This is a genomic window from Agrobacterium sp. 6Ca8 (assembly GCF_055382765.1).
Genome location: NZ_AP026434.1, coordinates 741,417 through 1,127,500 on the forward strand (window position 1 = coordinate 741,417; position 386,084 = coordinate 1,127,500).

Below are 386,084 nucleotides of genomic sequence, written 5' to 3' on the forward strand. Positions count from 1 at the left end.
CCCACAGCAGCATTTCCAGAATGGTGATGTAAACATGGATGGCCGCAACCACGGCAATCAGAATGCTGGCGATCATCGGCGGTTTCCTCCAAACCCTGATGTCCGGCGCGTCAATTATCCGCAAAAAGAGAGAGGCCGACCGGATAATCCGTTTTAACGGTGGTACACATGGCCGCAAGGCCATAATCCCTCTCTTCCCGCGCAAACCTGTTGAAGAGCCGCACAGCATTGCTTGACTCTTTGCTGAAATAAGAACAAAACAGGAACAATAGAACTGAAAAACCGGAATTGAAACCTGTCATGCCATGCAAAAGCGCGCGGAACAGTTGCTCGTTGTCGAAGAGCTGCGTGAAAGGCTGGAAAGGATCGGTGGCGGTCCTCACCGCCTGCACGAGGCCTTGCCTTTCGGCGTGGATGCCATCGATCACCATTTGCCTGGAGGCGGGCTGAAGCTCGGTTGCCTGCATGAGGTGAGCGGCGGCGGCAATGGTGCCGCCGATGGTGCGGCAGCGGCGCTTTTTGCGGCCGGTGTGGCAGCAAGGCTATCCGGCAAGGTCTTATGGTGTGTCACCCGCAGGGATCTGTTCATGCCGGGATTGACGCAGGCGGGCCTGTCGCAGAACCGGGTCATCATCGTCGAATGCCGCGATGAGAAAGGCGTGCTCGACTGTTTCGAGGAAGGCTTGCGCTGCAACGGTTTTGGCGCCGTGATGGGCGAGCTTGCGAAGTTGCCGATGAATGCCTCGCGACGGTTGCAACTGGCGGCGGAAACCTCTGGTGTCACGGGCATCGCCATCCGCCGCTTCCGGCGCCCGGCCGATGCGGCGTTGTTTGGCGAGCCGACGGCCGCTGTAACCCGCTGGCGTGTCTCTGTCCGGCCATCTTCGCCCCTGCCTGTGCCGGGGGTGGGCAGGCCACGCTGGTTTCTGGAACTTTTGCGATGTCGCGGCGGCGAAAGCGCTGCATTTGAAGTGGAAGCCTGTGATGCAAAGGGTCGTCTCGCTTTACCTGCCGACATGGTCGACGGATCGCTACCAGCGTCTTTCGGGGCAGAACGCGCCGCCGGTTGAAAAGCCGCTGGTCATGATCGGCCGTCAGGGCAGCCGCCGCCTGGTGCTGGCGCTGAACAAGGCAGCAAAGGCGGCGGGCATCCGGCCCGGCACACCCGTCAGCAAGGCGCAGGCTTTGGTGCCGGGTCTCGTTGTCGAGGATCTGGATGCGGCGGCGGATGCCCGCGCCCTGCAACAACTCGCTTTTCATTTCCTGCGTATCTATGCCCCGATCGTCGCCGCAGATCCGCCTGATGGGCTGGTGCTGGATACGGCAGGTGCGGACCATCTGCACGGCAATGAGACGCTGATGTTGAGCGGCATGGTGAACCGCCTGCATGCCGCAGGCTTCGCCGCCCGCGCTGCCATTGCCGATAGCTGGGGGGCGGCCCATGCGCTTGCCCGGTTTGGCCGTGAGGAGATCAGCATCGTATCGCCGGGCGGGCAGCGCGCGGCGATCAGCGGGCTGCCGCTGGCGGCGCTCAGGCTGGAGGAGCGTATCGTTTCCGGATTGAAGGTGCTCGGTTTTCGCACCATAGGCGAACTTGCCGAGGCTCCACGGGCGCCGTTGACCCTGCGTTTCGGCCCGGAAGTGGTCAGGCGGCTCACTCAGGCTTTTGGCGAGACTGGCGAACCTATCGAGCCGGTGCGCATTGCCGAACTGGTGGAGGTGCGCCGCGCCTTTCCCGAGCCGATCGCGGCGGCGGAGACAATTGCCCGCTATGTGCAAAAGCTGGTTGCTGAGCTTTGCGTCTCGCTGGAAAAGCGCGGCCTTGGCGCACGTCGCGTCGATCTGCTGCTGCACCGGGTGGATAGCGGCTTGCAGGCCGTGCGGGCCGGCACCTCCAGACCGGTGCGTGATGTCAAACAGCTTGTCCGGCTTCTGACCGACCGGATCGACACCATCGATCCCGGCTTCGGCATCGAGTTGATGGTGCTGACCGCCACCCATGCCGAGCCGCTTGTCGCCGCGCAGGCCCGGTCCTCGCTTCTGGAGGAAGGGCGTGCGGAAATCGCCGATACGGTCGATGTCATCCTCAATCGTGGCCACAGGGTCTATCGTTATGCGGCGGTGGCAAGCGACGTGCCGGAACGTTCTCTTGCCAGCGTTTCGGCGCTGGCACCTGAGGATACCCTCGGCTGGCCTTGCCACTGGCCGCGCCCGGTCAGGCTTTTTGCAAGGCCGGAACCCATCGAAACTCTGGCGCTGCTTCCGGATCATCCGCCGCGTTATTTTATCTGGAAAGGCGTGCGCCATAATGTGCGGCGCGCTGATGGGCCGGAACGGGTGTTTGGCGAATGGTGGAAACGCGACCGCGAAAAGGCCGCCGTGCGCGATTATTTCACTGTCGAAAACGAAAGCGGCGAGCGCTTCTGGATTTTCCGCTCAGGTGATGGCGAACATACCGAGACGGGCTCACAGGGCTGGTTCATCCATGGGGTCTTCGCATGAGCACGCCGCGCTATGCCGAGCTTCAGGTGACCACGCATTTCTCCTTCCTGCGCGGTGCAAGTTCCTGTGATGAACTGTTCGAACAGGCAAAAAATCTCGGTATCGAGGCACTCGGCATCGTCGATCGCAATAGCCTTGCGGCCATTCCCCGCGCTTATGAAGCGGCCGATAATCATGGCATCCGGCTCGTCATCGGCTGCCGGCTCGATCTGGATGACGATCTTTCCGTGCTTGTCTATCCCATGGATCGCCCGGCTTACGGGCGGCTTTGTCGGCTGCTTTCCGTCGGCAAGAAGAGGGGTGGCAAGGGTAAGTGTCGGCTCACATGGGACGATCTCGTAGCTTATGGCGAAGGCCTTATCGTGGTGCTGCTCGCCGATCTGGCTGACGATCTCTGCGCGCTTCGCCTCCGCCGGTTGAAAGCTGCTTTTGCTGACCGGGCCTATATGGCGCTGAGCCTGCGAAGACGACCCAACGACCAGATGCGGCTTTTCGAATTGTCGAATATGGCTGCAGCCGCTGATGTGCCGACTGTTGTTACCAATGACGTGCTGTTTCATGTGCCCGAGCGTCGCATGCTGCAGGATGTCGTTACCTGCATCCGGCACAATTGCACCATTGACGAGGCGGGTTTCCGGCGCGAGCGGCATGCAGACCGCTATATGAAGCCGCCTCAGGAAATGCACCGGCTGTTTGCCCGCTACCCGGAAGCACTGGTCCGCAGCCTCGAAATCGCGAAGCGTTGCACCTTTTCGCTGAAGGAGCTGGTCTATCAATATCCTGAAGAGCGCAGCCTGCCGGGGCTGACGGCGCAACAGGCGTTGGAAAAGCTCGTCTGGGAAGCGGTGCCGGGGCGTTATCCGGATGGTCTGCCGGAGAAGGTCGAAAAGGCACTGCATCATGAGTTGGATGTTGTCGGCAGATTGCAATATGCGCCCTATTTCCTGACCGTGAGTGCTATCGTCCGACAGGCTCGCAAAATGGATATCTTGTGCCAAGGACGCGGTTCTGCGGCAAACTCGGTTATCTGTTTTGTACTTGGTATCACTGCCATTGATCCTGCTCGTTTCAGCAATCTCGTCTTTGAACGTTTCGTTTCCGAAAACCGGGGTGAACCGCCTGATATCGATGTGGATTTCGAGCATCAGCGGCGTGAGGAAATTATTCAATGGGTCTACAAAACCTATGGCCACGATAAAGCCGCGCTTTGTTCAGTCGTTACCCGCTATCGTGGTCGAGGGGCATTGCGAGATGTTGGTAAAGTACTAGGTCTGCCAGAAGATCTGACCAAACTTCTATCCTCGCAGGTCTGGCGCTGGAGCGAGGGCGTTGGCGAAAAACAGGTCAAGGAATTGAACCTCAATACAGAGGATCGTCGCCTGCAACTCGCTTTTGAATTAGCCAACCAGCTTGTTGGCACGCCACGCCATCACAGTCAGCATCCCGGCGGCTTCGTGCTTTCCCATGATCGGTTAGATGAGCTCGTCCCGATTGAACCAGCTGCCATGAACGATCGACAGATCATCGAATGGGATAAGGATGATATCGATATCGTGCGGTTCATGAAAATGGATTGCTTAGCGCTTGGAATGCTCTCCTGCATGAAGCGTGGCTTCGATCTGTTGGAAGCGCGTACTGGAGAGAAATACGATCTCGCTGCGATGCCGCCGAATGATCCTGCAACATTTGCAATGATTCAAAAGGCAGACACGCTAGGCACTTTCCAGATCGAAAGTCGGGCGCAGATGTCAATGTTGCCCCGTTTGAAGCCCGTCGAATTTTACGATCTTGTAATTCAGGTCGCTATCGTTCGTCCCGGTCCCATTCAGGGAGATATGGTCCATCCATATTTGCGGCGCCGTCAGGGAAAAGAGCCCGTTCGATATGAAAAACCAGAGCTTAAAAATATTCTCGAAAAGACGCTGGGTGTCCCGCTATTCCAAGAGCAGGCCATGAAGATTGCCATCGACTGCGCCGGTTTTTCTCCCGGCAAGGCGGACCAGTTGCGCCGCGCGATGGCGACTTTCAAGAATGTCGGCACGATCTCCAAGTTCCAGCAGGATTTGATCGATGGCATGGTGGAACGCGGCTATGACGAGGACTTCGCCAAACGCATCTTCAAACAGCTAGAAGGGTTCGGCAGTTATGGTTTCCCGGAAAGCCACGCGGCGTCCTTCGCGCTGATTGCCTATGCTTCCGCATGGCTGAAGTGCCATCATCCGGATATTTTCTGTGCCTCGCTTCTGAATTCGCAGCCCATGGGCTTTTACGCCCCGGCGCAGATCGTGCGCGATGCGCGCGATCATGGGGTGGAGGTTCGCCCGGTTTGCGTCAACAACAGCCGTTTTGATTGCACGCTGGAGCCCACGGGCAAGAAGAATGCGAATGGTAAAGAGCGCTACGCCGTGCGGCTTGGCCTGCGCATGGTAAAGGGGCTTTCCAACGATCATGCAGCAAAAATCGTCGCCTGCCGTCAGGATCGCGATTTCGTTTCCGTGGACGATCTCTGGCGGAGGGCAGGTGTTCCCGCCGCTGCCCTAGTCTGTCTCGCCGAGGCCGATGCCTTTCTGCCGTCGCTGTCGCTTTCCAGACGCGAGGCGCTGTGGGCCATCAAGGCTTTGAGGGATGAGCCGCTGCCGCTTTTTGCTGCCGCTGCCAGCCGGGAAAACGCTGTGGTGGATGAGCTTTGCGAACCCTCCGTCGCGCTGCGGCCCATGACTGATGGCGGCGAGGTGGTGCAGGATTATGGCCATGTGGGGCTGACCCTGCGCGAACACCCCATGTCCTTCCTGCGGCGCGATCTTTCCCGCCGGCGCATTGTCAGCTGTGCGGAGGCGGTGCGCGTCCGTGATGGAACGTGGCTGGAAACGGCGGGGCTGGTTCTGGTGCGCCAGCGCCCAGGCTCGGCAAAGGGAGTGATCTTCATGACTCTGGAGGATGAGACAGGTATTGCTAATGCGGTTCTGTGGGTCAAGACCTTCGAAAAATACCGGCGCGTGGTGCTTTCCGCCGGTATGGTCGGCATTTACGGCAAGATCCAACGGGAAGGTGAGGTGGTGCATCTGGTCGCCCACCGGCTGACCGATCTGTCAGAGGCGCTGGCAAGCGTGGGTGAGCGCAATCACCCCTTTCCTCTGCCGCATGGGCGCGGCGACGAGTTCCACCACGGTATTCCGCCGGACGATCATCGCAACATCAGGAAACGTCCACCGCCTGCGACCCAGGATGGAGATGAGGTGGAGAGGATAAAGGTCATTTCCCGCAATTTCCATTAGAGCATTTCCAGTAAAAGTGCGTAGCGGTTTTACGCCCAGAAAATGCGTAAAAACAAAGAGATAGAGCACGTCAAAAGTTCCTGTTTAAACCGGACGTGCTCTAAGATGCGCTCTATGCCGCATCTTCCAGACCAGAGGTATCCTTCCTGCGGAACTGGCTGGGCGGCGCGCCGATCACGCGTTTGAAGGCGCGGCTGAAGGATGCCTCGGAATCGTAGCCGAGCTTTTCCGCCGCCAACGTGACACGCATACCCTCGCGCAGCCACAGTCGCGCCTGATGCATGCGTATGCGAACGACATAACGGGCTGGGCTTTCACCCACCACACGGGTGAAGCGTTCTGCAAAACTCGAGCGGGATGCACCCATCAGGGAGGCAAGCTCTTCCACGCTCCAGTCTTTCTCGGGGGTAAGGTGGATCGCTGCAAGCACCCGTCCGAGTTCGGGATTGCGCACGGCGGCAAGCCAGCCGCTGGAATCGCCGCAACCATATTCTACCCATGTGCGGATCAGTGTTGCCGTCAAGACATCGGCAAGCCGCGCCAGAATGCCACCGGCACCAACACGGTTCAGTTCCACTTCGCGCGCCATGGCTTCCAGGAGATGCGGAATGGCCGGATCGCTTTTGGCGAGATCGCTGGTCAGCATCACATCCGGCATCAGTTGCAAAAGCGGATGCAGATTATCCATGTTGAAACGCATCGAGGCGGTAAACGCTACCGTGTCGCCGCCGGCACCGGCACATTCCATGTCGAAAATGCCCTGACACACTTCCTTCTTACCGAACCGGTCGAAGAGGGCAGGCCTTACATCCTCGCCGCTGCCCAGCACATGAGCGTGGCCACGGGGAAGAAGCACTGCATCGCCGCACGTAAGCGTCAGCCATTCTCCGGAAGGTTTGCGTAATTTTGCCTGGCCCACGCCAATAAAATGAAACCGCGCCGCCTCCTGCTCGGGAAAGGCCGTCGCCCAGGGCGTTGCCATGCGGCAGCGGCCATATTCCACGCCGTCAAGCCGCAGACCACGCAGCATTTCCGTCAATGCATCATTCATGGCAACTCACAAATTCGGACGTTTGGTTAAGGAATGCGGATTTTTTAGCATGGAAACGCCGAGCTGTCACGCGTAGCTTACGACCATCGATTTGTGAGGCGACGCACCGGGCTCCCACCGGCTTCATCGTTTTGCCATTCCGTTTCAGGGCTCGTTCCCAGAATGCGCATCAGGAGATTTTCATGAATAACCGAACAATCAACGAACTTGAATATGCGCCACACAGACAAGAGCCGGATGCGAAGTGGGCGGCGGTGGTTTCGCTTTCGCTCGGTGTCTTCGGGCTGGTAACGGCGGAATTCCTGCCGGTCAGCCTTCTGACGCCACTGTCGACCGATCTCTCCATCAGCTCCGGCATTGCCGGCCAATCCATCACCGTCACGGCACTGGTCGCAGCGGTTGCCGGTCCCGGCGTCGTCATCGGCACGCGCAGCATTGATCGCCGGTGTACCCTGCTTGGCCTCACGACGTTGCTGATCATTTCCAGCACATTGGCCGCTTTTGCCAACGGTCTTTTCATGCTGTTTACATCGCGCGTTTTGCTCGGCATCGGCCTTGGCGGCTTTTGGGCCATGTCGGCGGCGCTGGCGCTAAGGCTTGTTCCGCTGGATAAGATGCCGCGCGCCATGGCCATCATCCTAACCGGCGTTTCGGTTGCCACCGTTTGCGCAGCCCCTGTCGGGGCGTGGATCGGCGCGACGCTTGGCTGGCGTGCGGCCTTTGTCGTCGCCGGCGTGCTGGGTGTCATCGCACTTGTCGTGCAGTTGCTCACCGTTCCCTCGCTGCCGCCGGCCGGTGCGCCCGGCCTGTCCACCATGTTCCGGCTATTGCAGCGCCCGCAGGTCAGGATCGGCCTTCTGACGACGCTATTCATCGTCGCGGGTCACTTCGCCGGCTTCACCTATGTTCGCCCCTTCCTCGAAGACGTGCCGCAGCTTGGCGTCGAAGCAATCTCGCTCGTTCTTCTGGCTTACGGCGTGGGCGGTTTTTTTGGTAATCTCTTCGGCGGCTTCCTCGCCGAGAAGAACACGGCATGGGCCGTGACGTTTGCCGCCACCCTGATTGCCGCATCCGCTTCCGTGCTGGTGATTGCCGGTGCATCTCCCGTTGTCGCTGGCTTTGCCATTGCCTCCTGGGGTTTCGCCTTCGGTGCGCTTCCTGTCAGCGTACAGAGCTTCATCACCCGCGTCGCCTCAGATGAGGCCGAAAGTGCGGGCGCGTTGCTGCTCACCACCTTCCAGATAGCCATTTCCAGCGGCGCTGTTCTGGGCGGACTGCTGATCGACCTTCAGGGTGCGACCATGGTCTTCGTTTTCGTCAGCATTGCAGCACTCCTCGGCGCATCGCTCATGGCATCGCGCCGTGGCGTGGTGCCGCATATTGAAGCGTCGCAGGGGTAAGATACTTGCCGGAAGAAAAAGGGCCCGCATCCGTGCGGGTCCGAATTTTATGATGAAAAGCCACCCCCTCCGTCATGCCGGCATCAGGCCCGGGGTGACAGAAGTGATGTCGATAGGCTTTTCGCCTTCAAGGCGTCTTGATTGCCTTTCGCGTCCGGTCCTTGCCGACCTCGATTACATGGCGCATGGCTTTCACGGCGGCGTCCGCATCACGGGCGGCGATGGCGTGCACGATCCGCAGATGGTTTGCGGCGATCTCGGCGATGGTTCCGGGCGACGAGGCCGGGGATGAAAGCTGGAATGAGATCGCAAGGGCGGCTTCGATCAGCCCGCTTGCCGAACGCATGAAGGGATTGCCGGACATATGCGCCACGGCGAGGTGGAATTCGAGATCGACCTTGGCGATGGTTTCCGGCGTATGCTGCGGATTGTCGAACTTGGCGGCAATCACATAAAGGGAAACTATATCGTCATTCGATGCCTGAAGCGCGGCAGCTGCCGCTGCCGCCGGTTCGAGCGCGAGGCGGATTTCCGCCAGATGTGTCACGAATTCCTGGTCTATTCCGGCTTCGCAGCGCCAGCCCAGCACATCCGGGTCAAAGAAGTTCCAGCTCGAACGGTCGAGAACGCGGGTGCCGACCTTTGCCTTGGGTTCGACCAGCCGCTTGGCCGCCAGCGTCTTCATCGTCTCGCGCAATACGGTGCGCGAGACCCCGAAACGGAGAGACAGTTCGGCATCGTTAGGCAGCAGGGATCCTTCCGCAATCCTGCCCGAGACGATGGCGCTGCCGAGTTCGGAGACCACATGCGCGTGGCTGTTCCGGCGTTTTCGCCCGCTTATCGTCGTTTCGAGCAGCCCCAATAAAGCCTCCGTGTTGGTTATGCCGGATGTGGTCCGGCCAGTCTCCTGTTTGAATACCAGATGATTGCGCGCTGCAACACGATGAAGACAAAAAGCAGCACGCCAATAACGATTTTGGTCCACCAGGATGACAGGGTTCCGTCAAAAACGATGTAGGTCTGGATCAACCCCTGGATCAGCAGTCCGACGAAGGTTCCCGCCACCAGCCCCATTCCACCCGTCAGAAGTGTTCCGCCAATGACAACAGCTGCAATAGCGTCCAGCTCCACGCCCACGGTCGCCAAGGAATAACCCGACGAGGTGTAGAGCGTGTAGACGATGCCGGCGAGGCCGGACAGGAACCCGGAAAGTGCGTAGATGCCGATTGTCGTTGTACCGATCGGCACACCCATCAGTTCGGCCGATTGCGGGTTACCGCCAAGTGCGTAGACATTGGCGCCGAAGCGGGTGCGGCTGGCAATCAGCATGCCGGCGGCAAAGACGAGAAGCATGACAATAGCAAGTGCTGTCAGCCTGCCGCCGCCGTGAAAGCGGAAATAAAATCCCTGTATCGCATCGATGAAGGGATGCGAGATCGGCACGGATTGCGTCGAGATCAGATAGGCCGCGCCACGCGCCAGGAACATACCCGCCAACGTCACCACGAATGGCGGGATCGACAGGAAGCGTATCATCGCCCCCATCAAGCAGCCGAACAGCGTTGAGATCACGAGCACGATGGCGAAGGCCAGCAGCGGGTGAATATTATAGGTGCCGACCATGACAGCCACGAAAACGCTGGTGAAGGCGATGACGGAGCCGATGGACAGATCGATGCCACCCGACAGGATCACGAAAGTCATGCCAACGGCAGCGATGCCGAGAAAGGCATTGTCGGTCAATAGATTGCCGATCACCCGTGTCGACAGGATCGCCGGATATTGCAGCACGCACAGAAGATAGGCGATGAGGAAGATCGTCAGTGTGGTGAGAAACGGAAGATTGCGGCTGTGGATCATCGCGCGGTACCTTCCTTGGTCATTCCGTTGGCCGTGGCCGGTTTTGCGTGTGGCTTTGGCGTTTTGACAAAGCCCAGAACCGCCATGATTGCCGGCGACTGCAGCGTCAGTACCACCATGATGATGCCAGCCTTGATGATGAGGTTGAATTCCGGCGGGAAACCGGAGACCAGAATGCCGGTATTGATGGTCTGGATGATGAGCGCGCCGATCAGCGATGCGGTGATGGAGAAGCGGCCGCCATTCAGCGATGTACCACCGATCACCACCGCCAATATGGCGTCCAGTTCCAGCCACAGCCCGGCATTGTTGGCATCCGCGCCGCGAATGTCGGCGGTCACGATCATGCCGGCAATGGCCGCGCAGAGACCGGAAACGGCGTAGACGAAAAACAGCAGGAAGCGTGCCCGCACACCGGCAAGTGCCGCCGCGCGGCGATTGATGCCGGTTGCCTCAATCAGAAAGCCGAGCGCGCTCTTGCGCACCAGAAGGCCGATTACCAGCGCCGCCGCCAACCAGATGATGACGGGCAGGGGAATGCCTGCGAAGGAGCCGGAGCCGATGGCCGAAAAGCTGTCGTCGTTGAAGGTGAGAATGACACCTTCGGTGATGAGCTGGGCGATGCCGCGCCCCGCCACCATCAGGATCAGCGTGGCGATGATCGGCTGGATGTCGAGGAGGGCGACCAGCACCCCGTTCCACAGGCCGCAGGCAATGCCGACAGCAAGCGAGATGGCGATGACGGTTGGGATGGAATGGCCGTTGCTGATGAGTGTTGCCGCCACCGCGCCACAAATGGCGATAACAGCTCCGATCGACAGATCGATGCCCTTGGTAGCGATCACCAGCGTCATGCCAATGGTCAGGAGCGCCACGGGTGCGGCACGCACGAGAATATCCATCAGACTGCCGTAAAGCCTGCCGTTCTGGAACGAAACATGCAGGAAGCCCGGCGAAACGATTGTAATCGCTGCCAGAATGACGAAGAGAGCGATCAATTGGGGAGCAAGCCTTTTCAGGCGCCTTGTCACAGCCACCATCATGCCGCCTCCGTTCTGGCCGCATCCGCAATTGCCCGCATGATGTTGTCGGCCGTCACCTCGCCGCCCTTCAATTCGCTGACATGCCGGCGGTCGGACAGCACGACGACCCGGTGGGCAACGGCGGTCAGTTCTTCCAGTTCGGACGAGATGACGACGAGCGACATGCCCTCGGTGCAGAGTTTTTCGATCATTTTGAGGATTTCCGCATGGGCGCCGATATCGATACCACGGGTCGGCTCATCGAGGATCAGAAGCCGGGGATGGGTTGCAAGCCAGCGCGCCAGAATGGCTTTCTGCTGGTTGCCGCCGGACAGGAATTTTATCGGCCGGTCAGGATCGGCCGGGCGGATGTCCAGCGATTTGATGAAGCTTTCGGCCAGTTCCACCTTCTGCCGGCGCGAAAGCGGTCGCGCCCACCCCTGGCGGGCCTGGAGAGCCAGAGCAATATTGTCGGTCACGGAAAAGTCGCCGATGATACCGTCAGTCTTGCGCTCCTCCGGGCAGAAACCGAACCCGGCCGTGATTGCGGCTTCAGGCGAAGAAAGAGCGATGGTCTTTCCGTCTATCGTGGCCTTGCCGGTATCGGGCTTGTCGATGCCGAACAGCAGGAAAGCCGTTTCCGTTCGTCCCGACCCCAAAAGACCGGCGATGCCGACGATCTCTCCCGGACGAATGCCGAGGTCGAAGGGGGCGATGCTGCCGCGTTTGCCGTATCCCTCGAAACGGATCGGCGGTTCGCCCTCGGCAACCGTGTCGTCAGTGGCCTGATGCTCGTGGGTGATGTGCTGAAGCTCGCGACCAAGCATCATCGCAATGAGTTCGGACCTCGGCAGGTTGCCGATGTCGCGCGTGCCAACGAGGCGGCCGTTGCGCAAAACCGTGACACGGTCTGCGATATCGTAGACCTGGTTTAGGAAGTGGGTGATGATGACGATGCCGATACCCCGCGCGCGCAAGTTCCGCAGCACACCGAACAGCATCTCGACCTCATGGGCATCGAGGCTGGCGGTCGGCTCGTCCAGCACCAGCACCTTGCCGGAAAGATCGACGGCGCGGGCAATGGCGATGATCTGGCGGATAGCCACGGAATAGCTGGAAAGCAGGGCGTTGACGTCGATCGAAAGGCCGTATTGGGACAGCAGCGCTTGCGATTGTCTCTGCATCGAGGCTCTGTCAATGAGCCCGAAGCGATGCGGTTGGCGGCCGAGAAAGAGGTTTTCGGCAACAGTCAGATTTTCGAGAAGGTTTACTTCCTGATAGACGGTGCCGATACCGAGGGCCTGCGCTTCGCCGACATTGGTGGGCGATATCTCGCTACCTTCCAGAAAGATGGAGCCGCTGTCGCGGTGGTAAACGCCGGTCAGTATCTTGATGAGTGTTGATTTCCCCGCGCCGTTTTCGCCGAGAAGCGCGTGAATTTCACCGCGCCCGAGCGAAAAATCGACGCCGTCCAGCGCCGTTATCCCGAGAAAGGATTTACCGATGGCGCGTGCTTCCAGAAGTGGTGCCGTTTCGGACATTGCGCAGGCCCTGCATGAAAGAAGCTGTGACGGAGCGGCACGCATGACATGCCGCTCCTTCCGAAGATGAGGGTCTATTAGTAACCCAGACCCTTCTTCGCCTCGTAGACCTTCATTGGGTCGTCGGACGCCGTGTAGAGCTTGGATTCGGTCTGAATCCACTTCGCCGGTGCCTTTTTGTCTTTCAGATAGGCTTCGAGAGCGTCGAAGGCAGGACCGGCCATGTCAGGTGTCAGTTCCACCGTCGCATTCGCTTCACCGGCGGCCATGGCCTTGAAGATGTCAGGTACGGCATCGATGGACACGACCTTTATGTCGGATCCCGGCTTCAGGCCGGCTTCCTTGATCGCCTGGATCGCGCCGACGGCCATGTCGTCATTGTGAGCGTACACGGCACAGATATCCTTGCCGCCGCCTTCGGCCTTGATGAAGCTTTCCATCACTTCCTTGCCCTTGGTACGGGTGAAGTCACCCGTCTGCGAGCGCACGATCTTGATGTTCTTGTGCGAAGCGATGGCTTCTTCGAAGCCCTTCTTACGGTTGATGGCGGGCGAAGAGCCGGTCGTGCCCTGCAATTCGACAACCTTGCAGTCCTTCGCGCCGACATCCTTGACGAGCCAGTCGCCGGCAACCTTGCCTTCGTGAACCTGATCCGAGGTGACCGCGGTCAGGTAGAGATCATCCGGCGCTTCGATCTGGCGATCGAGCAAGATGACAGGGATTTTTTCTTCCTTTGCTTCCTTCAGCACGGCGTCCCAGCCGGTTGCGACGACAGGTGCGATCAGGATCGCATCGACGCCCTGCGCGATGAAGCCGCGAACGGCCTTGATCTGGTTTTCCTGCTTCTGCTGTGCGTCGGCGAATTTCAGCGTAACGCCGCGCTTTTCGGCCTGCTGCTTGGTAACAGTGGTTTCAGCGGCGCGCCATCCGGATTCGGAGCCGATCTGCGAGAAGCCTACGGTCAGCGATTGTGCGGAAACACTGGATGCAAGGCATGCGGAAACGGCGACAGTGATTGCCGCAAGAGCTTTTCTCATCTTATCCTCCCAGAAATGATGTCAGCGTGACAACGTCACTATGAGCATATAGTAATACTCTTGAAAAGGGGTTTTTTAGCGGATTTCCAATTCACGTCATGCCGATTTCGTGGAGGTGCAGCGTTAAACAATTATAAATCAATGACTTATTGTGTGTATTCTAATTTCTGCGCCGCGCAAAACTCGCCCGCAATATAGTCTGATCCGGCTTGACAGGCCGCGCCGCTATCTAATAGTAATACAAATAAGCAAGTCAGGTCGTGACGGAATGTGGGGCCTCGGGTCAGTTACAATCCGGCAAGGCAGGGAGGGAAGAGGCCATTGCGCAACGTCGGTATGGTCGTAAACACCGAAAAATATTCGGCTAAAGCTGAAGAACGGCTCCAGGTCACTCGTCTGGCGCTCGTCTGTCGGTTATGCGTGCTTCCGAGAAGCTGATTCCATTTTCCTTGCGCACAACATAAGCTTGTCGCATTTCGTAATATTTTACCGTTGGCCACTTCCGGCTGGAGACCGCATCATGACCAAATCCGACAATCTGCCCGCAACCCAAGGCAAGCTTCGTTCGCGCGCGTGGTTCGATAACCCCGCAAACGCTGATATGACCGCGCTTTATCTCGAGCGTTACATGAACTTCGGTCTCAGCCAGGCCGAGCTTCAGTCCGATCGCCCTATCATCGGCATCGCGCAGACCGGCTCGGACCTTTCGCCCTGCAATCGCCACCATCTGGAGCTGGCGCATCGCCTGCGCGAAGGCATTCGTGAAGCGGGCGGCATTGCCATTGAATTTCCGGTGCATCCGATCCAGGAAACCGGCAAGCGCCCGACGGCGGGTCTCGATCGCAACCTCGCCTATCTCGGCCTCGTGGAAGTGCTTTACGGCTATCCGCTCGACGGCGTTGTTCTGACCATCGGCTGCGACAAGACCACGCCTGCCTGTCTTATGGCGGCGGCCACCGTCAACATTCCGGCCATCGCCCTTTCCGTCGGCCCCATGCTGAACGGCTGGTTCCGTGGCGAGCGCACCGGTTCCGGCACCATCGTCTGGAAAGCGCGTGAACTGCTGGCCAAGGGCGAGATCGATTATCAGGGCTTCGTCAAGCTCGTCGCTTCTTCCGCACCTTCCACCGGCTATTGCAACACCATGGGCACGGCGACGACGATGAACTCGCTTGCCGAAGCACTCGGCATGCAGCTGCCCGGCTCGGCCGCTATTCCGGCGCCTTACCGCGACCGTCAGGAAATCTCCTATCTCACCGGCCTTCGCATCGTCGAAATGGTCAAGGAAGACCTTAAGCCTTCCGACATCATGACCAAGGATGCCTTCATCAACGCCATCCGCGTCAACTCGGCCATCGGTGGCTCCACCAACGCGCCGATCCATCTGAACGGCCTTGCACGCCATGTCGGCGTTGAACTGACGGTCGATGACTGGCAGACCTACGGTGAAGACGTGCCGCTGCTCGTCAACCTGCAGCCGGCCGGTGAATATCTCGGCGAGGATTATTACCATGCCGGCGGCGTTCCGGCTGTCGTCAACCAGCTGATGACCCAGGGGCTCATCATGGAAGACGCCATGACCGTGAATGGCAAAACCATCGGCGACAATTGCCGTGGTGCCATCATCGAAGACGAAAAGGTCATCCGTCCCTATGACCAGCCGCTCAAGGAGCGCGCCGGTTTCCGTGTTCTGCGCGGCAACCTGTTCTCCTCTGCCATCATGAAGACGAGCGTGATCTCGGAAGAATTCCGCAAGCGTTATCTCTCGAACCCGAACGACCCGGAAGCCTTCGAAGGCCGTGCCGTGGTGTTCGACGGTCCGGAAGATTACCATCACCGCATCGACGATCCGTCGCTGAAGATCGACGCCAACACCGTTCTCTTCATGCGCGGTGCCGGTCCGATCGGTTATCCGGGTGCGGCGGAAGTGGTGAACATGCGTGCGCCGGACTATCTCTTGAAGGAAGGCGTCAATTCGCTGCCCTGCATCGGTGACGGCCGCCAGTCCGGCACGTCTGGCAGCCCGTCCATCCTCAACGCTTCTCCGGAAGCAGCGGCAGGCGGTGGTCTGGCGATCTTGCAGACGGGTGACCGCGTTCGTATCGATGTGGGTCGTGGCAAGGCCGACATCCTTATTTCCGGCGAGGAACTGGCCAAGCGTTACGAAACGCTCTCCGCCGAGGGCGGCTTCAAGTACCCCGATCACCAGACGCCATGGCAGGAAATCCAGCGCGGCATCGTCAGCCAGATGGAAACCGGCGCGGTTCTTGAACCGGCCGTGAAGTATCAGCGCATTGCCCAGACCAAGGGTCTGCCGCGCGACAACCACTAAGGCAGGGCCGTTTACGGCTCTTTGATGGAAAGGGCTTTGCCCTTTCCATCGTCATGCCCGGACTTTGTCCAGAGCATCTGCAAATATTTGATTTTTCGAGATTTTGTAAATCCTTGGGTCAAGCCCGAGGATGACGTCGCATATGTTTAAAGTGTACTGCACGGATCGACTGTTTCACCGTGTTTGAGGCTACGCTGAACACATTTCGGCTCAAGGCCGCAGGACGGGAAAACGACGTTTCGACCGCCCCGTCAGCCTGCGCTTAAAAAATTAAATCACAGGATAAAGCGACCAGAAGAACAGTTCGTATTCCTGATCACGGTCGTCATCGTTGGACTGGTCGTCCGGTCTGCGTGGCGTCCTGTCCTGCAAATCCTTCTCGACCCGCTCGTTTATGGCGGGCGTTCTTCGGCCGATGCCAAAGAGGTCAAAGGAGAGCATGTTGAACCCTGCTACCATGGCCATTTCCCTTCTTCACGCGAGTTAACAGTGCGTTAAGTTTCGCGCGTTGCCATGATTTCGTCAAGATTGGCCAAGGAATTTGTCTACCATTTTTAACAACAATGGCGTGACTGACGTTCCGCCAGCACCCGATTTCGCGCAACGAACGTTTATCGGCGCTGTCAGAGACCCTTCGAGGAGGTGCCGGAATAGCTTTTTTCGGCCGCTTCCAGCGCGGAATCGGTATCTGCGGCATGGCCGAGGCTTCTCAGGGCGCTTGAAACAGCGGTTATATTGGCTTGCACCGAATCCGGATTGGCGCGCCGGCCGGTGTGATTGAGCCTTATCAGCCGTTCCGCACCGGGACCGACACCGCCCGAGACATCCGCACCTTGCTCCCTGGACGCAGCCGCCAGAAATGCGCCGGCATCCACCGTGTCCGGCAAGATCGCTGTCGAAACCAGAGCAGACGCGGCAGTCTCCTCCACCCACGTCGACATGCCAAGGGCCTTGATGCCGTTACGAGTGGCTGTCGCCGCTCGTTCGTGGCGTTCATTGGCGGATGCCAGACCCTCTGCCTCTATCCGGTCGAGTGCCGCCTCCAGCGCATAGAATTCCAGCGGCGCAGGTGTTCCCGGGAGCGCGCCGCGGCCGGTATCGAGCCAGAGTTTCTTCTGGTCGAGAAGTGAAAGCATGGAGTTCTCAGGTGCATTGCCATGTGAAAGAAGTTTCCAGGCACTTTCGCTGACGGAGATGGCGGATAAGCCCGCCGGGCCTGCCAGCGCCTTTTGCGGGCCGATGACCGCAATATCTATGCCGAGCTGGTCAACCTCGAAGGCATGGCCGCCGATGGAAGCGACGGCATCGACGACCGTGACGATGCCTCTGTCTTTGGCGAGCGCGGCAATGGCGGGCAGGGGGTTGAGAATGCCGCTTGCGGATTCCGCGTGCACGATAGCGAGAAGATCAAAACCTGGCCCTTCGTCCAGCGCTCTCTCGACCTCGTGAAGTGATATAGGCTTTGCCGGAGCGGTGGTCAGGTTGCGAACCGTTGCGCCGCCACGCTCCAGCCAGCCCCCAAACCACGCGCCATAGGGACTAGTGACGATATTGAGCGCTCTCAGACCAGGCCGCGCGAGGCTGGTGGCCGCAGCTTCAAGCGCAAGCACTGCTTCCGCCTGTACCAGAAGCACATCGTTCTTCGTGCCCATCAGCGTCGCCAGCCGGTCTGCGAGAGCGGCGTAACGGTCTGCTGGAAAGGCGGGCGGGTCGAGCAGCAATGCGTAATCCGGGGCGGGCATGTGTTATCCTTGCGTGGTGGTGGTCAGGCGTGGCGCAGCCTCGATCAGGGTTCTGGCAGTCGAGGATTGCGGCGTGGAAACGATGTTTGCTGTCCTGCCGATCTCGACGATCCGACCCGCCTCCATGATGGCAACGCGGTGGCAGACGGCGCGGATGACCGCGAGGTCGTGGGAAACGAAAATACAGGCGACGGCCGTCTCTCGCTGTATTTCGACCAGCAGTTCGAGAATTTGCCTGCGTACGGAGACATCGAGCGCTGAAACGGCCTCGTCCAGAATGAGAAGGGATGGTCTGAGTGCGATGGCTCTGGCAATTGCCACGCGCTGCCGCTGGCCGCCGGAAAGCTCGAACACCGAGCGGTCAGTATAGCTGGCGGGCAGCCCGACTCGCTCGAGAAGGCGGCGGATTTCTGCCGGGCGTTCGCGTCGTTCGACGATGCGATGAATACGCAGCGGTTCGCCTATGGCATCCTCGACGCTGGCGCGCGGGTTGAACGCGCCATGCGTATCCTGAAACACCATCTGCATATGCCGCCGCGCCGCGCGCAGTTCGCCGCCATCAAGCGCCAGCCAGTCGCGATTTTCAAAACGGACCGTGCCTTCGTCGGCCGGGATCAGTCTCATCAGGATGCGTGCCAGTGTCGATTTTCCGCAGCCGGAGGGGCCGGCAAGCCCAAGCGTCTCGCCGGGCTGAAGCGAAAAGGATATATCGGACAATGCTTCCACCGTGCGTGCGCCGGTCCGGTAGGTTTTTGAGAGGTTCTCTACGCTCAGAAGGGCTTCGTTCATGATGCGGCCTCATTGATCAGAGGCGGTGTCGAAAGGTCGAGATAGTCGGAGAGCAGTGCGCGCGTATAGTCGTGCGCAGGCGCGGATAACACCCGCCTGGTGGTGCCGTGCTCCACCAGCCGTCCGGCATGCAGAACGGCGATCTCGTCGGCAAGGCCGGACGCAAGACCAATATCATGGGTGATGAAGACCAGCGTTCTTTCTTCTTCACGCACCAGCCCATCCAGCAGTGCGGCGATGGCGGCCTGGCTTACCGTGTCGAGCGCGCTCGTCGCCTCGTCGGCGATCAGGATTGCGGGGTGCGCGGCAATGGCGGCTGCAATCGCCACACGCTGTCTTTGCCCGCCGGAAAGCTGGTGCGGATAGGCGCCGAGGAGATGGGTGGGATGCGGCAACCGCACCCGTTCCAGAAGATCGCGGGCAAGATCTCGTGCCTGCTTCCATGAAAGGCCCAGATGCCGCATAGCGCCTTCCGCCACCTGTTCACCGATGGTGAGAACCGGGTTCAGCGTCGCACCGGTATCCTGAAAAATATAGCCGATATCGCGACCCGGCTGCGGCCTGTCTGTGAAAAGACCGCTGTCGCGGCTCCAGGAAATATCGCCGGAAACCCGTGCGCTCACAGGCAGGAGCCCGGCAATTGCCTTGGCGAGCGTCGATTTGCCCGAACCGCTTTCGCCGATGATCGCCAACCTTTGTCCCTGCCGGATCGTCAGCGAAATATCCTGCAGCGCCGGTCCGTCGCCGGCCGCATAGCGGACGCTGAGATCGTCGATCCTGCAGAGTGCATTGCCGCTCATGGCGTTTCTTTCCTCGTCGCCATCGCTTTGTTGATTCCCTCCGCGAGAAGATAGACGCCGAGAACCGTGACCAGAAGACCGATGCCGGGGATGACGGAGAGAAACGCCGCCGAGCGCAGGACGTTGCGTCCTTCCGCGATCATCGAACCCCAGGTGACGATATTCGGATCGCCGAGGCCGAGGAAGGACAATGCCGCCTCGGTTAAGATAGCGGCGGCGACGATGATGGCGGCGAGCGCCAGAACCGGCGGCAGCGCATTGGGAAGTATTTGCCGAAACGCGATCTCCAGCGGATACATGCCGATGGCGCGGGCGGACTGCACGTAATCCCGCTCGCGGATACTCAACACCTGCGCCCGCATCAACCGCGCTGGATCTGCCCAGGCGCCAAGCGCAATCGCAAGGATGACGATGGGCATGGATGGGCCGATGGTGCTGACGAAGGCGAGCGCCAGAAGAAAATTCGGCACGATCTGGAAGGCGTCGGTAACACGCATCAGCGCCTCATCTACGAGGCCACCGGCAAATCCGGCAATTGTGCCGACGACGGTGCCGATCATGAGGGCGGCAGCGGCAGCGCCGATGCCGACGAGCAGGGATGCCTGCGCACCGTGGGCAAGTCCCGCCAGTACATCGCGGCCCAACCGGTCGGTGCCGAGGGGGAAGGCGGCGTGGGAGAAGGGCGCGATGAGCGGCTCACCGACGATCGACAGCGGGTCACCGGGAAACAGAAGGGGAGCGGCGAGCGCCGTCACTGCTAGCAGTGTCAGGATGATGGCGCCTGCTGCACCTTCGAAACTGCGCAGGAGCCGGAGAGTGAAACTCATGTCTGTTGCTCCCCGCTGCCGATGCGCGGATCGAACACGGCATAGAGAATATCAACGACGAGATTGATCAGGATAACGAAAACGGCGCTTGTCAGAATAATGCCCATCAAGAGCGGTGTGTCGCGGCCGCTGACGGCTTCCTGCGCAAGCCGGCCAAAACCGGGAATCGCAAAAACGCTCTCGATTACCACGCTGCCGCCGAGCATGGTTGCCGCTTGCAGGCCAAGCACGGTGACGAGGGGCAGTGCGGCGTTGCGTGCGACATGGCGCAGCACGATCCGCCGTCTCGAAAGCCCCTTGGCCTTGGCGAAGAGCACGAAATCCAGCGGCCAGACCGCCGCCATGGAAGTACGCATGACACGCAGGAAAAGCGCCAGATAGATCAGCCCGAGACTGGCGACCGGCAGGACAAGATGGCGGGCAATATCGAGCGCCCTTGCAAATCCCTGTTTTCCGGATGCGATGGTTTCGATGCCGGATGTTGGCAGCCACCTCAGTTGCACGGCAAAGACGATGGCAAGCACAAGGCCGAGCCAGAAGCCCGGTGTCGCGTAAAGCGCCAGCGACAGGGCCGATAGTACCCGGTCTGTCAACCCGCCTGGACGGGCGCCCGCCAGGATGCCGAGCGCGGTGCCGGTGATGAAAGCAAGCGCGGTTGCACTGCCCATCAGGAGCAGCGTGTTCGGCAGCCGTTCGAGGATTAGCCCCAGCACCGGTCGGTCAAACGCAAGCGACCAGCCGAAATCAAGTCGCAGCACCGAGCTGGCGTAAAGCCAGAAGCGGGCCAACACCGAACCGTTCAGACCATATTGCTCGCGCAGGGCATCCCGCAGTCCGGCGTCGCCGCCGCCGATGGAGACGAGATAGGCGTCAACCGCGTCACCGGATGCGTTTTCAAGCAGCACGAAGGTAAAGACCAGAACGATCAGCAGCACTGGAATGGCGCTGATCACCCTTCGCCGTAGCAATGTCGCCGCGCGCCTCACGGCGCTTCCTCAGGTGCCGACCACCGTATCCGCCCAGTTGGAAACGGCCCAGCGTGGATTGCTGGCGACGTGTTTGACAGTATCGCGCGCAACCGTGATGAAACCCCATTCTGCGACATTGATCAGCGGCAGATCGGCGGCGACCTGCTTCTGGAAATCCTTGTAGAGTACCGTGCGGGCTGCCGTATCCACGGTTTCCGCCGCCTTGTCGATCAGTGCATCGAGCGCCTTGTTCTCATAGCCGCCCTGATTGGAGAAGCCGACGCCGGCTGGAATGCCGGAGCGAACGAGAATGGTGGTGGAGATCGCCGGATCGCCACGGAAGACCGGGGGCGCGATGGCGAGATCGAAGGCATGGTCGGTATAGACGGCCTTCTGGTGCGCGGCGGCATCATTGTTGACCAGCTCGGCATCGATGCCGATTTCCTGTAGCGCCTGGCGAAGATAGGAACCGAATTGCTTGGTTTCATTGAAGTAGGGCGCAGGCAGAAGCTTCAGTGAAAACCGCGTTCCGTTCGCTCCGCGTGCATACCCCGCCTCGTCCAGCAGGGCGTTCGCCTTGGCGACGTCGAAATCGTATGTCTCGACGTCTCCCGTGTAAAACTGGGGTGCATTTTTCGGTACGGGGCCGGTCGATGCAGTGGCGTAACCGAGGAAGACCTTGTCGATGACGAATTTCTTGTCGATGGCGTGGGCGATCGCCTTCCTGACCTTGAGGTCGGCCAGCTCCTTGCGGCGGTGGTTGATTTCCACGACGAGCTGATAGGTGAGGGCTTCGTAACCCTCCGGGATGACCTTGATGCCCGGCTCCTTCGCGATGCGGGCAAGATCGGCAAGCGGCACGGCGGAAAAGGCCGCGAGGTGGATTTCTTCGGCTTCAAGCGCAGAAGCGGCGCCCGCCCGGTCGGGCAGAACGCGATAGATGATCTCATCGAGTTGCGGCTGGTTCTTGCCCCAGTAATTGGGATTGCGGGTCAGGCGGTAATATTCGCCGGGCTTATTTTCCGCAAAAACGAAAGGTCCGGTGCCGACTGGTTTCGTATTGGCCGGATTGGTGGCGATATCGCTGCCTTCATAAAGGTGTTTCGGCACGACGCTGGTGACAACCGGCAAAGCGTTGCGGATGAGCTGGAAGGGTGTCGGCTTGGAGAAGCGGAAAATGGCCGTGTGGTCATCAGGCGTATCCACTTTTTCAAGATTGGCAAAGACCAGCCGCCCAAGGTTTTGCAGCGGCTTCCAAACCGAAAGTGCGGAAAAGGCCACATCTGCGGAGGTGAAGGGTTTGCCGTCATGCCAGGTCACGCCTTCGCGCAGCTTGAACGTGGCACTCAAACCGTCCTCCGATCCATGCCATTCCGTCGCAAGCCTTGGTTCCAGCCCGTCCCTGCCATTGAAGGAGGCTTCCGCCAGCGGCTCAACGATCTTGCTCGAGATATAGAACACGCCGTTGGAGGCAACGATGGCCGGGTTGAGGTTCTTCGGCTCCGAATCGGCCGCAACGATCAACCGCCCACCGGGCTTTGACTGCTGCGCGGCGGCAATGCCCGCAAGTCCGGTGGTTGCGGCAAGAAGGAGCGAGGTCTTGAGAAGCGAGCGGCGGGACAGGTGGACAGGCGACATGAGGTTCACTCCGGAATGAGGGCGGGCGGGCCTTTCCGCTGGTCCGCGGCCTGCCCGATCTTAAGACTGCAACCGCAGCAGTGTCCACGTTAATTCACGGGCTTTACAGCAATGATTTTACGTTGCGCGACCGCTTGCGGAAACAATATGCTTCAAGGCGCCACTCCCCTTTTCTTAAGCCGTGCCCGTTGCCGTAAAACGGCGATGAAAAACTGATTTAACGCAATAAATATATAGGCTTGGAGTGCCGATTCCTTGCTGGTTCATGTCACGTCTCACCTGTGGCTAAAGCGAAATTCTGCTTGCGTGACCCGGTTTGGAAAGGGGTAATTAACCTTTATTTTCTATTTCAGGGAGACCGAAATATGTACGTTTATGATGAGTGTGCACGCTGCCATGAGCTTCTCCCGATCCAGATTCCAGAATTCGTCCAATAGCGTAGGAGAGGGGAGCGATAAGGCTCGTCATCCCGGCGGCAAGGCCGTTGCCGGTCAGGAGCAGGCCGCGGCAATGAAGGCGGGTGTTGTGCCCCGGCCGAATGCCGATGTCAGTGCTGCCGACGCCATCGAAGGCCGCGCTGAAATGCCGGGCTGGCAGAATGCTTTCGTGCTTGGCCCGAATGTGCGTTTCACCCGCACGCCGGAAAGCGCCTTTAGCCGGCGCATGCCGGTCGAGACGCCGCATCTTGCGGAAGAGGAGGCACCCGCCGACATCCTGTCTGAAACTGCCGAGCCTGAGATGGTCGTGCAGCCGGAGGCTACTGTACAGGAGCCTGCAATTGCGACGGTCGTAAAGTCGCCTGAGCCGCGCATTCAACCGCCACGCATGCCGTTTCTGCCGCAGCCGCCGGATGCGCGGGGCGCAAGGGCGCTGACCTACAAATTGCGACTGGAGCTTGCGCGCAAACAGGCGGAAGAAGCCGCTGCAGCAGCGCTGATGCCGCCTCAGCCGGTTGACGCAGCCGCCGTCTTCGAAGCGCCGGTACCGGGAACCGATTCACCTGTTCAGCCGCTGCCCGCCGCGTCGGTTGCATCTGTTGAACAGCTTGCATTGCCGCAGGCATCCATTCCCGCCTTTGCCGCCCATCTGCCGGATGAGCTTTTCTGGGAAGTGATGACGCTCGATCTGCCGGATGACGCCGGCGAAGGCCTTCCCGCATCTGCGCGCACCGTTCTCGCAAACCCGTTGCTGACGGCGCATGCGATTGCCCCGACGCTGGCATCCGCATCTCCGGTCGCACCGGCAATCCGGCTTTCGGCCGTACCGCCCGTCATCAGGATTCCGGGTGGTTCAGCGATCAGGCTTTACCGCGAAATCGGCGTGCATCATCCTGCAATTCCAGCCCCAACTCAGGTCGTTGAACCAGAGGTCGCTCCGCAGCCGGTCGTGGAGACGGTCGCAGTTGCTGAGCCGCAGAGGCCTGTTGAGCAGGTTCAGCTGGCGGAAAGAGTCGTTGCCGAGCCGCGTTTCACGCCCCGCGCGCCCATCCAGGCCTCGCAGCCTATGTTCCGGGAAGCGCCGGTCTTTGCAGACGGCGAATATGAATACCCCTCCATCGATCTTCTGCAGCAGGCCCGGGTCCAGCAGACCACGACCATGACGCCAGAGGCGCTCGAGCAAAGCGCCGGCCTGCTGGAAAGCGTGCTGGAGGATTTCGGCATCAAGGGTGAGATCATCGATGTGCGCCCCGGCCCTGTTGTGACGCTTTACGAATTCGAGCCCGCCCCCGGCGTGAAGTCCTCGCGCGTTATCGGCCTGTCGGACGATATCGCCCGCTCGATGTCGGCACTCTCGGCGCGTGTCGCCGTCGTGCCCGGCCGCAATGTCATCGGTATCGAGCTTCCCAATCCGGTGCGCGAGACGGTCTATCTGCGCGAGCTTATCGAAGCGACCGATTACAGCGAGACCCGCCAGAAGCTAGCCCTTTGCCTTGGCAAGACCATTGGCGGCGAACCTGTCATCGCCGAACTTGCGAAGATGCCGCATCTGCTCGTTGCCGGTACCACCGGTTCGGGCAAGTCGGTCGCCATCAACACCATGATCCTGTCGCTGCTCTACCGGTTGAAGCCGGAGGAATGCCGGCTGATCATGGTCGATCCCAAGATGCTCGAGCTTTCGGTCTATGACGGCATTCCGCATCTTCTGACCCCGGTCGTCACCGATCCGAAGAAGGCGGTCATGGCACTGAAATGGGCCGTACGCGAAATGGAAGACCGCTATCGCAAGATGTCGCGTCTCGGTGTGCGCAATATCGACGGTTACAACGCAAGAGCCGCTGCCGCCCGCGCCAAAGGGGAGACGGTGTTCTGCAACGTGCAGACCGGCTTCGACCGCGCAACCGGCGAAGCTGTCTACGAGCAGGACGAAATGGACCTCACCGCCATGCCCTATATCGTCGTCATCGTCGACGAGATGGCCGACCTGATGATGGTCGCAGGCAAGGAGATCGAAGGCGCGATCCAGCGTCTTGCGCAGATGGCGCGCGCTGCCGGTATCCATCTCATCATGGCCACCCAACGCCCCTCGGTCGATGTCATCACCGGCACGATCAAGGCCAACTTCCCCACCCGCATTTCCTTCCAGGTGACCTCAAAGATCGACAGCCGCACCATCCTTGGCGAACAGGGTGCCGAACATCTGCTCGGCCAGGGCGACATGCTGCACATGATGGGTGGCGGCCGCATCTCCCGTGTCCACGGTCCGTTCGTGTCGGACGAGGAAGTGGAAAAGGTCGTGGCGCATCTGAAGACCCAAGGTCGGCCTGAATATCTCGGCACCGTTACGGAAGACGCCGACGAGGCTGACGACGAGGCGGAAGAGGAAACGGCGGTCTTCGACAAGACATCGATGAGCGACGACGATAGCGACGATCTCTATGAAATTGCCGTTAAGGTGGTGATGCGCGACAAGAAATGCTCCACCTCCTATATCCAGCGCCGCCTGTCGATCGGATACAATCGTGCCGCCTCCCTGGTCGAGCGTATGGAGCAGGAAGGCATTGTCGGTCCCGCCAACCATGTCGGCAAGCGCGCCATCATCGCCGGTGAGCGCGACACCTACGAGGCGATTGGCGGCGACGACTGATTGATCCATTCGGGGCGCGATATTCGATTGCAAAAACGCGCCCCGTGACTAGCTTGTGCGGCATGGATTCTGGAATCGGGAGGTTCCCCTGATGTCGCACAGCAATGAAAATGTCACCGTCCTCGCAAGGCTGGATGAACTGGAGCGGTTTTGCCGTTCCGTTTTCCTGGCTGTCGGCACCGATGATGAAACCGCCGATGCGGCGACCCGCGCCATGATGCATGGCACACGGCTGGGCGTAGACAGCCACGGCGTTCGGCTTCTTGCTCACTACATCGCAGGACTTGAAGGCGGGCGTCTCAATCCGCGGCCGCAGATCAGCCGCGTGTCCGGTTTCGGCGCGGTGGAGACGATCGATGCCGACCATGCCCATGGCGCCCGCGCTACCTATGCGGCCATGGACAGCGCCATGGCGCTTGCTGGGAAATTCGGCATCGGCGCCGTTGCGATCAGGAATTCCTCGCATTTCGGCCCGGCCGGCGCTTACGTGCTGGAGGCGGCGCGGCAGGGGTATATCGGCATTGCCTTTTGCAACTCCGACAGTTTCGTGCGCCTGCATGACGGCGCGATGCGTTTCCACGGCACCAACCCCATTGCAGTCGGCGTGCCGGCAGCCGATGACATGCCCTGGCTTCTGGACATGGCCACCAGCGCCGTGCCCTATAACCGGGTTCTGCTTTACCGCAGCTTGGAACAGCAATTGCCGGAAGGAGTTGCGTCTGATGGCGACGGTATCGACACGCAGAACCCCAATGCCGTTGAAATGCTGGCTCCGCTGGGCGGTGCCTTCGGTTTCAAGGGAGCGGCGCTTGCGGGAATGGTGGAAATCTTTAGCGCCGTTCTCAGCGGCATGAAGCTCAGTTTCGATATCGCCCCAATGTCGGGGCCAGATTTTTCCAAGCCGCGCGGGCTTGGGGCCTTCGTCCTGGCGTTGAAGCCGGAAGCCTTTCTTGAACGCGAAGTGTTCGACGAGGGCATGAAACGCTATCTCGAGGTACTGCGGGGATCGCCAGCGCGGGAGGACTGCAAGGTCATGGCGCCGGGCGATCGTGAATGGGCGGTAGCGGCAAAGCGGGAGAGGGAGGGCGCACCTGTCGATCCCGTCACGCGTGCTGCGTTTTCGGAACTTGCAGCAAAATTCTCGATCATTCCGCCCGCATATCACTAAGACGGGGCCTGTCGGCGACGGTGGCTTGCCGCCGCCATCGCATCGTCAGGCGGGGCGCTGTAGCATTTTGGGCTGCGGGTAGGGGGTAGTCGCCACGTTCAGCCTTTCGGCGACGACCGGGCGTCCGATATAATAACCCTGCGCATAATCGATCTCGAGCTGGCGCACGAGCCTCAGCTGCTCTTCCGTCTCCACGCCTTCGATCAGGATCTTGTGGCCGCGATTGCGGATGAGACGGATCATGTCCTGCAACATCGCCCGGCCGCGGGGTGTCTTGCTGTCATGCAGGAAGGAGCGGTCAATCTTTACGGTATCGAAATCCGTCATCCGCAGCCAGGAAAGGCCCGCAAACCCGGTTCCGAAATCATCCAGCCATATATTGATGCCGAGCGTCTTCAGATCGTTCAGACAGCGTAATACATCCGAATGCATCTCCATATCCAGACCCTCGGTGATCTCGAAGGCCAGCCTGCCGCCGGCAATCCCCGCCTCAACGAGGATCGCTGCGACCGAAGTGGCAAAACCAGGGTTCTTCAGCTGCATCGGCGATACGTTGACGCTGACCACCGATACCTTGTCATCGGCCAGTATCTGCCGGCAGGCGGTCTTTATGGTCCAGAGACCGAGCTCCATTATCGTGCCGGTGCGTTCGGCAATCGGGATAAAGGTGCCGGGCGAAACGGAGCCACCGTCGAGCAGGCGAAGCCGCATCAACGCTTCGGCTCCCGCCGTCTCGTTGGTCGATATGTTGAGGATCGGCTGATAAACGAGAGAAACGAGGTTTTCCGCGACAGCGATTTTCAGAAGTGCGGCGATATTTTCGGTTTCGTCGCTGGTCTGCGGATCGTCCGGATCGAACAGCTTCATGCAATTGCGGCCATTGGCCTTGGCAATATAAAGCGCCCGGTCGGCCTCGTTGATGATCTTTTCGAGCTTGCCATCCGGATTGTGACGGGTGAAAGACGCGCCAATGCTGACGGTGACGATGAAGGTTCCGTCCCGGCGCTGATCGTGCGAAAGCGACAGGTCTTCGACGGTGTGGCGGATGGTTTCGGCAAGCTCACCCACCTGCTGTCTGGACTTGAACGGAGCGAGTACGATGAACTCCTCACCGCCATAACGGCCGATGGAGGCGCCATGGTCGATGATCGCGTCCTGCAGGGCGTTGCCCACTGTCACGAGGCACTTGTCGCCTTCCTGGTGGCCGTAGCGATCATTGTATTTCTTGAAGAAATCCACGTCGATCAGAAAGACGGCGAAACCTTCCCCCTTCTTGCTCCAATTGTCCCACAACAGGCGCAGATGCTGGTCGATGGCGCGGCGGTTCTGCAGGCCTGTCAGGGAATCGGTATTTGAAAGCCGCAACAGCGCCTGCCCGCGCTCGTCCGCCGCTTTCTGCTGGGCCTTGGCTTCCAGTGCGTTGAGAAAGACGTGGTAGCGTTCCCGGTTCAGGTTCCAGTTCACGTAAGAGGTGAAGACGAAGCAGGAGATATAGAAGGTGCCGAAAGCGAGCTTGTAGAACGCATCTTCGGGAAACTGCGTCGCCGCCAGAAAGTAGGTGACGAGAATGATGCCCGATGACACGAGCGAAAGATGGAAGCGGAAGGTGAAAAACAGATTGGCGCCCATCATGAAGATCGCCCCGAAAACCATGTAATAGGACATGTTTTCGAGATTGTCGGTCAAGAGCGAGGGCACAAGCCAGCCAATATAGCCCATGACGAGCGCAGTGGCGCAGGTGAGGTCAAGTGCGGCGGTGCTCGCGCCCATGCGCAACTGAATTTCGAGCGTCAGCAGGGACGTCAGGACGACGATAACTCTTGCGATTATGGTGTAAAAGGCGACGTCGGGCACCAGAATGATGTCGGTAATGGCAAATAGCAGATAGATGAAAACAGCCGTCCACAGGCCCCGCCTGATCGAACCCCGGCGGCTACGCTCACCTTCCTGCTGGTAAAGGGCAAGAAGTTCATCAGAAAACCGGGCGTCCGGCCGCCGATATTCTTGCTGTCCACTCACCTCGCCTAACGTGTGCTTCATGCACTTTCCCATAGTGTTGCGTATACTTTATCAAGTAACTGCTTATTCGACCTTTGCGTGTACTTTCACGCTAAGCGCGATTTCCTGCCGATTTCTCTCCATGCGGGCGGAAACATGAAAAGCAAGAGCGCATCATACGCTCGCAACATTAAGTTTCACTAAATCGCGTATCCGCTTTCTCCTCCGGTCCACGAGTGTGACCAAAAAAATACGCTAATAAACTAATGTATCCCTACACTGCTCAAAAATCGAAAGCGAGTGGCCTTCCGTCTCCCAGAAACGTATAGTTAACAATGTGTTAATACTGGAGGCTGAAGTGAGGCAGGTAAAGAAAAGAAATCTGGACGGGGCAAGTCTGATCACTCCTGATACTGTCGCAAAAGAGATTTTTGCACGGAAAACGGAAGCGTTCGACGAGCATTTCGCAGTTGCGAAAGCAGAGATCGCGATCATTCTCGAATTGGCACAACAGCAGTTCGAAAATGGTGTTTCAGCACATGAGATAATACATCGAACGGCTGGCGCACTGCATGGCCTGCGCGAAAAGCTCCACTCAAGCGTGTGGGCTGAACTGATTCCTCTGGTGCAGAATCACTCCGTGTCGGACTATTTTCTGGAAGATCCCTTCACGCGCTGGTCGTTCGAAAAGCCGCGGGGCTATTCGGGCGATGCGCAGCTTCTCGACTTCATCTACGGTCACGACAGCGTTGCCGATAAGGTGAAGAACGCAACGCCGCTTGGCGCGGCTCTCTACGATTATACGAAGGACGCCAGTTCCTCGGTCGCTGTCCGCGAGCGGCGGGATTTGCTGACCCGGTTTGTTGACGAGGCTGCGGCCCGGCATGGAAGCGAAACGGAAATCCTCACCATTGCATCGGGACATCTGCGCGAGGCGGATTCATCCGTGGCCTTGAAAGAGGGCAAGATCCGGCGCTGGGTGGCGCTTGATCAAGATCCCCTGAGTGTCGGTTCCGTTGCCCGCGATTTCAACGGCAGCTGCATCGAGGCGATTGACGGTTCGGTGCGTGACATCGTCCTGCGTTCGCACGAGCTCGGCAAATTCGATCTGGTATATGCCGCCGGTCTTTACGATTACCTGAATGACAAGGTGGCGATCAAGCTTACGCGGCGCTGCATAAAGATGCTGAAGCCCGGCGGAATGTTCCTCTTCGCCAACTTCTCCGAAGACATTGTGGTCGATGGCTACATGGAGACCTTCATGAACTGGGCGCTGCTGTTGCGTTCGAAGGCGGATATGTGGCGGATCGTCAACGCCAGCGCCGATCCCGCAAGTATCGAGGCGGAGGTATTTTTCGGCGAAAACCACAATATCGTCTATGCCACGATGCGCAAAAAGGCCTGAGTCCAACCTCGTTTCGCATGTCCGCGCGAAATAGGCCGCCCGCATTTTACCATGCGGGCGGCAAGCCCTGTGCACGCCAATAATTATTTGATTAAACGTCGCTACAGGCCTAAGAATTCGCGCGAAATGCGTTGCAGAATGGAATGGCTGAAATGAAGAAATATTATTCGGATATGGGCGGTCTGCCGGGGCAGACGGAACTGCTGTCGAGCAAGGCTGTTTTCAAGACTGCCTATGCGGTCATCCCCAAAACCGTCATGTCCGATATCGTGACGAGCGTGCTCCCGCACTGGACAGGGACCCGGGCCTGGATCATCGCCCGGCCGATGACCGGTTTTGCCGAGACTTTTGCGCAATATATCGTTGAAGTGCAGCCCGGCGGCGGCAGCGAGCGGCCGGAGCCAGACGCAAGGGCGCAGGCGGCGATCTTTGTCGTTGATGGTGAAATGACCGTGGAGTTTGAGGGCGTGCAGCATGCATTGCGGACCGGCTCCTTCGCCTTCCTGCCCGCCGGCTCGCGCTGGCAGCTGCGCAATTCCGGCACGGCACCGGTCAAGTTCCACTGGGTCCGCAAGGCGTTTCAGGCGGTGGACGGGCTGGAGCCGCCGCCGGCGATCTTCACGCATGAAGATGAACACGCTCTGTCGGCGATGCCCGATACGGACGGCAAATGGGCGACCACCCGGTTTATCGATCCCGACGACGTGCGTTACGACATGCACCTCAACATCGTCAGCCTGGAGCCGGGCGCTACCATTCCTTTCATGGAAACCCATGTCATGGAGCACGGTCTTTACGTGCTGGAAGGAAAGGCGGTTTACCGGCTTAACGAGGATTGGGTGGAAGTGCAGGCGGGTGATTTCATGTGGCTGCGCGCTTTTTGCCCGCAGGCTTGTTATGCAGGCGGGCCGGGCCGTTTCCGCTACCTGCTCTACAAGGATGTGAACCGCCACGTGAAGCTCTGGTAACGGGCGGAATCTTGGCGAAACCGAGATTTATCGCGCAATCCGTTGGCTTGCGCGATAAAGGCTTGCGTTGGATCGAATATCCCTAATAAATCCAGATATGCGGTCAGTCATCGCTGTCTCGCACGATTTCGGCATTCGGCATCCGCCCTTATTATCCTGAAGAAGACTGCCCGTATGATTGAAACGATCGATACCAATATCTTCAATCTTGCCCCTGTGGCGATGTGGATCGAGGATTTCAGCGAGGTGAAAAGCCAGTTCGATATCTGGCGGGCGCAGGGCGTCGAGGATATCCGGGCGTTTTTGCTGGAAGATCTGTCGCGGGTGGCGGCGTGCTCGCAAAAAATCCGCGTCGTTCAGGTTAATGCCAAGACACTTGAACTGTTCGAAGCGCGGGACAAGGAGCATCTGATCGACAATCTGCACCGGATTTTCCGTGATGACATGCTTGAAAGCCATGTGAACGAGCTTTCCGAGCTTTGGGCTGGAAAAACCGAATTCATCAGCAACGCCGTCAATTACTCGATTGGCGGAAAGCGGCTGGATATCCAGCTGCGCGGTGCGGTCATACCCGGCTACGAACAGACACTCGGGCGGTTGCTGCTGACCACAGAGGATGTGACGGAACGTGAGGAGGCTCGCCGCAAGGAGCTTTTCAACCGCCGTTATGCTGAAGGCATGTTCCAACATTCGCCCGTTTCCCTGTGGGTGGAGGATTTCAGCCGGGTTCGGCGTCTGATCGAGGAGGTCAGGGAACGCGGCATCATCGACTTCCGGGTGTTCATGGATGTGCATCCCGAATTCGTGCGCCAATGCATGAGCGAAATCCGCGTGATCGACGTCAACCGGGCAACACTTGACCTGTTTTGTGCGCCGGACCGCCAGGTTCTGTTGCAGCGGCTTGGCGATATTTTCCGGGGTGAAATGGAAAAGCCCTTCCGCGAACAGCTGATGGAGCTGTGGAACGGCAATCTTAACCATCATCGCGAAGTGGTGAACTACGCGCTGGATGGTTCAGAGCGGCACGTGCTGCTGCATTTCTCCGTTTTTCCGGGCCACGAACGCGACTGGTCACTGGTGCAGGTGGCGCTGACTGATATTACGGCGCGGAAAAAGGCGGAAGCCTATCTCGAATATCTCGGCAAGCACGATGTGCTGACCAAGCTGCACAATCGCGCCTTCTATTCGGACGAAATGAACAGGCTGGAACGCAGCACGATCCGGCCCGTTTCGGCCATCGTCATCGATCTCAATGGCCTCAAGGACGCCAATGACAAGCTAGGGCACGACGCAGGCGACGCGCTGTTGCGGCGCCTTGGCGAAGTCCTGAACGGTGTCGTTACTGCGCCAAACCATGCGGCGCGCATTGGCGGTGATGAATTCGCCATCCTTTTGCCCGGCGCAGACAAGCAGATCGCCGCGGCGATGGTGGATACCATTTACGAACTGCTGAAGATCAACAACCAGTTCTACTCCAATGCGCCGCTTAGTCTTTCGCTGGGCGTGGCAACCAGCGAGGCCGGCGAGACGATGGAATCGCTGGTGCGCCGTGCAGACATGCATATGTACGAGCAGAAAAACGCCTATTACGCCGCGATGCGCAACAGGTCTGCCGACAACAGCGATACAACGAAGGCCTCCCCGCAACCGGAAGCCAGCTCCCTGAAGCGCCTTCTCTAGCCACAGGCATCCCGTGGGTGCCTTGCCTCACTGAGAATTTCCAACGCTCTGCGGGACCATGGCGGCCTGTTTTTTGGCCTTTAGGCGCCGTCGTCCTGGTCAAATTTGAGTGTATTCTAAAAGACCAGCGAAATTTGCTTTACGTACCTCAAAACGGACGTTAGCTTCTTCCCAAGAGCTTTGGGAGGAGTTCGTGCATGATGATTTCAAGTAAAATCGAGGGGCAAGATCCGTTCATTCGCACCGTGTACCGGTGACGACACATGGCTTTTGCTGAGGAATCTCCAGATCAGGTCCTTATACGGACTGTCGGGTTGTCCAAGTCTTTCGGTCCCGTCCAGGTTCTGAAGGATATAGAGATTGCCGTGCGCGCCGGTGAAGTTCACGCCATCATTGGCGAGAACGGCGCTGGTAAATCGACGTTGATGAAACTGCTTGCGGGCAATGAGAAGCCTTCGAGTGGGGAAATCAGGATCGATGGCGAGGCAGTTACGTTGAGCGGACCTGTCGACGCCGAACATCGCGGCATCGTTCTCGTGCATCAGGAAATATTGCTGGCCCCGGATCTGACGGTGGCTCAGAACATCTATCTGGGCCGCGAATTGTGCAAAGGCCCGATGATGGACGACCGCGCCATGCGTGCCGGCGCCCTGAGGGCTATCGCCGATCTCGGCGGTACGATCGATCCCGATGCCGTCGTCGGCAGCCTGTCGATTGCCCAGCGCCAGCTGGTGCAGATAGCCCGCGTTCTGCTCGTGCCGCATCGCGTCGTCATTTTCGACGAGCCGACCGCAAGCCTCACGCCCATTGAAACCGATGCGCTGTTGAACGTTATCAGGGACATAAGGGCAAAGGGCGTGGCCGTGCTCTATATTTCGCACCGCCTGCCGGAGGTGAAGGAGATTGCCGACCGTGTGACCGTTCTGCGCGATGGCAGGTTGGTCGGCTCCCACCCGATATCGGCGCTTGAGCCCGCCGATATGGCGCGGTTGATGGTGGGACGCGATGTCGCCAAGCTCTATCCGGACAGGAACGCCGGCGGCGAGCACGAGCCTGTCTTGCAGGTGGAGCATTTCACCGTTCCCGGCTATGCGCAGGATGCCGGTTTCAGCCTGCGAAAGGGCGAAATCCTCGGTTTTGCTGGTCTCGTCGGCGCGGGCAGAACGGAGCTTATGGAGGGCGTGCTTGGCCTGCGTCCAGGGCGGGGGACGATCCGCCATCTCGGAAAGCCTGTGCATTTTGCAAAGGCGGAAGACAGTCTGAAGGCCGGTATCGTTTATCTGAGCGAGGATCGGAAGGGCAAGGGATTGCTGCTGACGAAGGATTTGCGGGTCAATCTCACACTCGCCTCGCTGAGGAAATTCAGCCGCCTGTTCCAGATCGATATCCGTCGAGAGAAGGCAGCGCTCGATGATGCGGTGCGTGATTTCGATATTCGCACGGGAAGTAAGGACTTGCTCGCGGGCCAGCTGTCCGGCGGTAACCAGCAAAAGCTGCTGCTCGCCAAGATGATGCTGCTCGATCCATCGATCGTCATCATCGACGAGCCAACACGCGGCATCGATATCGGCACCAAGGAACAGATCTACCGTTTCATAGCAAAGCTCGCAGACGAGGGCAGGTCGATCATCGTCGTGTCCTCGGAGATGCCGGAACTGATCGGCATCTGCGACCGCGTCCTTGTAATGCGCTCCGGCAGGATCGTCGGCGAGGTGACGGGGGAACGCATGACCGAAAACGATATCGTGGCACTCGCGACTGGCGTGCACACGCAGGAATTTGCCTGAGGGCTGATGTCCCGGCAGATTGGCCTGAAGAAAAGACAATTGAGGGGAACTATGACTGAGGCCGCACTTGATAACGGCAAAACGCCGAAGACCTCGAAAGACTGGGACCTGCGCGCCGTTGCGCCCTTTGTGGCGCTGGCTTTGCTGCTGGTTCTCGGCGCCGTCGCCAATCCGAATTTCATCGGTATCGACAATCTGCTGAACGTGGTTACCCGCAGCGCCTTCATCGCCATCATTGCGCTCGGCGCCACCTATGTCATCACATCCGGCGGACTTGATCTCTCCGTCGGCGCGATGGTGGCTTTCGTTGCCAGCCTGATGATCCTGTTCATGAACAGTGGCGTTATTGCCAATCCGCTGGTGATGCTACTGGCCGCCATGGCGCTGGCCATCGCCATCGGCGCCGCTTGCGGGCTTGCAAACGGCCTCATCACCACCATCGGCCGCATCGAGCCCTTCATCGCCACGCTTGGCACCATGGGCATTTATCGTGGGCTGACCACCTGGCTGTCGCAGGGTGGCGCGATCACGCTGCGCAACCCGGAAATCCAGACGCTTTATCGCCCGGTCTATTTCGGGAATGTGATCGGTGTGCCGGTGCCGGTCATCGTCATCTTCGTCACTGCCGCCATCGCCGCTTTCGTGCTTTACCGTACTCGTTACGGCAGGCATCTGACGGCGGTAGGTTCCAGCGAGGATGTGGCGCGTTACTCCGGTATCTCGGTCGTTCGCGTCCGCACGATTGCCTATGTGGTTCAGGGGCTTTGCGTCGCCGTTGCCGTCCTGCTTTACGTGCCGCGTCTTGCCTCCACCTCGGCCACTACAGGCATGTTGTGGGAGTTGCAGGCCATCACTGCTGTCGTCGTCGGTGGCACGGCGCTACGGGGTGGTGTGGGCCGCATCTGGGGTACGATTTGCGGCGCCTTCATTCTGGAAATCGTGGGCAACATCATGATCCTGTCGAACTTCGTCAGCGAATATCTGATCGGTGCCATTCAGGGCGCGATCATCATCATCGCCATGCTGGTGCAGCGTTCGCTCAGCCGCAGATAGCCGGACGATCGATGAGACATCTGGCCGCGCAATCTGGGGCATGCGCGGTTTAAACAGGAGGAACGCCCCGGTCTTGGGAGGAAGAGACTATGCGTAGAAAATTCATCGGCGTGGCATTTGTCGCGCTGGCTGCCGTTCTTGCGGGTTCTGCCCATGCGCAGGAGAAGAAGGTAACGATCGGGGTATCCATTCCGGCGGCCGACCACGGCTGGACGGCGGGCGTCGTTTACCATGCCGAACGGGTGGCAAAGCTTCTGATGAAGGAGCACCCAGGTCTGAACGTCATCGTCAAGACCTCGCCGGATGCCGCCAACCAGGCAAACGCGCTTCAGGATCTTGCCGTGCAGGGGCTGGACGCACTGGTCGTGCTGCCGTCTGATCCCGATCCGCTCGTCAACGCCATCAAGGAGATCAAGGACAAGGGCACCTTTGTCGCGCTCGTCGACCGCGCGCCGAGCGTCAACGACAATTCGATCCGCGATCTCTACGTTGCGGGTAACAATCCGGCACTCGGACAAGTGGCAGGCGAATACATCAAGAAAACCACGCCTGATGCGGAAGTGGTGGTCATTCGCGGTCTGCCGATCCCGATCGACCAGCAGCGCCAGGATGGTTTCGACAAGGGTATTGCCGGCTCCAGCGTCAAGGTTCTCGACCGCCAGTACGGCAACTGGAACCGCGACGACGCCTTCCGCGTGATGCAGGACTACCTGACCAAATACAAGAAGATCGACGTGGTCTGGTGTCAGGACGACGACATGGCGGTTGGCGTGCTGGAGGCAATCCAGCAGGCGAAACGCACCGATATCAAGTATATCGTTGCTGGCGCCGGTTCCAAGGACATGATCAAGCGCGTAATGGACGGCGACAAGCTAATTCCGGTCGACGTGCTCTACCCGCCGGCGATGGTGGCGACCGCCATGCAGCTGACGGCAGGTCATTTTTACGATCAGGTGCCTGTTGCTGGCGAGTATATTCTCGACGCTACGCTCATCACCAAGGACAATGCCAAGCAGTTCTACTTCCCGGATTCGCCGTTCTGATAAGCGGTTTCTGGCTAAGCAACGCCCGCTGAAAGGCAGGCGTTGCATCCGCACTCCTGCACCCCGGACCAGATTCGGGGTGCAGCGCGATCAGGTCGTTGATCGCGATAGAGTCATTCATGGCGCGGGCGCGCCGCGGCTCGATGCCGGATTAAATACGGCATGACGAGGGGAAGGTCGGCGGAAACTATACCGCTCCCCCGCTCTTCATCCATTTTTCCTGAACCACGCCGAGAGATAATCCACGAAGCTGCGCACTTTGGCGGGAAGGTAACGGCGGTGGGGGTAGACGGCATATATGCCGCGGTCTTTGGAAATATAGTCGTCGAACAGGGTCACAAGCTCGCCGGACTGGATAAAGGGTCTTGCAATAAAGTCCGGCACCATGGCGATGCCAAGCCCTGCGCGGGCGGCGCGCAGTGTCGCCTGCGGGCTGTTCACCTCGATCGGTCCACTGATGGTAACGGAGTTCGAGCCGCCATCCGCTTCAAGATAACGCACGGTGTTGTGGAAGCGGGTGTTGGTGTCGATGATGAAGGGCACGCGGGAAAAGTCCTGCGGACCATTGAGCGGGCCGTGTCTGGCGACAAAATCCGCCGTCGCCACTGCATAGACCCGGAAATCGGAGATCTTGCGGGCGATGAGGCCTGAATCTTCCAGCCGTGTAATGCGAATCGCAAGGTCGAATCCTTCCTCGATCAGATCGACGAACCGGTCATCGGCGACGATTTCCAGAGACAGTTCCGGATTTTCCTTGGCGAAATCGATGAGGCTCTGGCCAACATCGGCGTCGATGAAAGTGCGCGGAACGGATATTCTGAGCTTGCCCTTCAGATCGGCATTCTTCTCGCGCACCAGATCGGCGAGGTTGTCGATCTCCTTCAAAATGTCAGAGGCGGTGCGGTAATACGTATGGCCGGCCTCCGTCAGCGAGAATTGCCGGGTGGTGCGGTTGAGAAGCAGTGCACCGAGATCATCTTCCAGTTCCCGGACATATTTGGACAAAAGCGCCTTGGAACGCCCGGTCTTGCGGGCAGCGGCGGAAAAACCCTCCGCTTCGACAACGTCGATAAAGGCGCGGATGCGGGTGAGCGTGTCCATGAAAATCCTCCGGTTCGTTCCATATAATTGAACGCTGAGGCGTGACTGTTCAACCCGTAAAATGGTTGCCGAAAAAATCCGCTATATGGTGAAAAAATCCTCTTGATTATGACGGCGAATATTCTTATCTCCCGTGCTGCCCAAAGTCGCACGTGCCCATGTGTGTCCGCCGAGTCCTCGATGTGGTGAGGAGTTCGGTAAGGTACCTGGAACTAACCCCTCCAGTCGCTATTCCGGCCAACCGGGAAATGCGAGGACATATGAAGCAACGACGGTGCGGGCCTTTCTGGTTCTCTGCCGGCTTTCCATCAGCCGGGGTACTGAAGAGGCACACCATCATTGCCTGAAGTGCGGTCGGGTCATTCCCTCCAATCGATGGCAGACAAAGCCGAATGATGCTCTGGCAGGGCGTCATTCATATTTGCGCCTTGAGCGTATGCTATCGATTCTGCGCCTCCACCGGCTGATTCGTATGCATATCTCGAGCGTCCTTTGTCCTCCGGATTTTCCGGAGCCGGTTTTATAGGGAATATATCGATGACGACTGCACGCATTCTCGATTTCATCAAGACCCGACGTCCCGAAGGCCCTTGCCTCGTCGTCGACCTCGACGTCGTGCGCGACAATTTCAACGCGTTCCGGCATTCCCTGCCGAACAGCGCGATCTACTATGCGGTCAAGGCAAACCCGGCTCCCGAAATCCTGAAGCTGCTTGCTTCGCTCGGCTCGAACTTCGATTGCGCCTCCGTGGCTGAAATCCAGATGGCGCTTGATGCAGGTGCGACGTCCGACCGGATTTCGTTCGGCAACACCATCAAGAAGGAACGCGATGTCGCCCGCGCTTACGCGCTCGGCATCGATCTCTTCGCCGTCGACAGCCATGAGGAAGTCGAGAAGGTTGCCCGTGCCGCTCCTGGCGCGCGCGTCTTCTGCCGCGTGCTGACGGACGGTGAAGGTGCCGAATGGCCGCTGTCGCGCAAGTTCGGCTGCGTACCGCAGATGGCTGTTGATGTTCTGGTCTACGCACATCAGCTGGGCCTCGAATCCTACGGCGTTTCCTTCCATGTCGGTTCGCAGATGATGAATCTCGACGCATGGGATGCAGCGCTGGGCGATGCCAAGCGCGTTTTCGCTTCGCTGTCCAAGCAGGGTATTCACCTGCAGATGGTCAATATGGGCGGTGGTTTCCCGACCAAGTACCTGCGCGACGTTCCTGCTGCCGAAGAATACGGCCAGGCTATCGACACGGCGCTGCGCAAGCACTTCGGCAACCAGATCCCGAAGACGATCATTGAGCCGGGCCGTGGCATGGTGGGTAACGCTGGCGTCATCAAGGCGGAAGTTGTTCTCGTGTCGCGCAAGTCCGACAACGACAACCATCGCTGGGTGTTCCTCGACATCGGCAAGTTCGGCGGTCTCGCCGAGACGATGGATGAGGCTATCCGCTACCCGATCCGCACCGAGCGCGATCAGGACGAGATGGAGCCTTGCGTTCTGGCCGGTCCGACCTGCGACAGCGCCGACGTGCTGTACGAAAAGAACATGTACCCGTTGCCGGTCTCTCTGACCATCGGCGACGAGGTTCTGATCGAAGGCGCAGGTGCCTATACGACGACCTATTCGGCGGTTGCCTTCAACGGTTTCGAGCCGCTGAAAGCCTACGTCATCTGATCCGAACGCCGCCCGCTGAGTAAGGCGGCGTCTCGAACAAGCTTCCGTTCCGGCTTTGCCGATTGTGCTGTTGCGCAAATCCCTGCTTGCTGCTCCTCTTCCAGCCGAGGAAAGCGTGTCGGCGGGCCGGAACGGCTCCACCATTTTTGATCAAGGGCCGCGTGTGGGCGGTTGTGTGATGGAGGGCCGAGAGATGGCCGCTCTTCTTAATTCGGTACGTGCATTTTTCACCCCGCAGACATTTCATGTCGATCAGGAAAATCCGGGCGATGTCGTTGCCCGTGAAAACCTGCTCGACCGCGCCATGGGCGCTGGCCGCCGCCGCAAGTCTTCCGAAAAGCTGCGCGCCGGCCGCGTGCCAGCGGAAGGTCTGGCGCTCGTTGCCCGTGACGAGGACGGCCATGTCATCGGCACGGTGCGCCTGTGGAATGTCGAAGCTGGCATTTCGCGCGAAGGCCGCGCTGTCGAAGCGCTGCTGCTTGGCCCGCTTGCGGTTGATGCTGCCCATGAGGGCAAGGGCATCGGTTCGGCGCTGATGCGTGCAGCAATCTCCGAGGCAACCAAACGTGGCCATGGCGGCATTCTTCTGGTCGGCGACGCTGCCTATTATGAGCGCTTCGGCTTTTTTGCCGATAAGGCCCAGCACCTGATTATGCCCGGCCCGTTCGAGCGCAGCCGTTTTCTGGCGCTTGAACTCAAAGCCGGCTGGCTGGAAGGTGCGGCTGGTATGCTGGTCGCAAGCGGCCGCAGGCTCTCTGCCTGAGACGATATCCGTATCTAATGCCCCGGCTGAACGGCCGGGGTTGATCCGGCTGAAATTGGATTGCTGCAAAATGTTCTTTTATGCAAAGCTGCGGGTTCGGACGTGATACCGGTTCGGGCGGCGACAAAGTTGCATTTGGCTTTTTTGGACATTGCATCGGATATGTCTGCACCCGCGTGATTTCAAAAGCGGAGATCAGCTATGCAGGCAGCTCTACTCAGAACGAACCGTGACTACCGTCTTCTGTTTTCCGCGAGCGCCGTATCCAATCTTGCCGATGGCATTTCGATGGTGGCGATACCTTGGCTTGCAACCCTGCTGACCAGCGATCCGCTCTTGATCTCTATGATTGCGGTGGCGCAACGGCTGCCGTGGCTGCTGTTCGCGCTTCCCGTCGGTGTCTGGACGGATCGAAGTGACCGGCGCCTGCTTATGGTGCGGGCCGATGTGGTTCGGCTGGCGCTGATGATCTGCGCGGTCGGCATGATCTCCACCACTGCAAACCTGCCGTCACCGGCAGAATCGGGATCGGCGGCTATTTTTTCACTGGCGGTAATCGCTTTCCTTCTCGGTTGCGCTGAGGTCGTGCGGGACAATGCAGCCCAGACGATATTGCCTTCACTTGTCGCACCGAGCGATCTCGAACATGCCAATGGTCAGATGTGGAGCGCCGAACAGGTCACTGGCCAATTCATCGGCCCGCCACTGGCAGGCTTGCTGATTGCCGCGGGCATTGCCATTCCCTTTGGTCTGGATGCCAGTTTTTACGCGGTTTCGGCGGCATTGGTTTGGCTTATCGTGCTGCCTCCACGCAAACCGTCCAGCATAGCCTCTTTCTGGCCCGCATTGCGAGAGGGGCTTGGCTGGATGCGGCGCAATACGATGATCCTGCGGCTTGCCATCATGCTGGGGGCAGTCAACGCCGTATTCGTTGGAGGAATGACGGTCCTCGTTCTCTATGCGCAGGAGGTGCTCGATCTTTCCGCGACAGCCTATGGCGTGCTGTTGACGTGCGGCGCGGTTGGCGGTGTTCTTGGCGGGCTGGCTTCGCCGTGGTTCGCCCGTAGACTGGGCGCGAGGACAAGCCTCGTTCTGGCGCTATGCACATTTGCGCTGTTCAATCTGGTGCTCGGCCTTTCGAGTTCCGCGCCACTGGTAGCAGTCGGCCTATTTCTCGAGGCTGCGGCGGGTATGTTGTGGAATGTGGTGACCGTGAGCTACAGGCAACGGCTCATTCCGGACGAGTTGCTTGGACGCGTCAATTCCGTCTATCGGTTTTTCGGTTGGGGTGCGATGTCGTTCGGCGCATTTGCCGCTGGCGTTCTGGTCACCATTGCCGAACCGGCCTTCGGCCGCATCGAGGCGCTGCATATGCCCTATCTGATTGGAGCCGCTGTTTGTGCGGTTCTGGCGGTCTACGGTCTTCTCCGGCTGCGTTTCTGAAGTGCCGCGGCGCTGTAGTCGGTCATTGTCCCTGCGTGATCTTATAGTGCCTCTTGCATTCAGCATTTTGCGGGTATATACCCGAGACAAATGCCAAACGATAATTGTCACTGCATCCTGCTGCGCAAAGCATCCCGTAAGGTCTCGTCCTATTACGACGAGGCGCTGGCGCCGCTTGGCGTCAATATCGGCCAGTTCAGCCTGTTGCGGAACATCAACCGCATGGCGCCGGTGTCGCTCACCGATCTCGCCGCGCGGGTGGAACTGGACCGCTCTACCGTTGGCCGTAATACCAAGGTGCTGGCCCGGATGGGGCTGGTGGCCATCGGCCATGGCGAGGATCAGCGCGAAGCGATGCTGACTGTGACGGAGCAGGGGCAGGAGATCTTGAAAACAGGCGCGCCCCTCTGGGACGGAGTACAGGACGAAATCGAGGCCAGGCTTGGCCCGGAAAAGACTGCTCAATTGCAGGAACTACTCGCAGCCCTGTAATTTTTTTGATGATAAAACGGGTATCTGCCCGCAATATAGGGTATATACCCGTAAAATTTCGGCCGCTGGCCGCTGGAAAGGGATTTTGAACATGCTCTCCACACGCCTTGCCAGCTGGATGGCCGACAGAAACATACATTACGGCTGGCTTGTTGCTGCAACCACCTTTTTGACGATGCTGGCAACCGCCGGCGCGATGGGATCGGCCGGGGTGATGATCCAGCCGCTGCATCAGGAGTTCGGCTGGGATATTGCCGATATTTCATCTGCCATGGCGGTCAGGCTGGTGCTCTTCGGCCTGCTCGGGCCCTTTGCCGCTGCCTTCATGAACCATTTCGGTATTCGCCAGGTCGTGTCGACGGCCCTTGCGCTGATCATGGGCGGCATCGTCGCCTCGTTCTTCATGACTGAGGTGTGGCAGCTGTTGCTGTTATGGGGCGTGGTGATCGGTGTTGGCACCGGCATGACGGCACTGGTGCTGGGCGCGACCGTGGCGTCGCGCTGGTTTTCGAAGCGCCGGGGACTGGTGATCGGCCTGATGACGGCCAGTAACGCCACCGGCCAGCTGGTATTTCTGCCTTTGCTCGCGGCACTGACGGAGGCCTATGGCTGGCGCACCGCGCTGACGCTATCCGTTGCGGTGATTGCGATCGCCATGGTTCTCGTGCTGCTCTTGATACGTGACCATCCCGCCGATGTCGGCCTGCCAGCCTATGGCGAGACGGTGGTGGTAAAACCGCCGAAGCAGGACCACAAGTTTCTTGCAACACTGGCATCCCCGATACTGACGTTGAAGAGCGTGTCCGGAAACCCGGTTTTCTGGGTGCTTTTCGGCACGTTCTTCGTCTGTGGACTTTCCACCAACGGCCTTATCCAGACACACTGGATTTCCATTTGCGGTGATTTCGGTATGGCGGCGGTCACGGCGGCCGGCACGCTGGCGGTGATCGGCATTTTCGATTTCTTCGGCACCATTTTTGCCGGCTGGCTCTCTGACCGTTTCGACAATCGCTTCCTTCTCTTCTGGTTTTACGGTCTGCGCGGGCTATCCCTGATCTATCTCTCCTTCTCGGGCTTCAGCTTCGTGGAGCTTTCGGTCTTCGCCGTGTTTTACGGGCTGGACTGGGTGGCAACCGTGCCGCCAACGGTGAAGCTTGCCGCTGAGAGTTTCGGCCGCGAAAAAGCGGGCCTGGTTTTCGGCTGGGTGTTTGCGGGGCATCAGTTGGGGGCCGCCACCGCTGCCTTTGGCGCAGGGTTCTTCAAGAGCGACTTCGACACATACATGCCCGCACTGCAGATTGCCGGCGTGATGTGCATGATCGCTGCTGTCTCGGTACTGCTTCTCAAAAAGCCGGGTTCCGCGACTTTGGCACCGCAGGCCGCCTGAGATTGCAAAGGAGAAGGCTTGTGAAACAGGCCAACTTCCGACTGCCGGGCCCGCTATTTTGACCGTTGTCATGGCTATCCGTTGCGTATTTGTCACACCAAGCACCGGCTAGCTGCCCTGGCTTATCGTTCGCCTTTCAGTTTGATCCATCTCAATCCGCTCACCTCTCCCTTGGCGATAGTGGCCGTAGCGGCTGCGGCAAGCGAGGATTCGCGAAGGCCCGCCGCCATCAGCCGGTTTCCCGGGCTTGCCCGGCTGCGGCGCGCGATAGGAGAGATGGAATGACGAACAGGAAGAAAAGAACCGCCTTGCTTGCCAGTGTGACGGTGAGCGTCGCGGCGATGCTGATGTCGGCCAACGCGATGGCGGCAGATCTGGCCCCGCCGGCACCAGCCCCCACCGCTGAAGAGGCGATTGCGGCGGCGAGCCCATGGATGCTGCGCGTGCGTGGTCTCGGGGTCATCACCCATGACAGCGGCAGCGTTGACGGTGTGCCGGGTGCGGGTCTCTCCTATTCGGATACGGTCATTCCTGAACTCGACATCAGCTATTTCTTCACCCCGAATATCGCTGCCGAACTCATCCTCGGCACCACATACGCCAAGATCAACGGCGAGGGTGTGCTGGCCGGCACGCCGGTGGGCAAGACATGGTTGCTGCCGCCGACGCTGACCCTGCAATATCACTTTACTGATTTCGGCGCCTTCAAGCCCTATATCGGCGCGGGCGTGAACTATTCGATGTTCTACAACCAGTCCGAAAAACCCGGCTTCAGCAATCTTGATGTCAAGAACAAGTTCGGCGCGGCCGTGCAGGTGGGTTTCGACTATATGCTGGACGAACATTGGGGCGTGAACTTCGACGTGAAGAAGATTTTCCTGAAGACCGACTGGACCGCAGAACTTGGCGGTGCGCCAATCAGCGGCAAAGCGAAACTCGATCCCTGGTTGATCGGTGCGGGTATCACCTATCGCTTCTGACCCCTTGGCCTCGCGCCGTCGCTGCCTTTGACGGGCGGCGCTTTCTAAGCTATATGGACGGCCACGGGCAGAAGAGCCCCGGCCGTCCGCAGGCGTTTACGCCCTTGGTGAAGCTCTTTTTGGAATAACGGTCATCCCCATGTTTTGCATGTCGTCGATGGCAACGCGGACCCCTTCGGAAAAATACGGCATGCGCATGTTGGAGAACCGTTATGAACGTGTCCAAACCGCTTCCCGCGCTTGAGGGACTGAAAGAGCAGGCAAAACGGCTGCGCGCCGCCCTTGAAGGGCAGGGGCAGGCAATCACCCATTCAAAGGCGCTTGAACTCATCGCCGCGCAATATGGCTTCCGCGACTGGAACACCCTCCATGCCACGGCGGGAAACCGTCCCGCATTCAATCCCTATCTTCTTGGTTCCCGGGTGGAAGGCGTCTATCTAGGCCAGCCTTTCGTAGCCTCCGTTCTGGGCGTGCAAACGCTAGGCGGCGACCCGGAACGCTACCGGCTGACCCTGCATCTCGACGATCCCGTGGATGTGGTTACCTTCGAAAGCTTCTCGGCTTTCCGGCAGCGTATCCACTGCAATATCGATACGTCCGGACGCACGGTGGAGAAAACCTCCAACGGTAGGCCACAGGTCGAGCTGGTCTGGTAGGGAAACGGGCATAGGCTGTTGTGATGCCTCACAGGCTGGGCCAAGATGGATAGCGCTGCATTCCGGTCCGTGGGGCCGGGATGCATTTAACAGGTACTACACTCGCGTCGCTGATGTCATTGTGCCCGTGGAGAGTGGACTTTGATAGTGCCTGCACGTCGTCATTCGCTGAAGTAGATGAAAGAAACGACTGCCCGCTATTTGCGTTTCGAGCGCATTGTAGTATGTTGTAAATATACATTTATTATATTTTATATATTTTCTAAATGAGGTATTTATGAGTGAAGATCGTGTTCCTGGTCGTTGGCTATATGTCGATTCTATTCGCGGTATAGCGGCTTTGGCAGTGGTGTATTTTCACATTGCAGAAGTAGCTTACAAAAATAACTACACGAATAATGCGGTTGAGTATTTTTTGTTTAATATTTTTAGTGAATACTTTGATATCGGAAAAATTGCCGTTGTCATGTTCTTCGCTGTTTCCGGTTTTGTTATCCCATTTTCTCTTCTGAAGGCGAGCAAAGCGCCCTTGCGCGGCTTTGCATTTTCCCGATTTTTCAGGCTTTATCCCGCATATTGGGTGTCGATAGCCCTTGCCGTGGCAATCATTCCACTCGTGCGAGGAGATCTTTTTACGATCACCCAAATCCTCGCCAATGTAACGATGCTGCAGCAATTTCTGGGACAGCAAAATATTCTCGGTGTTTACTGGACGCTACAGATAGAAATCGTTTTTTATGTCGTCAGCGCAATGCTGTTTTATGTTAGACTCCTCCATAAGCCAGAGGGTGCGGTCGGCGCGGTGGTGTTCTTCCTGCTGTGCGCGGTTGCCATGGGTGCTGCGCGTTATGCTTTGGGCATCAAGTTACCGGTCGCTATTCCGCTTGGGCTTACTGTGATGTTTTGGGGTTTGTTGTGGCGTCACGGAGCCGTTGATCAGGCTAATGTGTATATGCGGCGGCTTATCATATTCACTTCCCTTCTTGTGGTCTTTACGGTGCCACTCGTCAGTTTTCTGAGCTATAATGTTGATATGGGCTTTGGTGAGACTTGGTACCGCTATACCATCGCCTATTATTCAGGAATGGCACTTTTTGCTCTGTTCACGACAAAACTTCGTATCACGCATCCGATATTTGTCTGGCTTGGCGCGATAAGCTATTCTGTCTATCTACTTGGGCCCGTAGCCCAGCCTGTCGTGGAATACATTCTTCCGTACAGACAACTGGCTCCCTATCCGGTTCATGTCATGATCGTATTGGCTTGGGTTCTAACGGTGGTCATGGCTTATTTGAGCTATAACTTCATTGAATTGCCGTCCCAGAAGTTCGGAAAGAAGTTGGCGTCCCGCCAGTCTGCTCATGAGGTGGTCTCATCGGCGTGAAATAGGCCGGGCATTGCCGCAGGTAACGGCAATGCCGACACACAGACCCTAAATCCGCTTCCCCGCCGCATCGAACAGATGGAAGTCCTTCGTCTGGGCGGTAATCCGCAGGTTCTCGCCGATGCCAAGCTGAGAACGGCCGGGAACGCGGAAGACGATGGTGGTGCCGTCGGTGAAGGAGCCGTGCACGTAGCTTTCCGCGCCCACCAGTTCCACGGCGTCCACCCGCACGGTGCCAGTGAAAGCGGCATCGGGAACTTCTGTTTCCGCGAGCGTGATGTCTTCCGGACGAATGCCCAGTGTTGCGGTGATTTGCGGCAGCGCGCCTGATCCATTCACCGACCACCCGGATGCGCCGTTAGCCGATGGGGTGCCGTAGGGCAGGAGGTTCATGGAGGGCGAACCGATGAAGGTGGCGACGAAGGTGGTGGCCGGTTTTTCGTAAAGCTCGATCGGAGTGCCGATCTGCTCGATGCGGCCGGCATTCAGCACCACGAGGCGGTCGGCCAGCGTCATGGCTTCCATCTGATCATGGGTTACGTAGACGCTGGTGGTGGCGAGAGAACGTTGCAGGCGGCGGATTTCGACGCGCATCTGCACGCGCAGCTTGGCATCGAGGTTGGACAGCGGCTCATCGAACAGGAATGCGGCGGGCTTGCGCACGATGGCACGGCCCATCGCCACGCGCTGGCGCTGGCCACCCGAGAGCTGGCGCGGCCTGCGCTCCAGATATTGTTCGATTTCCAGCGCCTTGGCTGCCTCGGTGATACGCCGGTCGATCTCGTCCTTCGGCGTGTTGCGGTTCTTGAGGCCATAGGCGAGGTTCTGCCGCACCGTCATATGCGGGTAAAGCGCGTAGTTCTGGAACACCATGGCAATATCACGGTCTGACGGTTCGAGATCGTTGACGACACGGTCACCGATGACGATCTCACCGCCCGATATGCTTTCCAGCCCGGCGATCATGCGCAGCAATGTCGATTTTCCGCAGCCGGAGGGGCCGACCAATACGATCATCTCGCCATCGGCTATATCCATCGATACGCCCTTGATGGCGTCGACATTGCCGCCGTAAACCTTGCGGACGTCTTTCAGCGCAATTTTTGCCATTACTTCTCGGTCTCCACCAAACCTTTGACGAACCAGCGCTGCATCAGCACCACAACGATAATCGGGGGGATGATGGCGAGGATCGCCGTCACCATCACATAATTCCAGGGCGTCGAAGCGTCGGTGAAATCCACCATGCGCTTGAGGCCGATGATGATCGTGTTCATCTTGGCGTCGTTGGTCACGAGCAGCGGCCAGAGATACTGGGTCCAGCCATAGATGAACAGGATCACGAAGAGAGCGGCGATATTGGTTTTCGACAGCGGCAGCAGAATATCGCGCATGAAGCGGAACGGCCCAGCATTGTCGATACGAGCCGCCTCGACCATTTCGCCGGGAATGGTCAGGAAAAACTGCCGGAACAGGAACGTCGCCGTCGCGGACGCCATCAGCGGAAGCGTCAGTCCCGCATAGGTATCGATAAGCCCGAGGTCGACGATGACCTTGTATGTGGGAAGGATACGCACCTCGACCGGCAGCATGAGCGTGATGAAGATCATCCAGAAGAAGCCCATGCGGAAGGGAAAACGGAAAAACACGATTGCGAAAGCCGACAGGAAAGAAATGACGATCTTGCCGATGGCAATGGCGAGCGCCACCACGAAGCTGTTGAACAGCAGCCGTTCAAGGCTGACGCCGACCACTCTTTCGACGCCGCCGACCATGGCGTCTGTATAGTTTTCACCAAGATGGTCGCCGGGCAGCAGCGACATCGGTGGGCGAATGATGTCATTCGACGTCATGGATGACGCGATGAAGGTGTAGTAGATCGGGAAGGCCACGATGATGATGCCGAGAACCAGCATCAGATGGGCGATCACGCGGGCGACCGGGCGATTTTCAATCATCAGGAAATCCTCAGCCGTAGTGCACGCGCTTCTCGACGAAGCGGAACTGGAAGGCGGTCAACGCAATGACGATCACCATCAGGATGACGGATTGCGCGGCGGAAGAGCCGAGGTTCAGGTTAACGAAGCCATCATTGTAGACCTTGTAGACCAGTGTTTCCGTCGCCTTGGCAGGGCCGCCGCCAGTAACAGCGTGGATGATGCCGAACGTATCGAAGAAGGCATAGACGGTGTTGACGACCAGCAGGAAAAAGGTTGTCGGCGCCAGCAGCGGGAAAACGATGGTCCAGAAGCGCCGCGAACCGCGTGCGCCGTCAATGGAGGCCGCCTCCAGCAATGATTTCGGAATTGCCTGCAAGCCTGCGACAAAAAACAGGAAATTGTAGCTGATCTGCTTCCATGCTGCGGCTGCGACCACGAGCAGCATGGCCTGATTGCCGTTGAGCAGCGGGTCCCACATGATGCCGTTGCGGCGCAGGATATAGGAGAAGGTTCCCATGGCCGGATTGAACATGAACAGCCACAGCATGCCAGCCACGGCGGGTGCCACAGCATAGGGCATGATCATCATGGTGCGGTAAAAACCCTTGCCGCGCACCACGCGGTCTGCCGCCGTTGCCAGAAGCAATGCCAGCCCCATCGAGACGAGTGCGGTCAGGACGCTGAAAATAACCGTGACGTGCAACGCGTTCAGATAGCTTTCATCCGAAAGTACGGCGGAAAAATTGGCCAGCCCGACGAAATTGCTGTTCAGCCCGAAGGCATCCTCGCGCATGGTCGACTGGTAGAGCGCCTGACTTGCGGGCCAGAAGAAAAAGATCACCGTCAGGATGATCTGTGGCGCGACCAGCAGATAGGGCAGGATCTTGTTGGGGAATACGACGCTTTGCACGGCGATCTCCTGATGAAATGGGAATACCGCCCGCACCGGGTAAGGATGCGGGCGGGGGCAGGGATCGTTTAGTTGCCGGTTGCCTGCTTGATGGCCGCATCACCGCGCGTGACAATCTTGTCGAGTGCGGATTTCGCGTCCTGCTTGCCGGCCAGCATCGCCTCGAACTCTTCGTTCATGATGTCGCGGACCTGCGGCAGGTTCACGAGGCGCACGCCCTTGGAGTTTTCTGTCGGTGGCTTGCCCATCATCTGCAGAAGTGGCGTTTCGCGGCCGGGATTCTTGTCATAGAAGCCGGATTTCTTGGTTTCCTCATAGGCCGCGATCGTTACCGGCATGTATCCGGAGACCTGATGCAGACGAGACTGGATCTTGGTCTGGGAAAGGAAATGGAAGAACTCGGCCACACCTTTATATTCGGCATCGCTCTTGCCGCCGAAGACCCAGAGGCTCGCTCCGCCGGGAATGGTGTTCTGCGGACCATGACCCTCGTAATAGGGAAGCTGGCCGATACCGTAATTCATGCCGGTCTTGATGATATCGCCAAGGCCGCCGGAGGATTCGGTAAGGATGCCGCATTCGCCGGACATGAACAGCTGCTTGGCTTCCGAAGTGCGCCCGCCGTAACGGAAGGTGCCGTCTTTCGCAAGGTCGGCAATGGCCTGGAAGTGTTCGACGAAGAGCGGCGCGTTGACGGCAAGCTTCACATCGGTGCCGCCCAGCCCGTTTTCATTGCTGCCATAGGAGACGTTGTTCCATGCGGCAAAGTTTTCGGTCTGGATCCAGGTCAACCATGTTGAGGTGAAGCCGCATTGGGCAGCGCCGCTTGTCTTGATCTTCTTGGCAGCTTCGAAAACCTCCGGCCAGGTCTTCGGCGGATTTGCCGGGTCAAGGCCTGCCTTCTGGAAGGTGTCCTTGTTGTAATACAGGATCGGTGAGGACGAATTATAGGGGAAGGACAGCATGGTGCCGTCAGGCTTGGAATAATAGGCGACGATGCCGGCCAGATATTCGTCCTTGTTGAAGGTGTAGCCGCCCTCCTTCAGTACTTCCGCCACCGGTTTGATTGCGCCGGCAGCACCCATCATCACGCCGGAACCGGCGTCGAAGACCTGAATGATCGCCGGCGGCTGCTTGGCGCGGAAGGCCGCAATGCCGGCATTCAGGGTTTCCGGATAGGTGCCCTTGAAGACGGGCATGATCTTGTAGTTTGTCTGGCTATCGTTGAACTCTTTCGCGAGCGCGTCCACGACCTCGTTATTGGCGCCGGTCATGGCATGCCACCACTGAATTTCCGTCGCGGCGAATGCGTTCGATGTGACAAAAAACGAAAGCGCAGATGCCGCAGCAAGACGGTAGCTGAGTTTTTTCAAGGCGATTCCTCCCATTTTAAAAACAGTAAAAGATACAGCCCCTTATTGCAGCCTATCCTCCTCGATATAGCTGCGGGCGAGCTTTTCTGTATTAGCGGCCCGATTTAAAGCGAACTCTAATGAAAATGCAATAGACGGTGGAACGAAAAAAACGAAAGTGAACGAAACGGTTTTATTATTTCATTTTGGGTCCGCTTTGGTTTTTTCGTGTGCTTGCGGGCAAGGCTCGGGACGGGATACCGGAAGCGGTCTGCGGAGGCCATGTTCAAGAGGAACTTCTAACAAGGGGTATTGATATGTTATTACATTACGTATTAAATCTCTCCAAGATTTGCTGCTTGAAGGTGCGGATGTGTTCGGAATGAAGCGGAAGAAGGCGGTTGCACCAGAAGACGTCTCGTCCGTCACCCCATCCACCGGAACGGTGCCTGTCACACTGCTTACCGGCTTCCTGGGGGCGGGCAAGACCACGCTTCTGAACGAGCTTTTGAGCGAACCGGAAATGCGTGGTGCCGCCGTCATCGTCAACGAATTCGGTTCGGTGCCCATCGATCACGGCCTGGTCCGCACCGGTTCGGAGCGTTATTTCAGGACCACGACCGGCTGCATCTGCTGCACCGCCACCAGCGATATCCGCACCTCGCTTTACGAGTTGCATCAGGCCTTTCTGGAAGGGGTGGTGCCGGAAATATCTCGTGTCGTCATTGAAACCACCGGCCTTGCCGATCCTGCGCCGATCATCAACAGCCTGATTCCCGGCGGTACGCCTGCCGCCGGCCTGCGCGACCATATCGTCGCCCGCCACTTTCATTTCTCCGGTGTCGTTACTGTTTTCGACATTACCTCCGGCCAGGCGATGCTCGACAGTTTCATCGAGGGCTGGAAACAGCTTGCCTTTGCCGATCACATTGTTTTGACCAAAACCGATCTCACTGACGGGGCGAAGATGGGCTGTGAGAGCCTCTCCGATCTCAATCCTGCCGCGCGTCTGCATGACCGCAACGCGCGCGACTTCAATCTGATGTCGCTGTTTGCGCCGGCGGATTATTCGTTGCGTAACAAGCCGGAAGACGTGACGGGCTGGCTTGCCGCCGACAGGCTGAGCCTGCATGCGGCGCACGGGCACGATATCAATCGTCATGGTGCGGGGGTCGAGGCGTTCGATTTGACGTTCGATGGCGCTTTCGATCCGCAGGCGATCGTTACCTTTCTCGAACTCGTAACCAGCAACGTGCATTCCGGTCTGCTGCGGCTCAAGGGAATTTTCGGTGCGACGGATGATCTGGACCGTCCAGTGGTCGCCCATGCCGTACAGCACCGGCTTTATCCGCTGAGCCGTCTGGAAAGCTGGCCGGATGGCAACCGTGCAACCCGTGTTGTCCTCATCGGCATGGATATGCCGCAGCAGCCGATCCGCGATCTTTTCGAGGCATTGGCCTCGCAGGCAGCAAGGAAGGTTTCCCGATGACGGCAAGAGCAAATCCGCTTGCGCGCAGCGGCTCTGCGATAGTCTCTAAGGCCCGTCTTGTGAAACACTGGACGCGGGAACTGCTTGCCCTCCGCGAAGACGAGATCGTTTCCGTCAACGAGACTGCCTGCGTACAGCCGGATTGCCCGCCGAAGGAAACGGTAATCCTCGTTTTGTCCGCATCCGGCAAAACCCGGCAATTCTCAATTCACCAGGCGCTGCTGGATATAGAGCGTGATGATATCGTCAGAGCCGTCGCCGCCAATCCGCCGTAAGGCCATCTGTATCGAACGCCATGGCGCTTGACGACAGGTGTCGTCATCCGGCACTTCAGGAGCAGCGGGATTCGCTAAAGGTGAAGGGTACGGAATGGCCGATCTGGCGGTATATGCGGGTTTGTTTCTGACGGCTTTTGTCGCGGCAACCATCCTGCCCATGCAGTCGGAGGCCGCACTTGCCGGCCTGATCCTTTTGAAGTCCCAGCCGGTCTGGCTGCTGGTTACTGTTGCCAGCGCCGGCAATGTCGCCGGATCTCTCGCCAACTGGCTGCTCGGCCGTGGCATCGAACGCTTCCGGCATCGGCGGTGGTTTCCTGTGGGGGAAGCCGCGCTGCAACGTGCCCAGAACTGGTACAGGCGTTACGGCAAGTGGTCGCTGCTGCTCAGCTGGGCGCCGCTGATCGGCGATCCGCTGACGGTTGCGGCCGGCATCATGAAGGAGCCGCTGCCGGTTTTCCTTCTGCTTGTTACCATTGCCAAGGTTGGGCGTTATCTTGTGCTGACGCTGGTGACACTGAATTTTCTTTGAATTGCATTGCCGATACCTTCTCCCCGGCGGGGAGAAGGCGAAAGAGGCATGCGCTGGTCAAAAAGGTCGGAGTTGAGAACCAATCAAGCCGCCTGCCTGTCCCAGCTGGCGAAGGGGTCGGGCAGGTGTCGCCATGCGTCCGGGGTGAAGGCATCTGTGTCGATCAGGCACGCATCGAGCTGCGCGCGGATGCGCGCTTCGCTCATGGGATCGGAACCGATGAAGACGATTTCCTGACGGCGGTCGCCAAAGACCGGGTCGAGATAGGGCTTCATCATGTCGAGGAACTGCTGCTCGCGCGGCCATTGCTCGCTCGGCACGGCGGACCACCAAAGGCCCATCTTGCCGGTGCGCACCAGTGCGCCGGCCTGGCTTATCTCGCCGACATAAGCTGGCCGCGTGGCCAGCCAGAAGAAGCCTTTGGCGCGCACCACACCCGGCCAGGCGCGGTCGATAAAACGCTGGAACAGCACGGGATCGAAAGGCTTCTTGGCGCGGTAAACGAAGGAGCGGATGCCATATTCCTCGGTCTCGGGAATGTGGTCCTTGAAACCGTGCAACTCCTTGAACCACAGCGGGTGTTCTTCGGCCTTGGCGAAATCGAAGCGGCCGGTGCCCAGCACCTCCTTCAGTTCCACCTTGCCGAAATCGGCCTCGATGAGTTTCGCATCCGGGTTCAGCCCGACGATGATCTTGCGGGCTGCGTCCCGCTCATCCGGCGTGGCAGTGCCGATCTTGTTGAGGACGACGACATCGGCAAATTCGATCTGCTCGACCAGGAGGTCTACGATGGTTCGGTTGTCGCCTTCGCCTGCCGTATCACCACGGTCGGCAAGAAAGTCAGAGGAACCGTAGTCGTTGAGAAGATTGGCGGCATCCACCACCGTCACCATCGTGTCCAGATGCGCGACATCGGAAAGGCTGCGACCGTTTTCATCGCGAAAATCGAAAGTGGCGGCCACCGGCAGCGGCTCGGCGATGCCGGTGGATTCGATCAGCAGATAATCAAACCGGCCCTGCTCGGCGAGCGCGCGTACCTCATTCAGAAGGTCGTCGCGCAGCGTGCAACAGATGCAGCCATTGGTCATTTCCACAAGCTGTTCCTCGGTGCGCGAAAGATTGGCGCCGCCATCTCGCACAAGTGCCGCATCGATATTGATCTCGCTCATGTCGTTAACGATCAACGCGACCCGCAGACCGTCGCGGTTGGCGAGAATATGGTTGAGAAGCGTTGTTTTTCCGGCACCAAGAAAGCCGGAGAGGACAGTGACAGGAAGTTTTTTCGACATGCGGGCCTCGTTTTATTAGCGGTGGTAGCGTGGGAGTCATCGTCGTCACGACTTGCGGTAGAGAACGACGGGGCTAGTGGTCACCTCGCTTGTTGTTTGTAACGTAATAACATTACATAAGTGCAGCGTGTCAACTGGCTTTAGAAAAATTGCTTGCCGGATGCTTCCTTCGGCTTGTCCCGGGAATCCAGAACCTGGCACGACCATACCCCCGAGGTGATCCTGGAGGTTTCGTCCAATGTGAGATGGAACCTACCTTTCCGATAGTTAATGTTATTTCATTACATATTCGTTTGACGAATGTAATAACATTACATATGAGGGGTCATCAAATGACATCATGCCCCGGAGGGATCGATGAACGATCCGTGCCTTGCCTTTCAAAATCTGACACTCGGATATGCCGGCCGCGCGGCGGTGCATCATCTGGATGGCGATATTGCCAAAGGGTCGCTCACGGCGGTGGTCGGCGCCAATGGGTCGGGAAAGTCGACGCTGATGAAGGGCATCGCCGGCATTTTGAAGCCACTTGGCGGTGAATGCCGGGTTACTCCAGGCGTTTCCGTCGCCTATCTACCGCAGCAGTCTGAACTCGACCGTTCCTTTCCGGCACAGTTGCGCGATCTGGTCGCGCTTGGTCTCTGGCCCAAACGCGGCCTGCTCGCTCGCCATCGCCAGTCGGACCGGGCGGCCATGGCTCATGTGCTGGAAGCGGTCGGACTTTCTGGCTTTGAAAAACGCAATATCGATTCACTCTCCGGCGGCCAGATGCAGCGCGCCCTTTTTGCCCGCGCCATGTTGCAGGATGCGCAGCTGATTTTGCTGGATGAGCCCTTCAACGCTGTCGATGAGCGCACCGTCGCCGATCTCATGGTGCTGATCAAAGCATGGGTTGCCGAGGGGCGCACGGTTCTGGCCGTTCTTCATGACTACGAGCTGGTGCGTCAGCATTTTCCGCAAACGCTTCTGCTTGCCAGACGGTTGGTGGGCTTTGGCCCGACACGGGAGGTTTTAAGGCCCGAAATGATGCAGCAGGCACGGCGGTTTCACGAGGCATGGGACGGCGACGCCCCATGGTGCGAACCCGCAGCAGCGACGGTGAACGCCGACCTGGCGGAAAAGCCGCAGGATTTCCCCAAACACTCGCAGGCGCATTCGCATATCCATGTCTGATTTCTTCATCGAGCCATTCATCCAGTATGTCTTCATGCAGCGTGCGCTTGCCGGTGCCTTGATCCTTGCTGTCAGTTGCGGGCCGGTCGGGGTGTTTCTGATGCTGCGCCGCATGAGCCTGACGGGTGATGCCATGTCGCACGCCATTTTGCCGGGGGCGGCGGTGGGCTTTCTGTTTTACGGGTTGGAGATTTTGCCGATGACCATCGGCGGGCTGGTCGTCGGTCTTCTGGTGGCATTGGGTGCCGGTGCGGTTTCGCGCTTCACCATCCAGAAGGAGGATGCCTCGCTTGCAGCCTTTTACCTCATTTCTCTGGCGCTCGGCGTGCTGCTCGTCTCCTGGCGCGGCTCCAGTGTCGATCTCATGCATGTGCTTTTCGGCACGGTGCTGGCACTGAACAATGAAGCGCTCGGCCTGATCGGCGGTATCTGTGTCGTCACACTGACGGTGATGATGGTTTTCTGGCGCGCGCTGCTGGCGGAATGCCTCGATCCCCTGTTTCTGCGCTCGGTCAGCAACTGGGGGAGCCCCGTGCACTTCCTCTTCCTCGCCATCGTCGTCCTCAATCTGGTCGGCGGGTTTCAGGCGCTCGGAACCCTGCTTTCGGTTGGCCTGATGATGCTGCCCGCTGCCGCCAGCCGCTTCTGGTCCAATCGCGTCGCGCCAATGTGCTTCATCTCGATCGGCATCGGCATGGTCTCGTGTTTTGCAGGCCTGCTTCTGTCCTATCACGCGTCGCTGCCATCAGGTCCGGCGATCATCCTGTCCGCAGGCGTCATCTATGTCCTGTCCATCGTCGTCGGCACACGCGGTGTGCTTCGCGATCTTCTCGGTTCCGGTCGTCACAGAACGGCCTGAAAACAGCGTTTGAAAAAAGGAGAACCCTTCATGTTCCAAACCCTACGTCTTGCTACCTGCGTAAGCCTTCTCTCCCTTTCCCCAGTCCTGATGGCGCAGGCTTCTGCGGCTGAACTCAAGGTCGTGGCCAGCTTCTCGATCATTGCCGACTTCGCGAAGAATGTCGGCGGCAACCGCGTCGAAATCACCACGATCGTCGGACCTGACGGCGACGCGCATGTCTACGAGCCGCGCCCGGCCGATGCCGTTGCCGTCAGCAAGGCGGATGTTGTGCTGGTGAACGGCCTTGCATTCGAAGGCTTCCTGAAGCGGCTGATCGATACCAGCGGCACAAAGGCGCCGGTGGTGGAGCTGACCAAGGGCGTGAAACCCCTCAGGATTTCCGACGAGCCAGCCGGTCACGCACATCCGGAAGCCGAGGAAGAGGCGGGTCACGACCACAAGGCAGAGGAAGCGCATGACCATGAGGGACACAATCACGGTGAATTCGATCCGCATGCCTGGCAGTCAATCAAGAATGCGGAAATATACGTGAAGAACATCGCCGGCGCATTTTGCGAGGTCGACAAGGCCGGTTGCGCAACTTACACCGCCAATTCACAGGCCTATATCGCCAAGCTCGCGGCTTTGAACGAGAAGGTGAAGACCGAGATCGCCGCCATTCCGCCGGAAAAACGCAACATCATCACCTCACATGATGCCTTCGGTTATTTCGAGCATGCCTATGGTCTCGAATTCCTGGCGCCGGAAGGTATCTCGACGGATTCCGAAGCGTCTGCCGCCGACGTCGCCAAGCTGGTGGATCAGATCAAGCACGACAAGGCTTCGGCGATCTTCGTCGAAAACATCACCGACAAGCGGTTGATGGACCAGATTGCCAAGGAAACCGGCCTGAAAGTTGGCGGAACGCTTTATTCCGACGCGCTCTCGACAGCCGACGGCCCGGCCGCAACCTATATCGATATGGTCAACCACAACATCGATACCATCAAGGCGGCCGTGCTTAGCCAGTAAGAAGACAAAACGGGCGAGGGTGGCACCAGCCACCCTCAGACACCTGACTAACGTATCCCAACACTCGATGTCATCCTCGGGCCCGTTCCGAGGATCCAGTCACGTATCGTAAAATCAATAGCTGGCAGATGCTCGCGATAGGCCCGAGCGCGACGGAGGAGAAGTTTTTTCCTTCTGTCCTAGGCCCCACGGTCGATTGTGCCGTCTCGCAAATTTTGCCCAGCCGGTAAGCCTTCTCCAGCGTTACCAACGCCCAAATCTCTAATTTCCTTCTATTTTTTCCCGAATACGCGGTTCAACAGGGATGTGATCTCCCTGTTTAGGCTGCTTGCGTTCCCCGTTGACAATCGACCGACCGTTTGAAATGGTAAGATGTCAGACCAATTCAAAGGGTAAGTCTTGGATAGATCCAGCCGCGAACTGATGCAGCCTATTCCACCCAGCGACCGTGTGCGCCAGGTCGAGGCGGCACTCTCCGATTACGTCGAGAGGGCGGGACTGAAGGCTGGAGATCGGTTGCCGGCCGAGCGAGAGCTGATGGTGGCGCTGGGTGTCGGCCGTTCCACCATTCGCGAGGTCATCCGTAAGTTTCAGGCGCTGGGCGTTATCGACAGCCGCAAGGGCAGCGGCAATTATCTGCTTAAGCCGATTTCCGCCGCAACCGTGCATATGCCTATCTCCATCGATGCCGAAAGCCTGCGCGATGCGTTGTTAATGACGTTGGAAGTCCGGCGTGGCATCGAGGTTGAGGCCTCGATGGCTGCGGCGCGCCGGCGCACGGTGGAGGATATCGCCACGATGGAAGCGCGGCTCGATGAGATGGAGCGGGTGCATCTGGCTGAAGGCACGTCCGGCAAGGCCGACCTTGCCTTCCACCTCTCCATCTATGACGCCACGCATAATTCGCTGTTCAAGCAGCTGCTCGAGCAGATGCGCGAAGGTTTCGAACGTTTCTGGCTGAAGCCTTTCGACCGGCCGGACTTTGCAAGCCGCTCCTTCCCCTTTCACCGCACGCTGTTCAACGCCATCGCCGCCGGCGATGCGGAGACCGCCCGTGAAGAAACACTGAAAATCCTCGCTGTCGTCGAGGAGGATATCAAGGACATGTCGAAATGAACCAAGGCAACGATCTCTTCGATCCCGCCTCTCTGATCGTCGCCCATGACGAGACCCACGCTTTCGAAGCTGTGGTCCCGCCGCTTGTGCAGACTTCGCTTTTCACCTTTTCCAGCTACGACGAAATGGTTTCCACCTATCGCGGCGAAAAGGTGCGGCCGGTCTATACGCGAGGGCTCAACCCGACCGTCAGGATGTTTGAGGAAATGCTGGCAAAGCTTGAGGGCGCGGAAGATGCGCTTGGCTTCGCCAGCGGCATGTCGGCCATTTCCTCCACCGTTCTCTCCTTCGTTTCGCCGGGTGACCGCATCGTCGCGGTGCGCCATGTCTATCCCGATGCGTTTCGCCTGTTTGGCACCTTCATGAAGCGCATGAATGTCGAGGTGGTCTATGTCGACGGCCGCGACGAGGCGGCGGTTGAAAAGGCTATGCCCGGCGCGAAACTCTTCTACATGGAAAGCCCGACTAGCTGGGTGATGGAGGCCCATGATGTCGGTGCGCTCGCCGCGATCGGCAAGCGCCATGGCGCCGTCACCGTCATCGATAATTCCTGGGCAAGCCCTGTCTTCCAGCAGCCGATCTCGCTCGGTGTCGATCTCGTCGTGCATTCGGCGTCGAAATATCTCGGCGGGCACAGCGATGTGGTCTCCGGCGTGGTTGCCGGTTCAAAGGCAATGATCGACCGCATTCGTGCAGAGACCTATCCTTATCTCGGTGGCAAGATGTCGCCCTTCGATGCGTGGTTGCTCATCCGCGGCTTGCGCACCCTGCCGCTGCGCATGAAGGCGCATCAGGCATCGGCGCTGGATATTGCCAGCCGCCTGCAGGCGCTCGATGTGGTGGAAAAGGTTTGTCATCCGGGATTGGCGAACCGCCTGCCGCCCGGCCTCAACGGTACGTCTGGCCTGTTTTCCTTCATTTTCAAGGAAGGGGTGGATGTGCGCGCTTTTGCCGACCGCCTCAAGCTTTTCAAACTGGGTGTTTCCTGGGGTGGGCATGAAAGCCTGATCGTCCCGGGTGAAGTGGTGCTTGAACAGAAGGCGCAGCCAAACTCCGCCCACACGTTCGGCATCAGCGCGCGTTCCGTGCGCCTGCATGTCGGACTGGAGGGCACAGAAGCGCTCTGGAACGATCTCGAACCCGCGATCAAGGCGGCCTCGGCCGTCTGACGCGTCTTAAAACTGACGACAAAAAGGGGAGAACGACATGAAAAAACTGGTAGCAGCAGCAATCTTTACCGCCCTGATGACCGGAACGGCGCTGGCGGATACGACCTTGAAACTGGTCGAGGTCATTACAAGTCCCGAACGGACGGAAACGCTGAAGGGCATCGTCTCGAAGTTCGAAACTGCCAATCCCGGCACCAAGGTGGAGATCATCTCGCTGCCCTGGAGCGAGGCCTTCCAGAAATTCGCCACGATGGTCTCCGCCGGCGATGTGCCTGATGTCATGGAAATGCCCGACACCTGGCTTTCGCTTTATGCCAATAACGGCATGCTCGAAAGTCTCGAACCCTACCTCGCCAAATGGGAATACACCAAGGGTCTGAGTGAACGCACGCTGGAACTCGGCCGTGATGTGAAGAACACGGCCTATATGCTTCCCTACGGCTTTTATCTCCGGGCCATGTTCTACAACAAGAAACTGCTGGAACAGGCTGGCGTGAAGGAGCCGCCGAAGACGCTCGACGAATTCGCCGATGCCTCCAAGAAGGTCGCAGCACTTCCCGGCAAATACGGTTATTGCCTGCGTGGCGGGCCGGGCGGACTTAACGGCTGGGTCATGTTCGGCGCGTCCATGGCGGGATCGAACGAGTTCTTCACCAAGGACGGCACCTCCACCTTTGACAGCCCTGGCTGGGTGAAAGGCCTGACCTATGTGATCGATCTCTACAAGAACGGGTTGGCGCCGAAAGACAGCGTCAACTGGGGCTTCAACGAGATCGTCGCGGGATTTTATTCCGGCACCTGCGCTTTCCTCGATCAGGATCCGGACGCCCTTATCGCCATTGCCCAGCGCATGAAGCCGGAAGATTTCGGCGTCATGACCATGCCGAAGGGACCTGACGGCAAGACCTTCCCGACCATCGGTTTCGCCGGCTGGTCGATCATGTCGGCATCCGCCAACAAGGACCTCTCATGGAAACTGGTCGAGACGCTGGAAGGGCCGGAAGGCAATATCGAGTGGAACAAGAAGACGGGTGCGCTGCCGGTGCACAAGTCGGCGGAGAAGGACCCCTTCTACGCCAGCGAGCAGTTCAAGGGCTGGTTCGACGAACTGGCGGACAAGAACGCCGTGCCGACGAAGATGCCGACCTATCTTGAGGAATTCGCATTCTTCAAGGATTCACTGGTTATCAAGACATCGCAGGAAGCGCTTCTTGGCGATATCTCACCGGAAGACCTCGCCAAGCAATGGGCTGACTATATGACGAAGGCGCAGCAGAAGTTCCTCGCCTCCAAATAAACCACACGGTTGGCCGCGCGAGGTTTGAACCCGCGCGGCCGTTCTTGCGGGCTGTCCCAAACGGCAGGCCCCATTTCAAAACGTGCGGACCGGCTGGCCAGAAGCGTTAGAAAAACCTGTCCGCCCCGCCGTCCGATCAGGAGCGATCAATCATGTCCTATGCCCATGGCGCCGGACCCGTGGCCGCGCGCAACCGCGCCGGCAAGCCGGCAATGCAGCGTTTTGCCGACTGGGCCGAACCCTGGCTCTATAGTGCGCCGGTTCTCGTGCTCATTGTTGCCGTCATGCTGGTGCCGCTGGTGCTCGGCCTGTCCTATGCTTTTCGCGACGTGCAGCTGCTCAATCCTTTTTCCGGCGGTTTCGTTGGCTTGAAACATCTGGAGGCACTGTCGCAGGATGCGGCCTTTTACCGGGCGCTGAAAAATACGCTGTGGTGGACGGGGGCTTCGGTATTCCTGCAGTTTTTCTTTGGTCTCATTCTGGCGCTGCTGCTGGACAAGCCGTTCGCGGGCAGGGGGCTGGCCCAGGCGCTAGTGTTTCTTCCATGGGCCGTGCCAACCTTTCTTGCCGGTCTCAACTGGGCTTGGCTGTTCAATCCGGTCATAGGACCGCTGCCGCACTGGATGGTCTCGCTCGGGCTTCTCTCCGCGCCCAACAATATTCTTGCCGATCCGCAGCTTGCCATGTGGGGGCCGATCATCGCCAATGTCTGGTGGGGCATTCCTTTCTTCGCCATCACATTGCTTGCCGCACTTCAGGCGATCCCGCGTGATCTTTACGAGGCCGCTTCCATTGACGGGGCAAACCCGTTGCAGCGCTTCACCTCCATCACCCTCCCATTTCTCGCACCCACCATCGCCATCACCGTTTTGCTGCGCACCGTCTGGATCGCCAATTTTGCCGATCTCATCATCGTCATGACCAATGGCGGACCGGCAGACCGCACCCAGATCGTTGCGAGCTACATCTTCACGCAGGCCTTCCGGCGGCTCGATTTCGGTTATGCCTCGGCCATCGCGCTGGTACTTCTGGTGCTGCTTCTGGCCTATTCCATGCTCATCGTGCTCCTGCGCCAACGCCTTATCGAGAAGGACTGACCGATGACATCAAGGATATTCCTCACCCTTGCCCATCGCCTGGCGATCCTCGCCTACATCGTCTTTGCGCTGTTTCCGCTGTTCTGGCTGCTCAAGGTCTCGGTCACGCCGAATGACCTGCTTTATAGCGAAGGCGTGCGAATGTGGCCGTCGCACGCGACGCTCGATCATTATCGATATGTCATAGAAAACAGTGCCTTCCCGACATTTTTTAAGAACAGCGTCATCGTTGCCGGCTCCACGGCACTTGCCGTTACGGTACTCTCGTCACTGTCCGGTTATGCGCTGTCGCGGTTCCGCTTCAAGGGCAAATACTGGATCGTGGCGCTGATGCTGATTACCCAGATGTTTCCGCTGGTCATGCTGGTCGCGCCGATCTTCAAGATGCTGTCGCCGCTCGGCCTCACCAACAGCCTGACGGGTCTCGTCATCGTCTACACCGCCTTCAACGTGCCGTTTGCCACTTTCCTCATGCAGTCATTCTTCGACGGTATTCCGAAGGATCTGGAAGAGGCGGCGATGATCGACGGGGCAAGCCGCTTCACGGCATTCCGCCAGATCATCCTGCCGCTGACATTGCCGGGCATCGCTGCGACGCTGGGCTTCGTCTTCACCGCTGCGTGGAGCGAGTTGCTGTTCGCGCTGATGCTGATTTCGGGCAACCAGAGCGCCACATTCCCGGTCGGGCTGTTGACCTTCGTTTCAAAATTTTCCGTCGATTTCGGGCAGATGATGGCGGCGGGTGTGCTGGCGCTCATTCCGGCCTGTCTCTTCTTCCTGCTCATTCAACGTTATCTCGTGCAGGGCCTGACGGCCGGCGCGGTGAAAGGATAATCCCATGGCTTCCATCGAGCTGAAGAATGTCGGCAAGACCTATGGCGACCTTGCGGTCCTGCACGGGGTCGATCTGAAGATCGAGGACGGCGAATTCATCGTCCTCGTCGGCCCTTCCGGCTGCGGAAAATCGACACTGCTGCGAATGATCGCCGGTCTGGAGGAGATTTCAGCGGGCGAATTGACCATCGACGGTGAGCGCGTCAACGACCGCAAGCCGAAGGACCGGGATATCGCCATGGTGTTCCAGTCCTATGCGCTTTATCCGCATATGAGCGTCGCCGACAATATGAGCTACAGCCTGCGCCTGCGCCGCAGCACCAAGGAGACAATCGCGGCGGCCGTGGCCGGTGCTTCGGCGAAACTCGGTCTCGATCCCTATCTGGCACGCCGTCCGAAGGCGCTTTCCGGCGGCCAGCGCCAACGCGTCGCCATGGGCCGGGCCATCGTGCGCCAGCCTAAGGCCTTTCTGTTCGATGAGCCACTCTCCAACCTCGATGCACGGCTTCGCGAGCAGATGCGGGCCGAAATCAAGCGCATGCATGCTGATCTCGGCGCTACCTCGGTTTATGTCACCCATGACCAGATCGAGGCGATGACGCTTGCATCCCGTATCGTCGCGATGAATGCCGGCCATGTGCAGCAGATCGGCGCACCGCTCGATCTCTACGATCGCCCAGCCAATCTGTTCGTCGCTGGTTTTATCGGTTCGCCGGGCATGAATTTTCTGGAAGGACGGCTCGGACGGGAGAATGGCGGTAGTTTCGTCGTGCTCGGCGATGGCACACGCCTCGAACTCGGCCGCGACGTGAAGCTTGCCGATGGTGAGCCGGTCACACTCGGTATCCGGCCGGAACATGTCACCGTCTCGCCTGCGGATGGTGCTGTCGAGGCGACCGTCGATCTCGTCGAGCCGACGGGTCTCGGCATCATCCTGCACCTGACCGTGCATGGATTGCCCTTCAAGCTGTTTTCGTCTGATCGGGCGCTGTTACAGCCGGGCAAGTCCATGCGGGTCGGTTTCCCGCAGGAACGGCTTCATGTTTTTGACCGAAACGGTGTCAGGATCGACGAGGCCTGAACTTAAGGCGTCATATCGCGATGCCCTTGTCATCGAACCTGTGGATTTTGGCATCATCTGGTGTGATGAAGACGGTATCGCCGTGTTTGCATTCGAATTCACCGTCGGTTCTGGCGGTGATGGGGCCGATGCCGGGGACGTCGAGGTGGAGGAAGGTGTCGGAGCCGAGATGCTCGGCGACCGTGACCTTGCCCTGCCACAGGCCGGTTTCTTTCGACAGCGTCAGGTGCTCGGGCCGCACGCCGGCGGTGGTCGCACCCTTTTGCCGGGCGTAGTCGCCGGTCACCAGGTTCATGCGCGGCGAGCCGATGAAGCCGGCGACGAAGAGGTTGGCGGGCGAGCGGTAAAGCTCCATGGGCGAGCCGACCTGCTCGATATTGCCGCGGTTGAGGACCACGATCTTGTCGGCCATGGTCATGGCTTCCACCTGGTCGTGGGTGACGTAGATCATCGTCGTCTTCAGCGTATTGTGCAGCTCGGAGATTTCCAGCCGCATGGTGCCGCGCAGCGCCGCATCGAGGTTGGAGAGCGGCTCGTCAAACAGGAACGCCTTCGGTTCGCGCACGATGGCGCGGCCGATGGCGACGCGCTGGCGCTGGCCGCCGGACAGTTGCGAGGGCCGGCGTTCGAGATAATCGGTGAGGTTAAGGATGCGGGCGGCATCGTCGACCTTCTTGTCGATGACAGCCTTGTCGAGCTTGGCCATCTTCAGCGGGAAGGCGATGTTGTTGCGCACGCTCATATGCGGATAAAGCGCATAGGATTGGAACACCATGGCAAGGCCGCGCTCGGCCGGGGCCTTTTCGGTGGCGTCGTTGCCGTCGATGACTATTCTGCCGCCGGAGACGTCTTCCAGCCCGGCAATCAGGCGCAGCAGCGTTGACTTGCCGCAGCCGGAGGGGCCGACGAAGACGACGAACTCGCCGTCATGGATATCGAGATCGATCGACGGGATGACTTTTGCCTCGCCGAAGAGCTTGGACACGTTCTGAAGGGAAATGCTGCCCATTATTGTCGTTCCTTATTTCACGGCGCCAAAGGTGAGGCCACGCACGAGTTGTTTCTGCGAGAACCAGCCGATGACGAGAATGGGGGCGATCGCCATCATCGAGGCGGCCGAGAGCTTGGCCCAGAACAGCCCCTGCGGTGAGGAGAAGGAGGCGATGAAGGCCGTCAGCGGTGCCGCATTGGTGGTCGTCAGCCGGATGGTCCAGAAGGATTCGTTCCAGGCGAGAATGACGTTCAGGAGCAGCGTCGAGGCAATGCCCGGAACCGCCATTGGGGTCAGTACATGCACGATCTCGTTCCAGAGCGAGGCACCATCCATGCGGGCTGCTTCCAGGATCTCGCCGGGGATTTCGCGGAAGTAGGTATAAAGCATCCACACCACGATCGGCAGGTTGATGAAGGTGAGCATGACGGTCAGCCCAATGCGGGTATCGAGCAGGCCGGCATTGCGGAAGATCAGGTAGATCGGCACCAGCACCGCCACCCCCGGCATCATCTTGGTGGAGAGCATCCACATCAAAATGTCCTTGGTGCGTTTGGTCGGCGAGAATGCCATGGCCCAGGCGGCGGGAATGGCGATCATGAGCGCGATGATCGTCGAGCCGAGCGACAGCACGACCGAGTTCATGAACGGCTTGAAGTAATCGCGCTGGGTCTGCACGGTGATGTAGTTTTCGAGCGTGCCCGAGGGAATGAGGCTGAAGCCTGCAATCGCCTCCGGCTCGGTCTTGATCGAGGTGAGGAAGGCGTAAAGGATCGGGAAGAACAGCAGCAACGCCACGGCCCATGCCGCGATGGTGAAGCCGATCTTTGCGCGTGTCGTTGTCTTGCGGGCCATGATCGCTTCTCCTTAACGGTCGAGGTTCTTGCCGACGGCGCGCATCAGGAAGATGGCGACGATATTGGCGAGCACGACGGCGATGATGCCCCCGGCCGATGCGCCGCCGACGTCGTAGCCCAGAAGCGCCGTGCGATAGATGAGGAAGGCAAGGTTGGTCGAGGCATAACCCGGGCCGCCATTGGTGGTGACGAGGATTTCCGCGTAAACGCCGAGCAGGAAGATCGTCTGGATGAGGATGACGACGGTGATGGCGCGGGCAAGATGCGGCAGCGTCAGGTAGATGAAGCGGTTGATGAAGTTGGCGCCATCCATCTCGGCCGCTTCCTTCTGCTCGCCATCGAGCGACTGGAGGGCGGTGAGCAGGATCAGCGTGGCAAAGGGCAGCCATTGCCAGGCGACGATGATGATGATGGAGAGCAGCGGAAACTGCGCGAACCAGTCGACCGGCTGCAGGCCGAAGAAGCGCGACAGATCGGCAAGCACGCCGTAACCGGGATGCATGATCATGTTCTTCCACACCAGCGCCGCAACAGGCGGCATGACGAAGAAGGGCGAGATGATCATAATGCGCACGATGCCCTGACCGAAGATGTCCTGGTCAAGCAGAAGCGCAATCGCAATACCGCCGATGACGGTGATCAGAAGCACGCCGCCGACGATGGCAAGCGTGTTGAAGATCGACTGGAAGAAGGCCGGATCGGTATAGAAATACTGGTAATTGAACAGGCCCGCAAAGCTGACATTGGCAGGGTTGAGCAGATTGTAGTTCTGGAACGAAAACCACAGCGTCATCGCCAGGGGCACGATCATCCACACCAGCAAAAGCAGCACCGAAGGCGCAAGCATAACCCGCGCCAGACCGCTCGTGTTTCGTGTTGCCATTGGTAGTCCCCTCCATGACCGATACCCGCAACGTCTCCGCCGGGGCATCCGAATTTAACTTGACGATTGTCTTAGCAGCGACCTTCGCCCGTCGCCGCATGGTAGGTTGCCAGCACCTGATCCACCGCGGCGATCAGAACCTCCTCCATATCCTTGCCTGCAACCGTGGCGAGCGGCAGCTCGCCGAGGTATTGGCGCAGCAGGGTTTCGGGAATTGTCTTCCCGTCAAGCGCCTTATGCAAGGCGGAAACGGCTGCGAGCGCCTCGGGCCTTGTCCAGTAATAGCGAATGCGGTCGCTGTAGCTGTAGTGACGCTGCAATCTGAGCATGATGTCATCACCATGGTAATGACCCTGCCAGTCGCCGGGCGCGCCGAGCATCAGCTGTTCCATGGTCCGCGCCAGCGGCCGGTCGCCATAGCCGCCGACCATCTCGGATGCGATCATATCGAGAGCGTAGAGTGCTTCGCGGTAAGCGAAGGTCAGCCCCGGACCGACTTTCAGGATCGGATATCCATCGCGCACAAGGGCGCCAAGCGCTGCTCTCGTTTGATAATCCGTCGAGTGTGCCTCAAAGACCAGTTGCGGTTCGCCGTCCAGTACGGCGCTGAGCGCCGTGGCCGCATCCGGATTGTAAGCGACGACATTGTCGCTGCCGAATTCCACGCCGGGCTGCACGACAAAGGCGATGACCCGTTCGAACGCATCGGAAAGACCGTGCTGCGCGAATATCTCACGGTGCAGGTCAATGGTCATGCGCGCCGCCTGCGGCTCGGTGGGCGCCACCGTGTCGAGCACGTGATCGGCGCCGCCCGGCACCGGCACTTCGGTGCCGAGAATGTAAAGCGGTTTTGGCAGCCCCGCCTCGGCGGCTGCCTTTTCGGCGACAGCCGCGAGTTTTGCCGCACGATTGGCAATGGTCACGTCATCCAGTGCGGCCGGCTCACCGGCGCAGCCCATCGACGCATCCAGATGAATCTTGCGAAAACCGGCTGTGACGTAGGCTTCGACCATGGTGGCTGCTTTTGTCAGCGCGTCCTCGGCTTTCTCCTTGCGCCAGGGATTGGGGCCGAGATGATCACCGCCGAAAATCAGGAGCTCGCCGGGCAGTCCCTCTTCCTGCGCAATGCTATTGACGAAGGTAACGAAGTCGCGCGGCGTCATGCCGGTATAACCGCCGAGATGATTGACCTGGTTGCAGGTGGCCTCGATCAGCACGGCTGTTTGACCGGCAGCGGCGCGGCGGATTGCGGCGCGCAGGACAACGGGGTGGGCAGAGCAGACCGAAGTGATGCCTGCCGGCTTGCCGGCACGGCGCGCGGCGGCGAGGTTTTCCAGAATGGCGGTCATAGGACTTCCTCCGACAATAGCGCGGTCATGAAGGCGTCAAGTTCGGCAAGGCTGGCAGCGCCCTCCATGGGGCCGCGCTTTATGACGTTGTGCGCACCGGATGCATTGGCATAGGCGAGCGCTCTTTCGGGATGCATGCCGAGGCGGCGGCAGGTGAGGTAAGTTGCGCCGAAACAGTCGCCGGCGCCGGTCGGATCGATTTCGGAGACCGTCAGTCCGGGGGCGTCGATGCGTCCATAGGCGCGGCTGAAGTGGCTGGCGCCTTGCGCGCCGCGCTTCAGCACGATCTCGCCGATACCGGAGGCGAGGAGCTTTTCTATCGCTGCGTCCTCGTCATCCAGACCGGAGGCAGCTTGAAGTTCTTCGCCGGAAGGCAGCAGAAGGTCGGTGACATCAAGGAGATCGTCGATCAGCTTGCGGCCCTGGTTACCCTGCACCAGTTCCTTGCGGATGTTCGGATCGAAAGACACAGAGCCGCCGCGCGCCTTGACGCTTTTGATCGCCTCCAGAATGATCTCGCCGATACCGGCAATCGCAAACGCCGATCCCATGACGTGCATATGGCCCGCCTGTTCGATGAGAGCCTGCGCCTTATCAGTCATGTGCGTTTCGCGCGCTGCCGAATGGGCGATGTTGAAAACGAAATCCCGTGCGCCGTTTTCCCTGTAGCGGACAAAAGCGCTGCCGGTCGGCCGGTCCGCAATGGTGGCGATGGCCGATATGTCCACGCCGTCACGGCGCAGCCGCTCGATGTTGAGGTGGCCGAAATCGTCATCGCCAACAGCCGCGATAATGCCGGCGCTGCCGCCGCAACGCGCGACCTGGTCGATGAAGATGGCGGGCGCGCCGCTTGGAAAGGGGCCGATCAGCGTTTGCGGCTCGAGAAAGCCGTCGCCCACTGTCGTTGCCATGATTTCCACGAGGATTTCACCCGCCGTAATGGTTGGGCCTTTCGCGTGCGGCGCCAGTGCGGATACCTGCCTCATCGTCTCCTCCATATGCATTCGGCTCCCACCTTTCCGGTGGGTGCAAACCCCCGACGTTCCGGCTCTGTTATTTTCCGGATATCAGTTAAAATTTACGCGCGTCAAGATATTTTTTGATGACATTTTTGTTGCGTTGCAGCAAGTAAAGCGGATCATGTAATTATTTTTGATGACATTATCGACTTTAAAACAGCGAGTTATAGCAATATATCCAGGAGTGCTCACGTCACGGTCTATTTTTGGATGTTGACAAATGGCGCGATTTTGCGAGATAAAAATTTACGCATGTATTGTTATGCGTGGACATCCGTAAAGGAGGAGCGGGTCTCATGAGCAAATTCATTGGAATTCTGTCGTCGTCTGTGGTTGGAGCGGGCCTTTTGGCCGGACTTGCGCAGGCGGAAGAAATCAACATCGCCACCGTCAACAATGGCGACATGATCATCATGCAGAAGCTTTCCAGCGCCTGGGAGAAGGAAACAGGAAACAAGATCAACTGGATCGTGCTGGAAGAGAATGTTCTGCGCGAACGCGTCACCACCGATATCGCCACCAATGGCGGCCAGTTCGACATCATGACCATCGGCGGTTACGAAGCGCCGATCTGGGGCAAGCAGGGTTGGCTGGCTCCGGTCGATGATCTCGGCGACGATTACGATTACGCCGATCTGCTCGATCCGATCAAAAAGGGCCTGACGGTGGACGGCAAGCTCTATGCCGTGCCGTTTTATACCGAAAGCTCGTTCACCCTTTACCGCAAGGACCTGTTCGACGCGGCCGGCCTGAAAATGCCTGATAATCCGAGCTACGACCAGATCAAGGACTTCGCGGCCAAGCTGACGGACAAGTCGAAACAGCAATATGGCATTTGCCTGCGCGGCAAGCCGGGCTGGGGCGAGAACATGGCTTTCCTCGGTACCATGATCAATACCTATGGTGGACGCTGGTTCGACATGGACTGGAAGCCGCAGCTGACGAGCGAGCCGTGGAAAAAGGCGATCTCGGATTATGTTGCGCTGATGACCTCCTACGGCCCGCCCGGTGCGGCGACCAACGGCTTTAACGAGAACCAGACGCTGTTCGCATCCGGCCATTGCGCCATGTGGATCGACGCCACCTCGGCTGCGGGACGTATCTACGATCCCAAACAGAGCCAGGTTGCCGACAAGACCGCTTTCACGCGTGCTCCGGTAGAGGCAACGCCGAACGGATCGAGCTGGTCGTGGTCATGGAACCTTGCAATTCCGAACACCACGAAGAAGCTCGAAACCGCCAAGTCATTCGTTAAATGGGCGACCTCGAAGAACTATGTGAAGACGGTCGGCGAAAGCGAAGGCTGGGTCGCCGTGCCGCCCGGTACGCGCAAATCCACCTATGAGCTGCCGGAATACAAGAAAGCCGCACCCTTTGCGGATACGGTGCTGAAAGCCATCATGTCCGCCGATCCGTCGAAGCCGACAAAGGATCCGGTTCCCTATACCGGCGTGCAGTTCGTCGCCATACCGGAATTCCAGTCGATCGGCACGGTTGTCGGCCAGCAGATTGCGGCAGCACTCTCCGGCCAGCAGACCGTCGATACGGCGCTCGAAGGCGCCCAGAAACAGGTCGAGCGTGATATGACCCGCGCGGGCTACATCAAGTAGCCGCGTCCTCCCGGCGTGCCGCCCGTTCGTCACTTTGGCGGCGGGCGGCATGGGTGGGGCTGGCGCACCCGCCGCCCTCATTCCTGTGCTTGTCACAGAAATCCAGTCAGCCCAAGTCCTTGGGCTGAAAAGGACTCTCTCGCCACGCAGACGCGCGTCGGCTGGATTCCTGTGACAGGCACAGGAATGAGGGGAGTGAGAAAATCGCATCTAACACAAACGCGCATGGCCGAGTTCATCCATTACCCGCCATGCATCACGGAGATCGACATGAGATTGAAGAACAAGGTCGCGCTGATTACCGGCGCCGCCCGCGGCATCGGCCTTGGTTTTGCACAGGCTTTCGCCGATGAGGGTGCAAAGGTCATCATCGCCGATATCGATATTGCCAGGGCGACCGCTTCTGCAGCCGCTATAGGCCCATCCGCCAAGGCCATCCGTCTGGACGTGACTGACCTTGGTCAGATCGATGCGGTTGTAAAGGCGGTCGATGAGGAATTCGGCGGCATCGATATTCTCGTCAACAATGCCGCGATCTTCGATATGGCGCCGATCAACGGCATTACCGAAGAGAGCTATGAGCGGGTTTTCGACATCAATCTCAAGGGGCCGCTTTTCATGATGAAGGCCGTCTCCAATGTCATGATCGCGCGTGCGCGCGGCGGCAAGATCATCAATATGGCGAGCCAGGCCGGTCGGCGCGGTGAGGCGCTCGTCACGCTTTATTGCGCTTCCAAAGCGGCGATCATTTCCGCCACGCAGTCGGCGGCGCTGGCGCTCGTCAAACACGGCATCAACGTCAATGCGATTGCGCCGGGTGTCGTGGATGGCGAGCATTGGGAAGTGGTCGATGCGCATTTCGCCAAATGGGAAGGCTTGAAGCCGGGTGAGAAGAAGGCGGCGGTGGCCAAATCCGTGCCGATCGGCCGTTTCGCCACGCCTGATGACATCAAGGGCCTTGCAGTTTTCCTCGCCTCTTCCGACAGCGACTATATTCTCGCCCAGACATATAATGTCGACGGCGGCAACTGGATGAGCTGAAAAGCCGGAGATGACCATGCGTGCGATTCAATTCGTCGAGAAGGGACGTGCCGTGCTTACGGACGTGCCCGTCGCCGATCTGCCGCCGGGGCATGCCCTTGTCCGGGTCAAGGCTTCGGGGCTGTGCCATACCGATATCGACGTGCTGCATGCGCGTTACGGTGACGGTGCCTTTCCCGTCATTCCCGGCCATGAATATGCCGGTGAAGTCGCGGCGGTGGCGGCAGACGTCACAGGCATCAAGGTCAGCGACAGGGTTGTCGTCGATCCCAATCTGCCGTGCGGCACCTGCCCCAGTTGCAGGAAAGGGCTTACCAACCTTTGCAGCACCCTGAAGGCCTATGGCGTTTCCCACAATGGTGGGTTTGCGGAATTCAGCGTGGTGCGCGCCGACCAACTGCATGGCATAGGTTCCATGCCCTATCACGTGGCAGCACTTGCCGAACCGCTCGCCTGCGTCGTCAACGGCATGCAGAGCGCGGGTATTGGCGAGAGTGGGTCGGTGCCGGGCAATGCGCTTGTTTTTGGCGCCGGCCCCATCGGCCTGCTGCTCGCCCTGTCGCTGAAATCACGAGGCATTGCGACGGTGATGATTGCGGACATCAACGAAAGCAGGCTGGACTTCGCTGAAAGTCTTGGACTTCAGACGGCGGTTTCCGGGTCTGAGGCGCTGCTGCGCCAACAGAAGGCGTTCGATTTCGTGGCGGATGCGACCGGCATCGCAGCTGTTGCGGAAGCAATGATCCCGCTGGTCGCGGATGGCGGCACGGCGCTGTTTTTCGGTGTCTGCGCGCCGGATGCCCGTATCTCGGTTGCGCCTTTCGAAATCTTCCGGCGGCAGCTGAAGCTTGTCGGCTCACATTCGCTGAACCGCAATATACCGCAGGCGCTTGCCATTCTGGAAACGGATGGTGATGTCATGGCGCGGCTGGTGTCGCACCGGCTGCCGCTTTCGGATATGCTGCCGTTCTTTATGAAAAAGCCGTCCGATCCGGCCACGATGAAAGTGCAATTTGCAGCCGAATGATCGTTTGGCCGTTGATAACCGTATTCGACCGGCTTTTCGTGCGAAGGCCGGTCGATATAGAGTACCACATGTAATATTTCATGGGGGCAAGCACTTTGGCCAAATCTATCAGGACGATGGAAGAGTTCTCGGAATTCGTCGGCCTTTCCCGCCCGACTGTTTCGAAATACTTCAATGATCCGGCCTCGGTCCGCAAGAAGACGCGGGATGCCATCGAGGATGCGCTGAAGAAATCGGGCTTCCGACCGAATATCTTCGCCGTCAACCTCAACCGCCGCCGCTCCAATATCATCGGCATCATTATTCCCAACTCAACCGACCCGTTCTACATGGCGCTGACGAGCCGTATCGAACTCATCGCCAACGAGGCGGGGTTCCTTGCCTTCGTGCTGTCGTCCGACGGCAAGGCGGAAATCGAGGATCGGGCCATCCGCACCTTCAAGTCGATGAATGTCGCGGGCGCCATCATCGCTCCGCTCGGCGTCAAGTCCCATCGCGCCACGCTAGAGCAGCTGGCGGCCAGCATACCGATCGTCTATGTCGATTCTCCACTCGACGAGACCTCGGCCTTTGTCGGCACCGACAACCGCCAGAGCGTCGGGCTGATGGTGGATTATCTCTGCCGTTCGGGCGAGCCGCCCTGTTTCTTCGACATGCCGCAGGTCAATACCAACGCCGCAACGCGCCGCACGGCCTATGAGGAGGCGATGCAGCGTCTTGGTTTCGAGCCGCATGTCATCGGTGTTCCCGGCACCGTAACCTGGGATTTCGAGCGTTTCGCCTTTGATGAAGCGACCCGGTTGCTGGATGGGGCAGGGCATTTGCCCTCGCGCACTATTTTATGCGCCAATGACCGTATCGCCTTCGGGGTCATCGCCGCCGCTTTCCAGAAGGGCATCAGGGTCGGCCATGGCACGGATTACGATCTCAGGGTCGCCGGCCATGACGATCATCCGCTTTCGCGTTATGCCTGCCCGCCAATTACCACGGTGGCGCAGAATTACAACGAGATCGGCAGGCTATCGATCGAACTTCTGCTGCAGAAGTTGAACGAGGAGGCGGATGATACGACACGGATGCGCGAGCGCATTCTCCTCAGTGCCGATCTGATGCTGCGCAAATCAGCTTGATAGTCTGTTAGAAAAATTAAAAGAAAAATCTGTTTTTCTAAATAGAACTAATATTTGAACGCTCCTACTCTGTTCCCAGGGTTGCTTTGGGAGGCGACCGCGGGAGCCGGCGCAAGTGTGTGCCGGGATCCGGGAGGAACGCAGAAACGTCATGTCTTCGGTGCCGCGAGGGTTAACCCTTCGTAGCCTCGGTATCGCATGGCCTTCGCCGGGCTGACTGGGCACTCTCGCCAGCAATTTCCCCAGCGAAGGATGTCAAAACATGAATCTCTATTCTCTTCTGTCGCAGCGCGCAGCCGGTGGCAAGCCCGTCAGGGTGGGTCTCATCGGTGCCGGCAAGTTCGGTTCCATGGTTCTGGCGCAGGCGCAGCGCATCGCCGGTTTCCACATGGTCGCCGTCGCTGATCTCAATGTCGGCAAGGCGCGGGAATCGTTTGACCGCGTCGGCTGGCCGAAGGAGCGTTATGACGCGACGAGCTGCGCCGATGCGCTGAAGAGCGGCAAGACCTATGTGACTGACGATGTGAACGAACTGTTCGCCTGCGGCGAGATTGAATGCGTGATCGAGGCGACCGGCCATCCGCTGGCTGGCGCGCGCCATGCGCTCGGAGCCATCGACCACAACAAACATGTCGTCATGGTCAATGTGGAAGCCGATGTGATGGTCGGGCCGATCCTGGCCGAAAAGGCGAGGGCCAAGGGCCTTATCTACTCCATGGCTTACGGTGACCAGCCGGCCCTGATCTGCGAATTGGTCGATTGGGCACGCGCCACCGGCTTCGAGGTCGTTTCCGCCGGCAAGGGGATGAATTTCGAGCCGCGTTACCGGTATTCGACGCCTGATACGGTCTGGAGCTACTTCGGCTGGACTGACGAGGAAGTGGCCAAGGGCGACTTCAATCCGAAAATGTACAATTCATTTACCGACGGCACCAAGGCGGCCATCGAAATGGCGGCGGTCGCAAACGGCACGGGGCTGGATTGCCCGGATGACGGTCTGGCCTTCCCGCCCGCCGGCCTGCACGATCTCGCCCGCGTCTTTCGCCCTGCTGCCGATGGCGGCCGCATGTCGCGCTCCGGTCTCGTGGATATTGCGGCAAGCCAGGAGCCGGATGGTCGCGAGGTGTTTAATAACATCCGTTACGGCGTTTTCGTCACCTTCAAGGCGCATAATGAATATGCCCGCGCCTGCTTCAAGCAATATGGACTGCTGACCGATCCCTCCGGCTGGTACGCTTCCATGTGGCGTCCGTTCCACATCATCGGTCTCGAAACCTCGATCAGTGTGCTGTCCGCGGTGCTGCGCAACGAGGCCACCGGTTGCTCGAAGGAGTTCCGCGGCGATGCGGTCGCGACCGCCAAGAAGGATATGCAACCGGGCGAGATGCTTGACGGCGAGGGCGGTTACGCGGTCTGGGCCAATGCGATTCCCGCCACCCGCAGCCTCGACATCAAGGCGCTGCCGATCGGTCTTGCCCATAATGTCAAGCTGAAGCGCGCCATCAAGAAGGACCAGATCGTCAGCTTCGACGATGTGGAACTGGTGAGCGACCTGGATGTGGTGAAGCTTCGCCAGGACATGGAAAACCAGTTCCGTCCACAAAAAGATGCTGCGGCGTGATGGACGGAGAACGGGACATGCCGAATGGAGCTTTCGTGGTAATCGCGGAATTCCGGGTCAAGCCTGACGCGATGGATGCCTTTCTTAACGCAGCGCAAGATGATGCCACCCATTCGGTTCAGGATGAACCGGGTTGCCGGCAATTCGATGTGGTGCGGCCGGAGACGGGAAACAATGTGGTGTTCTACGAGGTCTATGACGACAGACAGGCTTTCGACGATCATCTGAAAACACCCCATCTCGACCGGTTTCGCGAGGCGTTTCCCGCCCTCATCGAAGAAGAGTTGCCGGTTCGTTTCCTCAACCGGCAATGGCTTTGAAGGGTGGAAAAAATGCAGGACATCCGCGAAATCGCTGTCATCGGAACGGGCATCATGGGTGCACCCATGGCGGCGCGTCTGGCGGAGGCCGATTTTTCCGTCAAGGCCTGGAACCGCAGTGCTGAAAAAGCTGCGGTTCTGGCGGCGAAGGGCGTGCAGCCGACGGCCACGGCTGCCGAAGCTGTAGCCGAAGCCGATGTCGTGCTCTGTATGCTGAGTTCCGGGCCAGTCTGCGACGAGGTTCTACTCGGTGCCTCGGGTGTCGTTTCCACCATGAAGCCTGGTGCATTTCTGCTGGTGATGAGTTCCATTCCAGTCGACAGCGCACGGGAACAGGCGGAGGCGGCAAAGGCTCATGGCGTCGCTTATGTCGACGCACCGGTTTCCGGGGGCGAAAAAGGGGCGACTGAGGGAACGATCGCCATCATGGCCGGCGGTGAGCAGCGGGATGTGGACGCATTGCGGCCACTCCTCAATTGCCTCGGCCGCGTCACCCATGTCGGTCCGGTGGGCTGCGGTTCATTGGCCAAGCTGGCCAACCAGCTGATCGTGGCTTCAACGATCTGCGCCGTAGCGGAAGCTTTGACGCTGGTTGAAGCGGGGGGAGCCGACCCGGCGCAGGTGCGCCAGGCTTTGCTTGGCGGTTTTGCCGAGTCCACCGTCTTCCGCCAGCACGGCAAACGCATGGTGGAAGGCGATTTCCGCCCCGGCGGGCCGGCGAAATATCAGCTGAAGGATACGTCCACGGCGCTTGCTTTCGCCAAGAGCCGTGGCCTGAAATTACCGGTCGGCGAGGAGGTTGACCGGCTGTTCCGCTCCATGGTCGAGCATGGCGCGGGCGAGCTTGATCACAGCGGTGTGATCCTTGAAGTTAAACGCATGAACGCGTTCGGAGGAACGCTCGAAACTGTTTAGAGACAACAACGGGAGGAACACATGAAAATTTCAAAACTTTACGGGCTGGCTCTCGCCGCCACCATGCTGGTTGCATCGATCGCGCAGGCGGAAACGCTCACGCTTTCGACGCCGGACTCCGATACGTCGGAAATCACGCTCGCGGCCAACAAGTTCGCCGAGATTGTTTCGAAGAAGACTGACGGCAAGCTCAAGATCAAGGTGTTTCCGAACGGCACGCTTTATGGCGGCGATCCTTCGGCGGGCGTCAAGCAGCTGGCCGGCGGTTCGCTCGACATGCTCTTGAACTCGACATCGCTTTACGCAACGTTCAATCCGAAATTCACGGCCATCGCCATTCCCTATCAGTTCCGCGATATCGACCAGTTGCGCGTCTATCTCGACAGCGATCTTGGCAAGGAGCTTTCCGGCGATCTGAGCAAGATCGGCATTCTCGGGCTCGATCTCTGGTCGCGGCCACTACGCCAGATCACCAACTCCAAGGCGCCGATCAAATCGCCTGCCGATCTCAAGGGCATGAAGCTGCGTGTGCCGAACAATCCGCTCTGGGTCGAATTCTTCGGCGCCATGGGTGCTGCCCCGACGCCGATGGCCTTTGCGGAAGTCTATAACGCGCTCCAGCTGAAAGTCGTCGACGGGCAGGAAAATCCGGTCAACGTGCCTGTCAGCGCCAAGCTTTATGAAGTGCAGAAATATTTGACGATCAGCAATCACATCGCTGACGCCTGGGTGCTGGGCATGAACCCGGCCCGTTTCGAAGGTCTGGATGAAGGCTTCAAGACAGCACTGAAGGAAGCCGCCACGGAAACCGAGCTGTGGAAAGCCGAGAACGATGCTGCCGATATCGACAAGTCGCTCGCAACGCTGAAGAAGAACGGCATGGAGGTCAACACGCTGACCGATGACGAGCGCAAGGCTTTCGTGGCTGTCGCGACTGGTCTTTCGGCAAAATTCTCCGCCCTCGTGAAAGATCAGGCGTTTTTCGACAAGACGCAGGCTTTCCTCAAGACGAACTGACGCCGCCAGTGAAAGGAGGGTCGGGCTTGCACCGATTAGCAACCCGGCCGCTCCCATCGTCAGCAAGGGTTGCCTTGCCGTCGCGGCAGGGTGGCATTCGTTTTACCGGATATCCGGTTTCAGCAGTGGAAGGGTATTGTCATGCGCGATACGAAACCGTCGGTGCTCGGCACCATCGTTAAGGTCATCGCTGATGTCGCCGCCGGGGCGGCCTGTTTCGGTATTCTTGTCGTCGTTCTTCTCCAGGTAATTGGCCGTCTCATCGGCAGCCCGCTCCCCTGGACCGAGGAGGCGACACGCTTTCTCTTCATCTGGATGGTGTTCCTTGGCCTTGCCGCCGGTTTCCGCACTGTTGAAAGCGCGCGGGTCGTGGTGTTTCTGGTGCTGTTCCACCGCCTGTTCAGGCGGTTGGCGGTGCCGATCTATGTCGGTTCTTCGGTGTTCTTCTTCGGCATGATGGGCTGGACGGGCTTCACCCTGGTGCGCCAGCAGATCATGATGAACGAGACCGCCGCGACCTTGCCCATCCCCATGTGGACCATCGGCATGGTTCTGCCTGTCTCGGCCGTCATCGCCGTGCTGGCCATCATCGAATCGCTGCGCAGCAGGCGGGACCTGATCGCGCTCCCCGAGATCGGTATCCCCGCGGACGAGATCGCCCACGCCGATATCTCTATTTCAGCAGGACATTGAGCCATGTCGGTCTTTCTTCTCATCGCCTTTTTCGGTCTCAGCATGCTGGGTGTGCCGCTCGCCATCGCTTTGGCGCTCGCCAGTGTCGGCACGCTGTGGCTCTTCACCTCCATGCCCATGGACCTTCTGTCGCAGACGATGTTCTCGTCGATGAACTCTTTCCTTCTCGTCGCCGTGCCACTCTTTATTCTGGTCGGTACGGTGATGGAGCGCGGGCGTGTGGCGGAGCGCATCTTCGATTTCGCCGAGGCGATGGTCGGCTGGCTTCCCGGTGGACTTGGCCACGTAAATGTCATTTCGTCGGTCATCTTTTCCGGCGTCTCCGGCTCCTCAGTCGCCGATATCGCCTCTGTGGGCGCAATCGAAATCAAGGCCATGGAGCGACACGGATTTCCAAAGGGTTATGCCGTCGGCATGACGCTCTGCACCTCCACGCTCTCTTCCATCATCCCGCCGTCGATCCTGATCGTGATTGCCGGTTCCATCGCCAATGTGTCGATCGGCACGCTGCTCATTGCGGGTCTGGTGCCCGGCCTATTCATCGCCTTCGCTTTTCTTGTCTTTAACCACTTCTATTCGGTGCATTACGGCTACAATCCGCCGACGCCCTTCAATTTCCGTCTGGTTATCGTCACCGGCCTTCGCGCCATCCTGCCGATGCTCACGCCGCTGATCCTCATCATCGGTATCGCCAGCGGCCTGTTCACGCCGACGGAAGCCGCGGCCATCGCGGTTGTTTATGTGGCCGTATTGGGTGTGCTGGTCTATCGCACGCTGCCGGTTCGCGAATTGCCGGAAATACTGATCTCCACGGCCCGCATTTCCGGCACCATCCTGTTCATCGCCGCCACCTCGCAGCTTGCCGCCTGGGTCTTCACCTTCGACGGCCTGCCGGAACAGGTGGCCGAGCTTTTGAAGGCGATGAACCTTGGGCCGATGTCGGGCATGCTGGTGATCTTCGTTTTTCTGCTGATCATCGGCATCTTCATGGAGGCTATCCCTGCCATGTTCATCCTCATTCCGGTGCTGATGCCGCCGGTGGAGGCGCTGGGCATCGATCCGATCCACTTCCTGATCGTGACTGTCATGACGCTGACACTTGGCCTTGTGACGCCGCCGGTCGGGGTCTGCCTGTTCGCGGCAGCACAGGTGGCGAACATGAAGATCGAGGACGTCATTCGTGGTTCGCTGGCGCCGATGACGGTGCTGACGCTCGCCATATTCGCACTCGTGCTTTTCCCGGTGCTGACGCTCGGGCCGATACGGTTGATGGGTCTTTATTGAGACTGAAACAGGAAGCCTGAAGCATCAGACAACGCGACGGGCACGCCACTCGTCGCGTTGTTTTCGCATCCACTCCAGAAACAGCGTCACTTTTCTCTGACGCAGGTGGGAATGCGGGCAAACGATCCATTGCGTGACGAGCTTGATGCGGGGCGCATCGGCCACGGCCGGGATCAGCATTCCGCGTTGCAGTTCCCGCTCCATCATCAAGGTGCTTTCCAGCGCCACGCCGATGCCCAGAACGGCGGCGTCGATGGCCATGTGGCTGCGATCGAACAGAACGCGACGCCAGCGCTTTTCAGCCGTCACGCCGGAAAGCGGGAACCAGTGGTTCCATTGCGCCTGCGCCTTGACCGAGTGGATAAGCCGCTGGTTCTGCAAATCTTCAGGCAGGAATGTACCGGCACCGGGCATGTCCGGTGAACAGACCGGCAGGAACTCCTCCTCCACGAGCCCTTCCACAAACAGGCCCGGCCAGCGGCCATCGCCATGGCGCAGCTCTATGTCGACAAGCTCCTGCGAAAAATCGGTCGGCTCGTTGGTGCCGTCGAGGCGCACTTCCAATTCGGGATGCTCCTCCAGAAAGGAGCCGAGACGCGGCAGCAGCCATTTGTTGGAAATGGTCGGTGTTGCCCTGATTGTCAGCGTGGTCACCGAGCGGAAGCCGCGAATACTGTCGGTGGCATCGCTGATCTGCTCGATCTGTGCAGTGATCATCGAGAAGTACCGCTCGCCCGCCTCCGTCAGCGTCACCTTGCGGCCGGTCCGCGCCATCAGCGTCGTGCCAAGCTGGCCTTCCAGCAACTGGATCTGCTGGGAAACGGCTGAAGGCGTAACGCTCAGCTCTTCCGCCGCCCGCGAAATGCTGCCCGCCCTTGCCGCAGCATGAAAGACGAGGATCGATTTTATCGGTATCTGCATGTGGCTGGTCTTCGCTCAACGAATTACGGCAGTCACCGTGATTATCACAGGTGACTGCCGTCACGAAACGCTTGAGAGCGTAGGGTCTTTACCGGTGGCTCGGCAACTTTGGCAAAAGCACCGTCAACAGGCCGAGCAGCGGCAGGTAGGAGCAGATGCGATAGACGAACTCGATGCCTTCCTTATCCGCATAGATCCCGAGAACCGCGGCTCCGATGCCACCGAAGCCAAAGGCGAAACCGAAGAACATGCCGGCGATGAGACCAACGCGCCCGGGTACCAGTTCCTGCGCGAACACGACGATTGCCGAGAAGGCGGAGGAGAAGACGAAGCCGATGACGACGACGAGAACGGTCGTCCAGAACAGGTTCGCATAGGGCAGCATCAGCGCGAAGGGAATGACGCCGAGGATCGAGAACCAGATGACGACGCGCGAGCCGAAGCGGTCGCCGATCGGGCCACCGAAGAAAACGCCCGCCGCAGAAGCGCCAAGGAAGAGGAACAGCAGAACCTGCGCATCCTGCACGCCCAGCCCGAACTTCTCGATGGTGTAGAAGGTGAAATAGCTGGAAAGGCTGGCGAGATAGGCGTTCTTGGTGGCGGTCAAAACCACCAGCACGGCAAGCGTCATCATCACGGTGCCGCGTGCCAGCGGAAGTGCGCGGCTGGCCGGAGCTTTGCCGACATTCGCGCGGCGGTGGCGGGTATACCAGACGCCGACCCAGGACAAGACGGCAAAGCCCATCAGCGCGATCAGTGAGAACCAGCTGAGGCTGGCTTGACCGAACGGGATGACGATGAAGGCGGCCAGCAGCGGGCCGATGGCCGTGCCTGTATTGCCACCAACCTGGAAGAAGGACTGTGCCAGACCGTGGCGACCACCGGATGCCAGACGGGCAACGCGGGACGCTTCCGGATGGAAGATCGCCGAGCCGACACCGATCAGGCAGGCGCCGATCACGAGCACCTCGAAGCTGTGAGCGAATGCGAGCGTGATGAGGCCGGCACAGGTCGAGAGCATGGCGACTGGCAGGGAGAAAGGCATGGGCCAGCGATCGGTCACCATGCCGACGACCGGCTGCAACAGCGATGCCGTGACCTGAAAGGCGAAGGTGAGCAGTCCGATCTGCATGAAGTCGAGCGCATAATTGGCCTTCAGCAGCGGATAAAGCGACGTCAGTAGCGATTGCATGATGTCGTTGAGCATGTGGCAGAAGCTGGCGGCTGCAATGATTGAAAACGCCGTGCGTTGCGGGCTGAACCCGGTGCTGGTGACGGTGGCCATGATGTATCCTCTCCAGATTCCCCGCGAGAGACGGGAAACGTGTCTTTATTTCTTCCCGCTTTTATTCATATTGTTTCTGGCCTGCTTTCGTGTTCTGGACGAGTTTCTTTGTGAATGGGCCAAATGGCAAAAATCAAATCGCTAAAACCCGCCCGTCTGGCGGATGACGACCATGAGCGCAGCCTGAAATTGATCGACGGCACCAACGAGCCGGTGCTGGCGCTTCACCGTGCCTATCCGACAGGACACCGTACCCCGGTCCACAGCCATGGCCGGGTGCAGATATGGTGCGCACGCCAGGGCGTCGTGCTGGTCAGCACCGCCGCCGGGCGCTGGATGATACCGCCCGGTCACGGGCTTATCATTCCAGCCGGGCTGAAACACGAGGCTGAGATCATCTCAACGGTGGAGATGCATTCGATCTACGTTCACCCCGATCTGTTTCAAGCCGGGGCCCCAAGGGTGGTGGAAATTACCGCCCTTGCCTCCAGCCTGATTTCGGAATTGCTGGGCGAGGAGTTGCAACCTGCCGCTTTTCACCGGCAGGGACTGGTGCGGGCGCTTCTGCTTGATGAGGTCAACCGTCTGCCGGAACGCCCGCTGGGATTACCCTTTCCCGATAATCAGCGTCTTGCCGGTCTTTGCCGCGAGTTCCTGAAAAAGCCTGTGGCCAGAGTGGAAATCGATGACTGGGCCGCCGCCATGGGCATGAGCCGGCGCTCCTTTACGCGGTTATTTCGTAAAGAGTTGGGGGTGAGTTTTGTCACCTGGCGTCAGCAGGCCTGCATTTTTGCGTCTTTGCCGAGGCTTGCCGCGGGCGAGGCGGTGACCAATGTGGCGCTGGATGCCGGTTATGAAAATATTCCGGCTTTCACCACCATGTTCCGGCGAATGCTCGGCAATTCGCCCCGCGCCTATCGCAAGGCGGCAGGTCAGCGCAGTGCCGGCTACTCCGATTTTGAAGAGGCGGAAAATTAAGCCGCCGTCGCGCGCATATCGCGGCGGAAATCGGAAGGCGACATGCCGGCGATCTGACGAAACGCCTTGTTGAAGGCGCTGACGGAGCCGAAGCCGCTTTCCATGGCAATCTGCAAAATATTGTCCTTGCCGTTCATCAGCATCGCCTGGGCGCGGGAAAGCCTGAGCAAGGTCAGGTATTTGATCAGCGTCATGCCGGTGGATTTGCGAAACAGGTTCATCGCATATTTCGGATGAAGCGAGGCGGCGCGGGCAATTTCGGTCGCGTCGATGTCGTCTAGAAAATTGGCGGCAATGAAATCGCACATGCGCACCACGCCGATTGAGGGCGCCATGCTCTCGTCGTTCTCTTCCCGTTTGCCGCTGACGGCGGAGGATATGACGGTATAGGGCTCGAGGAACATGCGCTCCACCCGCAGCAGCAATTCCTCCACCGCGTGCTGCGCCTTGGCCGGATCACCCGAAGTGACGTAACGGAACCAGCGGCCGAAATTTTCCTCGTCGGCCCGGTCCGTCTGCGCACTCACCATCGTTGCGCCGCCCATCAGCAGGCTGGAAACCGCAGCCGGCAGCCGCATGCGGAAAAAATGGACGAGCGGCAGATGCGCGCCCGCATAAATCGAATCATCGGAGGAACGGTCCATCTGGTGCGGCTGGCCGCCCCAGAAAATGCACATCTGGCCGGCATCGAGCGAAAGGTCGTGGTCGCCCATCCGGTAATGTACGGATCCCGACATCACATAGTTCACCTCCACCTGCGCATGCCAGTGCGGCCTGAGCATGATGGGCGGGTGGTTGTAAAAAAGCTGGAGCGTGGTCGGCATGCCTTCGATGCTGCTTGCACCCGGCTGGTAGAAGGCTCTTTCCGCAATCTTACTTTCCGCCAAATCGATGTTCCCTTTGTACGAGACAGATTTCCTGCCGCCGGTAATGTGCCCATGTTCGCTAAAGAACGGCAATTGAAAAAAGGGAGGTTTTCAATGTGCTTTAAATTTCTTGGCGCGTCGACGGCTCTGGTGCTCCTTGCGGCACCGGTAATGGCGCAATCCGAGACCTTAACCATCTGGAGCTGGAATGTCGCCGCATCGGCGCTTAAATCCACTGTCGAAGGGTTCAACAAGCAAAATCCTGACATCAAGATTGTTGTTGAAGACCTTGGAAACGATCAGGTTTTCGACAAGACGCTGGCGGCTTGCGCAGCGGGTGGCGACGGCCTCCCGGATATTGTAACGGTCGAAAATTTCGAGGCGGAACTGTTCTGGAGCCGGTTCCCGGATTGTTTCACGGATTTGACTGCACTTGGCTATACGCCTGAAAAACAGGCGCTTTTTCCTGACTTTAAGCGCACAGAACTGGAGGTCGATGGCGTAGCTTATGCGGTGCCTTGGGATTCGGGTCCGGTGGCCGTTTTTTACCGGCGCGATTTCTACGAAAAGGCTGCTGTCGATCCGGCCACCATCAAAAGCTGGGATGATTTCATCGCGGCTGGCAAGAAGGTCATGGCCGCCAATCCCGGTACCGTGATGGCGCAGGCCGATTTCAACGGCGACAGCGAGTGGTTCCGCATGATCGCCAACGAGCAGGGATGCGGTTACTTTTCGACCGACGGCCAGAACATCACCATCAACAAACCTGCCTGTGTCGCGACGCTTGAAAAGATCAAGCAGATGAAGGATGCCGGCATCATCACGGCTGCGATCTGGGATGAGAAGATTCAGGCCAATACTGCCGGCAAGGCCGCGAGCCAGATGTATGGCGCCTGGTATGAAGGCACGGTTCGCTCCGGCTCTCCCGGTCTTTCGGGCAAGTGGGGTGTCTATATGATGCCGAGCCTTACGCCTGACGGTCCGCATGCAGCCAATCTCGGTGGCTCTTCGCTGGCGATAAGTTCGGCGTCCAAGCACAAGGAAGCCGCCTGGAAGTACATCGACTACGCGCTGACCACCAATGAGGGGCAGGTGACGATGCTGAAGTCCTTCGGCCTCGTTCCCTCGCTTCTCTCCGCCATCGATGATCCTTTCGTCAAGGAAAAGCAGCCCTATTGGGGTGGGCAGGCGGTCTGGACCGATATTCTGGCGACTTTGCCGAAAATCGTGCCCAGCCGTGGCACCGCGTTCCAGTCGGATGCAGATGCGATCTACAAGGCGACGCAGACCAAATATTTCGCGGGTGGTTATCCCGATGCGAAAGCAGCTCTCGACGATGCCGCAAAGCAGATCGAAACGGCCACGGGGCTGCCGGTCGCGGAATGAAGCTCTCGGATGGCCGGCCTTGCAGTTTAGCAGGACCGGCCTCTCCAAGCTTTCCAACCATCGCATCTGGAGGTCGTCATGCCGTCAAGGAACAGGATCGCTTATGCGTTCCTTGCGCCCTATCTTCTGATTTTCGCGACGTTCTGGGTCTGGCCGATCGTTAGCTCGTTCATGCTGTCGTTTCAGAACACCCGCATCAATCCCTGGCGGTTTGCGCCCTCCATGAACTGGGGGAGGCTGGTCTCCGATCCGGCGTTCTATAACGCGCTCTACAATACGCTGATCATTCTGGTCATTCAGGTGCCTGTCATGATCGCGCTTGCGACCGTCATGGCGGTACTTCTGAACTCGCCACTGTTGAAGGTGCGCCCGCTTTACCGTTTTGCCTTCTTCGCACCCGTCGTCGTCGGAGAAGTCGCTTATGCGGCAGTCTTCCGGCTGATGTTCAGTGCCGATTTCGGCATCATCAACAAGCTCATCACTTCCGTTGGCCTTTCGCCCATCTCGTGGTTCGACAATGCCAATGCGGCCATGGCGCTGGTCATCATCGCCGTCACATGGCGCTGGGCGGGGTATAACGCCATCATCATTCTGGCCGGCCTGCAATCCATTCCCGGCGATGTCTATGAGGCGGCGACACTGGACAAGGTGAACAAGCGGCAGCAGTTCTTCCACATCACACTGCCGCTGTTGAAACCCATCATCCTTTTCTGCGTGGTCCTGTCCGTCATCGGCACCATGCAGCTTTTTGCCGAACCTTTCCTCATCACCAACAGGGGTGGGCCGGGCGGCGGTACGGAAACGCTGGGCCTGTTCCTTTACCGGCAGGGCTTCACTTCGCTCAATTTCGGCTACGCCTCGGCCATCGCGTACACCATGGCGGCGCTCGCCATCGCCATTTCGCTTCTTAATCTCTGGGTCGGGAGGGAGCCGAAATGAGATCGAAATCCAGATCGCTTCTCTGGCAGAAGATCGCGCTGCATGCGACGCTGACGCCGCTTGCCCTCATCTGGCTATTTCCGCTGTGGATGATGTTCGTGTTATCGACAATGCTTGATTTTGGCATTTTCAGCCCCGACATCGTGCTCGTCCCGTCCACCAATTTCATCGAGAACTTCAAAAACCTTCAGGCGGATACCAACTTTCTGCGGGCGATTTTCATATCGATCACCGTTGCGGTCATCTATACGGTTCTCTCGGTGTTTCTGACCTCCATGGCTGGCTGGGCGCTGGCGCGCTATCGTTTTGCCGGACGCTCGGTGGTGATTGCCATCATTCTCGGCACCATCACCTTGCCTTTTGCAGTTGTCGTCATTCCCCAATTCATCATGGTGGCGCGCGAATTCAAGCTCGCCAACACCTGGGTGGCACTCATCGTGCCGCCACTGTTTAACTCGCTCGGCGTGCTGTTCATGCGGCAATCCTTTTCCATGATGCCAACGGAGCTTTTCGATGCGGCAAGGGTCGAGGGCGTCAAGGAATGGCAGATATTCCTGCGCATTGCCCTGCCATTGGCGCGCCCCACCATGGCGGCGCTGTCGATCATCCTCTTCCTCGCTTCCTGGAATAATTATCTCTGGCCGCTGCTGATCAACTCCCGCCCGGAAATGATGACCGCACCCGTGGCACTTGGCACCCTCATCGGGCTCACCAAAGTGTCATGGGGCGGCATCATGGCCGGTGCAGTTCTGCTCACCGCACCCATTCTCATCGTTTTCGTGGCTTTGCAGCGCCACTTCATCGCCGGCATTTCCGCCGGGGCAGTCAAGTAAGGGGAGAGACCGCATGGCGGAACTTTCGCTCAAGAATGTCGTCAAGCGCTACGGTGCGCTGAAAGTCATCCATGGTGCAGATCTCGATATTGCCGATGGCGAGTTCGTGGTCTTCGTCGGCCCGTCCGGCTGTGGCAAATCAACGCTTCTGCGTATGATCGCGGGGCTGGAGGATATATCGGACGGCGATATCAATATCGGCGGCAGAACGGTCAACGATGCCGATCCGGCCGATCGCGGCATCGCCATGGTGTTTCAATCCTATGCGCTTTATCCGCACATGACGGTTGCCGAAAACCTGTCCTTCGGCCTGAGGATGAACGGTAATCCCAGGGCTGATACGGAAAAGCGTGTCAGCCGCGCCGCCGAAATCCTGCAGATCAACGAGTTGATGGAACGCCGGCCAAAGCAGCTTTCCGGCGGGCAGCGGCAGCGTGTCGCCATCGGCCGCGCCATCGTGCGCGAACCGCAGGTCTTTCTGTTCGACGAGCCCTTGTCGAACCTCGATGCGGAACTTCGGGTGCAGATGCGGGTGGAAATCTCGCGGCTGCACAAGCAGCTTGGCACCACGATGATCTATGTCACCCACGACCAGACCGAGGCGATGACGCTGGCCGACAAGATCGTGGTTTTGAGGGCGGGAAATATCGAACAGGTCGGTGCCCCGCTCGATCTTTATGACGACCCCGCCAACCGTTTCGTTGCCGGTTTCGTCGGTTCGCCGAAGATGAATTTTCTGGAGGCTACCGTCATCGGTACAGGTGGACAAAGCGTTACGCTGTCGCTCGACAGCGATCCTGCCGTGCGGCTGACCCTGCCGATCAAGGACCGGCTCGATGAGGGAAGCAAGGTCTCGCTCGGTATCCGGCCTGAACATTTTGCCGATGTTGGGCAGGGCGATGCCGATCTCACCGTTCACGTCGATGTCGCCGAGCACCTCGGCAATACCAGCTATGTCTATGCCCGTACGGAAGGCGGTGAGCAACTCGTCATCGAGCGGCCGGAATCGCGAGACGTCGCCAATCGTGACCGGCTGACGGTCGGTCTTTCCGCCCGCAAGGCATTTCTTTTCGACAGTCAGGGCAATCGCCTGCGCTGAACCCTTTCCCAAGCACGCAAGTCAAGACGAGGATTTCATGACGACCGACCAACCGATCCGCTGGGGCATTATCGGCCCGGGCACCATCGCCAAGACCTTTGCGGACGGCATTGCCCATTCCCGCACGGGTAAGCTCGAGGCTATCGCCACCCGCAATCCGGACAAGCCCGGCCTTGCTGACGCCTTTCCAGGCGCGCGCATCATCCACGGTTACGATGCGCTGCTTTCCGATCCCCATATCGACGCCGTCTATATCGCCACGCCCCATACCGGCCATGCGGAATGGGCGATCAAGGCGATCCGTGCGGGCAAAAACGTGCTGGTGGAAAAGCCCATCGCGCTTTCCGCCTATGACGCCGACGCCATTTTCCACGAAGCGAAAAAAGCTGATGTCTTTGCGGGCGAGGCCTATATGTACCGCCTGCATCCGCAGACGGCAAAACTGGTGGAGTTGATCAGGAACCGCGCCGTTGGCGATATCCGCATCATCCGCTCCAGTTTCGGTTTCAACATGGGGTCTTTCCGTGCCGATCATCGTCTGTTTTCCAATGAGACGGCAGGCGGCGGCATTCTCGATGTCGGCGGTTATCCCGTATCCATGGTGCGGCTGATTGCCGGTGCAGTCGATGAAAAACCCTTTGCTGAACCCGAAAAGATTGTAGGTGCGGCCCATCTCGGCCAGTCGGGCGTCGATGAATGGGCTTCGGCCGTTCTGAAATTTTCGAACGGTATCGTTGCCGAAGTCTCCTGCTCGATCATGGCAGGCCAGGACAATGTGCTGCGCATCATCGGCTCGGAAGGCCGTATCGAAGTCAAGGATTTCTGGTTCGCCGCCGGCCACAAGGGTGGCACCGGCCGGATCGATATTTTCAGGGGCGACAAGGTCGAAACCATCGAATTGCCGGAAGACCGCTGGCTCTATTCCTTCGAAGTCGATGCGGCAGGTGAGGCGATAAGGCAGGGCAAGCAGGAATTCGGCGCGCCCGGCATGGGCTGGGCCGACAGTCTCGGCAATCTACGTGTCATGGACCAGTGGCGTGCCGCCGTTGGCTTGGAATACAGCGTCGAAAAAGCAACCTCTCGCATCACGAATATTGCCGGTGGCAAGGTCGTGGCAGGCAATGCGGTTCCGAAGCGGCAGATACCCGGCCTCACCAAACCCGCTTCGGTGGTTGCGCTCGGTTTCGAGTTCTTCCCCAATTTCGCCTCCGCGTCCCTGACGCTCGATGCCTTTTATGAGGCGGGCGGCAATCTGTTCGATACAGCTTATGTCTATGGCGGCGGCAAGACGGAAGCCATATTCGGTGACTGGCACACCAGCCGCAACGTGCCGCGCGAAGAAATCGTGCTGATCGGCAAAGGCGCGCATTCGCCGCTCTGCTATCCGGACATGATCGCCAAGCAGCTCAACCAGTCGCTGGAGCGTCTGAAGACGGATTATGTCGATGTCTATTTCATGCATCGTGACAATCCCGACGTGCCGGTCGGCGAATTTGTCGATGCTATGGATGCCGAAGTCCGGCGTGGTCGCATTCGGGGCATTTTTGGCGGATCGAACTGGACGCGCGAGCGTATGGACGAGGCCACCGCCTATGCGCAAGAGAACGGCAAGCAGGCGCCGGGCGCACTTTCCAACAATTTCTCACTTGCCGAGATGCTCGATCCCATCTGGGCGGGGTGTGTGGCGGCATCGGACGATGAGTGGAAGGCATGGCTCCAATCCCGCCAGATCCCGAATTTCGCCTGGTCGAGCCAGGGGCGCGGCTTCTTCACCGACCGGGCGGGGCGGGACAAGCGGGATGACGAGGAAATCGTCCGCGTCTGGTATTCCGACCGCAACTTCGACCGCCGCGACCGGGCGATCGAGCTTGCCCGGAAACTTGGCCGCCATCCGATCCACATCGCGCTCGCTTATGTCATCGCCCAGCCTTTCCCGGTCATTCCGCTGATCGGGCCGCGCACCATTGCCGAACTGGAGGACAGCCTTTCTGCGCTGGATATCAAGCTGACGGCTGAGCAGGTTAAGTGGCTGGAGGCGTGACGCGACACGAGGCGGCGGGTTTTCCGCGGTCTCCGGATGGATGATAAAGTCGGCTACCTCTCCTGCGTCATGCCGGGCTTGACCCGGCATCCAGCCACGGTGTGTCAGCGCCGTGGCCGGAGCCTTTTGCAATGAAGGAATTGACCGTGCTGGACCCCCGACCTCGTCAGGGTGACGGAATGCGGATGCTGTGGTGGTGCTAAAGCACTGTTTTATAGGAGGACTATCCCCAACCTCCTACCTTATCTTGTTTTCCTGCTTCTTTCTCTCAGCAGCCGCTGATAAATCGGGATCTTGATATTATTGCGCCCGCCTGAAAACACGGCGGGTGAAACAATCTACCGGGGTTCTTATGGGCGATATCGATCGAGGCCGTGCGCAGCAGTTGATGGGTGAGGCGGGCATGGATGCGCTGGTGCTTTTCCAGCCCGAAGCCTTCCGTTATGCGGTTGGAGCAAATGCCGGTGTTGCGACGATGTGGGGCAGGGCGGGGTCGGCGATTGCGCTTGTCCCAGCCGATGCTGCGTCCGGGCTTGCCGCCGTCGTCAGCGATCACGCCGCACCTCTTGTCGAGAAGGCCGCGCCTGATGTCGATCTGCGCCGGCATCGCATCTGGATCGATATGGTCGATATGTCGGGTGTCGAAAACGTCTCGCAGGTAGACGGTGTCTATCGCCGAAACAATTCCGGCGGACAGAGGCCGGAGACATTCGATCGCGCCGCCTGCTTTGTTTTGCTGGCCGACCTTCTGCAGGAACGCGGGCTGTCTGCGGCGCGCATCGGTGCCGATCTCGAATTCATGCCCGCCGCCGATTTTTCGGCTCTTCGTGAGGCGACGCCCGCTGTGACCTGGGTTGATGGTTCGACAGTGCTGAAACGTCTGCGTGCGGTGAAATCCGTTCGCGAGATTGAACTTCTCAGGCGGGCCGCAGCGGCCGCTGAGGCCGGGCTGGTCGAGATGGCGGCGGCCGTGCGGCCGGGCGTGGCGCTCAGCCAGCTTTCCAACGCGTGGAAAGCCGGCGCTCAGTCGCATGCCTTGAAGTCGGGTTTTTCGCTGAGCGGCCATTGGGACTATATATCGGTCGGTCCGGTCCTGTCGGATATGACGGCGGTCGTCGCGCCCGGTGCCCTGATCAAGGCCGATGTTGGCACGCTGGTCGATGGTTATTCGTCGGATGGCGCGCGGACGTTTTCATGGGGTGCGGTCTCTCCGCTCGCGGCCAATATTTTCAAAGCGCTGGAGGCAGCTTTTGCCAGCGGGCTGGAAGCGATTCGTCCCGGCAATACATTCGGTGCGGTGCACGCCGCCATGCTGGCTTCGATGCGCAAAGACGGATTCAGCGAATATTATCGCGGTCACTTCGGCCATTCCGTCGGCGGCGGCGTAGGCATCGAGGAATGGCCGTTCTTTTCCCATGACAATGAGGAGGTCATTCTTCCCGGCATGGTCGTGGCACTTGAAGCGCCGTTTTACGGCGAAGGTCTGGGCGCGCTGATGATCGAGGACCAGTTTCTCGTTACCACAGCAGGGGCAGAGTGCATGAACAGCCTGCCACGCACCCTGCGGGATTTGTCCCTGGCCTGAGGCCGGCCAGGTTCAGAGAAAGTCGTCGCGGCGAGGGGTGAAGCAGTCGATCAGTTCGCCCTCTTCCAGGCAGAGGCAGCCGTGCTCGACATGGCCGGGAATGATGAGGCTGTCGCCTTTCTGCAGGTCGTAGGCTTCGCCATCGCGGTAAAAGCGGAAGCTGCCGCTGGCGACATAGGTGGATTGCACATGCGGATGGTTGTGCAGCTTGCCTTCGGCGCCGGTCTTGAAGCGGAACGAAACCACCATCAGCTCCGGCGCTTCGGAAAGCACGGTGCGTTCAACACCATCGTCGGGTGAAACGGTGGGGAATGTCGGAAGCTGCTGCATGTCGTTCTCCTCGGTCATGCGATGTCGTTCAAGCTTGAAATTCAGCGCGGCGCGCGCAGCATGGCGCGGTAACGCGTCTGGCTGCTTTTCAGGTGGTGGCGCATGGCGCTTCTTGCCGCCTCTTCGTCGCCGTCCTGTATAGCAATCAGGATCGCTTCGTGCTCACCGACAAGCCGGTTGAGGTCAGCGGGCGAAAGCACGGTTTCCTTGCCGTTTTCGGCAACGGCGCGGCGCGGAATGAGCGTTGGGCCAAGCACCTGTAGAAACTCGCTGAAGCGCGGATTGTTGGTTGCGTCGGCAACGGCCAGGTGAAAAGCGAAGTCGGCCTCTGCTGTCGGAATTCCCTTGGCGGCGCTGGCGCGGAAGGCATCGAAGGCTTCGATGATTTTCTCCTCCTGCGCCGGGGAGCGGCGAACGGCCGCAAGACCGGCGGCATCACCTTCCACGGCGGTGCGCAGTTCGAGCATTTCGATCAGGGACGAGACGCGGGCAAGATCGACATTATGGAACGGCCGTCGCTCGACAGGCGCTGGCTCCAGCACGAAGACGCCCGCACCCTGACGCGGCTCGACCAGCCCGTCGGACCTCAGTGAGGCGATGGCCTCGCGCACCACGGTGCGGCTTACGCCGAATTCCTGCGTCATCTGCGCTTCGGAAGGCAGGCGCTCGCCTGTCTTATAACGGCCCTTGGCGATCTGGCTGCGGAGCTCCTCGGAAACCTTCACCACAAGCGTCTTGGCTTGCGGAGCTGCCGGTTCGGAGGTTATCGCTTTTGTCATTGTCATCGCCGTTCTAAAAAAGGGTGCAGGTTAGCGTCCGGTATTCCTCGATACGTCATTCGCGGTCCGGCTTGCAATCCCGCTGCACGCGCAGGAAAGACCGGTTATCATGCCTGTCGGTCCCGAATGGCATTTCACGTCGCCTTGAAGATCGGATTGTCGATGAAAACGCCGCCCTGAAAACGCGCCACCGCATCTTTAGGGTCTGGTTGCGGTGTTGTCTCGGCAATGTGCTGCCGGAAAGTCTCGGCGTTGTCCTTCGGTTTCCAGCCAAGCCAGCCGAGGTGGGAATTGTCCCACCAGCCCGCGTCATTGGCCGATGCGCCCCAGATGACCGGGCAGCCGAGCACCGGCGCGCGGAAAACCGCCTCGATCAGCGATACGAAATCATCCTGCGAAAACCAGGTCGACAACATGCGGTGATTTTGCGGTTCCGGCGTGCAGGAGCCGATGCGGACCAGCGCCGTTTCCTGGCCGAATTTTTCGAAATACATGCGGGCGAGGCTTTCGCCGAAACATTTGGACACGCCGTAAAGACCGTCCGGCCGGAAGGGAACGTTGGGGCCAAGCCGCTCTGTCTGGGAATAATAACCGATCGTGTGATTGGAGCTGGCGAAGACGATTCGCGGCTGCCCATGGGCGCGGGCCGCCTCATAGAGGTTATAAAGCCCGATGATATTACCGTGAAGGATCTGCTCGAAAGGCCGCTCCACCGATATGCCGCCAAGATGGACGATGCCGTCACAATCGGCGACCATCGCATCGACGGCGCTGGCGTCGGCCAGATCGCATTGCACGCATTCCTCGTTCGGCCCGGCAGGATCGAGCGGCGAAAGATCGGCAAGACGCAATATCTCGGCCATAGGTGCGAGGCGCTTGCGCATGACGCGGCCGAGCTGGCCAGCCGCACCGGTAACAAGAAGCCGTTTCATTGCAATTCTCCCTAAACGAATGGACTGCGGATCATCGAGGCTGGGGGAAACCCCATTCAACGTCTCCGGCGTGGTCGAGATATCCAGGTTCCTCTTGACCTTGTCATACAGATCGTACAAAAAGCGGATAACATATATTATGTCCTATACGCAACAATCATGAAGGATGAGTTTGATGCTGACCGTCGAAACAAGGCAGGCCGTCAACCCGGAATATGCAAAAACGCTCGATACCGATGGGCTTCGCAAGCATTTCCTCGCCAACGACATGTTCCGTTCCGGCGAAATCAGGCTGATCTATACCCATTACGACCGTTTCGTCATGGGCGGCGCGGTGCCTGATGGTGCCCCGCTGATGCTGGACAAGGTCGAGGAAACCAAGACGCCGTCGTTCCTTGACAGGCGCGAGATGGGAATCGTCAATATCGGCGACACCGGCACCGTCAACGCTGGTGGCGAGACGTATACGCTCAATCGTGGCGACGTTCTGTATCTCGGTGCGGGAAGCGGTGCGGTAACTTTCGATGGCGCGGGCCGGTTCTACATCACTTCATGCCCGGCGCATCGCAGCCTGCCGGCAAAGCTCGTCAGCCTTGCCGACAGCAAGGAGGTCAAGCTTGGTGCGACCGAGACCTCCAACAAGCGCACAATCAACCAGTTCATCCACCCGCTGGTCATGGAAAGCTGCCAGTTGGTGCTCGGCTATACGACGCTAGAGGACGGCTCCGTCTGGAACACCATTCCGTCGCATATTCATGATCGCCGCATGGAGGCCTATCTCTATTTCGGCATGGATGAAAAGTCGCGCGTTCTGCACCTGATGGGTGAGCCGCAGGAAACGCGGCATCTCTTCATTTCCAACGAAGAGGGTGCCATTTCTCCGCCCTGGTCGATCCATTCCGGCGCTGGCATCGGCTCTTACACGTTCATCTGGGCCATGGCTGGGGACAATGTCGATTATACCGACATGGACTTCATCCAGCCGGGGGATCTGAAATGAAAAATCCCTTTTCGCTTCAAGGGCGTAAGGCGCTGGTGACGGGTGCCAATACGGGGCTTGGTCAAGCAATCGCCGTCGGCCTCGCCGCGGCCGGCGCGGAAGTTGTCTGCGCCGCCCGCCGCGCGCCGGACGAGACGCTGGACATGATCGCGAAGAACGGCGGCAAGGCCGCCGCATTGTCGATTGATTTTGCCGATCCACTCGCCGCCAAGGACAGCTTTGCCGACGCCGGTTTCGATATTCTCGTCAACAATGCCGGCATCATTCGCCGCGCCGATTCCGTGGAGTTTTCAGAGCTCGACTGGGATGAGGTGATGGACGTCAATCTCAAGGCGCTGTTTTTCACCACGCAGGCCTTCGCCAAGGAATTGCTGGCGAAAGGTCGTCCGGGCAAGGTAGTCAATATCGCCTCGCTACTGTCGTTTCAGGGCGGCATCCGCGTACCGTCCTATACTGCGGCGAAGCATGGCGTTGCGGGTCTGACCAAGCTTCTGGCAAATGAGTGGGCCGCGAAGGGCATCAACGTCAATGCCATAGCGCCCGGTTACATCGAAACCAACAATACCGAGGCGTTGCGGGCGGATGCTGCCCGCAACAAGGCCATTCTGGAGCGCATCCCGGCAGGCCGCTGGGGGCATTCTGAAGACATCGCCGGGGCGGCGGTTTTCCTCGCCTCGCCGGCGGCCGACTACGTGCATGGCGCCATCCTCAATGTCGATGGTGGCTGGCTGGCGCGCTAATGCGCGCCGGTTTTCAAAATTCATCATATAACTTGTATGATGACTTGTTGACAAATATGCGGCAAGCGGTTTAGGTGGCTTCCAGTCAGTGAACTTGCAGAGGAATACGGATTATGAACCCTGAACAAATCAAGGCGGCGCTTGGCTCCGGCCTGCTCTCCTTCCCGGTAACGCATTTTGATTCCGAGGGTCGTTTTGCGGCTGATAGCTACAGGGCGCATGTCGAATGGCTTGCCGGTTACAAGGCGCCGGTGCTGTTTGCCGCCGGCGGTACGGGCGAGTTCTTCTCGCTGAAGCCGGATGAAATCCCTGCTATCGTTTCGGCTGCCAAGGAAGTGGCCGGTGAAACGGCAATCGTTTCCGGCTGCGGCTACGGCACCGAAGTTGCGGTTGATATCGCACGCTCGGTGGAAAAAGTCGGTGCTGATGGCATCCTGCTTCTGCCGCATTACCTCATTGATGCGCCGCAGGAAGGCCTTTACGCGCACATCAAGAAAATATGCCAGTCGGTCGGCATCGGCGTCATGGTTTATAACCGCGACAATTCGGTGCTTCAGGCGGATACGCTGGCGCGTCTCTGCGATGAGTGCCCGAACCTCGTCGGCTTCAAGGATGGCACCGGTGATATCGGTCTCGTTCGCCAGATCACCGCCAAGATGGGTGGCCGCCTGATGTATCTCGGCGGCATGCCGACGGCGGAACTCTTTGCCGAAGCCTATCTCGGCGCCGGTTTCACCACCTATTCCTCGGCCGTCTTCAACTTCGTGCCGGGCCTTGCCAACGAGTTCTATGCGGCGCTGCGGGCCGGCGAGCGCGCCACCTGCGAACGCATCCTGACGGAATTCTTCTATCCGTTCATGGCGATCCGCAATCGCGCCAAGGGTTACGCTGTCTCCGCCATCAAGGCTGGCGTTCGCCTGCAGGGCTTTGATGCGGGTCCGGTGCGCTCGCCGCTGAAGGATCTGACGAATGAGGAAATCGGCATGCTCGATGCCCTGATCGGCACGCACAAGCGCAAGGTGTGATCAAGGTATAGCGGGAGGGGAACGATGAAGATCACAGCGGTGCGCACGCATCTGCTCGAACATCGGCTGGCCACGCCGTTTGAAAGCGCATCCATGCGCTTTGACCGGCGTGCCCACGTTCTGGTCGAAATCGAATGCGATGACGGGACAGTCGGCTGGGGCGAATGCCTCGGGCCGGCGCGACCGAACGCCGCCGTGGTTCAGGCCTATTCCGGTTGGCTTATTGGCCAGGATCCCCGCCAGACCGAAAAGATCTGGGCTGTGCTTTACAATGCCCTGCGCGACCAGGGCCAGCGCGGCCTCAGCATTACCGCCCTGTCCGGCATCGATATCGCGCTGTGGGATATCAAGGGAAAGCATTACGGCACCTCCATCTCCATGCTGCTCGGCGGGCGCTGGCGCGAAAGCGTGGGCGCCTATGCCACCGGCAGCTTCAAGCGTGATGGGGTCGACCGTATCTCCGACAATGCCAATGAGATGGCGGAGCGCCGTGCAGAGGGTTTTCACGCCTGCAAGATCAAGATCGGTTTCGGCATCGAGGAGGATCTTGCGGTCATTGCCGCCGTGCGCGAAGCGATCGGGCCGGATATGCGGCTGATGATCGACGCCAATCACGGCTATACCGTTACCGAAGCCATCGCGCTCGGCAATCGTGCGGCTGAATACGGCATCGACTGGTTCGAGGAGCCGGTGGTTCCGGAGCAGCTCGATGCCTATGCTCGCGTGCGGGCGGGCCAACCAATCCCGGTTGCGGGAGGCGAGACCTGGCACGGGCGTTACGGCATGTGGCAGGCGCTTTCCGCCGGTGCCGTGGATATTCTCCAACCAGACCTCTGCGGTTGCGGCGGCTTTTCCGAAACGCAGAAGATTGCCACGCTTGCCACGCTGCACGGCGTGCGCATTGTACCGCATGTGTGGGGCACGGGCGTGCAGATCGCCGCTGCCCTGCAGTTCATGGCCGCGATGGTGCCCGATCCGGTGCGGGTAAACCCCATCGAGCCGATCATGGAATTCGATCGGACGCATAATCCGTTCCGTCAGGCCGTGCTGCAACAGCCGATAGAGGCGGTGAACGGTGTCGTCGCCATTCCCGATGGTCCCGGTCTCGGCATCGAGATCAACCGCGACGCACTCGTTGAATTCAGGATGCCACAGCCATGAGCGAACTTGTCAGAAAACTAAGCGGGACACCGCCGCAGCCAGCGTTCCCAAAAGGGGCGGTCGATACTCAGATGCATATGTATCTGCCCGGTTATCCAGCCTTGCCGGGTGGGCCGGGCCTGCCGCCGGGTGCGCTGCCGGGGCCTGAGGATTATCGCCAGCTCATGCAATGGCTCGGCATCGACCGCGTCATCATCACCCAGGGCAACGCCCAACAGCGAGATAACGGCAACACGCTGGCCTGCGTGGCAGAAATGGGCGAGGCAGCCCGCGCGGTGGTGATTATCGATGAAAAGACGACTGAAAAGGACATGGAAAGACTTGCCGCTGCCGGTGCCGTGGGCGCCCGTATCATGGATTTGCCGGGCGGTGCGGTGAACCTATCGGAACTGGAAGCGGTGGATCAGCGTGCCCATGCGGCCGACTGGATGGTGGCGGTTCAATTCGACGGCAATGGGCTTCTCGATCATTTGCCGCGCCTTGAAAAAATCCGTTCGCGCTGGGTCTTCGACCACCATGGAAAATTCTTCAGGGGTATCGACACGGATGGCCCGGAAATGGCGGCACTTTTGAAGCTCATCGATCGCGGCAATCTCTGGTTCAAGTTTGCCGGTGTTTATGAAAGTTCGCGCGACGCCTGGCCCTATGAAGATGTTGCGGCCTTTTCGCGCCGTATCGCTGCCCATGCGCCGGAGCGGATCGTCTGGGGGACGAACTGGCCGCACAATTCGGTCCGTGAGACGGCTGCCTATCCGGATGATGCCCGCCTTGCGGAGCTCACACTCGGCTGGCTGCCGGACGATGCGGCCCGTCACCGAGCGCTGGTGGAAAATCCAGAAGCCCTGTTCAAGCTGCCGCCACTCAAGGCGGTGTAGTTTCAATTCGGGATGGTTGGGGAAACGGAGGTCCCCATCATCCTTTGCAGATGAAAGGTCTTTGCATGCCGGCCCGGATGGGCGTGAAAAATTCGGTCCGTTAGCCTTGGAGGGGTGGGGCCGCTGTTACAACGGAGGAGGAAGAAATGAAAAAGATTGCAAGCATGATGTGCATCGCGATGGGGATCGCGCTGTCAGGCGTTTCCGCCAAGGCGCAGGAAATCACCCTGCGCTCGGCCGATATTCATCCCGACGGTTATCCGACGGTTGAAGCCGTGAAATATATGGGCGAACTTCTGTCGGAACGCTCCAATGGCCGCATCAAGGTGCAGGTCATGAACAATTCGGTTCTCGGCGGTGAGAAGGATACCATCGAGCAGACCCGCTTCGGCGTCATCGACATGAACCGCGTCAACGCTGCGCCTTTCAACAATCTCGTCAAGGAAACCACCGTTCTCGGCCTGCCTTTCCTGTTCCGTTCGACGGAACACATGCACAATACCGTAGACGGCCCGATCGGCGATGAGGTTCTGGCAGCTTTCGAACCGCACGGCCTGATCGGTCTTGCCTTTTACGATTCCGGTGCGCGTTCCTTCTACACAACCAAGAAGCCCATCGAAAAACTGGCGGACCTGAAGGGCCTCAAAATCCGCGTGCAGCAATCGGATCTGTGGATCTCGATGATGCAGGCGTTTGGCGCCAACCCTACGCCGATGCCGATGGGCGAGGTTTACTCCTCGCTTGAAACAGGCGTTGTCGATGGTGCGGAAAACAACTGGCCGTCCTACGAATCCGCCCGTCACTATGAAGTGGCGAAGAACTATTCGCTGACGGAACATTCCCTCAATCCGGAAATCCTCGTCATCTCCAAGATTTCCTATGACAAGCTGTCGCCGGAAGATCAGAAGCTGCTGCGTCAGGCAGCCAAGGATTCCGTTGGCAAGATGCGTGAATTGTGGAGTGCGCGCGAAAAGGCCTCGGAAGAAAAAGTACGCGCCGGTGGCGCCAACGTCATCAAGGTCAATAAGGAAGAGTTCGCCGCCGCGATGGGGCCGGTCTACGACAAGTTCGTCACCGATCCGAAAATGAAAGACCTTCTTGAGCGGGTAAAAGCCGTCAAGTGACATAGGGAAAACCGGCTCTGGCAACAGGGCCGGTTTTCTTTTGTCGTCATTGGTCTGAGGTTGGAGGAGGAAGGCAAATGCGAAACTTCATGCGGGCGATCCGCCCATTTCTCGGCGCGCTCAGCCGTGCGTCACTTTACATCGCCGGCGTCGGCATGGTCGCCATGACCCTTATCGTCGGCTGGCAGGTGTTTGCCCGTTATATCCTGAATGATTCACCAAGTTGGTCCGAGCCGCTGTCGCTTCACCTCATGTCATGGTTCATCATGCTGGGGGCGGCGGTGGGCGTGCGTGAAAGCGTGCATCTGGGGCTGGATATTCTGCGCTATATGATGCCGCCGCGCATACAGGCGGCGATGGACCTGACCAGTCTGGCACTGATCTTCTTTTTCGGGGTTGGCATGTGCTGGTACGGAACCGTCCTCTCTGCCGGAACATGGACGGCGACGATCCCTGTTCTTGGATGGCCGGGCGGCATGGATTTCTTCCCGCTGATCGGTGGCGGTTTTCTGATCGCGCTGTTTGCAGCCGAACGCTTTATCGATCTCGTCATCGGCGAGGAAATCGCGGCGGATGTGTTTGTGCAGGAGGCCGCGTAAATGGCTTACACAATCCTCTTCGGTGTCTTCACCCTTCTGATGCTGATCGGTACGCCGATTGCGTTCTGCCTCGGCATTGCCTCCTTCGCCACCGTTCTTTATCTCGGCCTGCCGCCTATCGTGGTCTTCCAGCAGATGAACTCCGGCATGAACGTGTTTGCGATGATGGCGATCCCGTTCTTCATCTTCGCGGGTGACCTCATGGTCCGCGGCGGTATAGCTCATCGTCTGATCCGTTTTGCGGCCGGTCTTGTCGGTCATCTGCGCGGCGGTCTGGGGCAGGTCAACATCGTCGCTTCGACATTGTTCGGCGGCATTTCCGGCTCGGCTGTCGCCGACGCCTCGGCCGTTGGTGGCCTGATGATCCCGCAAATGGCCAAGCGCGGTTATGACCGGGATTACGCCGTCAACGTCACTGTCAACGCCGCCATCATCGCGCTGATGATCCCGCCTTCGCACAATATGATACTTTATTCGATCGCGGCGGGTGGCAATGTTTCGGTGGCCGATCTCTTCACCGCCGGCATCATTCCAGGCCTGCTGCTTGCTGCGGCCCTGATGGTCACCGCCTATATCGTCGCGCGGCGCAAGGGTTACCCGTCCGAGCCGTTTCCCGGCTTTTCGAAGCTGATGTATTATCTTCTGGCGTCCTTTCCCGGCATTCTGTTGATCGGCATCATCTTCGGCGGCGTTCGTTCGGGTATCTTCACCGCGACGGAGAGCTCCTGCATTGCCGTTCTCTACGCTTTCCTTGTTGCCATGCTTGTCTATCGTGAGCTGGACTGGAGCGGTTTCGTGGAAGCGGTGATGGGGGCGGTTCGTACGACAGCGATGGTTCTGCTCGTCATCGGCACGGCTGCGTCGTTCGGCTGGTTGATGGCGTTTCTGCAGGTACAGACACTGATGATCGCGACAATCAGCGCGATTTCGGACAATCCGATTATCGTGCTTCTGGTCATCAACGTCATTCTGCTCTTACTCGGCACTTTCATGGATATGGCGCCCATGGTCATCATTTCCACGCCGGTGCTTCTGCCTGTCGTGAAGGCCTTCGGCATCGATCCCGTGCATTTCGGTGTCGTGATGATCCTGAACGCCGGTATCGGTCTCAATACGCCGCCGGTCGGAACGGTGCTCTTCGTGGGATGTGCGGTTGGCGGCATAACGATACGGGAAGCGATGCGAACGATCTGGCCGTTCTTCGGCGCCAGCATAGCCGTGCTGCTCGCCGTCACCTATATTCCGTCGCTTTCACTCTGGTTGCCGTCACTTTTCCGGTAGTTCCAAAGCTTTATCGCAAGAAGGCCCCGCTATGCCGGGGCCTTTTGCATTTCGGTGGCAAGCAGCCTCTGCTGTTCGTGCTCGTCAAACGCCATCAGATTGCCGTGCCTGCTGCGGCGTATCCTGTTCATGTGGTCGCGGGGGCTCAACCCCAATGTGCGCTTGAACATCCGCGAAAAATAATAGGGATCTCCATAACCCACTTCTGCCGCCGCAGCCGCAACTGAAAGCCCGGCTTCAAGAAAATGCATGGCACGTTCCATGCGTTTGAATTCCTGATACTTCCTCGGCGTGCGCCCCACCCGTTTCTGGAACTCACGCAGGAAATAGTCGCGATTATAGGGGGCTGCGTCGGTCGCCCTTGCGGCGATTTCAGGGTCGAGCGGATTGGCGGAAATCATCGTGATCGCTTTCATGACAGCCAGATCCAGGGCTTCGGCACCTTCCGGCTGGAAACTCGGACGGTCGACCCATCCGAGAAATGCATCATCGATAAATGCGATCAGCAACACCATGAACAGGTGATGCTGGCCAAGCGTGACAGAGGAGGGCGGAGCGCTCTGCCGATAGTGGCGCACCAGCGGCTCCAGCAGCGGCCAGCGGCTCAGCGAAAGTTTCGGCTTGAGGTCCATCTGCGCGACAAGGTTGTGACGACCGTAAATATCCAACGTGAAATGCTGTGCCACTCCCCGATAGGTGACGGCCTGTTCATTCCAGCCGATAAAATGCTGCCCCCTGAAAATCAGCATGGCGTCGCCAGGCTCCAGCACCCGTGCTTCACCGTCCACGAGATAATGCCCGCGACCCTCCAGGCAGATAATGAGATCGTCCACCTGATTGGATTTGTCGATCTGCCAGGTGCGGGAGTGCTCCATCTTGATCGTGGCGCGCGTGAGATTAAGCGTGAGCGCCGCAGGCGGAACGGACGAGAGAATACCACCTTCGATTTCGTCCATCTTTTTCCTCGTCTTTGTTAATTCACCTTGGCTCGGAAATTTGGTTTTGTCACCTCACAAACTGCTAATGCGCGCCGTATCAATGAGGGAGGAGATCGGCTGCGGCGAGAAATCGCGCCATCATGCGCCCGCCGTCAGCCGTTCCGGGAGAATCACTTGCACGAAATTGTATTCTGTTATCCGCGCCTTTCCGGGGTGGGGGAGGAGCGTCATGAAATCTAATCGCTTCCTCGGGCTGGGATATCTGACGCCCTACATCATCGGACTTCTGGTTTTCACGGCGATCCCGTTTCTGGGTTCCCTGTATCTCAGCTTCACCCGCTACGACCTGATGAGTGACCCCACATGGGCGGGACTGGCCAATTACGAGCGGCTTTTCACCCGTGATCGCACGTTCATGAAATCCCTGAACGTCACCCTGTTTTATGTGTTTCTGACGGTGCCGTTGAAGCTTGCCTTCGCGCTGTTCATCGCAGCGATACTCAATTACAAGCTGCAATTCATCAATTTTTTCCGCACCGCCTTTTACGTTCCGTCCATCCTCGGCGGTTCGATCGCGATTGCGGTGCTGTGGCGCTACATCTTCGCCAGCGAAGGGCTGGCCAACATGGCGCTGGCGGCAATCGGCTTGTCGCCGGTCGACTGGTTTGGCGATCCCGCCAATGCGCTTTTTACAATTACGCTGCTGCGCTGCTGGCAGTTCGGTTCGGCCATGGTGATCTTTCTCGCCGCGCTGCAATCCATCGACAAGTCGCTTTATGAGGCAGCGGCAATCGACGGCGCAGGCAAGGTAAAGACGTTCTTCTTCATCACCCTGCCGCTTCTGACGCCGGTCATCTTTTTCAACCTGATCATGCAGATGGTGCAGGCATTCCAGGAGTTTAACGGGCCTTACATCATCACCCAGGGCGGGCCGTTGAAGTCTACCTATCTGCTGCCTCTCTATATTTACGATGAGGCTTTCAAGAAGTTCAACATGGGCTATGCCTCCGCCATCGCCTGGGTTCTTTTCACCATCATCACCGTGCTGACCCTCGTGGCCTTCTGGTCCTCGAAAAAGTGGGTCTATTACGCCGGCGACAAGCGGAATTGATGCCATGACCGATATCGCAACCTTAAACGACATGCAGGCCGCCCGCCGGGCAAGGCTCCGGCTGTTATCGACCTCTGTCCGGTACACGCTGCTGTTCGCGGTCGGCTTCATAATGCTCTATCCGCTGATCTGGCTGGTCGGCGCAAGCTTCAAGACCAATTCCGAGATCTTTTCCGGTGCAGGTTTCATTCCTGAGACGCCAACGCTGGACGGTTACATCCGCGGCTGGGAGACCTCCACGCCGTACACCTTCGGCCGGTTTTTCTGGAATTCGTTCCTGATCATCCTGCCGAAGGTCATCGGAACGGCGATTTCCTGCACCATGGCGGCCTATGCCTTTGCGCGCTTCGATTTTCCGCTGAAGAAAATCCTGTTTGGCTCTGTCATCGCCATCCTGCTTTTGCCCAATGTCGTAACCCGCATTCCACAATATATCCTGTTTCGTGACCTCGGCTGGCTGGATAGTTTCCTGCCGCTATGGGTTCCCTCGGCACTAGCCGGTGATGCCTTCTTCGTCTTCATGCTTGTGCAGTTCCTGCGCTCGCTGCCCTCGGATATGGAGGAAGCCGCCCGTGTGGATGGCGCCAACAGTCTGCAGACGCTGGTTTACATCGTCGTGCCGATGCTGGCGCCGGCGCTGATCTCGGTCTGCCTTTTCCAGTTCATGTGGACGATGAACGACTTTCTGGGACCGCTGATCTACCTGTCCTCGGTCGATAAATATCCGGTGAGCCTGGCGCTCAAACTCTCCATCGACACCACCGAAGCCTTCGAATGGAACCGCATCCTGGCGATGTCGGTGCTGACGATCGCGCCTGCGCTCGTCGTGTTTTTCGCGGCGCAACGGTATTTCATTGAAGGGATCTCGTCTGGCGGGGTCAAGGGCTGAAAATGGCAAGCGTTCAACTTAAAAATCTCGAAAAAGTCTATGGCGGCAGCTTCAAGGCCGTGCACGGCATCAATCTCGAAATCGAGGACGGCGAGTTCATGGTTTTCGTCGGCCCGTCCGGCTGCGCCAAATCCACCACGCTGCGCATGGTGGCGGGGCTGGAGGAAATCACCGGCGGTGAAATCCTCATCGGAGATCAGCGCGTCAACGACCTGCCGCCCGGCAAGCGCTCCATTGCCATGGTGTTCCAGAACTATGCGCTCTATCCGCATATGAAGGTGCGCGGCAATCTTGCTTTCGGCCTCAAGATTGCCGGTGTTGCCAAGCCCGAGATCGAGAAGGCAATCGACAATGTCGCGCGCATTCTCGAAATCGAGCCCTTGCTGGATCGCCTGCCGAAACAGCTTTCCGGCGGGCAGGCGCAACGTGTTGCTTTGGGCCGTGCCCTCATCAAGAAACCGGGCGTGTTCCTGTTCGATGAGCCCCTTTCGAATCTCGATGCGAAGCTGCGCGCTTCCATGCGTGTGCGCATTACCGATCTGCATCGCCAGCTGAAGGCGGAGGGCCTGTCTTCGACCGTCGTCTACGTGACGCACGATCAGACGGAAGCCATGACCATGGGCGACCGTATCTGCGTCATGCAGGCCGGGCGCATCATGCAGGTCGCCACGCCGAAGGAACTCTACAACCGGCCCGCCAATCTGTTCGTCGCCGGTTTCATTGGCATGCCGGAAATGAACCTTGTGGATGTGGCGATCGACGGGGCGGAGTTCGTCATCGGCGGGCAACGTCTTCCGATAGGCGACCATCTGGAAAAGCGGCTTTCAGCCAGACCGGCGGACGCCGTCATCGGCATCCGTCCGCAGCATCTTTCGCTTGCCGGTGAGGCCGATGGGCCGGCGCTGCAGGCGAAACTGACCAACGCCGAATTCATGGGGCACGAGGTCTATCTGCATGCCGATCTGGGCGGACAGAAGCTCGTGAGCGTGGTGGGAGCAGCCGAATTCGAGGCGCTTGCGCGCGACGGCATTCTGCGACTGAAGCCGGACCCCGAGAAGCTGCATATTTTCGACAAGGCCGATGGCCGCAATGTCTCGCTGTGAGGAGGGGACGAGCGTGCCTGATTTTTCGAGGAGGAGAAGAACAATGAAAATGACGACGATGACGAGAACAATGGCGATGCTGGCCGGTGCTGCCTATCTGGCCACGGTGGCTGCGCCTGCGGCGGGTGCCGCGGAACTGCGTATGTCGTGGTGGGGCGGCGAAAGCCGTCATGTCGCCACTCAGAAGGCGATTGCCGCCTGCGGTGAAAAATACAGCCACACGGTCAAAGGTGAGTTTACCGGCTTCGATGGATATCTGGAAAAACTGACCACGCAAATGGCAGGCAAGACGGAGGCTGATATCGTCCAGGTGAACTGGCCATGGCTGCCGCTGTTTTCCAAGAATGGTGAAGGTTTTGCTGATCTGCGTCAGCTGAAACCTCTCGATCTTTCGCAATGGGCCGAGACAGATCTGGAAGCGGGTTCTATGAACGGGGTGCTTCAGGGCCTTTCAGTCTCCACCACCGGCCGCGTGTTTTTTTTCAACGCCACCACCTTCGAGAAGGCTGGTGTTGAAATCCCCAAGACATGGGATGAATTCTTCGCGGCAACAAAAACCATCAAGGAAAAGCTCGGCAAGGATCACTACACCTTCAATGCCGTAAAGGAGACTGCCCAGCTTCTCGTGACACTCGCCGTGGTGCAGAAAACCGGCAAGGATCTGGTCGACCCCAAGACCAACCGTGTCGCCTGGACGCCGGAGGAATTGGCGGAAGGTATCTCGTTCGTCGGCAAGCTGGTGGAAACCGGCTCCATTCGCTCCCAGAAAGAGGAAGCGGCCGATGGCAACGTCAATCTTTATGAAAAGCCGTCCTGGTCCGAAGGCCGTATCGCTGGTTCCTATGAATGGGATTCCACCTATTCGAAATATGCCGATCCCCTGAAGGATGGGCAGGTGCTGAAACCCGTGCCGATGCTGAAGCTCGCCGATGCCGTAACGGAAGGCGTTTATCGCAAGCCTTCCATGGTCTTTTCTATCTCGAAAAACTCGAAGAACCCAGAAGCGGCAGCGCAAATCCTGAACTGCCTGCTGAACGAGCCTGAGGGCATCGATGCGCTTGGCACGTCTCGCGGCCTGCCTGCTTCCAAGGCTGCGGCGCAGCGTCTGGGCGACAAGGGTGAGCCGGAAGTGCGCGCCGCCAACGCCATCGTCATGGCGGCATCTGGACCGGTAGTTTCGCCCTTCAACGAACATCCGGAAATCCGCTCCGGCTTCATCGATACGCTCGAGGAATATGCCTATGGCCAGCTGACGGCGGAAGAGGCGGCTGAGCAGATCATCGATACCACCAATGACGTTCTGGCCAAATTCGATTGACGACAATGGCCCGCCGCCCCTGCGGCGGCGGGCTCTTTATCCGGTTGCCGGGTGACATGGGCATTCCCGCCGATTGTTTTGGCGGGGCATGCACGAACAACGAGAAACGAGCATGAACGAACCTTCTATTGTCGCGCTTTCGGCGCGAACGGCGGCGCTTTGCCTCGCTGTACCCGGTGCGCGATATCACCTGCCGCAGACGGCATGGCGGCTGACTTCGCAAGATGGTGATTTACGAACCGGAAAATCCGCCACCGTGGTGACGCTGCTGCATGATCTGCGTCCGGATACGCGGTATGTGTTCGAAGCGGATGGGTTCGCAAGCCTGGAGTTCAGGACAGCGCCCTGCGCGGGGCTTGTCGAGGCGACGGCATTTTCGCTGACGCCGGATATTGCGCTTGACGACGAAGCCGGCGCACGCGCCAACGCCCGCGCTCTGGAAGAGGCAGTTGCCGCCGTGCCTGCGGGCGGCACGTTGCGATTTGCTGCCGGCCTCTGGACAGCGTTTCCCGTACGGTTGAAAAGCGACATGACGTTTCATCTTGCGGAAGGGGCCGTGCTGCGCGCACCCTCCACCCGCAATGGCTGGCCGATCCTGCCTGCCCGCGATGAGACGGGCCGCATGATCGGCAGTTGGGAAGGGCTACCGGATGCCTGTTTCGCTGCGCCGGTCCATGCCATCGGCGCAGACAATCTCGTGATCGAAGGCACAGGCGTTCTCGATGGTTCCGGCGACAGAGGCGACTGGTGGAGCTGGCCGAAAGAAACCCGTGACGGCGCGCGCCGACCGCGCGGCCTGCATCTCGTCTCCTGCCGCAATGTCGGGCTTTTCGGTTTCACCATTCGCAATGCACCGTCTTGGACGGTCCATCCACAGGGGTGCGAGACCCTGAAAGCGGCGGGTCTCACAATCAGCGCTCCGCATAACAGCCCCAATACCGATGGTTTCAACCCGGAAAGCTGCCGCAACGTGACGATATCAGGCGTGCGCTTTTCAGTGGGCGACGATTGCATTGCTGTGAAGGCAGGCAAACGCGGGCCGAACGGCGAGGACGACCATCTGGCGGAAACACGCGGCGTCAGCGTACGCCATTGCCTGATGGAGCGCGGCCATGGCGGGCTGGTGATCGGCTCGGAAATGTCGGGTGGCGTGCATGACGTAACGGTAGAGGACTGCGACATGGTTGGCACGGATCGCGGCCTGCGTCTCAAGACGCGGCGGGGCCGTGGCGGTTCAGTCAGCAATGTCACCATGCGCCGCGTGTTGCTGGATGGCGTGCATACCGCGCTTTCCGCCAATGCCCATTACCATTGCGATGCCGATGGGCATGACGGCTGGGTGCAGTCGCGAGACCCTGCACCTGTCGACGACGGGACCCCGTTTATCGACGGAATTACTGTCGAAGATGTGGAAATCCGCCATCTGGCACATGCCGCCGGCGTCTTTCTCGGTTTAGCGGAGGCCCCAATCCGCAATATCGCCATTCGCAATCTCACAATCGTGTCGCATGATCCTGTAGCCGTGGCCACACCGCCGATCATGGCCGATGGGGTGCGCCCCATGCTGCATGAGGGGATCGTTTTCGAACAGGCTGAAATCATTTGCGACGATCCTGCGCTGCTGAGCGCCTCTGGCATTTCCCATTCACAGATTTCAATCGAGAAAACCCATGAAAGCCACTGATTATTTTGATCAATTCGCCAGCCGCTATAGGCACTACAAGGGCGGAAGCTGGTGTTATGAGGATGGCTGTGTCTATCGGGGTTTGCAGCACCTGTTCGAAGCGACCGGCGACCGGCGCTGGAACGAACATCTGCATCGTCTGGCTGACACCCAGATAGCGGCAGACGGAGTGCTCGCCGGTTACGATCCGCAGGAATACAATATCGATCACATCCTTGCCGGTCGCATTCTGTTTCCTCTGGCAGCGGAAACGGGCGATCCGCGTTATCTCGCTGCGGCGGAACATCTTGCGGGCCAACTCCGCAGCCATCCGCGTACGGGCTCCGGTAATTACTGGCACAAGAAGCGTTATCCGCATCAGGTCTGGCTGGATGGCCTTTATATGGGACTTCCTTTCCAGATCGAATATGCGCAGGCGACTGGAGACGCCGAACTTATCGACGATGCGCTACAGCAATTCTCAACCGCACTCACGCTGACGGCGGATGCCGGTGGGCTCTATGTCCATGGTTATGACGAAAGCCGCAACCAGCGCTGGGCCGATCCCGTGAGCGGCCAATCCCCGGCCGTATGGGCCCGCGCCGTCGGCTGGCTCGCCATGGCGCTGGTCGATGCGTTGGTGATGTTGCCGGCTGATGGCGCAACGATCGGACTTCGGGAACGCGCGGTCCTGCTTCTGGCCGGTATTGTTGCCCGGCAGACTAAAACCGGTCTCTGGATGCAGGTGCTGGACAAACCGGATCTTGCCGGAAACTACGAGGAAACCTCCGCTTCGGCGATGTTCGCCTATGCCTTACTGCGGGCTGCGCGGTTGGGGCTTTTGCAGGGAGAGGAAGCAAATGCGGCTCTTTCGGCGGGCCGGTCCGCGCTTGAGGCCCTGCTTGAGAGACAGCTCAAGGTGGACGAAAAGGGTATCGTCCGTCTCACCGGCATCGTGCATGTCGCGGGCCTCGGCGGTTTCGAGGGCAATTATCGCGATGGGTCTCCGGATTATTACCTGACCGAGCCGGTTGTATCCGATGACGCCAAAGGCGTCGGGCCGCTGATGATGGCCTATGCCGAAAGCCTGCTTTTGGCATGACGGCGCGGTCATCTTAACGGGCACAGGGTGTTTTGTGGCATGAGATCATGCCACTTTTGCCAAGATCACCGTCTGGATCAGGCCCTGTTTTTTGTGGTTCGCGATTGTGATCGTGCCACCGAAGCGCTCGATGATTTCTCTGGCGATGGCTAGACCCAACCCCACACCAGGGATCGACTTTCGCCGCCCCAGATCGACCCGAAAGAAGGGCTCGAAAACCCGGCCGATCAGTTCCTGAGGAATGCCAGGGCCTTCATCGCGGATTGTAACGACGACCTCGCTCTCGTCCTCGGTTAGATCGATCCGTGCCGTTTTGCCATGGGTGACGGCATTGAGGATGAGGTTGCGCAAGGCTCTTTTAAGCGCAAGTGGAGCGGCCTTGATGATCATGGCGGCTTCCGGTTTCATAAAGTCGAGGGCATCAGCGTAACCGAGATCAGAAAGTTCGCTGACGATTTCGCCTAGAAGCCTGCCGATATCGATCATCTTGACGGTATCCTGGCTCACTTCTTCGCGCACAAGCAGAATGGCGCTATCCGCGATGGCGTTCAGTTCCTCGAGGTCCGCCAGCCATTTGCCCCGCTCTTCGTCGTTTTCGATGAATTCTGCCCGCAGGCGCATGCGGGTCATTGGGGTTCTCAAGTCATGGCCAGCGGCTGCGACGAGGCGCATTCGGCTTTCCATTGCCGCCTTCAGGCGGCGGGCGAGTTCGTTCAAGGCCCGCGCCGTGGCGCGGATTTCACCCGGACCTGTTTCCGACAAATGGGGTAGAGAACCATCGGGTCCGATGCTTGCAGCGGCGTTTTCCAGCATGTCGAGGGGGCGGGTGATCTTTCTGGCGGCAAAGATGGAAACAGCAGCACTGCCAAGAATGATCAGCCCGATCCACATGCCGAAAATCTTCCAGCCGCCCGGGGGAGGACCCATATGCGGAATTTCCGCGACCAGCCATCCGCTTTTTTCCAGCGCTATAGCCGCCACCGGGGCATTACTTCCCGGCGCGCGGATCACAATTGCGGTGCGCGGCTCGCCAACCTGTGCAAGGGCCTTTTCTAGGAACTCCGAAAGCATTCCATCGAGATCACCTTCAGGCGGCTTCTGTTCGATGCGGAAATAGCCGGGTTGTTGCAGCGAGGGGTCGCGTTCGGCCATGGTCACGGCAAAGGCAAGGCTGCGGGCAACGGGCTCGATGGTGGCATCTGGCGGCGGCGGCTGCAATGTCTGATCGGCCACCACAGTTGCAAGCGCGATGACTGCGATGATGGAGACGATCAACAGTGCGGCGATACGGTTTCTGAGCGAGCTCATCGATGCACCGGCAGGGTTCTGACCTGAACCGTCATCTGGTAACCGCCATTGCGAACGGTCTTGAAGATCGGAGCCCGGGCATCGGTTTCGAGCTTCTTGCGCAACCGGCTCATCAACACGTCGACGGAGCGGTCGAACGGTCCCCGGTCCTTGCCCTGCGTAAGATCGAGCAGCTGATCGCGGGAAAGAAGCCGGCCGGGCCTGTCGAGGAAGACTTTCAGCAGATCGAACTCTGCCCCCGTCAGCTCGATCCTCTCACCGCCGGCGTGGATGACGGAGCGCTGTTCCGGATCGGCGGTGAAGTCCGCAAAACCATAAGCGGTGGATGAGCCGCGAGGTACTTCCTGAGGTACTGCGCGGCGCAGCACGGCCTTGATCCGCGCCGTCAGTTCTCGCGGATTGAAGGGTTTGCCAAGATAGTCGTCGGCGCCAATTTCCAGCCCGACGATCCGGTCGACATCCTCCTTGAGCGCTGTCAGGAGAATGACGGGCGTGCGCGGCCGGCGGCCTTGGAGATCGCGGCAGATATCGAGGCCGGAACCATCCGGTAGCATCACGTCGAGCACGATGAGATCCGGATCGGAGCAGGCGAACTGTTCTTCGAACTCACGCCTGTCGGCTGCCATCGAAACGCGAAACCCCTGCGAGCCGAGATATTTTGCGAGCAATGTGCGTATCTCCGGATCATCATCCACGATCAAAATATGTGTCACCGAAACTGTCGCCATATCATCCAACCTTTTGATGCCACTATACATAAGCGGTGCAAAGAAACGGCGGATTTTTGCAACGAAAGCTTGCTGCGGCCGCTCTGGCAACATTCGGTTACAAATAGGCCGCGCGTGGAACAAGACCCGCAACATTGGGACCAAAGCCGGAAACGCTTAGCTCCTATCGTCTTCTCAGGTTGGAAAACGAAAAGGAAGGTAAGATGAGAAACGCTCTAATCGCCACCGCCGTCGTCGTGACAACTGTTCTTGGCGCTTCGGCCACCTCCCGGGCTGCGGAGCAGGGTGAACCAGTGCCGCAGGCATCGGAACAGGCCATGCCGCCGCTGGCCAGTCCTGACTTCGGTTCGAATAGTGGTCCGGAGCAAAGGCTGCCGCATGGCCGCAAGATGGCCGGGCCTGAGATGCTACGCCCGGATATGATGGGGCCGGATATATTGGGCCCGGATATATTGGGGTTGGCGACGAAACTTTCGGCAGCGGAAATCTATCTCGGCGTCACACCTGAACAGCTTGGTCCGTGGCGCGCCTATACCACTGCGCTGATCGATCTTGTTTTGCCCACTTCGGAACTCAAGCCATTGCCGCCGAAGGGACCGGGTGCGACGGGGCTAGAGCCTCGTCTTGCCGGTGAGGAACTGGCCGGCATCACAATGAAAAAGGCAGAACAGGCTAAAGCACTTCAGGACGCAGCGGCTACGCTGAAACCGAAACTTTCGCCGCAGCAGGTGCAGAAGCTTGCTGAACTCGAACGCGCATTGATGCCGCCTCCGCCTCCCGTCCCGCATGATGGCCGTGCACGAGACCGTCGCATCGAGCCTCCGCATGGCGACAGGATGCCGCCGCTGCCTCAGGCAGAGCGGGGCTGACGCCACTCTTCAAAGTTTCCTCCTTTAATAGCCCCCCAGCAAAGGAGGAAATCAGCCGGACACGGCTGAAGCCGGGGGATCGCTCGCCTGCGATCCCCCGCGTGATTTTCAAGCGAGAAGATGATGATGAGATATTTCTACCTGATGCTGGCGACGGTTTTTGGTTTGAGCTTCGTCTGGTCGGTCGCTGCGGCCGGTGACAGGCCGATGCGAGATCCGGCGGCGAAATCCAGGCAGGAAGAACAGTGGCACCAACCCGTCTGTGCCAAGGAACGGCGCGAAAATGCACACGGCAAGCGTCGTCACTACACCTGCCGCAAGGCATCCGCCAGAAAGTCTGTTGCCGCCTATGAATGGATCGAAGCAGACAACGGCTTCATCCTAGTGAAACACGACATGAGGTCGGTTTCTTCTTTTGAGTAGACCGGCCGGACAGGACAGGACGATGAAAATGGTTCGCAAAGCAGGTGTGGCGCTGACGGTTGTCGCGCTCGTCCTGGGTGGCTACTGGTTTTCGTCACAATATACGCGGGCCGCAACGCCCGGTTATATCACCTCGTCTGTGAAGCGCGGTGATATCGAGCAGACTGTTCTGGCGACTGGAACGCTCAAACCCGTTCGTCTGGTGGCCGTCGGCGCGCAGGCCTCCGGTCGCATCACCGCCGTCAAGGTCGCACTTGGAGATACGGTCAAGGCGGGCGATCTCATTGCCGAGATCGATTCCGTTACCCAGAATAACAGCCTGCGCACGGCGCTGGCAGCGCTTGCAAACGTGAAGGCGCAGCGGGTGGAAAAGCAGGCGACACTTGTTCTCAACCGCCAGAGCCTTGTCCGCCAACAGGAAATGGTGTCGAAAAATGCCGCCTCCCGTGCGGATTTAGAAAGCGCCACTGCAGCGCTCGCAGTCACCCAGGCGCAGATCGAAGCGATTGACGCCCAGATCGAGGAGGCACAGGTCGCTGTCGAAACGGCAAAGGCCAATCTCGGCTATACGAGGATCACCGCGCCCATCGAAGGGACTGTTCTGTCTATCGTCAGTCAGGAAGGGCAGACCGTCAACGCCACGCAGTCCGCGCCGACGATCGTGATCCTAGGCCAGCTCGACCGGATGACGGTGCGCACGGAAATTTCCGAAGCAGATGTGACGCGCGTAAAAGACAGTTTGCCAGTTTACTTCACTGTGCTGGGTGAGCCGCAGCAGCGTTACGACGCGACGCTTACGTCCATTGAACCGGCGCCTGAATCAGTGCGCAGCGACTCCAGCTTCAGCTCCTCGACGTCTTCCTCGACCACATCGTCCTCTTCCAGCACCTCGTCGTCGGAGGCGATCTATTATAATGGCGTGTTCGAAGTGCCGAACCCGGACGGCAAGTTGCGCACCTATATGACGGCGGAGGTCCATATCGTCCTGGGTGAAGCGAAGGGCGTGCTAACCGTTCCGGCGGCGGCCCTTGGTAGCAAAGGCGCCAACGATGACTATGCCGTGCGTGTGGTAGACACCGATGGCAGAATTTCCGAACGCAGGGTCCAGATCGGTCTGAACGACAAGGTAACGGCGGAAGTGCGTTCCGGCCTTGCCGAGAACGAGCGCGTGGTGACCGGCGAACTTTCCATCGACACCGCCAAAAACACCGTGCTGGGGCCTGGTGGCCCGCCGATGGGTTTTTGAACAATGGCTGATCCTCTGATTTGCCTTAAATCCGTGCGGCGGGATTATCCGTCCGGTGAAGGTACGATTACCGTACTCAAGAATATCGACCTCATCATCGAGGCCGGCGAGATGGTGGCGATCGTCGGCGCTTCCGGATCGGGCAAGTCGACGCTGATGAATATTCTCGGTTGCCTCGACCGGCCGACCTCAGGGAGCTACAGCATCAGGGGCCGGGAGACGGGCAATCTCGATGCAGACCAGCTTTCGGAATTACGGCGAGAAAACCTCGGTTTTATTTTCCAGCGTTACCATCTGCTTGTCGAACTGACAGCGCTCGGCAATGTCGAAATTCCGGCGATCTACGCCGGAAAGTCACAAAGCGATCGCAGGAGCGATGCCGCCAGGTTGCTCGGTCGCCTTGGCATGGCGGACCGCCTCGATCATCGTCCGGGCCAGCTTTCCGGCGGCCAGCAGCAACGCGTTTCCATCGCGCGCGCCCTTATGAACGATGCCGAAATCATTCTTGCCGACGAGCCGACCGGTGCGCTCGACAGCGCGAGCGGCGACGAGGTGTTGCGCATCCTCGACGAGCTGCATGCCGAAGGGCGCACTGTCATTATCGTCACGCACGATATGTCAATTGCACGACGTGCCGAACGGATCATCGAAATCAGCGACGGCGCCATCATTTCCGACCGCAGGGCGGATGCCGCGCCGGTTCGGAAGGGTGACGCCAAACCCTCTATGGTTTCCGGCGGGGCCTCCAGCCTCGCTGGTCTCGCGTCCTCGCTGCGGGAGGCATTGCGCATGGCGCTCCTGTCGATGCAGGCGCACAAGCTGCGCAGCTTTCTCACCATGCTCGGTATCATCATCGGCATCGCCTCGGTCATCAGCGTCGTGGCGCTGGGGCAGGGGTCACAGCAGCGCGTGCTGCAGAATATCTCAAGCCTCGGCACCAACACGCTGGAAATCTTCGCGGGCAAGGATTTTGGCGACATAAGATCTGGCAAGATCACCACGCTGGTCGTCTCGGACGCCGAGGCACTTGCCAAACAATCCTATGTCGCGGCTGTGACGCCCACGGTCTCCACCTCCAGTACGGTGCGTTTCGGCGCGAAGGAGGCTAATGCGCTTGTGAATGGTGTCAGCGAGCGGTATTTCGTCGCCAAGGGCACGAAGCTGTCACAAGGACGCTTTTTCGATGCCGCAAGCGTCGCGCAGAAAGCCCAGGAGGTGGTGATTGATGAGAACACCCGCAAATCGTTGTTTGCGGATTTCGACGGCAGCCCCATCGGTCAGGTCATCCTCATCGGCAAGGTGCCGGCCCGCATCGTCGGCATCACGCAGGCGCAGCAGGGCGGTTTCGGTTCAAGCCAGAACCTTTCACTTTATCTGCCCTATACTGCCGTCCAGTCACGCTTTCTCGGCAGCCTGTCGCTGCGCAGCATCACGGTGCAGGTGAGTGACGATATTGACGCCGCAATTGCCGAACAGGCGGTGACGGTTCTTCTCACCCAGCGGCATGGAACGCGGGATTTCTACATTCTCAACACTGACGATATTCGCCAGACCATCACCAGTACAACACAGACCATGACGCTGCTGGTTGCGGCGATCGCGGTGATTTCGCTTCTGGTCGGCGGCATCGGGGTGATGAACATCATGCTCGTTTCCGTTTCCGAACGTGTATCGGAAATCGGCGTGCGCATGGCAGTCGGCGCACGGCGCAGTGATATACTGCGCCAGTTCCTGATCGAGGCAGTGCTCGTCTGCATCATCGGCGGAACGCTGGGAATTTTGGGCAGCTTCGGCTTCGGGGCGCTTTTCTCCGCCTTTAGCAGCAATTTCGCCATGGTCTATTCCACGGTGTCGATCATTGCTGCCTTCGTCTGCTCGACACTGATAGGCGTCGTTTTCGGCTATCTGCCGGCCCGCAACGCATCGAACCTCGATCCTGTTGCGGCCCTGTCGGCGGGTTGATATCCGCCGCTGCCGTTCAAGCCTTGTTTTTTTCGATGAAGCGGATGGCGTCGCCAACGGTCAGGATTGTGCTTGCGGCCGAATCGGGGATTTCCACTCCGAATTCTTCCTCGATTTCCATGACAACCTGAACCACTTCGAGGGAATCGGCACCGAGATCGTCGACAAAATTGGCGTCATCGACAACCGTGCCGGGATCTGCGCCAAGCTGGTCAACGATGATTTTTTTAATACGGTCGGCGATGGTGGACATGGTGGGACTCCGCGAAAGTTGTTTGCCGCCGAACAACCCGTTTGAATTTGCGCCCAGGACACTTGCTAAAATCGAAACCGGTTTTTGCGAGGCGTGGTACACAGAGTCAGAAGGTCAAAGCATCGATGACATTCGGACGTAGCATGCCTTTGACGGCTGCGAAAGAGCGTGGCTCATGGGGAATTGCCCATAAGAATTCGGGGTATGTTTGACGTTGAACAGTTTTTGACTGGATGCGATGAACCGCTGCGCTGTAAACCTCGTTTTCGTGAAGTAATTATAATCCAGTCCTGTCGAGCATCAACGCCCATGGCCCAGTCTTCCCCGGAACGCTTCATATTGCTCGATGGCATAAGGGGCGTAGCTGCGCTCTTCATCGTGCATCGCCATGCCGAACAGTTTTTCGGGAGAGACGACGCTTCGAGCTATCTCGCCGTCGATTTGTTCTTCGCCTTGAGCGGTTTTGTGCTGGCGCATGCCTACAGCATGAAACTGCGCGAAGGGGCGATTACGCCGGGCTTCTTCATGAAGGCGCGCCTTGCGCGACTTTATCCACTGTATGGACTGGGGCTGGCGTTGATGGCGTCCTATTTCATCTGCCTCTACCTGTTGGGCCTGCCGACGCCGATCGATGATCTTCATCGCCACATCAATCCCGGTGAGCTGGCGATCGCGTTGTTGACCGGGCTTCTTTTCGTTCCGGCACCCTTCACGCTTACATTGAACGGCGCATTGTTTCTGGTGAGCCCGGCATGGTCGCTTTTCAACGAGCTGGTGGTGAATGCGGTTTATGGCCGGTGGGGTGTGCGGGCGACTACGAAACAGACAATCGTGGTGCTGGCTGTCAGCGCCTGCGTCCTTGTCGTGGCGGCTGCTGAGTTTGGGAAGTTGCATGCGGGGTTTCGATGGCACGAAATGTATGCCGGCATGGGAAGGGTGTTTTTCTCGTTTTTCGCAGGCGTGCTGGTTTACCGCTTCCGCAATCGCATAACCGAGCTGAAGCCCATCCAGGCGGCCCTCTGTCTTATGCTGGTCTGCGTCATCCTCGCCGTGCCAATTTCGCGTGAGCTTCGGCCCTTCTTTGATCTCGCGGTGGTTCTGCTCGTCTGGCCGACGGTATTGTTCGTAGCCAGCAGGATAGTGCCGGGTCGCAGGGTGGGAATCTTGTCGACGTTTCTCGGCACAGCTTCCTACGCCGTCTATGTGCTGCATATTCCGCTGCTGGCCTGGACGGATTTTCTGGTGCCTGCCGTTGATAGTGAAAACATCGCTTTGCCGGTCGGTGTCGCTTTCCTGATAGGGACGACGTGTCTGTCATGGTACCTGACAGTCCATTTTGATCAGCCAGTGCAGACATGGCTCAAAGGTCGCCTGAGAAAGCGGGCAGGGGTCGGGCAACCGGTGTGATCGCGTCTTGTCGCTGCAGGCTTCAGTAATGCGCGAAGATTGGAGCCGTGATAACAAAGGCCGCGACGAGACTGATGATCGTCAGTTTCGCGGCACGCATGCGGCGCATTCTGCGGCCGCTCCAGTCATACGTCATACTCACCCTCCACGCAGACGCAAACTCTCGGACTGATGTCCGACTAAATCAGTTTCTCCTGATATATCTCATTTGCCAAGTCATTATTGTTACCAGTGATTTTGGCGAACACCGTCCGCTTCGGGAGGCGCTTCAGGGGAAAAGCCGGATAAGTTGATTGTCTTTGAGTTTCAGGCGGCTTGCCTCATCGGAAGAAATGCAATGCTCTATGTTCTTTCGCAAGTCGTCGGGAACTATCGGCCCGCCTGCCTTCAAAAGCTTTTCGGTCATCGAAAAAAGAATGCCGAACTGGGTCTCGCATTCGGCCGATGTCAGCAGCAGCGGTAGTGACGGAACGGTGTTCGCCGTAAAGACGCTATCCGCCGTATCGTACATGGTGACGAGGTACCAGGTCAGAAATAGCCCCAGCCACAGGCCGGTGCTGACCATGATATATTCGCGCATCTGCTCTCTCCCCTCAATGGCGGTGGTAAAGCAGTGGCAGGCCCTGGATTGCATATCGGGGGAGCGGCTTCCACGGCTTGATGCGGTCGTGTTTCTGCACGCCGAACAGGAAACGCATTTCGTCGGTGAGGTCTGCCGGATCGGTCAAACCATCCTGATATAATTCAATAACCTTGCGGGCGGCTCTGTTATGGAGCTTTTTGTCATCATCGTCGGAAAGGTGATTAAAACCGATGCTCTCGAGGACCAATTGGAGCATTTCGAGATCTTGAGAGGAGATCAGGCAGTTACGGGGCGCAGAAGACATGATGGCCTCTTTTCTTACTGGTTCAGAAAGCCGAAGCCTCGAGCGCGCCCTTAAAAGGCTGCACGGGACGCTCCAACGCTTTGAAACGATACGCCGGTGCGGTCGATGACCGTTGCCGGTTTTCGGGGGGCATGTGCCTCAACGCGCCCTGGGAAATTCCGCACGGGGCGCTTTAGACGGGAGGCATGTGCAAATGGGCTTGAGACGGCAAGGATGCCTGACGGCGGTAACGCCCTTTAAGTACCGATGGGGAAGGGTGCGCTCTTTGCGCGCAATAGGCAAGTTAATTCCATAGCCCCTGACGAGTATGTGACCGGTGCGGCGACATTCTTTATCTCACCAGAGCAGACAACAAAAAAGGCCGGGGCAATATTGCACCGACCTTCCTCATATCGCCATTAACACCAGTGCCAGTACATCCGTGGTCAAAAGTCTAAAGCGACGGAAACAACTGCGAACGACATATTTTGCGCTCACCAGCAGTTGCTGTATGAACTTTCTATAAGAGCAATGTGGCCAAAACAAGTCCGCATTTCCATTACATGTTTTATTTATCGCGACCCTTAGCGTATCGGGTCGCGGTTTGGCAATTCGTGCCGGTGCGTCGCGCTGTTATGGGCGGGCTGTCCGGAACAATCCTACTTCTTCTTGCCATCCGCAGTTGTGGAGTTTGCGAACTTGACCTGCGTGCCGGCAGCTGGTGCCGCAGCCGGAGCTTTCGTCTTGTCCTTCTTCGGTTTGCGGACTTCTTTGTTGCTGCGTACTTGACCCTTGGCCATGGTGTCCTCCTGGTATTGAACAGATATTGGATATTGTGTGGTCCGGGGCATGATCGCGCGCCGCAGGCAGGCTGCGGGGCGGTTTCATCGTCAGGGGAAAGGCAGTCCGTTAAGCGGAAGTTTCCCGAAGGGAAGGGTCGGTTTGGAGAGGCGGATACGCCCTGCGTAGAAGGTTCTCCGCACCATGTCGGGCTGGAGGCCAAAATCAGGAAACGCCGCAAAGCCGGAGGATGCGCCGCGATCCTGATCCAGGCGCATGGCTGTTTCTTCGGCGGCACTGAGAAGCAGGCGAAGCGATGCGTTTTCCCGGTAACCCAAACCGCCGGTGCGGACGAGGTTCCGTGAAAGGCTTGATGAATAAAACTCGGAAGACATCTCGTCCTCCTTTCGTTTGGGGGCGAGGACACTCTGCCCTCAAACACCAGCACTCTTCAGCGGATTGCTGACAGGCGAAGCGTGCGCCTGTTGCGTATCAGGTTCAAGAAGTTTTTCGGAAAGACGACGTCAAAAAGTGCAACCGGGTTATTTCTTGCCGGATGACTTTTTGGTGCGGGTGGGTGGAGGGGCGGCGATTGCCGCCTCCTGAGCTTCGCGAAGTTGGCGAAGCCTTTCCGTCTTCTTGGCGCGCTGGTCGGATTCGGCGGTTATGATCTGTTTCGCCGCCTTGTCCGTTATGGATGCCTTGTCCTGCGAGGACAGCTTTCCGGGTTTGAAAACAGCCTCTTTAGTCGCGGTCATGGCATTCTCCTTTGCGGAGCGAATTTACAGTTATCGAGCGCGGGCAACCTTTTTGGGAGCAGGAAGCAATCCCTCGCGCTGCAATTTTTTCTTCGCCATCTTGCGGTGGCGGCGCACAGCTTCGGCTTCTTCGCGGATACGCTTTTCCGACGGCTTTTCGTAAGATTCCCGTGCGCGCATCTCACGGAAGATACCCTCGCGCTGCATCCTCTTTTTCAAGACGCGGAGGGCTTGCTCTACATTGTTATCCCTGACGAGTACCTGCAACTTATCTCCTTAACGCAGCCATCGCTGCTATTTTTTGATTCTGATCGTATTCGAATTGATCCAGCTCGATCCCGCAACGCGCGAAGACGAGCCTTCGATTTCCACGGGCCGCGATGAAGACGCAGCCACATCGATTTCATCGAGCGCTATATTACGTTCGAAGTTCTCGTGCTGGAAACGCACCCTGTAGCGAACCGCACCTTGTTGTGTCTCTGGCAGAGCCGTTACGACCCGGCCTGGACCTTTGGGCTGGTTGGCCCCAAGTACGCCCGCCTTCAGAAAGATAGCATCGCCGGAACGATAAGGATTTTTGCGCATGAGAGCCTCCCCATGGCCAAAAAAACAAAAGGCCGGGATTTAACCCGACCTCTCACAATCACTCAGCGCCACTGCTGGTACATGCGTAGCCAGCGGGGCCGATGACAAATCAAGCTGCGCGAAGGTTGTCAGCGGAGCTCTTGCCGGACTTGCGGTCCTGCACGATGTCGTAGGTGATCTTCTGGCCGTCGTTCAGCGAACGCAGACCTGCGCGCTCAACAGCCGAAATGTGAACGAAAACGTCCGTGCCGCCGTTGTCAGGCTGAATGAAGCCGAAGCCCTTGGTGGCGTTGAACCACTTTACAGTACCAGTGTTCATAACGATTTCCTTTCGTAGTAATCGTTGTTGGTTTCCGCGATACCTTGCGGAATTAGATCGATTATTTGAGAGGAAATCCGACGGGAACGTAGAGTCCCAGGAGCGACGTCACAAGCAATTGTCGATTTGCCGAATATAGCCCCAATTTTTGATTTTGCAATGGGCCGATGCGGAAAAATGCGCCATCTGGCGATTGCACTTGTCGGTTCCGATGTCTCTTCCTGCGTCAGCGGCGCGATTTCGGTTTTTTCTCTTCCCTGTTCATATCGCGCCCCACCCATTTGAAAAAAAGGATCAGGCTGGTGCCGATGATGATGAGCGGAATGAAGGATTCGAAACTGGACATGATTAACTCTTTCTTCCCCCGATCATCGTTTTACCGGTATGGAGGAAGCGCGTAATCTGCAGAATGTTATCCGTTCTTTTTTGGCAATTGCGGCCTGCGGACCGACGTTGAAAGCACCGCAGGCCGAAAATATCTAGATGGGCAGGGATTTCACCGCCGCTGCACCACCCTCGCGGGCGCTTTTCAATGCGGCTACGCCGCAGAGCACGGACATGGCGCCGGCGCGCGAACCCGCCCGCTGCCGCAGCCGGTCGTTCGAACCGGGCTTGAAGATCATGTCGCGCATGCGATTGTCGCCGCCATAATGGCCGCCCGGCTCATGCGGCACCCAGATACGCTCGACACCGCCACCGAAACTTTTTACCAGCAGGATTTCGTCGGCTGGGGGCTCAGTCCACGGCTGCTTTTCATATTGGCGCATCTCGATGCGTCCTTTATGGCCGTTAAACGCGATGTGGTGTCCCTCGATCGGCATATAGGTATTGAGCGAATAGGAGACCTGCACGCCGTTCGCATAGCGAATCGAGGCGCTCATCGTGTCGGGGATGTCGATCTCCTCGCGAAAGACGCAGGCGTCACGCATATAGCCATCCACAGTCGACGGGTCCTCGTAAAGCGCGTCCAGGAACGGGTCGGCCCCGAGATCCATGAAATAGTCGCACTCGCCCTTGTGCGGACAGGTACGACAGCGCGTTCCCCGGAACGGTCCGTTCTTGCCATAATGCAGCAATTGCCCAAAGCCCTTCACTTCCACCGGGTCGGAATCGAGATACCAATTCAGAAGATCGAAGTGGTGTGTGGCCTTGTGGACGAACAGGCTGCCTGAATGTTCGGTGAAAGCGTGCCAGCGGCGGAAATAATCCGCACCGTGCTGGTTATCGAGATACCAGTGGAAATCTACCGAGGTAACGGTGCCGATCGCGCCGTCGTCGATCAGCTCCTTGATGCGCGCCGCCGTCGGTGAAAAGCGATAATTGAAGGAAACGTCGACACGGCGGCCGCTTTTGGCCTCCGCCGCGCGGATGCGGTCAATCTTTTCCGGGGTGGTGGTCATGGGTTTTTCGCTGATGACATCGGCACCGCCCTCGAGCGCGCGGATAATGATGTCGTCATGAGTATCATCGGGCGTGCAGACGATTACCAGTTCCGGGCGTTGCTCGGCCATCATCCGGTCGAAGTCGTCGTAAAGCGGAGCGGCCGACCCCATCATGGCGCGGGCCCGTTCTGCGCGCATCAGGTTCAGGTCGCAAATGCCGACCAGTTCGACATAGTCGCTCCACCCGGCCAGAAGTTCGCGCCCCCACATGGTGGTGCCACGATTGCCGGTGCCGACCAGTGCATAACGTTTGCGTTTCACCCTTTCAGGCATTTCCTTACTCCCGAACCCAATCAACAAACGGTTTTAAAACGCTCGACGACGGTAGACAGAACCTCGTCCACCGGGCGTGCCTGCCAACGATGCGAAAAAATCTCGACTTCCTGCGGACCGGAAAAGCCGGCGGCCTCGATCATGGCGCGAAATGCCTTCAGGTCAATCACGCCATCGCCCATCATGCCGCGATCGTTGAGCGGATCGGTGGTCGGCACCAGCCAGTCGCAGATATGGTGTGCCAGTATCTGCCCGTTTCGCCCGGCGCGTGCCACCTGTTCCTCCAGCTCCGGATCCCACCAGACGTGATAGACGTCGATGGCCACACCGGTTCCGGCACCCAGCCGGTCGCAGAGGTCGAGCGACTGTTTCAAAGTGTTGAAGCAGGCGCGGTCGGCGGCATAAAAGGGGTGCAACGGTTCAATGGCGAGCGGCACGCCGGCTGCCCTTGCATAGGGAAGAAGTTCGGCCATGCCGTCCTCCACCATCTGTCGTGCACCCTTCAAGTCTCGAGAACCGGCGGGCAGGCCGCCCACGACAAGCACTAGGCAATCTGCCTTCATGGCGGCGGCTTCGTCCACGGCGCGTTTATTGTCCTCAATGGCGCGGCTGCGGCCTTCTGCATCGGGGGCGGGGAAAAAGCCGCCCCGGCAATGGCCGCTGAGACGAAGGCCGTTCTGCTCGACAATGCGTGCTGCTTCAGCAAGGCCTGCAGCGTGAACCTGCTCGCGCCAAGGAGAGATGGTGGTGATGCCATGCGCAAGGCATGCATCCACGATTGCCCCGAAGGAACGTCCCTGCCGCACGGTGGCAAAATTTATTGAAAGGCCTTCTACGCCCATAACGGTACTCCTCCCTTTTGCGAAGGCCTCCAGCCACCTTCGCTCTCGCGCTTAACCAATGCCTCTGATAGCCAGAAACTGCTTCATGCGATGCGTCGCCACATCCGGTTCGGCAAGCACATTGGCCTTGTCCGCCAGCCGGAAAAGCTCGGCGAAATGCCGCGTGGAGCGGGCGCTTTCCTGCCCGCCAACCATGGTGAAATGGTCCTGCAAGCCGTTGAGATAGGCGAGAAACACTACGCCGGTTTTGTAAAAGCGGGTCGGCGCCTTGAAGATATGGCGCGAAAGCGCCACCGTTGGCTCCAGAATGTCGAAGAATTCATTATCCGCACCGCGCTTCAGGCTGGCGAGCGCCTTGGATGCCGCCGGAGCAATGGCATCGAAAATGCCGAGCAACGCGTCCGAATGACCTTTTTCGTCACCGGCGATCAGTTCGGCATAATTGAAGTCGTCGCCGGTATACATGCGAACACCAGCGGGCAGGCGGCGGCGCATGACGATTTCCTTTTCCTTGGATAGAAGCGAAATCTTGATGCCGTCGATCTTGTCTGCATTCTCCTCGATCATGGCAAGGCAGGTGTCCATCGCCGCCATATGGTCGCGGGCACCCCAGTAGCCCTCAAGCGCAGGATCGAACATTTCTCCCAGCCAGTGGATAACTACCTTGTTCTCGGCACGAGAAAGAACCCTGGCATAGGCCTCGAGATAATCGTCCGGGGAGCGGGCGGCAGCGGTGAGCGCCCGGCTTGCCATCAGGATCACGCGCCCGCCTTCTCCCTGAACAAAATCAAGCTGTTCCAGGTAGGAGTCGATAATCTGGTTCAGGTCATATCCGCCGCCCTCAAGATGATCCGTGCCGACGCCGCAGGCGATCAGCGCATCCTTGCGGGTGGCCGCTTCCTTCAGCGAACGGGAGATCAGTTCCTGCGCCTGCGGCCACGCCAGTCCCATGCCGCGCTGGGCCGTATCCATGGCCTCCGCAACACCCAGGCCGAGGTCCCAAAGGCGGTGACGGAAGCGCAGGGTAGCGTCCCAGTCGATGGCGGGCGTCAACCATGGATCGTTGTCGGCGAGGGGATCGGCCACCACATGGGCGGCGGCGAAGGCGACACGATTGAAATCCGCCGCACTTCGTTTCTCGATGGCGACCGGCGCGCCTGATAGCCTGTAGACCTCGATGCTGCGGTCGTCCTTTGGAAGCTTGAGTTCGCTCACTGTCGCCTCCTCAGGAAAGTGCGGGAACGTCGAGCCAGCGGCGTTCCTTCCATGATCTCAGCCCCAGTTCGGCCAATTGCACGCCCTTCACGCCCTCCATCAGCCCATAGGGCCATGGGTCGTTGTCGACGAGGTGACGCACGAACATTTCCCACTGCGCCTTGAAACCGTTGTCATAAGTGACGTTGTCAGGCACTTCCTGCCAGGTCTTGTAGAAATCGATGGTCTGGGGCTGGTCAGGGTTCCACACTGGTTTCGGCGTATTGGTGCGGTGCTGGGTCCAGCATTTGGTGAGACCCGCCACGGCCGAACCATGCGTGCCATCAACCTGAAACGTGACGAGATCGTCGCGGCGCACACGCACCGCCCAGGAAGAGTTGATATGGGCGATGGCGCCGCCTTCCAACTCGAAAGTGGCGTAGGCGGCATCGTCGGCATCCGCCGCATAGGCGTGGCCCTGTTCATCGAAACGCTCGGGGATATGGGTGGCGCCGAGGCAACTTACGGATTTCACCGGTCCGAATAGATTATCGAGCACATAACGCCAGTGGCACAGCATATCGAGGATGATACCGCCGCCATCCTTCAGGCGGTAATTCCACGAAGGACGCTGCGCCGGCTGCCAATCGCCTTCGAAAACCCAATAGCCGAACTCGCCGCGCACCGAGAGGATCTTGCCGAAAAAGCCGCTGTCACGCAGCATCGCCAGCTTGCGAAGGCCGGGCAGGAACAGCTTGTCCTGCACCACGCCGTGTTTGATACCGGCGCTTTCGGCCAGTCTGGCAATTGCCAGCGCCTCTGCCACGCTGTCGGAAATCGGCTTTTCGCAATAGACGTTCTTGCCCGCCTTGATGGCTTTTTCGAGCAGGCTGCCACGCATCTGCGTCGTGCCGGCGTCGAAGAAAAGCGTGTCATCCGGGTTCGCAAGGGCGGCGTCGATGTCGGTCGTCCAGCGCGCGACATTGTGCTTTTTAGCGATTTCCTCGATTTTCGCACCGTTTCGGCCGACCAGAATGGGGTCGAGCATGACCTTTTCGCCGCTCTTCAAAACCACGCCGCCCTGATCGCGAATGGCGAGAACGGAGCGCACGAGGTGCTGGTTGTAACCCATGCGGCCGGTGATGCCGTGCATGATGACGCCGATACGTTTCATGAATTTCCTCCCAAGGCGGCCTTTTCCCGAAAGCCGCTTCCGTCAAACATGGCAATTTGTAACCATTTGGTTATTTGTGGTCGTGAAGGATGCGATCTGTCAAGGTGTTTTTGGCAGGAAATTCACATGCACTTGCGGCGGCAGAAATCACGGGTTTGTGCCGCGCCGCAAAAGGAAAAGACGCGCTTCGCGGATGCGAATGGCGCGTCGTCGCTGTTGTTAAAGGGAAATTCGGTATTTACGGCTCAGACCGGCCGCACCGCAGCAAGCAGGGTATCGACGATATGCTGGCCCCAGCGTTCAAGTTCGGCGGGGTCGGTCAGGTCGCGCTGGAAGATCGTCGACAGCGTGAATCGGTTCGAAAGATAAAAGGCGCCGAGCGAGGCGATCGTCAGATAGACGTCGATCGGATCGAGACCGTCACGGAATTCGCCAGTATCGCGGCCGCGCCGCAGCACGTCCTCAAGCTCCGAAATGAAGTTCGAATGCATTGCCGCAATCGTAGCGGATTGCCTGAGATATCGGGCTTTATTGAGGTTTTCTGTTGCGAGAATGCTCAGAAATTCCGGGTGATCCAGAAAATAATGCCAGGTGAAAAGCGCAAGTTCCCGCAAGCCTTCCGAAGGCGCCTTGCGGGTCAGGTCCAGCCGCCGTTCGGTGTGGCGGATGTGGCGATAGGCGTCCTCCAGAACGGCGAGATAAAGCGCGTCCTTGTCGCCAAAATAATGGTAGATCATCCGCTTGTTGGTGCCGGCACGCCGCGCCACGACATCGATTCTCGCGCCCGCCAGGCCCTTCGCGGCCACCTCGCGGCGGGCGGCTTCAAGAATGGCGGCGCGTGTTCTCTCCGGGTTTCGCACCTGTGCCGCCCCGCGTTTGCGCTTGGGGGCAGGCGTCTCCTCGACGGCCGGATCGGGCAGCTGGTTTTTCGTCGTTTCGTCCATCTTAGCACCCGCTTGACAATGTTGGCGATCGGTGTTCCCATGTAACCAATTAGTTATAAAACGGCAATAGTCGTTTACCCCCATCATCAATTTGGCAGTCAATTAGGGAGGAGTTGCCAATGCCCGTGATGCTTCACAGGAGAAGTGTGCTTTCAGCAGGGCTTGCGGCCCTTTCACTCGCAACATTGGGAGGTGGCTCGGCGCAGGCTCAGGCCGCGCGGCTGCGTATGTTGTGGTGGGGATCGCAGGAGCGTGCGGATCGCACCAACAAGGCGATCGCCGCATATAAGCAAATCAAGCCGGATCTCGATATTGCCGGGGAATTTGCCGGCTGGAGCGACTACTGGCCGCGCCTTGCCACGCAGGTGGCAGGCCGCAACGCGCCTGATCTGATCCAGATGGATTATCGCTACATCTTCGAATATGGCCGGCGCGGCGCCCTTGCTCCCCTTGATGACTATATTGGCAAGGGCCTGAAGATAGAAGATTTCGGCAAGATGAACATCGACTCCGGTCGGGTCGACGGCAAGCTTTACGGGGTTAATCTTGGCGTGAATTCCAGCGCTGTGTTCTTCGACAAGGCGGCCTGGGAAAAATCCGGCGCGACCCCGCCAGCGATCGGGCAGACCTGGGAAGAGTTTGCCGAAAACGCCGCCAAGCTCAGCAAGAACAAGCCCAAACCCGGCTACTACGCCACGGCCGATGCCAGCGGCGTCGAGCCGAGCTTCGAAAACTGGCTGCGTCAGAACGGCAAATCACTCTACACACAGGATGGCGGTATCGGTTTTGATCCGACCGACGCGACCAAATGGTTCACCATGTGGGCGGATTTGCGCAAGAGCGGTGCATGCGTGCCGGCCGATATTCAGGCGCTCGACCAGTTGAATATTGAAACCAACGCGCTGACGACGGGCAAGGCGGCAACGGCATTTGCCCATTCCAACCAGTTTGTCGGTTATCAGGCACTCAACAAAGCCAAGCTGGCGATGACCTCCTATCCGAAAAGCAAGAAGGATGGCCCTTCCGGTCACTACCTGAAACCATCCATGCTCATCAGCGTCGCCAATGGCAGTGCCGGCATCGAGCAGGCGGTCGGTTTCATCAACTTTCTCGTTGCCGAACCACAGGGCGTCGATGTTCTGGGTGTGGAGCGCGGCGTTCCGGCATCGGAATCGATGCGTAACGCGCTGACCGCCAAGCTCGATGCCGTCAGCAAGAGCATGGTGGAATATATTGCCGAGATTACCCCCGGCGTTGGCGATCTGCCGCCGGCACCCCCTCCGGGTGCAGGCGAATTCGCCTTCGTCCTGAAACGTACAGCGGAAGAGATCGGCTTTGGCAAGATTTCGGCGGCTGAGGGTGGTGACCGGCTCGTCAAGGAATCCGAAACCGTCATTAAACGGAAGTGATGGCAGATGGCCTTTCGATCTGAAACTCTCGTGGAGGAGAGCCGTGGCGCGGCTCTCCCGAAGCGGGCAGGCGTGAAGCGGCTTTTGGACCGCAACGTTCACGCATACCTGTTTCTCCTGCCGTGGCTGATCGGTTTCTTCGGTCTCACCCTCGGGCCTGCGCTGGTGTCGCTTTATCTGTCCTTCACCAATTATGACCTGCTTCAATCCCCGGACTGGGTGGGGGCGGCCAATTATGTGCGCATCGCCACTGCCGACCCTAAATTCGCCGCCGCCATGCAGGTCACCTTTACCTATGTGCTGCTTTCGGTGCCGTTGAAGCTGATCTTTGCACTGCTGGTGGCGCTCGCCTTCAATCGCGGCATAAAGGGGCTCACGCTTTACCGGGCGATCTTCTATCTGCCGTCGCTGCTCGGTTCCAGCGTGGCGATCGCTGTTCTCTGGCGGCAGCTTTTCGCGTCCGATGGCCTCGTCAACATGGTCCTGTGGCAGGTTTTCGGTTATGAGGGGCCGAGTTGGATTTCCAATCCGGACTACTCGCTCTACACGCTGGTGATCCTGTCCGTCTGGCAGTTCGGCTCGCCCATGATCATCTTTCTCGCAGGGCTCCGGCAAATCCCGCAGGATATGTACGAGGCCGCCGATATCGACGGCGCGAGCAAGATGCGGCAGTTCTTCCGCATTACGCTGCCGCTGTTGACGCCGGTTATCTTCTTCAACGCCGTGATCCAGACGATCGATGCCTTCAAGGCCTTCACGCCCGCCTTCATCATTTCCGAAGGCACGGGCGGGCCGATCAACTCGACGCTGTTCTATACGCTCTATCTCTATCAGGAAGCCTTCGGTTTCTTCCGCATGGGATATGCCTCGGCGCTTGCCTGGATTCTTGTGATCATCATTGCGCTGTTCACGGCCTTCTCGTTCCTCAGCGCGAAATACTGGGTGCATTACGATGACTGACGCTGTTACCGCTCCCCGGCCGGGACAAGGCCCGCAACGCTCACCGCTAATGTCGGTTTTGCTGCATGCGGTGCTGATCCTTGCCTCCTTTGCGATGCTTTATCCGATCCTGTGGATGATTTCGGGCTCGTTCCGCCCGCAGGATGAGCTCTTCGGTTCCTCCTCGCTCATTCCTTCGTCGGTCGATTTCGGCGGCTATATTCGCGGCTGGACCGGGCTTCAGGTCAGTTTCGGGCAATTCTTCTGGAACTCGTTCTTCATCTCGGTGCTTGCCACCATCGGCAACGTCGTTGGCTGCTCACTTGCCGCCTTCGCTTTCGCCCGCCTGCGGTTCGGTGGGCGCAATTTCTGGTTTGCGCTGATGCTTGGCACCTTGATGCTGCCCTATCACGTTGTGCTCATCCCGCAATATATCCTGTTTCTGGAAATGGGCTGGGTGAATACGTCGCTGCCGCTGATTGTGCCGAAATATCTGGCAACCGACGCCTTCTTCATCTTCCTGATGGTGCAGTTCTTCCGGGGTATTCCGCGTGAGCTGGATGAGGCAGCGGTGATGGACGGTTGCTCGCCCTTCCGCATCTACTGGAAGATCATGCTGCCCCTCTCTCTGCCGGTTCTGGCAACGGCCGCGATCTTTTCCTTTATCTGGACCTGGGACGATTTCTTCGGTCCGTTGATCTATCTGAACGACATCAACACCTACACCGTGCAGCTCGGCCTCAGATCCTTCGTGGATTCCACCGGCAGCTCGGATTGGACGTCGCTTTTCGCCATGTCCAACCTGTCGCTGATACCGGTCTTCCTGTTCTTCCTGTTCTTCCAGCGGCTGCTGATTGAAGGCATCGCTACCACCGGAATGAAACGCTGAACGGACGAAACGGGACCGAAAACGAATTGCAGAACATCAACACCGTCGCGGCTGCCTTGTCTGCAGCGCGACGGTCGGGAGAAACAGCATGGCAAGCAGCATTACTCTGGAAAAAATCGTCAAGCGGTTCGGCGCTTTTCCGGTCGTCCACGGCATCGATCTCAAGATCGAGCCGGGCGAGTTCACCGTTTTCGTTGGCCCCTCGGGCTGTGGCAAATCCACGCTTCTGCGCATGATCGCCGGTCTGGAGGAAATCTCCGAGGGTGATCTTCGCATCGATGGCGAAAGGGTCAACGAAACAGCCGCTTCCAAGCGCGGTATCGCCATGGTGTTCCAGTCCTATGCGCTTTATCCGCATATGAGCGTTTACAAGAACCTCGCTTTTGGGCTGGAGACGGCGGGTTACAAGAAACCGGAAGTCGAGGCGCGCGTGCAGAAAGCTGCCGATATCCTGCAGATCGGCCCGTTGTTACAGCGCAAGCCGAAGGCGCTTTCTGGCGGCCAGCGCCAGCGTGTCGCCATCGGTCGGGCTATCGTCCGCGAGCCGAAAATCTTTTTGTTCGATGAACCCCTGTCCAACCTCGATGCGGAACTGCGCGTGCAGATGCGTGTCGAAATTGCCAAGCTGCACCAGACGCTCGGCAGCACCATGATCTATGTGACGCATGACCAGGTGGAGGCCATGACGATGGCCGACAAGATCGTGGTCCTGCGTGACGGCCGCATCATGCAGGTCGGCCGCCCGCTTGATCTCTACAACAATCCGGCCAACCAGTTTGTGGCGGGTTTCATCGGTTCGCCAAAGATGAACTTCCTTTCCGCGAAAGTGGCTTCAGGCGACAGCTCCAACCGTACCATCGAGGTCGCCGGCCAGCGCATTCTGCTCGAAAAGCCGGTCGCGGCTGAGGAAGGCGAGCCACTCACTTTCGGCATTCGTCCCGAACACGTAAACCCACAGGCGCAATCGGCCTCGCTTGGCGATGCGTCCATCCAGCTCGTTGAACATCTCGGCGGCTCGACGGTGGTTTATACCAGCACCCCAGATGGCCAGCCCGCTACCCTGCTGCTGGACGGCCAGCGCCATATCCGCATCGGCGAGACCATTCCCTTTGCGTTTGATCTGGCGAAGACGCATCTGTTCGGGGCGGATGGGCGGCGAATATAAGAGGAAAAACCGGGGGGAGGAACACACCTTCCCTTATTCCTGTGCTTGTCACAGGAGTCCAGCTGACGCGTCTGCGCGGCGATGAAATCAATCAGCCCAAAGACTTGGGCTGGCTGGTTCCCTATAGGGGGTACAGGGATGAGGGCAGTGGGCGGTTGTGATGGATAGCGAATTTTAGTCCGCCGCGTCGGTTTTCGATAAAAAACAAGCGGTTCTAAGAGCGGGCGAGAATCTCGCTCAGCACCGCCGCATCTTCCGAGAACTGGGCGACGTTGTCACCTTTGACGAACTCCAGCATCGCATAAGCCGGTTCTATCCAGTCGCTTGCTGGCAAGGCATCAACGCAAGCCCGCCAATAGTCCGCGCGCTCGCCGAGCGGCAGGCGGCTGGCATCGGCGAGCCAAGCGAAGACGTGCAGGTGGCAGATGCGCGAGCCGAGCGCGGATATTTCCGCAAGGGCGTCATCCAGCGGTAGACCTGGGGCTGGCTGCCAGTAAAAGAACAGGTTAGGCATCGGCAAATCCTGCATGAGCTGCAAGGCCGAGGGCAGCGTGTCGGTCAGCGAATTGGGGTGATATTCGAGGCCGATTGTCATTCCGTAATCGTTTGCCCGCCGGGCAAGTGCCGCCAACGCGTCGGTCGCCGCACGGCGTTCCTTTGGCGAATAATCCGCGGATGGGCGTTTGCGGCTGCCGGGCCAGATGCGGATATAGCCGGTGCCGAGCGCTTTCGCGGTCTCCAGAACTGCGGTCACATCCTCCTGCGCAAAATCCGGTGCGAAAATGTAGGATCCGTAGGAAGAGACGGTAAGACCGGCTTTCACCGTACGCGCCGCCACATCCCTTGCATTTTCTAAGTCGCCAGGTGGCACATGGATATCGGCACCCCATTCTATAGCCTTGATGCCATTTGCAACGGCAAGGTCAATCACGGCCTGCGGCGTCATGGACCTGAAGGTGACAGAGCAGAGGCCCGGCTCGAAAATTCTCATGCGATCAGTTCCAGATGTTCCGGACGTACCTGCTGTTGCAATGGTTCTGCGCGGCAGAAGCGTTCGATCTCGGCAATCGCCATGTCGCCGAGCCGGGCGCGTTCAAGGCCGACGGCGCCGGCGATATGCGGCGTCAGGAACACGTTCGGAAGGCTGTAAAAGGGCGAATCCGGTGACGGCACTTCCGGATCGGTCACGTCGATGACGGCCTCTATGCGTCCGGTTTTCAGTTCCGCCAGCAGGGCGTCTTCGTCCACTAGCGCGCCGCGGGCCGTGTTGATCAAGGTCGCTCCGTCCTTCATCAGGGCAAGCACGTCGGCGCCTATCATGTGCCGGGTTTGCGGCAGGGATGGCGCGTGTAGGGAAATGACGTCGCTTACCGCCATAAGCTCGCGGAGCGATACGAGACGCACACCGAGCTTTTGTGCCTCCACCGCGCTTAAAAACGGGTCGAAAAGGATAAGATCGAGATCGAAGGGCTGCAGCAGATTGATGACCCGACGCCCGATGCGTGACGCCCCGACAATGCCGACGGTCAGGCCGAGATTGCCGATGACCTGCGACTGCAGGCGGTCGACGTTTCGCCGTGCGCGATCCTCTCCGTAGATGCGCCGGAAACCGAAGGTACGCTTGCCGGAAAGCAGGATCATTGCCAGCGTAAACTCCGCGACCGGCTGTGCATTCGCCTCGGCCGCGCTGCACACCGTAACGTTTCGTTCGAAAACCGCCTGGGACAGGAAGTATTTCACCGTCCCGGCGGCATGTGAAATCAACCGAAGGTTCGGCATCATTGCCAGTTCCCGCATGTCGATCTCGGGACAACCCCAGCCAGTCAGAAGAATATCTGTTCTCTCCAACTGGGCAGTCACACCTGGGTCGTGAAAATCGCAGACCGGCCGGGTATCGAGGATGTCGACGCTCTGCGACAGCTTTTCAAGCGCCTGTGGCGTCAGCACATGCTGCGTCCGCTCCGGGTCCATGGCAAGGCTGAGACGCGGACGCGGGCTCATCATTGCGGTTCTCCCGCCGCCGCCATGCTGCTTACCGGAACACCGCGCTCAACAAACAGGCGGTCAAGCGCTTCCATGTCCGGAAGTGCGGGAACTGTCGCCAAAGCTGTTTCGCTTTCAGGTCCGGCCAGTCCCACAAAGACGGCGCAGGCGAGCAGGGTTTTGCCCGCTGGAATGTCGCCCCGCAATTGCGGCACCGTGGTTTTGGCATTGATGAGATTGGTATTGGGCAGCGCCTTCAGCGCCACGCCCTGGCGGGATGCGCTGGAGCCGAGATCGATGATGGCGGATATGTCGGTGCCGCAATCGGCCGTTGCCCGGCCGCTGTCTTCGGTCACCGCATCGCGGTCGCCATCGTTGCGGTTTATCGCAAAGCCGCCTTCGGTGACCAAAAGTGGCCGCGCGGAGGTAATCCGGTGCAACCGGAAATGCCACTCTCCCGCGGCAACCAGCGTCGTTTCGACCTCGACATCGGGGAATGGGTTCCAAGTCGCTCGAAGATTGGTGCCGGCCAAGAGCACAGTGCGGTTGGTTTCGCGCACCCGGTAGTGGCGGCCATCTTCGGAAAAGGCCAGCATATTGTCGAAACCATTGGTCTTGAAACCGCGCTCGTCCACTTCCACGCCGAAAGCGTAACGGGAGGAATAGGCGAATTTGGCGTATTTCTCCGGCCCGCCGCGCATGGACAGGTTTTCCTGCCCACTCGTCAGCGCCGTGACGTTACTCTTACTGCGTATCATCACCATGCCGGGATGAACGAGCGCCCGTGGTTTTGTGGATGTGTCTGGCAGCTTTTCCTCCGCCTGCCAGAAGGGGTGGCTTTCCGGCAAGGCCAGCGGCAGGAAAGCCTTGAAGGCCCAATAGGGTGAACCCGCCGAATTATAGCTTTCCGACATGGTCAGTTGCGGATAGGCGTAACCGATGGAAAGCACGCCGTCGCGGTCGGCTATCGGCTTTCCCGCCCACCAGCGCAGATGTTTCAGATAAAGCCCCTTGATCTCCCCCCAAGGCATCGCTTCCTCATCCGCGAAGGCGAGGGCACCCCAGAAGCCGCCGCAGGCGAAACGGTAGGTCATGGAGCGGCCAAAGGCCAGCGCGCCACCATCCTCATCGAACCAGCTTGCGAAATCCCCGGCAAACAGGCGGGCACGTTCCCGGTAACGTTCGGCGTATGCATCATCCGGTTTGCTGATTTTCGCGTAGATCAGCCCGTAAAAATGCATGGCGAAGGCGATGTAGTGGTCGATGCGGCGATAGTTGCCGTCGCGATACCAGCCGTCGGCGATGTAAAATCCGTCCAGCTCTTTCAGATATGTTTCGGTGAGGCTCCGGTCGAATTCGATACCGAGATGATCGAGCGCCGCATCGACCATCACCCGGAAAAACTTCCAGTTATTGTCGGCATAGATGCGCTCGCGCGCCGCCAGAAGATAACGGCGCACATTCGCCTTTTGCTCTTCGGACAAGGGTTCCCACAGATGTTGCGGCGCAAGCCGAAGCGCAAAGCCGAGGGCGGCCAGCTCCACCAGCCGCTGATCCTTCTGCCGCACATCGCCCCAGTAATCGGCATGGGCGGGATCGGTGCCATTGGCGATGCCTCTGGCCAGAAGCGACCAATGGGCGAAGGCATCGCCGCTGAGCGCAAGCGGCGCGATGCCCCAGAGTGGTCGCGCAAATCCTTCCAGGTCGGCCGCTGCCCGGTCGAAATGCGCGGCGGTGCCGCTTAGCGTCACTCTTGCGCCGCTCTCTGAGAAATAGGGAAGCAGCGGTGCGAAACTGTCGTCCAATGCCCGTCTGACGTCGGCGCGGGTCTTGAGTGGATTGCCGTAAAGCGGATTGAAGCGGGTCATTGGATCATGGTTTGCTGGCTTATGCATCGCGCGCCGCCTTTCCCGTCTTTTTTGCTCGACCGGCGGTCTGTCCTTCCACAAGCTGTACACCCAGCTGAACCTGCCGGGAATTGGCCGATGGCTCCGCCAGCCGGCGGCGCATCAGCTCCACCGCCTCGCGGGCAATCTCGCGGCGGTCTACCCGGATTGTGCTGAGCCGGGGAGTGGAAAGTTCGGCGAAGGGCAGGTCGTCGAAGCCGATGATGGAAAGATCGTCCGGTACCCCGAGGCCAAGCTCTTGTGCTGCTCCCAGCGCGCCGAGCGCGATCGCATCGTTCATGCAGAAAATGCCAGTCAGATCGGGGTTTTTGGCCAGCAGCTGACGAACCGCATCACCGGCCTGCCCGAAGCCGCTATCCGCCGTGGAAAGCAGAAACTCCTCATAGGTGGCACCCTCTTCCTCGATGATAACCTGCCGAAAGCCCCGCATGCGCTCTCTTATAGTGTGACGGTGTTGCAGACCGATATAGGCGACCTTGCGGTGCCCCAGTTCCAGCAGCCGCCGCGCCGCCATCGCCCCGCCGTAAAAATTGGAGGGCGAGACGCAATCCAGCATCATCGAGGGATCGGCGCTATTGACGAGAACCGGTTGCAGCACACCCTGCGTGATGCGGTGGATAATCTCCTCTTCGGGGTCAAGACCAATGGCGAGAAGGCCATCGACCTCGCAGACCCGCTGCGTAAGGGCGTCGTCGATCCGCCTCTGGTGCAGCAGCCGGATATCGAGTTCGAAACCCTCTGCCTGGGCAAGGCTGCGCAGCATGTCGAAAATATCGTGATAAAAGGCGCCGATATCGCCGGTCGCTCGTTCGGCGGACATGAGGGCGAGGATTTTCTTGCCCTCCAGCGAGATGCCGCCGGTCTGGCTGGTGACTGGCCGCAGCGGATAACCAAGTTCCGCCGCCACGCCCAGAACCTTGGTCTGGATCGATGCGCTGATGCCTTTTTCCCCGGCGAGAACCCGTGACACCGTGCTGATGGAAACCCCTGCACGCTGGGCGATATCCGACTGGCGCGGGCGGCTGATGTCGGGCGTATCGTTCATGTCGTCTCCTGCGCTTGCAAAAAATTCTATTATGATGCAAATATTGCAAATAATGAAAATTTGCAAGAATTTAAGTGATGAATGAGAAATTTGCAAAACGCGGGAGGAGCAGATGCAAACTATCGATAGACGTGGATTTTTGGTGACGGCGGCACTGGCGGGTCTTGGCGCGGCGGCGGGCGGTTTCCGCGCGATGGCGGCCGAAACCCGGCTTCGTTGCGTATGGTGGGGTTCGGCTGACCGCAACAAGCGCACCAATGATGTGATTGCCCTCTACCAGAAGGCAGATCCACAAACGGTAATCAGCGGCGAGATGATCGCCGGTTCCGACTATTGGACCAAGCTTGCGACGTCCATGGCGGGACGTAACGTCGCCGATATCTTTCAACTCGAGCCTTCCACCATTGCCGATTATTCCGGCCGTGGGGCCTGCATGGAACTTGACCAGTTTGTCGGCTCGTCGCTTGATCTTTCCAATTTCGGCAAAAGCGAAGTCGATCTTTGCCGCATCGACGGCAAGCTTTACGGCGTCGGTCTCGGGCTGAATTCGTTCTGCATGATGTATGATGCAGAGACGCTGAAGGAGGCCGGCGTCTCCGTGCCGAAGGAGCAGATCACCTGGAAGGCGCTGGCGGAACTGGCGCGCGATTTCAAGAAGAACGCTCCGGCGCGTCGTAATTATTGGGCGGTGCCCTATGGTGCCCGTTATCACTACGTCTTCGATGTCTGGCTGCGCCAGCGCGGCAAGCTCCTGTTCCAGGACGGCACCATCGGTTTCAACAAGGAAGATGCCAAGGAATGGTTCGCCTATTGGGAGGATCTGCGCGAGAACAAGCTTTGCGTCTCTGCCGATATCCAGACGCGCGATGACAATACCATCGAATCCAACGCGCTGACCCTTGGCAATTCCGCAATCGGCTTTGCCTATTCCAACCAGCTTGTCGGTTACCAGGCGCTCAACAAGAAGACGCTGTCCATTGGCATGCTGCCGGGTGAGGGGCCGGGAAAACCGACCGGGCATTATTACCGGCCGGGGCTTATCTGGTGCATTTCGTCCACCTCCACCACTCCGGAAGCTGCGGCGAAGTTCATCAACTTCTTTGTCAACGATCTGGAAGCGGGCAAGGTTCTTGGCGTCGAACGCGGCGTCCCGCCGGCGAAGAAGGTACGCGAAGCTGTGTTGCCAAGCCTCAACGAGACTGAACGCAAGACGGTCGATTACATCGAGAGCCTGTCCGGCAAGCTCGATACCTATCCGGAGCCTGCCCCCATCGGCGCCAATGAGTTCGACCGTGGGGTAATGCGTCCGATTGCCGACTCACTCGCCTTTGGCCGCGCCACTGTGGATGAGGCAGCGCAGAATCTTGTCGATACCGGCACCCGCACGTTGCGCAAGCGCGGGTAAGGAAAAAGAGGCAGCGCGTGCGGTATCGAAACCGGTTGCGCTGCCCCCATTCGCAATCCTTCCTTGCGTGTCTGACTTTGAATATATCGACACGACAAACAATGCTGGACAGCATAAAATATTTAAGCCAGAAATTCTGATCTAGATCGCTAAATCTGAAGATTAGACAATGGCTCCTAATTTCCTACTTATTGACGCTGAAAAAGAATTCGATGTTTTGAAGGCGGCGGCGTCGCTGGTACGTGTGCAGATATTGAAGCTGCTGCACGAGGCCAACGGTCTCAATGTCAACGAGATCGCGCAGAGGCTGGACCTTCCCCAGTCCACCGTGTCGGCCGGTGTGACCGTTCTTGAAGAGGCGGGGCTGCTGCGAACCGAAACGCGCAAGGCGCGCAAGGGCAGCCAGAAAATCTGTTTTGCGACCTGCGACGAGCTTATCGTTTCGTTTCGAAGCCCCGAGACGCCGGCTGTGTCCAACTACATTGCCGTCGCCATGCCGCTCGGCCTCTATACGCAGAGTTCGGTGACCGCGCCTTGCGGCATCTGTTCGCCGGAGGGCATTATCGGACTTCTGGATGTCCCTGATACCTTCATGGATCCCGACCGCATGAAGACTGCACTTTTGTGGTTCACATCGGGTCATGTCGAGTATCAATTCCCCAATAATGCCAAGATTCAGGGGCGAAACGTCGAGGAAGTCGAGTTTTCGATGGAGGTCAGTTCCGAGGTGCCAGGAACGCACAGCAACTGGCCGTCAGACATTACCCTCTCCGTCAACGGCAAGGAGATCGGGGTCTGGACCTCGCCCGGCGATTTCGGCGACAAGCGGGGTACGTTTACGCCCGACTGGTGGAAACTGTCCGGCTCGCAGTATGGAATGCTTAAAACCTGGCGCATTACTGCCCAGGGAACCTATGTCGATGGTACGCGCATTTCCGATGTGACGCTTGCGGATATAGATCTGTCCAGCCACCGCTCAATCCGTCTGCGGATCGAGGTAAAGGCGGATGCAAAGCATCCAGGCGGGCTCAACATCTTCGGCCGGGGCTTTGGGAATTACGATCAGGACATCGTATTGCGTCTGCGCACCGCAGACTGATCGGGCCAATTTCATAAAGTATGATTTTCGCGGTTGACAGGCGCGGCTTCCATTGGCAACTATATTATAAAATATGGTTTATATCATATTTTACGATATAAATGCGCATGGGAGGAGAGCCTATGAAAGCGCGGGTTTCAGTCCACCGGGACTTCCGGATTGGGCGTATCGACGATCGCCTATATTCCGCCTTCATCGAACATATGGGGCGGGCGATCTATGGCGGGATTTACGAGCCCGGCCATCCGCAGGCGGATGAAAACGGTTTTCGCAAGGATGTGCTGAAATTCGTGCAGGATCTGAAAATTCCGGCGATCCGCTATCCCGGCGGCAACTTCGTTTCGGCCTATCGCTGGGAAGACGGCATCGGCCCCCGTGACAAACGGCCCGTGCGGCTTGATCTTGCATGGCGCTCCAAGGAAACCAACCAGATCGGCGTCAACGAGTTCGCAGACTGGGCGTCGATGGCAGGCATCGAGATGATGCTCGCCGTCAACCTCGGTTCCCGTGGTCTGGATGATGCCCGCAACTTTCTCGAATACGTGAATTTTCCCGGCGGCACCGAGCTTAGCGACCTTCGCCGCAGCCACGGCGCCGAAAAGCCGCATGGCGTGAAGATGTGGTGCCTCGGCAACGAGATGGACGGCCCCTGGCAGATTGGCCACAAGACCGCGGTGGAGTACGGCCGGCTGGCCAACGAAACCGCGAAAGCCTTCAAGGGTTTCGACCCCACCATCGAGGCAATCGTCTGCGGAAGTTCCAACGACGGCATGCCGACCTATCCCGAATGGGAGCGCGAGGTGCTGGAAGAATGCTACGAGAATGTGGACCACATCTCGCTGCATAAATATTTCGGCAATAACAGCCGCGACACGCTGAATTACTTCGGCAAGATCGAAGAAACAGGGCGTTATATTCAGACTATCGCCGGTGTCATCGATTACGTGAAAGCCAAGAAGCGCGCCAAGAACGATGTCTCCATCTGCTTCGACGAGTGGAATGTCTGGTACCATATCCGCGAAGACGACGGTAAACGCATCAAGAGCTGGGACTGGCCGGAAGCGCCTGCACTTCTGGAGGAGACCTACAATTTCGAGGATGCTCTCTTCGTGGCCGGGTTGCTCAACGAGTTCATCCGTCGCTCGGACAGGGTGCGCATCGCCTGCATTGCCCAGCTCGTCAATGTCATCGCCCCCATCCGCGCTGAAAAGAACGGACCGGCATGGCGCCAGACCATCTATTATCCCTACCAGTTCGCCTCGCTTTATGGTCGCGGCGTTGCACTGAACATTGCCGTCGATTGCCCGACCTACGACTGCAACGCGGCCGATGACGTCAAATATCTCGATGTCGCCGGCGTGTTTGATGAGGACGAGGGCGTGGTGACGCTGTTTGTCCTCAATCGTCATCTGACCGAAGCAGCAGAGCTCAATGTCGGTCTCACCGGCTTTTCGCCTGTGTCACTCAGCCTGCATCTTTCCATGGCGGGATATGATCTGAGGATCGGCAACGGTCCGGATCAACCTGACCGCGTCGTGCCGGTGCCGGGCAGCGGCATTGGTGTCGAGGATGGGGCACTCAAAGGCTCCGTGCCGGCGCTGTCCTATCATGTTCTGCGCGTGAAGGTTCAGTGAGGCGGTGATGGGTGTCCGTCTCAGCAATATCGCCAAGTCCTTCGGCTCCTTTGCAGCCATCCGGGACGTTTCGATGGAGATTCCGACGGGCAGCTTCGCGGTTTTCGTGGGGCCATCCGGTTGCGGAAAATCCACCCTGTTGCGCATGATCGCCGGTCTTGAGGAAACCAGCGGCGGTCACATCGCCATCGACGAGCGCGACGTCACCGCTGTCGAGCCGGCGGATCGCGGCGTTGCCATGGTCTTCCAGAATTATGCGCTTTACCCGCATCTGACGGTGTTCGAGAACATGGCTTTCAGCCTGCGTCTCGCCCGCCGTCCGAAAGCGGAGGTGAATGAGAGGGTGGGGGAAGCTGCCCGCATCCTCCAGCTCGAGGACAATCTGCACAAGAAGCCATCGCAGCTTTCCGGCGGCCAGAGGCAGCGCGTGGCCATAGGCCGCGCGATCGTGCGACAGCCGAAGGTGTTTCTCTTCGATGAACCCCTGTCGAACCTGGATGCGGAACTGCGCGTGCAGATGCGGCTGGAACTGACCCGGCTTCACCGCAAGCTCGGCGCCACGATGATTTACGTCACGCATGACCAGGTAGAGGCCATGACGCTTGCGGACAAGATTTTCGTGCTGAAGGGCGGCATCGTGCAACAGGCGGGCGCGCCGCTCACCCTTTACGACGATCCGGACAATCGTTTCGTCGCTGGATTCATTGGATCGCCCGCGATGAATTTCCTTGCCGCCGACATCGTCGGGCAGCGGGACGGTATCGTAACGCTTACGCCTGAAGGTGGTGAAAAGCACCTCGAAGCCCGGCTTTCGTATCCGGTTTCCCCCGGCCAGCGGGTCGAAATCGGCATAAGGCCCGAGCATCTGGTGATCACGCAAGAGGGTGCTTTGCCTGTCAATGTCGAGGTGGCGGAGGAGCTTGGCGACCTTTCCTATCTCTATACCCGAACGCGTGCCGGGAAAGAACTTGTCGTGCAGCGGCAGGGCTCGCGCGAGCGGCTGGATGGCCGGTCCGTCTCACTGAGTGCCTCGCCCGATCACATCATGGTTTTCGGCAGCGACGGCAAAAGGTTGCGATAGGCGCGAGGAGGCGCCTTTCGATGCAGTAGCAGACCGCCCCGAGAACGGGGTGTTTCCAACAAACGGGAGGAGTGAACGATGCGACTGATCAAGACATTGCTTGTTGGTACGGTTCTGGGCCTGAGCGCCCTGCCGGCACTGGCGAAGCAGGATATCGTCTGGTGGGACTTTCTGTCGGGCGGCGACGGCGTGCGCATGAAAGCGCTGATTGCTGCCTTCAACAAGGAGCACCCTGACATTCAGATCAAGGGAACGACGCTAGAGTGGGGCGTTCCGTTCTATACCAAGGTGCGCACGGCGTCCGCCGTGGGTGAGGGGCCTGATGTCATGACCTATCACCTGTCGCGCGCGCCGCTCGGCCTTGATGAAAAAGTATTGAGCGAAATTACCACAAAAGACCTTGATGATGCCGGGTTGAAGACCAGCGACTTTTTCAGCGCACCCGTCGAGGCAGCAACCCACGACGGCAAGCTTTATGCGGTGCCGTTCGATATCCATGCCCTTATTCTCTATTACAACGCCGATCTTCTGAAAGGGTCTCCCTATCTCGATGCCGAGGGTAAGTTGACCGGTATCAAGACGATGGAGGATTTCGAAAAGGCGCTGGCCTGGGCGAAGGACAAGGGCGTTCAGACGCCGGTTACCTATCAGTCGGGTGGCGAAGCCGGTGTCTGGCGTGTCTTTTATACACTGTTCTCACAACAGGGCGGCGAGCTGGTCACCAATAACGAGGTGCTTGCCGGCGACAATGCCGAAAAGGCTGCCAAAGCGATCGATACCATGTCGAAATGGCGGGAAAACGGATGGGCGCCCGAGCAGGCGGAATATCCTGCGTCCGTTGCTCTCTTCTCCGCTGGCAAATCCGCCTTCCAGCTTAATGGCGTCTGGGAAGTTCCGACCTACAAGGATCTGGAAAAGAACGGCAAACTCGGCTTCAAATGGAGCGCTGTGGAAGTTCCGCCTTTCATGGGCAAGCGCGCCACCTGGGCGGATTCGCACGCCTTTGCGATCCCCAACCAGGGTGACAAGACCGTTTCCGGCGAGAAACGCGCCGCTGTCATGACGGTTATTGGCTGGATGGAAAAACACGCCATCAGCTGGGCCGATGCGGGGCATATTCCGGCCTATAAATCGATCACCGAAAGCAGCGAATACAAGGCGATGCAGCCCAATGCCACATATGCCTCGCTGGCGGAGGCGGCAGTGTTCGATCCGAAGACCACGATTACCGGAGTTGCCTCACCCGCTTACGATGCGGCGCTTAATATCATCGCTCCGGCCATCCAGGGCTACATGAGCGGCGCGGATGCGGTCGAGCAGATCAAGTCCGAGCTTCAGGGAAAGCTCAAGTAATCCGTGACTGCCCTCTGGCTGACAGCCGGAGGGCAGCGTGCAATGCGGGAAGTCCCGGAGGCATTCCATGGCTATGATTGAAAACCGGCGCAAGAAGTCGCTGATCGCACTGTCGATGGTGACGCCATTCATCGTGGTCTTCGCCACGTTCTTTCTTTACCCCCTGATCGAGATGATACGCATCAGCTTCACGGATGCGCCGCTTATCGGCGATGGCAACTGGGTCGGCCTGCAGAACTACATAAAATTGCTGAGCGACCGCCTGTTCGTCACCTCGCTCAAGAATAACGGCTATTTCGTGCTGCTGACGGTGGTGCCAACAACGGTCATCGCCCTGTTGATTGCGCTTGCGGTCAGCCGATTGTCCGGCATCAAGCAGACAATCGCCATGAGCCTGTTTTTCCTGCCTTATGTCCTGCCGGTTTCGGTCGTCACTGAGATCTGGGCCTGGATGCTCGACCTGCAGTTCGGCATTCTCCAACCGGTCATTTCGTTGCTGGCGGGCAAACCCGTCGCGGTTTTCAAGAACCCCAATTGGGTCATGCCGATGGTCGCCGTCGTCACCATCTGGTGGACGAACGGTTTTAACGTTCTGCTCTTCATCGCCGGCTTGCGAAACATTCCGACCGAGCTTTATGAGGCCGCAGCTCTTGATGGCGCAACGACATGGCAAAAGTTCCGGCGCGTCACATGGCCGCTTCTGTGGCCGGTGACCGCACTGATCCTGACGCTGCAATTGATCCTGCAACTGAAGATATTCGACCAGATCTACCTCTTGAGCGGCGGCGGACCCTTCAATTCCAGTTTCGTGCTTCTCCTTAAGGTCTACCGGGAAGCCTTCCAGATGAACAATGGCGGTTATGCATCGGCCGTGGCGACCGTGCTCTTCCTGTTGATCGTCATCGTATCCGTTCTCCAGTTCCAGTTGCTACGCATCCGGAGGAATTCATGAGCCTGACCAAAAGACTTGAGAACGTCGTCCTGACCCTGCTGACATTTTCGGCAGCACTGGTATGGATTTTCCCGCTTTACTGGGGGTTCGTGACGTCGTTGCGCTCGGACGAGAATGTTGCGGGAAACACGTCGCTACTGCCTGATGAGTTCCAGCTTGGTGCCTATGTGAATGCCATCTTCAATACGCGGCTGTTGACCTGGTATGTGAACTCCATCGGTACCGCCGCGATCGTCACGGTCTCTGTGCTCATCATTTCGATGTTATGCGCCTATGCGCTATCGCAGATCCGCTTTCCGGGACGGCGACTGCTCTATGGCATCGTGCTCGCGAGTTTCATGGTGCCCGCGCAGACGCTTGTCGTGACACAGTTCATCCTGATGAAGAACCTCAACCTCATCAATACCTGGGCGGGCATCATCCTGCCGCAGCTGATCACGCCAATCGTCATCATCGTCTACAAGCAGTTCTTCGACAGCGTGCCCAAAGAGATGCGGGAGGCGGTGGTTCTGGATGGTGGCGGCGAATACACGATCCTGTTCAAGGTGTTTCTGCCGCTGAACTGGGGCATTACGACCGCCATGGCGATCGTGACCTTCATTACGGTGTGGAACGCCTTCTTCTGGCCTTTCCTCGTCATCACGTCCGAAAACATGATGACGATCCCCGTCGGCATCACGCAGGTCAACGACACCTTCGGCATCGTTTATGCACGCCTGATGGCGATTGCCATGCTGGCGGCTCTGCCGGTCATCGTCGCCTACGTCATCTTCCAGCGGCGCGTGACGGAAGCCATCATGATTTCGTCCGGCGTGAAAGGGTGAGGGCGGCGAAAGATGCCGGCGCCAGTCAGATGACGTGAGCGTTGTGCAGGGCAGTCAGCACCTCGTTCTTGAGGGTGGCGAGTTGCGGCGACCTTCTGTCGCGCGGGCGCGGCTCGTCCACTTCTATCCGCTGCTGGATACGGCCGTCATGGGCACCCATCATGTAAATGCGGTCACCGAGATAAAGCGCCTCGTCAATATCGTGGGTGACGAGCAGGAAGGAAATGCCGCGCTGTTCGACGAGTTTCAGAACTAGGTCCTGCAATTTCATCCGCGTGAAAGCATCGACCGCGCTGAAGGGTTCGTCGAGCAGCAAGATGCGCGGCCGGGTATAGAGCGCTCTTGCTATGGCGACACGCTGCGCCATGCCGCCTGAAAGGGCTTTCGGTAACGCGCTGCCATGGCCGCTCAAGCCCACATCGTTGATCAGTCCTTCTACCCGCTCGACATCATATTTCTTGCCGGCCGCATAACCGATGTTTTCGGCAACTGTCAGCCATGGCATCAGGCGGGGTTCCTGAAAGACGAAGGCGATGGGCGGTGAGTCCGATGCCTGAACCTCCTTTGCCTGCTGAACCTTCACAGCGCCTGAGAAATGCCGGTCGAGGCCGGCGGCGATGCGCAGCAAGGTGCTTTTCCCGCACCCACTTGGTCCGAGAAGAACCGCCGCTTCACCATCGCCGAGCGTCAGGTGAATATCCTGAAGGACAACCGTGTCTCCGAAGGCTTTTTCGCGAACATCGACATTGAGCAAACTCATCGCAGGCGCCCTCCTTGCTGAAGGGGATAAGTGTCGCGCCATCTGAGGCAACGTTCCTCGACTATCTTGAAGAGGCTGTCGGAAATCTTGCCGAGGACGGCAAGGCAGATAATCGCTATCATCACCAGATCGGGTCGGGAGAGTTCGCGCCCATCGGAAAGCATGTAGCCGATGCCCTCGGAAGCCGCCAGAAGTTCCGCTGCGACAACGCTTAGCCAGGCCAGCGACAGGCCGTAACGCAAGCCCGTGAACAGATGCGGCAAGGAGGCGGGAATGAAAATCCGCCAAACCAGCACTGGCAGCGGCTGGCGATACATCTCGCCCACTTCCACCAACTTGCGGTCGACATTCCTGATGCCGGAGAAGAGGTTGAGATAAACAGGGAAAAACGCGCTTTTGGCGATCAGTACGATTTTCGAGGTTTCGCCAATGCCGAACCAGATCATCAGCAGTGGCACCCAGGCGAGGCTCGGAACCGCGCGTAGCGCCTGAAACGTCGGCTCAAGATAACGCTCGGCGGCAACGACCAGCCCAACCAGCGAACCGACGACGATTGCAAGAAGGGAGCCAATGATGAAGCCGACAAAGACACGGGCGGTACTGGCTGCGACATTCGTCCACAAAGGACCCTCGGCGAGCCTTAGAAACGTGTCATAAAGCTCGGAGGGCGGCGGCAGCACGTAGGGGCTTACCCAGCCCACGCGCACAAACAATTCCAGCAGCAACAATGAGCCGACCGGCACGATTGCGCCGCGCAGGTCGAACCGTCCCAGGAAATTCCCCACTCTTTGCACCAACGGCAGTCGGGAAGGGAGTTGTTTCGCAGTCTGCTTCACGCGCTGAAATTCGCGCGGATGGGAATTCATGCTCCCAGCGCCTTTTTCGCCGGTACCGGATCGATCAGCGACGAAAGGACGCTGTCGACATTGACGCCAGGACGCAGCACATCGTCGCCAAGCAACGGGGTCACGATACGGATCGAGTTCAGCAGTTCCTCGCCTGGAACAGGATCCTTCCAGTCGCGCTTTTCGATCGTCAGCTTGGTGATCTGGGGATCGTTGCCGGTGACCTTCGTGACGAAATCGATGAATTCGCCGTTGTTTTCACGGATCCATCTTTGTGTCTCGACCCAGACACCGAGGAGGCGTTCGACCGCTTTCGGGTATTTCGCCAGAAACTCCTCGGAAACGCTGAAGACGCTGCCGTCGCGCCAGCTACGCTCATCGAAAATCGCCCTGTCACCGGCAAGTTCTGCCTGGGATGTGTGTGGATCGATGCCGACCCATGCATCGACCTGTCCCTGCTGAAGCGCGTTGAAGCCTTCCGGATGCTGCAGGTTCACGACCTTGAGGTCATCGATCGAAAGCTTGTTTTGGGCAAGGGCGCGCAGGAGGGTGAAATAGGGCGCGGTACCCTTGGTGACCGCAATGGTTTTGCCCTTGAGATCGGCGACGGTCTTGACCGGCGAATCCGGGCGAACCTGTATGATGGAAGAACCGCCCCAGCTTGCCACATAGATCACCTTCAGCGGCACACCATTGGCGCGGGCCAGAAACGCGGAAAGTGCTGCCGAACCGGCAAAATCCGTCGAGCCGACCTTCAGGAATTCGAGCGAATTGTTGCTTCCGCGGGATTGTACCCAGGTGATATTGGTGCCGACATCCTTGAACGCTTCCTCAAGCCAGCCCTTGTTCTTTATCAGCAGCGTGTGTGAGGAGTAAAATCCCCAATCCAGCTTCAGCTCAGCAGGAAACTCCTGTGAGCTCTGGGCCAGCGCGCTGCCCGTGGCAAAGGGTGCTGCGAGAGCCCCGGCAATGCTGAGTTTCAGGATCTGGCGGCGAGAATGTTTAGCCTTCATAATAGTGTACCTAATTTATGTAATTTGTGTATTTAAAGGGTATGGGTCGGCGTTTATGAGGTCAATCCAGCCTTCTGGAACCTCATGCCAAACTTCAGGGCGGGCGTGGAAAATCTCCCTACCGCTTGCCGGATCGGCGCGACGGCGCGTTATTCAGGGAAAAAACGATTGGCCGGACGTTGCAAGCCGAGATGATCGCGCAAGGTCGTTCCCTCATAGTCCTTTCTAAACAGGCCGCGCCTTTGCAGTTCGGGCACAAGCAGGGTCGTGAAATCGTCAAGTCCGGCAGGCAGGAACGGGAAGGTGACGTTGAAGCCATCCGACCCCTCTTCGTATAGCCATTGTTCCATCTCGTCGGCGATGGTTTTTGCCGTGCCGACAAATGCGAGACCCCCATAGCCACCCAGCCGCTGCGCCAGCTGGCGCACCGTCAGCCCCTCGCTCCTTGCAAGTTCGATCACCCTCTCGCGGCTGGATTTGCTTGCATTGGTTTCGGGAATGTCAGGCAAGGGGCCATCGGGATCGAAACTCGAAGCATCGTGGCCGAGCGCAATCGAAAGCGAGGCTATCGCGCTTTCATAATGGACGAGGCTGTCGAGCCTGGCGCGTTTGGCCTTGGCTTCTTCCACGCTATCGCCGACCAGAACGAAAGCGCCCGGCAGGATGACAATGCCGTCGCGGGAACGGCCTGCCGCAACGGTTCTGTCCTTGACGTCCCTGTAGAACGCTTTTCCCGCCGCAAGCGTGGGTGTTGCCGCAAAAACGACCTCGGCAGTTTCGGCTGCGAGCTGGCGCCCCGGCTCTGAAGCCCCGGCCTGAACGATGACGGGCCAGCCCTGCACCGGACGCGCTATATTGAGCGGACCGCGCACGGAAAATTCCGGTCCCTTGTGATTAAGCACATGCATTTTTTCAGGGTCAAAGAACAACCCGCTATCGACATCCCGGAGAAAGGCATCATCGGAAAAGGAATCCCACAGCCCGGTAACGACGTCGTAAAATTCCCGCGCTCTTCCATAACGCTCCGTGTGGTCAGGCTGTTCGTCCCGGCCGAAATTAAGCGCCGCATCCGGATTCGCTGTGGTGACGATGTTCCAGCCGGCGCGACCATTGCTGAGGTGATCGAGTGAGGCGAAACGCCGGGCTACGTGGTAGGGCTCATCGAATGTGGTGGAGGCGGTGGCAACCAGCCCGATGCGGGAGGTGACGGCGGCGAGCGCCGAAAGCAGGGTGAAGGGTTCGAAAGACGTGACGGTATGGCTGCGGCGCAGTGCTTCCGTCGGCATGTTCAGCACCGCCAGATGATCGGCCATGAAAAATGCATCGAATTTCGCGGCTTCAAGCTGTTGCGCAAATCGCGCCAGATGGCCGAAATTGAAGTTCGCGTCCGGGAAGGATCCGGGATAACGCCACGCACCCGTGTGAAGACTGACGGGCCGCATGAAGGCGCCGAGATGCAGTTTGCGATCGTTTGCCATTGGGCTTCACTCTTTCGTTGAAGTTTTGACCCGAGCGTTTTGTCTGTCGGCCGCCAAGGATCGAAGACCGGCTCGGTCCTCATCGCGACGATAGCCTTGCTGGCGGCTCGGTGCGGCAAAGACTATTGCGATTATGATTTCCAAACAGAAAGATTTTTCCTGAAATCACTCATTTCGCAAGATCGCTTTGCCTGCAACGGGTTTGCCTCATCGTGTTGACGTAATATCCGGCAAGCGATGTGCTTCACGTTGTGATCGCCAAGCAAATTTCGACGTATTTCGCGCAATGATTCTAATGAGAAAATGGCGTAAATTCAAAGTATTGGTCGATATAGCTAATGTACTGGATTATTTCGAAATCGTAGTTAGAGATCGAAAACGTCGTTTGGAGATCCGGCGTGGTTGGGACACCCCCAAACCGCGCCGGACTGATCCGTGCTCAAACGTCCGCCATCAAACTGCCAGCAGCTTTTCGTTGCCGATGCGGGTTGTCTCGATGGCACCCTCCGTTTCGATGCGCTTGCCGGTGGCCGGATCGAAAAAGTGGAGGTGGGCCGGGGGCAGTTCGAAGTGGATGCGCTGGCCGGGTTTGACCAACAGATCTTCGCCGATGGCTGCGGAGAAAGTTTCGCCGGCGATTTCCGCATGTACGATGCGGCCGGAGCCCAGCTCTTCTACAAAGTCCACGGTTGCGGGCACGCCCGCACCCTCGATGCTGACCAGGCATTGTTCAGGGCGAATGCCGACTGTCACGTCGCGCCCGCGCAGCTCCAGCGCGGTCTCGGGGAAGAGTTTCACCGGCTGGCCGCCCAGCATGACGGATGGAGATTCGACCTCCACCCGCGTGTTGAACAGGTTCATCGCCGGTGAGCCGATGAAGGAGGCTACGAAGGTGCTGGCGGGGCGGTGATAGATATCGAGCGGATGACCGACCTGCTCCACATTGCCCTTGTTCATCACCACCAGCCGGTCGGCCAGCGTCATGGCTTCCACCTGATCATGGGTGACGAAGACGGAGGTGGCCGACAGGCGCTGGTGCAGTTTGCGGATTTCGGCGCGCATCGTCACACGCAGCTTTGCATCGAGGTTGGACAGCGGTTCATCGAACAGGAATACCTGCGGTTCGCGGATGATTGCGCGGGCCATGGCCACGCGCTGGCGCTGGCCACCGGAAAGGGCGGCAGGCTTGCGTTCGAGATAGTCGGAAAGGCCAACGATCTTGGCCGTTTCCTCGATGCGGCGCAGGCGCTCAGCCTTGGGAACGCCTGCGACCTTCAGCGCATAACCGATATTGCCTGATACCGTCATATGCGGATAAAGCGCGTAGTTCTGGAACACCATGGCGCAACCGCGCTCGCGCGGCTCCAGCGTGTTGACGACGCGCCCGCCAATGGCGATTTCACCTGACGTGATATCCTCCAGCCCGGCGATCATTCGCAGAAGTGTGGACTTGCCGCAGCCCGAGGGGCCGAGGATGACGACGAATTCGCCGGTTTCGAAAGTGAGATCCACGCCGTGCAGGGTCGGGGTCTTGCCATAGGATTTGCGGACCTGCCGAATATCGATCTGAGCCATGATATTAAGAACCTTGTTGTTGAGAGCCACGCGTCGCGTCGTCACTTGTCGGATGACACGAGACCGCGCACGAACCAGCGTTGCAGGAACGCCACGACGAGAAGCGGCGGCATGATGATGATGAGGGAACCGGCAAGCGTGACGTTCCAGTCCGGCGTGCCGTCCTCCGAAGGCAAAAGGGCACGCAACGACATCATCACCGTCTTGTAGGAGGGGTCGGTGACCATCAGCAGCGGCCACAGATACTGGTTCCACGAGGAGACGAAGAGAATGGTGGTTAGGGCCAGCATGTTGGTGCGCGAGAGCGGCAGCAGCACGTCGAAAAAGAAACGCACGGGGCCGGAGCCATCCATGCGCGCCGCCTCCGCAAGTTCATCAGGCAGGGTCATGAAAAACTGCCGGTAGAGAAAGGTGCCGGTGGCCGTGGCGACAAGCGGCAGCGACAGGCCCGCATAGGAATTCAGCAGGTTCCATTCGACGTTGACTTCGACACCGCTCACCAGCGCTATAAGGTAACGGAACGGCTGGAACACATCCGCTGCCACGGCATAGGTCGGAACGGCGCGAATTTCGAGCGGCAGCATCAGCGTGATGAAGACGGACCAGAAAAACAGGTGTTTCAGCGGCGAGCGGAAAAACACGATGGCGAAGGCGGTCAGAGCGGAAAGGGCTACCTTGCCCGCTGTGACGAGCGAGGCCATCACCAGGCTGTTGAACATGGCGTTGCCCAGATTGGCGCGGTTCCAGGCGGTGCTGAGATTTTTGAAAAGCTCGCCCTGCGGCATGAAGCTGAAGGGCGTGTGATTCACCTGCTGCACCGTCTGGCTGGCGCCTGCCAATACCACGATGAAGGGGCCGATAAGAAGCAGAAGTCCCGCGACCATGACCACGTAGGTAAAGGCGTCGGCATAGGGCGTGCGCTGTATCATCTCTCAGGCCTCACTTGTAATGGACGCGCCGCTCGATGAAGCGGAACTGGATGAAGGTGAAGACCATGATGAGGCCGATGAGGACGATGGTTTGTGCCGAGGCGCCGGAATAGTTCAGCCCTTCGAAGGCCTCGGTGACGATGCGGTAAACCATCACATCGGTGGCGCGGTTGGGGCCGCCCGCCGTCAGCGAATGCACGATGCCGAACGTGTCCTGGCCGACGAAACCCTCGGTCATCATCGTCACCATCAGGAAGAACAGCGTGGGTGCGAGCAACGGCACCTGAATGTCTATAGCGCGGCGGATCGGGCCGGAGCCATCCATCGCCGCAGCTTCCGTCAGCGAACGGGGTACGGATTGCAGGCCGGCAAACAGGAAGATGAAGGTGTAGCCCGCCCATTTCCAGATAAAGATGGCGATGACGAGCGTCAGTGCATGTTCGCCGTATTTCGCCGGGTTCCAGATATCTGGCCAGGCGGCGTTGAGTGAAGCGGCCAACCCGCGTTCCGGCGACAGGATGAAGCGGAAGGCCATGCCTGCGGCGGGACCTGCGATGGCGAAGGGCAGGATATACAGAACCCGGAAAAATCCGGAGCCGGGAAGCTGGCGGTCGACGGAGAGCGCCAGGGTGAGGCCGATGAGGATGGCGACGAAGGGGCCGACGGTCGCGAAGATCAGGCTGACGGTAACGGAATGCCAGTAGAATGGATCAGAGAAGACTTCCTGGAAATTGGCAAAACCAACGAATTCTGCCGCGCCGCCGAAGGGCGGCTGGAGGGTGAAGGCCCAGTTGATCACCGCCGCCACGGGCCAGTAGAAGAACAGGAGGATCAGTGCCAGCTGCGGCAATGCGAACAGCAGCGGCAACCATGTGCTTTTGAAAACGGCGCGCTTTTCCATGAAATATCCGAAACAGAAAATGGCATTAAGGGTTTGCCCGCGCGGAGACGGGCAAACCCAGGCGAAAAGGACCGCTTAGTTCAGCTTGGCGCCGGCATAGGTCTTTTCGAAGCGGCGCAGGCCGGCATTCGAGCGCTCGACAGCCTTGTCGAGTTCGGTCTGAATATCGGCGTTCTGCATGAAGATGGCTTCGAGCGAGGTCGAGACTTCCTTGCGGATCTGCGTGAAGCCGCCGAGGCGGATGCCGCGGGTATATTCGGAAGGCGGCGTAAACGTGAGGCTTTCGATTGCCTTTTCACGGCCCTTGTAGGGCGCCTTGTCGTAGAAGCCGTTGGCCTTCATGGCGTCGAAGCCGGTCTTGGTGACCGGGATGTAGCCGGTAACAGTTGACCACCACTCAACCATATCAGGCTGCGCGATGAAGTTCAGGAATGCGGCCGCACCCTTGTATTCAGCTTCCGGACGACCAGCCATGACCCAAAGCGAAGCGCCGCCAACCAGCGAGTTGTGGCGCTCGGTGCCCTTCCAGATCGGCAGCATGGCGACGTCCCACTTCACGCCCTCAGGCATGGTCTTGCCGACGGTGCCATGGCCGGCAATCGAGGACATGAACATCTGGCAGGTCTGCGAGGTGAAAGCGGGCAGGATGTCCATGCCGAGCTGCTTGGTCTTGACGACGAACAGCTTCTCGTCCTGCATCTTCTTGAAGAATTTGACCTGATCAACGAACTTCGTCTTGTTGATCGTCAGTTCGGCGTCGAGGCCCTGATAACCGTTGCCCTTGGTGGCGATTGGCTGGTTGTGGATGGCAGAGAACTGTTCCATCAGCATCCAGGTGTCGAAATTAAAGGCCAGCGGGCATTCGAAACCGGCCGTCTTGAGCTTCCGGGCGGCTTCTTCAACCTGTTCCCATGTGTCGGGCTTGAAGGTGATGCCGGCTTTTTCGAAAGCGGTGACATTGTAATAGAAGACCGCAGTGGAGGAGTTGTAGGGGAAGGAGTTCAGCTCGCCGTCAGCCGTTGCATAATAATTGGCAATGCCGGGGAAATAGTTGTTCCAGTCGATTTTGTAGCCGTTGTCGGCCATCAGCTTCTTGGCGGGAACGAAAGCCTTGGACAACATCATGTCCAGCGTGCCGGCATCGTAGATCTGGGTAATGGCGGGCTGCTTCTTGGCGCGGTAGGCGGCAATGGTGTTCTGCAGCGTGGCGTCGTAGTCGTTCTGCGACGTGCAGACGATTTCGAATTCAGCCTGGGAGTCGTTGAACTTCTTGCAGGTTTCCTGAACGCGGTCGCCGAGATCGCCGGAAAGGCCGTGCCAGAATTCGAATTTGGTCTTTTCTGCGTGGGCAGCCGTGGCGCCGAAGGCGGCGGCAATGGCAACGCCTGCCACGAAAGAGGTCAGAGCGGAAGATTTCATAAGTTGAGCCCCGTTGATGGAGTAATGGCATGACCGGCGAGGACGTCACGTCCCCAACACGAAGCCACGGGCTCTGCTAGCAGCCGTCTTTGACGGATCGCTTACACTTTGTTGAACGTTTTGTGATGAGTGAAGATACAGGTACGCATAGGCGTCCAGGGAAAATCAGATAAACGGGTTTTATCTGATTTTCCGTTGCTTTTCAGTTCTTTACTTAAAATGTCTTTCTTCGCTACTTGTCGCTGAATGACTTGTTAGCATCAACCTCGACGTGCCGCTTCGATGGTGGCGACGTCGATTTTCTTCATATCCATCATTGCCGCGAAGGCACGTTTGGCCTCGGCGCCGCCGGCAGACATTGCTTCCATCAACACCCGCGGGGTGATCTGCCAGGAGATTCCCCATCGGTCCTTGCACCAGCCGCAGGCACTTTCTTCTCCGCCGTTGCCGACGATGGCATTCCAGTATCGGTCCGTCTCTTCCTGATCCTCCGTCGAAATCTGGAACGAGAAAGCCTCGGTGTGCTTGAATGTCGGCCCACCGTTGAGGCCGATACAAGAGACGCCTGCCACCGTGAATTCCACCATCAGCACGTCCCCCTCCTTGCCGGAGGGGTAATCGCCCGGCGCCCGATAGACGGAATTGACGGTACTGTCGGGAAAGGTCTCGGCATAAAATCTGGCTGCGGCCTCGGCATCCCTATCGTACCAGATGCAGATCATGTTCTTCTTCACGGCGTGTTCCTCCCAAAAGAAAGCCCCATTCGGTAAACAATGTCGCCATGCGCCGATCGTTCCGAAAGGAGGCGGGAAGGTGCAATTTTGCAAAGGAATAAAGGTTGTGCGTCATGACGGTGCCGGCGCGATGATCAAACGCGACGCGCATGGATATTTAAATCCAGCGCCTCACCCTTCGGTGATAGGCATCATATGCCGGGCCCAGCCGCGCCCGTTCTGAAGAATAAATATGAAACAATGTCTCTTTGTAACGTGAAGCGCGTGCTTGACCTAATATGCAGATTATTGCGGCAGGAAGACGCGTATTGCCCAAATTTCGCCCGTACCATCAACTCGCGTGATCAACGTCAAGATTATCCTTAAATATTATTTAATAATGTAATCATATTGTTGGTGAACGATTTTCAGTAGAAACTGTCCAGCTGCCATCGGAGGATCGCGCGTGAGTTTTCTTGATCGTGGTGCCAATGCTTTCGCGGTTCTTGCCGCGATCTCCAAATCTCAAGCCATCATCGAATTTGATATGGCCGGAAAGATTCTCGCCGCCAACGAGAATTTCTGTCGTGCGCTCGGTTACGAGCTGGCGGAAATAGTCGGCAGACATCACAGCATGTTCGTTGAACCTGAAGTCGTGTCATCGCAGGACTACAAGGCCTTCTGGTCAAAGCTTTCGGCCGGCCAGTTCGATCAGCGGCAGTACAAGCGCATTGGCAAGGGTGGCAGGGAAGTCTGGATCGAGGCCTCCTATAATCCGGTGTACCGTCGCGGCAAGCCGGTGAAAGTGGTCAAGATCGCCACGGATATTACCGAGCGCAAGCTGAAGGCGGCGGAAGATGCGGGCAAGATCGACGCCCTGTCGCGGGCGCAGGCCATCATCGAGTTCTCTCCGAACGGCGAGGTCCTGACGGCCAACGAGAATTTTCTGGCGGCGCTCGGCTATTCGCTCGCCGAGGTGCAGGGAAGGCATCATTCGATGTTCTGCGAACCCGCCTACACACAGTCCCCGCAATATGCGCAATTCTGGAAAAGGCTTGCTGGCGGCGATCTGGTGGCGGATGAATTCATGCGGCTTGGCAAGGGCGGTCGTAAGGTTTTCATTCAGGCCTCCTATAATCCGATCTTCGATTTGTCCGGCAAGGTGTTCAAGGTTGTCAAATTTGCCACCGACGTGACCGGGCGTGTTGAAAATGTCGAAAAGCTCGCGCAGTCCCTGACCAATCTGGCTGACGGTGATCTTTCGCAGAGCATCGATAAACCCTTTATCCCCTCGCTTGAAAGATTGCGGTCCGACTTCAACGCTGCCTCGAAAAAGCTCAAGAAGGCCATGACGCTGGTCTCTGAAAATGCCGGCGCCATTTCTTCGGGGTCGAATGAAATAAGGTCCGCGGCCGACGATCTCGCCAGACGTACGGAACAGCAGGCCGCCTCTATCGAGGAGACGGCTGCGGCCCTCGAGGAGATCACCACCACCGTCAATGATTCAAGCCGCCGGGCGGAAGAGGCTGGAAAAATCGTCGGCCGTGCCCGCGACCACGCCGAACATTCAGGTCAGGTTGTGCGCGATGCGATCAGTGCCATGGACCAGATCGAAAAATCGTCGCGTGAGATTTCGAATATTATCGGCGTTATCGACGAGATTGCCTTTCAGACCAATCTGCTTGCGCTGAATGCAGGCGTGGAAGCTGCCCGCGCAGGCGAAGCAGGCAAGGGTTTTGCCGTGGTTGCGCAGGAAGTTCGCGAACTTGCGCAACGCTCGGCGACGGCCGCAAAGGAAATCAAGAGCCTGATCAACGCGTCTGGCACGCAGGTTGAAAACGGCGTTGGCCTTGTTACCAAAGCGGGCTCTGCCTTGCAGGAAATCGCGGAACAGGTGCGCGACATCAACACCAATGTCGTAGCGATCGTCGATGCCGCGCGCGAACAGTCGACCGCGCTCGCCGAGATAAATCAGGCGGTCAACACCGTTGACCAGGGAACGCAGCAGAATGCCGCGATGGTTGAGGAGCAGACGGCTGCCAGCCACAGCCTTGCACGGGAAGCGGCAGCGTTGTTTGAGCTTCTAGGGCAATTCCGGTTCGATGACGTATCGCACTCGACATCGTCGTCGCGGAGCGGCTTCGAGCAGCAGGCTACCTTTGCCACTCCGCGTCGCCCGGCATCCCGCCCGCTTGCGGTGCGCGGTTCCGCTGCAGTCGCCGTCGAACATGAGGATTGGCAGGACTTCTAAGCACACAAGATGGCCTTGCCGACGCGGAAATGCGACCTTTATTCTGGACGCATGGAAGCCTCGGCAAGGCCCAAACCGAAGCTTCCATTGAAGATGAGCCATAGGTCTGGGCATATCTTGCAGAATGCCTGATAATCGGCGTATCGGGCGTGGGATTTGCGGGGAATTTTGCTTGGCGGGTATATCGACACGCTGCGTGGGTCTTGCTCTGTGGTTGCTGGCGCTTGCCAGTGGCACGACCGGGGCCGAGGAGAAGGTCGATGGCAAAGTCTCCTGCACCTACACCCATGATGTCGCGCCGGAATTGTGCATCCGTGTCGAAAGCTACAATAACGACCTGTGTCACGCCATCGAGGTTCTGGCCGGGCGCCACGCCGTTCCGCCGGATTATTTCGCCCGGCTCATCTGGCGGGAAAGCCTGTTCCGGGCCAATGCGGTCAGCCCGAAGGGCGCGGAAGGCATAGCACAGTTCATGCCTGGAACCGCAAAGCTGCGTGGTCTCAAAGACAGCTTCAACATAATCGCCGCACTCGAGGCCTCTTCCCGGTATCTGTCCGAGCTGAATACGCAGTTTGGCAATTTCGGTCTCGCCGCCGCAGCTTATAATGCGGGCGAGGCGGGATTGCGGAATTTTATCGCGACCGGTCGGCTGCCGACGGAAACCCGGGATTATGTGTTTGCGATAACGGGATATCCGGTTGAGAAATGGAAGGACAATCCGCCGGAAAAGGCGGCCCCGGCATTGGATGAGACCCGCTCCTTCATCGATGCCTGTCTGCGTCTGGCCGATACGCGAACGATGAACGATCCTGTCCTCATCTCGTCGGCCGACTGGGCGCCCTGGGGCGTGCAGCTTGCCGCGCATTATAATCCGGCGGTGGCGAACCGGCTTTTTACCCGCGCCATTGGCCAACTATCCGGGCCGCTTAATGCCGAGCGGGCTTTGATCGTGCGGCAGCGAGGCGGCAATTTCGGTTCGCGCCCGCGTTATGCCGCCCGCATCGGCCGCAATACACGCGCCCAGGCCAACGAGCTTTGCGGCGAAATCCGCCAGGCCGGCATTCCCTGCACCGTGTTCCGCAACAGATGAGAACAGCTGTATGACCCTGTCGATCATAACAAGTTGATCAGCATCTGGGTCGCACCTCCTTTCAGAGCAAAATTATCGAGCCTAGATTGCAACGCTGACGCCGGAACGTGTCGGCTGATGGTATTCTGTGAGGGAAGAAAACTGAAAATGAGATGGCTTGAAACGGGATGTCTGGTCGGCGTGCTGGCCGCCATTTCTGGGTGCGCCACGACCGGGCAGACGGACGCATCGCAAACGGTGGCGAGCCTCGTGGGCCAGCCCCTGGATGCGGCTATCGCCAGACTCGGCCGTCCTAACAAGGTGGTCATCGAAAAGGGCGCGACGGAATCCTATTGGCTGAAGGTGGATGTTGAGACCTATGCCGGCCTCTCCAACAAGCGGGAAATCCGCACCTTGAACGGGCAGGTGCGGATATCGGAAACGCAAGGCATGAAGATCAAGGAGCATCGCCGCGACTGCATCATCAAGATCACCGCGGATCCCGCTTCCACCATCAAGACCAGCGAAATCATCGGCAATCCGGCCAATTGCGAGAACATTATCAATCGCCCAAACACCTGAGGCGGTCGCATTCGAGACTGTTACATCGCTTCGAACGACCGAACCACCGTAAGAGGTGGATTGTGGGCGATCTCCTAATATGCGACCATTCGTGCCGGAGGATGCGTGCATGGTATCGACGCTGTCGCATATACGAGAGATCGAACGTGTCGGCATGGGCGCGGTCAGCCCGCGTGATACGCCGGTCATCCAGTCCTGGCTGCGCTGCCTCAATGACTACAAGCTCGACCCAACGATCGCGCAGGAAGCCTATATCGTGCCCGAGCTGAAGCTTCGGGAGCATCGCGAGCAGGCCGAGGAGCTCATCCGTATCGGCCGCTCCGGTCTCGAAGCCCTGTTCAACCAGATTGCCGAGCAGAATTACGTCCTGTTGCTGTCGGATGCCCGCGGCGTTACCGTCGATTTCATGGGCGACCCGACCTTCGACAACCAGTTGCGGAGGGCGGGGCTTTACCTTGGCTCGGAATGGTCGGAAAACCGGGCCGGCACCTGCGCTGTTGGCGCCTGCCTCGTTTCCGGCGAGCCGGTGATCATCCATCAGGATGACCATTTCGATACCAGCCATATCGGGCTGACCTGCACTGCGGCGCCCGTCTTCGATACGCTCGGCGATCTCACCGCCGTGCTCGACATTTCCCAGCTGCGCTCGCCGACGGCCAAGGCCAGCCAGCAACTGGCGCTGCATCTCGTTGCCTCCACCGCGCGGCGCATCGAGCTTGCCAATCTCATGACCCGCACCCGCAATGACTGGGTGTTGCGTCTTGCCCGTTCACCTGAGTTTCTTGACGTCGATCCCGATGCGGCGATCGCCCTTGATGGCAGCGGACGTATCACCGGCATGACCCATGGTGGCTTCGGGGCGCTGGCGCGCTCCATGAACATGCACGGCCTTGCCACCCGCGATTTTCTCGGCCAGCCGATTTCCTCGGTCTTCGATATCGATGTGGACGACCTGCCGCGCTTCATGCGCGGGCGGCCGAATGGCGAGCGGCTTTTGCGCGCCCGCAACGGTCTGGTGCTTTTTGCCAGCGCGATCGCGCCCGCCGTCAGCATTCGCGCTCCTGTCACGCCTGAGCCACGCTTGCCGCGAGCGCTGAGGGACATGAGCAACGGCGATCCGGCGATGGAAAAGGTGCAGGCGCGGGCAGCAAAGCTTGCCGCCCGCGATATTCCCATCCTCATTCAGGGTGAGACGGGCAGCGGCAAGGAATATCTGGCACGGGCGATCCATGACAGCTGCAACAGCGACGGCAATTTCGTCGCCGTCAATTGTGCGGCAATCCCGGAGCATCTGATCGAATCCGAATTGTTCGGCTATACGCCCGGTGCCTTCACCGGCGCCAGCCAGAAAGGCAAGCGCGGTCTCATCGAGGAGGCAAGTGGCGGCACTTTGTTCCTGGATGAGATTGGCGACATGCCGCTTTCTCTTCAAAGCCGCCTGCTGCGCGTGCTTTCGGAAAACGAGGTGCAGCCGGTTGGCGCATTGAAAGCCAAGCCGGTGCGTCTGAGAGTACTGTCCGCATCGCACCGCGATCTTGCCGAACTGGTGAAGGAAGGCCGTTTCCGGCAGGACCTCTATTATCGCCTGAACGCCGCAACGGTGACGCTGCCGGCGCTGCGGAAGCGCGAGGATCTCGGCTGGCTGATCGATCAGTTTCTCCGCCGCATCGAGAAGGGAAACGGCGAGACCTACAGGATCGATACGGCGGCACGGGCAATTCTGCTTGACCATGACTGGCCGGGCAATCTGCGCGAACTCTTCAATGCACTGCGGGTTGCAGCCGCGCTTTCCGATGGCGGCAAGATCGATCCGGGTTGCCTGCCTGAACACCTCTTTGCCGAAGTCGCCACCGTTGATGCATTACGCGATGACGACGATCTGCGCCGGGCGCTGAAGGACTGCGGCAACAACGTCTCGGCGCTGGCGCGAAGCCTCGGCGTCAACCGCTCCACCATTCACCGCCGTCTCAAACGCCTGAATTGACTGCGTCCGAACCGGTGCGACCATTGCAACACCTGTTGCACGGAACCTGTTGCATTCTGCCGGCGAGCCTCAGAGCTGAATTTGTAACCAATTGAAAATACGTCAAGATATGGCGCAAGCCATTCTGGCATGCCGCTTGCTGATCCTTCTGTGCAAGAACTACAGGAGGAAATGCAATGAAAGCACTGCGCTTTCACGCCGCCAAGGACCTACGCATCGAGGATGTGGATATGCCGCCCGAGCCCGGTCCGGGTGAGGTGCTCGTCGAAAACAAGTTCTGCGGCATCTGCGGCACGGACCTGCACGAATATGCCTATGGCCCGATCTTCGTGCCGAAGGAGCCGCATCCTTTCACCGGCGCGCACGGGCCGCAAATTCTCGGTCATGAATTCGGCGGTGTCGTAAAGGCCGTAGGCGAGGGCGTTAGCCATGTAAAGCCCGGCGACCGGGTATCGATCCAGCCGCTCATCATGCCGCGCCATGGCGACTATTATGCTGATCGCGGTCTTTATCATCTGAGCACAAATCTCGCTCTCGCCGGTCTGTCCTGGCATTCCGGCGGCATGGCGCAGGCCGCTCTTCTCAACGACTATAACGTCCAGCCGATACCCGATGCGCTTTCCGATCAGGAAGCGGCCCTCATCGAGCCGACGGCAGTCGCGGTTTATGCTTGCGACCGTGGCGGTGTCACGGCCGGCAGCAGCGTGCTTGTGACCGGTGCCGGGCCGATCGGCATTCTCGTCGCCATGGCGGCCAGGGCGGCCGGTGCCTCGCAGATATTTCTTTCCGATCTCAACGACACGCGTCTGGCGCTGGCGCGGGCGGCGCTTGGCGAGGTGCGCACGATCAATCCCAAGACGGAAAAGGTGGGCGATGTCATCCGCGCCGAGACCGAAGGCAATGTTGGCTGCGATGTCGCCATCGAATGCGTCGGCAATGAATATGCGCTGAAGAACTGCGCCGATGCCGTGCGCAAGCAGGGCGTTGTGGTGCAGACCGGCCTCCACCCCGGCGAGAACCCGCTGAACTGGTTCGACGTGACTTTCAAGGACATCGATATCCGCGGCTCCTGGGCCTATCCGACTCACTACTGGCCGCGTGTTGCCCGGCTGATTGCCAGCGGCCAGATCCCGGCGAGCCGGATCGTTACCAAAAACGTCTCACTCAGCGAGGCGGTCACGGAAGGGTTCGACCAGCTGCTCGACCCGGCCGGCAAACATCTGAAGATCCTGATCGACCTGTCGCGATAGGCCGATTTGAAGTGCGGGGCGGTTGAGGAGCCGTCCCGTTTCCACATTGAGCAGGAGGAGGAATACATGCTCGACAAGACCCCCACCACGCGCCTTCAGGCGCTTCTCGATACGTTCGGGGCAGCACTCGAAGCTGGCCGCATCGATGATGCCGTTAATCTGTTTGCCGAGGATTGCTACTGGCGCGACCTCGTTGCCTTTACCTGGAACATCAAGACCGTTGAAGGTCGCGATCAGGTGCGCGACATGCTGCAGGCGCAGCTTTCGACAGCCAGACCCACAAACTGGCGCATCGCTACCGGCGAGGAGGCGACGGAGGCGGATGGTGTGCTTGAAAGCTGGATCACCTTCGAGACGGCGACAGGGCGCGGCTACGGCCTCGTGCGCTTCAGGAACGGGCAGATATGGACGCTGCTGACGGCGCTTTCCGAACTGAAGGGCCATGAGGAAAAATCGGGCTTCACCCGCCCGCTCGGCGCAAGGCACGGCCAGAACCTTGGTGCCAAAACCTGGATGGAGGAGCGCGAGGAGGAAGCGCGCACGCTCGGTTATGACAAGCAGCCCTATACCGTCATCATCGGCGGTGGACAGGGCGGCATCGCGCTCGGCGCCCGGTTGCGCCAGCTCGGCGTGCCGACGATCATACTCGAAAAGAACGAGCGGCCGGGTGACAGCTGGCGCAAGCGCTACAAGTCGCTCTGCCTGCATGACCCGGTCTGGTACGACCATCTGCCTTACATCGATTTTCCGAAGAACTGGCCGGTCTTTGCCCCCAAGGACAAGATCGGTGACTGGCTCGAATTCTACACGAAGGTGATGGAACTGAACTACTGGACCCGCTCCACTGCCAAATCCGCCAAGTGGGACGAGGCGGCGAAGGAATGGTCGATCGTCGTCGATCGCGATGGCGAGGAAGTCGTGCTCCGGCCAAAGCAACTGGTCTTTGCCACCGGCATGTCCGGCAAGGCTAATATTCCGGATTTCAAGGGCCGCGAGCGCTTCAACGGCGATCAGCACCATTCCTCGCAGCATCCGGGGCCGGATGGGTACAAGGGCAAGAAGGTCGCCGTGATCGGTTCCAACAATTCGGCCCATGATATCTGCGCCGCACTCCACGAAGCGGGTGTCGATGTGACCATGATCCAGCGCTCGACGACCCATATCGTCAAATCCGATACGCTGATGGATATAGGACTCGGTGCGCTCTATTCCGAACAGGCCCTGGCGAATGGGGTGACGACGGCGAAGGCCGATCTCATCTTCGCGTCACTGCCCTACCGGATCATGCATGAGTTCCAGATCCCGCTTTACGACAAGATGAGGGAGCGCGACGCTGATTTTTACGCCGCACTGGAGAAAGCCGGGTTCCAGCTAGACTGGGGTGCGGATGGCTCGGGCCTCTTCATGAAGTACCTGCGGCGCGGCTCCGGTTATTATATTGATATCGGCGCCTCGCAGCTGATCATCGATGGCAAGGTGAAGCTTGCCGCCGGTCAGGTGGACGAGATCACCGAAAATTCGATCAAGCTCGCTGACGGCAAGGAGATCCCTGCTGACGTCATTGTCTATGCGACGGGCTATGGTTCGATGAATGGCTGGGTCGCCGATCTCATCGATCAGGAAACGGCAGACAGGGTCGGCAAGGTCTGGGGTCTCGGTTCGGATACGCCGAAAGACCCGGGGCCGTGGGAAGGCGAGCAGCGCAACATGTGGAAGCCGACGCAGCAGGAGGCGCTGTGGTTCCACGGCGGCAACCTGCACCAGTCGCGGCATTACTCGCAATATCTCGCCTTGCAGTTGAAGGCGCGCATGGAGGGGCTTCCTACACCTGTCTATGCATTGCAACCGGTTCACCACACACGCTGACCACGGGTATTTCGATCGATAAAGGTAATGCAGAAAGGGGGCGGAACATTCCGCCCCTTTTCTGAATCCAATGCGGGCAATGCCAAACGGACGCCGCCCGGTTTCTGTGGATCACGGCAACCGCTGTTGTTAGTGTGAGCCTCTGCGCATATGTTGGAAAACTCAATATCGATTTCCGGCCAAAGCGGACAGAAGAACAATGACCTCCCAGTTGGATTTTTTTGCTTCCGCGACGGTGCGGCTTCCTCAGGCTGAGCGCGGGCGAAAAGCGGGTGGTCGTGAAACGATGCAGAAATCGGTTCCTGATGATGAGGCCTTGGTCGAATATCTCGAATCCACAGGCAATTACCGCGTCCTGCGCAAGTTGCAGCCGCGAGCGATCTGCGAGCAGCCGCGACCGGGGTTTCCACGTCAGGGCGTGATCCTCGACACCGAGACCACGGGCCTCAACCATCGAACCGATGAGATCATCGAAATCGGCGTCATTACCTTCACATTCGACGATCAGGGCACGATCGGGGATGTCACCGGGGTCTATGGCGGTCTGCGACAGCCGGGCACTTCCATTCCGGAAGAAATCACGCGCCTGACGGGTATCACCGATGAAATGGTTGCCGGACAGACGATAGACATCGACCGGCTGACCTCCCTTGTTGAAGGTGCTGATCTGATCATTGCCCACAATGCCGGCTTCGATCGTCCGTTTTGTGAGGCCTTCTCGCCGATCTTCCGCAATAAGGCCTGGGCCTGCTCCGTTTCTGAGATTGACTGGAGTGGTCGGGGTTTTGAGGGCAGCAAGCTCGCCTACCTCATCGGGCAATCCGGCTATTTCCATGACGGCCACCGAGCAGTCGACGATTGTTTCGCTCTGCTGGAGGTGCTGGAACAGGTACGCGCCGGCCAAAGCGGGACGCCCTTCATGGAACTCCATGAAGCCAGCCAGCACTCCCGGGTTCGCATTTACGCGGAGAACAGCCCGTTCGACATGAAGGATCATCTGAAAAAGCGGGGCTATCGCTGGTCTGATGGTTCCGATGGCCGGCCGAAATCCTGGTGGGTGGAACTGGCGGAGGAAAAGCTCGAAGAAGAGCTGCATTTCCTCCGAACCGAAATTTACCGCTGGGACGCCGATCCCACGGTCAAGTATCTGACGGCATTCGACCGGTTCAAAGCCGGCTAGAAAGAAACCGCGACGGCCGTACCGTCAAGTTTGCACAGCTCTGCGTTTTTTTTGGTGGTTGTCGATTTTCTTGCTCAAAATTTGGGCGAGTAGGCGCGAGCTTTTTCGCGGCATTTTGATTTTAAAACAATATCTGTTCTGGCACGGGCTTTGCTTTCAGTCTTGTATGCAAGATTTACATACCAAGCAGGACCGTCAGATAAACATCGAAGAAGCCATCGTTTCCGGCATTCTTTCGGCGCGCATCCGGCCGGGCACGCGGCTCAGCGAAAATCAGCTGGCTGGACTCTTCTCCGTTTCACGTACGCGGGTACGGGAGGCGATGATGCGGCTGGAAACACGTGGCATCGTCCATGTCAGCGCGCGGCGAGGGTGGTTCGTCGTCGAGCCCTCCGCCGAGGAGGCGATGACCATCTATGAGGCGCGGCGGATTATCGAATCCGGATTGCTTCGCAGCATGCGGATGCTGTCGGAGGAGGGGCGCAAGGTCCTCGTCGCGCATCTTGAGGAAGAGAAAGTCGCGATAGCCGCAGGTGACCGCCAGCGCCTTACCTGCCTCATGGGCGATTTTCATATCCGCATCGCCGAGCTTTGCGGCAATGCCGTGCTCATCGAGCTGCTACGCGATCTGACCGCCCGGACAATTCTGATCTCCATGCTCTACCAGTCGGAGTTTCATGCCCTCCAGTCCCATGAGGGGCATTGCCGTATCTTCGACGCGATGGCTGCGGGCGATTTCGTGAGGGCGGCGGAGCTTTCCATCGAGCATCTGGACGAGGTGGAAACCGGCCTCGACCTCACACGACGCCCCGATCCTCTCGCCGGCCTTCGCCGGTCGCTCGCCCTACCGGAAATGAATGGCGGCGATCCGGATAAAATTCACATGCAACACAATCAACACAAGGAGAATGACATATGATCTTCAGACGGACCCTCATCGCTGCCGCCGCCATGGCTGCCGCCTTTGGTCTTTCCGCGCCCGCCAAGGCGGATGCCCTTGCCGACATCACCGCACGCGGCACGCTGCGTGTGGCCGTACCGCAGGATTTCCCGCCCTTCGGCAGCGTTGCTGCTGATATGACCCCGCAGGGTTATGACATCGACATGGCCAAGATGATTGCCGACAAGCTTGGCGTGAAGGTGGAACTCGTCCCGGTCACCAGTGCCAACCGTGTTCCCTATCTCCAGACCAACAAGGTCGATCTCGTTATCTCCAGCCTCGGCAAGAATCCAGATCGTGAAAAAGTTATTGATTTCTCTGATGCTTACGCGCCTTTCTTCAACGGCGTTTTCGGCCCGGCCGACGTCGCGATCTCCAAGGCCGAAGACCTTAAGGGCAAGACCATCGCCGTCACGCGCGGTGCCGTCGAGGACCTGGAACTGACGAAGGTCGCGCCTTCGGACGCCACCATCAAGCGTTACGAGGACAATAACGGCACCATCTCGGCCTTCCTTTCGGGCCAGGTGGAAGTTGTCGCGACAGGCAACGTGGTTGCAGCCGCCATCCTCGCCAAGAACCCGCCGAAGCGTCCGGAATTGAAGTTCCTCATCAAGAACTCTCCCTGCTACATCGGCCTCAACAAGAACGAGCCGGCCTTACTGGAAAAGGTCAACGCCACCGTAGCTGCGGCCAAGGCCGACGGCTCGCTGAATGCGATCGCCACCAAGTGGCTTGGCCAGGATCTGCCGAAAGACCTTTGATCATCGTTTGCCATGGTCATCCCGGATCCGCCGGGATGACGCCTTTCTCCACCGGCGCAAGGGGACTGTTTCTTGAGCTATCAATTTGATTTCCTGTGGCTTGGCGAATATTGGCCACAAATTGCCAAAGGCATCGCCATTACCAGCCAACTCACGCTGGTCGGCGGCGTGGTCGGCGTTTCACTTGGCATCGCCTGCGCCTGGGCCCGGGCGCTCGGACCTTTATGGTTGAAGCCCATCGTCGGCACCTATGTGGAGCTCATCCGCAATACGCCTTTTCTGATCCAGTTGTTTTTCATCTTCTTTGGCCTGCCATCGCTTGGTTTCAAGCTTACAGAGCTGACCGCGGCCAATCTGGCGATGATCGTCAATTTGGGCGCCTATAGTTGCGAGATCATCCGCGCCGGTATTCAGGCGACGCCGAAGGGCCAGTTCGAGGCGGGCGCGAGCCTTGCCATGACGCGCTTCGAAACGTTTCGCCATGTGGTGCTCACACCCTCGCTGCAACGCATCTGGCCGGCGCTTTCCTCGCAAGTGGTGATCGTCATGCTCGGCTCGGCCGTCGTTTCGCAAATTGCGGTGGAAGACCTGACCTTTGCGGCGAACTTCATCCAGTCGCGCACGTTCCGCGCCTTCGAAGCCTACATCCTGTCAACCGTCATCTACCTGCTGCTCGCCATCCTGTTGCGGCAGGGCATGCTGGCGCTCGGCAGCTTTCTTTTCCCGAGGAGGGCGGCACGATGACTGAATTCACCTTTTGGGACATTCTGCGCAACCTGCTGCTCTCCACCCGCTGGACGCTGTTGCTATCGCTCGTTTCCTTCATCGGCGGCGGTATGGTGGGCATCGTGCTTCTGTGGTTGCGCATCAGTCCGCGCCGGGCTTTGAACCGTGCTGCTCGCATCTATATCGAAGTCTTTCAGGGCACCCCGCTGCTGATGCAGCTTTTCATCGCTTTTTTCGGCCTCGGTCTCCTCGGGGTTGATGTTCCGGCCTGGCTTGCGGCTGGCGTGGCGCTTATCCTCTGGACCGCTGCCTTCCTTGCGGAAATCTGGCGCGGCTGCGTTGAGGCGATTGCGAAGGGCCAGTGGGAGGCGTCCGCCAGCCTTGCCATGGGCCGCCTGCAACAGATGCGTTACGTCATCCTGCCGCAGGCGCTGAAGATCGCCATTCCGCCGACGGTCGGTTTTTCCGTACAGGTCGTCAAGGGCACAGCACTCACCTCCATCATCGGTTTCGTTGAACTGTCCAAGGCCGGCACGATCGTCACCAATGCCACCTTCCAGCCCTTCACCGTCTATGGGCTGGTTGCTCTCATCTATTTCGCCCTCTGCTGGCCGCTGTCGAAATCCAGCCAGTTCCTAGAAAGGAAGCTCAATGTCGCTCATCGAAATCACTGAAGTCCACAAGAGCTTTGGCGACAATGAGGTGCTGAAGGGCATAAATCTGGATGTCGAACCCGGCGAGGTGATCGCCATCATCGGCAAAAGCGGCTCTGGAAAATCGACGCTGCTTCGCTGCATCAACGGACTAGAGACGATCAGCGCCGGCTCGATCCAAGTGGCAGGTGCGCAGTTGCTGGACGATGAGCTGCATCTGAAGGCATTGCGGCTGAAGGTCGGCATGATCTTCCAGCAATTCAACCTCTTTCCGCATCTGACGGCCGGCGGCAATGTCATGCTTTCACAGATGGTGGTGAAAAAGGTCACCAAGCCGGAGGCCGAGGTGACGGCGCGCAGGATGCTGGAGCGTGTCGGGCTGGCGCACAAGTTCGATGCCTATCCGGATGAACTGTCCGGCGGCCAGCAGCAGCGCGTGGCGATTGCCCGCGCCCTTGCCATGCAGCCTATCGCCCTTCTCTGTGACGAGATTACCTCGGCGCTCGACCCAGAACTCGTGTCTGAGGTGCTGGCCGTCGTGCGCGAACTGGCAAAGGAAGGCATGACGCTGTTGATGGTGACGCATGAAATGAAGTTTGCTCGCGACGTCTGCTCGCGCGTCGTCTTCATGCATCAGGGCCGCGTGCACGAGATCGGGCCGCCGGAAGATGTTTTTGCCAACCCCCAGACGCCGGAACTCAAGCAGTTCCTTGGCATGATCTAAGCACAGTACCGACGCACGCGACCGGAGCGGTGCGTGCGTCGGCAGTAGCCTTTGTGTTGTGTTTGCCGGGAAAATGTCCGCTATTCCAGTGGTGTCAGCCAGTTCGTTCCGATGGCACTCTTTTCCCGATTTAATGTTCCCCTGTCGGTCGCTCAGATCGCATACAATTTCCGCACCAAATCGAAAACAATCGATGTAAATTTGAGCAGGCCGGTGGCGGGACCGGTGGGCACATCGAAATTCCCGTTTTATATCAATGGCAAAGCCGATTGGCACGGCTCCTGCATGACAAAGACGTCGCAGGAGAGTGTTCATGAGCAAAGCCGCAGCAATCGACATCGCTTCCGTTTCCAAGATTTATGGCAACACCACCGCGGTGCATGCCATAAGCCTCAAGATACCGGCAGGAAGTTACTGCTGCCTGCTTGGTCCTTCGGGCTGCGGCAAGACCTCGACACTGCGAATGATCGCCGGCCACGAAAGCATTTCAAGCGGCGATGTCAGGCTTGGTAATGTGGTCGTCACCGATCTGCCGCCCGCCAAACGCGGCACGGCAATGATGTTCCAGTCCTATGCGCTGTTTCCGCATCTCGATCTCGTCGACAACGTTGCCTTCAGCCTCAAGATGAAGGGGGTGGACAAGGAAGCGCGCCGCGCCAAGGCGCTGGAGATGCTGCGGCTGATGCAGCTCGAACCCTATGCCACCCGGCGCCCGGCCCAGCTTTCCGGCGGGCAGCAGCAGCGCGTGGCGTTGGCTCGCGCGCTTATCACCGACCCCGAGGCGTTGCTGCTGGATGAGCCGCTTTCGGCACTCGATCCTTTCCTCAAGATCCGTATGCGGGCCGAGCTGAAGAAGCTGCAAACCTCGCTCGGCATCACCTTTGTTCACGTCACACACAGTCAGGAAGAGGCAATGGCGCTGGCCGACGTCATCGTCGTCATGAATGATGGCCGCATCGAGCAGGCAGCGACGCCGCGCGAGCTGTTTGAGCGCCCGGCCACCGCTTTCGTCGCCCGCTTCATGGGCGATCACAATGTCATTTCCGGCCGGTTCAAGGAAAAGAACGGCGATCTCGTCACGCTGGAGGTTGCGGGCGGCGGCACCTTCACGGCAGGCGGCGTTGCCCCGGATGACGGCGCGGTCGATATCGCCGTTCGTACCGACCGTGTGCGCGTCGGCGAGGCAGATCAACCCGGTTTCGGTTTTACCGGCATCGTCTCGAATGTCGAGTATCGCGGTGCAAGCGTGAAGATCGCCGTGACCGGCGCGGGCATTGAGGATTTCAACGCCATCCTCAGCGACGTCGCCTTCTTCGAAAAGCCGGTAAAGACCGGCGACGCCATACCGCTTTCATGGAATGCGGCCGATGCCATCGTGCTCGGCCGGGTAGAGAAGTGACCCCAAAAATAACCAGAGGAGAACTTTGAAATGACCGACAACTCCAACAGCAACAAGGGCCTGTCCCGCCGTGGCCTTCTAAAGGCAGGTGCCGCCGCAACAGGCGCGGCCATCGGCTCCGGCCTTGTCACCGGTTTCCCGACCATATGGGCGCAGAACCCGATCACGATCCGCCAGTTCGGCACGGGTGTTTCGAACCTCAATGCGATTGCCGAAAAGTGCAAGGCTGATCTCGGTATCACACTAGAGATGACGGCGACGGATTCGGATGCGGCCGCGCAGCGCGCCGTGACCCAGCCGAACTCCTACGATATCGCCGATATCGAATACTGGATCCTGAAGAAGGTCTACCCGGCGGGTGTCATTCAGCCGATGGAAATCAAGAAGCTGAAATATTACGACAAGATCGTTCCGCTGTTTAAAAACGGCAAGCTGACGCCCGATAGCGTCGTGGCCCAGGGTACCGCCCCGCACACGGTCGGTTTCGTCGAAAAGCCCGGCGACAAGAAGTTTGCGAAAAGCGAAACCGATTATTTCACCATGGTTCCGACCATCTACAATGCCGATACGCTCGGCATTCGCCCCGATCTCGTCGGCCGCGATATCACCAGCTGGGCCGATATCATGGACCCCAAGTTCAAGGGCAAGGCCTCTATCCTCAACATCCCCTCCATCGGCATCATGGATGCGGCGATGATCATGGAAGCCATGGGCAACATCAAATATGCCGACAAGGGCAACATGACGAAGGAGGAGATCGACAAGACCATCGACTTCCTCATCAAGGCCAAGAAAGACGGGCAGTTCCGCGCTTTCTGGAAGAGCTTCGATGAAAGCGTCAACCTCATGGCGTCGGGTGAAGTCGTGATCCAGTCTATGTGGTCGCCCGCCGTCGCCGCCGTTCGCTCCAAGGGCATCGCCTGCAAATACCAGCCGCTCAAGGAAGGTTATCGCTCGTGGGGCGGCGGCCTTGGCCTTGCCAAGCACCTCTCCGGCGCCAAGCTGGATGCGGCTTACGAGTATATCAACTGGTACACCTCCGGCTGGGTCGGCGCCTACCTCAACCGTCAGGGCTATTACTCCGCCGCCATGGATACGGCCAAGGAACATATGTCGGCCGACGAGTGGGGTTACTGGGTCGAAGGCAAGCCCGCGCAGGGCGATATCATCGCGCCTGATGGCAAGGTCATGGAAAAGGCCGGTGCAGTGCGCGACGGCGGTTCGTTCCAAGAGCGCATGGGCAAGGTCGCCTGCTGGAACTCCGTCATGGACGAGGACCGCTACATGGTTCGTCGCTGGAACGAGTTCATCGCGGCCTGATCTTCTCGCCTTTCGCAGACATGAGGCCGCGCCGACGCGGCCTCTCTTTCACAGGCAGCCAGCAGGAGAAAAGCCTTGGTGACAGTCAGATTCATCGGCGTGAGCGAAAAAAAGGACAAGCCGTCCCGCAGCTTCGCCCTGCCGCAGAAGCTTGTGTCCTATATTCAGGCCACACCGCTTTTCCTGATCCTCGGCTTTTTCCTGCTTTTACCGATCGTCATGATCGCCGTCGTCAGTTTCTGGGATTATGATTTTGCCCAGATGTATCCGGGTTTCGTGACCTTCAACTATACCGAGACGCTTGGTTCCTGGGTCACGTGGCAAACATATATCAACACGCTGAAATTCGCCGCCATCGTCTGGGCGATCACGCTGTTCTGCGGTTTCTGGGTCGCTTATTTCCTCGCTTTTCATATCCGCACCACCACCATGCAGATGGTTCTGTTCCTCGTCTGCACCGTGCCTTTCCTGACGTCGAACATCATCCGCATGATTTCCTGGATTCCCGTTCTCGGGCGCAACGGGCTGGTCAACAGCGCGCTGGTCAGTGCCGGCATCGTACCTGCGCCAATCGAATGGCTGCTCTATTCGGATTTTGCCGTGGTGCTGGCCATGGTGCATCTTTATACGCTTTTCATGGTCACACCCATCTTCAACACGCTGATGCGCATCGACAAATCGCTGATCGAAGCGGCGCGCGATGCCGGGGCGACTGGCTGGCAGACCCTCTGGAACGTTATCATTCCGCTTGCCAAACCCGGCATGGCGATCGGCAGCATCTTTGTCGTGACGCTTGTCATGGCCGATTTCTCCACGGTTCAGGTGATGTCCGGCGGGCAGAGCGCGTCGGTGGCACTGATGATGAAGAACCAGATGTCGCTGCTGCAATATCCCGCGGCGGCCGCAAATGCCGTTATCCTGCTCATCCTCGTTCTTCTGATGGTCGCGGGCATCCTGCGCATCGTCGATATCCGCAAGGAGCTGTGACCCATGCATTCGGAAAAACGCGGCCGTGAATTCTATGTCCTCGCCTTCTTTTTTCTGCTCTTCGTGCTGTTCCTCTACGGCCCGCTGTCGGCAATCCTCATCCTTGCCTTTCAGGGGCCGAATGGCGGACTGACCTTTCCACTCAACGGCGTTTCGCTGCACTGGTTCGGCAATCTTTTCGAACAGCAGGCGGTCGGCGATTTTGGCGGCTCGTTCCGCCGTTCCTTCGGGCTTGGCGTTATGGTCATGGTCGTCACGGTGCTCGTCTCGCTTTTGGCGGGTCTCGCTTTCCGGCGCAAATTCATCGGCGCGACGCCGCTATTCTATCTTTCCGTCGCAAGCCTCGTGGTGCCATCGATCATCATATCACTCGGTATCGGCGTTCTTTTCCAACAACTTGAGCTGGAACCTTCATGGTATACATCAGCATTTGGCGCGCACCTGACCTGGACGCTGCCATTCGGCGTGCTCATCATGCTGGCGGTTTTCAACCGCTTTTCTCCATCCTATGAAGAAGCCGCCCGCGATCTCGGGGCATCCGCCTGGCAGACCTTTGCCCATGTGGTGCTGCCGATGATTGCACCGAGCCTGATAGGCGTCGGCCTGTTCGGCTTTACGCTTTCCTATGACGAATTTGCCCGTACGCTGATGACGTCAGGCACCTACAACACCCTGCCGCTGGAAATCTACGGCATGACCACCAACGTCACGACGCCAGTGCTTTACGCGCTCGGAGCCGTCACGACCCTTTTCTCCTTCCTGGTTATTGCGGCCACGCTTGGCCTGATCGTTACTCTGAACCGTCGCCATTCGCGTTGATGAAAAAACAGAACATGCGCATCCTCGTCATTAATCCGAATACGACGCAATCCATGACGGCGACGATCGCCGACGCGGCGACGCGGGCGGCCAGTTGCGATACGGAAATCCTGGCAGTGACCTCTTCCATGGGGCCTGTCTCCATCGAAGGATATTACGATGAGGTTTTCGCGGTACCCGGCCTGCTGCTCGAGCTTGCCAAGGCGCCGACGCTTGGTGCCAGGGCAGCCGTCATCGCCTGTTTCGACGACACCGGGCTCGATGCGGCCCGCGCGCTCGCCGACATACCCGTAATTGGGATTTGCGAAGCGGCGGTTTCAGCCACGGCATTCATCGCGCAGAGGTTTACGATCGTTACGACGATGGAGCGTTCGCGGCTGCCGCTCGAACATCTCGTTCACCGTTATGGCATGTCTGCCCGCTGCAATGTGCGTGCCGCCGATATTCCCGTCCTGTCGCTGGAAGATCCGGCATCAAATGCCAGGGAGAGGCTGCGGGAAGAGATTTCACTGGCCCTGCGTCAAGATCGCGCCGAAGCGATTGTGCTTGGCTGCGCCGGTATGGCGGATCTCACCGCCGAGTTGCGCAGCGAATTCGGCGTGCCTGTTATCGATGGCGTCGCTGCGGCGGTGAAACAGGCGGAATCGCTGGTATCGATGGGGCTTTCGACCGCCAAGCGCGGCGCCTACGCCACGCCACTCGCCAAGCCCTATCGCGGATTGCTTGAAGCGTTCGGGCCGGACAGGCTTGCCGGGGTATCTGTGGACGGTTGAAACAGCCGTTCCAATGTGTTCGGGCGGTGACGCGGTCTGCCGTAAAATGCACGCGAATATTTCCCAGAAATCGGCGACGGATTTTGCGCGGGTCTGCGTTAAAGTGGCAAGGTGCGGGACATCCTCACTGAAGCCGCCGTCATTCCGCATGGATTTCGCCCGTGTCCGACAGGACAGTACGGAGACAAAGCCCGATACATGGTAAGCGATCCGGATGCAGATTTGGTGGCGGATGTCGCTGCGGGAGATGTCCGCGCGATGCAGGCTCTGGTGACGGCCAAACTGCCGAGGATCATGGCGCTTGCCACGCGTATGCTGGGTGATCCGGCAGAGGCGGAAGACATCGCGCAGGAGACCTTCCTGCGGATATGGAAACATGCAGGCACGTGGCGGCAGGGGCGTGCGAAATTCGACACATGGATCCACCGGGTGGCGCTGAACCTCTGTTACGACCGCTTGCGAAAGCGCCGGGAAATATCGGTTGCTGAGCCGCCCGAACAGATTGACGGCAGTGTGCTGCCCGATGCCGCCCTGCCATATGATGGTGACGAGAGCGGTGCCGTGGCGCGCGCCTTGCAGGCCATACCCGCGCGACAAAGGGAGGCGATCGTTCTGGTCTATTATCAGGAGATGTCGAACCGCGAGGCGGCTGATGTCATGCATGTCAGTGTGGACGCACTGGAAAGCCTTCTGGCGCGTGGCCGCCGGGCACTCCATGCGATTTTGAATGAGGGCGACCAATGAACGGGGCGAAGAAGACGCTCATGGATAACAAGGTTTTTTCCGATCTTGTGGCTGCCTATGGTGCCGATCCACAACGCTGGCCGGAAGACCGGCGGCTGGAGGCCATGGCTTATGCGGAGACGGCAGACGGCAGGCGCCTGATTGCGCAGGCGGCACCTCTCGATTTTATGCTGTCGGCATATCGTCTTCGCGACCCTTCGGCCATGCTCAACGCGAAGATCATGGCGCAGGCAAAGGCGCAGACCACCAGACGCAGATGGATCGTCCGGTACGGGCTGGGTGCGGGCATGATCGGCATCAGCCTTGCGGGCGCGCTGACGGGAGCGGTTGCCGTCATCAACCTCACGCCACCGCCCGCCCTGACATTGGGCGATACGTTGACCGCGTTCGGAAACCTGCAAACCGAAAACGAAATGACCGAGGAGACGAAATGAGCGATCAGAATTTCCGCTGGATAGTCGTTGTCCTTCTCGTCGCGAATACGTTTCTTGTCTGCGCGCTTGCCGGCGCAGGGTTCGTTTATCTGCGGAACGACCCGGCCGCTGCCGCTGCCCGCATGCCGCTTGCGGGCGAACAATTGCCAAAGACCGAAAGGGAGGCCTTCCGGCGCAGCCTTAGCGATGCACGCAGGACCATGCGGGAAACCTCCGCCGAGGCGCGCCAGGCGCGTATCGAGGCGGCGTCCCTGATGGGGGCAGAAACGCTTGACCCGGAGGCATTGTCCGCAGCGCTTGAGCGTGCCCGCAAGGCGGAATATGAGGTCCGCGCCGCAACCGAGATGCAGGCCGTGGAGTTCGCCCGCACATTGTCGCTAGAGGCGCGGCGCCGGCTGGCGGAAGGCTTGCTCGCCCGTGAGGCGCCGAAACCGGCCACGAAATAATCACATTTCAAGAGCGACGGATTTTGGCCCTGGCGCCCGTTGAATGATCGATAACGAAACGGAGTTCGTATCGGCCATGTCAAATTCCAGGGAATTGGATGCAGCACTCTGTCTGTGGCGTTTCGGCCTCGGCGCGCGTGAAGGCGATATCCAGGCGATCAAAGACGACCCACGCGATCTGTTGCGGCTGGAAATTACCGAACGCGCCACACCAATTCCTGTCGGCGCACAGCTTCATTCCAGCGCCGATCTTCTGATATCGCTGATGGCGTATAACAAGGAGATCAAGGCCGAGCGTGAAAAACCTGCTGTCCTTGCCGTCGCGGCCACCACCGGCGCCGCGGGTGCGACCGCAGGGGCCATGAGCCCACCATCGCCGGCAATGGCAATTGCCGCAAACGCTATGGACAATGCGGGCATGGTGCCGCCTGCCAGTGCTTCACAGGACAAGAAGCCGGACGTGCCGGCCACCAAGCGCCCCTATTTTCCCCAGCAGATACTGCTTGCGGAGGCGGACGCCCGCTTCAACGGCACGATACGCCAGCCGCTGATCGGTTTTGGCGAGCGGTTGGCAATGTTCTGGGCCAATCACTTCGCGGTTGCCACCGGCAAGGGCGGTGATGTGCACATTCTCGCCGGCGCTTTCGAGCGTGAGGCGATCCGTCCGCATGTCTTCGGCAATTTCGAGGATATGCTGGTCGCAGTCGAGACCCATCCCGCCATGCTGTATTTTCTCGACAATCAGCAATCGATCGGACCGAATTCGCAGGCCAACAGGAACGGCAAGCGCGGGCTCAACGAAAACCTCGCGCGCGAAATCATGGAACTGCATACGCTCGGGGTGGATGGCGGCTATAGTCAGGCCGATGTTACAGCACTTGCCCGCATCATCACCGGCTGGAGCGTCTATCGCGACGAGAAGCGTCCGGGTCCGCTTGGCCGATTTTCCTTCAACGCCAACAACCATGAACCCGGCGACCATGCCGTGATGGGCATCACCTATGGTGAAGCGGGGGTAGAGCAGGGGCGGCGGGCGCTGCGAGATCTCGCGCATCATCCGGCGACGGCCAGCCATCTCGCTTACAAGCTGGTACGGCATTTCGTCAGCGACCATCCACCACCGGAACTGGTGGCGAAACTTGCTGCCGCCTACACCAAGAGCCACGGCGATCTTTCCGCTACCTATATGGCGCTTATCGAGGCTGAACAGTCTTGGAGCCCGGCGCTGACCAAGCTCAGACCCCCGTTAGATTTCGTGACGACCGTCATCAGGGCGAGTGGAATAGTGCCAAAACCCGAGCAGGTAATTTCAGTGCTCAACGCATTGGGTCAGCCGCTGTGGAACCCCTCCGGACCGAACGGTTTTGCCGATGTCACCGATAGCTGGGGTTCTTCCGAGGGCCTGGCGACGCGTATCGATGCCGCCAGTCTGTTCGCTCATCAGGTTGCGGGTTCAATCGATCCGCGCGACTTCGTCGCAGACCGGCTGGGGCCGCTTTTGTCCGAGGAGACGAAAAAGGCCGTGCAGCGGGCTGAGAGCAAACCGCAGGGACTGACGATTGCTTTCCTTTCCCCCGAATTCCAGAGGCGTTGACCATGCTGTGTGAACATCTTTCCCCCACCCGCCGCGCTCTTCTTGGCACAGGCGGCGCGCTTTTTGCCTGGGCCTTCATGCCGCGTTTTGCTTTTGCTGCCGGCGGGCGCGACCCACGTTTCGTCACCATCATCCTGCGCGGCGCGCTCGACGGGCTGACCGCCGTGCCGCCCGTCGGCGACCCCGACTATGAGGCGCTAAGGCAACAGATCGCCATGCGCACTGAAGGCGACAATCCAGCCCTAGCGCTGGATGGTTTCTTTGCGCTCCATCCATCCCTTCGCAATTTCCAGCGGCTGTACCGGAAGGGCGAGGCAGCGGTGGTCCATGCCAGCGCTACCGGTTATCGTGACCGTTCGCATTTTGATGGCCAGGATGTGCTGGAATCGGGTTTTCCGACCCCCGGCCATGTCGAGACGGGTTGGCTGAACCGTCTGCTCGAACAGTTGCCGGCGGGTGAAACCATCAATCCAGCTGCGGCCGGGCAGCGGGTGAGCGGCCTTGCCATTGGCGCCAGCGCTCCGCTTGTCATTCGCGGCAAGGCACCGATATTGGGATGGGCGCCATCCGTTCTCAAACCCGCCGATGGCGATCTCGCTCCGCGCCTTGCCGATCTCTACGGCCAGACGGACCCGATGCTGGCGGCATTGCTTGCCGAGGGCATCGAAACCGGCAGGATCGCCTCCGGCGTCGATATCAAGGCGCGCGGTGGTCCGGGTGATCCCGTTGGCATGGAGCAGATGGCGCGCGGTGCAGCACGGCTGATTGCGCACCCGGAAGGGCCGCGCGTTGCGGCGCTGGCCTTCGAGGGTTGGGACACCCATGCCCATGAGGTCGACCGTCTTTCAAAATTGTTGAGCGGGCTGGACAATGCGCTTGCCGCCTTCGAGCAGGAGCTGGGGCCGGTCTGGAAGGATACGGCTATATTGGTCGCCACGGAATTTGGCCGCACCGCCCGTATCAACGGTACGGAAGGAACTGACCACGGAACGGCAACAACGGCCTTTCTCGCCGGCGGCAGCATCCGTGGCGGGCGTGTCATCGCCGATTGGCCCGGCCTCAAGCTCGCGCAGTTGCGGGATGGGCGGGACCTTGCGCCCACGACGGATATTCGCGCGATCATCAAGGGCCTCGCGGTCGATCATCTCGGCGCAAGCGCTGCCATGCTCGACAAGGCGGTCTTTCCCGGTTCGGAGGCAATCCGGCCCATGAAGGGACTAATCGTCTGAGGCTCGAAATGACGTAAAAACGAAGATATGGCGCGCGTCGAACGATCCCGTTCATCGAGGACGCGCTCCCGCCTCTTCATATCCCTGTCATAATAGTGTCTGATATCGATATCGTTTTTGATACGGACATTGTGTAGACGAACAGCCGTTGCACGCTCAGGGAGCTTTTTCGTGAAGTCGTCAACGCAAACCATCCGCACTGAAGCGGCCACCCCTCGAGGCGGCACGCCCGGCGAAGTTTTTACGGCGTTCCTGAAGCTCGGGGTCACCTCCTTCGGCGGTCCCATCGCCCATCTCGGTTATTTTCGCGATGAGCTGGTCGTGCGGCGCAAATGGATCGATGAGGCGGGTTATGCCGATCTCGTGGCGCTCTGCCAGTTCTTGCCGGGGCCGGCCTCCAGCCAGGTCGGTTTTGCCCTTGGGTTGCTGCGGGCAGGGCCGCTCGGTGCGCTGGCGGCCTGGACGGCCTTCACCCTGCCGTCCGCTATCCTCCTGCTTCTCTTCGCCATGGTCGCCGCGTCGATAGAAGGGCCGGTCGGTACCGGCCTGTTGCATGGCCTCAAGATCGTTGCGGTCGCCGTGGTGGCGCAGGCCGTCTGGGGCATGGCAAAGAGCCTTGCTCCAGATAGACAGCGTGCCAGCATCGCGCTCGTCGGCATCATCTGCGTCGTGTTTGTCGCGGGCGCTTTTGGCCAGATTCTGGCGCTTGCCTTGGGTGCCATTGCGGGGCTTTGCTTCTGCCGCAGCGAGGCCGCGCGTCAGGCATCCCATCTCGCATTCCGGGTGCCGAAAAGTGTCGGATACATTGCGCTTGCCACTTTTGCGCTCCTGCTGGCCTTCCTGCCGGTCTTCGCGGCGATGGCGGGCTCGCAAGGCCTCTCATTGTTCGATGCGTTCTATCGTGCCGGCGCCCTTGTCTTTGGTGGCGGCCATGTGGTGCTGCCGTTGCTGCAATCGGCAGTGGTTTCCACGGGCTGGGTGACGGAAGATGCGTTTATCGCCGGTTACGGTGCAACCCAGGCCGTTCCCGGCCCGCTGTTCACCTTCGCGGCCTACCTCGGCGCTGTGGTGGGGCCGCAGCCGAACGGTATTGCGGGAGCAGTCATTGCGCTTGTCGCGATCTTTCTGCCGGGCATGCTACTGCTCGTCGGTGCGCTGCCCTTCTGGGAGGGCTTTCGCAAGCACCTTCTGGCGCAGGCTGCCATGCGCGGCGCAAATGCCGCCGTCGTTGGCATTCTCGGGGCCGCGCTTTATGATCCGGTGTGGACAAGCGCCATATTCATGCCGAAGGATTTTGCACTTGCGCTGACGGGTTTCATCCTGTTGACGGTGTGGAAGACGCCGCCATGGATCGTGGTGGTCATCTGCGCGATTGGTGGCGTTCTGCTCGCCCTGTCATAGGCCGTCTTGCGCAGGACCGATATTGGTAAACATCCAGTCCGAGAAGGCCTGCATGGCTGGTGTCGGCGGCTTTGATTGCAGCCTCGTCAGCCAGTAGCTGCCAAGCGATATGGTGACGGGGAAGGGCTGGACGATAGTCCCGGATGCCAGATGCCGCGAGAACATCGATGGCGGGGCGAGCGCCACGCCGAGCCCTTGCAATGCGGCCTCCATCATGCCGAGCGAGGTATCGAAAACGATGCCGGCATTCACCTGCGCCACCGGTGTTACGCCAGCCGCTGCAAACCACGTGGCCCATTCGTCAGACCTGTAGCTGCGCAACAGCGTGGCGTCCGCGAGATCAGTGGGGGATTTCAGTGTCTCCGCCAGTTTCGGCGTACAGAGAGGCGAAAGGGGCGCCTCGAAAAGCCGGAATGCATCCGTGCCATGCCAGGAGCCCTTGCCGAATCGAATGGCGAAATCGAGGCCTTCGGCGGCCATGTCCACGCGGTTGTTGTTGGTGGAAACGCGCACGTCGATGAACGGGTGCCGCTTTTGAAATTCCCTCAGCCGCGGCAGCAGCCAGCCCACGGCAAAGGTTCCCACGACGCCTAGAAACAGCAGTTCGCGCACCTGACCGGCTTCGATCCTGTCGAGCGTGATCGCCATCTGGTCGAAAGAGCTGGTGACCGTCGGTAGCAGGGCTTCGCCTTCCGCGGTGATTTTCAGGCCTCTTGGAAGCCGTTGAAAAAGGGAAACCCCCAGTCGTTTTTCGAGGCCCTTCACCTGTTGGCTCACAGCCGCCTGCGTCACGCAGAGTTCTATGGCCGCGCGGGTGAAACTGAGGTGCCGCGCTGATGCCTCAAATGCCCTCAAGCCGTTCAGTGGAAGAAATTGCCGAACCATTCAAGACCTAGATTTTATTATGCCTCGTCCGAGATATCATGATTTGTTCGTGCAATGTAGGGCGGTTAAACGTCTTTCGCTGGGGACGGCGCAGGCGCCGAAAATCCACTTGAGGTTTTGGAGAACGCGAAAGATGAAACTTAATCGCAGACATATTGCATTGGCCACATTGATCTCGACGAGCCTGTTCACGCAGACTTTTGCCGCTGATGATGCCAGGCTGAAAGCGATAACGGATGCAGCGATCAAGCCGGTGATGGAGAAGAACGGTATTCCGGGTCTGGCCGTTGGCATCAGTGTCGATGGCGAAAATCACGTCTTCACCTACGGTGTCATGTCCAAAAGTACGGGCCAGCCGGTTACCCCGCAGACGCTTTTCGAGCTGGGTTCCATCAGCAAGACATTTACGGTCACGCTCAGTACCTATGCGGAGACGCAGGGGAAACTGTCACTATCAGGCAAGGTCGAAGACTATCTTCCCTCCATGAAGGGCAAGCCGTTTGGCGATGTCACGCTGATGCATCTTGGCACCCACACCGCCGGCGGCTTTCCGTTGCAGGTGCCGGACAATGTCGAGACGGAGCCGCAGCTTTTGGCCTATCTCAAGGCCTGGAAGCCCGCATACAAGGCGGGAACGCACAGAACCTACGCCAATCCCAGCATCGGAATGCTCGGATACGTCACCGCAAAGGCCATGGGCCAAAGCTATGACAGCGCAATGCAGGACGTACTGTTTCCGGCGCTTGGATTGAAGAGCACCTTCACCGTGGTGCCCAAGGCAAAGATGGCCGATTATGCGCAGGGTTATAAGAGAACCGGCGAACCGGCCCGCATGACGCCAGCCATTCTCTCATCGGAGGCTAACGGGGTCAGATCGACGGCGACCGACATGATCCGTTTCGTCAATGCGAATATGGGGCTGGAAAAGCTGGACGGAAAACTCCAGCAGGCGATCGCCAACACTCATACGGGATATTTCAGCGTTGGCGCGATGACGCAGGATATGATCTGGGAGCAATATGCCTACCCAGCCGCGCTGAAAACACTTATCGAAACGAACTCCGGCGCCTTGCTCAAGACGGTGCCGGTATCGGAAATTTCGCCGCCGATGAAGCCGCGTGGCGATGTCTTCATCAACAAGACCGGCTCCACCAACGGTTTCGGAGCCTATGTGGCGTTCGTACCGGAGCAGAAACTCGGTATCGTCATTCTGGCCAATAAAAACTATTCCAATGAGGATCGTGTTGCCGTGGCTTACGAGATTTTGAACGGACTCAAAAGCTCCGAATGATGTCAATGCTGGCGTAAACGCGTACAGGACAAGGGTGGCATTTCGGTCGTATTTCATTTGCTCGCCGACATTGTCTTCCTTGCCCTGAAAGCATGCATTTCCGACCCTGAAAATCGGCGTATGCCCATATTTTGAGCGCTTGTAATCAAGGCTCAAAAATGGGCTTGACGTCTGCCGAAATTTCTCACCAAATGAACCAATGTTCGATTGGTTCACGCAAATGGTGCGGCTTGGCGACAAACCCTAACGACAATTCAAACTACGCTCTGGCAAAGCTTCGTGAGTATATTCAGACGAAGAATCTCGCGAATGACGGCCGCCTGCCGACGGAGCGGGCATTTGCCGAGACCTTCAATGTCGGCCGCCGGTCAATCCGCCGTGCTCTGGAGGTTCTGGAGGCCGAGGGTCTTATCTGGCGTCGCCAGGGGGCCGGAACCTTTGTGGGTGAAAAGCCGGACGATTGGTCCACCCAGGTTACCGAAATGGTCGCCAGCACCGATATCATGGAAATCATGGAAGTCCGCCTGCGCATCGAACCGCAACTGGCGCAGCTTGCAGCCATGCGCGCCAAGCCCGCCGAGGTAGAGCGCATGCGCGCGCTCGTCAAGAAGACCGGCGAAAGCACGGATGCCGATGCCAAGGAATTGTGGGACGGCTCGCTCCACCGCCAGATAGCCCAGAGTGCTGGCAACAAGCTGTTCCTGTCGATATTCGATGTCGTGAACCGTATTCGCCAGGACGATGCCTGGCAGTCGATACGCGAACTCGCCCGGCGCAGTGGCACGAATGGCAAGGCGTCTTTCGAACAGCATGTCGCCATCGTCGATGCCATTGCCGATCGCGATCCGGCGCGTGCCGGAGAGGCGATGCGCCAGCACCTTCTCATGCATCAGGAACGATTGATCCGCGCCACTTCGCTCGGGTTTCAGGAGGAGAGCGCTGCGGAAGACCGTGCGGCGAAGAGCATCAACGAAGCCGACAATCCGCTTACCCCGGCCTCTTAGGCCGCGGACGTAAACCCGCCGGTCCTTCGGGGCCGGCCAATGATAAAAGTCAAAGAAAACCAGACCAGAGGATCGAACATGAAGAAAATCTACACACTGACTGCGGCGCTGTTGGCAAGCGCGTTTCTGACCGCACCAGCCATGTCTTCCGAATTGCGCATCGGCCTCAACGATGACGCGGACGTGCTTGATCCCGCGCAATCGCGCACCTTCGTCGGCCGTATCGTCTACACCTCCATGTGCGACAAGCTGGTGGATATCTCGCAGGACATGAAGATCGTTCCCCAGCTTGCCACCGAATGGGCCTGGTCCGAGGGTGGCAAGGTGCTGACGATGAAAATTCGCGACGGCGTGAAGTTCCACGACGGCGAGACGCTAGATGCGGCCGCCGTCGTTGCCACCATCGAGCGCAACATGACCCTTCCGGAATCTCGCCGCAAGAGCGAGTTGTCCTCGGTTGAAAAGGTTGAGGCCACCGGGCCGCTGGAAGTCAAGTTCACGCTGAAGACGCCCGATGTCACGCTGCTTGCCCAGCTTTCAGATCGCGCGGGAATGATCGTCGCGCCGAAAGCCGCCAAGGAACTGGGCGCGAATTTCGGCTCCAAGCCGGTTTGCGCCGGACCGTTCAAATTCGTCGAGCGCATCCAGCAGGACCGTATCGTCCTCGAAAAATTCGCGGATTATTGGGACAAGGACAAAATCAAGGTCGACAAGATCGTCTACCTGCCAATTCCCGATACCACTGTGAAGCTTGCAAACCTCCGCTCTGGCGATCTCGACATTGCCGAACGTATCTCGGCGTCCGACGCGGAATCCGTCAAGAATGACCCCAAATTGACCTATGCGGACGTGATCGGTCCGGGCTACATGGCCATGTATGTCAACATCAACAACGGCGCGCGCGCTGACAATCCGCTCGGCAAGGACAAGCGCCTGCGTCAGGCCTTCTCTTATGCGATTGACCGCGAAGCGATCGGCCAGATCGTGTTTGAGGGTACGTCCAAGGCCGGCAATCAGTCATTCCCGCCGACAAGCCCATGGTTCAACCAGAACCTGCCGGTGCCGCCCCGCGACATCGACAAAGCCAAGCAGTTGATGAAGGAGGCTGGCTACGAGAAGCTCGATATCGAACTTCAGCACGCCAACAACACCACGCAGACGCAGATGATGCAGGTGATCCAGTCCATGGTGGCGGAGGCTGGCTTCAACGTGACGCTGAAGGCCACCGAATTTGCGACGCTTCTTTCCGAACAGACCGCCGGCAACTATCAGCTCAGCCGTTCCGACTGGTCTGGTCGTATCGATCCCGATGGAAATCTTCACCAGTTCGTCACCTGCAAGGGCGGCATCAACGATGTGAAATATTGTAATCCTGAAGTCGACAAGCTGCTGAACGAAGCACGCGCCTCGACTGAAGATGCGGTCCGCAAGGAAAAATACGATGCGGCAAGCGTCATCCTAAACGACGACATGCCGATCATCTATCTCGGCCACCAGCCCTATGCCTATGCCATTTCCAAGAAGGTCAAGGGCTGGGAGCCTTCGCCTGATGGCATGATCCGCCTTCTCGGCGTCAGCAAGGACTAAGCGCTTCAAATCCGCCGCACGGCTTGCCGTGCGGCCCTCCAGAACGTGCACGAACGGGGGCAATGCCATGCCTGTCTATATCGGCAAGCGACTGCTGGTCGCGATCCCGACGCTTTTGATCATCTCCATCTTCGTCTTCTCGCTGCAGAAACTGTTGCCGGGTGATCCGGTTCTCGCCATGGCGGGTGAGGAGCGTGATCCGGCGACGATTGAATTCCTGCGGGAGAAGTATCGCCTGAACGACCCGGTACCGCTCCAGTACATCAACTGGCTGGGCGGTGTGGTGACCGGCGATTTCGGTATTTCGCTGAGGACCAACCAGCCGGTGCTGGAACTGATCGGCCAGAAGCTGCCGGTCAGCATTCAGCTGGCTGTGATGGCGATGTTCTTTGCGATGGTCATCGGTATTCCGATCGGCATTCTGGCCGCCGTCAAGAAAAACACATGGATCGACTACACCGCCAATATCGTGGCGCTTTCCGGCCTGTCGATCCCGAATTTCTGGCTCGGCATCATGCTGATCCTGCTGGTTTCAGTGAAACTCGGCTGGCTGCCGGCATCCGGATATGAATCGATATTCGTCGACCCCGTTCGCTCCATCGAGACAATGATCATGCCCGCCTTCGTGCTCGGCAATGCGCTTGCGGCAACGTTGATGCGCCACACGCGTTCGGCAATGGTCGCGGTTTTGAGTTCAGACTATATCCGCACCGCCCGCGCCAAGGGGCTTTCGCCGCGTGAGATCATCCTGTCGCACAGTTTTCGCAACGCGCTTCTGCCCGTCATCACGCTGTTGGCACTGCTTTTCGGTGAGTTGCTGGCCGGTGCGGTTCTGACGGAGCAGATATTCACCATTCCCGGCTTCGGCAAGATGACCGTCGATGCGGTCTTCACCCGCGATTACGCCGTCGTCCAGGGCATCGTGCTCTGCACCGCGGTCGGCTTCATCGTCATGAACCTGCTGGCGGACATTGCGTATGTCCTGCTTAACCCTCGCCTCAGGGCGACGATCTGAGGCCTGATATCATGACCGCTCTCGATCAAAACCTGTCCGTACCGGTGCCGCGGCAGGAAAGCCGCGCCTGGAAGAAAATGAAGCGCAACAAATCGGCGCTCGCCGGTCTGATTATCGTGCTTTTCTTCACGGTACTTGCCGTTGCAGCACCGATCCTGCCGATTGCTGACCCTATTGCGACCAGCTGGTCGGCCATCCGCAAGGCGCCGTCCGCCGCCCACTGGCTCGGCACCGACGATCTTGGCCGTGATATCCTTTCGCGCATGATTTATGGCGCGCGCGCCTCGCTGATGGCGGGTGTTGTCTCCGTCATGATTGCGGTGGTGATCGGCGTGCCCTTCGGGTTGATCGCCGGTTATTTCGGTGGCTGGGTGGATATGGTCATATCGCGCATCACCGAAGCGCTGCTGGCTATGCCGTTCCTCATCATGGCTATTGCCCTTGCGGCCTTCCTCGGCCCGAGCCTTACCAACGCGATGATCGCCATCGGGCTTTCCGCCATGCCGATTTTCGTTCGGTTGACCCGTGGTCAGGTGCTGGCGGTCAAGATGGAAGATTATGTCGAGGGGGCAAGGTCGATTGGCCTCAACCACTTCGACATCATGACACGATACATCCTGCCAAATGTCTTTGCTCCCATCATCGTGCAGGCGACCTTGACGGTTGCGACGGCCATCATTGCGGAAGCGAGCCTGTCCTTCCTCGGCCTTGGCCAGCAGGCACCGGCGCCGTCGTGGGGTTCCATGCTGAACACCGCGAAGAACTTTCTGAGCCAGGCGCCGTGGATGACGATGTGGCCCGGCATTGCAATTTTCCTCGTCGTCATAGGCTTCAATCTCCTGGGCGATGGCCTGCGTGATGCGCTCGATCCGCGCGAAGCATGATTTCTCATAAGGAACTGACTGAATGACCGAATTTACCACACGCCCCGAGATCCTTGGCACATTCGGCGTCGTCACCTCGACGCACTGGATCGCATCGGCCGTGGGCATGGCAATCCTCGAAAAGGGAGGTAACGCCTTCGACGCAGCGGTTGCCACCGGCTTCGTGCTGCAGATCGTCGAACCGCATCTCTGTGGCCCCGGCGGCGACATGCCTGCCGTCTTTTATTCAAAGAAGAAGGACAAGGTCGAAGTCATCTGCGCGCAGGGGCCTGCTCCGAGTGGCGCCACCATCGAGCACTATACCTCGGAGGGGCTTAAGCTGATCCCCGGCGATGGTCTGCTTGCAACCGTCATTCCCGGAGCCTTCGATGGCTGGATGCTGATGCTGCGCGACTACGGCACGATGAGCGTGCGCGAGGTGCTGGAACCAGCCATCTATTATGCCGAATACGGACATCCGACTCTGCCGCGCGTTTCCGCCACCATCAAGGGGCTGGCGGAATTCTTCGAGAAGGAATGGCCGACATCCTACGAGACCTGGCTGCCGGGTGGTGCCGCACCCGAGCCGCACGCCCTTTTCAGGAATCCTGTACTTGCGGAAACCTACAAGCGGATCGTCACTGAATCCGAAGCGCGTTCGGGTCGCGAAAACCAGATTGAAGCCGCACGCGACGCTTTCTATCGGGGTTTCGTAGCGGAAGCCATCGACACTTACGTCAAGACCGCTGAAGTCATGGATGCAAGCGGCACCAAGCACAAGGGCGTGCTGACGGCGCAGGATATGGCGGACTGGAGCGCGACCATCGAAGCGCCGCAGACGCTTGATTATCATGACTGGACGATTGCAAAGACGCCTGCCTGGGGGCAGGGACCGGTTCTGTTGCAGTCGCTCGCCCTGTTGAAAGGCTTCGATCTTGCGGCCATGGACCCGTCCGGCCCCGATTTCATCCACACCATCGTTGAGGCCATGAAGCTCGCCTTTGCCGACCGTGAGGTCTATTACGGCGATCCTGATTTCGGCCAGATTCCGACGGAATATCTTCTCTCTGAAGGCTACAATGCCGGGCGTCGTAAACTGATCGGCACCGAGGCATCGCTCGATCTGCGTCCCGGCATCGTGCCGGGTTACGAGAAGCAGGTGGACGCCACCATGGCCATGCTCGCCGAAATGAGCGGCAAGGGCACCGTCTACGAGCCCACCATGTCGCATCTTACCGAAAAACGCGGCGATACCGTGCATATCGATGTCATAGACCGCTGGGGCAACATGGTCTCAACCACGCCGTCCGGGGGCTGGCTGCAATCATCGCCAATTGTTCCGGGATTGGGCTTTGCGCTCAATTCCCGCGCCCAGATGTTCTGGTTGAAGGAAGGCCTGCCGACCTCGCTCGCACCTGGAAAACGCCCGCGCACCACGTTGACACCCTCGCTCGCGCTGCATCAGGGACGCCCTTCCATGGTGTTCGGTACTCCGGGCGGCGATCAGCAGGATCAGTGGCAGCTGCCCTTCTTCCTGCGTTATGCGCATCACGGCAAGAACCTGCAGGCGGCCATCGACATGCCGCTGTTCCATACCTCGCATTTTCCGGGCTCGTTTTATCCGCGCACCAGTTCGCCGGGCGAGATCATGGTGGAAAGCACCGTGGGTGATATCACGCTGCAGGAGCTTCGCCGCCGCGGACACAAGGTCACCGTTGCCGATGCGTGGTCGGTGGGGCGCCTGACTGCCGCAAAGCGGGATGCCGATGGCCTGCTGCGGGCCGCCGCAACCCCGCGACTGATGCAGGCCTATGCTGTGGGACGATGACATCATGAATACGACACCTGTTCTCTCCGTTAGAAACCTGACCACTTCTTTTCTCGTCGATGATGCTTGGAAGAGCGTCGTCCGTAACGTCTCCTTCGATGTCGCTCCGGGCGAAACCGTCGCGATTGTCGGCGAGTCCGGTTCGGGAAAGTCCGTCACCTCGCTGTCCATCATGCGCCTGCTTAGCCCCGCTTTCAGCCGGATTGAGGGTGAAGTTCTCTTGAACGGGCGCAATCTTCTGGCGCTTTCCGAGAAGGAAATGCGGGGCGTGCGGGGCAACGACGTCTCGATGATATTTCAGGAGCCTATGACGTCGCTCAATCCGATCTTCACGATCGGCCGCCAGATTTCCGAGGTCCTCATCCGGCACAAGGGCTTTTCGAAGCAGCAGGCAAGGGCGGAGACCGTCCGGCTTCTCGAAAAGGTTCGTATTCCCAACGCGGCCGGTCGCTTTGACGAGTATCCGCATCAGTTTTCCGGTGGCATGCGCCAGCGCGTGATGATCGCAATGGCGCTCGCTTCCCGGCCGAAACTGCTGATCGCCGATGAACCGACGACCGCGCTCGACGTCACCATTCAGGGCCAGATTCTTGATCTGATCAAACTGCTTCAGGAAGAGGAGGGCATGTCGGTCCTCTTCATTACTCATGATATGGGCGTCGTGGCGGAGATCGCCGACCGCACCATTGTGATGTTCCGGGGCGATGAGGTCGAGACCGGACCAACCGGGGATATATTCCAGCGCGGCAAGCATCCCTATACGCGGGCGCTGCTTTCGGCGGTGCCGAAGCTCGGCTCGATGCGCGACCGGCAGTGGCCGACGCGCTTTCCGGTCCTCGACATGAAAACCGGCGTGTCGACCGAGCCGGTAGAAGTGGCCGAAACGGTTGCGAGCGGACAGACACCTGTCCTGTCGGTCAAGAACCTCGTGACGCGGTTTCCCATCCGCTCCGGCCTTCTGGCCCGGCAGACGGGTGCGGTTCACGCGGTCGAAAACGTCTCCTTCGATCTGTTTCAGGGGGAGACGCTTGCACTGGTCGGCGAGTCCGGTTGCGGAAAGTCGACGACCGGCCGCTCGATCATGCGTCTTGTCGAACCGACGGCCGGCGAGGTTTCGCTCGATGGTTACGATGTGATGCGGCTCGATACCGTCGGCCTGCGCAATATGCGTAAGTCCGTACAGATGATCTTTCAGGATCCGTTTTCGTCGCTCAATCCGCGCATGACGGTGGGTACGGCGATTTCCGAACCCTTCATCAAGCACAAACTGGGCACCACGAAGCAGGCGAAGGAAAAGACTGCCGATCTCCTCGAAAAGGTTGGTCTAACCGCCGACATGGCGAGCCGCTATCCTCACGAATTTTCCGGCGGCCAGCGCCAGCGCATCGCGATTGCCCGTGCGCTTGCCCTCGATCCGAAGGTCATTGTTGCCGACGAAAGCGTGTCGGCTCTCGATGTTTCGATCAAGGCGCAGGTCTGCAACCTGCTCCTCGACCTGCAACAGAGCCTCAATCTCGCCTTCCTCTTCATCTCCCACGATATGGCGGTGGTGGAGCGTGTCAGCCATCGCGTCGCGGTGATGTATCTCGGTGAGATTGTGGAGATCGGTCCGCGCGCTGCTGTTTTCGACAATCCGCAACATGCCTACACGAAGAAACTCATGGCGGCAGTGCCGGTACCCGATCCGGCGCGACGCGGAATAAAGCGCGGCATATCCAACGATGAACTGAAAAGCCCGATACGGCCGATGGGATTTCAAACGCCGACGCGAAACTATAAAACCGTTTCCCCGGGCCATCTGGTTCAGGTTGTTTAAGGAAATTCTGGCATTCCGGATTGAAAAACCGTGAAGTTTCGCACCGCTATCCGCTTTTCTGAGCGGAATATTTTTTACAGCCTTGCTCAACGCGCGTCGTCAAAAGTGGTTCCCATATGAATCGAAAATAAAACGTTCGATTCAATGCGCCGCATATTCTAGTTTGCGCGCGAATGAGGTGCATGCCGGGAATTTACAACTGTGATTAGTTTCTCGCCTTTTGCTCAGCGAAGCCTGTTTATGCTCGCTGTGGGTGTTGCAATATTGACCGGAATGGTCGCCACTTCGCTGTGGCTGGTGCAGGTGAACAACCGGTACTCGCAAGAAACAGCCGAGTTACGCCGTGTGCGGGCAGCCATTCTCGATATCCTGACGTCGATGCAGGACATTGAAACGGGGCAGAGGGGTTATCTGCTGACCAACAACATCGAGTATCTGAGCCCATATCAGGAGGCCTTGAGCCTGTTGCCGCAGAGGCAGTCCAGACTTCTCGAAGTGCTGAAGGACCAGAAGCAATACGAGCAGGATCTGACGGATCTCGGTAATGCCGTCGCCAACAAGCTGGCTGAAACCCAGGAAACCATCGATCTGCAAAAGGCAGGACGCATCACCGAGGCAGTCGAAGTCGTCCGTGATAATGACGGCAAACGGTTCATGAACGAAATCAGAGCGATCTTGTCGAAGCTGCAATCGCAGACCGACGATCGGCTCCGCATCATCGTCGGAGACCAACTTGGCGCCGCCAATACATTGCAATGGGTAACGCTCGGCGGCACGCTGGCGATCCTGCTTGTTGTCGGCGGTTCAATCTTTCTGGTCTTCACATATATCCGTGCGTTGAACCGGTCTCGGGAAGATGTTGACGAGCTAAATCGCCATCTGGAGGAGCGGGTTGAGGAAAGAACCCGTGACCTTCGCAGCGCCAATCAGGAAATTCAGCGCTTCGCCTATATCGTCACGCATGATTTGCGTGCGCCGCTCGTCAATATCATGGGGTTCCTCTCCGAATTCGATACGTCCCTGAAGCCGGTCACCGCCTATGTGCTCGCAGACGGCAAAATGCCTTCCGACGACGTGGTTCGGGATGCCAGACTGGCTGTCGAGGAAGATCTTCCCGAGGCGATCAGTTTCATCCGCTCTTCGACACGCAAGATGGACCAGCTGATCAATGCGATCTTGAAGATATCGCGCGATGGTCAGCGAAAGCTGCAACCGGAAAAAGTCGACATAGAGACATTGCTGTCATCGCTCTCCGAGACGGTTCGTCACCAGATCAATGCCAATGGCGGCGAGATCAGTGTCGAGACATCAAAGCTGACAGTCGTGACGGATCGTATCTCTCTCGACCAAATCCTTGGCAATCTTTTCGACAATGCGGTGAAATACCAGATGCCGGGACGACCGCTGCGATTGACTGCCCGTGCTTATCCGTCCGGGCGGGGTGCCATCAGCATCGAAGTCAGCGACAACGGGCGTGGCATTGGCGAGCATGATCTGGAACGGGTGTTCGAACTCTTTCGCCGCGCCGGTGATCAGGATCAACCGGGGGAAGGCATCGGCCTTGCCCATGTTCGGTCGCTAATAAGAAGTTTAGGAGGAGACATTAAGGTGAGTTCCGAACTTGGCAAAGGCAGTACATTTACATTGCTGTTGCCGAGCGATCTCAGAAAAGTGACGAAAGAAGGCGAAAAATGAAGGCAACCGGTCAAGAGGTAACGATCATTATGATCGAGGATGACGAAGGTCATGCTCGGCTGATCGAGAAGAACGTACGTCGCGCAGGTGTGAATAACGAGATCATGCCCTTTACGCTCGGTGCAAAGGCACTCGACTACATCCTCGGTGAAAACCGCGATGGCGTTGTCAGCAAAGATCGATATCTTCTCGTTTTGCTCGATCTTAACCTCCCTGATATGTCGGGTATCCGAATTCTCGAGGAGATCAAGAGTAACGAATATACGCGCCGTTTGCCGGTGGTCGTTTTGACGACGACGGATGACGAAACCGAGATTCAGAAATGTTATGACCTTGGTGCAAATGTCTATATAACCAAGCCGGTCGACTACGAAGGCTTTGCGAGTGCGATAAAGAACCTCGGCCTGTTCTTCTCCGTAATTCAAGTACCTTGAAGGCATGATGGCATTGCGCGTTTTGTATGTTGATGATGATCCGGCTCTGGCGCGGCTTTCCAGCCGGATCCTCGGTCGTCACGGAATGGAGGTGGTCCATGCCGCATCCGTGGCGTCCGGGCTCAAGATGTTTCAAGACGAGCAGTTCGATATCGTCGTTCTGGACCATTACTTCCAGACATCGACGGGAATGGAGTTCCTTGCCGCGATTCAGTCCTTGCCGGGGCGGGTTCCCGTTCTTTATGTAACGGGATCGAACGAAGCCCAGATCGCGATCGACGCCCTCAAGGCGGGTGCCGCCGACTACGTCATAAAGAATGTCGGTGACGACTTTTTCCCGCTGTTGCTTACGGCTATCGATCAGTCGCTGGAAAACCATCGTCTGCGTCAGACGAAGGAGGAATCCGACCGGTTGCTGGTGAAGGCCAAGGAACATGCGGAAATGATGGTGAAGGAGATGAACCATCGGGTCGCCAACAGCCTCTCGCTGGTATCCGCCATGATTCGCCTGCAGATAAACACCATCAAGTCTGAGGAAGCCGAAGTCGCATTGCTGGAAACCCAAAGCAGGATTTCGGCGATCGCCGGCGTTCACCGCAGCCTTTACAATACCGACAATATAGGTCTGGTATCGCTCAATTCGTACCTGACGTCGATCATCGATGGGTTGTTTCAGGCGGTTCCCGGATCTTCGTCCATTACCGTCGAAACATCGCTTTGTGACATCAGCCTCAAGGCAGACCATGCCGTAGCTCTGGGTGTCATCATCACCGAGCTGCTGACCAACGCGCTGAAATACGCTTATCCAGATCAATCCGGCACGGTTCGCGTCGGACTTTCGGAAGAAAACCGGCAATTTGTTCTCGTTGTCGAAGACGATGGTGTCGGTTCAAAGCCCGACGCATCTCCGCGTGGTACTGGCCTTGGAACAAAGCTGATTATGGCAATGGCTCAGAACATTGGTGCTCGCGTCGAGCAAACGCATACGCACCCGGAACAGGCCAAGGGAACGCGTTACACGATGACCTGGAGCGAGACGTAAACGCCGATAGCTTCGGTTTTTAAATATAATTCTAATTTAGTGATTTAATACAATTGGCGCCGCGCTTGGGCAGCTGGAACGTAAGCTTGCCTGGGAGTTGACAGGCATGCAACAGCTCAAGGCCCGGCGTCTGTATATACCGGGATGGTCAGGAAGCCGTCTGATGCGAATTGGCTTCAGGCACCTGTTCTGACGATGCCGTCAAAACCATCATCGTGCACGGGCACGCTTGGCAAGAAGAGCGGATGTCGCAGAAATGCGATCAGACTGTTCCTTTGCAAGACGTGCTTCCCGCAGCCGCAAGGTCTTGGCGTCGCGGGATTGCGTGATCGAATCAAGCTCGTCGAGCGCTTTGTCCTTTGCGAAGAACGGCGTCTGGATGTTGCTGAAGGCAACCTCGGCCTTCTGGCGCGAGATACTGTATTTTTCTGTCATGGGTGTTCCGGTGGTAAGGCTCGGCATGCGAGCGGAAAACAAAAGGCCAGGCAATTTGCCTGGCCTTGATTGGTTCGGGGTGCTTCCGGCAGTGCCAGTACATCCGTGGTCAAAGGGAAGCAAAACCCGTTAGGCAGCCTGCAGATTGCAGGCCGACATTTTGCCGGACTTGTTGTCGCGTTCCAGGTCGAAGCCGATCTTCTGGCCTTCGACGAGTTCGCGCATACCAGCCCGCTCAACGGCGGAGATATGAACGAAGGCATCTGTGCCGCCGTTGTCAGGCTGAATGAAGCCGAAGCCTTTAGTGGAATTAAACCATTTAACTGTGCCAGTGGTCATGATGAACCCTTTCATAGCGATAGAGGACCCACAGCACTAAAAAGCGCTGCGAACATTGATAGCGATTTTGAAAGGAAAGGTTCGTTCAGAACGCGGTGCCAATCGCGCAACAAGCAAAGCTAAGCAAGCAAATTCGATGGTTCGTTATAGCGTGCTTGCACGGTTGCGTCAACTATTAGTTTTTCTAATTTTTGCGTCTCGACAAAAAGTTGTGCTTGGCCATCCCTTTTACTCGCTCTGCATTGTTTTCAGCGGGAAGGTCTTCACGCAGTATCGCTGTACGGGCGGATCCCGCACAGGCGTTTTGCCAGACTCTTTTATTGGCGCCCATGCCGAGGTTCAAGGTCTACCGCTTCTGACACGAGACGTAGGCCGATATCGATCCTGTTTCCCAACCGTGACATTGATCGCTCCTGAACAGGAAAGCTGACAGGTACGGTATCGAGACAATGGTATGTTGTGGGCCCCCGCAAATAGCTGCAAGGGCCATGCGACATCAGATGAGGTCGCGTTTGTAGCGCTCATCCCACTTCCGGGTTTTGACGAGGCTGCCATTTTCGAGTGCCGAAAGTTCTCCGGTCAGGTAGAAATTTTCCCTGTCGGAGCGCATCTCGGTGCGGCTCTCGATCTTGATGCGCCACCCATCCCGGCCAATTTCATATGTCTGGGTGAGGACGTATTTCGCGGAGAGGGGATCTCCGTCGCTAATGGTCAATTCACGCCGCAGACTATGGCTGAGTTCGGTGTCGATGTCGTCAAACCGCAACACGCCCTCGCCGAACAAGCCGCCCACGCCTTCCGTGACATAGGTGTTGATACCTGTCTCATGGTCCTGTTCGGTCCAGCGGCGGACCGTGCCGGGATCGACCTGCGTCATGGGTGTCGATGGGCCGTGGGCAGGGGCCTCGAAACGCACAGGCTTGTCGTCACCGGTGGCACGCACGGGCAGGTCAAGCGCGCTTTCTGCAACGGAAACGCTGATCGTCGCATCGTAAGGCGATGTCCATACCATCGGCCAGTAGGCCGTGGCGATGGCGAGTTGCAGCCGGTGCCCTTTGGCAAAACGATAACCGCAATCATTGAGCTTGATTGCGACATCGTAAAATTTGCCGGGTTCCAATGCTTCCGGATTTTCGTGGCTATCGCGGTGGGTCAGGTTGAAAACCTGATAACTGACACGTGTGACACGGCCATCCGGCAGGACGTCGTTGAGGCGCAGTGAAATCTGCGCGACAGGGCAATCTGCGGCAATACGCAGACGCGCTACCGGCGCACCGAGAATATCGAAATCCTCTTCCATCAAGGCGGTTTCGAAAACGAGCGCGCCACCGTTGTCGAGCCGCTGATCGGTTGGATGTTCGCCGGGGCATCCGGTCGCCATCCATTCCCCGCCCGCCTTGCCGTGGCTTTGCGGCGAACGAATGCTGAGAATTGCCGGTTCGCTTGCCGTATCGCGCAGTTCCTTCGCTGCACCGGGGTAAAGCGAGCGGGTTGCAATTTCAGGCGAAGGCCATGTTGCTTCACCCACCCAGCGGCCTTGCGTCGTCGTGCGCGTACCGGTCGGTTCGATCGTGTCGCTGACGAAGGCGCGCAGCATCGGCTCTTCCATGACGCCGGTGTCCTTGCCTTTCAGCCAATGGTCCCACCAGCGCGTTGCTTCCTGCAGGAAGCCAATTGCGGGACCGGGAACACCATCTTGGGGGTAGATATGGCCCCACGGACCGATGATGCCGCGACGCGGGACCTGAAGGTTCTCCAGAAGCCGCGGGACGGCATTGGTATAGCTGTCCGCCCATGCGCCGATGGCAAGGACCGGGCATTCAATTGCGCTCCAGTCTTCGCAGACCGAGCCGTGTTTCCAGTAATCGTCGTAACGTTGGTGTTCCAGCCAGAGGGCGGGAAAGAAGGGGAGCTTCTCCAGGCGCTCGATCCAGCTGTCGCGCCACGTGTCGCCGACGATCTCCGGATCGAGCGGACGGCTCTGATAAGCAAGCATGATGGTGCCCCACCACAGATTGTCGTTCAGCAGCAGGCCGCCCATGTAGTGAATGTCGTCGGTATAACGGTTGTCCGTCGAATAGGCGGTGATGACAGCTTTCAGTGCCGGCGGACGGCGGGCGGCCACCTGTAGGCCGTTGAAGCCGCCCCAGCTCTTGCCCATCATCCCGACATTGCCGCTGCACCACGGCTGGCGGGAAATCCAGTCGATCACCTCGAGTGCGTCGTCCTGTTCCTGCTTCAGATATTCGTCTGCCATGTGGCCATCGGATTCGCCGGTGCCGCGCATGTCCACGCGAATTGCGGCATATCCCTGGCTGGCAAAATAGCCGTGCATCGGCTCGTCGCGCCCGCGGGTTCCGTCTCGCTTGCGATAGGGAATATACTCGAGAATGGCGGGAACCGGCGATTGTTCCGCGCCCTCCGGCAGCCAAAGGCGAGCACCAAGGCGTACGCCATCGCTCATGGGAATCCAGATATGTTCTTCAACACGTATTGTCATTTGGGGTATTCCAGTCGGGTCATTTGAAGCGGGCATCGCTTTGCCGGGAGACAACAATGAAAGAATGCGAGGCGGCACCCATCAAAGAGTGAACCGCCCCGCAGATCATGCGGCGGGGAGGCCACGTTTTGCCAGCACGCCATCCAGCCAGTCGCGCCGCAGTTCGGGGACCGAGGTGATGAGCTGTTCTGTATAGGGTTGGTAAGGAGGTGCAAAAACCTCCTTGGTCGTGCCGGTTTCGACAATGCGGCCATGCTGCATCACCATCGTCCTGTCGGCGAGCCGGCGAACGACGCCGAGGTCATGGGTGATGAACAGATAGGAGACGCCCAGTTCATCCTGCAACGAGCGCAACAGTCTGAGAATTTCCTCCGCCACGAGAGGATCAAGTGCCGATGTCACCTCGTCGCAGATGATAAGATCGGGTCTTGCGGCAAGTGCGCGTGCGATACACACGCGCTGCTTCTGCCCCCCGGAAAGCGCTTTTGGCAGGCGCTCTGCAAACTCCCGGGGCAGACCGATCAGGTCCAGCAACCGGTTCACCTCGGAGGCGCGCTCATCTTCATTCATTCCGAAATAGAACGACATGGGACGGCCGATGATCTCGCCGACGGTGTGGCGTGGATTGAGCGCCACATCCGGAAGCTGGTAGACGAGCTGGATACGGCGAAGATCTTCGCGCGAACGCCTGGAGTACTTGTCCGCAAGCCGGTGTCCAGCCAGCGAAATGACTCCGGAGGATTGCGGCGGCAACCCGGCAATAACTCTGGCCAAAGTGGATTTTCCCGAACCGGATTCACCCACGACTGCCAGTGTTTCGCCCTTTCGGATTTCGCAGTGAACGTTGTCAAGCACCTTCTTGCGACCGTAGTAGGCGGTGACGCCACGCGCTTCCAGCAGGATTTCACCACCCCTGTTCTGGACGGATTCGCTGGACATGCTGGCTTGGCGTTCGGAAACAAGACGGCGCGTGTAGTCTTCCTGCGGGTGCTCGAGGATATCCTCGGCAGAACCGGCCTCTACCTTCTTGCCATGGCGCAAGACCATAATGCTGTCAGCAATCTGCGCGACGACGGCAAGGTCATGCGTGATGTAGAGGGCGGCGGTATTGTAGCGCTGGATGAGGCTGCGGAGCAGGGCCAGAACCTCTATCTGCGTGGTGACATCGAGTGCCGTTGTGGGTTCGTCCAGCACGAGTATGTCAGGGCGGCATGACATCGCCATGGCCACCATCGCGCGCTGTAACTGCCCACCGGAGACCTGATGCGGGTAACGGTCGCCGAAATTCTGATAATCGGGAAGTTGCAGCGCTTGCAGCAGTTCCAGCATCCAGGCTTCGGCTTCCCGCCGGTTCATGACGCCGTGGTAAAGCGGCCCCTCGATAATCTGTTCGCCAATCTTCATGGCAGGGTTGAACGCCGCAGCTGCACTTTGCGCCACATAGGCGATGCGCGCACCGCGCGCCGCCTCACGACCGGCGCGATCGACCGTCATCAGCGAAACGCCATTCACGACGATTTCTCCACCAACGATTCGGCAACCGTTTCGGCCATATCCCATGGCGGCAAGCCCGATGGTGGATTTACCGGCGCCGGATTCACCGATCAGCCCTTTGACCTCACCGCGCTTGAGATCCAGATCGATACCATCAACCAGAATTGCTCCATTCGGTGCAGCAACTTTCAGGCCGCGAATTTGCAAGACCTCATTGTTACTCATCGGTCTGCTCCCTGAATTGCGCTGCGGCCAGCCAGCAGCCAGTCCACGACGAGATTGACGCCGATGGTGAGAACGGCGATGGCAGCGGCCGGATATAGCGGTGCGTAGAGACCGTAAAGAATGGCCTGCTGGTTGTCCTTCACCATGCCGCCCCAGTCTGCGAAAGGCGGCTGAACGCCAAGCCCGAGAAAGGACAGACCGGCCACGAACAGAAAGGTGAAGCAGAAACGCAGGCCGAATTCCGCAATGAGCGGTGGCAGGGCATTGGGCAGTATCTCCCTGAACACCAGCCAGATCAGGCCTTCTCCGCGCAGGCGCGCGGTCTCGGCATATTCCAGCACATTCACGCCCTGGGCGACAATGCGCGCCAGACGGAAGACGCGGGTGGAATCCAGAAGCGCAATGGTCACTATCAGCACGGGGATGGACGAGCCTAGCGCCTGCAGCACGACAAGAGCCGAGATCAGCACTGGAATACACATGACAGTGTCGACGATGCGCGAAAGAACCATATCGAGCCAGCCGCCGAAGATAGCCGCGATGAAACCAAGCGTGATCCCGATTGTGAAGGAGAGCAGGGACGCTGCCAGCGAAACGCCGATGGAGATTTGCGCACCGGCCAAAAGGCGCGACAGCATGTCGCGTCCGTTCTGATCAAGGCCAAACCAGTGCATTGCCGAAGGCGGATCGAAAGGCGAACCGACGATCTCCTCCTGCCCGAAAGGCGCGATATGCGGACCGGCTGCGAACAGGACGATGTTGACCGAAATGATGAAAAGACCGACCCATGCGGTTGGGGTGATGGTGCGGAGCATTTTCATCGTGGATGCCTCAGGCGCGGGTTAAGCGCAATTGCCGACACATCGGCAATGATGTTTAGAATGACGTAGGTTGCGCCGAAAACGAGGGCTGCTGCCTGTACCAGCGGAAGGTCCCGCTTCGAAACGGCATCGACCATGAAACGGCCAAGGCCGTTATAGTTGAACACGGCCTCTACCAGCACCACACCGGTGATGAGATAGGCGATGTTGAACGATACGACGTTGACGATCGGGGCCGCGGCGTTGGGAAGCGCGTGGCGGAGAACCACGCGTTTGGTCCGCAATCCCTTGAGATAGGCTGTTTCGACATAGGCCTGATCCATCACCGCAAGAACGGCGGTACGGGTCATGCGCAGCATCTGCGCCACAGTCACCAGAACCAGCGTCAGAGCAGGAAGCGTGGTGGCTTTCAGCCAATCCGCAAAGCCCATGCCCGGATAAGTGTCGGCTAGGCTCGGCAAAAGATTGTACTGCACGGACACGAAAAGGATCAGCAACAGGCCCAGAAAATATTCCGGAAGGGAAACAAAGCCCAGCGCAACGATGTTGACAGCCCGATCGAACAGGCTGCCGCGCCAGATGGCACTGAACAGACCCAGAAGTACGGCAACCGGAACGGACACGACGGCGGCATACAGCGCCAGCGCCATGGTGTTCCAGAACCGCGGCCATAGGAGAGCTGCGACAGGCTGGTGGTTTGCCAGCGAATTTCCAAGGTCGCCGGTTACGAAACCGCCGAGCCAGGAAAGATAACGTTGCAGAAGGGGCTGCTCCAGACCGAGATCGGCGCGCAGCACTGCGAGAGATTCAGGCGTCGCATTCTGTCCGAGTATTGCTGACGCCACATCTCCGGGAAGAAGCTGAGTGCCGGCGAAAATAAGCGCCGACACCAGCAGAAGCGTCAAAATACCCAAAGCAATGCGCTTCAGGATAAGCTTAGTCATTATGCGTCCAACCAGACCTTTTCAGCGAGACGGGCACCCATGAAGTTGAACATCGGATGCGTGGTCACGCCCTTCAGTTTCTTGGATGTCGCATCCAGATAATCTCCGAACATCGGGATCATGGCGCCGCCCTCATTGGAGATGAGCGCCTGAAGCTCGGCATAGATTTCCTTGCGCTTCGCATCATCGAGAAGTGCACGCGCCTCAATGAGTTTCCTGTCGAAGTTTTCGTTCTTCCAGTGCGTATCATTTTGCGCCGAGGTGGACTGGTAAGCGATGGTCAGCATCTGGTCTGCTGTCGGGCGTCCGCCCCAGTATGACATGCAGAATGGAGCTTTCATCCAGACGTTGTCCCAGTAGCCATCGGCGGGTTCGCGCTTGATAGAAACATCGATGCCGCCCTTGGCCGCACTCGTGCGGAAAATCGCCGCTGCATCCACAGCGCCGGAGAAGGCGGCGTCGGAAGCGGAAATCTCTACCTTGAGCGTATCGAGGCCAGCCTGCTTCAGATAAAACTTCGCCTTCTCGGGGTCGTAGGGACGCTGCGCCAGATCCGCGGCATAAAAGCGGTCAGAACTCGGGATCGGATGATCGTTACCGATGCGGCCGTAGCCACGCAGCGCGGTTTTCAAAAGCTGCTCGCGGTCGATGGCGTGCTTGATGGCAAGGCGGATATTGTTGTCCTTGTATGGCGCCTGCGTGCAATCCATCAGGAATGTGAAGTGCTGGCCGCCAGCCGATTGGACGATGTTGAGGTTGGGGTTACGGCGCAGCAGGTCTACTGTCTTGAAGTCGAGTTGGTTGATCGCATGGACCTGACCCGACATCATGGCATTGGTGCGTGCGGCGATATCGTTGATGACGATGACTTCCACGGCGTCAACGTGAGCGGCATTCGGCTTCCAGTAATTCGGATTACGGGTAAAGCGCGAACGAACGCCCGGATCGTAGCTTTCGAACACGAATGGCCCGGTGCCGACAGGTTTGCTGAAATCCGTCCAGCCTTCGGGCACAACGAGGAAATGGTAGTCGGACAGGATGTAAGGAAGGTCGGCATTGCCGCTTTCGAGGACGATCTTGACCTCGGTGTCGGAAAGCTTGTCGACGCTCTTGAGCGCAGACGCAACCGAGCGTGCCGCAGAGGTGGTTTCGCCACGGTGCAGGTTGATGGAGTAGATGACGTCTTCCACCGTCAGGGTCTTGCCGTTGTGGAAGGTGACACCCTGACGCAGCTTGAAGACCCACTCCACGGCGCCGGGCTGCGCTTCCCAGCTTTCGAACAATTCAGGCACAGCGTGATTGCTGGCATCGATCTCGACAAGGCCGTTCATGATCATGAAGGCCTGATTGACCGGCACCCAGTCTTTCAGGATGCGGGGATCGAGGTTATCCGTGGTGCTGCCGCCGCCGATACCCAATTTCAAAACGCCACCTTTCTTCGGTGTGTCCGCGCCTTGCGCACTGGCGTCTGTGATGAAACCGGCAGAAAGCGCCGCGAGGCTGGCCGCGCCGGCAAGAAAATGCCGCCGGTCGAGCGAGAAGGAAAAGGGGGAGGATGTCATGTTTGGGTTCCCTGTTTTTTATCGGGGCCGGACGAGGCGCGGCTGGCAGTGGCGTATCGTACTCGACGGTTCGGCACTAGATACCGATGCGCGCAGGGGGGTATGATTTTTGCGCATGGGGTCATGAAATCTGAGCGCATCCGGTTATCTGCGAAGCGGAGTAAAGGGATGCGCCGGAGCGGGTCCGGTGTAGCAGGCGCTCGCCGGGCGGGCGTGTTTATGGAGTGGATACAAATGGGGCTAGCGGATCTTGTCGGCCTTGCAGGAGCGTTTTTTTATCTCTTCGCCTATGCCCTGTTGCAGCTGCGACTTCTGACGATAGAAGACTGGCGCTACACTCTCTTAAATGTTCTGGGTGGCGTATTTCTGATCTACTCGCTGATATGGAATTTCAACCTCGGCTCGCTGATTTCACAGGTCGCCTGGCTGCTGTTCACCATCATCGGCTACGCGCGGTTCCTCCTGGACCGGCGCCGCAAGACACCTCCTGCGCAGGCATGACGGGTTTCAGCGCGCGGTTTTATGGTTGTCTGCAATCAGCCAATCGGACACCTCGCGCACAATTTTACGCTGGTGGCGATCTGCCGGTCGCATCAGGTAAAATTTGCCTTCCGAGCGCATGGCATGGGAATGCACAGGAACGAGCGCTCCGCTATCCAGTTGGTCGCGGATGAGCCAGGTCCACCCAAGCGTTGCACCAAGCCCCTGCGATGCCGCCGCGACGCAGAGGCCATAGTCTCCGAGTTTCCACTGGATTGCATCCTGTGGCGGCAACAGGTGTGACGAACGCCACCAGTCGCTCCAATCCTGCCATTCCCGCATCGAATCTTCGATGGAGATCAAAACCGGTGCCCTCTGCTCCATAAGATTGGTCATGCCTCGGGCAGAAACGGGGACGACCTCCTCCTGGCCGAGTTCCGATAGCCAGACGCCAATCGGTCTTTCCTTGCGATAGAAAATAGCCAGGTCGAATTCATCCAGACGCAGATGTGCCACATCGTCAGTTACCCGCACCCGCAATTCGATGCCGGGAATATCGCGTTTCAGTTTCTGCAGGCGAGGCATGAACCACTGATCCGCAATCCCGCGAGAGCAGGCGATGGTGATCTGGCTGGCGCCGGTCCACGAGCGGACGCCGTCCGTGACACTTGCGATATCGAGGATCAGCCGCGATATATCGATCGAGTAGTTTTCGCCGATGGTCGTCAGTCGCACGCCTGTCGGCACGCGCTCGAAAAGCTTGGAGCCAATGAACGCTTCCAGCTTGCCGATCTGCCGGCTGACGGCGCTCTGCGTCAGGCCCAGCTCGTTGCCCGCGCGGGAGAAGCTGCCCAAACGGGACGCTGCCTCAAAAACAACAAGCGCCTCCAGCGGCGGCAATCTAAAAGACGGTTGCATTCAGGTTCCCAAAAACAGAGTTTGCGATCCGATACACCGCCGCCGCAAACTCTTCAATTTTTTTGGGATTCCATGCTGCGCTCAGGCTTTGCCACTAGAGCCTTTCTGTTACCCAAGACTAGGGCTGACGGTCCGGCATTATCAGCCAGAACAATTGCACGAGGTCGCGCCAGGTTCGAGCCAGATCCTCGGCCGTCGATGTCAGCTCCCTGTAAATATAGATGCCCGCAAGCGCGAGAACGGCTGCAAGCGTTAGAACGGCCAACAGCACCCAAGGCCAGATGAGGCGTTTGCTCTTTGGCTTTGGTTCGGGCTTTGTGTCCAGATTGGGGTTCAATCACCGTCTCCTCATTCGCTTGAGGACTATGACGAAAACCGCGGGACTGCAACCGGAGGGGATACATCGCGCCCCTTCAAACCACCGGCACATAAAAGAATAACAGGTCTGCATTGACTGGGGCGGGGTAGTGAGCCGCGCCGCCTTGACACCTCTTCACCCTTTCGCAGCGGTCGGAACGCGAAGCCGGTATCTGCCACAATTGTGGAGTTTTTGCCACGAAAACATCAAGATTCATTCAGCCACAGTTCACCGGCAAGGGCGCTAAATCCCTCCATCCCGGAAGGAGGGAGATGAAATGCGTAAGATGATTTTAAGCGCTGGAATAATTCTCGGTGCCCTGTTCGGCAGTGGCGCGAACGCGATGCCTGTCGGTCAACCGGCCGCACCCCTGGCATCCAACGTTCAAAGTGTGGACTATGCTTGCGGACGCGGCTTTCATCTATCGCCGCGCGGATATTGCCGGCCCAATGGACCGCCGAGATATGAGCGCGGCTGGGACAGACGTGATCGCTGGGAAGCCCGCAGGGAGTGGCGTGAACGTCAGGCCCGCAGAGAATGGCGCGAGCGCAGAGATTGGCGCGAACATCGCGAATGGCGAGACCGTCGCGACTATCGATGGTAATGAAAACAGGCCCTCTCCGAACCGGGAGGGCCTTTTCCGTCTGGGTGCGTCTTGAGTTTTTAGCGACGATCTTCAACGCATAGATTGATCGGTTTGCGCCAATTGCCGTCATAAATCATTTGGGCCGAACTCTTCCCAAATGATCCAAGGTTTTGACGCGTTTACCGGGAGTGCCACAGAACTGGTCGGTGGAAGTTCGACCTTTACTATCTTCCATCATAATGGGGGCAATGGACCAAGAAGGTGCGGTCATTCCATAGCCCGTTATTCTAGCTTCCCGGTGCTGCGGCTGATCCTGCAAGAATGCCGCCATCGATGTTCAGTTCGGCCCCAGTCATATAAGTTGCCTCGTCAGATGCGAGCAGGACTGCGAGTGCGGCTACCTCCTCGGCTCTGCCAAAGCGTTGCATGGGCGTTTCTTTGACCAGCGCGGCTTCACGATCTTTGCGATCCGGGCCATTTCCCAACATCGGCTCCCACATCGGTGTCATCACGGCCGCAGGGTGAATTGAGTTGCACCGGATGTTCAGGCCCTGACCGGCGCAATATAGGGCCACACTCTTGGTGTGGTTGCGGACGGCGGCCTTGGATGAGGCGTAGGCCGCTGCCATTGGAATTCCGACAAGCCCTGAGCGTGAGGAAATGTTGATAATCGACCCCGCACCATTTGCTCGCATGGCGCGGATGGCATAACGGCAGCCCAGAAAGGTGCCATCCAGGTTGACCGCATGGACCTTGTGCCAATCAGCAAGTTGAGCATTTTCTGGATCATGGGCTGGCGGGGCTCCTTCGAATGGTCCTTCAAAGCCTGTTATTCCCGCATTGTTGACGACGACGTCGATCTTGGGAAATTGACTGGCAATTTTCGCCCAGTCTGCCTCGCATGCGACGTCGAGACGGACAAACCTTCCGCCGATTGAGCCTGCGGTCAACAAGCCGCCATCCACGTCTATATCGGTAACGATGACCTGTGCCCCCTCGTCAGCGAACGCTTGGGCGATAGCCGCACCAATTCCGCGCGCCGCGCCGGTCACGAGTGCGGTCTTTCCAGAAAGTCTGGGCATGAATGTTCCTTTGATGCAAATGCTGAGCCAGCCAACGCGTCGTTTTAAAAAGACTGCGCTGTCATCGACGTAAGTCCGGATTATCGGCGATCTTTGTCCATGGTCATAAACTCCTCATCAGCATCCTTTATTTACCCACCACCGTCTTATCGGTCAAGAAATGCACCGTACTAGTCCGCCGATGGCTTCAATGGACGAACTCCACCGGCGCGCATAAGCCCGCCAGCATCTGTCATGCGCAGATACTCCAGTCAGGTTTCGACAAACAGCTTTTCGATCGCAAAATCGATGAAAGCGCGCAGCCGCGGCGCCATGAAGCGGGCTGATGGCCAGACAATTGAAAACTGGCCTGGTGCGGCGAGATGTTCGTTCAGGACCGTCTCGAGCAGGCCATCCCTGATGGCGTCCGTCGCCAGGAATTCAGGCATGTAAGCGAGCCCCATCCCGTCAATCGCCGCCGCCCTTATCGCCTCCATATTACCGCAGGTGAGGGCGATACGCATGCTCGACAGGGGGTTGTCGCCGTTTTCCAGCAGCCATTCCTGAAACCTGCCGGAGGTCGGAAAGCGGAAGCGCAATGCTTCATGTTCTGGCAAATGGCTGGGGTGCCGGGGCGTGCCCATTCGTTGAAAATAGTCCGGCGACGCGCATAAAATGAAGCGGAATGGACCAAGACGCCGCGCTATCAGGCTGGAATCATCAAGCTCGCCACTGCGGATTGCAGCATCGAAGCCGCCCTCGATCAGATCGACGCGCCTGTCGTTAAAGTCGAGTTCCAGATCGATATCGGGATAACGCCGGCGAAATTCAGGCACGATCGGCAGCAGAAAGCGGTATCCGATTGTCGGAAGCGTCACGCGCAGACTGCCGCGAGGCAGGGCCAGATTGTCCGTGACTGCTTCATGTGCGTCGCGCAGATCGGTCAGGATGGACCGATACCGCTCAAACAGCATTGCCCCTTCATTGGTCAGGGAGACCTGCCGGGTGGTGCGATTGAACAGCCGTACGCCCAGAGATGCCTCCAGTCGGGCAACGCTTTTTCCGACAGCAGAAGGTGACAGCCCCAGGCTCTGTCCGGCCTTGGCAAAATTCAGCCTTTCGGCAACCCGGACGAAGGCATCGATCTCGCTCAACTTATCCATTGTCACTGATTAGAGAATTTTAATCCGCAATGAAAGGCCTGTGGGGCCGATTGTCGAATTCATGTCGTCTGATGAGAATGGATGCCGATACGCGACCTTGGTGTCGCGATGCCATTTCACGATTGGAGTTCGCATGAACGACGCCCCTCATAGATCCTCAGCCAGCCGGAATTCGGTATTGGTGGCGGTGTGTCTTGCCGCCTTGACCCTTCCTTTGAACTTCTCCGCCGGTGCGGTTGCCACACCGGCTATCGGGCAGGACCTCGGGGGATCGCCTGCATCCCTCACCTGGATCACCAATGCCTTCATGCTGGCTTTCGGAAGTCTTCTGATGGCGGCAGGCGCGCTGGCAGATCGATATGGCAGAAGGCGGGTGTTCTTGATCGGCCTTGCGCTGTTTACCGGCTTCTCCTTTGCGCTTGGATTTGCGCCTTCGGTGTGGATCATCGATCTGCTACGTGCCGGTCAAGGCGTGGGCGCCGCCGCGGCCCTGGCCGGAGGTACGGCCGCACTTGCGCAGGAATTCGACGGCCACGCTAGGACGCGTGCCTTTGGGTTGCTTGGAACGACCTTCGGCGTCGGTCTTGCATCTGGTCCGCTGCTGACGGGATTGATGATCGAAACGGTCGGATGGCGGGCAATATTCCTTGCCGGCGGCCTGATCGGCCTCCTTGCCCTGATCCTCGGCCCGCCACGGATGCGTGAAACGAGGGATCCCAATGCGGCGGAACTCGACTGGCTGGGCGCTGCAAGCTTTACCCTCACACTCACCCTCTTCACTGTTGCGATGATCGAGCTGCCTGTTCTCGGGTCTAACGGTATCATCGCTTTCAGCACAGGATTTGCGTTTTCGCTAGCAGCCTTCGTCTTGATCGAAATGCGGGCAGCGCGGCCAATGCTGGACTTATCGCTGTTCCGTTATCCGCGGTTCGTGGGGGTGCAGCTATTGCCAATCGCCACCTGCGCCTGTTTCGTTGTTCTTCTTGTTATCATTCCGTTGCGCCTCATCGGTATCGAGCAACAAGGAGCAATCGGGGCGGGGTTCATCATGTTGGGACTGTCGGCTCCGATGCTGGTGGTGCCTATAGTCGCGACGATGTTGGCGCGTCATGTTTCGCCGGGCATGCTCTGCGGCATCGGCCTGCTGATCTCCGCCTCTGGCCTCGTCTGGCTTGCCGGCTTCACCGCAGAGGATGGAGCCATGATCGTTCTGCCCATGCTCGTCATTGGGGTGGGCGCCGGCCTGCCATGGGGCCTGATGGATGGCTTGTCCGTTGGCGTCGTGCCGGTGGAGCGTGCGGGAATGGCGACCGGCATATTCAGTACCGTGCGGGTTGCCGGTGAGGGCATCGCGCTTGCAGTCGTCAGCGCCGCCCTGTCGGCATTGACCTCGGCATCCCTCGGACGGCTGGCGCCTTTGTCTACGCCCCTCTTGAATCAGACAGGTCAGCGTCTGGCAGTGGGCGACCTGGCGGGTGCAGCGGCAATATCGTCCCACATCGGGGACGACCTGTTGCGGGATGCCTATCAGACTGCGTTTTCGACACTTTGCTGGTGGCTTGCCGCGGTGACGACGCTATGCGCCATCGCAGTCCTTTTCCTGCTGCCCAATAGTGCTGCGGTCGCAGACAAGGTGACGGCTCCGTAGATTATCGGGAACGAACACGGTGTTCCCGGTTGGGCATGGAGGAGGAGAGTCCAGTGATGCGGCCGAAGAACATTTGCGGGCATATCCTTTGATATGCTCCGCCGGCCCGCCTTCCGGGCGATCTCCTACTCATGTTCCGTTGTTCAATGGACTACACTACGGGAGCAGGCAAGATCGCCTCTTTCACAGCCAGTTCTGCCATGGCGAGGGCGGCATCGCGGGTTTTGGCGGCGGCAATAAACCGGCCATTGTGGCAGAAACTCGCGCCTTCAATGCCACAAACGGCTTCCAGATCGCCATTTGTAAGGCCCGCCCATGCCGCAGGCAGGTCTGCCCGCAGTTCAAAGCCTTCATCTGCGCGACGGATACCGGTCAGACACCAGTCCTTGTCACGCGGGTGAACGACAAACAGCAGATTGTCTGCGCCCGCCTTCACAATGGCGGGCCGAAACGGCATACCCATCGGCAATTCCAGAATATGACCTTCACCGGCATCGACGATAGCCTGCATTACAAGCGCCTCGGCGCGCAGTTTCGCAGCGCTTTTGGCTATTTTCGCCTCGACGAAGCTGCGGGCAATGACGAGCGCCGCGTGGAAACTGCGATCATTGGCTTCGGGGTCGGTCTCGTCAAAAACAGGTTTCAGAGTTTCCAGCAGGACAGGCAGTGTCAGCGCAACCAGCGGCCCGGCGACGGAGGGGCTGACCGCACCATTGTCGACCAGATCGACCGGCAGCACAAAGCTGCCATCGAAAGAGGTATGGACGGTTTCGACATGTTCATCGGGGATGCCGAAGGTGGCAAGATAGTCCCGGCCGAAATGCTTCCAGATCAGTCCGAATGAACTATATGGTTGACCGTCATCCCTCAGCGGCGCGCCACGCTGATGGTGATCGAATATCCTGCTTGTCGCGTTATAGGCGCCGCCGACATCGTAGATGATGCGGTCCACCCCGGGGGTGATCCATTCCGGCGCCCTGCTGCGCACGATGCGGGCCTGCGGGAAAAGTCGGGTCAGGATGACGCTGGACAGCAGTTCGTCGGCATGGAAGCCACCGGAATGGGTGACGAGAAAATCCGGGATCATGTCAGGATAAGCCTTGTTGCTTGCGGGGAGGTCCGCCTGGAATTGAGGCACCTGATACCCTTTGCCCGACGCCATCTCAACCCGTCATTCGCCGCTTCTGTATCATATTGCCGGTGTGGGACTGGCTCCACTCGTAGCGGAAGGTAACGCCGCTCCCCTTATCGCCTTCCTGCACTACGTTGGTTTCCGTGTTTCGTATGTACTGGAAAACCCATAGGTATTGCAGTCGGGGAGGAGCGGCATTTGCCTCTCCGTCAGGCGGCATCCAGAGAGAGGGTCAGGTCGGCGACCAGATCGTCGGGATGTTCGATGCCGATTGACAGCCGTATCGTGGAATCAAGCACACCAATGCGCTGGCGGACGTCGGCCGGAACACCCGAATGCGTCATCGTTGCAGGATGGGAGGCGAGAGATTCCGTACCGCCAAGGCTGACCGCGAGTTTGAATATCGTGAGAGCGTTGAGGAATTTGAAAGACGCTGCCTGCCCGCCCGCAATGTCAAACGAGAAGGTCGATCCCGCACCGGTGCATTGATGTGCAAACACCTTGCCCACCGGGGACGCCGGATCGTGAAACGGCAGATAATGGATTTTCTCGACCTTGGGATGCGCCTTCAGGAACTCGGCCACCACCTCGGCATTGCTGTTTGCCCGCTCCATGCGGATTTGTAGCGTCTCAAGCGAGCGCCCGAGCATCCAGCACGAATGCGGGTCGAGCTGGGTGCCGATCGCTCCGCGTAATGCCTTCACCTGCTTCATGACATCCTTGCGACCGAGCGCTGCTCCGGCAATGAGGTCGGAGTGCCCGCCAACGTATTTTGTCAGTGAATAGAGCGAGATATCGGCACCGTGCTCGATAGGCCGCTGGAACACCGGACCGAGGAGTGTGTTGTCGCACGCGATGATTGGCCTGTGCCCCTGCTTCTGGCCGATCACGTCGGCAACGCGGCTGATCATAGTGATATCGACAATACTGTTTGTCGGGTTGGCGGGTGTCTCGATGAGGATGACGGACACCCTGCCTTTCGCCATCGCAGCCTCTGCGGCGGATATCACCGAGGCCTCGCTGACACCATCGGCGAAACCCACCGCCGAAACGCCGAAATTGTGGAAGGTCTTTGCCAGCAGCGTCTCAGTGCCGCCGTACAAAGGCTGGGAATGGAGTACGGTGTCGCCGGGCCGGACGAAGGCGAAAAGCGTCGTCGAAATGGCGGACATGCCGGACGAGAAGAGCGCACAACTCTCGGTGCGTTCGTAAACGGCAAGGCGGTCCTCGACGATCTCGCTATTGGGATGGTTGAAACGCGAATAGACGAGGCCTGCACCTCTGCCTGCTGGCGGCTCCTTGCGGCCGGAGACATAGTCGAAGAAGTCGCGACCGTCTTCCGCCGACTTGAAGACGAAGGTCGAGGTCAGAAACACAGGCGGCTTCACCGCTCCTTCCGACAATTCCGGATCGTAGCCGTAATTGAGCATCTGGGTTTCAGGATGGAGAGCGTGGTTGCCGATATGGGTTTTAGACGGATGCGGTGCAGTCATTTGCGGAAGGTCCTCCTCAACAGACGTTGAACTGTCCGCAGCTTACATCCAATCAAGTCAAAATACCTTGCATTCTGAAGCGTGGATATGTCTGATGAAGCAATATATTGCGGAGAATTGTGCTTTATGTCGCAAAAAATTGCAGATCCGATCGACCGGCGGATAGTCAAGGAGCTGTCTGCCGACGCAAGGATCACCAACAACGAACTTGCCGAGCGAGTCGGCCTGTCGGCATCTGCATGTCTGCGGAGGCTGCGACGGCTGGAAGAGACGGGGGTGATCAAAGGTTATTCCGCGATCGTTGATCCGGCAATCGAGGGATGGACGATGACCGCGCTTGCATCCATCCGCCTCAGTCGCCAGCACGATGACGAAATCCAGATGTTCGAGGCGGCCGTTCTGGACTGGGACGAGGTTCTGGAATGTCACCTCGTCACGGGTTCGAGGGACTACATGCTCAAGGTCATGTGTGGTGGGCTCGAGGACTACGAGCGCTTCATCAAGGAGAAGATCGCTAAGCTGAAATGCGTCGACACCATCGAGACCAGCTTTGTCATGAACACGATCAAGGCGCGGCGCATCTAAGCTTTGCTAGAAGCTCCGCGCCCGGTGTGTTCAAGCTCCGAGAACCGGAGCTTGAACCGTTTGGGGGTGCGATCGGACGACTTACTCGGCCGTCGCCTGGATATCGACCTTGTCGAGAAGAAGCATCGGGTTTTCAGACGCTGCAACCAGATCAAAAAGACCAAGGCCATTTGGTCCAGTGGAGCGGGCGGTAACCGTAAGAGTACCTGGGTTGTTGATGAAGCGAAGCAACGCGTCCACCGCACTCTTGAGTTTGGGCTGTTCAGCTGCGATCTGCTGCAACCCCGCGCTTGCCACGAGTGTCAGAACACCGCGCACTTGATCCTCGGTCATGTCGTTTTGCAGAGCGTAAAGCTTGATAGCCTTGGCCATCATACCTTCGTCCTTGATCGTCAGCTTTACCTCGCGGCCCGCGAGCCCCAGGAGGGCGGCCTGAGTACGATTGGTATCGAAGGAGAAGAACTCCTCGGTGAACCCGCTCGCCAGACCGGAAAAATTGACGCTGCCAATATCCTTGCCGCGCATGGAGATTTCCCGGATCACCAGGTTCTTGTTCGGTTCATCCCAGCCGGCGGCAAGGGCATAAGACAGGGCGAGTGCCTCGAAACCCAGTTTGCGGGCTTCGACAAAAACTTCCTCGGTCGAATCTTCAGGGATCGGAAGAGAAAGGTCATCCTGCCTGATCACGATATCTGTGGGTATGCCGTTGAAGGGCTTTGTCAGACCCATCTCGAAATTCCTGAGCGTGAACTTGATGCGCTCAGGCACGCCCTCCGTCTTTTCACCAGTCTCGTCGTCTGTCTGTTCCGGGGCGGCGACGTCAACATTGATGCCTCCGACGCGGACGGTGCCCAGTTCCGGTATCAGGTGATTAAACGGGAAAGTCTCGATCTGCTTGTCGTCAAGCCCGACGATTTTGGAGAGACTCTCGATTGTGGAACTCCAGTCAAAGCCCTTGAGGCTTGCCTCGGCGACTTCGATCGTGTCGACGCCATTTCCGATCGACATGCCATTCAGGCCGAAGTCGAGCTTACGGCTGTCCATCTGCATATCGATACGATCAATGCCGACCTTGACCCTTTTGCCGGCAGCCCCTTCGCTTTCATCAGGCGCGTCGGCCTTGAACCCGAGCAACTGCATGTTGCTCTTGCCAATCATATCGAGAATGGACAGGGCCTTGGCGAAAATTGCCTGGCGTTCCTGAGGTGAAAGCTCGTCGGTATTTTTGGTCGCCGAAAGCGCGTTCATCGTTTCCAGAAGCGGCTCGGCCGGCATGCGGGCGCTGAAGCCGTCGCTGCGTATTTCATCGTAAGTGAAATGACCGTCTCCGTCCGAGAACGAGATTTTGCTGACGGAGAGCGGGCCATAGAGAAGCTTTGCGTCCTTATCTTCGGGACCCGCTTTTTCCGTGTAGAGCCTTGCGAGGTAAGCGGCATCGAAGTCCTGCCCGGCTATGGCGCCGGTCGATACGACCAAGTGCTTCTTTTTCATCGCGCCAGTGCTGTCCGGTAGATCCATCTGAATGTCGTAGCTGGCATTGTCGATGGAATATCGGGCGATCCGGCCTTTGGCGATGTCCGAGAAGGCTACGTTCTTATAAACAGTCTTCTGCTCGGTGGTGGCGATGGACTGCGTGAATGTCATCTCAGGCGTGGAAATACGCTCTGCTGCAAAGCGCTCTATGCGCTTAGGCAGAGAGTTGGCATTTCCGTCTCCGGATACTTCAGCCGCATCCGGTTTTATGAACGCGGCATTCTCGACACGCGCATGCGCCATCGAGATCTTGCCGGTTGGCACGTCAACATTGATGTCGTTCAGCTCCAGTGCGCCATCCAGGAAAGGAAATTTTGGACGTCCATCGATAGCGGCAATCCGGATGTTCTTGCCATCGGCAAGCGGCAAGGCCAGTTCGCGAATATGAATCTGCCCGAGGAAATCAACCTCAACGGAACGGGCAGTTGCGCCAGTGCGAGCAACGAGTTCGCTGACCTTTGCTTCGTAGAAGGCCTTACCCCCGATGACGCCTGCAGCAGCAACAGCAATAATCGCAACCGCCGCCCATAAAGCTTTGGTCCGGCCCTTACCGGTTTGGGTATTTACCTGTTCCACGAAATTGGTCCTCTCCGACGCGATTTGAAACTGCACGCCTTTTAAGCACGCGAAAGTTGCTCCGCAAGTGGGCGCTAGCGGGACAGTTGGAGAACTTGTCCCAAAACGCAAAACGCCGGGTCCGCTCCTGACCAACATCAAACGGGACAGCCTAGCATTTTGCAGATCATAAAGGTCAAGAATGCTGGACAGCGCCAACGCGGTGCCGGTTCGACCGTCTCAGCTACCGCCACTCACTGGACAATATAGTAGACATAGTCCACCATATTGTTTCCGACGTATGAAGCGTCGGCCAAAGCGAACAAAGTTACAAAAAACAAGGGGAACTTATGTCGCATCCAACCACGTCAGCCGACGTGGTGCTGTCCGTTCGCAATCTCACGGTGGATCTTCCGCCGGGAATGGAGCGCACCCACGCGGTCAAGAATATCTCTTTCGACCTCCACGCAGGTGAAATCCTGTGCATTATCGGTGAATCCGGGTCCGGCAAATCCGTCACTGCCAGCACGATCATGGGGCTGTTGTCGCCCGTGATAAAAGTCAGCTCCGGCGAAATCCATTTCAAGGGAATGGACATACTTGCGGCCAGGGAAGATAAAATCCGGCCGCTGCGTGGTCAGGCGGTCTCAATCATTTTCCAGGATCCGCTCTCCGCGCTCAATCCGCTGATGACAATCGGGGATCAGATCGCCGAAGTGCTTGAAGCGCATGGCTATGGAACGCCTGAAACCCGCAAGACCAAGGTTCTGGATCTACTTGAAGAAGTCGGTCTTCCCGACCCGCCTCTGATGCGGCTGCAATATCCATTCCGTCTGTCTGGCGGACAACGCCAGCGGGTCATGATCGCCATGGCACTGGCACTCGATCCGGATGTCCTGATTGCCGATGAGCCAACAACCGCTCTCGACGTTACCACCCAGGCGCAGATCCTTGAGCTCATCCGCAAGATACAGAAGCGCAAGAACATGAGCGTCATGTTCATCACCCATGATTTCGGCGTGGTTGCCGAAATTGCCGATCGCGTCGTGGTGATGGAGAAGGGATATCTTGTGGAGCAGGGAAGGGCGGACCAGGTTCTGGTCAATCCCGTCCACCCCTATACCCAGCGACTTGTCGCTGCGGTTCCGCGGATGCGGAGCACTGAGCGTTCAGTCAGCGAAGAAGCCCCCGTCGTTCTCAAGGTCGAAAATCTTGAGAAGGAGTATCGCAGCTCCGGCTCGTTTTTCCGCAAGGCCCGTATCGTCAAGGCGGTCAATGGTGTCAGCTTCAAGCTTCACAAGGGCCAGACCCTTGGTATCGTTGGCGAAAGCGGGTCGGGCAAGTCCTCGCTCGGGCGTGTCCTGCTGAAATTGCTGGAGGCGGATGGCGGTTCAATATGCTTCGATGGCCGTGACATAGCAGCGATGGACGAAACGACGTTTCGATCGTTGCGGCCCTATATCCAGATGATTTTTCAGGATCCTTTCGCGTCGCTTAATCCCCGCCATACGATCGGCAGGATCTTGACGGTCGGCCCCGTTGCCCACGGAATGGCTGTGCATGAGGCGAGAATAAAGGCTCTCGGAATTCTGAAGCTCGTGGGGCTGGATGAACAGGCCTATGACCGTTACCCGCACGAATTCTCCGGCGGCCAACGCCAGCGCATCGGCATTGCCCGTGCACTGATGTTTGATCCGGTCGTCCTTGTGGCCGACGAAGCCGTGTCTGCTCTCGACGTTTCCATACAGGCGCAGGTTCTGGAGCTTCTGGCGCGGGTGCAGGCTGAAATGAAGGTGGCGATGATCTTCATCACCCATGACTTGAGAGTCGCGAGCCAGATTTGCGACGATGTGCTTGTCATGCACAAGGGAACGGTTGTCGAACAGGGGCCGCCGACAAAAATCTTCCGGTCGCCGGCCCATCCCTATACCCGCAAACTCGTTGCTGCGATCCCCGGTGCGGATTGGGAACCTGCGGCAACTGCCGTCGGCACATAACATCGAAGTCTGACGAGCCGGACATCTCGTCAGACTTTGCATCGCGCGACATCAAAGACCGATTGCACCGCCGGATTATCGTGGATCCGGCGGCGCGAGAGGTTTTCCTTTTAAATATATGATTTAAATAATAAAAATATGATTTCAGGAATAAAAAGTAGTTGCGTTTGTCTACTAATTATCCTTTCATTCAGTCACGAAACTGACATACGACATGGCCGAAAACCTGCACTGCGGCACGCCGGGAAAGCGTGTGCGCCAATGTCGATCTTTGACCATTCGAACGGAAACTCCATGTCCAAACCAACTGAAAACCCGCCGACATCGCCAACTGATATCAATCTCGACGTGCTTGAAGACACGCTGAGCTTTTACATCCGCACGATCAACCTTGCCGTATCGCGCGATCTCGATGCCCGGCTGGACGGGCTGGATGTGGCGAAGGGAACTGGAAAGATCACGACCCTGCTGCTCGTCGATGACTACCCGGGTATCCGTCCTTCAGTGATAGCTCATCTGACGATGCGGGACCGGTCTGCAATGGGCAGGATCATCGACCAGATGGTGTCGCACGATCTGATACGCCGGGAAGTGTCGCAGGAAGACAGCCGCGCCCAGGAGCTTTACATCACCGAAGCCGGAGCGGCGCTTGCAACGAAAATCCGGGAGATCGTTCCGCAGCAATCGCGCGATTTCTTCAGCTTCATCCCGGAAGACGAGCAGAAGCAGGTAATCGACATTTTGCGTCGCGCCTACCGCCATATTGTGGGGCTAGCATGATGGAACGAACGACAAAACGCGTTGCTCTCATATCCGGTGCAAGTCGGGGTATAGGCGACCATATCGCTGCTACTCTTCTTGGCGAAGGCTGGTCGGTATCGCTTGGTATGCGCAGCCCGTCGCTGCCGCAATGGGCTGTGGGTCACGAGGGACAGGTCCATCTTGCCCATTATGACGCAAATGATGCGAGTGCGGAGAAGCGCTGGGCCGATGAAGCGTATCAGCATTTCGGTCGTATCGATGCTGTCGTGGCCAATGCCGGCATCATGATACCGAAGACAGTGATCGAAGCAGACGACGAAGACATCGACGCCATGCTTGCGGTCAACGTCAAGGCACCGAGAAGGCTGGTTAAGGCCGCCTGGGAGGCGTTGAGCGAGAGCGGTCGTGGCCGGGTCATCATCCTCGCTTCCCTCTCCGGCAAGCGGGTGAAGTCCGCATCTGCCGGTAGCTATTCTCTCTCCAAATTCGCGGCGGTCGCGCTTGCGCATGCCATCCGACAGGCGGGCTTCGAAAGCGGCGTGCGCGCGACAGCCGTATGCCCCGGGTTCGTTGCGACAGATATGGCGACCGCCTTATCCGAACGGCCGGCGGATCAAATGACCCAGCCCGCCGATCTTGCCCGCATCATTGCCATGCTGCTGTCCTTACCGAATGAGGCTTCCGTCGCCGAATTCGCCATCAATTGCCAGCTTGAGGAGTTTTTCTGACATGCCCGGTCCTTATGTCGTTCCCGTCCATGGCGATGCGGAATTGCCGAAAGAAGTCGATGTCGTCGTCATTGGCGGCGGCATTATCGGCACCTCCACCGCGCTTGAACTCGTCGATCAGGGGCTGCGTGTTGCGCTTTGCGAAAAGGGCGGTATCGGCCACGAGCAGTCGAGCCGCAACTGGGGCTGGGTGCGCATTTCCCGCCGCGACCCACGCGAGGTGCCCTTGATGGCAGAATCGCTGCGCATCTGGGCGGATCTCAATCGTCGTACAGGACGGGAGACTGGTTTCAAGCGTTCCGGCATCGTCTTTACATGCGCAAACGAAAAGGAATTTTCCGAGCACGAACGCTGGAACCGCAATCTGGAAGGCTACCAGATTGAAAGCCGCATGCTGAGTGCAAAGGAATTCAAGGCGAAATATCCTCATTCCAACATGGACGTCGCCGGTGCGCTCTATACCGCCGGTGATTGCCGGGCCGAGCCGCAGCGCGCCGCGCCTGCCATTGCGGAAGCTGCCCGCGACCGCGGTGCTTTCATTCTGACCGAATGCGCCGTGCGCGGTCTGCAGCTCTCCGGCGGCAAGGTGTCGGGTGTCGTGACAGAGCGCGGTGAAATTGCCTGCAAGGCGGCGGTCATGGCGGGTGGCGCGTGGTCCAGCCTGTTTCTCGGCAACAACGGTCTCGATCTGCCGCAGCTTAAGGTCATGAATTCCGTGCTGCGCACAAAGCCGCTGGAAGGCGGCCCGGAAGAGGCAATCTGGTCGAACGGTTTTGCGATCCGCAAGCGTCTCGACGGCGGATATACGATCGCTAACGGCTTCCAGAACATCGTCGACATCGTGCCCGCATCTTTCCGTTATGCACTGAAATTCCTGCCGGCCCTGCGGCATGAGTGGCGCTCGCTCGACCTGCGCCTGACTGGCCGCTTTTACGATGAATGGCGCATTCCGCGCCGCTGGGCGCTCGATGAGGCTTCACCCTTCGAATATAACCGCGTGCTCGATCCCGTTCCGGCGATGGACATGACGGACGGCGCCTTTGCCAAGCTGAAGAAGGCCTTCCCCGTTTTCGAAAAGGCCGAAATTTCGCAGCGCTGGGCGGGCATGATCGATGTGACGCCTGACGCTATTCCGGTCATCGACAATATCGACGCCATTCCGGGCTTTCATGTTGCAACCGGCTTTTCCGGCCATGGCTTCGGCATCGGCCCGGCGGCTGGAAAACTCATGGCTGATATCGTCACAGGCCGCAATCCGATTGTCGATCGTCGCGATTTCCGTTTCAGCCGCTTCAGCGACGGTTCGAAGATCGAACTGGTCAGCGGCTTTTGAAATGAGAAGCCCGGCGGTCAGGTGCCGCCGATCCTTTTGACGCATGAGGCAGGCAACTGCTGATGGGAGTAGTACCGCCCAAAGAGGCGGAAGCAAAAATAATCGTCGTGTTCAACCATCGGATCAAGGGGAACTAAAAAATGTCCGACCAGAACAAGCCGCTTATCAATACCACCCGCCGCCAGGCACTCGGCCTTTTGGCGCTCGGCGCATCCGGCGTCGTCCTTTCCGGTCTTCCGGGTTTTTCCCGCGCCATGGCGCAGGACAAGGCCGCCAAAGGCCAGCTCACGGTCGGCTTCTCGCAGGAGCCTACCGTGTTCAATCCACATATGCCGCATATTGAAGTAGATGAAGGCATCCATTTCAGCATCTTCGACCCGTTGTTTTATGTCGACGAGAAAGGTGCCTTCGTGGCAGCTCTCGCCGCCGAAGTGCCGACGGTCGAAAACGGCGGCATTTCCGCCGACGGTCTCAACTGGAAGGTCAAGCTGCGTGACGACGTCAAATGGCACGACGGCAAGCCGTTCACCGCTGAAGACGTGAAGTTCACGCTTGAACTTCTGGTCGATCCCAACTTCCGTTCATGGCGCAAGACCGGGCACGAATTCGTAAGGGATTTGACCGTGGTTTCGCCGACGGAAATTACCTGGAAGATGGAAAAGCCATTCGCGCCCTATCCCTCGATCCTTGCTTCCACGTTTATTACGCCGAAGCACCTCCTAGGTGCGGAAGCTGACCGCAATACCGCCGCCTATAACAACGCGCCGGTCGGAACGGGCGCATTCAAATGGAAGGAGCGGGTTGCGGGTGACTACATTCTGCTCGACGCCAATACCGAGTATTTTTGTGATGGCCCGCATATAGAGCGTCTGGTCTACAAATACGTACCCGACCTGAATGTGATGTACACCCAGTTCAAGACCGGCGACATAGACGTGGTGGGCCTGCAATGGATCACACCCGACCATTATGACGAGGCCAAGGATCTCGCCGGCAAGGTGGTCAACGTCGTGCCGGGCTCGACGATTGAATCCCTGTCGTTCAACATGGAACGTCCACAGTTCAAGGAGCCGGCGGTAAGAGAGGCGCTTTATGCGGCGATCGACAAACAATCGATCATCGAGGCACTTTATTACGGTTTGCCCACACCCACCGAAAGCTACGTTCCGCAGCAGTCTTTCTATTACAATCCAGATCTTCCCAAGCATGAATATTCCATCGAGAAAGCTAAAAAGCTGCTCGACGATGCGGGCTGGGCGCCCGGGGCGGACGGCATACGCGCCAAGGATGGCGTGAAGCTCGCCTTCACCTGCTCCACGACAGCGGGCAACCACATCCGCGAACAGGTTCAGCAATACATGCAGCAATCCTTCAAGGATATCGGCGTGGAGATGACCATTTCGAACCTGCCGCCAGCTGTCATGTGGGGTGACTACTGGATGCTGTCGAAGTTCGATTCGGTTATCGTCGGGCTCGACTTCCTGACCGGCCCGGATCCCGATACCTCCGACTTCTTCCGCTCGACGTCGAGTGCTGCAAAAGGCGGCTCGGGCCAGAATACCTGGCAGTTCGTCAACAAGGACGTCGATGATCTTCTGGCCAAGGGCGGCAGTCTCTTCGTGCCGGAGGAGCGCAAGGCCGTCTACCTGAAGATCCAGGAGATCATGCGCAAGGAACTGCCGCTGTTGCCGCTGTTCCAGTACGCAACGGTGCGTGGTCACAAGCAGGGCGTCGAAAACGTGAAGCCAAACGTCAATAACCGCATCGATACCTGGAACGTTGCGACCTGGCGTCTGGCGTAAAGCCTGCCGCAGACAGGGCTTTATGCCCGATCCATGTGAAGTGCCGGCTTTGAAGCAGCCGGCACTCTGACGGCTATTCGTGGATGGTTGCTAGCCAGTTCCACGATGCGACCTGGAGTCTCATCATGCTGACCTTTCTTCTCCATCGGATATGGCAGAGCCTCGTACTTCTGCTGCTTGTCTCGATCATCGGTTTTGCCATCCTCAACCTCGCGCCTGGCGGGCCATTGTCGCAATTTGCCCTGACGCCCGGCATGACGCGGGAGGCGCTTGATCGCATCGCCCACCAGATGGGTCTCGATCGACCCTTGCCGGTGCAATATCTCGAATGGGCCTGGCGCCTGCTGCAAGGCGATTGGGGGAAATCCTATCGCGACCAACGTCCGGTTCTCGATATCATCTCCGGGCATTTGTTTGCGACCCTGCTGTTGATGGTCTCATCAACCGTCGTATCCATCCTTGTCGGCACCTGGATCGGTATCAAGGGGGCGACCAAACGTTACACGCTGTTCGATTACACCGCCACGGTCGGGGCCATGGTGGCGCTTTCAATTCCCACCTTCTGGTTCGGGCTGGTGGCCATCTATGTTTTCGCGCTCAGGCTGAAATGGCTACCGGCGGGCAACATGTATACGATCGGCGATCAGTCTTTTTATGACTATGCAATTCACCTGATCATGCCGAGCCTGGTACTTGCCCTCGTCAACATCGCCGTCTGGAGCCGCTACATGCGGACTGCGACGCTTGACGTCATCAATCAGGATTTTGTCCGCACTGCCCGCGCCAAGGGGCTGACCCCGCGCCGGGTTCTGATGAAACACGTCGTCGGCAACGCACTTCTGCCAATGATTACCCTTGCCGGTCTCCAGCTCCCGACGATTCTCGGCGGCGCGCTTGTCACGGAGACCGTCTTTACCTGGCCCGGCATGGGCCGCCTGTTCCTCGATAGCCTTGGTTATCACGACTACCCTGTCGTGATGGGGCTCCTGATGTTTTCCGCAATTCTCGTGCTCATCGGAAGTCTGCTCGCTGACCTCATGGTTGCTCTCGTCGATCCCCGCATCCGGCTCGGATAGAGCCGGATCGACGAAACGCCGCACTCAATCGAAGGAAAGACCATGTCCGCTGCAACCCTCCATCCCTCACAGGCCGCACCGCGGTTCCACTGGTGGCAGAACCGCACGCTGCGCCGTTTCGCCCGCCACAAGCTTGCTGTGCTCGGCCTCATCATGATCACCGTCATGATTTTCGCCTGCGTGGTCGGGCCCTATCTCTTGCCCTACGACGAATTGTTCATCGATCTGCGCGCCCGTTTTGCCCCGCCGATGACCGGTTACCATATTTTCGGCACCGATCCGCTCGGACGCGACATAGCCGCGCGCCTTTTCAATGCCGGACGCATTTCACTGCTGGTCGGGTTTTTCGCCATGGTGCTGTCGACACTGATCGGCACCATCATCGGTGTCGTTGCCGGTTATTATGGCGGGCGCATCGGCGCGATACTGATGCGTTTTGTCGATGCCTTTCTGTCTTTCCCGAGTATTTTCCTGCTTCTCGCTCTGGCTGCTTTCGTCAAGCCGAGCCCGTTCATGATCACGGTTATCATTGCCGTCACGAGCTGGATGGAAATTGCCCGTCTGGTTGAAGCGGAAGTGCGGTCTCTGCGCGAACGCGACTTCGTCATGGCAGCCCGTATGCTGGGCCTGCCCAATGGCTGGATCATGTTCCGGGAACTGCTGCCGAATGCCGTCGGCCCCATCATCGTTGCCGCGACCCTGACGGTCGCGCGTGCCATCCTTCTGGAGGCCTATATCAGCTTTCTCGGTTATGGCATTCAGCCGCCGCTGCCGAGCTGGGGCAATATGTTGAACGGAGCCCAGCAATATCTCGACAAGGCGCCCTGGCTCGCCATCGTGCCGGGCGTCGCCATCACGCTTGCCGTCACCAGCTTCAATTTCATCGGTGATGGGCTTCGTGATGCGCTCGATGCGCGCAGCGACCTGAACTGAAGGTTTCGGTAGATGGTTTCGTTCTCACCCTTTGACGTGACACTGTGGTATGCGACCGCAGCTTCAGCACCGCATACGGAGCCTCTTTCGGGTCGCGTGCAGGCCGATGTCTGCATCGTCGGGGCGGGTTATACCGGTCTGACGACCGCATTGGAGCTGGCGAAAACCGGCATCAATGTCGTGCTTCTGGAGCGGCAGGAAATCGGCTTCGGCGGTTCGGGCCGCAATGCCGGACATTGCACCCCGACCTTTACCCATTATAGCCTGCCAGAGCTGCGCAGGATGCTGGGCGAGCCCTGGGCGGAACGGCTGATCGAACGGCAGACGCGGGCGAATGACCGCGTATCGAGCATGATCCGCGACTATCAGATCGACTGCGAATGGGTACAGAACGGTTATGTGATGGGCGCACCGCATAAGGGCGCCATGGATGAGATCAGGCGCAAGGTCGAGACCTATAATGCTGTGGGCGCGAAAACCCGGCTGCTCGACCGTGACGAGGTGGAAGCGGTCACCGGCAGTCCGCGTTTCGACGGCGGCTGGCTGCACGAAGAGGCAGGTCACCTCAATCCGCTCGGTTACGCCCGCGGTCTCGGCCGTGCTGTCATCCAGGAGCGCGGAAAGATATTTACCGGCTCGGCGGTGACGGGTTGCGAACGCGACATAACCGGAGGCTGGAAGGTCAAGACCGATCGCGGAGAAGTGGTCGCGTCGAAAGTGATCTTTACCACTGGCGCTTATACGGTTGGTGGTTGGCCCAAGCTGGATCGAACCTTCAAGATTCAACGCGTTTTCGTTGCCGCTACGCAAATTTTGTCCGAAGAGACACGCCGGACCGTCCTGCCGCAGAACACGACCATTCATGATGGTCGCGGCGATATCTACGTCTACAAATACAATGCCGAAGGCCGGATCGTCGCATCGATGTTTCCCATGGGACGCCGCGGCCGCGACATGGCCTATACGAGACAGGTCATGAGCGAACGGCTCAAATGGCTGCATCCAAAGCTCCGGGAAGAGATCCGCTGGGAGTATTTCTGGTTCGGCGAACTCGATATGCAATATCGCACCGTACCGCGGTTTTATGGTCTCGCGCCGGGCGTTGTGGCTTTGACCGGTCTTTCGGGCCGTGGTGTGCCGACCGGCTCGATGCTCGGTTCCATTCTTTCGGAATGGGCGCTTGGCAAGCCAGAGAACGAGCTTGCCCTGAAGCTGGAACCACTGAAGGCAGCTCCCTTCTTTATGGGTTTCGCACCCGCAATGGCGCTGCGTTACTACCGGCTGCGCGACAACATATCCACGAAACTAGCTGGGGCGGAACTGCCACCCCATGCCTGAACCGGCGCGGCCACAAGGTCCGTGCCAACATTGACAAAGCAAGGAGAATTCCCGTGACCATGCCGATTTTCAACATTTCCGATGACGTGGATCTTGTTCCGGCCATGCCCGCCGAAGGCCGTGAAGGCGGTTCGTATCGTCGCCAGATATGGCAGGACCAGATCGAAAATGGCACAATCGTCGCAGTCTGGAAGGCCGAGCCCGGCATCTACAACTATCCGGGTCGTGACCTCGAGGAAACTTTTGTCGTCGTTGAGGGTGAGGCTATGTATTCGCAGGCCGAAGCTGACCCGGTGAAGATCGGTCCCGGATCGATTATCAGCATCGCCAAGGGCGTGCCAAGCCGCCTCGAAATCCTGTCGCCGTTCCGTAAGCTCGCAACTGTCATCCCGAAGCCGTGAGGTTTGGGGGAGGGGTGCCTGCAGATTTAAGGCAGGCTGTGTCCTGTATGCGGGGCACGAAGATTGAGGTCTCGCCGATCTGCCGTTCGTCACAGCGATCCGGTGCAACGCTGATGGCCCGACAATCAAAGATTTAAAGAAACAGGGCTCCGAGGAGACGCAGAGCCCTGTTTGCGTTCAATGGTTTGGGAAGCAGTTGGTGCAAAACAGGCCACTCATTTGAAACATCCTTGTGACCGTCATCCCTTTTCCAGCGCCAGCCGGTGCGAAAAAGCGGTGCCAGGGCCAGGGCGTTGATCCCTTGCTTATGGGGGCGTGCATCGGACATACTTGCACTCGAACCACAAAGGGCCAAGGGCAAGACGAGCCAGCGACGTTAGTGCCGGCTCGCGGAGCCATGCGGGAAGATTTTACCTCATGAATACGCGATTTCTCGAAACTTTCCTCTGGGCTGCACGACTGAACAGCTTTTCGGCGGCCGCGGAACGGTTGAATACCACCCAGGCGTCGGTGTCCAACCGAATTGCCGCCCTCGAAAGGGAGCTTGGCGTCGTGCTTTTCACGCGCGATGTGCGCTGCGTCAACTTGACACCTGCTGGTCGTCTGGCGCTGCAGCATGCCGAAAAGATCGTCAATCTGACCGGTGAGTTCCGACAGATCGTGAGTAGCCGGGAGGCGCTGAGAGGCACCGTGCGCATCGGTGCTGCCGACACGATCGTCTATGCCTGGTTGCCGCTTCTCATTCGCCGCATGAACGAACGTTACCCCGGCGTCAGCCTGGATCTGACCATTGACACCAGCCTGAAACTATCCCAGCGCATTCAAAACGGTGAGGTGGATGTCGGTTTCATCATGGGGCCGATCATGGCTGCAAATATCTACAATTCGCCGCTCTGTACGTTCGAGTCCTGTTGGGTTGGCGCGGTCGAATTGCCGCTGCCGGAAACGGGCGTCACACTCGAAGATATCGCGCATTTTCCGTTACTTACCTTCTCGACAGGCTCGCAGCCACATCAGGCGTTGCGCGCGTTGCTCGATTCTCACGGGTTGTCCGACAGCCGCATCTATAATTCCAATTCGCTGTCGATCATGACCCGCCTTGTGGCCGCGGCCGTTGGGGTGGGCGCTTTGCCGCGTGTGCTGGTGGACGGCATCATCAAATCCGGTGAGGCGCGTATTCTCGACATTAGTCCGTCAGTACCGCCCCTCACATTTCACACCGTTTATCAGGAGCGTGGCGACAACGCGATTGCCCGGGCCATTGCCGATATGGCGACGGAAATCGTCAGTGAAACCACCACGCAATGGATGACTGCTGCCGCCTAAATTTTGCGCTGCAGCGCAAAATGATTAATCTATAAGCTTACCTTATGGGTTTCGATAGAGTTTTTCCGTTTGTAATGAAAACAGTTCCCGTTCTTAATTCTCCTCGCAACATGAGAGGAGAGCAACGTGAAAGTCTCACTTGTTCAAATGAATACCCAGAATGACAAGGCAGAAAACCTTAAGGTTGCTGCCGATCTTATTGAGAAGGCAGTCAAGGCGGATAATCCTGACCTTGTTGTTCTTCCAGAATACTTTGCATTTCTTGGAGATAATCCCCAGGAGATGCATGAGAGCGGGGAGGAATTCCCTGACGGCGAGATTTACACGCTGCTCTCGGGGCTGGCCAAGAAGCACGCGATCACGCTGCATGCCGGCTCCATCGTCGAGAAGGAAGGCAATCGCTTTTACAATTCGACGCTCGTTTTCGGGCCGGATGGCAAACAGATCGCGCGTTACCGCAAGATGCACCTGTTCGACGTCGATACGCCAAACGGCATCAGCTACCGCGAATCCGACTCCGTTGCCCGTGGCGAAGAGGTGGTGACCTACAAGGTTGGCGACAAGACGGTCGGTTGTGGCATCTGCTACGATATTCGCTTCCCCGAACTGTTTCGCGCCCTGCGGGACAAGGGTGCAGACGTCATCGTTCTGCCAGCGGCCTTCACCCTGATGACAGGCAAGGACCATTGGGAAGTTCTGGCGCGCGCCCGTGCCGTCGAAACCCAGACCTACTTTCTGGCCGTCGGCCAGATCGGCACCCATGCGGGCGGCAAGAAGGCATGCTGGGGGCATTCCATGGTCATCGATCCGTGGGGCCACATCGTCGCCCAATGCTCCGACAGCGTTGGAACGGCCGGTGCCGTCCTTGACTTCGACTATTCGGCCAAGGTGCGCGCCAACGTACCGGTGGCGAACCACCACGTTCTCTGATCGGAGAAAGACTCAATGTTTATCGCCAACCCCATGCCCGAACAGATCGGTGCCGACATCATCGAGCTTCTTGAGAAGGTCGAAGTCGCAACGATCGGTCACGTGCTTCACTCCGGCTTCGTTGATCCTGAAATCCGCGCCGTCCTTCCGGGCAAACGTGTGGCAGGCACTGCCGTCACGCTGCGCATCCCCAATGCGGATTCGACCATGCTCCACTATCTGTCGCAGTTCGTGCGTCCCGGGGATATCGTCCTCATCGACCGCTGCGGCGATACCCGTCACGCCTGCTGGGGCGGTGTCATCACCAACACCATGAAGATGGCCGGCGTTAAGGCCGGTGTCGTTGATGGCCCGGCGACCGACTTCTCGGAGTTCGCCAAGGTCGACATGCCGATGTGGTGCCGTGGTCCTTCGCCGATCACCACCAAGATCCTCGGCCTCGAAGGCGCGATCAACGTTCCGATCAGCGTCGGCGGCCAGGTGATCAATCCGGGCGATGCGATCCTGTGCGATGAAAGCGGTGTTGTCGCTCTTCATCCAAGCCAGGCTCGAGCCATGGCTGAACGCGCCATCGGCATGCAGGAAGCCGAACTCGTGCTTCTGCAGCGCCTGCGCAACGGTGAGAAATTGCCGGACATTTCTGGCGCCAACAAGCTCGTTCAGGCCAAGCTGAGCGCCTGACATCGTCTTATGGGTGGCGGATCAGTCCGCCACTCCAAATAACAATAGAGGAGAACAGGACAATGAAGAAAACAATACTTCTGAGTGGGATTCTCATGCTCGGCGCAGCCGCTCTTCCGGCGCACGCCCAGCAGACCGTGACGTTCCTCGGCTATAGCGGCCTTTTCCAGGAGCGTTACACCAAGGCCGTCATCGAACCTTTCATGGCGGCTAACCCTGATATCAAGATCGAATATTTCCCGCAGCAGGGCTCTGCTGCGATGCTCGGCTCGCTGCGCGCCCAGAAGGCTGCGCCGCAGTCCGATATCGCTCTGATGGACGTCTCTGTCGCCAAAACAGGTACGGACGAAGGTCTGTTTGACAAGATCGACGAAAGCGTAACCAAGAATGTCGCCGACCTCTATCCTAATGCCCGCTTCGAAGGCGTGGCCGGGGTTGGCGTAACGTTCGACAATCTCGTGCTCATCTACAATACCGATGCCATCAAGACGGCTCCCGACAGCTGGAACGCTCTGAAGGATAGCGCCCTCAAGGGTAAAGTCGCCATGCTGAGCGCCCCCGATATCGTCGGTATCGGTACCACCATCATCATGGACCATATGAATGGCGGCACTGATTTCATCAAGAACATCGATGCCGGCATCAATGCGATGGCTGAAGTTGCTCCGAATGTGCAGACCTGGGAGCCGAAGCCGGAAGTCTATCCGAACGTTGTCAACGGCCAGGTTTCGCTTGGCGTGGGCTGGAACGCCCGCAGCCAGGTGAATGCTGACGGTTCCAAAGGCAAGATGAAGGTGGTTCTTCCGAAGGAAGGCACGATCCTCCAGATCAACACGCTCAACCTCGTCAAGGGTGGTCCGTCATCCGAGGCTGCGCGCAAGTTCGTTGATTATGCGCTGAGCCCGGAAGCCCAGGCTGCCTTTACCGCCGCCATGTATTATGCGCCGACCAATTCCAAGTCCTCTGTCTCTGCCGATGTGAGTGAGCGCACGGTCGTCAAGGCGATGGACAAGGTCATCCCGGTGGATTGGATTGGCCTCTCGAAGGTCCGTGACCAGATTACGCAGGACTGGCGCCGCAAGGTCATTCCCCTCAGCCGTTGAGACTTCTGCGCAGAGCGCAAAAAAATGAAAGGACTTCCGCGGCTCCCATGGCAGTCGCGGAAGCAGCATACCAAAACCCTCGGTTCATCTCCTCTGTCGGCGCTGGGGCGGAAGAGGTGGGAGCCGACGCGGGGGGCACCGCGAAACGGCGCAGCGAATTTTCGCGGCGCTTGCGTAGATCAAGGGCCAAGGCATTTCCGATTCCCTGCGGGTCGGAGATGTTCTGGAGAAAGGCAAGAAGCCAGAATGGGAACTTCAGATACCATGCAGCCAGGATTCCTCTCGATTCGTTCACTGACCAAGCGCTACGAGACAATCGTCGCCGTGGATAATCTCAATCTCGAGATTCCCAAGGGCGAACTGGTTGCCTTCCTCGGTCCTTCCGGCTGCGGCAAGTCGACGTCGCTGCGCATGATTGCAGGCCTCTCTCCTGTCTCCTCGGGGTCTATCCTGATCGACGGCAAGGACGTGACGAAACTTGCGCCTTATAAGCGTGACATTGGCCTCGTTTTCCAGAGCTACGCGCTCTTCCCGCACATGACGGTCCTCAAGAATGTCATGTTCGGTCTTGAAATGCGCAAAGTGCCTGCTGCCGAGGCGGAACGCCGTGCCCGTGAGGCCATTGCCATGGTGCGTCTGGAAGGGCGCGAGGACCGTCGCCCCGCACAGCTTTCCGGGGGCCAACAGCAGCGCGTCGCACTGGCGCGCGCCCTCGTCATCCAGCCGTCCATTCTCTTGTTTGACGAACCTCTTTCCAATCTCGACGCAAAGCTGCGCGACGAGATGCGCGCCGAGATTCGCCGTATCCAGAAACAGCTTGGCATCACTTCCATCTTCGTCACGCATGATCAGGTTGAGGCGCTCAGCATGTGCGACAAGGTCGCTGTGCTCAACGGCGGGCACCTGGAACAGCTTGGCACGCCGCACGATCTCTATGAGCGCCCTGCCACGGCATTCGTCGCCTCCTTCGTCGGTCGCACCAACAGGCTGGTCGGCAACGCCGCCGGTGACCGCATCACGGTTGGCGATGCGGTGCTGCGAGCGCCCGGTGCGCACAGCGGTAAGATCGACCTGATGGTACGACCGCATCGCATGGCCATGACCGTCGCTGGCGACGCCGTCCCCGATTTCGACGGAGCGCCCGTCAATCGCATCGCTGGCGAAGTCCGCGATGTCTATTATGCCGGCGACATCCTCCACTACGAAATCGCCGCTGGCGGGCAGACCCTGTCCGTGGAGCGCGCGACGTCCGGCGGTGAAACGCCGGTCGCAGCAGGCAGCGCGGTCAGTCTCGTCTGGCGCGTGGAGGATACTCTGGTCTTCGGAGCAAACCGATGACGGCGGCGGTCATGATCACGGCTCCCGGTGGCCGTACCTCTTCCATCGTGTTTCTCGCAACCCTTCTTCTTGGACCCATCATTGCGGTCAACGGTCTGGCCTTCGTGTTGCCCGTCTTCAACCTGCTGCTGCTTTCCTTCCGCGAAAGCCTCGGCGGCGGCGGTCTCGGTGAAGCCCATACGCTCGACAACTGGTCGTCGACACTGACCGACGGTTTTTACATCGAGCTGATTGGTCAGAGCATCCTGACCAGCCTTATGATCACCGTTCTCACGCTGCTCGCCTCCTATCCCATCGCGCTCTACCTTCACCGGGCGCAGGGTCGCTGGAAAACGCTTTTGCTGGTGCTGGTCATTTCGCCGCTGCTCACCTCGGCGGTGGTGCGCACTTATGGCTGGATCGCAATCCTGGCGGATGACGGCCTCATCAACAACATCCTCTTCGCACTGGGTGCGCAAGGCGGGGTGCGTCTGCTGTTCAACAAGATCGGCGTCGTCATCGGGCTTACCGAAATCCTGATGCCCTATATGATCCTGGCGCTCCTCGCTGGCTTCGGCAGGCTTGATCCTCGCGTCGAGGAAGCTGCGGAAACGCTCGGCGCATCGCCCTGGAAAGTGTTCTGGCGGATCATCGTGCCGCTCACCATGCCCGGCGTGGCCCTGGGTTGCCTGCTCTCCTTCGTGCTGGCCGTCAGTTCGTTCATCACTCCCAAGCTACTCGGCGGTGGCCGCGTCTTCCTTCTGGCAACGGAAATCTATGATCAGGCCATCGTGACGCTCAACTGGCCACTCGCCGCTACGCTTTCGATGATCATCCTCGTGATTTTCGGTGCCGCCCTGGTGCTCTATTCCCGGCTTCTGCGGGCCATTCTGTAAAGGAGATCGAAGATGGAAGAACGTCCCGCTCCGCTGGCGCTGAAAATTGTCGCCTTCATCATGTTCCTTTTCCTCCTTGCGCCTGTGGTGCTCGTCGTGCCGATCTCGTTTTCGGCCGACAGCTACATGACCTTCCCACCCTCCGGCTGGAGCCTGCGCTGGTATGTGGATCTCATGCACAATTCCAAGATGATCGGCGCCCTGGGCACCAGCACGCTCCTTGCGGTCATCGTTACCGTGCTGTCCATGCTGATTGCGCTGCCCGCCTCCTATGCCATCGTGCGGATGCGGGTGATTGGCGCGGATACATTGCTCGCCTTCTTCACCGCGCCGCTTCTTCTGCCGACCATCGTTCTTGGCCTTGCGATCCTGATCGTCTTTGCCGGTGCGGGTCTGCTCGGTACATTCACGGGTCTGGTGATCGCGCATCTGATCATCGTGTTGCCCTATGCGCTGCGTGTACTCACCACGTCGCTTGCGGGCTTGCCGCTGATCTACGAGGAGGCCGCCTCCACGCTCGGGGCGTCACCTCTTACCGTCTTTCGCCGCGTCACCATGCCGATGATCGCGCCTGGCATCGTTGCAACGGCAGCGCTTTCCTTTCTCGTCTCGTTCGATGAAGCCGTGATTTCGCTGTTCCTCACCGGTCCGCGCATCACGACGCTCCCCGTTGCCATGTATCAGCATGTCGAAACCCAGGCTGATCCGCTTGTTGCCGCCATCTCCGTTCTTCTGATCGTGCTAACGCTTGCCGTCGTCCTGATCGTGGACCGCACGGTGGGCCTCACGAAGACTTTCGTGAAGTAAGGGGCCGGAAAAATGGCTTATCGACAGATCGCAGCCGGCACGACCTATCGTTTCGACGATCTGAAAACCCTGATGGCAAAGGCGACGCCGGAAAGGTCCGGTGACCAATTGGCCGGAATCGCGGCGGAAGGGCCGGTGGAGAGACTGGCGGCGCAGATGGCGCTGGCCGATCTGCCGCTTTCCACCTTTGTTGCACAGGAATTGATCGCCTCGGACGATGACGAGATTTCGGCCCTGATCGCGCACCAGCACGACGCACTGGCCTTCACGCCGGTGTCTTCTCTGACGGTTGGCGAATTTCGCGAGTGGCTGCTCAATTCCAAGGTCGGGCACGCGGAACTTGAAGCGGTAAGTTGGGGTCTGACACCGGAAATGGTGGCGGCAGTCTCCAAGATCATGCGTCTGCAGGATCTCGTGACGGTATCGGCCAAACGGGAAGTCGTGACTCGTTTTCGAAACACTATTGGTCTTTCCGGCCGCCTTTCCACCCGCAACCAGCCAAATCATCCGACTGACAGTTCCCGTGGCATCGCCATCTCGGCCATTGACGGGTTGCTGCTGGGGAGCGGCGATGCGGTGATCGGTGTTAACCCGGCCACCAGCGCTGTGACGGACTATATCCGCGTCGTGCAGTTGCTTGACGATCTGCGGCAATGGCTGGACATTCCAACCCAGACCTGCTGCCTTGGCCATGTGACGACGGCTATCAAGGCGATGGAGCGCGCTGCACCCGTCGATCTGGTTTTTCAGTCGATTGCGGGTTCCCAGAAGGCCAATGCGGGCTTGGGCATTGATCTTGCCGTTCTGCGAGAGGCTCATGAGGCTGGTCAGTCGCTGAAGCGCGGAACTATCGGCAGCGACCTCATGTATTTCGAGACGGGGCAGGGGGCTGCCCTGTCGGCCGATGCGCATTTTGGTGTCGATCAGCAAACGATGGAGGCGCGTGCCTATGCCGTGGCGCGCGAATTCTCGCCGCTTCTGGTGAATACCGTCGTTGGCTTCATCGGTCCAGAATATCTCTATAATGGCAAGCAGATCATTCGCGCCGGGCTTGAAGATCATTTCTGCGGAAAGCTGCTTGGCCTGCCAATGGGTGTCGACGTCTGCTACACCAACCACGCCGATGCCGACCAGGAAGACATGGACGTGCTGCTGACCATGCTGTGCGCCGCTGATGTGAACTTCGTCATTACCGTGCCAGGCTCGGACGACGTCATGCTGAACTACCAGACGCTTTCCCATCACGATTCAATCTATGCCCGCGAAACGCTGAAGCGTCGGCCTGCGCCGGAGTTTGAGGAGTGGCTGGTGAATATGGGCGTGACGGATGCCGCCGGCCATATGATCGAGAACCCTGCGCTGATGAACCGCGGGCTTCGCGAACTTGATTTTCTTGGAAGGGACGCCGCCTGATGCGTGACCGCCGGCCCTCCCTCATCTCCAGCCCGCCCGAACGTCTCAAGGCCCTGCGTGTGGCAACCGATGCACGCGTGGCGCTCGGCCGCACGGGTGCAAGCCCGCCCACGCGCGCGGTACAGACATTTCTGTTGGATCATGCGCAGGCGCGCCAGGCCGTGTGGCGTCCGCTGGACATTGAAAAAATGGAGCGTGACTTGCGCGCTTCGGGTGCGGATGTCGTGCATGTCGCAAGCCGCGCGCAGGACCGTGCGGATTACCTGCGCCGACCCGATCTCGGCCGTGCTCTTTCAGACGAAGGCCGTCTGGCGCTCGACGGGCAGGCCAAGGGAGCCGATGTCGCATTGGTAATCGCCGACGGGCTTTCCGCAACGGCTGTGGAGATGAATGCAGTGCCGGTGGCAACGGCGTTGCTTAATTCACTCGCAAGCAACGGATTGACGGTTGCGCCGATCACACTTGCCACGCAGGCACGGGTTGCGCTGGCGGATGATGTGGGAGCCGTCCTCGGCGCAAAGGTGGCGGTGATCCTGATTGGCGAGCGGCCGGGCCTTTCGGCAGCCGACAGTCTTGGCGCCTATGTCACCTTCGGGCCGGAGACCGGGCTGCCGGACTCCCGACGCAACTGCATTTCCAATATTCGTGATGGTGGCGTGCCGCCCGTCGAAGCGGCGGGGAAGATCATGACCCTGATCAGCGCCATGTGCCAGCAGGAGACAAGTGGCGTGACGCTGGTTGAATTCGAAAAGCCGCTGACGGCTTTGTCCGACTAGAAACAAAGCAGAACTCATTCATAGCCACGAACCGGCAAGGTGCATCGGCTCGATCCGTTGCGCCTGTTGATTTCGCTTTCGAACCACGAAAATAAAGGCAAGTCCATGGTCCAGAGCCTCTCCACAGCATTCGACGTCGCCGTCATCGGTGCCGGGGTGGTCGGTTGCGCGGTTGCCCGTCGTTTCGCACTGGCTGGTGCGAAGGTCGTGATCATCGAGAAGGGGTCCGATATTCTTTCCGGGGCATCGAAGGCCAACAGCGCTATCCTCCACACCGGCTTCGATGCGCCTGAAGGCAGTCTGGAACTGGAATTGGTGAAGGCAGGCCGGGCAGAATATCTGTCCATCCACAAGCAGATGGGCCTTAGCCTCGTTGAAACCGGCGCGTTGGTCTGTGCGTGGAATCCCGACGAGGCGCAAAGCCTGGAGGCGATCGCCGAGCAGGGGCGACGCAACGGCATTGCCGAGCTCGGTCTGCTCACGGCCCGGCAGGCCCGGGAATCCATGCCCGGCTTGTCCCACCGTCTTGTCGCAGCACTCGAAGTTCCGGGTGAACATGTCATCGATCCCTGGTCCGCGCCGCTGGGCTATCTTACGCAAGCGGTGGCGCTTGGCGCGCAGCTGGTGCGCAACGCCGAAGTCCTGTCCGGTGCGTTTGATGGCGCGTGGCAGATAGAGACGACGGCGGGTCCGATTCTTGCCGCGAGCGTTGTCAATGCGGCCGGATTGTTCGGCGATATCGTCGATGCGCGGCTGGGGCTTGTCCCAGACTTCACCATCAAGCCTCGCAAGGGACAATTCGTCGTTCTCGACAAGGCCGCCCGCCGGCACGTGCCGCGCATCGTCCTGCCCGTTCCCACCGAAATCACCAAGGGCATCGTTGTGTGTCCAACCGCCTTCGGCAACGTTCTCATCGGCCCGACGGCGGAAGAACAGGATGACCGCGAGCGTGCGACGGTAGAAACGGCGGCGCTGGAAGCGCTGCTGACGCGTGGCAGGGAGATCGTTCCGGCACTGGCCTCCATTCCCGTGACCGCTATCTATGCCGGCTTGCGCCCGGCCTCCGAGAAGAAATATTACCGGATTTCCGCACGGCCGGACCGGCGCGCGATCACGCTTGGCGGCGTGCGATCCACCGGTCTCAGTGCGGCACTTGGTCTGGCGCAGCACGCTCTGGCGCTTCACGAAAGTTTCGGCACGCGCTTCATGCCCCAGCCCGCAGTGCCTCATGTGACGATGCCGAACCTGAGCGAAACCTGCGAGCGGGACTGGCAGCGCGCTGATCATGGCGAAATCGTCTGCCATTGCGAGCTTGTCACCCGCCGTGAGATCGAGGCGACATTTTCCAGCCCGGTGCCGCCGGGTGATTTCGGAGGTCTGCGGCGGCGCACCCGCGCCGGCATGGGGCGCTGTCAGGGATTTTACTGCAACGCCCGGCTGGCCGCGATGACGGGCGACCGTCTGGCTGTACCGCTTGCGGTCCGTCCGGGAGACGATCGATGAGCTCCTGGAAGCCTTTTCAGCAGACGCAAGAAAACGTTCCGGATGCAGATGTAATCGTGGTCGGCGGCGGCCCGGCGGGCGTGGCGGCAGCGCTGGAGCTAAAAGCACGCGGCGTTGCGCGTGTGACGATCCTCGAGCGTGAGCCAGCCCTTGGCGGCGCACCCCGTCATTGCACACATTCGCCTTTCGGCATGCGCGAATTCGGACGCGTTTATTTCGGCCCGGCCTATGCGCGACGTCTGCAGCGGCAGGCGCAGGATGCGGGCGTTGATGTCCGCACCGGTCATTCCGTGGTGGAACTCGGACAGGACGGTACGCTGCTGGTTACGTCTGCGCGCGGCGTGGAAACGTTGAAGGCCCGGCGCGTTGTGCTGGCGACCGGCGCGCGGGAAAAACCACGCTCCGCGCGGCTCCTGCCGGGCGACCGGCCGGTGGGAGTGATCACCACCGGCACGCTGCAATCCTATGTCGCCTTTCACGGCATCATGCCCTTTCGCCGGCCGCTTATCCTTGGTTCGGAACTGGTTTCCTTTTCCGCGCTTCTCACATGCCTGACGCATGGCGCGCGGCCGGTGGCGATGATCGAGCCTGAGCCGGAACCGCTGGCGCGGTCGCTTTTCCGGTGGTTTCCCCGATTGGTCGGAGTGCCCTTTCATTGCCGCGCAACACTTGTGGACATTCGTGGGAGCGGTCGTGTCGAGGAGGCCGACATCCGGCTGGCAGATGGCCGTATCCTCACAGTCAAGTGCGATGGTGTTCTCCTCACCGGGCGGTTCACGCCGGAGGCAACGCTTCTGAACGCATCCCCTGTTGATGTGGCGGCAGGTAGCGATGGCCCTACGATCGATCAGGACGGCCGGATGGCCAACCCGATGTTCTTCGCCACGGGGAACGTATTGCGGGCCGTGGAAACGGGTGGCTGGTCGTTTCGCGAAGGCCGCCGCGTGGGTGCTGCCGTTGCCGACGATCTCACCCGCGAACCCTGCAACGCAAAGGCAGTGCGTATCGCTTTCGCCGACCCGCTCAAACTCGCGGTACCCACCATGGTGCGATCGGGGGGGCTTGACCGGCCGGCTTTTCCCGATTTTCAGCTGCGCTTCATCAGACGTGTTCAAGGCAGGCTTTCGCTTCATCTTGATGGAACGGAAGTGTGGAGCAAGTCCGGCTGGTGGCTGCCGGAACGCCGTGTGCTTGTGCCCATTCCCCGCGCCGCCGTTGAGGCGACCCAGATTGCCTTTCACTTTCAGGAGACGAATTGATGCGCATAGCGGCGATCGATCAGGGAACGACGTCGACCCGATGCCTTGTGATAAGCGACGGTGGCACGGCGCAACTCGTCTCAAGCCTGCGTCATGCACAGTTCTATCCAAACCCCGGTCATGTGGAGCATGATCCGGAAGAGCTGTTGCGCAACATCCGCGCGGTACTGGCCGATGCCGGGCCGGTAGATGCGATCGCGATCGCCAACCAGGGCGAGAGTTGCCTGGCGTGGGATGCCGAGAGTGGGGAAGCGCTGTCGCCCGTCATCGTCTGGCAGGATGCCCGCACCGCCGAAGCCCTGGCCGCTTTGCCCCAATCGGCTGCGGAACGATCGAAAGAGATTTGCGGATTGCCGCTCGATTCCTATTTTTCGGCGAGCAAACTGTCGTGGTTGCTAAGGCACAATCCGGCGGTGGCACGGGCGAGAGCCGAAGGGCGGTTGCGCCTGGGCACAACCGACGCGTTCTTTCTGGATCGGCTTGCAAGCTGTTTCCGCACCGACCTTGCAACGGCCTCGCGGACGGGACTGCTTGATCTGGCAACCGGTGCCTGGAGCCCGGAACTCTGCGCTCTTCATGGGGTGCCGCTGGATTGCCTGCCCGCAATCGGTCCTGTTAATGGCGGCTTCGGTTCCATCGAGGGAACGCCCATTCGCGTCTCCATCGTCGATCAGCAGGCGGCGCTTTATGGGCACGGTTGCCGCAAACCGGGCGATTGTAAGATAACCTTCGGCACGGGCGCCTTCCTGTTGGCCATCGCTGGTCACGAACGCCCGTTGTCGGGGGAGCTTCTGCCCACCATTGGCTGGCAAGAGCAAGGCGGCGCGGCCATTTTCGCCATAGAAGGCGGGGTTTATGACGCCGGTGCCGCGCTGGAATGGGCGCGAAAGATCGGCCTTTATGTTGACAATACCGAACTTGACGGTTTTGAGGGTTCATCGGCCGTTCGTCGTGGACTGGTGTTCGTGCCTGCATTTTCGGGCCTTGCTGCGCCATATTGGGATAGACAGGCCGTACCGCTTTTCATCGGCATGGACCACGCAACGGCGCGGAGTGACATGGTGCGCGCCCTGCTTGAGGGCATTGCGTTGCTGACGGTTCGGTTGATCGAAGCCGCGCAGACTTTCGTTCCCATCGGCGATACGATTTCGATAGATGGCGGCCTGTCGAACAGTCGCTATTTCGCCCGTTTCCTGGCCGCTGCCAGTGGTCGGACCATCTGCGTTCCGGCCATGCGCGAGTTGACGGCGCTTGGTCTCGCGGAACTGTGCGATATCGATGTCACCGCCATGCGAAAAGATGCCGAGATATTCAAACCCGACGGATCGGTCGAAGAAGCGGATCACGCTCGCTTCGCACGCGCCATAGGCAATGCAAGGGGCTGGTCGGGCGGTTGATGTCCACTTGGAATAGCCGGTTCATCGGCAATATCGGTGTGATCCAGAACGGCCGCCCGCTCTAGCGACGGCTTGGTGGCCGATCGTGTTGGTCCTGCAACCCAAAACCTCCAACGCGCGGCGCGGCTTAAATTACCAAATCTTTAGTTGTGTACCAGTTCGCCAATACCTAGCTTTATGGCGAGGCTGCATCCGTTGTGGATATGAGCAAGGAACCGGTAAGCCCGTTTCCTGTTGTTATCCAGGAACAGAGCCTTGGTTCAAGGTCGAGATACCCCGTCATGACTGTTCAGGACTGCAATTCGCGCCACTTTCGCCTGCCTCATCAGCGTAACCGAGACATTTCATGATGCGCACCGGACTGGATTTTGCACCGGGCGCGCCTGGCATAGAAGCGCGCTGGACGTCGAGCGCCAAAAACGGGGTCGGCACTGCGCTGTCGGAAGCATCGCCTATCTGGTTCACGCTCAGCCACGGCATTCTGAACGAGGTCTATTATCCGAGGATAGACAGTGCCTGCACCCGCGATCTCGGTTTTGTTGTCACTGGGCCTGAGGGTTACTTTTCGGAGGAAAAACGCGACTGCGTATCCGTCACCCGCCCTTTTAAAAGTGGAATTCCGGCATTTCACATTACCAATACGGCGACGGATGGCTCGTTCAGAATTGAGAAACAGGTAATCAGCGATCCCGCGCGGGCCAGTGTTCTTCAGCAGCTTTCGTTCATTCCCCTAAAGGGACAAATTTCGGATTATCGCGTGACTGCGCTGCTGGCACCTCATCTCGTCAATGCAGGCAATCTTAACTCGGCTTGGATTGGCGACTATGAGGGACATCAGGTCCTCTTCGCGACCGGCCGTTCACGATATCTTGCGCTTGTCTGCGATCTGCCCTGGCGGGCAGTCAGCGCCGGTTTCGTGGGTGTTTCCGATGGTTGGCAGCAGTTGCATCGGCACGGACGCATCGTTGAAGAGTACCAGCGAGCCGATGACGGAAATGTCTCGCTGGCAGGTGAGATCGACTTCAGTGATGTCAATGGCGCGGCAACATTGGCGCTCGGCTTTGGCGAGACGGAATATGAAGCGGCTGCGGCGGCCGTTTACAGTCTGAAGCATGGCTTTGAACGGGCGCACGAGGCCTACGTTGCCAACTGGCGCAACTGGCAAGACCGGCTGGAAACGCTCGACCGCGATACGCATCACGGCATCAATTCCTATCGGGTGTCGACAGCAGTGCTCGCCGCACATCGTGCCGCCGACCGGCCGGGCGCTGTTGTTGCAAGCCTGTCGATCCCATGGGGAGCATCAAAGAGCGATGACGATCTCGGTGGTTATCATCTGGTCTGGCCGCGCGATCTGGTGGAAGCGGCCGGCGGATTTCTGGCGGCCGGCGATCACCACGAGGCGCTGGCGATCCTCAATTATCTTCGTCAGGTGCAGCAGCCATCGGGCCGCTGGCCGCAAAATCTCTGGCTGGATGGCAAACCCTATTGGCCGGGCGTCCAGATGGATGAATGCGCCTTTCCGATCCTGCTGGCGGATATGCTGCATCGACATGGTCACCTGGATCATGCCACGCGGGCGGATTTTATGCCGATGATCCACCGCGCCGCAGCCTATATTCTGGCAAACGGCCCGACGACGGGTGAGGACAGGTGGGAAGAGGATGCCGGCTACAGTCCCTTCACCCTTGCCGTCGAGATCGCTGCGCTGCTTGCCGCTGCCGACCTTATCGATATGGACGGTGATGCTGCCGAAGCCGTGCATCTACGGGAAACGGCTGATTGCTGGAACGAGCAGATCGAACAATGGACCTTTGCCGGTGACGAGACATTCTGCGCCGCGCTTGGCATTTCCGGCCACTATGTTCGCATCGCTTCGCCTGACGCGACCGACGTAGCTCGACCATTCGGCGATACGCCCATCCGCAACCAGACGCCGGACCGTTCCATGCTGCCGACCAGCGACGTCATCAGCCCCGATGCGCTTGCCCTTGTTCGCTTCGGCCTGCGCGCGCCTGACGATCCGCATATTCTCGCGACGATCAAAGCAATCGACCATTGCCTGCGTGCCGATCTGCCGCAGGGGCCCGTATGGTATAGATATACGGGCGATGGATATGGTGAGCACGCCGATGGAGCAGCATTCGACGGCACCGGGCAGGGGCGGCCATGGCCGCTTTTGACCGGCGAACGCGCCCATTACGAGCTTGCTGCGGGAAGGCGGGAGGTGGCCGAAGCGCTGCTGGTAACGCTGGAGAAATCGGCCGGTGGGAACGGCCTTTTCCCCGAGCAAATCTGGGACCAGCCCGACATCCCCGAATACGAGCTTTTCTACGGCCAGCCCTCAGGAAGTGCGATGCCGCTGGTCTGGGCGCATGCTGAACATATCAAACTTCTGCGGTCGCTTGCAGATGGTTCCGTTTTCGACATGCCGCCGCAGGGTGTGGAGCGCTACATCCTCAACAAGACGCCGTCGCACCTTCGGATATGGTGTTTCAATAACAAGATTGCCGGGATGCCGGCCGGCAAGATGTTGCGGCTCGAACTGACGGATGACGCTGTCGTGCACTGGAGTGCGGATGGCTGGGTGACGACCAGCGACACCAGAACGATTGCTTCCGGCCTTGGCACATATTTCGTCGACTTGCCCGTTCAGGATATGGCGGCGGGCGACGCAATCGTTTTTACTTTCTTTTGGCCAAACACAGGGAATTGGGAAAACCAGGATTTCACCGTTCGCCTCGGCGAATGAAGTACATATCGCGCATTGGACAAATGGAGTGTCGGCATGCAGATCGGAATGGTTGGACTTGGGCGAATGGGCGCAAACATGGTGCGCCGTCTTCTGAAACAGGGTCATGATTGCGTGGTCTTCGACGTCAATCTCGACAATGTCGCAGCATTGGTGAAGGAAGGCGCAGTTGGCGCGAGCTCGCCAGACGACCTGGTCGCGAAGCTGTCACCGCCACGCGCCGTCTGGCTAATGCTGCCGGCGGCAATAACGCCGAAAATTGCTCGTGACTTTGCCGCCAGACTGCAGGCGGGCGATGCCATTATCGATGGCGGCAACTCCTTCTACCGGGATGCCATCGATTTGGCGGCGGAATTTGCACCCCGTAGCATCGACTTCATCGACACCGGTACATCCGGTGGCGTCTGGGGTCTGGAGCGCGGCTATTCTCTGATGATCGGTGGCCCGTTGGGTGCTGTGCAGCGGCTCGATCCGATTTTTGCTTCGCTTGCTCCCGGTGCGGGCCAGGGCATCGCGGCCGATCCCGTCACCGGCACGGCGCCAATGGGATATTTGCATTGCGGACCGTCAGGCGCAGGGCATTTCGTCAAGATGGTTCACAATGGCATCGAATACGGTGTCATGGCGGCCTATGCGGAAGGCCTGAATATCTTGAGGGCCGCGAATGCCGGCACGCAGCACCGGGAGGCCGATGCGGAAACGGCGCCGCTCGCCCACCCGCAATATTACCAGTTCGACATCGATCTTCCTGCCGTGACGGAGGTCTGGCGGCATGGGTCCGTCATCGGCTCGTGGTTGCTCGATCTGACGGCGGAGGCGCTGAAGCAGGACCCTCATCTCGTCCAGTATGGCGGGCGGGTGTCAGATTCAGGCGAAGGGCGCTGGACCCTTCAGGCGGCCGTCGAAACGGGTGTTCCTGCGCCTGTTTTGGCTTCCGCCCTGTTCGAGCGCTTCTCCTCACGCGGTGAGGCGGAGTTTGCCGGCAAGGTACTCTCGGCCATGCGCAATGCCTTTGGTGGCCATCTGGAAAAAGCAAAATGAGGGCGCCGGCCATGGATAAGCAGCGATCGGACGTACTCGTGGTGTTCGGTGCCACCGGCGACCTTGCCTACAAAATGATCTTTCCTTCCCTTTACGCCATGGTGAAACGCGGCGCGCTTCAAACGCCAGTCATCGGTGTCGCCTTCGATGACTGGTCGCGCGATCGGCTGATCGCAAGGGCGCGCGACGCGGTTACCAGCCACGTCGACAAGATCGAGGAAGCCGTCTTCGAAAAATTCGCTTCCCAACTGCATTACGTGTCCGGCGACTACCGAAACGAGGCGACATTCGAAAAGCTGCGCGCCGCACTCGGTGACCACGGTCATCCGCTTTATTACCTCGCCATTCCGCCGTCACTGTTTGAAACCGTCGTGACCGGGCTTGATAAGGCCGGGATAGCCGCTTCGGCACGATTGATGGTGGAAAAGCCGTTTGGCCGCGATCTTGCCACGGCGGAGGCGCTGAACCAGTCGCTGCACGCGGTTTTCGAAGAGGACGCCATTTTTCGCATCGACCATTTTCTCGGCAAGGAGGCGATTCAGAACCTTCTTTATTTCCGGTTCGCCAATGCCTTTCTTGAGCCGGTCTGGAACCGCGACCATGTTGAAAGCGTGCAGATCACCATGGCCGAGGATTTCGGCATCAAGGGACGCGGAAAGTTTTATGACGAGGTTGGATGCATCCGGGATGTGATCCAGAACCATCTCATCAACGTGCTGTTGCTACTGGCCATGGAGCCACCGGCAACAAGCGCTTCGGATGATCTTGTCGATGAGAAAGTGCAGATCCTTAAAGCCATGCCACCACTCAGCCGCGAGGATGTTGTGCGTGGCCAGTTCGACGGTTATCTCGACGAACCCGGCGTTGCGCCCGGCTCAAGCCGCGAGACCTTTGCCGCCGTGCGGTTTCGCGTGGCCACATGGCGCTGGAACGGCGTGCCTTTCTTCATCCGCGCCGGAAAGAACCTGCCTGCCCATGCAACCGAAGTTGTGGTGCGTTTCAAGCGGCCGCCGATAGCGCTTTTCGGCGATGTTGAGGCGGCGGCCGCAAATTATGTGCGCTTCCGGCTCGGGCCAGATATCGCCATCGGCATTGGCGCGCGCCGCAAGGCTGCCGGGGACGGTATGCTCGGCGAGGCGGTGGAACTGGGCGCTGTCGATGACGGCATCGGCGACATGGCGCCTTATGAACGGCTGATCGGCGATGCGATGGCAGGCGAACGCCAGCTTTTCACCCGTCAGGATGCGGCAGAACTCGCATGGAAAATCGTTGAGCCCATTCTCGACGACCCGGCCGTGCCGCCACGCTATGCCGTAGGAAGCTGGGGTCCGGTCGAGATGGAGAGTTTCGCGCCGCCAGGCGGTTGGGTCGATCCGGAGTGACGCCCATGCCAGCAAATACCACGGACGGTAGTTCAATGACACAGGATCGGATCGTTCTAGCGATCGATATCGGCGGCAGCCACGTCAAGATCCGCTCAAGTGCAGGTGGCGACGAGCGCAAGGTCGAAAGCGGCAAGGCGATGACCGGGCCGGAAATGGTCACCGCCGTAACCGCCATGGCGAAAGACATGACCTATGACGTCATCGCCATGGGATATCCCGGTCCGGTCGTCCACAACAAACCGCTTCGCGAACCGGTCAATCTGGGTACAGGCTGGGTCGGTTATGATTACGCCGGCGCTTTCCGCTGCCCCGTTCGTATCGTTAACGATGCGCTGATGCAGGCAATCGGCTCCTATCAGGGCGGGCGCATGTTGTTTCTCGGTCTCGGAACAGGCCTGGGAGCTGCGATGATCGTCGAAAACGTGGCCCAGCCCATGGAGATCGCTCATCTTCCCTATCGGAAGGGCAAAACGTACGAGCACTATCTCCGAGAGGCGTATCGCGAAGAGAAGGGCAATGCCAAATGGCAAAAGCGCGTCACTGATGTCGTAGAGCGTCTGACTGCCGCCCTTGAACCGGATGAGGTGGTCATCGGCGGCGGTAATGTCGAAAAACTCGATACCCTGCCGCCCGGATGCCGCCGCGGAGACAATGCGCTTGCTTTCGAAGGCGGATTCCAGCTGTGGAAGAACCCGAACCTCATCGTCTAGTAGGTCAAATATGCTAGGTCGGCTGCTGCGTCGATAATCACGCAATCGGCGCGGCGGAGCCTCTACCTAATCGGTTGGAGGCTTCTCGGCCGACACCCACTTGTTCCGGCCTGTCTGCTTGGCGCTCAAAAGCGCAGCGTCCGCGCGTTCCAGGACGCTGCTCACGGTTCCGGCGCCCGGTGACGTTGCGATACCGATGGATATGGTGATCGAGTCAAGCAGACGGCCCCGGTAGGTGAAAGGTGCGCGTTCGACCGCGTGCCGGAGTTTCTCCGCAACCTTGATGGCATCTTCAATGCCCCCAGCCGGCATGAGCACGGTGAATTCCTCGCCGCCGAAACGGAATAGTTCACCCAGATCGCCGACAGCTTCCGACAGCACCTGGGCGACATATTGCATCACCGCATCACCGGCATCATGGCCAAACCGGTCATTGAAGCGCTTGAAATGGTCGATGTCGAGCATCAGACATGCAAGCGAATTGGTTGGCTTTTCAATATGCCTGTTCAGCGTCTCATCAAGCGATCGACGGTTCAAAAGACCAGTCAGGGCGTCTTGCCGTGCCATGCCAACCAGCCGCTGCCGAAGCTGGAGGTTTGCAACGGCAAGGCCTATATTTTCGGCGAGGAGTTCGAGATATAGCCGCTCTAACTCCAGCGTCTCGCTACTCTGCGGAATTTCAAGATATAATAAGCCGACGGTTTCTCCCAATGCGGTGAGCGGTATGCACAGGCCTGTTCCGAAACTGCCATGTAGGTGATGGCAGACAACATCGTCTCCGCCCGGGTTGCTGGCGTGGGGACGTCCGCGACGGAGAGCCCAACAATCGTCTATCGAAAATTCCGGGGCGGAAAACGAAGGATCGGACCATTGTCCGGTCGATTGGAGAACCGAACTGTTTTCCTTGAGAACAAGCAGGCGGCCGGCAATGGCCGGGAAAATTTGCGGCATGAATTTCGAAACGACGTCGGACAATTCTTCCTGATTCTGGCAGGCCTGAATCCGATGCATCATCTGCAGGATCAGGTCCTTGATGCGTTGATTCCTGCGGTGCTCCGCGTCAAGCCGTTCCCGTTCCAGCCCGTTGCTGCGGAAGATCCTGATAGCCTGGTTCATTTCACCGATTTCGTCACGCCGGCCTTCGTCGGGCAGGTCGATACTGTAATCCTGCCGGGCAAGGCGCGTGACGATGTTGCTCATTTTGATAAGCGGCAAGGCAACGCGTCTGCTGAGGACAAAATAGAGTACGGCCACAAACATCAGGGCGGTGAGCGCAAGCATCACCTTCGCGATCGATCCGTAGAAATCGCTTCGGTCTTTAGCCTGGTCAACCATTGCCTGCGAGCGGGCCGCAATGGCTTCTCTCAGCGTCGCGACGGTTGTCAGCAGTTCCGTATGCAGTCGATAGTGCTCATCGCCGAACAGGACCTGCTGTGCATCGTTCTGGCGGCCGGATCGATAGAAACCGATTGCATCGCGCTCCATCTTGTCCAGTGCGTCGGCGCTCTTTCGGATTTCCTGAAATGAGCCTGCCTCTTGCGGCGAAACACCAAGAGCTGCGAGTTTGTCCAAGGTGTTTTCAAGGTGCTTTTCCTGATCTTCGTCGACGTAGAATTTTGCGAGATGTTGCTCGTCGCCCCGCATGACGTAAAGACGCGCCTCCTCGGTGCGCTCGTCCGCAATGATCGCCAGTTCTTCGGCGAGATCGGTCAGTTCGAGATGATTCTGGATTGCCACCCGCTCTTGAGAAGCGCTTCTGGCCGATAGAATGAATGTGGTCGCCGATACTGTCGTGAGCACGAGGGTGACAGCATAAGCCAGGTTCGTGATGGTACTAAGTCGCATGATGGCGCCGTATGCTTGCCGCACGGCATGAAAACGGGTGCGGCGGGGTCCAATTTCAGAGTCTGCTTATGTTAGGCCATCTCGTCAAACGGGAAGTCAACACGCGGTTAACCGTCAATATGATCTGTCACACCGCGGGCCACGTCAGGCACCGCATGGCGATGCACTTAGACCGTCTCCACCAACGGTCACAATATCCGCTAGCGCGATTCCGGTATGTCGGCAGCGGGTCAGAAAGCCGTGTATTTAGAGCCTTTTGAAAGGCGCTGCGCAGCAACGGAATTATATTTCACGACGCATCACAAAGCCGTGAAACCTTTCGACGCATCGTTCGTTTAGCGCCCATGATCGATAATGACGCAGGACCGAAGCCGGTCGTTGGTGCCGACGAGACTGGCACCCAAACCGCATCCGAAAACGATGCCCATGAAAACGATGATCCGCTCCCGCCAGAGGAGATGGAACCTGCTTTGGGCTTGACGCCGGAGGAGGCCGAGGAGGCTCGCAGGAAATATCTGCTGAAGCGTTTCTGGATCAGCGCGCGAGGTTTCTGGAGCCGTCGCGGCGATCGGCTGGCCTGGCTGTTTTCGCTCGGGCTCCTGGCTATGATCGGCATAAATGTCGGCTTCCAGTATGGCATCAACGTCTGGAATCGCGGGATTTTTGACGCGATTGAGAAACGCGACGCGTCGACGGTCTATTTTCTCGGATCCGTCTTTCCGCTGCTCGTCCTGGGAAGTGTCTTTATCGTGACCTCGCAGGTCTATGTCAGGATGCGCATTCAGCGGCGCTGGCGCTCCTGGCTGACAAAGGCGCTCGTTGGAAGATGGATTGCGAATGGCCGCTATTATCAGCTCAATTTGATCGATGGTGACCATCAAAACCCCGAGGCAAGGCTCTCGGAGGATATGCGTATTGCCACCGAGGCGCCCGTGGATTTTGTTTCAGGTGTCATCGCTGCATTCGTGTCTGCCTCTACTTTTATCGTTGTCTTGTGGACGATTGGTGGCGCTCTCACGGTCTCCATCGCGGGTGTCTGGATCACGATCCCCGGCTTTCTCGTGATTGCGGCTGTTATCTACGCAATCATCACATCCAGTTCCATCGCCTTCATTGCCCGGAACTTCGTCAAGGTTTCCGAAGTCAAGAACCAGGTTGAAGCGGAGTTTCGCTACACGCTTACGCGCGTCAGGGAGAATGGTGAGAGCATCGCCCTGCTTGGCGGCGAAGACGAGGAGCGCAGCGATCTGGACAAGCGCTTCGGCAATGTCCGGCGGCAGTGGCGTCTCATGGCGCAGCAATACATGCGCACCACGGTCGTATCGAATGGATCGATGTTGATTGCCCCCGTCGTACCGGTTCTGTTGTGCGCGCCGAAGTTTCTCGATGGAAGCATGTCTCTTGGCGAGGTAATGCAGGCTGCTTCCGCTTTCACCATTGTCCAATCCGCATTTGGCTGGCTGGTCGACAACTATCCCCGTCTGGCCGACTGGAATGCCTGCGCGCGACGTGTTGCCTCCCTGATGATGTCGCTCGATGGCCTGGAGCGCGCCGAAAAGAGCGACACGCTCGGTCGGATCGTGCGAGGCGAAACGGAAGGCGAGACAATACTCAGCCTTAAGGATGTGTCCGTTTCTCTCGGTGACGGAACGGCCGTCGTCAAGGAGACGGATGTCGAGATCGGTGCGGGTGAGAGAGTGCTTGTCGCGGGGGAATCGGGCTCGGGCAAAAGCACACTGGTTCGGGCCATTTCCGGTCTCTGGCCATGGGGTGGAGGCAGCGTCAATTTTCGCGCCGGCAGCCGATTGTTCATGCTGCCGCAGCGGCCATATATTCCGGCCGGCACGCTACGTCGGGCGGTCTGCTATCCGCAGCCGGCCGAGAGCTGGACGCCGGAAGAGATCGGGGCCGCTCTCGACAAGGTCGGTCTGGGTCAACTCAAGGACAAGATTGAAGACGAGGCGCCGTGGGACCAGACGTTATCAGGTGGCGAAAAACAACGGCTGACCTTCGCACGCCTGCTGCTGAACGCCCCCGACATCATCGTCATGGACGAGGCGACGGCGGCTCTGGACGAGAAAAGTCAGGACAAGATGATGCAGACGGTAATTGATGAGCTACCCGATGCGACGATCGTGAGCGTAGCGCATCGTGCCGAACTGGAAGCGTTTCATAGCCGGAAGATCACATTGGAACGGCGGGAGGGGGGCGCAAAGCTTGTCAGCGATATCGATCTCATTCCTCGCAAGGCGCGAGGCTCCATGCTTCGGAGAATAGTCAAGCGGAGGTGATGGCACCGACGCTTGTGCTGACCTGCTTGAATGCCGGGATAGGAGAGTTGGTGCCACCTCATTGTCGTTGGGGAGAATTCACCGACCACTTTGTCGAGAACGAACAGAATGAGGGCTTGCCGCGGATCGAAGTGCAAATCGGAACTTCTGCTGTCACGGCACCCCGGAACAATCGTGCATTTTGTTTGTTGGTTGGCATCCCTAAAATGGCAACAAGGGGCAGCGTGTTATGAATAAATTCTTCACTCGCTTCGCAAGCGCTATAGCTTCATTTTCCGGCTCTCCAACGGCTTTCATGGTGGCTCTCGGAACCGTGCTCGTCTGGGGGATAAGCGGACCGCTGTTTGGTTTTTCGGAGGTCTGGCAACTGGTCATCAATACGGGTACGACCATTGTCACCTTCCTGATGATTTTCCTCGTGCAGAATTCACAGAACAGGGATTCCGCAGCGATGGAAGCAAAACTGGACGAGCTGCTGCGGGCGGTGGAGCAGGCGCGCGGTGACTTCATTGGGATCGAGCACCTCACGGAAGAGGAAATCGAAAAGATTCGTGCACGTCTAGAAAGGGAAAGCGGACCGGATAGCGATAAGCCGGCACCCCATCATGCCATGGCCCGCTTGCTTTCCCGACGTTAGTGGCATTTACCTTTGGCAGGCGCGTGTCAGGCGCGCTCTATGCGCAGAGAGAAATCGCCTCGGGTCAAAAGTGGCTCGAAGCCGTCATCGAAACGCCCGAGGCGGATCAGCCCCTTCGAGTATCGGTAGCTGTCGTAGTAGAAGACCAGATTACCCCATGGCACGTAATAAGCGATGTCGCCGGGACGTGCGTTATCGAAAGGCGTGTCAGTCACCTGCGTCAACTTTCGAGGCAGATATGCGATTTTCTCGTTGGTCGAATAGTCTTCGATCGTGAGATCGAGCGGCAGCATTTTCATGAGCTCGCGTGCCGACGGGTTGTCAAACAAGGTCGCGGTCATGCTGTGACCACCAAAGGCCATTCGGAAACTCATCAAGGATACCTCCGTTTTTGTTACCTGACCGAACAATGCGGACGGGAAAGATGTGGCCGCGGTAGCCAGCCCAAGAAATAGACGCCGGTCGATCATTGGAATGCTCTCATGCCGAACTGCTTTACGAGGATATTCTCGATGATTTGAATGCCAGCGCTGACGCGGCCAGGAGCAAACCTGCGCTTGCCAGGAAAGTCATGCGGTAGCCGGATGCGTCGTAAAGAAATCCGCCCACTATCGCACCGGCTGATATCGCAAGCTGGATGACCGCAACCATGAGACCACCTCCTGCTTCCGCATCCTGCGGCAGTGAGCGGGCGAGCCACGCCCACCAACCCACTGGCGCTGCAGTGGCAATCATTCCCCAGACCGCAAGCGCTATCGCGGCGACAGGGAGACTGTTGCCGAAGGCAACAAGTATCACGGCCGTCACCGCCATCAGAGCCGGGATGACGATCAGAACGCGATACAGGCGGTTGGCGAGAAAATAACCGATAAGGCTGGTGCCAACGATGCCGGCAACGCCGATGCCCAGAAGAATGAAGGTGAGTATCGAGATATCTACTCGTGTCACAGTTTCGAGAAACGGGCGGACATAGGTGAACAGCGTGAACTGGCCCATGAAGAAAACCGAGACCGATGCCATGCCGATAGCGATCAAGGGACGGTTCAGTAGCCTGAATGCATTCTTTGACGTTTTCCCGGGGAGGGGTTTCATGGAAGGGAGGCTTGCCAGCTGCCACAGGAATGCGATCGCCGCGACGGGGACGACAGTGAAGAAGGCACCTCGCCAACCGATGATCGATCCGAGAAACGCGCCGAGCGGAGGAGCAACGACAGTTGCCAGCGCGTTACCGCTGTTAAAGATTGCAAGCGCTCGGGGAACGAGATGCTCCGGTACAAGACGCATGGCGGTCGCCACCGATATGGACCAGAACCCACCGATCACTATCCCGATGAGCGCGCGCCCGACCATGAATATTTCATAGTTCGGTGCGATCGCCACGGTCACGCCAGAAAGGGCCATCAGTGCCGTCAGAGCAAGCAACAGCAGCTTACGGTCCCACTCTCCCGCGAGATACGAGACAAAGAGGCTCGTGACGACGGCGAAAGCGCCGGAGATCGCGATCGAATGTCCGGCCGTTCCTTCGCTGATGCGCAGTTCATCCGCGATCGGCGTCAGCAGGCTAAGAGGCATGAATTCAGACGCGATCAGGGCGAAAACGCAGAGCGTCATCGCCAACACACCGCCCCAGTTTGCGGATCGGGATCTGGCTTCCCCTGTGGAAATTGTAGTTTCTATGGACATGGTACCGCAGCTTTTCTTGGCTATTTCTTCAACGGTCTTCCGCTGCTGATGGGAGGCAGCGAGGTGAACATAAGTCATGAAGCATCTTGCAATAAGCCGCCTGTCACGGGATGCAGTCATGAACGATGCTCATCAAAAGGTCTTGTTTAGCCGCGCCCGGCCTGCTTGCGTATTATCCACGTCGATGCAGGGGCTCGGTTCATTCATGAATATCGCTCATGACGGCATGCCTTCGCCGCGCTCTAATCTCGCGACAATCTCCGATCTATCTTTTGAACGACGCTGCTGCATCACCCCTCAAAGCAGCCCACCGGCCGCTCGTCACGGCAACGACAATGGAGAGTGAAGTGAGCAATCAGAACGAAAACGCTTCTACGGGAGAGGGCCTGGACATGGGCCGCCGTGGCCTTCTCAAGATTACAGGTGTCGGCATCGCCGCGATTGGCGCGGTGTCAGTGATGGCGGTATCGAAGGCAGAGGCGCAAACATTGAAGATGACGCAGGACTGGGACAAGGTTTTTCCGAAGAGCGAGAAGGTTGATCACCAGAAGGTCTCGTTCAAAAACCGTTATGGCATCACCCTGGCGGCCGACCTCTACATGCCCAAAACCCGCAACAGCGTCGGAAACCCCGCAATCGTGGTGAGCGGACCGTTTGGCGCGGTCAAGGAACAATCGTCCGGCCTTTACGCACAGACGATGGCCGAACGCGGTTTCGTCACTCTGGCATTCGATCCTTCCTATACAGGTGAGAGCGGCGGCGAACCGCGCAATATCGCGTCTCCCGACATCAACACCGAGGATTTCAGCGCGGCTGTGGACTACATCGGCCTGCATCCCGAAGTCGATCGCGAACGGATCGGCGTCATCGGTGTCTGCGGCTGGGGTGGCATGGCGCTCAATGCCGTAGCCTCGGACAAGCGTGTGAAGGCCGTGGTTGCCAGCACCATGTACGATATGACCCGCGTCATGTCCAAGGGCTACAACGACAGCGTCACGCTGGAGCAGCGCACGGCGACCCTGGAACAGTTGAGCCGCCAGCGGTGGGTCGATGCGGAAAAGGGTACACCTGCCTATCAGGCGGCCTACAACGCGGAAGTCGGACCCGACGAGCCGCAGTTCATGGTCGATTATCACGACTACTACTCGACACCACGCGGTTATCATAAGCGGGCGGTCAACTCCCGTAACGCCTGGTCGCAAACAACGCCAATTTCGTTCATGAACATGCCGATCCTGAGCTACATCGCGGAAATTTCGCCGCGCCCGGTTCTATTCATTCATGGCGAGAAGGCCCATTCTCTTTATTTCGCAGAGACCGCGTATGCGGCGGCGGCCGAACCGAAGGAACTTCATGTCATTCCCGGCGCCAGCCACACGGACCTCTACGACAAGATGGATGTGATCCCCTTCACCAAGCTCGCCAGCTTCTTTGAGCAGCACCTGTCGGCTTGATGCGTCCGGCAGTGACGTAACAGTTCAGGAGCCCGCCCAAAGCGGGCTCTTTTTCTGTTAGTGCGGCATGAGCATTATGCCATAATCAACAGGTCTGGATGCAGGAGGCTCATGAATGGCACGCGATACCGTCAACGATCTTGCAGCTTTCATTGCTGTTGCCCGAGAACAGAGCTTTACCCGGGCGGCGGCGAAGCTGGGCGTATCGCAGTCAGCATTGAGCCACACACTTCGCCAGCTTGAAGCCAGGTTGGGCGTGCGTCTCCTGATGCGGACGACCAGAGCGGTTTCGCCGACGGAGGCGGGCGAGCGGCTGCTAAACGGGATCGGTCCACATTTCGACGAGATCGAAGCGCATGTCGATGCGTTGAACGAACTGAGGGAAAAGCCGGCGGGAACGATCCGTATCGTCGCCGCCGAGTACGCGATCACCTATGTCCTCTGGCCCAAACTCAGGAAATTTTTGCCTCAATATCCCGACATCAAGGTCGAGCTGATCCTCGACAACGGACTGACCGACATCGTGACGGAGCGTTATGATGCGGGGGTGCGTATGGGTGAACATCTCGCGAAAGACATGATCTCCGCAAGGATTGGTCCCGACTTTTGTCTCGCTGTCGTCGGATCGCCCGCCTACTTCAAGAACCGACCACACCCGAGGCATCCCAAGGACCTGGTCGGCCATGATTGCATCAACTTCCGGCTGCCGAGTGCCGGCGGCTTTTATGTATGGGAGTTCGAGGACAAGGGCCGCGAGATCAAGATCAAGGTCGATGGCCAACTCGCCTTCAACAACAGTTTCAATTCGCTGGAAGCCGCGCTTGACGGCTTCGGGCTTGCCTACATCCCGGAGGAAATGATCCTTCCTTATGTCGCAGACGGCCGGCTGGTTCGCGTGTTGCAGAAATATTCCCCGCCCTGGGACGGATATTACCTCTATTACCCCAGCCGTCGCCAGGCATCACCGGCGTTCGTCAGGGTTTTGGAGGCCCTGCGATATCGGGTTTGACGGGAGTTGTCGGCCCCCCTGTGGATGTCCGTAACCCGGAACGATCCATGTCCGACTTTCGTCTTCTCTGCGCTCGCTGCGGCTGACAAGTCCTTATCCTAGATCAGCAGATAGCTGGCTTCAGAAATGCGTTGAACAATGGCTTGCCCCGCAAGGACGATAATGTCGCCCTCCATCGGTTGATGAGGCCGCAGCAAGTGTTTGTCGATCGTCAGCAGGAAATGCGATGAATGCAGTTCGCCTGGGGAAATGGAAATGTAAGACCAGCGATGCCAGGCAAATGGCATGGTGGCGAGGGCCATTCCCAGCAATCCCTTGAGGCGCATCGACCATGTTGACGAGGACTTGGCGTGGCGCGCAGCATCGGTTGCAACGGCACCGTCGACAATATGCTGTTGGTTCCAGGTTGTCTGGCCATGGTTGATCTTCCATGCTTCGGGGTCATCGTTTGCCAGATCGATCCTCGATTTTACCGGTTCGGCGATCAGCGCGACGTTCGGACTGAGCAAGCGTGGAACAAAAGAAAACGGCAGGCTGCGGATTTCGCGCAGGGGCGCGTTGACGCGGATAAGCTGCGCCAGACACCGCCAGTCGAAGCCCTGATGTGACGTATGGTGAGCGGGCACGCGGTCCAGCCGGTATAAGCCTGCCCAAAAAGTCTCTTTCAGATTGCCGGATTGCCGATTGTAGCCCATGAGGGCCGAACCCCAGTTCTTGATCCATACGGCTGGCCCGACTTCGACGGGTACCGTAACCAGGAAAATGCGGGGACGAACGATCGCGCAGACGTGCTCAATGACACGGACGGTGCGGTTGAGGTGGATATGTTCAAGCGTTTCCAGCGCGATGACGATGTCGGCCTCGATCGTTTTGTAAAGGCTCTCGTCGGTGGCGTCGCCGACGATGAAACGGCAGTTTTCGTAGTTGCTGTAGCGATTGCGCGCGGCCTCGATGAAGATTGGATCGTAGTCGATACCGACGTAATCAACGTCAAATTTTTCCAGAATATGTCCGACCGCGGTTCCGGGGCCGCAGCCGATATCCAGTATTCTGACCTTCCGATTGCCGACGTCCTTCTGCACTGTTTCGAGGACCTCAAGCAGCTTTCGATAGCGGCCTGCATGCAGAAAGCGCGTCAGCCAGTTGAAGTTCTGCATTTTTTCGTAAGTCGTCGCGAACGTACCCATCCAATCCGCCTCCATGAACCGTAGATGATGTCGTCTCGCGCTCCCTGTTATCGTAAAGATCGTGCGCGACCCGGCGTTGTATTTTTGAAGTCTGGCACGGCCTGCGTGACCTGCAACTCGACCAAAAGGCTTAAGTCGGAAGCGGGGATACCCACCCTGCCTCCTCTTAAAGGCAGATGTCGACGTGGTGGACGGTGAATCAGCCGGTTCTGACCGGCCGTCCTCTCCCTTTTGGTATGCTGCCGATGCGCAAGGCCTCGTTATACCTTTCAAGGAGGCGCCATCCGGGGCCGGAACCGCTGGGAGATGTGGTGGATGGTAGACAAGAGAGCCTTGATTATCGGCGTAACCGGGCAGGACGGCGCTTATCTCAGTGAATTGCTGCTTGCCAAGGGATATATCGTGCACGGCCTGAAAAGGCGGTCTTCCTCATTCAACACCGGCCGGATCGATCATCTTTATCAAGATCCCTTCGAGGAAAACCTTCGCTTTCGTCTGCACTTCGGTGACCTGACGGACGCCACGAACCTTTGCCGGGTCATTCAGGAGGTCCAGCCCGACGAGATCTATAATCTCGGCGCCCAGAGCCATGTCCAGGTCAGCTTCGAGACGCCGGAATATACGGCAAATGCGGATGCGCTTGGCACGCTGAGGCTGCTGGAAGCCATGCGCATTCTGAACCTCGGCGACCGTTGCCGGTTTTATCAGGCGTCCACATCGGAGCTGTTCGGGGGGATGGGCACTGTTGCTCAGCACGAAGGTACGCCGTTCTATCCGAGAAGCCCCTATGCTGCGGCAAAACTCTACGCATACTGGATGACGGTCAATTACCGGGAAAGTTACGGCTTTCACGCATCCAACGGCATTCTCTTCAACCATGAGAGCCCCATTCGCGGGGAGACATTCGTCACGCGGAAAATCACGCGCGGCGTTGCCGCCATCGAACGCGGTCTCATGAGCAAGCTGCGTCTTGGTAATCTCGACGCAAAGAGGGACTGGGGGCATGCGCGCGATTATGTTGAAGGCATGTGGCGCATCGTGCAGCAGGAAATACCCGAGGACTATGTGCTCGCAACCGGCGAGGCACATACGGTGCGGGAATTCGTTGAGCTTGCTTTCGGCGTGGTCGGCAAGACCATCGAGTGGAACGGCGATGGCAGTGACGAAGTGGGATACGACGCCAAAACCGGCAATACGATCATCGAAATCGATCCCAGATATTTTCGTCCGGCGGAAGTGGATTTTCTTCTCGGCGACCCCAGCAAGGCGCGCAGGAAACTCAACTGGAGCCACTCGACGTCCTTTCGCGACCTCGTTCAGGAAATGGTCGAAGCGGATCTTCGCCTCGTGATGTTGGAAGAGGGAAGAAATGAATTCGTCGCATAAATCGCAAGAAATCCCGTTCAGCTTGAATGGCAAGCGCGTCTGGGTTGCCGGCCATACCGGAATGGTCGGCTCGGCACTCGTGCGACGTCTCCAGCGCGAAAATTGCGAAATTCTCAAAGTCTCTCGCAGCGAGCTCGATCTGACCCGACAGTACGAGACGGAGCAATGGATGGCGGCGGCAAGACCTGAGGTCATTTTTGTCGCTGCCGCCAAGGTTGGAGGCATCGCAGCAAATGCGGCGTATCCGGCGGACTTTCTTTACACCAATACGCTAATTTCGATGAATATCATGAAATCAGCTGCCGATATCGGTGTTGAAAAGCTTCTCTGGATGGGATCTAGCTGCATCTACCCGAAATTCGCAGCGCAGCCGATCACGGAAAATTCCCTTTTGACAGGCCCTTTGGAGCCGACCAACGAGGCCTACGCGATTGCGAAGATCGCGGCGCTCAAGCTTTCCCAGTTCTACTCCAGTCAGTACGGCCTGAATTGCGTCTCCGTCATGCCGACCAATATCTACGGGCTGAACGACAATTTCGATCCGCAAAGCTCACACGTCATTCCTGCGATGATCAGGAGAATGCATGAAGCGAAAATCAGCGGCCAGAACAAGATTGTTCTATGGGGTACGGGCAGTCCTCTGCGTGAGTTTCTCCATGTGGACGATCTGGCGGATGCCTGTTGCTTCCTTATGAAATCATCGGCGCATTTTCCGCTGATCAATATCGGCTCGGGGCGGGAGATATCCATCCGCAATCTCGCCCACCTGATTGCAGGCATCGTCGGCTACGATGGGCAGATCGTTTTTGACACCAGCAAACCGGATGGAGCCCCCAGAAAGCTGCTCGATTGCTCGCGGCTCAACGCGCTTGGCTGGAACTCGACGGTCGAGCTCAGATACGGAATTCAGGATTTGTATGAGTGGTGGCGACAACCGAAGTCGTTGCAATCGGATATGTTACGACAAGCGGCAAGATGAGATCGCCAAATGCCCTGATATTATCGATTTTGCTTGCCGTCCTTGTGCTCGCATTTTCGGGTCTCTCGTCTGCCGGGCAGCCTGCGGTGCGGGGAGGGCAAGAGCAAGCCAGCCAACCTGATCCACGGCAGTTCGGTTTCCCGATACCTGTTCCAGAACCACGATTGCCGGATGATGCGGATGCCTTCAATCCACCTTGGACAGAGGTAGGCGGCAAGGGGCCGGCAATCGCGGAAATTTCGAGAACGGCGGGCCCTGGCGAGGTTGTCTCGATGACCGGTGTCGATCTCGATGGACGAACGGGTTTCGAAGTCTTTTCGCAACACCCCGGTGCCGCGGAGGGCGTGGTGACCCCGTTGGCGCCGCTGACGGCTGACGCGACGGCGGCGACGCTGCTGCTGCCAGCCACGCTTCCCTCATGGTCCACCTACCTGATCAGGCCCCAGCGGGGCACTGTTCAAGGGCGCAGCTTCGCAATCAATCGCACGGAAAGCTGGTGGATCGGGCCCGATGCCGCAGCGCCGGGAGCCATCGTCTCGGTCTATGGACGCAACCTTTCGCGGTCCAACGGGACCAGCCAATCCTATCTCTATATCAAGCCGGTCGCTGTTGCCGGCTCGTATGTTCCGGCAACCTCCGTCAACCCCTTCAAGGTCGATTTCGAGGTGCCGGCTCTGCCACCGGGTAACTATGAAGTTTGGGTTCACAATACGCATGGCGGCCGCTTCGGCTGGAGCGGTCCGCTGACGCTTGAGGTCCTGTCGCAATCGCCATGGGCGGCGCAGGATAAAAAGCGCATCGATGCTAGGCAGTTCGGGGCAACGGGCGATGGCATGACCGACGACACCGCAGCCATCTTGCGCGCGCTCGACGCCGCGGCCGCAACGGCGCCATCGGTTTTGTATTTCCCCGCCGGGATTTATCTCGTGACAAAGCCTTTGATTGCGCCCGCCAATGTGGCGTGGTTCGGGGAAGGGGTGAACAAAACGGAGATCAGGCTGAACCACGGGATTGATCAGAGCATGGTTGTCGTTAATGGCGACGACACCCGGTTCGGAAACCTGACCCTCAATTCCAACCGCAACATTGCAGGTAAACCTCTTCTTGCTTTGCGCAACACCAAAAACATACGGCTGGATTCCGTACGTATCGACGCCTGGGGCGTGCCGGCGTTCGATGCCCAGGACACCGTAGGTCTTTTTGTGCATGCGTCCGAGCTGATCGAGAACGGATCCTTTTACGGCGCGAGCCGGCAGGTGTTTTTCTCCAACAATCGGTTTCGGATGACGGGTTACGGCGAATCCGTCGTCGCGCTATGGGGTGGGCGCGATTTCGCCATGACGGGCAACGAGCTGACAAATGCGGATGAAAGCCGCGACGACGGTCATGGCATCGGACGTTTTTTTGTTGGCCAGGCGCATTTCGGGAGCATGCGAAACCTCTATTTTGAGAAAAACATCTCGCGAAACGCCGCGCCCCACGACTGCACCAAGGTCGATTGCAACAAGGGCGAACAGATCTGCTTCGAGATCGTCGGGAGCAAGCTTAAAAACGATTTCGTCCGCGCTTCCTCGAACTCGGTTACCTTCAAGTCACTGTCGGATCTGGGGGATGCCATGCCGGGCGGCTTCGATCTCGTCATCGTTGGCGGGCGAGGGGCCGGGCAGCACCGTCACATCGCGTCGACGGACGGTTCTGTCGTTCTGCTCGAGCAACCCTGGAATGTGGTGCCGGATCGAACGAGCCGTTTTGCTCTCGCAGCGACCGCATCGAGAGCCGTGATATACGATAATGTGTTCGATGGCAGGGCAAGCTATGCGGAGCACGATTCCGATTCCACCGGCGTTCTTCTCTACGGCAACGTCTATGACGTGGTGGTCGACAGCAACCGCATCTCCCAGATGCGACACGGCATGATGACGGTTGCGCTGGACTCGACGCGGGGACTCAGCCCGTATTTCCTGCAATATTCCAACAACAGTGTGACACGCAGCAACAGCGGCCTCTATGTCGGCACGACATTCGCGGATTCCGGCGTTGCCGGCATCTGGGGCGGTCTGGGGAATATTTATCGCAGGAACAGGTTCACGGATATCGCCTATATCGGCGTCGAATATGAAACTTGGAACCATCCCGGCGCCGACTATAATGGGACGGTCTTCGATGGAAATACCTTCGCCAACGTCCGCTACGGCTTCGTAGATGCATACAAACTCATGTGGACGCACGACGGCAGCTTCAAGGCCGGACCGGCCGAACGCTCAAGGCGGATCAACACGGTGCTCTACAACAATCATTTTACCCGAGGAACGCCAGGGCCCGTTCAAAGTGCGGGCTTCGTGACGATGCATCCGCAGAACAGCTGGGTAAATGTCGGCTCTACATGGAGCGGTTTTGCAGTGGGAAACGAGGGGCCTAAGGCCGTCACCGTTAAATCGTCCTCCAATGCTGCAAGGCTGACACCTGATTGAACCGGAGTCTATTCCCCGAAAACCCCGGCAAGGTACCTCTAATGACGTATCTGCGGTGAATTGACGAGCTGCCGGAAAGTGGCGAATATGGCTCAATCACTCAAGGCAATGCGATGCCACGGGCCATTGAGATCAAGGCTCGACGGTTTTCATTTCAGGCGAGGGGACCGACGGATCGTTCGTTGCTCCATGAGTGGCGAGCGATCTGTGGTTCCAGTTTGACGAGGGTAATATTCTTGCAAATTTCAATCTCAACCCGTCGGCGCAACAAGATTTGCGCGGCGCTGGTGACGGTTTGTGCCGAACGCAAATAGGCTCGCCCGGTTGAACGAGCGAGCCCTCCCAGTTACCGGGTAACCCCGGTTGCCAGGGACCCGCCAAAGTATCAGGGGGCGACGGGTTACTCTTACAAACCGCTTTTATCGTTTCGGTTCAATCTAGCTATAAGCGGTAGGGTTCGCATCCATCCATGTGCTGTGCGCCGAATTTTCGCGCTTGGGGTAAAAGTATAGGGACAAAAGCGTTAGAGTTTGAGAGACGTTACTTGGCGGCCCCGTTTTCCGCCGCCAAATTGAGCCAGGCATGCACGTCGGTCGCTGTGATCCAAATCCGTCCATCGAACGCGAACATTCCCTTCTCGATTTTGGATGCCGCTATCGTTGCAAACACGTCGACGAATTGTGCCAGGCGTTGCGCATCGCACCGCGGTGGGGACTGGATGTCGTTCAGGGCATCCTGCGTCACATTGACGGGCTGCAGCCCTTTCTCGCCGTTCACGATGATGACGGCACGCTGCCTGACCATATGATAACCAACCGGAACGTTCGCAGATTCCATCTCCGTCTCCCTGGCATTGGTACCGGTCGTTTCTATTCTGTGGAGGAAATCGGGATCCTACCGATCGGAACGCCGGCAAACTCTTTTGATTGGTGCTGGTCCTACGAGACTGCTGGGGGGCACTATTGAGGATAGCAAATTGCGACATGGCGCTATAGCTCTCCAAAAGCGGTAGCTGCTTTCAGGGCCGCTCAAGCAGGGGCGTCGGAGACGCTCGTCTCTCTTAGTTGACGCTTCCTGTGACGACTGCCGCTGAAACAGGGTCTCTGCCGGATACCGACAGGCGGACGCGCACAACGTCTCCCGCCCGGACCTGCGTATGCTCGTCCGCAGCTGTTTCGCGGTATTTACCTGCAACCTGACGCACGATGAAGAATTTGGTCTGGATCATGTCCTCGAGGCTGGAAACCCGCCGCGCCGTCGAGCCGATCTCGGCCATGGATTGAAGGCTGAAGGCCAGCTTTTTCTTCAAACGCATGATGTCCAGGGAGGTTTCCCGCAATTCGGTCGCGGCGTCATTGTGCCTTTTGCTTTTCAGCTCCAGAATACGCCGCTCTACTTCGCTTTTGTTTTGTTGCGCGCGCGCCAGAAACGATGTCGATTCCAGCACCTGCTGGTTCATGGATAGGAGTTCGCGCTTACGCTCTCTCAGTGCTGATTCTGAGGCTGCGCCGCGCGTGACAAGTTCCTTCGATGCGTTGACGTCCATGTCGAGCAACTCTAGTTGCTGGGTGCGCATGACGTTGCTTTTCTGGAGCGTGTCTATCTCCTGAATGAAGTTCTGTCGTTGGACCTCGAGGTTGGTCTTTTCGTCTTGCTGCGCCGAGAGGCGAAGGCGAAACAGACTTTTTTCAGATTCTACGATCTTCTCCAGTGCGGTGCGATCCCGGACGAGTCCGATTTCGTCGCCCTTATATTCAAATTCGGTGTCGTTGAGTTCCGCTTCCAGTCGGACGCGCCGGATATCCTGAGACAGGAGTTGCATCGACATGTCTTCATATTCCTGCTGGGCCGAGATCAACTGTATGCCCGAGGTATCCCTCTGTGCATTCGACTCGCGCAATCCGCCGCCGAGTGCGAAGAGTTCAAGCACGATCATGCCGGGACGGTATTCATATTTTCCGGGCTTCTGGACGTCGCCGACAACGAAGATCGGAGCATATTCCTTGACCGCAACGGCAACGGAGCGGTTTGCCACATGGCTTGCCAGATCGCGGCTGATCCGCGCACCGATTTCGTTCACTGTCTGGCCGACCACGTTGACATTGCCAAGAAGCGGATAACCGATCGTTCCATCTGCACTGACGGGGAAGAGGCCGGTCAGGCCCGGGTCGCCATAGACGGAGATTGTCAAGACGTCGCCGGTAGCGACCTTGTAGTTCGTGCCATCTGCGGCGGCCGGTAATTGGCAAACCGCCAGAGACAGAAAGGTGGTGCTGGCCATCATCAAGGAAAAGCCCCTGGACCTTGTCACGAAGCGCATGTTTCACCTCTCGCTATGGACGACAGCCGGGGGGCGCAGACTGGTCGCCCGTTTCCGCAGCTTGAAATGAGTATTCCAGTCCCGGAAAATCCTCGGCCAGACTGGGGGGTGGCGCTTTTTCGGGCGTCGGATTCCGTTGAGGATGATGCCTGTGATCGGCCGGCCCGCGACCCGCAGTTTGATGACGGCATTTTTCATGCCCGTGCCATCTGCGACGTCCTGCCGGACCACGAATGATACGGCATCCGACAGGGTGGCGATCCGCAACAGGTCCAGGTCATGGGAAACGGATGGGGCCTCGATCAATACCAGCTCGTATCGCTGTCTTGCCTCTGCAATCAGGCCGGCGAAGCGCTTGCTTCCAAGAACAAGATTTGGCGGCAGGTCGCTCTTCTCGGCGACGATGATATCGACCCCGGAGGCCTGATCGCGTTGGATGATGTCGTCCAGAGACACCTCACGGCTGACCGCCTGGCCAACATGCGACGTCGATCCCACATCGAATTCCCTTCCGAGAGCCGGGTTTCGCAGATTGGCATCGATCAGCAGCAGATTAACGCCGCTCATCGCAAGAGATCTGGCAAGATTGGCGATCACGAACGTCTTGCCTTCTCCATCGGCCGAAGAGGTGAAGGCTATCACTTTCGCCTTGCTCTCGGCCAACTGTATGTGGGTCTGAAGGTCGGCAAACGCGCTGTAGAAATCCGCCGCGCCGCTGCTGAATTTTCCGGGCGTGTTCTGGAGCTCTCTGAAGGAAATGCGTGGAATGCTCCCGATGACGTTCAGTCCGGTTTTCTGTTGAAGAGACGTGATGGAGCCAACGGACCGGTCCGTAAAGTTCAGGATAAAAGCTGCCGCCAAACCGGTGCTGCAACCGAGAAGAAGCGCGACCAGTGCCCACAGACGCTCGTCAGGACTGGTCGGTTTACGGGAAGGCATGGCGCTCGATATGATCCGCGCCTCCGCAGTTGCGATACCGTCCTGTTCGATGGTCTGCTTGTAGCGTGCCAGGTACGTCTCGTAGATCGAGCGGTTCGCTGCTGCTTCCCGGTCAAGTTGCCCGGATTGCACCATTGCCATATCCGTCGTGGAAATGGCGCGTTGCACATCATTGAGGCTGGCCTCTACTTCCTGCCGCTGTTTTTCGTTGACCTCGATCTCGTTGCGCAATGCAGCGATGATCTGGGCGATCTCTGAATCGATCTGCTTGTTGAGTGAACTGAGCTGGGAGGATAACTGCGGCCGCTCCGGGCTCATGACGGCGCCGCTTTCATCGATCTGGGCAATGGCCCTGATGACCCTTGCCTGCTCGGCCCTTAAAAGCTGGATTGATGGTGAGGACAGAACTTCCGTAATCCCGAGCCCGTCACCGTTTTTCTGCAGTTCGAGTGCTGTGGCCAGGCGCGCCCTTGACCCCGCCAACTTGGCCTGTAGCGTTGTCAGCTCGACATTTAGACTTGAAAGACGCTGCGACTGCAACGGAAGACCACCAGTGTCTATCAATCCGGATTTTTCGCGAAATTGCGACGCCTGGCGTTCGGACTCCTCGAGTTCCGTCCGAAGACTGACCAGCCGTTCGCCGAGCCATGCGCTGACACGCCGGGTTGCCGTTGTCTGGAGGTCGATCTGATAGTCGATATAGGCTGCTCCGAAAGCATTGGCGACTTTCGCGGCAAGCGCCGGATCGTTGGCATAATAGGATATGTAGATTGTATACGACCGGCCATCATTCATCACACGAACATTGGTCATGAGGTTATCGATCATTTTCGATGTCTCGGCGTCGTTGCCAAGCACGATCGCGTCGTTGGCCGTCCGGTCGGATTTGGTTTGCCGCCCTTCGAGGAGACGATCTTTTTGCAGAATAACGAGAACCCGTTCCGCCATGGACCTCGACCCGATGATATCGAGTTCGGTTCGAAGCACAGGGCTTTCCTGAGGCAGCGGAGAGACCACGGATTCAGTGGGGAGCGCCTGAAGCTTGCGGACATCAAGCGCAAGGGTTGCCTCGGCCTTGTAACGGATGGGGGTTAGCGCATAGCCGATTGCCGCGATTGCGAAACTGGCGAGAAAGCAGATGAAGACGGCTCTGCGCCGCTCCCGCAGTATGGATATGAAGCGGGAAATACCTTCCTGCTCAACCGGAGATGATGACGACTGGATCATGACGGTTCCTGCTGTAAGCGGGGCGTTCGGTAGCGGTCAGTGGATGTCGTGTGCTTAGCGGTCGTACGCCATGTCGCCGATCTTGCAGGCAACTTCCGTGCGGTTCGTTGCTCCAAGCTTCTTCATGATATTGCGGATATGCACCTTGATGGTGCTTTCACAAAGGTTCAGCTCCAGAGCGATATCCTTGTTCGCCTTTCCGCACCGCAAGGCCTCCGCAATAGCCGATTGACGGCTTGTAAATTTCGTCGGAGGAACGGATGCGTGTGCGGTCAGGCCGAACAGACTTTTCATGTTCATGACGCTGCTGGCTGGTATGAAACGGCCGCCCGCGATTGCAAGACTGATCGCCTGGACGCAGACGTCGATGCTGACGGAACTCGATATGTACCCGCGCACGCCAAGAGCGATCGTATCCAGAATGGTATTGATATCCTGATCGTCAGAGAGCACGACGACGGCGGCCGGAGACACGGCAGCCACAATCTCTGCAAGATCGCGGTTTGTCTCTGCAGACGGACCGGGCCAGGCGCTGACCAGAACTGCCGCTGGCATGCCGATTTCCGCGCGTGCCTGTTGCCATTCGCCGAGATTGGAGAAGGTCAGGATGCGCCTGTCCGCATATTGATAGTTGAGACTATGGGCGAGGCATTCCCGCTCCAGCATGCGACGATCTATGATGCCGATATAGCCAGCCGCACTTGCTGCGGCCTGCGGATGCAGTGTGCCTTCCGGCGGGTTTTCGGAGATGTGGTTCTGGATCATGACGACAATGCCCCCTGTATTGTTTTTGGTTTCTTTTAATTTACGCAAAACGTCGATTTCGTACCGTAAACGGGCCTTCTGCCAGTTCAGGCGAACGTCAGCTTCCTGACGGTAAAGGCTTCCGCAAAACGTGTAGGCGCACGGCATTCCATTCCCCGCAGCCGCGCCAGGCCGCGAAAGGTATCCGCATCGAACCAGTCCTTGGATCTCTGTGTTCCAAAATGCTGCAAGAGAAGCTCGACCTTCATGTTCATCGCGTCTTCGCTCAACGGCACGTAGGCGTTTCTTCTGCCGAAATCGCCGTCCCATTTCGGGATTTCGTATTCCATGATCAGGTGATTTCTGAAGATGTTAGATGTGAGCCTGTTGATTTCGCGGTGATCCTGATGCGCGTCCTCGCGGCTATGCGTGAATATGACGTCGGGACTGACTTTGTCGCGCAATGTCAGCAGCCATGACTTGATCTCGCGGCTCTGCGAGGGAAAGTAGCTGTCCTGAAACGATGCCAGTTCAATCGAGTAGGATGCTGCTTTTGCAAGAAAAGCTTCGGCGGAACTGCGTGCCTCCAGGGCGCGCTCGTTACCGGCGCTGAGGACGCACCAATAGACATCGAGCAACACGCCCTTTGAAAGCAGGCTGAGTACCGTGCCTCCGACGCCGATCTCAATGTCGTCGGAGTGAGCTCCGAGACAAAGGATCGACAGACGATCACCGGCGGAAGCGAGGGACATGTTTTTCATGGCAGCAGCTTCGTGTTTGACGACTTGCGTGCCATCGACGCATCGTCTCCAATCCATGGCATGTCGCCACGCTCTACCATTGCCTCCAACGTCTGCCAGTCGCGCAGCGTATCCATTGACCGCCAGAAACCCTCATGTTTGTAGGCCATCAATTTATCTTCAGAAATCAACCTCGAGAACGGTTCCAGCACGAGTTCCTCACCCTCGCGCATGTAGTCGAAAATTTCTGGTCGCATCAGGAAGTAGCCGCCGTTTATCCACATGTCGGATGTTTCCGACGACCGAAATTCCCGGACCCTTCCGCTCTCGTCGATTTCCGCCAGATGGTAAGTGAGGGGCGGTCTGACAGCCAGAAAACAGGCGAGCTTGTCGCTCTTTTCGAATTGGTCAATCATGTCGTCGAGATCGACGTCGGTCAGGCCGTCGCTATAATTGGCAAGGAACATCTTCTCGCCCGTGAGATGATGACGTACGGCCCAGAGGCGCTCGCCTATATTGCGCCATATCCCCGTATCGATCAGGGATACGCGCCAGTCCCTTGGCAGTTCCTCGAGCAATTCCACGCGTCCGGGGCTCGATATGACGCAGTCGGCATAGCTTTCCGGCCGGCTGTTCAGGAAGAATTCTTTTATGACATGCGCCTTGTAGCCAAGGCAGAGGATGAAGTCCTCATGCCCAAAACGGGCGTAATATTGCATGACATGCCGCATGATCGGTTGAGACCCGAGCGGGATCAGCGGTTTCGGGACGCTTTCGGAATATTCCCTGATGCGAGTACCCCTGCCGCCACAGAACAAGACGACCTTCATTGTACCAACTCCTTCGGATCAATGATGGATATGTCGGGAATTGGAACGACGAATTTCCCGCCCCAGTTTCTGATGTCGTTCATTTGTGCAACGATCTCATTCTTCAGGTTCCAGGGGAGAATGAGAACGTAATCCGGCTTCATGCGCTGGATTTCGCTCACGGGCCGGATCGGAATATGCATTCCCGGCGTGAGGCGACCATGTTTGTAAGGATTGCGATCGACTGCAAAATCGATGAAATCGGTGCCGATACCGCAATAATTTAGCAGCGTGTTGCCCTTTCCCGGTGCGCCATAGGCGCAGATCGATTTGCGCATCTCCTTGAGGCGGATGAGGAAAGACAGGAGGTTTCGCTTTGTCTGGCGCACGGCTTCGGAGAAGGCCGTATAGGTCTCTATTCTGTCGAGCCCGGCATTCAGCTCCCGTTCCAGGAGGCTATCCACGCGGGCTTCACGCGGGAACTTGCTGTCCTCGTGCGAGAAAAAGACCCGCAGCGAACCGCCATGTGTGGGGATCTCTTCGACATCGAAAACCTTTAGCCCATGACGGCGGGCCATTTTTTCTATGGTCAGCAATGAGAAGTAGGAAAAGTGCTCGTGATAGATGGTGTCGAACTGGTTTTCCGCGATTAGCTTTTCGATATGCGGGAACTCAAGGGTGATGACGCCTTCAGGCTTGAGCAGCACTTTCATACCGGCGACGAAATCGTTGATATCAGGCACCTGGGCAAGGACATTGTTGCCGATGATGAGATCGGCTTGTTGGCCTCTGGCCGCCATATCGGTTGCTAGAGCCTCGTTGAAAAATTCAGTCAGTGTCGGAATACCTTTGCCGATCGCCACCTTTGCGACGTTGACCGCCGGTTCAATTCCCAGCATCGGGATGTTGCTGGTCAGGAAATGTTGCAGCAGGTAACCGTCGTTGCTGGCAAGCTCGACAACGAAACTGGATTCGCCAAGCGCGAAGCGCTCGATGACCATGTCGCAGTACCGCTTTGCGTGAGCGACCCAACTGTCCGAGAACGAGGAGAAATACGCGTACTCCGTGAAAATATTCTCGGGCGCCACATATTCCTGAAGCTGGACGAGGAAGCATTCGTCGCAAACGAATGCGTGGAGCGGATAAAACGGCTCGACGTCGTTGGCTGCGTCAGCTGCGACGAAGCTTTCGCAGGGCGGAGACATTCCAAGATCGACGAAGGTATGCACCAATGGCGAGCTGCAAAGACGGCAAAGCCCGACGTGATGCGTCGAGCTGAGTCTTGCAGAAAAAACTGCCTCATTATTCATCTGACGCCCCCTGATTTCATCGCATTGTTTTCGAGTGAATTTCAGAAAATTCTTTTATTAACTGGAAAAAATACTATGGATCGGGGTGGGTGACGATACTGCATTCGGCTCGAAAACGTCATCCATAAGCCGTAGGGTTATATTGGAATCCGCTAAAATTCGCTTCCGGCGGCTGGTTTCCGCAACCGAAAGGGTGACTTATTTGCCAGCCCGCCTTCAAGGTATGGTGCTGCCTATGGGTGTATTCCGGAGCCGCTGAAATGGCGGAGAATTCTTCTTGAATACGGGATTGCATCAGGAGCGCCGAATGCTGTTTGAGAAGACGAAAATCGAGGGGCTCTGGGTCGTCAATACGGTGCCTGTGCGGGACAGTCGCGGCTCTTTTGCCAGGACGTTCTGCAAACGCGAATTTGAGAGCAACGCGCTGGTATCGGACTTCAGTCAGCACAGCCTTTCTCTATCGAAGCTGAAACACACCGTTCGAGGGCTGCATTTCCAGCGACCGCCGCATCAGGAGACAAAGCTGGTTTCCTGCGTCAAAGGATCGATCTGGGATGTCGCCGTCGATCTGCGCCGGGGCTCGCCCACCTATCTGCAATGGGTTGGCACGGTGTTGTCGGCCGACAATGGCGCGCAGTTCTACATTCCCGAGGGTTTTGCACACGGCTTCCAGTCGCTCAGCGACGACGTTGCTGTGTCCTATTTGATTTCGGTGCCCTATGCCGAGGCAAGTGCGGCAGGGATCCGGTATGACGAGCCCGCGATAGGTGTAGAATGGCCTGCGCCGCCCTCGGTCATATCGGAAAAGGACCTCGGTTGGCCCGCTTTGCAATGAAGGTCTAGCGCGTCAGGAACCCGAGGTTCGAGACAAGGCCCGCCTCGAGCAGCCTGCCGGCAGCGCTCGCAATATCGACAAACGGCATTTTTGACCTTTCGGCGATATCCAGTAGTGAGTTGGTTCCATCGGCGAGGTTGAGTATCCATAGATAGGCCATGGTGCGGTCGTCATTCGTCTTATGGCCGCCTATCGCAGGAAAAAGCCCGTATTTTCCGAGCTGTGGCTCACCCTTGGGCCGAAGGTTCAACGGCGTCCAGTTGTCTTCGAGAGCATCGATCATGTCCATGATCATCCAAAAGGATGACTCGAGATGTTCGGGCCGGATGAAGTCGAGATTGTCGGCCGAGGTGTGATATTCGGGAAAGGTTCCGAAAGCGCTTCTCTGCAATAGTCCAACCGGCAGGTTGAAGCCCGGCGAACAGAATTGGCGCTCGTCATAGCCGTAGGGAATGAAGTCGGCGATTGCCAGATGTTTACGATCCTCTCCGCAGCGGGTGCAGGCGGCGATCCGGTCGATCAGTGCATCTCCCCTGCGGCTGCGCTTGTAGTTCGGCCCGCCCCCGTCACCAATGCACGAAACCACAAGACCATGCGCAATGTTCGATATCCCGTCTTCGTTCTGCGCAAGCCATGACAGGGAGCCGATCGTTCCGGGTGCGAAGACGAACCTGTAGCTGTAATATGTGGACCTGCTTTTCAGGCCTGCAGCAAGACACGTCAGCAATGCCAGGCCGGAACAATTGTCGTTTGCGAGCGACGGGTGACAGATATGCGCGAAGAGAAGCACTTCTTCGGTGCTTTGTCCGATATGCAGATATTCGCCGTAATACAGATTGCCTGACGCCTTTTCGGTGTCGATGACGACCTCATAGTCGCCTTCCTCTAGCTTGAGGAATTCATGATGCGACATGCAAAAGCCCCAGGCATCCGTGTAATAGGCTGTTTTGTAGGGAATGAGATCGGGTTGTGCCGGCAAGGTGTAGATGTGCGCTTGCAGTTCGGCCAGCGGCATCACGCGACGTTGAGGGATGCTGTAGCTCATGAGATGCAGGTTCGACATTTGGAAATCGATCACCTTGCGTCCCGCCGCGTTCTTCACATAGGCGTCCCGGACGTTCCATTCCTGGGGCACCGTCCAGTCGAAAACCCGCGTCCCGCTTGGGACGGCGCGCTGCTCGATATCGATATAGTCTTTAAGGATATTGATCGTATCGCGCACGCCTTTGCCGGTGATGCTGCGACAGATCGGAAAGAGGCGGGAAGCCAGATCATGAATAGTCTGGCCGATACCTGCCTCTCTCCATGCATCGCCTGTCAGCTTTGCACCCGGCTCCATCTTGCCCATCCGGGCCTCCTGTTTAAACCGATGCCGTAATATCGGCGTTCTGGCGCGGCGCGGCCATGGGGCGGCGCAGGTTGATGTCGATATCCTTGTCGCCGATCAGCTTCTGGAGCTGGCCGATCCGCTGATAGTGCGGTCCCTCGAATTCGGCCATTGTCAGGCCGGCGCTCTTGTAGGCCCGGTAGAGTTGCTCGGCACCTGCGGCCGCCGTCCATGTCGGTTTGAACGCCGGAAGCGCACGGGCGATCTTGCCAAAATCGACGCGGTAGGAACGGCTATCGGGGCTTGCATCGCTCGCATATTGCAGCCGGCATCCAGGTACCGTGAGAGCGACGATTTCGGCGATCTCCCGGATCTGATAGTTGTGCGCATCCTGCCCGACGTTGAAAGCCTGATTGTGTATGGCATCGGTCGGCGCTTCGAGCGCAGCCAGAAAGGCGCGCGAAATATCCTCGATGTGAACGATTGGGCGCCATGGCGATCCGTCGGATTTCAGGAGGATCAGTCCTTCCGTCACCGCCCAAGCGGTCAAGTTGTTGAGGACGATATCGAAACGCAGCATGGGCGAAAGGCCATACGCTGTTGCCGGACGCATATAGACCGGCGAGAAGCTGGGGCTCGCGAGGCTTGCAATCTCCCGCTCCGCCAAGACCTTCGACGTGCCGTAGGCCGATACCGGTTTCAGCTCTGCCGTCTCGTTGACCAGTCCCTCGCCAGCGGCGCCGTAGTTGCTGCACGACGAGGCGAAGATGAAACGCTTGACGCCGGCCTGTTTTGCGGCTCGCGCTGCCCGAACGCTGCCGCGGTAATTAATCTCATAGGTAATTTCCGGATTGAGATTGCTCAGCGGATCGTTGGACAGCGCCGCAAGATGAATGACAGCGTCGAAACCTTCCATATCCGAAGGCTGGATATCGCGGATGTCCTTGCATACGCCGGGGACCTGCGGCAAAGGTCCGCCTGGAACATAAGCGCAGCGATGGTAGAATTCAGTGTCATAGCCGTGTACTTCGTGACCCGCCTTGCGCAGGATGGGTACCATGACGGAGCCGATATATCCGCGATGCCCGGTGACTAGAACGTGCATGAAATTTCCCCTCAAAATCTATTTTCGATTGCAACAAGCGTATCTTTTCAGGCGAGATCGATGCACCGCGCAAAGCGGCTGTATCGATAATGCGAACGGTCTAGGTGCTCCGGCCGGTTAAGGCTTTCGGATGCTTTCCGATAAATCGGGCATGTCGGCCATGACCAACCCATGGCTGGCGTGATGCTGCGCGTTGCCGTTGAAACGCCGGAAGACAACCTCGGATGGGCGTCCCGTCAGGAATTTGTCGACGCCGTATTCCAGCGCTTTACGGTAGACGACGAGCGCTCCATCGATGGCGTCAAGCGTTTTGGCTATATCCTCGTCCTCATGCGTGTAGCTTACAACGAGAGACGGTGCGAGAAGGCCGCGACGGATGGTTTCCTGCAGAAACAGCGAGCGAAAAGCCTGAGACGGCATTCCGGTCTGGTCCAGCGTGAAGTAGCTGAGGCAGGCGGAGTGGCCCTGAATACCGAAGTAGGAATCCAGTCCGTGCGCAATTGCGATCTGGCTGATGGCGGCGCGCAGCGAATTTCCCTGTCGGACCAGATGTGGGACCACGGGTTCCTGCGTGTAAACTTTCATGGTCGCGATGGCCGCCGCCATCGCATGCGTTTCCGCGCCATGCGTCGTCGAAAGCAGGAAGACACGGGGGGCATCGGTTTGATCGATACCGCCTCGTTCCATGAACTCCCGCTTGCCGGCAAGTGCGGAAATCGAAAAGCCGTTCCCCAGCGCCTTGCCGAAACAGGATAGATCGGGGACGATATCGTATGTCTTCTGCGCGCCACCCGCATCCCAGCGGAAGCCGGTGATCATTTCGTCGAGAATAAAAAGCGCGCCGTTTTCGTGGCAAAGCTTCTGGAGTTTGTGAAGAAACTGGTCCCGAGGCGGATCACCGCGTGACGGCTCCAAAATAAAGGCGGCGATACGACCTGGAAAGCGGTCAAACAGACTACGCGCACTCGCCAGATCATTGTAGGTGAAGCCAAGGACCAGATCCTGGATCGCCTGAGGAATGCCCGCATTCATCTCCGTTGTTCCGATGAACCAGTCGTCGGTGGAGAAAAAGGGGTGGTCGCTGCAGCGCGCGATCAGGTCACGGCCGGTAACAGCCCGTGCAAGTCGTATCGCGGCGGATGTCGCATCGGAACCGTTCTTGCAGAATTTGACCATTTCGGCTGTCTGGATCGTATCGAGAAAAGTCGAGGCGCAATCCACCTCGATCTTCGACGGGCGCGTGAAATTGCAGCCGCGGTATAGTTCCGCACGCGCCGCCTCTACGACGTCTGCATAGGCATGGCCAAGGCCGACAGCCCGATTGCCCATGCCGTATTCGATATATTCATTTCCATCGACATCCCAGACATGACAGCCATATCCCCGTTCAATAAAGCCGGGAGACAGGACAGGGTACTGGTCGTCACCCTTTGCATAGGTATGTGCACCGCCCGGTATGATGTTGCGGGAGCGCTGGCGCAGTCGATCCGAGTTTTCGAAATTTTCGACGAAAGTTTGCATGGCGCAATCCCGGGTCCATATGTCCAATGACCAGAGATTACCGTATCCGGCTCGGTGGCCGTTACCCCGTCTTTATGTTGGGAATGCTAGCCGAAAGGCTTAGAGGAGATGTACAGCCTTCCCGTCATAATCGCTCCGATGCGTCCGCATCATGCGGGGCCCGACACCCGCAGGCAATTATGGTTCTGCAATAGGTCCACTGCACGACAGTTGATTTTAGTTTTTGAAGAGATCGGATATTTTGAAGATCACTTCCGTTCTGTTTTTGGCGCCTACTTTCTTCATGATATTGCGAATATGTACCTTTACGGTGCTTTCACGAAGATTGAGCTCATAGGCGATGATCTTGTTTGGCTTGCCTTGCGTCAGGGCGTTGATGACATCGACCTCACGTTGGGTGAACATGGCTGTTCGCTGACGTTCCTTATCTTCAGCAACTACGAGCAACTGCCTGAGATCGCTCAGATTTTCAGCCGATACGAACGCGCCGCCCGCCAATGCAAGTGAGATGGCGCCCACGCACACCGCCAGTCCTATCGACGAGGAGATGTATCCCCGAACGCCCGCGTCGAACGCCCTCATGACCTGACGCAGATCGCGGTTTTCAGCGAGAATGACGACCGGCAGATAAGGGAAGTCGGCAATGAATTCCCGCAACTCATGGAGGGATACGTCATCGCAAAAATCGCTGCGACCGACGTTGACCAAGATGCCGCTATGCTGGCCGTTTGGAGCATGTCTCCAGTCGTCGAGTGATGAAAACAACTCGACTTCCATATCAAGGCCGTATGCGATCAGGCTCTGAGCCAGACACTCACGGTCGAGCGCGCGGTCATCGATGATCGCCAGCTTTCTGACCGAAGTTTCCATAGGTTTCGAGTGCGCAACCACATGGAAATTTGATGAGAATTGGCTATGTCCGTTGTTGGGAACTGATGTCAGCATGGTATGTCCTATCCGCGCTAAAGAGTGCTTTGCGGATCTGTCTGGCTTGGCAGAGACGCAACCGAAGATTTTCTTTCTAAGATTCGGCACCACGGAAGTTTGAAGTAATTCAACCCGAAACGCCGTCATCAATCAGAACTTCGGAAGCTACTCTGTTGCGGTCTGGATTTTTCGGAATTTAAAAATCGGCCAGAAATCAACAGACGTGGCACTACCCGAATTTCGACTCCGGCATCCTACAATGGAGTATCGCAACTGGAAAAGGTTCGGAAATTACTCACTTTTGATTGAGATTTCGAGCGGGCGTTCAATCTGGCATGATGTGGGTAGACAACCAGACACGCCATAACTGTTGAAATATAATTCTTTCAGGCCATCATCATGTTTTGCGCGACACCACTAACTATAATGGATGAATTATAATCGCGGCCGGATTGATTTATCATCCTCCATTCGTGCTTTTGTTCGCGATGTCAGCAACTTATGCGTGTTAATCGCATTTTGAAATTGCACCTCACGACAATCGGACGCGCTGCGCCCCGCATGCGACGGGGCATGGTGACTATGTATCCCTGACTGATGATCTCAAGGCCTTGATGGCTGCTTTCAAGACTTGTTGACCCACAACGCCTGACGCTTCGCAAGGGTCGATCTCTATTTGGAATGCGCGTCAATTTTAACGAGAGCGAATATGGCGGAACGCGGCGAGGATAGTAATAAGGTTCCTTCTACTTTCGAGGTAGACACCGGTTCGATGTCCGGATCACAGGAAGGACGTCCTGTTAGGATGTTCCCGATTGTCGGCGTCGGTGCTTCATCGGGTGGACTGAATGCGTTCAGAGCCTTGCTCAAAGCGTTGCCTGAAAAAACCGGCTGTGCGTTTCTTCTCGTTCAGCATCTTGACCGGTCGCATGAAAGCATTCTCGCAGAACTTCTGGCGAGCGAAACGACTATGGTCGTAACGGAGGCTGTCAACCTTGCCTTGATAGAGCCCGAGCACGTCTATGTCATTCCACCAAAATTCCTGATGTCGGTTGACGGAGGAAGGATATATCTGTCGCCCCGGCGGGAACTGCATGAGGCACCTCTGCCGTTTGATTTTCTCCTGGGTTCTATGGCCAAGGAATTCGGGCCGTGGGCGATAGCAGCTGTCCTGTCCGGCACGGGGTCAGATGGCTCATCCGGCGTCCAGCAGATCAGGGATTTCAAGGGACTTGTTCTGGTCCAGGAGCCTCAAGAGGCACAGTTTGGCGGCATGCCCGAAAGTGTTATTTCGATGGGCATTGGCGCTACGGTTTTACCGGTCGAAGAGATGCCTGCGGCCATCGCCAAACATATTGCGCTGTTGTCGCGGCTTCGAGCCGATCACTCGATGGAGCGCCGAATGCCCCAGCTGGACCGGATCATCGAGATATTGAGGGTTTCCACAGCGAATGATTTTTCGGCTTATAAACATGGAACGATGCAGCGCCGGGTCGAAAAACGCATGGCGGTTCTCGGTATCGAGATTGAGAAGATAGACCGGTATCTTGAGATTCTCGAAATCAGCGAAGACGAGCGGCAAAATCTCGTCAGGGATCTCCTGATCAACGTCACCAGTTTCTTCCGCGACGGGAAGGTGTTCGACTTTCTACGAGATACCATTATTCCGGATATTCTCCACGCAAAAGCGGCTCACGGAGCAGTGCGGGTCTGGGTCGCTGGATGCAGCACGGGGGAAGAAGCATATTCTCTGGCTATTCTCTTCCTCGAGCTCATTCAGTCCATGGGCCTTCGTCTCCAGTTTCAGATGTTTGCCTCGGACGCTGATAGCGAGGCGGTGGCAATTGCCAGAGATGGACATTATTCACATGAGGCGACCAAATCGCTGCCGCCCGACTTGCTGGAAAAATATTTCGTAAGGGATGACAACGGATACACCGTGACGGCGCAACTGCGTGGGGCGGTGGTATTCACCGTGCAGAATGTCCTCAGCGACCCACCGTTCTCACGGATCGATCTAATTTCATGCCGCAACTTGTTGATTTACCTCGAAGCGGAAGCCCAAGCCAAGGTTTTGTCGCTTTTCAGGTTCGCCCTGCGGGAGAACGGCATTTTACTGGTCGGAAAATCCGAAACCGTTGGCGGAATGGATGACCGTTTTAAGCTGATTTCGGAATCCGAAAGGGTATATCGGCGTATCGGGCCGCCGGTTTTCGGTGATCTTGATTTCGGTGCGGTTGCGGGCGGAAATGTCAGAATTCCCTCTTCGCAAGGAAAGGTGAATTCAGCGTCGAGGCACGGTGCACTTGCCGAGGCGGTTTCCCAGGTTCTGCTGGGTAGCTACGTGCCCGCCGCAATCCTCGTCAATCGGAAGTATGAGTATCTCTACTCCATCGGCCCGACAGCAAGGTTCCTACGGATCGCTTCAGGCCCGGCATCGCATGACCTGTTCGCCATCACACCGACGGCGCTCCATAATAAGATCAGGTCTGCGATCCAACATGCGAGCCGGGATCAAAAGCCGTTCGTAGCCAAGAATGCAAAACTCGACAGCAACGGCGCACACATCGAGTTCAACATTCATGTCGAGCCGCTCTTCAGTCAGGGTGAAGAGCTGTTCCTCATATGTTTTGTGGAGGATGCTGCGCAGGCCAACGGTGTTGTCCGATCGCAGAAATCATCAACGACAGATGCGTCGCCCATTACCGAGCTTGAATTCGAACTGGAGGAGACACGGGCGGAATTGCAGGGCGCCATACGCAATCTGGAAATTGCCAGCGAAGAACAGAAGCAGATCACCGCCGAAGCGCTGTCTCTGAATGAGGAGTATCAGTCGACGAATGAGGAACTCTTTACTTCGAAAGAGGAACTGCAATCCCTCAATGAAGAGCTGACAGCCCTCAACAATCAATTGCAAGAAGCGTTGGAGCGTCAGCGGGCAGTTTCCAACGATCTGCAAAATGTCCTGTACAGCACCGATGTCCCGACGCTCTTTCTGGATTCCAGCCTTCGTATACGGTTCTTCACACCGGCCACCCGTTCGGTATTCAACATCATATCCTCCGATGTCGGCCGTCCCCTCTCGGACCTTAGCGGCTTTGACGGCGACATTACGCTTCAAGCCGATGCAACGGCGACGCTGCTCCGAGGCAACACAATAGACCGAGAGATAGGAGGACCCGATGGCCGGTGGTATGTCCGCCGTGTCAAACCCTATCGCGGCGCGAGCGAGGCAATTGACGGAGTGGTCATCACCTTCATCGATATAAGTGCCCAGAAACAGGTTGCCGAAAGCAGGGAAGCTGCCAAGAAATCCGCCGAGCGGGCGACCGAGGCCAAGTCGCAATTCCTGTCTGCGGCAAGCCACGATCTGCGTCAGCCGCTGCAAACCTTGAAGCTGTTGCACGGGCTTTTGGAAAGGAACGTGGGTGAAGGGCAAGCACGCACTTTCGTCCAGAGGATGGGGGAGACGCTGTCCTCGATGCTGGGTATACTCAACTCTGTTCTTGACATCAACCAGATCGAAGCGGGGATGGTGGAACCGCAGATCGTGAGCTTTGCGATTGGCGATCTTCTGGGAAGGCTGTTCAAGGAATTTTATTATCCCGCTCAGGCCGCCGGGCTGCAACTCCGTGTCGTACCGTCCAGCCTTGCCGTTCGCACCGATCCCCGCCTGTTCGAGCAGATCGTTCGCAACCTTCTATCCAATGCACTGAAATACACGCCGAGCGGCAAAATTCTGGTGGGTTGTCGCCGTCGCGGTACGAAGGTTCGCTTTGAAGTGTGGGACACTGGCATCGGCATTCCCGAAAACCATATCGAGGATGTTTTTCAGGAATACCTCCAGCTCGATGCGCCTGCTGGAACGGAAGACCGTGGTTTGGGGCTGGGATTGTCGATCGTCAAGCGGCTCAGCGAGCTTCTCGAACTAAGGGTAGTGGTGCAGTCACGACTACATAAAGGTTCGGCATTCATGATCGAGATCGATCACGCACCGGCAGGTGAGCCGCTTGTATCACTGCCTGCGCCAGTGGATGACCATTCGAACCAGGCGGCTACCCTTTCGTGGGCGTCGGTTCTGATCATCGAAGACGAAAACGGTATGCGTGATCTGCTCAAGATGGGACTTGAGCAGACTGGATATGTGGTGGCTGCGACCTCTACGGCTCCTGAGGCGCTCGCGATTGTTCGAGGATTGCAGTTCACGCCCGACGTTATTCTCGCAGACTACAATCTCCCTACCGGCGGGAATGGCATAGCTGCGATCGGACATATCCGGCAAGCACTCCGCCGAAATGTTCCGGCGCTCATTCTCACAGGCGATATTTCAAGCAAGGCCCTGAGGGCTTTTGCACAGCACGAAATTCCGTATCTGCACAAGCCGGCGAAACTCAAAGACGTCGTGCAGATGGTGGAGACACTGGTCGTTCGCCAAAACGGCGAGAGAGCAGGTCACATAAGCGAACCTGAATATATGGAGCCGATGACGGGCAGGCTCATCGAAGTCATCGACGACCAGCAGGACATAAGGGACAATTTGCGCGCTCTGTTCGAAGGAGAAGGCTGGGCGGTCGCAACCTATGTTTCGGCAGAAGAGTATCTTGCAAACTACAAGCCCGACAGATCAGGTTGTCTGCTTGTCGATGCGTATCTCCCCGGCATGGTCGGCATGGAGTTGTTACGTTTGCTGAAAGAAAGACATCATCGGTTCCCGGTGATTGTGATCACGGGTCGCAGCGATGTCCGTATGGCAATCAATTCGATGCGATATGGAGCGGCCGATTTCATCGAGAAGCCTTTTTCTTACCAGGAAATATATCGGAGCGTGCAGTCGGCCCTCGAGCGATCGCGTGATGCGAACGAACGCGAAGAGCGGCGTGAAACGGCTCGAGCCACGCTGGCGGCGCTTACTCGCAAGCAACGTCAGATCCTTGACCGGATTGTTCAGGGGCAGGCCAACAAGGTTATTGCAGCCGATTTGAAGCTTAGTCAGCGCACTGTCGAGAATCATCGCGCCTCAATCATGCGCCGAACGAAATCCACTTCGTTGCCGGCGCTCTTGCGGCTTGTACTGAATGCAGAAGAATAGGGCTTCATCATCGAAAGTTTGGCCGGTCGATCACTATCGGCGGGCGATCGCTGCGCGAATTCGATGCAAGGCATCAGGTCGGCGGACAAGATAACTTACCGGCGGCAGAAACGCTGAAGCGGGTCTGAGGCGGAAAGCCTGTGCGAGAAGGGCACCCGCGCCGGGCCGGCGCCGGACCAGATTGGAAAGCGCGCACCAATAGGCGCGGTCGCTCAGGCTCGCGCGACCGCGCCGGAGCAGGGTTTGGGCATCGGCAAGCAAAGCCCCTTCATTGCCAAAGAAGCTTTCGAGCGCGGCTTCGATTTCGGTATTCCAGGCAAGGACGTTATCAAGGATGGCGGATTGGTTGGCACCGTGGATACGGGTAAAATTCTGCACGGCGTCAAGTTCGACGATATCGCCCAGAACTGCGAGCCGCATCCACATCTCGACATCGTCAGTATGGCGCAGTGCTGGCCGATAGTGACCGGCATGTTGTTGAATGTGTGTTCTGGTGACAGCGAGTGGGCCTGGCACCGGGCTGCGTCCCGTCGCGCAAATTTTGGCGATGAAGTCTATGCCCCGATGAAGCTGCATGCCATTGGCGTCGCTGCGAAGGCCCGATTCTATTTCGGCGTCGTCGCGGAAGAAGGCGGTGCGCCCGAAGGCCATGTGCGCGCCGGGGTGATTGTCGAGCGCCTCCATCGCGCGCGCGAGTGCTCCAGGCGAGAGGACATCGTCGGCGCAGATGATGGCGAAATAGTCCGCCCGGGCCCAATCAATGCCTTCGTTGAAAGACGCGTGACCGCCGAGATTCTTTGGCCGCAGGCACGTTTCGATACGGGGATTTGTTGTCGCTAGAGACCGGGCGACCGCGACACTTTCGTCTGTGGAGGCGTTGTCGATGATGAGGATACGCATGTCCGGTATGTTCTGGCCAAGGACGCTTTCTACGCATCCCTCCAGAAAGCGGCCGTAATTGTAGTTGGGGATGACGATATCGATGCTGCTCATGGTTCCACCGCTGCGGGAACGACGGTGTCGGGAATGGAAGCCGGTGCAGGAGGTTTTCCGATCTTGCGCGGACGCCCGGCAAAAGCATCGAACGTCGAACGTATTTCGCTGACGAGTGGGTGACGCAGAAGATAGAGGCAAGCGGCCCAGCCTGTCACCGAAAGGAGGATGGCGCCGCCAGCCTGGGCGAGGGAGTAATCGAAGCGGAATCCCATCCAGGCGGATATGGCGAGCGGCCCCGCAATCGCGGCAAGGGTCACAGCGGAACTCGGCCCGATGGCAGCGAACAGTTCGGGTAGTTTAAAGTGCGCATGGCGTCTTACCAGATAGAAGGCGACGAGCATCTGGAAGGGCAGCGTGACGAACTGACTCAGCGCTACAGCGGTGAGACCGAAGAAGCTGGCAGAGCAAAGCACAATTGCCGAGACGCTGCGGCAGACGAAATTGCCCAGGAAAGCCTCCCGGTTGGCGTTGAGCGCGATCAGCAGCGGCGTTGTCAAAACCATGGGAAACCAGAAGATCGACGCAAGTGCGAGAATCCGGGTGATCGGTACGGCGGCGAGCCACTGGTCTCCAAGTGCAAGGCGCACGATGGGATCGGCGAGAATGGCGACCATGATCAGCGATGGCCAATACAGCACAGTGATGTAACTGAGCGCGCGCAGGTAGGATCTGCGGACATCTCCACCCTCGCGAACCTCGGCGGCGAGCGCCGGGAAGGCGAAGGAAAAGATTGCCGAGAGGAAAATGCGGTCGGGAATGGAGCAAACGGTATTGGCGCGATTGTAGATCGCGACCGCTGTCGGTGTCATGGCAAAGCCGAGCACCAGTTGCGGCAGGGACTCGTATAATTTGTCGACGATGGTTGCAGCGCCCCTGTAACGGCCGAATTCGGCCATACGGCGCCACGACTTTAGAGAAAGGCGTGCGGTACGCTGGGCCGGATCGGCATAGGCCGCAAGGGCGCTTGCAACGCTGTTGCCGACGAGCAGGCCGAGCGCGAAACTGACAAAGCCCCATCCATTGCTGGCAGCGAAGATCGTCACGCCAGCCATAACGACGAGGCCGGTGGTTCGGACGCGTGCGATGGTGCCGAAGGCCAGCTGGCGACGCAGCATGGAAAACGCCGGCATACCCAGACTTTCGGCCATGACCGCGGCAATGGCGAGGATAAGATATTGCTGGAGACTGGGCTGGTGGTAGAATATCGCCAGATAGGGGCCGCATAGATAGAGAACGATCCCGAGAATGCCGCTGACCAGGAGCAAGAGCGTAAGCGACGTGTTGATGTCATCGCGTTCAACAACATCGAGCTGAATAAGGAAATCGGAAGAAACGAATTCGCGAAAGGCGAAGATCACCGCTGTCACCCCGTAGCCGATAACGGCAAAACCAACTTCCGCAGGCGAGAGCAGTCTCGATACGATCGCGATCAGAGCGAAATTGATCGCAATTCCGAGGTGCTGTTCCAGCATGGCCATGAAAAAGGCGCGGCGGACTTTGTGCATCGAGGGCTCCGACAGCGTCGCCGATAATCGACGGTAGCGTCAAATCTAGAGTGTGGACTTGGACCTTGGAAATCTGACCGTTGGGATGGCAGCCGGATCCGTAGGTGTAGGCCGTTTGGAGAATGTTTGTTGAGGGGCATGCAACAGCGTGCGGCCTACTCCCGTCGAGTATTGAAGAGCCTCGGTATTACGCCGAAAGCATTAGGTTGCAGGACTCGTGTCTAAGGCGTCACGCTCTGCGGCGTTGCGACGACATCAATTGCGAGAAATTCCCGGCCGAGCAGCGCTTCCTGCTCGGAAAGCTGGCGGTTGAAGCGATCATTGGCGTGGGCAATCCTCTCCCTCACCGCACCTGCTCCAGCGAGTATCTCCTTGACCAGATCAATGACTTCCTCGACTTCGAACGTGTCGATATGCCGGGCGAATTTCTCCTGGTCGAAATCGTTCATCAAATCACCGAACTTTCTGGCATAACCGATTGATATTGTTGGAATTCCAAGTTTTAGAGAGCAGACAACTCCATGATATCTCGACACCATTGCAAGATCGATTGCTGCCATCTGCTGCATGATATCGCGCAGCGTTGCGGCAGAGCTGATGTCGATCCGCGACAGCTTGTCCTCGGATAGCATGTCCGTCAGCAGGAACATCAAATCCGCGCAGGCGACCCTGTCGGTAACGTCCCCCATCAAAAGGGTGATGCGATGGCCTTCACCGATCAACCAGCTCACGAGACGTGAGAGCTTGTGGATGTAGGTCTTGTAAATCCTGGCGGCCTCGGGATCGTTGTGACGCCAGCCGCGATAGTCCATGACGCCGACGCCTATTCTCATTGAGCCGCCGGCGGCGCTCTGCCGGTGGGGCACAGGAACAGGAAGATCAAAGGCGATATCGGGGTAACGGTGGTCGCGCGACACGTCGACACCGATCATTTTCATATAGTTGAGCGAGAAATCGTCCCGGTAGGATCGATATGAGGCCATCTGTGCGGCGGAGCGTAGGAACCAGCGGCTGAGCCGGCTTTTCATCGGGCCGGCGCCGATGCTGACAAAGGCGATCCGCGTGTTGCGAAGGCGTGCGACGAGGCACCAGCAAAACACGACAAAGGGCCAGCCGAACCACTTTTCCTGGAAATCATCGAGGATGCCGGTCCCCGGTATGATCATCAGGTCAGCCTTGTCGAAACTAAAGAGGGAACTGACCAATAGCATAAGCCGTGAAGGCACCTTGCCGAGTAGCTTGTCCAGTTGCCTCATCCAAGCGTTTGTCAGGGGAGGCCCCCCAACACCCATCGCACGAATATTGAACTTCGCACTTACGACTGTCGGACTTGCACAGATACACAACAGATCGGCATCGGGCCTCATCCTGCGCAGATAAAGGAGCATGGCTTCCAGCGATCCGTCATTGCCCGAATTGCCAGAGCCAAATTGTCCAAGGAGAGTGATCCTCATTTATTTTCCAATCGCAGCCCGGCGCCGACACGCTCGATATGGTATTGATATCCGCTGGATCAGCACGACCCCACACCGACCTTCGGGTTGCGTCTTACGCCAAACGAATAGTCTGGCCGACGCAAACCTCTCAAAGGAAGATACAGCTAAGCCTAAGATGCAACTGACTGTCATCCCGTGGCTTTTTAGTATGTCGCCTTAGCAGCCACTCGAACCGTCCGCCGTCGATCCGTTGCGGCATGGTTGTGGATGCAGGAGCGAGAGTGTCCCATGAAGCTTGCCTATTTTGTCCTTCCTCATATTGGCGGCACCTATTCCGTCTTCAAACATCTTCGCAAAGGTCTCGCCGCCTATGGCATAGACGTGCGATGGCTCGGCGTGTGCAAGGAAACATACGGGCTGCCTCTCGATCTGCAGGGTGAAAAGGCATTCGGGCAACTGCTGCGCATGCCCGTCAATCTCAGCGAACGTGAATGTGCATCGCGAATGGCGGCCGCCATCGAAGAAGGCGGGTTTGACGGGGTGATCGTCAATGTTCTTGGCGATCAGTTGCAGACGAATATCGCGCGCTATCTCCCCGAAGGTATCCTGCGTATTCTCGTCGTTCATAATATCTCACCCGGAACATACGCGGCCGCGCGCTCGGTCCGGGACTATGCCCATGTCACGATTGGCGTATCGGAGCGGTGCCGCGCCGATCTGGTCGCGCGCAACGGCTTTTCGAAGGATCGCACCTACGCAATCCCGAATGCGGTGGACAGCGATGCGTTCCGGAGCCAGGCCGTTCGGCGCGTCAACCGGGGGCCGGAACTCAAAGCTCTCTTCGTCGGCCGCATTGAAGATGCGTCGAAAGGCGTGATGTGGCTGCGGGAAATACTGGATGCCTCGCCTGAGGCAGTGCGCCTGACGATCGTCGGAGATGGGCCGGATATGGGCAAGCTCAGGCGAAGGCTAGACGGTCATGGCGATCGCGTCAGTTACGCAGGATCCGTGCAGCTTTCAGACATACCGGTCATCATGTCCAGTCACGATGTTCTCATCATGCCGTCCCGCTTCGAGGGGCTTGGCATGACGATGATAGAGGCAATGGCCGGCGGCTGCGTCCCGGTCGTGTCTCATATCCGGGGTGTGACGGATACGATTGTCGAGCCGGGCCGAAACGGCTTCCTGTTCCCGATCGGCAATTATACGGCAGCTGCGAATGCGATCGCGCGCTTGCATGCCGATCGCGACCTTCTCGAGCGGATGTCGATCGCGGGAAAGGAAATGGTTCTGAACCGCTTCAGCATCGAACGGATGGCCGCACGCTATAACGAAGTCATTACCATGACACTCAACGACCGTCCCGGCCTGTCAACAGTGCTCAGGATGGAGGACTGGTCTATTCCCGCCGGTTTGAGGCCGGGCCTTCGAACCTATCTGCCGTTGCCCTTGAAAAACTGGCTTCGCGTCGTTCGTGAACGGCTCTGAAGCGATGTTCGGCGATCAGCGGCGACTTGGACATCTGTGCGGCGTCTTCTTTTTTTGGCTATGCATGTTTTCGACCTGCAACGCACAGGATCCCGTTTTTCCGCTGCAGACGTCGCAGGACGGGCGTTATCTTGAAGACAGCAAGGGTCTGCCGTTCCTGATTGTCGGCGACAGTGCGTGGTCGCTCATTGGCGATACCTCCATTCCCGATGCGGAATTTTATCTGGAAACGCGAAAGCGGCAGGGCTTCAACACCGTGCTTGTCTCGTTGATCGAGCATCAGTTCTCCCGCAAGGCGCCGGCGAACTTCTACGACGAGAAACCTTTCGCAGGCGATGCCTTTGAGCAACCGAACCAGACCTATTTCGACAGGGCGGAAGCCGTCATAAAGGCAGCCGCCAGTCGCAATTTGCTGGTGCTTCTCTGCCCGGCGTATAGCGGCGCACGCGGCGGCCCCGAGGGATGGTATCAGGAAATGGTCGCGGCCGGGCCAGAAAAGCTTCGGGCTTATGGACGCTATGTCGGGCAGCGTTTTGCGAAGTACCCCAACATCATCTGGGTGCAGGGCGGGGATTACGATCCGCCAGATCGCAATCTGGTCATGGCTGTAGCAATGGGGATCGCTGAAACTGATCCTTCGGCGTTGCAGACCGTGCATGGCAATCCCGATACCGTGACGAGCGATTTTTGGCGGGACGCTTCCTGGCTCGATATCGATTCAGTTTATACTTACAGCAATGTCGCGGTGACGGTGCTGGATCGTTACCGATCTGGACCAAGACGCCCTTTCTTCCTCATCGAAGGCGCATATGAAGGCGAGAACGATGTGAAGGAGCGTCAGGTTCGTCTTATTGCCTATGGTGCGCTGCTTTCAGGAGCGAGCGGTCAGCTCTTCGGCAACAATCCGGTCTGGCATTTTTCCGCCGCCGGGCTTTATGAAGCGAAGGACAGCTGGCAGGGTTCGCTGAACAGCCGTGGTGCTCAAAGCATCACCCATCTGGCCTCGCTTTTCAGACAACTGGCATGGTGGAAGCTCGTGCCCGATCAGGGCAGCTTGCTGAAAAGCGATGCGGGTGCATTCGCGGCGCGCGACAGGGAAGGGTCTTTCGCCGTGATCTATCTCGACACTCCTTCCGTTGCGATCGATCTCGACAGTTTGGCGGCAGGCGAGAAAACCCTTCGCTGGTACGATCCCTCGAATGGAATTTACATCGAACCGATCGAGCGTCTTGGCCGTAGCGGCCTTCGCAACGTGACGGTGCCGGCATTGGCGAATGCTTTCGGCTTTCAGGACTGGATTGCCGTTCTCTCCACACAGGAATGATCACTCATAAGATGCCGCTGGCTGCCGAGTCGTTCATTTGTGGTCGCTTGCCGTCAAGGTCCCAAACCTAGCTCTTTCGATGGTCGATCCGGTTCGGGGGTAGGCAGGGTAGGCGTTAATTTCGACACCCTCTCCCTTTGGTGGATTTCACACGCCTTTTGCCCGCATACCCCTCAGGGCCGGTGTTTTTTAGGATCGTCAGGAGGCGAGCTTCGTCGCAAATGCGCCGCCAAGGTTCAGCGTGGGGATAAGACATGTCGGGGATACTCTTCAATACCATCGCTACTTTCATTCTGTGCGTATCCCTCATCGTCGTTCTCAGGCGCCTGACCATTGTGTTTCAGCTTGTGGATCGCCCCGATTCAATCCGCAAACGCCACACGGGAGCCGTTCCGCTTTGCGGTGGCATCGCAATCTTTGCCGCTTTCGCCGTTTCCGCCTTCGTTGGTGGGTGGAGCGAGGCTCTCGGCATGAACTTCTGGCTCGGACTGGCGGTCATCCTGCTGATGGGCGTCGTCGATGATCGCCGGCCGCTGCCCGCGGCAGGACGACTTCTCATGCAACTGGCAATGGCGATCGCTCTCGTAGGCGGCGCCGATATCGGCTCTCTCTCCATCGGCGTGCTGTTCACGCAGCATTCGGATCTGTTCCTGCCGCTGTTTTTCGTCATCGGAGTTCTCTTCGTGACCGGGCTGGTGAATTCGTGGAACATGCTCGATGGTGTGGACGGGCTTGCTGGCGGCACTGCGGGTGTCGCGTTGATCTGGCTGATGATCGTGGCGATCTTCGCAGGTATCGGCGACGTCATCCCGCCGCTTCAGGCACTCTGCGTATGCCTCTGCGCTTTTCTGGTCTTCAACATGCGCGGTCCATGGCGCGCACGGGCGAGCATATTCCTCGGCGATGCGGGCAGTACCGCACTGGGTGCGACGATTGCCTATGTTATCGTCCTGCTGGCGACCACAAGCGCTGCCGTATCCTTTCCGGCATTGCTCTGGATCGTGATCCTGCCGATCACCGATACGCTCAGTCTGATTGTTCGCCGTATCATGAACGGTCGCAGTCCAATGTCGGCCGATCGCTGGCATTTTCATCATCTGCTGCTGGACTATGGTTTCACGCCGGCGGCGGCAACGAACACGTTGGTCGTCATTTCCTTCATTTGCGGCGGCGTCGGTTTTGCCGGGATAAAAGCCGGTATCCTGCCGGAAATGATGGCGGCCGGACTTCTCGTACCGATTGCCCTCCACACGGCCTTCGTTCTAACCGCGACGGGCTATCTCTCGAAAACCTGGCTTCACAGGGGTAATTTTGATCTCTACCGCGAGGTGGCACGTCTGCCTGTCTCCGCCAACGCAGCACCGGAGCCAAGAGCCATGCAATCGGCGAGTGATGAGTAATCGCATCATGAAAGCGCCGTGGCCCGGAACGCGAATTCCCTCGACACCGGTTTCGAAAGGACGGCTTTCGCGTTTGCGCATTTCCCAGAACATCAGAAATGCTCCGCCATTGAAACGGTACGCGTTTTTACTGGGCTTGATGATGCTGAGTGCAGTCGGGCTCTACGGACTTGCCCTCGTTTCAGCGGGGTCGCTCCTTGTCGTGGAGGACCCACCTGCGCAAGCCGACGTCATCGTTGTTCTGGGCGGTGACGGTCCACCTCGAGCTGCCCAGGCCGCAAAACTATGGCACGAGGGAAGGGCGCCGCTCGTTCTGGTGACTGGTTATGGGGATTGCGACTTCATCCGCGACATGCTGGTGCAATTGGGGGTGGATTCCGCAACCGTCTCAACGGAATGTCTTTCGCTCAGCACTTGGGGAAACGCGACATTCTCACAGCCCATACTGACTGGAATGGGAGCAAAAAGCGCCATTCTGGTCACGAGCTGGTTTCATTCACGGCGCGCAGTAAAGCGCTTCCGGTTTGTGATGCCTCAAATTCAGTGGATTTCCCTTCCTGCGCAACGAACCGTGTCGCTGTGGCGGCTTGCCATCAACGGCGACGGGGTGCAGGTGTTCAAGGAATACGCCAAAGCGCTCCTCTACGACCTCAGAAGCAGTTTCGTGCGGGATTTTCCTCCGGTTCAGGCGAGGCTCGCCTCATGAACACGCTTCTGGTTTTTTGCCTCTTTGGTGGTGTTATCCTGCTCATCTGTTGGGGAATGATGCGTCGGGAGCGAATTTACGAGTTCCCGTTTCTGACGGGCGTCATCACGTTCAGTTTCATCTTGCCCCAGGTTCCCGGACTGGCGTCTGAACGATTCTTGCCGGAAGGCGCGTTTGCAAGAACAGCAATCTTTATGATGCTGTGCCTGTTCATGTGCTGGTGGGGGTGGAGCAGAACGGCAAAACCCTTTGCATTCTTTCGTATCGATTTCGATGAAACACGTCTGCTGATCGTCGCAGCCGTTCTCTCGGTCGCCGGCGCCTACTTCTATTTCAAGCTTAGCCGTTTGCCGGGAGAGTTGACCATTGCGGTGCAGATGACCGGAGTTCCGGTCATGTACATCTTCTTTTCGCGGTTGTTGAGCTATGGTCTGGCCATTGCGGTGCTTTGCCTTGCACGGCGATTTTCCTGGCTGGCGCTGGCCGTCCTTGCGTTCGATCTCGTCTTTTACCTGGATCGCATCGTGATAACTGGAAAGCGCGCCGAAGCGGTGGAACTCATCATGATGTTCGCGCTGGCATGGTGGTTTTACAAGGGATGGGCGATCCCGCGCATCTTCTTGATCGTGGCACTTTTCCTCGGCACACTGTCGATGAACAGCATGGGCGACTACCGCGCCATCACCAAGGCCAACGACGCTCCCGTGTGGGATGACATCAAGAAGATAGATTTCATCGGCAATCTCGAGAGAGTGTTCCGGGACGGCGGCGACGAGATGCGCAACGCGATCATGCGGATCGATAACACCGCAAACACCTTGCAATTCGACTACGGCAAGTTCCACTGGAACAGGCTGGTGTTCAACTTCGTGCCCGCGCAACTCGTGGGCGTGGAAGTCAAGCAATCCTTCATGCTGCCGGTGCCGGTCCAATCGCGCGACTACAATCCTGTCCTCGGCACGACCGAGACCGGAATGGCGGATGCGTTCGGATCCTTCTGGTATCTGGGAGCGTTCAAATTTTTCCTGCTCGCCTATCTGGTGCGCCGGATCTGGGTGACCGCAAACACGGGCGAGTTCGCTGCGCAATTCACCTATCTGCTGTCGATCATACCGTCCATGCACGCCATCTCGCATCAAACCGACTGGGTTCTCATGGTCTGGGTGCATATGCTGATGTTTGCAGCGCCGGCGCTGGCATTTGCCGTCATACCCGCGCGCGTGCAGCAGCGTCGATACGCGATACGATCCTTGACGTCTCAAGCCGGAGGATAGGCCATGCGCTCACGATACGACGATCCTGCCTTCCAGCATGCAACGACGCCTCTGCCGCGCTTCGGAGGTCCGACCTTTGCACTGCATTTGCGGCTGAAACGGCTGGTCTGGATGATCGTCTGGCGGCTTCTTGCCTCCTGGACGCCGCCGCCGATGCGGCGCTGGCGCAATTTTCTCCTGCGTAGTTTCGGCGCGCGCCTGCATGCCACGGCGATGGTGCATTCCAAGGCGATCGTTTGGTGGCCGGGGCACCTCGTCATGGAGCGTCATTCATCTCTCGGACCTGGGGTGATCTGCTACAACGTCGACATGATCACCATCGGCCAATATGCCTCTGTCTCGCAACGTGCCCATCTGTGCACCGGGTCGCATGACGTTCAGGATAGTGCGTTTCCCCTCGTGACGCGGCCGGTGGTGATCGAGGAGGACGCGTGGGTGGCGGCGGAAGCCTTCGTCGGTCCCGGTGTCGTCGTCGGCAAGGGGGCTGTGCTTGGCGCGCGAGCCGTCACCGCGAAGTCATTGGAGCCCTGGACGATCTATGTCGGCAATCCGGCAAGGCCAGTCGGCTCGCGTCGTCAGGAAGCGGCCGCGTCCAACGCGCTCAGCCGATAACCTTCAAGCGTGGCATGGGCGATTGCCGGCCAGGTGAATTTCTCCAGCACGAGTCGGCGGCCGTTTTCGCCCATCGTCCTCGCCTTGGCGGGATTGCTGAGCACGCTTGCCAGGCCCTTGGCAACTTCTGCCGCGTCAACCGAGACGATAACCCCGGCATCGGCAGCTCCGACTTCGGGAAAGTGACACTGGTCGGTGATAACAACAGGCGTGCCGCAGGCAAGCGCTTCGGTGATCGCCATGCTGAAACCCTCCTGTCGGCTTGGCAGGCAGAAACAGTCGGCATCGACCATGGCTTCGAGCTTCGCTTCGCCGTAGATCGCTCCGACCATAAAGACGCGGTGCCGGATGTTAAGTTTTTTCACCAGGTGCATGAAGTGGCCCTCTGCTCCACCGGGCGGGCCTGCGACGACGAGATCAACGTCGACGTAGGTGTCACAGATAGCCGAAAAGGCCGAGGCAAGGATGTCGATACCCTTTTTGATGTGCAGGCGTGACAGGAACAGAATGTATCGCCTGCCGTGCGCCAGGGCGATTTTCTGCTTGAAATGTCCTCGGGCGGGCAGGGGATCGAATTCCTCGGCAAAAACACCGTTCGGAATGATCAGATTTCGTGCCTGGAAATTCAGCGGCTCGACAGCTGCCATTTCATCGACATTTAACAGGTGCAGGAACGCAGCCTCGTTCAGCATCTTGCGGTAGCACAGCATCAGGGCGATCTTCTTTTTCCACGATCGCTGGCCGAGACTCCAATGATCCAGCATGCCTGCCGGGCAAATGCAGTAGGGTACGCCAGCGGCGCGGGCGAGCTTGGAAGCATAGAGCAGAAATGGCTCCCACACGCCGTGAATATGCATGAAGGAGGCATCTTTCAGCACGGCTTTCAGAATGCGCCGGCCCCTGAAGCAGAACAATGTCTCCAGCCTCCCGGCCGGCGGCAGGAGATGCCAGTGGATATTCTCGAAATGCGGTATGGTACGGCCAATTTCCTTGACCTGCGCTTCAATGGCGGCGTCGCCATAGCTGACGATATTCACATCTACGCCGAGGCCGGCCTGTGCAGCGGCAAGGCGCATGGCAACGGCCTGCAAGCCGCCGTATTTGGGATCAATCGAAGCGATGACGTGGATGATCTTCATTTCTCTTTGTTCCCCAGGTATCGCGTGTCATCGGCCATGCAAAGACCCGCCGACCCCGACAGATTCGGCCCGGACAAGGCGGCAAGAAGCCGCTCGCCATATGACTCCACGGTATGTTCGGCTGCGCGCAGGAGTGCATTGGTGGACATGCTTCGCCTGAGCTCAGGATTGTCGGCAAGCGCACGCACCGCAGTTGCGATAGCTTCCGGATCGCAGACGGGAACGATGAAACCTTCGATACCATCGCGAACGACACTGCCGGTATTTTCGGTCGTTATAACCGGCAGGCCCGCTGCCAGTGCTTCATAGACGGCAGTCGCGGAGCCTTCGCAGAGCGACGGCAGCAGGAAGACATCCGCCCACCGAAACTCCTCGACGATCTGCGAGCGCGGCACGATCCCTCTCAGCTCGACCCATTGCGAAATCTCCTGCTTGACGTCATCGGGCACACGAACGCGGCCCGCCATCCGGAAGCGGGCGGCGCCCTCCATCAATCTGGCGGCTTCCACAACATAGGGCGATCCCTTGCGCAGCCCGACTTCGCCTACGGTCAAGACCCTGATTGGCCCCGGCATGCGTGCCGGTCTGTCGATGGCAGCACTGGCATTGACCCCATAGGGAACGACGACACACCGGTCTTCCGGCCCACCACATGCGACCACGTGCTTGCGGACAAATTCCGACGGGCAGACGATGACATCTGCAAGGCGCCACTCCGCTTTCTCCCGATCGGCGAATAGACGCGCATGCGGATTATCCCGCACAGGGCCGGCCCATTTGGGAAACCGCATCATTTCCTGGTCCAGAAGCGTTTCGACGACATCGCGTGGAGCGATCATTTGCTCGACTGCGGTCCAAAGGCCCTGCTGTTTTGCCGCCCGCATCTGTTCGAGTGCGTCGCCACTGAAGGCGTAGAGCCCAGCTGCGCCATGGAAGCCGCGCCGGGCCACCATTTCGGAGAAAACCGACCCGGCCCAGATCGCGTGAGAGGTTTCCTCCACAACGTCTTTTGTTCGCATGTGGCGCAGCACGGAACGGAGGCCGAAGCTGGAAAACACCGTCGTCAGCGCGGTCGGCACGCCTTTGGGCAGCCGGCCGGCCAGCCGTTTGACAGGTGCGGGATAAAGGGTCGCCGGAAACGAATTGACGATCCGGGGCCAACCTTTCGTGGCGCATATATCAGTGTAAAAATGCGCAAGGCGGCCAGCGGATGCAAATATTCTCGGTACGGCATAATGCATGCGGGCGCCGAGCTGACTGACGACGACTTTGTCTTTCATGACGAGATACCTTGAGCGATAGGTGGCCTGGAAGGCTCGACAGTCTGCAGCCCGGCGATCAGCACTGCCCAGGCATCTGCCGCCTTTTCTCGGGAATAGTCGGCACACAGCAGCCGCCGTGCCGCATCCCCCATTGCTGTCGTGGTATCCGGGTCGTCGCACAGCTTTTCGATGGTGCCGGAGAGCTTTTCGGTCTCTCCGATTTCGACGGTGCTGCCGCATCCTTTGGCTCTGAGAACGCGCGGCACCTCTCCATCAGGGTCGCCGACGAAGATCGTCGGCCTCCCGGCCGCCAGGATTCCATAGAATTTGCTTGGAATGATGCAGTGTTCCAGTTCCGGCAGCAGCGAGACCAGATGCACATCTGCAACGCTCAGGCTTTCAGCAAGTTTCTCCACGGGCTGCAGCGGCTTGAAGATGACGTTCTGAAGGCCGAGATCCTGAACGACAGTCTTCACAGCCGCGTGCTGGTGCCCGCCGCCAATAAGAAGGAACCGGATATCCTGCCGATGCTCGAGGCGTTTCGCCGCTGCCAGCATAGTGCCGAACTCATGCGCCCGCCCGAAGTTTCCTGAATAGCCGACGACAAACACACCCTGCAGTCCCCACGCCTTCCGCAGGCTGTTATCCTTGGGCAGGACAGGATAGATTTCCTCCCCATCCGACCAGTGATGCAGGACGCTGACGCGATCCTTTGCAAGGCCTTGAGTGAAGAGGAATTCCGCCATCTTGTCGGTAGGGCAGACAACCATGCCGGGGGATCGCAGAGACCAGTTGCGTGCCTGAGTCAGCCATGGCGCAAGCCACCGTGCACGTTTCCTGAAAAATCCAAGCTCGATTGCGGTCTCCGGAAAAAGATCCATGATCCAGTTCACCATGAGTGCGCCCTTGAGGCGGATCGCGATACTGCTCATGACGGAGAGGAGCGGAGGATCGGTGCAGACAACGACCGTGTCCGTTGCCCGAACGTTGCGCAGAAGCCAGGCGAATGCCAGCACCTGAAAAAGAAGATAATCAACGCTACGGCGCATGAGGCTTTGCCGGCCGAAGCGGCCGCTTGCGAGCCGTTTGATCTGTACACCCCGAACCGTTTCGGTTGCGGGCAACACGCTTCCGGGATGATTGTGTATTTCGCGACTTGCAACGACAGTCACATTCATTCCGCGCTGCGCCATTGAAAATGCGAGCGATGATATCATACGGCTTGTTGCCGACTGGTCGGGGAAACCGTACCTATTCAGGAAGATCGTCCTCACGCTTTTTTCTCCCACGAAATGTCCGGTCTGAAGGAGCATTCTTGGCGAGGTGAAAACAGGCGGCAAGCTGGTCGTAAGGACTAGTGGGCTCATGATACGGAGTGGCTATTACTCCGAAGTTGGCGCCGTACTATCCTTTTGGTAGCTGAAACGCAGATGACGCCCTTATGGGTTATGAAATCCATGATGCCCCGGCCAATCAATGGCAGGGACGGCCAATGTGGATCGCGAGGTGACTGCGCGCCGTCCCGAGGCGCAGCCGCACGCGACGCTCTGTGGCCTCGAACCGAAGTCCTGTCTTTAGATATGGATGTAACACCGGGTCCGACCGAGTTACCCGCCGATGTCCAAGGAGAGTGGTGCCTCAATGGCGGTTCCAGGTTGTGCCAGGCTCGGACAGAAATCCCTGCTTCCCGGGCCGAATATCGGCGTGGCTGGAGGCGTTTGATCGCTCGGTACCTGAGCCATATTTAATGCGGGTGCGAAAGCAAATTTCGTTCGCTTCGCCTCTTGATTTTGAAAACACGAAAAACCAAATCGTCAGCCGCCAGTCGCTGATGACAGGACTGGCCGTGCTGGAAGCGCCGCTTTTGGCGCTTTGGTACCCATGTTGCTTCAAGGAGGATATGGTTATGGCAACATCTTACGACTATGCACCGTTGTACCGATCGAGCATCGGATTCGACCGGGTCTTCAATCTTCTCGAAAACGCCCAGCGCACCCGCTCGATCAGTGACTGGCCGCCCTATGACATTATCAGGACGGCCGAAGACAGCTATCAGATTTCTATTGCGGTGGCTGGTTTTACACGGGACGAGATCGACATCACTTTCCAGTCCAATCTCCTGACTGTGACAGGCAAGAGGCAGGAGACACCCGCGGAGGGTTACTTGCACCGCGGCATTGCGGCCCGTCCGTTCGAGCATAGGTTCGAGCTCGCCGATCATGTCAGAGTGAGCGGCGCCGAACTGAAAAACGGTCTCCTTTCGATCGATCTCATTCGCGAAATCCCGGAGGCCCTGAAGCCCCGGAAAATCGACATCCAGACCGATGCGGTTCTGGTGCCGACAGTTGCCCCGGGCCAGATCGAAGCACAGAAGGCGGCTTGATTTACATTGTTGGATGAACAGGGGCGCCGTCGCGATGGCGCCCACGAATATCTGGGATGGGAAGGAGAAAGCAATGAAACCCGATATGTTCAGACAGCCTGTTTTCATTCTTGTCGGTCTCGGCTTTCCAGCGGAGGTTCGAAACGTGCTGGAGGCCTACCGACATCTTTCCGAGTGGCCCGCAACAAACCGAGATAGCGCACATTCCATTGCGCTTAAGGCATGTGCTGCCGCGTTGCGCGGCGAGATTGAAGCGGAGACCGCCCGCGGCTTGTTCGTAGCCTTTGCCGAAAGACACGATCTACTTGCACCGGAAGATAGTGCCATCGCCGCGTCTCGTCTTTCGCGCGACAGAGATCCGCATGTGAATTGAGATAGGCCGGATGATGATTGTGTAGCGGCGGGTTGTCCGTTATGCGGGGGCTCTGCGTTCTTTACAACGCAGAGGAGGGCGGCTGGCAGCGGAGGGCTTGTTGGTGGTGCCTGCGATCTGCTGACGGGGATGGATCGATGGCGATCCCGGGAGAGTGACCGGTGGTTACAGCAGGCTGGCTTGCCGCTATGGCAGTCGGGGAGGCGGGCGACGCAGTCCCGCCTGCACTGGTGGTGGGCTGATGGTAGCCATGACCCACTCGGATGTTCCCGAAGATGACGCCAATCTTTATGCGGAAGGCGTGCGTCGAGGCGCTACGATCAGGCACGCCATTCGCAATCCGCTGCCGCTATCTTGCCGGGGCGCGGCCGGTGCCAGTCGCTTCCATTAATGGAGGTTCGGGATCGGGTACGACTGATAATGTGTGTTTGAGACATTTAAGTGCGAAACAGGATCGGGAGTGGCGTACACCCTCGATCTTGTAGAGCTTCCGGCGCAGAAACTGCTCGTAGCCTGCGGTTCCTGCCACCGCCACCTTGATGAGATAATCATATTCGCCTGTCGTCAGATAGGCTTCCAGCACCTCCGGAAGAGCGGCCATCGCCTCTCCGAAGCGTTCCAGAACCTCGTCGTCGTGGCGCTCCAGCATCACCTCGATGATAACAGTTTCGGTCAGTCCAAGCTTGGCCTGATCGAGAATGGCGGTATAGCCGCGAATGACCCCTTCGTCTTCCAGCCGCTTGACCCGCTGCCAGCAGGGACTGGGCGACAACCCCACCTTTTCCGAAAGCTCCGCATTGCTCAACCTGCCGTTCTCCAGCAGGGTGCGCAATATCTTGCGGTCAATTCTGTCCAGCGGTTTCGTCATCCCTTGTCTCCACACAATACGTTGCAAAAATCTGCCGTCACTGCGGCAGACTGCGAAAGAAATGTTTTCCGACGGGCGGTTTGACGCTGGCATTCGAAAGCACCTTCCGCTGATTTTTAAGTACCGTACTGCAAGGTACAGGCAGCAGGGAGGAGCAGGCGTGGCACCCGTAGAACAACATCATTTTCCACGGCCAAGAACGTTGATCCACCCCGGCATTTCCTCGCCGGTGCGCATCAACAGCCTGCACTCGCCATCCGCGCGCCACGTGCGGCTGTTCATTGCGGCGGGCCGCAGTCTTTACGATGGAATCGTGCAGCCGCTTTTCGAAAACGGCATTGAGAATGCCTCGCTCACCATTCTCGGCGGCTATTTCGACATATTGTCCTATTGCGTCGCTCCGCCCGACCCTTCCGGCAAAGCGGTCATTGCCTATACGAAACCCATCGACGCCGGTGCGGCCTGGCTTGTGTTCGGCAATGCTACGCTCGGGCGCAGCATGAAGGGCGAGCCGATTGTTCATTGCCATGCCGCCATGCGCACCGCGGCGGGTGTGGTCAAGGGCGGCCATCTGCTGACTGAATCCTGTATTGTTGGCGAGAGCGGCGTTTCCGCCCTAGTGACGTCACTCGACAGTTTCGTGCTGCAGCAGTCCTTCGACCCCGAAACCAACATTCCCCTTCTTCAACCCAGGAACCGTACGGAGCGCGCCGATGAACACGCATAACACTGTCGAAATCGGATCCATGGGGCGTGTGGCCTATGCCCGCATCGCACCCAATGAAGACCTTGTTCTCGGTGTCGAAAAGCTGTGTCTTGCCGAAGGCTTCAGAAATGCCTTTGTGCGCGGCGCGCTGGGCAGTCTGGTCGATGCCTGTCTCGGCACCCGCAGCGGCGCGTTCTTGCAAATACGCGGTCCCGCCGTGGAAATCGTCTCTATCGCCGGCGAAGTGCGTGCCCAGCCGGACGGCTCGCTGCGCGCCTCGCTGACCGGTGTCGTCGCCGATACCGAAGGTTCGGTTTATGGCGGTCCCTTCATCGCCGGAGCTAACCCGGTTTGCATGACTTTTGAAGTGACGCTGGAAGAGTGGTTGCCTGCGGAGAAGCCGCAGGCGGCGTGAGTTGTCGTCAGGCGGGCCGGTGAGTTGCTCAGCGCAACTCATGCGGCGCGCCCCTGTCTTTCGGTCAGAAGTAGCTCGAAAGTAACGCAGACCGGGTTCTTGCCGCGCACCAGCCGCCCGCCGCTGATATGTGTGGTGAGGTCCACCATCGCAATATCCAGCATTGCTTCGCGGCCTCCGGGAACGGCCTGGCCGATACGGCCCTTGTTTATGAGGATTTCGCTCGCGTAAGCGTTGAGGCTTGTTCCGTCTTCATAATCCGCACCGATCAGGCTGCCAATTCCATTGACTTCGACTTCTCGCATTCCAAACTCGGTAGAGACCTCTTCGAGTGCAGTGCATATATCGGTATTGGGGCGCACTGTGCATAAAAGTGCCCGAAGACCCGAACCCTTCTGGCGGCGCTGCTGCGCGATGGGTGTAAAAAGGGGGAAGTTGGTCTCCTCATCCTTTTGCACATCGAGGATCGCTCCATCTAGCGCCAGAGCTTCAAGCGTTGTTTCTACAGCAAATTCGGTCTCGAAAGGCAGCAGATGCCCCATGGAGACAACGCCGTCGGCACTCTTCCATGAACCATGGCAATGCAGAAACGGCACACTATCTCGCCGGCCCATATGCAGGCCGGCGTCGATGATAGTGCCACCCGGCATGGAAAAGGTTTCGCTATACCATGCGGCATGTGCGTCATCCGGTGCGGCCGCCGGCATGACATAATGCAGCCGTTTCATCGGTACGTTCTTCAGTCTGACGTAACCACCTTCGAACCCCAACTCCGCAAAGGCATCGGCAATCGCTTGGTTGGCGCTTACGCCGGGCCGGACCGTCAGAGTAACAGGATAGGCATGGCAGCCGACGGCGCGAAAGCGTTCAGGCGTTATCGGTCCGGGATGGACGATGTGGCGGGGAAGCTCTTGCGTGCCTGTCTCCGTCATACCGCAAGCCCCGCGGTAATGAAGCCCCCATCCACGGCGAGCACCTGTCCGTTGATGTAGCTTGCGTCATCCGACACGAGGAAAGCCACGGCAGAGGCTATCTCGTCCGTCCTGCCATAGCGATGCATCGGAACGCGGCTATGCCATTGGTCGCGAACATTTTCAGTATGAACCGCCTGGGTGAGGGGGGTATCGACCGGACCGGGAGCAATTGCATTGACACGAATGCCCGATTGCCCCAGCTCGTTTGCCATTACCATCGTCAGAAGATTGACGCCGCCCTTCGAAGCGCCATAGGCGCTGCGGCCACGATTTCCACACATGCCGGAAACAGAGCTGATATTCACGATCGAGCCGGCAATATCGCGCTCCAGCCAGTAACGTGCGGCAGTGCGCGCTACCGCGAAGCTGCCGACGAGATTGACATCAACGATGCGGCGAAATTCTTCGACGCTTGTGTCGACGGACAGTTTGTCGATACCGATGCCGGCGCTGTTGACGACGGCGACCAGATCTACCGCATGATCGGAATCTCCCGCGGTCAGGGCGGCGAAAGCCATCTCTATCGATGCCTCGTCCGCAACGTTGCAGACGATGCCGCGCGAGAGATCGATACCGAGCTTTTCGCAGGCTATATCCAGCGCCTCGCGCTTGAGATCCAGCAACCATGGCTGCCAGCCGCGCGCCATCAAGAGCTGCGCAGTGGAAAAGCCGATGCCGGATGCACCGCCGGTGATCGCGACGGCCCCTTTTGTCCCTGTTTTCTCTTGTGTCATACCGTCTCCTCCCGATTGAATGTCACGCCTGTCAGCCTGTCCGCTTTTCTTCGAAAGCCGGCATCTGACCGCGTTTCTCCAGTTCCTCGCGGATCATTTTCTTGGTGATCTTGCCGTAGGCGGATTTCGGCATGGCATCCCAGAACACCACTGATTTCGGCAGCTTGTAGCGGGCCATCTTGCCTTCCAGATAGGCCTTCAGATCGATGGCGGCGATATCCGCGCCCTCGCGGGCCACGCAAACGGCCACACCGACCTCGCCCCACACCGCGTCCGGCACACCCAGAACCGCAGTCTCGCTGATGTCAGGATGCATGAGGATTTTTTCCTCGATTTCACGCGGATAGATGTTCGAGCCGCCAGAAATATACATGTCGGAGGCGCGCCCGGTGATGTAGACGAAGCCGTTCTCATCGCGATGACCAAGGTCGCCCGTGCGGAACCAGCCATTGCGGAAGGCTTTGGCATTGGCCTCGGGATTATCGTAGTAGCCGGCGAAAACGGCGGGACCGATTACACAAATTTCGCCGGTTTCGCCTGCGTCAACTTCCTCGCCCGCATCGTTCTGGATCTGCACTTCCATGCCGGTGCGGTCGAAGCCGCAGGTGCCGATGCGCGTTTCCGGACCGTCCTCGGCGTTATGAAAAGAAGGCGGCAGCACGGTGATGTTACCGGTGACTTCACCCAGGCCGAAATATTGCACCAGCACCGGGCCGAGCTTTGCAAGCGCCCGTTTCTGGTCCGCGCGATACATCGGCGCGCCGGCATAGATGACATAGCGCAGTGAGGAGTGATCGAAGCGATCCACAGAGGGGTCTTCGACGAGCATTTTAAGGATGGTCGGTACAGTGAAGGCGTTGGTGATATGCCATTTTTCGATCAGCGCCCAGACGGCGGGCACATCGAGCTTTTCCGCCGCCGGAAGCACGGTTTTCGCGCCATGCGCCACCTGCACCAACTGGTGAATGCCCGCACCGTGTGAAAGCGGGGCAACGACGATGGAGGCGTCGTCCGGTCCGGTGCCGGGCATCAGATCGCAGAGATGGTTGGTGATGACGAACGCCATCTGGCCATGGGTAAGCACTGCAGCCTTGGGCCGGCCGGTGGTGCCTGAGGTGAAGAAGAACCAACACGGGTCATCCCGATCCACTGCCTGGCTTTTGACTTTGTGCCCCATATGACGGGCCACGATGGCATCGTAATCCTCACCGAACTGAGCCGTACCGATGGCGATGCTGAAATCGATCGTGCCCGCCTCATGGCTGGCTTTTGCATGATCGGGAAAAGCACTGGCGCAAATCATGCCGCGTGCACCGCTGGCCTTCGCCAGATAGGCAACTTCATCGGGCGATTGACGGTAATTGGTCGGCACCCACACAGCACCCACGCGGAAGCATGCGAACATGGATTCGAACATCTGGTTGTTGTTGGAGGACTGCACCAGAATGCGGTCCCCCTTTCTGACGCCGAATTCAGTCTCTAGCGCATGGGCCATGGCGTCGACGCGGGCTTCCATTTGAGCCCAGCTCCAAGTCTTTTCACCCCAGACGAAACCGATATGGTCCGGGTTGCGGCGTGCCGCCTGCGTCAGGAAATGCGAGAGGTTCATCACCCGCGTGGTGGAGGGCGCAACCCCGCCCGCGGGATGCTGCAGGGCACTTTGCATCGTCATTTCACACGCTCCATGATCGAGACGTAATTGGCAACCGCCGTGCCACCCATGTTGAACACGCCAGCCAGGGAGGCATTGGGAATTTGCATGTCGCCTGCCTCGCCCATCAATTGCATCGCCGCCATGACATGCATGGAAACGCCGGTCGCCCCGACGGGATGACCTTTCGATTTCAATCCACCGGATGGGTTGATTGGCAGGCGTCCGGTCTTGAGCGCCGTTCCATCCTGGACAACGCGATATCCTTCACCGGGATTCGCAAGCCCCATGGCCTCGTATTCGATAAGTTCGGCAATGGTGAAGCAGTCGTGCGTTTCAACGAAAGAGAGGTCGTCGAGCGTTGCGCCCGCAAGTTCCAGCGAGCCGGCCCAGGCGCGGCGCGCGCCTTCGAAGGCCAACGGATCGCGACGGCTCAATGCCATGATGTCGTTGACATGCTTGCGGCCCCGGAAGCCGATGGCGCGGTTGAGTGTGGCTGCCGTTTCCTCGTCGGCCAAAATGATCGCGGCAGCGCCATCCGAAATCAGCGAGCAGTCGGTGCGGCGCAACGGGCCTGCGACGTAGGGGTTCTTGTCCGAAACCGTATTGCAGAAATCGAAGCCGAAATCCTTGCGCATATGGGCATAGGGATTGACCGCGCCATTGGCGTGGTTCTTTGCGGCAATCATCGCCAGCTCTTCCGAGCGGTCGCCATAACGTTGAAAATATGCCTGTGCGATGCGGCCGAACTGGCCAGCAAACCCGCCTGGAATATTGGCCTCCTCCGCACGGTAACAGGCGGAGAGCAGGATTTCGCCCACCTCTGCGGTCGGCAGCGCCGTCATTTTTTCGGCGCCGACAACGAGTGCGATGCGGCCGCGCCCGGCTTCGATGAAGTCCATGGCGCTGTAGAGGGCGGCCGATCCTGTTGAGCAGGCATTTTCGAAACGCACTGCCGGCGTATAGGCGAGGCGCTCATCGCCCATCGCTACCAGGGCGCCCTGAAAATCCTGTTTCGAGAAGCCATTGTTCATCACGCCGACGAAAATGCCGTCGATATCGCTGACATCGACGCCCGCATGGTCTATGGCCGGCGCCACGACCGAAGCCATCAGTTGCTCGGTATTTTCAAGGGCCGACTTGCCGAAAGGCGAATGCGCCCAGCCGACGATCTGCGCTTTGCTCATTTGCTCGTTCTCCTCGTTTGCCGTTTCGTGTCGCCTTCACCGCGCGTGCGGGCGCGGCTGGCCATCATTTCTGCGATGCGTGTCTCGATGCGGGTTACTTCCTCGCGCAGCAGCGCTGCGAGTTCCGGCTGGCGCTCCGGTCGCATGCGGCTGTCCACAGCGGCAATGCTCAACGCTCCCGCTACCGCGCCATCAGGCGCGCGGATGGCAACGCCAATACCCCAGGAATTAGAAAGGATCAGGCCGGGGTTGAGCGAATAGCCATTGGCTCTCGTCAACTCGACATCACGGCGCAGGCCCTCAAGCGTGATGCCGGGATAATTAGCGGCAATCAGCCCGCTATTGGCCGCAATGATACTTTCCACCTCGGCGTCCGGCAGCGCCGCCAGCATGGCGAGCGAACCCGCGCCAATACCCAAGGGGTGTTCGAAACCGGCCTGAAGCGCATGGGTGCGCACCGGCCAGGTGCCTTCTTCGCGGTAAAGGCACAGGGAAAATGTATCACGGCGCACGGAAAGGAAGCTCGAATCCTCCGAGCGGCGGGAAATGCGCGTCAGGCCGTCCTGCGCCATTTGGAGAAGGCCAAACCGGCGCGATGACAGGCTGCCCAGCACATAGGTTTCTTCGCCGAGGTAGTAACGCCGCGTTTCCTCATCCTGCTCCACAAGGCCGGCGCGGATCAGAGCCAGCAGCAGGCGGCGGGCCGTGGGCTTGTTCAGTCCGCTTTCTGTCACGATGACCGAAAGCGCCACGCCGCGTTCCGCGTGCCTCCCGACCATGGAGAGCAGCGCCAGAGCCCGGTCCACCGCACGCGCGCCAGTCAGATCTTTTTCTACCGGGATCGTTGTTGTTGTTGCCATCTCAGGAAAACGCCCCCACCGCACAGCTTTGCCCGCCATCGACCGGCAAACAGACGCCGGTGATGAACTTAGCCTCATCAGATGCGAGAAAAACGGCGGCGCGGGCAATATCGAAGGCATCGCCCATGCGGCCCACCGGGACAGCCGCATTGCGCGCCGCCACCATCTCCTCGACAGACGCATATTGATTGCTGATCTGCTTGTAGATCAGTGGGGTGTCGATCATTCCCGGAAGAATGCAATTGGCGCGAATGCCCTGCCGGGCATATTGCATGGCCAGCGCCACAGTTGCCTGATTTACAGCTGCCTTCATGGCGTAATAGGCAAAATAGGGATAGCCGGTCCACCGAATGGAGGCGAGCGACGAGATATTGACAATGGCCCCGCCGCCCTGCGCCAACATCACCGGCAACACAGCCTTGGAGGTGCGATAAACGGAGCCGATATTGAGATCGACCGAGGCGCGAAAGCTTTCCTCGTCCAGCTCAACCGGCCCGCCCATATGGGTCACGCCGACATTATTGTGCAGAATATCGATGCCACCAAATGCCTCGCAGGTGCGGTCAACGGTGGCCGATACGGACTGTAGTTCAGTGACATCGGCGGCAACCGCAATAGCCTCCAAGCCTTCGCCGCGAATGATCTCAGCCGTCTCTTCGGCTGCGTCAGCGGATAGATCGACACAGGCTACGCGCGCGCCTTCGCGGGCAAATTGCATGGCCGCAGCCTTGCCGTTGCCAAAACCCGGCCCCGATGATCCTGCGCCAAACACAAGCGCGCGTTTTCCCGTCAGGCGACCTGTCAAAGCAGTCTCCATTCCAATCGTCAGACATAGTCGGGTTGGCCCCGCTACTGGCGGGGCCAGTTTCTCAACGGGCCGGTCAGGTCAGGCTTGCACCAACGGCCTTTTCAAGAATGGCCCAGGCTTCATCGCCGTATTTGCCCTTCCACTCGGAATAGAAGCCTGCCTCTTTCAGCGCGGCGCGGAAGAGTGTCGCATCCGTGTCGTTGAAGGTCATGCCCTTGGAAATCAGATCTTCCTTGACCGAGGCATTGAGCTTCGCCACATCGGCGCGTTCATCCTTGCCCGACTGGTTGAGGTTTTTGGCGACGATGGCGCGCAGGTCATCCGGCAAACGCTCCCAGGCGCGCTTGTTGGCCAGGAACCAGAACCCGTCCCACATATGATTGGTGACCGAGCAGAATTTCTGCACTTCGAACAGCTTTGCGGTGGAAATGATCGCCAGCGGATTTTCCTGGCCATCGACCACACCGGTCTGCAGTGCAGTATAGACCTCGGCGAAATTGATCGAGGCAGGGGCAGACTTGAACGCCTTGAACATAGAGGTCCAGAGCGGGCTCACTGGCACGCGGATCTTGAAGCTTTCGAGATCGGCCGGCGTTGCGATGGGCTTGGAAGCGCTGGTGATCTGACGGAAGCCGTTGTCCCATATGGTGTCCATGGCAACGAGATTCTGCTTGGCAATTTCGCCACGGACATATTTACCGAGATCGCCATCCATGGCCGCCCATACGGACTCGTAGTTCGGGAAGGCGAAACCGATGCCGCTGATGGAGGCGTTCGGTACCAGCGTCGACAGGATCAGCGGCGAAAGCGTGAAGAATTCAACGCCTCCAGAGCGCACCTGACTCAAAACGTCTGTGTCGGCACCCAGCTGGCTGCTGGGGAAGATGCTGATATTGACCTGCCCATCGGTCTCTTTGGCGATGCGCTCGGCGGCCTCCTTGGCGCGAATGTTCATCGGGTGCGCCGCAGGCAGATTATTGGCATATTTATAATTGTATTGGGCAGCGCGGGCGCGCGACACGAAGGCGGTGGCCAGTACGGCGGAACCGGCGCCGGCGAGTATGGTACGTCTGTTGATATTCATTGCTTTCTCCTCCCAAAATAAAGCAGGTATCATTCATCGGCGTGGCGGGCGGACCCGCCACGGTCTCAAAGCAGAATGGTCGAAAATCCGGGGATTGCTGCAATCAGCAGCAGGCCGATGATCATGGCTGCGAGATAGGGCCAGATGGCACCCATGGCTTCGTCCGGCGACACGTTGCCGATCTTGCAGGCGATGTAAAAGCCGATACCGATGGGCGGCGCCATCAGGCCGATATTCATGGCGACCACCACGACCATCGAATAATGGATGTCGTTGATGCCAAGCGTGCGGGCGATCGGAAACATGATCGGCGCGAGCAGAACGATTGCTGGCAGTCCTTCCAGGACGCAGCCCAGGATCATGAAAATCAGGATCGACACGACCATGTAGGTCATCCAGCCGCCCGGAAGATCGGTAATCATCGCGGTCAGCTGGAAAGCAAAGCCGCTCTGTGTCAGCCCCCAGGCCATGGCCGATGCACAGCCGAGGATCAGCAGGATCGCCCCTGAAAGGGCTGCCGTCTCGACCAGCATCGAATATAGCTTCCTGAGGCTGATGCCGCCATAAAGCACTGCGCCGACGATCATGGCATAGAGCACGGCAATAGTGGATACTTCGGTTGCCGTGGCGACACCGCCGCCCACCAGGCTGCGGATGAGGAAGGGCAGAACGAGCGCCGGTGCGGCAATCAGGGCTGCCTTGCTGACCTGCGGCCATGGCGTGCGCTTTGCGCCTTCCATGTTTTCATCCCGCGCCTTCCAGCGGGCCAGAACGGCCAGCACCAGAAGCAGTACCATTGCAATCATGAAACCGGAGGTGAAGAGGCCGGCAATAGACACACCTGCCGCCGAACCCAGAACGATCAGCACGATTGAGGGCGGAACCGTATCGGCCATGGCGGCGCCGGTGGCCAGAAGCGCGATCATCTCCTTGGGTTTGTGGCCACGGCGCTTCATTTCCGGAAACAGCGCCGGTGCGACGGTTGCCATATCAGAAACCTTGGAGCCGGAAATGCCGGAGACAAGAAACAGAGAACCGAGCAGAACATAGGACATGCCCGCGCGAATGTGGCCAAACATCGAGGACAGAAGCTCGACAATCGCCTTACCCATGCCGGTAGCATCGAGCACGCAGCCGAGTAGCACGAAGACTGGCACTGACAACAGAATGATGCCGGACATGCCCTCATCCATGCGCCCGATCATCACAATGGTCGGAACCCAGGTGGTGAAGGTCAGATAGGCGAGGGTTCCAAGGCCGAAGCAGAAGGCAATCGGAACGCCCAGCACCAGAAATACCGCAACGAACAGGCCGAGGAAGATCGCCAGATTAAAATTGCCGAGGGATTCCAGCATCGGCGATGCCAGATAGAGCAGACCGGAGGCAACCGCGACCGTTACGAGGGCCGCAATGATATCGCGCAGATTTTCTCGTCGGAAGAGATTGTTGAGCACCAAAAGCAGCATGAGACAGGCGCCGACCGGCAGCGCCGCAGCGCGAAACGACATCGGAATATTCAGCGCCGCTGACGTGACCACCCACTCCTCGATGGCGTATTCCATGGCGGGCTTGATGATTGCGGCAAGAAATGTCGCCACCAGCACCAGTGCCAGGGAATTGATATAGCCCAGAACACGTTGCGGGAACATGTTGAGAAACAGCGTGAGGCGCAGGTGTTCACTGCGATCGATGGCGATTGCCGCGCCCAGCATGGCAAACCACAGAAAGCACAAGGACGCCGTTTCATCGATCCAGACAATCGGCAGATGCAGGGCATAACGTGACGTCACGCCCAGCAGAAGCAGGCCGATCATCACCGCCAGCAGCACCGCCGCCACGGCCTCGATGGGGCGCATGAACCAGGAGCCTGTTACCTGTCCGGTGTGCAACAGTTCGCCATCGAGTACAAATACGTGGTCATTCGCGTTTGCGGTCATGGTCATCGGGGCCTCCTCTCCCACAGAACAACCTTCGCAATGAACATGTCTGCAAAACAGAACGTCCGTGCCACGACCGCGACATCAGGATAGCTGTTGTTGCCAGACAGGCCAGACCCCTCCAAAGGTCTGAATGTATCGGGATACTGCCTCCACAATATGGACCGTTACAAAATCATGTATTCGGGATACACAGGAAAATTCATGAAATCAACAGTAAATAGACGGATTTATGCAGTTAATTTGCGCATCTATAAGGTCCATATAGTGGATCATACTTGATGGGGGCCCTCATTCCTCATGATCGCCTTGCGGCGCGGCACCTCGTTCAAAGGCCAGTCAACGCAAATCGTGCCTACCGATTAGAGCAGGTCGCCGGACATCCGGGACGCCTGCGTCGCGTTATAGAGAGCCGGAAAACATATCTGCCTGGCCTTAACTGGCGGGGGTGGGAGGAGTTGCGACGTGACGACCGCTGGGCGCTATGGGAAAATGACGGTGGTGCGGCTAAGCGCTCCCTAAACGGCAATACAGGCGTCGATTATCTATCGAAACCTTCCCTTGCGGTGGTTTCTTGACCTAACGTTATGCGGCAAGAAAATATGTTCTTCGCGACGTCACCGCTTGGAATTCTTCCTGTCAAGCGCGCGGCGAAGCATCGCCCAGCCTTTCCTTGAAGACTGCGGCGGATGCTGAGCGGATTGATCTGATGCGGCAGGTAAGCGGTTGCTGCATGCAGGGGCGCCCCGCCGTACTACGTTCAGACCAGAGCCAGAATCCGGGCCGGACCACCCGTTCCGCCGCGATGTGCAGGCGCACCGACGACGATGGTCGCGCCCTTTACCGGTAAAGCCTCAAGGTTGTTGAGGCCTTCGATGCCGTAGCGCCCTGCCGGGAGCCAGGAATTGTGAACTGCGAAATCGGCAGAGTTGCCAGGATCAAGCGAGAGCGTGTCGACACCGATGGCGACCGTATCGTGTTTGAGCAGAAGGTCGGTTGCCGACTTGCCGAAACCGGGGAAGGCAAATTTTCCGGCGTCGTCATTGCGGAAGGAAGGGCTCTTTACTCTGGTTGCCCAGCCAGAGCGCAGAGCGACGATCGAACCTGCCGGAATGTCGCCATTTGCGGATATCCAGCGCTCGATGTCTTCGGCCTCGATCGTGGAATTGGCATCCTCTTTTGCGCGGTCTGTGATGTCTATGATGACCAGCGGCGCGACAAGTTTTTGCGGTTCCAACTGATCGACACTCGCCCCGTCGGCGCTGAAGTGGAAAGGTGCGTCAATATGCGTTCCTGTATGTTCGTAGATCGTGAGTTTATGGAGCTGATAACCGTCCTTGGCGATCTCAGCTGCCCACTCGTATTCTATGCCCGGTTTGCCATCGAATGTAGGGAACGTGGAGTCATATGTATGTGTGAGATCGATGACCTGTCTGGGTGTTTGCGCAAGCACCGGGGCCGCGAGGCTGCCAGCCGTCATCGCCGTTACACCGGCCACGGCGCCCTTGAACAGCAAGCGTCGCGACAGCATGTTCTTTTTCACGTTCTCGATCACGCAATGGTTGCACATACCTTAGTCCCTCCAGTGAAAATCCCTGATCGCAACCGTAGCGCAACGATGGAGTGACGCAAGACATGACCTTCCCTGATTTTTGACCCGTGTTCAGATGGCGGTTTCGGCAGCCCGGCGTCCATAGGCAGTACCTGCTTGCCCACCGGCAGGCCGGTCTCCGATGTCTTGAAAGGGTGGTGGACAGATTATCCGCTTGCCGCAGGGCGTTGCGCAACGCGGCTAAGAGGGATGGCAGGAAGAAGTGTTGGCGAAAACGTCCGCGGCGGGGCGCCGAGCCGTTTCCTTGGGTCAGATCGATGAAACCGCGCCCAGAAGTCCCGCAAGCGGCGAGGGCTCGTCGGATGTTGCGTCATATACGCATGGCACTGCAAATATCGCCGCAAACACGATGGCGATGACAAGCGCGCGGGCGGAAACCATCGGCTTAAGCGAGAATGAGCGTAACATCGATGTTCCCCCTGGTTGCCTTCGAATAGGGGCAGATCTGGTGGGCATCTTCTATTATCGTCTGCGCGATGGGACGATCGATACCGGGCAGGCTGACCGACAGGCGAGCCTGCAGAAAGAATTCGCCACCCGTCGTGCCGAGGTCAACCTCCGCATCGACAGTGGTGTCGGCGGGAAGCCGGAGCTGGTGTTTTGCCGCCGCCTTTGTCATGGCGCCGATGAAACATGCCGACCAGCCTGCCGCAAAAAGCTGCTCGGGATTCGTGCCCGGCTTTCCGCTGCCCGGAGGGGAAAGCTTGATGCCAAGCGCGCCATCATCGCTTTGCGCCGATCCGTCGCGCCCACCGGTCGTGTGGGTCTTGCCGGTATAAAGAACAGTCTCGATCTTGGTCATGGGAGGCTCCTTTCATTGTGCCGCTGCTGCGGCGTTTCGTGATAGGAGCTTTGTGACGGATCGGCGTATCCGGCATGTTTCCGGAAACTGCAAAACTGTATCGAAAAGTATCGTTGTTACTGGTCTTCAGACGCCACCTTTTCGATATTTTGGTGGGAGTTCTGCGGTGGGCAGGTCGGCGGCCCGTTTGGGACCTGCGATGGATTGGCGGCTTGCCGTTTTGTCATGTTATTTTCGCGCATTTTTCAGGTGCTTTGTACAGATAAGAAATGCGCGAAAAAATGACCGGTTGTAAGCGTGTATGAGCTAAGTACAACGTCATCAGGCTCGAAATGCGGCGTTCGGTGGAGCTATGACATAACCTGCATCAAATGCACGTTGGCGGCCGTCTACAGCAGAAGTTGCTTAAAGCACGGCGTTCAGGGGGGGAGATGTGTTGTCTCCACGCGGAATGAACATGCATGATGGCCGAAACAAAGGGTGCGAAAAAACAACAGGTAGCCATCAAGATGGCAGATGCCATCTTGATGGCTACCTTCATTTAAGCTATATTCGATCCAGACGAAGGAGCACTCAATGGTAACCCCGCAACTATCTGTCCGCAGTTCCAAAGCGCGCGACCTTGCACACAAGCTCGCCCGCCGAGAAAATCGCACGATTGCCGATATCGTCGAGCGCGCGCTCGAAACATATGAGGCTCGTGAGGCAGGACGTGAACCCGCTGCGAAATTCTATAGTCGTCTTTCATCGCAGTCGGGTACGGATATCGATTTCGACAGTATCATCGATGAAAACAGACGCGCTCACAAAGGCGTCGAGCTTTGATTTTTCTCGACACGAATGTGATGTCGGAGACTTTGAAGAAAGCTCCCGATTCTGCAGTCATAGCATGGCTGGTTCGTCACGACGCCGAATTGGCATTGTCGACGGTTGCAGTTGCCGAGATCGCTTTTGGTATTCAAAAGATCAGGCCGGATCAGCGCGCCGATCGCCTGGAAGAGGGACTTGTGAGCTGGCGTCGCCGGTTCTCCGACAAGATGTTTGCCTTCACGGAAGAAGCAGCATTGGCCTATGGCGATATCATGGGAGAGGCTGCGCGGCAGGGGAGGGGGATGTCGGCTCCGGACGGCATGATCGCGGCGATAGCGCGGATCAATGGTGGCCGGTTGGCGACCCGAAACCTCAAAGATTTCGAGACGACAGGGCTCGAATTGATCTCGCCCTGGCAATTCTAACAGTGAGACCCGATCTACAAAAATCGGGCCGCTCGCCTGCTTCTCCGTGTAGCACTGTTATAATAGCTGGATGCTTGCTGGACGGATCGGTGGCGTGATTGCTCCATGGCTTCTGGCAGGGGAATTCCGCGGTTGGCAGCCTCGGTCAGGCGCACACACCATCTGGCGAAGTGCTTACTTCAGCTAGGCCCCAAGCTGTCGTTATTCCGGAGTCCGTGGTGATCAAATGATAAGGGATACTTATCGTTAATCTGCGTCCCTGTCAGGCAAAAGCCACCTCGGCTGCAAGCCCGCCGCCTTGCCTGTTATAGAGGCGCACCGAGCCGCCGATTGTTCCGGCGAGCTGCTGCGCGATCGCAAGTCCGAGTCCTGTTCCGCCGGTGTCGCGGTTTCTCGATGTTTCAATCCGGAAAAAGGGCTGCATGGCATTTTGCAGCATCTCGTCGGGGATGCCCGGCCCACGATCGAGCACCGTGATGACCACGGTGCCTTCAGTGCGCCGGTCGACGTTGATTTCCGCACTGCCTCCGAATTTGAGCGCGTTATCTATCAAGTTCGTCAGGATTCTTCGCAGGGCATGTGGCTTTGTCGATACTGTGCCGCGCACCATACCGTCAACCGTGACTGCTTTTCCGGTATCCTGATAGTCGTAGGCTATGCTGTCGATGAAAGAGGCCAGATCGATACGTGAGGATTTCTCGCCATTGCCATGAGCGCTGCGTGCATAAGCGATACCATCCTGTACTAGACGTTCCATTTCACGCAGGTCACTGACCAGCTTTTCCTTTTCCGGCGTATCGTCTGCCATGTCGGCCCGCAACCGCATCCGGGTGATGGGCGTCTGCAGGTCGTGCGAAATCGCCGCAAGAATCTGGACCCGCTCCTCGAGATATTGGGCGACGCGATCGCGCATTGCGTTGAAGGCGCGGGCGGCGTGGACAACTTCGCTTGGGCCGCTCTCACTCATCGGCAACCCCTTTTCCCCCGGATCCAACGCTTCGGCTGCCGAAGCCAGCGCGCTGAGCGGTCTGGTCGTCTGTCGCACTGCAAACCAGGTGCAGAGGAGGAGAAGCGCCATCTGCGCGGCGAAGACATAAGGCAGCCATTCCGCCAGGGGCATCACGCCGCGCGGTGTTACGTCGATTGTCAGGGGCGACCCGTCCGACAGCGTCAGATGCGCCTGAAGCCGCTTGCCATCGCCGGGAATGGACTCGACCTTGACGGGGAAACGGTGTCCTGCGGCCTCCTCGATCCTCTGCGCAATTTCAGCGCCGCGGCCAGACATGTCGGAAACACCTGGAACACCCGGGCCGAGGACGAGCTGATAATTGCTGCGGCTCAGGCGATGGACCCATTGCGCCCGCTCTTCCGCAGGCAGGCGGTCGATTATGGCGATCGATACCGCCAGATCTTGCTCCAGAGTACCGAGCATGACCGCCTTTGCCGACATATATCGTTCGGCAAAGAGGATGCTGAACGACAGGCCGTAGGCAATGGCGAGGCCCGCAAACAGGATGATGAAAAGTCTGGACCGCAACGAGCGCGGCCACCAGCCGGCGAGCAGGCGTGGGCCGTTCATATCCTCGGCTCCGAAATCTCCACGGGCACCGCAAAGACATAGCCTTCCGCCCGCACCGTCTTGATGTAGACGGGTTCGCGCGCGTCATCCCCCAGCCTTTGGCGCACGCGGCTTACGAGGAGATCGATCGACCGATCGAAAAGTTCGGCATCACGGCCCTGAGTGAGATTTAACAGCTGGTCCCGGTTGAGGACGCGCTGGGGATGATCGATGAAGACCCTAAGGAGCCGGTATTCAGCGCCGCTCAAGGCCACGGTCGTGCCCTCCCTGTCGAGCAGGTGACGGCCCACCGTGTCGAGGCGCCACTCACCAAAGGTCAGGAGCTGCCCGGCCTCGCTGATCTGCAGATTGGGAGGCAGCATCCGCGTGCGGCGCAGTATGGCTTTGATACGCGCAAGAAGTTCGCGGGCAGCGAAGGGCTTCGACAGATAGTCGTCGGCGCCCATTTCGAGCCCGATAATGCGATCCATCTCGTCATCCCGGGCGGTCAGCATCAGCACCGGCGTGGCTTTGTGTTTCCCCGCCCGCAACTCGCGGCATAGAACTAGCCCGTCATCGCCAGGCATCATCACGTCGAGCACGATGAGATCGACGGTATTGCCGTCGAGAAAACTTCTCATCTGCCGTCCATCGGCCGCCACGCTCGTACGCAGGCCGTTCTTCTTCAGGTAGCTGGAGACCAGCTCCCGGATTTCCCTGTCGTCGTCCACGACGAGAATATGATCGATATGGTCCATTGGATGCCTTCGTCGTCCGGACGGTTCGAGTGGCCCGCTACCGCGCGCCCCGCTGTCACATGCAGTAAGACAACGGTTCGCGGGCTTCGGCAAGTTTAAAGCTTTGCGACGTCCAGAACAGCCCTGGCAAAAGCCTCTGGCGCTTCCTGCGGAAGGTTGTGGCCTATGCCACCGCTGATGTTGCGGTGCTGGTATTTGCCGGAAAACTTTGATGCATAGGCGGAAGGGTCCGGATGCGGAGCACCGTTGGCGTCGCCTTCCAATGTTATCGTCGGCACGGTGATGACGGGAAGTTTTGCAAGCTGGCGCTCGTAATTATCGTACTTGGCTTCCCCGTCTGCCAGTGCCAACCGCCAGCGGTAGTTATGGATGGTGATGGCCACATGGTCGGGATTGTCGAATGCGGGGGCCGAACGATTGAAGGTCTCGTTACTGAATTTCCAGGTCGGAGATGCCGTCTGCCAGATCAGGCGCACGAAGTCGCGGGTGTTCGCTGCGTAGCCCGCACGGCCGCGTTCCGTCGCGAAATAGAACTGATACCACCACGAAAGTTCCGCCTTGGGCGGAAGTGGCTTTCTATTGATTTCCTGACTGCCGATGAGATAGCCGCTGACCGATACGAGCCCGGTGCAACGCTCGGGCCAGAGTGCGGCCATGATGTCGGCGGTGCGAGCGCCCCAGTCATAACCTGCCACGACGGCCTGTTTGACGCCGAGTGCGTCGAGAAAGGCAATCATGTCGACCGCAAGCGCCGCCTGCTGTCCGTTGCGTGCCGTGTCGTCCGAGAGAAAACGGGTCGTGCCATATCCGCGCAGATAGGGGATGAGTACCCGATATCCAGCCGATGCAAGGATGGGTGCGACATCAACATAGCTGTAGATGTCATAAGGCCATCCGTGCAACAGCAGCACGACTGGGCCGTCTGCGGGGCCGGCTTCTGCGTAACCGAAGCTGAGTACACCCGCTTCAACCTGCTTAAGGGCGCCAAAGGAGGTCGCTCCGTCGCGTCCGGTTGACGGTTGAGGCGCAGGCGCTTCGCCCTTGGCATGAGCAAGGCCTGTGGCCCCGAATTCGACGGCGGCAACCGTCATTGCGGCAATGCCGAAGAAGCGGCGGCGTTGGAAATTGATCTCGGAAGTCATTTGCTATCTCTCCTGTCCGTGTTGGATGCCGGACAGGTAGCGGGGTGCGTGTATCCTCGATGTGTCCCAAGGGAGGCGAATGTGAATGGTTTTGTAGCAGGGCGCATTCCGGATACAGACTGATACATTTGGCTCGCCCTTCCAACGCAAACAGCCGCCCCGTTGTCTAGGGCGGCTGCATTTGATCTTACCGAGGTGCGCTTACTTTGAGGATTGCCGGGCGGCCTGTTCGATGACGTCTGCAACCTTATCGGGCTGGGAGGCGAAGACCGCATGGCTTGCCGCAATCTCGGTCACCGCGCTGCCAGCGCGCTTGGCCATGTCGCGCTCGAGATCGGGGTTGATCGACCTATCCTGCGTTGCGACGATCGACCAGCTTTTTTTGGTTTCCCAGGCGGGTTCGCCGGCCTTGGCGGCAAAGGCGGCCTTGGCGGCGAAGACCTGACTTCTTGCCATGAAGGTTGCGTCCTCATGCGGCAGATCGCCGGCGAAATCTTGTCCAAAGACGGCCGGATCGAGATAAAGGAACGCGCCATCCTTCGTCGGCTTGATGCCGTTGCCGGCCGGCGGTTTGGAGCCGGCGAGGTCGAGAAGGCTCTCTCCCTTCTTCGGCTGGAAGGCGGCGACATAGACCAGCCCGGCCACATCCGGCCGGTTACCGGCTTCCGAAATCACCATGCCGCCGTAGCTGTGCCCGACGAGCAGGCTCGGGCCCTGCTGGAGATCGAGGGCACGGTTGGTGGCCGCCACATCATCGGCAAGCGAGGTGATGGGCTCCTGCACGATCGTGACGTTGAATCCTCGGCTTTGAAGAATCTCTGTCGCCCGGCGCCAGGCCGAACCATCGGCCAGCGCGCCATGGACTATGACAATATTCTTCACCTCCGCCGCATGTGCGGCAAAAGCGATCAGTGCGGTTGCGATGGCAATCGCGAATTTTGGCATGAGACGACGGTGCATCATGTTTTTCCTTTGGTTTGATGGGAAAGGGAAGGAAAATGCAGGTTCAGCCGAACGTGAAGGCATAGGCCTGCACGCCGGGGTCGAGGAAGCGGATGGCAAAGGTTCTCGCTTCGACGGTGCCGGACTGGCGGACGAGCTGGTAAAGACGGGTTGAGGTAACAACGCCGTTGCCTTCGGCGTCCGTGTCGGCGCCGTGATCTGCGCCCGGCGGATGCCCGTCGACGGTGACCTGGAAACGAACCGGTTTTCCGGCGCTTGCCGGTCCAAGGACCAGATGCAGGTCACGGGCGCTGAAACGGTAGGTTATGCCGCCATCTGCCGCATCAAGTGTGGCCGCCTCCGCGCCAACCGTCCAGGTACCGGAAAGTCCCCATTCGTTGAGAGAAGGCGTCGTGACGGAATAGTCGCGCGGCGTGTCCGCGCGCACCGGCTCGTTCGATGCAAAATTCTCAGCCTGTCGGTAGCCGATATAGGTTTCGCCGGAGCGCATGTGCCCGATATCCGCACCGGCTTCAGCCCCTGTCGCCTCCGGGCTCACCGGGGCACTGGAGGAAGCGCTACTGCCGGCTTCGCGCAGCAGGTCCTGGATCGCCTCTTCTGTCTGCCGATAATCGCCTTCGCCGAAATGGTGGTAGCGAATCTGGCCCTTGGCATCGATCAGGTAATGCGCCGGCCAGTAGCTGTTATCGAAGGCGCGCCAGATCTTGTAATCATTGTCGATTGCCACCGGGTAATCGATCTTGAAGCCGGCGACGGCCTGCCTGACATTGTCGATCTTCTTTTCAAAGGCGAATTCGGGGGCGTGGACACCGATGACGACGAGGCCCTGGTCCCGGTATTTGTCCGCCCAGGCCCGCACATAGGGAATGGTGCGGATGCAGTTGATGCAGGAATAGGTCCAGAAGTCGATGAGGACGACCTTGCCACGCAATTGTTCGCGCGTGAGCGGTGAGGAATTTAGCCACTCGACGGCGCCGTCGAGGGATGGAGCCTTGCCCTCAACCGGCAGCTCTGACCGGGCCGCAGCACCGCTGGCGCTGGCGCCTACGGTCGCCGCTTCAGGCGCTTTGGCGGTGTGGAGCCGATCGAGCACCTGCTGTTGGAAGGATGCCGTGCTCGCATAGGAAATCTGCGACAGCAAACCCGTATCCAGACCGAGCGCGATGACCGTGACGCCGGCAAGCACCGCCGCGCCAAGCGCCTGGCGAATCCGCTCGCTGAAACCCAGAGACCGCTTCATAACCGCAAATACCCGGCCGCCGATGAGGATGGCGACGGCAAGGGATGTCGCTGCCCCGGCGGCATAGGCGGCAAGCAGCAGGCTCGTTTCCAGATTGGCCCCCTTCAGGGCCGCCCCCGTCAGAACAAGCCCGAGGATTGGTCCCGCGCAGGGTGCCCATAAAAGGCCGGTGGCGATGCCGAGTATCAGCGAGCCTGCAATCGTCGGTACTGACCCGGGCTTGCCGGCGGCATTGGCGAGCCGGTTGCCGAGTTCGACGACCGGGCGGGTGATGATGCTGGCCGCGCGGGGCGAAATCAGGCCAACACCGAAGACCGCAAGCAGCGTAAGAGCCGCGAGCCGGCCATATTCATTGGCGCTAATTGCCCAGCTCCCGCCAACAGCGGCAAGCGTCGCGACGGCGCAAAAGGTTGCCGCCATTCCCGTAAGCAGGGGCAGCGTGCTGCGCAGGAACGGTTGCCCCGCCCGCGCAAAAACGAAGGGAAGGATGGGCAGGATACAGGGGCTGAGAATTGTCAGCGCCCCTCCGAGATAGGCAATGACCAGAAACGTCATCATCTTGTCCTTTCAGGCAGGAGTTCGGGGCTCCGGGCGGCGAAGGCGACCCGGTGATGGCGCCAATCTCCCGGCGTCACGTATCCCCGATGTGTCGGGGCTTCGGTGAATTTGTAATCGAGTGTAGAGGCCGCCTTTCGGCGAACAGTCGCGAAAGCTAAATCGCCCGAGCCCTGGCATCGGTTACGGTGCATATCGCGTGAAGACGAAATCATGGTCCTTGACATTGCCCTCGTGGCAGGAGAGGCAAGTCTCGTGCTGGGCAGCATCCACCGGCTTTCCGTTGACAAACCGCCCGAAGCCCCAGCCGTGGCTGGCGGCATATTTCTTGGAGTCTTTCACCATCACCTGCACAGTGGTCGCCGCGCCCGGAACCGTGGCCGGCGGAAACTCCGTGGATTGCTGCCGTTTATAGGCGAGCTTCACCAGTATCGAGCCGTCGGGGAAGGGCAGGGTTCCGCTCTTGTAGGCATCGACGGCGACATCGTTTGCCAGAACAGCGCGAAGCTCGTCCAGCGGCGGCGCTTCCTGCGCGGGCGCGATGAACTTCCAGTCACGATATCCTTCAGGAAGCGTGACGCCATAGATGGGAGAGGCAAGTTCCGGCGGCGTGTCCGCTGAGCGCGAATAAACGGTTCCAAAACCTGCTGCCGCACCCGATAGGGCGACGGCGAAGAAAATTTGCCTCTTCATGGGAAATCCTGCCTGATCCGAAATAGATCAGGCAATGATCTGCCCCGCAGGTATCTGGCATGTTTCCTGAAACCCGCATTTATGTATCAGATCGTAGCGCTGCGCAGTGCCCCCGGAGGCATGTCACGCTTGAAGGCCGGCGAGCACGCTCGCGTCATCGTCTTTTGGAGCTTCCATCGCGACCCTTATTGCTTTCTGGATCTCGTCCTCTATGGCCTTCCTTTCGTCGGGCGGCATGGCGGCAAGGTCGCCTTCGGACAATCCCCGCGCCTCCAGGTATTGGGCCCGGATTTTCTCGCCAAGGCTCATATTTGCCCAGCGGCTAAGCTCGTCCTCATCCGAGCCTGTGCCGCCGCCCTCAAGCGGGGTCTCTTCTATTCCGCCCTCTTGCCCCCGGAGTGACCAGAGTGCGTTGGCAAGATTGGAGGAGAGCGAAGGCGCGGCGCCCCCTCCGATCAACGATGCCGACCGTTCGGGTGTGGGATTGGGCACGGCCTGGGAAACGTCCTGTGGCCGCGGGCGTATGTAAAGCGAGGCGGTGGAGCCAATTCGATCGATTGCAGACATGGTATATCTCCTTCCGTCGCAATCTGGTTCGGGTGGCTTGTGTCTGGCTGGTCATGCTGCTTGCCTGCGTTCGGCGACGTCTCTTTGGTGACCACGAGCACATTTCTTTCGTCACCTCACCGGCGGAATTGCGCAAAATCATTCCGAAGCAACGAGAAGTCGTGAAACTTTTTGGAGCGCGGCGAGTTTGGTGAAGGAGCAATCAGCTCGCATGTCTCACTGCATATAATCGCCGCTACGCGGAGGATTGATCGTCCATTCGGAGGAGATCGCATGAATTCCATCATCTATCTAGTCGGCCTCGTCGTCGTCGTCCTGTTCATCCTCTCATTGTTGGGGCTACGCTGATGGTTGATCCAACGGGTATCGAAACGAACCCCAACCGCAGCTATGTGGATTGGCCAGCGATTTTCGCCGGTGCCGTCATTTCCTCGGGCGCCATGGCTGTTCTCACCGCATTTGCGGGCGGCCTAGGCCTGAGTTCAATCTCGGCGGACAATGGTGGCGAGATCAGCACAGTCTGGCTGATCATAACCGCGCTCTTCGTCATCATTTCCATGGTCGGCTCCTACATGCTGGGTGGCTATATAGCCGGCCGCATGCGTCGGCCTGCCGGGGCTGCCGACAGGAACGAACTGACGGTCCGCGATGGTGTGAATGGCCTGGTCGTGTGGGGTCTCGGCACGGTCGTCTCGGCGTTTCTCGCGCTCGGCGTGCTGTCCGGTGGTGCCAAGGCTGTCGGCAGCGTGGCGCAGACCGCGGTTGAGGCAACGGGTTCCGCGGTCGGTGGCGCCGTTCAGGGTGCTGGCCAACTGGCGGGCGGCATTATTTCCGGCGCTGGCAGTGCGGCAGGTGGTCTGGCGCAAGGCGCCGGTCAGGCTGCAGCACCCAGCATCGAACAAATGCTTCCGCAGGGCCTGAAAGCCAATCCAATCGACTATTTCACGGATAGTCTTTTGAGAACCGATGCGCCCGCCGCCCCTCTGGCGGGTGACCAGAGCGCCGGCGATTATCAGCGCCAGATCAGCGGCATCCTCGGCAATCTTCTTGCAACCGGTGAGATATCCGATGCCGATAAGACATGGCTTTCCAACCAGGTCGCTGCCCGCACAAACATCAGCCAGACGGATGCGCAAACGCGCGTAAACCAGACGGTTGAACGCGTGCAGGCCGTCAGGGCGGAAGCGCAGAAGAAAGTCGATGAAGCGCAGAAGCAGGTAGAGACCGTGAAGGCTGAGGCGCAGAAGGCGTTGGACGATGCGAAGGCCAAGGCTGCGGATGCCGCAGAAAAAGCGCGCGTCGCAGGCATTCTAACCGCGTTCCTGCTGGCCGCTTCCGCTCTCGTTTCTGCTGCCGCTGCTTATATCGGTGCAGTACACGGTGGCCGACACAGAGACGAAGGCCGTATCTGGGGTGGTCTTTCCTACCGCAAGTAATCAGAGCGACGGCAAGAAAAATCGTCTTTTCACAAATGTCCCGCTCGGACCAAATTCCGGGCGGGACTTTCGTTTTAGGTATCTGCCATCACGGACAGGGTCAATCGCGACGCTGCAGCAGGGCAAGTGCGACCGTGGATGCCGCCAGGATCGCGGTCAGCGCCAGCGGCGCAGTGGCGCCGTAGGAATCCACGATGTATCCGCCGACAACAGCCCCGATACTGATAGCCACCTGGAAAGAAACAACCATCAGGCTGCCTGCCGCTTCCAGAGCATCGGGTGCTCCGCGGGAAAGGTTGGTCGGCAGCACCACGGGCGCCATGCCGAAGGCAAGGCCCCAAAGCGTGACGAGCGCGAATGCGGCACCGCTATGAACACCCCAGATAACGAGGGCGATTGTCGCAAATGCCATCAGGGCGGCGGTAACGATGAGCGCGAGGCGGATACTGGTGTCTGCCATGCGGCCTCCCAGCACATTGCCGATCACGGAAGCGACGCCAAAGCCGAGCAGGGCGAGAGCAATCGGCGTGGTCTCAAGCAGCGTCACCTGTTCGAGGAAGGGACGCACATAGACCGAACCGGCAAAATGCCCCGTCATCAGCAACAGGATGGCAAGCATCCCAAGTTGAACGCTACGCCGCCGCGTCAGGCGGAAAACATCGGAAAGACTGTTGCTTGTACTTGCCGGCAGCGAGGGTAGGCTGAATATCTGAAGCAGCATGGCAATAATCGCAAGCCCCGCCGTCATCGACATGGCAATGCGCCATCCCACCCAGTCGCTGATCAAGGCGCCCATGGAGGGGGCCGCAATGGTGGCGAGTGAAACGCCGAGTGTGACGATAGCCATGCCGCGCCCGGTCGAATTCGCGCCAACGAGCCGCGCCACGACAGCAACCGAAAGCGCCCAGAAGCCGCTGAGCGCAATACCAAGTCCGGCCCGGCCGACCAGCAACAGCCAGAAATCGGCAGCAACTGATGCGAGAATGTTGGAGCCGATCGCCAGCGCACTGAGACCGACAAGCACGGTCTTGCGGTTCAGTTTGCCGATGAGAACATTGCTCAGCAACGCGGTCACAGCACCCACGGAGGCCGTCGCCGTGACAACCTGTCCCGCCGTACCCTCCGTAATGCCGAGATCTCGCGCCATGGGCGTCAACAAACCTGCGGGCAAAAACTCGGCCGATACCAGCGCAAAGCTGGTGGCCGCCATCGAAAGAACCGCAAACCAGGTTGCGGCGGTCCATGCGGGTTCTTCTGCGGCCTCCAGGCCAATCGTTGACCCATCAAATTCTGATGTCGTGTCCGTCATGGTGTCTCTCCTTGAGTTGGGAGAGTTTTAAACGAATTTTTTCGGATGATATGTATCTAAAAATCCGAATTTCATACCTATTCCTCCGAAAATTGTGCGTTGCACAATGTCCAGCGGCACATATGCGCAGCTTTTTTAGCTGAGACCAGGAAAAGTGTTAGGGCGAATTACCGTTTTTGGGGCCTGAATGCGGCCTCAATCACTTTCACATCGCGTCTGCCCTTGGCGACCTCGCGGTCAAAACACATCGCATAGAGCGCGGTGCCTTTCTGGTCACGGCAGCGCCGCCTGGCGCTTTCGGAAACCATCTTTTCAACATCAATCGGCGGCGATTTCACTAGTGAAACCTGCTGGCACGCAGCCAGCGCAAAGGCTGATACAACAAGAAAAGTTCCTTAGAAGGCACGATAGCCTCATCTCCCCTGTACCACAAAAATGGCCCTAAGCGGACATTTCTTTGTGAAATGCAGAAAGTTGTACACTTTCAATCGGGGATGCTTCAGCTACCAAAATGCCCGCTGCGGGAAACTAAGCACGCCGTGGGCAACCAAGCCGGTGTCAGTCGCTGACACCAGATGAATGAGGAAACGCTCTATCCGAAGTAAAGCTTGGTCGCTCAATTGGACCCGACCACTTGGAGTCTGGGTCCAAGGAAAGGTTGGTATTGCAAATCCGTGAGCGAAACTGTGTCTGACTTTAAGTATGCCGTTTAAAAAGTCCTGTGACTGCTGCCTATTGAGTTGAGCTTTCCGCCAAGTCCAGTCTGAAATTGGATCGTAACCGGTACAGCTTATTAGGAGTTCTCGCGAATTTTCCCAATTTGGCGTGTTAAATTTCTTTAATTTTTGGTCAACAATCGGTGCAACTATAGAATGGAGGCTAACATAATCCGTAAAGGCAGGGTTCGCTATTTTCTGCACAAATTCAAGAATTACTTGATTGAGGTATGAGTCCCAGCCCGCTACGTATTTCGCCAGTGCGGCATGAAAAAAACGCGTCTTTTGCTCATACGAAACGGGGCGAAGACGTGCGTCTTTTCCAACAGCGCGTAATTCGCGAGCCGCCTCCACGGACGAATGAAATCGAGTGTAGGAGACGCTCGACATTCAAAGCCTCGCAACAAATTCGCGGAGCGCGGCCTTATAATTATCAAGAGGGCCTTCGTTGAGCTGGACGCGTTCACCGTCAAACTCCTTTGGGCCTGGTTTTAGTTTGAATATTGGAGTACCAGTTGCGGCGCAGTATACTGATGCGCCGTGATAATCTGGAATTTGAACGAATGATGTACTTGGTTTTTCTTTTGGAATTGCATAGAAACTTCTGTGCTTCGCGTGAATATTGTCAACAGTTTTCTTGATGCGCTCGCTTACCACCCGAAAAGCTTTACTTGGTTGACCATCGTAAAGTGTAACGCGATTTGAGACAAACGTGTGAAGCCTCGGTTGATTGATGCCCTCTTCACTCGCCTTGCGTGCAAAGCTGATCTTCGCATATGTCTCTGTGTGCTTGTCTCCTACGCCGTATAGCAGAGCAATAACATTTTCGATGCCACGCCTTGAACTGTCGTCAGCCGTAAACGGGATAATGACATTATCCGCAGCCACTAGCCCAAGCTGAGTGTAGACTGCAAAGCTTGGGTTACAATCAATTATAAATATTGAGTCTCGTTGCCCGCTTCGTCGTTTCAGGGCCTGACGAAGATCGTTAACCCATCCTATTACCTTCGCCCAAGCATCAAACGGCACGGCTAATTGAGAAGTCTGACGGATAGCTTCGGAAAGAATTTCCAGAAGATTATCGCCACATACGAGCCAGAGATTTTCTGGGATTTTTGGATTGAATTTTTTTGGGTGCGCTAAATAGGTTTCGACGTCATCGATCATCCTAAATGGAGAATTTAAGCGGTCTTCCAAATAGCCAGCGACTGTGCATCGAGGCTTGGAATTCGTGAGTTCCAACAACGCTTTTGCATCAGGATCAAATCCGCCGAGAAGAGTTTCAGACAGATTTCCTTGAGGGCACAAATCGATGACGTAAACGTCGGTATCCGGATGGAGGTGAGCATACTCCGTTGATGCGATAAAAGCCAAGAAGCTCTTTCCCACGCCACCTTTGTTATTCCAGAACGCGTAACCTGTCATGACTGCCCCTCATTATTCTGATCGCGATGCCAGCCAAAAGCCTTTCTGCTGCACGGTTAGAGCGGCTAGCTAGCGTTCGCAGTGCAATCAGTACGCGTTAGTCGCTCGGCAAGGCAAGGGCTCAATGTCAGCTACTGGAGCTTTGTTGCCGTCAATGTTGCAGCGGTAGCCTTCAGAACGGCCCACCGCGCCTATTGGAAAACTACAATCGAACTTAATCGACTGATTCGCAGAGATCGTCTCCTGCGCCAACGACCTTCCCAATTCGCCCCAAAATCTGTTGCCGAACAGCAACGTTTTGCCGGAGATATTGGGGCAAACACATATGCATTTACTGACAGCGGGCTACTTTTATGAGCTCGGCGGTCTTTACATCGTGAAAGACCGTCGTGAACCTCCCGGCGACAACCTAACGAGCGGAGGGAATGTCGTGAAATTGAGGTACGCATTAGTAGATGGGGAACGCCAAGAGGCGCAGCCAAAACTCCGCGGCAGTTGCCCGAACTGTGGAATGGATGTTATCGCCAAATGCGGCCAATTCCGGATATGGCATTGGTCGCATAGACAAAAGCTGGAGTGCGATCACTGGTGGGAACCAGAAACTGAATGGCATCGGAAGTGGAAATGCTTCTTTCCCGATGTCTGGCAAGAAGTCATCCATGTTGCCGAAGACGGCGAGCGTCATATTGCCGACGTGAAGACCGATAGAGGCCTGGTCATAGAGCTTCAACACTCCCCAATTTCTCCTGAGGAACGCCTTTCTCGCGAGATTTTCTACAAGCAAATGGTTTGGGTCGTGGACGGCCTCCGATACAAACTCGATCTCGAAGCCTTCCGGTCGGCGGTCGAATTCGCCACCATTCTAAGAGATGATCCGCTCTATCTGGACCCGGGCCGGAAGACCGGAATATTCCGCCGTTGGGCTCCACTGCGAACCTTTGTATTCATCGATTTCGGAGATGAACAGTTTCGAGTGGCGGGCTGTTCTCTGCCTGAACCCGTCCTGTGGCAATTCTTGCTGCACCCAGTGACGAACGATGTGGTCATCGCGGGAGTAACGCGCGCCAGCTTTGTAGACTATTGCCTCAATGGCGGCGAACTGCGGCCTCTGACGCTGTTGCGACGCGCTATGCCAGTCCCCCGGCCTCGATACGTCCGCCGCTATCGCTAGCGCCAACTTCGATGCGGATGCGTACCTTGTGCCCATCAATCGAACTCAGCAAACGTAACTCCATCTCTTGGCGACTTTCCGCTAAAACTGCAGCGACATTGATCTTGGAGGGACCGCATAAAGGCCCAATAACACAGACGAAAGTAAAGGATTCGGGTGCATTAGAAAGCGATTGCGAAAATCCTATCGTGTAAGCCCATGAATCAGGCGGTTACGGTCGCGGACAAATCAATACGACGATTGAATCAGGGCTTTCCTGCATAAGCAATGCGAATTCCTTGGCAATCCGGCTACATCCGGCCTCACCGAACAATCTTCAGCTCCATCGGGTCCGCTGTCATCCGTTCACACTGAAGTCCTACTCGCGCCAGAGAGGCCGAAATATCGACGCCGCAAATGCATAAGTGGAGGTCGTGCCAATCTTTGCCAACAGACCGATTTACAAAGGATTTTTTTCTCGCCATACGAGGCCATCTATTCCGACGAGCGTCGCCAACGTGCGCGGCGTCTCGTAAATTGTTTCGCCATCCACAACCGAGTTACACACATCAGCCTCCTAGAAAGGCATCACGATATCTCGGCCGCCGGTTCGTGTCACGGCCGCTGAATTTCTAGGGGGTAGATGAGATGCTCACCACCAATAGTTTTTCAACAGTATCGACGCTCTGCGGCCATGACGGCCGTCGGCGTTGCCAGTCATTGGGCAACAGCCGCGGCCGCCCAGCCTTCAGGTGCAGCCGCTTCAGCGATCGCTTGCCATGCACGGTTGCAACGACAACGTTGCCATCTGCCGGCGTGACACTGCGATCGACCACGGTAAAATCGCCGTAGAAGATGCCGCCGTCCCGCATCGAATTACCGTCGACCTTCCATAGGAACGTCGCGGGCGGGTTGCGGATCAGAAGCCGTGTCAGGTCGAGCGATTCCCCAACATAATCATCAGCCGGTGACAGAAAACCGGCGCACAGCCCGTGAAGCATCATGAGAATGGAGTTTTCTACCTCGAATCGAAGGCTCAGTATCATCGGAAAATGTCCCTTTCACGAGAGTAGCGAAAGGAACAAATAAGGAACATAAGCGGCGACTAAAATCAAGTAAGTTAAAAGACCCGCGACTACAACTTTATCTTGAGAAATTAATCTGAAGTTGGTTTTATCCGCATTGGATCGATGTCGTGGAGGATGATCGAGCATGTCTAGTCGAGGCGCAGAATGGTTACGGTGGGAGCCACACATCCATGCGCCGGGTACCTTGTTGAACGATCAGTTTGGCGCAGCACCATGGCCGAGATATCTGGATGAGCTGGAGAGCATCGCGCCTTCTCTGACAGCAATTGGTGTGACCGATTACTATAGTATGGCAACCTACGAGAAGGTGCGCGCAGCGAAAGACGCTGGACGACTTCCCAATTGCAATCTCATTTTTCCGAATATCGAGATGCGCCTTGCGATCGGCACAACGCGAAACAATTTCGTCAACGTGCATCTTCTCATCGATCCATCGGACGCGGATCACGTTGAGAAAGTGAACGATATTCTTGGAAGACTGACATTCACCGTTGATGAGCAAGGCTATGGATGTACGGTGCCCCAACTAATTCGGCTGGGTAGGCACTTAAACCCGCTGCTCATAGACGACCGTGCTGCACTTCAATATGGCGCCGAGCAATATAAGGTGTCGCTGGAAGACCTCCGCAACGCCTTGAACCATACTTGGGCGAAAGAAAATATTCTAGTTGCTGTCGCGGGAGGTGCCGACGGAGCAAGCGGCCTCCGGGACGGATCCGATGCGACGCTACGAAGGGGTATCGAAAGGTTTGCTGACATAATTTTTTCCGGCAGCCCGAAAGATCGTGACTTCTGGCTAGGGCTGAAGGACGGCTGCGACGCGGACTTCATCAGCAAACACTATGGAGCCCTTAAACCAACATTATGGGGATCCGACGCTCATGATATTTCTCGGATGGGCAAGCCTGACCAAAACCGTTTCTGTTGGATCAAGGGAGATGCGTCTTTCGATGCACTGAAGCAGGCTTGTATCGAGCCGCGACGAGCATATGTCGGACACTCACCAACCATTGGCGCAAGCCCCTCCCAAGTAATTTCGAAAGTGGAGATTAAAGGCGCAGATTGGGCACTAACGCCGGAGATCGATCTGAATCCAGGCCTTGTTGCAATTATCGGCGCACGTGGATCAGGTAAAACCGCCTTGGCGGACATCATCGCGGTTGGATGTGATGCATTCCCAAAGACCACTAATAGCAAATCGTTCATCAGTCGCGCCAACGAGGATGGCTATCTCCACGGGGCTTACGTGGAGGTAAATTGGGAGACCGGAGGTCAGCCAGAAGTCCGGTTTCTTGATCAACCGTCTTCAGAAATTTGGGACGGCGACGCACGCGTCAGATATCTTTCGCAGCAATTCGTCGATGATCTCTGTTCTTCGACCGGAATGACAGACGCGCTGCTCCATGAAATAGAACGAGTCATTTTCAATGCCCATCCAAGTAGGGATCGCGATGGCGCTGTTACGTTCAGCGATCTCCTTGATCGCAAGGCATCACGATATCGGGACTCCCGTGCCCGAGAAGAGGTCGCACTAGCGACCATTTCGGAACGCATCGGAATCGAGAGGGAAAAAGACAAGCTTGTGGGGAGCTTAAAGACCCAGGTAATGGAGAAATCCAAGCTGATCGCGCGCTATACCGCCGACCGAGCTCGGTTGATTCCGAAAGGTTCGAACAAGGAGGCGGTGCGTCTTGCTGCTTTAATTTCGGCTGCGGAAAATGTGCGCTCGAAGATTAGAGCTTTTGCAAATCGCAAAGCTTTTCTCGTTTCAATTTTTGATGAAGTAGAGGACCAACGAACCAACCAAGCCCCTGAAGCGCTGAGAAGTCTTAAAGAGCGCCACGGTCCGGCTCAGCTGGACAAAACGGAGTGGGAGAAATTCCTTTTGAGCTACTCGTCCGATGTGGATGAGTTTCTCGTTAGACAGCAGCGGGCCGCCGACGTCATTATAAATGATATGAAGGGCAGTATCCCTTCAGAGCTAATGGAAGGGTCGGCATACATCCCTGACGACGCCGACCTAGAGCGAACGACACTCGCTAGTCTCGAAGCTGAGATAAAGCGGCTGGAAAAGCTCATTGCCGCAGATAAAGAAACCGCCGATCGCCTCAACGCGCTTTCGAGCAAGACAACGGAAGAGACACAAGCATTTCAGTCCCTCACGGAAAAGCTTTCTGATTGTGAAGGTGCGAAAGCCCGCGCGATACAACTCGTTGCCGAGCGCGAGAACGGCTATCTGCGGGTGTTTCAAGCGATTTTGGGCGAAGAGAAAGTGCTCAAAAGCCTATACGCGCCGCTGATGGATAAACTCTCCACTGTAGGGGGAACGGTCCATAAGCTGTCCTTCTCAGTCAACCGCATCGCTGACATTGGTCTATGGGCAAAGCGTGGAGAGGAACTGATTGATGGAAGAAAACCTCCATTTGCTGGCCAGGGTTCGCTACAGAAGGTGGCAATACCTCACTTTTCAGCAGCGTGGGAGAGAGGCACAATAGAAGACATCCACGCCGCAATGACTTCGTTCAAGGATAAATATCAGGACGAGCTCCTAGCGGCCTCGAAAGTTCCAAAAGGTGACCAGGGGTATCGTACATGGTCCCGAAACTTTGCTCAGTGGCTATACAGCACTGAGCATATCAGTCTTCGTTACAGCATCGACTATGATGGGACCGATATCACGAAATTGTCTCCAGGAACGCGCGGGATCATCCTACTGCTTCTGTACCTCGCTCTAGACGACGCGGACGACCGTCCCCTCATCATCGATCAACCGGAAGAAAATCTCGATCCACAGTCGATATTCAACGAGCTCGTTGGGCTTTTTCAAGCTGCTAAGAGCAAAAGACAAGTTATCATCGTGACGCACAACGCCAACCTCGTTGTTAATGCCGATGCAGACCAAGTTATCATCGCGAAGGTTAGTCCCCACGTCGCTGGTGGGCTCCCCCCGATCACGTACACCTGCGGTGGGCTCCATGAAGCATCGATACGGCAATCAGTTTGCGATATCCTTGAAGGTGGGGAAAGGGCGTTCCTCGAAAGAGCCCGTCGCTTACGTTTGCGCGTGAGATCCTAATCCTGGTGAAAGAACTAGCCGGCGAGACGATGCGCGTCCTGAGCGCGAGAGAACTGTGGTGGCTGCCTTCCTGTAGCAGTCCCTTCGAAACATCTTCGTAACCTCGCTAAGCTTCACTGCTTCGCATGAAGAAGCACGAGAGTTCCAAGCCTCTTCTGAGGCAAGACGAACCGCTCCGCCCACGCCCACGGCGCCGGCCCGATCCAGCGCAGACCAACCTGCTCCTCGATCCCATGCCAGACCGAATCGAACCCTGCCTGGCGCTTCGCAAATCCACTCCACTCAAGGGCGATGATTGGCTCTTCGAAGTGAAATGGGATGGCTATCGTATCGCCGTTAACATCAAGTCCGGCAAGGTTCGCATGCTTACTCGCGGCCGTCACGACTGGACGCATCGCTTTCCGACAATCGCGGCCGCAGCGCTCAAGCTGCCCGTCGCAACCGCCATCATTGATGGCGAAGCCGTCGTTATGGACGCCGGATGCCGCTCCGACTTCAGCCTCCTGAAGAAGTCACTCGGCGGTCGATCTGGAAAAGCTGTGTCGTCCGACGCGATCCTGATGGCCTTCGACCTTCTACTTAGTAACCGATGTTCTGACCCCACATTGCCCGCTGTTGCCTGATCTGTGATCGACATTCCATGAATGAGCGACAGGGAGGTTCTCCATGGAGTCTACGTTGGAGTTTCTCACAACCAGGAAGCCTGGACGTGAGGGTCACCGACATTGGCCTGGTGAGATCAAGGCAAAGATCGTGTCGGAGAGCTTGAGGCCCGGCACGACAGTCAATGAAGTTGCGCAGCGCTATGGATTGCGAGCCAACAGCCTTTCCACCTGGCGGACGGTGGCACGGCAGGGCAAGCTGATTCTCCCAGCACCGGAGGATGCGGTAGAGTTCGCGGCCATGGTCATCGAGACGCCAGCGCCGGAGCCGCGGACGGTGAAGGCTGCCACGCGCCCCGAGATTGTCATCGGTCCCGTCACGATCCGCCTTCGGGGCTGGACCCATGACGCAAAGCTTCGCTATGCCTCGTTCAAGGGCGTGCGCGAGGTGCAGGACAATGCTGATGTGTATCGTGTCAAGAGCGTTCAGCTCGCCGTCTGCAAAACCGAATTCATGTGCTCCAGCGCCATCTTGATGTGATTGTCGAGGTGAACGATCGTATCCATGCCTTCGTCGATGCCGAGCCTGCGATAGTTATATTGGACCACAAAGCGATGACTCTTTGCTCGAGCTTCAAAGGCCACGAATTTCGGGAGACTATCCTCTATATTTTCAACGAGCGGTCTTTCATCGAGGTTTGCTGCTATGGCTTCCAGAATCTCACGACCAAATTCATATTGTCGCTCTTGCCTTACAGCCTTGTAAAAGGCTTCCTCTGCTTCAGCCTCAGCGTAGATCCGGCACTCGCTGAGAATTGAAAATTGCATCGTCTCTGCATGATCAATGAAGGTCCAGCGTAGCAGCCATCCATCATGCAGCTCGTTCGCTGGCCGGCCACGCCAGTCAAAAGCATAATCCGTTTTGAAATCCGGCTGCAAAAACCTCGACATCGCCGGATTGGAAATTCGCGCCAACGAACTGTCGATCAGATGGAATGCCTCATCCGGATCTTTGTTGAAATTCGCGTACAGCTTATCTCTGAGAAAAAGCGGGATTTCGCAGTCGTCTATTGCGACGGGCATAACAATCGTATTCTTTTCTGCCAGCTCTCTGATCAACCCGGCATTCAATTCTCGTTTGCACCACTCTGATGCAACGGAGCTTTTAGAAAGAATGACAAGGATGGCGCTCGACGTCGTAAGCGACTCTTGGATCCTCGAAGTGAGAGAGTCTCCCAGTTTCAGCTCCCAGCGATCAACCCAGACATGATGCTTCGCCAGCACAAGCATTTTTGCAAGCTTGTCGACGAAATCTTTGTCCTGGTGGCTGTGACTGATGAAGATGGGCATGGCTTCTACTCCTATATCGCTGAAAGCAATGGAGGGAAATGACGACGTCGTCTGTGAGTCATGCCAGACTGAACTGTACTCTGGTTCAACGGGCGCTCCTCCAACCGCGATGCGCTGAGTTCAAATCATAGATCTAATTTTGTTGTAGTCGAAGCCGTTTGGCTCTGCGTCGAGATATGCGCGGATGGCTTCGTCATCGTTAATACGAGCTGACATTTCCGCATGCTCTTTTTCCTTGTGTTCGAGAAGCTCTCGGCTTCCGCCCAGGCGAAGAATTTCGTGCGCACGCAGACCCTCCTCCGGGATTTCGGGGTAGTATCCATATTCGTGTCCGGACTTCATGACGCGATTCAGAATGATGAGTTGTCCAGGCGGACACACTCTCACATCCGTGACGGCGAGACTGACGTCTATCCGCTTATCCTTGAATTCGAGCCAAGCATGGGAGATGAAAATCTCGTCGGTCCCGTCATTCACGTAGGCGACGACCGGAGTCGTTGTAATTCCATGAGTCTCCTTCAGACAGAGGTACATGAAAAATACCGAGTGATAGCACATTCCGAATGCGTTGCGCGGGACGATGACCTTGTTATGTAATCGGTACGCTAAATCAAAAACAATCTTCTCTTTGTCGGAAAGGCTAGTTTTCCAATCTTCTAGCAGTTTCGTCTTTTGTCTTGCTTGCCCCACGAATTTCTCCGAATCAACCCTGTGTTGAATTCGTATATTTTGATTTGAACTCCGACAAGCAGAAAATGATGCTGGCCATCGCCTTCAGTGACCGCGCTCTATGCCTTCGGCACGGAGCCGCCCTGCGGCCGCCTCACCTAAAGTTCACAAAGAAAATGCCGCCGCACAATCCGGTTGTATCCGGCGACGAAGACGCGGCGTGACATGGCTGTGAGAGCATTTACCGCCCCCCAAGCCTGTCTATCGGAAGTCAAGAGAATCATTGCTGCAGGACGGGTCACAACATGGAAAATTGATCAAGACGGCGATCTAACCCTTACTATCGATTAAGACGAAATCCCAGTCTATGAGAGAATAGACAAACGGTGGTTTCGCAAACGACTTTTTGGGAGATGAGCCTTCGGATCAGGGGCAGCGGGAAGCAAAAAAACTGAGCTTTTGGGGCAGTTCACAACATGCGGCGAAAGTCGGACCCGTTCTGGTGGAGTGTACGGTTGACGTAAACCCTAGACTGTATCATTCTTCAGTTGTGAACCGTCGAGCTGGGGGGCTATTATGGCGGATATACTTAGGAGATTTTACAGAACAGCCGTCTTTGTCTCGCTTGCGGTTGCCGGCGGATGTGGCGGGCCTCAGTTTCGCGAGGACACAGGCAATACGCCGGTCGTTCCAACGCAAGCGGTGATAGACACTCTGAAATGCGGATTGTCGAATGCTGTGGCACTCGATACTTTCGATCGGGGCGGGATCCGCTCGGCAATTGCCGTGGTGAAGCTCGACGTCAACATCGTGAATGGCTCCACAATTACAGGCTCGACCTCTGCCGGAATTCCAATCTCGGGCGGAGCTGGAACCTTTTCGCCGAGTTTCTCAGCCGCCCGCGAGGCGACGCTGACGAACAACACGACGACGGAATTCGACATCGCCATATCACGGGGTGATGGGTCAGCCTGCCAATCTGTCCGCGGACACTTCCAAGACGCGGGCTTCTCATCCTGGCTCTCCCAAAACATCGTCAACATCAACCGCGCTGTGGCTGGGCCTCCTTATGCTTCGATGAAGAAGTATGTTTACGACAGCCATTTCATCGTTAGGAGGTCGGCGAATGCGGGAATTTCCTTCGAAATCGTTCCCGTGAAGGTCGGCGCATCCGTCGATATCTCGCGAAGCGATATTCAGCATATCAACGTGACGATAGAGGCAGTGACTGTCAGGGACGGTAAGACAACCGGGCGCGGTGGAAGGTGGTTCAACACTGAGAGGGGAGGGCGTTAGATGATCGGAAGACGTAGCTTTCTAAAGTTTACCGGGTTCGTGCCAGTTTGCTTGTGTTGCGGACCGGACGGTGGTGCGCAGGCGCAGGAAGACGAAACACTTCTCTGCACAGAGTTGGTGATGCCCAACTTCGAGGAGTCACTGAAGATTGCAATCGACGAGAATCCAGAAAACGATCCTATTCGGGAAAATCTGCCCAGATCGGAGGCGATCTCTCTTTACAACAAGAAGTGGAATCCGAAGCGTCGACTTCTCAATGTCAGCTTCCTCGACGAGCCGGCCTTTATTGACAAAGTCATCGGTTACGCTCGCGGGTGGGAACCGCATATGGGAATACGCTTCCGCTTCGGCAATTCGGATGCCGACATACTCGTTTCCTTCGAAAAGGGAGGCTCATGGAGCTACCTGGGCACGGACAGCCGTTATTATGCTCAACGGGGCCGGCCCTCGATGAACTACGGCTGGTTCACCGCATCGACGTCGGAAGAAGAATTCCGCAGGGTCACTCTGCATGAATTCGGTCATGCGCTTTCCTTGGTGCATGAACATAGCCATCCGGGCGGGCGTATCAGCTGGAACGAGAAGGCAGTGTTCGCGCACTACGCCAAGCAGGGTTGGACCGAAGACGACGTCAGGGCACAGGTCTTCCGTAAATACCAGCTAAGTCAGGTTAACGGATCGAATTATGATCCGACTTCAATCATGCATTATGCGATCGATCGTCGACTGGTCACGGACCCCGTCGACGCGGTGGGGTGGAACACCCAGCTTTCCGATCTCGACAAGACCACCATCGCGAAACTGTATCCGAAGAAGAGAACAAATCTTCCAAAATAGGTGGCCCATGTTCGATGCGCTCCTTGCAAAACTTCTGGCAATTCTACTCCTGTTTGGGCTTTCGGGTGTGGTTCAAGCTCAGGGCCGCTCGGTGAACGAACCGCAGCGGGTTGTCGATCTGTGCGATATTGACCCTAAAGCATGTGACATTGCGTTTTTAAGAGCTAGCGACCATAATTGGCGCGTTGCGCCGTTATGTGTTCTCGACCCTTGTGCATGCTCACGCTGTAACAGCCTCGCGTGGGAGCGTGTAGCCGGCAGTGAGAGCTTATCGGCAGTCGAAAATGCGCTTTCGGAAAGCCTGAGGGCGGGAAGCTTAGAGTTGATCGCCGCGAACCCGATCATTGTTTCGCCTGTGCCGACATATGACGGGCTCCTGAGCGAGCGCACGTCCCGAGCGGCCGCAAACCACGGCACTCCCGTATTTCGGCTCAAGCGGCAGGTGCTCGAGGCGAGTGCTCGCCACGATCACCGGGAGGGGAGGGTCTGTAGTGCATCAAGCTCGCGGCCGGCCGATGTGTGGCATGAACTTGCGGTTAGGCGTAACGAGACAAGACAATGCAGTAATGCGGCGGAACTCGTCCTAGATCAGCGCGACGTAATGGGGGCGGCGAAATATCTCGCAGTCATCGCCGGCACCCGCAGCCGGGACCAGGAGAAAAGCGCCTTCAAGCTTTTCGATGATTACAAAGAGCAATGTCTCAATCCGCTGATGGAATACGCGACGTCGAGCTCGCTGGGTGCACTGCTCGGCTCAGACTTCACGGCGATTGCCCGTTCTTCCATCGGTCGACTCAGCAGGCCAGGTGAGCCTGTGTATTGTACAGCAGCGATCGGAAAAAGAGCAGATCAGTCTGTCGGACTCGTGACGGCGGCGCATTGTGTCGGAGACGTGACACGGGGGGCTGGCGACGGCCGGCTCCAATATGCCGCCAACAATGCGAAAATGGTCTTCACCGCATTTGATGGTACCGAGTATCCAGTCGAAATCGATGAGGATGTCATCGGCTACGATTACGCCGCAAGTGACGACAGCGCATTCATACCGCTGGCTGAGGGCCGGACCCTTTTGGTGGCGCCGTTCGAAATTGGTAAGACGCCCGAGCTTTGGTCGCCGCTATATATCGTCGGTGCAAATCCATTTCTAAGCGCGCTGGCAAAGGCGAAGGATCCAGAAAGCTACAGTGCTTTCAGCGCAGCAAGCATCTCTCTCGAGGCGGGTTGCCGCGTCTATGGTATTTCTGGCCGGGGTGTTTTCCACAACTGCCAAACCGAGAAGAGCATGTCGGGCAGTCCAATTTTCGTTTCGCGTGCAGGGCGTGCCGAGCTCATTGCTGTCCAATCAGGCGAGGCAAGCAGCGCTACAATTCCCGAATGTGGACCTGGTTCAGCAGCCGCCGCCAATGTGGGCACTCTCGTAGCGCCATAGTCCAGCCAGCGGTACTAAAGCCCTGATGCCTGGTCAGATTCACACGGAAGCGATCGCCCCGCCGCTGATATCTGCGGGTCATCTCCGCTGAAGCATGACCGAGTTGCTTCTGCACGTAACGTTCGTCGACTTCAGCGGACGAGGCCAGGCCCGCGCGAAGGGAATGGCCGGAGAACTTGAAGGCGCGTTCAATTTTGGTGAGATCGCCGCGAATGCCTGCAGCCATTGCGGGCAAACTGCTCTCCGGCGCCCAAGTATCCGTCTCCGGTATACATCTGCGAGAACCTGGTGCTTCCGGAGAGAGCACCGAGCGTTCGATTGGAGGCGTACCAAAGCAATGGTGCCGACTACATCGTTAATATGGTTTGTTTGGGCGACGCGTAGCGCAATGTCTGCGGCGTTCTTGTTTAGAAGCCTGAGCTTCTGGCAATCCAGTCTCAATGGAACGACCATCTTCATACGAGGGATGCGGGGCTCGCGAAGCGGTTGCGGCCCGACACAAGCTTTACCGCCCCTCAATGCTCCTGCTCTGCCGCCCGGCGAATGAGTCTGTCAAGACTTTGACCACGGCCACGGCCCGTGGCAGCCAGGGCATCGACAATCGTCTTGCAGTGGTATGGCCACGCAGCCCGATCGTCAGGTAGCAGCTTCTCCAGCGCGGCAATCAAAGCAAGCGTGGCTTCTTCATCCAGCTCTGCCACTTCGCATGCGAGGCGCAGGTTGCGCTCGCCTGTGATCGTGACTAGTCGACGGTTCACCAAAGTCAGGATCGCCGCAAGTTGATCGGGGAAGCGAGACGCGAACCGAAATAGGGCGGCGGACATTGCCGGCGTCTGTACAGTGCGCTGTTTAGGCCAGATCTTGCTGATGAATGGCAGGACCATATCACGCCAGTCGGGCGCTTGCGTTGCCCAGTCACCGAGGAAGTTCAGCACTGCCAGCCGCAGCGCATCATCGCCGAGGATCAACATGTCGCGAAGTTCAGCGTCCGAGACGATCTGAGCATGCTCTTTGCTTCCCCAACCGCTCAGCAGATATCCCACAAGGTTCTGTTCCGCCCTGCCGATCGACCCGACCCTTGCAAGCATAGCTGGCTTCAACCGTCCAAGAAGCTCCGGATCGGGGATATGGCGCATCCCTGAAAACCCCGCCCAGAAAACATCGCCGTCCGGCCCATCATCGGAAGCGCTCGGCAACACGTGCTCATCCATCCAGGCCTTCTGGTGAAAGTAGAACCAGCTCGTCCTGCGCGCCACGTGATAGAGTGCGTGCCGCGCGTGGTCGTCAGACAAATGGAGTACCTTGGTCAGGCGGGCGGTCCAGATTGCGGGAACCTCGTTTTGCCCTTCCGGCAGAGGTATCTGCATGAGCGAACTTACCAGCCTGCCAGCAACAGAATTCAGGGCTTCGAACGACCAGTCTCGCCGCGGCTTCTGTTTGTACGCGGAGGGGTGAAGCGTGGCAGCCTCGATGATCTTATCCCAGATCACATCAAATTCGTTTTTCCCGCGTGCCTCGAAGCGGCTGCCGCGCTTCGACAGCCACTCAATCAACGGGTACCAGCAGCGAGAGATATCGTCGGGCGACAGCGTTCGGATGAGCGCGACGACGATTGCATCCTGTCGTTGCGACGTGGGCATTTCACTCGTCGCCCTTAGAAAAGTATGCCAGTGGCGCCAAGTCAGATCCACGTTTCGACGCATCGCGCTGTGCAGCGCAAGGATTGCGCTGGCCGGCTTTTTGGCAGAATAGCCAGCGAAGGGGTCACGTTCCGTGTAGTCTCTCCCCGGCCGTTCCTGTGTCTCGATCGGCAAGAGCCTGCTGGGAGGTACATCGAGGATGCTGGTCGGGTCGTTATCCGTCCTGACGGAGCGCACCTGGCCCATCCTTGGTTGGGCAGTATATTCGGCTGCTTCCTCACGCCAGTCTGGCACGAGAGCCCGAAGGCGAATTTTTTCTGCGTCAATGTCGAAGCCGAAGTCGACCCCGTTGTTTGACATCCACTGCAAAACATTGAGGCGGGTATGAGCCGTGTACTCACGGGCTTCATGCTCTTCATATTCGGCAAATTGGGGGATGGGAGCTTGCAGGATCCGGGTCTCGATCGAGGAACGAGCGACGGCAGATATGGTTGGCCATCGATCCCTGATAGCGAACAACAGGTCGCGCTCGTGTTCGAAACCCCAGAATGTTCTGTCGCTCATCGTCGTGAAAACGCGCTCGGCATCCTCAATCGACGTCAATCCAGCGCGTCCGACCGCCCAGATGCGAAGCCGCTCGAACACAAGTCCATCATAGGTTTCCCATGCTTTCACCTCCCTGGCGGCAGCATTCTGGTCCGAGGCCTCTAACCGTTGCATTAGATTGGTGAAGCGGATCAACGGTATCATGAGCCCGTGGGCAACGTCCCCAAGCTGCTGGCCATCGTCGGGTCGGGTCGTATCGAGGCTGATATAAGCTCCGATCTCCGTTTCCATCTGCTCGGCTTCAACGAGGAGGTCGCGCCAGAGCGAAACCACGAATGGGAGATCCGCGTCTCGGAAGTCGATATCCTCGTGAGGGTTCGGATAGTCCACGTCGAGAGATAGAAACTCGCCGGGATCTGCGTCGGCGGCCATCGGAGGTGCCATACCATAGGTGCGGTTGATGGAGATCACCGGTCGCGACGCAGCGACCGCTTCCCTGATAAGGCTTGCAGACCATCCCTCCTGTTTGACGCGATCTTGTATGTAAAAGATTTTCTGATCGGTGTCGCGCTCAGGCTCTGCCCAGCGTGCGAGCAGATAACGCCAGTAGAGGGGAAGCTTTCGACCGTCGTCTTTCAATTGATACCGCAAGTGTTGTTCAAGCCCACGTGCGAGATTGGGATGAACCTCGCGTAACCCGGTTGCCCACCAGAGGGCCGGCGTTTCGGTCATCTTGCTGATAAGAAACCGTGCAAGCGACCAAAGGCGGGGCGTCATCACCGAGCGGCCATAGAAGTTCCCCGCCTCGCCGGCCGACATATCCGTCATGTCGCTTGGATGCGCCATCAAGGCGCTCCAGGCGGATTTTGGCACTTCCCGGTCCCGATGAGGATTGTCCGGATCTACCGACGCGGGTGCTTCGTCGCGATCAAGCCCGAAGTTGCCGAAGGCATCGAACTCCCCCGCATCGGTATCGAAACGTTTCAGGGGCAGAGGTATCAGATATCGCACATTGGGGTCGAACACGTAGAGCCACGTTGCCGGCAGTGTCGCAGCGCCCGTCAGCAAGGTTTTCATGCCTGCTGCAGTCGATGCCAGATGAGCAATCTTGCCGCGTACGACCGGCGAGACTTCGCCAGGACCGCCCAACGCTCCCGCGACTATCTCTCGGCTCCAAGCGCCGGGGTCTCGCGCCCGGCTTGCCCAGGCCTCCAAACTGTCCCAGAGATTGCTGTAATCGCTGCCGTAAGCGATCGGAACGACCCCTTTTTGCAGCCATTGCTCCTCGGCGTCCGCTTCGCCGCCAAACTGGAAAGCATAGACATTGGCGACCGGGGACTGCTCCTCGCGAAGCGCTTCGAGAAGATATTGCACCGGCGGATCATCGGCGGAATAGCCGACGAAAACGATCTTGAAACGGTTCATCAGGCTGCGGATGTAGTGGGTTGCCCAACCATCCGAGAGGTATGCCTTACCGAAATCCGCGCTGGACAGGACGACGGCTTCGGAAATCCCACTATAGTCATCATCGACCCGGCCGTGGACATGAATGATTCCTTCGAAGTCCGCTGGCCGATCTGGAACCGGCAGATTCGATGGTCCCCAGCTCTTCAGGGCGGGGTCGCACGCTTCGAAAAGGCGATCGAAGTTCGTTGTGATCAAGCGTGCGCGACCGTCTGCCCCCCGGGAGAGATCGATCAGTGTGTGATGGGCGCGCAGATCGGCATCAGGTTTTGGTGTAAGCGCGCGCGCGACGGCATCCCGGACCTCGCGAGGCTCGAATTCGAGGTCGAGCGAGCTGAACATCCGGTCGACGGGTACGTACGACTTTGCCCCGGAAGCCGGCTTTGCGGCGTCATAGAGACGCCGTGCCTGACTACCGCTTAGCGACCCGAGATCATCAATGACGTTCTTGGCCAGTGTCAGAAAATCGGCGAGCTTTGCATTGGCGAGAGAAACGCCAGCACCACAGAAAAACAGGACATTTCCTGCGTCACGGGCAACAAGCAATTCGTCCGGAATATCCGGTCCGTTGTCATGGAACCTCACTCACGCCGCTCCCTATCGATGTTGCTGGCCCGGAGACCGCGGAAGTTACATTTGTCGTCGACGATCGTGCCAATTGCAATATGAGTTGGCGTTTACCCACGGTAGAGAAGACTGTAATCGGCCGAAACCAGTAGCTAGAACACTGCGCGGCCCGGCTGTGCTGGGCGGCTCTATTCGCTTGCGCAAACGGAGCCCGGTTCCGGACTCCCCTAGCGATCCCGGCTGCGAGGAAGGAAACCTTGTTGGACCAACTGGACGCCATCAACATCAATTCTAGAGCAATGTTCCCAGAAGTAGACTCAACTGCGAAGTACATTCGGGAGAAGTGGGTGACCTGAACATAGCGCGCAAGCCTATTTCAACGGGAAGCGTCAATGCATCTGAGCGAGGTCCACGATGCTCCAAGTTGATTCTCTCGCCGAGGTCGTGCAATGGTTAACAGCATATAAGGGGGACATTGTGCCTCCCTAGCCATCCCTGAAAGCCCGGTATTTAAGGCTTTTAAGCGATGGTCGGAGGTCCTGCGCCACCGTCTCGTACATCCCTAGAGTAGCCGATAAAGCAAATTAGCAATTGGCCTTCTTGCCATGCGTTCATCGGCGGAGTTGAGAACTGGCACATAAAAGTGGGACATCGTGTCTCACTAACTACCTGTCGAAGACGTTATTATTCAACGGCTTAGATTTCAGGAAATGCCTTACGTGGGCGGCACCATTTTCTAGCTTCCGTAACTTCAATTGTAACGAGATTTTGTGACCTCGCATCCACCGCTGCGGCGAAGGTTACTCATGCCTGTTGCTTGCTTCCCGATCCTCTGCAATCCAGAGACATAAAAGGGAGACATGTGTGTAACAGGTGTTCTGCCTCCACATTGCCCGCTCTCGCCTGATCTGTTCACGGTCTAGGCTTGCTGGTTGTGAGAACTCAAGTTTAGTCTGCATGGATAAGCCGATCACAGCATTGCAGGGTCGATAATAAGTGCGAGATCCTTTCTGGTTCTGGATCAGGCGTCAAAGTGGATGTTGCCTGGCGACGCCGGGGGGCAATCGAGTCTGCTGATTTGACCATTCAGTGCCCAAAGGACTGTTCGTTCACATCAGGTCGGTCGAAAATCACTTTCCAAAGCGAACGAAAATTCGATCTTTTTCGCGGCGTAGAGAACCACGTTGAGATAAAGACGGTGTTAAGGTCCAGGATTAAAATCGGACGAATTTTTCTGATCGTCGAATAAGCTTACTGATGGCTGCAATTGACGCATTATTGCTATCGGCGTGGCAGCGGACGTCGTTCGAAACGGCAAAACGTGCGTGGTCAAGTTGCCCGACAAACAGCGCTTACCACACACCTCGGAACGGAGTGCTCTGGTCGCGACGGGTCAAGTCCATCGCGACGCCTAGGAAATTTGGAGGCGTGGCGCACCTTCCAGGGGGACCGCTTAAAAGGCGCCAATATTGTCGTCGGCGCATACTATCGGCTCAATCCAAGTCCCTGCGACCGGGAAAGCTGCTGTCTCAACGCGTGGTCATGGCTAAGCTCGGCATGGCGTGTACGATGCACTATGCGGGCGATCGTCTTGATCTGCTCGGCCTGCTTTGCGAGCTCCGTGCGTGCCTCGAGTTCCTTGGCGAACCTGCGGGGATCAGAACTACCAAACCGCCGCGTGAGCGCGTTAGCGACCAGCTTTGCCTCATCGAGCGCGGCACGGCCCTCAGCTGACGAGCGCAGCTCCGCTATAAACTGGCTCCGCTTCTCGACCGGCATCTTTTCCACGTTGGCACTGATTTCGGCGCTGCGCGGCGTGAGGCCGGGCACCTCGATTACATCACGCTTTTCGCGCTGCCATTGTTCGCTCTGACGTTCTTCGCCAAGCCGGCGCTGCCATGCCTCGGAGACATAGCCGATATGGGCAGAGAGAGATCTGGCGTATTGTAGTGCCTCTTTCCGCTCCGTGTTGTTTCCGAACAGACCTGACTTGCCGCGCAGCTCTCCGAAGCGCTCAGGCTGCTCGGCCATGGCCTTTGCCATGATTTTTCCGTTGCCTTCCTTCTCGGTCATCGCGGTGCGCAGTCTCGCCGCGACCTCGACCGGGTCACGGAACACGTGCCGCACGAGAGATTCCACCGTATCGAATCTCTGCTCGATGACGGACATCGCCCTCTCGCTGGCTACCTCTTCGATGCTGTGGTCGTGACGCGTGATCGCTGGCACCAGTGGAGTGGGCTTGCCGGGTTCCGTCGGCAATTGCTGGCCGATAGCTTCTGTGGGGGCAGGGACGGCGCTGTCTTGTGACATGAGGTCAGACCACCGGATGCGTCGATACCCTTTATTGCCTTCTGTCCGCTCGTCGCGCCGTCCGTCATCGATTGTCCGGGCGAACTCATTGCTAGGATTTTCGCGGTAAGCAGGACCGGCCAGATCGCCGGCACGTTCCTCGTAAACCTGCTGACGCTCTGATGGCCGGTCCTGCTGCTCCCGTTGCAGATGGGCCGCACGGGACAAGACCTCTTGGCGCTCATCTTTGGCGGAAGCAAGTTCAATCTCGCTTCTGACACCAAACTCTTGCCCGATCCATTGGTCGCCTACGATCCATGGGTCGCTGGCGATTCCGCGCCGCTCGGCAAAGTCGCTGATGTAATCCAGCGTGGTTTCCTTCGCGCCGGAACGCGACAGGCGGCTTGTCAGCTGCTCGTACGCCAACGCGTCACCCTTGACGACACGCCACGCATTACGCTCGGCCTGGGTGCCATCCGGAAGCGTGACAGGCGTGGCGCCTTCATGCTGCAGGGAAATCCTGTCCCCGATCTTTGGCGATGCATCTCGCATGGCCCGCTTGAGATCGACGCCCCACACCGTACGCGGTTCGCCCTTGTCGTTCTCCAGCGTCACAAAATAGTTTTCTCGCGCCTGTCGGTTATGCCCGTAGGGCGCAATACCGTGTTCGACCCAGTGACACGGACCTTTCTCGGTGGATGCTTCTGTGCCTGATGGCAGACGCAGGAGGACGCGGCGAACTTTTGGAATGTGCCTATGGCGCAGGTAAGCCGGGTCTCAATCTGGATAACATTAGGTCTCTATCTATTCCCCTTCCACCTCTCGCCGAACAACACCGCATCGTAGCCAAAGTCGATGAACTGATGGCGCTCTGCGACCAGTTGGAAACCAGCCTGACCAGCGCCGACGAGACGCGGAAACAACTGCTCGACGCGCTGCTGGCCGAGGCGCTGGCACCCGTCGATATCGAGGTGCTTCAGGAGGCTGCGGAGTGACGCTTCGGATCGAACATCAGAGCGAAGCATTCCCAAGTGTCTATGCGATCCGATCCGGGACGCTTATGACGACCTGGGATGAATTGCTTTGGGCCGCGATCACGATTGGGCGGCCCAGCACATACCATGTGTTTCGGCATGGACCGGCGTCGGCCCATGAAGCCATCTTCAGATTGGCGCTTGTGAGAATGGCCATTCAAGAAGGCTGGTACGGGCGGCTTCAACGGACTGATGCCTTCGCGGCGTTGGACCCAACGGAAAAAGGAATGGTCAGCTATTTCCTGGGTATGATGCTCTGTAAGGTCTTTGCTGGGCAGCTACTCAGAACTCCCTGGCTCCTTCATCTGGATGTCTTCCGAAACGACCTCAATCCACTTGTGCTTGGGCGCTCTCGTCCGGACTTGATTGGGCAGGACTACAGTGGAAATTGGCTCGCCTTTGAGAGCAAGGGACGCTCTTCTACTCCGAGTAATCAGGTCAAGGTTAAGGCGAAGTTGCAGGCGCAGCGCCTTATACGCGTCAATAACAACAATTGCTCGTTGCATCTAGGCTCGTTCTCGTTTTTCCGGAATGACATCCTTGAGTTCTACTGGCGCGATCCTGAGCCTGAATCCGAGGACCCGATTGAACTACCGGAGCCTGACGCAGAATGGCGCTACTATTTCGAGCCCGCTCTGAGCCTTGTCAGCGCGGAAGGAGGTTCAACGCTCGCTGCAGAGCGTGAGATGGCTGATGTCGAGGTCGCTATTCATCCTAAGATCAGACAGTTACTGGAACGGGACGACTGGCTGGGTGCCAAACGCTCTGCAACTCAACTGCGCGAGGTGTTTTGGGCTGAAGGTTATCGACCTGATGGTATCCGTGTGGTCGCGGGTGAGAGCTGGAGCAAGAGGTTCATATACCGTGAGAGATGACTTGTATGGTGGTCCCAAGATGGCGGATGAGAGAAGCCACGCGAAAACCAATAAAGCGGCGGGAAATGCACAATGACCGCAATACCTGACAAACCCCGTTCTATCCGCCTGCGCTCTTTCTACGGTTTCAGCCCGGAAGAGGACGGCTATCTCGGTTGGAGCGAAGAGGCTTCCCGTGATCGGATGCTGGAACTGGTCAAGGATGGCGATCTATTCATGATCTATGGAGCAGCCTCTGCAGAGACCAGCAAGAACGAGCGCCACCGTGTCCTTGGTTTTTTGCAGGTCGAAGCGCGGCCTATCGGCGATAGGGATAAAGCCTCAGCACTTGGCTTGAAGCGTAAGCGCGACAATGGTTGGACGGAGAAATGGAGCCACGCACTGCCGGTGGTTCGCGCCTGGCGGGTCGATGAGCCGATGCTGCTCGAAACCATCGCGCCCGTGACCTATCGTGCTGAGGCGGGTCAGGCCATTGCGGTCTGGAGCCCAGAGCTGACGCCATCTGAAATTGACCTGGCGCTGAAGGTGAGAGTGACGGAGGTCAGTGTTTTCGGGGAGCCGCCTGTGCCGGAGACGGCGGTCAAGAAAAGACCGCTGGCCGAAGTGTATCAACCCTCCAAGGCGTTTCCTGGCAGTTTCGGCGAGAGGGCAGCAACTTACGAAGATGGCCCGACACATCTCTACCTTGCCCGTTTTGTCGGCAATGGTTTTGCGATGATGGGCCTGCCGAAGCCGCAATTCGACAAATCCGACTTGATCAAGATCGGGGTGTCAAACGACGTTAAGCGGCGCGAGAAGGAGCTGAACTGCGGCTTCCCGCCCGCAGCAAAAGGGCGTTGGAAAATTGAAATGACCTCGCAGCTTTACGAAGATAAAGCCATTGCAGAATCCGCGGAGAAAGCCTTCAAGGACCGAGGTCAAAAAGAGCTGACCAGTCTCGGCGGCGAATTCTTCCGTGGTGAGTGGATGAAGGCGCAGAGCATATTCGCCTCAGTTCCAGGAGCATCCCGGTTTGGTGGAAAATAGAGATTATCTGTCGATGGCCAGTAGGCGCGTCGTAATTCAAAAGGGTACCGGCTCACAATGGCAATTCCCGATTACCAATCCCTGATGCTTCCCGTCCTGCGGCTCGCCGCCGATGGCGAAACCCGTGTGCCGGATGCGGCGGAAAAGCTCGCCGGCCAGCTTGGCTTGTCCGCGACGGAGCGGGAGGAGATGCTGCCGAGCGGTCGCCAGCGCATTTTCCACAACCGCATCCACTGGGCAAAATTTTACATGACAAAGGCTGGCCTGATCGACAGCCCTGCGCGCGGCCGTTTCGTGTCAAGTCAGGCTGGCAGGGCGTTGTTGGCCACTAATCCCGGTGGCATCAATGTCGACACGTTGAAAACCTATCCGGCCTTTGTGGAGTTTTACGCGTCCAGTACATCCGGCATTGGCGGCACAGATACCGCATCAACCGGCGCCGGTGAAACCATCGATGCAACAACCACCGCCACGCCGGAGGAACAGATCGATGCTGCGCAGGCCGTGCTGCACCAGGCCCTTAAAGCAGACCTCCTACAACGCATTCTGGCGCAGAGCCCGGCCTTCTTCGAACGCGCCATCGTCGATCTGCTGGTCGGCATGGGGTATGGCGGCAGCCATGAGAATGCCGCGCGCCGGCTGGGCAAATCCGGTGACGGCGGCATCGATGGTGTGATCGACGAGGACCGCCTCGGCCTCGACCGCATCTATGTACAGGCAAAACGCTACGCATCTCATGTCAGCGTCGGCCGCCCTGAGGTGCAGGGGTTTCTGGGCAGCCTCGTCGGCGTCGGTGCCGCCAAGGGCGTCTTCGTCACCACATCCAGCTTTTCCGCCCCGGCAACTGATTTCGTCCGCCATCTGCCGCAGCGCATCGTGCTCATTGATGGTGATCGCCTCGCCGACCTGATGATTGAGCATGGCGTTGGGGTGCGTATCGCCCGCGTGGTGGAGGTGAAGCGGCTTGATGAGGATTTCTTTGTCGAGGAGTGATGGTGCCGCCTGAGGGGCAGATGCGGAAATCATTTCCCCTTTGAAGGCGGAACACGCGGAAGTGGAATTGATCGGCGTTTCAAAAATTTACCTGGGATTGCTGCTTTTGGCTCTGTCCAATTTAAGAATAGTCTCTTAGCTTCAACTCAGGGTGATTCTCTTTCGAAGTAGATGCAACTGAGTGCTGGACTTGTGCCAGCAATTAGCTGGCGTGAGCATAGACCGTATCCATCTCAGGAAGTTACTAAAAATCATGTTTCTGGCGGACGGACCGAGACGTTCTGCCCTACGAACTGATATCCGAGAAGAGATAGCGAGGGATGCGGGCGATGACGGGGGGTGGAGGAGGACGTTTCCAGATGCGATGGTCCATAAAATATTACTCGTCAAGAATGTTCAGTCGTTTTTCTGGCTCACCAGAGACAGTTGGCAAACCATGCAGCATCACGTAGCCTCTGATTTGCAGATTGCCGCTGCCTTCTCACGGAGAAGCCTTTGCAGCAAAGGTCCTTTGGTCGAAGAGGACGATGGCATGGGCATTGGTGGCTGATCGGCAATTTTAGTGGCCCTTGGCGGCACTCATCGGTTTAGGTGAACGTCAAGCCGTGGCTTACACGCCTTTTATGATGTCGCAGATGCCCTTGCGGATGACATCCTTGTCGGCACCGACAAGGATGTCATCCGCAAGGGCATCTGCGCCATCATAAAAGGCGTGTAAAGGCCGGCTTGACGTTCACCTAAACCGATGAGCGCCGCCAAGGGCCACTAAAATTGCCGATCAGCCAGCCGATTACCATTCAGGAATTTGTCGAGTTCAGCAGTACGGGATCTGGATAGCCGAACTTCTTCCGCAAACTGGGGCCACCGATCTACGGCCTCTCGAATCTGCTCTATAACCTCCTTGGCATATTGATCCGGGATCGAAGCCGCTTTGGAGACCGCCAAAAGGTGAGACATGCCGGGGGTTCTACCTTCCCCGGCTATTGCAGCGCTGTGCTCACCGCCTGGCCCGGACGAAAACGTAAGATCGTATGCGGGTGCCAGAGACCACCTACCATTCCCGTCCATAAGAAATGCATGGTTTTTAGCATGGTCGTCGCGATTTCTGGCATAGACATTGAACACCATATTTCGAAACATCTTGAGGACTTCCGCAGCGTCGCGGGTCATCATATGGGTCAGCTTGTGAAGTTGCTCATAGTTCACACTCGCCTCACGATGGCTGGCATTCAACAGGCCGCTTGCCGTGTGCATGTGGAGCCTGCCGGCAGGTGTCCTGTCAAAACGTTTCGTCGCGAAAAGCCGCCTTCCTTTCCGGGTCTCCAACAGCTGCGTGTCAGCCATCGTCAGTCCTGCAGCTACCGCCATAAGCGCATAGGCTCTTTCTTCAGCGCCAATCTCCCGCGGATCATCGGAACTAGGTGCCTTGACCATCCACCTTTCAAACCCCGCGCCCAACGGCTGGCCGTAGTCCAGAACACAGGTATTTTCCACTTGGTTGAAGCCGATCATAATCTTCGGACGTGCACCCGCGGATCCGCCCTGTGCGCCCTGCAAACGATCGATGTCGGCGATGTCCATCTCCGTCTGTACCAACTCCACCTGATCAGCGAACCAATCGAGATCAGTGACGGCCTGTTGTTTCTGATCGTCTGGCAATTCCGGAATGTATGAGAGTGCCCCCATTCCCGTTCTGCCCACCGCCGAGAGACGGTCAACCGGCGTGAGCCGGGTGTAATCAATGCCCGCTCGCTGTAGACGGCGGTCCAGCAACAGACGACCCCACCCGTCAGGCAGGCTGTCGTTGAATAGCCCATGGAGCCCGTCGAACGGATCGCGAGGCGCCGCAATCAACCCGTTGGCCGCCATCATATGGAATGGAGAAATCAAAAGGGGCGATGTCAGAAACTCCGCCGCGTACTCGAAGTAAGCCCTCCGTTCCTTGCCACTCCAGGCGAGGGTACCGAGTTTCCTCTCGTTCCCTTCGAGATTCAGATAAACCTTAATCTGCTGGATTGGCTTGAACTTCATTTCCGGCGCACACGCTGCTTGAGAGGACGATCAATGACATCATCGATATTCTGCGGCGGCCGACCTGGAAACAAGCGTTCGAACTCCGCCTCCGCCTCAAGGGCAAACGCAATTTTCACAAGGCTCTCGAGCGAAATTTTCCCGGTTTCTTCAAATAGCCTCAACGATCCGTAGGACACATTCGATCTCGAAGCCAGTTCACGCTGGGTCAATCCATGCTCAATCCGTCGGCGCTTCATTCTGTCCGCCAAACCTCTGATAACTTCCACCGGGGATGCCATCCTAAATGCTAACATATTATCACCCAAATACAAATAAATGACATTACTGCCAATATAATAGCATTTAAATAAATCGCAAGTCGGTGATTTGAGCCATGCCGGAAAAGGTAGCGGCATAACTTAGCCGCCGGAAGCCAGCGCCAAGAAAGGATCGTACTGAGTGCACGGACACTCAAACCACATCAACTGCAGCAACAAACATCCCGCACCAGATAAGCAACGGCAACCTGACTGAGCCAATCGCCGCCGGAGACCGCCGCTGGCGGCAATCCGGCAGCCGACACATATAAAGCCGTTATAAGGAAAATGACTTTACCCCCAAAAGGTGGGAGTTGATTGAACATCTTCAGAAGATCGGTCCATCCAGCATACGCGGAGTTGCTCGATCCGTCGAACATTCCCCGCGGGAAATAGAGAGCCTACGCTGCCCGCTAAGTCCGACGTGGACAAGCGGGGCCAGCTGCGCTTTTTTAAGGCCATCGATTCTCCTCCAACCTTGCAATAGTGTAGTTTATAGACTGCAATAAATCTCATGATCGAGCTAAAGCAGACGGCGGTTTTCGCCAAATGGGAAACCGTCTAAGGGACAAACGAGCGAGGACTATCATTGCGGCGCGATTGATGCGGCTGGCAGAAGGTTTGCCGGGAGACGTCGAGCCGGTTGGGGAAGGCGTCAGTGAATTGCGAATACACTATGGCCCCGGCTATCGCGTCTACTTTCAGAGACGGGGCAATGTTCTCATCGTGCTTTTATGCGGTGGCGACAAAGGATCGCAAGCCCGTGATATTGCCGCCGCGCATAAACTCGCCAAGGAATGGAGCGAAAAAGATGACTGAAAAACTGACAACCTATGATCCTGCTGCCGCCTTGGTCGATGATGAAGAAATCGCCGCGTTCATGGCCGACGCCTTCGAAACCGGCGATGCAGCCTATGTTGCAAAGGCGCTCGGCGTCGTCGCGCGTGCTAAAGGGATGACCGAAATGTCGCGTAAAACAGGCTTGTCTCGCGAACAGCTTTATCGATCGTTCAGCGAGCACGGCAACCCAACGCTCAAAACGACGTTGGCCGTTATGAGAGCACTCGGTGTTGATATGACCGCCAAGGCCCATGCCGCCCAGTAACACGGTGGTCCGCATACACGCGGCAGAAACAAGCTACTGACAAAGCAAACACTCGCCTGATCCTTCCGCATCAAGCGGCAGGACCAGGCGCGAGGGGTTCCCCTTTGGAACTCCACCCCTCGTCGCCACGACGGCTTCCGGTCCAAGGTCGGACAATGCCATAGCCTGAAGCGAATGACCGCAATTGGCGGTTCTGCGCCAAGTCGGCCGTCGGCCGATTGCGGACTTTTTACTTCGCTTGACGTAAACTTGGTATGGTCGCGTCAGAGACGAGGATGTATACCGCCGTGAGACTTGCGCATATCAACATAGTTGCCAGAAACGAGGAAGCGTTCGCGGCATTCTATGTGAATGTCATGAAGTGCATAGTCCTTCGCAAACCGACGACGTTATCCGGTGAAAAGGTTTCCCTCGCGGTCGAGATACTGAGAGGTTTCCATTCTCGCAAGGCCCATGGTTCTGGAGAACGTGGTCGTCCACGAGGGCTGCGCCGCTGCCTAGCTATCTATCAGGAGGCGCAAACCGCGACCGATATCCTTGATCGCGTGCACCAATTCGTGCGCTGCATAGAGGGGCTGATCCTCGTAAGCCGCGCTTCAAGAGCCGCACAAAACTGTTTGTCGGTCCCCGGCATCATGACTTCATGGGCGATCTCTACGAGCTGCGCGGCCAAATCAAGCATCTGCACGAGAACCAGCATCTTGAGGGTTTGACCGGGGTGTACGACTGGAAATCGCGCGCAAGGAAGCGGTCAGCGAGTTCATCGCTCGAACTTGTCTGCTGCGCATATTGGCAGCGACGCGCTGCGACGGCACTTCGGCAACGTCGATGCCGCGCGCATTCTGGCAGTTAGGTCGTCAACAGCAAGCGGAGCTGTGGGACAAGCCCGAGACCATGGCAGCTTTTGGCGCTTCTACGCCACGACGGCATTCGGCTCATTTTGCGGACAAGTGTTTAGGATTTCTGCGGAATTGCCGACGCGGCAGCTAACGTCCTGTAAGTGTCAAGCTTTGCCACTGCCTTATCTAGTCATGCCTTCCGCACTGCTGTGAATGGCTTCCGCCATGAAATCGCAAAGCGAATTGTTGGACCCAGCGCTACGTATCAGGGCAACGTCAAGGTGCTCTATCACGGGTAACACGTCAGCCTGCGCCAGTTCCACGACAGTGGACGGGGCCGACATGCGCGTGACGGCAGCCACTGCAAGTCCAGCCTCAACAACAGTGAGAAGAGCAGACAGGCTGAAACTCTCATAAGCCGGCTGGAAGCGGATATCGCTTTTCCCCAACGCGGCTAGAACAACGGCGCGTGCCTGGCTTCCAGGTTCGAACAATGCAACAGGGAGCGGACGCCTTTCCAACGCAATCCGATCGCGGGAGGCAATCCAGATCATAGGCTCTTGTCGCAGGAGCTTACCTTCCACACCCCGCGACCGTGTTACGATGGCGAGATCGATGTCTCCCCTCTCGACTTGCGGCACAAGCACTGTTGATTGAGAACAAACGATTTTAATGGCGACGCGGGGGAACAACTGGCCGAAGCGGCGTAACACGGGCGGCATGATATGGGAGATATAGTCATCAGGCGCGCCGATGGTGATCGACCCGGCAATATCGGGCTTGCGAAAAGCTTCCACGGCCTCGTCATGCAGCCGCAGAATGCGTCGTGCATAGGCCTCCAGTTCCTCACCAGTCTGGGTCAGAGCCAGATTGCGTGTGTCGCGGATGAAAAGCGGTGCCCCTACTTCGGCTTCGAGCCGATTAATCTGCGTGGATACAGTGGCGGGCGATTTGTGCACTGCGGACGCCGCCCGCGTGAAACTCATCAGATCGACACATGCGACGAAGGTACGGAGTAAGGTGTGATCAAATTCCATGATTGTTTGGAAACTCCAATGAGTATGTTCATATTATATTGATTGTGTAATTAATCGTAAACGTCCAATCCTGAAGCAGGCGAACTTGATCAGGAGCGAGACAGCATGAGCAGACAAATTCACGGTTTTTTCGGCGTAACGTCTGCCCAGATGTTGTTGGGAACTCTTGGAGTCTGTGTTTTGGAAAGCGATGCGGACCCGCTATCGGTCACCTTTTACCGATGTGTAATCGGTGGCCTGGTGCTGGCACTTTATGGTGCCATGCGAGGTAATCTTTTCGGCGTATTGCGCCTGCCGCCACGAGTCCTCGGTCTTGCGCTCGCCAGTGGCCTGCTGATGGTCGGCAATTGGGTGTTGTTCTTTACAGCCATGCAACACATTGGCATCGCGGTCGCAACGATTGTTTTTCATGTTCAGCCCTTCATGGTGGTGTTGATCGGGGCGTTCGTTTTTCGGGAACGGTTGCATGCCGCCACCTTCGCATGGATCGCCGTGGCCCTGATCGGACTCGCTTTCGCCACGGGGTCCAGCAACGGCCAGACAACTGCCGATGCATCCTGGCTGCTGGGGATTTGCTGTGCGCTCGGCGGTGCATTTTTCTATTCCGTTGTTACTATCATCGCCAAAGGACTGACAGGCATCAGCGGACCTCAATTGGCCCTCGTTCAGTGCCTTTGCGGCATAGTGCTCTTGGCGCTTGTAGTGCCGCCAGGACCTCTGGAGGTATCATCCGTTCAATGGGGCTGGTTTGCCGTCATCGGCGTCGTGCACACCGGTGGTGTGTACATGCTGCTATACAACGCATTGCCCAAGCTCTCGACGCCCTTGGCAGCCGTATTACTGTTTTTCTATCCGGCCACTGCCATCGTGGTTGATGCCATCGTCTATGGCCATCGGTTGGGATTGGCGCAATATGGTGGCGTAGGCTGCATTTTGATCGCAAGCCTCGGCGTGACGCTGAAATGGGGTGTTCGCCGCCACCTGTCAGTTTCGGCTACTTGAGAAACAGAAGACAGTGAACTCAGTCTTGTCGCAGAAATCCCACAGAACGTCCAAAAACTCTGCTGGCCACACTATTTATCCCAGTCGACGATTGTGAGTTCGGGCCACAATTTGATCCAGCGACCGATTTTCTTTTCGTATATTTCACGTGTAATCTGCTTTTTGTTTGGGCGGACGACAGCACCAAGCAAGTCGGCAAGTCCGTATGGAGTGCACAGCTCCAGGGCAGCGTGGTGAGGGCGTAGGCCTACGGCTGCCGCCGTTGTCGGAAAAGTGCTTATGGCCTCGGTTGTTGAGGTGTACGGATTAATTGAATAGCCGAACTTGGCCTCGTACCAATAGTGTACCCTGGCTTGGTTTTTCACATCGATCCAGACTTTCAACTCAGAGAATGCTGCGCGGATGCGGGCCGAGTGTTCGGCTTCTGAGGCCTCGGAAAGATCGTCGGGATCGAAATAAACAATGTCGATGTCTTGGATGCCATAAACGGGCGGGAAACCAAAAACGTGGTTCCAAACGGTTTGGGCGACAGCACCAGCCACAAGCCAGGAATCAGGCAGTGCAATCTCGTCCCATTTGCCAAGGACCGACGAAAGCAGCGGGCTCTTGTAGACGATCGCCTGTAATTCCAGATGTAGTTTGTCGCTCACGTAAATCTTTCTTGAAACGGCTTGGCTAATTCCACACAGCACTATATTGCGCTGGATTCTGCCATGGCACATCTCTCATGAACAGATCGCACGCAATTGCTGCTTCTGCCGGAAGCGGTTGATGGTTACGTCGGCCCGGACAACCCCGTCCGCTTCATCGAAGCTTTCGTCAACTATCGCCAGAACCCGCACCGGTCGATCCTTGTCGCCCTCCTCACGGCCTTCGAGATGCGGCCAATGCCAAAGGTGCGAATATCTGAACAGCCCGCCGACCTTTGGTTCAGTCGGCAGAATGCTTGTCCGTCAACAGTTCGGCGTTGAGATGTTCCAGACCCGGCTCCATCTGCGATGCTTCAGTGGCGGCGAGGTCATCGTCGCCGAGCGTCGTCGAAAGTTCGACTCGGCGATCACGCTTTGCGAGGCGCATATAGTCCTCATAGGCAATCACAACGGTGCGACGCCGACCGTTCTTGGTGATAATGACGGGCTCGCGGACTGCAGCGTGATGATAGGCTCCAAAATTTTCGAGCCGTGTTGGAAAAAGTGCCAGAATAACTCAGCCGCCGGGAGCCGGCGCAAAAGAGAGAACCGTACCGAGTATTAAGTAGTATATCTCGATACAAAAATTTGAACTACATAATCAAATACAGTCAGCGGCTCCTCGTACAGAAACCGCTGCCCATGAGACATCACACCTTGGGTCGCAAGCACATTTTGCTGTTGTTGCTCACACCACTCATGTCACATACAAAGTACTTTACTTTGTATGGGTGCGAACGGGTGTCCGAGACGCTTACTGTTTTCCCACGAGAACCGATTGTTGAGGTCGTACCCCAAGCTGATTTGCCGGCACATTTCCGCTCATCTCCGGGCATGTAGTAGCACATGACGACCTGTACGGGGATATTGCACTTGTTGATGACGTCAACGTAGTCCCAATCGATCCTGCCCCGACTGCGCTGTTTAAATGCTACGCAATCATCATTCGCGTAAGGGGCCTGGCCATTCCTAACCGGCCTCTGAACCGACGGTCTGGGATCGGGCGTACTTGCAGCGTTGGCAATTGCGCCTGCTCTGCCAAATGCCCGGCTCATCCGATCGATATTATCCGACGAGCGTGGACGAAATGTCTGTACAGGTCTGTCCTCGGGTTCCGGTAGAGCGTTCAGTATAGCAATGCCCAGCCCCAGCAATGCGGCTGCATCAGCTCCAGATGATTGTCGTTGCGCAGAGCCACCGCCGCACCCGTAAGATCGGCCACCGTTAGCCGGGGCCAGTTCACACCGTGCATCGGCCTGTCCGGAAAAAGGAAACACGGAAAGTGATGACAGAAGGATAAGAAAAGTTACACGCCAGTTCATTCTAACCTCTCGCTGAACGGATGAATCATTCCTCAGCGCAAGGCTATATCCCTCGCCCGATGCGCTGACGATGCGCCAGACACCATCATAAACGGGCACCATAATCGTACCCTAATTGGAGAATGCGACAGCTCCGTCTTTTTGTTTGTCTCTAACCGCTCACATCCAGGACGCGGACAATACGCAAGCTTCCCAGATGCGAAAATTCAGCTTGGGGACTTCAAACATGCAATTTAAAAAATGCATCCGAACCAGCGCCGTAACCCTGATTGCTTTCGCCGCAAGCGAACACGCGGTACCTGGCAAGGATATCTGCTCGGACACGTATATGAGTGAGAAGATCTAACCGTTTGCAACACGTGCCCGGAATGCAATCGACATTTGCGGCACAGCAAAGGCGGGTGTGGCTCTCTACACCGAAAGCCTGCGGCTCGTACAGCAATGCCTGCACGATCCGGGGCTACGGGCCTATAAGCAGGATCTGGAAAGACTTTTGCATGATGCGAAAAACCAGGCATCAGCATCATGCGGCTGAACACCGCATACTGAAGTAGCCTTGCGTGTTAGCGTAGCCGAATGCCAGCAAGAAGGACACATAGCTCCGCCTGTCGTTCGGTCCCGGTTTTACGCAGGATTGACCGAATGTGGGTACGAACCGTTTCATACTGAATTCCACAATGACCGGCGACGGTTCTAAGATCGGCACCGTCGGCAAGAAGCGCCGTAATTTTACATTCGGACGGCGTCAGCCCAAACAGATGATGAAGCACGTCATATGAAATGAAACGTTTATCACTCACATCTTCGAACAGCACCATTGCGTACGACCTGGCGAAAACGTCGCGGACATTTGGCCCAGCCCTTTCGATCCGCGCAAGCAACGGCCTCTTCTCACCACGGGTCAACGTCACGACTTCGCCGTGAGCCAGATCATTCGATCGAATGACCTTGTTCAGCGTCGTCTCAAAGACCACTGTCTCCCGTGACGACGCTGCCCTGATTTTTCCATGCGCTATTCTGACATCCCCGGTGAGAAGCGAATCCGCCTTCTGGTTAGCCATTACCACATGACCACGATGGTCAAAGAAAACGCACGCAACATCTGCACGCTCAAACGCGGCCAGACGTCCTCTCATGTCGCCAGCCGAAAACAGTGCCATGATCCGCGCGGACATCTGAAGGTGGGTTCTGAGAGTAGCGAGGTGAACCCGGTCATCGTTCCCGAACCCACCATCGCCGAGCCTGCGTTGCAGGACGAAAAACAAATCGTCCTCACCTGAGGAAAAATTGACGACTGCTGTATGCTGGAATCCATGCTTCGCCATGAATTTATAGTATTCGAGATTATCGAGATCATCTTTACGGACGAAATCCTCCTCGAGGACAACTCCGTTACGCTTCATCAACGGTATGAATTTTGCCCGGTGGTCTCGCGTGTTCCAGCCGTCGTTTATATAGGCTTCCATGATCGAGGATAAACTCTCGGTGAAAAGAATACCTCCGACCGAGCCGGAGCTTGCCGGTGCCATGACATTGATGCCGCCGGCGCCAGTTGCCTCAGCAATCTGCTCCAGAAGCGAGGGCCAACGCGAGGGCTCCAGCGCTGCATCCTGGAAACGATTCAGCAGATTATGAAAAACCGCGATATCAACCGGCATTTTCCCCCTCACCCACCAAAGTATATTTGTATAGCCAGAATACAGCACCAGATCCAGAAGTTGTTTTCATGCATACTTGAACAAACAAACTTGTCGAGCTGGAAGCCGCCCGTTTCTCATCCACCTCCCGAAGCCATCAACTGCAGCAGGTAGGTACGCCTTCCAGGCGCAACGGGCTTCTACGACGGACCGGACGGATGTGCGCTCAATCGTCGGCAAGACACTCGTTGCATTTCTCAGCCGTCTTATCGTCACCTAACGACATCAGTCAGCGTCTTGGAGCAAACCCGAACCCGATCAGCCAGACATACCCCAATTGGGGTACGCAAACCTGGGGTAAGCTAGATATTAACTTGCCCTGTAATCAAACTGGAGCAATATCAATGCGTTACGTGTTGATGTGGGTCAGGCCTGACAGGCAAGAGCCCGTTTTCGAAACCGACGATATTTCACAGTGCGTACTGTGGATCAGCAGGCAAACAGAAAATAGCGCCGAATTTTCAGAGGCGGATTATAACGTCATCGATCGGGATCTCGATGCGGACATTCCGCGCGCGACAAGTTTCCTGTAGCAAGAGGACGCTCCTTTAGCAGCGGCTAATTACCTTAATCCTAACAAATTACTTTTATAAACAATCTCAATTATCTGTATTTAAATCACAAAATTTATATTTCAACAAACTGCGAGTTCACCCCCGCACATGGCTAGGAAGAAGACTGCTGCTCTCCACGGTCCCGATGTGTTCGCAATATAGCGTCCGAGCATGAAGATCCGCCCTCCGAGCCATCAGTATTCTCTGTCGGTTGACACACCGGCTACTGCTCCCGAAGCCGGCCGATCATATCCACGCGGTCGCACGTCCCGGTGGCGGGTACGACATTCAGGCGACACGAACCTGAATGCGTCGAGCTTCGGATCGTTGTGCTGCCGATGTAGCATTGTGGTAAAAACTCGCGTCTCGTCAGCGGTTCGAACTTTGAAACAACAGGCGTCATGTCACGAAAGTTCGCCCGCTTACTGGCTATCGCTTTGGCACACCTGCATAGCGAAACATGATGTCATCGTAGAACTGCTTCCTAAACAGCACTTCGCGGTCAAAACATTCCGCACAGACTTCCAAATCAGTGGTCGGATTATAGTCAAGATGCGTTTCATCGATCATGCATCTGCTCCTGAATTCGCCGGCACCGCTTTTGAACGCTGTGAGTAATTCGCTCAAGAATCCTCGTCGGATCGCTGGAGAGGGCGACGATATATGGTGCCACCTCATCGCATGCGACGCTGACCAGTTTTGCAAGCTCCCCCACCCGTTTCAGTGTCGATGCGCCGCTCAATCCAATGTCATCAGCCAGTGCCTGCCAGTCGGCACGCCGCAGGTCAGGCGCATGGAACCGACCGAAAATCCCCTGCGGCAGGCTCTGGTCGACCTGGCGATAAACGGCAGCGCACATCAGGTCATAGAGTGGAGCCATCTTCGCGGACCCACCGGCACCAATCAGGATAGAGTAATTTTTCGCATGCGAATCCGAATTGCAGATCAGGACATTGAAGATCACCGCATCGAGAAGTTTCAACCGCTCGCCAGGCGAAACAAGATCGCTGACGGCGTCAAACATCATCTTCATGGTCACGCCGCGGCCGGTCGAGGATCGCTCGTATTTCTGCGAGGGGAAGCAACCGGTTAACTGGCAAAGATCCTCCTGATGCAACCTGCGGATCTCGCCTTGAGGGTCGGTGAAGCGATCATAGCGTTTCACGAGAAGATAACGTCGCTTGCCAGCTACTCCGATCGTCGCCTCGGCAGCCTCAAGACCGCAGGCACGTGCAAGCGACAGGCAAAAGGCTTCGTTCTCCACGCTCCCCGCAAGGCGTTTCGTATCCGGCTTGAGAATATGCGTGGATGGCGTCCCATCGACCGGAACTGAAATACGGCCGTTCCCGTCAACAAACACCGGCAGTTTCTCCTGGACGCCAGCAAGCGACATGGAAACACCGCGCTCTCCGACCAGAAAGGGTTTGGCAGGAAGTTCATTGAGAATACGCTCCAGCGCCTGCTCGTCCGGCACCGGCCGGAGGTTGACGCCAGCTTTGCGCGGCTCCCCGATCGACAGTGCCCCCGCCGTGTCACGTCCGATATGAGCAAGTAGACCGACAATATCTTGCGGGGAAACCTTGAAGCGCTGACCGATCTCGGCAAGATGGGTTTCCGGAAGCAGATTGGCAAGCCAGGGAAGCAGCTTCGCTGCACCTACGGATCCGGAACGCAGCGGCATGGTAAGCGACACCGGAAAGGCCGGGCGGCGCGCTTCCCAGCCCGGATCATAGTCCAACCTCCATTCGCCTTCAAAAGTCAGATGGGCGACAGGCAAGGTCTCGTAGTAGATGGTTGTCATTGATCAGCACCAAACATCGGCAAAAAGCCGAGGTCATCGTCCGACGCGACTTGCACAGTCTGAACCGTCTTGAGATCGCCAAGATCGATTCCAACTGCGCGTGCGACGATCAGGGCTTTTTCGAGCTGGCAACTCGGCTTGCCCGATTCAAGCTCGACGATGAAGCGTTCCCCCGTTCCGGAACGGGCAGCAAGACCGGTTTGCGTCCAGCCAAGTGCTTTGCGTCTCTCCTTGATAGCAGCGCCGAAATCACGCGCGGACCTGAACATCGTCAACCTCCATAGTTTGACTTACCGTACAGGAAGTTTTCCAAAGAATCAAGGAATCGCTTCCCGATCAGTAAGTCTTACGCTCGATCGCGCCAAATCATCCTGATCGGGAATCTTTGTGGGATCGCACCTGGCAGGAGCAAGAGTATTTGCCTCGTCTCACGGGCCTATTGTTTCATCATCATTGCCCGATAAATTGATACACCGGCCATTACTATCGTATTAATGTTTTACATCCGAAAAACTACTTATTTATATGATATATAACCATAAGTATCACGATGATAAACGGCGTAATCCATTTCGCCGCGCGTTGGGCCCTGATGCACGGGCATCACGCCAACACCTTAAAACCGCAGCCTGAAGCCCACGCTGCCGGTTCTCAGTTGACGCCGCCTGGTCGACCCGGCAACCTCATACCATGACCCTGACCAACAGTTTCATTGCCGAACTCGTCCGCGACGCCAACAGGCTCGAGAACCTCGACGACTATCAGAAGCGCCGCATGCTTGAACGGGCGGTAACGACAATCCGCGACATGCGCGAAACGATCGGAATCCCCTCCGGTCCCGGTCGCGACAGTGTCGTCGACATCCACACCGTCGCCCTGTCCATCGAACACGGATGGCGCAGCGATGACGACGTGCGAAACGCCCTGCTGCAGGCAGCCGGCATGATCCGAGACCTGCATATCGTCCTCGACAGCAAAACCGGAATCAGCTTTTCCGAACCCGCCGGTTGACGCCATGTGCCATCTTCCCGCCGTCAATGGCACTTCGTACCGGCGAAATTCAGCTTAATGATTTTAGGTTTTCGTTAACCATACGCGACCACCCTCCTCTCACAACAACGATGGAGGTTGGCTTTGGCTTACGACTGGAATCGCAATGAACGCGAAGGCATGTTTGATGAACTGGCGGCGGCCCTGATATTCTTCACAATCGTCAGCCTGCTTCTGGCGTCCGCATACCTGGTGACAACCTTTGCCAGATAGGGCGGGTTCTTTCACCCGTCTACCGGCGAGGACAAGAAACGCCAGCCTGGCAACTTTGGCCGGTGACCGTACTATCAGCCGCCGAATGCCTGCCCCGGGTGAGTGAACGACCATGACAGACGATCTTCGCGGCCATATCCTGCTTCTCTCCGGCCACCCAGGCTCCGGCAAGTCCACAATAGCCGAAACGCTTGCGCACTTGCGCGGCGTGCCAAAGGTTCATTTTCATAGCGATGATCTGTGGGGATACATCAAGCATGGCCGCATCGATCCCTGACTTCCCGAATCCGATCAACAAAACCGCATGATCATGCAGATCGCCGCCGATGTCGCAGGTCGCTATGCCGAGGCGGGTTATTTCGTCATTCTCGATGGCGTCGTGCGACCGGACTGGCTCCCGGCCTTCCTGGCGCTTGCATGCCCGCTGCACTACATCGTGCTGCGCACGACAGTAACAGAAGCAATCGAACGCTGTCAGGCTCGCGGCGGCGACAGCCTCCGCGATCCGCTGGTCGTGGCCGATCTCCATGCCCAGTTCGCCAATCTCGGGGCTTTCGAGCACAATGTACTATCGTTGTCGGGCAAGGACAGGGATCAGGCCTTGGAGGCGGTCATCAATGCGCTGCAATCGGCACGTTTCCGTATTGATGCCACGAGCGATGGCAATCGATTACGAACATAAAGGTGAAGCAAGCGTGGCTGTCCCGACAATCTATCTCCTGCGCCACGGCGAAACAGTCTGGAACTGTCTTGGCCGGTTTCAGGGGCAACAGGATTCCCCGCTGACCGCGCGCGGTATCGAACAGGCCGATCAAGTCGCGCGCCTGCTCCGTGACGCTCTCTGCGACGATGAACAGTCTTTCCGGATGCAAATCAGCCCGCTCGGGCGCGTGCGACAGACAGCAGAACGGGTCCAGGCCGAGGTTGCGCTCCCGTGTCTCGAAGATAACCGCCTCGTTGAGGTCACCACCGGCTCCTGGGACGGCATGACGCGATTTGAGATTGATGCCGAATTTCCTGGGCGTCTTGAAGGATCCAACGCATTCGACTGGTATTTCAGGGCACCGGATGGCGAAAGTTTTGATGACGCCTGCAAGCGCGCGACGTCATGGATCTCGGATCTCCAGCATCCGACGATCGCCATTTCCCATGGCCTGTTCGGGCGGATTCTTCGGGGTGTTTTTCTCGGACTTTCGAAGCTGGAGATGCTCGAACTGCCCGTTCCGCAGGATGGATTTTACCGACTAGATGATGGCAGGTGCGAGCTCATCACAGTTTGACCTGCACGGTCGTGATCCAGAAAGCCAAGGGCCATGGACGTCATTCGCCATGTCGACAGGGGAGAAACACATGCATACACTTAACGTCATTTACCTGGCTTATCTCGACTGCCTCAACCGTCAGGCCTTCGATGAGCTCGGCGCATTCGTCGACGATACTGTTGAACACAACGGCCGGGCGTTAGGCCTGTCGGGCTATCGCGACATGCTGGTCAAGGACTTTGCTGATATTCCAGACCTTCGGTTCCAGGCAGAGATACTTGTCAGCGACGTGACCCGGATCGGCGCCCGGCTTTCGTTCGATTGCACTCCCAAATCCACCTTCATGGGCCTTCCGGTCAATGGCAGGCGCGTTCAGTTCTGCGAGCATGTTTTCTACGACTTCGAACAGACAAAAATCCGCAGGGTCTGGTCGGTCATCGACAAGGCCGCAATTGAGCGCCAGCTCGGCTGACGGCCGTCACCCGGCGAAGGTATCTGTGGCCCGCCAGCGCCAGAAAAATGAGCCGAAAGAGTGTGATTGCACGAAACGCTCACTGAAGCCGGACAGCCTCAAATTTATGCAGACAGCTGCTGAGGTCGCGGGCGTTGCACAAAGGTTACATCATATTTCAGGAAAAAAGCATATGAATGATCTCTCATACAAGGGAGTTCAGAGACTATGAAGAAAATCGTATCGACTATCGCATTCGTGCTTGCGGCATCGACTGCAATGGCGGCCGATGCCGTATCAGAAGTTCCTGCAGCCCCGGCAGCAGACGTTGCGCCGCTGTTCAGCTGGACCGGGTTTACCGCCGGTGTCCAGGCCGGCTACGGCTGGAACAACAATGACGCTTCGATCGTCGGCCTTCCCGGCCAAACGTCCGCAGACTTCGATGGTGCTCTTGCCGGTGGTTTCGTCGGCTTCAACTACGACCTTGGCAACAGCTGGGTCGTTGGCCTCGAAGCAGACTTCGAAAAGAACTGGGGCGATGATTCAGCCACTATCCTTGGCACGGGCTTTGACTACGGGTTTGACTGGCAGGGTTCGGTTCGTGGCCGGGTCGGCTACGCATTTGACCGTGCCCTGGTCTATGGTACCGCAGGCTGGGCCTATGCTCGCGGCTACGCGGAAGTTCCGGGCATTGCCGACGTGAAGGAAACGTTCAACGGCTACACCGTCGGCGTTGGTCTCGACTACGCGTTTACCGACATGGTGTTCGGACGCGTTGAGTATCGTTACACCGACTTCGGCGACAAGGATTTCGATTTCGGCGGCGCTGCAATCAATGCAGATGTCGACCAGCATGCAATACGCGTCGGCCTCGGCGTAAAATTCTGATTCACCCGGACAGCAACAGCAAAAGCCCGGCCATTGTGCCGGGCTTTTTTCTTGTCCCTTTTCCGAAGGCGGGAAGCGACAAACAGGGGTGGGCAAGTACGGGCCACCTGTTGGCCAGTTGCAATGCCACCACAATGACTGAACACGCCGACCAGGACCCGGACGCGACCGGACATGCTCCTTCTCCCTCCAGCAAACGATCAGCCAGCCTCACCCACGATTTCCCCTTTGAGCAAATCCCCAAGCAGTGCACGATCGGCATCACGCAGCGCCATCTGCGTCAGCTTACACCGCAGTAAGTGGAGCAGCATCTGCGCATCCATTCCATCCGCCGGCTTTTTGCAGTTGGTTGAGAATCCATGTGCCAAGCAGCACTTTCAGCCGCACCTCGAGCTCCCGTTGCCGCGCGGCAAGGTTCCGCGGATGATGCGGGTGTTCCCTGGAGGCATTGGATCGGTACAAGCCTGTTCCATGCGTTCGACGACGACACTCTTCGCGACCAAGCGCGGTGGCTAGCTGACGGATCCCCTGGATTTGCTTAAGCACGCCAACCGCAGCTTGGAGCAACTTGCGATTTAGATAAAATTTACGCTAAATCTTATCGGTTTGAACCGATCCGGCCATGCTACGTTTCACGCAAGTCAAATCGGGAGGCCGGCTGCGATGATCTGGAATTTGGAGAAACTAGAACAAGAACGTCTCGACCTCATTGAGGTCATCGACAACCTCAAGAGGTGGGAACGTTTCTATATAGACGACCGGCACATCATCTCACTACAGATCACCGCACATATGATGCGACTTAGCCAACTGGATGAAGACTTGGCGCATTTGCGTAGTGAAGACTTTTGCTCGGTTGAATATCTGGCTGCTGACTGAGACCCCTCGTTGTGCCGAATTAGGGACCCGTTTGTTCCGTGCTGCCGCTGCGGGAAAGACCTGAGGACATATTGCCCTGTTTCCGCTTCTTCCTACGCCACGCCAGCGCCAATAACTGCGCGCCCTTACCTGAAATGAGCGCCGTCAGCCATGCAAGGCTCACGCATAACTGGCCGGGCAACCTACGTGAATTACAGCGTTTTGCCCAGCTGCAACTGCTCGGCCCACAGCAGCTTCCCGCCGCCGGCGGATCCGCCGAGATGACCGGCCTCGCCACGATGATGACGGCTTACGAGGCCCGCCTCATCGCCGCAACGCTGACGGCGACAGGTAGAAGCGCCACACAGGCGATGAAGCACCTGAAGATTTCGAGAAAGACATTCTACGACAAGGTGAATAAGCACAAGCTTATGGTCGGGAAATTGCGCATGAAGGGCTGAGGCGGGCGGCGGCGTCACAGGCTGCGGATAGCGCCACCATCGACCCGGTAATGTAACTCGCCTGCTGGCTGGCAAGAAAAATGGCGGCGGCAGCGAACTCCTCTGCGCAGCCGTAACGTCCGCCGGGGATGTCCCCGCGCGACGCTTCCAGCACGGCAGCTAGCTCAAGCGCGGCGTTTCTAGCCCTGATGTCATCCAGCACGCGCACGCGGTCGGTGTCACTCCGGCAGAGCAGGATCATGTTGACCGTGACACCGTGAGGCGCGAGCTCCGTCGACAGCGTTTTCGACCGCCCGGCGTCCGCGGCGCGAACCGCTTTCGACAGGGCGAAACCGGCAATGGGCCGCTCGATGCCCGATGAACCGATGGTGATGATGCGACCCCATTGACGTTCGATCATGCCGTATGCAAGCGCATCGGTGATCGAAAAGATCGAAACCCGCCTCGAATCGACCGCTGAACGCCATGCCCCAGGCGGCTGGCCGAGTGCTGGCGAGCGACCTTCGGAATGGGCGGAAATATCGTCGCGCGCCTTGGCCTTTGCGCTGGCCACGTAGGCGCGGACGATCTCCTGATCCTTTCAAGCGAACGTCAGTTGCCGCCAGTGAGGCCTAAGGCCGCGAGGCGTGGTGCGAACGCGCGAATGACAAATCACCTATGTTGCTCACGCAGAAGGTTTTCAGCCATAAAGGAGACGAAGGCGGACACCTTCGGCGAGGGATGCCGGTTTGCCGGCCAGAGGATGTGGAAGGCACCGACCTCTTGCATATAGTCCTCAAGCACGCTGACCAGCCTACCTCGCCGGAGCTGCTCCCGGATCGCGAATTGCGGCAGGCATGCAAGCCCGAAGCCTCCCTCGGCCAAGCAGATCTGCGGCTCGAGCGTGCTTGCTACCGATGTCACGGGAAGAACAAGTTCAAGGGCCGCGCCGTCCGCCACCATCGGCCAGCGCTCCAGCTTGCCGGTGGACGGATATTTGTGATGATGGCAGGCGTGACCGAGCAGATCGTCGGGCGTCGAAGGCACGCCACGCGCCGCGAGATAATCGGGCGATCCGACGATCCGGTGCGAGAATGCCCCTGCCCGACGCATCATCAATCGCGAGTCCCGGGCTTCGCCGGTGCGGACCACGGCATCGAAACCTTCGTCGATCACATCCACCAGCCGGTCGGTGAAGTCGAGGTCAAGCTCGATCTCGGGATAGGCACGCATGAAGGCCATGACTGCGGGCATCATCAGCATGCCGATTAGTGGCAGGCTGACACGAAGACGTCCGCGCGGCGCCTGACGGATTTGCGACAGCTCCAGTTCAGCGGCCTCGATCTCGCTGAATATGCGGCGGCAGCGATCGAGGAACAGAGCTCCTTCCGCAGTCAGCGTCAACGAGCGCGTCGAGCGATGGAAGAGGCGAACGGCAAGCCGCTCTTCCAGCCGCGCGACCGCCTTGCCGATGGCCGAGCCAGAAACGCCAAGCCTCGCGGCTGCACCCGCAAAACTACCGCAATCTGCCGTTTGAACGAAGGCATTCAATGCGCCGAGATGTTCCATCCACTAGTCCCTATTGCGGACATCTATGTCCGATATGATGAGAACTCTAGCATAATTCTCCAATCGCGGAGACCGGCTTATGGTCAAGGCATGACAAACATGCACTTATTCGCCGCGTCCCCCGTCGACCCGCCCCAACCTCGTCGTCTGCCGCTCTCGGGCCTGCTCGCACTCGCCATGGCCGGCTTCATCACCATTCTGACCGAGGCGTTGCCCGCAGCTTTGCTGCCGCAGATCGGCGCGGGCCTTGCCGTGTCGGACGCACTGGTGGGCCAGATGGTGACGATCTACGCGATTGGATCGCTCATCGCCGCGATCCCGCTGACGGCGGCGACGCAAGGCATACGACGGCGGCGGTTACTCCTCGCTGCCATCGCCGGTTTCGCAATCGCCAATACAGTTACAGCCGTCTCCTCTAGCTATCTGCTGACGATGGTCGCACGATTTTGTGCCGGCGTTTCGGCCGGGTTGCTCTGGGCGTTGCTCGCAGGCTATGCGGCACGCATGGTGCCCGAGGCACTAAAGGGACGGGCTATCGCGGTGGCCATGGTGGGCACGCCGCTCGCGCTGTCGCTTGGCATTCCGGCCGGTACTTTTCTGGGCACCCTCCTCTGGTGGAGGGCGTGTTTTGGCCTCATCAGCGGCTTGACTCTGGTACTGGTTGTTTGGGTTATCGCGAAGGTGCCAGACTACGGAGGCCAGCCTATGGAGCGTCGCCGCGGGCTCGGCACGGTGTTTACTCTGCCCGGCGTGCGCCCGGTCCTGTTCGTCACCATTGCCTTCGTCCTCGCTCACAACATCCTGTACACCTATATCGCCCCGTTCTTGGTCGAGGCCGGCATGGCAGCGCGGACCGATCTTGTGCTTCTGGTCTTCGGCACGACAGCACTGGCAGCCATCTGGATCGTCGGTGTCCTGATTGACCGTCAACTGCGAAGCCTGTCGCTCGCCAGCATCGCTTTGTTCGGGCTTGCAGCGCTGGCGCTTGGGCTATGGGGTGAGAACCCAGCGGTTGTCTACGGTGCAATCGCGGTCTGGGGCCTCGCTTTTGGCGGAACTGCCACGCTGTTTCAGACCGCTCTTTCGAACATCGCAGGCGATGCTGCCGATGTTGCTCAATCCATGCTGGTCACCGCCTGGAACCTGGCAATCGCCGGTGGCGGTATCGTCGGCGGGTTGATCCTGCAGCAGAGTGGCGTTGGCGGCTTCGCCCCAGCCATTCTTATCCTCCTCGTCCCGGCATTCATCACAACACTTCTTGCACACCATCATGCCTTCCCACCGGCTGCCAATCCCTGATCCAAAGGAAATTCTCATGACATCCTCAAATTCTTCGATCGTATCGCGCCTGGACGCTGTGATAGACGGCGCGATTGCAGCCGAACGCATCGTCGGTGCTGTCGTCCTTGTCGCGCTCGACGGCAAAACAATATATTGCCGCGCAGCAGGGCTCGCCGACCGGGATGCCGGCACGGAGATGCGAACTGACGCTATCTTCCGACTGGCCTCCGTCTCGAAACTCTTCTCCGCTGCGGCTGCCCTAGCGCTGGTCAGTCGCGGGATACTGGATCTCGATCGACCAATCACGGAATGGCTACCGGCGTTCACGCCGACCTTCGAGGGACGACCGGCTCTTATCACCTTGCGTCATCTACTCAGTCACAGCGCAGGGCTCAGCTACGGCTTTTTTGAGCCGGAAGGCGGGCCTCTCGCCCAAGCAGGCGTGTCGGACGGTATGGACCGCTCCGACCTGACGCTTGCCGACAACATCCGGCGCCTTGCCGGCGTCCCCCTCTCCTTCGCTCCGGGGTCGGCATTCCGCTATTCGTTGGGGATAGATGTTGTGGGTGCGGTGATTGAGGCGGCAACAGGGCTCGCCTTGCCGGAATCCATCCGCAAGCTCGTCACCGAGCCGCTCCGTCTTAAGGATACCGGTTTTGCGCTTTCCGATCCATCCCGGGTTACGGCTGCATACGCGGACGCCACGCCACGTCCCCGCCGGATGCACGAACCGGACTGCTTGCCATTGCTCCCCGGTATGGCAAGCGTCATGATGGATCCATCACGGGTGTTTGATACCAAGGCTTTTCCTTCAGGCGGCGCCGGTATGGTCGGCACAGCGTTCGATGTGTTGCAGCTGATAGAAGCGTTACGGCAGGGCGGCGGTGATATGATGACTGCCGATCATGCCTCCGTGATGGCGCGTGACCAGATAGCCGGGATCGACATCGAGGGATCGCCGGGCTGGGGCTATGGTCTCGGTTTTTCGGTGCTGCGCGACAGCCAGGCCGCAGGCGTGGCCGAGCCGGCAGGCACCTGGCGCTGGGGCGGGGCCTACGGGCATAGCTGGTTCACTGACCCAAGCAACGGCCTGACAGTTGTGGCCCTGACCAATACCGCATTTGAAGGCATGTCTGGCGCCGGGCGGTTTTCTACCGATATCAGTCGGGCCATCTATGCAGCGATGGCGGAGGCGTCATGAGCGAGAAGTGAAATTAGCGATGCTATCCAACAATTCTAATCGAAGACTACGCCTTGAGGCGGGTTCAAACAGGCGCCCCTCTTTGCGACCATGCTATAACAACGATTTATCCGTCTCGCGCAGATAATCTCCCTTCACCGAAATATCATTCGTTCACACGATTAGCCAACAGCTTCATGAGATTCATTCATTCGTGAAGAACCGCCACGATTAGGGCGGGCGCATCCTGATGTTGACACCGTCCGGCGACTGAAGGCCGCGGGGAGATTAGAGCTGTATGCGTATCATCCTGAACATGATCCAGATTTTTGCCTTGGATTTCGCATAGGAGTCGCTCGTGAGAGACCCAGTTGGTTTATGCGGGAAGCTACAGCCGGATTGGTAACCCGGGACGGTCTCAGCGAACTTTGGAATACAGGAAAGCGTCCCTTGGTTCGTTCGACAAATTTGGATGGAAAAGATACCGCCGAAGCAACGCTTCCTGGGTCATACCAGCCTTTTCCATCACACGTGCTGAGGCCATGTTCATGACATCACAAGCTGCCTCGGTGCGATAGATCATCGGATGGGTAAGGGCATGCTCGATCGCCCATTTTACCACTTCAGTCGCAACGCCCTGTCCCCAGTGATCCTTCCGGACAAGCCAACCGTAGGAAACTCGCGGTCCCGCCAGTCGCGCGTCAATCCTTCCAACAAGTTCGCTCGGCACTTCGCGTCGGCAAATGACCGCTGGAAACGTGGAGCCACCTTCCCACTCCAGATAGGAGCGTTCCGCAGCTTCCTGCGTCTGGGAAAGGTCTGTGTGCGGACGCCAAGTGAGATATTTCGTCACTTCACGATCAGTTGCCCAACCAGCAAAGATTGCGTCGCCATCAGATGGTTGAACCCGCCTGACTAGAAACCGCTCTGTGAAGAATTCCTCCGGGAGGCGATACGCCAAGTCCATTCCATCGATCCTTGATCGCGCTCTTGCTAGCGCCATTGCAGCGTACCGCTTGGCGGCGCGACGTACATTATTTGCGGCCGATGCCATGCAACGTTTAGAGATTTCCCAAATTAGCCATGGAAATCAGTGCCTGAAATGGAATTCTGTGGTTTTTCTATCTAATGCCGCACTTTTCATCAATATCCTCCCAACCAAGGCGACATTGAATTGCAAAGTGACCGTGACCTGCCACTGAGAATTTCCTCCAGAATAAATTTGAGTCCGGCCCATTTTGAACCGCCCCAGGTTTCTGGACCAGCTGAGGCTAGAGTTTTCCGGCTTCGCAGAGCGGCCGCCCAGCGGTGGTGCAAGTGTCCACACCCCGCCAGACATCAGGCCGGTGTTGCCCGACCGAACAAACCGCACGGTGGCTCAACGCAGATTACCATTTGATGGTCATTTCTACATCGGATTTCAAATCACGTCGCTAGTGCAGCCACTCGCAACGATAGGCGATGACCGGCTCGGCAAATCCTTTCAGTCTGTATTGATTGCCATGGACGAGGACATCGGCGCTGCCATATTCCTGGAAGGTCTTGTCCGATATCAGGATCTGGTCGCTCTCGGCCGCGGCACAGAGCCTGGCTGCCAGTTGCACGGTCGCACCGAAGAAATCATTGCTGTCCTCGACCGGCTCACCACAATCCAGTCCAATGCGGATGTGAATTGGCTCACCGTTGCCGCTGTTGTAGCGATGGAACTCGCGCTGGATATCAATGGCGCAATCCACGGCAAACGGTACGGACGAGAATACAGCCATTATGCCATCGCCGGTGTGCTTGACCTCTCGCCCCGACCGTCGCCCGAGACAACCACGAACCAGGGCATCGTGTGCGCGGACGAGTTCCGCCGCCATACGATCGCCAAGGCGGGCCGTCATCTCGGTTGAACCGACAATATCAGTGAACAGGATCGCACGGTGGCCGGCATCCATATCTTTCGAGATGGTAGCAAGCGACAAGGGATCCTGTATTCGCCCGAGAAATGCTTCCACAGCGGACAGAGCGACTTCCACAACTTCACTGGCGACAAATCCGTGGGCTTCCCGATGTACGCACTGCGCAGTTTCAGCGTCTGGAGCATCGATAAGGCAAAAGGCCGTACCACGCCTTTCATCAAACCAGTAGGTCAGGAACCTGACGCCGTACTGCTCCTGAATGTTGAGATCTTTAAGATGTGCCGCGGCGATATCCGCCGCTGAAACTCCCGCAAGCTCGTGCCGGTCCATGAAGATAGGCATTGCTTCCTCCCGGGAGTATATCGTTGCCTGGTCTTCAAGCCAGTTTACGACTTCCCCGCGCTATCGTCCATCACTCTTACGGGTAACGCCAGTCAGGAGCGGACCACCGATAGAGCGATATTGGTTTGCGTGACAAATTCAGGGTATTCGGCTATATTACTTCGCCTACGAGCATTCACTGACGCGTAAATTTTCGGTCAGCCTTTGCCCGCCAACTCAATTAATTGGGGGGAATGAAATGACACAGCTCGACGAAACAAAACTGAATTCTTTTATTGGCAGAATACTGGGCGATCTAGGCGGAGCCTTCAGTGTTCCAACTGTTAGGATTGGCTTGAGACTGGGGCTGTTCGATACGTTGCACCGCGCCGGACCGCTAACATCCACAGGCCTTGCGGCAGCCTCCGGTAACCTGTTGGAGCGCTACGTCAGGGAGTGGGCGCTGGCACAGGCGGCAAACGGCTACATCGACTACGACAGCGGTTCCGGGATGTTTAGTCTCTCACCCGAGCAGGCGATGGTGTTCGTCAACGAGGACAGCCCCGTCTATCTCGAAGGGGCTTTCGATCTGGTCGCGGCGATGATCGAGGGAGAGCCCAAGGTTGAGCACAGCTTCCGGACCGGCGGCGGGGTGCGATGGGGTGACACTGCAGCTTGCCTGTTCTGCGCAACGGGCGCGTTCTTTCGGCCGGGATATGTGAACAATATTGTCCAATCGTGGCTGCCCGCCCTTCATGGCGTCGAGGACAAACTGGTGAAGGGCGCCCGGGTCGCCGATGTCGGCTGTGGCGTCGGCTTCTCGACAATTCTTATGGCCGAGGCGTACCCCAACGCCAGCTTCACAGGCTATGACTTCCACGAGCCATCCATAGAAGAGGCCAACAAGCATGCCCGAAGCCATGGGGTGGACGACCGGGTGAAATTCGTGGCGGCGACGGCCAAAGACATCAAGGATACGGATTTCGATCTCATCACCAGTTTCGACTGTCTGCATGATATGGGTGATCCGCGTGGGTGTGCGGGGCACATGTCTCGTATCCTCAAAAATGACGGCACCTGGATGATCGTTGAACCTATCTCGGGCGACCGCCCGGCGGACAATATGAATCCTGTCGGCCGCCTTTACTACAATGCATCAACCATGATTTGCGTGCCAACGTCACTTGACCAGGAGGTGGGTGAAGGATTGGGAGCTCAAGCTGGCGAAGCTAAGCTCTCAGAGGTCATTCGTTCGGGTGGCTTTTCCAGCGTCAGGCGAGCCTTCACCGGGCCTTTCAACATGGTTCTGGAAGCGCGGGTTTAGGAGTGTTTCGGGAGCGTTGCGCGCCAGCATTGTAGACCAGAGCATTTGCCAGTTCATAGTGCGGAACATGGCGACGAGATTTGGTGGCTATCAGCCGTTAGTGCTCGTGCGTCGTCGGCGAGGTTGCGGCGCTTTCCGATGAGGCGCTCGAACTCGCGTTACGTCATCAACACATGAGATGGCCTGCCGCGATGGGTGATCGTCACGGATCCCGCTTGGGCGGCTTTCTTTGCCTTGCTAACGTCAAGATCGACTTCACTGCAGGAAAAACGTGTCATGGTCATCGGAAACCTCTATGTAATCCGAAATCCGCAATGCGGAGGAGCCACCTCCCCTGCGGCATCCCAATCTGGCAAAATTTTATCATGAGGAGATCGCTGCTCTTCACGACCAGCTTGGCAACGAGGAGACGAGGGCACAGGCGGCCGACAAGCTTCGCACGCTGGTAAACCGCATTGATCTCGTGCCGATGGTGCGGAACTGGTGATCGTACTACGCGGCGATCTGACGCGATCCTGACGTTTGCTTCGGGCAAGAGGAAAACAGAGTTCCTCAACGAGAGGCGTCTTTCTCAAGATCGAGCGCGTCGCTTTCCTTGGTCACCTTCTGCGACCATTTCTTTTTCTTTTTCTTTTTCGCCTTTTTCACTGTTTCTCTCTCGGCGAATCATGATTTTCGGTATGGGTCATGGGTATGGTGACTGTCACGCCCACGACCTCCTCCGGAAACCCTGCTCTTCGAACGCTTGTCGTTATCTGCGGCGGGTTTCTTGATTTCCAAGGGTGCCTTCGCGTTTTCATGCGATGCACCCGGCCCGCCCTGACGGATGCTGGCCGGTATTTTTGTTGAAGTGAACATGTCTTCCTCCGGTCGCAACGGACGAGCCGCGCATTACTTCTCGTCGCGCGTTTTCATTGCGTCGGAAACACGCTTCTTACGTGGGTTTTTGACGTTCTCCCCAACAGCCTCCCGATCGTGCTCGGGATCGTCAAGGGGCTCCATGTAGCCGCTGGGGCGGGTTTCCTTCGGCCCCTCCCAACGGGGTGATTGGTCGGTGGTGCCGGGAGCGCCACCTCGTGGAGAATTATTGGTCATCATTGCCTCCGGTTAGGTTGCGAACCCACCCAACCTCTTTGCGGCGACGATGTTCCGCGAAGACAACAACACAGCAGGGCAACTTTTTTCGAAACAATTTCGCGTTGCCCCGGTTAGGCGCGAGAGAAAATTCAATCCGAGGGAACATGACGATGACGGACAAATCCGGCAAATCCGATCGCATCTCCAGAATGGCTTATGAGCAGCAGCAGGACTTTATCAGGCGCTCGTCACTGCAATTCCTGGAATGCGCTATTCATTTATGCGCGAACAATATGAGCATTTCCGAACTTGCCGCCCGGCTTGAGAAACAAGCCCAATATTTGCGACACTTCGGCTGAGGACAAGCCGCGGTGCGCCTACGGCGACCATGTCTTTCCTGAGGAACCAACATGCCAAGATTTTTCTTCACCGTGATCAGCGGCAAAAACATCCTCGATGATCCGGAAGGCAGCGATCTGCCGTCGCTCGACCGGGCGATCGAGGAGGCGCTCCAAGATGCCCGGGCGCTGATGAGCGAGGCAGTCCTGCAAGGGCGCGACATCTCGGAAGGATGCATCATCATCCGGAATAAACAGCAGGAAGTATTGAAAGTCGTCCGCTTCGCCGACGCGCTAGGCAGAAATGACTGATGGCGTTGCAACGTCCGTCCGCATACGAGTTATCAGTTTTTCATATTCTTTTTCCGGGACGCCGTAGGTCGTGTCGGCGACGTCTTCCAATATGCTTCGATTGACGATCCGGACGTTTCCTCGGCTGGCACGGATGGCATGAATGCCTTCGAGAACATGCAGCTCGTTGGTGATGCCCGGCCGCCGCACGCCAAGAACCGTGGAGAGGAACTCATGGGTGATCGGCAGATCATCGGTATCGAGCCGGTCATGACACATCAGCAGCCAGCGCGCGAGCCTTTCGCGCAGACTGTACTGCCCATTTGCCAGCACAAGCTGGCCCACCTGAAGCAGACATATATTAATATAGCCCAGCAAAAGCTCCCGCAGCCGCACGTCGTTCTCCATCTCCTGTCGCAGTTCGACGGCGGGGATCAGAAAGCCACGGCCGCCGACACCCATGACGGTTTCATCCGGCGTGGTTTCCGCGCCCAGAAGAGCGGGCCAGCCGGTGATCCCCTCCCGGCCGACGAGCACGGTTTCTATGCTTTTACCGCTACCGTTATGAACGACGGTGGATGCCAGACCGGTTTCGATGAAACAGAGATGGGAAACAGGCACGCCAGGCGCAACGAGCTGATACCCCGCCGGCAGATCGACGTGCTCCATTCGAGACGCGAGCCGTGAAATCCCGTCCATGCCCAGGGTTTTCAATAGCAGGTTATAAACAAAAAAATCAGATCCAAGCATAGCGGTTCGCCCGGTTCGCCCCTTGCTCGAAAACAACAATATGCCGCGGTCATATTAACAGCGGAAAATCGCATGAAAACAGTGAGTACGTTTCCGTACGAATTTGCAGGAGGGTCCCTTGCTGCATCGGGGAATGGCCGAATAGGCGAAATTCTTGCCGGGACGACTTAGCGAAAGCAATCCGCCGCATCCGCCTTCAATATCTGGAACAAGCTCTTCCAATCGTGGTTAGGGGCTGCCAAACAGGGAGGCTTGAACACCATGAAAAAGAACATCGAATACCAGATCACGGCGCATGAAAATGGATGGGCCGTCGTCATCTCTGATATCATAAGAGGCGTTTATCCCAGCCGACATCTCGCGCTCGCGGCAGCAAAGCTGCTGGAGAACGATATGCTGCGGACCGAAGAGGCGAGACGCTTCGCTCAAACCACCCATATGACGCTGACCGATACCGCAGCCCCCAATCGGGTGTCGCGGTCGCTTCAGGTAATGGTGGCGGTGCCCCATCAGGTGGATGTTCCCCTGCGACGCAGAAGTGCAGAAATCAGCGTTCCACCGTCGACTGATGGTCGCAATCTGGAGGCGGGTAAGGTCTAGGCGAAATGACGGGCCGGCGCCGGCTCACGCGGTGCGACCGGGATGCGTCGCGATTAAAAAATAGAGCGCAATGGCGGCCGCCAGCGCAAATATCACAAGCGTATAGACCATCATGGTTTTCCAAGTGCGTTTGCGGCCGCGAAAATCGCCGTCATGGGTGAAAAGTTTGAATCGAGCCTTTCACTTACCGGTGGGTTTATATCCTGCTCAAGCCTGATGCTTTCCCGTGGCGGATCAGCCTAGTAATTGTCTTTTGCCTGCATCCGATACCTCCTCATGGGCGCGCGGCATCCCACCCCCGCCCATCCGCAATTGTTCCGCCCCCGAAGCGGGACGACGGCGAGGAAAACCGTCGCAAGGGGTTTTCATCATCGGGACGAGATGCCCAACGCCGCGCCGGCCCTCTCGCGCTTATTTGATAAATTCGGACTACGGGGCGGCTGAAATCATCCTGCTCAGGCGTTATGGTAGGTGGAACGGCACACCCATGCAGTGGTATGCGAGGAGTAAAGCATGCGGACTGTCAAACGCCTCACCATCGCAATCATTGGCATGACTGATACCGTGACACCGGAAATCAGGATGGCTTGGTTTCATGCTCAGATTGGTCTCGAGGGACCGTATTCCGCAAGTTTCATAGAGAGTGAAGCCGCTCTGAAATTTACCGCCGCGATTATCGACGTTCGTTACGAGGCAAACATCCTGCTACGCCTCACCGAGCAGTTGGATGGCGAAGCCATTCCCTATCTTTTTTTCGTACCCGAAGCGGTCATCGATAGCGAGCCGGGACCTTTTGTCCTCTCCAGGCGTTCGGAAGACATTGAAAACATTGTTTCCGCCTTGATGGCGCAAGGAGGAGGCATCAGACATTAAAGGGAGGCACGTGTCATGCTGAAGCAACCCGATAGCCATGGCGAAGCGAATATTCTGCTTTCTCATTTACCTGATGACGTCCGGGTTGAGGTTGGAGACGCGTGCAGGCCCATCAAACTCGCACTGGGTGACATGTTGATACCCGCCGGCGGGGCCATCGAGGGTGTCTTCTTTCTGTTATCCGGCATAGCTTCGGTCGTTGTCGTCACCAAATCGGGGCGCAAAACCGAGGCGGGAGTTGTCGGCAAAGAGGGGTTCGTGCCGGCGGGAGCCGTAGCAGGCGCGGAAACGAACCTGACCGAGATCGTCATGCAGGCTCCGGGCGAAGCACTTTTCATGGATATCAGGTCGTTTGACGCGCTTATTTCAAAATATCGGGTATTCTTCGACATTCTCGTCTGCGCCCTCCACGTCTCAAGAACACAGATACAATTCACGGCATCTTCGAACGCCACCCAGTCCGTAACGGAGCGCCTCGCCCGCTGGCTCCTGATGTGCCACGACCGGGTGGAAAGCAATCAGCTGCAACTGACCCACGAATTCCTGTCAACCATGCTGGCAGTCAGACGCGCGAGCGTAACGGATGCTCTCCACGTGCTGGAAAGCCTTGGGTTCATTCGCTCCGAAAGGGGACGAATTACGATCAAGAACCGCGAGATGCTTGAGACCTATGCCGGCGATCTCTACGGCGTGCCCGAGGAGGAAAACAATCGAATGCTCGCCCGATTTATGCGCAAATACAGCTCTGATTCCGCGCTTGACGACCTGACTGCTGTTGCGAGCGAGGGCGTTCGCTAGGCCCGACGGCCGTTCTCAGTTGTCGTTGGTACGCTTGCGGACATTTACCTTTGGTCGTTTCTCTATAAGATAAATGCATCTTCCCTCATGCTGTGAAACGCCGAGCGCGTTTCAAGGAGGTGAAATGCAAACCAATCACGAATACCTGAGTGCTGGAATTTTTCTGAACGAAGACATCAATATCGTTAAGGCAGCCTACGAAAATGTCGTGTCTGCAGAACGCGATCCGGCTCTATGCCCTGCAGACGTCGCCCGCTACGTCCTGAAAATGTATGATCGCGGCGTCGTCGATCCGTCGAAACTCCAGCAATTGGCCGCTCTCTATTTCCGAACCAAATTGCGTGTCGGCTGACATCCAGGTCTGACGGGTGGCATCCTGTCACGATTTCAGCTTAGTTTTTCACCTCCGAGGTTTCCGATTATCCTGCATCTCGCCATGCGGGTGGGCAGAACGTTGCCGTGTTCCGACCGTCGATCGATCCGTGAAACGACACGATCACGATATGAAAGTCAGCCGGCGGACCGGGAACAAACCTGCGTAGGCACGGTTCGGGTTGCTCCAAGGAACTCATACCGAACGAGGTTATCAAATGACCCGGAAAACTCTCCCTATTCCAGAAGACAACCGGAGCCACCAGGGCCCCGGTGACAATGGCCGCCTGAGCACGGAAGACGCCTCATCTGCCCAGGAACAGAAAGCTTCGACCCAGACGGGCCGGCAGGCAAACATAAAGATTAACTCGACCCATCAAGGGCACCGGCAGGACAGGTAATGCCCGCCTGTTCCCGGCAGGCGGCTTGGTTGTCACCAACCTGTTTCCGGGCTCCTCGCAATCTAAGATCAATGCGGTTCCTGGAGGCGCCAAATGCGGATTCTTGCCGTGACGGCCGAAATGTTTCCATTCGTCAAAACCGGCGGATTGGCCGATGCGGCAGGTGCTCTGCCGGAGGCGCTGGCGAGACAGGGGGCGGATGTTCGTACATTGCTGCCTTTGTACCGCAGGCTCACGCCACTTATCCGCGGAAAGGAGCCATGTCTGAGTGCAACTGTTCTTGAGCAGCCGGTATCGGTTTATCCCGTTATCTCAGACGGTCAACAACTGCTGCTTCTGGAAGCGTCGGACCTGTTCGACAGGGACGGCCATCCCTATGGCATAAAAGGCGAGCCTTTTTCCGACAACGATCTGCGCTTTGCGGTCCTTTCCAAGGTTGCAGCGAAAATCGCAGTCGGTGCGATTGACGGCTGGAAGCCCGATCTCGTTCACGCGCATGATTGGCACGCGGCCTTAAGCTGCGTCTACCTCGCCGAGGCAACGCCGCAGGTGCCCTCCGTCCTTACCCTTCACAATCTCTCGTTTCAGGGACAATATCCACTGGAGCGGGCGGGCGTTCTCGGATTGCCGCCCCACCTCTGCACGGTGGATTGCCTCGAATATTATGGCGACATGTCGTTTTTGAAGGGTGGCCTGACGACCGCATCGGCCGTGACGACGGTAAGCCCCACTTATGCAAGAGAAATCCTCACACCGGAAATGGGAATGGGAATGCAGGGCGTTCTTGCTAAGCGGCGCGAGAACCTGCGCGGCATCGTCAACGGCGTCGATCAGGACGTCTGGAATCCGGCGACGGACCCTTACATTCTCGCCAATTTCACGGCTGCCACGGCTACGAGACGGAGCATCAACAAATATGCCTTGCTCCAGGCCCTTGGTCTTGCCCCTACCCAGGGCCCGGTCTTCGGCGTGGTCAGTCGCCTGACCTGGCAAAAGGGGATCGATCTCCTCCCTCACGTCGTACCCCTTATAATTGAAAGGAAAGGCAGGCTGATCATTCACGGAGAGGGGGATACGACACTGGAAGACAGCTTGCAGGCGCTGGCAAAGCGTTATCCGGAGCTGGTCTGCGCCCATATCGGCTATGACGAACGGCTGGCGCACATGATCCAGGCCGGCTCGGATTTCATCATCCAGCCTTCGCGGTTCGAACCATGCGGGCTGACGCAGCTCTACGCGCTGCGATATGGCGCGCTGCCCATCGTCAGCCGCACGGGCGGGCTGGCGGAAACCATTATCGACGCCAATGACGCGGCCATTGAAGCGGGCGTGGCGACAGGCTTTCAATTCGAGCCGGCGAATACAGACGATCTGTGCGCAGCACTGGACCGCGCCATTAACGCCTATAATGACCGGGAACTTTTCCGGCGGCTTCAGGGGCAGGCCATGCAGGCTAATTTTTCCTGGGACAAGAGTGCCGCACAATATATGGCGCTTTTCGAGAGCCTTGTTGGCAACAGCAAGCGCAAAAAGAATGCGGTCGCCGACTTCAGACCCGAGACTTTTGCAAAGATAAGAGCTGACAGGCGGCAGGCGGGAACCCCAGGATCACCAACAGGTTAGGCCACTGGCAACAGGAGGCTCTGGTGATGAATGCAGCGAATTATCGCAAATGGGGTGTGCAGCGCAATCAATCCGGCGACACGGATTTCAGCATCTGGGCACCCGCCTCGGCAACGGTGAAACTGTGGCTGAACGACGCGGAATTCGACATGCAAACGGCCGGGAACGGCTGGCATAACGCCACAAAACCCACCTCCGCCGGCGATCGCTACGGCTTCATACTGGATGACGGGACAAGGGTTGCGGATCCCGCTTCCAACCAGCAGGACGAAGGCCCGCTCGGCCCCTCCCTTATCGTCAACCATGACTTCCACTGGAAAAACCCCGACTGGAAAGGCCGGCCGTGGCTCGAAGCGGTCGTCTATGAGCTTCATGTCGGAACTTTTACAAAAGAAGGAACATTTGCGGCCGCAGGGGAGAAGCTCGAATATCTCGCAGGCATCGGTGTGACGGTTGTCGAACTCATGCCGCTTGCTACCTTCTCGGGCAGTCGCGGCTGGGGTTATGACGGCGTTCTGCAGTTCGCGCCCCAGCGAGATTATGGAACGCCCGAAGACCTCAAGGCCTTTATCGATAAGGCCCACGCCCACGGCATCATGGTGCTGCTGGATGTCGTCTATAACCACTTCGGCACCACGGGGAACGCAATTGAGGCGTTTGCTCCCACATTCTTCAAGCCGGGCGGGACGCCGTGGGGACCCGCGCCGGACTTCAACCGCGCCGAGGTGCGGTCGCTCTTTCTCCAGAACGCGCTCTACTGGCTAGAGACATATCGGTTTGACGGGCTGCGGATCGATGCCGCCGACCATCTCGCCGGCGGCGACGGAGACGTCGATTTTCTGATCGAGATGGCGGGGCACGTGAAACGGGCGATAACGAGCAGGCATGTCCATATCGTTACGGAAGACGCGCGAAATGCAGCCTCACCCATGACACCTTCGTCTGATGGCCTCGTCGGTGTCGATGCCGAATGGAACGACGACTTTCACCACGTTATTCATGTTGCCACCACGCATGAGGACGGCGGCATTTACGAGGATTTCGCCAACCAGCCCTATGACGGTCTTCGCCGCTCGCTCGCAACCGGCTTTGTCTATCAGGGCCACCCGCGGCCTTCTCATAATTTTGCCGGAAGCGGTGAACCCAGCGGCCATCTCCCGCCCCACCGGTTCGTAAACTTTCTGCATAACCACGATCAGGCCGGTAACCGCCTGCGCGGGGAGCGGCTGCGTTCCCTGATACAACCTCCCCTTTTCGATACGCTTGAGACGATCCTCCTCCTCGCCCCGCAGACGCCGCTGATGTTCATGGGCGACGACCATGGTTCGCCCAACCCGTTCTTCTTTTTTTCCGACCACCCTGAAAACGACCGGGAGCAGGAGATCAAGAATCGGCTGAAACAGGCGGAAAGCTTCCAGGGCGAATTACCTCCCGAGGCCCCAGAGGTGGTGCTGGATCCGAATGATCTGCACACGATGCAAATCTCGACCCTGAAGTGGGATGAGGCGGAAACGACCGAGGGGAAGCTGGCAAGGGAAAGGATGAAGGCATTGCTTGAGAAACGGCGCCGGTACATCTGGCCGCTCCTGTGCTCGGATTTCGAGAGGGGAGTTTCCCTTGACTGCGAAACCCAGTGTCTGGCGATCGACTGGTATTTCAGCGCGGGACGGCTGGAAATGCGCGCCAACCTTTCGCCAAACCTCACCAGTCTTCCGACTGTGCAGGGGGAAACCTTTTTCCGGCACGGTAGTATCGAGGGCACGAGCTATGACGATTATGCCCTGCAATTTGCGATCGGTGACCGCTGACAGGAGCAAAGAAACAAAACGGCCGCGGCAATGTCTTGCGCGAGCGGTTCAACTCACCGAAAGATGATTTCCGGCGATCCGCCGGAAAGGCGCTCTCGAGTGTGAGAAATTACACTTTAGTCAAGATTGCGCCGAAGCGATTCCCTTGCCCTGTTCACCCGGCTTTTGATGGTGCCCACCCGGCAGCCGCAAATGGCCGCGGCATCGGAGTAACTCGTCCCTCCGGCGACAAGCAGAAGAGCTTTTTTCTGATCCTTGTCGAGATCCCGTATAGCCCGCATGACTTCCTGATGCTGCACACGCCATTCCTGGCTGGCAGGGGTAGACATGGTCTGCTCGATACCAACGGGCAAGCCTACACATTCGCGTTTAGACACCTTGTAGCGGGTACAGAACGTGTTGCGCAAAATGGTGAAGAGCCACGATTTCAAAGCCGTGCCGGGCGTAAAACCGTGCAGGGACCGCAGTCCTCGCAACATCGTCTCTTGAACGAGATCGTCGACATCCTCTTCATTCCTGACGAAGCGGCGGGCAAAAGCCGTCAAGGCCGGCGCCAGATCTGCAATACCGATACGCAACACCTCCAGCTGCGAATCATTTAATGTGTTTCCGGAAACTCCACTCACAGCGTGCTTGGCCATTTTCCCATCCTTTCACCATGGGCAAATGGCTCGGCAGACGCTTGGTTGCTGTACGCCAACGTACAATAGCGAAATCCGCGACGATCCAAAGGTCTCATTGAGAACACCCGGACCGCGTCTACGCTCGCGTCCCGACAACGTGGCTTCAGGCACTTTTCGCACTGCCGGGTGATTGTTTCCGATGCCGCTGTTCAATCATGCGTTCCGCGTTTTCTCTCGTCTGTTCCCTGTCTTTGCGGCTTTCATCGCTATTGCCAGCACGGGCGTCATCCGTACCGGGCTCTGGCTTGGCGTCATCGTCTGGTAGGCTCATCGCTTCATCTCCGCTTGTGGTTTCCAAAATGAGGGACCCGCTATCCCCGCAGTTTTCTAACCATGCAGCCTGAAGGATGTTCCGGCGTGATGAAGGCCTGAGGGAACACTGTCGCCGGAAAATGGTTTGGGAGGTATCAAGGAGGATGTCATGAACAAGGACGACAAGCTCAAGCAGATCCATAAGGACAGCGAGCCGCAATTTGCGCGCGGCAAAAAAACCTCTGATAACAACGGCGTCGCGAGCGCGAAGCCAAGGGTTATCACCGGCTCGGACGACGCAACCGCCAACAAGCTGCCGCCCGGGGTCAAAAAACCCGAAAAAGACTGGGATTTGAACTACGATGAACGGGACACCAACGAGGGCGATTTCAGGGGTTAATCCGATCGACAATCGCAATTTTCACCGTGCCAGGTCCTCGATCAGAAGTTCGATGGATTGTGGCTCGGCGCCCTCTCGTGTCTGCACCGTCAATACGCTGCCGGTGTTCAGAACGCCCTCAAGCACGGTACGCTCGCCCACAATGATCTTGATGACCTTCGGGGTCGCAGCCTCGATATTCAGGCTGTTGCTTGTTTCGTGATCGACTCTCTGGGTCACGGCTGGACCTCCGTTGCTGGGAAGATTGGTGGCCTAACTGCGCTCGGCCAGGCTTGTCCCCTTTATTCCGTTGCTGTGATGATGAATAGTGACGCTGGCTCACGACAATCTTACGGACCGCCGAGCGGATTGCGACGGAAGAGTACCGAGGAGTGTCGCCGTATCGCAGACCTGCAGCTGCGTCGAATAACGGCCGGAGAGCAGCTTTAACGCTGCGTCGTGTGTCGCATCCCTTCCGCTGCAAAGCGCGTCCTCTACCAGAATGACATGGAAACCTTGGTCTATCGCACCCAGAACGGTGGCGAGAACGCAGACATCCGTTTCTCCGCCTGTTATCACAATCGTCGATACATGCTCTTTCCGCAGGATTTCGCCGAGACCCCCATGTTGCCACGGCGAATAGACGCTTTTGCGGAAGATACGGGCGGGTGGGATATAGCGCGATAGGGAGGGGATTACCTCGATGAGTTCGGGAGGCAGGGACTGCTGCGTCATCATCGGCCATTTTTCATAATAGGCGAGCCACGCACCGGGAGCCTCTTCTACGGTTTTAGGCGGTATAAAACAGGTGAAGATACAGCGGGCGGCATCCGCCCGAACCACGGCCTCCACCTCCTCGCTGATGCGGTCCATCCATTCGACATGCCATGGCGTATCCTCGGCGAAAACGCGCTGCATATCGACGCACAGGTGCCGCCAGTCTCCCTCGTCTGAAAATTTGACCATGCCTCCTCCCTACCCGCCGGTCTCGCTGTGAGGAGCGGCAACCGGCTTCGATTCCGGCGAACCGCGAAAGCGCAGGAAGATGGAAAGAACGACGAGGACCGCAGTCGACAGAAACTCCGATTGCCAGTTCTGAAACGATTCAAACCAGAATTCTACACTTCCCAAATGCGCAAACAGCGTCGTCTCGGGCTCGCCGTGCATGGCGGCTTCCAACGCCGCCGTGTCGGCACTGTATTTCAGATGCAGGACAAAACTGACGATAAAAAGGAAGGACAGCGCCAGACCCAGGGAATAGGAATAAATGGCACGGATAAATCCTCCAAGTTTTACCGGCCAGGGCGCCTTGGGATCATCTTCTTTTTGGGCAGGGTCTTCATCCTGCGGGGCAGTCTTGTCAGGATCCTTGGACTCCGACGAGCCTCTTTGAAAAAGAAATGCGGTCAGCATCACGTAAGCCGACATCTGGAGGAATTCGCTCTCCCAGTTTTCGAACAAAGCGGAGAGAAAATGACCGCTCTTTGCATAGGAAAAAAACGTGAGAGGCATGGCGTGATGTTGCGCCAGCTCCTCATTGTAAACCGCCCAACCGGTCGCCAGCATACCACCGATCGTCAATACGGAAGTCAGGACAAGGACAATCGCCAATCCATTGTCGCGAAACAGCCTCATGGTTCAGCCTCGCATGAAAGAGACAACTACGAAATCGAAGGTGCCGCCGGTTTGAGCGGCACCTCCCAGGTGACGGACCGCTTACGCCGCCTTGGATTTGGCCTTCACGTTTGCGCTGGCCTGGGCAAGCGACGAGAGCGCCGTGTCCGTCGCGCTTTCTTCGCCCAGCGTCTGTTCGAACAGTTTGGCCGCTTCCTTCATGCCGAGTTCAACCGCCCACGTCTTCAATGTGCCGTAGCGGGTGATCTCGTAATGCTCCACGGCCTGCGCCGAAGAAATGAGCCCAGCATCAAGCGCGGACGAGCCTTTGAATTCCTCCATGATTTCCTCGCCTTCCGCGATGATGCCCTGGATCGCCTCACAGGTCTTGCCGCGCGCCGGCTTGCCGAGCAGTTCAAAGACATTCTGCAAACGCTCCACATGGACCTCTGTCTCGTCCCTGTGTTTTTCGAATGCCGCCTTCAAGTCCGGCGATTGCGCAGCGCGCGCCATCTTCGGAAGCGCCTTGAGAATCTGGCGCTCGGCAAAATAAATGTCCTTCACCGTATCGAGGAAAAGGTCTTCCAATGTCTTCTCAGCCATTTTTAGTCTCCTGTTGCTTTGGTTGGTGAGTGGGAAATCAGATGTTCGTCATTGCTCATTAACGGAATCGGAGGCCTTGCCGAGTTTCACCGACGGCTCGCGCGCCCACACCCGCAATTTGCCGAGTTCGGACACGAAGGCCGCCAGTCCCTCCTCGCCTGACAAGGGCAGCACCCCCTCATCCATGGCGTCCGCAATTCCCGCTTTTTTCAGAAGCGGCAGCGCCGACTGGTCGTAACCGATGAATTTGCAGTGCTGGAACGCGTCGGCGACGAAATCCCGCGCGGTTGCTTCCTTGATCAGTTCATCGACGGCCGTAGCCGATGTCAGCAGCGCCACCGCATCGAAAAGCACTGAAGGACCGCCATCGATCATGTGATGTGCCTCGATGAAGGTTCCGTCCGACGCCGTCACGCCGCCAACCTTTGGCGCGATCAACTCGAAGACGGCTTTTTCGGCTGTTACCGCCTTGGTCAGCCCCTTCAGCAGTTTTGCATCTACACCGTCGGTGATGAGAATACCGAGCTTGCGACCCTCGAACCGTTTGGGCCCACGCTGAACAATACTGAGCGCCGGCGAAGGCTCAAGATCCTGACGGGTCGGCATGGCGGCATCCGCGGGCTTGGGCATGGCTTGCAGGCCGAGCTTCTGCGCTACCGTCGCAGCCAGCGTTTCATCGATATTGAGAAGATGCGCGACCATCCTCTCACGAATGACTGGCGTTTCCACCTTGCTGAGTTCGAAGGTGAGCGCCGATGCGATATGGCGTTGTTCAGGCGGCGTTTGGCTAATGTAGAACTGGCGCGCCTGGCTGTAATGATCGGCAAAACTTTCCGGCCGCAGCCTCGCCTTGGGTCCCTGCTCTTCAGCGGGGAAATGCTGGAAACCACGCATCGGCGATTCCCTTGGACCCTCTCCGAAGGAATTCGGCTGATAATTGGCCCGTCCGGCCGGGTTGCGCACCGCCATATGGCCGTCCTGCTGGAAATGCGCGAAAGGACACTTAGGCGCATTGATCGGCAGATGTGTGAAGTTTGGCCCGCCGAGACGCTTCAACTGCGTATCGAGATAGGAAAAATTCCTGCCCTGCAGCAGCGGATCATTGCTGAAATCGATGCCCGGCGGAACGTTCTGCGTCATGAACGCCACCTGTTCGGTCTCGGCAAAAAAGTTGTCCGGCATACGATCAAGGACGAGCCGGCCGACCGGTTTGGGCGCCAATATCTCCTCGGGGATGATCTTGGTGGGATCAAGGACGTCAAAATCGAAACTGTCGGCGAAGTCCTGGTCGAAAAGCTGCACCTGCAACTCCCACTCCGGGAAATTGCCGGACTGGATCGCAGTCCAGAGATCACGCCGATGGAAATCGGGATCGGCACCGTTGATCTTGACCGCTTCGTTCCACGCCACCGATTGCAATCCAAGTTTCGGCTTCCAGTGAAACTTCACGAAGCTCGATTCTCCCTTCGCATTGATGAGGCGGAAGGTGTGTACGCCGAACCCCTCCATAAACCGGAAGGAACGCGGAATAGTCCGGTCCGACATGATCCACATGACCATGTTCATGCTTTCGGGCGTCAGGCTGATGAAATCCCAGAAGGTGTCATGCGCCGTTTGCGCCTGCGGAAAGGCGCGGTCGGGCTCCTGCTTGGCGGCATGAATGAGGTCCGGAAACTTGATTGCGTCCTGAATGAAGAAGACGGGAATGTTGTTGCCGACGAGATCCCAATTTCCTTCCTTGGTGTAGAGCTTCACGGCAAAGCCGCGCACATCCCGCGCGAGATCGGCCGAGCCCTTGTTGCCGGCCACTGTCGAGAATCGCACGAAGGCGGGCGTCTTTTCACCGGCCCTCTGAAACAGGTCAGCCTTGGTGTGGGCGGCAAGGGAGTCATAGGTCTCGAAATAGCCATGCGCGCCGTAACCGCGGGCATGAACCACGCGTTCTGGAATTCGCTCGTGATCGAAATGGAAAATCTTCTCGCGGAAATGAAAATCATCCACGAGAAGCGGCCCGCGAGGACCGACCCGAAGGGAATTCTGGTCGTCCGCAACCGGCCCGCCCTGCGCGGTCGTCAGCACGGGCTCATCGCCAGTGGCAATCTGGTGCAGCTCGCCTCCTTCTCCCCGAACAAGCTTCTGGTCGTGGATGGTAACGGATGATGAGGTGGAATCTGGTTTTTTGGCCATGTTAACTCCTGCAAGGCGTTGACCAGGGACCATGGCGGAACCAGGCCCCTGGAGGACGGACGTTCTCGTCAAATTGTCGAGCGGCGATAGCGGCTACGTTCCTGTTCAATGTCTTCCGCTGCGTAGGGTCTCGATGTCTCGTCGAAACGCGTCCAGCCTTGTTCGCGATAAGCGGCGCGGCGTTCGGCAGGATCAACCCAGCCTTGCCGCTTCAGCACGGCCTCGGCCTCCGGCACCAGATTGTCTTCCACACGGGCGGTTACCAGTGTGCCGCCCCTGCGCACCCCTTCCGCGTAGAGATTGGCATCCTCTTCGGAAACACCCGAGCGGGTCATAGCTCCGATCAGCCCGCCGGCCGCACCGCCGGCAACAGCGCCGCCGGCTGCTCCGACTGCCGTTGCGGCAAGCCAACCGGCTGCAACCACCGGCCCCACTCCCGGGATCGCCATCAACCCAAGTCCCGCCAGCAGACCCCCAGCGCCGCCAACAAGCGCGCCGATGCCAGCACCCGCGCCGGCGCCCTCAGCAGCATTGGAATCGGAATCCTCTCCATGTCGCCTGTCGGCGTTGCTGGCCACAACGCTGATATCGCTTGACGGCACGCCCGCTCGCTCCAGTTCGGAAACGGCAGCGCTCGCATCATCATAGTCATCGAAAAGTCCGGTTACGGTTCTCATGTCATTTCTCCCAAATCCTGCGCGCCTCACTTGGCGACGACGTTGCCCTGATAATCGAGCGCGATGGCGACGGTCTTGCCGCCCTTCATGCCCGATGCCATCCACACGCCCTTGTCATCCTTCGTCAGATTCTTGACCTGGGTGTAACCGGCATCTTCAATCCTCTGTCTGGCCTGCGCCTCAGTGAAGCTATTGGCGCCCTCCACCGGGGCCGTAGGGTTACTGGCGCCCGGCGTGGCGACAGCAGGCGTATCGCCTCCGGGATTGGCGGTCGGCGTCTGCTGGGCGAAAGCCGACAGCGCGCCGCTCCCCAGAAGCAACGCAACGAAAACAGTCTTCTTCATTGGGATTTTCCTCCGCTTGCATTATGGCTCTCCAGCCTCCCTCTCGGGACTTCCCCCGAGATGGGAAACCCCTTTCAGGGCCGGCATGGACATCTCCCGAACAAACCGACATGCGGAGAGTTCCGAAAAATAATGATCGACGAGGAGAATCTCGTTTCGAAAATTCGGAGCGGATCATGGAGGGCTCGATAGCATACGACCCGCGTAGCCGTTCGAGGGCGTAAGGCCTGCGACACGAACCGGTAAAATGGATATCAGTCCTCGCTGCCCGGATATTGGCTGTTCTTCAGGAGTCCCGCCAAGTGCACCGTGTTGCGCACAAGGATGCTGATCATGGTTTTAACGGCATCAGGAGTCTCATCGAGATCGACGAAATTCTTCGATCCCATCGCCTCCCCTAGCCAATAGGCAACCGCATTTGCCGGGATTGTGAAGCCAACATCATTCAGAGCCTGGAAAAGTTCCGCAGAAACATGGTGAGCCCCATCCTCATTCCCGACGACTGCCACCGCGGCAACCTTGCCGCAGGAAACCATACGCCCCCGCTCGTCCGTTTCCTCCAGAAATGCATCCATGCGCTCCAGCGCTCGCTTGCACACGCTCGAAGGCTGTCCGAGCCATATCGGTGTCCCAAACAAAAGAATATCGGCAGCAAGAATCTTCTCGCGGATAGCCGGCCAGGCATCCCCCTCGCCTTCGTCTGACGTAACCCCGGCCTTGACGTCATGATCAGCGAGCCAAATCATTTCGCTTTGAACATCGTGATCGCCGAGCTCTTGAAGGATCAGGGCCAGAACTCTTTCTGTCGATGACGGCTCTGCCGATGTGGAGGACTTGAGTGTGGCATTCAACGCAAGGGCCTTGAGAGACATGATAATTCCTTCTGTCAGCGGGCTTTGCCGCGTTTGGTCTTCGGTGACGATGTCACGGCGATGACAAGCGATGGCCGCCGCCGCCATCTGACAAACCGCCCGACCTAACGCCGGGAAAGTAATCGCGCCATGGCATGATGCGGCGGCGGCTTTTCACCTTCAGAGCCGTTTTCCTTTTCCAGCCGAGCGCGGATGTCCTCAATTTCTGCTTCCGTGAGGTGCTCGATCCCGATGAAATCCGCCCGCGCCTCCTCCACAGCTCGAAGCAATTCGTCTAGTTTTGCTTCCATCGCCGCAGAATCCCGGTTCTGCGAGTTCTGCACGAGGAAAATCATGAGAAAGGTGACAATGGTCGTGCCCGTGTTGATGACCAGTTGCCAGACCTCAGAAAACCCGAACAGCGGCCCGCTTATTCCCCAGACGATGACTGTGCCAAGCGCGGCGACAAAAGCTGTCGGCGAACCGGAAAAAGACGCTATGCGGCTCGCTAATTGAGTGAAAAACCTGTCCATGGCGCTGCACCACATGGCTGACACCGACACTGACGCAGAACACACCTGCCGTATCACCCGCGATCTACGGACCGGCAATGCGTGCTGCGTTCCGTTGCCCCCAAACAAAGAACACGCGCGATGGTTCCGGAACGCGGCGAGTTGGAAGCGAGCAGCACCATGCTTTAAGTACGAAGCAAGACGACGTTCACCCGCTGCCAGCCATCTCAAAAGTACAGCACCAGAACGCCATTTCTTCGGGCCAATGTGTAGATGGCAAAATTACCCTCTTCAGGACGAGGACCACCCACGAACACCGACCCGGTTTTGCGGGCACAGCTACTGCGAGCCAGCTCTTTCTTCAGCCGCCTGTTCTCCTCGGTCACCTCGTCGCCCTTGGCGTTCGATGCCCCAAACCTCTTCTTCCATTCGTCGTATAGTGAGAGCCGGGCAACGCCGGGACGTTGAGAAACCTCGCAACCGGATAGCCTTCGCGCGTGGTCTGGTGCACGTCTCGCATACGCAGCACGATTATCTGGAGATGCTTCGTGCCGGCGAGTTGGACAGGGATCAGAAACGCAAAATGCTCCTCGACGCTTGCGCGGAGGAGCATTTTGCTAAGCGATTTGAATGGTTAAACATTCAAGTTTGAATTGGTTGCGGGGGCAGGATTTGAACCTGCGGCCTTCAGGTTATGAGCCTGACGAGCTACCGGGCTGCTCCACCCCGCGTTACCAGCGTAAATCCCTATTGGATTTATCGCGACCAGCGTAAATCCCTATTGGATTTATCGCGACTGCATCACAGGGACGCTGTGATGTATAGTTCCGGAGCAAATTGCCGAAGGCGATTTGTCTCCTTTAAGGGACGCACCCTCATTGGGTGACCGATTTGTTTTGGCACATTGTGCGCTGGATTATTATAGCATAAAGGCCGCTTCAGCGGCCTTTTGATTAGGGCTTGAAGCCCTTTTTGTGAGTGAGAAGATATTTGTTGCGTTTTGCAGACCTGGCAGCGACCTACTCTCCCGCGTCTTGAGACGGAGTACCATTGGCGCTGGGGCGTTTCACGGCCGTGTTCGGAATGGGAACGGGTGCAGCCGCCCCGCGATAACCACCAGGTCGGCAAAACGCAACACAGTTCATGTTTTCACATGAGTGTTGTTTCGAGAAGCTGGGAAGCTTGCGCTTCATTTAATTTAACACGTCTTTCTGCGACCCATCCCGTATGTTTGCCATACAGACCAGAGGTCGTCGCGCCCTGTGGCGCGGCCCGTCCGGAGCGCTATGCGCGTCAGGACAGAACAGATGATGCTCATCTTTGATGAGCATGAACAATGGGAACGAAGAAGTCGATCGAGCTATTAGTAACGGTAAGCTTCACATGTTGCCATGCTTCCACACCCGTCCTATCAACGTGGTCGTCTTCCACGGCTCTGATAGGGAACACTCGTTTTCAGGTTGGTTTCCCGCTTAGATGCCTTCAGCGGTTATCCATTCCGTATATAGCTACTCTGCTATGCCCTTGGCAGGACAACAGATCCACCAGAGATACGTCCATCCCGGTCCTCTCGTACTAGGGACAGATCCTGTCAATATTCCTACACCCACGGCAGATAGGGACCGAACTGTCTCACGACGTTCTGAACCCAACTCACGTACCGCTTTAAATGGCGAACAGCCATACCCTTGGGACCTGCTCCAGCCCCAGGATGCGATGAGTCGACATCGAGGTGCCAAACAACCCCGTCGATATGGACTCTTGGGGGTCATCAGCCTGTTATCCCCGGCGTACCTTTTATCCGTTGAGCGATGGCCCTTCCACACGGGACCACCGGATCACTATGACCGACTTTCGTCTCTGCTCGACTTGTCAGTCTCGCAGTCAGGCGGGCTTATGCCATTGCACTCGACGACCGATTTCCGACCGGTCTGAGCCCACCATCGCGCGCCTCCGTTACTCTTTCGGAGGCGACCGCCCCAGTCAAACTACCCACCATACACTGTCCCGGATCCGGATAACGGACCGCGGTTAGACATCCACGAAGATAAGGGTGGTATTTCAAGGATGGCTCCACAAGAACTGGCGTCCCTGCTTCAAAGCCTACCACCTATCCTACACATGCCTTGGCGAATGCCAGTGTAAAGCTATAGTAAAGGTGCACGGGGTCTTTCCGTCTGACCGCAGGAACCCCGCATCTTCACGGGGAATTCAATTTCACTGAGTCTATGTTGGAGACAGCGGGGAAGTCGTTACGCCATTCGTGCAGGTCGGAACTTACCCGACAAGGAATTTCGCTACCTTAGGACCGTTATAGTTA

General features: G+C 58.1%; 352 protein-coding genes, 1 tRNA gene, 2 rRNA genes and 11 pseudogenes (2 of these 366 cut by a window edge). 205 read left to right on the forward strand and 161 right to left on the reverse strand.

From position 1 onward, the window contains the following. Positions 1-76, reverse strand: the beginning of a protein-coding gene (locus ACZ5A6_RS17580; protein ID WP_013761503.1) for a DUF1304 domain-containing protein. 278 nt of this gene lie to the left of the window's left edge; 76 of the gene's 354 nt are visible here — the first part of the coding sequence; it begins with the start codon at positions 74-76; the stop codon falls past the left edge of the window. On the opposite strand from ACZ5A6_RS17580, the gene ACZ5A6_RS17585 reads away from it, so the two are divergent. The 4 genes from ACZ5A6_RS17585 to ACZ5A6_RS17600 all read left to right on the forward strand — a co-directional run bounded on the left by ACZ5A6_RS17585 (position 63) and on the right by ACZ5A6_RS17600 (position 5,777). Continuing rightward, positions 63-236 carry a hypothetical protein gene (locus tag ACZ5A6_RS17585; RefSeq protein WP_162696083.1) on the forward strand — a complete coding sequence of 58 codons (174 nt, stop codon included), beginning with the start codon at positions 63-65 and terminating at the stop codon, positions 234-236. The two genes, ACZ5A6_RS17580 and ACZ5A6_RS17585, sit on opposite strands and share 14 nt — an antisense overlap. 69 nt (positions 237-305) lie before the next feature. Beyond that, positions 306-1,070: an ImuA family protein gene (locus ACZ5A6_RS17590; RefSeq protein ID WP_025595750.1), complete on the forward strand. Its 765-nt coding sequence runs from the start codon at positions 306-308 to the stop codon at positions 1,068-1,070. Further along, a complete protein-coding gene (locus ACZ5A6_RS17595) occupies positions 985-2,502 on the forward strand; it encodes a Y-family DNA polymerase (RefSeq protein WP_464111199.1) in 1,518 nt (505 codons plus the stop codon). The genes ACZ5A6_RS17590 and ACZ5A6_RS17595 overlap by 86 nt, the downstream gene beginning before the upstream one ends. Continuing rightward, entirely contained in the window at positions 2,499-5,777 is a 3,279-nt protein-coding gene (locus ACZ5A6_RS17600; RefSeq protein WP_174060480.1) for an error-prone DNA polymerase, read from the forward strand. Before ACZ5A6_RS17595 ends, ACZ5A6_RS17600 begins: the two co-directional genes overlap by 4 nt. Positions 5,778-5,889: 112 nt before the next feature. Here ACZ5A6_RS17600 and ACZ5A6_RS17605 read toward each other — a convergent pair whose 3' ends face one another. Further along, complete coding sequence (locus ACZ5A6_RS17605; protein ID WP_464111200.1) at positions 5,890-6,828, reverse strand: AraC family transcriptional regulator; 939 nt, start codon at positions 6,826-6,828, stop codon at positions 5,890-5,892. A gap of 182 nt (positions 6,829-7,010) precedes the next feature. Here ACZ5A6_RS17605 and ACZ5A6_RS17610 point away from each other — a divergent pair, with 182 nt between their 5' ends. Continuing rightward, positions 7,011-8,228 carry an MFS transporter gene (locus tag ACZ5A6_RS17610; RefSeq protein ID WP_174060481.1) on the forward strand — a complete coding sequence of 406 codons (1,218 nt, stop codon included), beginning with the start codon at positions 7,011-7,013 and terminating at the stop codon, positions 8,226-8,228. Between the two features lie 127 nt (positions 8,229-8,355). Here the strand turns inward: ACZ5A6_RS17610 and ACZ5A6_RS17615 are convergent, their stop codons facing one another. From ACZ5A6_RS17615 to ytfQ, 5 genes are all read right to left on the reverse strand, one after another. Continuing rightward, a complete protein-coding gene (locus ACZ5A6_RS17615; RefSeq protein ID WP_013761497.1) occupies positions 8,356-9,090 on the reverse strand; it encodes a FadR/GntR family transcriptional regulator in 735 nt (244 codons plus the stop codon). A 17-nt stretch (positions 9,091-9,107) separates the two neighbouring features. After that, entirely contained in the window at positions 9,108-10,088 is a 981-nt protein-coding gene (gene yjfF / locus ACZ5A6_RS17620; RefSeq protein ID WP_174060482.1) for a galactofuranose ABC transporter, permease protein YjfF, read from the reverse strand. Then, positions 10,085-11,128 carry an ABC transporter permease gene (locus tag ACZ5A6_RS17625; protein ID WP_003510702.1) on the reverse strand — a complete coding sequence of 348 codons (1,044 nt, stop codon included), beginning with the start codon at positions 11,126-11,128 and terminating at the stop codon, positions 10,085-10,087. Before ACZ5A6_RS17625 ends, yjfF begins: the two co-directional genes overlap by 4 nt. Further along, entirely contained in the window at positions 11,128-12,651 is a 1,524-nt protein-coding gene (locus ACZ5A6_RS17630; RefSeq protein WP_464111201.1) for a sugar ABC transporter ATP-binding protein, read from the reverse strand. Before ACZ5A6_RS17630 ends, ACZ5A6_RS17625 begins: the two co-directional genes overlap by 1 nt. 77 nt (positions 12,652-12,728) lie before the next feature. Further along, a complete protein-coding gene (gene ytfQ, locus ACZ5A6_RS17635) occupies positions 12,729-13,688 on the reverse strand; it encodes a galactofuranose ABC transporter, galactofuranose-binding protein YtfQ (RefSeq protein WP_003510698.1) in 960 nt (319 codons plus the stop codon). Positions 13,689-14,208: 520 nt separating this feature from the next. Between ytfQ and ACZ5A6_RS17640 the strand changes: the two genes are divergently transcribed. After that, positions 14,209-16,020 (forward strand): IlvD/Edd family dehydratase, encoded by a 1,812-nt coding sequence (locus tag ACZ5A6_RS17640; protein ID WP_003510695.1) that lies wholly within the window; start codon positions 14,209-14,211, stop codon positions 16,018-16,020. A gap of 270 nt (positions 16,021-16,290) precedes the next feature. Here ACZ5A6_RS17640 and ACZ5A6_RS17645 read toward each other — a convergent pair whose 3' ends face one another. The 7 genes from ACZ5A6_RS17645 to ACZ5A6_RS17675 all read right to left on the reverse strand — a co-directional run bounded on the left by ACZ5A6_RS17645 (position 16,291) and on the right by ACZ5A6_RS17675 (position 22,784). After that, positions 16,291-16,485, reverse strand: a complete 195-nt coding sequence (locus tag ACZ5A6_RS17645; RefSeq protein ID WP_013761494.1) for a hypothetical protein — start codon at positions 16,483-16,485, stop codon at positions 16,291-16,293. A 158-nt stretch (positions 16,486-16,643) separates the two neighbouring features. Continuing rightward, positions 16,644-17,762 carry a pyridoxal-phosphate-dependent aminotransferase family protein gene (locus tag ACZ5A6_RS17650; RefSeq protein ID WP_112192332.1) on the reverse strand — a complete coding sequence of 373 codons (1,119 nt, stop codon included), beginning with the start codon at positions 17,760-17,762 and terminating at the stop codon, positions 16,644-16,646. Positions 17,763-17,765: 3 nt separating this feature from the next. Beyond that, positions 17,766-18,551 carry an ABC transporter ATP-binding protein gene (locus tag ACZ5A6_RS17655; protein ID WP_174060484.1) on the reverse strand — a complete coding sequence of 262 codons (786 nt, stop codon included), beginning with the start codon at positions 18,549-18,551 and terminating at the stop codon, positions 17,766-17,768. Beyond that, entirely contained in the window at positions 18,548-19,351 is an 804-nt protein-coding gene (locus tag ACZ5A6_RS17660) for an ATP-binding cassette domain-containing protein (protein WP_112682654.1), read from the reverse strand. The genes ACZ5A6_RS17655 and ACZ5A6_RS17660 overlap by 4 nt, the downstream gene beginning before the upstream one ends. Further along, a complete protein-coding gene (locus tag ACZ5A6_RS17665) occupies positions 19,348-20,178 on the reverse strand; it encodes an ABC transporter permease (RefSeq protein ID WP_065661656.1) in 831 nt (276 codons plus the stop codon). The genes ACZ5A6_RS17660 and ACZ5A6_RS17665 overlap by 4 nt, the downstream gene beginning before the upstream one ends. Beyond that, a complete protein-coding gene (locus tag ACZ5A6_RS17670; RefSeq protein WP_464111202.1) occupies positions 20,175-21,164 on the reverse strand; it encodes an ABC transporter permease in 990 nt (329 codons plus the stop codon). Before ACZ5A6_RS17670 ends, ACZ5A6_RS17665 begins: the two co-directional genes overlap by 4 nt. A 9-nt stretch (positions 21,165-21,173) precedes the next feature. Then, positions 21,174-22,784 carry an ABC transporter substrate-binding protein gene (locus ACZ5A6_RS17675; RefSeq protein ID WP_464111203.1) on the reverse strand — a complete coding sequence of 537 codons (1,611 nt, stop codon included), beginning with the start codon at positions 22,782-22,784 and terminating at the stop codon, positions 21,174-21,176. A 375-nt stretch (positions 22,785-23,159) separates the two neighbouring features. Here ACZ5A6_RS17675 and ACZ5A6_RS17680 point away from each other — a divergent pair, with 375 nt between their 5' ends. Together ACZ5A6_RS17680 and ACZ5A6_RS17685 are read left to right on the forward strand one after the other, a co-directional pair. Then, the gene (locus ACZ5A6_RS17680) at positions 23,160-25,868 is read left to right on the forward strand and encodes a DNA translocase FtsK (RefSeq protein WP_464111204.1); all 2,709 of its coding nucleotides are present in this window, start codon (positions 23,160-23,162) and stop codon (positions 25,866-25,868) included. Positions 25,869-25,959: 91 nt separating this feature from the next. Beyond that, complete coding sequence (locus tag ACZ5A6_RS17685; protein WP_003510674.1) at positions 25,960-27,036, forward strand: Ldh family oxidoreductase; 1,077 nt, start codon at positions 25,960-25,962, stop codon at positions 27,034-27,036. A gap of 45 nt (positions 27,037-27,081) precedes the next feature. Here ACZ5A6_RS17685 and ACZ5A6_RS17690 read toward each other — a convergent pair whose 3' ends face one another. Next, positions 27,082-29,076 carry a putative bifunctional diguanylate cyclase/phosphodiesterase gene (locus ACZ5A6_RS17690; protein ID WP_174060490.1) on the reverse strand — a complete coding sequence of 665 codons (1,995 nt, stop codon included), beginning with the start codon at positions 29,074-29,076 and terminating at the stop codon, positions 27,082-27,084. A 316-nt stretch (positions 29,077-29,392) separates the two neighbouring features. Between ACZ5A6_RS17690 and ACZ5A6_RS17695 the strand changes: the two genes are divergently transcribed. The 6 genes from ACZ5A6_RS17695 (at position 29,393) to ACZ5A6_RS17720 (ending at position 36,970) form a co-directional block, all read left to right on the forward strand. Next, the gene (locus tag ACZ5A6_RS17695) at positions 29,393-30,439 is read left to right on the forward strand and encodes a class I SAM-dependent methyltransferase (RefSeq protein WP_464111205.1); all 1,047 of its coding nucleotides are present in this window, start codon (positions 29,393-29,395) and stop codon (positions 30,437-30,439) included. Between the two features lie 143 nt (positions 30,440-30,582). Then, positions 30,583-31,407, forward strand: a complete 825-nt coding sequence (locus tag ACZ5A6_RS17700) for a bifunctional allantoicase/(S)-ureidoglycine aminohydrolase (protein ID WP_065659479.1) — start codon at positions 30,583-30,585, stop codon at positions 31,405-31,407. A 174-nt stretch (positions 31,408-31,581) separates the two neighbouring features. Then, positions 31,582-33,087, forward strand: a complete 1,506-nt coding sequence (locus ACZ5A6_RS17705) for a sensor domain-containing diguanylate cyclase (RefSeq protein ID WP_464111206.1) — start codon at positions 31,582-31,584, stop codon at positions 33,085-33,087. A gap of 263 nt (positions 33,088-33,350) precedes the next feature. Next, positions 33,351-34,874, forward strand: coding sequence for a sugar ABC transporter ATP-binding protein (locus tag ACZ5A6_RS17710; protein ID WP_003510667.1), 1,524 nt, complete (start codon positions 33,351-33,353; stop codon positions 34,872-34,874). A 51-nt stretch (positions 34,875-34,925) separates the two neighbouring features. After that, the gene (locus ACZ5A6_RS17715) at positions 34,926-35,927 is read left to right on the forward strand and encodes an ABC transporter permease (protein ID WP_025595778.1); all 1,002 of its coding nucleotides are present in this window, start codon (positions 34,926-34,928) and stop codon (positions 35,925-35,927) included. An 89-nt stretch (positions 35,928-36,016) separates the two neighbouring features. Next, complete coding sequence (locus tag ACZ5A6_RS17720) at positions 36,017-36,970, forward strand: substrate-binding domain-containing protein (protein ID WP_003510665.1); 954 nt, start codon at positions 36,017-36,019, stop codon at positions 36,968-36,970. Positions 36,971-37,177: 207 nt separating this feature from the next. On the opposite strand, the gene ACZ5A6_RS17725 is transcribed toward ACZ5A6_RS17720, so the two are convergent. Next, positions 37,178-38,071 (reverse strand): LysR family transcriptional regulator, encoded by an 894-nt coding sequence (locus ACZ5A6_RS17725; protein WP_003510664.1) that lies wholly within the window; start codon positions 38,069-38,071, stop codon positions 37,178-37,180. A 537-nt stretch (positions 38,072-38,608) separates the two neighbouring features. On the opposite strand from ACZ5A6_RS17725, the gene odc2 reads away from it, so the two are divergent. The 8 genes from odc2 (at position 38,609) to ACZ5A6_RS17765 (ending at position 46,847) form a co-directional block, all read left to right on the forward strand. After that, positions 38,609-39,742, forward strand: a complete 1,134-nt coding sequence (gene odc2, locus ACZ5A6_RS17730) for an ornithine/lysine decarboxylase (protein ID WP_003510663.1) — start codon at positions 38,609-38,611, stop codon at positions 39,740-39,742. A 193-nt stretch (positions 39,743-39,935) separates the two neighbouring features. After that, positions 39,936-40,505, forward strand: a complete 570-nt coding sequence (locus tag ACZ5A6_RS17735) for a GNAT family N-acetyltransferase (protein WP_013761478.1) — start codon at positions 39,936-39,938, stop codon at positions 40,503-40,505. A gap of 201 nt (positions 40,506-40,706) precedes the next feature. After that, positions 40,707-41,948 carry an MFS transporter gene (locus ACZ5A6_RS17740; RefSeq protein ID WP_464111207.1) on the forward strand — a complete coding sequence of 414 codons (1,242 nt, stop codon included), beginning with the start codon at positions 40,707-40,709 and terminating at the stop codon, positions 41,946-41,948. 90 nt (positions 41,949-42,038) lie between these two features. Further along, entirely contained in the window at positions 42,039-42,440 is a 402-nt protein-coding gene (locus ACZ5A6_RS17745) for a MarR family winged helix-turn-helix transcriptional regulator (protein WP_464111208.1), read from the forward strand. A 91-nt stretch (positions 42,441-42,531) separates the two neighbouring features. Then, positions 42,532-43,827, forward strand: coding sequence for an MFS transporter (locus ACZ5A6_RS17750; protein WP_464111209.1), 1,296 nt, complete (start codon positions 42,532-42,534; stop codon positions 43,825-43,827). 281 nt (positions 43,828-44,108) lie between these two features. Then, complete coding sequence (locus tag ACZ5A6_RS17755) at positions 44,109-44,807, forward strand: OmpW/AlkL family protein (RefSeq protein WP_464111210.1); 699 nt, start codon at positions 44,109-44,111, stop codon at positions 44,805-44,807. 212 nt (positions 44,808-45,019) lie between these two features. Beyond that, positions 45,020-45,463, forward strand: a complete 444-nt coding sequence (locus tag ACZ5A6_RS17760; protein ID WP_112152909.1) for a glyoxalase superfamily protein — start codon at positions 45,020-45,022, stop codon at positions 45,461-45,463. A 277-nt stretch (positions 45,464-45,740) separates the two neighbouring features. Then, a complete protein-coding gene (locus ACZ5A6_RS17765; protein WP_464111211.1) occupies positions 45,741-46,847 on the forward strand; it encodes an acyltransferase family protein in 1,107 nt (368 codons plus the stop codon). Between the two features lie 48 nt (positions 46,848-46,895). Here ACZ5A6_RS17765 and ACZ5A6_RS17770 read toward each other — a convergent pair whose 3' ends face one another. From ACZ5A6_RS17770 to ugpB, 4 genes are all read right to left on the reverse strand, one after another. Next, positions 46,896-47,957 (reverse strand): sn-glycerol-3-phosphate import ATP-binding protein UgpC, encoded by a 1,062-nt coding sequence (locus tag ACZ5A6_RS17770; RefSeq protein WP_464111212.1) that lies wholly within the window; start codon positions 47,955-47,957, stop codon positions 46,896-46,898. Continuing rightward, positions 47,957-48,805 carry a sn-glycerol-3-phosphate ABC transporter permease UgpE gene (ugpE, locus tag ACZ5A6_RS17775; protein ID WP_003510648.1) on the reverse strand — a complete coding sequence of 283 codons (849 nt, stop codon included), beginning with the start codon at positions 48,803-48,805 and terminating at the stop codon, positions 47,957-47,959. The genes ACZ5A6_RS17770 and ugpE overlap by 1 nt, the downstream gene beginning before the upstream one ends. 10 nt (positions 48,806-48,815) lie before the next feature. After that, positions 48,816-49,697, reverse strand: coding sequence for a sn-glycerol-3-phosphate ABC transporter permease UgpA (gene ugpA / locus ACZ5A6_RS17780; protein WP_003510646.1), 882 nt, complete (start codon positions 49,695-49,697; stop codon positions 48,816-48,818). A gap of 68 nt (positions 49,698-49,765) precedes the next feature. Continuing rightward, a complete protein-coding gene (ugpB, locus tag ACZ5A6_RS17785; protein WP_025595901.1) occupies positions 49,766-51,076 on the reverse strand; it encodes a sn-glycerol-3-phosphate ABC transporter substrate-binding protein UgpB in 1,311 nt (436 codons plus the stop codon). Positions 51,077-51,431: 355 nt separating this feature from the next. On the opposite strand from ugpB, the gene ACZ5A6_RS17790 reads away from it, so the two are divergent. The 3 genes from ACZ5A6_RS17790 to ACZ5A6_RS17800 all read left to right on the forward strand — a co-directional run bounded on the left by ACZ5A6_RS17790 (position 51,432) and on the right by ACZ5A6_RS17800 (position 53,345). Continuing rightward, the gene (locus ACZ5A6_RS17790) at positions 51,432-52,538 is read left to right on the forward strand and encodes a CobW family GTP-binding protein (RefSeq protein ID WP_464111213.1); all 1,107 of its coding nucleotides are present in this window, start codon (positions 51,432-51,434) and stop codon (positions 52,536-52,538) included. After that, on the forward strand, positions 52,535-52,813 hold the full coding sequence (locus tag ACZ5A6_RS17795; RefSeq protein ID WP_003510641.1) for a hypothetical protein: 279 nt from the start codon (positions 52,535-52,537) through the stop codon (positions 52,811-52,813). The genes ACZ5A6_RS17790 and ACZ5A6_RS17795 overlap by 4 nt, the downstream gene beginning before the upstream one ends. Before the next feature lie 94 nt (positions 52,814-52,907). Next, entirely contained in the window at positions 52,908-53,345 is a 438-nt protein-coding gene (locus ACZ5A6_RS17800) for a YqaA family protein (RefSeq protein ID WP_003510639.1), read from the forward strand. An 83-nt stretch (positions 53,346-53,428) separates the two neighbouring features. Here ACZ5A6_RS17800 and ACZ5A6_RS17805 read toward each other — a convergent pair whose 3' ends face one another. Beyond that, the gene (locus ACZ5A6_RS17805; RefSeq protein WP_080801153.1) at positions 53,429-54,634 is read right to left on the reverse strand and encodes a GTP-binding protein; all 1,206 of its coding nucleotides are present in this window, start codon (positions 54,632-54,634) and stop codon (positions 53,429-53,431) included. A gap of 357 nt (positions 54,635-54,991) precedes the next feature. Here ACZ5A6_RS17805 and aztA point away from each other — a divergent pair, with 357 nt between their 5' ends. From aztA to ACZ5A6_RS17850, 9 genes are all read left to right on the forward strand, one after another. Further along, positions 54,992-55,807: a zinc ABC transporter ATP-binding protein AztA gene (gene aztA, locus ACZ5A6_RS17810; protein WP_464111214.1), complete on the forward strand. Its 816-nt coding sequence runs from the start codon at positions 54,992-54,994 to the stop codon at positions 55,805-55,807. After that, the gene (aztB, locus tag ACZ5A6_RS17815) at positions 55,800-56,666 is read left to right on the forward strand and encodes a zinc ABC transporter permease AztB (RefSeq protein ID WP_003510628.1); all 867 of its coding nucleotides are present in this window, start codon (positions 55,800-55,802) and stop codon (positions 56,664-56,666) included. The genes aztA and aztB overlap by 8 nt, the downstream gene beginning before the upstream one ends. Positions 56,667-56,696: 30 nt before the next feature. Further along, complete coding sequence (gene aztC / locus ACZ5A6_RS17820; RefSeq protein WP_003510626.1) at positions 56,697-57,680, forward strand: zinc ABC transporter substrate-binding protein AztC; 984 nt, start codon at positions 56,697-56,699, stop codon at positions 57,678-57,680. Between the two features lie 423 nt (positions 57,681-58,103). Continuing rightward, positions 58,104-58,796, forward strand: coding sequence for a FadR/GntR family transcriptional regulator (locus ACZ5A6_RS17825; protein WP_003510624.1), 693 nt, complete (start codon positions 58,104-58,106; stop codon positions 58,794-58,796). Further along, a complete protein-coding gene (locus ACZ5A6_RS17830) occupies positions 58,793-59,965 on the forward strand; it encodes a PLP-dependent transferase (protein WP_025595912.1) in 1,173 nt (390 codons plus the stop codon). Before ACZ5A6_RS17825 ends, ACZ5A6_RS17830 begins: the two co-directional genes overlap by 4 nt. Before the next feature lie 37 nt (positions 59,966-60,002). Further along, positions 60,003-61,262 (forward strand): ABC transporter substrate-binding protein, encoded by a 1,260-nt coding sequence (locus tag ACZ5A6_RS17835; protein WP_003510621.1) that lies wholly within the window; start codon positions 60,003-60,005, stop codon positions 61,260-61,262. A 152-nt stretch (positions 61,263-61,414) separates the two neighbouring features. Further along, positions 61,415-62,359 carry a carbohydrate ABC transporter permease gene (locus tag ACZ5A6_RS17840; RefSeq protein ID WP_003510618.1) on the forward strand — a complete coding sequence of 315 codons (945 nt, stop codon included), beginning with the start codon at positions 61,415-61,417 and terminating at the stop codon, positions 62,357-62,359. A gap of 3 nt (positions 62,360-62,362) precedes the next feature. After that, complete coding sequence (locus tag ACZ5A6_RS17845) at positions 62,363-63,193, forward strand: carbohydrate ABC transporter permease (protein ID WP_003510396.1); 831 nt, start codon at positions 62,363-62,365, stop codon at positions 63,191-63,193. 4 nt (positions 63,194-63,197) lie between these two features. Beyond that, positions 63,198-64,274: an ABC transporter ATP-binding protein gene (locus ACZ5A6_RS17850; RefSeq protein WP_025595914.1), complete on the forward strand. Its 1,077-nt coding sequence runs from the start codon at positions 63,198-63,200 to the stop codon at positions 64,272-64,274. Between the two features lie 10 nt (positions 64,275-64,284). Here the strand turns inward: ACZ5A6_RS17850 and ACZ5A6_RS17855 are convergent, their stop codons facing one another. The 5 genes from ACZ5A6_RS17855 to ACZ5A6_RS17875 form a co-directional block, all read right to left on the reverse strand. Next, a complete protein-coding gene (locus ACZ5A6_RS17855; RefSeq protein WP_013761442.1) occupies positions 64,285-65,283 on the reverse strand; it encodes an ABC transporter ATP-binding protein in 999 nt (332 codons plus the stop codon). A 12-nt stretch (positions 65,284-65,295) separates the two neighbouring features. Continuing rightward, complete coding sequence (locus tag ACZ5A6_RS17860) at positions 65,296-66,120, reverse strand: carbohydrate ABC transporter permease (RefSeq protein ID WP_003510506.1); 825 nt, start codon at positions 66,118-66,120, stop codon at positions 65,296-65,298. A 12-nt stretch (positions 66,121-66,132) separates the two neighbouring features. Then, positions 66,133-67,005, reverse strand: a complete 873-nt coding sequence (locus ACZ5A6_RS17865; protein ID WP_013761441.1) for a carbohydrate ABC transporter permease — start codon at positions 67,003-67,005, stop codon at positions 66,133-66,135. A 71-nt stretch (positions 67,006-67,076) separates the two neighbouring features. Beyond that, the gene (locus ACZ5A6_RS17870; RefSeq protein WP_464111215.1) at positions 67,077-68,354 is read right to left on the reverse strand and encodes a D-tagatose-bisphosphate aldolase, class II, non-catalytic subunit; all 1,278 of its coding nucleotides are present in this window, start codon (positions 68,352-68,354) and stop codon (positions 67,077-67,079) included. Then, complete coding sequence (locus ACZ5A6_RS17875) at positions 68,351-69,358, reverse strand: tagatose kinase (protein WP_464111216.1); 1,008 nt, start codon at positions 69,356-69,358, stop codon at positions 68,351-68,353. The genes ACZ5A6_RS17870 and ACZ5A6_RS17875 overlap by 4 nt, the downstream gene beginning before the upstream one ends. A 311-nt stretch (positions 69,359-69,669) precedes the next feature. On the opposite strand from ACZ5A6_RS17875, the gene ACZ5A6_RS17880 reads away from it, so the two are divergent. The 10 genes from ACZ5A6_RS17880 (at position 69,670) to ACZ5A6_RS17925 (ending at position 80,031) form a co-directional block, all read left to right on the forward strand. Next, positions 69,670-70,983 carry an ABC transporter substrate-binding protein gene (locus ACZ5A6_RS17880; protein ID WP_013761438.1) on the forward strand — a complete coding sequence of 438 codons (1,314 nt, stop codon included), beginning with the start codon at positions 69,670-69,672 and terminating at the stop codon, positions 70,981-70,983. A gap of 270 nt (positions 70,984-71,253) precedes the next feature. Next, a complete protein-coding gene (locus tag ACZ5A6_RS17885) occupies positions 71,254-72,024 on the forward strand; it encodes a galactitol 2-dehydrogenase (protein ID WP_025595922.1) in 771 nt (256 codons plus the stop codon). A gap of 16 nt (positions 72,025-72,040) precedes the next feature. Continuing rightward, positions 72,041-73,051, forward strand: a complete 1,011-nt coding sequence (locus ACZ5A6_RS17890) for a D-altritol 5-dehydrogenase (protein WP_464111217.1) — start codon at positions 72,041-72,043, stop codon at positions 73,049-73,051. 116 nt (positions 73,052-73,167) lie between these two features. Further along, entirely contained in the window at positions 73,168-74,181 is a 1,014-nt protein-coding gene (locus ACZ5A6_RS17895) for a LacI family DNA-binding transcriptional regulator (RefSeq protein ID WP_019566487.1), read from the forward strand. Between the two features lie 262 nt (positions 74,182-74,443). Next, the gene (locus ACZ5A6_RS17900) at positions 74,444-75,802 is read left to right on the forward strand and encodes an NAD(P)H-dependent oxidoreductase (protein WP_003517962.1); all 1,359 of its coding nucleotides are present in this window, start codon (positions 74,444-74,446) and stop codon (positions 75,800-75,802) included. Between the two features lie 17 nt (positions 75,803-75,819). Beyond that, positions 75,820-76,122 (forward strand): putative quinol monooxygenase, encoded by a 303-nt coding sequence (locus tag ACZ5A6_RS17905; RefSeq protein WP_065705507.1) that lies wholly within the window; start codon positions 75,820-75,822, stop codon positions 76,120-76,122. 12 nt (positions 76,123-76,134) lie between these two features. Then, positions 76,135-77,037, forward strand: coding sequence for an NAD(P)-dependent oxidoreductase (locus tag ACZ5A6_RS17910; protein WP_464111218.1), 903 nt, complete (start codon positions 76,135-76,137; stop codon positions 77,035-77,037). 21 nt (positions 77,038-77,058) lie between these two features. After that, positions 77,059-78,054: a DctP family TRAP transporter solute-binding subunit gene (locus ACZ5A6_RS17915; RefSeq protein WP_464111219.1), complete on the forward strand. Its 996-nt coding sequence runs from the start codon at positions 77,059-77,061 to the stop codon at positions 78,052-78,054. 141 nt (positions 78,055-78,195) lie between these two features. Then, entirely contained in the window at positions 78,196-78,747 is a 552-nt protein-coding gene (locus tag ACZ5A6_RS17920; protein ID WP_003517954.1) for a TRAP transporter small permease, read from the forward strand. Between the two features lie 3 nt (positions 78,748-78,750). Then, on the forward strand, positions 78,751-80,031 hold the full coding sequence (locus ACZ5A6_RS17925; RefSeq protein ID WP_003517952.1) for a TRAP transporter large permease: 1,281 nt from the start codon (positions 78,751-78,753) through the stop codon (positions 80,029-80,031). A 24-nt stretch (positions 80,032-80,055) separates the two neighbouring features. On the opposite strand, the gene ACZ5A6_RS17930 is transcribed toward ACZ5A6_RS17925, so the two are convergent. Then, positions 80,056-80,952: a LysR substrate-binding domain-containing protein gene (locus ACZ5A6_RS17930; RefSeq protein ID WP_025595931.1), complete on the reverse strand. Its 897-nt coding sequence runs from the start codon at positions 80,950-80,952 to the stop codon at positions 80,056-80,058. Between the two features lie 88 nt (positions 80,953-81,040). After that, positions 81,041-82,237 (reverse strand): MFS transporter, encoded by a 1,197-nt coding sequence (locus ACZ5A6_RS17935; protein ID WP_003517947.1) that lies wholly within the window; start codon positions 82,235-82,237, stop codon positions 81,041-81,043. Between the two features lie 123 nt (positions 82,238-82,360). On the opposite strand from ACZ5A6_RS17935, the gene ACZ5A6_RS17940 reads away from it, so the two are divergent. Continuing rightward, complete coding sequence (locus ACZ5A6_RS17940; RefSeq protein ID WP_013761429.1) at positions 82,361-83,215, forward strand: AraC family transcriptional regulator; 855 nt, start codon at positions 82,361-82,363, stop codon at positions 83,213-83,215. On the opposite strand, the gene ACZ5A6_RS17945 is transcribed toward ACZ5A6_RS17940, so the two are convergent. Continuing rightward, the gene (locus ACZ5A6_RS17945; RefSeq protein ID WP_013761428.1) at positions 83,212-84,102 is read right to left on the reverse strand and encodes a helix-turn-helix domain-containing protein; all 891 of its coding nucleotides are present in this window, start codon (positions 84,100-84,102) and stop codon (positions 83,212-83,214) included. The two genes, ACZ5A6_RS17940 and ACZ5A6_RS17945, sit on opposite strands and share 4 nt — an antisense overlap. A gap of 93 nt (positions 84,103-84,195) precedes the next feature. On the opposite strand from ACZ5A6_RS17945, the gene ACZ5A6_RS17950 reads away from it, so the two are divergent. The 6 genes from ACZ5A6_RS17950 to ACZ5A6_RS17975 all read left to right on the forward strand — a co-directional run bounded on the left by ACZ5A6_RS17950 (position 84,196) and on the right by ACZ5A6_RS17975 (position 91,964). Further along, positions 84,196-85,467: an ABC transporter substrate-binding protein gene (locus ACZ5A6_RS17950; RefSeq protein WP_035199351.1), complete on the forward strand. Its 1,272-nt coding sequence runs from the start codon at positions 84,196-84,198 to the stop codon at positions 85,465-85,467. A gap of 78 nt (positions 85,468-85,545) precedes the next feature. Then, positions 85,546-86,406, forward strand: coding sequence for a carbohydrate ABC transporter permease (locus ACZ5A6_RS17955; protein WP_013761426.1), 861 nt, complete (start codon positions 85,546-85,548; stop codon positions 86,404-86,406). Continuing rightward, positions 86,403-87,239, forward strand: coding sequence for a carbohydrate ABC transporter permease (locus ACZ5A6_RS17960; RefSeq protein ID WP_464111220.1), 837 nt, complete (start codon positions 86,403-86,405; stop codon positions 87,237-87,239). The genes ACZ5A6_RS17955 and ACZ5A6_RS17960 overlap by 4 nt, the downstream gene beginning before the upstream one ends. 13 nt (positions 87,240-87,252) lie before the next feature. Continuing rightward, positions 87,253-88,338 (forward strand): ABC transporter ATP-binding protein, encoded by a 1,086-nt coding sequence (locus ACZ5A6_RS17965; protein ID WP_421611899.1) that lies wholly within the window; start codon positions 87,253-87,255, stop codon positions 88,336-88,338. A gap of 37 nt (positions 88,339-88,375) precedes the next feature. Next, positions 88,376-90,379 carry an aldo/keto reductase gene (locus ACZ5A6_RS17970; RefSeq protein ID WP_112361008.1) on the forward strand — a complete coding sequence of 668 codons (2,004 nt, stop codon included), beginning with the start codon at positions 88,376-88,378 and terminating at the stop codon, positions 90,377-90,379. 352 nt (positions 90,380-90,731) lie between these two features. Next, complete coding sequence (locus ACZ5A6_RS17975; protein WP_464111221.1) at positions 90,732-91,964, forward strand: M24 family metallopeptidase; 1,233 nt, start codon at positions 90,732-90,734, stop codon at positions 91,962-91,964. Positions 91,965-91,976: 12 nt separating this feature from the next. Here ACZ5A6_RS17975 and ACZ5A6_RS17980 read toward each other — a convergent pair whose 3' ends face one another. The 3 genes from ACZ5A6_RS17980 to ACZ5A6_RS17990 all read right to left on the reverse strand — a co-directional run bounded on the left by ACZ5A6_RS17980 (position 91,977) and on the right by ACZ5A6_RS17990 (position 94,005). Continuing rightward, on the reverse strand, positions 91,977-92,294 hold the full coding sequence (locus ACZ5A6_RS17980) for a cupin domain-containing protein (protein WP_003517929.1): 318 nt from the start codon (positions 92,292-92,294) through the stop codon (positions 91,977-91,979). Positions 92,295-92,335: 41 nt separating this feature from the next. Next, positions 92,336-93,073 carry a FadR/GntR family transcriptional regulator gene (locus ACZ5A6_RS17985; RefSeq protein ID WP_003517927.1) on the reverse strand — a complete coding sequence of 246 codons (738 nt, stop codon included), beginning with the start codon at positions 93,071-93,073 and terminating at the stop codon, positions 92,336-92,338. A 134-nt stretch (positions 93,074-93,207) separates the two neighbouring features. Next, positions 93,208-94,005, reverse strand: coding sequence for an NAD-dependent epimerase/dehydratase family protein (locus ACZ5A6_RS17990; RefSeq protein WP_065705287.1), 798 nt, complete (start codon positions 94,003-94,005; stop codon positions 93,208-93,210). Between the two features lie 175 nt (positions 94,006-94,180). Here ACZ5A6_RS17990 and kduI point away from each other — a divergent pair, with 175 nt between their 5' ends. The 8 genes from kduI to ACZ5A6_RS18030 all read left to right on the forward strand — a co-directional run bounded on the left by kduI (position 94,181) and on the right by ACZ5A6_RS18030 (position 101,810). Further along, positions 94,181-95,005, forward strand: a complete 825-nt coding sequence (gene kduI, locus ACZ5A6_RS17995; RefSeq protein WP_003517924.1) for a 5-dehydro-4-deoxy-D-glucuronate isomerase — start codon at positions 94,181-94,183, stop codon at positions 95,003-95,005. After that, entirely contained in the window at positions 95,002-95,745 is a 744-nt protein-coding gene (gene kduD / locus ACZ5A6_RS18000) for a 2-dehydro-3-deoxy-D-gluconate 5-dehydrogenase KduD (RefSeq protein ID WP_003517922.1), read from the forward strand. The genes kduI and kduD overlap by 4 nt, the downstream gene beginning before the upstream one ends. 113 nt (positions 95,746-95,858) lie before the next feature. Next, positions 95,859-96,770 (forward strand): 5-dehydro-4-deoxyglucarate dehydratase, encoded by a 912-nt coding sequence (kdgD, locus tag ACZ5A6_RS18005; protein WP_464111222.1) that lies wholly within the window; start codon positions 95,859-95,861, stop codon positions 96,768-96,770. 24 nt (positions 96,771-96,794) lie between these two features. Further along, on the forward strand, positions 96,795-97,931 hold the full coding sequence (locus tag ACZ5A6_RS18010) for a D-galactarolactone cycloisomerase (protein ID WP_464111223.1): 1,137 nt from the start codon (positions 96,795-96,797) through the stop codon (positions 97,929-97,931). Then, the gene (locus tag ACZ5A6_RS18015; protein ID WP_013761415.1) at positions 97,928-98,806 is read left to right on the forward strand and encodes an amidohydrolase family protein; all 879 of its coding nucleotides are present in this window, start codon (positions 97,928-97,930) and stop codon (positions 98,804-98,806) included. The genes ACZ5A6_RS18010 and ACZ5A6_RS18015 overlap by 4 nt, the downstream gene beginning before the upstream one ends. A gap of 146 nt (positions 98,807-98,952) precedes the next feature. Beyond that, positions 98,953-99,930 (forward strand): TRAP transporter substrate-binding protein, encoded by a 978-nt coding sequence (locus tag ACZ5A6_RS18020; RefSeq protein WP_003517915.1) that lies wholly within the window; start codon positions 98,953-98,955, stop codon positions 99,928-99,930. A gap of 77 nt (positions 99,931-100,007) precedes the next feature. Next, a complete protein-coding gene (locus ACZ5A6_RS18025; RefSeq protein WP_013761414.1) occupies positions 100,008-100,529 on the forward strand; it encodes a TRAP transporter small permease in 522 nt (173 codons plus the stop codon). Further along, the gene (locus ACZ5A6_RS18030; protein WP_003517912.1) at positions 100,530-101,810 is read left to right on the forward strand and encodes a TRAP transporter large permease; all 1,281 of its coding nucleotides are present in this window, start codon (positions 100,530-100,532) and stop codon (positions 101,808-101,810) included. Positions 101,811-101,839: 29 nt separating this feature from the next. On the opposite strand, the gene ACZ5A6_RS18035 is transcribed toward ACZ5A6_RS18030, so the two are convergent. Continuing rightward, positions 101,840-102,766 (reverse strand): AraC family transcriptional regulator, encoded by a 927-nt coding sequence (locus tag ACZ5A6_RS18035; RefSeq protein WP_019566472.1) that lies wholly within the window; start codon positions 102,764-102,766, stop codon positions 101,840-101,842. A gap of 211 nt (positions 102,767-102,977) precedes the next feature. Between ACZ5A6_RS18035 and ACZ5A6_RS18040 the strand changes: the two genes are divergently transcribed. From ACZ5A6_RS18040 to ACZ5A6_RS18065, 6 genes are all read left to right on the forward strand, one after another. Continuing rightward, positions 102,978-103,859, forward strand: coding sequence for a carbohydrate ABC transporter permease (locus ACZ5A6_RS18040; protein ID WP_003517909.1), 882 nt, complete (start codon positions 102,978-102,980; stop codon positions 103,857-103,859). A gap of 4 nt (positions 103,860-103,863) precedes the next feature. After that, positions 103,864-104,748: a carbohydrate ABC transporter permease gene (locus tag ACZ5A6_RS18045; protein ID WP_019566471.1), complete on the forward strand. Its 885-nt coding sequence runs from the start codon at positions 103,864-103,866 to the stop codon at positions 104,746-104,748. 2 nt (positions 104,749-104,750) lie between these two features. Beyond that, positions 104,751-105,851 carry an ABC transporter ATP-binding protein gene (locus ACZ5A6_RS18050; RefSeq protein WP_013761411.1) on the forward strand — a complete coding sequence of 367 codons (1,101 nt, stop codon included), beginning with the start codon at positions 104,751-104,753 and terminating at the stop codon, positions 105,849-105,851. A gap of 49 nt (positions 105,852-105,900) precedes the next feature. After that, the gene (locus ACZ5A6_RS18055; RefSeq protein WP_025595942.1) at positions 105,901-107,169 is read left to right on the forward strand and encodes an ABC transporter substrate-binding protein; all 1,269 of its coding nucleotides are present in this window, start codon (positions 105,901-105,903) and stop codon (positions 107,167-107,169) included. A gap of 112 nt (positions 107,170-107,281) precedes the next feature. Beyond that, positions 107,282-108,853, forward strand: coding sequence for a polygalacturonase PglA (pglA, locus tag ACZ5A6_RS18060; protein WP_464111224.1), 1,572 nt, complete (start codon positions 107,282-107,284; stop codon positions 108,851-108,853). Beyond that, complete coding sequence (locus ACZ5A6_RS18065) at positions 108,840-109,934, forward strand: glycoside hydrolase family 88/105 protein (RefSeq protein ID WP_464111225.1); 1,095 nt, start codon at positions 108,840-108,842, stop codon at positions 109,932-109,934. The genes pglA and ACZ5A6_RS18065 overlap by 14 nt, the downstream gene beginning before the upstream one ends. A gap of 45 nt (positions 109,935-109,979) precedes the next feature. Here ACZ5A6_RS18065 and ACZ5A6_RS18070 read toward each other — a convergent pair whose 3' ends face one another. Together ACZ5A6_RS18070 and ACZ5A6_RS18075 are read right to left on the reverse strand one after the other, a co-directional pair. Continuing rightward, positions 109,980-111,242: an ATP-binding protein gene (locus ACZ5A6_RS18070; RefSeq protein ID WP_003517899.1), complete on the reverse strand. Its 1,263-nt coding sequence runs from the start codon at positions 111,240-111,242 to the stop codon at positions 109,980-109,982. After that, complete coding sequence (locus ACZ5A6_RS18075) at positions 111,239-111,970, reverse strand: response regulator (RefSeq protein ID WP_013761406.1); 732 nt, start codon at positions 111,968-111,970, stop codon at positions 111,239-111,241. Before ACZ5A6_RS18075 ends, ACZ5A6_RS18070 begins: the two co-directional genes overlap by 4 nt. A gap of 203 nt (positions 111,971-112,173) precedes the next feature. On the opposite strand from ACZ5A6_RS18075, the gene ACZ5A6_RS18080 reads away from it, so the two are divergent. The 4 genes from ACZ5A6_RS18080 (at position 112,174) to ACZ5A6_RS18095 (ending at position 116,470) form a co-directional block, all read left to right on the forward strand. Then, positions 112,174-112,839 (forward strand): hypothetical protein, encoded by a 666-nt coding sequence (locus ACZ5A6_RS18080; RefSeq protein ID WP_038495766.1) that lies wholly within the window; start codon positions 112,174-112,176, stop codon positions 112,837-112,839. Between the two features lie 126 nt (positions 112,840-112,965). Continuing rightward, on the forward strand, positions 112,966-113,262 hold the full coding sequence (locus tag ACZ5A6_RS18085; RefSeq protein WP_464111226.1) for a hypothetical protein: 297 nt from the start codon (positions 112,966-112,968) through the stop codon (positions 113,260-113,262). A 22-nt stretch (positions 113,263-113,284) separates the two neighbouring features. Beyond that, entirely contained in the window at positions 113,285-114,508 is a 1,224-nt protein-coding gene (locus tag ACZ5A6_RS18090; RefSeq protein WP_464111227.1) for an efflux RND transporter periplasmic adaptor subunit, read from the forward strand. 3 nt (positions 114,509-114,511) lie between these two features. Then, positions 114,512-116,470, forward strand: a complete 1,959-nt coding sequence (locus ACZ5A6_RS18095; protein ID WP_080801099.1) for a MacB family efflux pump subunit — start codon at positions 114,512-114,514, stop codon at positions 116,468-116,470. 16 nt (positions 116,471-116,486) lie between these two features. Here the strand turns inward: ACZ5A6_RS18095 and ACZ5A6_RS18100 are convergent, their stop codons facing one another. Beyond that, positions 116,487-116,723 carry an acyl carrier protein gene (locus ACZ5A6_RS18100; protein ID WP_003517889.1) on the reverse strand — a complete coding sequence of 79 codons (237 nt, stop codon included), beginning with the start codon at positions 116,721-116,723 and terminating at the stop codon, positions 116,487-116,489. Between the two features lie 309 nt (positions 116,724-117,032). On the opposite strand from ACZ5A6_RS18100, the gene ACZ5A6_RS18105 reads away from it, so the two are divergent. After that, entirely contained in the window at positions 117,033-118,130 is a 1,098-nt protein-coding gene (locus tag ACZ5A6_RS18105; RefSeq protein WP_112523284.1) for an acyltransferase family protein, read from the forward strand. Positions 118,131-118,398: 268 nt separating this feature from the next. On the opposite strand, the gene ACZ5A6_RS18110 is transcribed toward ACZ5A6_RS18105, so the two are convergent. The 13 genes from ACZ5A6_RS18110 to ACZ5A6_RS18170 all read right to left on the reverse strand — a co-directional run bounded on the left by ACZ5A6_RS18110 (position 118,399) and on the right by ACZ5A6_RS18170 (position 127,307). Continuing rightward, a complete protein-coding gene (locus ACZ5A6_RS18110) occupies positions 118,399-118,710 on the reverse strand; it encodes a hypothetical protein (RefSeq protein WP_003517885.1) in 312 nt (103 codons plus the stop codon). Positions 118,711-118,723: 13 nt separating this feature from the next. Next, the gene (locus ACZ5A6_RS18115; RefSeq protein WP_013761399.1) at positions 118,724-119,017 is read right to left on the reverse strand and encodes a hypothetical protein; all 294 of its coding nucleotides are present in this window, start codon (positions 119,015-119,017) and stop codon (positions 118,724-118,726) included. A gap of 638 nt (positions 119,018-119,655) precedes the next feature. After that, positions 119,656-119,796 (reverse strand): hypothetical protein, encoded by a 141-nt coding sequence (locus ACZ5A6_RS18120; protein WP_003517881.1) that lies wholly within the window; start codon positions 119,794-119,796, stop codon positions 119,656-119,658. Positions 119,797-119,886: 90 nt separating this feature from the next. Next, positions 119,887-120,171 (reverse strand): hypothetical protein, encoded by a 285-nt coding sequence (locus tag ACZ5A6_RS18125; RefSeq protein WP_025595953.1) that lies wholly within the window; start codon positions 120,169-120,171, stop codon positions 119,887-119,889. Between the two features lie 147 nt (positions 120,172-120,318). Beyond that, positions 120,319-120,534: a hypothetical protein gene (locus ACZ5A6_RS18130; RefSeq protein ID WP_003517878.1), complete on the reverse strand. Its 216-nt coding sequence runs from the start codon at positions 120,532-120,534 to the stop codon at positions 120,319-120,321. 30 nt (positions 120,535-120,564) lie between these two features. Continuing rightward, positions 120,565-120,801, reverse strand: a complete 237-nt coding sequence (rpsU, locus tag ACZ5A6_RS18135) for a 30S ribosomal protein S21 (protein ID WP_003517876.1) — start codon at positions 120,799-120,801, stop codon at positions 120,565-120,567. Positions 120,802-120,828: 27 nt separating this feature from the next. After that, entirely contained in the window at positions 120,829-121,119 is a 291-nt protein-coding gene (locus ACZ5A6_RS18140; RefSeq protein WP_003517874.1) for a hypothetical protein, read from the reverse strand. 109 nt (positions 121,120-121,228) lie between these two features. Beyond that, the gene (locus ACZ5A6_RS18145; RefSeq protein ID WP_003517872.1) at positions 121,229-121,438 is read right to left on the reverse strand and encodes a cold-shock protein; all 210 of its coding nucleotides are present in this window, start codon (positions 121,436-121,438) and stop codon (positions 121,229-121,231) included. Positions 121,439-121,917: 479 nt separating this feature from the next. After that, complete coding sequence (locus ACZ5A6_RS18150; RefSeq protein ID WP_003517863.1) at positions 121,918-123,153, reverse strand: Gfo/Idh/MocA family protein; 1,236 nt, start codon at positions 123,151-123,153, stop codon at positions 121,918-121,920. A gap of 20 nt (positions 123,154-123,173) precedes the next feature. Then, positions 123,174-123,995, reverse strand: coding sequence for a sugar phosphate isomerase/epimerase family protein (locus ACZ5A6_RS18155; RefSeq protein WP_013761396.1), 822 nt, complete (start codon positions 123,993-123,995; stop codon positions 123,174-123,176). Between the two features lie 51 nt (positions 123,996-124,046). Continuing rightward, positions 124,047-125,210, reverse strand: coding sequence for a dihydrodipicolinate synthase family protein (locus ACZ5A6_RS18160; RefSeq protein WP_112523282.1), 1,164 nt, complete (start codon positions 125,208-125,210; stop codon positions 124,047-124,049). 10 nt (positions 125,211-125,220) lie between these two features. Then, positions 125,221-126,363, reverse strand: a complete 1,143-nt coding sequence (locus ACZ5A6_RS18165; RefSeq protein ID WP_003517858.1) for a Gfo/Idh/MocA family protein — start codon at positions 126,361-126,363, stop codon at positions 125,221-125,223. Positions 126,364-126,608: 245 nt separating this feature from the next. After that, positions 126,609-127,307 (reverse strand): TetR/AcrR family transcriptional regulator, encoded by a 699-nt coding sequence (locus ACZ5A6_RS18170; RefSeq protein WP_003517856.1) that lies wholly within the window; start codon positions 127,305-127,307, stop codon positions 126,609-126,611. 119 nt (positions 127,308-127,426) lie between these two features. Here ACZ5A6_RS18170 and ACZ5A6_RS18175 point away from each other — a divergent pair, with 119 nt between their 5' ends. From ACZ5A6_RS18175 to ACZ5A6_RS18190, 4 genes are all read left to right on the forward strand, one after another. Then, positions 127,427-128,716 (forward strand): ABC transporter substrate-binding protein, encoded by a 1,290-nt coding sequence (locus ACZ5A6_RS18175; RefSeq protein WP_013761393.1) that lies wholly within the window; start codon positions 127,427-127,429, stop codon positions 128,714-128,716. A 6-nt stretch (positions 128,717-128,722) separates the two neighbouring features. After that, positions 128,723-129,676, forward strand: coding sequence for a carbohydrate ABC transporter permease (locus ACZ5A6_RS18180; protein WP_003517854.1), 954 nt, complete (start codon positions 128,723-128,725; stop codon positions 129,674-129,676). Next, the gene (locus tag ACZ5A6_RS18185; protein ID WP_464111228.1) at positions 129,669-130,544 is read left to right on the forward strand and encodes a carbohydrate ABC transporter permease; all 876 of its coding nucleotides are present in this window, start codon (positions 129,669-129,671) and stop codon (positions 130,542-130,544) included. The genes ACZ5A6_RS18180 and ACZ5A6_RS18185 overlap by 8 nt, the downstream gene beginning before the upstream one ends. A gap of 88 nt (positions 130,545-130,632) precedes the next feature. Next, positions 130,633-131,709 (forward strand): ABC transporter ATP-binding protein, encoded by a 1,077-nt coding sequence (locus ACZ5A6_RS18190; RefSeq protein WP_003517850.1) that lies wholly within the window; start codon positions 130,633-130,635, stop codon positions 131,707-131,709. Between the two features lie 214 nt (positions 131,710-131,923). Here ACZ5A6_RS18190 and ACZ5A6_RS18195 read toward each other — a convergent pair whose 3' ends face one another. From ACZ5A6_RS18195 to ACZ5A6_RS18210, 4 genes are read right to left on the reverse strand one after another with little or no spacing between them, the layout of a single operon-like run. Continuing rightward, positions 131,924-132,700, reverse strand: coding sequence for a sugar phosphate isomerase/epimerase family protein (locus ACZ5A6_RS18195; protein ID WP_464111229.1), 777 nt, complete (start codon positions 132,698-132,700; stop codon positions 131,924-131,926). Then, positions 132,697-133,713, reverse strand: coding sequence for a hydroxyacid dehydrogenase (locus tag ACZ5A6_RS18200; protein ID WP_464111230.1), 1,017 nt, complete (start codon positions 133,711-133,713; stop codon positions 132,697-132,699). Before ACZ5A6_RS18200 ends, ACZ5A6_RS18195 begins: the two co-directional genes overlap by 4 nt. Beyond that, on the reverse strand, positions 133,710-135,587 hold the full coding sequence (locus ACZ5A6_RS18205; protein ID WP_464111231.1) for a DUF2264 domain-containing protein: 1,878 nt from the start codon (positions 135,585-135,587) through the stop codon (positions 133,710-133,712). Before ACZ5A6_RS18205 ends, ACZ5A6_RS18200 begins: the two co-directional genes overlap by 4 nt. Continuing rightward, the gene (locus ACZ5A6_RS18210) at positions 135,580-136,644 is read right to left on the reverse strand and encodes a LacI family DNA-binding transcriptional regulator (RefSeq protein WP_464111232.1); all 1,065 of its coding nucleotides are present in this window, start codon (positions 136,642-136,644) and stop codon (positions 135,580-135,582) included. The genes ACZ5A6_RS18205 and ACZ5A6_RS18210 overlap by 8 nt, the downstream gene beginning before the upstream one ends. A 112-nt stretch (positions 136,645-136,756) precedes the next feature. On the opposite strand from ACZ5A6_RS18210, the gene ACZ5A6_RS18215 reads away from it, so the two are divergent. From ACZ5A6_RS18215 to ACZ5A6_RS18245, 7 genes are all read left to right on the forward strand, one after another. Then, on the forward strand, positions 136,757-138,049 hold the full coding sequence (locus ACZ5A6_RS18215) for an ABC transporter substrate-binding protein (RefSeq protein ID WP_003517844.1): 1,293 nt from the start codon (positions 136,757-136,759) through the stop codon (positions 138,047-138,049). A gap of 169 nt (positions 138,050-138,218) precedes the next feature. Next, on the forward strand, positions 138,219-139,148 hold the full coding sequence (locus ACZ5A6_RS18220) for an ArsR/SmtB family transcription factor (protein WP_464111233.1): 930 nt from the start codon (positions 138,219-138,221) through the stop codon (positions 139,146-139,148). A 122-nt stretch (positions 139,149-139,270) separates the two neighbouring features. After that, positions 139,271-140,782 carry an arabinosylfuranosidase ArfA gene (gene arfA / locus ACZ5A6_RS18225; protein WP_013761387.1) on the forward strand — a complete coding sequence of 504 codons (1,512 nt, stop codon included), beginning with the start codon at positions 139,271-139,273 and terminating at the stop codon, positions 140,780-140,782. Between the two features lie 7 nt (positions 140,783-140,789). After that, positions 140,790-141,863 carry an ABC transporter ATP-binding protein gene (locus tag ACZ5A6_RS18230; RefSeq protein WP_112673856.1) on the forward strand — a complete coding sequence of 358 codons (1,074 nt, stop codon included), beginning with the start codon at positions 140,790-140,792 and terminating at the stop codon, positions 141,861-141,863. A gap of 78 nt (positions 141,864-141,941) precedes the next feature. Continuing rightward, positions 141,942-143,216 (forward strand): extracellular solute-binding protein, encoded by a 1,275-nt coding sequence (locus ACZ5A6_RS18235; protein WP_025595973.1) that lies wholly within the window; start codon positions 141,942-141,944, stop codon positions 143,214-143,216. Between the two features lie 67 nt (positions 143,217-143,283). Beyond that, the gene (locus ACZ5A6_RS18240; protein WP_003517835.1) at positions 143,284-144,168 is read left to right on the forward strand and encodes a carbohydrate ABC transporter permease; all 885 of its coding nucleotides are present in this window, start codon (positions 143,284-143,286) and stop codon (positions 144,166-144,168) included. After that, a complete protein-coding gene (locus tag ACZ5A6_RS18245) occupies positions 144,165-144,992 on the forward strand; it encodes a carbohydrate ABC transporter permease (protein WP_003517833.1) in 828 nt (275 codons plus the stop codon). The genes ACZ5A6_RS18240 and ACZ5A6_RS18245 overlap by 4 nt, the downstream gene beginning before the upstream one ends. 25 nt (positions 144,993-145,017) lie before the next feature. Here ACZ5A6_RS18245 and ACZ5A6_RS18250 read toward each other — a convergent pair whose 3' ends face one another. From ACZ5A6_RS18250 to ACZ5A6_RS18290, 9 genes are all read right to left on the reverse strand, one after another. Next, positions 145,018-145,752 (reverse strand): ABC transporter ATP-binding protein, encoded by a 735-nt coding sequence (locus ACZ5A6_RS18250; protein ID WP_013761384.1) that lies wholly within the window; start codon positions 145,750-145,752, stop codon positions 145,018-145,020. After that, a complete protein-coding gene (locus tag ACZ5A6_RS18255) occupies positions 145,749-146,618 on the reverse strand; it encodes an ABC transporter permease (protein WP_464111234.1) in 870 nt (289 codons plus the stop codon). The genes ACZ5A6_RS18250 and ACZ5A6_RS18255 overlap by 4 nt, the downstream gene beginning before the upstream one ends. Then, a complete protein-coding gene (locus tag ACZ5A6_RS18260) occupies positions 146,615-147,610 on the reverse strand; it encodes an aliphatic sulfonate ABC transporter substrate-binding protein (RefSeq protein WP_464111235.1) in 996 nt (331 codons plus the stop codon). The genes ACZ5A6_RS18255 and ACZ5A6_RS18260 overlap by 4 nt, the downstream gene beginning before the upstream one ends. A 149-nt stretch (positions 147,611-147,759) precedes the next feature. Then, the gene (locus ACZ5A6_RS18265; protein WP_003517825.1) at positions 147,760-149,088 is read right to left on the reverse strand and encodes an LLM class flavin-dependent oxidoreductase; all 1,329 of its coding nucleotides are present in this window, start codon (positions 149,086-149,088) and stop codon (positions 147,760-147,762) included. Positions 149,089-149,541: 453 nt separating this feature from the next. Then, on the reverse strand, positions 149,542-150,663 hold the full coding sequence (locus tag ACZ5A6_RS18270) for a sn-glycerol-3-phosphate import ATP-binding protein UgpC (RefSeq protein ID WP_025595982.1): 1,122 nt from the start codon (positions 150,661-150,663) through the stop codon (positions 149,542-149,544). A 41-nt stretch (positions 150,664-150,704) separates the two neighbouring features. After that, entirely contained in the window at positions 150,705-151,592 is an 888-nt protein-coding gene (locus ACZ5A6_RS18275; protein ID WP_038493768.1) for an ABC transporter permease subunit, read from the reverse strand. 10 nt (positions 151,593-151,602) lie between these two features. Next, complete coding sequence (locus ACZ5A6_RS18280; RefSeq protein ID WP_035199309.1) at positions 151,603-152,493, reverse strand: carbohydrate ABC transporter permease; 891 nt, start codon at positions 152,491-152,493, stop codon at positions 151,603-151,605. 75 nt (positions 152,494-152,568) lie between these two features. Further along, entirely contained in the window at positions 152,569-153,912 is a 1,344-nt protein-coding gene (locus ACZ5A6_RS18285; RefSeq protein WP_003517816.1) for an extracellular solute-binding protein, read from the reverse strand. 260 nt (positions 153,913-154,172) lie between these two features. Further along, positions 154,173-154,646 carry a VOC family protein gene (locus tag ACZ5A6_RS18290; RefSeq protein WP_025595986.1) on the reverse strand — a complete coding sequence of 158 codons (474 nt, stop codon included), beginning with the start codon at positions 154,644-154,646 and terminating at the stop codon, positions 154,173-154,175. Between the two features lie 445 nt (positions 154,647-155,091). Between ACZ5A6_RS18290 and ACZ5A6_RS18295 the strand changes: the two genes are divergently transcribed. The 23 genes from ACZ5A6_RS18295 to chrA all read left to right on the forward strand — a co-directional run bounded on the left by ACZ5A6_RS18295 (position 155,092) and on the right by chrA (position 179,757). Next, positions 155,092-156,876 carry a methyl-accepting chemotaxis protein gene (locus ACZ5A6_RS18295; RefSeq protein WP_464111236.1) on the forward strand — a complete coding sequence of 595 codons (1,785 nt, stop codon included), beginning with the start codon at positions 155,092-155,094 and terminating at the stop codon, positions 156,874-156,876. Between the two features lie 172 nt (positions 156,877-157,048). Continuing rightward, positions 157,049-157,966 carry a transglycosylase SLT domain-containing protein gene (locus ACZ5A6_RS18300; RefSeq protein ID WP_464111237.1) on the forward strand — a complete coding sequence of 306 codons (918 nt, stop codon included), beginning with the start codon at positions 157,049-157,051 and terminating at the stop codon, positions 157,964-157,966. 147 nt (positions 157,967-158,113) lie between these two features. Beyond that, positions 158,114-158,527, forward strand: a complete 414-nt coding sequence (locus ACZ5A6_RS18305) for a hypothetical protein (RefSeq protein WP_464111238.1) — start codon at positions 158,114-158,116, stop codon at positions 158,525-158,527. 109 nt (positions 158,528-158,636) lie between these two features. Continuing rightward, positions 158,637-160,511, forward strand: a complete 1,875-nt coding sequence (locus ACZ5A6_RS18310; RefSeq protein WP_464111239.1) for a sigma-54-dependent Fis family transcriptional regulator — start codon at positions 158,637-158,639, stop codon at positions 160,509-160,511. A gap of 176 nt (positions 160,512-160,687) precedes the next feature. Continuing rightward, entirely contained in the window at positions 160,688-161,761 is a 1,074-nt protein-coding gene (locus ACZ5A6_RS18315) for a 2,3-butanediol dehydrogenase (RefSeq protein WP_013761375.1), read from the forward strand. 66 nt (positions 161,762-161,827) lie between these two features. After that, positions 161,828-163,627 carry an NAD(P)/FAD-dependent oxidoreductase gene (locus ACZ5A6_RS18320; protein ID WP_003517801.1) on the forward strand — a complete coding sequence of 600 codons (1,800 nt, stop codon included), beginning with the start codon at positions 161,828-161,830 and terminating at the stop codon, positions 163,625-163,627. 199 nt (positions 163,628-163,826) lie between these two features. Beyond that, entirely contained in the window at positions 163,827-164,807 is a 981-nt protein-coding gene (locus tag ACZ5A6_RS18325) for a 3'-5' exonuclease (RefSeq protein WP_464111240.1), read from the forward strand. Between the two features lie 166 nt (positions 164,808-164,973). Continuing rightward, positions 164,974-165,726: a GntR family transcriptional regulator gene (locus tag ACZ5A6_RS18330; protein ID WP_003517798.1), complete on the forward strand. Its 753-nt coding sequence runs from the start codon at positions 164,974-164,976 to the stop codon at positions 165,724-165,726. Next, positions 165,723-166,508 carry a transporter substrate-binding domain-containing protein gene (locus ACZ5A6_RS18335; RefSeq protein ID WP_003517795.1) on the forward strand — a complete coding sequence of 262 codons (786 nt, stop codon included), beginning with the start codon at positions 165,723-165,725 and terminating at the stop codon, positions 166,506-166,508. Before ACZ5A6_RS18330 ends, ACZ5A6_RS18335 begins: the two co-directional genes overlap by 4 nt. A 72-nt stretch (positions 166,509-166,580) precedes the next feature. Beyond that, positions 166,581-167,252, forward strand: a complete 672-nt coding sequence (locus tag ACZ5A6_RS18340) for an amino acid ABC transporter permease (RefSeq protein ID WP_111802988.1) — start codon at positions 166,581-166,583, stop codon at positions 167,250-167,252. Continuing rightward, entirely contained in the window at positions 167,249-167,908 is a 660-nt protein-coding gene (locus ACZ5A6_RS18345) for an amino acid ABC transporter permease (protein ID WP_019566432.1), read from the forward strand. The genes ACZ5A6_RS18340 and ACZ5A6_RS18345 overlap by 4 nt, the downstream gene beginning before the upstream one ends. Continuing rightward, complete coding sequence (locus ACZ5A6_RS18350) at positions 167,886-168,611, forward strand: amino acid ABC transporter ATP-binding protein (protein ID WP_019566431.1); 726 nt, start codon at positions 167,886-167,888, stop codon at positions 168,609-168,611. The genes ACZ5A6_RS18345 and ACZ5A6_RS18350 overlap by 23 nt, the downstream gene beginning before the upstream one ends. A 313-nt stretch (positions 168,612-168,924) precedes the next feature. After that, positions 168,925-170,010, forward strand: a complete 1,086-nt coding sequence (locus ACZ5A6_RS18355) for an ABC transporter ATP-binding protein (RefSeq protein ID WP_019566430.1) — start codon at positions 168,925-168,927, stop codon at positions 170,008-170,010. 30 nt (positions 170,011-170,040) lie between these two features. Next, a complete protein-coding gene (locus tag ACZ5A6_RS18360; RefSeq protein ID WP_003517786.1) occupies positions 170,041-171,330 on the forward strand; it encodes an ABC transporter substrate-binding protein in 1,290 nt (429 codons plus the stop codon). Between the two features lie 75 nt (positions 171,331-171,405). Next, positions 171,406-172,317 (forward strand): ABC transporter permease, encoded by a 912-nt coding sequence (locus ACZ5A6_RS18365; RefSeq protein ID WP_019566429.1) that lies wholly within the window; start codon positions 171,406-171,408, stop codon positions 172,315-172,317. A gap of 3 nt (positions 172,318-172,320) precedes the next feature. Beyond that, a complete protein-coding gene (locus ACZ5A6_RS18370; protein ID WP_464111241.1) occupies positions 172,321-173,136 on the forward strand; it encodes an ABC transporter permease in 816 nt (271 codons plus the stop codon). A gap of 14 nt (positions 173,137-173,150) precedes the next feature. Then, positions 173,151-173,909 (forward strand): aspartate/glutamate racemase family protein, encoded by a 759-nt coding sequence (locus tag ACZ5A6_RS18375; protein WP_038493729.1) that lies wholly within the window; start codon positions 173,151-173,153, stop codon positions 173,907-173,909. Positions 173,910-174,107: 198 nt separating this feature from the next. Further along, positions 174,108-174,653 carry an RNA polymerase sigma factor gene (locus ACZ5A6_RS18380; protein WP_019566427.1) on the forward strand — a complete coding sequence of 182 codons (546 nt, stop codon included), beginning with the start codon at positions 174,108-174,110 and terminating at the stop codon, positions 174,651-174,653. A gap of 20 nt (positions 174,654-174,673) precedes the next feature. After that, positions 174,674-175,087 (forward strand): hypothetical protein, encoded by a 414-nt coding sequence (locus ACZ5A6_RS18385; protein ID WP_233283675.1) that lies wholly within the window; start codon positions 174,674-174,676, stop codon positions 175,085-175,087. After that, complete coding sequence (locus tag ACZ5A6_RS18390) at positions 175,084-175,533, forward strand: periplasmic heavy metal sensor (protein ID WP_003517770.1); 450 nt, start codon at positions 175,084-175,086, stop codon at positions 175,531-175,533. Before ACZ5A6_RS18385 ends, ACZ5A6_RS18390 begins: the two co-directional genes overlap by 4 nt. Positions 175,534-175,576: 43 nt before the next feature. Further along, positions 175,577-177,127, forward strand: coding sequence for a DUF1800 domain-containing protein (locus tag ACZ5A6_RS18395; protein ID WP_464111242.1), 1,551 nt, complete (start codon positions 175,577-175,579; stop codon positions 177,125-177,127). Between the two features lie 2 nt (positions 177,128-177,129). Further along, the gene (locus tag ACZ5A6_RS18400; protein WP_025595996.1) at positions 177,130-178,356 is read left to right on the forward strand and encodes a DUF1501 domain-containing protein; all 1,227 of its coding nucleotides are present in this window, start codon (positions 177,130-177,132) and stop codon (positions 178,354-178,356) included. 171 nt (positions 178,357-178,527) lie between these two features. Continuing rightward, positions 178,528-179,757, forward strand: a complete 1,230-nt coding sequence (gene chrA, locus ACZ5A6_RS18405; protein ID WP_025595997.1) for a chromate efflux transporter — start codon at positions 178,528-178,530, stop codon at positions 179,755-179,757. Here the strand turns inward: chrA and ACZ5A6_RS18410 are convergent. Next, the gene (locus ACZ5A6_RS18410) at positions 179,752-180,642 is read right to left on the reverse strand and encodes a LysR family transcriptional regulator (protein WP_464111243.1); all 891 of its coding nucleotides are present in this window, start codon (positions 180,640-180,642) and stop codon (positions 179,752-179,754) included. The genes chrA and ACZ5A6_RS18410 overlap by 6 nt on opposite strands. A 133-nt stretch (positions 180,643-180,775) precedes the next feature. Between ACZ5A6_RS18410 and ampC the strand changes: the two genes are divergently transcribed. From ampC to ACZ5A6_RS18460, 10 genes are all read left to right on the forward strand, one after another. After that, complete coding sequence (gene ampC / locus ACZ5A6_RS18415) at positions 180,776-181,933, forward strand: class C beta-lactamase (protein WP_464111244.1); 1,158 nt, start codon at positions 180,776-180,778, stop codon at positions 181,931-181,933. A 191-nt stretch (positions 181,934-182,124) separates the two neighbouring features. Continuing rightward, on the forward strand, positions 182,125-182,937 hold the full coding sequence (locus ACZ5A6_RS18420) for a FadR/GntR family transcriptional regulator (protein WP_065663075.1): 813 nt from the start codon (positions 182,125-182,127) through the stop codon (positions 182,935-182,937). A 78-nt stretch (positions 182,938-183,015) separates the two neighbouring features. Beyond that, the gene (locus ACZ5A6_RS18425; protein WP_019566419.1) at positions 183,016-184,524 is read left to right on the forward strand and encodes an ABC transporter substrate-binding protein; all 1,509 of its coding nucleotides are present in this window, start codon (positions 183,016-183,018) and stop codon (positions 184,522-184,524) included. A gap of 67 nt (positions 184,525-184,591) precedes the next feature. Continuing rightward, a complete protein-coding gene (locus tag ACZ5A6_RS18430) occupies positions 184,592-185,539 on the forward strand; it encodes an ABC transporter permease (RefSeq protein WP_113473643.1) in 948 nt (315 codons plus the stop codon). A gap of 11 nt (positions 185,540-185,550) precedes the next feature. After that, positions 185,551-186,423 carry an ABC transporter permease gene (locus tag ACZ5A6_RS18435; protein WP_013761355.1) on the forward strand — a complete coding sequence of 291 codons (873 nt, stop codon included), beginning with the start codon at positions 185,551-185,553 and terminating at the stop codon, positions 186,421-186,423. A 22-nt stretch (positions 186,424-186,445) separates the two neighbouring features. After that, positions 186,446-188,230 carry a gamma-glutamyltransferase family protein gene (locus ACZ5A6_RS18440; RefSeq protein WP_038493702.1) on the forward strand — a complete coding sequence of 595 codons (1,785 nt, stop codon included), beginning with the start codon at positions 186,446-186,448 and terminating at the stop codon, positions 188,228-188,230. 4 nt (positions 188,231-188,234) lie between these two features. Then, positions 188,235-190,046, forward strand: coding sequence for an ABC transporter ATP-binding protein (locus ACZ5A6_RS18445; protein ID WP_113473687.1), 1,812 nt, complete (start codon positions 188,235-188,237; stop codon positions 190,044-190,046). A gap of 240 nt (positions 190,047-190,286) precedes the next feature. Further along, entirely contained in the window at positions 190,287-191,741 is a 1,455-nt protein-coding gene (locus tag ACZ5A6_RS18450; protein WP_113090446.1) for a sensor histidine kinase, read from the forward strand. Then, positions 191,738-192,175, forward strand: a complete 438-nt coding sequence (locus ACZ5A6_RS18455; protein WP_003517744.1) for a response regulator — start codon at positions 191,738-191,740, stop codon at positions 192,173-192,175. Before ACZ5A6_RS18450 ends, ACZ5A6_RS18455 begins: the two co-directional genes overlap by 4 nt. 4 nt (positions 192,176-192,179) lie before the next feature. Then, positions 192,180-193,217, forward strand: coding sequence for a sensor histidine kinase (locus ACZ5A6_RS18460; RefSeq protein WP_025596004.1), 1,038 nt, complete (start codon positions 192,180-192,182; stop codon positions 193,215-193,217). A 210-nt stretch (positions 193,218-193,427) separates the two neighbouring features. On the opposite strand, the gene ACZ5A6_RS18465 is transcribed toward ACZ5A6_RS18460, so the two are convergent. Together ACZ5A6_RS18465 and ACZ5A6_RS18470 are read right to left on the reverse strand one after the other, a co-directional pair. Further along, complete coding sequence (locus ACZ5A6_RS18465; protein WP_003517740.1) at positions 193,428-193,652, reverse strand: hypothetical protein; 225 nt, start codon at positions 193,650-193,652, stop codon at positions 193,428-193,430. Between the two features lie 129 nt (positions 193,653-193,781). After that, positions 193,782-193,991 carry a cold-shock protein gene (locus tag ACZ5A6_RS18470; protein WP_003517737.1) on the reverse strand — a complete coding sequence of 70 codons (210 nt, stop codon included), beginning with the start codon at positions 193,989-193,991 and terminating at the stop codon, positions 193,782-193,784. Positions 193,992-194,215: 224 nt separating this feature from the next. On the opposite strand from ACZ5A6_RS18470, the pseudogene ACZ5A6_RS18475 reads away from it, so the two are divergent. Further along, positions 194,216-194,421, forward strand: a pseudogene (locus ACZ5A6_RS18475) (type II toxin-antitoxin system VapC family toxin); the annotation flags it as partial. 66 nt (positions 194,422-194,487) lie between these two features. On the opposite strand, the gene ACZ5A6_RS18480 reads toward ACZ5A6_RS18475, so the two are convergent. From ACZ5A6_RS18480 to ACZ5A6_RS18500, 5 genes are all read right to left on the reverse strand, one after another. Further along, positions 194,488-196,491: a CocE/NonD family hydrolase gene (locus ACZ5A6_RS18480; protein WP_113473644.1), complete on the reverse strand. Its 2,004-nt coding sequence runs from the start codon at positions 196,489-196,491 to the stop codon at positions 194,488-194,490. Between the two features lie 105 nt (positions 196,492-196,596). Then, positions 196,597-198,210 carry an ABC transporter ATP-binding protein gene (locus tag ACZ5A6_RS18485; RefSeq protein WP_113473645.1) on the reverse strand — a complete coding sequence of 538 codons (1,614 nt, stop codon included), beginning with the start codon at positions 198,208-198,210 and terminating at the stop codon, positions 196,597-196,599. Next, a complete protein-coding gene (locus ACZ5A6_RS18490; protein WP_019566413.1) occupies positions 198,207-199,031 on the reverse strand; it encodes an ABC transporter permease in 825 nt (274 codons plus the stop codon). The genes ACZ5A6_RS18485 and ACZ5A6_RS18490 overlap by 4 nt, the downstream gene beginning before the upstream one ends. Next, positions 199,028-199,975: an ABC transporter permease gene (locus ACZ5A6_RS18495; RefSeq protein ID WP_003517729.1), complete on the reverse strand. Its 948-nt coding sequence runs from the start codon at positions 199,973-199,975 to the stop codon at positions 199,028-199,030. Before ACZ5A6_RS18495 ends, ACZ5A6_RS18490 begins: the two co-directional genes overlap by 4 nt. After that, the gene (locus ACZ5A6_RS18500) at positions 199,975-201,537 is read right to left on the reverse strand and encodes an ABC transporter substrate-binding protein (protein ID WP_013761343.1); all 1,563 of its coding nucleotides are present in this window, start codon (positions 201,535-201,537) and stop codon (positions 199,975-199,977) included. Before ACZ5A6_RS18500 ends, ACZ5A6_RS18495 begins: the two co-directional genes overlap by 1 nt. Before the next feature lie 234 nt (positions 201,538-201,771). On the opposite strand from ACZ5A6_RS18500, the gene ACZ5A6_RS18505 reads away from it, so the two are divergent. Beyond that, positions 201,772-202,038 (forward strand): CBU_0592 family membrane protein, encoded by a 267-nt coding sequence (locus ACZ5A6_RS18505; RefSeq protein WP_003517727.1) that lies wholly within the window; start codon positions 201,772-201,774, stop codon positions 202,036-202,038. A 6-nt stretch (positions 202,039-202,044) separates the two neighbouring features. On the opposite strand, the gene ACZ5A6_RS18510 is transcribed toward ACZ5A6_RS18505, so the two are convergent. Beyond that, positions 202,045-202,935: a LysR substrate-binding domain-containing protein gene (locus ACZ5A6_RS18510; RefSeq protein WP_013761341.1), complete on the reverse strand. Its 891-nt coding sequence runs from the start codon at positions 202,933-202,935 to the stop codon at positions 202,045-202,047. A gap of 118 nt (positions 202,936-203,053) precedes the next feature. Continuing rightward, on the reverse strand, positions 203,054-203,272 hold the full coding sequence (locus tag ACZ5A6_RS18515) for a hypothetical protein (RefSeq protein ID WP_076844823.1): 219 nt from the start codon (positions 203,270-203,272) through the stop codon (positions 203,054-203,056). 298 nt (positions 203,273-203,570) lie between these two features. Between ACZ5A6_RS18515 and ACZ5A6_RS18520 the strand changes: the two genes are divergently transcribed. Further along, the gene (locus tag ACZ5A6_RS18520; RefSeq protein ID WP_013761339.1) at positions 203,571-203,897 is read left to right on the forward strand and encodes a GCG_CRPN prefix-to-repeats domain-containing protein; all 327 of its coding nucleotides are present in this window, start codon (positions 203,571-203,573) and stop codon (positions 203,895-203,897) included. A gap of 269 nt (positions 203,898-204,166) precedes the next feature. Here ACZ5A6_RS18520 and ACZ5A6_RS18525 read toward each other — a convergent pair whose 3' ends face one another. After that, entirely contained in the window at positions 204,167-204,961 is a 795-nt protein-coding gene (locus ACZ5A6_RS18525; RefSeq protein ID WP_112681970.1) for an SDR family oxidoreductase, read from the reverse strand. Between the two features lie 251 nt (positions 204,962-205,212). After that, positions 205,213-206,103 (reverse strand): LysR family transcriptional regulator, encoded by an 891-nt coding sequence (locus ACZ5A6_RS18530; protein ID WP_060642705.1) that lies wholly within the window; start codon positions 206,101-206,103, stop codon positions 205,213-205,215. 133 nt (positions 206,104-206,236) lie between these two features. Between ACZ5A6_RS18530 and ACZ5A6_RS18535 the strand changes: the two genes are divergently transcribed. Beyond that, a complete protein-coding gene (locus tag ACZ5A6_RS18535) occupies positions 206,237-207,751 on the forward strand; it encodes an MFS transporter (RefSeq protein ID WP_464111245.1) in 1,515 nt (504 codons plus the stop codon). Between the two features lie 151 nt (positions 207,752-207,902). Here the strand turns inward: ACZ5A6_RS18535 and ACZ5A6_RS18540 are convergent, their stop codons facing one another. Both ACZ5A6_RS18540 and ACZ5A6_RS18545 read right to left on the reverse strand, forming a co-directional pair. After that, a complete protein-coding gene (locus ACZ5A6_RS18540; RefSeq protein ID WP_113473688.1) occupies positions 207,903-208,838 on the reverse strand; it encodes an MYG1 family protein in 936 nt (311 codons plus the stop codon). A gap of 254 nt (positions 208,839-209,092) precedes the next feature. Then, positions 209,093-210,376, reverse strand: a complete 1,284-nt coding sequence (locus tag ACZ5A6_RS18545; protein WP_113473649.1) for a cystathionine gamma-synthase family protein — start codon at positions 210,374-210,376, stop codon at positions 209,093-209,095. Between the two features lie 126 nt (positions 210,377-210,502). Here ACZ5A6_RS18545 and ACZ5A6_RS18550 point away from each other — a divergent pair, with 126 nt between their 5' ends. Next, positions 210,503-210,961, forward strand: a complete 459-nt coding sequence (locus tag ACZ5A6_RS18550) for an Lrp/AsnC family transcriptional regulator (RefSeq protein ID WP_013761333.1) — start codon at positions 210,503-210,505, stop codon at positions 210,959-210,961. 81 nt (positions 210,962-211,042) lie between these two features. Here ACZ5A6_RS18550 and ACZ5A6_RS18555 read toward each other — a convergent pair whose 3' ends face one another. Next, a complete protein-coding gene (locus tag ACZ5A6_RS18555) occupies positions 211,043-213,070 on the reverse strand; it encodes a hypothetical protein (protein ID WP_025596013.1) in 2,028 nt (675 codons plus the stop codon). Between the two features lie 329 nt (positions 213,071-213,399). Between ACZ5A6_RS18555 and ACZ5A6_RS18560 the strand changes: the two genes are divergently transcribed. The 25 genes from ACZ5A6_RS18560 to ACZ5A6_RS18680 all read left to right on the forward strand — a co-directional run bounded on the left by ACZ5A6_RS18560 (position 213,400) and on the right by ACZ5A6_RS18680 (position 242,715). Next, positions 213,400-215,046, forward strand: coding sequence for an ABC transporter ATP-binding protein (locus ACZ5A6_RS18560; protein ID WP_038493662.1), 1,647 nt, complete (start codon positions 213,400-213,402; stop codon positions 215,044-215,046). Positions 215,047-215,340: 294 nt separating this feature from the next. Beyond that, a complete protein-coding gene (locus ACZ5A6_RS18565; RefSeq protein ID WP_026330963.1) occupies positions 215,341-215,826 on the forward strand; it encodes a MarR family winged helix-turn-helix transcriptional regulator in 486 nt (161 codons plus the stop codon). Continuing rightward, positions 215,826-216,536, forward strand: a complete 711-nt coding sequence (locus ACZ5A6_RS18570) for an SDR family NAD(P)-dependent oxidoreductase (protein ID WP_025596016.1) — start codon at positions 215,826-215,828, stop codon at positions 216,534-216,536. Before ACZ5A6_RS18565 ends, ACZ5A6_RS18570 begins: the two co-directional genes overlap by 1 nt. A 1-nt stretch (position 216,537) precedes the next feature. Continuing rightward, positions 216,538-217,869, forward strand: coding sequence for an NAD(P)/FAD-dependent oxidoreductase (locus ACZ5A6_RS18575; protein ID WP_035199278.1), 1,332 nt, complete (start codon positions 216,538-216,540; stop codon positions 217,867-217,869). Between the two features lie 140 nt (positions 217,870-218,009). Beyond that, entirely contained in the window at positions 218,010-219,671 is a 1,662-nt protein-coding gene (locus ACZ5A6_RS18580; protein ID WP_464111246.1) for a peptide ABC transporter substrate-binding protein, read from the forward strand. Positions 219,672-219,796: 125 nt separating this feature from the next. Beyond that, entirely contained in the window at positions 219,797-220,747 is a 951-nt protein-coding gene (locus ACZ5A6_RS18585) for an ABC transporter permease (protein ID WP_013761327.1), read from the forward strand. A 42-nt stretch (positions 220,748-220,789) separates the two neighbouring features. Beyond that, complete coding sequence (locus ACZ5A6_RS18590) at positions 220,790-221,680, forward strand: ABC transporter permease (protein ID WP_003517690.1); 891 nt, start codon at positions 220,790-220,792, stop codon at positions 221,678-221,680. Positions 221,681-221,692: 12 nt separating this feature from the next. Next, positions 221,693-223,018 carry an NAD(P)/FAD-dependent oxidoreductase gene (locus ACZ5A6_RS18595; protein ID WP_035199276.1) on the forward strand — a complete coding sequence of 442 codons (1,326 nt, stop codon included), beginning with the start codon at positions 221,693-221,695 and terminating at the stop codon, positions 223,016-223,018. A 59-nt stretch (positions 223,019-223,077) separates the two neighbouring features. Then, entirely contained in the window at positions 223,078-223,419 is a 342-nt protein-coding gene (locus tag ACZ5A6_RS18600) for a cupin domain-containing protein (RefSeq protein ID WP_212509374.1), read from the forward strand. 417 nt (positions 223,420-223,836) lie between these two features. Next, positions 223,837-224,745 (forward strand): LysR family transcriptional regulator, encoded by a 909-nt coding sequence (locus ACZ5A6_RS18605; RefSeq protein WP_003517687.1) that lies wholly within the window; start codon positions 223,837-223,839, stop codon positions 224,743-224,745. A 147-nt stretch (positions 224,746-224,892) separates the two neighbouring features. Then, a complete protein-coding gene (locus ACZ5A6_RS18610) occupies positions 224,893-225,675 on the forward strand; it encodes a carbon-nitrogen hydrolase family protein (protein WP_003517686.1) in 783 nt (260 codons plus the stop codon). A 15-nt stretch (positions 225,676-225,690) separates the two neighbouring features. Continuing rightward, complete coding sequence (locus ACZ5A6_RS18615; protein WP_003517685.1) at positions 225,691-226,356, forward strand: RraA family protein; 666 nt, start codon at positions 225,691-225,693, stop codon at positions 226,354-226,356. A 62-nt stretch (positions 226,357-226,418) separates the two neighbouring features. Next, on the forward strand, positions 226,419-227,459 hold the full coding sequence (locus ACZ5A6_RS18620; RefSeq protein ID WP_003517684.1) for an ABC transporter substrate-binding protein: 1,041 nt from the start codon (positions 226,419-226,421) through the stop codon (positions 227,457-227,459). A 264-nt stretch (positions 227,460-227,723) separates the two neighbouring features. Further along, complete coding sequence (locus tag ACZ5A6_RS18625) at positions 227,724-228,797, forward strand: ABC transporter ATP-binding protein (RefSeq protein ID WP_019566397.1); 1,074 nt, start codon at positions 227,724-227,726, stop codon at positions 228,795-228,797. Continuing rightward, complete coding sequence (locus tag ACZ5A6_RS18630; RefSeq protein WP_003517681.1) at positions 228,794-229,672, forward strand: ABC transporter permease; 879 nt, start codon at positions 228,794-228,796, stop codon at positions 229,670-229,672. Before ACZ5A6_RS18625 ends, ACZ5A6_RS18630 begins: the two co-directional genes overlap by 4 nt. 12 nt (positions 229,673-229,684) lie before the next feature. Further along, the gene (locus ACZ5A6_RS18635) at positions 229,685-230,479 is read left to right on the forward strand and encodes an ABC transporter permease (protein WP_013761321.1); all 795 of its coding nucleotides are present in this window, start codon (positions 229,685-229,687) and stop codon (positions 230,477-230,479) included. A gap of 12 nt (positions 230,480-230,491) precedes the next feature. Continuing rightward, entirely contained in the window at positions 230,492-231,892 is a 1,401-nt protein-coding gene (locus ACZ5A6_RS18640) for an ethanolamine ammonia-lyase subunit EutB (protein ID WP_464111247.1), read from the forward strand. Further along, on the forward strand, positions 231,892-232,668 hold the full coding sequence (eutC, locus tag ACZ5A6_RS18645; RefSeq protein WP_112492988.1) for an ethanolamine ammonia-lyase subunit EutC: 777 nt from the start codon (positions 231,892-231,894) through the stop codon (positions 232,666-232,668). The genes ACZ5A6_RS18640 and eutC overlap by 1 nt, the downstream gene beginning before the upstream one ends. 105 nt (positions 232,669-232,773) lie before the next feature. Beyond that, positions 232,774-234,171, forward strand: coding sequence for an FAD-dependent oxidoreductase (locus ACZ5A6_RS18650; protein WP_464111248.1), 1,398 nt, complete (start codon positions 232,774-232,776; stop codon positions 234,169-234,171). Next, positions 234,168-235,430: an NAD(P)/FAD-dependent oxidoreductase gene (locus ACZ5A6_RS18655; protein WP_464111249.1), complete on the forward strand. Its 1,263-nt coding sequence runs from the start codon at positions 234,168-234,170 to the stop codon at positions 235,428-235,430. Before ACZ5A6_RS18650 ends, ACZ5A6_RS18655 begins: the two co-directional genes overlap by 4 nt. After that, a complete protein-coding gene (locus ACZ5A6_RS18660) occupies positions 235,430-236,827 on the forward strand; it encodes an FGGY family carbohydrate kinase (RefSeq protein WP_464111250.1) in 1,398 nt (465 codons plus the stop codon). Before ACZ5A6_RS18655 ends, ACZ5A6_RS18660 begins: the two co-directional genes overlap by 1 nt. A 346-nt stretch (positions 236,828-237,173) precedes the next feature. Next, a complete protein-coding gene (locus ACZ5A6_RS18665) occupies positions 237,174-239,579 on the forward strand; it encodes a glucan 1,4-alpha-glucosidase (RefSeq protein ID WP_464111251.1) in 2,406 nt (801 codons plus the stop codon). A 36-nt stretch (positions 239,580-239,615) separates the two neighbouring features. Beyond that, entirely contained in the window at positions 239,616-240,620 is a 1,005-nt protein-coding gene (gene gnd / locus ACZ5A6_RS18670; RefSeq protein ID WP_464111252.1) for a phosphogluconate dehydrogenase (NAD(+)-dependent, decarboxylating), read from the forward strand. Positions 240,621-240,631: 11 nt separating this feature from the next. Continuing rightward, positions 240,632-242,002, forward strand: a complete 1,371-nt coding sequence (gene zwf, locus ACZ5A6_RS18675) for a glucose-6-phosphate dehydrogenase (RefSeq protein ID WP_464111253.1) — start codon at positions 240,632-240,634, stop codon at positions 242,000-242,002. Between the two features lie 35 nt (positions 242,003-242,037). Continuing rightward, a complete protein-coding gene (locus ACZ5A6_RS18680; RefSeq protein ID WP_080800995.1) occupies positions 242,038-242,715 on the forward strand; it encodes an ROK family protein in 678 nt (225 codons plus the stop codon). 66 nt (positions 242,716-242,781) lie between these two features. Here ACZ5A6_RS18680 and ACZ5A6_RS18685 read toward each other — a convergent pair whose 3' ends face one another. Continuing rightward, a complete protein-coding gene (locus ACZ5A6_RS18685; RefSeq protein WP_464111254.1) occupies positions 242,782-244,560 on the reverse strand; it encodes a diguanylate cyclase in 1,779 nt (592 codons plus the stop codon). Positions 244,561-244,904: 344 nt separating this feature from the next. On the opposite strand from ACZ5A6_RS18685, the gene ACZ5A6_RS18690 reads away from it, so the two are divergent. Then, positions 244,905-246,851, forward strand: coding sequence for an ABC transporter ATP-binding protein/permease (locus ACZ5A6_RS18690; RefSeq protein WP_019566385.1), 1,947 nt, complete (start codon positions 244,905-244,907; stop codon positions 246,849-246,851). A 229-nt stretch (positions 246,852-247,080) separates the two neighbouring features. Continuing rightward, positions 247,081-247,488 carry a low affinity iron permease family protein gene (locus tag ACZ5A6_RS18695; RefSeq protein ID WP_013761309.1) on the forward strand — a complete coding sequence of 136 codons (408 nt, stop codon included), beginning with the start codon at positions 247,081-247,083 and terminating at the stop codon, positions 247,486-247,488. A 26-nt stretch (positions 247,489-247,514) separates the two neighbouring features. Here ACZ5A6_RS18695 and ACZ5A6_RS18700 read toward each other — a convergent pair whose 3' ends face one another. Next, positions 247,515-247,958 carry a cyclophilin-like fold protein gene (locus ACZ5A6_RS18700; protein WP_464111255.1) on the reverse strand — a complete coding sequence of 148 codons (444 nt, stop codon included), beginning with the start codon at positions 247,956-247,958 and terminating at the stop codon, positions 247,515-247,517. 25 nt (positions 247,959-247,983) lie between these two features. Beyond that, positions 247,984-249,171 (reverse strand): MFS transporter, encoded by a 1,188-nt coding sequence (locus ACZ5A6_RS18705; RefSeq protein ID WP_464111256.1) that lies wholly within the window; start codon positions 249,169-249,171, stop codon positions 247,984-247,986. 118 nt (positions 249,172-249,289) lie between these two features. Between ACZ5A6_RS18705 and ACZ5A6_RS18710 the strand changes: the two genes are divergently transcribed. The 3 genes from ACZ5A6_RS18710 to ACZ5A6_RS18720 all read left to right on the forward strand — a co-directional run bounded on the left by ACZ5A6_RS18710 (position 249,290) and on the right by ACZ5A6_RS18720 (position 251,634). After that, positions 249,290-249,517 (forward strand): hypothetical protein, encoded by a 228-nt coding sequence (locus ACZ5A6_RS18710; RefSeq protein WP_141682332.1) that lies wholly within the window; start codon positions 249,290-249,292, stop codon positions 249,515-249,517. A 46-nt stretch (positions 249,518-249,563) separates the two neighbouring features. Further along, complete coding sequence (locus ACZ5A6_RS18715) at positions 249,564-250,625, forward strand: alpha/beta hydrolase (RefSeq protein ID WP_464111428.1); 1,062 nt, start codon at positions 249,564-249,566, stop codon at positions 250,623-250,625. A gap of 115 nt (positions 250,626-250,740) precedes the next feature. After that, entirely contained in the window at positions 250,741-251,634 is an 894-nt protein-coding gene (locus ACZ5A6_RS18720) for a LysR family transcriptional regulator (RefSeq protein ID WP_038493626.1), read from the forward strand. 98 nt (positions 251,635-251,732) lie between these two features. On the opposite strand, the gene ACZ5A6_RS18725 is transcribed toward ACZ5A6_RS18720, so the two are convergent. Then, on the reverse strand, positions 251,733-252,836 hold the full coding sequence (locus tag ACZ5A6_RS18725; protein WP_464111257.1) for a class I SAM-dependent methyltransferase: 1,104 nt from the start codon (positions 252,834-252,836) through the stop codon (positions 251,733-251,735). A 300-nt stretch (positions 252,837-253,136) separates the two neighbouring features. On the opposite strand from ACZ5A6_RS18725, the gene gmd reads away from it, so the two are divergent. From gmd to ACZ5A6_RS18740, 3 genes are all read left to right on the forward strand, one after another. Then, the gene (gene gmd, locus ACZ5A6_RS18730) at positions 253,137-254,207 is read left to right on the forward strand and encodes a GDP-mannose 4,6-dehydratase (RefSeq protein WP_111802963.1); all 1,071 of its coding nucleotides are present in this window, start codon (positions 253,137-253,139) and stop codon (positions 254,205-254,207) included. After that, a complete protein-coding gene (locus ACZ5A6_RS18735) occupies positions 254,191-255,186 on the forward strand; it encodes a GDP-L-fucose synthase family protein (protein ID WP_019566378.1) in 996 nt (331 codons plus the stop codon). Before gmd ends, ACZ5A6_RS18735 begins: the two co-directional genes overlap by 17 nt. A gap of 272 nt (positions 255,187-255,458) precedes the next feature. Further along, positions 255,459-257,657 carry a glycosyl hydrolase family 28-related protein gene (locus ACZ5A6_RS18740; protein WP_464111258.1) on the forward strand — a complete coding sequence of 733 codons (2,199 nt, stop codon included), beginning with the start codon at positions 255,459-255,461 and terminating at the stop codon, positions 257,655-257,657. Between the two features lie 540 nt (positions 257,658-258,197). On the opposite strand, the gene ACZ5A6_RS18745 is transcribed toward ACZ5A6_RS18740, so the two are convergent. From ACZ5A6_RS18745 to ACZ5A6_RS18775, 7 genes are all read right to left on the reverse strand, one after another. Continuing rightward, positions 258,198-258,494, reverse strand: coding sequence for a hypothetical protein (locus tag ACZ5A6_RS18745; RefSeq protein WP_065663102.1), 297 nt, complete (start codon positions 258,492-258,494; stop codon positions 258,198-258,200). 223 nt (positions 258,495-258,717) lie between these two features. Further along, entirely contained in the window at positions 258,718-259,941 is a 1,224-nt protein-coding gene (locus tag ACZ5A6_RS18750; RefSeq protein WP_464111259.1) for a polysaccharide biosynthesis/export family protein, read from the reverse strand. Positions 259,942-259,980: 39 nt separating this feature from the next. After that, on the reverse strand, positions 259,981-262,143 hold the full coding sequence (locus tag ACZ5A6_RS18755; RefSeq protein ID WP_464111260.1) for a GumC family protein: 2,163 nt from the start codon (positions 262,141-262,143) through the stop codon (positions 259,981-259,983). A 54-nt stretch (positions 262,144-262,197) separates the two neighbouring features. After that, on the reverse strand, positions 262,198-262,908 hold the full coding sequence (locus ACZ5A6_RS18760; RefSeq protein ID WP_065663168.1) for a response regulator transcription factor: 711 nt from the start codon (positions 262,906-262,908) through the stop codon (positions 262,198-262,200). Between the two features lie 86 nt (positions 262,909-262,994). Beyond that, a complete protein-coding gene (locus tag ACZ5A6_RS18765) occupies positions 262,995-263,648 on the reverse strand; it encodes a PIG-L deacetylase family protein (RefSeq protein ID WP_026330955.1) in 654 nt (217 codons plus the stop codon). Further along, positions 263,645-264,457: a glucose-1-phosphate cytidylyltransferase gene (locus ACZ5A6_RS18770; RefSeq protein WP_464111261.1), complete on the reverse strand. Its 813-nt coding sequence runs from the start codon at positions 264,455-264,457 to the stop codon at positions 263,645-263,647. The genes ACZ5A6_RS18765 and ACZ5A6_RS18770 overlap by 4 nt, the downstream gene beginning before the upstream one ends. Beyond that, positions 264,454-265,746 carry a class I SAM-dependent methyltransferase gene (locus tag ACZ5A6_RS18775; protein ID WP_038493607.1) on the reverse strand — a complete coding sequence of 431 codons (1,293 nt, stop codon included), beginning with the start codon at positions 265,744-265,746 and terminating at the stop codon, positions 264,454-264,456. Before ACZ5A6_RS18775 ends, ACZ5A6_RS18770 begins: the two co-directional genes overlap by 4 nt. 307 nt (positions 265,747-266,053) lie before the next feature. Between ACZ5A6_RS18775 and rfbC the strand changes: the two genes are divergently transcribed. Beyond that, positions 266,054-266,581 carry a dTDP-4-dehydrorhamnose 3,5-epimerase gene (rfbC, locus tag ACZ5A6_RS18780; protein ID WP_019566369.1) on the forward strand — a complete coding sequence of 176 codons (528 nt, stop codon included), beginning with the start codon at positions 266,054-266,056 and terminating at the stop codon, positions 266,579-266,581. 4 nt (positions 266,582-266,585) lie between these two features. On the opposite strand, the gene ACZ5A6_RS18785 is transcribed toward rfbC, so the two are convergent. From ACZ5A6_RS18785 to ACZ5A6_RS18800, 4 genes are all read right to left on the reverse strand, one after another. Beyond that, positions 266,586-267,929, reverse strand: a complete 1,344-nt coding sequence (locus ACZ5A6_RS18785; RefSeq protein WP_464111262.1) for a DUF4910 domain-containing protein — start codon at positions 267,927-267,929, stop codon at positions 266,586-266,588. Between the two features lie 13 nt (positions 267,930-267,942). Then, positions 267,943-269,013: an NAD-dependent epimerase/dehydratase family protein gene (locus ACZ5A6_RS18790; RefSeq protein WP_464111263.1), complete on the reverse strand. Its 1,071-nt coding sequence runs from the start codon at positions 269,011-269,013 to the stop codon at positions 267,943-267,945. 117 nt (positions 269,014-269,130) lie between these two features. Continuing rightward, entirely contained in the window at positions 269,131-270,534 is a 1,404-nt protein-coding gene (locus tag ACZ5A6_RS18795; protein ID WP_464111264.1) for a glutamate-1-semialdehyde 2,1-aminomutase, read from the reverse strand. A 216-nt stretch (positions 270,535-270,750) separates the two neighbouring features. Continuing rightward, positions 270,751-271,479 (reverse strand): LuxR C-terminal-related transcriptional regulator, encoded by a 729-nt coding sequence (locus ACZ5A6_RS18800; protein WP_038493595.1) that lies wholly within the window; start codon positions 271,477-271,479, stop codon positions 270,751-270,753. A 691-nt stretch (positions 271,480-272,170) separates the two neighbouring features. Here ACZ5A6_RS18800 and ACZ5A6_RS18805 point away from each other — a divergent pair. Continuing rightward, positions 272,171-276,550: a CheR family methyltransferase gene (locus ACZ5A6_RS18805; RefSeq protein WP_464111265.1), complete on the forward strand. Its 4,380-nt coding sequence runs from the start codon at positions 272,171-272,173 to the stop codon at positions 276,548-276,550. Between the two features lie 33 nt (positions 276,551-276,583). On the opposite strand, the gene ACZ5A6_RS18810 is transcribed toward ACZ5A6_RS18805, so the two are convergent. The 3 genes from ACZ5A6_RS18810 to ACZ5A6_RS18820 form a co-directional block, all read right to left on the reverse strand. Further along, positions 276,584-277,543: a glycosyltransferase family A protein gene (locus tag ACZ5A6_RS18810; RefSeq protein WP_174047555.1), complete on the reverse strand. Its 960-nt coding sequence runs from the start codon at positions 277,541-277,543 to the stop codon at positions 276,584-276,586. Next, positions 277,540-279,051 carry an oligosaccharide flippase family protein gene (locus ACZ5A6_RS18815; RefSeq protein WP_464111266.1) on the reverse strand — a complete coding sequence of 504 codons (1,512 nt, stop codon included), beginning with the start codon at positions 279,049-279,051 and terminating at the stop codon, positions 277,540-277,542. Before ACZ5A6_RS18815 ends, ACZ5A6_RS18810 begins: the two co-directional genes overlap by 4 nt. 221 nt (positions 279,052-279,272) lie before the next feature. Then, a complete protein-coding gene (locus tag ACZ5A6_RS18820) occupies positions 279,273-280,505 on the reverse strand; it encodes a polysaccharide pyruvyl transferase family protein (protein WP_174047553.1) in 1,233 nt (410 codons plus the stop codon). A 270-nt stretch (positions 280,506-280,775) separates the two neighbouring features. On the opposite strand from ACZ5A6_RS18820, the gene ACZ5A6_RS18825 reads away from it, so the two are divergent. From ACZ5A6_RS18825 to ACZ5A6_RS18850, 6 genes are all read left to right on the forward strand, one after another. Next, positions 280,776-281,975, forward strand: a complete 1,200-nt coding sequence (locus tag ACZ5A6_RS18825; RefSeq protein WP_065660121.1) for a glycosyltransferase family 4 protein — start codon at positions 280,776-280,778, stop codon at positions 281,973-281,975. A 64-nt stretch (positions 281,976-282,039) separates the two neighbouring features. Then, complete coding sequence (locus tag ACZ5A6_RS18830; protein WP_236768950.1) at positions 282,040-283,299, forward strand: glycoside hydrolase family 140 protein; 1,260 nt, start codon at positions 282,040-282,042, stop codon at positions 283,297-283,299. A 254-nt stretch (positions 283,300-283,553) separates the two neighbouring features. Beyond that, complete coding sequence (locus tag ACZ5A6_RS18835; protein ID WP_112402489.1) at positions 283,554-284,699, forward strand: MraY family glycosyltransferase; 1,146 nt, start codon at positions 283,554-283,556, stop codon at positions 284,697-284,699. 73 nt (positions 284,700-284,772) lie between these two features. After that, the gene (locus ACZ5A6_RS18840) at positions 284,773-285,405 is read left to right on the forward strand and encodes a YdcF family protein (protein ID WP_284183884.1); all 633 of its coding nucleotides are present in this window, start codon (positions 284,773-284,775) and stop codon (positions 285,403-285,405) included. After that, positions 285,402-286,679, forward strand: a complete 1,278-nt coding sequence (locus tag ACZ5A6_RS18845) for a hypothetical protein (RefSeq protein ID WP_464111267.1) — start codon at positions 285,402-285,404, stop codon at positions 286,677-286,679. Before ACZ5A6_RS18840 ends, ACZ5A6_RS18845 begins: the two co-directional genes overlap by 4 nt. Before the next feature lie 3 nt (positions 286,680-286,682). Then, on the forward strand, positions 286,683-287,291 hold the full coding sequence (locus tag ACZ5A6_RS18850; protein ID WP_065660126.1) for an LbetaH domain-containing protein: 609 nt from the start codon (positions 286,683-286,685) through the stop codon (positions 287,289-287,291). On the opposite strand, the gene ACZ5A6_RS18855 is transcribed toward ACZ5A6_RS18850, so the two are convergent. From ACZ5A6_RS18855 to ACZ5A6_RS18865, 3 genes are read right to left on the reverse strand one after another with little or no spacing between them, the layout of a single operon-like run. Beyond that, complete coding sequence (locus tag ACZ5A6_RS18855; protein ID WP_173995174.1) at positions 287,255-288,430, reverse strand: glycosyltransferase; 1,176 nt, start codon at positions 288,428-288,430, stop codon at positions 287,255-287,257. The genes ACZ5A6_RS18850 and ACZ5A6_RS18855 overlap by 37 nt on opposite strands. Beyond that, positions 288,427-289,710: a glycosyltransferase family 4 protein gene (locus tag ACZ5A6_RS18860; protein WP_464111268.1), complete on the reverse strand. Its 1,284-nt coding sequence runs from the start codon at positions 289,708-289,710 to the stop codon at positions 288,427-288,429. The genes ACZ5A6_RS18855 and ACZ5A6_RS18860 overlap by 4 nt, the downstream gene beginning before the upstream one ends. Beyond that, the gene (locus tag ACZ5A6_RS18865; RefSeq protein WP_464111429.1) at positions 289,707-290,909 is read right to left on the reverse strand and encodes a glycosyltransferase family 4 protein; all 1,203 of its coding nucleotides are present in this window, start codon (positions 290,907-290,909) and stop codon (positions 289,707-289,709) included. The genes ACZ5A6_RS18860 and ACZ5A6_RS18865 overlap by 4 nt, the downstream gene beginning before the upstream one ends. Positions 290,910-291,598: 689 nt before the next feature. On the opposite strand from ACZ5A6_RS18865, the gene ACZ5A6_RS18870 reads away from it, so the two are divergent. From ACZ5A6_RS18870 to ACZ5A6_RS18880, 3 genes and pseudogenes are all read left to right on the forward strand, one after another. Further along, positions 291,599-292,075, forward strand: coding sequence for an Hsp20 family protein (locus ACZ5A6_RS18870; RefSeq protein ID WP_464111430.1), 477 nt, complete (start codon positions 291,599-291,601; stop codon positions 292,073-292,075). Between the two features lie 73 nt (positions 292,076-292,148). Continuing rightward, positions 292,149-292,448 carry a DUF982 domain-containing protein gene (locus tag ACZ5A6_RS18875; protein WP_065660130.1) on the forward strand — a complete coding sequence of 100 codons (300 nt, stop codon included), beginning with the start codon at positions 292,149-292,151 and terminating at the stop codon, positions 292,446-292,448. Between the two features lie 81 nt (positions 292,449-292,529). Further along, positions 292,530-292,770, forward strand: a pseudogene (locus ACZ5A6_RS18880) (hypothetical protein); the annotation flags it as partial. Between the two features lie 27 nt (positions 292,771-292,797). On the opposite strand, the gene ACZ5A6_RS18885 reads toward ACZ5A6_RS18880, so the two are convergent. Then, positions 292,798-293,316 carry an Lrp/AsnC family transcriptional regulator gene (locus ACZ5A6_RS18885; RefSeq protein WP_112162011.1) on the reverse strand — a complete coding sequence of 173 codons (519 nt, stop codon included), beginning with the start codon at positions 293,314-293,316 and terminating at the stop codon, positions 292,798-292,800. 160 nt (positions 293,317-293,476) lie between these two features. Here ACZ5A6_RS18885 and ACZ5A6_RS18890 point away from each other — a divergent pair, with 160 nt between their 5' ends. Both ACZ5A6_RS18890 and ACZ5A6_RS18895 read left to right on the forward strand, forming a co-directional pair. Next, positions 293,477-294,043 carry a PPC domain-containing DNA-binding protein gene (locus ACZ5A6_RS18890; protein WP_025596087.1) on the forward strand — a complete coding sequence of 189 codons (567 nt, stop codon included), beginning with the start codon at positions 293,477-293,479 and terminating at the stop codon, positions 294,041-294,043. Then, positions 294,030-294,437 carry a PPC domain-containing DNA-binding protein gene (locus ACZ5A6_RS18895; RefSeq protein ID WP_003508265.1) on the forward strand — a complete coding sequence of 136 codons (408 nt, stop codon included), beginning with the start codon at positions 294,030-294,032 and terminating at the stop codon, positions 294,435-294,437. The genes ACZ5A6_RS18890 and ACZ5A6_RS18895 overlap by 14 nt, the downstream gene beginning before the upstream one ends. 38 nt (positions 294,438-294,475) lie before the next feature. On the opposite strand, the gene ACZ5A6_RS18900 is transcribed toward ACZ5A6_RS18895, so the two are convergent. The 11 genes from ACZ5A6_RS18900 to ACZ5A6_RS18950 form a co-directional block, all read right to left on the reverse strand. Next, positions 294,476-295,369, reverse strand: a complete 894-nt coding sequence (locus ACZ5A6_RS18900) for a PPC domain-containing DNA-binding protein (RefSeq protein ID WP_464111269.1) — start codon at positions 295,367-295,369, stop codon at positions 294,476-294,478. Further along, positions 295,366-296,145, reverse strand: a complete 780-nt coding sequence (locus ACZ5A6_RS18905) for an SDR family NAD(P)-dependent oxidoreductase (protein ID WP_111800455.1) — start codon at positions 296,143-296,145, stop codon at positions 295,366-295,368. Before ACZ5A6_RS18905 ends, ACZ5A6_RS18900 begins: the two co-directional genes overlap by 4 nt. 31 nt (positions 296,146-296,176) lie before the next feature. Further along, complete coding sequence (locus ACZ5A6_RS18910; protein ID WP_464111270.1) at positions 296,177-297,817, reverse strand: acyl-CoA synthetase; 1,641 nt, start codon at positions 297,815-297,817, stop codon at positions 296,177-296,179. Beyond that, positions 297,814-298,983: an acetyl-CoA acetyltransferase gene (locus ACZ5A6_RS18915; protein ID WP_111789152.1), complete on the reverse strand. Its 1,170-nt coding sequence runs from the start codon at positions 298,981-298,983 to the stop codon at positions 297,814-297,816. Before ACZ5A6_RS18915 ends, ACZ5A6_RS18910 begins: the two co-directional genes overlap by 4 nt. Next, entirely contained in the window at positions 298,980-299,843 is an 864-nt protein-coding gene (locus ACZ5A6_RS18920) for an IclR family transcriptional regulator (RefSeq protein WP_065705480.1), read from the reverse strand. Before ACZ5A6_RS18920 ends, ACZ5A6_RS18915 begins: the two co-directional genes overlap by 4 nt. A 1-nt stretch (position 299,844) precedes the next feature. Beyond that, positions 299,845-300,648 (reverse strand): SDR family NAD(P)-dependent oxidoreductase, encoded by an 804-nt coding sequence (locus tag ACZ5A6_RS18925; protein ID WP_464111271.1) that lies wholly within the window; start codon positions 300,646-300,648, stop codon positions 299,845-299,847. A 76-nt stretch (positions 300,649-300,724) separates the two neighbouring features. Next, entirely contained in the window at positions 300,725-301,735 is a 1,011-nt protein-coding gene (locus ACZ5A6_RS18930; protein ID WP_003517515.1) for a TRAP transporter substrate-binding protein, read from the reverse strand. Positions 301,736-301,800: 65 nt separating this feature from the next. Beyond that, positions 301,801-303,678: a TRAP transporter large permease subunit gene (locus ACZ5A6_RS18935; protein WP_464111272.1), complete on the reverse strand. Its 1,878-nt coding sequence runs from the start codon at positions 303,676-303,678 to the stop codon at positions 301,801-301,803. Between the two features lie 754 nt (positions 303,679-304,432). Beyond that, positions 304,433-305,242 carry a cyclase family protein gene (locus ACZ5A6_RS18940; protein ID WP_019566320.1) on the reverse strand — a complete coding sequence of 270 codons (810 nt, stop codon included), beginning with the start codon at positions 305,240-305,242 and terminating at the stop codon, positions 304,433-304,435. Positions 305,243-305,533: 291 nt separating this feature from the next. Then, complete coding sequence (locus ACZ5A6_RS18945; RefSeq protein WP_155846277.1) at positions 305,534-305,692, reverse strand: hypothetical protein; 159 nt, start codon at positions 305,690-305,692, stop codon at positions 305,534-305,536. Beyond that, positions 305,670-306,086 carry an organic hydroperoxide resistance protein gene (locus ACZ5A6_RS18950; RefSeq protein ID WP_019566319.1) on the reverse strand — a complete coding sequence of 139 codons (417 nt, stop codon included), beginning with the start codon at positions 306,084-306,086 and terminating at the stop codon, positions 305,670-305,672. Before ACZ5A6_RS18950 ends, ACZ5A6_RS18945 begins: the two co-directional genes overlap by 23 nt. A 576-nt stretch (positions 306,087-306,662) precedes the next feature. On the opposite strand from ACZ5A6_RS18950, the gene ACZ5A6_RS18955 reads away from it, so the two are divergent. Both ACZ5A6_RS18955 and ACZ5A6_RS18960 read left to right on the forward strand, forming a co-directional pair. Continuing rightward, a complete protein-coding gene (locus ACZ5A6_RS18955) occupies positions 306,663-306,911 on the forward strand; it encodes a type II toxin-antitoxin system VapB family antitoxin (RefSeq protein ID WP_006313527.1) in 249 nt (82 codons plus the stop codon). Beyond that, the gene (locus ACZ5A6_RS18960; RefSeq protein ID WP_019566318.1) at positions 306,908-307,321 is read left to right on the forward strand and encodes a type II toxin-antitoxin system VapC family toxin; all 414 of its coding nucleotides are present in this window, start codon (positions 306,908-306,910) and stop codon (positions 307,319-307,321) included. Before ACZ5A6_RS18955 ends, ACZ5A6_RS18960 begins: the two co-directional genes overlap by 4 nt. Before the next feature lie 14 nt (positions 307,322-307,335). Here the strand turns inward: ACZ5A6_RS18960 and ACZ5A6_RS18965 are convergent. The 8 genes and pseudogenes from ACZ5A6_RS18965 to ACZ5A6_RS19000 all read right to left on the reverse strand — a co-directional run. Further along, positions 307,336-307,470 (reverse strand): annotated as a pseudogene (locus ACZ5A6_RS18965) (integrase); the annotation flags it as partial. A 113-nt stretch (positions 307,471-307,583) separates the two neighbouring features. Next, positions 307,584-308,900, reverse strand: a complete 1,317-nt coding sequence (locus ACZ5A6_RS18970; protein ID WP_464111273.1) for an ATP-binding protein — start codon at positions 308,898-308,900, stop codon at positions 307,584-307,586. Next, positions 308,897-309,637 (reverse strand): response regulator, encoded by a 741-nt coding sequence (locus tag ACZ5A6_RS18975; RefSeq protein ID WP_003508322.1) that lies wholly within the window; start codon positions 309,635-309,637, stop codon positions 308,897-308,899. The genes ACZ5A6_RS18970 and ACZ5A6_RS18975 overlap by 4 nt, the downstream gene beginning before the upstream one ends. Before the next feature lie 95 nt (positions 309,638-309,732). Continuing rightward, a complete protein-coding gene (locus tag ACZ5A6_RS18980) occupies positions 309,733-310,779 on the reverse strand; it encodes an alpha/beta fold hydrolase (protein WP_333717245.1) in 1,047 nt (348 codons plus the stop codon). Between the two features lie 201 nt (positions 310,780-310,980). Then, complete coding sequence (locus ACZ5A6_RS18985; protein ID WP_464111274.1) at positions 310,981-311,739, reverse strand: alpha/beta hydrolase; 759 nt, start codon at positions 311,737-311,739, stop codon at positions 310,981-310,983. Between the two features lie 46 nt (positions 311,740-311,785). Next, on the reverse strand, positions 311,786-313,537 hold the full coding sequence (locus ACZ5A6_RS18990; protein WP_464111275.1) for a cytochrome c biogenesis protein DipZ: 1,752 nt from the start codon (positions 313,535-313,537) through the stop codon (positions 311,786-311,788). Positions 313,538-313,720: 183 nt separating this feature from the next. After that, positions 313,721-314,230, reverse strand: coding sequence for a cytochrome P460 family protein (locus ACZ5A6_RS18995; RefSeq protein ID WP_065688970.1), 510 nt, complete (start codon positions 314,228-314,230; stop codon positions 313,721-313,723). A gap of 123 nt (positions 314,231-314,353) precedes the next feature. Further along, a complete protein-coding gene (locus tag ACZ5A6_RS19000) occupies positions 314,354-314,797 on the reverse strand; it encodes a hypothetical protein (RefSeq protein ID WP_065688971.1) in 444 nt (147 codons plus the stop codon). Between the two features lie 347 nt (positions 314,798-315,144). On the opposite strand from ACZ5A6_RS19000, the gene ACZ5A6_RS19005 reads away from it, so the two are divergent. Further along, the gene (locus tag ACZ5A6_RS19005; RefSeq protein ID WP_464111276.1) at positions 315,145-316,233 is read left to right on the forward strand and encodes a hypothetical protein; all 1,089 of its coding nucleotides are present in this window, start codon (positions 315,145-315,147) and stop codon (positions 316,231-316,233) included. Positions 316,234-316,333: 100 nt separating this feature from the next. On the opposite strand, the gene ACZ5A6_RS19010 is transcribed toward ACZ5A6_RS19005, so the two are convergent. The 3 genes from ACZ5A6_RS19010 to ACZ5A6_RS19020 all read right to left on the reverse strand — a co-directional run bounded on the left by ACZ5A6_RS19010 (position 316,334) and on the right by ACZ5A6_RS19020 (position 319,683). Beyond that, positions 316,334-317,542: an MFS transporter gene (locus tag ACZ5A6_RS19010; RefSeq protein ID WP_464111277.1), complete on the reverse strand. Its 1,209-nt coding sequence runs from the start codon at positions 317,540-317,542 to the stop codon at positions 316,334-316,336. 503 nt (positions 317,543-318,045) lie between these two features. Further along, positions 318,046-318,648, reverse strand: a complete 603-nt coding sequence (locus ACZ5A6_RS19015) for a hypothetical protein (RefSeq protein WP_333704307.1) — start codon at positions 318,646-318,648, stop codon at positions 318,046-318,048. Further along, entirely contained in the window at positions 318,649-319,683 is a 1,035-nt protein-coding gene (locus ACZ5A6_RS19020; protein ID WP_333704306.1) for a ParA family protein, read from the reverse strand. Positions 319,684-320,008: 325 nt separating this feature from the next. Here ACZ5A6_RS19020 and ACZ5A6_RS19025 point away from each other — a divergent pair, with 325 nt between their 5' ends. After that, entirely contained in the window at positions 320,009-320,854 is an 846-nt protein-coding gene (locus ACZ5A6_RS19025) for a competence protein CoiA (RefSeq protein WP_333704305.1), read from the forward strand. Between the two features lie 611 nt (positions 320,855-321,465). On the opposite strand, the gene ACZ5A6_RS19030 is transcribed toward ACZ5A6_RS19025, so the two are convergent. Then, entirely contained in the window at positions 321,466-321,879 is a 414-nt protein-coding gene (locus ACZ5A6_RS19030; RefSeq protein ID WP_333704304.1) for a LexA family protein, read from the reverse strand. 166 nt (positions 321,880-322,045) lie between these two features. Between ACZ5A6_RS19030 and ACZ5A6_RS19035 the strand changes: the two genes are divergently transcribed. From ACZ5A6_RS19035 to ACZ5A6_RS19045, 3 genes and pseudogenes are all read left to right on the forward strand, one after another. Beyond that, on the forward strand, positions 322,046-324,997 hold the full coding sequence (locus tag ACZ5A6_RS19035) for a TrlF family AAA-like ATPase (RefSeq protein WP_464111278.1): 2,952 nt from the start codon (positions 322,046-322,048) through the stop codon (positions 324,995-324,997). A 125-nt stretch (positions 324,998-325,122) separates the two neighbouring features. After that, positions 325,123-325,575: pseudogene (locus ACZ5A6_RS19040) on the forward strand (ATP-dependent DNA ligase); the annotation flags it as partial. A gap of 88 nt (positions 325,576-325,663) precedes the next feature. Next, positions 325,664-326,140 (forward strand): transposase, encoded by a 477-nt coding sequence (locus ACZ5A6_RS19045; RefSeq protein WP_416333320.1) that lies wholly within the window; start codon positions 325,664-325,666, stop codon positions 326,138-326,140. On the opposite strand, the gene ACZ5A6_RS19050 is transcribed toward ACZ5A6_RS19045, so the two are convergent. Both ACZ5A6_RS19050 and ACZ5A6_RS19055 read right to left on the reverse strand, forming a co-directional pair. Beyond that, on the reverse strand, positions 326,086-326,949 hold the full coding sequence (locus ACZ5A6_RS19050) for a toll/interleukin-1 receptor domain-containing protein (RefSeq protein WP_333704302.1): 864 nt from the start codon (positions 326,947-326,949) through the stop codon (positions 326,086-326,088). The two genes, ACZ5A6_RS19045 and ACZ5A6_RS19050, sit on opposite strands and share 55 nt — an antisense overlap. 120 nt (positions 326,950-327,069) lie before the next feature. After that, positions 327,070-327,639: a hypothetical protein gene (locus ACZ5A6_RS19055; RefSeq protein WP_333704301.1), complete on the reverse strand. Its 570-nt coding sequence runs from the start codon at positions 327,637-327,639 to the stop codon at positions 327,070-327,072. 555 nt (positions 327,640-328,194) lie between these two features. Here ACZ5A6_RS19055 and ACZ5A6_RS19060 point away from each other — a divergent pair. From ACZ5A6_RS19060 to ACZ5A6_RS19070, 3 genes are read left to right on the forward strand one after another with little or no spacing between them, the layout of a single operon-like run. Beyond that, positions 328,195-328,914: a hypothetical protein gene (locus ACZ5A6_RS19060; RefSeq protein WP_464111279.1), complete on the forward strand. Its 720-nt coding sequence runs from the start codon at positions 328,195-328,197 to the stop codon at positions 328,912-328,914. Beyond that, positions 328,915-329,751, forward strand: a complete 837-nt coding sequence (locus ACZ5A6_RS19065) for a M12 family metallopeptidase (protein WP_333704299.1) — start codon at positions 328,915-328,917, stop codon at positions 329,749-329,751. A gap of 7 nt (positions 329,752-329,758) precedes the next feature. Then, the gene (locus tag ACZ5A6_RS19070; protein ID WP_333704298.1) at positions 329,759-331,180 is read left to right on the forward strand and encodes a trypsin-like serine peptidase; all 1,422 of its coding nucleotides are present in this window, start codon (positions 329,759-329,761) and stop codon (positions 331,178-331,180) included. A gap of 19 nt (positions 331,181-331,199) precedes the next feature. Here ACZ5A6_RS19070 and ACZ5A6_RS19075 read toward each other — a convergent pair. The 3 genes and pseudogenes from ACZ5A6_RS19075 to ACZ5A6_RS19085 form a co-directional block, all read right to left on the reverse strand. Beyond that, positions 331,200-331,409, reverse strand: a pseudogene (locus ACZ5A6_RS19075) (tyrosine-type recombinase/integrase); the annotation flags it as partial. Positions 331,410-331,695: 286 nt separating this feature from the next. After that, positions 331,696-335,415 (reverse strand): SIR2 family protein, encoded by a 3,720-nt coding sequence (locus ACZ5A6_RS19080; RefSeq protein WP_464111280.1) that lies wholly within the window; start codon positions 335,413-335,415, stop codon positions 331,696-331,698. Positions 335,416-336,882: 1,467 nt separating this feature from the next. Then, positions 336,883-338,358: pseudogene (locus ACZ5A6_RS19085) on the reverse strand (BID domain-containing protein); the annotation flags it as partial. Positions 338,359-338,399: 41 nt separating this feature from the next. Between ACZ5A6_RS19085 and ACZ5A6_RS19090 the strand changes: the two are divergent. The 4 genes from ACZ5A6_RS19090 (at position 338,400) to ACZ5A6_RS19105 (ending at position 341,614) form a co-directional block, all read left to right on the forward strand. Then, the gene (locus ACZ5A6_RS19090; protein WP_464111281.1) at positions 338,400-338,681 is read left to right on the forward strand and encodes a restriction endonuclease subunit S; all 282 of its coding nucleotides are present in this window, start codon (positions 338,400-338,402) and stop codon (positions 338,679-338,681) included. After that, positions 338,678-339,595: a hypothetical protein gene (locus ACZ5A6_RS19095; protein WP_333704284.1), complete on the forward strand. Its 918-nt coding sequence runs from the start codon at positions 338,678-338,680 to the stop codon at positions 339,593-339,595. Before ACZ5A6_RS19090 ends, ACZ5A6_RS19095 begins: the two co-directional genes overlap by 4 nt. Positions 339,596-339,667: 72 nt before the next feature. Continuing rightward, positions 339,668-340,621 (forward strand): GIY-YIG nuclease family protein, encoded by a 954-nt coding sequence (locus ACZ5A6_RS19100; protein WP_464111282.1) that lies wholly within the window; start codon positions 339,668-339,670, stop codon positions 340,619-340,621. Positions 340,622-340,678: 57 nt separating this feature from the next. After that, positions 340,679-341,614 carry a restriction endonuclease gene (locus ACZ5A6_RS19105; RefSeq protein ID WP_333704282.1) on the forward strand — a complete coding sequence of 312 codons (936 nt, stop codon included), beginning with the start codon at positions 340,679-340,681 and terminating at the stop codon, positions 341,612-341,614. 765 nt (positions 341,615-342,379) lie between these two features. Here ACZ5A6_RS19105 and ACZ5A6_RS19110 read toward each other — a convergent pair. Together ACZ5A6_RS19110 and ACZ5A6_RS19115 are read right to left on the reverse strand one after the other, a co-directional pair. Continuing rightward, a complete protein-coding gene (locus ACZ5A6_RS19110; RefSeq protein WP_173998025.1) occupies positions 342,380-343,645 on the reverse strand; it encodes a type II toxin-antitoxin system HipA family toxin in 1,266 nt (421 codons plus the stop codon). Then, a complete protein-coding gene (locus ACZ5A6_RS19115) occupies positions 343,642-343,914 on the reverse strand; it encodes a helix-turn-helix domain-containing protein (protein WP_236735824.1) in 273 nt (90 codons plus the stop codon). Before ACZ5A6_RS19115 ends, ACZ5A6_RS19110 begins: the two co-directional genes overlap by 4 nt. A gap of 335 nt (positions 343,915-344,249) precedes the next feature. On the opposite strand from ACZ5A6_RS19115, the pseudogene ACZ5A6_RS19120 reads away from it, so the two are divergent. From ACZ5A6_RS19120 to ACZ5A6_RS19135, 4 genes and pseudogenes are all read left to right on the forward strand, one after another. Beyond that, a pseudogene (locus tag ACZ5A6_RS19120) lies at positions 344,250-344,453 on the forward strand (hypothetical protein); the annotation flags it as partial. Between the two features lie 5 nt (positions 344,454-344,458). After that, positions 344,459-344,763: pseudogene (locus ACZ5A6_RS19125) on the forward strand (type II toxin-antitoxin system RelE/ParE family toxin). Then, the gene (locus tag ACZ5A6_RS19130; RefSeq protein ID WP_464111283.1) at positions 344,756-345,049 is read left to right on the forward strand and encodes an addiction module antidote protein; all 294 of its coding nucleotides are present in this window, start codon (positions 344,756-344,758) and stop codon (positions 345,047-345,049) included. Before ACZ5A6_RS19125 ends, ACZ5A6_RS19130 begins: the two are co-directional and overlap by 8 nt. 275 nt (positions 345,050-345,324) lie before the next feature. Beyond that, a complete protein-coding gene (locus tag ACZ5A6_RS19135; protein WP_464111284.1) occupies positions 345,325-345,762 on the forward strand; it encodes a hypothetical protein in 438 nt (145 codons plus the stop codon). A gap of 308 nt (positions 345,763-346,070) precedes the next feature. On the opposite strand, the gene ACZ5A6_RS19140 is transcribed toward ACZ5A6_RS19135, so the two are convergent. Continuing rightward, a complete protein-coding gene (locus ACZ5A6_RS19140) occupies positions 346,071-346,925 on the reverse strand; it encodes a LysR substrate-binding domain-containing protein (protein WP_111788337.1) in 855 nt (284 codons plus the stop codon). Between the two features lie 105 nt (positions 346,926-347,030). Here ACZ5A6_RS19140 and ACZ5A6_RS19145 point away from each other — a divergent pair, with 105 nt between their 5' ends. After that, complete coding sequence (locus ACZ5A6_RS19145; RefSeq protein ID WP_236772255.1) at positions 347,031-347,927, forward strand: DMT family transporter; 897 nt, start codon at positions 347,031-347,033, stop codon at positions 347,925-347,927. A 71-nt stretch (positions 347,928-347,998) separates the two neighbouring features. Here ACZ5A6_RS19145 and ACZ5A6_RS19150 read toward each other — a convergent pair whose 3' ends face one another. The 8 genes and pseudogenes from ACZ5A6_RS19150 to ACZ5A6_RS19185 form a co-directional block, all read right to left on the reverse strand. Next, complete coding sequence (locus ACZ5A6_RS19150) at positions 347,999-348,577, reverse strand: nucleotidyltransferase family protein (protein ID WP_003518916.1); 579 nt, start codon at positions 348,575-348,577, stop codon at positions 347,999-348,001. A 135-nt stretch (positions 348,578-348,712) separates the two neighbouring features. Further along, positions 348,713-348,871, reverse strand: a pseudogene (locus tag ACZ5A6_RS19155) (plasmid maintenance toxin (PemK-like)); the annotation flags it as partial. Further along, positions 348,858-349,130, reverse strand: coding sequence for a type II toxin-antitoxin system prevent-host-death family antitoxin (locus ACZ5A6_RS19160; protein WP_173998032.1), 273 nt, complete (start codon positions 349,128-349,130; stop codon positions 348,858-348,860). The pseudogene ACZ5A6_RS19155 and the gene ACZ5A6_RS19160, both read right to left, overlap by 14 nt. Positions 349,131-349,742: 612 nt before the next feature. Continuing rightward, positions 349,743-349,868 (reverse strand): hypothetical protein, encoded by a 126-nt coding sequence (locus ACZ5A6_RS19165; RefSeq protein WP_256372464.1) that lies wholly within the window; start codon positions 349,866-349,868, stop codon positions 349,743-349,745. Between the two features lie 633 nt (positions 349,869-350,501). Continuing rightward, a complete protein-coding gene (locus ACZ5A6_RS19170) occupies positions 350,502-351,596 on the reverse strand; it encodes a helix-turn-helix transcriptional regulator (RefSeq protein ID WP_013762468.1) in 1,095 nt (364 codons plus the stop codon). A gap of 1,022 nt (positions 351,597-352,618) precedes the next feature. Then, positions 352,619-352,759, reverse strand: coding sequence for a hypothetical protein (locus ACZ5A6_RS19175; protein ID WP_156390030.1), 141 nt, complete (start codon positions 352,757-352,759; stop codon positions 352,619-352,621). Next, complete coding sequence (locus ACZ5A6_RS19180) at positions 352,749-353,990, reverse strand: type II toxin-antitoxin system HipA family toxin (protein WP_013762466.1); 1,242 nt, start codon at positions 353,988-353,990, stop codon at positions 352,749-352,751. Before ACZ5A6_RS19180 ends, ACZ5A6_RS19175 begins: the two co-directional genes overlap by 11 nt. Further along, entirely contained in the window at positions 353,987-354,259 is a 273-nt protein-coding gene (locus ACZ5A6_RS19185) for a helix-turn-helix domain-containing protein (protein ID WP_013762465.1), read from the reverse strand. Before ACZ5A6_RS19185 ends, ACZ5A6_RS19180 begins: the two co-directional genes overlap by 4 nt. 421 nt (positions 354,260-354,680) lie before the next feature. Between ACZ5A6_RS19185 and ACZ5A6_RS19190 the strand changes: the two genes are divergently transcribed. From ACZ5A6_RS19190 to ACZ5A6_RS19215, 6 genes and pseudogenes are all read left to right on the forward strand, one after another. Then, positions 354,681-355,001 carry a hypothetical protein gene (locus tag ACZ5A6_RS19190; RefSeq protein ID WP_013762464.1) on the forward strand — a complete coding sequence of 107 codons (321 nt, stop codon included), beginning with the start codon at positions 354,681-354,683 and terminating at the stop codon, positions 354,999-355,001. 123 nt (positions 355,002-355,124) lie between these two features. Then, positions 355,125-355,253 carry a hypothetical protein gene (locus ACZ5A6_RS19195; RefSeq protein ID WP_003518932.1) on the forward strand — a complete coding sequence of 43 codons (129 nt, stop codon included), beginning with the start codon at positions 355,125-355,127 and terminating at the stop codon, positions 355,251-355,253. Between the two features lie 112 nt (positions 355,254-355,365). Beyond that, a pseudogene (locus tag ACZ5A6_RS19200) lies at positions 355,366-355,935 on the forward strand (P-loop nucleotide/nucleoside kinase family protein). Beyond that, positions 355,913-356,533, forward strand: a complete 621-nt coding sequence (locus ACZ5A6_RS19205) for a histidine phosphatase family protein (RefSeq protein ID WP_025594779.1) — start codon at positions 355,913-355,915, stop codon at positions 356,531-356,533. Before ACZ5A6_RS19200 ends, ACZ5A6_RS19205 begins: the two are co-directional and overlap by 23 nt. 70 nt (positions 356,534-356,603) lie before the next feature. Next, positions 356,604-356,987, forward strand: coding sequence for an ester cyclase (locus tag ACZ5A6_RS19210; protein WP_025594780.1), 384 nt, complete (start codon positions 356,604-356,606; stop codon positions 356,985-356,987). Between the two features lie 207 nt (positions 356,988-357,194). Then, on the forward strand, positions 357,195-357,854 hold the full coding sequence (locus tag ACZ5A6_RS19215; RefSeq protein ID WP_013762458.1) for an outer membrane protein: 660 nt from the start codon (positions 357,195-357,197) through the stop codon (positions 357,852-357,854). A gap of 200 nt (positions 357,855-358,054) precedes the next feature. Here the strand turns inward: ACZ5A6_RS19215 and ACZ5A6_RS19220 are convergent, their stop codons facing one another. Further along, on the reverse strand, positions 358,055-358,177 hold the full coding sequence (locus ACZ5A6_RS19220; protein WP_003518941.1) for a hypothetical protein: 123 nt from the start codon (positions 358,175-358,177) through the stop codon (positions 358,055-358,057). A 340-nt stretch (positions 358,178-358,517) separates the two neighbouring features. Between ACZ5A6_RS19220 and ACZ5A6_RS19225 the strand changes: the two genes are divergently transcribed. Then, positions 358,518-358,733 carry a hypothetical protein gene (locus tag ACZ5A6_RS19225; RefSeq protein WP_464111285.1) on the forward strand — a complete coding sequence of 72 codons (216 nt, stop codon included), beginning with the start codon at positions 358,518-358,520 and terminating at the stop codon, positions 358,731-358,733. Positions 358,734-358,771: 38 nt separating this feature from the next. Then, positions 358,772-359,173, forward strand: coding sequence for an AAA-type ATPase lid domain-containing protein (locus ACZ5A6_RS19230; RefSeq protein WP_013762456.1), 402 nt, complete (start codon positions 358,772-358,774; stop codon positions 359,171-359,173). On the opposite strand, the gene ACZ5A6_RS19235 is transcribed toward ACZ5A6_RS19230, so the two are convergent. Together ACZ5A6_RS19235 and ACZ5A6_RS19240 are read right to left on the reverse strand one after the other, a co-directional pair. Beyond that, a complete protein-coding gene (locus ACZ5A6_RS19235; RefSeq protein WP_013762455.1) occupies positions 359,142-359,726 on the reverse strand; it encodes an SDR family oxidoreductase in 585 nt (194 codons plus the stop codon). The genes ACZ5A6_RS19230 and ACZ5A6_RS19235 overlap by 32 nt on opposite strands. A 98-nt stretch (positions 359,727-359,824) precedes the next feature. Continuing rightward, positions 359,825-360,721, reverse strand: coding sequence for a LysR family transcriptional regulator (locus ACZ5A6_RS19240; protein WP_013762454.1), 897 nt, complete (start codon positions 360,719-360,721; stop codon positions 359,825-359,827). 90 nt (positions 360,722-360,811) lie between these two features. On the opposite strand from ACZ5A6_RS19240, the gene ACZ5A6_RS19245 reads away from it, so the two are divergent. Both ACZ5A6_RS19245 and ACZ5A6_RS19250 read left to right on the forward strand, forming a co-directional pair. After that, complete coding sequence (locus ACZ5A6_RS19245) at positions 360,812-362,020, forward strand: MFS transporter (RefSeq protein WP_464111286.1); 1,209 nt, start codon at positions 360,812-360,814, stop codon at positions 362,018-362,020. 16 nt (positions 362,021-362,036) lie between these two features. After that, positions 362,037-363,203, forward strand: coding sequence for a serine hydrolase domain-containing protein (locus ACZ5A6_RS19250; RefSeq protein WP_013762452.1), 1,167 nt, complete (start codon positions 362,037-362,039; stop codon positions 363,201-363,203). Between the two features lie 397 nt (positions 363,204-363,600). Here the strand turns inward: ACZ5A6_RS19250 and ACZ5A6_RS19255 are convergent, their stop codons facing one another. Both ACZ5A6_RS19255 and ACZ5A6_RS19260 read right to left on the reverse strand, forming a co-directional pair. After that, entirely contained in the window at positions 363,601-364,236 is a 636-nt protein-coding gene (locus ACZ5A6_RS19255; RefSeq protein ID WP_464111287.1) for a GNAT family N-acetyltransferase, read from the reverse strand. Between the two features lie 379 nt (positions 364,237-364,615). After that, complete coding sequence (locus tag ACZ5A6_RS19260) at positions 364,616-365,428, reverse strand: nickel-binding protein (protein ID WP_013762450.1); 813 nt, start codon at positions 365,426-365,428, stop codon at positions 364,616-364,618. 238 nt (positions 365,429-365,666) lie between these two features. Here ACZ5A6_RS19260 and ACZ5A6_RS19265 point away from each other — a divergent pair, with 238 nt between their 5' ends. After that, positions 365,667-366,731 (forward strand): class I SAM-dependent methyltransferase, encoded by a 1,065-nt coding sequence (locus ACZ5A6_RS19265; RefSeq protein ID WP_019567392.1) that lies wholly within the window; start codon positions 365,667-365,669, stop codon positions 366,729-366,731. 161 nt (positions 366,732-366,892) lie between these two features. On the opposite strand, the pseudogene ACZ5A6_RS19270 reads toward ACZ5A6_RS19265, so the two are convergent. The 4 genes and pseudogenes from ACZ5A6_RS19270 to ACZ5A6_RS19285 form a co-directional block, all read right to left on the reverse strand. Further along, positions 366,893-367,015 (reverse strand): annotated as a pseudogene (locus ACZ5A6_RS19270) (type II toxin-antitoxin system Phd/YefM family antitoxin); the annotation flags it as partial. 268 nt (positions 367,016-367,283) lie between these two features. Beyond that, the gene (locus ACZ5A6_RS19275) at positions 367,284-367,379 is read right to left on the reverse strand and encodes a DUF3175 domain-containing protein (protein ID WP_013762446.1); all 96 of its coding nucleotides are present in this window, start codon (positions 367,377-367,379) and stop codon (positions 367,284-367,286) included. Between the two features lie 18 nt (positions 367,380-367,397). Then, positions 367,398-367,589: a hypothetical protein gene (locus tag ACZ5A6_RS19280; protein WP_013762445.1), complete on the reverse strand. Its 192-nt coding sequence runs from the start codon at positions 367,587-367,589 to the stop codon at positions 367,398-367,400. A 33-nt stretch (positions 367,590-367,622) separates the two neighbouring features. Beyond that, positions 367,623-367,826: a hypothetical protein gene (locus ACZ5A6_RS19285; RefSeq protein WP_026331086.1), complete on the reverse strand. Its 204-nt coding sequence runs from the start codon at positions 367,824-367,826 to the stop codon at positions 367,623-367,625. A 152-nt stretch (positions 367,827-367,978) separates the two neighbouring features. Between ACZ5A6_RS19285 and ACZ5A6_RS19290 the strand changes: the two genes are divergently transcribed. Continuing rightward, entirely contained in the window at positions 367,979-368,167 is a 189-nt protein-coding gene (locus ACZ5A6_RS19290; protein WP_025594784.1) for a hypothetical protein, read from the forward strand. A gap of 51 nt (positions 368,168-368,218) precedes the next feature. Continuing rightward, positions 368,219-368,458: a DUF6894 family protein gene (locus tag ACZ5A6_RS19295; protein ID WP_006315847.1), complete on the forward strand. Its 240-nt coding sequence runs from the start codon at positions 368,219-368,221 to the stop codon at positions 368,456-368,458. Here ACZ5A6_RS19295 and ACZ5A6_RS19300 read toward each other — a convergent pair. Next, entirely contained in the window at positions 368,441-369,187 is a 747-nt protein-coding gene (locus ACZ5A6_RS19300; RefSeq protein WP_019567396.1) for a Crp/Fnr family transcriptional regulator, read from the reverse strand. The two genes, ACZ5A6_RS19295 and ACZ5A6_RS19300, sit on opposite strands and share 18 nt — an antisense overlap. 261 nt (positions 369,188-369,448) lie before the next feature. On the opposite strand from ACZ5A6_RS19300, the gene ACZ5A6_RS19305 reads away from it, so the two are divergent. From ACZ5A6_RS19305 to treZ, 6 genes are all read left to right on the forward strand, one after another. Beyond that, positions 369,449-369,787, forward strand: a complete 339-nt coding sequence (locus ACZ5A6_RS19305; RefSeq protein ID WP_019567397.1) for a hypothetical protein — start codon at positions 369,449-369,451, stop codon at positions 369,785-369,787. Between the two features lie 513 nt (positions 369,788-370,300). Then, positions 370,301-370,660 carry a hypothetical protein gene (locus ACZ5A6_RS19310; protein WP_019567398.1) on the forward strand — a complete coding sequence of 120 codons (360 nt, stop codon included), beginning with the start codon at positions 370,301-370,303 and terminating at the stop codon, positions 370,658-370,660. A gap of 15 nt (positions 370,661-370,675) precedes the next feature. Then, positions 370,676-371,458, forward strand: a complete 783-nt coding sequence (locus ACZ5A6_RS19315; RefSeq protein WP_013762439.1) for a Crp/Fnr family transcriptional regulator — start codon at positions 370,676-370,678, stop codon at positions 371,456-371,458. Between the two features lie 124 nt (positions 371,459-371,582). Then, positions 371,583-371,810, forward strand: coding sequence for a hypothetical protein (locus ACZ5A6_RS19320; RefSeq protein WP_003518990.1), 228 nt, complete (start codon positions 371,583-371,585; stop codon positions 371,808-371,810). Between the two features lie 514 nt (positions 371,811-372,324). Beyond that, on the forward strand, positions 372,325-373,854 hold the full coding sequence (glgA, locus tag ACZ5A6_RS19325; RefSeq protein WP_111788346.1) for a glycogen synthase GlgA: 1,530 nt from the start codon (positions 372,325-372,327) through the stop codon (positions 373,852-373,854). 26 nt (positions 373,855-373,880) lie between these two features. Continuing rightward, a complete protein-coding gene (gene treZ, locus ACZ5A6_RS19330) occupies positions 373,881-375,662 on the forward strand; it encodes a malto-oligosyltrehalose trehalohydrolase (protein WP_464111288.1) in 1,782 nt (593 codons plus the stop codon). A gap of 116 nt (positions 375,663-375,778) precedes the next feature. Here treZ and ACZ5A6_RS19335 read toward each other — a convergent pair whose 3' ends face one another. Next, positions 375,779-376,303: a sigma-70 family RNA polymerase sigma factor gene (locus tag ACZ5A6_RS19335; protein WP_013762435.1), complete on the reverse strand. Its 525-nt coding sequence runs from the start codon at positions 376,301-376,303 to the stop codon at positions 375,779-375,781. A 181-nt stretch (positions 376,304-376,484) separates the two neighbouring features. Here ACZ5A6_RS19335 and ACZ5A6_RS19340 point away from each other — a divergent pair, with 181 nt between their 5' ends. Both ACZ5A6_RS19340 and ACZ5A6_RS19345 read left to right on the forward strand, forming a co-directional pair. Next, positions 376,485-376,610 (forward strand): hypothetical protein, encoded by a 126-nt coding sequence (locus ACZ5A6_RS19340; protein WP_019567401.1) that lies wholly within the window; start codon positions 376,485-376,487, stop codon positions 376,608-376,610. A gap of 156 nt (positions 376,611-376,766) precedes the next feature. Beyond that, on the forward strand, positions 376,767-376,997 hold the full coding sequence (locus ACZ5A6_RS19345; RefSeq protein ID WP_013762433.1) for a hypothetical protein: 231 nt from the start codon (positions 376,767-376,769) through the stop codon (positions 376,995-376,997). Positions 376,998-377,018: 21 nt separating this feature from the next. Here the strand turns inward: ACZ5A6_RS19345 and ACZ5A6_RS19350 are convergent, their stop codons facing one another. The 12 genes from ACZ5A6_RS19350 to ACZ5A6_RS19405 all read right to left on the reverse strand — a co-directional run. Beyond that, positions 377,019-377,216 carry a hypothetical protein gene (locus ACZ5A6_RS19350; RefSeq protein ID WP_003519000.1) on the reverse strand — a complete coding sequence of 66 codons (198 nt, stop codon included), beginning with the start codon at positions 377,214-377,216 and terminating at the stop codon, positions 377,019-377,021. Positions 377,217-377,315: 99 nt separating this feature from the next. Continuing rightward, on the reverse strand, positions 377,316-377,942 hold the full coding sequence (locus ACZ5A6_RS19355; RefSeq protein ID WP_464111289.1) for a cysteine hydrolase family protein: 627 nt from the start codon (positions 377,940-377,942) through the stop codon (positions 377,316-377,318). Between the two features lie 9 nt (positions 377,943-377,951). After that, positions 377,952-378,611 carry a DUF6766 family protein gene (locus tag ACZ5A6_RS19360; RefSeq protein WP_013762431.1) on the reverse strand — a complete coding sequence of 220 codons (660 nt, stop codon included), beginning with the start codon at positions 378,609-378,611 and terminating at the stop codon, positions 377,952-377,954. Between the two features lie 81 nt (positions 378,612-378,692). Further along, positions 378,693-379,193, reverse strand: a complete 501-nt coding sequence (locus tag ACZ5A6_RS19365) for a YciE/YciF ferroxidase family protein (protein WP_013762430.1) — start codon at positions 379,191-379,193, stop codon at positions 378,693-378,695. Positions 379,194-379,241: 48 nt separating this feature from the next. After that, on the reverse strand, positions 379,242-381,380 hold the full coding sequence (gene katE, locus ACZ5A6_RS19370; protein ID WP_111788350.1) for a catalase: 2,139 nt from the start codon (positions 381,378-381,380) through the stop codon (positions 379,242-379,244). A 68-nt stretch (positions 381,381-381,448) separates the two neighbouring features. Further along, complete coding sequence (locus tag ACZ5A6_RS19375) at positions 381,449-382,057, reverse strand: general stress protein (RefSeq protein WP_111800629.1); 609 nt, start codon at positions 382,055-382,057, stop codon at positions 381,449-381,451. A 26-nt stretch (positions 382,058-382,083) separates the two neighbouring features. After that, positions 382,084-382,401 (reverse strand): PepSY domain-containing protein, encoded by a 318-nt coding sequence (locus ACZ5A6_RS19380; protein ID WP_003519019.1) that lies wholly within the window; start codon positions 382,399-382,401, stop codon positions 382,084-382,086. A 254-nt stretch (positions 382,402-382,655) separates the two neighbouring features. Further along, entirely contained in the window at positions 382,656-383,273 is a 618-nt protein-coding gene (locus ACZ5A6_RS19385) for a flavodoxin family protein (protein ID WP_111800634.1), read from the reverse strand. A 104-nt stretch (positions 383,274-383,377) separates the two neighbouring features. Then, complete coding sequence (locus ACZ5A6_RS19390; RefSeq protein ID WP_080814635.1) at positions 383,378-383,785, reverse strand: low affinity iron permease family protein; 408 nt, start codon at positions 383,783-383,785, stop codon at positions 383,378-383,380. 633 nt (positions 383,786-384,418) lie between these two features. Further along, a tRNA-Met gene (locus tag ACZ5A6_RS19395) sits at positions 384,419-384,495 on the reverse strand. Positions 384,496-384,770: 275 nt separating this feature from the next. Then, positions 384,771-384,885: ribosomal RNA gene (rrf, locus tag ACZ5A6_RS19400) — 5S ribosomal RNA — on the reverse strand. A 221-nt stretch (positions 384,886-385,106) separates the two neighbouring features. Next, positions 385,107-386,084, reverse strand: a 23S ribosomal RNA gene (locus tag ACZ5A6_RS19405) (it continues 1,829 nt past the right edge of the window).

Coding starts and splice junctions, on each gene's coding strand:
- ACZ5A6_RS17585 (WP_162696083.1), top strand. CDS start 63: ATGCTGGCGATCATCGGCGGTTTCCTCCAAACCCTGATGTCCGGCGCG.
- ACZ5A6_RS17590 (WP_025595750.1), top strand. CDS start 306: ATGCAAAAGCGCGCGGAACAGTTGCTCGTTGTCGAAGAGCTGCGTGAA.
- ACZ5A6_RS17595 (WP_464111199.1), top strand. CDS start 985: ATGCAAAGGGTCGTCTCGCTTTACCTGCCGACATGGTCGACGGATCGC.
- ACZ5A6_RS17600 (WP_174060480.1), top strand. CDS start 2,499: ATGAGCACGCCGCGCTATGCCGAGCTTCAGGTGACCACGCATTTCTCC.
- ACZ5A6_RS17605 (WP_464111200.1), bottom strand. CDS start 6,828: ATGAATGATGCATTGACGGAAATGCTGCGTGGTCTGCGGCTTGACGGC.
- ACZ5A6_RS17610 (WP_174060481.1), top strand. CDS start 7,011: ATGAATAACCGAACAATCAACGAACTTGAATATGCGCCACACAGACAA.
- yjfF (WP_174060482.1), bottom strand. CDS start 10,088: ATGATCCACAGCCGCAATCTTCCGTTTCTCACCACACTGACGATCTTC.
- ACZ5A6_RS17625 (WP_003510702.1), bottom strand. CDS start 11,128: ATGGTGGCTGTGACAAGGCGCCTGAAAAGGCTTGCTCCCCAATTGATC.
- ACZ5A6_RS17630 (WP_464111201.1), bottom strand. CDS start 12,651: ATGTCCGAAACGGCACCACTTCTGGAAGCACGCGCCATCGGTAAATCC.
- ytfQ (WP_003510698.1), bottom strand. CDS start 13,688: ATGAGAAAAGCTCTTGCGGCAATCACTGTCGCCGTTTCCGCATGCCTT.
- ACZ5A6_RS17640 (WP_003510695.1), top strand. CDS start 14,209: ATGACCAAATCCGACAATCTGCCCGCAACCCAAGGCAAGCTTCGTTCG.
- ACZ5A6_RS17645 (WP_013761494.1), bottom strand. CDS start 16,485: ATGGCCATGGTAGCAGGGTTCAACATGCTCTCCTTTGACCTCTTTGGC.
- ACZ5A6_RS17650 (WP_112192332.1), bottom strand. CDS start 17,762: ATGCCCGCCCCGGATTACGCATTGCTGCTCGACCCGCCCGCCTTTCCA.
- ACZ5A6_RS17655 (WP_174060484.1), bottom strand. CDS start 18,551: ATGAACGAAGCCCTTCTGAGCGTAGAGAACCTCTCAAAAACCTACCGG.
- ACZ5A6_RS17660 (WP_112682654.1), bottom strand. CDS start 19,351: ATGAGCGGCAATGCACTCTGCAGGATCGACGATCTCAGCGTCCGCTAT.
- ACZ5A6_RS17665 (WP_065661656.1), bottom strand. CDS start 20,178: ATGAGTTTCACTCTCCGGCTCCTGCGCAGTTTCGAAGGTGCAGCAGGC.
- ACZ5A6_RS17675 (WP_464111203.1), bottom strand. CDS start 22,784: ATGTCGCCTGTCCACCTGTCCCGCCGCTCGCTTCTCAAGACCTCGCTC.
- ACZ5A6_RS17680 (WP_464111204.1), top strand. CDS start 23,160: ATGATGAGTGTGCACGCTGCCATGAGCTTCTCCCGATCCAGATTCCAG.
- ACZ5A6_RS17685 (WP_003510674.1), top strand. CDS start 25,960: ATGTCGCACAGCAATGAAAATGTCACCGTCCTCGCAAGGCTGGATGAA.
- ACZ5A6_RS17690 (WP_174060490.1), bottom strand. CDS start 29,076: ATGAAGCACACGTTAGGCGAGGTGAGTGGACAGCAAGAATATCGGCGG.
- ACZ5A6_RS17700 (WP_065659479.1), top strand. CDS start 30,583: ATGGCTGAAATGAAGAAATATTATTCGGATATGGGCGGTCTGCCGGGG.
- ACZ5A6_RS17705 (WP_464111206.1), top strand. CDS start 31,582: ATGATTGAAACGATCGATACCAATATCTTCAATCTTGCCCCTGTGGCG.
- ACZ5A6_RS17710 (WP_003510667.1), top strand. CDS start 33,351: ATGGCTTTTGCTGAGGAATCTCCAGATCAGGTCCTTATACGGACTGTC.
- ACZ5A6_RS17715 (WP_025595778.1), top strand. CDS start 34,926: ATGACTGAGGCCGCACTTGATAACGGCAAAACGCCGAAGACCTCGAAA.
- ACZ5A6_RS17720 (WP_003510665.1), top strand. CDS start 36,017: ATGCGTAGAAAATTCATCGGCGTGGCATTTGTCGCGCTGGCTGCCGTT.
- ACZ5A6_RS17725 (WP_003510664.1), bottom strand. CDS start 38,071: ATGGACACGCTCACCCGCATCCGCGCCTTTATCGACGTTGTCGAAGCG.
- odc2 (WP_003510663.1), top strand. CDS start 38,609: ATGACGACTGCACGCATTCTCGATTTCATCAAGACCCGACGTCCCGAA.
- ACZ5A6_RS17735 (WP_013761478.1), top strand. CDS start 39,936: ATGGCCGCTCTTCTTAATTCGGTACGTGCATTTTTCACCCCGCAGACA.
- ACZ5A6_RS17740 (WP_464111207.1), top strand. CDS start 40,707: ATGCAGGCAGCTCTACTCAGAACGAACCGTGACTACCGTCTTCTGTTT.
- ACZ5A6_RS17745 (WP_464111208.1), top strand. CDS start 42,039: ATGCCAAACGATAATTGTCACTGCATCCTGCTGCGCAAAGCATCCCGT.
- ACZ5A6_RS17750 (WP_464111209.1), top strand. CDS start 42,532: ATGCTCTCCACACGCCTTGCCAGCTGGATGGCCGACAGAAACATACAT.
- ACZ5A6_RS17755 (WP_464111210.1), top strand. CDS start 44,109: ATGACGAACAGGAAGAAAAGAACCGCCTTGCTTGCCAGTGTGACGGTG.
- ACZ5A6_RS17760 (WP_112152909.1), top strand. CDS start 45,020: ATGAACGTGTCCAAACCGCTTCCCGCGCTTGAGGGACTGAAAGAGCAG.
- ACZ5A6_RS17765 (WP_464111211.1), top strand. CDS start 45,741: ATGAGTGAAGATCGTGTTCCTGGTCGTTGGCTATATGTCGATTCTATT.
- ACZ5A6_RS17770 (WP_464111212.1), bottom strand. CDS start 47,957: ATGGCAAAAATTGCGCTGAAAGACGTCCGCAAGGTTTACGGCGGCAAT.
- ugpE (WP_003510648.1), bottom strand. CDS start 48,805: ATGATTGAAAATCGCCCGGTCGCCCGCGTGATCGCCCATCTGATGCTG.
- ACZ5A6_RS17790 (WP_464111213.1), top strand. CDS start 51,432: ATGAAGCGGAAGAAGGCGGTTGCACCAGAAGACGTCTCGTCCGTCACC.
- ACZ5A6_RS17795 (WP_003510641.1), top strand. CDS start 52,535: ATGACGGCAAGAGCAAATCCGCTTGCGCGCAGCGGCTCTGCGATAGTC.
- ACZ5A6_RS17800 (WP_003510639.1), top strand. CDS start 52,908: ATGGCCGATCTGGCGGTATATGCGGGTTTGTTTCTGACGGCTTTTGTC.
- ACZ5A6_RS17805 (WP_080801153.1), bottom strand. CDS start 54,634: ATGTCGAAAAAACTTCCTGTCACTGTCCTCTCCGGCTTTCTTGGTGCC.
- aztA (WP_464111214.1), top strand. CDS start 54,992: ATGAACGATCCGTGCCTTGCCTTTCAAAATCTGACACTCGGATATGCC.
- aztB (WP_003510628.1), top strand. CDS start 55,800: ATGTCTGATTTCTTCATCGAGCCATTCATCCAGTATGTCTTCATGCAG.
- aztC (WP_003510626.1), top strand. CDS start 56,697: ATGTTCCAAACCCTACGTCTTGCTACCTGCGTAAGCCTTCTCTCCCTT.
- ACZ5A6_RS17825 (WP_003510624.1), top strand. CDS start 58,104: ATGCAGCCTATTCCACCCAGCGACCGTGTGCGCCAGGTCGAGGCGGCA.
- ACZ5A6_RS17830 (WP_025595912.1), top strand. CDS start 58,793: ATGAACCAAGGCAACGATCTCTTCGATCCCGCCTCTCTGATCGTCGCC.
- ACZ5A6_RS17835 (WP_003510621.1), top strand. CDS start 60,003: ATGAAAAAACTGGTAGCAGCAGCAATCTTTACCGCCCTGATGACCGGA.
- ACZ5A6_RS17840 (WP_003510618.1), top strand. CDS start 61,415: ATGTCCTATGCCCATGGCGCCGGACCCGTGGCCGCGCGCAACCGCGCC.
- ACZ5A6_RS17845 (WP_003510396.1), top strand. CDS start 62,363: ATGACATCAAGGATATTCCTCACCCTTGCCCATCGCCTGGCGATCCTC.
- ACZ5A6_RS17850 (WP_025595914.1), top strand. CDS start 63,198: ATGGCTTCCATCGAGCTGAAGAATGTCGGCAAGACCTATGGCGACCTT.
- ACZ5A6_RS17855 (WP_013761442.1), bottom strand. CDS start 65,283: ATGGGCAGCATTTCCCTTCAGAACGTGTCCAAGCTCTTCGGCGAGGCA.
- ACZ5A6_RS17860 (WP_003510506.1), bottom strand. CDS start 66,120: ATGGCCCGCAAGACAACGACACGCGCAAAGATCGGCTTCACCATCGCG.
- ACZ5A6_RS17865 (WP_013761441.1), bottom strand. CDS start 67,005: ATGGCAACACGAAACACGAGCGGTCTGGCGCGGGTTATGCTTGCGCCT.
- ACZ5A6_RS17870 (WP_464111215.1), bottom strand. CDS start 68,354: ATGACCGCCATTCTGGAAAACCTCGCCGCCGCGCGCCGTGCCGGCAAG.
- ACZ5A6_RS17875 (WP_464111216.1), bottom strand. CDS start 69,358: ATGCATATGGAGGAGACGATGAGGCAGGTATCCGCACTGGCGCCGCAC.
- ACZ5A6_RS17880 (WP_013761438.1), top strand. CDS start 69,670: ATGAGCAAATTCATTGGAATTCTGTCGTCGTCTGTGGTTGGAGCGGGC.
- ACZ5A6_RS17885 (WP_025595922.1), top strand. CDS start 71,254: ATGAGATTGAAGAACAAGGTCGCGCTGATTACCGGCGCCGCCCGCGGC.
- ACZ5A6_RS17890 (WP_464111217.1), top strand. CDS start 72,041: ATGCGTGCGATTCAATTCGTCGAGAAGGGACGTGCCGTGCTTACGGAC.
- ACZ5A6_RS17895 (WP_019566487.1), top strand. CDS start 73,168: ATGGAAGAGTTCTCGGAATTCGTCGGCCTTTCCCGCCCGACTGTTTCG.
- ACZ5A6_RS17900 (WP_003517962.1), top strand. CDS start 74,444: ATGAATCTCTATTCTCTTCTGTCGCAGCGCGCAGCCGGTGGCAAGCCC.
- ACZ5A6_RS17905 (WP_065705507.1), top strand. CDS start 75,820: ATGCCGAATGGAGCTTTCGTGGTAATCGCGGAATTCCGGGTCAAGCCT.
- ACZ5A6_RS17910 (WP_464111218.1), top strand. CDS start 76,135: ATGCAGGACATCCGCGAAATCGCTGTCATCGGAACGGGCATCATGGGT.
- ACZ5A6_RS17915 (WP_464111219.1), top strand. CDS start 77,059: ATGAAAATTTCAAAACTTTACGGGCTGGCTCTCGCCGCCACCATGCTG.
- ACZ5A6_RS17920 (WP_003517954.1), top strand. CDS start 78,196: ATGCGCGATACGAAACCGTCGGTGCTCGGCACCATCGTTAAGGTCATC.
- ACZ5A6_RS17925 (WP_003517952.1), top strand. CDS start 78,751: ATGTCGGTCTTTCTTCTCATCGCCTTTTTCGGTCTCAGCATGCTGGGT.
- ACZ5A6_RS17930 (WP_025595931.1), bottom strand. CDS start 80,952: ATGCAGATACCGATAAAATCGATCCTCGTCTTTCATGCTGCGGCAAGG.
- ACZ5A6_RS17935 (WP_003517947.1), bottom strand. CDS start 82,237: ATGGCCACCGTCACCAGCACCGGGTTCAGCCCGCAACGCACGGCGTTT.
- ACZ5A6_RS17940 (WP_013761429.1), top strand. CDS start 82,361: ATGGCAAAAATCAAATCGCTAAAACCCGCCCGTCTGGCGGATGACGAC.
- ACZ5A6_RS17950 (WP_035199351.1), top strand. CDS start 84,196: ATGTGCTTTAAATTTCTTGGCGCGTCGACGGCTCTGGTGCTCCTTGCG.
- ACZ5A6_RS17955 (WP_013761426.1), top strand. CDS start 85,546: ATGCCGTCAAGGAACAGGATCGCTTATGCGTTCCTTGCGCCCTATCTT.
- ACZ5A6_RS17960 (WP_464111220.1), top strand. CDS start 86,403: ATGAGATCGAAATCCAGATCGCTTCTCTGGCAGAAGATCGCGCTGCAT.
- ACZ5A6_RS17965 (WP_421611899.1), top strand. CDS start 87,253: ATGGCGGAACTTTCGCTCAAGAATGTCGTCAAGCGCTACGGTGCGCTG.
- ACZ5A6_RS17970 (WP_112361008.1), top strand. CDS start 88,376: ATGACGACCGACCAACCGATCCGCTGGGGCATTATCGGCCCGGGCACC.
- ACZ5A6_RS17975 (WP_464111221.1), top strand. CDS start 90,732: ATGGGCGATATCGATCGAGGCCGTGCGCAGCAGTTGATGGGTGAGGCG.
- ACZ5A6_RS17980 (WP_003517929.1), bottom strand. CDS start 92,294: ATGCAGCAGCTTCCGACATTCCCCACCGTTTCACCCGACGATGGTGTT.
- ACZ5A6_RS17985 (WP_003517927.1), bottom strand. CDS start 93,073: ATGACAAAAGCGATAACCTCCGAACCGGCAGCTCCGCAAGCCAAGACG.
- ACZ5A6_RS17990 (WP_065705287.1), bottom strand. CDS start 94,005: ATGAAACGGCTTCTTGTTACCGGTGCGGCTGGCCAGCTCGGCCGCGTC.
- kduI (WP_003517924.1), top strand. CDS start 94,181: ATGCTGACCGTCGAAACAAGGCAGGCCGTCAACCCGGAATATGCAAAA.
- kduD (WP_003517922.1), top strand. CDS start 95,002: ATGAAAAATCCCTTTTCGCTTCAAGGGCGTAAGGCGCTGGTGACGGGT.
- kdgD (WP_464111222.1), top strand. CDS start 95,859: ATGAACCCTGAACAAATCAAGGCGGCGCTTGGCTCCGGCCTGCTCTCC.
- ACZ5A6_RS18010 (WP_464111223.1), top strand. CDS start 96,795: ATGAAGATCACAGCGGTGCGCACGCATCTGCTCGAACATCGGCTGGCC.
- ACZ5A6_RS18015 (WP_013761415.1), top strand. CDS start 97,928: ATGAGCGAACTTGTCAGAAAACTAAGCGGGACACCGCCGCAGCCAGCG.
- ACZ5A6_RS18020 (WP_003517915.1), top strand. CDS start 98,953: ATGAAAAAGATTGCAAGCATGATGTGCATCGCGATGGGGATCGCGCTG.
- ACZ5A6_RS18025 (WP_013761414.1), top strand. CDS start 100,008: ATGCGAAACTTCATGCGGGCGATCCGCCCATTTCTCGGCGCGCTCAGC.
- ACZ5A6_RS18030 (WP_003517912.1), top strand. CDS start 100,530: ATGGCTTACACAATCCTCTTCGGTGTCTTCACCCTTCTGATGCTGATC.
- ACZ5A6_RS18035 (WP_019566472.1), bottom strand. CDS start 102,766: ATGGACGAAATCGAAGGTGGTATTCTCTCGTCCGTTCCGCCTGCGGCG.
- ACZ5A6_RS18040 (WP_003517909.1), top strand. CDS start 102,978: ATGAAATCTAATCGCTTCCTCGGGCTGGGATATCTGACGCCCTACATC.
- ACZ5A6_RS18045 (WP_019566471.1), top strand. CDS start 103,864: ATGACCGATATCGCAACCTTAAACGACATGCAGGCCGCCCGCCGGGCA.
- ACZ5A6_RS18050 (WP_013761411.1), top strand. CDS start 104,751: ATGGCAAGCGTTCAACTTAAAAATCTCGAAAAAGTCTATGGCGGCAGC.
- ACZ5A6_RS18055 (WP_025595942.1), top strand. CDS start 105,901: ATGACGACGATGACGAGAACAATGGCGATGCTGGCCGGTGCTGCCTAT.
- pglA (WP_464111224.1), top strand. CDS start 107,282: ATGAACGAACCTTCTATTGTCGCGCTTTCGGCGCGAACGGCGGCGCTT.
- ACZ5A6_RS18065 (WP_464111225.1), top strand. CDS start 108,840: ATGAAAGCCACTGATTATTTTGATCAATTCGCCAGCCGCTATAGGCAC.
- ACZ5A6_RS18070 (WP_003517899.1), bottom strand. CDS start 111,242: ATGAGCTCGCTCAGAAACCGTATCGCCGCACTGTTGATCGTCTCCATC.
- ACZ5A6_RS18075 (WP_013761406.1), bottom strand. CDS start 111,970: ATGGCGACAGTTTCGGTGACACATATTTTGATCGTGGATGATGATCCG.
- ACZ5A6_RS18080 (WP_038495766.1), top strand. CDS start 112,174: ATGAGAAACGCTCTAATCGCCACCGCCGTCGTCGTGACAACTGTTCTT.
- ACZ5A6_RS18085 (WP_464111226.1), top strand. CDS start 112,966: ATGAGATATTTCTACCTGATGCTGGCGACGGTTTTTGGTTTGAGCTTC.
- ACZ5A6_RS18090 (WP_464111227.1), top strand. CDS start 113,285: ATGAAAATGGTTCGCAAAGCAGGTGTGGCGCTGACGGTTGTCGCGCTC.
- ACZ5A6_RS18095 (WP_080801099.1), top strand. CDS start 114,512: ATGGCTGATCCTCTGATTTGCCTTAAATCCGTGCGGCGGGATTATCCG.
- ACZ5A6_RS18100 (WP_003517889.1), bottom strand. CDS start 116,723: ATGTCCACCATCGCCGACCGTATTAAAAAAATCATCGTTGACCAGCTT.
- ACZ5A6_RS18105 (WP_112523284.1), top strand. CDS start 117,033: ATGGCCCAGTCTTCCCCGGAACGCTTCATATTGCTCGATGGCATAAGG.
- ACZ5A6_RS18110 (WP_003517885.1), bottom strand. CDS start 118,710: ATGCGCGAATATATCATGGTCAGCACCGGCCTGTGGCTGGGGCTATTT.
- ACZ5A6_RS18115 (WP_013761399.1), bottom strand. CDS start 119,017: ATGTCTTCTGCGCCCCGTAACTGCCTGATCTCCTCTCAAGATCTCGAA.
- ACZ5A6_RS18120 (WP_003517881.1), bottom strand. CDS start 119,796: ATGGCCAAGGGTCAAGTACGCAGCAACAAAGAAGTCCGCAAACCGAAG.
- ACZ5A6_RS18125 (WP_025595953.1), bottom strand. CDS start 120,171: ATGTCTTCCGAGTTTTATTCATCAAGCCTTTCACGGAACCTCGTCCGC.
- ACZ5A6_RS18130 (WP_003517878.1), bottom strand. CDS start 120,534: ATGACCGCGACTAAAGAGGCTGTTTTCAAACCCGGAAAGCTGTCCTCG.
- ACZ5A6_RS18140 (WP_003517874.1), bottom strand. CDS start 121,119: ATGCGCAAAAATCCTTATCGTTCCGGCGATGCTATCTTTCTGAAGGCG.
- ACZ5A6_RS18145 (WP_003517872.1), bottom strand. CDS start 121,438: ATGAACACTGGTACTGTAAAGTGGTTCAACGCCACCAAGGGCTTCGGC.
- ACZ5A6_RS18150 (WP_003517863.1), bottom strand. CDS start 123,153: ATGCCTGAAAGGGTGAAACGCAAACGTTATGCACTGGTCGGCACCGGC.
- ACZ5A6_RS18155 (WP_013761396.1), bottom strand. CDS start 123,995: ATGGGCGTAGAAGGCCTTTCAATAAATTTTGCCACCGTGCGGCAGGGA.
- ACZ5A6_RS18165 (WP_003517858.1), bottom strand. CDS start 126,363: ATGAAACGTATCGGCGTCATCATGCACGGCATCACCGGCCGCATGGGT.
- ACZ5A6_RS18170 (WP_003517856.1), bottom strand. CDS start 127,307: ATGGACGAAACGACGAAAAACCAGCTGCCCGATCCGGCCGTCGAGGAG.
- ACZ5A6_RS18175 (WP_013761393.1), top strand. CDS start 127,427: ATGCCCGTGATGCTTCACAGGAGAAGTGTGCTTTCAGCAGGGCTTGCG.
- ACZ5A6_RS18180 (WP_003517854.1), top strand. CDS start 128,723: ATGGCCTTTCGATCTGAAACTCTCGTGGAGGAGAGCCGTGGCGCGGCT.
- ACZ5A6_RS18185 (WP_464111228.1), top strand. CDS start 129,669: ATGACTGACGCTGTTACCGCTCCCCGGCCGGGACAAGGCCCGCAACGC.
- ACZ5A6_RS18190 (WP_003517850.1), top strand. CDS start 130,633: ATGGCAAGCAGCATTACTCTGGAAAAAATCGTCAAGCGGTTCGGCGCT.
- ACZ5A6_RS18195 (WP_464111229.1), bottom strand. CDS start 132,700: ATGAGAATTTTCGAGCCGGGCCTCTGCTCTGTCACCTTCAGGTCCATG.
- ACZ5A6_RS18200 (WP_464111230.1), bottom strand. CDS start 133,713: ATGATGAGCCCGCGTCCGCGTCTCAGCCTTGCCATGGACCCGGAGCGG.
- ACZ5A6_RS18205 (WP_464111231.1), bottom strand. CDS start 135,587: ATGCATAAGCCAGCAAACCATGATCCAATGACCCGCTTCAATCCGCTT.
- ACZ5A6_RS18210 (WP_464111232.1), bottom strand. CDS start 136,644: ATGAACGATACGCCCGACATCAGCCGCCCGCGCCAGTCGGATATCGCC.
- ACZ5A6_RS18215 (WP_003517844.1), top strand. CDS start 136,757: ATGCAAACTATCGATAGACGTGGATTTTTGGTGACGGCGGCACTGGCG.
- ACZ5A6_RS18220 (WP_464111233.1), top strand. CDS start 138,219: ATGGCTCCTAATTTCCTACTTATTGACGCTGAAAAAGAATTCGATGTT.
- arfA (WP_013761387.1), top strand. CDS start 139,271: ATGAAAGCGCGGGTTTCAGTCCACCGGGACTTCCGGATTGGGCGTATC.
- ACZ5A6_RS18230 (WP_112673856.1), top strand. CDS start 140,790: ATGGGTGTCCGTCTCAGCAATATCGCCAAGTCCTTCGGCTCCTTTGCA.
- ACZ5A6_RS18235 (WP_025595973.1), top strand. CDS start 141,942: ATGCGACTGATCAAGACATTGCTTGTTGGTACGGTTCTGGGCCTGAGC.
- ACZ5A6_RS18240 (WP_003517835.1), top strand. CDS start 143,284: ATGGCTATGATTGAAAACCGGCGCAAGAAGTCGCTGATCGCACTGTCG.
- ACZ5A6_RS18245 (WP_003517833.1), top strand. CDS start 144,165: ATGAGCCTGACCAAAAGACTTGAGAACGTCGTCCTGACCCTGCTGACA.
- ACZ5A6_RS18250 (WP_013761384.1), bottom strand. CDS start 145,752: ATGAGTTTGCTCAATGTCGATGTTCGCGAAAAAGCCTTCGGAGACACG.
- ACZ5A6_RS18255 (WP_464111234.1), bottom strand. CDS start 146,618: ATGAATTCCCATCCGCGCGAATTTCAGCGCGTGAAGCAGACTGCGAAA.
- ACZ5A6_RS18260 (WP_464111235.1), bottom strand. CDS start 147,610: ATGAAGGCTAAACATTCTCGCCGCCAGATCCTGAAACTCAGCATTGCC.
- ACZ5A6_RS18265 (WP_003517825.1), bottom strand. CDS start 149,088: ATGGCAAACGATCGCAAACTGCATCTCGGCGCCTTCATGCGGCCCGTC.
- ACZ5A6_RS18270 (WP_025595982.1), bottom strand. CDS start 150,663: ATGGCTCAGATCGATATTCGGCAGGTCCGCAAATCCTATGGCAAGACC.
- ACZ5A6_RS18275 (WP_038493768.1), bottom strand. CDS start 151,592: ATGATACAGCGCACGCCCTATGCCGACGCCTTTACCTACGTGGTCATG.
- ACZ5A6_RS18280 (WP_035199309.1), bottom strand. CDS start 152,493: ATGGAAAAGCGCGCCGTTTTCAAAAGCACATGGTTGCCGCTGCTGTTC.
- ACZ5A6_RS18285 (WP_003517816.1), bottom strand. CDS start 153,912: ATGAAATCTTCCGCTCTGACCTCTTTCGTGGCAGGCGTTGCCATTGCC.
- ACZ5A6_RS18305 (WP_464111238.1), top strand. CDS start 158,114: ATGAGATGGCTTGAAACGGGATGTCTGGTCGGCGTGCTGGCCGCCATT.
- ACZ5A6_RS18310 (WP_464111239.1), top strand. CDS start 158,637: ATGGTATCGACGCTGTCGCATATACGAGAGATCGAACGTGTCGGCATG.
- ACZ5A6_RS18315 (WP_013761375.1), top strand. CDS start 160,688: ATGAAAGCACTGCGCTTTCACGCCGCCAAGGACCTACGCATCGAGGAT.
- ACZ5A6_RS18320 (WP_003517801.1), top strand. CDS start 161,828: ATGCTCGACAAGACCCCCACCACGCGCCTTCAGGCGCTTCTCGATACG.
- ACZ5A6_RS18325 (WP_464111240.1), top strand. CDS start 163,827: ATGACCTCCCAGTTGGATTTTTTTGCTTCCGCGACGGTGCGGCTTCCT.
- ACZ5A6_RS18330 (WP_003517798.1), top strand. CDS start 164,974: ATGCAAGATTTACATACCAAGCAGGACCGTCAGATAAACATCGAAGAA.
- ACZ5A6_RS18335 (WP_003517795.1), top strand. CDS start 165,723: ATGATCTTCAGACGGACCCTCATCGCTGCCGCCGCCATGGCTGCCGCC.
- ACZ5A6_RS18345 (WP_019566432.1), top strand. CDS start 167,249: ATGACTGAATTCACCTTTTGGGACATTCTGCGCAACCTGCTGCTCTCC.
- ACZ5A6_RS18350 (WP_019566431.1), top strand. CDS start 167,886: ATGTCGCTCATCGAAATCACTGAAGTCCACAAGAGCTTTGGCGACAAT.
- ACZ5A6_RS18355 (WP_019566430.1), top strand. CDS start 168,925: ATGAGCAAAGCCGCAGCAATCGACATCGCTTCCGTTTCCAAGATTTAT.
- ACZ5A6_RS18360 (WP_003517786.1), top strand. CDS start 170,041: ATGACCGACAACTCCAACAGCAACAAGGGCCTGTCCCGCCGTGGCCTT.
- ACZ5A6_RS18370 (WP_464111241.1), top strand. CDS start 172,321: ATGCATTCGGAAAAACGCGGCCGTGAATTCTATGTCCTCGCCTTCTTT.
- ACZ5A6_RS18375 (WP_038493729.1), top strand. CDS start 173,151: ATGCGCATCCTCGTCATTAATCCGAATACGACGCAATCCATGACGGCG.
- ACZ5A6_RS18380 (WP_019566427.1), top strand. CDS start 174,108: ATGGTAAGCGATCCGGATGCAGATTTGGTGGCGGATGTCGCTGCGGGA.
- ACZ5A6_RS18385 (WP_233283675.1), top strand. CDS start 174,674: ATGGATAACAAGGTTTTTTCCGATCTTGTGGCTGCCTATGGTGCCGAT.
- ACZ5A6_RS18390 (WP_003517770.1), top strand. CDS start 175,084: ATGAGCGATCAGAATTTCCGCTGGATAGTCGTTGTCCTTCTCGTCGCG.
- ACZ5A6_RS18395 (WP_464111242.1), top strand. CDS start 175,577: ATGATCGATAACGAAACGGAGTTCGTATCGGCCATGTCAAATTCCAGG.
- ACZ5A6_RS18400 (WP_025595996.1), top strand. CDS start 177,130: ATGCTGTGTGAACATCTTTCCCCCACCCGCCGCGCTCTTCTTGGCACA.
- ACZ5A6_RS18410 (WP_464111243.1), bottom strand. CDS start 180,642: ATGGTTCGGCAATTTCTTCCACTGAACGGCTTGAGGGCATTTGAGGCA.
- ampC (WP_464111244.1), top strand. CDS start 180,776: ATGAAACTTAATCGCAGACATATTGCATTGGCCACATTGATCTCGACG.
- ACZ5A6_RS18420 (WP_065663075.1), top strand. CDS start 182,125: ATGAACCAATGTTCGATTGGTTCACGCAAATGGTGCGGCTTGGCGACA.
- ACZ5A6_RS18425 (WP_019566419.1), top strand. CDS start 183,016: ATGAAGAAAATCTACACACTGACTGCGGCGCTGTTGGCAAGCGCGTTT.
- ACZ5A6_RS18430 (WP_113473643.1), top strand. CDS start 184,592: ATGCCTGTCTATATCGGCAAGCGACTGCTGGTCGCGATCCCGACGCTT.
- ACZ5A6_RS18435 (WP_013761355.1), top strand. CDS start 185,551: ATGACCGCTCTCGATCAAAACCTGTCCGTACCGGTGCCGCGGCAGGAA.
- ACZ5A6_RS18440 (WP_038493702.1), top strand. CDS start 186,446: ATGACCGAATTTACCACACGCCCCGAGATCCTTGGCACATTCGGCGTC.
- ACZ5A6_RS18445 (WP_113473687.1), top strand. CDS start 188,235: ATGAATACGACACCTGTTCTCTCCGTTAGAAACCTGACCACTTCTTTT.
- ACZ5A6_RS18450 (WP_113090446.1), top strand. CDS start 190,287: ATGCTCGCTGTGGGTGTTGCAATATTGACCGGAATGGTCGCCACTTCG.
- ACZ5A6_RS18455 (WP_003517744.1), top strand. CDS start 191,738: ATGAAGGCAACCGGTCAAGAGGTAACGATCATTATGATCGAGGATGAC.
- ACZ5A6_RS18460 (WP_025596004.1), top strand. CDS start 192,180: ATGATGGCATTGCGCGTTTTGTATGTTGATGATGATCCGGCTCTGGCG.
- ACZ5A6_RS18465 (WP_003517740.1), bottom strand. CDS start 193,652: ATGACAGAAAAATACAGTATCTCGCGCCAGAAGGCCGAGGTTGCCTTC.
- ACZ5A6_RS18470 (WP_003517737.1), bottom strand. CDS start 193,991: ATGACCACTGGCACAGTTAAATGGTTTAATTCCACTAAAGGCTTCGGC.
- ACZ5A6_RS18480 (WP_113473644.1), bottom strand. CDS start 196,491: ATGACAATACGTGTTGAAGAACATATCTGGATTCCCATGAGCGATGGC.
- ACZ5A6_RS18485 (WP_113473645.1), bottom strand. CDS start 198,210: ATGAGTAACAATGAGGTCTTGCAAATTCGCGGCCTGAAAGTTGCTGCA.
- ACZ5A6_RS18490 (WP_019566413.1), bottom strand. CDS start 199,031: ATGAAAATGCTCCGCACCATCACCCCAACCGCATGGGTCGGTCTTTTC.
- ACZ5A6_RS18495 (WP_003517729.1), bottom strand. CDS start 199,975: ATGACTAAGCTTATCCTGAAGCGCATTGCTTTGGGTATTTTGACGCTT.
- ACZ5A6_RS18500 (WP_013761343.1), bottom strand. CDS start 201,537: ATGACATCCTCCCCCTTTTCCTTCTCGCTCGACCGGCGGCATTTTCTT.
- ACZ5A6_RS18505 (WP_003517727.1), top strand. CDS start 201,772: ATGGGGCTAGCGGATCTTGTCGGCCTTGCAGGAGCGTTTTTTTATCTC.
- ACZ5A6_RS18510 (WP_013761341.1), bottom strand. CDS start 202,935: ATGCAACCGTCTTTTAGATTGCCGCCGCTGGAGGCGCTTGTTGTTTTT.
- ACZ5A6_RS18520 (WP_013761339.1), top strand. CDS start 203,571: ATGCGTAAGATGATTTTAAGCGCTGGAATAATTCTCGGTGCCCTGTTC.
- ACZ5A6_RS18525 (WP_112681970.1), bottom strand. CDS start 204,961: ATGCCCAGACTTTCTGGAAAGACCGCACTCGTGACCGGCGCGGCGCGC.
- ACZ5A6_RS18530 (WP_060642705.1), bottom strand. CDS start 206,103: ATGGATAAGTTGAGCGAGATCGATGCCTTCGTCCGGGTTGCCGAAAGG.
- ACZ5A6_RS18535 (WP_464111245.1), top strand. CDS start 206,237: ATGAACGACGCCCCTCATAGATCCTCAGCCAGCCGGAATTCGGTATTG.
- ACZ5A6_RS18540 (WP_113473688.1), bottom strand. CDS start 208,838: ATGATCCCGGATTTTCTCGTCACCCATTCCGGTGGCTTCCATGCCGAC.
- ACZ5A6_RS18545 (WP_113473649.1), bottom strand. CDS start 210,376: ATGACTGCACCGCATCCGTCTAAAACCCATATCGGCAACCACGCTCTC.
- ACZ5A6_RS18550 (WP_013761333.1), top strand. CDS start 210,503: ATGTCGCAAAAAATTGCAGATCCGATCGACCGGCGGATAGTCAAGGAG.
- ACZ5A6_RS18560 (WP_038493662.1), top strand. CDS start 213,400: ATGTCGCATCCAACCACGTCAGCCGACGTGGTGCTGTCCGTTCGCAAT.
- ACZ5A6_RS18565 (WP_026330963.1), top strand. CDS start 215,341: ATGTCCAAACCAACTGAAAACCCGCCGACATCGCCAACTGATATCAAT.
- ACZ5A6_RS18570 (WP_025596016.1), top strand. CDS start 215,826: ATGGAACGAACGACAAAACGCGTTGCTCTCATATCCGGTGCAAGTCGG.
- ACZ5A6_RS18575 (WP_035199278.1), top strand. CDS start 216,538: ATGCCCGGTCCTTATGTCGTTCCCGTCCATGGCGATGCGGAATTGCCG.
- ACZ5A6_RS18580 (WP_464111246.1), top strand. CDS start 218,010: ATGTCCGACCAGAACAAGCCGCTTATCAATACCACCCGCCGCCAGGCA.
- ACZ5A6_RS18585 (WP_013761327.1), top strand. CDS start 219,797: ATGCTGACCTTTCTTCTCCATCGGATATGGCAGAGCCTCGTACTTCTG.
- ACZ5A6_RS18590 (WP_003517690.1), top strand. CDS start 220,790: ATGTCCGCTGCAACCCTCCATCCCTCACAGGCCGCACCGCGGTTCCAC.
- ACZ5A6_RS18595 (WP_035199276.1), top strand. CDS start 221,693: ATGGTTTCGTTCTCACCCTTTGACGTGACACTGTGGTATGCGACCGCA.
- ACZ5A6_RS18600 (WP_212509374.1), top strand. CDS start 223,078: ATGCCGATTTTCAACATTTCCGATGACGTGGATCTTGTTCCGGCCATG.
- ACZ5A6_RS18605 (WP_003517687.1), top strand. CDS start 223,837: ATGAATACGCGATTTCTCGAAACTTTCCTCTGGGCTGCACGACTGAAC.
- ACZ5A6_RS18610 (WP_003517686.1), top strand. CDS start 224,893: ATGAATACCCAGAATGACAAGGCAGAAAACCTTAAGGTTGCTGCCGAT.
- ACZ5A6_RS18615 (WP_003517685.1), top strand. CDS start 225,691: ATGTTTATCGCCAACCCCATGCCCGAACAGATCGGTGCCGACATCATC.
- ACZ5A6_RS18620 (WP_003517684.1), top strand. CDS start 226,419: ATGAAGAAAACAATACTTCTGAGTGGGATTCTCATGCTCGGCGCAGCC.
- ACZ5A6_RS18625 (WP_019566397.1), top strand. CDS start 227,724: ATGCAGCCAGGATTCCTCTCGATTCGTTCACTGACCAAGCGCTACGAG.
- ACZ5A6_RS18630 (WP_003517681.1), top strand. CDS start 228,794: ATGACGGCGGCGGTCATGATCACGGCTCCCGGTGGCCGTACCTCTTCC.
- ACZ5A6_RS18635 (WP_013761321.1), top strand. CDS start 229,685: ATGGAAGAACGTCCCGCTCCGCTGGCGCTGAAAATTGTCGCCTTCATC.
- ACZ5A6_RS18640 (WP_464111247.1), top strand. CDS start 230,492: ATGGCTTATCGACAGATCGCAGCCGGCACGACCTATCGTTTCGACGAT.
- eutC (WP_112492988.1), top strand. CDS start 231,892: ATGCGTGACCGCCGGCCCTCCCTCATCTCCAGCCCGCCCGAACGTCTC.
- ACZ5A6_RS18650 (WP_464111248.1), top strand. CDS start 232,774: ATGGTCCAGAGCCTCTCCACAGCATTCGACGTCGCCGTCATCGGTGCC.
- ACZ5A6_RS18655 (WP_464111249.1), top strand. CDS start 234,168: ATGAGCTCCTGGAAGCCTTTTCAGCAGACGCAAGAAAACGTTCCGGAT.
- ACZ5A6_RS18660 (WP_464111250.1), top strand. CDS start 235,430: ATGCGCATAGCGGCGATCGATCAGGGAACGACGTCGACCCGATGCCTT.
- ACZ5A6_RS18665 (WP_464111251.1), top strand. CDS start 237,174: ATGATGCGCACCGGACTGGATTTTGCACCGGGCGCGCCTGGCATAGAA.
- gnd (WP_464111252.1), top strand. CDS start 239,616: ATGCAGATCGGAATGGTTGGACTTGGGCGAATGGGCGCAAACATGGTG.
- zwf (WP_464111253.1), top strand. CDS start 240,632: ATGGATAAGCAGCGATCGGACGTACTCGTGGTGTTCGGTGCCACCGGC.
- ACZ5A6_RS18680 (WP_080800995.1), top strand. CDS start 242,038: ATGACACAGGATCGGATCGTTCTAGCGATCGATATCGGCGGCAGCCAC.
- ACZ5A6_RS18685 (WP_464111254.1), bottom strand. CDS start 244,560: ATGCGACTTAGTACCATCACGAACCTGGCTTATGCTGTCACCCTCGTG.
- ACZ5A6_RS18690 (WP_019566385.1), top strand. CDS start 244,905: ATGATCGATAATGACGCAGGACCGAAGCCGGTCGTTGGTGCCGACGAG.
- ACZ5A6_RS18695 (WP_013761309.1), top strand. CDS start 247,081: ATGAATAAATTCTTCACTCGCTTCGCAAGCGCTATAGCTTCATTTTCC.
- ACZ5A6_RS18700 (WP_464111255.1), bottom strand. CDS start 247,958: ATGATCGACCGGCGTCTATTTCTTGGGCTGGCTACCGCGGCCACATCT.
- ACZ5A6_RS18705 (WP_464111256.1), bottom strand. CDS start 249,171: ATGTCCATAGAAACTACAATTTCCACAGGGGAAGCCAGATCCCGATCC.
- ACZ5A6_RS18710 (WP_141682332.1), top strand. CDS start 249,290: ATGAACGATGCTCATCAAAAGGTCTTGTTTAGCCGCGCCCGGCCTGCT.
- ACZ5A6_RS18715 (WP_464111428.1), top strand. CDS start 249,564: ATGGGCCGCCGTGGCCTTCTCAAGATTACAGGTGTCGGCATCGCCGCG.
- ACZ5A6_RS18720 (WP_038493626.1), top strand. CDS start 250,741: ATGGCACGCGATACCGTCAACGATCTTGCAGCTTTCATTGCTGTTGCC.
- ACZ5A6_RS18725 (WP_464111257.1), bottom strand. CDS start 252,836: ATGGAGGCGGATTGGATGGGTACGTTCGCGACGACTTACGAAAAAATG.
- gmd (WP_111802963.1), top strand. CDS start 253,137: ATGGTAGACAAGAGAGCCTTGATTATCGGCGTAACCGGGCAGGACGGC.
- ACZ5A6_RS18735 (WP_019566378.1), top strand. CDS start 254,191: ATGAATTCGTCGCATAAATCGCAAGAAATCCCGTTCAGCTTGAATGGC.
- ACZ5A6_RS18740 (WP_464111258.1), top strand. CDS start 255,459: ATGACCGGTGTCGATCTCGATGGACGAACGGGTTTCGAAGTCTTTTCG.
- ACZ5A6_RS18745 (WP_065663102.1), bottom strand. CDS start 258,494: ATGGAATCTGCGAACGTTCCGGTTGGTTATCATATGGTCAGGCAGCGT.
- ACZ5A6_RS18750 (WP_464111259.1), bottom strand. CDS start 259,941: ATGATGGCCAGCACCACCTTTCTGTCTCTGGCGGTTTGCCAATTACCG.
- ACZ5A6_RS18755 (WP_464111260.1), bottom strand. CDS start 262,143: ATGATCCAGTCGTCATCATCTCCGGTTGAGCAGGAAGGTATTTCCCGC.
- ACZ5A6_RS18760 (WP_065663168.1), bottom strand. CDS start 262,908: ATGATCCAGAACCACATCTCCGAAAACCCGCCGGAAGGCACACTGCAT.
- ACZ5A6_RS18765 (WP_026330955.1), bottom strand. CDS start 263,648: ATGAAAAACATGTCCCTCGCTTCCGCCGGTGATCGTCTGTCGATCCTT.
- ACZ5A6_RS18770 (WP_464111261.1), bottom strand. CDS start 264,457: ATGAAGGTCGTCTTGTTCTGTGGCGGCAGGGGTACTCGCATCAGGGAA.
- ACZ5A6_RS18775 (WP_038493607.1), bottom strand. CDS start 265,746: ATGAATAATGAGGCAGTTTTTTCTGCAAGACTCAGCTCGACGCATCAC.
- rfbC (WP_019566369.1), top strand. CDS start 266,054: ATGCTGTTTGAGAAGACGAAAATCGAGGGGCTCTGGGTCGTCAATACG.
- ACZ5A6_RS18785 (WP_464111262.1), bottom strand. CDS start 267,929: ATGGGCAAGATGGAGCCGGGTGCAAAGCTGACAGGCGATGCATGGAGA.
- ACZ5A6_RS18790 (WP_464111263.1), bottom strand. CDS start 269,013: ATGCACGTTCTAGTCACCGGGCATCGCGGATATATCGGCTCCGTCATG.
- ACZ5A6_RS18795 (WP_464111264.1), bottom strand. CDS start 270,534: ATGCAAACTTTCGTCGAAAATTTCGAAAACTCGGATCGACTGCGCCAG.
- ACZ5A6_RS18800 (WP_038493595.1), bottom strand. CDS start 271,479: ATGCTGACATCAGTTCCCAACAACGGACATAGCCAATTCTCATCAAAT.
- ACZ5A6_RS18805 (WP_464111265.1), top strand. CDS start 272,171: ATGGCGGAACGCGGCGAGGATAGTAATAAGGTTCCTTCTACTTTCGAG.
- ACZ5A6_RS18810 (WP_174047555.1), bottom strand. CDS start 277,543: ATGAGCAGCATCGATATCGTCATCCCCAACTACAATTACGGCCGCTTT.
- ACZ5A6_RS18815 (WP_464111266.1), bottom strand. CDS start 279,051: ATGCACAAAGTCCGCCGCGCCTTTTTCATGGCCATGCTGGAACAGCAC.
- ACZ5A6_RS18820 (WP_174047553.1), bottom strand. CDS start 280,505: ATGAGGATCACTCTCCTTGGACAATTTGGCTCTGGCAATTCGGGCAAT.
- ACZ5A6_RS18825 (WP_065660121.1), top strand. CDS start 280,776: ATGAAGCTTGCCTATTTTGTCCTTCCTCATATTGGCGGCACCTATTCC.
- ACZ5A6_RS18830 (WP_236768950.1), top strand. CDS start 282,040: ATGTTTTCGACCTGCAACGCACAGGATCCCGTTTTTCCGCTGCAGACG.
- ACZ5A6_RS18835 (WP_112402489.1), top strand. CDS start 283,554: ATGTCGGGGATACTCTTCAATACCATCGCTACTTTCATTCTGTGCGTA.
- ACZ5A6_RS18845 (WP_464111267.1), top strand. CDS start 285,402: ATGAACACGCTTCTGGTTTTTTGCCTCTTTGGTGGTGTTATCCTGCTC.
- ACZ5A6_RS18850 (WP_065660126.1), top strand. CDS start 286,683: ATGCGCTCACGATACGACGATCCTGCCTTCCAGCATGCAACGACGCCT.
- ACZ5A6_RS18855 (WP_173995174.1), bottom strand. CDS start 288,430: ATGAAGATCATCCACGTCATCGCTTCGATTGATCCCAAATACGGCGGC.
- ACZ5A6_RS18860 (WP_464111268.1), bottom strand. CDS start 289,710: ATGAAAGACAAAGTCGTCGTCAGTCAGCTCGGCGCCCGCATGCATTAT.
- ACZ5A6_RS18865 (WP_464111429.1), bottom strand. CDS start 290,909: ATGATATCATCGCTCGCATTTTCAATGGCGCAGCGCGGAATGAATGTG.
- ACZ5A6_RS18870 (WP_464111430.1), top strand. CDS start 291,599: ATGGCAACATCTTACGACTATGCACCGTTGTACCGATCGAGCATCGGA.
- ACZ5A6_RS18875 (WP_065660130.1), top strand. CDS start 292,149: ATGAAACCCGATATGTTCAGACAGCCTGTTTTCATTCTTGTCGGTCTC.
- ACZ5A6_RS18885 (WP_112162011.1), bottom strand. CDS start 293,316: ATGACGAAACCGCTGGACAGAATTGACCGCAAGATATTGCGCACCCTG.
- ACZ5A6_RS18895 (WP_003508265.1), top strand. CDS start 294,030: ATGAACACGCATAACACTGTCGAAATCGGATCCATGGGGCGTGTGGCC.
- ACZ5A6_RS18900 (WP_464111269.1), bottom strand. CDS start 295,369: ATGACGGAGACAGGCACGCAAGAGCTTCCCCGCCACATCGTCCATCCC.
- ACZ5A6_RS18905 (WP_111800455.1), bottom strand. CDS start 296,145: ATGACACAAGAGAAAACAGGGACAAAAGGGGCCGTCGCGATCACCGGC.
- ACZ5A6_RS18910 (WP_464111270.1), bottom strand. CDS start 297,817: ATGACGATGCAAAGTGCCCTGCAGCATCCCGCGGGCGGGGTTGCGCCC.
- ACZ5A6_RS18915 (WP_111789152.1), bottom strand. CDS start 298,983: ATGAGCAAAGCGCAGATCGTCGGCTGGGCGCATTCGCCTTTCGGCAAG.
- ACZ5A6_RS18920 (WP_065705480.1), bottom strand. CDS start 299,843: ATGGCAACAACAACAACGATCCCGGTAGAAAAAGATCTGACTGGCGCG.
- ACZ5A6_RS18930 (WP_003517515.1), bottom strand. CDS start 301,735: ATGAATATCAACAGACGTACCATACTCGCCGGCGCCGGTTCCGCCGTA.
- ACZ5A6_RS18935 (WP_464111272.1), bottom strand. CDS start 303,678: ATGACCATGACCGCAAACGCGAATGACCACGTATTTGTACTCGATGGC.
- ACZ5A6_RS18940 (WP_019566320.1), bottom strand. CDS start 305,242: ATGTGCAACCATTGCGTGATCGAGAACGTGAAAAAGAACATGCTGTCG.
- ACZ5A6_RS18945 (WP_155846277.1), bottom strand. CDS start 305,692: ATGTTACGCTCATTCTCGCTTAAGCCGATGGTTTCCGCCCGCGCGCTT.
- ACZ5A6_RS18950 (WP_019566319.1), bottom strand. CDS start 306,086: ATGACCAAGATCGAGACTGTTCTTTATACCGGCAAGACCCACACGACC.
- ACZ5A6_RS18955 (WP_006313527.1), top strand. CDS start 306,663: ATGGTAACCCCGCAACTATCTGTCCGCAGTTCCAAAGCGCGCGACCTT.
- ACZ5A6_RS18970 (WP_464111273.1), bottom strand. CDS start 308,900: ATGAACGGCCCACGCCTGCTCGCCGGCTGGTGGCCGCGCTCGTTGCGG.
- ACZ5A6_RS18975 (WP_003508322.1), bottom strand. CDS start 309,637: ATGGACCATATCGATCATATTCTCGTCGTGGACGACGACAGGGAAATC.
- ACZ5A6_RS18980 (WP_333717245.1), bottom strand. CDS start 310,779: ATGACTTCCGAGATCAATTTCCAACGCCGCCGCTTCTTCGGCATTGCC.
- ACZ5A6_RS18985 (WP_464111274.1), bottom strand. CDS start 311,739: ATGCACCGTCGTCTCATGCCAAAATTCGCGATTGCCATCGCAACCGCA.
- ACZ5A6_RS18990 (WP_464111275.1), bottom strand. CDS start 313,537: ATGACGTTTCTGGTCATTGCCTATCTCGGAGGGGCGCTGACAATTCTC.
- ACZ5A6_RS18995 (WP_065688970.1), bottom strand. CDS start 314,230: ATGAAGAGGCAAATTTTCTTCGCCGTCGCCCTATCGGGTGCGGCAGCA.
- ACZ5A6_RS19000 (WP_065688971.1), bottom strand. CDS start 314,797: ATGTCTGCAATCGATCGAATTGGCTCCACCGCCTCGCTTTACATACGC.
- ACZ5A6_RS19005 (WP_464111276.1), top strand. CDS start 315,145: ATGGTTGATCCAACGGGTATCGAAACGAACCCCAACCGCAGCTATGTG.
- ACZ5A6_RS19010 (WP_464111277.1), bottom strand. CDS start 317,542: ATGACGGACACGACATCAGAATTTGATGGGTCAACGATTGGCCTGGAG.
- ACZ5A6_RS19015 (WP_333704307.1), bottom strand. CDS start 318,648: ATGTCGAGCGTCTCCTACACTCGATTTCATTCGTCCGTGGAGGCGGCT.
- ACZ5A6_RS19020 (WP_333704306.1), bottom strand. CDS start 319,683: ATGACAGGTTACGCGTTCTGGAATAACAAAGGTGGCGTGGGAAAGAGC.
- ACZ5A6_RS19025 (WP_333704305.1), top strand. CDS start 320,009: ATGCATTTACTGACAGCGGGCTACTTTTATGAGCTCGGCGGTCTTTAC.
- ACZ5A6_RS19030 (WP_333704304.1), bottom strand. CDS start 321,879: ATGATACTGAGCCTTCGATTCGAGGTAGAAAACTCCATTCTCATGATG.
- ACZ5A6_RS19035 (WP_464111278.1), top strand. CDS start 322,046: ATGTCTAGTCGAGGCGCAGAATGGTTACGGTGGGAGCCACACATCCAT.
- ACZ5A6_RS19045 (WP_416333320.1), top strand. CDS start 325,664: ATGGAGTCTACGTTGGAGTTTCTCACAACCAGGAAGCCTGGACGTGAG.
- ACZ5A6_RS19050 (WP_333704302.1), bottom strand. CDS start 326,949: ATGCCCATCTTCATCAGTCACAGCCACCAGGACAAAGATTTCGTCGAC.
- ACZ5A6_RS19060 (WP_464111279.1), top strand. CDS start 328,195: ATGGCGGATATACTTAGGAGATTTTACAGAACAGCCGTCTTTGTCTCG.
- ACZ5A6_RS19065 (WP_333704299.1), top strand. CDS start 328,915: ATGATCGGAAGACGTAGCTTTCTAAAGTTTACCGGGTTCGTGCCAGTT.
- ACZ5A6_RS19070 (WP_333704298.1), top strand. CDS start 329,759: ATGTTCGATGCGCTCCTTGCAAAACTTCTGGCAATTCTACTCCTGTTT.
- ACZ5A6_RS19090 (WP_464111281.1), top strand. CDS start 338,400: ATGGCAGACGCAGGAGGACGCGGCGAACTTTTGGAATGTGCCTATGGC.
- ACZ5A6_RS19100 (WP_464111282.1), top strand. CDS start 339,668: ATGACCGCAATACCTGACAAACCCCGTTCTATCCGCCTGCGCTCTTTC.
- ACZ5A6_RS19105 (WP_333704282.1), top strand. CDS start 340,679: ATGGCAATTCCCGATTACCAATCCCTGATGCTTCCCGTCCTGCGGCTC.
- ACZ5A6_RS19110 (WP_173998025.1), bottom strand. CDS start 343,645: ATGAAGTTCAAGCCAATCCAGCAGATTAAGGTTTATCTGAATCTCGAA.
- ACZ5A6_RS19130 (WP_464111283.1), top strand. CDS start 344,756: ATGACTGAAAAACTGACAACCTATGATCCTGCTGCCGCCTTGGTCGAT.
- ACZ5A6_RS19135 (WP_464111284.1), top strand. CDS start 345,325: ATGTATACCGCCGTGAGACTTGCGCATATCAACATAGTTGCCAGAAAC.
- ACZ5A6_RS19140 (WP_111788337.1), bottom strand. CDS start 346,925: ATGGAATTTGATCACACCTTACTCCGTACCTTCGTCGCATGTGTCGAT.
- ACZ5A6_RS19145 (WP_236772255.1), top strand. CDS start 347,031: ATGAGCAGACAAATTCACGGTTTTTTCGGCGTAACGTCTGCCCAGATG.
- ACZ5A6_RS19165 (WP_256372464.1), bottom strand. CDS start 349,868: ATGCACGGTGTGAACTGGCCCCGGCTAACGGTGGCCGATCTTACGGGT.
- ACZ5A6_RS19170 (WP_013762468.1), bottom strand. CDS start 351,596: ATGCCGGTTGATATCGCGGTTTTTCATAATCTGCTGAATCGTTTCCAG.
- ACZ5A6_RS19175 (WP_156390030.1), bottom strand. CDS start 352,759: ATGATCGATGAAACGCATCTTGACTATAATCCGACCACTGATTTGGAA.
- ACZ5A6_RS19180 (WP_013762466.1), bottom strand. CDS start 353,990: ATGACAACCATCTACTACGAGACCTTGCCTGTCGCCCATCTGACTTTT.
- ACZ5A6_RS19185 (WP_013762465.1), bottom strand. CDS start 354,259: ATGTTCAGGTCCGCGCGTGATTTCGGCGCTGCTATCAAGGAGAGACGC.
- ACZ5A6_RS19190 (WP_013762464.1), top strand. CDS start 354,681: ATGACCCTGACCAACAGTTTCATTGCCGAACTCGTCCGCGACGCCAAC.
- ACZ5A6_RS19205 (WP_025594779.1), top strand. CDS start 355,913: ATGGCAATCGATTACGAACATAAAGGTGAAGCAAGCGTGGCTGTCCCG.
- ACZ5A6_RS19210 (WP_025594780.1), top strand. CDS start 356,604: ATGCATACACTTAACGTCATTTACCTGGCTTATCTCGACTGCCTCAAC.
- ACZ5A6_RS19215 (WP_013762458.1), top strand. CDS start 357,195: ATGAAGAAAATCGTATCGACTATCGCATTCGTGCTTGCGGCATCGACT.
- ACZ5A6_RS19220 (WP_003518941.1), bottom strand. CDS start 358,177: ATGGATGCGCAGATGCTGCTCCACTTACTGCGGTGTAAGCTGACGCAG.
- ACZ5A6_RS19225 (WP_464111285.1), top strand. CDS start 358,518: ATGATCTGGAATTTGGAGAAACTAGAACAAGAACGTCTCGACCTCATT.
- ACZ5A6_RS19240 (WP_013762454.1), bottom strand. CDS start 360,721: ATGGAACATCTCGGCGCATTGAATGCCTTCGTTCAAACGGCAGATTGC.
- ACZ5A6_RS19245 (WP_464111286.1), top strand. CDS start 360,812: ATGACAAACATGCACTTATTCGCCGCGTCCCCCGTCGACCCGCCCCAA.
- ACZ5A6_RS19250 (WP_013762452.1), top strand. CDS start 362,037: ATGACATCCTCAAATTCTTCGATCGTATCGCGCCTGGACGCTGTGATA.
- ACZ5A6_RS19255 (WP_464111287.1), bottom strand. CDS start 364,236: ATGGCATCGGCCGCAAATAATGTACGTCGCGCCGCCAAGCGGTACGCT.
- ACZ5A6_RS19260 (WP_013762450.1), bottom strand. CDS start 365,428: ATGCCTATCTTCATGGACCGGCACGAGCTTGCGGGAGTTTCAGCGGCG.
- ACZ5A6_RS19265 (WP_019567392.1), top strand. CDS start 365,667: ATGACACAGCTCGACGAAACAAAACTGAATTCTTTTATTGGCAGAATA.
- ACZ5A6_RS19280 (WP_013762445.1), bottom strand. CDS start 367,589: ATGTTCACTTCAACAAAAATACCGGCCAGCATCCGTCAGGGCGGGCCG.
- ACZ5A6_RS19285 (WP_026331086.1), bottom strand. CDS start 367,826: ATGACCAATAATTCTCCACGAGGTGGCGCTCCCGGCACCACCGACCAA.
- ACZ5A6_RS19290 (WP_025594784.1), top strand. CDS start 367,979: ATGACGGACAAATCCGGCAAATCCGATCGCATCTCCAGAATGGCTTAT.
- ACZ5A6_RS19295 (WP_006315847.1), top strand. CDS start 368,219: ATGCCAAGATTTTTCTTCACCGTGATCAGCGGCAAAAACATCCTCGAT.
- ACZ5A6_RS19300 (WP_019567396.1), bottom strand. CDS start 369,187: ATGCTTGGATCTGATTTTTTTGTTTATAACCTGCTATTGAAAACCCTG.
- ACZ5A6_RS19305 (WP_019567397.1), top strand. CDS start 369,449: ATGAAAAAGAACATCGAATACCAGATCACGGCGCATGAAAATGGATGG.
- ACZ5A6_RS19310 (WP_019567398.1), top strand. CDS start 370,301: ATGCGGACTGTCAAACGCCTCACCATCGCAATCATTGGCATGACTGAT.
- ACZ5A6_RS19315 (WP_013762439.1), top strand. CDS start 370,676: ATGCTGAAGCAACCCGATAGCCATGGCGAAGCGAATATTCTGCTTTCT.
- ACZ5A6_RS19320 (WP_003518990.1), top strand. CDS start 371,583: ATGCAAACCAATCACGAATACCTGAGTGCTGGAATTTTTCTGAACGAA.
- glgA (WP_111788346.1), top strand. CDS start 372,325: ATGCGGATTCTTGCCGTGACGGCCGAAATGTTTCCATTCGTCAAAACC.
- treZ (WP_464111288.1), top strand. CDS start 373,881: ATGAATGCAGCGAATTATCGCAAATGGGGTGTGCAGCGCAATCAATCC.
- ACZ5A6_RS19335 (WP_013762435.1), bottom strand. CDS start 376,303: ATGGCCAAGCACGCTGTGAGTGGAGTTTCCGGAAACACATTAAATGAT.
- ACZ5A6_RS19340 (WP_019567401.1), top strand. CDS start 376,485: ATGCCGCTGTTCAATCATGCGTTCCGCGTTTTCTCTCGTCTGTTCCCT.
- ACZ5A6_RS19345 (WP_013762433.1), top strand. CDS start 376,767: ATGAACAAGGACGACAAGCTCAAGCAGATCCATAAGGACAGCGAGCCG.
- ACZ5A6_RS19355 (WP_464111289.1), bottom strand. CDS start 377,942: ATGGTCAAATTTTCAGACGAGGGAGACTGGCGGCACCTGTGCGTCGAT.
- ACZ5A6_RS19360 (WP_013762431.1), bottom strand. CDS start 378,611: ATGAGGCTGTTTCGCGACAATGGATTGGCGATTGTCCTTGTCCTGACT.
- ACZ5A6_RS19365 (WP_013762430.1), bottom strand. CDS start 379,193: ATGGCTGAGAAGACATTGGAAGACCTTTTCCTCGATACGGTGAAGGAC.
- katE (WP_111788350.1), bottom strand. CDS start 381,380: ATGGCCAAAAAACCAGATTCCACCTCATCATCCGTTACCATCCACGAC.
- ACZ5A6_RS19375 (WP_111800629.1), bottom strand. CDS start 382,057: ATGAGAACCGTAACCGGACTTTTCGATGACTATGATGATGCGAGCGCT.
- ACZ5A6_RS19380 (WP_003519019.1), bottom strand. CDS start 382,401: ATGAAGAAGACTGTTTTCGTTGCGTTGCTTCTGGGGAGCGGCGCGCTG.
- ACZ5A6_RS19385 (WP_111800634.1), bottom strand. CDS start 383,273: ATGTCTCTCAAGGCCCTTGCGTTGAATGCCACACTCAAGTCCTCCACA.
- ACZ5A6_RS19390 (WP_080814635.1), bottom strand. CDS start 383,785: ATGGACAGGTTTTTCACTCAATTAGCGAGCCGCATAGCGTCTTTTTCC.